Here is a 420,613-nt window from a genome sequence, read left to right on the forward strand (position 1 = left end):
GAGAAATTTCTCAGACAGCTCGTCATTAATGTCCTGATCGCGGTAATGGTGTTTATGCAGAGACTGGACAATCTCGGCGGTGGTTTCTTTCTGTTCTTTGGTAATCTGCAGCGGCTCGGGGGTGAGCGCCAGGCTAAGGGCCGATGACAGGGAAAAAACCAACACGCACGCCGCTTGGGCAGCGCGAAAAGCTAGGGAAATTCTATCTGGCATAAGAAACTCAAGGCTCCGCATTACTACTTAGATCGGACAGGCTGGCTAGGCCGCGTACGGTTATAGGACAGCAACATAGCATTATTTGTTCTGCTATCCCAGTAAACTCAGCCCTCTGGGGGCTTCTGGGTCATTATGGCGAGCACTTTGAGGTGCTGTTCATCCCTTGCGGCAGGCAATTTACCTACGCTGCCAGTGAGCTGGCGGGTGAGCTGCAGATGCTTTACAAATCGGCGGCAATGACGACACATGGCCAGGTGTAGCCGGATTTGCCAGCGCAGGCTTTTATCTGCTGAGCCATCCAGATACTCGCTGGCACGGTGCGCCAGGTCGCGACACTTCAACATTGGCCGGTCTCCTGGTAGCGATTAATGACCTGCATTAAGGTTAACCGTGCTCTGTGGATGAGCACTCGGGCGTTACTGTGGCTGATGTCCAGTAGTGTGCAAACCTGTTCAAAAGGTTCGCTCTCTAAATCCCTAAGCACAAAAACAGCCTTTTGAGTGGGTGGCAGCAAGCTCAATGTTTTATTGATACAGCGGTGCAGCTGGTCTTGCTCTAACAGCGCGTCGGGCGTGTCGAGGTGCCAGCGGGGCGGGGCGCTGGCCCAATGCCCATTGGCTTTAAAGTCGTTTTCGTCAAGTTGGCCGTTGGGGTCAGATTCAGGCAAAGAAATGTGGCGGGATTCCTTTTTAACCCTGCTCAGGGCCTCGTTACTGACTATTCGCAAAAGCCATGTTTTAAGGCTTGATCGCTGCTCGAACTTGGGAAGGGCGCGGTGGGCCGATATCCACGCTTCTTGCACAACATCTTCAGCATGTGTAGGCCCAACGATGCCACCTGCCACCGCGAGCATGGTGCTGTAATGGGTTTCGATGAGGGTCAGGTAGGCTTTTTCGTTGCCAGTGATAGCAGCCGAAATGAGTTCGGCCTCGGGTAAATTGTTGCAAGGTGATGCAACCAAAGGTGCGCCCTTTTTTGCTGATACGGTCGGCAGGCCTGAATTGATGGCCTGCGCAGGGTTGTTGGCGCTGCAATATAGCATCATTAAAAGTTTTCTGTTGCCTTGTGGCTGAGGTAATGACCTGAACTATTTGGTTAGAGACGGAAGGTCTGCTTTTGTTACAGAAGCGGGTGGTGTAACTGTCTTCGTTTTACTATACTGGCCCGCTTTTAGCGGCGCGGTGCGCCGAAATGCACGCAAGTGGCCTTTGGTAGGGGTCACCACTGAGGAAGGATGTTGAAATGCCTATTATTACCCTCCCCGATGGTTCCAAACGCGAATTTTCCCAGCCTGTCACCTTGATGCAGGTAGCCGAAGATATTGGCCCCGGCCTGGCCAAAGCCACGGTATGTGGCCGTATTGATGGTCAGTTGGTTGATGCCTGCGAAGTCATTGATCACGATGCCTCAATCTCTTTGATTACCGGCCGTGATGAAGAAGGGGTGGAGGTTATCCGCCATTCGTTTGCGCATTTGGTAGGGCATGCGATTAAGCAGCTGTTTCCCGAAGCGAAAATGGCCATCGGCCCCGTTATTGATGATGGCTTTTATTACGACATTGATTACGAACGCCCGCTGACACCAGAAGATCTGGAGGCTGTCGAGAAGCGCATTCAAGAGCTGATAAAGAAAGACTACGACGTCGTAAAGAAAATGACGCCGATACAGCAGGCGCGCGAAGTGTTTGCTGGGCGCGGTGAGGATTATAAGGTCGAGCTGGTTGATGGACTGATTGCCGAGGGAGAGCAAGCGGTTGGCCTGTATCACCACGAAGAATATATCGATATGTGCCGCGGCCCCCATGTGCCAAACACGCGGGTGATGCGCCATTTCAAGCTCATGCGTGTTTCCGGTGCCTACTGGCGCGGCGATGCGAGCAACAAGCAGTTGCAGCGTATTTACGGCACAGCGTGGAACGACAAAAAGGAATTAAAAGCCTATCTGCGTCGTTTGGAAGAGGCTGAGAAGCGCGATCATCGTAAGCTGGCCAAAAAGTTCGACTTATTCCACATGCAGGAAGAAGCGCCGGGTATGGTGTTCTGGCACCCCAAGGGCTGGTCTGTTTACACCTCCATTGAAGAATACATGCGCAAAGTGCAGCGCGATAACGGCTATCAAGAGATTAAAACCCCGCAGGTGGTGGACTTAAGTCTGTGGCAAAAATCCGGTCACGCGGATAAATTCGGCGACGACATGTTTATGTTGAAGTCCGAAGATCGCGAGTTTGCCGTTAAACCCATGAACTGCCCCTGCCACGTGCAAGTATTTAACCAGGGTTTGCGCAGCTACCGTGACTTGCCCCTGCGTTTGGCGGAGTTTGGCAGCTGTCACCGCAACGAAGCCTCGGGCTCACTGCACGGTATTATGAGGGTGCGCGGCTTTACCCAGGACGATGCCCATATTTTCTGTGCTGAAGATGCTATTCAGGATGAGGTGTCAGCCTTTACCGATTTGCTGTATCAGGTTTACGCCGACTTTGGTTTTAATGAAGTCATTATCCGCCTATCTACTCGCCCAGAGCAGCGCGTGGGCGACGATGCGGTTTGGGATAAGGCTGAAAAAGCACTCGCGGATGCGCTGGATGCAAAAGGTCTGGAGTACAAACTGCTGCCCGGAGAGGGTGCCTTTTACGGCCCCAAAATTGAGTTTTCTCTGAAAGACTGCCTCGGGCGGGTGTGGCAGTGCGGCACCATTCAGGTTGATTTCTCCATGCCTGGACGTTTGGATGCGCAGTATGTAGCCGAAGACGGTTCTCGTCAGGTACCGGTCATGTTGCACCGCGCTATCCTCGGTTCGTTTGAGCGTTTTATCGGTATTTTGATCGAAAACTATGAGGGCTCGTTCCCCACCTGGCTCGCGCCTGTGCAGGTGGTGATCGCCAATATCACCGATAATCAGGCCGAATATGTGCAAAAAGTAGAAAAAACCCTAGCAGATAGCGGGTTTAGGGCCGTTTCGGACTTGAGAAACGAGAAGATCGGCTTTAAAATCCGCGAGCACACAATTCAGCGGGTTCCGTATTTACTTGTCGCAGGCGACAAAGAAGTGGAATCCGGCCAGGTGGCCGTGCGTACGCGCGAGGGCAAAGACCTGGGAGTAATGAGTCTGGAGGCCTTTACCGACCTGTTGGCAACGGATGTTGCTAACCGCAGTCGGGTTTTGGCGTCTGACTCGCAAGATTAATTGAGCAGGAGACAGATACTATCAAAAGAGATAACGCTAAAGGCAAATCCAAGAAAGCCCGTATTAATGACCAAATCGAAGCCAGTGAAGTACGACTGATTGGCGCAGATGGCGAACAAGTGGGGGTTGTACCCCTGGACGAGGCCTTGAAAGTTGCCCAGGATGCCGATTTGGACCTGGTAGAAATAGCGCCTGATAGTACACCGGTTGTTTGTAAAGTCATGGACTATGGCAAACACCTGTTCGAGATCAAGAAAACCAAAGCCGCTGCGAAGAAAAAGCAAAAGCAGCAGCAAATTAAAGAAATGAAGTTTCGTCCAGGGACGGAAGAAGGGGATTATAAGGTCAAGCTACGCAACCTTATACGTTTCCTTGAAAACGGGGACAAGGCCAAGGTATCACTGCGCTACCGCGGCCGCGAAATGGCTCACCAGGAGCTGGGAATGGAAATGATGCAGCGCATCGAGACCGACCTGGAAGAACTGGCAACAGTGGAGCAACGGCCCAAAATGGAAGGCCGCCAACTGATTATGGTCATGGCCCCGAAAAAGAGAAAGTAGCCGGGCTTTTAGCTGCCTAGGTTACTTATATATCAATCATTGCAAATGCGGAGTTTTTCTCATGGCAACAAAAGCTAAAGTACACTCTGGCGCCGCCAAGCGCTTTAAAAAGACGGCCTCTGGTTATAAGCACAAGCACGCTAACAAGAGCCACATCCTCACCAAAATGACCACCAAGCGTAAGCGTCAGCTGCGCGGCACCGAGCAGCTTAACGCCGCCGACAAGCCGTTAGTAGATCGCATGCTGCGCGCCAAGTAATTGGTTCATTTGAGAATTTAAGAGGAGTTTATTATGGCCCGTGTAAAACGTGGTGTAGAGGCGCGTCGTCGTCACAAGAAAGTTTTAAAAGCTGCAAAAGGTTATTACGGCGCTCGTTCGCGCGTATTTCGTGTTGCTAAGCAAGCCGTTATTAAGGCTGGCCAGTACGCGTACCGCGACCGTCGTGTCAACAAGCGCAACTTCCGCGCTCTGTGGATTACCCGTATTAACGCTCAGTCTCGTGCTGAAGGCATGACTTACAGCCAGCTGATTGCTGGTTTGAAGAAAGCCAACATTGCGCTGGATCGTCGCGTATTGGCCGATTTGGCTGTACACGATAAAGCGGCCTTTGCTGCCGTTGTTGCTCAGGCAAAATCAGCTCTGGCTGCTTAATCGCCGCAATGACGCAGACGGGCTCGCTGCCCGTGCAAGTACGCGATAAAGGGGAGGGCTGTTGCAGGCCTCCCCTTTTTTATTTGTTGCCAGCGCATGCTGGGTTTAAAACGTTAACGCAATAAAACAATTGGATACTGCGATGGAAAATCTCGCCGCGCTGACCGAAGAGGCGCTCAAGCTGGTAGACAGTGCCGATGATCTGGCCGCACTGGATAAAGTTCGGGTGGAGTACCTGGGTAAAAAGGGCCAGATTAGCGCCCAGGCTAAAATGCTGGGTAAGTTGTCGGCCGAAGAGCGTCCTGCCGCAGGAGCCAAAATCAATCAGGCCAAGCAGCAGGTTCAGGCGCGTATTGAAGAAGTGAAGAATCGCCTGGAGCGCGCTGCCATTGAGGCCAAATTGGCCGAGCAGACCATCGACGTTACTTTGCCCGGGCGGGCGCGTGAGACGGGTGGCTTGCACCCGGTTACCCGCACGCTTGACCGCATCGCGGAAATTTTTGCCCAAGTGGGCTACGAAGTGGCCGAAGGCCCAGAAATTGAGGATGATCAGCACAACTTTGAAGCGCTGAATATTCCGGCCCATCACCCAGCCCGCGCTATGCACGACACCTTTTATGTGGAAGATAAGCACTTCCAGACCTCGGGCGGCAGCTATGTATTGCGCACCCACACTTCGCCTGTGCAGGTGCGAGTGATGGAGTCTTCCGAGCCGCCCATTCGCATTGTCTGCCCGGGTCGGGTTTACCGCTGTGATTCGGATTTAACCCACACGCCCATGTTCCACCAAATTGAAGGCTTGGTGGTGGACAAAAACATCAGCTTTGCTGATCTCAAAGGCACAGTGGACCAATTTCTTAAAGCCTTTTTTGAAACGGATGCGCCGGTGCGTTTTCGTCCTTCCTACTTTCCATTTACCGAGCCTTCGGCGGAAGTGGATATCGGCTGTACTCAGTGCCACGGCAAAGGGTGTCGGGTGTGTAAAAACACGGGTTGGATTGAAATTATGGGTTGCGGCATGGTGCACCCCAATGTGTTTAAGGCCTCGGGCATCGATCCAGAGGTTTATACAGGCTTCGCGTTTGGTATTGGTGTAGAGCGCATGGCCATGCTCCGCTACGGGGTAAACGACTTGCGGTTGTTCTTTGAAAACGATGTGAAGTTTTTGCAGCAATTTTAAGCCGACCCACACACAAAAGAGCCAGACAGGCAAAGAGAATTTGAATTATGAAAGTTAGCGAATCCTGGTTGCGCGAGTGGATTAACCCAGAGGTTGATACTCAAACCGTAGTTGACCAACTCACCATGGCCGGTATTGAAGTAGATGCGACCGAGCCTGTAGCGGGCGAGTTCAGCGGCGTGTACGTGGGGCAAATTGTCCGTATTGAGCAGCACCCAGACGCCGATAAACTGCGCGTTTGTCAGGTGGCGGGCCATCCCGAAGGCGGTGAAGTGCAAGTGGTTTGCGGCGCGCCCAATGCCCGCGCTGGACTCAAAATACCCTTTGCCACCGTTGGCGCCAAGCTGCCGGGCGATTTCAAAATCAAAAAAGCCAAGCTGCGCGGTGTCGAGTCTTTTGGCATGCTGTGCGCGCAAACCGAGTTGCAGGCAGGTGATGACGACGATGGCTTGTGGGAGCTGGCCGAAGATGCGCCTGTAGGCACAGAGCTGCGCGACTATTTAAATTTGAATGACACCGTGATTGAGGTGGATATCACCCCAAACCGCGGTGATTGCTTGAGTGTGCGGGGGTTGGCGAGAGAGCTTGGTGTTATTAACCGCCACCCTGTGAGGGCAGTATCCGCCGAGCCGGTAGCCGCATCCATAAAGGATGAGCTGCCGGTAACTCTGAGCGCTGGTGATGCGTGCTCGCGTTACTTGGGACGGGTTATTCGCGGTGTCGATGTCAGTGCACCCAGCCCGCTGTGGCTGCAAGAAAAGCTTCGTCGCAGCGGTGTGCGCTCCATTGACGCTGTAGTAGATGTTACTAATTATGTGCTGTTGGAGTTAGGGCAGCCCATGCACGCGTTTGATCTGGAAAAAATTGACGGCGGCATTAAGGTGCGCGAGGCGCAGCAAGGTGAAAAGCTGGTGTTGCTCGATGAGCAGGAGGTGGAGTTAAGCGCAGGCACGCTACTGATTGCGGATGACGCCAAGCCTCTGGCTATGGCCGGTATTATGGGCGGTCTGGCGAGCTCGGTAACCTCGGCCACTAAAGATATCTTTTTAGAGAGCGCCTTTTTTAATCCGCTAGCCATTGCCGGGCGCGCCCGTGGCTATGGCTTGCACACAGATTCCTCTCACCGTTTTGAGCGCGGTGTGGATTATCAGTTAGCGCGTGAAGCCATAGAGCGAGCGACGGCGCTGTTGTTGGACATTGTCGGCGGTCAGGCCGGGCCTGTGACTGAAGCTGTGAATGAGCATCTTCCCCAGATCGCAAAAGTTGAATTGCGCCGCGAGCGTATTGCGAGCGGTTTGGACATTGAGCTTGCCGACAGCGATGTGGAAGATATGCTTACCCGCCTTGGCTTTGCGGTAACGCCGACCGATTCTGGCTGGTTGACGACAGCGCCGAGCTGGCGTTTTGATGTCAGCATTGAAGCGGACTTGTTGGAAGAGTTGGCCCGTATTTACGGCTATAACCGCCTGCCCACCAAAGTGCCGGATCAGAGCATGGCGATTAAGCCTTATACGGAGTCTCGGGTTAAGTTGTCGAGCTTGCGCCGCCATTTGATCGCGCGCGATTTCCAAGAGGTTGTGACCTACAGCTTTATCGATCCTAAGCTTGCGGCGCAATTTGAGCCGGAGGTTGATCCCGTTGCCCTGCAGAATCCGATCAGTGCGGATATGGCGGTGATGCGCACCAGTTTGATGCCGGGTTTGGTCAGTGTGCTGCGCTACAACCTGAACCGTCAGCAACAGCGCTTGCGTCTGTTTGAATCGGGGCAAAAATTTGTGCCGGGTCCATCTGGCGTGGCGCAAACGCCTACTTTGGCCGGTCTGATCTACGGCCCATTGGCCGGTGAAAACTGGGCCGACGATAGCCGAAAAGTCGATTTTTACGATTTAAAGGGTGACGTAGAGTCGCTGTTAGGTGTCACCGGTCAGGCCTCTGAGCTGCAATTCCAAGCGGGGTCTCATCCTGCGCTCCACCCAGGCCAAACGGCCACCGTGAGCTTGGCGGGTAAAACGATTGGTGTTGTTGGTGCGATTCATCCCGTGTTGCAGGGTGAGCTTGATCTGCCAGACGGCGTATTCGTGTTCGAGCTGGAGTTGGATGCATTACTCGATGCGCGTATTCCGGCCTTTACCCCCTTGTCTAAATTTCCGGCTGTACGTCGGGATTTAGCGTTACTTGTAGATAAGGATTTACCGGCTGAAAGTTTGCTGGCTAGCATCAAAAATAATGCTGGCGAGCATCTCACAGACTTAAAGGTGTTTGACCTTTATATGGGCAAAGGCATTGATCCACATAGAAAAAGTCTTGCCTTGGGCTTGACCTTTCAGCATCCTTCCCGCACTCTTAACGATGATGAAATTAACGGGTTCATTAAAAGTGTTGTCGATGATGTAACCCAAAATTTCGGTGCAACACTGAGATAGGCGGGAACCTATGCCCAACGGTGCGCTGACCAAAGCGGATTTAGCAGAAAAGCTGTACGAAGAGCTCGGCCTCAATAAGCGTGAGGCCAAAGAGCTTGTCGAGCTGTTTTTCGAAGAAATCAGACACTCTTTGGAATGTAACGAGCAAGTGAAGTTGTCCGGTTTCGGTAATTTCGACTTGCGCGATAAAAGCCAGCGCCCTGGCCGCAACCCAAAGACTGGGGAAGAAATTCCCATCAGCGCACGCCGAGTAGTTACTTTCAGACCGGGACAAAAACTGAAGGCCCGAGTAGAGACTTATGCTGGAACCAAGCCATAACGACGAATTGCCGGTTATACCCGGCAAGCGCTACTTCACGATTGGTGAAGTCAGTGAGCTGTGCGCCGTCAAACCCCATGTGCTTCGTTACTGGGAGCAGGAGTTTCCTCAGCTTAAGCCCGTTAAGCGTCGCGGCAATCGTCGCTACTATCAGCGTCAGGATGTATTAACCATCCGCCAAATCCGATCATTGCTCTACGACCAAGGTTTCACTATTGGCGGTGCTCGCCAGCAAATGAGCGGTGAAACCGCCCAGCAGGACGCCACCCACTTTAATCAGCTGGTCAGTCAGATGATTGCCGAGCTTGAAACACTGCTCGACGTGTTGAAGAAATAAGCAAGCCTAAGCCTCTGATTACAAAGGTATGGTGCGCTAAAAAGCGTGTTGCAATCTGAGTAAATTCCGGTATTATGCCCACCTCGTTTGACGCACAGTTCGTTAAACGCCCTAAAGTCGGAACGTAGCGCAGCCTGGTAGCGCACCACACTGGGGGTGTGGTGGTCGTGGGTTCGAATCCCGCCGTTCCGACCATCTTAAAGCCAGTAGCCACGGGGGCTGCAGCCGAATTGCCGGGCTACTGAGCTTAATCAAGTTTTCCTATTTTTTCCGAATTTTTTCCGAATGATTTGCAGCTCACGGGCGGAAATCTGAATGCTGGATTAATACGTTCTCGCTGGAAACCGGGTCGAACATGATTTTTGTGGCCAGCGAAACACAGTTGGCTATTTCGGACAGAAGGCTGGTTCTCGTGGGATCGCTGAGTATCGCTTGCTCAAAGCAACTTGGCTCAAGATGCGCCTGTTTCAGGGCAGAATGCAGAGAGGACTCATGGCGATGTAGGTCCGACAACATTAGCGCCAATGCCTGATTGGTATGGTCGTCATAACGGTAACAGAGCATCTTATTCTCCAGCTTCGGCTAGCTTCTTAAGTTTCGGGGAAAGGTCGGTTTCCCAGTCTATGTTTTCCAGATTAACGCTATCTAGCGATAGGTCTGCGTTTACCAGTTTGGCCGTGCGTTTCTCGTGGCCGTCGTAGTAGTGCGTTTTCATGCGCTCGCTGGCGTGTCCGGCCAAGGCCATGATGTATTCGTCGCTGTATCCGGCCTTGGTGTACAGCCAGATGCCCAGGGCGCGCAGTGAGTGTATGCCGGGGCGCTGTGACTTGGGCAGGTGGTCGTATATGCCCAGCTCGTCGCGCACGTCCGAGTATGCCCGGGTAAGGTAGTCGGGCTTCACGTAGAACGGGTGCGGCTTACTTTCCCGCATGGTCTTAGTTATCCGGCCGGGGTTATGGCGAAGCAGGTAAGGGCAGTCTATGCCGCTCCAGATGCAATCGAGCACCGCTTGGCGGAAGTCGTCACCCATTTTGATTTTGATGAATACCGGCTTGTCATAGTTGCGGCTTTTCTGCTGCAGTATCTCTATGGTGTGCTCTTTCATATCGATGTTGTTGGTGGTTATGTCGCAAAGGTCAGAGCGGCGCTGTAGAGAGTACAGGGCGATTTTAATGGCGCGCTTTAACCAGTCAGGCGAGGCGTCGTAAATACGCTTGTGGCCTTCCCAGGTGTGGCGTGCACGCTTTCGGCGCTGCTGTCGTGGGCGCTCAATAACAACCATAGGGCGCAGCGTGGTAAAGCCCTCGCTTTCTGCCCAGGTAAATATCTGGTCCAGCAACACGCGATGCTGGCGCGCGCTCTCAGGGCTGAGCTGACGCAGAAACATGGCGATGGTGTGGGTGTCGATTTGCCCGACGCGGGTATGCGGCCACTCTCTGCGGTACCGGCGAATTTTCATCAGGCGCTCTTTAAGTGATCGCTCGCTGTAGTTGCTGCCTGTTAGCTTGGCTTGCTCAAATTGATCCAGCACCTCGATAAGCGGCGGATTGCGGCTAACCGGGCGTGATGCTTTGGCCATGGCCTTATCGACCACGGTGCCTGATTTAAGCAGCTTACGGTTGAGCGCGTGCGCGGCCTCCAGGCTTACACGCTCGTTGCCGTGCTCCAGAGGCAGGCGTTTGCCCTTGGGTATTGGGGTGCCGTCGGGTAGCTGGGCATCCTCGGGGCACTGCCAGTAGTAATAGGTGGTGCCACCGCGAACGATCTTTTTGATATTACTGCCTTCCAGGTGGGTGTTCTTTTTGTCTCGGTTACGGGGTGCCATTAGTGGTTCAGTAGCTCCCGCATAATATCGATGCAAGCGGATCGGGCGTAGTCAACACCTTCCTTGTGGCTATTGTGCGGATCATCGGGGGATGGCTCGCGGTCCGAAACCACTCTTTTCATCATTGCAGCGGCATCTATGATTTTTTTGCGCAGCTCAATAAGCTCGTCTGCCGGGTCTTTAATTCTTCCGTCTAAAGAGATTGCGCCAAATGGAAGGCTGGTCAATAAAGATAAATGAGCGACATGGAAGGTTTTCCCATAATCGCCTAGATCATGCCCTATACAAAAGTCTCGACCTTCAACTACAGCATGAATTCCGTCGTCGTCATTCGTATAAGTTAATTTAGCCTTGTATTTTTTCTGGAGGGTGGCGACTTCTGCCATAAAGCAGGCTGCGTTTAAATTTTTAATGTATAGCGTGTCCATATTGAATCCTTATTTAATGCACTGTCTATGAGGACAATCTTAGCCAGCTGTCTTTATGCACGCGAACCAGCGGATAGCCGCAGAATGTTTCGTTTTTAATCTCTTGCCGGTCGCCGGGCTCAATCGTTTGAAGCGCCTGCCATTGCTTGTGTCCTACATACAGGACGGCTCCGGGCTGGCGTGCACCGTTAATCTCATTGTATTTTATGAGCCCAATGATTGAGTTGATTTCTTTCACGGCGTCGCTGTAGTCGGGATTGCTCGCCGCCATATACATGGGTGATTCCATTAATACAACCCCTCGCTGTCCTTAATCTCGTGGTACTCAATAATACTAACCAGTTTTTTAAGTGGTGCTTTGCGTTTTGCCCCAAAATCACTAGCCATGGCTTTAGCGAAACTCTGGATTGTCTCGGGAGATTTTTCTGTAAGCTCGGCAAACTCAAACCAAAACTGTGCAAAATCTTCTGGTGTCGCTTCCGCCAGCGTCTTAGCCAGCGCTTTAGGGGTAACGTGGTTCTCTACTTGGGTGGTTAATTTCATCCCGCCTTCCTCATATTGCCAATAATGTTATCCGCCAGCTGCTCCCCAGCAGAAGGCTCTTGAGAAGGGGCGAAAATAGGCCCCTCATAATCCCAGGCGGGCGACAAATCTTGATGCACCCACACAAAGTATCTTCCGCCTTCGTCTCTGCCTCCTGGCAGCTTTCCTGATTTAATTCGGTTATTTACCGTTTCAGCTGTCAGGTCTGCATCCCATCGCTTGGCGTAGTTCGTGGACGATAAGCGTTTGGGCCAGTAGTCTTGCTCTTTCATGGTTAAGGGCCTTTATAGCCAAAAGCTGAGCCGCGCATTCCGTCCATTTCCGACCGAAGTACATCAAAATCGAACAAGGGGCGTTTGTAAGTCGACTCCGGCCGCGGCTTGGGTTTGGTGTCTCGGTAGCTGTCCAGAATGTCGCGGGCAGTCTCCATTGTTTTCACATGAGCCATAGCCTGCTCTACGGACTGCTGCAGGTGACGAATTTTCTGCTCAAGAACCATCGCGAAAAGGTTGTATTCGTGAGCCGACTCAATGCGACCCTCGTGCATTTTGAGTTCGTCAACCTCTTTCTGAGTCTCTTCTGCGTCACTAATGCCGCTGTTAATGCCGCGCTGTAGCTTATCTTTTATCCGCTCAATTAAATCGCCCGGCTCGTCCTTAGAAATTTCTTGCGCGAAGATTGTCATTAGAAAATCCTCGGCTTCGGACAGAGCGCTTTTGACTTGTTCGGTTTCGCCAGTCTCGTCATAACGTGCACGGCTTTCAGGGTCCGATAGCACTTCATAAGCAAGCGCGACCTGGTGGAATTTCTCAGGGTCGCCGCCCTCGCGGTCTGGGTGGTGCTTTTGCGCGAGCTTTCGATAAGCCTTTTTAATCGCTTCGCTGGTGGCGTCTTTGGCAACGCCTAACGCATCGTATAAATTCACGGCCGTTCCTCCAGGGTTTTACAATCAACGCACAGCACAAAGCCGTGATCACGGCGCTCCTTTGGCATATCGTCGCCGCACTCAATGCAGTGAGCCGGGCCTTTACCGGTCGGCACCTGGGAGCGAATTAGGTTGATGGCGTTGTCGCGCAGCGCCTCGTAATTTGCTGTTTCGCCTTCCAGCATTCGTTCTTCGCTCATGCAATCACCTTTCTGTACTTATAACCGGAATTTGGAATGTGAATGTCCGCTTGGGCTAGGCGACGCGTGACGGCCTTCTTTTTCAAGAGCCCCATCATGGAGCGGCGGTTTGTGCTTAAAGCAAGCTCGGTGTATTCCTTGCCTTCCTCCATTAAGCTCAAAATTCGCTTTTCGTTATCGGTGAATTTCATTGGTCGCCTCCAAGATCGCGTTTTCTAAATCTGATTGAGTACCAGGGCACAGCCCAATACCAATCGTCAGGAATACTCGATTGTGTGTTAAGCCGGTCGTTGACGGTTTTGAAGCCCCACATTAGCCACAGAAACCCGATGCGCTTTTGCTTCACTTCTGTTCCGTATTGCTCCAGCTCTTCGGCCGTTAAGTGCTGCGGAAAGCTTGGAGTAGGGTGTCCACTGTTCCAGGTAATGCCGTGGCCTACGTTTCTAAATCCAATCCAGTACCAGCTAGTGATAAACCACGCGAGCGGTTTACTGAGCTTTGCGATGGTGTCGTGCAGCTTTTTAACTGTCGGCTCTGCGAAGTCTCCGGGCAGTTCATAATCGGGCGTTTCTGCCCAGTCCATCCAGCTCGGCAAGTGGCGTATGCGTTTGTTCGGTGTTTCCGGGTTACGCGACAACCCCGACTTAGAAAGCGCGAGCATCGCGGGCACTGTTAGAATTGATGCGACCCACAAAACTGGGGAAATCCAGCCCAGTAGCATGAGCGGCAAACCCAATAAGGGTAGAGCAATCCAAACACTCCAAAGAGTTTCGGCGACCAATAGAAATTTAATTTTTGTTGTCCACATAAATGTTCTCCTGTGGTGACAGATAAATATTGAAATCGCTCACGGGCTCGCCTTGGTTCGGGTTAAGCCAAACGGCGCCGCTTTGATTGCAATGCTGGCACCACTGGCGTTCCAAGTTGTAGCCTCGGCAAGCGGGGCATGTGGCTAGCTTTTCGCCATAGGGGTAAATCAGTTGTGGTTCTAGCTTGTCAGGCATGACAACAGACCAATCTGAACCCGGACTTTCGGTGGATAGCATGGCTAGGGGTAAGAGTTTCTTTTTCATTGATTGCCCCGCAATTCATTCTGCGCTTGCTCCCACGCTGTCTGAACTTCATTGAATGAGTCAGAGTTGCCGCCGTGGTCTGTGTGAGCTGCTTTTCGAGCAATTTGATAAGCGCGCTTTGCTTCGGCTTTGTCATTGCCGTAGTAGTCCAAAACGTCACGCCAAGAGCGCGCCACAACATGGTCGGGAGAGGGCAGTCCGTCGAACCCTGAAAACGCAGCCTCAAACATTTGCGAGCCGTGGCGTTCAATCGTGCGCAGCGCTTCAATTGTTGCCGCAATTGCCGCTATGTTGTCCTCGATGCGCAGATACATATCGCATGGAATACAACGATCTTTGCCGTCCAAATTGAAGTAAACGGCGACGCCTGGGTCTTCCGGTTTGCGTTGTCCGGAGCGCGGTAACCCATCGAGCCGCAATGCCAGGTTAGTGCTGACAATCACCTCGTCCGGATCGCAGCGGTAGGTGCGGCCGGGTTTAGTGAATCGATCCAGCTCACCCAGCAGACGGCCAATTGCTTGTGACAGCGTTATGCTGTTGCGCCCCCAGCCTTGGTTGTTCTTTTTGCCAAAGCGTCCGTGCACACGTTTATGTTCTGGTGTGCGCGGGAACCAATGCGGCCAGCTTAGCGGTGATTTAGTTGGTTCTGACATTACTCCCCACCTCCTGAGCGCTGGCTATATGCAGCTTCTTTGCATGACTTGGCAATTATTTCTCTGCATCTACGGCATCTGAATATGTTGTATTCGCGCCCGCCATTTCGATCATGGTCTTCGGTGTAGACGACCTGCTTGCCGTCAGCTCTGCATCGAGTTTTTGAATCGTTACCGGTTCTTACCGTTATTTTCTCTCCGCAATTGCAGCTTGTATTTATTATCATCGCTACCGCTCCCCCTCTGGTGGTTGGGCGTCCAACTCTCTCAACTCTTCGGCCAGCTCCATTAAGCTGTTGTAATGGTCTTCGCCATTTCCGGGGTAAACGCGAGCGCCCGTATCTCCCTCGGTTGTGCCGTGTTCGAGATCGTATGACTCCGCTTTTTCTTCGATATATTTTGCAGCTCTAATCAATCCGCTCTCACTCTCCCCCACCGGTTGCGGGGCGGCGGTGAGCGTATCAACGCGAAGCCATAAATCATCAGGGTTAAACTCTGGGCAATCGTCAATATCGTCACGGCTCCAGAAATAGCCGCCACCGCCCATGCCGTCATCGCCTCGGTCAAACTCATAGGTTTCGTGCTGAACGATACCGGCAATTGTGATTAGGTATTTACCGCCTATTACGGGCCAGTTTTCGCAGCCGGTTTCCCATCCGTCCAGCACCGCAGCCGCTGGGGTGGTTGCAAAAGAATAAACGTGACGCCATTGGTTATTGTTCAGAGACCCGAACAGTCCATTTTTGATAACTTTGGAAATAAAATTCGAGCAAGCAATCTCATTTTCGGGCGTCCAGCCCTGAGGCTTGTCAGAGCAGCTTGCTGACTCCACCTCCCCGCCAGCCGCTGGGGTGGGGTGGGTGTGATTCACAAGCGCGGCATTAAGGCCGATCTTAATTTCATTGAAGTCACTTTCTGAAATTGGCCCATCTGTTAGCGCATCATGGAACGCCATAACCATGTCGTTTGTTACTTCGAATGCCTCCACCTCCCCGCCAGCGCGGGTAAACTCAGGCTCGTGCATTACATTGGGATCTGCAGTGCGGGCGGCTTGCCATGAGATAACCGCATCAGCTATGCGGTCTATCGCATCCTCGATAATGTCCAGTGGGTGTGTAACCTCCGCAATCGCGGTCATTAAATATTCTCTATCAGTCATTGGTTGGCTCCTTCGCCAGCGGATAGGACGCTTTTGATATTGCGAATTGCAATTCGCAGAGACCGTTCGGGGCATGTACTTTCAACTACGTTTTTAATTTCCGCTTCATCGACACTTTCGCACAGGTTAAATGCCGCATACTCCAAATTGTGAATTTCTGTAGAGATCTGACTCACCCGCTCCCGCTCTTTCTCAAGCTCGGTGCGCAGTTGGTCGCGTTCGGCCGTTACCTTTTCTAGCGGACTTAAATTTTTTGGCTTTCCAAGCATTTCGTTAACCTGGTTTGCTACCGCTCGTTCTCGCTCTAACATTTGTTCGTACTCTAAATCGCTCACTCTTCCCCCTTGCCCTGTTGGGGCTTAAAAAACAATTACGCCAATCGCTATGCCAACAATTAGAATTGCTGCCACTGGAATCAGGAACCTTAAAAAATCTTTGTCATTCATGGCTTTTACTCGAAAGAAATGAATCAATGGCGTCCATAACGGCTTTTTGGCATCGGTCATCAAGCATCAGGTACTTTCCGTATGCGATATAAAACTGGCCAAGCTCGATGTTTTTCATACCCTCTCTCCTGTTGTTTGGCGTGTGGTGGCCGGACTCGAACCGGCGTCCTTCATCGGCCTAGACCTGCTGAGACTCGCACAGCCGCTCTACCATCTGAGCTACACCACACTGAAAAGGACTCTTGTGTCTCGGCGTTCGACCTGTCACGTTTCGCTTCGGCCATCACAAACCTACTGAGGTAGGTTTCGGCATACTCTTGCTAATCCGCCAGCTGCCTTAAGTCACACATGGATAAACCAAGAGCCCTTTCCAGTGCCGCCTCTATTCGAGGCGGAGTGGGTTAGCCGCGACTATCAAAGCCGCGTATGTTTTCAATCGGCAGCCATCGGTCGTTATGCAAAACCATGCAGCCCTGAATTGGCCCGTAGTCGGAATCATCAAAAGATTTCCCTTTGGCGCTACACTTGTAAGAACCAAAGCCGTAATTAAGAGCAAACACAACTAGAAGAATTATGAATACAGCCAAGAATTGAGCTGTTAAGTCTTTCATTGCCATATCTCCCACAATGAGCCCATAGGGGCGGTTAGTTACTAAAATGGAATCGATTCAACGCGCTTGTAATCGACTTCTACGCGCTGCGCCGTTCCGATATGTGCCAACACATGAAATTGCTTGCCTGGGTTTGCTTTAGCCAGGCGCTTGGCTTCAATCTCTGCCGATTTCTCCGTGTCGTGCCGGAAGTTTGGCGGCCAGCCGTCAGGGGTCCACACAAGATAAAACTCTGGGTTTTGCATATCCCTCACCTCAATGATTCGGTGTGTTAATCGCGTCAATCGAAACCAGGGCAAACGATTCCGCAATAGTTAAAGTTGCAGTCCTGGCCGTTTCTCTGTCCTGTAGCGATTCGATAACGTGGTCAGGAACCTCGCTAAACCCTTCGACCGATTCTTTAACGGCGGTGACGCACCGGCCGCGCTCTTCGGTTGTGGCTTTTAGCCAAGCCGCTTTTACTATTCGGCGTGCAAAGGCTCGGTCGTCTTCGCCTTCGTGTCGTTTGGCTATGCTGTCGCCGCTTTTTCGCCAGTAGTCGCAAAATTCCATTCCTATCTCCAGTTGGTGTGTGTTGGCCCGCTCTTACGCTGCCGGTTCAAACAACTCTTGGTTAACCGCTCCGCCCAGGCCTCGACAAAGAGCCTCTAAGGCTGACTCGACTTGGTTTGCGGACAGGACTATATTTCCGAGCATCAGGGCTTTTAAGTTGTCCTCTACCTGGTCTGCCACCTCGTTTATTTTTTCGTCGTCAAATCTGAGGCTCTTGATCGCAAGCGATTCATTGACGGTGAAGGTCAGGGCGTCGTGCTTTAGGCGAAGCGCGGTTACCAGCAAGCCGTTGTCGATGTGCGTGCTAACTTGTTCCGCCAAATCATCGTCATTTCTGCAGGTATGAGTAGCGTCTGTTTTGGGTGATTGCAGCTTGCAGTAGTTACCAAGTTCGAAAGAGGTAGGCAGGCCATCTTTAAGCCACTGAGTTGCCGATGAGGAAAATGGCATTTGGGTTGAAACAGGAACTGCTTTCAGGCTGCCCAAAGCATCGCGGAGCAAGCTGCAAACTTCTTCACTTCGAGCGGCGCTGGACTCATCCACAATTAGCAGGTGCTTAGTTTTATCGAGCACGGCCATGCTCAGGCGGCGTTTAGTGAACGCCTGCGGCAATAGGCTGAAGGTAATCTCATCTTTTATGTTTTCGCGCTCTTTACGACCTACAGGGCGATTTTCCTGGGTGCGAATGTCTTCTACCTTTTCGGCGACGTATTGACGAATTACCGATGGAGGTAAAATCTTTTCCTCGGTTGCCACACAGAACACAACAAAGCGGTCTATCTCCGTGGCGAGCTGATCCAACTCGTTCGGAATGAAAAAGCCGGCACGGCATGTGTCCATTTTCCCGCATGGCTCAAAAGCTTTTTCCTGCAGTATCTCGCTGGTGATAGCTGGCAGGCTCGATAGCGTGTAAATGTTGGCGTTCTTGAACATATGCTTACCTTGGAATTAGGCCCCTAAAAAGGGCGGTTTAAATCACTATTAAAGACTCTGGTGCCTCGCCCGTTCAGGCCCATAACGGGGTTGTCAGTTTTCCAGAGCCTTTAAAAGTGCCCCCTGTTTCCAAGGGGCTGCGCGCCTTTGCTTTTAGGTCGAACTAACTGCTACGCGCTTCCCGACCTTACTTACCCGACAGGGGTAATCTCTTATTGGCCGACTGCTGGGTCTAAAGCTGTCGCCATTTCGATCTTTTTAATTGCCCAGTAGATTTCCATGCAGGCGTTAACGTCGGCGATGGCCGTGTGGGCGTTTTCCAGCTCTTTATCGGTGAAGTAGCGATAAGCCTCTTCGAGTTTCGGCATCTTGTAGCCGTAGCGGCCTTTGGGTTCCATTTTCATAATGGGTTTTGATAGCAGGCCGGTGCACTCGTAGGGCGCGTCTTTGAAGTCGTCAGCAATGCGGTCACCGAAGTAGCGTTTTAATGCGATACGCAAGATTCGGCGGTCAAAAGTGGTGTTGTGCGCGATATGCAGGCCGTTGCCGCACAGGTCCATAAGCATTTCCACTGCTAATTTCTCAGGGATTCCAACGTCGCCGGCATACTCTTCGGTGATGCCGTGAGTCTCCAGTGCTTCGGGTGAAGAAACCCAGCCCTCGGGCTTAACAATTACGTCGATGGTTTGAATAACCTTTTGCGCATCGAGGTCTACTTGGTGCGCAGCCAGTTGCACAATGTGAGGTTGAGCCTCTGATTCACTTGGCTCTTTCCATACCGGCAGGCCGGTGGTTTCTGTATCGAAAATAATGGCTTTGTTCATGTTGGTTCCCCTAGTGTTTGGCTGTCTTGGCCAGTGATTGAGAGTTATGCCGCGACGCGGATTTGCATCTGCTTAATCCAATGCTCAGCCGTGTTGATGCTGACGCTGTAGTGCTCAGCGATTAAGTGAATGATTTCGTCGTCGCTGGGGCGGTAGGGCGCCGCTGGTTTTTGTGTGGTGCCCATAAGCTCGTTCACATCGCGCGGAACGCTCGCCGCCTGATCTTGGTTGTCGTCGCGCATATCGGGCGCAGGCTGGCGAACAACGGCGCTTTGCTCTGCGCACTCAAGAGCTATACGGTTGGCTTCGTCTCGCTCGGCTTGGGCTTTCTCTGCCGCTTCTTTCTCTGCTCGCTGGCGTTCCTCTTCGCGGATACGCTGGCGCTCAGCTTCCGCTTTGCGCTCTTCCTCGGCCTTGTGGTCTGCAATGCGCTGCTTGGCGATTGCGGCCAGGGCCTCGGAATCTTTCAGGCAAAGCTCTTGTTTGTCGGCAAACAGGAAGTCATAGCCTTCTGCCAGATCGGCAAGCAGGTTTAAGTTGGCTTCGATGGTGTTGGCAAAGCGGTTGGCTTCTACCTTCGCCCGCATTACTTCGTCGTTCGCCGCGCCGCGTAGCGTGTCGATAGTGCGCTTACCTTTCATGGCACCGGCAACATCGCACGCAATTTCAGGCAGCCGGCAGGGCGATAGCTTGGCGTTAACTTCATTCACATAGCTGGCCCAGGCGTTGCGGGCGGTAGTTGCTATTTCAGTGCGAATCTCTTTTTTGCGGCTCTCTACCTGACGATTTAGGTTTAACCGCTTCTGGCGGGTTGCTTCTTTCAGTTCGTCGATAGTGCGCATTAGCTGGTCAATATCGGCGGTTTGCGACAGTGCCTGCTCTTTGGTTAACTCCAGCTTTTTCTCTACGCCTTCGCACCACTTGACGGTCGTGGCAGCATCGGCAAAGTCCTGATCGGTGTTCAGATCCGTGCTTATTGCATCCAGCACGGCCAAAGCGTGCTCTTTGTATGTGGGCAGGTTGGTGGTCTTCACGCCGCCAGTAATTTCTACGATAAGCGCGGGCAGGTTTTCCGGTGTTTTTCCTTCGAGTTGTACCGTAGCTTCTACCGGCTGGTAGTTTTCTAAATCCTGAATAAAGATTTTCCAGCCTTCAATTAGCTGCTCGCGGCGCTCAGGGCGGGATTTATAAACCAGTCGCGCAGCGCCTTCCTCGGTGCCATCGGTGACCTCGAACACACAAGAGTCATTGCCGTTTACTAAAAGCTGATGTTCAAGTTGCCAATAATGCTTGCCCTCTAGCTCACCGCCAGAAGATACAAGAGCGTGCAGCGCCTGGTTATGCTGCTTGCACTCCCAGTGGTTATCCTCAAACATGGTCAGTCCGTCGTAGGACGCCAGCAGTTTTAAGCCTGCCACCTCTTCGGTAGCAGTGACTGGGTACAGCTCTTCACCAATCGCTTTTTCGGCAAATGGGCGTGCTAGGGCTTCAACTTCATGGCCTTTAGCGAAAACGAATTTTTCTACCCACTCGTCATGCACCTGCTCGTCGCCGGTCGCTTTAAGGCGCAGCAGCTCGTCACGAGAAACATTGGGTGAGGCACCCATGATGATAGGGGCCTCAGAGGCTACGCAGAATTCGCCGCGTATTTTTTTCCACTCGGGGCTGCCTTGAACTAAATTTTCTAAAGTTTTCACTGTTGCGCCTCCTGGGCCAAAGCGGCCGCGTCAAGTTCGATGTTTTTCAGTTTTTCAAATTGCTTGTCGGTCATTTGAGCCTTAGACGACACCTTGTTTTTGATAAACGCAGCGTTAGCCTTGCCTTCCATAATCGCGCTCTTCCAGGTGCTAAGGTTCGCCTTGAACTCTTCATCGCTGTAAATGGGCAATTCTTCTGGCTCGGTTGCTCGACCTTCACTTTTGGGGGTTATGTCCCGAGGCTCGGACGAATCAAAGTTGTTGATTTCGTCGGGCGTGTAAACGCCAAGAATCACATCTGGTGTATGTAGGCGAGACCATTTTTTTATGCCCAGGTAAGCCAGCTGTAAACGTGGATCGTCAGCCCATAGAGTGCTGTTGCGTGTCCGCGCTTGTGCAAGCAAAACCTCAAGCACGCGCGGTTCATCTTCACCTCTAAGGGTTCCAGTGATTCGAACGCCCAAGCCTTCCTCGTCTGCCAGTTTCCAGCCAGGAATACGGTATTCGCCGTTCGAGCCATTTTTAATTTCAAACTTTCCGGTAACTTTCGACCAATCACCAAACCACTCGTAATTGAGTCGGCCTTTAATGGGGGCGTTTGATGTGATAACGGCGTTGACAAGTTGAGCCTCGTAACCCAAAACACCTTTAACTGTGTGTGTCTTTTGGGCAACGGCGTAAGGGTTCATCTTCCATTGCATTGACTGCATAATTACGGCGAGGCAGTCAGACGCATTGCCCTGTAGATGTTCTGGGATAGTGGCAACACCTCCGGCCATGATTTCAGCTAAGCGCATCATTTTGTCCATAGCGTCGGGATCTAGCACCAACGATGTAGTACTGGTCTTATGCTCTGGATAGCGGTTTAAATCGTCAGCTGCTGATTCGCTGACAATGTCGCGGCTAGGCGAATCATTTTTAGCTTGCATATTCATGCGGCAATGTCCTCTCGTGAAATTGGTTTAGATCGGGCCATAAGAGCAATAGCTTTGCTTTCTGCCTCTTCAATGGTTTGGCCCCATCCTGTGAACAATTCGGTACGGCCGAATACTTTCAGCGGAACGGTATATTTCGCTTTGGCGGTGGCCACGGTGGGGCGCTTACGGTTTAGGTAGTCGTCAATGCGGCACTCAATCGGTTGCGCGTAGCTTTCAATCTCTGCAGCGCTCAACGGAACCTTTGGGGCTGTTACATCAAGGTTAAGATCAACTAGATCGAAGTCAGCACTTAAGGCGCAAAGGCGGCTTGCTGCACGAAAAACCAAATCGTCTATAGGGGTTCGGTTGCTGTTATAGCGCCATTCGTTCATGGCTTCGCGCAGATTCCTTTCACGTAAAACTTCTTCTTTAATGTCGTCACGGTCGGCGGCCTTGCTGCCAACAAAAGTGCGCACGCCTTCGTAAAGCAAGGCAATCGCCATCTGCTCAACTAGAGCCGCGGCGCCGATTAATCGATTTTGATACTCACGCTCCAGGCGCTCTTGCTCGTCCAGGTGACGATTAAGCAGGTAGGTGTTCTCGTCCATTGTTGCTTCCCCGTAGTGGCAAAAACAGCAGGGCGGTGCCTGCTGTGTTGTTGACTATGGGAGCAAAGATACCCAATTGGTAGATTTATGTAAATACCCAAATGGTAGTTATTTGGTATTTTTTTGGTATAGTTAGGATTCACCGGCAATTGGTGTCGATGTTTTTTATTAGCAAAAGGGCTAGCTGGCTAAGTTAGGAGGGTGTTGTGCTGGGTTCAGGGGGGTCTGTGATTTTAAGCCTGACGGCGTTGGCTCTTTCGCTAATTTCGATATATCGGGTGGTTAAGCTGGAGCGCGCTGCGCGAGCGCACAATAAAAAAATAAGGGCTGTTTTGGATGATGCTAAGGCTTGTCAGAATCCACCACCCGGAAAAGCTTTCTTAACGCTTCGGGACTTGGAGGCTGGTTGCGGTTCTGACGATTAGTGAATTTGTTTATTAGAAGGTGATCATTTAACGACTCGCGAGAGAAATTTATGCTTAGCTCAAAATATTCTATTGTCCCCAATGAGGATGGTGTTATTTCGGGGGGTTCCGCACTCAGTTGGCGTCGTCGGCTACGAGCTTGGTTAATCCGTAAGATCGCCAAAACGCGGTTTGGAGAGCGATTGGGGCGTTTTGGTTATGATCTGCATGCTGAGGTTATGCGCCCGGCGCTGGAAGATGCTTTCGGCCAGGATTTCATTAATCTTTACCGTGATGATGCTGGAGCCACGTCCAGGCAGCGCTGTAGCCCTGGCCGTCAAAGTCACTCCCAATCTCAAGCGCGAGAAGACTATCGCCACTGAGCAGTAGCGCTTCGTCCGCATCTTGAGCGGTACCGTACAGCTTGGCGCGGATGACACGCAGCGGGGTATTGGTTCTTAGAAAGAACCCAAATTCGTCACCACCAGGGGAAGCAAAGGCCATTTTGCAGGCACCGGAAGATAACTTCTCAATAAGGCGCTGGATTTTCGGCGCGTATTCCTGTTTATGTTTTTTGCTGCTGTTTTCGTTGGAAAAACGCATGATGAGCAACACTGTCCGTTTATTGTAATCCTCTATCATTATCGCCTCTTCATCCAGCTGCCGGTTACCACGCCACAAATACGGGTGTCAGGCGGTATCTGTATTTTTCGGTTGGGGTGATCGGGATTTAAAGCCAGTAGAAACATGCCGTCCGGCGTGTCTTGCAGACGCTTAAACGTATGGCGGCCATCGGGCTCGCGCGCCACTACGTCGTCGCCGTGCTTTGGCTCAATGGCAGGATCTACCAGTATGTATTCGCCTTCGCGGTAATCAGGCGTCATAGAGTCACCCACGATTTTCAGGCAAAAGGAGTGGTCGCTAAACGGGAAAGGGCAGTCTAGGTATTCTTCTGCATCACCTGGTGCATAGTTATCTGGCGAGTCGCACCAAGCCCCGGCTGCCACCCAAGCTATGAGAGGAACTTGTCTGGTGGCGGCAATTGCAGCCTCTTCCTGTAGTGATCCATCACTATGTAGTCGGTCAAGCCAGCCATGGGGTTTTTTGAACGCCTGCTCAATCTCTCGCGCTACCTTGTTGCCAATCTTCTTTCTCGGCTTTTTTCCTGCTATTGCGCTGGTGTAGGCAGGCGCTTTACCTATAGCGTCACCGAAAGCAACTAGGCTGCCCACGGAGGAGACAATAGCTCGAGTATTTGTATATCTAATCTCTGATATGTCCATTAATGGTTTCGTCCGCGCATTTTATTCAACTTGAGAATTATCCGCGCATTACCTAAAAGGTAAACTACTAAAAAGGTTGCCATAAAGCTACCAAATGGGTATATTTCGCCTAACAGTGAAAATTAGGTGGAAATATGAAGTTACGCGATTACATCAAATCTCTTTCTGAGGATGAGCGGGACGACTACGCGCGCCGCTGTGGGACAACTCCTGCTTACCTCCAAATCCATATTCTTCCAGCCCGTAAAGAGCCTCGTAAGCCGCTGCGCGAAGCGCTGGCCCGCGAGAGTGACGGCAAGGTTTCTTTGTTGGAAGTCCTAGAGCACTTCGGTATGGCGCAAGCGGCATAGCGATAGAGCAACCATGTAAACCAAAGGGGAAGCAACCATGTACGACGATCCAAGAAAAGTGCGGTATATCCGCAAAGCTACTTATCTCAGTGAAATTGAATTGGAAGAAATAGAGCAAGCGTCCAGCATCGCAGGGCAGCAACCCGCGGCCTTTATGCGCGAAGCGGCAAAGGTTGTATCGCGCTTCATTCTCGGGCAGTCCGGTGTGAAGCCAAAAGCCGATCTTCTTCAATCTGTCCAATCTCGCCTCCGTTCTCAGGCCCGCCCAGGGGCAGCCAATGACGAGAACATTTTATTTTCCCTCGCTAGCTAAAGGCGAGGCTCCTAGGTTTGGCCCCCTTGAGGGGCCCTTTTTTGATTGTTGAGGGGCCTGAATAGGTGTCGCTATGCAGATTAATCGAGACGGAAAAGTAATATTTTCGGACGCAAAATTTATCGTACGTGAAGACCCCAAAGAAAGTCCAATTGGTGCTGGTTGGGAAAAAGCGTTCAAGCGAGAAGTTTTTAAGCGCATCGTGCAGCAGCTAAATCGCATAGGCTGGACGGTAGAAGTGCCACAAGAAATGGTCGAGAAATACAGTTTAAGCTTTGCGCGAAATTATCGCACCTGCAGTTACGGCGACCTGCGCGCAGAGCTAAGCTTATGCGGGCGATGTATTGAGTTTGAAGTATGGCAAGGCGTCAACACGCCGACACGCCCAGATCACGGCGGACGCTATGAAAGCGACAAAGAACGGGTTATGCCGTATTTACTGCGGCTGCGGATGGAGCGCACGCGCCGCAAAATAAGAGATTACTTATGTGGCGTGTTCTCAGGCTATACCTTTGTTGATAAGAGCCCTATAACCAAGGAGGTTTCGCCGCGCGGTAAAACGGCAATCCAGGCCATTCAGGATCGCATAGAAGGCTCGTGGCACTACCGTGCCGACCTTGGCCGCGCCTCTATACATGGTGTTAACGATATTTCGGCCGATGGCTTTGTCATTGAGCACGGCAAAAGCAAGGTCTATGCGTTTGATCGTAAAGGGCGCGCCATAACCGGGACTGCTTTTTTTGATCTGAACGGCAACTGGATAATTCATACGGGGAAATATGGCCGGTCCTGGCACTGGCACAACACTATTTATGTCAACAACCCCGGCGACCTGAAAAGAAAACGCAACTCAAGTCTCCGCCGCAAAAGACTTGAGGGGGAGTTAAGTGAAGCCATTAAGCGCATGGACTTCCTGCGTGCCCACACTCTAAAAGGCATTTTGTTTCCCGCATCACCCCAGTTGTACATGGTGCGCAACCACGAAGGTTACTACCACCGCGCGAATTTCTGCGGCTACACCACTGACGCTACCGAGGCAGGTAAGTTTGAGTCGCACGAAATAGGCTCATACAGAGAGCGCAATGACGTTATCCCTGTGCGTGAGGCGGTGTTGTCGTAATGGCTCGTATTCGGACTATAAAGCCTGAGTTTTTCCTTGATGAAAGGCTGTATGACCTTGAGGAAGAGACGGACCTGCCTGTTCGCTTAGCGTTTGCGGGGCTATGGACTCAGTGTGACCGTGAGGGTCGTTTTGAGTGGCGTCCTCGCAGATTAAAAGCTGCAATTTTACCCTATGACTCCGTTGATTTTTCACGCGTGCTTGACGCGTTAACCACGCGTGGTTTCGTTAAAAAGTACCGTGTATGCGGGCGTGAATATGGTGTCGTTCCCGGCTTTACTGCTCATCAAGTGATCAATAACAGGGAATCAGATAGCACTATACCTGATCCTGCTTTAGCAGACGATCAGACCAGTAATGACGAGGGCTCGACGCGTGATCCACGCGTGAATGACGCGTGCTCCACGCCACTTAAGCACGCACAAGCGGAAGGGAAGGGAAAGGAAGGGAAGGGAAATAATAAAAACCCTTCGGGGGATGGCGAAAAAAAATCTAAGTCTGGCTCAAAAAAACATACCTATCCCGAATGGTTTGAAGAGCTGTGGTCGCTCTTCCCGCCTCGCTCTGGATCATCCGATAAGCGTAAGGCGTATCACGCGGCCAATGCTCGCACTGGTGACGGCTTTACTTTTGAAGCTATGCGTGCGGCGACAATTCGGTATGCCAAATACATCGTCGCTACTGGCAAACAAAACTCTCAGTTCGTCATGCAAGCGGCAACGTTTTATGGGCCTGGAGGCCACTTAGAAAACCCGTGGAGTATTCCCAATGCAACACATCAGCAGCCATTTACCGGCGGACGGCAAAGCGCTGTCCACAGAATCGACCAGCAGTGCGAAGACGAATTTGCCCAGCTTGCAAACGAGGAAGCTGGTAACCGCGATGTGGCAGCGCATGAGCCAGCTGTTTGGCCACCGATGGTCGAGCCAGGAGGGCGACGTTAGAACCCCTCGCGGTGATTACTCGCCCCGGTTTTTGTTGTGGTGCCGAAAAACCGAAAGTTTGAGTGAAGACGATTGGCGCCGGGGGTTCGCTGTTGTCGAGCAGCGCGTGAGGGAAGCGGCGCGGCAGGGTGATACCGAGTGGCCGCCAACCTACGGGGAGTTTCTTGGTTACTGCATGCCGCCGGTTAAACCCAGAGGGCACAGGTATTTTGATCAAAGCCGAGCGATCGAGGATCAGGAGGCAAAAAAACGACGGTACGAAGCAGGGCGGAAACACTGTTCTGAGCTGCTGAAAATGTTTGATGAAGGGGAAGAGAAATGCAAGCAATGAGTTATCAGATTGATCCAGACGCCAGCATTGACAATGCCGCGCGTCAAATACGCGAGCGAGAGGAAGCGGTTCGGCTAGAGGCTCGCGTGTGGGAGATAGAAATGCCCAAAGAGAAAATGTGTGTGCCACTGGGCCGTCTGATTGAAGACCTGCGATACAGCATGTTGGCGGCTCACGCGATTTACCGCGACGGCATAAGCCATGAGATTCATGCGCACTGCCCGAAAAAAATTGGCCGGGGTAAGACCAGTGAAATCGTCGTGCCCGGGCATGGGACATACCGCGAGCGAAGAGGGCGCATTTACTTTCGCGCCTGGGGCAAAAAAATAGGGGCCTGAAAAGGGGCTGGAGGTAAACATGATTCGCAGCACTAGCAAAGGCGCTTACTTGGCGCTGGTTGAGTCGGGGAAGGTTAGTACCAAGCGGGCGCAGATTGTTCGCTTTGTCGATGATCACCCTGGGTGTACGCGCAATGAGATTGTGCGCGGCATACCTGGTATGACGGTCAACTGCTGCTGCGGTCGTGTTCGTGAATTATTGGATTGCGGTTTTTTGATTGAGGACGGGTGCAAGAAAGACCCGGTAACCGGCCAGTCGGGAAATCGTTTGTATGTGAATCGTGATGAAGGGGATATGGCGGCGTGACCGCTTATTACAACGAAATTGATCCGTTCGCGGCTGCATGGTTACGCGAATTAATTAAGGCAGGACTAATTGCTGACGGGTATGTCGATGAACGAAGCATTGAAGATGTCAAACCAAATGAGCTTTTGGGATATACCCAATGTCATTTCTTCGCCGGAATCGGGGTGTGGAGCTACGCACTTAGAAACGCAGGCTGGCCCGATGATCGCCCGGTGTGGACGGCAAGCTGCCCATGCCAACCTTTCAGCGCGGCAGGCAAAGGAAATGGGTTTGCTGACGAGCGGCATCTATGGCCTTCACTTGACTGGCTCATCTCGCAGCGCACACCTCCAGTCATCTTTGGAGAGCAAGTTGCGAGCAAAGCTACAGAACCTTGGTTCGACCTTGTACAAGCTGACTTGGAAAGCATGGGTTACGCCTTCGGGTGTGTCCCGTTTCCGTCTGCGGGCGTCGGTGCCCCGCACATCAGGGACCGGGCGTACTGGGTGGGTGTCTCCTGCGGCGAGGGATTGGAAAGACTCGGGGGTAGACATAAAGCCCCGGAACGACAACGGGAAACCGAGATTCGACCAGCTTCCGAGGCAGGCGAATTTGGCGGGCTGGCCGACAACAAGTTGCAGCAACACAAGGTCGCCACGTCCGGTAGTTATGAGGCGCGAGGACGGGATCAAGAACCAGCAGAGGCTACAGGGCTTTGCAGCGATAGCAGGCCCGGCCCGACTAACGGCTTCTGGCGAGATGCTGACTGGCTTGGATGCCGAGATGGAAAGTGGAGGCCAGTTGAACCCGGCACATTCCCGTTGGTTGATGGCGCTCCCGCCAGAGTGGGACGACTGCGCGGTTACGGCAATGCAATCAATGCCGAAGCGGCAAAAACGTTCATCGAAAGCGTAATGGAGGCAGTGTGATAAATAAATTTCTACTTTGGATAACAAGTTTTATGCCCGCCAAGGCGATTGACCTGGACGGTCAGTATTACATCGAGCGGTACCGGGTTTTTAAACTCGGAAAACTTGAGGTGTTGCTTCATCGCTATTTGGGCAGCGACGGTGACAGCGAGGTTCACGATCATCCGCATTACTGGTGTTTAGGTATTCCGTTGCGCGGTGGTTATCTGGAAGAGCGCGTGGTGGGTTTTGACCCGGATAGCCCGCACGGCTGGTATTCCAAGTTCATAAAGGTTCGCCCCTGGCGCTGGAATTTCGTCAGCGCCATGCGCTGGCATCGTATCGCGGTCGTAGAGCCTGGAACCTGGACGCTGTTTATCCGCTGGAATCGCTTTAAGGGTTGGAGTTTTGCGCGTAAGGCGTGGGCGTATTCTGACCCTGGTAAATCGGAAATTAAATTCGTTCAGCCGTATGAAAGCACTGGCGATGATTGGGTAGTTGGTGCGCTGAAAGGGGCTGAGTTTCGCAAGGCGAGAGGTACAGAGTAGCTATGGGGCAGTCGTTTCGCATTAACAGCGAGCACACTTGGAATTGTTTTGTGGCCAATGCTCGTGCTCTTTACGACGAGCATAAGTTTATTACTTTTCCGGCTCCGCGCATTGGTGCTGATCGCTCACTGGATCAGAACGCGCTTTTCCATGTGTGGGCGCGGGAGTTTGCCGCGTACATGATGCGCTGTGATGTGAGGGACGTTACTGAAAACCAGCTCGAAGTTACCAAAAAGCGGTTAAAGCGGACGTTCTACGGTGCCACTGGCAATGCCTGGATGGTGTATGAGGAAACCTGCCCGCTAACAAAGCGCGTTGAGAAAGGATTTACCAGTTCTAAAAGCTGGGGGCGGGGGGAAATGTTTGAGTTTTTAACTTGGCTCCAGTGGATCGCGGGCGAGCGTGGTTGTTTGCTGGAATCCAAGGGTGAGTACGCGAAGTTGCAGCGGGAGCAAAATCAGTAATGAAAACCAAAAAGAAAAAATCGAATATGCGTAAGCGGGCGCGCGCTGGGGTTAAGGGTTTGATCGTTCGCTGGGCTGACATTGATCCATTACGAGAAACGCGAGAGCAAATTGCCGGGCAGATAGACCACCGTAACCCGGTATTACGGTTGTGTGCTCAAGAGGTCTTCCGTGATTTTGGCGAGTGGATTACTCACAAAGAGCCGTTCCGCTGGCTGGTGAAAGTGATCTGTGTTTTCGATTACCCGAATGGCACGACTCAGCGCGAAGAGCGGGAGCTTGAGGCGTTTGCGACTATCGACGCGATTAACGAGCACTGTATGGAGTGCATCGAGGAAATGTACCGGCACGGCGATATGAGCTGCTACCGGCATACAGAATTTGAAATTGAGTGCGTGGGGGTTAAGTGATGAAAAAAATAGTCGAGTGTATCGATACAGTGCTTATTCTGTGTGCTTTGGTTTTATTGACGGCAGCAATATACACCGCAAAAGATGTTTTTCAGTGGGCGGTGTGCTTTTCACTCTTGAGTCTGATTCGTGGTGGGCAAAAAAATGCAAAGAGTGGCGACTAAAAACACTCGCGGCCCCAATGCGGCCGAAAAGCGGCACATGGCTTGGGTGAAAGAGCGGGGCAAATGTGCGGCCCTGGACGTATTCACGGCGGTAACTGCCCATCATTGCGAAGGTGCGACGTTTCGCCATAACAAGGTGTTGGTGGGGCACTGGTTCGTACTTGGGTTAAGCAAGCTGGCTGATGATTTTGTTACGCACGGCAGTCGCCGGAAGTTTAGAGAGCAGTTTGGCCCGCAGTCAGAATTGTGGTTGCGCCAGCTGGAAGATTACCCGCACCAGGACGAGGTGCCATACGAGGTTGTGGAGGCTATACGCGCATGGGGCAGGTAGTGATAGGCGTGGACCCCGATTCGGAACGTCACGGTTATGCCGTGTATCTGGATGGTAAGTTGAAGGTGTGCACTACGGCGACGACCGTTGAAATCATTGTCGAGCATCTGCCGGTTTGGCTGGAGCAGGGCGATGTGATTTTCAGTATTGAAAACGTCATGGCCAATCAGTTTGTGTACCGCCGCAACAAAAAACAGACAAAAGCGGCCGAGTCGAAAGTGGCTATGAGTATTGGCCGGTGCCAGAACGCACAGATGGAGCTAATGCGCTGGCTTGATCATTACGGTGTGCCTTATGTGCTTTATAAGCCTCAGCGCGGTAACTGGGCGGACGCGGACAACAAGCCGTTGTTTGAAAAATTGACGGGCTGGACTGGGCGGTCTAACGCCGATGGGCGGTCAGCTGCGTTCTTCGGGTTTTTGGCGTTAAGAGATGGGGGTAAAAAATAATGATTTTATCGGTAGAGCAGGGTGATGTTATTGAGGCGGTACGCGCGATAGTGGGTTACACCGGGGCGGTTTATAGCGTGGCGGTCAGGGCGAAAGTTGAGTGCAAGGTTCCGGGTGGATTTATTCACGTAGATATTCCGCCTCAAGACGGCGGTGGGTATGGCACGACCTTGGTGCAAAAGTACCAAAACCTAGATGCTGGAGATTGGTGTTGTGCTGCGCTCGTAGACCTTCCGGGCGAACCCCGACCTATTTGGGTGGCGGCACCAATACCGGTTAAAGAAGCCGCGTAAGAGTTTTATGTTCTGGCAAGTTTGGGGAAGCAAGCCAGTGTATTTTTATTGGGGGTTATATGAGATACACGACCGCGCGCGTTGCGATACACGCTGCTTACCTGACTGGCGAGAAAGGGATTGATCCAAAAGACGTTGCTGAAAAATTTGGCATTAGCCGCTCGCGCCTGAGTGATGATATTCGCATCGTCCAGCAAGTGGAGTGCGGGTATATCCAAAAGGCGATGGACCGACTCAAAGAGCGCGACCGCGCACTGTACGCCTGGAATATGTTTGCTTATGCACCACCGGGGGCGGCTCATGGTTTTGAACGCTCCTGGGTGCTGGAATGGCTGGTTAGGCGCTACCTGGAGGAAACCGGGGTAAACCCGCTGCTGGATATGCGTCTGCAGATGCTGGCCCGTATCGCAATGCAGGACTATGCGTTAATGGATCGCCAGGGTAGCCGTCGCCGCCGCCCTAATAGCGACTTTGACCGGGCCTTAATGTTGCCTGCCGGAGAGTACAAGCAGGGCAGCCCATGGCACCGGGCGTTTTACCGGTTTTACGACTACTGCAAAGAGCTGCCAGAGCGCAGTCTGCCGCCGATAGGCAAGGTTATCGGCATAATGCTGGATCAGGCTGAGGGTGATCCTGATGCGGCTGAGCGTTTACGAAAAGAGTTGGGGGTAGCGGCGTGAAATCATGGAGTTTGGCGTGCTAGCACGACTGAAAATTCTGCAGTAGACTCGGCCTTTTTGTGTGGTTTCGAGGGATTTATGAAGGATAAGGCAAAATTGGAATTTTGGCATTTGCCGGAAGCTCGGTCAGTGTGTTCCGTAGGGGTAGGAATAACGGTTATTTGGTCTGCCTTCCTGCTTGATGGTAGTCGTGATTTATTGGCTTTAGGCTGCTATGAGGGGGCTAACAAGTTCCTTTTCGAAATACTTAAAGCCCCCCTTAGGGTTTTGGCCGGTACGGTTGCGCTACTGGCATTAATTGCAGTAAATCATCGCTCAGTGCAATCGGCAGCAGCTATTGAGCTACAGGGCTCGCAAAATGCGCTTAGAAACTACCTTGATCACCTTAAGGAGTTCCGGGAGTACGCCCAGGAAAAGCAGAAATCTTTAAAAAAGGTAAGTGTTGATGTGGATCAGGCTTATCGATATTTCTACCCCAAATCTAATTCCCAGGCCCCTTTGCTTTCCGGTGTCCATCTGCATAACTTTATTCGAGATGTGTACCTGCTTTGTGATCTTATTTACGAGGCGAGAAGGATGACAAGCAGAGAACGCAGAAAGCAGTGGGATATTATTTGCCAAAAGATAGAAATAAAACTGTCTGACATGGAAATGCACGCTGGAGGGATGGGGCTTAGGCTTCTTGGAAGTTTTTTGGGTACGGTCAATGCTGGAGACTCATGCTTAGAGGATTTCTTTAATGACACAGATGATCGCGTGACAAAGGTGCTGAATATAACGTATATCCTAGAGTTTGTTGATGTTGTATTTGCTTTTGATCCACACGCAGAGGTAGTTGATATAAGACCTCTCAAGAGGAAGTATCACACCACTCTATGCATGCTAGGGTTGAACTATAATAAAAATTATGGAGTTCCTGGCTCCGAGAACGGTGATAAGTATGAATAAGGTGGTGTTTGATCCAGGGAAGGGTTTTTTTGATTTGCCTATCGTATGGTGGGTCGGTGGATCTGGTCTAGCTTTGTTCGTGTCGGCCTTTATGGGGTATTTAGAGCCAGTTTCTAACTTGAAGTTTTGTTGGAATCCTAGCTGCCTGAATTACATATTTCTTGATGTAATGAAGGTTCCTTTAGGAGTATTGGCTGTTTTCGCTGCGATTCTTGGGTTAATGGCTACTCATCATCGCTCTAAACAAATGGCGGATCAAAACAATTTTACTAATTATTTTACCCACTTAAAAGAGTTGCGCGAGTATCTTGATTCGCGCTCAGATAGTGATCAACTCCAAGGAGTGGAGTATAGTTTTGGGCGCGCATACAAGTGCTTCTACCCACATGCCAAGAGAGGCGGATTAACAATAAGCTCATCCTATGTTTCGGAGGTATGCTCCAGTGTGGCAGAGCTAAATGACGCTCTTTTACGGGTTGATGAAATAAGATCGTCTGATGGTGATGAAACTTGCAGTCAGGCCTTGGAAGGCCTAGAGGCCGCTTTTAAAAGAATAGCCCGTTATAGCACGTCCTGGCAGGTGCGAAGGATAGGCCCTTTTCCGGAGGGGGAGGGTTTCAAGGGCAACTTTCAAAAGGTTCTTTTCGAAGAAATGAGGGAAGATGCAGTTGATTCATTTTCTACAATAGCTTTCGCTATGTGCTTCGTGGAGTTCGACCCCTTTTTTTATAGTGATGACTTCACTACGCAAGGGACTCTTTGTAAAGCTAATTTAATGAAGTTCATGGGTATGCCTGAATTATTTGAGTAGATTGCTAAAACCCTCTTTTTCTGTATTTCGATACAGCCTGTATAAAAATACAAATAATGGTTGAAACTCAAAATTTTTAATCCTAGAATTCACTAAGTTGGGGTTTTCCCCGCTACCAAAACGAAAGGCCACTGGACTTCCCCCCGGTGGCCTTTTTTTATGGGTATCGGACAAGGCCTGGTTGTTTCTTTCAATTACGAAGGTTCCCTGGCGGCCGGGTCTTGTCCAATGCCGTAAAGGGTTGCGCAATCGCGGCCGACGGTACAATTTTTCGGTGGCGTGGGCAGGTAGGTTAGTCACCTGCTGCCGGTTCGAATCCGGCCGCCGAAATTCAAACACAGCCGGAGACGGTGCGACGGCCTGGCCAGCCGGTGTGTTCGGCCACCAATACTGTAGAGCTTTAATGCTGCCCGTGTAAGCTCAGCGGGCCCTGAATTCCAGCCCTGTTCGGTCTCCGAATGGGGTTTTTTTATGAGGTCTGAATGAGTTTGAGTAATCACATATCACAACACGCAGAGCAGCTAATCATTGGTGCCAGCAATAAGGTTGTGGCCGTAGGTGCGAGTGCGTCGGGTGTGAGTGCAGTTGCTTCTCGCTCACAGGCTTTAACCGGGCTGGGGCTTGATGTAGTCGAGTGGTGCGGCGTTATCGGTGCTGTTGTAGCGGTCGCAGGCTTTCTGGTGAGCTGGTACTACCAGCATCAACGGAATAAGCGCGACATTGAGCACAAGCGCCAAATAATCGAGTTTCAGACTGGCCAGTACCCGGCCGTGACGGAGTGTGAAAGTGAGCGCTAAAGCGGGCGGTGTTGCTGGCCTGTCGCTTGCCGGTCTGCTGGCTATGTCATTTCTGATAAAGCCGCACGAGAGCAAGGTTAACGAAACCTACGTGGACCCGGTGGGCATTTACACAAGCTGCTACGGCCATACTGGGCCGGAAGTAGCGCCCGAACGTGTTTATAGCGACGTAGAATGCGAAAAGCTGCTGCATGAGGACGTAATAGAGCACGATTCTCAGCTTATGCGGCTTGTAAAGGTTCCGCTTAACGACGAAATGCGGGCCGCGCTTATCAGCTTTGTGTACAACGTGGGCGCGGGCAACTTGGCCAGCTCTACGCTACTGAAAAAACTCAATGCCGGTGATTACATCGGCGCTTGCCATGAATTGCCTCGCTGGATATACGGTGGCGGTCGCCCTTTGGGGGGGCTGGTTCGTCGCCGTGAGGCGGAATTGCAATTGTGCCTGCAAGGGGCGCGTAAGCATGCTGAAACTGAGTAGCGCCGTTCAAGCGGGTGTTATCTATGTTTTGGCGGCTGTTGTCGTGGCCCTTGCGTCCGTGGGTGTGTATCAGCACATAGAGATAGGCCAATTAGAAACTCGGTTGGATGCCGAAAAATCTAAGGCTCTCGTAGCGTCGATCAATGCGGCAAGTGCCCAGGCGCAGATAGAGAGCCTAACCGTTGCCATCGAATCTCACGAAGACACTATCGCCGCACTGGAAGAAAAGCGCGATCAGCTGCGCAAAGACGCTGAAATTCGCGAGGCGCGTCACCTGGAGGCAATCGAAGCTATCAGGAAGGACGTTGCCGAAACTCCCGAGCAGGTAAGACAAAAGCTGATCCGGCATGCAAAAGACCGCAACTCTTAGCCTGCTGCTGGCGCTGTCCGGGTGTGGGAGTAATCCCGTTATCGAATACCGCGAGGTGAAAGTGCCCGTGCACACGCCTTGCGTAGACGGTTGGCCGGAAGTGCCAGCTTGGGAAACCGCAACACTAGAAGATCAATCCACTCTGCCAGTGGTTGCCGACGCTTACATGATCGAGCTGGAGCAACGCAAAAACTACGAAAAACGGCTGGCAGACATAATCAAGGGGTGCATTACCGATGAGTGAAGAAGTATCGGCACTCGACCTGTTAAAGCAGCAGTTGGAGTATCTGGCTGAAAACATGAAAAAGCCGTCTCATTTGAAGATGGCTCAAGCTTTAGCTGATGGTCAAACACAAGCTGCAGCTTACAAGGCGTCAGGCGGAAAAGGTAAAGACCCTTACAAGTGTGGCAATGACCTAATTCGGATAAATCCGGATATACAGCAATACGCTGATTTGGCCGTCAAAATTGCTTCAATTGAGGCTCAGGACGAGCTTGTGGGCACGCTGGACCAAAAACGTCGTGCGCTTTGGGACATTACTCAGCGCTGTATGACAGAGGTTGAGCCGAAGTATGTTGGCCACGGTGAAGAAAAAGAGCTGGTTGGTTACGTGTTTGATTCTCGCGGCGCTATCGGTGCCATTGCTGAGCTGAACAAAATGGACGGCGACTTGGCAGCGATTAAGACCGATAACAAGCATACGCACGAGTACGAAGATTTAAGCGACGAAGATCTTGACCGTGAAATCGCTGAGCGCACCGGCGCAAAGCCGAGCTGACAAGCTCGAACTCTACAAGCTGCTGAAAGAACGGGAACGGCGGCAAGAACAAAATAAGTTAGCAACATACTTTCAGGATGAAGGGCCGTTAAGGCGCGAGCTTTATAAGCAGCACCTGCAGTTCTTCAAACTTGGCAAGACCTACCCGACGCGCTGTTTTATGGCGGCGAACCGGGTTGGTAAGACCGAGGGCGGCGGTGGTTACGAAACCACGCTGCATCTGACTGGCCGTTACCCTGATTGGTGGGAAGGCCACCGCTTCGATCATCACATTGACGCCTGGGCTGCAGGTGATACCAATGAGACGGTGCGGGACATTATTCAGGGCAAGATGATTGGGCCGAAGGAAGCGCCCGGTACCGGCCTGATTCCCGGCAAGTACATTCGCGATATTAAATACCGGCAGGGCGGTAATGGCGCGGTCGATTATGTGCTGGTTGAGCATGTAAGCGGCAAACTAAGCCGCCTCGGTTTTAAGTCGTATGAGCAGGGCCGCAAATCCTTCCAGGGTACAGAGAAGCATCTAATTTGGCTCGATGAAGAGTCAAACCCCGGCATCCGTGCTGAGTGCATCATTCGTTTGATGACAACGGCCGGATTGCTGATTGAAACCTTCACGCCACTGCATGGCTTAACCGAGATTGTTCAGGGCTATCTCGGTGAGGGCGGGTTAAACACTGACGCTCGTGTGCAGATAAACGGCGAGCGCGCGATGATTATGGCGGGCTGGGACGATGTGCCCCACCTGTCGAGCAATGAAAAAACGCGGATGCTGGCTGAGTGTGAGCCGCACTTGCGTGACTCGCGCTCTAAAGGCATTCCAAGCCTGGGATCGGGTGCTATCTACCCTGTGCCTGAAACGGAAATCATCGTTGATCCGTTCATGATCCCGGCGCACTTCAAAAAATCCTACGGCATGGACGTGGGCTGGAAGAAAACAGCGTCGGTATGGGGTGCGACAGACCCTGAAACCGGCGTTACTTACCTTTATTCCGAACATTACCGAGGTCAAGCAGAGCCAAGTGTTCACGCCAGCGCAATACACACGCGAGGCGATTGGATACCTGGTGCCATTGATCCGGCTGCCCGTGGCCGAAGCCAAAAGGACGGTGAGCAGCTGTATGAGTTGTACACCTTGCTTGGCCTCAAGCTGGAAAAGGCAGACAACGCGGTTGAGGCGGGCATTCACAAAGTTTTTGAAATGCTCTCTACCGGACAGCTCAAGGTATTTAAGACGCTTCAAAACTGGCTGAGTGAATACCGCATCTATCGCCGTGACGAGAAAGGAAAAATCGTCAAAGAGAACGACCACATCATGGATGCCACCCGGTACTTGGTTATGACCGGAATAGACATGGCTCGCACAAAACCAATTAAGCGTTCGCAAGGGCGCGGCGTTACCCGCTCCCGCAACTGGAAAACTCGCTGATGAATTATCTGGAAGACCACACAAAAGGCTCAAAGATCAGCCTGGATCGCCTGACTCAGATCGTCGGCGACATTGATCTGCAGCCGAAGTGGCGGCCTGAGTCTGACCGTGCGGCAGATTACTACGACGATAAGCAGTTTACGCCCGATGAAATAGCGGAAATGGAAGGTCGTGGCCAGCCGGTTATTATCCATAACCTGATCAAGCCGACCATTAACGGCGTATTGGGCATGGAGGCGCGCACTCGCACTGACGCCCAGGTGCTGGCCGATGATGATAGCGGGATTGAGGTTGCCGAGGCGCTTAACGAGAAGCTGAACGAAGCAACGCGCATGACGGATACAGACCGTGCATGTGCGGATGCCTATGCTGCCGAAATTAAAGCGGGCCTTGGATGGGTTGAGGTGGCGCGCAACAGCGATCCATTTGGCCCAAAGTACGACGTTCACTACATTCACCGTCGTGAAATCTGGTGGGACTGGCACTCGCAGCGCAATGATTTAAGCGATTGCCGTTGGTTGATGCGTAAGCGCTGGCTTGACGTTGACGAGATTCAAGAAGCCTTCCCGCAACACAAAGACCTGATCGAGTCGGTCTCCTGCGGTTTTGAGGGTTTCAGCAACTTCAATGAGGACGAAGAAGGCGAGCTGAGCGAAGATTTATTGTCTGCTTATCAGCTTCACACCAGTTCCGATATTGAAGAGTCGAGCTACTGGGATCCTGAGCGCAAGCGCGCTGTGGTGTCAGAGTTATGGTACCGGGTGCCGGTGACTAAGCCTGTAATCTTTTACGGTGACCGCGTTGAAGTGTTCGATATGAATAATAAAGCGCATGTTGCCCTGGTGAATCACAATAAAGCGACGGTACAGCGCCGTAAGTTCGATGTGATGCGCCTCGCGTTCTTCGTTGGGCCTCACCGCTTGTTGGATATTGCGAGCCCGTACACGCACAACAAATTCCCTTATGTTCCTTTCTGGGGTTACCGCGAAGACCGCACCAACATTCCTTACGGCATGATCCGCTCGATGATGCCCGCCCAGGACGAGGTTAATAAACGCCGTTCTAAGTTGACCTGGTTGCTCAACGCTAAGCTGATCGTTAAAGACGACGACGCGATAGATGATATTAGCGATGAACAACTGCAGGAAATGGTGCTGTCCGGTGATGGTGTTATCAATATTAACCCATACCGTCACAACAAAAGCGCTAAGCCTTTCGATATTCTGACTGATATGGGCGTGGCCAGCCAGCAATTCACTGTCATGCAGGACAGCATGAGATTGGTGCAAGACGTTGCCGGTGTTTATTCCGCGTTCCTGGGGCAAGAGGGTGGCGCTGATTCCGGTGTGGCTATTGACTCGCTGGTAGAGCAGGGCACTACAACACTCGCCGAGATTAACGACAATTACCGCTTTGCACGCAAAGAAGTGCATGAGCGCCTGCTGTCACTGATCGTCGAGGACATTGGCAAGGCGCAAACCGAGGTGCGCACCAACGTCAATAAGCCTCAGCGCACGAAAACGATTGTTCTAAACCAACGTTACCGCGACGACGATGGTTTTAACCGCGTCAATAACGACGTTACGCGCACCAAAACCCGCGTTGTTTTATCCGATGTGCAGAGCACGCCCGGTTATCGCCAGCAGATGGCCAAGTCGCTTATGGATATGGCCGCGCAGTTGCCCGAGCAATATGCCGTTGCCCTGGTGGATATGATCGTAGAGCTCTCTGACATTCCCAACCGCGATGAAGTGCTCAAGCGCATTCGCCAGATTTCCGGCATGGGTGTAAACCCCGAGGACATGACCGAGGAAGAGCAGGCGCAAATGCAGCGTAAGCAGCAAGTGCAGCAGATGCTTGAAGATCTGGATCTTAAATCTAAGCAATTAGAAGCCGCGAAAACTGAGGCCGAGGTGCGTGAGCGCAACGCTAAGAGCGAGCAGATGGAGATAATGACTCCCGCTGAGCGTAAGAAGGCCGAAGCTGAAACCAAAAAGCTCTTCGCCGAGGTGAAAGATATTGCCACTGACATTGCGAAAAAGCGCAACGAACTGATGGGAATGATTACCGCCGAGGTGGCGTATGAGCAAAAGCGCACACCACCAAGTAACACGCCAACCGAACAAGTTGCATAGAGCCCGCCACTGAGCGGGCTTTTTTATGCCCACGAGAAACCCGCCAAGTGCGGGTTTTTTTGTGCCCGATTTCCACGATACCCGCCGAGTCGTGACCGGCACCACTACGCATCCATGCGACAACTGGAGTGAGAGAGTATGAGCTTAGAAGACCTGGAAAATATGTCTATTGAGGAACTGGAGGCTGCAGGCGTTGATATTGACGATCAGGAAAGTTTGGAGGCGTTTCTAAACGACCGACAACAACCTGAGCGTGAAGAAGACGACGAAACCGAACAGGACGATAACGAAAATGGCGATCCGTCCGGCCAGGAGCAGAAGGAAGATCCAGAACCCGAAGATGATGAGCAAGCGGCCGCCGAGGATGGCGATGAAAACGAGCAGGATGACGAACCCGAACAGTATGTAGCCACCGCTGACGGTAAGGGGAAAATTCCTTATCAGGTGTTAAAGGCTAAGCGCGAAGAGGCAATAGCCTACAAAAGCGAGATAGCCCGCCAGAAAGAACAGCTACAGGAGATGCAGGAAAAGCTGGACGCCGCTGAGGCGAAAAGTCAGAACGCATCGAAAGAGCTGGAAAAGCATGGCATTGACATATCAGCGCTTCAGTACGGCGAAACCCTGACTGACCAACAGCTGGAAGAGCTGGCCGACATTGACCCGTCTGTCGCTCAAATGGCCAAGGTCACCATGGCTATGTACAAAAAAATGCAGAGTATGGAGCAGTCTATTCCGCAGCCACAACAAAATGTGTCGCCGGAACGCCAGGCCGCTCTAAATAACCCTGACCTTGCTCAATGGATAGACGGCAAAGACCCGGATCGCTGGGATATGGCCGTCATTATCGACTCCCAGGTACGACAAGACCCGAAGTTCAAAGACGCCACGGTTGATGAAGTTTTTGCCGAAGTGGCAAAGCGCACCAAGGCCGCCTTTGGCGACTCTCCCACCGAAAACAAACAACGCGACACGCGCAGTGCTGCAGAACGCGCCGCCGAAAAGGTAGCCGCTGCCGACACCGCGCCCCCTACGTCGCTTTCCCAAATGGGCAAGTCGCCCTCGACTGAAAAATCCCTAGCTGAGTCTCTGTCTGAAAAGTCGGAGGATGAGCTGGTTGAAATGCTGGTAGACGGGAAAATCTCGGAAGAAGCATACAGCCAAGCCATCGAAGAGCTGGGCGGCTTTCAGTAACCGCGACTTGCCTGAGACGTTTTTTATTCGCTCAGGAGAGTAAATCATGGGACAGACTTCAATCCCTACTGGTTCACCCGCGGGTAACCGCCTTTTTAACGCGGCGTTGTTTGCTGAGGCAATCCGTCGTAATTCAATGACCAACCTGCTGACCGGTGACGCACCTAAGACCATCAAAAAGTCTAAGGTCGATCCGCGTAAGCAAACCAGTGCCGGTACGCCGATTGTTCGTGCTACTGACCTGACAAAAGAGAAAGGCGACGAAATCACCGTTGACCTGTACCACCAATTGAGCGGTAAGCCTGTTATGGGTGACCGTCCATTGGCTGGTCGCGTTGAAGGTCTGACTTCTAGCCAGTTCTCTTTGAAGATTAACCAAGGTCGTAAGGCTGTCGGCTCGGGCGGCAAAATGACCCAGCAGCGCACCAAGCAGAACCTTAAATCCATTGCTAAGACCATGATCGGCCCTTGGTGGTCGCGCCTGGACGATCAGTTGACCATGGTTCATCTGGCCGGTGCTCGTGGTGACGATGTAAGTGCTGACTGGAATGTGCCGCTGGCGAGCGATCCTGAGTTTGCTGAAATCCTGGTAAACCCACTGCGCGCGCCGACGTATGACCGTCATGTGATCGGCGGTGACGCAACCAGCTTTGGTGACATTGACTCGGCTGATATTTTCAGCATGAAGGAAGTCGACAAGCTGCGTTTGCTTACCGACGAAATGGCGTACCCGCTGCAGCCCATTAAGTACGAGAACGATCCTGGTGCAGAGGAAGACCCGTTCTATGTGCTGCTGGTTTCACCACGCATGTGGCACGACTTCACCACCAGCGACGACGGTAAGGTTTTGCGTGAGCTTCAAGCTGCGGCAATCAAACGCGGTAGCGAGTTCAAGCATCCAATCTTCCGTGGCGATTGCGCGATGTGGAAAAACATTTTGGTTCGCAAAATGTCTCGCCCCATCACCTTTAACGCTGGTTCAACTGTGGCGGTGTCTCAAAACAACAATGACGCGACTCAAACCAGCGATACCGCTGGCGTGAAGATCGAGCGCGGCCTGTTGTTGGGCGCCCAGGCTTTGATTACCGCTTACGGTCGTCACGGCACCAAAGAGAGCGGCGGCTACCACTTCTCAATGCACACTGAGACTGTGGACCACGGCAACGCTCAGGAGCACTCAATCGCCTGGATCAACGGTAAGGCAAAAACTCAGTTCCGCGGTTCCGATGGTCGTCTGAATGACCATGGCGTAATCGCGTTGGACTGCGCCGTTTCCGGTTAATCCGTCGCTCTTAACGGTAGGGCTTCGGCCCTGCCAAACCCTTTTTGAAATACGAGGAACACCACTATGAACGGTGATCGTTTAAAGAAAGATGTAATGTCTTTGCCCTACGGCAATCTGGCCGTGCACGACAGCGGCGCGGATCTGGCTTCTGCTGCCATTGGCACCGTAGTTGATTTGATTGAGCTGCCGCCAGGTGCTCGTTTGATGGATGCGCGTTTGATTCATGCGGGCCTTGGTGCATCAACGACCTTAACCCTTGGCTATCGCTTCCCTAATGGGGGCGGTACCGATGCTGCCGCAGGCCTTTTGGCTTCGGCATCCTCGGCATCTGCTGGCCGTCGAGAAACCACTGTGGCGCCTATCCAATTCTCTGCACCGGTAATCATCACTGCAACGGTCGGCGGCGCTGCTGCCACTGGCCGTATTGATGCCGTGGTTGAGTATGTGGATAACGGCACCCTGTAACCCTCTACCTTCATGGTAGCTCCCCAGCTTGGCTCGCTTCGGCGGGCCTTTTTTATACCCATAAGGTGATGAATTATGGACGTTAATCAATTTAAAACCATGAATGTTGCTTATATCGGACGTAAAGCGGTTAAGCGAGATACTGTTTGTGGCACTGCCACTTTGTGGTCTGGCTACGGCGATATTCAAGAAGTGTCGCACGGTGTTGGTACTCGACTTCTGCGCCACCCTGACGTTTGGGTGAGCGAGAAAGCATTTAAAGAGCAGTACCCGGACGAACTTGAGCAGCCAGTTAAAACGCCTACTGGTCAAGGTTTTTCTCTTCCTGCATCGGATAGTGATTTCGACGAAGGCGGCGAGCTTGACGAGCAAGAAGAAGGTGGCGACGAAGATACCGATATTGATGCCGATAACGCCGACAACGACACTGATACCGATGGTCAGGACAAAAGCGAAGATCCTCAAGCCGCTGCAATCAAAAACGCCATTCTGTCGTTGGATCAGGAAAATCTCGAGCATTTCAGCGAAAAGGGCAATCCTCGCATTGGTGCCATTCGCGCTGCGGCCAGTGATGAATCTATTTCGCCTGGGCAAGTTAAGTCCGTTTGGGCTTCCATGCAATAAGGGGGTGACCTGTGGCGTCAGTACAAGGCATTACGAACACCATTGTTGCTGCGCTGCGTGATGCGGGTCAGGACAATTGGCCAGAGGCGTACATTCACAAAGCAATACACGAGGCAGAGTGCGTCATTGTCAATTTTCGGCCGGATGCTTTCAGTGTTAACGAGACGTTTGATTGCAGTGCCGGGATCGAGCAAGACATCAGCTCTTTAAATGACCCCAGCCCTCATCGATTATTGTCTGTGAAATACAACGTTTCATCTGGTGGCAGTCCTGGCCGCTCAATTCGCCGCGTTAGTGTTGGCGACTTGGACGGCATATCTCCGGACTGGCGCGCTGCGTCACCGGCAGGAGAGGTGCGCGAGTTTATGTTTGATGAGCGCGAACCTCTTTTGTTTTACACCAACCCACCTGTAGCGGCCGGCACCAAGGTTCAGATTAGTTACAGCGGCGTCCCTAAGTCCTATGGGGCTGTGTCCGGATCAACTCAAACCAGTGTCAACGACACATACGAACCCATGATTATTGAGTGGGCTTTGTATCGGTTGTTTGGTCAGGACGTTGAGGGCTCGGTGAATGTAAGCCGCTCTCAGGCTCACCTAAATAACTTCAACTCAATGATGGGGATTAAGGCGCAGGGCGAAGCCTTGACTTCCATCAAAGATCCAGGCTTTAGGCTCTAAGGTGAATCTGTATGGCCGTTGAAACTCACCGCCTTACATCGAACGTTGACGAGATTATTAACAACGTCAACTTGTCTGTGCAAGGCATTCCGTTTGACCTGGTGGACTACCACGTTAAGCGCGCGCTGGTTGATTTTTGCAGGGAGTCTCATTTCTGGCTTGAAGATATTGGCCCTGTTCGCGTGGTGCAGGCGTCCAATACTTATGACGTTCCTGTATCGCAGTATCAGCGCGCGATAACTATCCATCAGATCATTGCCACCAAGGGTGATGATGTTATCGAGCTGCAGCGAAGCTCAGACCCAAATGTCCAGTATCGCTTTTGGCAGTACAGCGATTTTACGTTTGAGGTTCATCCGCACATTCCATTGATTGGTTACGACCTATCCATTATTGCAGCGCTCGAACCCGGCATTATCGGCCCGTCACGAGCTATCAAGGTGTCTCAGTCGTTACTTGATGCCTGGGTTGACGCTCTTACGGCCGGGGCTCTGGCTCGCCTGCAAAGAATACCCGGCAAAGAATGGACAGACCTGGGCCAGTCGCAATTCAACGAATCAACGTTCAAGCGAGAAGCACGGCGCGCGCGCCGACAAAAATCACGCGGGTTTTCAGGGGCGCCCGATAAACCTGTTCGCAAGGCGAGGAAGTTTTACTAATGGCCATTCAAACACGCAATGTCACTGTAACGATAAATGATGTGAATGGTGATCTGGTTGAAAATGCTCGGGTGGAGATAAAGCTTCGCGGCCTTGGCAATGGTCCTAATGGGGCAGTTGCTCCTAATAAGGTGGAGCAGTACACAAATGAAAATGGGCAGACCATCTTTAAATTATGGGAAAACAGGCAAGATTATTCAGACACTTATTATGAGGTGTCGAGCTATCATCCAGACGGTTACTCAATTCATCGCCGTGAGATTTTTCGGGTTTACGACTCAGATGCAAACTTAGCTGAACTTATCGCGGCTGGCTTGGTTGCTATTGATCCAACGCAGGCGCTAGCCGATCAAGTTGCAGCGGATAGGGCGGCAGCTGCAAACAGTGCGTCTCAAGCTGCTATCTCAGCGGCTGACGCTGAAAGCGCGAAGGATGATTCTGAATCCGCAAAAGATTTAGCAGAATTCTTTAAGGGTCAGGCTCAAGAGAGCGCCAGCAATGCCGAATTGAGTGCATCGCTGGCTTCATCTTCTGAGCAATCTGCCGAACAGAGCAAATTAGATGCGCAGGCTTCCGCAGCCGCAGCCGCTTCCTCAGAGGCCAACGCTACGGCAAGTGAAAATACGGCAGTTGCCGCCAAAAATGATGCTCAATTAGCAGCGAGTCAAGCCGAAGGTAGTTACAACTCAGCTCGACAGTCTGAGCTAAATGCGGCGGCGAGTGAGGACGCAGCCGCTAACCATGAGTCAGGAGCGCTGGGCTATTACAATTCGGCAAGAGCTGAATACCAAGCAGCGGAAATTGAAGCCGGAAAAGCCGCAGCAAGTGCAATTGAGGCTGCTGGGCACGAAAGCAATGCTCAAGGCTACGCCACTAATGCGCAAAATAGCGCTGATATTGCAGCAGATCACACCGCGCAGGCGGAAGGCCATGCTGATCGCGCGGAAAATGCCGAAACCGGTGCAGTCGCTGCAAAAAATGCGGCAGAAGCGGCGGCAGCCAGCGTCAACAATATTCACAACGGCGACGGCGCACCTAGCGACTCTCTCGGTGATAACGATGATTACTATATCGATAATCAATCCTCAGAGCTTTACGGTCCAAAGACTGCGGGAACGTGGGGCACGCCAGTGTCTTTGGTTGGCCCAGAAGGGCCAGAGGGGCCGCAAGGGCCAGCAGGCACAGGTTCCGGCGATGTAAACGGCCCAGCAACATCAGCTGTTGGGGCGCTCGCTGTTTTTGGCAACGCTAGTGGAGACTTATTGGCGGAAGGGCCGTTGCCTTCCGAGTTCGTTAAGCACACTGACAAAGTAACAGACCAAATAGACACCACAGTCGGAAAAATTTTGACGACTGGCGGCTGGATGGGGTGGGGTAAAACACTTCGCCTTACAAGCTCTTATGATCTTTTTGATTTGCCAATATCGGGAGTTGCCAACCTGATATGTGATTGGGTGTCTGCCAGCGTGCCAAGCAACCTTCCGGCAGGCGTATCTAATGGTCTAGGTTTTTATTCTCAAGAGGGCGCTGCACGTTCTTACTGGCGCGTCGTTGACCTGGATACAGGCAAGACTCATGAGGCCTTCCGTCAAAGCGGGTCATGGTCAACCTGGAGTGACGCCGTAGACAAATCAGAGCTGTCTCAAGTTGCATTTTCTGGTGACTACAGCGACCTATCCGGCAAGCCTTCTCTCGGTTCGCTCGCCGAAAAATCGTCCGTCAACAATTCTGACTGGTCGGGCACTGATTTAGCTATCGGCAATGGTGGGACAGGCGCTAGTAACGCAGCAGATGCGCGATCTAATTTGGGGTTAGGCAGTGCGGCTACGGCTAGTTCATCGAGCTTTGCGACGGCATCTCAAGGGAATAAGGCCGACACAGCTGTACAGCCTGGGGATCTCTCTGCCGTGGCGACATCTGGCAGTTACGCTGACCTTTCTGGAAGGCCTACGCTTGGGGCGCTAGCTTCAAAGTCTACCGTTAGTAATTCTGATTGGTCTGGAACTGACCTTGCAGTTGCGAATGGTGGTACCGGCTCTAGTAATGCAAGCGGTGCGAGAACAAATTTGGGGCTTGGAAGCGTGGCAACAAGAACCGCTGTGAGCGGCCCCACAGATAGCACCTCCAATAGAATGGTAGACAACGCTCGGTTAGCTGAGGCTTTGTCAGAAGTCGGCGGTGGAGGGTCAACGTATCCCGTGGTTGATACCGGTATCCGTAACGGTACCGGCTCTATCCCGTCTGGTAATTGGGTGGATGTTGCCCCTTCAACATCTCCCGGCCCACATAAAAGATACACATTTAATTTCGATTGCTCTTCTCATAATTATTGGATGGGGTACACGACAGAAGGTCAATTGATTCAAGGTACGACTCCATCGTATGCCCTTGAGCATGAGGTTGTTTTCAATCTGCAAAATTTACCTAATCCTGCCTCTTCTGCGGGATTTATAGGGTTTATTGAGTGGAGAAATTTACTAGCAAATTCAAGTAGAGCATCTGCTTATCCTGTATTTACTGTCCCTTCTGGTTGGACAGTAGAGTGGTCTGCGGGAAGCATGCCAGCACTCGGCTCTGAAAATAATGAATGTGATGTACTCCAGTTAAAAGCGTGGCCAGGTAGTATGACAGTTGTTGTTTCTGTTGTAGGAGTATACAGGCCATGATAGCTCCACAATTATTTCCGCAATTAGGATTGCTTGAAGACGAAGTGTTAATGATTAGTTCTAACGCGGAGTTGGATGAGTTACCGCCTGGACTTTACGAATTCACCTATAGAGGTGCTGGAGGGGGAGGGGCAAGACAAGTGTTCTCCTATACGTGGGAACAAAGAGCCGGAGATAGAGGTGACACCGAGAGTGGGCAGCTAGACTACCTTATGAGTAAACAAGAGTTTATTGACAACCTCTACCTCGGCCCCGGAGGTGATGTAGGGGAAGATGGTGGGAATACTCGACCCACTCCTAACCTGCCTTTAGCTAGCGGAGGTGATGCAGGTGTCCCAAGTGAGAGTGGGCCTGCCCCTTCTGGCAGTAGCGTCCCGGATTCTGTTGGCACAGTTTCAGGTATTCCTTCTTATTGCAGGCCTGACGAAACCACTAGCTCATCTGTTCGTGGTAAAGGCGGTAAAGGGTACCGCTCAAGTACAGGGCCTGCAGAGGATGGATATTCAGGTTATATAAAATTTAGGAGGGTAAAGCAGTGAATTTCTGCAACGCCGAAAACGGACAGTTAGTGACAAAGGCTGAAATCTTAGCTGCGATTAAAATGGCCCATCCTAACAAGTCAGTTCCGTTGAGTTTTTCTAAGCCCATTCCGTCGATGTTTAAGCGTTATGGCTTTGCAATTGTGCGTGAAGCTGACCCGCCTACTTTGCCACACCCTTTAGCTACAGCAACATTAGGTGAGCCTGAATATGTTAACGGAGAGTGGCGGCAGAGCTGGGAAGTTAACATGCCCAGCAATGAAAAAGCGAAAGCATGGAAGCTCGAAGAGATAAACAATAAGGCAGAAGATTTGTTGGCTCAGCTCGACGCAGGCTACCCGGAGCGTGAGGTTAAGGGGTGGTATAAGCAAGAGCAGCAAGCAAGAGCTTGTAAAGCCGGAGAAACAGATACGGCGATGTTGGATGCTGCTGCACTTGAGCGGGGGGTGACTAGGGAAGAAATGGCCGATCTGATTTTGGCGAAAGTAAATGTCTATGAAGGAATGTACGGTGCAATTATTGGAAAGCGCCAGCGTCTTGAAAGTGACGTAGAAGCTCTGGACGCGGAAAGTGAAACCTTCTTGGATGATCTTGCGCTAATTTCGTGGGGCGAGGCTTAAATTGTGGCGTCGATTACGATACGGAACTTTCAGGCAGCTAACTACGGCATTGATAAAAAAGAACTGCAAAACAATCAGGCGGTCGAGGCGCGAAACTGTGACCTTTCTTCACAAGCGTTGCGTCCAGCTTCAGGATCTATTTCGTTAGGAGAAAGTGTTAATACCCCTGGAGTTGGAACAATATATTGGTTTAACAGGGAAGGTAACTCAGGCGACGGCTATTGGCTTGAGTGGTGGAATGCTGATGTAGACATGGTGCGTGGCCCTATTGCTGACGACCCCTATTATCGACATTATTGGACCGGAAATGGCTCTCCAAAATACGCAACCGCTGACATGATCCAATCTGGATCGGGGCCTTATCCGTCCGGTTCTCGAGGACTAGGGTTGCCGGTGCCTGGCAATGTAGGTGCAACCGGGCCAGATACGGAAAATGCCGAAGATGGGGAGCAAGTAATATCAACGGCGTATGTTGTTACTTTTGTTAGTGATTTAGGGGAAGAGGGACCGCCCAGCTTGCCCTCTAACATTGTTGATCGATATGACAGTGGGTCTGTAAGCCTCACGCTGCCGTTGCCCGGTCCAACTCCTGCCGTTATCACAACAAAAAGGATCTATCGGGCTGAATTAAACGGCGTGTATCAATTTGTTGGGGAGGTTGGTGTATCTCAATTAAGCTGGACTGATTCGGTAGCAAGCGCCGCTCTAGGCGAACCTCTTCCTAGTGATGGCTGGATTGAGCCTCACTTTGCCATGATAGGTTTAACCTCCATTCCAAATGGAGTGCTTATGGGGTGGTGGGACAACAATATTGCTTTTTGTCATCCTTATCAGCCTCACGCCTGGCCTGTTGAGTACCGTTACACGATAGACCACGAAGTTGTAGGGGCGGCGGTAACTGCGGCCGGGGTTATTATTGCCACCAAAGGAAATCCTTATCTTATCTCGGGAAGTGACCCCTTAAACATGAGCGTGAATAAGCTCGATTCAGTTATACCTTGCGACAGTAAAAACAGCATGGTTGATATGGGCGAGTTTGCCGTTTATGCCTCCCCGGATGGTCTTGTTGCGGTTGGTGGAATGGAGGCCCGAATAATTTCCAAAGACCACATAAAACCTGAGTTTTGGCAGTCAAAATTTAATCCTAAATCAATCCGAGGGCACCGATGGAAGGAAGGCAGGTATCTCGGATTTTATGATGATGGGAGTGGTATTAGCGCTTTTACGTTTCGCCCTGATGAGGGGTTCATAGTTTTTCCGGGCGTCAACCTTACCGCTACTTGGACCGACCCGGAAACGGGTGATGTATATGGTTTAGATGGTACCGATATTGTTAAGTGGGGAGAGGGGGCGGACCTTTTCTATCAATGGTCGAGCAAAACTTTCGTTCTGCCGCCAATGATGCCGTTTACTTGTGCCAGAATTGACGCGGGTGCAGCAGGGGTAGTGACTTGCCAAGTTTACCAGGATGGCGTTTCGGTGAAGGCTCACACTGTAAATGATAGTAAGCCTTTTAGGTTGCCTTGTCTGTCTAAGTATAGAGAGCTTAGGTTTGTTTTGAGTGGGCAGGCCCAGGTCAACAGCATTCAACTGGCTACGTCTATGAGTGAAATTGTATGACCCGGAAGACGCGAAATTATCCCCGCCAGTCTCCCCCCATTCCGCAAAACATTGATCCAAACCTAAAGAGAGTTTTAGAGTATTTCAAAGAACAAGCGGACGTAGGTTCTGGTTTTAAGCGAGGTGCGCCAGATGAGCGTTTTGTTCGCCTTCATGAGCTGACTGAATCTGGCTTGGCTAGCTTTAACCCTGCGGCTAACGGCGGCATGGGTGGATTGTCACCCCCGTCTGGAGGTGCTGGAGTTGGTGACGGTGAGGGGCAGCCAGGGTGTCCGCAAAACTTTCAGGTAAGTGGTGGTTACGACTGGATTCATGTGAGTTGGGAACCGTCGCACGGCTGGCCAATTACTGAGGTGTGGCGTAGCACTGATGATAATGTTGCGAACGCTGTTTTAATCGGTACCGTTGGTCGGTTTGGTAGCCAATTTGGGGATATGAGCGCAGCTTACGGTACAGATTATTGGTACTGGGGACGGCACGTCTCTGCCGATGTTCCGCCCAACTATGGGCCAAAGTGTCCGATTAACGGGGCTTATGGCAGGGTGGTTGATCATCCCTCAGCGCTTCTTGAGCAACTGGAAAAGCGTATTAGCAGCTCACAGCTTACCAACTCCCTGAACAATTATATTGAAGGAATAGAGGTAAAGGCTGATCACGCCAACAATCAGTACACCATTAAGATCGGCCAGAACGGTGAGATTGCCGGATTTGGTTTAGGGTTCACAGAGCCAGAGTTTGACCCCAATGACCCCAATCACTCAATGGCTTTGTTCTCGGTGGACACTTTTGCTATTACGTCACCAGGAGCGGAAAATCTTGCTTTCGTAGTGGAAACAGACTACGACGGTAACGGCAATTCGCGGGTAATGATGGACGCTGCGTACATCACTAACTTGGTTGTGACTGATGCAGTTATAAGTACGGTTAACGTTGATAAGCTGGTGGGCAATAAAGGCCAGTGGATAACTGTAAATATCGAAGACGCCAGTATTACCTCGGCGAAAATTGCTTATGAAATTTTCTCTGAAAACTGGGGTGGTACCGGGGGGAATGCCGGGTGGTTGATTGATCGGGCGGGGCAGGCTTGGTTCCACAATGTTTTTGCCCGCGGCGATATTGAGGCTACGACGATTAAGGCCGATGCCGTCAATATTGTTGATACGCTCATGGTTAATGGCAATGCCATAACCGCGCCATACTACCGAGGAAGTTCAGCGGATTACACCACGGGTAGCTCAAGTTGGTACAGCCTGCTTACTTCGTCTGTGGTGGAGACCAAAGGCGGTATGTCTGGGGTATTGATCTGGGCTGTTACCCAAACCACTTCTATTGATGATTATCCTTGGGCTGAGATTCGAGTGGTTAGAAATGGAACGTCTTTGATTGGTGGGGCTATTGGGGCGAGCTTTGGTGACAACAGCACGGGCTCGCAGGTGTTAACGGTTTTTGATCCTACGCCTGGAACGGACCCCACATACAGCATTCAGTGCCGGTCAGTATCAGGCAATAATAGGTTCAGGGTTCCCCGAATGGTTATTCAGGCTTCATACCGATGAAAGGTTCAGTTATTTACAGCAACAACAGCGGTGAGATTTTAGAGGTTTGTGCACCACCTCTCTCCAGTAAGGATATTGCCAGACTTGAGCCTGGGCTTGGCTTTATTCATGTGGAGTCCATCGCGGATGATTTTCTTGATGGATTTTATATCGATAATGACGTTCCAACTCCTAAAGCGTTGATGTCTCTTTCTGTATCAGGCCCGGTAGTGGCGGGAGATGATTGGGTTGTTACTGGGATACCAACGGGGGCAACTGTTAAATACCCTGGTGGCGAGATAGTTGTGAATGATGGCTATGTGTCATGGTCCTCGCTTGAGCCGGGGCGTTATCCGTTTGAAATCAAATCCGTCCCATATATTACCGAGGTAGTCTATGCCGAAATTACCTCAGCATGACCCCGTAAAAGAGCGGTCGCGCAAGGAGTCGTATGAAAAGCTGGAGGCGGATGGCGAAATGCAGGAAGCCATTTGGGAGGCGTTGGAGCGTGTGGCCGAGCAGGGTATAGACCTTGGGCAAAAGTTTGCAGCGGTATCGCAAAAGCGAGCCCGGATTAAGCGCGACGCCAAAGCTAGATAAGGCTATTTTAATCCTGTATATTAGTACAGTCGGTGCGAGGTGGTAGTGAATTTAAAACGACTGGCCCCTTGCCGGTTTGAACGGTGGCGCGAAGAGGTGGAACGTCTAAGCCATACCGTTAATGACCCAGATATGTTTGATCGAATCAAAGAGGCTCTGCTTAATCGCAGGGCCTTTTTTTTTGAGTCTGAGCACGGAATCGCTGTTCTCAAGCCTTGCGCTACTCACGCTTTGGCATGGGTGGCCATTTCTTCAAATCACTGCGGGCGTATAGGTCTGGAGTCGTATTTTTCGGAGCTTGAATTTCTTGCTCAAGTTGCTGGTTCTCCGGCCCTGCAGTTCTGGACAACACGAAAAGGCTTCACTCGAATTTGCCAGCGAAGAGGCTACCAATCATGTGCTTCTGAATGGCGCGGCACACCAATTACCGTTTGGGAAAAACCATTATGTTTGATGACACTTTAACGCCTGATCCGATGGAAGAGCGGGCGCATTTTAAGCCTGTTTCTCTGTTTAATCGGTTTGGTGCGCAGAAGGTTTATTACAAGGGTGATGCCCAAGAGGTGGAAGAAACGCCTTTTGAGAAAGAGGCTGCAAAAGTCGCACAAGAGCGATTCGAGTATTACGAAGAAAACTACGAGCCCATTAACGCCGAGTTTCGTAAGAAAGTAGATGAAATGGATTCTGACGGTGCCTATGGCTTCGCTGAGGGGGCTGCGAGAAGCGGCACCATGGCTAAGTTTGGAGAAGCAAAGCAGGGTGTTATGAATAGTCTGCACGCCTCTGGTGTTAATCCTAATTCCGGTCGCTCCAAAATGGCTATGTCCAGCTTGGCCGATGCCGAGGCCACTAGCGCTGCTGATACGTCTGCTCGCTCTCTTAATTCGCAGTCTGATGAGCATGCCACCGGCGTTGCAAACGTAGTGGCTATTGGCAATGGTGAGGCAACTCAGGCGCAGCAAGGGTTAAGCGGGCTTGCTCAGCAGTCCGCAAGCAAGGCGGCTGATGATGCGTATGCTACGCACAACTCGAAGGCTGCGAGAAATCAAGCTATTGGGTCGCTTGCTGGTGCTGCGGCGCAATTTGGCGCTGACTCTTGGGCGCGGGGTTAAGGAGGATTTATGTTTAGCATTCTCGCAGCAGATAAAATTTTTGGCAGCAGCAACGATATAACGAAAGCAATGCAGGCGGGATCTATTTCGAACCACACTGGCCTGCAAGATTACTTTATGGGGTCTGATGTGAACCCAGATCATGAAGCTAGCCATCGAATGGCGGGTATTTACCGCGCCGACTGGCAAAGCTATTTGGATAACTACGCTCCATACGACGCGAAGTTGCGTGACTTGGTTATGGGGGATGCCGACAACCAGGAAGCCATTGACCGTGCACGCGAAACCACGCGCGAATCTTTTGACACCTCGCGCGATGCGCTTAAACGAAATCAAAGCCGCATGGGGTTGAGCTTGGCCCAAGATGAGGCTGACGTTCAAAGCCGGCGCAGCCAGCGCGCATCCACATTGGCGGAAGTGAACGCCGCCAATCAAACCCGGTTGCACATGCAAGATCGTGACATGCTGATGATGGCTGGCGGCATGGCGGGCGGCCTTAAAGAAGCGGCTACAAATCCAGTAGGGGGTTACTAATGGCTTATTCGCTAATGCAGGCTGGCCAGAACATGAAGCGCAGCTCCATGCAGGGTTTGGCTGCCGCACAGCAGCGCGACGAAGAGCGCGAGCAAACCAACGAAAACCTGAAAGAAGCCAAGCGGCAGCAAGAGACCTCTGGGGCTATGACTGGCGCAGCCTCTGGCGCAATGATGGGAACACAAATTATGCCTGGCTGGGGCACTGCCATTGGTGCGGTTGCTGGTGGCTTGCTGGGCTGGCTTTCAAGTTAGGATTTAACTATGGCGGGTAACACTAGAGGTTTGAGTTTGGCGACCGGCGTTGATGGCGCTTTGCGTGGTGCGCAGGCAATGTCCAGCCTGATCAATCAGCAACAGGGGCGCACTCTTCGCGATGCGCAAGAGATTCGCAACGAAGAGCGTCACGAGCAAATACAGCAGGATCGCCAGACGGCGAACGACTACCGCGATGAGAAAATGGATGCCTGGCGCCAAGACCGAAAACAGCAGGCGGCCAAAGAGGCCGAGGAAGCACTTATTTTGTCGAGCCTCACAAAGTCAAAATACTTGGCAGAAGATAAACTTTCTAAAGAAGAGCTGGATTTAATGCAGCGCTACCCGCTGGCCAATGTTGAGTACCTGCAAAGCCCGGAAGTGGGCAAGGCAGTGGATACTTTTCAGGGTGTTATGGATGGTCGTATCAAGCTGCAAAAAAACGAGAAAGGCATTTATGACCTGAGCCAAACGCCAGAGGTCGCCGAGGCGCTTATGGTGCTTGAGCCCAGCCTTGCTGCCGGAAATGTTGACGGGAAAAAGGTGCGGCCGCGCCTTCTGGTGCCCACGGCTGACGGTAAAGGTCTGCAGATGGGGCTTGATGTTGATGGTGATGGCGAGATACGCCCGCTCACCAAAGGTCGCTCCAGTCGTGATGATGACGAAGTTTCTACCATTCAGCTAGAGCAGCTAATGAATACGGCAATGGCCGTGGGTAAGGCGCGTGAAATGACTCAGCGCCCAGAGTATTACGAATTTCTGGCAGAGAGTCGTGGCCTGCTGAAACCGAAAGACGGTAATGCCGGTGAGCTGCAAAAGCACCCCGACCTTGGTTGGATTCAGCAGCAGAAAGATGGCACCTACAAACAGTACGACAGCGCGGATCAAAAACAGTCTGGCCCGTCTGCGCCGGCCGATTACCGGCTGGCTAAACTGCTCCAGCAGGAGTATGCCAACGCCGGTCAAGAGTTGAGCTTTGAGGACGCCTGGAACAAAGCAAAAATGTCGGTAAGTGATCCGACTAAATACGTTAAGGATTATGTGAAAGCGAAGCTCGAAACTGGCGCCATGGATGCCGAAGGTAACGAGCTATCGACTGAGCAGCTTGAGAAAGAAGCCGTTGATTCGTATAAGCGCATTCGCAACCTAATGAGCCAGGAAGAGCAGGGCGGATTGTCTGGCGCCGCTCAACAGCAAGGGGCCGCGCAAGGCGGTGCTCAGCAAGAGTTTGATCCAAACAGCTTTCTTGATGGCTTTGGCGTCCCTGGGCAATAAGCCCCGCCAGTAGCTATCCGGCCCTTCGGGGCCACCCTCCCCATTCCCCATCTACAAATAGGACTTTATCGACTATGAGCGATAACCGTACCCCTGTGCCTCAATGGTCAGACATTGCCGGAAAAGACGAATTTCAGGCGCTGACGCCCGAGCAGAAAGAGCAAACCCGTAGCGCCTACTTTGACCGCGTAATTAAACCGCGTGCGCCAGCCGATCAGCTGGACAGCATTCGCGCTGAATTTGATAAGCGCACTATTCCTGCGCCGGTCGAGCCTGAAAGAGAGGAAGGTTTTTGGTCTGGTGTCGGCAACAGTCTGCGCGGTGCGGGTGAGCGAGTAGGTGACCTGGCCGGTGGTTTTGTTGACGCCATTGGCGCAGCCGCCGAGGCATCGCCCACCGGTATTGTCGGCGGCAATCCGACACGCCCAAGTATTCGTCCGCAAAAAATCCTAAGCGAATCAGAACGCAAAGAGGTGGGTGATATTCACCATGGTATTGCGGAAAACCTAAAGGCGACCGATTTTGGTTATGACCAAGGTCGCTACACGTTAGATCGCGCTAAGTCACGCCTATCCAGTGGCGATTATCTTGGTGCGCTTACCGAGGGCTGGGCGGCCGGTATGGATACGCTGGCTGTATCCACGCCGGATATGGTTGCCGCTGCATCTGGCGCCGGCATAGCCCCGTACATCATGGCGCGCTCGGGTGAAATTGCCGATGAGCGTGCGAAAAATAAAGGGCTTGAGCGAGCAACTGCGGTTGAGCTTCGAGAGGCAGCGCCTTTTGCTGCGGCATCGGCCGTGCTTGAGCGTATTTTGCCTAAGCGCTTAACGGCTTCTGGCGGTGAGATTTCCGAAGAGGCGGCCAAGGAAGCCTCGGACAAAGCCATTCGCCATGTGATGAAGCGTGCCGCATCTGAGGGCGTAAAGGATTTTGGCATTGAGGGCGGTACCGAATTTGTCCAAGAAGGTATTTTGGAGTACCTGGGTGAGAACTACGGCACCGATGTGGAGTTGTCCGCGCGAGATGCGTTCGCCCGAGGCGCAGAGGCCGCAATTCTGGGCGGCATTGGCGGTGGTACGGTTGGTGCCGCAAAAGGTGCTGTCGATGGCATTCAAGAGGCGCGAGGTCGTAGAACGGTTACCGCCGAGGACGTAGAAGCCGAGCTTGAAGATGACTTTGATATTGAGCAGGAAATTAGCGATCTTGAAGCCGCTGCTGATGAGGCTGCCGGTCAGGAGACGCAAGAGCGCCCTTGGTGGGAGCAAGAGCAGGGTGCGGAGCTTTCCATTGATGAAGGTGCACAACCGATTGCCCCAGGAAAAACCGAGATTGAAGGCTACAACCACATGGCCAATGCGGCCCCGGGTGAGGCTGTGTTCTGGCAGTCGCCCGACGGTCAGCGCGAAGCGGAATTCGTTCGTGTCGCCGGCTCAATGGGTGGCCAGGACATTGCGGAGGTTGAGGTTGATGGTCGTCGTGAACTGGTACCTATGGGCGATTTGGCGAGGGTACCGAACTATACGCCAGAGCCTGAACAGGCAGCACAACCCGAGCCTACCGAGGCGCCCGAGGGCACCATTAACTTTGAGCGACCCGATATTCCCGAGCGCCCGAGCCTGGAGCTGGAGCCGCAACAAGCCGAATACAACAATGGCGTAGAATTTTCGCCTCAAGACCTCCCGCAAAACACTGCTAAGCGTGACCAAATGGCCGCTGGCGTGCAACGTTTAATTGACCAGCATATTGACCAGTCTCGCTATGAAAAGCTGCCAGAGGGCTTAAAAGATCCGCGTCTGCTGCGCGAAGAGCACCGCACACGACTGGAGCAAATGGCCGGAGAGCTAGTGAAAGGCGGCGACGTTGGGTATGTGCGTGATGAGCACGACCGCATTACTGGCCGCACGCCCTCGGTGAACCCTGAGTGGTTCAAAGCCATGACCGATGATAGCGGCAAGAAGCTGGTCACCACTGAGCAGTTAAAAACCGCTGTTGATAAGGCTTTGCGTGGCGAAAAACTGGGAGAGCGTCAGGCTGCAGCTGTGCAAATTATGCTGGATGAAATTCAGCATGACCGCCAGGGTTTGATTGAGCAGCGCTTGCAGGAGCGCGCCGATGCCATACAATCGCGTGACGCCAAACGAATTGCCGAGAGTTTGATTGATCCCGACTTGGCACTGCCTGAATCCGGCCCAGCCACCGCCGCTGTTTCGGAAGTGGTGGCGGATATTCTAAGCCGTGGCTATTCTCGTGATAAGCTACAATCGTTAATTCAACAGTACAGCGCTGACGGCAAAAACCCATTGCCTCAGTTGATGGGCAAGCTAAGAGCTGAGGGGGTATTTAGTGAGCAATCAGACGGAAGAGAAGTTCGACGCGGATCTGATAATGCGCGGGGCGGATCACCTGATAGAACAGCGCAAACTTCGTCGGGAGCGCAACCTGGAGACGCTGCGCCGGACATCCCAGGATTCGACGGAGAGCCAACCGCAGAGCAGCGAGCCGAATCCGAACGAGAGTTAAGCCAGTTATTCGGTGAACCAAAACCCAGTCAAGAACCAGAGCTCGCCAATGACGCGGGCTCTGTTGCTTCTGCGCCCCAAGAAACGCCCGTCGATCAAGAAAATTTACTCGAGTCCTACACCGAGCAGGATATTGCCGAGCGTGAAGCTCAAGCGGAAAACTTGCCCGAACAAGAGCAGCGCGTCCAGGTGGACCGTGAACGTGAAGAGTTTGGTTTGGATGGCGGCTCTGCGACTGTGGCCGGCAGTAATGATCCGCTGCAAAAGCCTCAGGGTGGCGATATGTTTGCCAGCACGCGGGGTGAAAGCAGCCCAGAATCTTTCGTGTCTGCACCAGACGGTTCAACGGATTTTGGTGAGGTTGACGAGTCCGTGGCCAAAGCAGTTGGCCGTCAGGCTGGCAAGATACGACTTCAAGAGGGTGTTCATAAAACTAAGCATCAAGGCTACGGGCGAGCTCACATAGCTGCTGAGCATCCAGAAATTAAAGATATTACTGGCTTTGTTCGCGGTGTGGCATCTGACTTTGACGCAATTTACAAGGGTCGTCGCGGACGCCTGCAGATGGTTAAGGGTGGCTCGCCGGATGAGTTGCTTGTTGTTGAGCTGCGCCCAATGGAGAGCGGAGACTTTTATTCGGTAGTGTCTGCCTACAAGAGCAGGAAAGTGACAGGGGAGAAGCTGTGGGACGCTGCGCAGTCACGCCCCTCCGGCCCCGGTGACCAGAATGCCTTGTCCGAATCGGTCCCTCTTAGTGGTTCCGGCGAGAGCCGACCTAGCGCCAAGCAATCAGCAACGGGTAAAAGTATAGGCCAAAAAACAGACAATGGTCAATCTGCACTCCCCAAAATCCTCACCGACTCGCGTAAGAAAACTCTTATCAAAATGGCCAAAGAGCAAGGTATCAAGCGCAGCTCCCCCGGCTATAACGCGGCTATGGAGCGCCTTGGCGAAGAGTACGATCAGGCCGTAGACCGGGCCCAGGCAGAGTTAACGTTCGAGCAATTTAACGCCCTTAACTCTGATTCGCCTGAGTCGGTAAATCGCCAGGCCTATGATGCTTTGCGTGAAGAGTACGGCATTGATGAGACGGCACTCGCCGATATTGACGCTGCGGCAAGTCAAGCCGACACCAATCCTACCGAAGCTCAAAAAGAAGCAGGCAACTATCAGAAAGGCCACATTAACGTCCAAGGCCTCGATATATCGGTAGAGAACCCCAAAGGCTCTGAGCGATCCGGTACCGATCCAGATGGCAATGATTGGTCGGTGACCATGAACAGTCACTACGGTTACATTCGCCGCACTGAGGGTGCTGACGGTGAGCATGTGGACGTATTTGTTGGCCCCGAGCCCGAATCCCAGCGTGTGTATGTTGTGGATCAAGTAAACCCTGACGGCTCTTTCGATGAGCACAAAGTGTTGGTTGGTTACCGCGGTAAGCTGGCCGCCACCAAAGCCTACAAAGACAACTACACCAAAGGGTGGAAAGTGGGCCCGGTCACCAGCATGAGCATGGACGAGTTTAAGGCCTGGCTCAAAGACGGTGATAACACCAAGCCGCTGAATGCTGACCATTTTCTTGAGGCCAAGAATTCAGATGGGTCAGATCTAAAAATAACGTGGAGCAAAAGGTCGCCCAAAAGTTGGAAGTCCAGTGATGGACAGATAATCGCCGATCATTCTACGACCTTCGGCGGTGTGCGACAGAAAATGTACATGGTGTTTGCTAGCGAGTCTGATTTTGGAGCTGGGAACAACTATGCCACCGCTGAAAATCTAAAAGAAGCAAAAAACAAAGCTAGGCCAAGGCCCTCAAAGGGGGGCGAGAAACAGGAAGCGCCTGCCCCGACCGAGGGAAAAACCCGCTGGGTCAAGTCAGGCAAAAAGCAATGGAAGAGCGAAGACGGCCGCATTATTCAGGACGAGTCGTACACCCTAAAGGGCAAGCGCGTGAAGCGGTACCGGGTGTATGGCAGTGAATCCGACTTGGCCAAAGGGGTTAAGTATGCCGAGGGCAATACTCTGGTGGAAGCGAAGGAAAATGCCGCTAAGTATCTGCCACGACTGGAAGATTACCTGGCTTCGCAAAAGGAACCGTCAACCGAACGCAAAAAGCAAAGCGCCCCGGCGGCCCCTATTGAAGATTTCGGCGAGAAGCTTGGTGGCGCGCGCAAGGATGAAATGAAACCGTTGCGTGAGCGTCTGGAAAATATGGACGACGACCAAATTGCACAAAGTACATTAGGCAAGCTGTTCCCGAAGGCCGAGATAGACAAAATTGAGAATAAGGAAACGGCCGCTTGGTACAAGGTGATTCGCGATATTGTGCCTGCCAAACCCCGGAAAGCCTACAAGCTGCAGCGCTGGGTGGAAAGCGTTAAGCAGGCTCGGGATATGGCAAACCTTTTGGAGGAGGTTGGCCACGAGAAGGTGGCAGAAAAAATTAAAGAATCTGGCAAGAGAAGTCTTAGCGAGCTTCTTGAGCGAGTCGAGCTGCTGAAAGGGGTTGATCGAAAGCATTGGATGCGTATTGACACCGTGCAGTCTGTTTATGGTCGGTACATGGTTGATGGCGAATTGACGCCTGGGTATTGGATTGATGTGTTTATTGATGGCAGAAAGGAGGCTTTTAGAGGGCACAAAACAGTTGAGTCAGCTATTCCCGATGTTGCCACCTTCTTGGAGGATAAAGAGCCGGCCGAGCGTAAGGTGAAGTTCGCAATATACAGCAACCGCAACACTGGCGAGGCTTACATTGTCAAAGAGGGAGACCGTGAACGCCGCCAGTTGAAGACCTTTGAGAATGTAAGTGAGGCTCGAAAATACCAGCTCGAAAACTACGAAGAGTTGGTGGGTGCATGGGAGGCTGTAAAAAACCGCGATAACGTGACTCGTCGGGATATGCGGCGCAGTGTGAACGCCGAGAGAACCGGAGTAGATTACCGGAAAGGCGAGGACGTAACACCACAACAATTCTTGGAAACCTTTGGTTTTCGGGGTGTTGAGTTCGGTAATTGGGTGAAGCAAGGCAAGGGGGCCAAAGAGCGCCAGAGCCTGCTGAATGACGCCTACGATGCCTTTTTGGATTTGGCCGAAGTTCTGAATTTGCCGCCCAAGGCCATGAGCCTGGAGGGTCGACTTGGCATTGGTATGGGGTCGAGGGGGCAGGGTGGAGCAGCGGCTGCCCACTACGAGCCAGATTCTAAGGTTATTAACCTTACAAAGACAAAGGGTGCCGGGTCGTTGGCGCATGAGTGGTTTCACGCGCTGGACAACTATTTCTCAAATAAGCGTGGTGAGGCAGTTTTTACCGGCGATCAGGATGCCTACCGTAAAGATTCCTATGTGACCTATAAGCCTGAGCCTTTAATGGTTCGCAAGGCGGATGTCGGGAAGGGTTACGGTTTAACCATGACCAAAGCTCAGCTAGAAAGACGGCGAGCCGCAAGCCCTGATAATGATTTGTTCGCCGCTGAAAACTGGGTACCTGATCCAAATCATAAGGACGGTGTTCGTCCTGTGGTGGAAAAATCATTTGCCAGCCTGGTGAAAACCCTTGAAGAGTCGCCAATGTCTGGCCGCGCGATTGACGTAGATAAGGGCAAGGTCGATGCTTACTGGTCGCGTATCATTGAGCGGGCCGCCCGGTCGTTCGAGAATTATGTGATTGTTCGCCTGGCGGATCAGGGTTACCAGAATGATTTTTTGGCTAATGTCGCCTCTGAGGAAGATTTCGTTCGCAATCTGAATCGCTATCCCTACCTGAAAGACAATGAGGTCACGCCAGTTGCTGAGGCGTTCGACAACCTGTTTGAGTCTATCGAAACAAAAGAGACTGGCGACGGCAATGTGGCGCTTTTTAAATCAGGTGGAAGCAATTCTCAGCCCGTTGAAAAGCTAGAAGCGCAATCTACAGTAGATCGAATCGCTTCATCCTTGCCGGACTCAACAGCTAAGATCGAGCTGGTTGATTCTTTTGACGAGTTCCCCGAAGCAATCAAGAAGAGCGCGAAAAAACTTGGCTTTGATGGCTCGCGAGTTAAAGGGGCTTACCGAGACGGAACGGTTTACTTGAATCGGTCGGCTCTAAAAAGCGCGGAAGACGTTGAACGTACCATATTTCATGAGCTGTACGGACACCATGGCCTGAAAACAATCTTTGGGCAAGATGTTCGCCAAGCAATGGGGCGTTTATATCTGCGTGTTGGTGGCCTAAAAGGCGTCCGCGATCTAGCCAGAAAGCACAATATTGATCTGTCACGGTACGAGCGTGGGTTAAGCAAAGCGGTTAATTTAGGGATTTTTGATCGCGATACTGCTAACTCAATTTTAGCCGAAGAGCTATTGGCTCACATTTCAGAAAACCAGAAGCCGAGTGTAATTAGGGCGCTTAAAGAATTTATCGGAGCTATTCGTTCATGGTTGCGTAAAAACGGGTTTATAGCTCTGTCGAAAATAACCGACAGCGACATTATGCAACTGTTAAAGCAATCTAGGCAGGCAGGCGGACATTCTGGCATCAGCGGCCCGACCGGGACAATATTTGACTTGGCTGGAGAGTACGAAGGTGCTCAGGCGGCGCCTGCGTTCTCAGTGTCTTCTATGCCGCGTCCTACGCGCAAGATTATCGGCGACGACCCGGTACTGGCCGGCTGGACAATGCTCGCGCAAAACGATGATGCGTTCCAGCTGCCGGTAAGTGACAAGAAGGGCATAGAAGAAATATTCAACGAGCTGGAAGGCCCTGGCGGTGTTCAGATCGTTGAAGCCGAAGAGCTGGCCTTGCAGAACGATTACGGCGCGGAAAAATCGTGGCGAATCATTACGCCTCAAGGTAAGCGCGCGGCGATTTATCAAAAGGGCGATAGTGTTTGGATCGATGTGTCTGCCGTTGAAAAAGGCCAGAACGGCAAACGAATTTACAATGCCGTTGCCAACTATGCACATAACAATGATCTGGTGTTTGTCGGCGATCCAGATGGCTTATCCGATGTGGCCCAAACTCGACGCTTGGAAAACATGATAAGCAGCGCGTTGAAATTTGGCACAACAAAACATTTGTGGCCGCACCAAAATCAAGTAACCGGTAATTCTAATGTCGATATGCCTAACATCGAGTGGAAAGACGGTAAAGACGCTCATAATTTACGGCAGATGATCGACGCCTCGTATCAATCGGTCGTAAATCAATTTCCGGAAATCCAGAACCTGCGCTACAATCCAAAGACTGACCAGTTTGAAGATTCCAAAACGGGGGAGGTTTGGGATGCTGAAAAATTCGATGACACAGCCGCAGAAATACGAGGACTGCAAGACACCGGAAGAGCGCGAGGCCCACTTACAGCGGGTCGCACAACGCTTGAAAGAGCAGTACTCACAAATACCTTTTCACGCGGAACGCGCCAAGAGGTCGCCGACATACTGGAGAAGTATGGCAAGTTCGGCAGTAAACGCCTAACCGGTCCCGACAACGCAGTACTCTACAGTATTGATTCAGAACCCCGGCCAAGTGCCGGGGTTTCTCGTTCTGGAGAGGGTGAAACGCTATTCAGCGTCAACGACGACACTCCACTGTTTGCGGCCCCCCAAGAGGCCAAAATCTACGGCATCCCCAAAGATTACCTGCTGCGCAAAATCACCGACAAAATGCGGCCGCTGCTGCAGACACAGCGCGAGATTGAAAAAGCCCAGGGTGGCCCGTTGGATGAGGCGCTGGACGCCTACCGGGCAGAAGAGGCCTTCCACGGTAAGACTGAGAACGATATTCGCAAGTTGCGCGAGCAGTATGTTGAGCCGCTGGCTGAAAAAATGGCTGACTATGGTGTCACCCAGGAAGAGCTTGATATGTACCTGTGGGCTCGCCACGCACCAGAGCGTAACGCGCAGATCGCAAAGATTAATCCTGATATGCCAGATGGTGGCTCAGGTATGACCGATCAGCAGGCCCGCCAAGTGCTGAAAAAGGCGAAGGACACCGGGCGCCTGCCGCAGCTGGTAGAGCTGGCGAAAACCGTGTATGCCCTGCAAAAGCGCAAGCAAGAGCTGCTGGCTAAGAATCTGGTGGATGGCGACCAACTCAATGCCTGGAACGAAAACTACAAGCATTATGTGCCGCTTAAAGGCCGCGCGACGGATGAGAGTAACACCAGCTTTCCTCGAGTCGGCAAAGGCTTTGATATTCGCGGCAAAGAGTCTTTGCGTGCACTAGGGCGCCGCACCAAGCCCGAGTCGCCCCTGCTTCACACCATCATGGATACCACCGAGGCTATTATTCGCTCGCGTAAAAACGAGGTGGGTTTAACCTTCCTCGACCTGGTGGAGCAATACCCGAACCCGGATTACTGGGAGGTATTTACCGCCGAAAGCCCCGAGCTGGAGCCGCGCTTGTATAAAAACTCCCAGGGTGAAACCGTGGGTGAGGGGCCGGTGATTGATCGCTCCAAGTATTTCAGCGTGAAGCGCGACGGCAAAGAGCATTTCATTAAGATCAATGATGAGCGCTTAATGAAGGCCATGAAAAACATGGGGCCGGAGCCGATGAACAAGCTGACCCAGTGGGCGGGCAACCTGTCTCGCTTCCTGTCGTCGGTGAATACTAGCTTTAACCCTGAGTTCGTAGTGACCAACGCGGCGCGGGACATTCAGACCGCCGTGGTCAATGTGCTGGCCGAGCAGGACTTGCATAACGGCCGCGCCAAAGGCAAGAAGATCGCCGCGAAAATGGTTAAGAGCGCGCCCAAGGCGGGATACGCCATTCGTATGAGTCTGGCCGGTAAGCAGCTGAAAGGCGAGGCTGGCGAGTGGCAAAAGGCTTTCGATCAATTCAGGGAAGACGGCGCTAAAACCGGTTGGTTTGACTCTAAAGACATTGAGGGGCAAAAGCGCGACCTGCAAAAACTGCTGAGCCTGTCGGAGAAAAATGCCAAGGGCAATGTGCTGAGAGCCGCAAAGGCCGTGGGTGAGTTTGTCGAGAACACCAACGCCGCGGTAGAAAATGCGGTGCGCCTGTCGGTCTATAAACATGCGATCGATGCCGGAGTATCTCGCAAAAAGGCCACTGAGCTTGCCAAAAACCTGACAGTAAACTTTAACCGCAAGGGTGAAATAGGGCAGGTGATGAACGCCCTGTATATGTTCTTTAACGCCAGTGTCCAGGGCACCATGACCTTTGCCCGGGCGATAGGCACTCTCAAAGACATAGACGGCAAGAAAACGCTAAATGCTGCGCAGAAAGTCGGGCTTGTGGCGGCGGCCAGTGCCTTCGGTCTGGCAGCGCTTAACCGCGAAATGGCGGGTGAAGACGACGACGGGGTGAACTGGTACGACAAGGTGCCGGACTGGGTGAAAGAGCGCAATATCGTGCTGATGAAATCCGTTGTCGGTGGCGAGCCTGGGGAATACTGGAAAATCCCACTGCCTTACGGCTACAACATTTTCCATGTGTTTGGCACCCAGATGGAAGGCGTGGCAAATGGTACAACCGGAGTGGGCGAGGGCGCCGTTAATGTGGCCAAGGCCGCTGTAGGATCGTTTGTGCCTCTGTCTCTGGCAACCTCGGACGAAACCGGCACCATGATCGGCCGCACCATTACGCCGACCGTGGGCAAGCCGTTCGTTGATTTGTGGACCAATGAGAATTTCTGGGGTGGGCCTATCTACCGGGAAAATATGGACTTCGCGGTACCGAAGGCAGACGCAGCGCTTTATAAGCGATCGACCCCTGAGATATGGAAAAACATGGCCATGTTTATGAACAAGGCCACCGGGGGCGGCACTCATATAGGCGGGTGGGCGGACGTAAGCCCTGATTCGCTGGACTACCTGTTTGACTACTTTACTGGTGGCGCTGGCGCTTTCGTTAACCGAGCTCAAAGCGCTATAACAAAAGCTGCCCAAGGTGTGCCGCTGGAGGATCGTGAAATTCCGTTTAAGCGTCAGATGTCGGGTAAGGTCGCCCACTGGGACGATATTTCAAACTTCTATGACCGCAAGGAAGAGGCCGAGCGCCTGGAGGCTGAATGGAAAACCCTGAAAGGCAAAGAGCGCGTTGACTTCTACAAAGAGCACGGCAAAAAGATCCGGCTAAAAGCGCTGGCGAATGATGTGGCGCAACAGATGGCCGCTCAGCGTAAGCGCCGTGATCGAATTGAAGCCAATGAGAAGCTGACCGCCAAGCAGATGGATGAGCGCCTGGAAAAGCTGCAAAAGCGGATGAAGCGCGAGGCAGACCGGTTTAACCGGGTGTGGCCAAAGGACTAAAGATAGCGCCAGAAATCCATTTGTGCGATGTAAACGGCCACAATGGCTCCGGCAAGGATTATGCCGGGCCATGTGTGCCAGAATGGAGGTTTTGAGGCCATAGCTATCGGTGTATTACCGGGCTAAATGAAAAATGATCCTGCTGCAGAGTTATTTCATCAATAACGCCGTAATTCTCTGGCTCCACGCTGAATATTGTTAGCCCGCCACCCGACTGACTTATGGTTCTCAGCTCGTCGGCTGGGCTTATGTCTATGTCGTTCACCAGGGCGCCAGGAATGCGGACCGGCATGGATATTTCTGTGTATTCTCCTGTATCCCTGTTTATCTCATAAAGTGCGCCTGCACCTACACCCAGCAATCTTCCGCTGCTATCAAAATCAATGCCTTGGAAGTCGCTTGTAATCTCGACTCTGGAAAGCTCTTCGCCTTCAAGCGATAGCTCCACTAGGTAGCGCGTTTGAAAATCTTGTGGCTCAGTAATGGCGGTTATGGTGTCGTCCGGCGTTACCGCCATATTGGACAGCTCGTATTCAGTGGCAAAGAGTAGTTTTGCCTCACCGGTTCTAATGTCGATCAGATCAATCTTTTGGTCGTATTGGTCGGCCCCATAAACATAGCCTTCGCTGTCGTAGTCAACCGCCAGGTAACCGGTGGGGAGCGGATTTGCTAATACGGCTATCGTTCCGTCAGTCTCATTGAGCTCATAGGTTGCGCCTTTGAAAAGGCTCACCGAGAACGTTCCGCTGCCTTCTGGGAGTGGCGCAATTTCAGCACCGCTATCCACAGGTGTTATAACGACAAGGGCGTCCGTATCCTCGTGATCATGGCTTAAATTTAATGAGCCCTCGCCAGTTAGCTTCTCTTCTTCATATAGCTCAATATTTAGCGAGTAGTTGCCTGCCGGCATATCAGGGAGTACGAAGCTGGTAGAGTTTCCCGTGTACTCTTCATCGGCGGTCGTTTCTCCTGTCACTTGAATTATGACGGTGGAATATTTAGAAACCTCAGAGGCATCTATCGTGATGTTTATGTCTGCATCGTCTGTCACTGCAACTGACGAAGAGCTTGAGGATGAACTAGAAACGGTTGGCTTGCTGCTGCCGCCCCCGCCACCTCCGCCACAGGCAGATAAGACGATTGCTGCCGCGACAGAAAAAATGAAATTGGTTGCTGTTTTTTTGGTTGTTTGCATCATGCTTCCCCTGAGTCCGTGTCGCCAAAATAGGCGGCCCTATTAAACGGTAAATTGAAAGGTAAAGGCAATGCCAGACGAAAGCGAGGCCCCTTAAAAACGTCGGCTTTATGAGGCACAATCCGTTTTCCGAATAGGAAAAAAATCCTTTAAAATCAATGCTGAATTTTCGGCTATTTCGTGTATTTCGCTTTTTGATTTATTAAAAATGCTATATAAATCAATAGCTTATGGTTTTCCGTGTCCACACTGGGGGTGTGGTGGTCGTGGGTTCGAATCCCGCCGTTCCGACCATTTTTCTTTTCTTAACTCTCTGTTCACAGCATCTCTTGTAATTTATCGTCTTGGCCTTATATCCCATCCTTGAGGTGGCAGCCTCTGTATAAGATGCTACTATGTGCCCCTATTTTTTGACTCAGCGGCGCAGTAGCGTGCGCAAAATAACAATTGAGGTATCTACGTGACCAAGCAATTAATGATTTACGAGAACATCCAGCCGGTAACCAGCGACAAGCATCGCACTGTGGCGGTTAAAGTCACTTCGCACGATTTCGCATCAGAGTTGACCTCTGTTCCTCTGTTGGCAACTGAAATTCCGTTCGCATCTGCCGAATATCCGGTTATTTTCTCTGCTCCTAACGCTGAAGGTGAGCACACCCCTCTGGCGATCGTAGGCGTACAGCAGGGCGAGAACCTAATGTTAAATGCTGAAGACGCATTCGATGCCCGTTACATTCCTGCGTTTATTCGTCGCTATCCTTTTGTGTTTGCGGGCGATAAAGACAATCAGAACCTGACTCTGTGCATTGATGAAGACAGCAAGGCACTGGTTCGCGATGGTAGCGAAGGTGAGCGTTTGTTCGACGATAATGGCGAGCAAACTGAATTCTTGAAAGAGATTTTAAAATTCTTGCAGGACTACCAGTATCGCGCCGAGATGACCAAAGCTTTCTGCCGCAAACTGAAAGAGCTGGACCTGTTGGAGCCAATGCAGGCGAATATTGAATTCCGCAATAAGGCCGACAGTAATATGAGCATTAAGGGTTTTTACACCGTTAAGCGTGAAAAGCTGAAAGCATTGACCGACGAGCAAGTGGCGGATTTGTTTAAGCGCGATGGGTTAGAGTTGATCTACGCGCACTTAAACTCATTGAGCAACTTGAACGATTTGGTTGAGCGCAAAAACGCCAAGCTAGCCTAAGCGTTGCCTTAACCCAAAAAAGCCGGTTCGCCGGCTTTTTTTATGCCTGTCAATTACGGCTTGATGATCAGTTGCTTGAGCGACCAGCGAATATATCCAGTGCTGCATCTTTCACAAACATACTTGCCTGTGTTTTCCATAATCCGGATAGGCTATGTTGCTCGCGGTTGCTAATAATAAACAGGCCGCTATTTGTTTTCCTGCAAAAATTACGAAATTCTGGTGTTGGCTCACCAAAACGAACAGTACCGTTTTCGGCGGGTATAGCATGTTTCTGGGTCAAACCTTGTAATTCTCTCCTGGCGGATGCGCTCAATTCGTTCTCGTTTTCTGATGGTGCTCTGTCCAGTTCGTCATCTTCTGGTAACGGGTGACCTTTGAGTTGCAGCACCTGAATACTTTCTGGTGTTGCCAGCGTTAGAGCGCGAATAAAAAGAGGTGCTCCGTCTGCCGATTTGTTTAGTGCGAAGGCTATGGTAATCAGATGATAAGCGGCCATAGTTTTACCCGATACAACAATATTAGGTTTTCAGGCCTTGGTGGGGCTTTAGAAAAACACCATTCGGTGAACCATGCCATAGTTTATACGTAAGCCTAATAAGGTATTTCGATAAAGGGTGGGCTATTGACCACTACACATGGCCGCGATAGCAGGAGGGGTGAAAGCTATGAACAGCTTAAGAGGGCGTTCGATATTGGTGACCGGGGCTACTGGTTTTATTGGTGCTTATTTGGTCGCAAGGTTGCTAGAAAGTGGCGCAAAAGTAAGCGTGTTTACAAGACGAAAAAAAGTTGCCCAACGTTTATGGGGTGATTCTGTACAGGTGCTTACCCAGCTGTCACAGATTCCCGCTTTTGAGTACTACGGTGTGATTAATTTGGCCGGTGCGCCCATCATGGCAAAACGGTGGACGGCTCGTCGTAAGGAGTTGTTGCTGCAAAGTCGAGTCAATTTCACCCAAGAGCTTCTGGCTCAATTCCAAAAAGTGAATTCATTCCCAGATGTTGTAATCAGTGGCAGTGCAATTGGTTATTACGGGCCCGATGCCAAAACACCGCTGGATGAATCTGCTGTGAAGGGGCAGGGCTTTGCTGCAGATTTATGCGCGAGGTGGGAGCAGGCGGCGATTGATGGAGTGCCCTCTGGCAGTCGATTGTGTGTGCTGCGTACGGGAGTGGTTTTAGATGCAGGAGGGGGAGCGCTAGCGCAAATGCAGCCGCCTTTTAAGCTTGGTTTAGGTGGACCCATGGGGAGTGGTCAGCAGTGGATGAGCTGGATTCACCTAGAGGATTTAGTGGGAATGATTATATGGTTGTTAACGGACACCTCTGTCAGTGGGGCTGTTAATGGCGTTTCACCTGAACCGGTCACGAATAAACAGTTTTCGCACGCTTTAGCTCAGGCTTTAGGGCGGCCTTGCGTCTTTGCCATGCCGACATTTTTCGTTAAGTTGCTGCTGGGGCAGGCCGGGGAGGAGCTCCTTTTGGGGAATTCCAATATCAAGCCTCAGGCTGCAATATCCAATGGCTTTAGTTATCGTTATGGTGAACTAGAAAAAGCTTTGAATGACAGTGTAAAAAAATAAATTTAAGCACTTGATATATAAAATGCAGGCCTTAAATAAGGATTGTACCGGCTCGGTAGAGGGGTACAAAGCGCCTGATCTTGAAGATAGGCAACCTTTTATATATTGCTCTGATGAGGATATTGTTATGCGTAATTTTGATTTTTCTCCACTGTATCGTTCTTCCATTGGCTTTGACCGTGTAGCCAGCTTGCTCGACTCTCTGTCGCGCACTGAGCAGTCTCAGCCGAGCTATCCGCCGTACAATATTGAGCTTACCGGCGAAGATCATTATCGAATCACTATGGCCGTTGCGGGGTTTGACCGCAGTGAGCTAAATATTGAAGTCAACCAAAACAATCTGACCATTACCGGTCAGAACGCGGCCGATGAAGAAGGGCGTACCTTCCTGCATCGCGGCATTGCGGCTCGTAACTTTGAGCGCCGTTTCCAGTTAGCCGATCATGTGCGGGTTGAAACCGCAAACTTTGAAAATGGTTTGCTGCACATCGATTTGGTGCGCGAAGTACCTGAGGCCATTAAGCCCCGTACTATCGCAATAGGTAACGGTGAGTCGGTTGCAACCGTTACGCAAAAAGAAACCCACGCCGCCTAGTTTTCTCAGGCTTGTTAAGACTCACAGCAAAAGTGCCGGCTAGTCCGGCACTTCTTGTGTGTGAGTTGTAATCTGTTTTTGTGTTTAAAAGTGCTCATGCCGCAACCATGCCCGCTGTGTTTATCGGCTGATAATAAGCCTTACTTTTGCGACTCTAAGCGTTCTTATCGGCAGTGTTCACGGTGCCAGCTGGTATTTGTTCCGGCCGAGTTTTATCTCACCGCCGCAAAAGAAAAAGCCGAATACGACTTGCATGAAAACAGTGCTGACGATTTAGGTTATAGGCGGTTTTTGTCGCGAGCGGCAAAGCCTGTGCTTAATCGTGTCGGGGCGAATGCAATCGGTTTGGATTTTGGCTCTGGCCCCGAGCCTGTACTGCAATCAATGTTGCAAGAGGCGGGGCTTAAGGTATCGGTTTACGATATTTTTTATGCGCCGGATGAATCGGTTTTCAATACCAATTACGACTTTATCACTGCCACAGAGGTGGTGGAGCACTTACATGAGCCCGCAAAGGTTTTAGAGCGACTGTGGCAGTGTTTGGCTGCTAATGGCGTGCTGGTGATTATGACGAAACGGGTTATAGATGTGGACGCTTTCAGCCGTTGGCACTATAAAAATGATCCGACCCATGTGTGCTTTTTCTCTGCTGCTACATTTTCGTGGCTAGCCGCCAAGTGGCAGGCCGAGCTTGAGTATGTCGATAAAGATGTGGTGGTGTTTCAAAAAAACCTCGATTAATCGGTGTGAAACAGCTTAGCTCTGACCGTTGAGCGGTAATCGCTCGGGGTAATGTCTAACTCTGCTTTAAAACGTTCGGTAAAATACGCGGTATCGGTATAGCCGACTTGGTTGGCTATTTCGGCAATGCTTAGGTTGCTGGTTTTTAACAGCTCCTGCGCGGTATTGATGCGAACCTGACGCAAGTAGTCTAGCGGGGTGGTGCCGGTGGCTTCTTTAAAGCGACGGTTTAAAGTTCGAGTGCTCATATCAAATTGTCTGGCGACTTGCGACACTTTTACATCGCTGGAGTATCGCTCCCGAAGCCAGGATTGAACCTGCACAATTTGTTCGTCTGGGTGGGGGTGGTCGAGGTTTTCGTAAAAAGCCAAGCTCTCATAGGGACGGCGAATTTCATGGGAAAAGTGTCGCTCTACATGAGTGGCGACCGTGCGGCTAAAGAGTTTCTGAATAAAGTGCACGGTTAAGTCTGCCAGTGAGTTCACACTGGCGGCACAATAAATGTTTCCCGCCTTGGTGATAAAGTGCTGCCTTTTCAGCTCGACCTTTGGGTAATCTCTTTCAAACTGATCAAAGTAATGCCAATGGGTGGTGGCGGCTTTGCCGTCTAGCAGGCCCGCCTCGGCTAAAAAGCACACTCCTGTACTGACGGCGCACAAGGTGGTCCCCTGTGCGTGACAGGCCCGTAACCAATCGAGCAGGGCGCTTGATTGTCTCAAGGTGGGCCTTGGGTTACGCCACAGGGCGGGCAAATAAATAATATCGTTTTCGTTTGTTTCTGGAAGTAAGTGATCCGGTTGCCAGCGAAAGCCTGTGGTGCTGTTGTAGCTGCTGGTTTGTTCGGCGGTAGTCGACAGCTCTGCTTTCTGGTGTTTGTCTCCGTCCCGACGCCGGTTCGCCAAAATGGCGGTGCGCAACATTTCCATGGGCAGGGCGGTGCCGGTTGCCAGCATGTTTTCTGATAAGACAAAACTGATTCGGGTGGTGGGCATGATTTTTCCGCTTGAGTGAGTTTGGCCAGAATACCATAGCTTGTGGCCGAAATGGCCATGACTGTTCACGGGCTCGCGCTCTACACTTTGTTGCTAGAATTTTAGTCATTTTGCCTGGAGTATGAATATGTCCCGTTTGCCTGTGATTGTTGGGTTTGGTGGTTTTAACGCGGCTGGTCGTAGCTCCGGGCATCACGCGTTTCGACGCATGGTTATCGAATCTTTGCCTACCGCTGAGCGTCAGGAAACCCTGGCAGGCCTGGGTGTCATGATGGGTTTGCTGCGTTGTGAGGCCGGTGTGTGGACTGATGTCGACGGTGATGCATTAACCTTAGACGATATTGAGTCGCGCTTTGGTCAGCAGATTTTAAACGGCAGTCTGATTCGTCGAATTGATCCGGCTTTTTTTGATGTTGACGCCGCCGCTTGGCAAAAAAGCGCGACTATTGAAGGCGAGGGTGGCGTTCAAACGTTTACGTTGCATTCTCGAGAGTTGCCCGAGCCTGTACCAGCTAACTGGCAGGTGACCGAGCTGGAAGGGCGTAAAGTTAAAGTAGAGATTAGCGGTGCGGTGGATGTGAAGTTTGACAGCTATCGTGATATTCCCGTTAAGTCTGCTGGTCAACTGCCTCAGGGCTTCGACCCATCGACTCTTTATAACGCCCGGTTTCACCCACGCGCGCTGCAGTTATCGGTAATTGCAGCATCCGATGCGGTGCGATCCGTGGGAATTGATTGGGCCACTATTGCCGCCAGCGTAAAGCCCGATCAGGTGGGGGTTTACGCCAGCAACGTTATGAGCCAGCTGGATGAAAACGGCTTTGGTGGTTTGTTGCAGGCCCGCTTACGCGGCTCCCGTGTTACGACCAAGCAGTGCCCGTTGGGCCTAAACAGCATGCCGGCAGACTTTGTTAACGCCTATATTCTCGGCAGTGTAGGCCATACGGCGGCGAATGCCGGTGCTTGTGCATCTTTCTTGTATAACCTGCGCTCGGCGCTTGAGGATATTGCCAGTGGGCGCTGCCGGGTGGCGGTCGTGGGTAATGCTGAGGCGCCCATTACTCAAGAGATTATCGATGGCTATGCCACGATGGGAGCCTTAGGTGTTGAGGAAAAGCTGAAGAAAATTGATAACAGTGAGACCACTGACCCGCGCCGCTCTAGTCGCCCATTTGGGGAGAACTGTGGCTTTACTATCGCTGAGTCCGCGCAATATGTTGTGCTGATGGATGACGCCTTGGCGCTGGAATTAGGCGCTGATATTCACGGCGCGGTAAACGATGTGTTTATCAATGCCGACGGCTTTAAAAAATCCATTTCTGCCCCTGGACCTGGCAACCACATCACCTTTGCCAAAGCGGTGGCGTCAGCACGTGCAATTCTGGGTGATGAGGCTATTCGCAAGCGCTCAATGGTGCACGCTCACGGCTCCAGCACACCGCAAAATCGGGTGACCGAATCGCAAATTTTTGATCAGATTGCCGAATATTTTGGTATTGAGCACTGGCCGGTCGCGGCGATTAAGTCTTACGTGGGGCACTCATTATCACCCGCCAGTGCCGATCAGCTGATTGCCAGTTTGGGGAGCTTTAAATATGGTTTGGTGCCCGGCATCAAAACCATTGATAAAGTGGCCGACGATGTCCACGCGGACCGCTTGAACATTCCCGTGGCTGACTTTAAGCCTGATGCGCCCATTGATATCGCGTTCTTGAACTCCAAAGGCTTTGGTGGCAACAATGCCACCGCCAGCGTGCTGTCGCCACGCGTGGTTAACGAGATGCTGGCCAAGCGCTATGGAGGTGATGCCTTTGCCGCTTACGAAAAACGCCGGGAAGCCACCCGCCTGAAGGCGGCGCAATACGACAAGGAGGCGCTCGGCGGCAACTTTGGCACCATTTATCAGTTTGGTGAAGGCCTGATTGACGAGAGCCAAATCGAGCTGGCCGACGGCAAGTTAACGTTGCCTGGCTACGCCCATCCGATTGATTTGGATATGCCCAATCGCTTTGCCGATATGGTCTAAATCTTATCGGTGATTGCGGGCTCGCGCCGTCGCGGGCCTGCCTGCACAAAACTCGCGCAATAATGCTATACAAAGCCCAATCTTTCCCTTAGAATACGGCGCCTTTCGCGACCGGACTGGGTTCGTCGCTTAAAACAGTTAATCGCGGTCAGGCTAAGCCTGATCACACAACCACAGGAAAGTATTCATGGTAACTATTCGTCTGTCACGTGGCGGTTCTAAAAAGCGTCCTTTCTACCACCTGACTGTAACCGACAGCCGCAGTGCGCGTAACGGTCGCTTCATTGAGCGCGTTGGTTTTTTCAACCCTATCGCTCGTGGCCAGGAAGAGAAGCTGCGTGTTGACCAAGAGCGCATCAACTACTGGGTGGGCCAAGGTGCTCAGCTGAGCGAGCGCGTTGCCAAGCTGGTTAAAGAAGCCGCTTAAGTCACGGCCTGGTTGTGGCAGGTTCATCCAATCTGGTTGATGTTGGCCGAATTAGCGCCGTTTTTGGTGTTAAAGGCTGGCTGAAAATTCAGTCTTTTACCGAACCTGCTGAAAACCTGTTTGAATATCATCCCTGGTGGTTAAAAACCGCTCATGGGGTGAAGGCAGTAGAAATAGACGCTGCCCGTCCTCACGGTAAAGGCTTTGTGGCCCACCTGAAGGATGTCGATGACCGCGATCTGGCGGCTACATATACCGGTATTACCATTGCGGTCGAGCGCGACCAGCTACCCGATCTGGAAGGGGATGAGTACTACTGGTATCAGCTGCAGGGGTTGCAGGTTATCAGCGAGTTTGAAGGCAAGTCTTATCCACTGGGTAAGGTGAGCAAGCTGCTGGAAACCGGCGCTAATGATGTGCTGGTGGTCAATGCGACCGCTGACAGCATTGATGAGCGCGAACGGCTGGTGCCTTACGTGCCAGAACAGTACGTGCTAAACGTGGATCTCGATGCCGGTGTGATCACCGTTGACTGGGATCCGCAGTTTTAAAAACGCCTGATCGGCCCGGAGGCTGCGTGAACACCGATACAGATGGCTTTCAGCCACTGAAAATTGCGGTGATAACCCTGTTTCCTGAAATGATACAGGCGGTGCGCGATAGTGGAATCACTGCGCGGGCGGTTAAAGAGGGGCGGGTTGATATCCGCTGCTGGAACCCCCGGGATTTCACGCAGGACAAGCATCGCACCGTGGATGATCGCCCCTACGGCGGTGGCCCCGGCATGCTGATGAAAGTCCAGCCGCTGGCCGACGCTGTCGATACCGCCAAACGGTGGGCGACAGACGCCAGAGTTATTTACCTGTCGCCTCAGGGGCGGGTGTTTAATCAGGCGGCAGCCAGTGAGCTTGCGCAAAACGGTAATCTGATTTTGATTGCCGGTCGCTACGAGGGTATAGACGAGCGTCTGATTGCCCGAGTGGTGGATGAAGAGTGGTCGATTGGCGACTATGTGTTATCCGGTGGTGAGCTGCCGGCCATGGTGCTGATGGATGCGGTTATCAGGCTGTTGCCTGGCGCCCTTGGCGATGCTCAGTCCGCGGTGGAAGACTCTTTTACTGACGGCCTGTTGGACCATCCACACTATACCCGCCCAGAGTCATTGGATGGGGCGGAGGTGCCCGAGGTATTGTTATCCGGGGACCACGAAAGAATTCGGCGTTGGCGCTTACAACAAGCGCTGGGGCGAACCTGGCTGAGACGGCCAGATTTATTGCAACACAAAGACTTAACCGAGGAGCAGCAAGCGCTGCTGACGGACTTTCGTCGGGACCTTAATGACTAACTCTAGCTGTGAAGCTACAGACTCTCAGGAGAAACGAGATGACCAACAAAATCATTCAAGAGCTCGAAAACGAACAGCTCAAAAAAGAAGTTCCGGAATTTGCCCCCGGTGACACCGTTGTGGTTCAGGTTAAAGTAACTGAAGGCAACCGGGAGCGTTTGCAGGCCTACGAAGGCGTGGTAATTGCCAAGCGTAACCGTGGCCTGAACTCTGCTTTCACCGTGCGCAAAATTTCTCACGGTGTTGGTGTTGAGCGTACTTTCCAAACTCACAGCCGACAGGTTGACAGCATCGCTGTTAAGCGTCGTGGTGATGTGCGTCAGGCCAAGCTGTACTACTTGCGCGACCTGACTGGTAAAGCCGCTCGTATTAAAGAAAAGCTGTCTTAAGTTTTACCGCTTAAGTCAGAAAAAGCCGGGGCAGGAAACTGCCCCGGCTTTTTTATGCTGGAAACAATGCGCTGGGAAAACCTGTTGCAAGGAAAACTGCTGTCCGCATAATGCCAGTACGAGACAGCTCGTAGATCAGTGACGAGTAGGCCCATGACGTTGCAAGCAGACACACAAACCATTCACCAGTACTTAGACAGCCTGTGGCTGGAAAAAGGCTTGTCGGCAAATACTCGCGAGAGCTACTCCCGCGATTTAACGGCATTTGCATCGTGGCTGCACGCCGACTCTGGGGTGGCGATCATGGCTGCCAGCCAAGAGCAGGTGATGGCGTTTCTTGCCTGGCGTCACAGCCGACATTATTCCAGCCGCTCTACGGCAAGATTGCTCTCCTGTTTGCGGGGGTTTTATCGCTACCAGATCCGCGAAGGCCGATTGCAAATAGACCCATTAGCGCATATCGATAATCCCAAATTGCCCCGTGCACTGCCTAAACTTTTAACCGAGGCGGATGTCGAAGGGCTGCTTCGCGCGCCCGATGTCACTGACAGTGTTGGCTTACGCGATAAGGCCATGCTGGAGCTTTTATACGCCTGCGGTTTGCGAGTAACAGAATTGGTGAGCTTGACCATGCCTATGTTGAATTTGCGTCAGGGGGTGGTGCGAGTGTTAGGTAAGGGCAGTAAAGAGCGTCTGGTACCACTGGGTGAAGAGGCTGTGTACTGGCTGGAGCGCTACATGCGCGAGGCACGTGGCGCTTTGCTTGGTGTTCTTACCTCGGAAGTATTGTTCCCCAGTACCCGAGGCACGCAGATGACCCGCCAGACCTTTTGGCATCGCATAAAGCACTGGGCAAAGCTGGCAGGCATTGAAAAGCCGTTGTCACCCCATACCTTGCGCCATGCGTTCGCGACGCATCTGCTGAATCACGGCGCCGATTTACGGGTGGTGCAGCTGCTGCTGGGGCACAGCGATTTGTCCACCACGCAAATCTATACTCATGTGGCCCAGGCGCGCATGAAAAGCTTGCATGAAGTACATCACCCAAGAGGCTGATAGTTGTGTGCTAAACTGCCAGCCGATTAGCTAATGCCCGTATTAACAGAGAAATTCTTATGATGGTAAATGCAGTTCGTATCAGCTTGGCGGCACTGGCCTTTACGGCTTGCGCGGCTTTGGCTCAAGACAATAGCGCGCAGACCGAATCGGCGGCTTCGCAAACCCCAGAGCAAACAATCAAAGCTCAGTTGGATAAAATCACCGGTGGTGCGCCTCTAGGCCCAGTTCGTCCTTCAGTGATAGACGGGCTTTACAGCGTCCAAGTTATTGGCGGGCCAAGCTTGATGGTCACTGCGGACGGTCAGCACGCGATTATGGGCGATGCCTACGAAGTGACGGCTGAGGGGTTGGTGCCGGTACAAGATCCCTACTTAATTAACTCGCGCAAAGAGTTTGTTAGCAGTCTGGAAGAAAACGATACCATTAATTTTACACCTAGCGATGGCACTAAGCACGTGGCCTACGTGTTCACCGATGTAGATTGCGGTTACTGTCGGCGCCTGCACAGTCAAATGCACGAGTACCGTGAGCGTGGTGAGAAAATGCCTGGTTACAATGACTTGGGTATCGAGATCCGCTATCTGGCCTACCCACGCGCTGGGGCAAACAGTCCATCGGCGGCGAAACTGGAAAGCGCCTGGTGTGCCGCTGAGCCGGCCAAGGCTCTGGATAAGCTGAAAAATCTCGAAGAGATTGCGCCTGCCAGCTGCGATGCCCCCATTGAGCAGCAATTTCTTAAAGGCGGTGAGCTAGGTGTTACGGGTACCCCCAGTATTTTACTGCCCGACGGCCGCCTATTTGTCGGTTACCTGCCGCCAGAGAAGCTGCTGCAAAGTATCGAACAGGGCGAATAACCCCCTTCTTCCGGCAACACACGCCGACATCAATTGACAGCAACCTTAGCTCTGAGTAAGGTTGCCGTCTTTTGTTTTTCCGTCTCCCCATTAAGAGGATTTCATGTTGAAACCGGTCAGAATAGGTATCTGCGGTCTGGGCACCGTAGGCAGTGGCACCGTCAATGTACTCGCGCGCAATCAGCGCGTCATTAACGCCCGCGCCGGTTGCGATATTATTGTGGAGCAAATTGGTGCTCGCCGGGATAATCCACAGGTCGACATGGCCTCGCTTAACGTTACCCGCGATATTTTCGAGGTGGCGCGCAATCCTAATGTTGATGTCGTGGTTGAGCTGATTGGTGGTATTTCGGTTGCCCGCGATCTGATTCTCGAAGCCATTGCCAATGGCAAGCACATTGTTACCGCCAACAAAGCGCTGATTGCCGAGCACGGCAATGAAATTTTTGCCGCCGCCGACGCGAAGGGTGTGACAGTGGCCTTTGAGGCAGCCGTTGCCGGTGGTATTCCCATTATTAAATCCATTCGTGAGGGACTGTCGGCCAATCGCATTGAGTGGTTGGCGGGCATTATTAACGGCACCGGCAACTTTATCTTGACCGAAATGCGCGATAAAGGCCGCGATTTCGCCGAAGTTCTTACCGAAGCGCAAGAGCTTGGCTACGCCGAGGCAGACCCTACGTTCGACGTGGAGGGTATTGATGCCGCCCATAAGCTGGTAATTCTGGCCTCTATGAGCTTTGGTATTCCGCTGCAGTTCGATAAGGTGTTTACCGAGGGTATCAGCAAAATTGAGCCGGTAGATGTTGCCTACGCGGATGAGCTGGGCTATCGCATTAAGCATTTGGGGATCGCCCGTCGCGTTGCCGATGGCATTGAGCTGCGGGTTCACCCAACACTTATTCCAGAGCGCCGTCAGCTGGCGAACGTTGACGGTGTTATGAACGCCATTATGGTTAAGGGCGATGCGGTTGGACCGACCATGTACTATGGTGCGGGGGCAGGCGCTGAGCCGACGGCCTCTTCGGTGATTGCCGATATCGTTGATGTGGCGCGTACCCTGACGGCCGATCCTGAACACCGGGTTCCCTATTTGGGCTTTCAGCAAAGCAGCCTGAGCGATCGCAATATATTGCCGATTGATGAAGTCGAGACCGCCTACTATTTGCGTATGTCGGCCCTGGATAAGCCGGGCGTGCTGTCTCAGGTGGCGACCATTCTTAGTGATTCAGGCATCAGTATTGAAGCCTTGATTCAAAAAGAAGCGGACGAAGACGAAGAGATTGTGCCGCTGATTCTGCTGACCAACCGGGCGGTTGAGAAACACTTGGCTACCGCCATCAGCAAAATTGAAGCGCTCAGCTCAATTACCGGGCCCATTACCCGTATTCGCTTAGAGCCTTTAAAATAAGGCAAACAAATAACGGGCAATTGCCCTCAAGTGGACTGAATTCAGGTTACCGACGTGAAATACATCAGCACCCGCGGCCAAGCGCCGTCACTGTCGTTTGAAGAAGTAGTACTCACAGGTCTCGCCTCTGATGGCGGCTTGTATGTACCCGAAAAACTGCCCGAGTTTTCCCGCGAAGAAATCGCGAGCTGGGCCGGTTTGTCTTATCAAGAGCTGGCGTTCAAAGTGATGGCGCCTTTCGTTGACGGTGAAATTCCCGACGATGATTTACGCGGTTTGATCGATAAAGCCTATCAGAGCTTTCGCCACCAGGGCATTGCGCCTTTGGTGCAAACGGGTCACAACGAGTGGATTTTAGAGCTGTTTCAAGGGCCCACGCTGGCGTTTAAAGATTTTGCGCTGCAATTTCTGGGGCATTTGCTCGACTATATTTTGAAAAAGCGTGACCAGAAGGTTGTGGTAATGGGGGCAACCTCGGGCGATACCGGTTCGGCCGCCATTGAAGGCTGCCGTCGCTGTGAGAATATCGATATCTTTATTCTCCATCCGCACAACCGCGTGTCTAACGTACAACGCCGCCAGATGACCACAGTGCTTGAAGACAATGTGCACAACATCGCGCTGGATGGAAACTTCGACGATTGCCAGAACATGGTAAAAGCCAGCTTTGCCGATCAGTCCTTCCTGCCCGAAGGCCGACAGTTGGTGGCGGTGAACTCGATTAACTGGGCGCGCATCATGGCGCAAATCGTCTATTACTTTTACGCCTCGTTGGCGCTGGGTGGTCCGCACCGTCCTGTATCTTTTTCAGTGCCTACCGGTAACTTCGGTGATATTTTTGCCGGTTATCTGGCCAAGCGCATGGGCTTACCTATCGATCAGCTGGTCATTGCCACCAACAGCAATGATATTTTGCACCGCGCGATCAGCAACAACGACCACAGTAAACAAGAGTTGCAACACACTCTGTCGCCCAGTATGGATATTATGGTGTCCAGTAACTTTGAGCGTATGTTGTTTGATCTGTACGATCGCGACGGAGCGGCCATTGCCAAATTAATGGAAGACTTTAAATCCGGTGCCATGCATCTGGACGACAAAGCCCTTGCACAGGCCCGCTCGTTATTTGCCAGCCATAAGGTTGATGATGATCGTATGCTGGAGGTTATTCGCGAGGTGTTTGAAAACACCGAATACCTGCTCGATCCGCACACGGCTATCGGTGTTGATGCCGCTCGCGCTACCCGTAAAAATCAGGATGTACCTATGGTCTGCCTGGCTACGGCGCATCCGGCAAAATTCCCTGAAGCGGTGCAAAAAGCCGGGCAAGAGGAAGATCCTAAGCTGCCGCATCACATGGCCGATTTATTCGACCGTGAAGAGCGCTACGAAGTGCTGCCCAACGATGCCACAACTGTGCATGAATTTATGCGCAGCCATTTGGCGTGCTAACTCAGAGTTAACCGCTTAAGCAAAAACAAAAAAGACGAGACTCGCATTGCGGCTCTCGTCTTTTTTGTTTGTTGTACCTTGCCCGTGCCTTCACGATATATAATCTTTACATGCAAAAAATCATTAAACGCCGTCCCGCTCCGCCATCTTTATTATCCGAGCCTGGTCTTGCACCCTTACTGGATCGCATCTATTCCAGTCGCGGTGTGGGGCATGCTGAGGAATTAGAATTAACCTTACAGCGCTTGTTGCGCCCGGAATTAAAAGGTTTGCCAGAGGCCGCTGAAATTCTCGCCGATGCGGTGGTGGCCGGTGCGCGTATTTTAATTGTGGGCGACTTTGATGCCGACGGTGCTACCAGTTCGGCACTGGGGGTACTGGCACTGCGTGCTATGGGCGCGCAGTATGTGGACTTTCTGGTGCCTAACCGTTTCGAATACGGCTACGGCCTTACGCCAGAAATCGTTGCGGTTGCCGCAGAACAAGCGCCCGATATTATCGTTACGGTCGATAATGGAATTTCCAGTATCGACGGGGTGCAGGCCGCGAATGATTTAGGCATTGCCGTTGTCGTTACCGATCACCACTTGCCGGGCCAGGCGCTACCTGCGGCCGATGCCATCGTTAACCCCAATCAGCCCGGCTGCTCTTTTAGCAGTAAAAATCTTGCCGGTGTCGGGGTGATTTTTTACGTCATGAATGCGTTAAAAAAGCAGCTTAGCGACATGGGGTGGTTTGCCGAGGCGGGAATTCCCGCGCCGAATATGGCGAACTTTTTAGATCTGGTGGCCCTAGGCACGGTCGCCGATGTAGTGCCGCTGGATGCAAATAACCGTATTCTTGTGGAGCAGGGCTTGCGCCGTATTCGCGCGGGCGTGGCGCGCCCGGGTATTCTGGCATTGCTTGAGGTGGCCGGACGTGGTCGCGAGCGTTTAGTGGCCACTGATTTGGGTTTTGCCATAGGCCCGCGCTTGAATGCCGCCGGCAGATTGGATGATATGAGCGTCGGCATACGCTGTTTGCTTAGCGATGATGTTGAATCAGCGCGCGAGCTGGCGGCCGAGCTGGACAGTTTTAATCGTGATCGCAAAGCGATTGAAAGCGGTATGCAGCGCGAAGCCATGGCCATGTTGGATAAACTCAGTGTCGACGATGGACAGGACTTGCCCTGGGGGCTGTGCTTGTATGACGCCACCTGGCATCAGGGTGTTATTGGTATTCTCGCCTCGCGGGTTAAAGATAAATTTCACCGCCCGGTGATTGTGTTTGCCGATGCCGACGATAACACCATCAAGGGGTCGGCGCGCTCTATCCCCGGGTTGCATATTCGCGACGCGTTGGATGCGGTTGCAGCCCGCCATCCTCACCTTTTGCAAAAATTTGGCGGTCACGCCATGGCGGCGGGTATGAGCATTGCCCGTGAAGATTACCCGGCGTTTGCTCAAGCGTTTGATGAGGAAGTAAAACGCCAGCTTAGCCCCGATGATTTGCAGGCAGTGCTTATGAGCGACGGCGAACTGGCCGCAAACGAGTTTGAGTTAGAGCTGGCGCGCCAGTTGCGAAACGCAGGCCCCTGGGGGCAGCATTTTCCCGAGCCGCTATTTGATGGCGAGTTTTACCTGGTGCAGCAGCGCATTGTGGGGGATAAGCATCTAAAGCTGGTGTTGGCTCAAGATGCGCAAAAGCAGCAGCTGTTGGACGCCATTGCTTTTAACGTAGATTTGTCTGTGTGGCCAGATGAAGGCATAGAGCGGATACGCGCCGCATTCAAACTGGATGTGAATGAGTTTCGCGGCCGCGAGTCTCTGCAGCTAATGCTGGATTATCTGGAGCCTGTTTAGCTGGCGTCATCCTCACCCAGTAACGGTTCGAGGTAGGGCCATACATTGTCCAGAATCATGGGCTGGGCCTCTTCGGTGGGATGAATGCTGTCGTTGCGCATCAGTTCGCGATTGAGCGCGACACCGTCGAGCATAAAGGGCACTAACGTCACTTGGTATTCTTGGGCAAGCTCTGGGTAAATATCGCTGAACATCTGTGTATAGCGCGCGCCATAGTTGGGGGGGATTTGCATGCCCAGCAGTAATACCTGTGCGTTGGCGTTTAGCGATGCATCGATCATGGCGCTCAGGTTATCACGCGTAATATTCACCGGTTGGCCGCGCAAGCCGTCATTACCGCCCAGCTCAAGAATTACAATGCTTGGCTTGTGGGTCTTGAGCAGTTTGTCCAATCTGGCGGCGCCGCCGGTGGTCGTTTCTCCGCTGACGCTGGCATTAATAACGGCGTGCGAGAATTTGTGAGATTCAAGCTTTTCCTGCAGCAGTTGCACCCAGCCACTGTTTAAATCGATACCGTAGCCTGCGCTTAAACTGTCGCCCATCACCAGAATGGGTTGCGGATGATTGGCCCAGCTATTGGCAGAAAATAACAGCAGTAAGCATCCGTTTACCAAAATTAAACGTCTAAACCAATCGAGCATAGTAGAATCCTGCAATAACAAATCTTAAGTGCGCCGTTCAGGGAGACCTTATGGCTTATATGATTCAAGCCGAGCAGTTGGGCAAAACCGTTACCACCGCGAGTGGTGATCTTACCATCCTCCAGGATATTAATCTGCGCGTAGAGAAGGGCGAAAGCCTGGCCATTACCGGCGCTTCTGGCTCGGGTAAATCAACCTTGCTGGGACTGCTCGCGGGGCTGGATGTTCCCAGCCAGGGCCGCGTATTGCTGGCCGGTGAAAACCTCGGCGAGTTAGACGAAGAGGGCCGTGCCCGCGTACGGGCCGAGCGAGTTGGCTTTGTGTTTCAATCGTTTCAACTGCTGCCTGGATTAACCGCGCTGGAGAACGTCATGCTGCCGATGGAGCTGGGCGGGCAAAAAAATGCCGAGGCCCGGGCAAAAGAATATCTTGCCAAAGTGGGGCTAGAGGCGCGCGTCCATCACTATCCGCCACAGTTATCCGGCGGTGAGCAGCAGCGCGTCGCCATTGCCCGGGCGTTTGCCTGCGAGCCTGAAATCCTTTTTGCCGATGAACCCACGGGTAACCTCGACAGCGCTACCGGTAACACTATTAACGATTTACTGTTTGGGTTGAACGCCGAGGCGGGTACCACCTTGGTGCTCATCACTCATGAAGAGCGTTTGGCGAATCGCTGCGCTCGCCAGGTTCAGTTGGCCGCCGGAGAATTGTTAATCAGTGGCGCGGCCGCTGAGCTCTAGGAGGCATTATGCTGGCATTGCGATTACTTTGGCGTAATTGGCGCAGCGGTGAGGTAAAACTGCTGGCCATTGCCCTGGCTCTGGCAGTGACGGTGGTCAGTGCCATTGCGCTGTTTACCGATCGGCTGGAATCCACTTTGCTGGAACAAAGCAACTCACTGCTTGGCGCCGACCGGCTGATTACCAGTAACCAGCGTCATCAACCCGAATGGCAGGCCGAGGCAGATAGCCGGAACATTGATACCAGTCAGGTGGCTCACTTTGCGTCAATGGTGTTTGCTGGTGACGAGATGCACCTGGCGTCCATTAAAGCGGTTGCGCCGCGCTATCCGTTGCGTGGTTACATTGATCTGAGCGAACAGCCCTTTGCCACCTCTGGCCCCAGTGTTGAGCGCGCAACGGGTATACCGCCTGTGGGTGAAGTGTGGGTGGACTCGCGCCTGTTGCCATTGCTGCATATCTCACTGGGAGACAGCTTGCAGATTGGTGAGCACAGCTTAACCGCCAGTAAAGTGATCGTCAGTGAGCCCGACGGCAGTGGTCCGTTCAGTGTGATGGGCGCGCGCATTATGATGAACTGGGCGGACCTTGCCAAAACCCAAGTTATTCAGCCCGGCAGTCGGGTGGAGTATCAGTGGCTGTTGGCCTCCTCGCCCGAAACCTTAACCGATTTTATTACCTGGCTTGAACCGCGTTTAACAGAGCACGAAGAAATTGTCGGTATTGAAAACGCCCAAAGGCGTTTGCAGGGCACACTGAAAACCGGCCGACGCTTTCTGGTGTTGGCCGCAGTAATGGGCGTATTGCTGGCAGGAGTTGCCGTGGCCTTGGCCGCACGGCAGTTTGCGTCGCGCCATGTGAATCAGGTGGCGTTACTCAAAAGTCTCGGTGTGCAGGCGGCGCGCATTCGGTTTTTGTATTTGGCTCAGCTCGTCAGTTTGTCGTTATTAGCCGCGTTTGTCGGGTTGTTGATTGGCTTTGCCGTGCAAGAGTTGATCGCTGTGGCGGTGCATCGGCTGTATCAAATTGAAATGGCTCCGGCGCGCCTACAAACGTTCGTATTAAGCCTGTTAAGTGGTCCGGTAGCCTTGGTGGGTTTCGCTTTGCCCAGCCTTTGGTTTTTGCCAACGGTCGCCCCGATAAAAGTGTTACGTCAAGACATGCCAATCAACACTGGCGCTGCGGTGTGGCAAATCGCCATGGCTTGCGCAGTCTTGATTTTGTTGGTGGTGGTGTTTGGCCGCGATTTGGTTTTAGGTGCAACGGTACTGGTGGCTTTGTTGGTGGTGGCGGCCCTTGCCGCATTGCTGGCGTTTGGTTTGTTGTCTCTGGGTAAAAAGGCCGGCAGTCAGGCCGGAAGCCGTTGGCGTTTGGCCATTGCCAGCATTCAGCGCCGTCGCTCAGCCAGCGTATTACAAGTGGTTGTTTTTGCTACGGCCGTTATGCTGTTGCTAACGCTGACGATTGTGCGTACCTCGTTGATTGAAGAGTGGCAGGTAAAAGTCCCGGAGGACGCACCCAATCACTTTGTGTTGAATGTTGCCCCGGCGCAGGTAGAACCTTTTAAACAGTTGTTGGATAGCAACCAGCTCGGGGTCGAGCAACTTTACCCCATGGTGCGAGGCAGGCTGACTCATATCAATGGCGAGTTGAAACCCGAAGACACGTTAAACCGAGAGGCTTCCCTTACCTGGTCCGACACCTTAGCCGCAGATAACGAAGTGGTTGCCGGGCTTTGGTGGGATGAGTGGCCCGCGAGCGCCACCGGCCTTGCGGGTGTGTCGGTTGAGGTAGAAGTGGCCGGGCGGCTCGGTATTGAGCTGGGCGATACACTGACTTTTTCAATTGGTGGTTTGCAGGCGCAAGCCGAAGTGGCCAGCTTTAGAACCCTGGAGTGGGAGTCTTTACAGCCGAATTTCTATTTTATTTTCCAACCGGGCGCGCTGGATGACTACTCGCCCATGTATATGACCAGCGTGTATTTACCGCCTGAGCAGAAAAGTTTTATCAACACGCTGTTAAGCCGCTATCCCACGATTGTGGTGATTGAACTGGACCGCATCATCAATCAAATACGCACGATTGTTTCGCAGGTAAGCGACGGGGTAGGGTTGGTGTTGTTGATGGTGCTGTTGGGTGGTTGCTTGGTGCTGGTTGCATCTGTGAATGGCAGTATTAATGAGCGCAAACAAGAGGCTGGTTTACTGCGTGCCTTAGGCGCCAGTCGCAGCCTGATTACCGGAGGTGTTTGGACGGAGTTTGCCATTTTAGGCTTTGCTGCCGGGATTATTGCCACCATTGCGGCTGAGGCTTTGATTATCGGCTTGCAAATCGCCGTATTTGAAGTGCCGGTACAACCTCACTTTGTTTATTGGCTGGCCACGCCAGTTGTCACCTCCCTCTTCGTTGCCGCCATAGGCGCATTCAGCTGCCGCCACGCGGTTAATACCCCACCGGCGGTTGTACTGCGCGAAGCGGCTTAACCTTTCTTGCTCACTTCTTGGTTTGTCAAGCCCTAAATAGGGCTTGGCTTCAGTGGCTGTAATTCTTTGTAATGTCTCTTTCAGGGTGGTTATGGGAGCCTAACCTGACTGACTCACTGTTATTGAATATTTTAAATCGCAATGAACGCAGTGGGGGGACATTAAACCTATTAAGGAGAGAGTTATGGTGGAGCCATTTGTTGGTGAGATTAGTATGTTTGGCGGTAATTTTGAGCCGCGCGGTTGGGCTTTTTGCAATGGCCGATTGTTAGCTATTTCGGAACATAGTGCGCTGTTCTCGATATTGGGAACCATCTACGGTGGTGATGGTAGAACTTCTTTTGCATTGCCAGATTTGCGTGGTCGCGCACCTGTTGGTATGGGGCAAGGGAACGGATTACAGTATATCAAACAAGGTCAATTGGCCGGGACAGAGAGTGTTCAAATCACTCAAAGCGAGCTTCCCTCTCACCAGCTTAGTGCCACACAGCTGAAAGCTACAGTCGCTATTCCAGCTACAACATCCTCAGAGAATGTCTCCGCCGAGCCAGGCAATAGCAAAATTATGGGGCCAATTGCGGCTGCTGGGCGGGCTGGTACGCTTTACAGCGAAAACTCGACGGATGTGACCTTAAAACCATTTGAGGCTCCTGTGACCGGAGATATCCCGTCGGGCGGTGGCGGCCAGCCGTTACCCATTCGCAACCCCCTTCAAGGTATCAATTTTATTATCGCACTGGAAGGAATTTATCCTTCGCGAAGTTAACAGCGTATTGTCGAAAGTTGCACTGGGCGTGAAGTTAGCGCTCATTGCTAGCTTGGCTTGACGGTAAGAAAGCAGAATTTTATTTGGCAATAAAAAGAGAGGCGCCAGGAGTCTTTATGCGGTTTAAAAATCCTTCCAGAAGCAGCGCAACATCAACTGCAGCACAATGGTTTTTGCGTGGCTGCATGCTCTTAGTGGGAGTGATAATAGTACCGCAGGCCTATGCAGCCACTTTTACGGATACTTTTGATAATAATACAGGGGTTTCTACCAGCATAACCAGAACCCTGGGCGGAGCTTCGTTTACCTATACGTTTACCGCTGCGGGAGATGCCGGGGACATGGCTTGGGAGAATGAGTATGGCGAAATTAACTCTCCCTCACTTAATTTAAGGTCGGGCACATACGATACCGGGACGACCGAGGTTTTTACTATAGCGCGCACTGATGGTGAAAACTTTGCATTTAGCAGTCTGTATATTAACAACACGGCAGGGGACACGGTAACTGTTGGTGGTTATTTGGATGGCGCTTTAGTCAGCAGTTCACAGACAGTTGCGAATGGTTCGTCCGCGTCTGTTAACTTTGGTCAAATTCTCGTGGATGAGGTGCGGGTTTCCAGCACCGACTTTCTCAATGTGAATCTTGATAGCTTCTCTGGTGATACTTCGGTTATGGACGTCGATGGTTCCCTTGTCGAGTCTTTGGCACTGGTTGAACCCGTTGCTATGCCCACCACTATTAATAGCGCAGCTGCCGCGATTGGTGTACTTGACTTTACCTTAAGCGATGGCGGTGGGAGTGACGGTCTTCCTATGACTGTCTCGCAAGTTGTAGTGAATGTGATGGGGACTTCTACTGATCTCGAACGTGGCAAAGTAACTTGGCGTTTGAGTGGTCCTGATGTCTCCAATGCAACAGGCACCTACAATGCTGGCTCAGATACCATTACCTTTTCTAGCTTACCGATATCAGTTGTCGATGGCGGTAGCGAAACTTATACCATTAACGCTTATTACAATGACAATACTAACCTGGTGGAAGGCCACACTTTTATTCTTAGCGTGGATGGTGATACCGATGTCACCGTAGGTGGCTCTGGGACGCAAATGGGTGCTACCTCTGCGGTTAGTAATGGCAAGGGCTTGGCCATTGAGGTGACCGCCACCGAGCTTGCCTTTTCCACTCAACCAGCGGGGAGTGTGTCCGGTTTAGCTCTGAGTGTGCAGCCGGTGGTTAGCGCACAAGATGCTTTCGGGAACACCGATAAAGATTTTACCGAAACCATCACCTTAACTGAAGCCAGTGCCGGAATGTTAAATAATGCCAGTGCTGTCGCCAGCAGTGGAGTGGCCGCTTTTACCAACCTTACTTATAACGCGACGGCCGATCAGCAAAGCTTTACTTTAACGGCGAATGATGAGGATGGTGAGGGTTCGGATTTACCCAGCGTCAATGCCAGCTCTGTCACCTCTGATGTCGTGGCGACAGCCCTGACGTTCTTTACGCAGCCGGCGCCACTTAATCTGTCACCGGGCAGTGCTACTAGCTTGACCACGGTTCCCGTCGTACAGGCTGTGGATTCGCTCGGTATTGTAGATACTGGCTATAGCTCAGACATTACGTTGTATGAAGTGAATGGCCCGGGCAGTGTATACATGAGCGGTACGGGTGATACCGATGGCAGCGGCACGACGGTATCGATCACCCCAAGCAGCGGTGTTTCCACCTTTAACAACATGCAAATTACTTACACACCGAATGGTTCAGGCCCCGAGACCTTTAACTTGCGCGCCCAATCCGGAGGCTTGAGCACCGCCGATAGCGCGCAGTTTACCTCTGTCGACAACACGCCTCCGAGTGTAAGCAGTGTTTCGCTAACGGGCAGCCCGGCGGCGAATGCCAGCACAGTGAGCTACGTTGTAAGCTTTGATAAAACCGCTAGCAACGTCAGTGTGGATGACTTTTCTCTGACCACCACCGGCACCACTGCGGCGGATATCGCCAACGTCTCGGCGACATCGGGCAGCGCGATTACCGTAACGGTTAATAATATAGCGGGCGAGGGCACCCTGCGCTTAGACCTAAAAAGCAACACCAATATTATCGATGGTAATGGCAACGGTAATGGCACCAACGGTTTTGTGATGGCTTTTACCAATGGTGACATCCACACCCTTGATGCGGTTGCGCCAACGGTAACGGGCGTCACCGCTACCTCCGCTGATGGTATTTATGGCGTTGGCGATGTGATCAGTCTGGCTGTGAATTTCAGTGAGATCGTGAGCGTGACCGGCGCACCGACGCTTACGCTGGAAACCGGCACTACCGATCGCTCGGTGAGCTACAGCAGTGGTTCTGGCAGCAATACCTTAACGTTTAACTATACGGTTCAAGCGGGTGATACCACCACCGATCTCGACTATGCCAGCACAACCGCGTTCGCCTTAAACGGCGGCACGGTTACTGATGCCGCTGGCAACGCCGCGACCTTAACTTTGGCCTCGCCCGGTGCGGCGGGCTCGTTAGCGGCCAATAAAAACATTGTGATTGACTCAGCGGCCCCCACCTTAACCGCCAGCCAACCGGCCGACAACTCCACAAACTTTGGCCATGATGACGACCTGGTTTTTACTTTCTCGGAAGCGGTAGTGGCTGGCACCAGCGGCGCCAATACGATTACCGTGCGCCAGGTCTCAGACGATTTAACCGTCGCGAATATTGCCGCCGATAACGCCGCCGTCAGTGTGGCCGGCAGTATCGTTACGGTCGACTTGCCCGTAAACTTGAACCCGCTTACTGAGTACTACCTACAAATTGGCTCCGACGCGTTTACCGACGTTGGGGGTAACTCTTACGCTGGTATTAGCGATACCACTGCGCTGAATTTTACCGTCGCCAACAGCGCGCCTGTGGCCGGTAACGATACGTCCAGCACTAATGAAGACACCGCGGTTGATATTGCCGTGTTAGGTAACGATACCGACAGCGACAGCAGTTTAAACGCGGCCAGCGTTATGATCGGTGGAGCACCGAGCAATGGCAGCACCAGCATTAATACCGGTACCGGGGTGATCACTTATACGCCGAATGCCAATTTTGAGGGCATTGACAGCTTTACTTACACCGTCGAAGACGTGTGGGGCCAGCCCTCGAACAGTGCCACCGTAACTATTACGGTCAACCCGGTAAACGATGCGCCCGTTGCCAATAACGATGCCGTTGCCACTAACGAAGACACGTTGGTGAGCATCGATGTGATGAGCAACGATATTGAGGTAGACGCAAGCGATACCCCCGGTACCTTGACCCTGGCGATTGGCACTGAGCCTACTCATGGTGTGGCGGTGATCAACAATGGCCTCATCGATTACACCCCCGCACCCGAGTACGAAGGCACGGACACATTTACCTATACCATCGAAGACAGTGGTGGCCTGATCTCCAATGTGGCCACCGTCACCGTCAGTGTGATTGGCGTTAACGATGTGCCCGTGGCTATGGCTGACAGTGCCAACGTCGATGAAGATGACTCGGTCGTGATTGATGTGTTGATCAACGACAGTGACATCGACGGCACCATCGATGCCATGTCCGTTGCGGTTGTCACTGATGGTGCACACGGTACTGCGGTTGTGAATGCCGCCACCGGGGCCATTACCTACACCCCTGATGCTGACTACAACGGTACCGACACCTTTACGTATCAGGTTGACGACGATCTTGGCGGTACTTCAAACGAGGCGACCGTCACCGTTACCGTCAGCAGCATCAACGACGCCCCCGTGGCCGCTGATGATACCGTCACTGCCTTGCAGGAAGACACTCCGCATAACATCAATGTGTTGGGTAACGACAGTGATGTCGATGGCACACTGAATGTTGCCAGTGTCGAGATTGTAAGCGTACCTTCGAACGGTGCCGTCAGTGTCAGCACGAGCACTGGCATGGTCACCTACACCCCGAGCGAGAACTACTTCGGGAGCGACAGTTTTAGCTATCGGGTGATGGACGAGCTGGGCGAGTGGTCCAATGAGGCCACCGTGACCCTTACCGTTGATAGCGTAAACGATATGCCCACCGCCACCGATGATACCGTTGTGACCGATGAAGACACCGCGGTGCTGATTTCGCTGCTTGATAATGACAGCGATATCGATGGTGCGCTCGACATCACCAGCGTCACAATGGTAAGTCCAGCCAGCAATGGCAGCGTTGATAACCACGGCGACGGCACTGTCACCTACACGCCCAACTCCAACTTTAATGGCAGCGATAGTTTCAGTTATACCGTGCGCGATGATGAGGGCGGCGAGTCGGCAATGGCCAGCGTTACTATTACGGTTAACCCCGTTAACGACGCTCCGAAAATTTCCGGAACGGCATCAACTACGGCCGAAGCCCTAAGGTTGTACAGCTTCAGTCCCACAGCCTCAGACCCGGACAGCGGCGATACTTTAAGCTTTAGCCTTGCCAATGCCCCCGAATGGTTGAGCATTAATGTCACGACAGGACGTGTGAGTGGTACTCCTGACGAATCCGATGTCGGGTTGGTGCAGGGTATTGTGGTCTCTGTGAGTGATGGTGCCGAGGCGGCTACTTTGCCTGGCTTTGACATTAACGTGACACCTTCTCAATCAAATACGGCGCCGACTATTAGTGGTACACCCACAGCGACTGTGCAAGTCGGAAACCTGTATCGTTTTGCCCCTCAAGCGAGCGATGCGGAAAACGACCCATTGCAGTTTACCTTACAGGGCGCACCTAATTGGTTGAGCATCGACCCGGCCACTGGGGTGATTAACGGTATTGCCGCCGATGCGGATGAAGGAACCTACCGTGACATTATTCTACGGGTGAGTGATGGTGAACACAGTGTAGAGTTACCAGCGTTCAGTATTAACGTGGTCGCTGGTGTCGATACCGACGGTGATAACGTCAGTGATTATCAGGAGGGTATTGATGGCACCGACCAGAATGATCCGTCTGACTTTGTCGATGTCACACCCCCTGTGCTGAGTGTCCCCCCTGCGCCGATATTGCACGCCAGTGGACTTTATACTGAAGTAAATCAGGCGTTGTTACTGGGGCTTGCGTTTGATGCCGACGACGCCACCGTACAACAGGCTTTGCGCGAGCGCGTGAGCGATGCCATTGATGCCCAGTGCTGCGAGGTAAATGTAGCGGGCTTTAACGCCGGGCCTAAATGGTTGCGCTCCGGACGACACGAAATCGTCTGGATTGCCGAAGACGCTTCGGGTAACCAAGTGCAGATGACTCAGGTGCTGGATATCTGGCCACAGGTATCGCTGGGTATGGATCAGCGCGAGGCCGAAGGTCGCATTGCCGAAGTGGGTGTGTATCTTAACGGCGATGCCCCAGAGTACCCGGTAAGCATAGCCTATCAAGTGTCAGCCGAGAGTACGGCTACGGCCAGCGACTACCAACTGAGTGAGACCCGCGAGGTGACCTTTACCGAGGCGCTGGATGGCCGCTATTCGCAAACGATAGCTGTCAGCCTGTTGCAGGATACTGAAACGGAAGCCGATGAAACTGTGATTTTTGAGCTTGCCCCCGAAGCCAATGCCGAACCGGGCAGCGTCCATGGTTTTGCCGTGGGTGCGCGGGCACAACATGAGTTAATCATTACCGAGGCTAACTTACCGCCTGAGGTGTCTATTGAACTCTATCAAGACGGCCGCAAGCGTTCGCTGGTGGCCGCCAACGGTGCCCAGGTGGATTTGCTGCTGGATATCGAAGATGCCAATAGCGATGACTACACCCTCAGTTGGAGCGGTGATCAAACCCTGATGGATTTACTGCAAGGTGAGGCGCCCGTGTTGAGCTTTAACCCAGAAAGTCTCACCGCCGGTATTTACCAGTTAATGGCTCAGGTAACTGATGCCCAGGGCGTTGCGGGCGAAACCACCTTGACTTTTGCGGTGGTGAACAGCTTGAAAGTGTTAGGTGCTGAAGATGCCGACGGCGACGGAATGAGTGATAGAGAAGAGGGGTACGATGATCCGGATGGCAATGGTATTCCCGCGTATCAGGACCGCCACAACCCACAACATTTGATCGCCCAGCGTCAGGGCGCGGGTGATGATTACCTGATGCAGTGTGAGACAGGTTTGCGCTGCGCATTGGGCGCTTCGGTAGCACACGCCTCTGCCTATGGGGTAGAGCTGGCGGCGGACGATTTACCCGCCGATGAGGGGTTTGAAACGGTGGGTGGCATCTTTGATTTTAGGGTTCAAAGCTTACCCGAAGCGGGTGCATCGGTGCGGGTTGCCATAGCACTAAACGAAGCGATTCCCGCCGAGGCCACCTATCGCAAACTGGTGGATTCCCAATGGATCGCTTTCACCGAAGACGCTAATAACGCCTTACACTCCGCCGCAGGCAGTCCCGGCTACTGTCCTTCTCCGGGCAGCGATGAGTGGCAGGCCGGGCTTATCGAAGGCCATTGGTGTGTTCAGCTTACCATTGAAGACGGCGGTGCCAACGACGCCGATGGCCGCGCCAACCGTACCGTGGTTGACCCAGGTGCGGTGGTTAAGCCGCAGGGCGCAGGCGGCGGTGACGGAGAGCTTCCATCCCCGCCGGGAGAACCCGTTGACCCTGGCGCTTCAGGTGGAAATGGCGGTGGTGGCTCTATAGGCGCATGGGGATTGCTGTTTCTCTTGTGGTGTGCGGTATGGCACCGACGCCGGTTGTTTACACGTTGAGCGACATGCAACAGGGGCCGTTGAGCCCCTGATGTATATTTGTCGGACGCAAGTTTTTAATGTGGGATAAAACCCTCTGCCCGAATGTTATAGAATCGTCGAGTCAAACTTAGATCAGACTCGCGCTATGGAACCCTCAAGACTCTCCGAAAACCTTTACGATAAACTCGTTAATGAAGAAGATGCCCGCGTTTGCAAGGCCATTGACGAACGCGCCTGCAAAGAAGTGCCGGGCAATTTCTTTACTCTGATCTTAAGTTATTTTTTCAGCAAGTTAGGCGATGCGCTGGCGAATCCCAAAATTGTTTTGCCCTGGATTTTGGAGGTGCTACAAGCGCCTGTGTATTTGCTGGGTTTTTTAGTGCCCATTCGCGAGTCCGGCTCGCTGTTGCCGCAGCTGTTTATTGCCAGCTTTATCAGACGCCAGCCGGTGCGCAAATGGGTGTGGGTTGGCGGTTCGGTATTGCAGGCCGTTTGTATGATGGCCATGGCTGCCGTTGTTTGGACCCTGGACGGAGCGTTAGCCGGTTGGGCGATTATCGGCTTGCTGGTGGTGTTCGCTTTAGCCCGCGGACTTTGCTCGGTTGCCGCCAAAGACGTGCTTGGAAAAACCATTCCCAAAAGTCGGCGAGGGCAGGTCAACGGCTGGTCTGCCAGCGCCGCAGGCTTAATTACGGTTGCTCTAGCCTTGGGGTTGATTGTCAGCAATCGCGAGCTATCGGTTTGGGGCTGCACAATTTTGCTGTTGAGCGCCGGTGGGGTGTGGTTACTGGCGGCGGTTATTTATGCACGGGTTATTGAGTTTTCCGGTGAAACCTCAGGGGGAGGCAACGCGTTTACCGAAGCGGTTGGCCGGTTGAGTTTACTGCGCGACGATAAACCCTTTCGACGTTTTGTTATTACCCGTTCTTTATTGCTGTGTTCTGCACTCACGGCCCCTTACTACGTGGTGCTGGCCCAGCAAGAGGTTGGGCGCTCGGGTGCGTTACTCGGTTTTTTTCTGTTGGCGAGCGGTTTAGCCAGTTTACTTTCGGCGCCGTTTTGGGGGCGTTTTGCCGATGCGTCCAGTCGTGGTGTGATGATAGTCGCCGCGTGGTTGACAGCGGCACTGGGCGTATTCGTGTTTGCGCTGCATAGTGTAAAACCCGACTGGCTGGGGTACTCAATGGTTCTGCCCGTGCTGTATTTTTTTCTTACTATCGCACATCAGGGGGTGCGGGTGGGGCGTAAAACCTATGTGGTGGATTTGGCCGAAGGTAATCGGCGCACGGACTATGTGGCGGTGAGCAATACGGTTATTGGCGTGGTGCTGTTGCTGTTAGGTATGTCTGGCTGGATAGCCAGCGCCCTGGGAGTAAGCTGGGCGATTTTGATGTTATCGGCGGCGGGCGCGGCGGGTGCACTGTTGGCTCGCACCCTGCCCGACGCTTAAAAATGTTGCGCCCGCGTTAATCATTTTCTTGCGATGAAGTGCGCGTGGGCTTCTTCACTTTTTCCAAGTGGTAGCGCGGCCGTTGTTTAAGTTCTTCAAACATTTTTGCCAGGTACTCACCGATAATTCCCAAGCTTAGCAGCTGCACACTGCCAATAAACAACAAGGGCACTAAGATGGATGTCCAACCGGGAATAGCGTTGTCGGTAAAGAGACGTGTACCCATCACCCATACAATCAGCAGCAGCGATAAACCGCTGGCGATAATCCCCAGCAGTGTAATGGCGCGCAGCGGCGCAGTGGAAAAGCTGGAAATACCATGCCACGCAAATGAGAGCATTTTGCGCAGCGGGTATTTGGTTTCTCCGGCGGCGCGTTCCTGTCGGTCGTATTCAACGCTCGCTGAGGGAAAACCCACTTCACGCACAATACCCCGTAAAAAAAGCTGGCTTTCACGGTATTCCAGCAATGCGTCTAATGCGCGGCGAGACATCAGCCGAAAGTCGGCGTGATTAAAGACTAAATCTACCCCCATACGGCGCATTAAGTGATAGTACCCCTCGGCGGTAAAGCGCTTAAAAAATGTGTCGGTATCGCGCGCGGCGCGCACGCCGTAAACCACATCGTTACCCGCGTGGTATTCATCCACCATTTTTTCAATATTGCTGGGGTCGTCCTGAAGGTCGGCGTCAATGCTGACAATGATATCTTCGTCCGTACTCTCAAGACCGGCTAACAGCGCATTTTGATGGCCTTTGTTGCGTGATAACTTAACACCAGCAACTCGGCCGTTGTAGTGCTCGCACGCGCTATTAATTAATTCCCAGGTTCTGTCACGACTGCCATCATCCACCAGATAAAGGCGGGAGTCTGTACTGATTTTGGCCTTTGCGATCAGATCATCGAGGGTTTGCAGCAACACCGGTAGGCTTTGAGGCAGCATCTCCTCTTCGTTGTAGCAGGGCACAACAATAGCGAGTGAGGTTTCCTTTTTCATTTTCTATAGATCCAGAATTTATGCAGTAAAAAGTTACTTACCAATGTCACGCCTGTGGCAACGATTTGTGCTAATAAATAGTGAGGAAGCAGCGCGTCGGCGATATAAAAAACCGCTGTATTCAGCCCAAGGCCTACAGCGACCACTAAGGCGAACTTGATGCTTGACTCACTGTGTTTTTGCGTGGCTTGAAAGGTGAAATAATAATTGGCCAGATAGTTATAGACCGCCGACAGCGCAAAAGCTGCTGCGGAGCAGACCACATTGGGCAAGGTTGTTAGCTCTACCAGAAGGATCAGCAACACATACTGAAGGCCTGTGGCCGTACCGCCTACCAATAAAAAGCGGGTAAGTTGGTGGCGATACAGATAACGGCTCCAGCGCTTTAATGTTGACTCGCTGGCCGATTGTGATTCAACAGGCGTAACGGACACGGGTTTTCCGGTTATGATGTGGTTTTAATAGTGCAAAGGGTTATACCATTTTTAGAACCCTTAACGTAAGGCGATAACTTAAGTGAGGACAACTATGTCACAAGACCAGTCACAAGATAACCCGCAGGAAAAATCACAGGAAAGTCTCGATCAACTGATTACCCGCTTGCACGATCTGTTTGGCAACGATGAAGTCAGTCCCGAACAGCAGCGTTTAATGACCGAGCTTGAGCGCCACACCCACGTGGCAGGCAGCACTGAAGCGCCAGACCCGCGCCCGGTGGATACCTTGGAGGCGATGTTAGGCGAGTTTGAAGAAGATCACCCGCAGGTGTCACAGGTGTTAGGGCAAATCGTCAATGCCCTGAAAAATATGGGGGTGTAGTGTTCGCTGGGCTGGATGCCGTTAAACTTACGCCCAGCCCACAGCTGACCGAGCTCGTTCAATATAGATATATTCCGTTTTCCCACTGACGGGATGGCACGGATGGCGCAGATGATGGTGATCTTGGGTTGATCCCATATATTCCCAGCATTGGCCTGCTTCAATGCATAAATGGTCACCACCGTTCAGCGGGTAACTGGCCAGCTCTTCCCACATTCGATCCCATTCTGGGTGCGATACGTCTAAATATTCCATCGCCACTGCTACCTGAGTGTCATTGTTATAGTGCTATTTTCAATATTTAAACCTGTATGTCAAATACATAATATAAGTCATTGTATTTATTGAAATAAATCATACAGATCTGAATTATTTTCAGCCCCGGGTAGTGACTTTATAGCCAATGTAAACGCCAGATCTGGCGAATCTCGTCCATTAAATGGCTGTTTTTTAAGCTTGACCTTAACCTTGCTGGAGGGTTTATTGTTTGCTTTAACACTGAACACCGCTGAAGGAGGCCGCTATGAAAATTGGTGATGCCGCTCGTGAAACCGGGCTGAGTGCGAAAGCCATCCGCCACTACGAGTCATTGGGGCTGTTAGACAGCCGTCGGATGGATAACGGGTATAGAAGTTACACGCCGACTAATATCGCCCAGCTGACGTTGATCGCCCGTGCGCGTAAGGTTGGGTTTTCATTGGATGAATGCCGTGAGTTGCTGGCGTTGCACAGTAATACTGAACGCCACAGCGCCGATGTGAAGCGGGCCGTGGAGCAGAAAATTGAGCAACTTGACGAGCAACTTAGCCACTTGCATGCGATGCGCGATACCTTGTCGCAATTGGCGTCTCGGTGCCGTGGCGACGAAGCGTCAGAGTGCGCCATTTTGCAAGATTTATCCCGTTCTGATGGCCGAATGACGTTTCAAGTGTTGGAGGACAGCCATGAGCCTAGTGGAGGACAGCCATGAGCCAAATAGGAGGACAGTCATGAGTGATCACTGTTGTAGCAAACCTGACAAACCCGAACCAAAGCCAGCGCACTCCAGTTGTTGCGGGTCGGAGTCACAGGCAAAGAAACGTCCGGATTACCTGCTGTGGGGCTCGTTGACTGGTTGTGTGCTGTTGTACGGTTTGTATCTGAGCGGCTTGGCCTCTGGGTGGTTGATGCATATGGCCCACGGTGTGTTCGAGCTTCTCAACACCATGTGGTGGGGTGTTGTTATCGGCATTGTCTTTGTGGGGCTGTTGAACTTTGTGCCGCAATCGCTGGTGGTTTCCATGCTTGGGCGAGGCGGTTCATTTTCGGGTATTTTGCGTGCGACAGCGGCGGGTGTATTTCTCGACTTATGCAGCCACGGAATCCTGATGGTGGGCATGAAGCTTTACCAAAAAGGCGCTAGCCTCGGGCAGGTAATGGCCTTCTTGATTGCCAGCCCGTGGAACTCATTGTCACTGACCCTGGTAATGATTGCCTTAATCGGCTTGCCGTGGACATTGGCGTTTATTCTTTTATCCATGGTTATTGCGGTGATGGCGGGGCTTATCTTTGATGCGCTTGTACGGCGTCGAAAGCTGGCGGAAAACCCGGATACCCCCGAAGCCGAGCAGCCTGTCGAACCCATTGTGCCCCAGCTGAAGGAGTTATGGGCGCGGGCAAGCTTTAAACCCAAAGCTTTGGCGGCGGTCGGGCGCGAAGGGTTAAAAGGGTCGCGAATGGTGATTCGCTGGTTGCTGTTTGGGGTATTACTGGCAGCTATGATTCGCGCGTTAATGCCCACCGAAGCGTTCGCCGAATGGTTTGGCCCAACGCTGATCGGCTTACTCTTAACCACGGTGGCGGCGGCCATTATTGAGGTGTGCTCTGAGGGTTCAACCCCCATTGCGGCGGATTTAATGAACCGCGCTAAAGCACCCGGCAACAGCTTCTTGTTTCTGATGGCCGGAGTGGCTACCGACTACACCGAAATCATGGTGATAAAAGACACCATGAAATCCTGGAAAACAGCCTTTGCACTGCCCGCGGTTGTTTTACCGCAGGTGCTGCTGGTGGCCTGGATACTTAACTTCTTTGCCCCGTAAATCACGGCATTTAGCGTCCTCTACGGTAGTGTAGAGGGCGTATCTAAGGTAGAATGCGCCGCTTTTATTTGACAATTTTTCGGCGAGTTCTCATGGAAATTAATCCCCACCTGACAGCCCTTAAAGACCTTCAGGCACGCACCGACGTGCTTAGGGGGTATCTTTGACTACGACACCAAAAAAGAGCGCTTAACCGAGGTTGAACTCGAACTGGGCGAGCCTAACGTTTGGAACGACCCTGATCGCGCCCAGGCCTTGGGTAAAGAGCGCGCCTCCCTCGAGGCTGTGGTCAAAACCATCGACGATCTGGATACCGGGGTTGCTGATCTTTCTGAATTACTGGAGATGGCCAAGGAAGAGAACGACGAAGACAGCCTCAATGAGGTGATCGAAGAGATCAGCGGCCTTGATGAGCAGCTGCAAAAGCTGGAGTTTCGCCGTATGTTTTCGGGCGAGATGGACGAGAACAGCGCTTTTCTAGACATTCAAGCGGGCTCCGGTGGTACCGAGGCGCAGGACTGGGCCGAAATGGTATTGCGTATGTACTTACGCTGGGGCGAAGCCAAGGGTTTTAAAACCACCTTGGAAGAAGCCTCGGCCGGTGAAGTGGCGGGCATCAAAAGTGCCACCATTCGCTTTGAAGGCGAGTACGCCTTTGGCTGGTTGCGTACCGAAACCGGCGTGCACCGCTTAGTGCGCAAGTCGCCGTTCGACTCTGGTAACCGTCGCCATACGTCGTTTTGCTCGGTGTTTGTCTCGCCAGAGATCGATGACAATATCGAAATTGATATCGACCCCTCCGACGTACGCACCGATACCTACCGCGCCTCTGGCGCCGGTGGTCAGCACGTTAACAAAACCGACTCGGCGGTGCGTTTAACCCACGAGCCTACCAATACCGTGGTGCAATGTCAGAGCGAGCGTTCGCAGCACGCCAACCGCGATAAAGCCTGGAAAATGCTGCGCGCAAAGTTGTACGAGCTTGAGATTCAAAAGCGCAACGCCGACAAGCAGGCACTGGAAGACACCAAATCCGATATCGGCTGGGGCAGTCAGATTCGCTCTTACGTGTTGGACGACCAACGCATTAAAGATTTGCGCACCGGCGTACAAACCAGTAACTGCCAAAATGTATTGGATGGATCTTTGGACCAATTTATTGAAGCGAGCCTTAAGGCCGGACTCTAGGATTCGACATGACTGACGAAAAGCAAACCGCCCAGGAAGAGAACAAACTGATCGCCGAGCGCCGCACCAAACTCGCGGCGATTCGCGAGCGCGGCAATCCCTTTCCCAACGACTTTCGCCGCACCCATGTAAGTGCTGAGCTGCAAGCCGAGTACGGGGAAAAGGACAAAGAAGCGCTAGAGGCGCTGGATTATCAGGTGAGTGTCGCCGGGCGCATCATGGCCAAGCGCGGCCCGTTTATGCTGATTCAAGACGGCGAGGGCAGCATTCAGTTTTACGCCAGTAAAGACGTGCAAAAAGCCATGAAAGAGCACGATGGCCAGTGGGACATCGGCGATATTGTCGCAGGCTCAGGTCCTTTGCATAAATCCGGCAAGGGCGATCTGTACGTAAATTTAACCGAGTGGAAATTGCTGACTAAATCCCTGCGTCCGCTGCCTGAAAAATACCACGGCCTGGCGGATCAAGAGCTGCGTTATCGTCAACGCTACGTAGATTTGATCGTCAACCCCGAGGTGCGCGACACATTTAAACTGCGTTCAAAGTGCATCAGCTTTATTCGCAACTACCTGGACGGCCAGGGCTTTATGGAAGTGGAAACCCCCATGCTGCAGGTGATTCCCGGTGGCGCCACGGCGCGCCCGTTTGTGACCCATCACAACGCGCTGGATATCGATATGTACCTGCGTATTGCCCCCGAGCTGTATTTAAAACGCTTGGTGGTAGGCGGCTTCGAGCGGGTGTATGAAATCAACCGCAATTTCCGCAACGAAGGTGTCTCGACCCGTCACAACCCCGAGTTCACCATGCTGGAGTTTTACCAGGCCTACGCCGATTATCACGACCTGATGAACCACACCGAAAGCATGCTGCGTGGTATGTGCGAAAGTGTAATGGGTACCACCACCATCAACTATCAGGGCACTGAATACGATTTCGCCAAGCCTTTTAACCGCATCAGCGTGTTTGACTCTATTTTGCAGTACAACCCCGAGCTGGCGGCGGCGGATATTTCCGATCTGGAATCGGCGCGCAAGGTGGCGGAAAAACTGCACATTCCGCTCAAAGACAGTTACGGTTTGGGCAAGGTGCAAATTGAAATCTTCGAGGCGACCGTAGAAGAAAAGTTGGATCAGCCTACGTTTATTACCGAATACCCGACGGAAGTATCACCGCTGGCGCGGCGCAAAGACGACAACCCGTTTGTGACTGAACGGTTTGAGTTTTTTGTCGGTGGTCGCGAAGTGGCTAACGGTTTTTCGGAGCTTAACGACGCCGAAGATCAGGCCGAACGTTTCCGCGAACAGGTGGCTGAAAAAGACGCGGGCGATGATGAAGCTATGCATTACGATGCCGACTATGTACGTGCGCTGGAATACGGCCTGCCGCCCACCGCCGGTGAGGGTATCGGTATCGACCGTTTGGTGATGCTGTTCGCTAACGCCTCTACCATCCGCGACGTGCTGCTCTTCCCGCACATGCGCCCGGAATAAGACCGTGGCGCTGAGTGCGAGTGTCTATAAAGTAACGTTAAACCTGTCGGACATGGACCGACAGGTTTATCTGGATACCAAGTTAACGCTCGCCTGTCACCCGTCGGAAACCGAAGAACGCATGATGGTGCGCTTGCTCGCCTGGTGCTTTCACGCCCACGATGATCTGACGTTTGGCAAAGGCTTGTCCACCGCTGATGAACCCGACCTGTGGCAAGTGGCCCCCTCGGGTGTGATTGAAAAATGGATTGAGGTGGGCCAGCCGAGCGTCGATAAAATGAAAAAAGGGCGCTCTCGCTCTGAGCTGCAAATCATTTACACCGCAGGTCGCGGCCGGGATCAATGGTGGCCCACGGTGGAGAATGAGTTGAATCAGTTTTCCGCGTTGTCCGTATACCATTTAAACGCCGACGAAGTGAGTGAGCTTGCGACATTGGCCGCTAAAAATATGAACCTCAGTGTGTGTATCAGCGAAGGTAGCGCCTTTGTCAGTAGCGATGCGCAGAGTGTCAATATCACACCGTTAACCGATATTTAAGCGAGAATCTCTAAAGCGAGACACAGCTATGAACATTTTTGATGTAACCGCAGAAAATGCCCAGCAAACTGTTATCGACGAATCTTTCAAGCGTTTGGTCGTTGTTCAGTTCTGGTCTTCGCGCAGTCCAGCGTGTCAGAACCTGACGCCAATTCTGGAAAAAATCGCTGGTGAATACCCCAATGATTTGCTCCTTGCAAAAATCAACGTTGATGACCAGCAAATGCTGGTGTCGCAGTTTGGTATTCAAAGCCTGCCTACCGTGATGTTTATCAAAGACGGTCAACCGGTAGACGGCTTTGCCGGTGAGCAGCCGGAACCGCAAATTCGCGAATTGCTGGATAAATACTTACCCAAAGCCTGGGAGGCGGATGTCGCCCAGGCGAAAGCGTTTATCGACGAAGCGAACTACGCCGATGCCTTGCCTCTGCTGCGTCAGGCACTGGAAGATTCCAATCAACTGCCGTTTATCGCCAATTTGTTGGGCTTGTGTTACGCCGAAATGAATCGCGTTGAAGAGGCTGAGGCTGTGCTGTCGCAAGTAAAAATGGCTGACCAGGATGCCAGCTACCAGCAGGCGATGGCTGTGCTGGAGCTAAAGAAGCAGGCGGCTAACTCCCCCGAGCTGGAAAAGCTGCAGGCCGAGTACGATGCTAATCCGGATAACCTTGACGCCGCCTATGCGCTGGCGGTGCAAATGAACGAAGAGGGGCAGCACAAAAACGCGCTGGAGTTATTGCTGGATATTTTTAAGCGCGATCGCAACTTTAAAGAGGGCGCGCCGCGCAAAGCAATCACCGATATTCTTGCCGCGTTAGGCAAGGGCGACCCACTGGCGGTCGAGTATCAGCGCAAACTCTTTACCCTGCTGTACTAATGTTAAAGGCTTAAACTCTGAGTATTCGTAACCTGGAATACGAATCCGCGAGCGAGAATAATAATGCGAAAAACGCTTTTGATGGTCAGTGTGTTGAGTTTGAGCGCCTGTGAAAAGCAGGCGCAAGCTCCGGCTTCTGTTTCACCTCCCGATTACCTCAGCATTAACGACAACGCCATAACGCTGGAGCGAGATAATTTAACCGTTACCCTTGCTCCGCACGCCGGTGGGCGAGTCGCTTCGGTTGTTTTTAACGGCCGTGAACGCTTGTTTACCTGCGCCGATACTAACGCCAATAACTGGGGCAGTGTACTCTGGCCCAGCCCGCAGAGTGACTGGGGCTGGCCGCCGCCAGAGGCGTTAGATTCTGCGCCGTACCGCGTTAATCTGACCGATACCGGAGTGACACTGCGCAGCGACAGTGATGCTGAATTGGGTTTGGCTTTCAGTAAAAGCTATCGTTTAAGCCCCCTGAAAAATACCCTGCACATTGATTACCAGATTCACAATGTCAGTGATCGCAGTGTCACGGTGGCGCCCTGGGAAATTACCCGGTTGCCAGCGCAAGGGCAGGTATTCTTTCCCAAGGGCGACACCGAATACTTTACGGGTGACTTTGCGGGTTTACCGTTTCAAGAGCAGCAGGGAATCAGTTGGTATGTTGTTAACTCTGAGGATGTTGGTCCTGAGCACCACAAGGTAATGACCGACGGTGAAGAGGGCTGGCTGGCCTATCAGAACGATGATTATTTACTGGTTAAAGTATTTGCCAATGTGCCCGCTGAATTGATGGCGCCCAATGAAGGCGAGATTGAAGTCTACGCCTCGCCCGAGGGCAATTATATCGAGCTTGAGCAGCAAGGTTATTTGGCCACTTTGCAGGCTGGTGAAACATTAGACTGGCAAGTGCAGTGGGTTTTTAGCGAGACGCAGAATGATCTCACGCTCAGTGAGCTGACAGCGCAAGCCCGGCAGCTTGCTGGGCTTGCGTTGTCGAATGCGGATTAAACGTTGTTTCTTTAATCCGAGACTTTTTATGCGGCGCCGCGATACAAGTTCGCGTATTTAATGCCGTAAAACAGAATGTAGGCGTAGCACACCGCAGGCAGTAAAAAGGATAATTGAATGCCGATGGTGTCGGCCAATACGCCCTGCAGCAAGGGCACTATCGCACCGCCTACAATAGCAACACACAGCAAGCCCGAGCCCTGACTGGTTAATGCGCCCAGCTTATGCAGTGCCATACTGAATATGGTGGGGAACATGACGGAGTTGCACAGGCCCACCGCAATAATGGACCACATGGCCACCTTGCCGTCGAAAAATACCGCGCACAAAATCAATGTGATGGCCGCCAGGCAATTAAAGGCCAGTACTTTACCCGGTTGTACATAGCGCATCACCACAAAGCCGATAAAGCGACCGATCATGGCGCCGCCCCAGTAAAAGCTCACATAGGCCGCTGCCTGGTGTTCTTTTAATCCGGCGATGTTGCTTTCACCAAAAAAGTTCACCAGAAAGCTGCCGATGGCGACTTCACCGCCGACGTACATAAAAATGCCAAGCGCCCCCAGAATCAGGTGAGGCTGTTTAAATATTGAGCCTTTCTCCGTGGGTTGCGCGGTTGTGGCTGGGTCGTCGTGGGTTATTTTTGGTAATTTGGCGAGTTTAAAAAACACGGCCAATGCAATCAAAGAGCCCGCCAGCACCAGATACGGCATTTGTACGGCAGCCGCTTCTTTGGCTTTGGCCGCTGCTGTATCGGCCTCACTCATCACGGCAGGGTCAATAGCTTCACCGGCGGCGGCGAGAATCAGTAAACCGCCCAGGGCCGGGGCGATGGTGGTACCCAGCGAGTTAAACGCCTGAGTCAAATTCAGGCGACTGGATGCCGTGCGCGCAGGGCCCAGCACCGTTACATAAGGGTTGGCCGCCACCTGCAGCACCGTAATACCTGCTGCGAGAATAAAAAATGCAATCAGGAATAATGTGTAGGTACTCATAGAGGCGGGGTAAAACAAAAAGCAGCCAAAGCCCGCAATAATCAAACCGGTCACTGCGCCGTTCTGGTAGCCAATTTTACGAATCAGCGCACCGGCGGGCAGGGAGACCACCGCATAGGCAAAGAAAAAGCAAAACTGCACCATCATTGCCTGGGTGTAGGTTAGGGTGTACACGTTTTTTAAGTGGGGTATCAGCACATCGTTCATGGCTGTGAGCAAGCCCCACATAAAAAACAGAATGGTAATAATGACCAGGGGGCCGGTGTAGTTTTGGTTAGTGTGGTCGGTATTGTCGACCGCTTTGGCGCTTGAGCCTGCAGGAGCAGTTGCCATAGTTCACCTCAGTAGCATCGTTATAAGAATAACGCCCAGGGCGGGGCGTGATTTTGTTGGTTGTGTCAGGCTTGGCCTCCGGTAGCGGCCTGCGGTTTTACTCCCGCTTGTTATGGGCGCTACTATAAAGGAAGCTGACAGCGCTGTCAGCTTCCTTTATGCAGACAGCAGGCGTTAGGGTAGAATGCGCTTTTCTTTGCAGGAGCAGATACTTGGCCAAGGCAACCATTGATGATGTCGCCGCACTCGCGGGAGTATCCATGAAAACCGTATCGCGGGTGGTCAATAACGAGCCCAATGTGCGTGCCAGTACCCGCGAAAAGGTTCAGGCTGCGATTAATGAGCTGGACTACCGCCCCAGCCAGTCGGCCCGCTCGCTGGCGGCCAATCGCTCGTATGTGCTCGGGCTTTTGTACGACAACCCCAGTGCGAACTATGTTATTGATGTACAAGAGGGCGCGCTGCAAACCTGCCGCCGCGCCGGTTATGATCTGTTGATTCACCCCTGTCGTCACACCGAGCCCGAGCTTGCGGATGAAGTACTGGCTTTGGTGCGCCAGGGCAGAGTGGATGGCTTAATTCTTACCCCGCCAGTGTCGGATATGACCGAGCTTGTGGATGGCCTGGTGAGCGCGGGGGTGCCTTTTGTGCGTTTATCGCCCACAGAAAATAAAAGCGCCTGCCCCTACGTGCAAACCAACGACCAAGAAGCCGCCTACGATATGACCTGTCGCTTGCTTGAGTTGGGTCATAAACGCATAGGTTTTATTGCCGGGCATCCGGACCATAAAGCGGTAGCCGAACGTTATCAGGGGTACCTTGCCGCGCTTAAAGAAAGTCGAATCAAACCCAGCCCTGAGCTGGTGGCCCAAGGTTATAACTCGTTTGATTCTGGTCGCGAGTGCGCCAAGGTGTTGCTGGATTTACCCGAGCCACCCAGCGCTATTTTCGCCAGTAACGATGATATGGCGGCCGGGGTTATCAAGGAGGCGCACCATCGGCGCTTGAGTATTCCGGGCGCGTTGTCGGTAGCGGGTTTTGACGATACGCCGGTTGCCCACCAAATTTACCCGTCGCTAACCACCGTAAGCCAGCCCATTGAAGAAATGGCCAGCAAAGCCGCAGAACTGCTTATTAAGCAATTAAAGGGCAAGGCGGTGCAAATGCCGGCAGCAATCATGAGCTGCCGGATTCTGGTGCGTGAAAGCACGGGAGAGGTTTATTCGTAATAGGTTTGCCGCAGGCGCTATTTCATTTAACCATCCGGCGACATCTGCTGAGCAAAAAGTCTGTCGTGCACTTGTTTTAACGTGGTCGCGTCTGCTTCAAGGTTGAAAGCTTGCTGCGCTCTTAGCAGAGATCTTTGCGCCATTTGCAACGCCACTTCTTTAAAGCCATCGTCTATCGCGGCAAGAGCCGCAAGTGATTTTTGCAGTCGAATTTGAACTTCAATTAATCCTGCGCCGTCACGGGCAATGGGACTGAAAAAATCGATAAATAACTCTTCAAGCTCTATTCGGGGAACGAATACCCGGGAGTAGGGCACCTGCATATCACTGACATCGTCAGGTGTCACAGTCCACTGACCAATTAAGCGTACCCCTCGCCCTAATACTTCAATGGCTGTACCTGGGTCATTAATGCCGGGCGACAAAGCCCGAGAAGCAATTTCGGCCATAACCAGTAAGCCAAAACGAGGGTCCTGATCGAAAGAGCGAGTATCTCCTATCGTAATGGCTTTCGCTATCGAATCAGTGGGGGTGTCTGCAGTCACGTTTTTATTTTTGAGTTCTACAAATAAGATGGGGTGGTGGGGGTGGACAAACTTTCCTGGAAGGCTTGTTACGTAAAGCTTGGCGTCATGTTCAGTAGCCCAATTGTTTAAAGCTTGCATGTCAATGTGCTGAACATAGCCTGTCGCTTCGGGAAGAATTGCCTGGCATCCTTCAGGAATGTTCTCAGTATTATCCAAACGCTGTCCATCCAGCCACGGGTGTTCCCCTCGGCGCATTATTGCCGAGCTGGCGGCTTTCTCGACTCTATCGGCAATTTCACTGACTCGACCCAGGCGCGCCAAGTGGTTAATCCACAGCAAGATGGTGCCTACTATCAACACAACCACGGCGATGGTCACCAAAAATAAAATGACTCGGCCCTGATCCCCATAAATACCCGTGCTTAAGGCGATAATACCTACCAGGGAATAAACAAAAGAGCCAACAAACGTGGCCAGGGCATTTTGCGTGGTGGAGTCTTCTAGCAATAAACGTGTGGCCCGGGGTGTAAGGTTGTTAGCGGCCGCGCTATGGGCAGACACCATGACGCTGAGTGAAAAGGTTGTCACCGCCAGCATGCTGGAAGCGAGAATGGACAGTACCTTATCCACTGCTTCTGCCCCAATCAGTCCCGAGAGGGATTCGGGAATAAACCCTTTCAGGGCTATAGCAATCAGAGCTGTCGCTACGGCGAGTATTGCGAACGCAAGGGTTCGCATCCACAGCGCACGGCTCAACATCAATAACTTCCAGCCGAGTTTTGTTAGCATAGGCCTTTCCTGATTCTAGGTCACCTGATGGGAACGATCAGGGTGACTCATTGTGTGTGGCACAACAACTCTGTTTGTTAAAGTGACGCACTTTTAGTGGGCGATAGTCCCTCAACAATAACAGTAAAATGGAATATGTTTATGGAAAAATACAGGAAACGGCTCTTTGCGGTTGTTCGTTTTTTAACCCCGTTAGTCTTGCTTTATTCCACTATTACCTTCGCAGATAACCCAAAGAGCGTTACTCCGTCCATAGATGAAGTGGTCTCTGCCTACGGAGTGCTGCCACAAACTCAACAAATGCGAGTTTCCCCTGACGGCTCTTTGCTGGCGTTTCGCAAAGTCACTGAGGGGCAGGATGCGGTAGTTGTATATTCCTTAAAAGAGAAAAAGTTACTCTCTGGCGTTAATGTGGGCAGCATTGACCCTGGTTATCTGTATTTTCTGGACGATGAGCATCTGGTGCTGGTCGCCAGTGAAAATATGCGTTTGTCAGGGTTTCGACAGCGCCATAATATCAGTACGGCGTTTGTATTGGATGTGAATAGTGGAGAGTTGCAGCAGTTACTCAGGCCTGGCGACGTGATTGCAGGGGGGCAGCTTGGGTTGGGACGTATTGTGGGAACCTCTGACAGTAATAAGTACGTGTATATGCCTGCTTTTGTGCATGAGTCCAACAACGATCTCAGCCCCGATTTCTCGCTAATGCGGGTTACCTTAAACTCTCCCAGACGGCCTCGTCAGATGGTAAGAGGTGAGCCAGATACCCAGGATTATTTTCTGGATGGTCAGGGTAATGTGCTGGCACAAGAGATTTACGACAACAGAAAAAATCTGCATGAGATTGAGGTGCCCACCGAACGGGGCTGGAGAACTATTTTCTCTCGGGAAACGGCACTGTACGAATTTTCAATGAGAGCGGTGACCGCTGACCTGAAGTCGCTGGTGTTTCTTGATACCGATGAGGCTACCGGGCGCGAGGGTTATTTCACAATGTCGTTGGCCGACGGCAGCATTTCGCCGACACCCATTGGACGTTCCGATGCCGATGTGGCGAGCTTGCTGACGGATATTAATCGTATCGCCTATGGTGTTGTTTACTCCGGATTTAGGCCTAAGTATCAGATGTTCAATCCTGAGCATCAGGCTCGGATTGATGCGGTTGTGGCACAATTTCCCGATCAGCATGTGACCTTAACGGATTGGTCACCTGACTGGCAGCACTTGGTGTTTTTGGTGCGGGGGCTGTCCAGTTCGGGTGATTATTACTTGTCTTCGGTTGGTGAAAAGCTGCGTTATCTGGCTTCGTCGTATCCAGATATCGACGACTCCATGGTTCACCCCACGGTGGTTCACACCTACAAAGCTCGCGATGGTTTGAAAATCCCCACCATCTTAACTCTGCCGAACAGCCGGGCGGAGGGTCCGCGCAAGATGCCCGCTGTGGTTCTGCCTCACGGCGGGCCAGCGTCCTACGATCGACAATCCTTTGATTGGATAGCACAGGCCTTTGCCGCGCGGGGTTATTTAGTGATTCAGCCCCAGTTTCGCGGCTCGGTAGGATTTGGGATAGACCACTATATGGCCGGGCAGGGAGAGTGGGGACGAAAAATGCAAGATGACCTTACCGATGCCGTAGAGTATTTCGGCAATGGTGGTCTGCTCGATCCAGAACGGGTGTGTATTGTGGGTGCCAGTTATGGCGGTTACGCCGCTTTGGCGGGCGCTGCTTACACGCCTGAATTGTATCGTTGCGCGGTTTCGATCAATGGCGTGACGGATCTTGAGGGCTTGCTGGATGATCGTCGCTCAAGCAGAGGCGATGATCATTGGGTTGTAGAATATTTTGAGCGTTCCATGGTGAAAAGTGAATATACGGAGGAGGACTTAAAAGCCATTTCGCCGGTATACGCCGCCGCGAAGGTTAAAGCGCCGGTACTGCTGATTCACGGTGAGAATGACAAGGTCGTACCCATTGAGCAATCAGAAGACATGCACGATGAACTGCAAGATGCCGGTAAGTCGTCAATGTTTATCGAGCTGGATAACGAAAGTCATTACCTTGAGTATTCTGCAACACGCCAGCAAACGCTAAAAGCGATTTTGGAGTTTGTGAATCCTTATTTATCCGACGGTTGATAAAAAAATGCCCGGCTTGTGGCCGGGCATCTCTTCGGGCATTTCTACTTATGGCTATTCTTAACTCATTTGGGCATTAGCGCGCAGTGTACTTCAGGGTTACGATGTGACCTTCTTGCAGGTCATTGACGCTATTACCCAGGCCTGATACTGCCAGAGTATCGGGCAGCTCAATTACGCGTGGTGCGCCACCGTTGGCAGGGCGAATCAACGCCAGGTTTTGCTCGCGGTTGATTTCCAGAATTTCACCTTTAACCAGGTTAAATTCTTTCTCTTGTTCTTTTTCAATGCGGTTCAGTTTCAGCGCAACATGCTGACCGGGCAGAACCTTACCCATATCGCTGCCACGTACACCATTCACACGCACTTTCGGGGTGTCGGTGAATGCATAGGTGAATATCTCGCCAGTGCCTTTTTCGACAACGGTTACGCTGTTGGTTTCGTAATCGACCGATTCAACAACGCCAGAAATAGTTTTGTCAGCAGCGGCAACATTGCCAGCAGCAGCCAGTGCCAGTACAGCCAGAGCAGATGAAAGTTTGCTACGTGCAGATAAAGTAAACATGGTTAAAACCTCAAATAAGCCATAAAACAATGTGGGGAGGGTATCCCCTGCCTGAATAGCAAGTGGTTGACTTGCTTGAGGTCTATTCTACGGATTTAGGTTACATCTGTGTTACCGGAGGTTACGTTTTTCTATATTTTTTAATTATTTAAATCTATTTTTAGTGTTTTTTATTCTATAAAGAAATAAAAACGCCCAATGATGGTGATTTGTTACAGAGTTGTTATCGTTTTGGTGCGTGATTCGTCACGCAGGGTAACACTTTTCTGGTGCGTGTGACGGAGGCGCGCCCATTAATTGGGCTGCCTTTAATGCTCGTGTTAATGACGTAACAGTGAGACCAGCCAAGCGGCGGTATCGGGGTAGTAATGAGTATCTAACACAAATTCCTGGCCTCGTGCGGCCGCTTGCAGTGTTACCTGTGTATTGGTTTTTTGCCAGCGCTCGGGTTTGCTGTGATAGCTCAGGGGTGGTTTGTCGGATGAAGGATAAAAGAAGGATGGCAATGCCCACCGCCAGGTTGTGCAGGTGGCTTTGCGCGGTACCCGTTTGGCCTAGGCTGCCATCCGGGCAGGCGGGGCAGGGCGTCGGAGCGTAAATCCGGATCCAGGTGTGCTGGCGTGTCGCACCATGGGTGTTGGCCGCCGAGCTGTTGCAGTAGATCACTCATTGGGCCAACGCTTGTCGCTATGTCTTTATAGGTTGTTAGCCCCTGTTTATCGGGTATGGGGAGCGACAGCATTCGGCCATCGGAAAATATCGGGCTGGGAAAGCCGCCAGCAGAGGAGTCAAAGCCTTTTCGGCTTAACACCAACTTCACGGTGCTTGTTCTTCCGGCCGCAGGGTCAGAACCTCAACACCGTCGGCGGTGACCAGAACGGTGTGTTCCCACTGCGCCGATAACCGTTTGTCGCGCGTCACCACGGTCCAGCCGTCTTTCAGTGTACGGGTTTTGGGGCTGCCCTGATTGATCATCGGCTCAATGGTAAAGGTCATGCCTTCACGTAAGGTAAGCCCCTTACCGGGCGCGCCAAAATGAAGTACCTGTGGCGCTTCGTGCATTTGCTGGCCGATACCATGGCCGCAAAAATCCCGCACCACGCTAAAGCCGTGCTCACGTGCATGACGGGCAATGGCGTAGCCTATATCACCTAACGTGTTGCCAGGCTTGACCGCTTTTATGCCATGCCAGAGTGCAGCGTAAGTTTCATCCACCAGCTTCTGCGCTAAGGGCGTGACCTCGCCCAAGGTGTACATTTTGCTGGAGTCGGCGATATAACCGTCTTTTTCCAGCGTAATGTCCAAATTGAGAATGTCGCCCTCTTTCAGAGGTTTATCGGTCGGAAAGCCGTGGCAGACCACTAAGTTGGGCGAGGCGTTCAAGCTGTAGGGGTAGTCATATTGACCGAGGCTTGCCGGGCGGGCGTTCAGCTCCTCGCGAATGTAAGACTCTATCCAGTTATTGATGGCCATGGTGGTAATGCCCGGCTTAACCTGCTTATCCAGTTCGGTAAACACTTGGGCCAGTAATTGTCCGGCGCGACGCATTTTATTGATGGCGTCAGAGGGCTTGATGATCACTTCATCCACGGTTGCGGGCCTCCTGCAGGCTTTGCTGAATTAATTCGGCAAAGCTCAAGTGCTGATGCTGCTCCGCCAGGCGGCCAATTTTCAACCAGAATTCGGCTTGGGCGTTGATAGAACGCTCCATGACCTGGCTGGCAATACGGAGGTCATCGTGCAGCTCGTCTGATATTTTCACAATACCCATAGGTTATTTCCAGTATATAAAACGTATATGAATTGTATACTCCTGCGAGCGAGAAGCAAGTGCAGTTTTGTTTGCATAGGTCACGCGCCGGTAGCACAATAGGCGCCTGCCGGGTATCGGTAGCCGATCAAAAATCAACCACAAGAAACCGATGTTTTTCACCCCAGAGCGCCAGGACTTTTTTAAGCCCTTAACCAGCAAATACCGCGAACAAGTGGCTCAGTGCTTAAGCTTGTTGTACACGCGTTTATATGGCTCAAACGCCGACTATGGCCACTCACTGTCGCGTGACCAGTTGCTGGAAATTCTGGAAGAAGCGCTGACCCGTGCGCCTACTTTGGCAGACGATGCCAGCCAGGCGGATGACGACTCGCCCCAGCGCTTTAAATCGCTGCGCGAGCAGGCTCTGTGGATTATGAAACAGTTGCTTGAGTCGGGCTGGCTGGAAAAGCAGGTCGATACTGCCACCTTGCAATCCACGTATCCGTTTACCCGCTTGGGGCGGTTATTTACTCAACCGCTTGTGGAGTCAGACACCGCACGTATTCGCACCCGGCATCGCAATACTCGCAACACCTTAAATGCTCTTGAAGCGTTTAACAGCCGCGGCGAAGTGCACGATTTACTGGACGCGTTTGAATATTCCGAGCGTATTGTCACCGACTTTACCGATGTGATTTCCGAGCTTGAAGAGCGCAAACGCGAGCTGGTGCGCGAAGTGGAATCGCAGCAGTTGGTGCAACAGGCCACCGATCAATTTTTTGAATTTATGGAGCAGCGCTTTCAGCCGGATGTGGCGGTGCGGTTATCCGCCGACAGTGTTGAGAAACACCGCGATCAAATCGGCAAAGCCATTACCAAAATCCGCCGCAAACCCAAACAGGAAAAAGCCAGTATTGAACGCGAGCTGCGCCGTTTTATTCCCGAGTTGGCGCGACCTGCGCAATCGGTTCTTTGGACCATACTCGACACCATCGAGAGGCGCATGGGCAATGCCGCCGAAATCATGTTGCCAGCCCTGCGCCGCGCGCTGCACAGCTTTACCAAACGCGCCGATATCATTATTCGCCAGCTGACGTATTTAAACAGTCAGAGCAATAACGATTTACTGGATGTGTGTCAGCAGTTGGCAGAGCTGCCCGCCGCCGAACAAAGCGCCAAGCTTGAACGCGCGGCTGAGGCTATGGCGCCTATGCGTGTGCAACTGATTGACCCGAGTCAGGTGCGGCTGCAAGAGCGTAAGCGAGCGGCCCTGGTGACCACCGCCGTTACCGAGCAGCCTCCGTTAGATCCACAAGCCGAACGCGAGCTACTGATTCAGCAGATGTTGGATCAGGCGTTTACCATCGACAACACAGGTCTTCGGCATTACGTAGAAAGCGCATTGCGATCAGGGCGCCAGGTTTCTACCCGGCATTTACCCATCGATAGCGCACGGGATTTACTGGCCATGGCCCACGCCATTGAAGTGGCATCGCACAATAATTTATCCAGCACACAGCGCTTTTGTGTTGAGCCCACCGGTCAGCAATTGCAAACCGATTATTTTAATACCGCCGACGAATTTTTAATTTCGCTGTTTGAAGAAACTGAATGAGCACTTTTGAAGAATCCATTAACGACGCCTTAGCGACTACTAACATAAGCCGACACGAATTTTCCGAGCTGTTGATTCGCTTGCTCGATTACGGCGTGTTAAGTCGCGACGAAAGCCAAACCGAGGCGCAGCTTTATGACCGCTACCTGCAATGCCAAGGTTTGGTGGAAGAGTATTTAAACCTTATCGGGGTACGTATTCAGCACGACAGACAATTTGCGTTTGTGCGAATTTTTCCGCCGGGCGCTGAAATTCCCGGCGTTGCCGATGACGACAACAGCCCTTTCAATGCTGGCTTTCGGGTGCGCCCCAGCCAGCAGGAAGTGGCCGTCATTTTAGTGTTGCGCGCCGAGTACCAAAAAAGTCTGCGCGAAGGGCAGGTGGATGAAAAAGGTCGTGCCATGCTGTCGCTAGAGGGGCTGGCAATTGCCATGAACAATCTGCTTAAGCGCAACCTGCCCGAAGGCCTGGGTGAGCGCAAGCAGCTGTTTCGTCGCTTAAAACAGCTGAGATTGATCCAATACCACGTAGAAGAAGAGCTGGACAGCGACGAAAGCTGGCTCAGTATTCAGCCCTCTATTACCAGTTTTGTCAGCGATGGAGTGTTACAAAGTCTGATGAATACCGACACGGCGCCAACGGCTGGTACCGGTGAGAGTGCAGCCGAGGAGAGTGCCTGATGTTTCTCAAGCGTGGTATTTTCGTTAACTGGGGCAATATCCCCCAGCTTGAGTTTGATTTTGGCCCCATCAATTTATTCTCTGGCGGTAATGGCTCGGGTAAAACCACCGCGGCGGACGCCATTCAAACATTAATGACTGCGGCTCACGAAAACCTTTTTAACTACAATCCGGGGCAGGACGAAACCACTCAGCGCGGTCGCGGTGGCAAGCAAGTGCGCACACTGGCCTCGTATGTGCTCGGTTGCGACGATGGCAGCTACGCGCGCCCCTATACCGTAGACGGTTACGTGGCCGGTATTTTCCACCCCACCCAAGGTGAAAGCGGCGAGCCTTTTACCGCCGTGATGTGTGTGCGCGCCCACCTTGATACCGCCGGGAGTCAAAAGCAAGCGCGCCAGGATGAACTGCTGTTTTTAATTTTGCCCGGCGAGCAACTAAGCCTGTCGCACTTTGTGAAAGCTTATAAAGATGGCAAGCATGTGGTACCCATTACCGACATTGTGACCTTGCTTAAAAAGCAATACGGCAGTTCGGCAGTAGAACAGTACGATAAAAAAGGGGCTTACCTTAGGCGTTTATACGGTGCCCTGCGCGGCCGCAAAGATGCGGTGTCGGATCGCGAGGCCAAACACGCAGCGCGAACCTTTGCCAATTTTATGGCCTACAAACCGGTGAAAAGCATTACGGATTTTGTCGCGCGTGAAATTCTCGAGCCGCGGGATTTGGGGGATGCCATCCGCAATGTGTCGGACTTAATGAAAACCATTCATCAAATGGAATCTGACACCCGCGCCCTGCATGAGGCTATCACCACCCTTGAAGGCGCGCGCCAACACGCTGACCGCTACGTGAGTACCTGGGCTGAGCGCCAGTTGGCGGAGTACAGCGAAGCGACGCGGTTGGCCAAGGTGAATCAGCGGGGTTACCTCGCCGCGAAAGCCGAGCAAAAATCTGTACAAGATCAGTTGCATGAAAACGAACTCGCCCAGCGCGAAAGCGAAGAGCGCCGCCGCCAGACTCATGAGGCGCAAGTGTCGCTGGAGGCGAAACGCCAGGGCATAGGTGCGCTGAAAACCAAAGATGAATTGGAACAGAGCATTGCCGATAGTACCCGCGAGTTGGCTGGGCGGGCGCGTCCTGTGCACGAACAAAGCCTGCAGTTACAGCGCAACGTGCGCGCCAGCAGTGAATTATTGCAGCAGCTTAATCAGTGTTCATTGGGCGCAAGCATTCCCGAGCTGGACGGCAAAGCCCTGCGCCAGCTAGGCCAGAAAGTCATGGCCACGGCCGATCAGGTGGAGGTGGATCTGGGCCAGTTAGTGAACAAAGACTGGGTGGGCATAGAGCGCCTGGAAAATGATGTGGCGCAGATCAAAGGCGCAGAGTCAGTCCACCTGCAGTGGGCCGATACCTGGCATAACAAAGATCAATCGCAACACGGGCTGAGCCTGCGCGATCAAATCGCACAACATTTCAGCGCGGCTGATCGCAAGCGCCAGGAGTTAAACGGCAAACTGAAACAAAAGCAAAAAGAGATTCAGTTGCTGCAAGGGCACAAAGTGAACTACCCGCCCTATGTCACGGCGGCATTACAAGCCATCGCCCAGGCACTGCCCGGCGCCGAACCCTGCGTGCTGTGTGATTATGTTGATGTGCGAGACGCCCACTGGCAAATGGCCATTGAGGGCTATTTGGGCGGCGCGCGGTTTTCGATTTTGGTCGCGCCTGAAGCCGAAGCTGAAGCCATGCGTATTGTGCGCGCCTTGCCCGGTGGGCGGCGTAATAAAGCGCGCGTGATTCAAGGTGAAAAGGCCCGTCGTGATGCCGAGCGTTTGACATCGCCTGCGGGTTCTATTACCGAGGTGATGGCGTTCAGCCACAAAACCGCCGAGTACTATGTCAAAGCCTCTTATGGGAATGTGTTGCGCGTGGACGACGCCGAAGCACTGCGCACCACCGCTCGCGGTATTACCCCCGAAGGACTCGGGAGCGGTAACTACAGTATGTGGCGCTGTGACCTGGACGATAGCGAGTTAGTGTTTGGGCAGGGCGCACGTGAGCGCGCGCTTAAAGCAAAAGAGCGCGAATGCGAGCAGCTGCTGCACGAGGCCAATGACAGCGAGCAGCAATACCAGCAACTGGCGCGAATTCAAGAACTGGTGGATACCATTCAACCCGTGGCTTGTGGCGAGGCCATCGCCGCGATGATGGAGTGCCATCGCGCCATTCAAAAAGCAGAAACCGCACTGGCGCAGTTGGATTTAAGTGATTTTAACGAGCTTGAAGAAGAGTTGGCGCAGCTCAAGCAAGTGTATCTGGAAGAAGAAACCCGCCACAGAAACTTGGTAGAAGGCGCCGGCAAACTCAAAGAGCGCGAGCGCAGCATAAGCCGCCAGGTAAGTCAGCTGGCGGATGCTCAGGATGCGCTGGCCGAATCACAAGACGACGCCGAACAAGCTGTGTATTTAATGGCGGACCATTACCCGGAATTTGATGTGGATGCGGCCATTGAACAGGCCGCTGTGCGCGCCGAACAGGCGGCAGACAGCTTTACCTTTGCGGACGATCTGGAAAGCCTGAAGCAGCAGCTGGAAAATCATGAGCGGCTGTTGCACACCGCGATCTTGCAGCATAACCAGCACTGCCATAAGCAAGACGCCATTGTTTACGACACGGGAATCGGTGAAGCTCATGGTATTGAGTGCTTTCGTCGCGTTCTTGCCATGGGAGAAGAAATCAGCGCCTTGCATAACCGGCTCAAGAATAATGTGCTGGTGGATAAACATGAGCAGCTGGCCGAGCTTAAAGACAGCTTTAATACGGCTTTTGTTACGAACCTTTGTCACTCTATTTATCAAGCCATTAAAGACGGCGAGCGCATTTTAAACGACCTGAACAAAGAGCTTGAGCATCATCGCTTTGGTGCCGACCGCGAGCGCTTTTACTTTGGCTATGACTGGGTGCCAGAATTTAAAGAGTACTGGCGTTTTTTTAACGAGGTGATTGCGGTGCCCAACCTGGGCGACGGCACCAGCTTGTTTGACGCCGAGTTATCACCCAAGGCTTGTCAGGTGCGCGATACGATGCTGGCCATGTTGCTGGATAAAGATGAGCAAGTGGCATTGCGCGAGCTGGCCCGTATCAGCGACTATCGCAATTATCGTTACTACGAAATTTACAAAGAGCCAGAAGGCAAAGCCGCTATTGCGCTTAGCCAGTACGGTACCGGCTCCGGTGGTCAGTTGGAAACGCCGGCCTATATCATTCGTTCGGCGGCGGTAACTTCAGCGTTTCGTTTTAATGAGGGCGACAATCACCTGCGTATGGTACTGGTGGATGAAGCTTTTTCGAAAATGGACGAAAACCGTTCCCGCGAGGTCATTCATTACTTAACCGAAACGCTCGGCTTGCAACTGCTGTTCATTATGCCCAGCAGTAAATCTGGCCCGTTTATGGATTTAATTTCCAACCAGTTTGTCTTCAGTAAATGCCCCACTGCGCAACCGGTGGGCGAGCTTAATACCCGGGTTTTGGTGGACCGAAAAGCGTGCAACCAAGAAAAAATTCGCGAGTTGTGGAAGAATCATCGTAAAACGGTACGCCATCAAGCGATGCTGGATTTTATGGAAGAGTTTGAAGGTCAGGCGTAATGACACCGCAGCCCGCCCCTACATGGCTTGAGGAAGAACCGCTGATTCAACGCCTACTGCACCGCTTGGTCGACAAGTTGGAACGGGGCGTGAAACCCGTACTAAAAGTGAATCGCAAAACTGCCCCCGAGCTGTACGCGTTTGATGAAGATGTGCAGTACCTGTGGGCGCTAGTAGAAAGTCTGGATAAAGACTATCACCTGATCACGGTAAAAAAGGCGCGGGTCAAGCCTTATCAGGAGTTGTACGAAGGGGCGCAGCTGGTATTTTTACCCGAGCGTGAAGAGCTGGTGCGCCAGTGGTTAAATCGCCCAGCACTAGACCCTTACGCGCTGGTGTGGCAGCACGAACTGGAGCGACTCGCGGAAAAAGGCTTTGATACGCAAACCCTGTCGCAACGAATGGTGCGTTTACCGAACTTGAGCGCTGAGCAAACCCTGCGTTCCTTGGCGAAAATTCCTGCCGAGCTGCAAGAGCCGATTACTTTAAGAGCCTTGTCGGCGCGATGCTTCAACGGTGATTCAAAAGCGCTCGATCGCTCAGAGGCGTTGATTACGGAGCTGTACCCTAGGCTTGCGCACAATATTTTGCCACGCCCTTTGTTGCTGACCGTGTACGTTCCTACTGATTTCAAGTCTGTGTTACTAGTAGAAAACCAGGATACATTTGTCAGTTTAAGTGAACGTCGGCCCAAGGATAGTGCCATTGTGTACAGCGCTGGCTTTCGCGGCAGCAGTACGCGCATGCGCGAACCAGGTAATGTGGTATTCAGTTATTTAGCCTCGGACAGTTCACAAAACTCAAGCCAGGCGCTGTCCGTATTCGAGCGCTATTGGTTTAGCGCAGAGCAACAGATACCCGTATTTTTCTGGGGCGACTTGGACTATGCCGGTATGTCAATTCTTAAAGCCATTCGCCAGTCATTTACCGATGCCCGAGCCTGGCAGCCCGGTTATCAACCCATGCTGGAGCGGCTGCTAAACGGTGATGGACATACCAGTCGCGTTAGCTTGCAGCAAGACCCCGAGCTGACCGGTTGTGATTTTGCCGATTACAGTCTGCTGCCCGCGCTACGTCGTGCCCAAGCGTTTATCGACCAGGAAATAGTGTCGACAAATACTTTGGCGCTATAAATTTGATAGGCTCGTGACTAATATCAACCGCAAGATAAATAACACCATTAACGCAAAGGCCAGTTATGCAAACAGTCGCTGAAGTAAGCCATTTAAACCGTGACGAACTGCGCGAGCTGAAAGAACCGTTGATTATTCGCGGTTTGGTCAACCACTGGCCGCTGGTACAGTCTTATCGCAGTGGGCAACAGGCGTTTTGTGAGTATTTACTGAAATTTGATCGAGGTACGCCGGTAACCGCTATGCAGGGCCCGGCGTCAAACCAGGGACGAATCTTTTATAGTGCGGATATGTCCGGTTTAAATTGCCGTCCGGCTCAGGTTCAGTTGTCCGGTGCTCTGGACTACATTCTCTCTCATGCAAGGCTTAACTCTGCGCCCACTATGGCAATCCAATCCATTGCAGTGGCCGATCAACTATCAGGCCTTGAGCGTGAAAATGTAATGCCTTTGCTTGCGCCTGAAGTCGCTCCGCGTATATGGATCGGTGGGCGAGCCACCGTGGCTGCGCATTATGACGCCTCTGAGAATATCGCTTGCTGTGTGGCGGGACGGCGCCGGTTTACTTTATTCGCGCCTGATCAGGTAGCGAATTTGTACCCGGGGCCTTTTGAAATGACACCGGCCGGTGCCGTAGTCAGCATGGTGGATTTTGATAACCCGGACTATCAGCGCTACCCGAATTTTCGCACGGCTCTGGAGCATGCGTTTGTGGCCGATTTGGAGCCTGGAGATGCGCTCTATATCCCCTATTTGTGGTGGCATCATGTGCGGGCATTGGATGACCTGAATGTGCTGGTCAATTATTGGTGGGGCGCCCCAGACCCTATTTATGGCGATCCGCGCAACGCGCTGTTTTACACCATGATGGCTTTGCGCACGCTTCCAGAAGATCAGCGTGAAGCCTGGCGCTCGCAGTTCGATTATTATGTGTTTGAGAAAAACGGCAAGCCTGGTTCGCATTTGCCCGAAAATCGCCGCGGAATCATGCACGCTTTTCCCAGAGAAACGCTGCGCCGTTTAAAACAGTCCTTAATTGCAGCCTTGAGCAAGCATTAGTGTGTAAATACTACAATTAACGGTTTTTATTTACTCCACGCCCCGTCCTTTTGAATCCAGAAGCGCACTCAATGATTTGTTAGCTGTGCCGTGTTTACCGGGGTTATTGGCCGGCAGCGCCATCGCTCTCGCAGAACTATCGGTTGGCATAGCCTCTGCATTCCTCCAAGCGTCAATACACGTTATGGAGGAAACCATGTCTATTTACGCTTATCTCAAAGAAGATCACCAAAAGATTAAACATTTACTCGGTGAAATTGATGCCTTAGGGCCTGAAGAGACGGCAGAGCGCAGCGAGCTATTTAACCGGTTAAAAGCAACCGTTGTTGTGCACAGTAAAGCAGAAGAGAAAGTGTTTTATGATCCGCTTAAAGCGGCTGCCGATGTTCAAGAAGAAGTCGAGCATGGCCAAGAAGAGCATCAAGAAGCAGAGGCCATGTTAGAAGAGTTGACCAGCAGTGAGCTTGTGGGTGCCGCTTGGTTTCAGAAGTTCCAATCTTTGAAAGAAGCGCTGGAACATCATATTGACGAGGAAGAGAGTGATATTTTCTCGGATGCAAAGAAAGTGGTTAATCACAACGTCGCCGAGGAAATGGAAGAAAATATGCGTCAGGAAAAACTCTACCAAGTTGCCGAGCAATCCATTGCAAAGCGAGAGCATTTAGCCTAACAGGAGGTTGACCATGGCACTTCAGAATGAATCAGGTTTACCACCGCAGCACCAAAGTCATCAACCGGGTGTTGAGTCAGACATGCACCCAGAACCCGAATCATTTATGACGCATTATCGGGCCGCTGAAAAACTGAAGAGTAAGGTGGCCCTGGTAAGTGGCGGTGACAGTGGTATCGGTCGCGCCGTGGCAATCGGTTTTGCTAAAGAGGGCGCTGATGTTGCTTTCATCTATTACGATGAAGATGATGACGCCGCTAAAACCGTAGACTGTATTCGTGCCGAGGGGCAACGTGCTTTAGCGATTAAAGGTGATGTCGGAGACTCGGGCTTCTGTAAACTGGCTGTGCAGACGGTGGCTGAAGAATTCGGGCGAATTGACATACTGGTGAATAATGCGGCCGAGCAGCACGTTTGTGACAGCATAGCGGATATTTCCGAGGCGCAGTTACGCCGCACCTTCGATACTAATATATTGGGTACGTTTTTTCTTATCCAGAATGCGCTGAATTATATGCCCGAAGGTAGTGCCATTATTAATTCTGCCTCGGTCGTGGCGTATCGCGGTAAACCGGTTTTGCTGGACTATGCTGCCACTAAAGGGGCCATAGTGGCCTTGACTCGCTCATTGTCCGGTAACCTTGTAGACAAAAAAATCCGTGTTAATGCTGTGGCTCCTGGCCCTATTTGGACGCCTTTAATACCCGCTTCTTTTTCTGCCAGTGAGGTAGAAGACTTTGGTCAGAGCTCTCCTATGGGAAGGCCGGGACAACCTGATGAAGTGGCTCCTAGCTATATTTTTCTCGCCTCTGATGATGCAAGCTATATGACCGGGCAAGTACTACACCCTAACGGTGGTACGGTTATCGGCGGGTAAGGAGAGCTTGCTTTCTGGCGGCTGTGTTTGAGTAAGCGGCCTGAGCCGAGGCTTATGGTTATCTTGCAAAGTTAGGTGAAGCCGGGTGTGAGTGTGGCAATAACCGCTACACTTACGTTTCATTTTTGCCTGATTTTAAAACCTTATGAGCCAGCGTACATCCACCATAACCCCGGCATTGATCCTGACGTTTGCAGCGACCATGATGCTCGGGCCTTTTTCGCTGGATACCTATTTACCTGCCTTTCCTGCTATAGCCACTGACCTTGGTGTGTCTTCTCAAGCCGTAGCGGTCAGCGTATCGGTGTATATTTTTGCGCTGGCCGCAGGCCAACTGATCGGAGGCCCCCTATCGGATCGCTGGGGGCGCAAACGAATATTGGTCAGTGGCCTGGTTATTTTTGCCTTTGCCAGTATGTTGTTGGCCACATTGCATACGTTGCCGCACTTTTTGGCGGGTAGAGCACTGCAAGCGGTTGGGGCCGGATGGGTGCTGGTATCGGTACCGGCCATGGTGCGCGATCGCATAAGCGGGCAAGAGGCCGCCAAGCTTTTCTCGTTGATGGGTTTGGTGATGGTCGTTGCCCCCGGTATCGCGCCTACCATCGGCAGCTTACTGCTGAAAATCGGGCCGTGGATGGGCATCTTTGTGTTTATGGCGGCGTACGCGGTGCTGCTGATTCCTGTTTTATACGCCGTGGTCTTCAGTCAGATGCCGGGCACGGTAACGGTTGCCCACCCCAAAGGTGGTTTACTCAAGCCCTACTTGGCGGTGTTTAAAACTCATCAGGCAATGCCTTATATTTTTTGGCAGGTTGGCGCATTTTCGGTGATGATGCTGTTTATCACCCACAGCTCGTTTATTTATCAAGATCATTTCGGGCAGTCGGCCGACGCTTTTGGGCTACTGTTCGCGGCTAATATTGTGGCTATGTTTTGCTGCAATCTGATCAATCGCGCTTTGTTGGCCCGTTGTTTCAGTTCGCTGCATATTTTGCGCATGGCTACTGGCTTACAGGGTATAGGGCTGGTGCTGCTGTTGCTGGCGACTCTGATGCAATGGCCGGTGTGGGTATTTTTGCCGGCGATGATGATCACCATCGGTGCCCATGGTGCGCTCTCACCCAATATCCAAGCGTGCTATATGGAACACTTTCCCAAAAACAGTGGCACCGCCGCTGCGCTTTTGGGTGCTTGCCAGTTTGGTGGGGCGGGGGTGCTCAGCGCGTTATCCGGCTTTTTACCCCACTCATTGCCAGCGGTTATTTTGGCTATGCTGGGATGCGGCTTGGTGGCACAGTTTTTTATGTGGCGTTCGGTGTTTTTTAACCGCACCTCATAAAACCTCTTTTCTTTTTAGGTTGCCGCTTTCTTCTGGGCCGTCCTATTCAAAATAGCTTTCTGGGTTAGTGCTCATAGGTCGGTTTTTAAATCACTGCTGCCTTGGTGCGTGTAGCTTAAACTTATGCGTCTATCGCGCCATCTTTACCATGAAACCGGTTTCGGCTGGCATGGCTGGCTAATAATAATGAACAATACGGTAGCCCATGGAATGAAGAGTTACTGAACACCTTGCTGTATTATGCAAGCCTGCCAACGGCCAATGAGCAAACGGCTGCCAGTATTAACAATGGCTACGTGCAGGCGATGCAAAGCGTGGAAAACTGGGCGGCGGTTAGTCATAAAACTGACGCTTACCGAGCGTACCTTGGAGATAATAATTTCACTTGGGGTAGTAGCAGCACCATGGCGGTAAAAGCGGCCACTTTTTATCACCACTATACCTTTGGTATCGGTGATAAGAGCCGTGAGGACATTGAGAGGCCGCACTCGGCTACCTGAATTATTTGCACGGTACCAACCCGATGGGCAAGGTGTATCTTTCCAATATGGGGAGGTTTGGCGCAGAAGATTCGGTGGACAGTTTCTACCATCGTTGGTTTAGCGACGGCAGCCCAAATTGGGATTCAGTGAGTCGTTCAAGTTATGGGCCAGCACCCGGATATGTGGTGGGTGGGCCACACCCACAATACAACTGGGATGCATGCTGCCCGAACAGCTGTGGCGGCAGTGACAACAACAATCGCTGTGGTATGGCGCCGCCATCACCGCCGCACCATCAACCGCCAATGAAATCTTACACAGATTTTAATACTGATTGGCCTGTTAATTCCTGGGAAGTCATTGAAAATTCCAATGGGTATCAGGTAGCGTATATTCGCCTGTTATCTAAATTTGTGAATTAGGTTGGTAAGGTTTGTAAAGCTGGCAGCGTTCGTTGTGACTTAAAGCGTTATTGTCAGTGTTTTCGCGGCGCGCTGTCGAAATGTTAGACAGGTTTAAACTGTACTTATGGACGTGTACCCAAGGAGGAGTTATGAAAATTCAAACGTGCGTTTTATGGGCGGGTATGACGCTTTCAGCGTTTGTTCACGCAGAGCAAGTTGAGTACGATCTGCAAAAAGTTCGCAGCCTTATAGAGCAAAAGGAATACGCTCAAGCATTTGCCTTACAGCAGAAATACTTTGACGTATCGCGCGATGCCGATGATCAGTTTGGGGTGAGGTTGTCATTTGCATTGGGGGATTGGGCCGAGTTGGCCGAAGTGTATCCGCCTGCGATGGAGGCACTTAGAAACCGTATCGAGGAGCATGAATCGACGCTGTTATCCGGTAGTGGCGACTTTGATACGATGATGGAGTATTCGGCATTTAACGAGCTTTTAGGTGAGCAGGGTGCCACTGTGGAAGTGTTTCGCGCCATTGATGAAAGGTATCCCGAGCAGGCAGACAGCTTGTATATCGCGGTAAAAGACGAGCTGTTTGCTCAGCAGGAATATCAGCTCATTTATAAGTACCTTACCGATCCAATCTACGCCTACGAGCAGGCCCGCCACCGACGAGAGTTGGATTTAAGCCATGTGCGCACCGGTCGTATAAAGGGGGATCGTTTTCATACCGATAAAAGTTACAGCCAAAGTGTGTACGAGCTGTTACAGATGGCAGAATCGTTGGGGTTAATTGAAGAGTATAACGAGATCAAGAAACGGCATAAGGCCTATGTAGACCTCTATCAGAAGCCTTAACTTTAGTAAGGGCTGCTTGAAGTGACGTAATGCAGCCCAATGTAACCTCTTAATAGTCCATTAAACATGAGAGGTTTCAATGTCTGATACTTACGTTCCCCCAAAAGTGTGGGCGCAAGACGGTGAAAACGGCGGTACCTGGGCTAAATTAAATCGCCCTGTGGCGGGCGCCACCTTCGAGCGTGACCTGCCCCGGGGTGAGCATCCTTTACAGTTGTATTCGCTGGCCACACCCAACGGGCAAAAAGTTGCGATTATGCTCGAAGAGCTACTGGCGTTGGGTGAGCAGGGTGCCGAGTACGACGCCCACTTGATTAATATCGGCGAGGGCGATCAGTTCTCTTCCGGCTTTGTGGGGGTTAACCCCAACTCCAAAATACCGGCTTTGCTTGATTATTCCTCTGCTGATTCGGTGCGCGTATTCGAGTCTGGCGCTATCTTGCTTTACTTGTCCGAAAAATTTCAGCACTTTTTGCCGCAAGATGTGGCGGCGCGCACGGAAGCGCTCAATTGGTTGTTTTGGTTACAGGGCGCTGCGCCTTACTTGGGCGGTGGCTTTGGTCATTTTTACGCTTACGCACCCGAACCTTTCGAGTACCCCATCAATCGTTTTACCATGGAAACCAAGCGCCAGCTGGATTTGCTGAATCAGCGATTGCAGAGCAACGAGTTTTTGGGTGGTAAAGACTACAGCATCGCGGATATTGCCACCTGGCCCTGGTACGGCAACTTAGTACTGGGCGAGCTGTACGACGCCGCTGAATTTCTGGATGTGGACAGTTATACGCATGTACAGCGCTGGGCCAAGGCTGTGTTGAATCGCCCCGCCGTGCAGCGGGGCAGAATAGTGAATCGCACCTGGGGCGAAGCGTGGGAGCAATTGCCCGAACGCCACAGTGCTGCGGATATAGACGCCGTTTTGGGTAAAAAATAAAACCTACTGCCCAAGTGCCGTATGAGCACTTGGGCGCACTGCCTTCGGTTTTGCCGTTCTGATATTTTAAGCGTCTGAGAGTCTGCACAAGCAGGTGGCCAAATTTTTTTCGTGACATATTGTAATTTTAATAGTTACAATTTAGAGAAGAGCATACTTATCCTGTCACGAGAGCGCTTATGTCACATCATCACTTTGCAAACGCAGAACACATGTTGGCTCGGTTAGAGCCAGAAGATCGTGCGCTTTGGCAAAAACCCTCAGAGGTTTTGGCCGCGTTGCAACTGCCGGACTATTCGGCGGTGGCTGATCTGGGGGCCGGAACGGGCTATTTTTCGGTGCTTTTGGCGAAGCATTTACCCAAGGGCCGGGTAGTTGCGTTAGATGCGGCGCCCGCCATGGTTCAAGCGCTTGAGCAGCGCTTACAGCGCGAGAAGCTAACGAACATGGAGGTGCAGACCATTGCCCCCAATGGCGGTGGTGACTTTGGCCCAGTGGATATGGTGTTTACCGTGGATGCCTATCATCACATCACGCAACGAACAGAATACTTTTCTCGTATTTACTCGCAGTTGCACAACGGCGGTAGGTTGGTCGTTATCGATAGGTTTTACCGGCAAGAAGATGTTGACGCTGGTAAAGCGCGAGTGGCAGAGACTCAAGTTATTCAAGAGCTGCAAGAAGCGGGCTTTCTTTTTAGCGAACAGTTTACGTTTTTGCCGTTGCAATATTTTTTAGTGTTTCAGAAAACGGGTAGCGTATGAAAACAGATTCGCGCCTGTCGGGCGTGCTGCACATGTTGCTGCACATGGCCGAGTTTGCCGAGCCGATGCCATCGGACGCGCTGGCGAAGTTGATGAATACCAACCCGGTTGTGGTACGCCGGTTACTGGGGGCGCTGCGCAAACGGGGCTGGGTCAGCTCTGAAAAAGGGCCCGGAGGTGGTTGGCGCTTGGTTATAGAGTTGCAGCAAATTACTTTCTTCGATGTTTACGACGCTCTTGAAGCGCCGCGTATTTTTGCCATCGGGCACCGCGATGAAAACTCTGGCTGCTTGGTGGAAAAAGCGGTTAATGACGTTATGGGAGACAGCTTGCAAGCCGCTGAGTTGCTGTTGCTGGAGCGTTTTAAAAATGTTTCGTTAGCGGATATTCAGCGGCAAATACAACCGCAATTGCGTCGCTGGCACGAGTGCCGTAATGGCAAATTAAAGACTCATTAGTCTGACATTTTACGGTGCTCACAGTACCGGGGAGGCTGTATGTACGATGTTATTATCATTGGTGGTAGCTACGCCGGAATGGCCGCTGCTATGCCCTTACTGCGAGCGAGAAGAAAAGTAGCCATTATAGATGCCGGGGTAAGGCGAAACCGCTTTGCTAGTCATGCCCACGGTGTTCTGGCGCTGGACGGCAAACCGCCCGGAGAAATTGCCGCCGAGGCGAAACGCCAGCTACTTGCGTACCCAACCTTAAACTGGGTGGATGATTCGGCCACAGGCGTTATCAAAAACACATCAGGCTTTGAAGTAAAAACACACAAGCGGCAAACCCTGCATGGCGCGCGTTTAATTGTCGCCACCGGCGTTCGTGATCAATTGCCAGAGGTTCCAGGTTTGCTGGAGCGGTGGGGACAATCGGTTTTTCACTGCCCCTATTGTCACGGGTACGAACTGCAAGGAGGGGAAGTCGGTGTGCTGGCCACAAACGATATGGCTATGCATCAGGCGCTTATGTTGCCCGATTGGGGTCCTACGGTATTATTTTTAAACGAGACGTTTGTACCGAGCGATGAGCAACTCGCGCAATTGGAACAACGCGGTGTTCGTATAGAGCCTGGGCGTGTTGCTTCTCTTAGCGGAGAAGATTTGACGGTTAACATGGACAGTGGTGTGCAACATCAGCTGGCGGGTTTATTTGTTGCCTCACAGATTTCAATATCGCAGCCTTGGCTGGACACTCTGGGGTGCGAAATGGAACAAAGCCCTATTGGTCCGGTGCTTTGGACGGATGAAATGAAGCAAACCAGTGTGAAGCATCTGTATGCTTGCGGAGACAATGCTCGTGCCGCCGGCAATGTAACCTTTGCGATTGCCGATGGCGCTACAGCGGGCTTATCGGCTCATCGATCCTTACTGTTTGAGCCTTTGGCGAAGGCGTAAAATCCACGTCTCGTGGTGTTGACGTTTTAGCAGGCAGGGGCGTGCGTCGTCGCTTTAGGTTGATAGCCTTACGCTATCAGAATTCTATTTTAAGGCTTGATGAGGCGGTAATTTACAAACGGCAGGTATAGCGCAAACAAAACGATGTGGACGGCCGGGCTGAAGGGATCTCGGACAACACATTGCCTCCAACCCTTTGACGTTCGCCAATAGATGAAATTTTTTCTCAATAGCCTATAATACTCGCCCGTCGCCGGGCTGCGGATTTATCCCGCACGCTCAGCCTTTGCCGATACCGGAGCCGACCGCGCTTTGGGAAGTGGGGCAGAGGCGGGTCTGTCAATTCACAGTACCGGTTCTAACCTAATAACAGGCGGGCAGCGGCCATCCCGCGGCCACCTGCATACTACGGAGATCTATCGTGAAAGCACCCGTTCGAGTTACCGTTACCGGCGCCGCTGGTCAAATCAGCTATTCACTTCTGTTCCGCATCGCCTCTGGCGCCATGCTGGGTGAAGACCAGCCTGTAATTCTGCAACTGCTGGAAATCACTCCCGCTCTGGAAGCGCTTAAAGGTGTCGCCATGGAGCTGGACGACTGCGCTTTCCCGCTGCTGGCCGGTATGGTTTGCACCGACGACCCCAATGTGGCCTTTAAAGACACCGATTACGCCCTGTTGGTAGGCGCACGTCCGCGTGGCCCTGGCATGGAGCGTAAAGATCTGTTGTCAGCCAACGCTGAAATCTTCTCCGTTCAGGGTAAAGCCATTAACGATCACGCTTCGCGCGACGTTAAAGTGCTGGTAGTGGGCAACCCTGCCAACACCAACGCCCTGATTGCCCAGCGCAACGCGCCGGACATTAACCCTCGCCAGTTCACCGCTATGATGCGTCTGGACCACAACCGCGCCCTGACTCAACTGGCTCAGAAAGCGGGCAAAACCATTTCTGACATCAAGAACCTGGTGGTGTGGGGTAACCACTCGGCCACTCAGTACCCGGACATCCACAATGCTACCGTTGACGGTGCTGATGCCATGGGTCTGATTGATCAGGCGTGGTACGAAAACGACTTTATCCCTACTGTTCAGCAGCGCGGCGCCGCTATTATTAAAGCGCGCGGTGCGTCTTCTGCCGCTTCAGCCGCCAATGCCGCCATTGATCATATGCGCGACTGGGCCCTGGGCAGTGCCGAGGGTGACTGGGTGAGCATGGGTATCTACAGCGATGGCAGCTATGGCATCGAAGAAGGTCTGATTTACTCTTTCCCTTGCGTGTGCAAAAACGGCGATTGGGAAATTGTGCAGGGCGTAGAAACCAACGATTTCTCGAAAGCCCGCATGCAGGCCACCGAGCAAGAGTTGAAAGAAGAGCGCGACGCGGTTGCACACTTGCTGCCGTAAAGCTAATCGCCTTCTCAAGCATAAAAAAACCCGCGTTTAACGCGGGTTTTTTTATGCTCTGCAATGAGCTAAAGACTCAATTATTCCACCGGGCGATCAGAATAGCGCACATTGCCATTGTCGTCGGTGTAGCGATAAATGGTGTTTTCATTGTCCTCGTTGAGACTAGCGTCCTCCCCCGATCGCATTTCACGAATGTTAATTTGGCTGTCTTTTTCGAGGCTGGATAAATTATCAGCGCCTTCAACAAAAATAATTTCAGCCAACTGGTTAAGCTTTGGGTTGGTGATCAGCGCTAATTTATTATCCGATTGCATCTGTTGTTGGAACTCCGGGTCGTTGAGAATTTCCTCTACCCGAGGGTCGTCTTTCATCATTTGCACTCGCTGATAGCCGAGCGAGACTTTGCGCGCTGTTTCGCGGGCGCTGTCTTTGTTGTTTACATCAAGCCCCGATGCGGCCATTAAATGCTTCATATCCGGGTCGTTCATCAGGCGGCGAAATTCTGGGACTTTCATAAGTTCATCCACATCGCCTTTTTTTAACAGCTGCTGTGTGCGTCTGTCCTGTAACAGCTTTTGCAGGTCCGGGTTATTGGTAACGCGGTTAATACGATCCACGTTTTGCACCGGGTCGGCAATAAAGGCTTCTCCGAGCTGTACGCTGTTATCACTTACGCCGGATAACGCCATTATGGCACCGGCTGATTTACTAACGGTGAGCTTGGCGGCTTTACTGACGGGGTTAATTTGCTGCGCAGGTACTACCGAGCCTTCGGTGGCTGTGTGGTCAGCTTGGTTATGGTTGGCTTTTAAGTCTTTAGCCGAGTCATAGACGTCCAGTGTGTAAACCAACAAAAGACCAATAAAACCGCCGATAATGCCCCCAATAATCAGGCCCGCAAATCGAGACCCTGTGCCAGGCTTGTCGCCCCCGCCGGGAACCATGTGAGATAAAAGCCAGAATAATAGCCGCAGTCCTACCATGCTGAGAACAAAGAGGGCGATACCTCCTGCCAGATAAGCCGCAATACCGTCGATATCCGTATTGGCTTTTATGAGGGCGGCGGCGTCTTTGCTGAAGTAAAACGCGGCGGCGTAAGCGCCTACAAAGCTCAGGCTGCGCGAAAGTGATCCCCAAAATCCATTAAAATAGCCGCGTACAGCAAAAAAAGCGGTAATGGCAAGAAAGACGATGGTGGTTGTGGCCATTGTTGGACCCTTATTTGTTATCGATGACTGAGGCGAAATAATATACTACCGCACAGGCTCTACCCAAGACTAAGGAAACCTATGTATTTGTGTCCGGTTTGCAAAACCTCGTTAACACAGCAGACTTCAAGCTGGATGTGTACCAATAACCACAGCTTTGATATTGCCAAAAAAGGCTACGTTAATCTGCTACTGTCCCACAAAATGAAATCCAAAAGCCCAGGCGACAGTAAAATGATGATTCAGGCCCGCCAGGCATTTTTGTCCGCAGGACACTATCAGCCACTGGCCGAAGCTATTGTAAAGCTTGCTGGTGAATATGGTGTTGAACGAATGTTGGATGCTGGCTGTGGTGAGGGCTACTACACCAATGAATTGGCGCGAAGTGGGATCAGTATGGCGGGGCTTGATATATCGAAAGAGGGGATTTCAGCCGCTTGCAAAAGAGATAAGCGTATCGCGTGGTGTATCGGCAGTGTCAATGATTTGCCCTATGAACAAGGTTATTTCGATGGGGTGTTATCCGTATTTTGTCGCGTAGATAATGGTGAGTTTCATCGCGTGTTGCGACATGACGGGGTGGTAATTTTTATCGGCCCGGGAGATAACCACCTACCGAAACTGCGCGCCGGCTTGTACGAATACGTACGCCCCTACGAAAAGACGAAGCAAACGGAATATCTGCCGTCATTCGAACCCCTGGCCGATAGGTCTATCCAATTTCCCATCGCGCTTGAGAGCAGTGAGCAAGTTCATAATCTATTATGCATGACACCGCATTATTGGAGTACCAACCCGGCCCAGCAGCAGCGCCTTTTAAGTCAAGGCGGTTTGCACGATACCGCGGATATTCAAATCCGGGTTTACAGACGGCTGGCAACGTGAGACCAGGCAGGCTACTGTATTTTTAATTCATTTCTAGGTGCAGGAGGCAGTATGAGCACAACGGATAAATTACTTGGCCTGTTAGGGGGATTGGTGTTGCTGGTGATGCCACTGTCCGGGTGGTCAATAGAGTGGCCGGAGCAAATTGGGGCGGAAGAAGGCAATGTTGTCGTTTATCAGCCTCAGCCCGAAAAGCTGGCCGGCAATTTGTTAACCGGCCGGGCGGCTATGTCACTGGAGCTGAAAAATCAGCAGCAACCCATTTTCGGCGCTTTTTGGTTCTCCGCTAAAATCGATGTAAATTCCGATACCGGCAAAACCTTGGTGCGGGATATGAAAGTGACCAAGGTAACCTGGCCGGATTCCAGCGACGCCGAAGAGGCTCGCTTTACTCAGGTGGTTGAAGCTGCGTTACCGCAAACCGGCTTTGTGATTGACAACGAGGCTCTAAGTGCGAGTTTGCAAGGCGCGGAGCTTGAACGAAAAAGTCTGGATAACCTGAAAAACGACGCGCCTGATATTCTGTTTCGCGACCAACTGGCGGTATTGCTGATGTACGACGGCAAGCCGCAGTTTGCCGATGTGGACAACAGCGATTACCAGCGTGCCCTCAACACGCCATTTGCGGTCGCTCGCAAGAAAAACCGCAATGAGTATTACCTAACCAGCGGCCAGTTTTGGTACCGCGCTGAAAGCGCCGAAGGCCCTTGGAAAATGACCGGTACACCTACGGCGGATTTGCAGCAAATGATGCCCACGCAAGAGGCGGATGAGCTGTCGGCTTCGGGTAAGCCACCGGAAATTGTCACGGTCACTAAACCCACCGAACTGGTGGTCACCGATGGCAAGGCCGAGTGGAAAAGTCTGCCCGGCGGTCAATTGCTGTATGTAGTCAATACCGAAACACCCTGGCTACGTGATTTGGAGGCCGGCAGCATGTATCTGTTGTTATCCGGCCGCTGGTTCAAAGCCGGCAAAGAGTCTGGCCCTTGGACGTTTGTGCGCGCCGATGAACTGCCATCAAGCTTTGCCGCAATTCCACCGGATTCTGACATTGGTGGGGTGCGCACTTCGGTGGCGGGAACAAACGAAGCCGAAGACGCCGTGCTGGACGCCTATGTACCAGAAACGGCTGCGATTAAACGCAGCGAAGCCAGCCTTGAGGTGCGCTACGATGGCGCGCCCGAGTTTAAAAGCATTCCCGGTACCGAGGTGGCTTATGCGGTGAACACCGGTGCTCAGGTGCTGCGAATTGACAATCACTACTACGCCGTGGATAACGGCGTGTGGTTTGAAGCGGCTGCGGCGAAAGGGCCCTGGAAAGTAGCAGACTCGGTGCCGGAAGATAAAATTCAGCAAATTCCGCCCAGCTCACCGGTTTACAACACCAGTTACGTGCATGTGTATGAATCCACCCCCGAGGTGGTGTACGTGGGCTACACGCCCGGTTACCTTTGGTCGTTTCCTTATTACGGGGTTCCGGTTTACGGTACCGGTTGGTATTACCCACCTTATTGGGGCAGCTTCTATTACCCGCGCCCGCCCACCTGGGGTTTTCACGTGGGGTATAACCCCTGGACGGGGTGGAGCTATGGGGTTAGCTGGAGCAACGGATTTTTCAGTGTAGGTGCCAGTTGGAATGCAGGCTGGCATGGGCCTTACCGCCCCTGGGGTTGCTGCAATGGTTGGTACGGTGGCGGTTACCATCGCCCCCCGATGGTGATTAATACAGGCAATATCAATATTGGTAACAATGTGAATATTGGCAATCGCGCCGTGGTGAATAACCGTATCGCCAAAAACCCGCAGCTGGTGAATCGCAATAAGAGCGTGTACCACCGCCCGGAGAATCTGGCTCGTAATGCCAAACCCGCCGAGGTGCGTAATCAATTAAAAATGGCGCGTCCAGCACCTAACCGTGCGAATAACGTGTTTACCGATCGCAATGGCAATGTGGCGCGCCGGGTGGATGACAATTGGCAGGTGCGTGATAAAGGCCAGTGGAGTGAAAATCACCCAGCCGCTGCTGAGCGTATCTCCTCCACAGAGGTTAAACAACGCGCATCGGATTTTAAGCAATCGCACCCTGATTATCAGCGGCCCGAGGTGGATCGCCAGCAGATAAACCATTATCGCAACAATCATTCAGGCCAGCCGTTTGATCGTCCGGGGCTCAACCGAGATTTTAAATCGCGCCAGCGAGGTATGCAGCGAACCATGCCACGCGGCGGTGGTGGTTTGCACGGTGGCGGAGGCATGCACTTGCAAAGATAATGGGTCAATAAGCGGCCGTGCTGCTTTTAACCGTTAGGGACTTTCTCACACCTGTGAAGGTTTCAAGTGGAAACCGAGAGTAGAAAACCACTTAAAAAAGCGTTCGAGGCATGCTTAGCCTCGAACGCTTTTTGCAACACTTTCCGTGCATTGCTGAAGTTTGTTCAGCCTTACCGATTTAAATACTCCATTAACCATTGCATGGCAGGGCGTTGCTGGCCATTACTGGTCATTAACCCTGTGCCATCACGCCAAGTGGCACCGACGATGTATCCCCAAAGGGTAATGCCGGCCACACTTGGGTGGTTATAGAAAATCGGAAAATGCGATTGCATGTATTGCAGTTGCAGCTGGTCGTTGGATTCTTGTATGTCGTATTCCGAGATATACAAGGGCAGGCCGAGGGAGGCAATCTGGTCCAGCTTGTCTTCAATTTCCTGAGTGCTCCAGACTCGGGGGTTATACAGACCGTGGGCCTGAAGACCCAATGCATCGACGTAACCTGAGTTCACCGCCGGGCGAATAAGCTCAATGATTGCATCGGTGTCCCAGGTCATAAAGTTGTAATCATTGTAGATGAGCACCGCATTCGGGCAGTGTTGACGAGCCAAACGGAAGGATTCGGTAATCCAATCGCTGCCGAAAGCGTTTGCGGCGTAGTTGGCCGGGGCGTGGGAGGGCAGGGCTTCGTTGACTACGTCAATCATGTCGGTGTCGGGGTAGCGCTCGCAGTAATCGACAATCCACTCTTCAATTTCCGCGCGCTGTTCGGCGGCGCTCAGCCCATCAATCCAGCCCGGGCGTTGACTGCCCCACACGAGTACGTGAGCTTTAACCGGTATACCGCTGGCGCGTGCGTAATCGTAAATATCATCCAGCGGGCCCCAGTTGTACTGGTCGCGCGTGCCTTCTACCGAGCCCCACTTGCCCTCATTCTCGGGCGTAATCTGATCCCAGTACTGAGTGAAGTCTGATCTGACACTGCCGTTGGTGGTGATATTGCCCACGAAGAATTCGGGGAAGTCCGGGTTGCCGTTGTTATTGGAGCTTGAGGAGCTGCTTGAAGAGCTGCTGCTGGAGCTTGAAGACGAGCCTCCAGTAAAGGGGTTACCAAAGCCGATAGAGCCACTGCAGTGCAGCATTTCAGAATACGAGCCTGCGCCACACTCGCCGTCCCAGGCGCCGGTATTGTCAGCTTGATCTTCGGCCTGATGGGTCACATTGTTGACCATCACATAATCCACTTGCACATCGCGATCACCCGAGTCATTGGTAAAGGCAACGCGCAGCTCGCCGGTGGCATTGGTGTTAACGGTGTAGTCCAGCATGCCGATGCTGAGCGTCCAGGTTTCGATAGTCTGGCCGCCAATCTGCAAGCTAACGCTTTCGTCACCCACTACACCGCTCATACGCACGGTAATACTGTTGCTACCACCGGCGGTGGAGGATGAACTGCTAGAGCTACTCGAGCTGCTTGAACTCGAACTTGAGCTGGAACTGGCCGAACCACCGCCTTCAATATCCAGACTGGTCAGCGTAGGCGTGCCACTGCCATTGGCGCAGAACCCAAAACTTGTGCTGTTACTGGGGCCAATGTTGGCGTTGTAGGGGGCGGGTGAAACACTGTCGCCGCTTAAGTTGCCATTCCAAAGGTTGGTGACACTGCCGCCATTCAGGCCCAGGCCCACAGTCCAATTGGTAATGTTGGCGCTACCGTTGTTCGCAATGGTGACGTCGGCGCAGTAGCCCGACCCCCACTGATTAGAAACAATGAGGGTGGCCTCTCCAGCGCCGTCGGTTATCGCGTGGGCGGCGCTTGCTGCTGCCAGTGCCGAGGCGGAAAACAATAGATTTATTCGTTTTAGATTTGTCATGGCTGAACTCCTGTAAGAGTTGTAATGGGCTTAGGGTTACTGCTAACCACTGCCGCGATACATCCTGCGAGACCGAAAAAGCGTGAGTGACGGAACTTCGTTCGCTAAAAGTTATTCACTTTTATTGGCGGTCGGTTAGCGAACTGCACCAGAGATTTAAGGGGGCGAAAACCTTATTGTCAAATTGAATCTAAGTGGCGGGGCATATTTGATGACTTGATCAGTCAGTTTGTGGTATCCGTCACGTTCGCTTTTTTCTATTCGAAATAAGTAACGGGTTGTTATATTCGAAGAATGCTCCTGACTCAGCCTCTAGGCTCACCTGGGTCATGCAATAAGTTCGTTTCCGCGAGCTTGTGTGGTTGGTTGATAGTTGGTTATTGCGCCGCCACGGGGGCGTTTAGTGTTAATAAAAACCGTTAAGGTTTAGTCGTGAAGGGTGGCGTAGGTTACGTCAGGAAACTCGGGTGCTAATCCGTGCGTGTTACAGAGGTTTTCTGATTACAGCCGTAAGTGTATGCCAGTGCTTAGTTTGCCCCATGATGGTGGTACCGTCCTCTTCTGTTTCACGTATTTGCAGAAGTTCGTATAACTCGGACCAGTTATGAATATCGCTCTGCTGACAGAAGGAAATTGATTTTTCTTCGCTGCCGACCCAGGTGTCTCGCTGGCCCAAGAAGTCTGCGGTAAAGACTCCACCGGGTAAAAGACTTGTTAGCGCCTTCTGAACGAAGGTTGTTAAATTTTCCAGTGGACAAAAATACAGACTTTGGCTGGCCCAAAACAGGCTGCAAGGCGGAAAGTAAAAAGTGGAAAAGCAATGGTTAACACACTTGACGTTGTTTGACTCAGCAAAGCGTGCACGGCAGGTGTTAATGGCTGACTGGCTGGAATCAAAAGCGACAACGTCAAAACCTTGTGCGGCTAAATAGGCTGCATCAGCTCCTGTGCCACAACCAGCATCAACGGCTTTTTTTATCGGCGTTTGGACTTTATGTATAACCTCTTCAAGCAACGGCCGGTGAGGAACGACCAGTGTTTTTTGGTGATACTCAATCCATTCGCCGCTCATAAAGTGAACGCCCTGTAAATATTGTAAGGGTGGGCTTGGCCCACCCTTACGCAGACAGTACGCGTGATACTAGTCAACTTTTGCAAGTGCTTGATCTATATCGGCGATAATGTCGTCGATGTGTTCAATGCCCACAGAAAGCCGTACTAAATCTTCCGATACGCCGGCAGAAGCCAACTCTTCTTTATTTAGTTGACGGTGGGTGGTTGTGGCAGGATGGCAGGCGAGAGATTTTGCATCACCAATGTTTACCAAACGCAATATCATTTGCAGGGCATCAATAAATTGTGCGCCTGCTTCCTTTCCGCCTTCGATACCAAAGCTTAAAATGCCCGACGCTTTACCTTTAGTGATTTTTTGGCTCAGTGCCTGGTAGGGGCTGTCATTAAGAGCGGCGTAATTTACCCAGGTCACTTTAGGGTGTTTTTGCAAGTGTTGGGCTACGGCTAACGCATTTTCGCAGTGACGCTCCATACGCAGGCCAAGAGTCTCAAGCCCCTGCATAATCAAAAAGGCACTGTGCGGTGCTAGTGCCGAGCCGGTGTTTCTTAGTGGGACGACGCGGCATCGACCGATATAGGCCGCGGCACCTAACGCTTCGGTGTAAACCACATCGTGGTAGGAGGGGTCTGGTTCATTCAGCATGGGGTATCGCTGTTTGTTGGCTACCCAGTCAAATTTACCAGAATCAACAATAATTCCGCCTACTGTAGTGCCATGGCCACCAATGTACTTGGTCAATGAATGGACCACAATGTCGGCGCCATACTCAAATGGTTTGCACAAAAATGGAGTGGCAACGGTGTTGTCAACAATGAGTGCCACACCGTGACGATGGGCTATTTCGGCCAGCTTTTTTAAATCAACAATATTGCCAGCAGGGTTACCGATGGATTCGCAAAATAGCGCTTTGGTTTTATTGTCGATTAACTCTTCCAGCTTTTTGTAATCGTCAAAGGACGCCATGCGCACTTCAATACCCTGCCTGGGAAGACTGTGGGCAAACAAATTGTAAGTGCCACCGTAGAGCTGACTGGTGCTGACGATGTTATCCCCGGCCTCTGTTATGCATTGAATTGCGTAGGTAATGGCCGCCATACCTGAAGACAACGCCAGGCCTGCAATGCCGCCTTCCATGGCCGCTACACGCTCTTCCAGAACCGCATTGGTAGGGTTCATGATACGGGTGTAGATATTACCGGCCACCTTAAGGTCGAAAAGATCGGCACCGTGCTGGGTGTCGTCAAAGGTGTAAGAGGTTGTTTGGTAAATAGGGGTGGTAGCGGCTTTGGTTGTAGGTTCAGACTCGTAACCACAATGTAAGGCCAAAGATTCCAGTTTCATAATTAGACTCCGCTTGGGTTATTATTGGCGTGTTTTCGACACGCAATGTAGCACAATTGCGTGACTCGTTTGGGTAAGAGCAATAATATTAGGAGTATTTTACCAATGCCCGTGTGTTTTGATATCGGTGGTACCAATATTCGATCGGGCTGGGCAGATCAATCCGGCATCGTGCAAATCAAGCAGCAAAGCGCCACACCACACCACTGTTTGGAAACCTTGTTAAAAACAATTGTCACGATGGTCCGTAGTGCACCCCTGGAAGAGCAGGATTATGTGGCAATTTCCATTACCGGTTTCGTCGATCCTGGTTCGAATGAGTTAATCATTGCCAACATCCCGTGTTTAAAGCAACAAAACCTTAGCAGCCTGTTAACTTCCAGGCTAAATATGCCAGTGGTAATGGCCAATGATGCCGATTGCCTGGCCCTTGCAGAAGCTCATGTGGGGGTTGCAAAAAAAGAGCGCAATGTGTTTGCGATTATTCTCGGCACAGGGGTAGGGGGCGCTATGGTTATTAACGGCGAGTTAGTGACAGGCTTTGGTGGTATCTCAGGAGAATGGGGCCATGGACCGATTGTCGACCCTTCTGCGGGTGGGTTAGTCGAGTCTATGGGGTATTTTCCCTGCGGCTGTGGGCAACAGGGTTGTTTGGATACCGTAGGTGCAGCTCGCGGCATGGAAAACGTACACAAGGCATTAACGGGCAGTTTTATGGAGGCCGAGCAAATTATTAACAACTGGCGAGAAGGTGCTTCGCAAGCCAGTAAAACGGTGGATGTGTGCTCAGAAATGGTGGCTCGCGCGTTGAGCGTTATTGTTAATGTCGTCGGCCCTGGCATTGTACCTGTGGGCGGTGGTTTAGCGAACGCTGAAGATTTTATTAAAAAAATTGATAAAAAAGTCCGCTCTATGACTCTTGCAGATTATCCCAAACCTCTGGTAGTGCAGGCGCAATATTTAGAAAATGCTGGGCTGGTCGGTGCAGCTTTCTTAAACGCAAAGAAAGTGATTGATTAATATTTATGTCTAAAAAATTACTTGAAGTCTGTGTTGATTCTCCTCGGTCATTAATAACTGCAGTGGAAGGTGGCGCAGACCGGGTTGAATTATGTTCTGCCCTTGGTGTAGGGGGGTTGACTCCATCAACTTCATTGATGGGATTTGCGGCATCACAGAATATACCTGTGCATGTCATGATTCGCCCGCGAGAGGGACATTTCAATTTTAGTCACGCAGAAGTGGAGCTTATGTTGGAGGATATAGCCCAGGCACGTAAATACGAGGTGCAGGGGGTAGTGCTTGGAGCCTGTCAGCAACATGGTGAACTTGACCTTGAAACTCTGCAAAAATTAATCGATGCCGCCAAGGGGCTGGATCTTACCCTGCACCGGGCGTTTGATATAACTCCTGACCCTTTTGCGGCTCTTGAGCAAGCAATAGAGCTGGGGTTTAACCGAATTTTAACCAGCGGCCAAAAGAAAACAGCGATAGAGGGCGAAGCGCTGATAAAAAAACTGGTGAATGCGGCGGGTGATCGCATAGAGATTATGCCTGGCAGTGGTATTAATACGGAATGTATCCAGGCCTGGATAAACGATACGGCTATTAAGTGTGTTCATGCTTCCTGCGCGTTACCAATTCCGTCTGCGGTAGAAAATTTAGTGGCCTTGGGGTTTGAACCTGCACAAGGGCGCAGAGAAACGAACCTGCACCGGGTGAGGGAGCTGGTTAACGCTTTGGTATAAATTAATACTGAAAATTTTCCCGTCTATTGGTTGATGACTTCCGGTCTTTGTCCGTTATTAACGGCTTGAAGAGAATACAACCTAACCTGAACATAAAAAAATTTGATGCTGGCGCCCCACTTTCCGGTGGGCGCCAGTGGTTTATACACTTAAATAGCGTTGTACTAATTCATCGTTGAGCGAGTCCATTGCACCAGTGGCCTCTACCTTGCCTCGCTCCATAATGTAAAAGTGGTCGGCTACTTTTCGGGCAAAGGGGAGTTTTTGCTCCACCAGCAGTACGGTTAATCCAAACTCTTCATTTAAACGGCGGATGACGTTGCCGATGTCTCTCACTACATTAGGTTGAATGCCCTCGGTGGGTTCGTCCAAAATAAGTAATTTAGGGTCTAGCACCAAAGCGCGGCCGATGGCGAGCTGCTGTTGCTGCCCGCCGGACAAATCTCCGCCGCGGCGGTGTTTCATTTCTTTCAATACAGGAAAAAGTTCGTAAATTAAATCCGGTATTTTACTCGCGCCATCGCCCCGTGCGCCCAAAGAGATTTTTAAATTTTCCTCTACGGTTAGCAGAGGAAAAATCTCGCGACCCTGAGGTACATAACCGATGCCGGTGCGGGCACGGTTTTCGGTAGAGGCTTTGCTGACATCTTTACCATTAAAAATAATCTGCCCGTCTTTAATGGGCAGTAAGCCGGTGACGCATTTAAGCAAAGTGGTTTTACCCACGCCATTGCGGCCAATTAAACAGCCGCAGCTGCCCTCGGGCAGTTCCAGGTTCAGGTTCCAGAGGATATGGCTCTGGCCGTAGTACTGGTTGATTGATTGTATGTTTAGCACTTTATTGCTCCAATTTCTGTGGCAAGAGCAGGCGAGAAATACAACGCGGCAAAGTAAGTTTTCTGCGTTTTAGGCGTATTCCGCTATCGCAGCCCGTTACTCTCCCAAATAAACCTCAATCACTTTCGGGTCACTCTGCACCTGATCCATACTGCCCTCGGCCAGTACCGAGCCCTGGTGCAGCACAGTCACTTTGCGGGCGATGGAGCGGACGAAGGCCATGTCGTGTTCCACCACGATGACCGAGTGTTTGCCCGCCAGCGAGGTTAATAACTCGGCGGTGCGTTCGGTTTCTTCGCCGGTCATACCGGCAACGGGCTCGTCCACCAGCAGTACGCGGGGGCTTTGCATTAACAGCATGCCAATTTCCAGCCACTGCTTTTGCCCGTGGGACAAGTTGCCTGCACTGTTAAAACGCGATTGGGTGAGGCCGATGGTATACAGCACCTCATCGAGGCGGTCGCGCTGCTCTCCGGTGAGTTCTCGTGTCAGGGTAAACCAGAACTTTTTATTACCGGCGGTGGCCAGCTCCAGATTTTCGTACACGCTTAGGGCTTCAAACACCGTGGGTTTTTGAAACTTGCGGCCAATACCGCCCCGCGCAATCTGGTGTTCAGAGAGTTCGCGCAAATTAATTTGCTGACCAAAGTAAATGCTGCCGCTGTCGGGTTTGGTTTTACCGGTAATAACATCCATCATGGTGGTTTTGCCGGCGCCGTTGGGGCCGATAATGCAGCGCAGCTCGCCCTCGTCGATATACAGGTTCAAATTGTTCAGCGCTTTAAAGCCGTCAAAGCTCACCGAGACATCTTCTACGTACAAAATAGGGCCGTGGCTGGTATCCAGCGGGTGACCAAAGTTGGGGTCTTTAACGGGCAGGGCTTTGGTGCTCCAGTTGCGCGCGTGTTTAAACGGGTTCATGGCTGCTCCTCCTTGTTAGTGGCACTTTTGTTTTTTTTGAAGCGGCCGATTAGGCCCACCAGCCCTTTGGGCAGTACCAAAGTGACTAGCACAAACAGTAGGCCCAAGGGGAACAGCCAGGCTTCGGGGTAGAAGGTGGTAAACACGGTTTTGCCGTAGTTCACACTAAACGCGCCCACAATAGCGCCGTAAAGGGTTCCGCGCCCGCCGGTGGCCACCCACACAACCAACTCAATGGAGTTAAGCGGTGAGAATTCGCCCGGGTTGATAATGCCCACTTGCGGCACATAGAGAGCGCCGGCAATACCGGCCAGTACCGCCGAGAATACAAACAACCACAGCTTGTAAGATTCTACCTGGTAGCCGGAAAACCGAGTGCGCGATTCGGCGTCGCGAATGGAGACAATGACCTTACCTGCACGCGAGGTGACGATATAGCGGCAGGCGAGGTACGCCAACATCAGCGCTATGCCCGAGGCTAAAAACAAACCGATACGGGTGGAATCGGCGGTAATGGAAAAGTCGAGAATGTCTTTAAAATCCGTTAAACCATTGTTACCGCCAAAACCCATTTCGTTGCGGAAAAACGCCAGCATTAGGGCGTAGGTAAGTGCCTGGGTGATAATGGCAAAGTAAACGCCGGTAACGCGCGAGCGAAACGCCAGCCAGCCAAATACCCAGGCGAGAATGCCCGGCACGAGAATAATCATCAGCGCGGCAAACCAGAACATATCAAAGCCGTGCCAGTACCAGGGTAAGTCTTGCCAGTTTAAAAACACCATAAAATCTGGCAGCAGTGGGTCGCCGTACTTACCCCGGTCGCCAATCTGACGCATTAAATACATGCCCATGGCGTAACCACCGAGCGCGAAAAAAGCACCGTGGCCAAGAGAGAGAATACCCGCATAGCCCCAGATTAAATCCAGCGCCAGCGCCAGCAGGGCGTAGCAAAGGAATTTACCCAAGAGGGTGACGGCAAAGGTTGAGACGTGAAAGGGCGAGCTTTCGGGCACCGCCAGGTTCAGGATAGGCACCACAATGCAGGTGAGGGCAATCAGCCCCAGCACCAGCATGCCGCCTTTATCACTGGTTAATAATCGTTGTGTCAGCATAATTCAGTTCCAATTCTGTTAAGGGAAAATCAATCTGCAGCGGCCCGGCCTTTTTGCGGAAAAAGACCTTTGGGCTTTTTCTGAATAAACAGAATCAGCAGCACCAGAATCAGAACCTTGGCCAGTACGGCACCGGCAAAGGGTTCCATAAATTTATTAATTACGCCTAAGCTCATGGCGCTGACCAGAGTGCCCCATAAATTACCGACGCCGCCGAATACCACCACCATAAACGAGTCGATGATATAGGCCTGGCCCAGGTTGGGCCCCACGTTGGTTAACTGCGACAGGGCCACCCCGGCAATGCCGGCAACGCCCGAACCCAAACCGAATGTCATGGCATCCACCCAGCTGGCGCGCACACCGACGGCGCGAGCCATGGGTCGGTTTTGCGACACAGCGCGTACTTTTAACCCCAACGAGGTTTTTTTAAGCACTGCGAGCAGGGCAAAAAACACCATTAAGCCGAACAGCAAAATATAAAGCCGGTTAAAGGTAATAGAAAAAGCCGGGTTGATTTGCAGCGAACCGCTCATCCACTCCGGCAAACTGACGGCCCGGTTAAGGGGCGAGAAAATAGAGCGGGCGGCCTGCTGTAAAATCAGGCTGATACCAAAGGTCGCCAGCAGGGTTTCCAGCGGGCGGCCGTACAAGAACTGAATCACGCCCCGTTCAATGGCAATACCCACCAAGCCCGACACCACAAAGGCGGCGGGAATGGCCATAAATAAACTGTATTCAATATGATTGGGGAAGGCCTGTTGAATCACCCAGGTGGTGTAGGCGCCAATCATCATCAACTCGCCGTGAGCCATATTGATCACGCCCATCACACCGAAGGTGATAGCCAGGCCAATGGCGGATAACAACAACACGGAGCCAAGGCTTAAACCGAAAAAAATGTTTTCGCCCAGGCGAAACATTTTTAGCTTGCCATCAATAGAGTCCAGCGAGCGCTGCGCTTCGACGCGAATAGAACGCTCACTGTCATGTTTAGCAATCGCTTCCAATGGACCGCGCACTTCGGGGTAGAGTGAGCCGCGCAAGATTTTCACCGCCGTAAGGCGGGTTTCAGCGCTGCTGCTTTCAAGCTGCGCTAAGGCGATGGCGGCGGTCATGGCATCGCGAACATCGGTGTTTGACTCTTTGCTCTGCAGCGTTTGCAGCAGCTCGATGCTGTCGCTGTCTACGCCATCGGAAATCATTTGTTCCACCGCGCGCTGGCGTACACCGGCATCAACAGCGCTTAAATTCATTTGCGCCATGAGCGTTTTAATTTGGCTGCGCAACTTGTTGTGGATGGGGATGCGCTTGGTGCGACCGAGCGCTTTGGCCGCTACGCTTTCACCGTTAGCCGCCAATACGTAAACGTCGTTCGTTGTTTCAATAACCACTTGCTTAGGAGTGCTGCGGGTAGTTTGCAGTGAACCTTGCAACAGAGCGTGTAAAACCGCCTGTGCGCGTTCGTGGCCGGTAGCGGCTATGGCGTCGACAGTCTTGCCGCGCTTACTTAAACTGCCTGTGGCGAGTTCATCCACTAAGGTGGCGAATTCATCGGGCTCTTGCGGCTGTGCATAGGCGCAGGGAAGGGCTATTAAACAAGCAGCCAGCGCTATCCACAGGCACACGGATTTTTTTAAAAGTGCCATGGTTGTATCACTATCAGGTTTGAGGGTTATGGCTCGGGCTTAGCCCGAAATGTGGGGCGGCAGCGCCGCCCCGGTGTCGGCGATATTATTCCGCCGTAGCACCTACACACTTTTTAGTTTTGGTGTTGTAGTTTCCGCAGTTGAGGCTTACCCAGTCAGACTTTAAATCTTTAGAGCCTTCCAGGTAATCAGACCAGGCATCACCCGCTACCAGACCGTCGGTTTCCCATACGGTCAGGAACTGGCCGTCTTCTTGGATTTCACCGAGCAATACGGGTTTGGTGATGTGGTGGTTGGGCAGCATTTTGCTGGTGCCGCCGGTAAGGTTAGGTACTTCAACGCCGACAATAGCATCAATAACGGCATCGGAATCGGTGGTGCCGGCTTTCTCAACCGCTTTTACCCACATGTTAAAGCCAATATAGTGGGCTTCCATTGGGTCGTTGGTGACGCGGTCTTCATCGCCGATAAACGCCAACCACTGATCAATAAAGGCATTGTTTTCGTCAGTGTCTACGCTCATAAAGTAGTTCCAGGCGGCCATGTGTCCAACCAGTGGCTTGGCGTCGATGCCCGACAGCTCTTCTTCACCTACCGAGAACGCCACAACTGGAATATCTTCAGCGGAAATGCCCTGGTTACCCAGCTCGCGGTAAAACGGAACATTGGCATCGCCGTTAATGGTAGAAACCACCGCGGTTTTTTTGCCCGAGCTGCCGAAGCGTTTGATGTCGGAAACAATGTTCTGCCAGTCAGAGTGACCGAAGGGCGTGTAGTTGATCATGATATCTTCGTCCGCTACCCCTTTGGCTTTTAAGTAAGCGGCAAGAATTTTGTTGGTGGTGCGTGGGTATACGTAGTCGGTACCGGCTAACACCCAGCGTTTTACCTCAAGCTCGTTCATCAGGTAATCCACCGCAGGAATGGCCTGTTGGTTAGGCGCGGCGCCGGTGTAAAAAACGTTGCGCGATGATTCTTCACCTTCGTATTGCACCGGGTAAAACAGCAGGCCGTTAAGCTCTTCGACCACTGGTAGTACGGATTTGCGCGATACGGACGTCCAGCAGCCGAAAATGGCATCGACTTTCTCTTGTGCTAACAGCTCGCGGGTTTTTTCAGCAAACAGCGGCCAATTACTGGCGGGGTCGACCACCACGGGCTCAAGCTTTTTGCCCAGCAGGCCGCCTTTTTTGTTTTGCTCTTCAATCAGCATCAGCATGGTGTCTTTCAACGTGGTTTCTGAAATGGCCATGGTGCCAGAAAGTGAGTGCAAAACACCCACCTTGATGGTGTCGTCTTCTTGGGCATTTGCGGTAATACTTGAGAGGGCAAGAGTACAGGACGCGCCTAATACTCCGATGGTTTTTAATAGTTTTTTAAGCTTCATGTTCACTCTCCGTTGATGTGACATTTTTTTGTTTGGGGTCTTTCCAGAAACTTCCTTGGTTACTCCTTCCTGTTTTTTAAATTTGCTATTGGGCGTGCCTGGCTTGGTGCAACATGTGCAGTGTAATTTTTTGGACTTCTGCCTGACTTTCCTGAATGTGTTCCTGTAGTAGCCGTCTTGCTTCGTCTGCTTGTTGTTTTATGATCGCGCGCAGAATTTTTCCGTGTTCCTTGTATGTGGCTTCAATGCGCGGCGCCTGGGTGAAATCAATCCGGCGGATAATGCGCAATCGCTCGGTAATGTTGCGGTGCACTTTTGCCATTTCATCATTACCGCTGGCCTCTACCAGTTGGCAGTGAAAAGCCTCGTCGTGTTCTCTTACAGTCGGCCCATCGGTCAATCGGTCTTTTACCGGTACCAACCAAATCTTTTTTAATGCGTCCAGTGCGCGGGCGTTTTTTTGTTCACAAAGCTTTTTTACCGCTTCCAGTTCGAGCAATATGCGCAGCTCGTACAACTGGTCGAACTTTTCAAAATCAAACGGCTTCACTTGCCAGCCTGCGCGAAACAACACCGAAACAAAGCCATCGCGCTGTAAGCGAGACAGTGCTTCGCGCACCGGTGTGCGGCTGGCTTGCATACGTTCGGCGACTTCGTGTTCGGTGAAGCGGTCACCGGGTAATAACGCAAAGTCAAAAATTTCTTGCTTGAGCGCGTCGTATATTCTGTCGGTAACACTCTGTCTTTGGGGTTTCACAAACGGCTCTTTCTGCGACTTATCATGTATGCAAGACGGTATTCAGCAGAAACTGTGCCAAGGCACACAACCAAACCATTTTGGCGCTTACGCCCTGTTTTAAGTCAGGTTTACTGTTAAGAAGCATTTAGTTTTATTCGTAAAGTGAATTAGTGCTGCTCTGTTTGTGAGCAGAGCGTGGTGCGCCGCCTTTTTTTGGGGCGATACTGGCGTATATTTATATTCCTGACGTGTGGCAGGGATAAATAAAAACCCGAGTCGCCAATGGCGTCTCGGGTTCTGGGGCTGTTAAAAAGATAAATCTACTTTTCTATAAAAGCGCGCCACCCTCCTAAGTGGGTGATGTCTGTTGCACCATCGATGGCGTGATTCTCACAAATAAAACCTTTTACTTCCCGACCATCGTTTAGTGTGAGTGTGCCAATACCTAATGGCGCAGGAATCAGCGCAACAAAAGAGCCAAACTGATCCACGGGCATGTCCCATAGTTCGACAATAATGGCTTCGCCATCGCTTGAGCGAACCAGGCCCGGCTTAGGTGGTGTGGTGTTGGGCAGGGCGTAGAGACGATATTGGCTTTCCGTGCGTGTTTGTTCCACCAGGCGCGCCTGGCGCTCGGTCAGCTGGGGGTTAAGCGGCATGCCGCTTAAGTGCGCACCGACAACCGCAAGTCTTACGTGGTCCGGAGGTACGCTTGCGTCATCGTGATTGCCAGCAAAAGGAGTCTCGGTAGCGCCCAGCTTACCGCCTATGGTTGCTTGCCACTGGCGGCCAAACTCCGCCAGTGCGGCGTCTTGCCAGGCGGCGCCGATCAATGTGATGCCAAAGGGCAGGCCGTCGTCGCGCAAGCCTGCGGGTAGTGCCAAAGCGCTGCAGTCTGCGAGATTCACAAAGTTAGTCCAGGTGCCCAGCTGGCTGTTAACGGCGACCGGGTCTGCTTCTACCTCGGCAATGGTAGGCAAGCGGGGCGCTGTGGGTACGAGCAAGGCGTCAACGGTAGCCATGGATAATTGAATACTGCGCACCAGTTCAGCGCGGCGATATTCCGCGCGATAAGCATCGGTGGCACTGAAGTTTTTTGCTTGCTCAATAATGCCCCGCACGACGGGGTTCATTTTGTCGGCGTGCTCGGCCATAAATTCGCCCACGGCGGCGTGGCGTTCGGCTACCCAGGGGCCACCGTACAGCAGCTGCGCCAAGGTCTGCATATCGCTAAAGTCCAGCGGTACTAACTCTACTCCTTGCTGCTCTAGCTGGCTTAAGGTTTTACGCCAGGCTTTTTCCGCTTCACTGTCGTCAAACCAGGGCAGCTCGGCGGGAATGCCAAAGCGCGGTTGGGTGGGCAGCAAGCGGGCCGGGTGTGGTTGAGTACGGCTGTAGCCATCGGCGGGGTCAAAGCCTTCAACGATTTCAGCTACGGTTTCAGCGTCTTTTACGGTTAAGGCAAACACCGAGGTGCAGTCCAGGCTTTTACAGGCGGGCACAACGCCGTTAATGCTAAAGCGCCCCTTGGTGGGCTTGAGGCCGACAATATTGTTAAAGCCTGCAGGCACCCGTCCCGAGCCTGCGGTATCGGTGCCTATGCTAAAGGGCACAAGGCCACGGGCTACGGTAACGGCTGAGCCCGAGCTTGAGCCACCGGAGACGTAATCAGGGTTAAAGCTGTTGGGTACGGCGCCGTAAGGCGAGCGGGTACCCACCAGGCCGGTGGCAAACTGATCCAAATTGGTTTTGCCCAGTAAGATGGCGCCTGCGGCTTTAAGCCGTGCGACCAGTGTGGCATCGGCGTTGGCAACGTAAGAGAAGCCAGGGCACGCTGCTGTGGTAGCCAAGCCCTCGGCATCGATATTGTCTTTTAGCGCAAAGGGAATGCCGTATAACGGTTGTTCCTGAGGTGATTGCAGCGCGGTAATTTGTTGCTGTATTTCAGCGTCGCTGAGAATATAAATCCATGCCGGATCTTCAGGATCTAATGAATCGCGCAGCGCAGGTAAAACATCCTGCGGATTGATGTCACCGCTAAGGTAAGCTTGCTGCCACTGGTCAATTGTCCAGCCGTTGGTGTTGCTCATGAAGGCTCCTAATAAAATCTTGTATACATGATTGTATTCAGCAGTATTTGTGCCAGCGCTATAAAGGTGGGGTTTATTCTGGTGTGCGCTGCGAGACCCCGGCTAGTAAGGGCTGTTGCGGGTATAGGTATTTCGATACATTTGCGAGGCTGCCCTATTGCCGCGCCTATGACCAATGTGTGCATTAAACTGGGGCAATTCATTTAAGGTAAGGAGAGGTAATGAGACAGTGGTGGTCTGTGTACGCGGCTTTGCCCGCAAATGTTTGGGTGCTGTTTGCCACCTTGGCACTGGTGATGACATCCATCCCGTTGATGGTATTGGTCAGTGGTTTGATCGGTTTGCAGTTAGCCCCTAAACCCAGTTTGGCGACTTTGCCACTGGCCTTGGCTGTGACGGGCACGGCATTCAGCACCTTGCCAGCAGCGTGGTTAATGCATCGGCTGGGGCGGCGCGGCGGTGGTTATGTCGGGTTGCTGTTGTCTTTTTTGGGGGCCTTGGCAGGAGCTTTGGCGTGCCAGATCTACAGTTTCACCTGGCTGTTGGTGGCGGCTGTGTTGCTGGGAGCTTCCGGCGCGTTTTATCAGCAGTTTCGCTTCGCCGCCCTCGAGGCCGTCAGTGCCGCTCAGGCAGGCCCGGCGGTATCGGTCATTATGTTCAGTGGTGTGGTTGCGGCCTTTTTAGGCCCGGAGTTAGGGGTGTTAGGGCGGGGCTGGCCCGGTAGCGCGGAATACACAGGCTCTTTTGTGTTATTGGGGGTTCTGGTGGTTGTGGCGGCATTGGTGTTTTCGCGTTTGCAGGCGGTAACGGTGGCTACGAGTCAAACCCACGAGCCTGCCCGCGCCCTTGGGGTTTTACTGCGTCAGCCAATATTTTTACAGGCTCTGGCGGCTGCGGCTATTGGCTATGGTGTGATGAGCTTTTTAATGACCTCAACCCCCATCAGTATGCACGACATGCATGGTCATTCGGTAGACGATGCCAAGTGGGTAATCCAGAGCCATCTGCTGGCGATGTTTGTTCCCTCGCTGTTTGCGGGTGCGTTGCTTAAGTGGTTGGGCGTGCAAAGACTTATGCTGCTGGGCAGCGTGTTATACGCATTGGTGCTAGTGCTGGGCTTTTTGGGCGTCAGTTTAATGCATTACTGGGGCGCGTTAGTGCTGTTAGGCATTGGCTGGAATTTTCTATTTTTGTCGGGCACTTCACTGCTGCCAAATGCCTACCGCCCGAGTGAAAAGTTTAAAGTTCAAGCCGCCAACGATTTTGTGATTTTTGCCGTACAGGCAATCGCTTCTTTAAGCGCGGGCTGGGTGTTATATCGGTTTGGCTGGCACCTGCAGATTTTACTGTGCTTATTACCGGTATTGGTCTTGTTGCTGGTATCGGCTAAAGCGGCGTCAGTGTGCCAAGAGGAGTGAATTGGATTGGAGTAGCGCTTGGCTGCGAAGTGGCTTGTGCACTTTTACTCGCAGGTTGTTTAGCCTGCGAGTAAAATGCGTCGCGTTGCAAATAAAAGTTATTTGCCGGGTAGGCTTTTCAGCACATCGGTAACAGCTTGGTCAATCATCGCTTCAGCTTCTTGTGCATTTTTTTCCACCAGCTTTTTCTGGTAAACGCCCTGCCAGACCGCGCGTTTTTCAGACCAGTCCACTACATCGATATTAATAGCGCCGGTGTAGCTGATGCGCGTGTTGCCGCCTTCGGTTTCCTGGGTTAAGGGTCCGCTGTACCAAGAGCTCCACGATTGGTAATACCCCATCCGGTTGGGCGTGATAGGTACAGCGTTGTTGAATGAATCCAGCTCGTTGTCGACTTCGGCCCGGTAGTTGACGTACAAGTCGCCACCGCTTTGCTGGTATTGGTAACCCTTTGCTTCCATAGCTTCGATAATGCTTTTATCGAAGCTTTTGCGGTAATGGTCTGAACTTGCCTCGCTGAAAAAGACCACCTCGGGCGCATCGGTCAGAGAGAAGGTTTGGTATTGGCTAAAGTCCGTGTTTTTAGCGCGATGGTGGCTGATTTCTGGGCGCGGATTGTTGCTTTGGCACGCGACCATGGCAGTGCATAAAACAATCAATACTAAGTTATGCAGTCGGTTTAATAACATTTTAGGGGTCTACTGTAAGAATAGTGGCGGGCGCGGGGAGGCCGCGCCCGGCAGGGTTACTTGTCTTCTTCGGCGGCACGAGTTGGGTAGCGTTGGAAAATTTGCGTTACGGCGCTGTTGATAGCCGCGCGAGGGTTTTCCATGGCCTCATCGCTTAACTTGCCTTCGGCAATGCCTTCCCAAATCAGTTTTTTACTCTCGGCATCGACGACGTCGATGTTTAAAGTGCCCACTTTGTAATGCACGGTTTCGGTATCGTTGTACATCGGGAAGCCCATGTACAAGCCTGAGCGGTAGCCGTAGTAACCGTAAGAGGCTGTTACCGATGGAGAGCTGCGAATATCGGTACGATTTTCGGTGTTGGAGAAGAAGTTAACCAGCAGGTCTGGATCGGTATCGCTATAGGTGTAACCTAAAGATTCCATTTGCTCGCGGGCGGCGGCTTTAAAATGGGAGGTCACCAAGGTGGAATAGCCGTGTTTATCGGTACCCAGTGGTTCGACAAAGTTAAAGGTTTTGTAGGCGGTAAAATCGGCGCTGCGGTCAAAATCACTGCGAATGGTCGGTCCAGTGCTGCAGGCGGCCAGCACCAGCAATATGGATATAAGCGTAGCCGGCATCAAGCCTGTACGAATTTTGTTCAGTCCCGTGAGTAACATGTTTATCTCCAGCAGATGGTTTTAAGAACTTTGCCACAGTATATCGATTATTTGCCTTTAGGGGCATATAGGAAATACATCTTCAAGGTCGTAATGATCAAGTACGTTTCCAGCAAAGTGTGACCGTCGTCTTGTGCGACAATGTGTCGCACATTTAGTGCCCTGAAGGGGTGGCTGCCAACGTACAATGGCTGTTTTTTTAATGCGTAGACATGGAGATTCCTATGAAACCCACCATCACTAAATGGACCGCCGCCGCCTGTGCTGTGGTATCAACTACAGCTTTGGCTCACGAGTCGGTGTTCAAGCCTGAATCTCATGCACCTGCCGGGGTGATGGTGGACCATACCCACGCCAAAGGTGAAGTGATGACAGGTTATCGTTACCTTCGTACCAGTTACAGTGATGTATACAGCGGTAGCGACAAGGTAGCAGCCGCTGATTTGGCCGCCGCTGGCTACAGCATGATGGCAACTGGTATGACCATGGAAATGGTGATGCTGGATATTATGTATGCCCCCTCCGATAACCTGACGTTAATGCTGATGCCTATGTATATGAGCATGGATATGGACATGGCGATGACGAGCATGTCCTCGATGGACTCGGCTCATGGCATGAGTGAAATGGGAGCTATGTCATCCATGGATGATATGTCTAGCATGGACCACTCTGATATGGGCGACCATGACATGCACCACCACGGCAGCCATGGTACCTCTGGTTGGGGTGATACCAATGTCAGCGCTATGTACAACTGGACCAACAACCCTGCTCATCAGTTTATTACTACCCTGGGGGTGAATATGCCCACCGGTAAAGTGGATTTAAAAAATGCGGATGGGACTTTTGTGCATTACGGCATGCAGCTGGGCTCAGGCACTTGGGATTTAACGCCGTCTGTTACTTATACCGGTATGGCAGGCCACTTAAACTGGGGAGTGCAGGGGCGTGCCATTATCCGTCTTGAAGATGAAAATGACTCCGGCTATGCGCTGGGGGATAAATATGCCGCTACCGCTTGGGGCGCCGTACGTCTACTAGACTGGATGAGCCTATCTGCCCGCCTGGAATGGTCTGATCAGGATGCCATTAGCGGCCACTACAACGGTCCTCATAACCACTCTAGCCCCGCCGATATTCAGGCCAACTACGGCGGTGAATTTCTCGATGCCGGTATTGGGGTAAACACGGTGGTTACCGGTGGGCAGTTTGCCGGTGTGCGTTTAGGTGTAGAGTGGATTACCCGGATAGAAGAAGATTATAACGGCTATCAATTAGGCCTGGATGACGGCGTGAGTGTGAGTTTGTCTTATGCGTTTTAAGGGTCTTTGACCCTTCTCGGTCGCCCTGGCATGAAAGAAATTGTTAGAAAGTGTAGCCTTTGTAGATAAGAGGGCCTTTGACCTTTATCCTGATGTGAAAAATTTTACTACAGGGAATAGTGTCGTTATGAAGCTCTGGTTTTTTTCTACGGTTATATTGGTTTTAACGTGTGCTGGGTGCGGCTCCGGGAGTTCTCCAAGCTCGTCGCAAAGTAGCACGGATTCATTGGCAGACTCCTCTTCATCCGTTGACTTAGAAGTTGGTATATCTACAAGCGTTGAAGGGGATGGCACAATTACTCCTGAGGCTGTATCAGTATTTTCTGGTGACTTGGTAGAGTTTGCCGTTAGTCCCAGCGATGGTTTTGAATTGATAAGTATCGAAGGGTGTAATGGAGTTTTAGAAGGACGCCGATACATTGTAGCTGAGGCAGCGTCTGATTGTAGGGTTGCGGCACGCTTTTCCCCCATCGCTTTGAATGTCGATGTCAACACGACTGGCTCTGGCCAGGCTGTTTTCTCTGAAGAGACAGTATTTTACGGTGACAGTTTAGTTATTAGTATGGCACCGGATGAAGGTTACTACCTAGAGTCCGTGTCCGGCTGTGGCGGTGTGCGTACTGATCTTACTTTTTCCGTCGCGGCTATACACTCAAGCTGTTCTGTGGATATTATTTTTGCGCAGTTACCGCCCCTGCCTGAAAAGCCCGAGCTGCGGTTAGAGTATGCCGAAACGAAAACATTAAAGTTTTCATGGCCGCCATTGGCATCGGCAGACGAGGTAATGCTTCTGGAGAAGCAAAGCAATCAGAATGCTTATACCGTGCTTGAGGAGCTTCCTCCCAGCGCCATCTATCACAATCACCGCGCGCTACTACCTTACAGTGTTAATTCAAATTATAAATTGAGGGTATGTAACGCCGCTGGATGTTCAGAGTCCGATTCTGTTACGACCACGGACGATGTGCTTCTTTTAAAGAATACCTGGCAAATTCAAACCACCGGCAAGAGTCTTGATGTCGTTGCGGTAGGAGCGAATGGCTCAATTGCCGTGGTAGCTGAAGATTATCCCGAAAAACAACTTCACGTTTATAAAAAAACTGAAAACCAATGGCTATATTCCCAGTTGTTATTGGATGATTTAAATAATGCTTTAGGCGTTAGTGCCAGTGTAGACATAAGTTCGGACGGTAAATTTATTGTTGTTGGCACTCCTTGCAATACGAATTCAGAGGCAGAAAGCAACTCAGATTCTAATGCTCGCAGTTGTTCTGGAGCCGTTCGTGTATTCCAGAAATTTCAGGGTGAGTGGCAGCAATCGGCTTACCTCAGTCCAGAAGGTGTGTCAGAGCATAATGCCTTTGGTTTGGATGTAGCAGTGGCCGATGACGGACGTTATCTTGCGGCGCTCACCTTTGATCCAGAGGCCGAGAGTTACGTAAATGGACGCGATGGCTACGCTGTTTGGGTCTACGAGAATCAACAAGGTTCTTGGCACGAAACTGATCGCGCTTATACAAGTTGTCCTACCTCATTGGAGTCATTCCCTGAATTGGCTATGTCTCAAGATGGAGCCGTGATTGCTCTGTCAACCTCGGTTAGCTTCGACTCGGGGTTAGACCCAGTGCCCGAAGGGTATCGAGAGGCTCTGTTGGATGATGGCTGCTTTAGAGGTTTTGTTTATATTTTCCGCCAAACGAATAATACTTGGGTGGAAGAGCAAAGAATCTTACCTGAGGATGGACAGCTTCGGTTTGGTCATGGACTTTCATTATCGGCAAATGCAGAAGTGGTGACTTCTTCTGGCAGAGAACCGGTCAGGTCCTATGTGTACGCCCGTAAAGGCGGCAGCTGGGTAGAAGAGTTGCGTGTGAATCAAGGTGAGTTTACGGCTGTGAACTCCCCAGGTACTAAAACCGCGTTTTTTTGCCGGTCCTGCCTTGAGCTCGGGTCCAGAGATGCTTTTCTGTATTTTGATCGCGCAGGCGATGAGTGGGTGAATGTTTTTGCTCAGCAGCAAAGCGAATTGGAAATAGTAGGAAACACTTGGCTGGATTTTTCCGAGGATGGAAAATCATTTTTTATCGTCAATTTGAGTACTATTGATAGTGACGAGGCAATTTTCGTACAAGAGTTTTAATGTGTAGGTAACAAAGCCCGCCTCTAGATAAGCGGACGAGTGGGTTTGTTACCGCAAGCTTTGCAAAAACGTCAATATTATGAGTGCGGGGCAAACAAAACGTACGTAAAAAGGCCACACTTTCCAAAATAACGTGTGTTCTATTTCTGGGTGGCCCTGGCTGAGCTCTTTGAGAAGTTGATGGCGGTGCAGCACCCAGCCTGCAAACACACACAGGGCGATCCCCAGCAGTGGCTGGCCATAGACGGTAGTAGCCGTAATGACCGCGTTAAAAAGAGTTTCGAAATGCCACACGATAATTAAACTGATTAAAAAAATCAGTCCGCCCGACAGACATGCCGCTGTGGGGCGGGTTATCTGCCAGCGCTCTACGCAGACGGATACCGGAACTTCTAACAGCGATATTGCCGATGTCAGAGCGGCTATGCTCATCAGGGCAAAAAAAGCAATCGCAACCCAGCTGCCTGTGCTGCCCATACTATCGAAAAGCGCGGGTAACACTTGAAAGATTAAATCCGGCCCGGCAATTAAATGTCCCGCCTCACTGAACACGGCTATACCGCGGGCATCTGCCACATAAATGGCCGGTAGAATTAATAACCCGGCGGTAAACGCAAAACCCGTGTCCAGTAGTGTAACGGAAACCCCCATACGCGGCAGATTGTCGGTGTCGCGCAGATACGAGCCATAAATCAGCATGGTGCCCACACCGAGAGACAGAGAAAAAAAGGCCTGCCCTAAAGCACTCAAAATGAGTTGTGGGTTTAGCAGTTGCGACGGAGCGGGTATGAGGTAGGCGGCAAGGCCAGACATTGCTCCAGGTTGTATCAGTACGTAGACGATTAACCCCAATAAAATGGCAAACAGCAGCGGCATTAATCGTGTTGACCACGCCTCAATACCTTTTTCCACGCCGCGGGCAATGATGGCGGCGGTTAAGATCGACATCAGCCCGCAAACCAGAGCGTTGCGTGTGAAGCTTGTGTCGTCTAACCAGAGTTCAACATTAGTTGCTTTGAGTTTTGCGGCCAGGGGGCTGAAAAACTCCGCCAGCATCCAGCCGGCCACAATGGCATAAAAACTCAGAATAAAGACGGCGACGGCGACCGCGGCGATGCCCACAAATTGGCCAGCACGTCGGGCAGATGAGTTGCTGGAAAGCCCCTCAAGCGCGGTGATCACATTGGCGCGTGCGTAGCGACCAATGGTGAGCTCGGCCATCAGCGCGGGGTAGGCGAGGATAAACGCTAAAAACAGATACACCACTAAGAAGGCCCCACCGCCGTTGCTGGCAGCCTGAGTGGGGAACCCCCAGATATTACCAAGGCCAACCGCTGAGCCCGCAGCGGCTAATAAAAACCCAATTTTGCTGGAGAACTGACCTCGGGGTTGCGCCATAGCGGCCTCTTATTTTTGGTCGTGTTGAAACAGGCGTTGCTTCTGCCGGTTCCAGTCGCGCTCTTTTTCGGTTTCGCGTTTGTCGTGTAGCTGTTTACCCTTACCGAGCGCGACCTCTACTTTTATCAGGTGCTGTTTCCAGTACATGGCCGTGGCGATGACGGTGTAGCCTTTTTGTTCGGCGGCTTGCTGGTACTTGCTCAGCTCACGGTCGTGCATCAGCAGCTTACGTGAGCGCATAGGCTCGGCCACAAAGTGGGTCGATACCGTGGGCAGTGGGGCAAATTGGGCCCCCACAAGCCACGCTTCGCCGTTTTGGAAAATAACGTAGGTGTCCGTCAGTTGTACTTTACCGGCACGCGCGCTTTTGACCTCCCAGCCAAGCAGCGAGATGCCAGCTTCAAGACGATCTTGAAGCTGGTAATCGAATTTGGCTTTCTTGTTTAACGCTATCGTACTGCTGCCGGGTTTGTTGTTGGGTTTTTTCGCCATGTATCAATCGCAATAATCGGTGAATGGTGCGGCCGAACATTATAACGGTTGGGGGTGGTTTACACTAATTCAATCGTCCTGCGGCGGTGGTCCGTTGTTCTAGGGCCACCGTATCGGTCTTATCGCCGCAGGCGGTTACGGGTACAATCGCTCTATGACCCAATAAAGACAGTGGGAGTAATGCGTGAAAAGAGCACAACAGCACGCGATTTGGGGGCGTCGGGGGACCTTTATCCTGGCCGCTACCGGGTCGGCAGTCGGTCTTGGCAATATTTGGAAGTTCCCCTACATCGTGGGTGAAAATGGCGGGGGTGCCTTTGTACTGATGTACCTGCTCTGTATTTGTCTAATCGGCTTACCGGTAATGGCAGCAGAAGTGTTGCTCGGCAGGAGAGGGCGGGCCAATCCAATTATGGCTGTGGGCGAAGTAGTGCGTGAGTCTCGCAGCAGTAAGGCCTGGGGGCTCATTGGCTGGGCCGGAGTGGTGGCAGGTTTTATCATTTTGTCGTATTACAGCGTGATTGCGGGCTGGACCTTAGAGTATGTAACCACTGCCGCGCGTGGGGGCTTTGCCGGGATTGATGGCCATACTGCCAGTGCTACGTTTAACGCCCTGTTGGGTGATGTCAGTAAGTTGGTTCGTTGGCAGACCGCATTTTTATGCATGACCGCCTTGATTATTATGTTCGGCGTGACTCGGGGGCTGGAGACGGCGGTAAGAATATTGATGCCTCTGTTGTTTGTGCTTCTGGTTTTATTATTGCTGTATTCGGCTTATGCCGGAGATTTTTTGGCCGGATTGCGATTTTTGTTTAGCTTTCGTATTAGTGATCTGTCCCTTGAAGGGCTATCTTTGGCTCTGGGCCATGCTTTTTTTACGCTCAGCTTGGGGATGGGGGCGATTATGGCGTACGGCTCTTATATGCCTCACAATACGTCAATTCTGAAAACGGTCATCACCGTTGGCTGCCTGGATACTTTGGTTGCGCTAATGGCAGGGATGGTGATCTTTCCCATTGTCTTTGCTACCCCCGGGGTTGAGCCGGGTGGTGGGCCAGGCTTGTTATTTGAAACTCTGCCAATTGTATTTGGAGGCATGCCAGTAGGGACAATCGTAGGGGCCGTGTTCTTCTTGCTGATTACCTTAGCCGCGTGGAGTTCGAATATTTCTTTGCTAGAGCCAATTGTGGCTTATTTAACGGAAAACTTTCGTTTTCATCGTCTGTCTGCCAGCTTATTGATAATCTTTCTCGCTTGGTTGCTGGGCTTGACTACGGTTTACTCGTTAAATCACTGGCAAGGTATGAACATGGTGGCGGGGATGACCCCCTTTGATTTTAGCCAGTTTTTGACTGAACAGGTTTTACTACCGCTTGGGGCTTTGGCGATGGCCGTCTATGTCGGCTGGTTTATGAAAAAAGCCCCATTACGGCGTGAAATGAAGCTCGATGCCACCCATTGGTTCGGTCGCTGGTACACCATTCTGCGCTATGTCTCGCCGGTATTGATCTTGGTGGTTTTTTTGTTAGGTTTGTTTGATAAATTTGCGGGGTAAAAGTGGGGCATCGAATAGAACGTTCGGCCGAAGTTGGCTACAGTTGCAGTCAAATGTTTGAGCTGGTGAATGATATTGAGGCTTATCCAGAGTATATGGATGGCTGCCAGAGTGCTCAGGTTTTAAACAAAGGGGAAAGTTGGATTGAAGCTCGGTTGTCTTTGGGGTTAGGGGGGCTAACCCAAAGTTTTGTGACTCGAAATCACCTGCAGCCTCCAGAGCGCATGACAATGACGTTAATTGATGGTCCATTCCATAGCTTTAGTGGAGTATGGCGCTTTGAGCCCTCTGCAAGGGGGTGCAAGCTCATTCTGGAGTTGGAATTTAGTTTGAAAAACCCACTTTTAGCTCTGGCGGTGAATAAAATGTTCGAACAAATTGCTTCCTCTCAGGTGCGGGCGTTGTGTGCACGAGCGGAGCAAATATATGGCAGCCAAAATTAAGAGGTAAGCCGAGTGGCGGATTTGGATTTAATAACAGTTGAGGTAGCTTACGCTCTACCCGATAGACAAAAAATAATAGAGATACTGGTAGAGCCCGGTACTACAGCTTACCAGGCAGCTGAGCGCTCCGGTATTACAAAAGCATTCCCTGAAATTGATTTAGAGTCAGCCAAAATGGGAATTTTTGGGCAGGCATTAGGGGCTAAAGGCTTGAAGCCCCCTCGTGAGCATGAATTGCAAAGTGGCGATAGAGTTGAAATTTATCGACCGCTAACCTCTGACCCCAAAGAGGTTCGTCGTCGACGCGCCGAAAAATCTAAAGGTTGACCTCTGCAGGGGGCATACTGACTAATACTATGGTTTTGAATTTATTAATCAGGTAATCACGTATTGATCGGTATTACAGAAATCGGGTGAACGTGCCCCTACATTAACTGACCACCTTTTGAGTACAAGGAAATGTATGCAATCGTTTAAGCCTGCTCGTTGGCTATCACTACCCCCTTGGCTGCTGGTGTTTTTTCTCGGCCTGGTCATGCTTCTTATGTGGCGCAATGATGAGCAGCGAGTGCGCGAGCTGTGGCAGGAGCATCATGGCCATACTGTGGATCATGTGGGCGAACACATGATTTGGTTGGAACGTGAATTAAAAATGCGTGAAAACCTTATTTATCTTTTAAAGAGCTTTCTTGAAACTTCACAAGAGCCTGATTTTACCGAGTTTGACTTCTCGCCATTGGCGGGTCACTGGCCTGGAGTGGAAGTCGCTTCATCGACGGATGTAGCCAACTTTCCAGAGGCTGTGCAAAATAAACTCTCTGTTCCGGCGCGCGCTCTGTGTGATCTTGCGGTTAAGCAACCTTGGTTTGCCGTTGAAAATGATGTCTATTTACTGACGGCGCTGCAACACTCTAATGCAAATCGTTGCTGGTTGGTTTTTTGGCCCCTGGCTTCTAAGTTGGACGCTCTGTTTACCGCTGAGCAATTACAGTGGATGGTGACCGGCGCTTCTGATAATGTCATCTCTTTCAGTTCAGGGGTAAATCCCCACCTCGTTACCCAGCTGACGACGACCTATCTAGAGGAAAACAACGAAGCTCCCTTTATTCAGCAGCAATATAATCTAGGCGCTGAGCTTGGGGGCACTGAAACGCTGCAATTAATTGTTTTTTTAAGTGTAGGTGCAGACCTTGCCGGCCTTGAAGCTGACCGGCAAAAGAAAATGCTGTTATGGCTTTTTGTGTGGGCACTTTGCAGTATTACGGTGGGCTTGTTGTGGGTACGTTTTCGCAATGTGCTTAACAAGCTGGTAAGAGAGTTCAGGCTTTCGGTCAGTAAAGAGCGTGACGCTCTTGCCGAAACCAGCCATTGTTTACAGTTAGCTCTGGAAAATAGCCAAAGCGGGTATTGGGACTGGAACATTCTTTCGCAAAAAATCAATTTTTCTGAGCATTGGAAAACCATGCTCACTGTTAGCCATAAAGCTAATGCTCAGGCGGGTATGGTGGAATGGGTACAGCGTATTCACCCCGAAGATTTAGAGCCTTGCAAGGCAAAATTGCGTGCACACGTTCAAGGGTTGACATCACAGTTTGAGCATGAGCACCGAATACGTGATGATAAGGGCCGTTATGTCTGGTTCTTAACTCGAGGCAAGGTGACTGAGCGTGACAGTCGTAACCGTGCCCTGCGTATGTTAGGAGTTTACACTCGTATCGATGAGCGTAAGCGAGTGAGCGAGCAGGTTCTGCGACAGCAGCAGGCGCTGCGACAGCTTAATGAAATTACCTCTTTGCCGGGTACGTCAATGCAGGAAATACTGCGCCAAGGGCTTGAGCTGGGTGCTAGGTATCTTAATTTGCCGCTGGCCATTGTCAGTCAAATTGAGGGCGACCAATACACGGTTTATGTGCAAAGCTCACCACCTGGAACGCTCACTGACGGGCAAATATTTCATTTGCCGGATTGTTTTTGCGCTGAAACCTTGCGTTTGAATGATGTGATGGCCATTCACCATACTGCCGATTCAGACCTCGCTACGCACCCTTGCTATTTGAGTACACATTTAGAGGCTTACATAGGTGGCCCGTTATGGGTTGAAGGTAAGCTCTTCGGAACGCTTAATTTCTCTTCCCCTCAGCAGCGTTCTGAGCCTTTTAGTGAGAGTGAGCAAGACTTTGTGCGATTGCTGTCTCGCTGGGCTGGCGCCACCTTAGAGCGCTGGTTTAAAGAGCGTGAAAACCGTGAGTTGTCCGAGCACTTTACCAAGCTGGCAAACGCCTTGCCCGGCTGTGTTTGTCAATTCCAACTATATGCCGACGGCAGCAGTGCATTTCCTTTTGCCAGCCGAGGTATCGAGGATGTATACGGTTTGTGTCCCGCCGAGGTTGTAGGCTCAGCAGAGCAAGTTATGGAGCGAATCCATCCAGAAGACAAAAACCGAGTGCAGGAGCGTATCGCTTTATCGGCCGAAAACTTAACGCCTTGGTCTGACTGTTATCGGGTTCTGCACCCAAGCAAAGGTGAAATATGGGTGCGCGGCGAGACAAGCCCAGAAAAGCAAGCCGACGGCAGTATTATTTGGCATGGCTATTTATGGGAAGTAACAGAAGAGGTTAAAGCGGAGCAAGCCCTGAGCCTTTCAAATCGATGGCGTAAGGCGATTTTAAATGCGGCTAGCGTCTCCTTAATTGCTGTTGACTGTGGGGGGATCATTCGTACCTTTAACCGTGGAGCGGAAAAGATGCTGGGCTATAGCGCCGAAGAAGCGGTTGGCCAGTTATCGATCACACAGTTGCACCGCTCTGATCAACTTAAAGACTTGGCAAAGCTGTTGGGTATAGAAGACGCTGGTTTTAGCGTGCTAATTGCAAAAGCGCGCGAAGGAATTGCTGATGAGCGTGAATGGCAGTATGTCCGTAAAAATGGCAGCGAAATTACCGTTGTTTTAACCGTCACCGCAGTGTTAGACGAGCAGGGAGCTATTGAGGGCTATTTAGGTGTGGCCCGAGATGTTTCTGTACTCAAAGCGCAAGAAGAGGAGTTACGTGCAGGTGCTGAAAGAACTCAGACAATTTTGAATAATGCCGCAGACGGCATTGTTGTTTTGAGCTCTCAAGGACAAATTGACACCTTTAATAAGGCCGCAGAAAAAATATTCGGTTGGACGGCCGATGAAGTACTGGGTTCTTCAGTGTCACGTCTTATTTTCAACAATGACGAGCGAAACTCAATGCTTGAATGGTTGAGTTCACACAGTAGTGCTCAGCAGCGAGATAAAGAATTATTAGGGATGCGAAAGAGCGGGGAGCAATTTCCCATCGAAGTGGCTTTGTCTGAAGTGACCCGTGCTCATAAGCCTTTATATATTGCGATGGTTCGAGATATCACTGAGCGAAAACGCATTGAGCGAATGAAGAGCGAGTTTATTGCTATCGTTAGTCATGAGCTGCGTACCCCCTTAACAGCCATAAGTGGGGCTCTAAAAATTTTAAATAGTGGCGCTTTAGGTGCAATTCCAGACACCTTAAGTCGATTGGTTGATATCGCCCATGCAAATAGTGATCGATTGATTTTGTTGGTTAACGACTTGCTGGATATGGAAAAGTTAGTGGCAGGTAAAATGGCGTTCTCTTTCGTTTACCAGCCTTTGTTGCCAATTATCCAAAAGTGTATTGATGATCATGCAACCTATGCTTCTGAGCATTCTGTGACTCTGCGTTTAGATGATCATTGGGTTCGGCAGCGAGTAGGGGATCGAGCAGTGGTGGTTAATGTGGATGCTGCACGACTAGAGCAAGTAATGGCCAATCTGCTTTCAAATGCCACAAAGTTCTCACCTCCTGATAGCGAGGTCAAGGTGGTGTTAGAGTGGGAGCCTGGGCAAATTACAGTGAATGTGATTGACAAAGGGCCTGGAATACCAGAACAATTTAAGCCACAGATTTTCCAAAAATTTTCCCAGGCGGATAGCTCCAGCCGGCGCAGTAAAGGCGGTACCGGTTTAGGGCTGGCGATCAGTAAGCAGATTATAGAGAACATGGAAGGACGCATCGACTTTCAGTCTACAGAAGGGCGGGGAAGTCGATTTTTCTTAGTGTTACCGGCTTATATGGGCGCGCAGCAGTTTGTGCCCAAGGGAATATCTAAACCCAAAGTGTTACACGTTGAAGATGATCAAAACATGGCCGATTTAATGCTTGCCTTGGCCGGAGAAAGTGTTGATTTGAATCATGTTACAACACTGCAAGAGGCAAAAGCAGCGTTGAAGAATAACACCTATCAACTAATCATATTGGATTTACTGTTGCCTGACGGCGACGGCTGGGAGCTGCTGGATAAGCGTATTTCGGGAGAATATACCGACGTTGTGGTTGTGTCTCAGATGGGAATAAGCAGTACGGACAGAGTGAGGGTTACCGCTGTAATTGATAAGGATGAACATTTAGCTGATTCGCTAGTAATTTGGTTGGATCGGTGGCTTAACCGTCAACAAACGTCCAGTTAGGGTGAATAGAATGGAAAATAAAGAGCGACAATTACACAGTATCCTGTATGTTGAAGATGAACCGGATATTCGCGCTATTGCTGAGCTTGCGTTGCAAGAAATCGGAGGGTATAGCTTAATCAGCTGTGCCAGTGGCACAGAAGCTCTGGCCGCTGCCAGAGAGCGGACTCCTGACTTGCTGCTGCTTGATGTTATGATGCCTGGGATGGATGGTCCTGAAACTCTGCAAAAGCTGCGAGATATCCCGGGAGTTGCAGAAGTGCCGGCTGTTTTTATGACAGCTAAAGTTCAGCCCAGTGAAACGGCCGAATATTTAGCGTTAGGTGCGGTTGATGTAATTGCTAAACCTTTTGACCCTTTGAGTTTGGCCAGTCAAATCCAGCAGATCTGGAGTCGGGCACAGTAAAAAATTGAATGAGGTAGTGCGTGGAATCCGATAAAAAAGTCTCTATTGCAGAAAAGCTTGATAAATTACGGCAAGAGTATAGGGCAAGGTTACCACCACATCTTAAAGAGCTACACCGGCAAGCTTTGCAGCTGCACGACGAATATTCACCTGAGGTTGTCATCGATTTATATCAACAACTGCACAAGCTTTCGGGCTCCGCAGGCAGTTTTGGATTGGTGGAGTTCAGCAAACAGGCGCGCAAGCTCGAATTGCAGTTGCAAAGCTGGCAACAGCAGGCTCAGCCCCCAAGCTCTGAGGCTGTTGAAAAGCTGATTGCTCATATAGCCCAGCTTGTCACGCAAATAGACGCACCACTTAAAAACGCCGTTAGAAAATCCTTGCCTCTCGCGACTGCCTTGCTACCTCAGGACAATTTGGTTTATTTGGTCGAGGACGACCAAGCGTTAGCCCAAGAGTTGGCTACTGCTTTGGAAAGCTTTGGCTACAACGTCCGGCACTTTTCACAACTGCGTCAATTGGAGCAAGCTTATGCAGAGCGGCGACCGGATTTTTTGATTGTTGATGTTTGGCTGGCAGGCGATGATCGTTTAGGTCCTGATGTGGTGGCTCAATTGCGCAACAACTCGGATGAGGAGTTTCCTCCTACTATTGTTATTACCAGTCGAACCGATTTTGATGCTCATTTGGCTGCGGTAAGGGCAGGAGCCATTGGTTATTTTACAAAGCCTCTGGATGTTCCTGCTATCGTCGATTGTTTGGAGTCCCACCTTAATATGCAAAGCTCAGCCCCTTATAGGGTGTTGATTGTAGATGATGATGCACTGTTGGCACGTCATTATGAGCTTGTGCTTCAAGGTGCAGGTATCATCGTAAAAGCGATCAGTGATCCACGTGAAGTATTGGATGTAATGCGTGAATTTCATCCAGAAGTTGTACTGTTGGATTTAAATCTACCCGGTTGTCGCGGTTATGAATTGGCACAATTGATAAGGCTGAAGCCCGAGTGGTTGCGTGTTGCCATAGCTTATTTGTCCTCGGAACAAGATGAGCAGCGTCAACTGAATGCCATTCGTAACGGTGGAGAGGATTTTCTCGCTAAACCGATCTCTGATTTGCGACTGGTAAGTTCGGTGACGGTGCGAGCCGCCAGGGTACGTCAACTGAGTGATGCCATTGATCGAGATAGTCTGACAGGTTTACTTAAACACAGCCGAATAAAAGAGGTGGCAGGTCTTGAGCTGCAGCGTGCTATTCGAGAGAACAAGTCCGTTAGTCTCGCCATGATTGATTTGGATCATTTCAAGCGGGTGAATGATACCTATGGGCATGCAGTGGGCGATAAAGTAATTCGCGCGTTAGCTCATTTACTGCGTCAGAGGCTGCGTCGCACCGACAGTGTTGGACGTTACGGGGGGGAGGAGTTTGTGGCAATTTTGCCCGATTGCGACACCCAGGCAGCTCAGTTACTGCTAAATGATGTGCGTAAAAAGTTCGCAGCTTTAAATTTTAGCGCTGAGAGTGAAAATTTCAGTGTGACGTTGAGCGCGGGGGTTTGCACCAGTACGGGTAATAACGACGAGGATATGTTGGTCCGTGCGGACAAAGCGCTATATCAGGCCAAAAACAGTGGCCGCGACAGGGTTGTCGCAGCGGACTGAGCGTAGTAGAAGGATTACCCCCCTTTTAATTATTGGTGGGTAGTGGGGTTTCGGGCTCTAAATCGTTTTCCGGTAATTCTTCTTCGCTTTTTGTTTTGGGTAGGTTTTCGCCTTCGTAATGAGTGTAAGTGTCGCCATCGAAATACACGGTCATTGAACGTTTAAAAAAACGACCATCACCCATTTTGAGGCTGTAATAGTAGTCCCAGCGGTCATCGTTAAAAACATCGTCAATCAGCGGGGTTCCCAGAATGTAGCGCACTTGGCGCTTATTCATGCCTGGTTCTAGTTGGCCGATCATTTCTTCGGTAATGATGTGACCTTGCTGAATATTGATTTTGTGAACGCCGGGAAACTGAAAATACTGACACCCCGCCAGCAAAAACAGACTACACACGACCAACAGGGGCGTTTTGATTATTTTCATTACAGGGGTTCCACTTGCTAAAATGAATGGGCGATAATACCTGATCACGTTAAACACTGAGAAGAGTTTGGACGAAAAAATGGCCGACGAAAACCAAGAATTACGCAAGGCGGGTCTCAAAGTCACCTTGCCACGGGTGAAGATCCTGCAAATGCTGGAGTCTTCAGAAGACCATCACATGAGCGCTGAAGATGTCTATAAGGCGCTGATGGAAGCCGGTGACGACGTAGGTCTGGCAACAGTTTACCGGGTGTTAACCCAGTTTGAGACTGCGGGCCTGGTTGTTCGCCATAATTTCGACGGGGGTCACTCAGTCTTTGAGATCGCACGCGGTGAGCACCACGATCACATGGTGTGCTTGGATACAGGCAAAGTGATTGAGTTCCATAATGAAGAAATTGAGCTGTTGCAGAAAAAAATTGCAGCCGAGCATGGCTACACATTGGAAGATCACTCCCTGGTGCTTTACGTAAAACCCAAGGCTTAACCTCCAATTCTCTCTCGGTGGGCAGCGCGGGCATTCTAGCCGGCTCTGTCCAGCATCTGCTCCGCGTGAGCTTTTGATTCTGCTGTTAACTCCGCCCCCCCTAGCATTCTTGCCAGTTCTTCAATTTTTGCATCACCAGTAAGCTCTGTAAGGCTGGTTTGCGCTTTTTTCGTGGAGCTGACTTTCGATACTTTAAGGTGCTGGTGTCCTTTGCTGGCAACTTGGGCCAAGTGTGTTACACAGAGAATTTGTCCACGCGTAGCGAGTTGACGCAGCAGCTTGCCCACCGTGTCGGCTGTAGCCCCACCGATACCGACGTCCACCTCATCAAACACCAGGCTGGGGATAGCACTGTGTTCGGCTGCGACCACTTGAATGGCAAGGCTGACGCGTGACAATTCGCCACCCGATGCCACTTTGGCCAAAGCCGCTGGCGGTTGACCCGGATTGGTACTGATAAGTAGTTCGATATCCTCCAGCCCGTGTGGGGCAGGGCGTTCATTTCGATCTGTTAATTGAACGGTGAGCACGGCGTGCTCCATGGCCAGCTGTTTCAGGTGAGTATTGACCTTTTTGGCCAGCGCGAGACCTGCTTTGCTGCGGGCCTGGCTGAGCTTTTGACCCAGCTGGCGAAAGGTTTGTTCAAGCGCGTCCACCTCCCGCTGTAGTTGCTCTAACTGTTCGTCGCCACCGCCCAGCTCAGCTGCTTCCTCGGCCAGTGCTTGATGAATAGTGGGTAGCTCTTGGGGTGTGACTCGGTGCTTGCGAGCGATGTCATAAATGGCCGACAGCCGCTCATCCACCTGCTTTAAGCGCTCTGGGTCTAAGTTAAAACCATCGGAAAACTGCTCGGCGCTGCGCAGTGCTTCGTCAATCTGAATTTGCGCCTCGGCCAGCATTTGTTCGGCGTCTTGCAGCAGTGGGGGCTTATCGCTCAAATTGCGCAGTAACTGCAGCGCACGATGAATGCCCTGCTGCAGACCCATCTCGTCGTCGCTCCCCAGATCGCACAATTGACTGGCGGCCAGCAACAGGTTCTCTGCGTCGGCGAGGGTGCGCTGTTCTTGTTCAAGGCTTTCTAATTCGTTTGGCTGTAAGTCCAGCTGGTCGAGCTCTTCTACCTGATAAGAGATAAGCTGGTAGCGCTCGGTCAGTTCATCGGCGTTGGCGCGGCGCTCTTCAAGCCAGTCTCTTCGGTTCTTCCAGGTCTTGAAGGCTTCTTTAACCTCCAGAGCCAAGGCGCTGAGGCCAGCGTATTCGTCCAGCAGGCGGCGGTGGTTATCTTTCACCAGTAGCGACTGGTGCTCGTGCTGGCTGTGGATGTCCATCAGCATCTCGCCCAAAGCCTTGAGCTGCGCAAGCGTAGCGGGGTGGCCGTTGATATAGGCTTTTGAGCGTCCTTCAGCGGTGAGGGTACGCCTTAGCAGGCACTCATGGGGCGCTTCTTCCTGCTGCAGGTCTTGCTCATCCAGCCAGATTTGGGCTCGTTTGATGCTTGCTACATCAAAGGTGGCACTGATATCGGCGCGCTTGGCGCCGTGGCGCACGCGGCTGGCATCGGCCCTGTCCCCGAGGGTTTGCCCCAAGGCCTCTAAAAGTACCGATTTCCCCGCGCCTGTTTCACCGGTGATCACCGTCATGCCAGATTTAAAGTCCAGGTCGAGGCGCTCAACCAGGGTGAAATTCTGCACGCTTAAATGGGTCAGCATAAGTTGCTCCGCCTGAGGCTCTTTTCTGGTTATTTATACAGTATTTTTTCGGCTGTTGCCAGAGAATGACGTCAGCCCCTTGAAAAGCGGCAGCTTATCCCCAACTCCCGCATATCGCTGATAATTTCCAATCTGTAAGAGGCAGTCAAGGTGACAGAGCAAGAACACAACGAACACGTGGAAACCGAAGCCGAACAAGCACAGCAGTCCGCCCAAGAGGAAGCGGTTGATGTCGAGATTTCTGGTCAAAACGCTCAGATTGAAGAGCTGACCGTAGCGCTGGCCGGTGCCAAAGAGCAAACACTTCGCGCTCAGGCCGAGCTGCAAAACGTGCGTCGCCGTGCTGAGGCTGACGTGGAGAAAGCCCATAAGTTTGGTCAGGAGAAACTGGTGGGAGATTTACTGCCAGTGGTCGACAACCTGGAGCGCGCGATGGCCAGCATCAACGCTGACGATGACGCTAACAAAGCGATCATCGAAGGTATTGAGCTGACCCTGAAGTCGTTTATCGACACTTTGGTTAAGCACAAAGTAGAGCCGGTGAACCCTGTGGGTGAGCCCTTTAACCCAGAATTGCATCAGGCCATGTCCATGATTGAAAACCCGGATGTGGAGCCGAACACGGTGATTGATGTGTTCCAAAAGGGTTACACCCTGCACGGCCGACTGGTTCGCCCGGCGATGGTGGTGGTTGCCAAAGCTTAAGCACACATTTTGTAAGGTTTTTGCCTTGCCGGGCCTTGAAAAGCAGCACCCGGTTCCCATATAGGCATTAACGACTGAACAGCCGTTTTACGGCAACGATTTGAACATAGGTTGAGCGCCCCATAGGTCGCGGTTTTAAGCAGGTAAAACCAGTCGCGCTCAGCAGCAACATTAGGAGACTGATATTTATGGGTAAGATTATTGGCATTGACTTGGGTACAACCAACTCGTGCGTAGCGGTACTAGAAGGCGATAAAGCCAAGGTTATCGAAAACTCGGAAGGCGATCGTACCACCCCGTCCATCGTTGCCTTTACCAACGATGACGAAATTTTGGTGGGCCAGAGTGCGAAGCGTCAGGCGGTAACCAACCCGTCCAATACGCTCTACGCCGTTAAGCGTTTGATCGGCCGTAAGTTCAAAGACGATGTGGTGCAAAAAGACATCAAGATGGTGCCTTATTCCATCGTTGAAGCTGACAACGGCGATGCCTGGGTAGAGGTTAAGGGTGACAAAAAAGCACCGCCACAAATCTCTGCCGAAGTTTTGAAGAAAATGAAAAAAACCGCCGAGGATTACCTGGGTGAAGCGGTTACCGAAGCGGTAATTACGGTTCCGGCTTACTTTAACGATTCTCAGCGTCAGGCCACCAAAGACGCCGGTAAAATTGCAGGTCTTGATGTTAAACGCATCATTAACGAGCCGACTGCAGCAGCACTGGCCTATGGTATGGACCAGAAAAAAGGCGACCGCACCATTGCCGTGTACGACTTAGGTGGTGGTACTTTCGATATTTCAATTATCGAAATTGCCGATGTTGACGGCGAGCACCAGTTTGAAGTGTTGTCCACCAATGGTGACACCTTCCTGGGTGGTGAAGACTTTGACCTGCGTCTGATCGACTACCTGGCCGATGAGTTCAAAAAAGAGCAGGGCATTGACCTGCACAATGATCCTCTGGCTCTGCAGCGCTTAAAAGAAGCCGCGGAAAAAGCCAAGATCGAGCTGTCTTCCAGCCAGCAAACCGAAGTGAACCTGCCGTATATCACGGCCGATAACACTGGTCCTAAGCACTTGGTGGTTAAACTGTCGCGCGCCAAGCTGGAGTCTCTGGTTGAGGAGCTGGTAACTCGCTCGCTGGAGCCAGTAAAAATGGCGATTAAAGACGCCGGTGTCTCGGTTAACGACATCAGCGATGTGATTTTGGTGGGCGGTCAGACCCGTATGCCAATGGTGCAAAAAGCCGTTGCGGATTTCTTCGGCAAAGACCCACGTAAAGACGTAAACCCCGATGAAGCGGTTGCCATGGGTGCTGCCATTCAGGGTGCGGTACTGGCCGGTGACGTTAAAGACGTACTGTTGCTGGATGTGACCCCGCTGACTTTGGGTATTGAAACCATGGGTGGCGTAGCGACGCCGCTGATTGAGAAAAACACCACCATCCCGACCAAAAAGTCGCAGGTGTTCTCAACCGCCGAAGACAACCAGACTGCGGTAACCATTCACGTGGTGCAGGGTGAGCGTAAGCAGGCTACGCAAAACAAATCGCTGGGTCGTTTTGATCTGGCAGACATTCCGCCCGCACCGCGCGGTATGCCGCAAATTGAAGTGACCTTCGATATCGACGCCAACGGTATTTTGAACGTAAGCGCGAAAGACAAGGCCACCGGTAAAGAGCAGTCCATTGTGATTAAAGCGTCTTCTGGTTTGTCGGACGACGAAATTGATCAAATGGTAAAAGACGCCGAAGCCAATGCTGAAGCGGACAAGAAGTTCGAGAAGCTGGTGACGGCTCGCAACTCACTGGACGGTTTGATTGCGGCGACGCAAAAAACCCTGAAGGAAGCGGGCGATAAAGCCACTGATGAAGAGAAATCAGCCATCGAAGCGGCAATTGCTGAAGCCGAAGAAGCGGTGAAAGGTGACGAGGTAGACGCGATGGAAGCGGCGACCACCAAGCTGACCGAAGCTTCCGGTTCACTGGCGCAGAAAATGTACGCCGAACAACAGCAGCAAGCCGGTGGTGAGCAACAAGCCGAACCCCAGCAAGAAGCTGATGACGGCGTAGTTGATGCCGAGTTTGAAGAAGTTAAAGACGACGAGAAGAAGTAAGCGTCCCTTTAACGACTGATGGTCGGCACTTGTCGGCCGCAAACTCTCAGCGAATGCGGGCGGGGATACCCTTAGCCCGCATTTGTTGTTCAGGCAAACAGTTTTGAGGAAACACAAACACATGGCAAAACGCGATTATTACGAAGTACTGGGGGTGTCAAAAGACGTCTCGGCGCAGGAGCTTAAAAAAGCCTACCGCCGGGTCGCTATGAAACACCACCCGGACCGCAACCCGGGCGATAAAGAATCTGAAGACAAGTTCAAAGAGGCCAGTGAGGCCTATGAGATTCTGTCAGATGATCAAAAGCGCGCTGCTTACGATCAGTTTGGTCACGCTGGCGTGGACGGTCAAAGCGGCATGGGCGGCGGCGCCGGAGCGGGCGGCTTTGGTAATTTCAGCGATATTTTTGGCGATGTGTTTGGCGATATTTTTGGCGGTGCAGCCGGTGGCGGCCGTGGTCGCCGCGGCGGCCCATCGCGTGGCTCGGATTTGCGTTACACCCTCGATTTATCACTGGAAGACGCCGTGCGTGGCTCACAGGTACAAATTAAAGTGCCTACGCTGGCTGCCTGTAAAAAGTGCGATGGTTCCGGTGCCAAGCCCGGTAGCAAGCCCATGGCGTGTTCCACATGTGGCGGCGTGGGCCAGGTGCGTATGCAGCAGGGCTTTTTCTCGGTGCAGCAAACCTGTCCGAGTTGTCATGGACGGGGTACCGTTATTTCAGACCCCTGCGACAGCTGCCACGGCCAGGGGCGGGTAGAAGAGACCAAAACGCTGTCGGTGAAAGTACCACCGGGTGTAGACACCGGTGATCGTATTCGTCTGTCTGGCGAGGGCGAAGCGGGTATGGAAGGTGGCCCTGCTGGTGACCTTTACGTACAAATCAATGTCAAAGAGCACGAAATTTTTACCCGTGATGGCCGCGATTTGTACTGCGAAGTGCCCATTGACTTTGTACAGGCGACCTTGGGTGGCGAAATTGAAGTGCCCACACTGGATGGTCGGGTGAAATTAAAAGTGCCCGCTGAAACTCAAACCGGTAAGCTCTTTCGCTTGCGCGGTAAGGGCGTCACCCCGGTTCGCGGCGGCGCTGCGGGGGATTTGATGTGCCGAGTAGTGCTGGAAACCCCGGTCAATCTCACCGGCAAGCAGAAAGATTTATTGCAGCAATTTGCCGATACCATGAAAGAGGGTAAAAACTCTCCACGCCAAAAAAGCTGGTTTGACGGTATGAAGAATTTCTTTGGGGATATGAAAATTTAAACTCCCCTTGAAAGATCACCCCTTAAAACCCCGACGCACTCATGGCGTCGGGGTTTTTTTATGGGGCAGAGCCCGACCTTTGAAGGTGTTAAGGTCAGGTCGACCCCCGCGTATCTGGCTTATAATGCGTCACACTGTAAAGAAGTGCCAACTTCTGCCAAGTCTGGCCTAAAGGGGGATGGGGTTTATTTGACTACTTGCTATACTCCCTGCGTTTTCGCGAACTTGGCTTCGCCTATTAAACGCGTTACATTAACTGCATATAAAAAAACGATTAAATATAAAACCTTTCATTAGCACGCCGTTTCTCAATGAGAACTCGGCCGGACCCAATGGAGAATAACAATGAAGATGATCAAAGGCCCCGCGCTGTTCTTGGCGCAATTTGCCGGAGATGAGCCACCGTTTAATTCCCTGGATAGCATAGCCAAATGGGCTGGTAGCCTTGGCTTTAAAGGTATCCAAATGCCCTCGTGGGACAAGCGCTTGTTTGATCTGGAGCGCGCTGCCGACGACCTGGATTACTGCAAAGAGGTAACTGACACTCTCGCCAAATATGGCTTGGAGTTGACCGAGTTATCGACCCACTTGCAGGGTCAATTGGTGGCGGTACATCCCGCCTACGACGAAATGTTCGATATCTTTGCCCCCGAACATTTACACGGCAAACCCGATGAGCGCCAGAAATGGGCCGTCGAGCAAATGTATCTTGCCGCCAAAGCGAGTAAAAACTTCGGCCTAACGGCGCATGCAACCTTCTCTGGTGCCCTGCTGTGGCCGTTTGTTTACCCTTGGCCGCAGCGCCCTCAGGGCCTGGTTGAAACTGGGTTTGCCGAGCTTGCGAAGCGCTGGAAGCCGATTCTGGATGCGTTTGATGAGGCCGGTGTGGATGTGTGCTACGAGCTGCACCCGGGTGAAGACCTGCACGATGGCGTGACCTTTGAGCGCTTCTTGAAAGAAGTGGACAACCATCCGCGCGCTAATATTCTGTACGATCCCAGTCACTTTATTCTGCAGCAGTTGGATTACCTGGCGTTTATCGATCGCTATCACGAGCGCATTAAAATGTTCCACGTTAAAGACGCCGAGTTTAACCCCACGGCCCAGCAGGGCGTGTATGGCGGTTACGAGGGCTGGGTAGAGCGCGCTGGCCGCTTCCGCTCGCTGGGCGACGGTCAGGTGGACTTTAAAGGCATTTTCTCGAAGCTCACTCAGTACGATTATGACGGCTGGGCGGTGATTGAGTGGGAGTGCTGCATGAAGCACCCAGAGGCGGGCGCTGAAGAGGGTTCGCGCTTTGTGTCGGATCACATCATCCGTATTACTGAAAAAGCGTTTGACGATTTTGCCGGCGGCGAAGCGGACGAAGCCAGCAACCGCCGAATTCTTGGCTTGGGAGGCAAATAATGGCAGCACCACGTATTCGTTTAGGCATGGTCGGCGGTGGGCGCGGCGCGTTTATCGGCGGCGTACACCGCATTGCCTCGCGTATTGACGACAAGTACGAGTTAGTCGCAGGTGCGCTTTCCTCTAACCCGGAAAACGCCAAAGCCTCTGCTGAAGATTTACTGATTGCACCGGATCGCTCATACAGCTCTTATGCAGAGATGTTTAAAGCGGAGGCGGCGCGCGAAGATGGTATCGAGGCTGTTGCCATCGTTACCCCGAACCACATGCATTTTCCGGTTGCGAAGGCCGCACTCGAAGCTGGCATTAACGTTATTTGCGACAAGCCTGTCACTCGCACCTTGGAAGAGGCGCTGGAGCTTGAGCAGCTGGTCAATAACTCCGATGCGTTCTTTGCTTTAACTCACAATTACAGTGGTTACCCGCTGGTGCGTTACGCCCGTGAAATGGTGGAACGCGGCGACCTGGGTAATATTCGTATCGTCCAGGTTGAGTATCCGCAAGAGTGGTTGACCGAGCAGCAGGATTCGGACAATAAACAAGCCTCTTGGCGCACCGACCCAGCGCGCTCTGGCGCTGCGGGTTGTCTGGGTGATATTGGTACACACGCATTCCAGTTGGCGCGCTTTATTTCCGGGCAAAAAGTAGCCTCGGTGTGCGCTGATTTAACCGCGTTTGTTCCCGGTCGTCCGGTGGACGATAACGTTCATGTGATGATGCGTTTTGAAGGCGGCGCCAAGGGTATGCTGTGGTCCAGCCAGGTGGCCCCCGGCTGTGAAAATGGCTTGCGAATTCGTCTTTACGGGGACAAAGCGGGCCTCTCCTGGTCGCAGGAGAACCCTAACGAAATGTGGTTTACCCCGCTGGGCGCTCCACAGCAGCGCATTACCCGTCGCGACGACTACTGGGACAGTGAATTTGCTGTGCGCGGTATTCGAATTCCTTTTGGTCACCCCGAGGGTTACTTGGAAGCCTTTGCCACCATCTATAAGGATGTGGCAGATGTTTTACAGGCTAAGCGCGAGGGTAAAACCGTGGATATCGAAAGCTGGATTCCCGGTATCGAAACCGGCGTGGAAGGCTTGAAGTTTATTACGGCAGTACTGGCTTCGTCTGAAGCGGACAGTCGCTGGACTGAACTGTAGCAATTTATTACTAGATGATACGGCCGGGCATTACGCCCGGTTTTCATAACAATAACCATAGGGCTAAAACTATGACCGAAGTCCATCGTTCAAGAATATTCACCGCCAGTTGTGTGGCGCTGATCGTAACTGCCATGACCTTCGCTATTCGCGCGGGTATCTTGACTCATTTAGGGGAAGACTTTCAGCTTAATAACACTCAGCTTGGTTGGATTAACGGGGTGGCCTTTTTAGGTTTCCCGGTAGCGATGATGTTTGGTGGCCTGATTTATAACTTCTTAGGTCCCAAAAAATTATTGGCTATCGCGTTTATTTGTCATGCGCTCGGCTTGGTAATGACCATGACAGCCTCTGGCTTCTGGACGCTCATCTTGTCCAGTTTCTTTATCGGCTTTGCCAATGGTTCTGTTGAGGCGGCGTGTAATCCTCTGATTGCCGAGCTCTATCACGACAAGAAAACGGTGATGCTGAACAAATTCCATGTGTGGTTTCCAGGTGGCATCGTAATCGGGGCATTAACCTCGCTGGTAATGGGCGATGTGTTCGGCTTAGGCTGGCAGTGGCAGATCGGCGTTATGTTGCTTCCTACGGCTATCTACGGTTACCTGGTATTTGTAGAGGCTTTCCCATCGCTGGATCACACCGAAACCTCCACGCTTAACAACGTTAAAGCGCTGGCTTCACCGCTGTTTATTTTCATGATGATCTGCATGACCGTCACCGCTATTTCAGAGTTTGGCCCGCAGCAATGGGTAGAGAAAACCCTGGGTAGCTCGGGCGTTCACCCCATGGTGATTTTGGCCATGGTAACGGGCTTGATGGCTGTGGGCCGTTATTTCGCTGGCCCGGTGGTTGAGGCGCTTAACCCTGCTGGGGTGCTATTGGCCTCTTCGGTGGTAGCAACCATTGGTGTTTACACCATGAGCTTTGCCACCGGCCCTATGATTTATGTGGCGGCCATTTTGTTCGCTTTGGGCGTAATGTATTTCTGGCCCACTATGATTGGTTTTGTCAGCGAGTATTTACCCAAAACCGGTGCGTTAGGTATGTCACTGATCGGCGGTGCGGGTATGTTCTCGGTGAGTATCTGGAACCCGATTATCGGTGGCTGGCTGGACAGTGCCAAAGAAGAGGCTCTGGCAGCAGGTAAAGTGGGCGCCGAGGCTGAGCTGGCCGCAGGTGTAGCGACTTTGGAAAGCATGGCCCTGTTTCCGGCGGCGCTGATTGTTGCGTTTACTTTCTTGTTTATTATTCGCAAAAAGCTGGTACGCGGCGAGATCAAAGCCGAGCCGTTGGCGGATTAAGATCAGCGGCCTCTGATGTTAGTGGTTTGACATTAAAGGCCCGCCAAGAAAACCCAAAAAAGGGTGAGCCGGTCGGTTCACCCTTTTTTGTTGTGCGCGTGTAAGCTTAAATTGGCAGCAGAGTGGTTAACCGAGCCTGCTCGAGTATTCAGCCACAAAAAAGCCCTGCTCATAAAGCAGGGCTTTTCAGTAGTGGTCCGATGTCAGATCGACTTAGCGGGTGCCGTAAACCACCATGGTTTTACCCTTTACATCCACCAAACCCTGTTCTTCCAGGGTTTTAAGTACCCGGCCTACCATCTCACGAGAACAGCCTACAATGCGGCCGATTTCCTGGCGGGTAATTTTAATTTGCATACCGTCCGGGTGGGTCATGGCATCCGGCTCTTTACACAAATCCAGCAGAGTACGTGCAACGCGGCCAGTTACGTCCAAAAAGGCTAAATCGCCCACTTTGCGGGTGGTTTTGCGCAGGCGGCGAGCCATTTGTGAGCTGAGCGCGAAGAGGAACTCCGGGTGCTCGTCGGTAAGCTCCTGAAATTTGGTGTAGCTGATTTCGGCCACTTCACATTCGGACTTGGCGCGTATCCAGGCGCTGCGTGAGTCCTGAGTGTCAAACAGGCCCATTTCGCCGAAAAAGTCGCCGTCGTTCAGGTAGGCAACAATCATTTCTCGGCCTTCATCGTCTTCAATCAGTACGGTTACCGACCCTTTAACGATGTAATAAAGAGAGTCACTTTTGTCCCCTGCGTAAATTAGCGTGCTTTTAGCGGGGTAGCGGCGACGATGGCAGTGGTTTAGAAACTCATCTACGTTATTGATATGCGGTGTTAGTGAGACTGCGACCAAAGTGCGGCTCCTGGCAAAAAGTTATTCAGTGTAAGGCGGCTCATTATGCCGGGATTTGTTGGAAGTGCCAAACACCACCATAACATGACTGACGTCTTTGTGACTTGGTTATTACCGATAGATATAGATCGTTCTTTTTTACTTCCTAATTAAAGAAGAGTTGTGCGCCAGTAAGCCGAAACGGTGCTTTTATGGTAGTCTTTGCGCCGCTTTAAGCAGGTTCATTATTGAGAGGCAAACATGCAAGCAACCGTAAAGTGGGTAGATGGTGCTCAGTTTTTAGGCGAATCCGGTAGTGGTCACAGTGTTGTGATGGACGGCCCGGAAGATCACGGCGGGCGAAATACCGGTGTTCGGCCCATGGAAATGCTGTTGTTGGGGCTGGGTGGTTGTTCTAACTTTGACGTGATCAGCATTTTGAAAAAAACTCGTCAAAAGGTTAGCGACTGCAGGGTAGAAATTACAGCCGAGCGTGCCGATGCGGTGCCTGCCGTTTTTACCAAAATTCATCTTCATTTTGTCGTGAGTGGCGAAGCACTAAAAGAAAAGCAAGTCGCCCGTGCCGTAGAGTTGTCGGCGACTAAATATTGCTCAGCGTCCATTATGTTAGAGGGCGCGGGTGTGGAAATCAGCCACGACTTCGAAATCGTTTCGCAGTAGCGGATATAAAGTAAGTAGGGCTGTCTCTGATTGGCGTGAGACAGCCGGCCGGTGCCATGTCTTATTCAAGGAAAGCTGTGGCCTCTCTGAGCAGATCAATATCTGAACTGCTTGTGACTTAACTAATCTTTGCGTTCTCTAATCCAGCTCTTCTTTATTTCGCGCTACACTCGTGCGCGCCAAAATAAAAACACAAAGAGGAAGAGCCCATGAAAACAATAAACCTGAAAGCCGCCGTGGCTTTTTGCAGCGCATTCGTATTAAGCGCCTGCGGTAGCAGCGGGGGCAGCAGTTCACCTACTTCCCCATCCAGTCCAAGCTCCAGCAGCAGTTCCAGTGTTAGCTCCGCGACCAGTGAGTCAAGCAGCTCAAGCAATGCTGCCGATGCAGCACAAATAAAGCTTAATCAGTTGGGTTTTGCTCCGGCCGCGACCAAGGTTGCCGCCGTTCCTAACGGGGCAGAGGGCAGTTACCAGGTGGTTAATACAGCCGATAACACCGTGGTTTTTACCGGAGATTTGAGCGAAGCAAAGCACTGGGCGCCCGCGAATCAAAGCGTATCGTTAGCAAACTTCAGCGAGTTATCTGAGCCGGGCACTTATCGGTTGCAGGCCGAAGGTGTGGCCGATTCAGGGCCTTTTGTGATTGGCGATGCACCTTATGCGGCACTGAACGCTGCCGCCATCAAAGCCTATTACTACAACCGCGCCAGTACCGAGTTGCTGCCTGAGCACGCGGGCGATTGGGCCCGAGCGGCGGGGCATCCGGATACCCATGTGTTGGTGCACGAGTCTGCTGCAAGTGATGCCAGACCTGCGGGCACGGCTATCAGTGCTCCCAAAGGTTGGTATGACGCTGGCGACTTTGGTAAGTACATTGTGAACTCGGGCATATCCACCTACACCTTGCTCGCGGCCCTTGAGCACTACGGTGATTACTACGCCGGGCAGAATTTAAATATTCCGGAAAGCACAAACGCCATTCCCGATTTGTTGGACGAAGCGATGTGGAATTTGGAGTGGATGCTGGATATGCAAGACCCGCATGACGGTGGCGTGTATCACAAGCTCACCACCAAAAACTTTGCCGGTGCGGTGATGCCCGCCGAGGGCACGGCGCAGCGTTATGTGGTGCAAAAGGGCACTGCCGCCACCTTAAACTTTGCCGCCGTGATGGCAACCGCCAGTCGTGTTGTCGCTGAGCATGAAGACGTTTATTCGGGTTTGGCCGATGAAATGTTGGCCGCCGCTGAGTCGGCGTGGCAGTGGGCCCAGGCCAACAGTAATGTTCCTTATAATCAACCCAGTGATGTCAGTACCGGCGCCTACGGCGATGGCAGCTTTAATGACGAGTTCGCCTGGGCGGCCGCCGAGCTTTATATCACCACCGGTAACGACGAATACTACACCGCACTCAATTTGCCCGCGCAAGGTATCAGCAACCCCGGTTGGTCGAACACCAGCGCGTTAACTTGGATGTCTCTGGCTCATCATCGCGACAATTTAACCCAGGCCGCTGATGTGTCCTTAATTGAATCCGGTATTAAAAACTTTGCAGACACTCTTGTCGAAGAAACCGAGGCATCGGCTTACGGTGTGGCGCTAAGCAACGGCGACATGTATTGGGGCAGTAACGGCGGCGCGTTAAATAAAGCGATGATGCTACTCCAAGGTTATCGTTTAACGGGCAGTGAACATTACATCAATGCAGCACAAGCGCTGTTGGATTACACCCTGGGTCGCAACCCAACAGACTACAGTTATGTGACGGGTTTTGGCGCCAAGCCACCTATGCATATTCACCACCGTCAGTCAGAGGCGGACGGTATTGTTGACCCCGTGCCCGGATTTTTAGTGGGCGGCCCTACGACTAACGCGCAAGATGATTGTGGTGCTGAAAATTATCCGGTGGGCGATGAAGCAAAAGCCCGCGCGTATCTGGATCACTGGTGCAGCTATTCCACGAACGAAGTGACCATCAACTGGAACGCACCTTTGGTGTACGTCAGCGGTGCGTTGGATGCGTATTACGGGGAGTAAGGGAAGCTGCGTCTGACGATTAATGATAATCGCGCAATGCGTAATGCTGAGCGCAGAATGTAAAAAGGGGCGAGCCTAATGGTTCGCCCCTTTTTTATTATGTGCTTATGCTTAATGCGCTAACAATAAAGTTGATACTCACGGAAGTAAAATTAAAACAATTTTGTTCTGCACCGGGTATCAGGCGCTAGGCGTCCGACACCATTTTCCCGCACGCCTGATTCGCCGGCACAGCCACGTCCATCATTTTGGGGTTGGGTAAATCCAGCGAGTTCATTAAGTCCACATACTCTTCCACGTCTTTCACTTGCAGGCGCGGGTTATGAGCGCTTTCTTCGCCAATGGTGCTAACAATCCAGCCTTTGTAGTCGTGGCCTGGGTAAACCCAGGTGTTGGCAGGCAGCTTGAGTAAATTGCTGAACAAGCTCTGGTATTGATCCCGCGCGTTGCCGTTTTGAAAATCCGTGCGACCGGTACCGCGAATTAACAGAGTATCGCCGGTAAACACATAGGTTTCGCCGTCGTGCTCCAGCATAAACGTGTAAGAGTCGTCGGTGTGGCCCGGTGTGTATAGGGTTTTAAGCGTCAGATTACCCACGCTTAAGGTATCGCCATCGCGGTAAGTGCCATTGGCGCAGTCGGCTTTAGACTGCTCGCCCACTCGGGTATCACAGCCGGTTAGCTCCCGCAATTTTCCCAGCGCGGTAATATGGTCGGCGTGGGTGTGGGTGTCGATGGCCAGCACCAATGTCAAATCCAGTTCTTTTAACAGCGTAATATAGCTGTCGGTATTGTCTACCACCGGATCAATCAAAACCGCTTGGCCGTTATCGGCTATTAAATAGGTGTAAGTGCTGGATATTTTGTCGAACAATTGTCTAAAAATCATCTGTATATCCTCACGAAAATAAACTCACAATAGAGATAGCCACCAGCGATACGGCAAATATTTTTTGTTTGCGTACATGGTCAATTTTGCCGTTGATCCACTGGCCTAATACCATGCCGGCAATACCGCCTGCGGCAATGTTTGCCAGTGTGCCGGTATCCACAGTGCCGCCCATTTGCCAGTAACTGATAAAGCCTGCACTACTGATTACCGCAATAATAATCAGCGATGTTGCGACAGCTTGACTCATACCAATACGACTTAAAAACAGTAATAAAGGTACGATTAAAAAACCGCCGCCCACTCCGAATAACCCCGACAAAAGGCCGACGGTTAAACCCCCGATGGCCATGCCCGCTATACAGCGTGGGCGTAGCTGAAACTGCCCGGAGGGGCTTAAACGGCACAGGGGAGCCTGAAGCGAATATACACCGGGGTTGACGCGCACTACGCGAGCGTCTTGAGGCGCTCGGATTGCGCTGACGTACATACGCGCTGCGATGATGATGGCAAGCCCGTTAAACCCAAGCAGCAACCATAGCTCAGGAATTTGTTGTGCGAGCCACTGCCCAAGGGGCGCGCTAATAACACCACCTGCTCCTAAAGCCAGTGCCGGTATCCATAAAATCTGGTGACTTCCCCGGTTGCGCAAACTGCCGTATAAAGCGCTGGTAGCCACAGCAGCGAGCGCCATGCCCGAGGCCTGTTGCATGGGCAGTTGCAGCAGAATAATCAGCAGGGGCACGGCAAAGACCGAGCCGCCCGCACCGGTCAGGCCCAGTACCAGACCGATGACAACGCCAATCGCCGGGGTGATGAAAAGCTCCACATTACCCCCGCTGGTTCCAGCTCATGCGCGCCAGCAACATACCCATGGCGCAGGTGTCGGTCACCCCGGCAAACACCAGGCCCGCGCCTACAAAGCCGGACAGGGCGTAAAACATGGGGTTAAGCAGCGCGCCTAAAATAACGCCTACTAATACCAAGCTGCCGGCGGCAATGCGCACCTGACGCTCCAGCGAAATCACATTGCTGTCGCCTTTTTGCAGCGGGGCATTGTCGTGCTGGCTTAGGGCGTTGACTCCACCGGTGACAATAATCAGCGGCTCGTCCACTTTCCCGGCCAGATTATTCGCCGCCATTTCGGCGCGTTTGCCGCTCTGGCACATCAAATAAATAGGCTTGCCTTGCTGGCCTTTTGCGGCCATTTCAGCCTTTACCCGCTCGGCGGTAATCTCCTGCACCGGAATAAAAATACTGCCGGGTACATGGGCGTTAGCGGTTTCGGCCGGGGTGCGTACATCCACCACACAACAGTCCGGGTGTTGGTTTAAAAACTCTTGCGTGGTTGCGGTTTTGTGGCTCATGGTTATGCTCCCGTTTGATACATTAAGGGCAATAAATACTCTGTAATACTTCAATAATCCGCACCGCGGCATCGCCGTTTAAGCGGTAGTAAATTTTCTGCGAATCGCGCCGGGTGCTGACCAGCTCGGCCTCGCGCAGGGCGGCTAAATGTTGCGACAGGGCCGATTGCGACAAGGGCACCTGCTGGTTTAAATCGCTTACGCTTAGTTCGCCGTTAATCAGGGCGCACAAAATCATCAGGCGCTTTTCATTGGCGAGCATTTTCAAAAAGCCCGCCGCCTGAGTAGCGTTGGCCTGTAATTGTTCGGGTGTCATGGATTGGCTCATGTTTGTCCCTCCGTGTTTTTAATAATATTAGAAATATCTAAAATAGCAATATCTAAATTAGATAAATATAATATAATAATGGAAGTTTTTATCCCGTCTCACGAGTCGGCAGCCAGTTAAGGTACAATGCGCGCAGTTTTTCAGTGGTTGGACGGGTATGCGGGTATTAATCGTTAAATTGAGCTCAATGGGGGACTTGGTGCAGACCTTGCCCGCCGTGACCGATGCCGCCCGCGCCATTCCCGGTATTCGTTTTGACTGGGCCGTGGACGAGGCTTTTGCCGAAGTCCCCACCTGGCACCCATCGGTAGAGAGCACCATCGTCTCGGCGCACCGGCGCTGGAAGCGCAGCCTTAAAACCGCCTGGCGCTCGGGCGAATTAAAAGCTTATTGGCACACGTTGCGCGAGCAAAAGTACGACTTAGTGCTGGACGCGCAAACCAGTTTTAAAAGCGCTACCGTCGCCCGCATGGCTCGCGGTTTACGCGCGGGGCCCGATGCCGATTCGGTACGCGAGAAGGGCGCCCACCTGTTTTACCAACGCCGCTTTAAAGTGGCCCAGGATATTCTGGCGGTAGACCGCTGGCGAGACCTGTTTGCCGCGGGGCTGGAATACGAGCGCCCGCAAACGGCCCCCGAGTTTGGCCTGGCCGAGCGCGATTGGCCCGTGCAGAGCATTACCGACAAGCCTTATATTGTCGCGGTCACCAACGCCAGCTGGCCCACTAAATGTTTACCGGCACAAAGCTGGCAGGCGCTGATCGATTTAGCCGCAAAAAAGGGGCTGGATGTGCTTTTACCCTGGGGCTCGCCCGCCGAGCGCGACGCGGCCGAGCAGATTGCCGCCGGGCGCAACAATGCCAAGGTACTGGAGCGCATGACGCTCACCCAGTTGGCGGGGCTGTTGCACACAAGCCAGGGCGCGGTTTGTAACGATACCGGCCTGGCTCATATTTCGGCCGCACTGGGTAAACCCACGGTGACGGCTTACGGCCCGACCGATCCAAAATTAATTGGCGCCACCGGCCCTCGCTCTACCCATATAGTCGCCCCCGGCTATATTTGTGACGAGTGTGGCAAGCGCCTGTGCCGCCACGAAGACGCCACCGCCACTAACGGCCAGCCGGGCCAGCGTCCGCGCACGCTGGACGTGATAACCGGCGACCAGCTGTGGCACGCAATTAATCAACTTCAGAACTGACTCAAGAGACACTTATGACCGTTCGCACCCGTATCGCCCCGTCGCCCACCGGCGACCCCCACGTAGGCACCGCCTATATCGCCCTGTTTAACCTGGCCTTTGCCCGCCAGCACGGCGGCCAGTTTTTATTGCGCATTGAAGACACGGACCAAACCCGCAGCACCGCCGAATCCGAACAGGCCATTTTAGACAGCCTGCGCTGGTTGGGACTCGAGTGGGACGAAGGGCCAGACGTGGGCGGCGAGCACGGTCCTTACCGCCAGAGCGAGCGGATGAATATTTATAAACAATACGCCGACCAGCTGATCGAAAAGGGCCACGCCTTTTACTGCTTTGCCACCAGCGAAGAGCTGGACGAAATGCGTCGTGAGCAGCAGGCGCGCGGTGAAACCCCCAAATACGACGGCCGTGGTTTAAAACTGACCGACGCCGAAGTACAGGCCAAGCTGGCCGCGGGCGAGCCCTATGTGGTGCGCATGAAAATCCCGGAAGAGGGCGTGTGCGTAGTGGATGACATGCTGCGCGGGAACATTGAAATCGATTGGTCGCAAGTGGATATGCAGGTGCTGCTTAAAGCGGACGGCATGCCCACCTACCACTTGGCGAATGTGGTGGACGACCACCTGATGGGCATCACCCACGTGATTCGCGGCGAAGAGTGGATTAACTCCGCCCCCAAACACCTAAAGCTGTACGAATACTTCGGCTGGGAAGCCCCGGTGCTGTGCCACCTGCCGCTGTTGCGCAACCCGGATAAATCCAAGCTCAGCAAGCGCAAAAATCCCACCAGTATTCTTTACTACCAAAAGGCCGGCTACCTGCCCGAGGCGGTGCTGAACTACCTGGGCCGCATGGGCTGGTCCATGCCCGACGAGCGCGAAAAGTTCACCCTGGCCGAAATGCAAGAGCACTTTGACATCAACCGCGTAAGCCTGGGCGGCCCCATCTTCGATGTGGAAAAGCTCAGCTGGCTGAATGGCTTGTGGATTCGCGAAAACCTGGGCACGGAAGCACTGGCCGATCGCCTTGGCGAGTGGATGCTGAACCGCGACAACCTGTTAAAAGTATTGCCCCACGCGCAGCAGCGCATGGAAACCCTGGGCGATTTTATCCCTCTGGTCGCTTTTTTGGCCTCGGGCCAACTGCCGCTGACCGAGGCGGATTTTGCGGCCAATAAACTGGAGCTGGACGAGCAAAAGCAACTGCTGCAATTTGCCTTGTGGCGCTTGGAGGCCCTGCGCAGCTGGGAGCGCGATGAAATCTTTAACGCCCTTAAAGAGCTGTCCGGTGAAATGGGCATTAAGCTCAAAGACTTTTTGGCCCCCATCTTCGTTGCCATTGCTGGTACTACCGCGTCTTTCTCGGTGATGGATTCTATGACCTTGTTGGGCCCGGATATGAGCCGCACGCGTTTGCGTCAGGCGATTAATGTGTTGGGCGAGCCTGGGAAAAAGCAGCTTAAGAAGTTGGAGAAAGCCTATGCGGGTTTGGGGCAATCTGCCGATTGATGGTTTTTGCCGGGGAGCGTAGCTCTCCGGCTGTTTAGGGCACATGGATGTGCCGGTTTCTTTTCTGGTTTATTTCTCTGTTCCTCTTTAGATTTCCTTTTAATAGTTCTTTGCGTACTTCTCGCCCTCTGGTCGCTCCTGCGCTTCCATGCGCCCGCGACATTAGTGATTCCATTCACGTCATCGCCGGGCGGGCGAGTCACTTTTCTTTGTTTGGGCAAAGAAAACTAACGAAAAGAAAGCCCACCCCGGTTCGCGGCCCTGGCGGGTCCCCTCACTCCAACCGATTTTAGGGGGCCGTATCGACAGGCCTTCCTTGGCCTGGCGCTACTTGCGCAAAAGCGGCCCAGGCCGGCCTCTCTGCCTTCGGCATTCACCTCCTCCTGTTTGCTTACCCCCTAAAATCGGTCTGCGTTCGGCTCGCTCTCAGGGGCCCCTGGGGGTGCCGGGTTCGGATTTCGGAAGGGCACGAGCCTCTGACGGTTCTGAATACCGCTTTTAGGGTGCTTCCCGCCCCCATGACTCCGTGGGTGCCGCTGTTTTTGTTAGTGTAACTAAATCGCGGTTATATGCGCTTCAAATTCATCGTAGTACAATCGCTAAACTGATTCGGTTCTGGGAATATGCCAATGAACAAGAAAATGAGTATGTATGGCGTTCGTCCAGTTGAGCGTCCCAAAATAAAGGCGACCAAAAAGCTCGACCTCTCCGGGGTTGCGGGACAGCAGATCGTTAAATCTGAAACCAAGCTTGCCTTGCGAACTCATCGCAAGACCTTTGAGAAGCTGGCTGACATGTAATGGATATTATCTGCTTTCCTTTTGAGCGCGTAGTCGAAATTAATGCCTTTATATTGGAGACTGAGCCCGGAATGAAAGGGGCTGTTGATTTAGCCAAGCTTCAAGGGGCGCTTGGTAGAGTAGATAATGCTATTGTCTATCAAGGGCTGGATGATGTGTTTGAGATTGCGGCTAAATACACAGCCAGTATTGCATTTGCACATTCGCTGCCCGACGCGAACAAACGCACTGGCTTGATTGTTGCCCTTGAATACTTGTCGTTAAACGACTTTGAGTTGACGGATGACAATGATCTGTTAGCTGACGCGGTGAGAGATTTGGTGGTTGGGGATATAACTGAGCTGGATTTTGCTGATGTCTTGTATGCCCAGTATGCTCAAGGGGATGCTCCAACTGATTGATATTTAAAGGTTAATTTAAATTTTTCCACGCCCTCCGGTATTCACGTTATCCTTTTTTCTTACCCCTAAAGTCGGTTCGCGTTCGGCTCGCTCTCAGGGGCCCCTTGGGGTGCCTTATTCGGATCTGGGGGTGCTCTATCAGTGTTTGGCGGAATATTGGTCAGATTGCATAGGGGGTTGTCTGTAGGGCGAAAATCTATAATTTTCTTTATAGGAAGTGTTGACAGATTTCCGGTTCGAGCCTCATATGCGCACCTTTTTCGGGGGCTTAGCTCAGCTGGGAGAGCGCAACACTGGCAGTGTTGAGGTCAGTGGGTCACAAAATGGCAGGATAGCCATTTTGCACAGCGGAGCTGCCCGTATAGGGCGAGGGCCATGGATGGCCCGAGTGCATCCCGCTTGGCGGGGGTTCTTTCAGTGCCGAGCGGCTATTGAAGTCCCGAATGCTTCCGTTAAAGGCTTTTCTGAGTTTGCTCCGGCGCTTCTAAAGGCGCTCTTTATCCACGGTTTAGCGTAATTCCCGCCCTCTGTCGCCGGGCGGGCGAAGTACTTTTCTGCTTGTCCAGAAAAGTACTCAAAAGAGGACACCCCGGTTCGCGGCCCTGCGGGTGCCCTCACTCCAACCGATTTTAGGGGGCCGTATCGACAGGCCTTCCGTGGCCTGGCGATACTTGCGCAAACGTCCTGTTTGCTTACCCCCTAAAATCGGTCTGCGTTCGGCTCGCTCTCAGGGGCCCCCTAGGGTGCCGGATTCGGATTTGAGGGTTAGAAAGCAGACAAAAATACGCATCTTCTGGTTTGTTGTTGGAAAATTCGTCACTTCGTGCAATCACTGGTCAGGCTGGCTAACTCGCTGAAATTTATTGGCAAAAAGTGTTGACAGGTCCCCGTCTCATGCCTATTATGCGCACCTCTTTTGGGGCCTTAGCTCAGCTGGGAGAGCGCAACACTGGCAGTGTTGAGGTCAGCGGTTCGATCCCGCTAGGCTCCACCAAAAAACGTTGTTAAATCAACGACTTAAAAGCCCGCTTAATCGCGGGTTTTTTTGTGTCTGAAATTTAAGTCCATATTAAGTCCAAATATACTGCATATGTGACATCAGCCAGCAGACTTATTACTATGTGCGGTAAAGGGTATAGGGATAAGGAGCGTTCATGGCGATATTTGATCAGTCTTTCAATTTTTCAAACTTGAGAAAAGAAAAGCTAGTTGGTGAGAGGGATGGTGGGCGTCTAGTAGATATAATTGAGGACGCTCAGGCGCAGATAAGTAATGGCTTTTCGGCCCCACTTTTGACGGCACATGTGGCCAATGGTAAGCCTGTATACTCTGTTAATTCTTTTGCTGCTCTACTGGTTATTCGAAAACTAACGCGAAACTTCAGAACGTTGTCCTCCGTAAAGCAGTCGAGCAGAGATTCAATTGTATTGAATTTAATACTTTTGCTGGAGGAGTCGGTCAAGTTTCGCGTTTATAGACTTGATGTGAAGAGCTTTTACGAAAGTATTGATAGATTGAAAATATTATTGAGTGCTGAACAAGACCTAGGTATTTCTCGAGCCTCGGTAGCCATTCTTAGGAATTTCTTTAATAGTCTGGAACAGTTAGGTTTGGCGGGGCTTCCGCGGGGAGTCACCTTAAGTGCAACCTTAGCAGAAAGGTTAATGCGAGACTTCGACTCTCTTATCTCTAGGGATCCCAAGATTTACTTTTATTCACGGTATGTTGACGACATAGTTATTGTAACTAGTGGATTTGAGCCTTCATCGTATCTTGAAAAATTTCAAAAAATGCTCCCTCCCGGGCTGCTTTTGAATAGAGAAAAAAGTAAATACTATGATGCTTTCCTGAAGGATAACGGAATAAAAAATGGAGATGAAGAGCTAGATTTTTCGTTTTTAGGTTATCATTTTAGAGTCTTTAGGATGAAATCAAATGAAAAATTTAGGAAGGTCGAAGTGGGTATCTCTCCAGAGAAAATCAATAAGATTAAGAGGAAGTGTTCTTTGGCTATGTACTCATTTTCGAAAAAGGGAGATTTTTCACTTCTTCGAGATCGAATTAAGCTTTTAACTAGTAATTATGTTGTTAGAGACTTGAATACGGGTGAAAAAATATTCACGGGAATTTTTTATAACTATAAGCTAGTGAATAAAACTGATCAGTTAAAAGATTTGGATGGGTTTTTGTGGGGAGCCATTAAGGGGCAACGAACGAGGCTTTCGAAACTTCTTCGGAGAAAGCTCAGTAAGAGACAGGTTGAGGAGCTTTTGTCGTTTTCTTTTGCTAGAGGATTTGAGGGACGCATAATGTACAGCTTCACACCACATCGACTAGGTGTCATTAATGGGGTGTGGAAGAATGTGTAGTGCTAAGAGGTTGGAGTTTATAAACAATTCTGAAAAGGCCTTAATTTCGGATACTTTTCCTGAGGATGTTCCGATTATTTTTACTAACAATGGGTTTTATAAAAATGTTCGAAGAGTTGTTTCGGGGGAGGGGGAGTTCTATTTTCCAGTTGTCAATAGTCTTTTGTTGGAAGATGAAAAGCATGCGTGGACTATACCGTTTGAATATAGAATAAATAAATTGGGTGGGGGGGTAAGAAATATCGCACTAGTTCATCCTGCCTCACAGTGCTCTTATGCAAAGTTTTTAGGGAAGTACTCTTCTTTAATTTGCTATTTTTGTTCGCAAAGCCCTTTTTCTATTAGGCGGCCTTTGTCATTGCATTCAGGAAATGAGAGTCGTACTTTAAAGGATGAGCTTGAGATTTATAGGTCGTCAGGACTGACGTCTTTGTTTTATGATGATTTTAGATATTCAGTTCCTTATTTCTCGTACGGTAAAAAGTATAAGAGAATATTTAAATTTATTGATTCCGAAGAGTTTCTATCTCTTGAAGAGAAGTTTGATTCTATTGTTCGAGTCGATGTTTCGAAATTTTTCGATAGTATATATACGCACACTATCTCATGGTCGACTAAAGAAAGAGATTATGCCAAAAAACATGTAAGTAGGATGTCATCATACTTTGGTAGTGAGTTTGATAAGCTAATTGCATTTTCAAATTATGGTGAAACTAATGGAATTCCAATAGGATCTGAGGTTTCAAGAATTTTTGCTGAAGTTATGATGCAGGGCGTCGATGTAAATATCGTCAATAAGTTGAATGAAAAGAAGCTTCGGCATAGGCGTCACTACGACATAAAAAGATACGTTGATGACTATTTTATTTTCTCGAATTCAGTGGATGTAGATGCAGTTAAAAAAGTTGTTATTGATGAGCTTTATAAGTATAAGCTTAATGTAAATAGTGATAAAACATCTTCACAGTCCAGGCCTTTTTTTAGTAGTCAATCTTCGGTTCATTTGTCAACAAAAGAGATTATTGATAGATTTTTTGATGACTTGTTGGTTCGCCAGTACGTTGTTGGCTATGTTGAGGGTGAAGTTTCTTTTCCTAAGACTAATTTATCTAATTCAATTGATAAAGTTTGTGTAAGAAATATTAATTTGTTTAAGAAAGTTTGTTCTGATCACGATGTTAGTTTGGGGGTTGTTACAAAGCAAATATTAGGCGCTATTTCAAAACAAATTGGAGCTTTGATAGAGGGAAGGTCTAGTTCTGATAAAAATAGTGGGTACGACTACAGGAATGTTTTTTTGGTGCTTTTAAGGGTTGCATTTTATTTTTATTCTATTTTTCCTGAGGTTTCCAGTTCTAACAGTCTGTCAAATATTGTGGTTCTTTCAATTCGATTTTTTGATAAACATTTTAAAGATCAAAAAGAGTCTATTTGTCTTATGGTGTATAGAAAGAGCTACTCTTTCTTGCGAGATGGGTGCACTATTGATCAGAAATATGTTGATAGTCATGTGTCGCTTGAAAAAATAAATGTTTTTTTGGCAATGGCGGAGTTAGGGGATGATTACGTTTTACCTGCTGAGTTTGTAAGGAAAGTGTTTGGCGAAAAAAAGGGGTACTTTGAGATTATTTCTCTGCTGTACTATTGTCGAGAGTTTCCACAATACAAAGAAATTGTAAATGACTGTCAGCAGAGGGTGGATGAAATGCTGATTGATGCATCACTAATAAAAAAAGAGTCTAGATTGGCCCATTTGTTTCTTGATGTAATTTGCTGCCCTTACTTAAGTAAGGAGTTTAGGATTTCACTAATATCTCGTTATAGAAGTGCATTTACGTTGCCTACCTTAAAGTCAAATAAAGATAAGCTTGAGGAGTTAAATCTATTTTCATCTCAGTACTGGTTTGTGAATTGGGGTGATGAAGGGCAGGATATACTGAGCGTGTTGGCAGCAAAAAGGTTGCGTGGTGGTTATGGTTCGTAATACTATTCTTTCGTGGCTGACTAGGAAACCTTCACTTAGAGGCTTTTATAGCTTTGAGTGCCTTCCCGTTTTATGCTTGAGCTGAATATGAAGGGACAGTAATTACTTTAGTCTTGAATTGTTTAGTGAGTGCTTAATCCGGTGAGCACTTCGGTGCACACACATTGTTCTTCTAGTCAGTCACCCTTATTCGTACACTTATTGACAGAACTCCAAGGGAGGAGCATTCGCCCCTCCTGAAGACAAAAACAGCGCGTTCGCGCTATTGCTGAAAGTTTCCTTTCTTTTGATTTCCCATGTTCTGGGGCGGAGGTGCCATGGGGTCGGGCCTTACATTTTACATCAAAGTGCAAAATGTAAGGCTTGCCCCGATGTTGAACAAAAAGGTGACAGATTTATTTTTAAGGGAGTAACTTGTCGCGGGCCAGTTAGAAAAATATATCTGCCATCATTTCCTCCGATTACCTTAATTTCCGCCATTTCTATATTGGCTTGGCGTTTTTCCTACGCGCTTTTTAAATATAGCGTTAAATGTGGATTTGCTGCTAAACCCCGAGTCGTTGAGTACTTCCAGTATTGTTAAGTGTTGTTTGTCTGGATCGGTGAGTAGCTGTTTGGCTTTTTCGATTCGGTGGCTATTGATAAATTCAAAAAAGTTTTGCCCGTAGTGGTGATTTAGTATGCGCGACAGGGTGCGCTCGGGTAGTGATAGGTTGTGTGCCAAGCTTTCCAGAGAAACATCGGGTGATAGGTAAGGGCGCTCGTTTGCCATATAGTCTGCCACACGTTGGACGTGTTCCGGTTTAAACCCTGGCTGGTCATCGGTAGAGGGCTCGTCGTGGAGGCCGCTGTACATGTGGGTGTAGCGAACACTGATAAACACCAGTGAGGTGACAAACAAAAATGCAAAGTAGTGGCTGGCAATGCCCAGGGCATTGGACACCGGGGCTGATAATCGGGTGCCTATTAAATGAACGCTAAGTTTCCAGAGGGCGATGGTCATAAACCCCAGTACAATCCATATTAGCCAGCGCCTTTGGCGCACTTCTAAGTTGGCGTAGCGATCTAAAAGCTGTCGCCGATAGCGGGATAGTACCCATAGGCTAGCGGCGCCGTAGGCGAGTACGCTGATATGCCAGCCGGTGACAAAACGAGTCATTAACGGCGTCCACATAAACTCCAGGTTCATCATTAATGCAACTTGCTCGGTACGGGGCAAGGCATAGTAATTTGCGATCAGTAGCGTGCCTGCGACCAGGGCGGGTACTAGGTGTAAAAGGTGATACGGACGAAACCTGAAAGAGCGATAAAGTACTGAGGTCACATAGCCCAGCAACAGCGGCCCCTGCAGCCAATAGCTGAAGCTGCCCAAAAATAAGCCACTTGGGTAATAGTCGAGCAGGGCCAGGCGTAATGGGGCGGACCAAATTAAGAGTGTATCCAGCACCTGTACTGCGCTTACGACCAGCATAGCGGCCAGTAAATAGGCGCTTTTTTCTCCTTTTGGCCGGGTTACCAGTAACAGACTGGCCAATAGCAGGTATTGAGCTGTTGCCAGTAGTAATACCAAATCATGAATATTGAAGAGTAAAGAGTCGTGAGACAGTGGTTTCAAGGCATTTTTCTCGTTATTAGCGGCTATGCAGGCGTCCGAAAACACGAAAACAGAAGTTCGGACGGGCCAAGCTTCTGTTTGGGCGGTCTTTAGGACGACCTGGCTGGGCGGTTTTTATAGTCTGCCCATGCGAGCTCTAGTCTCGTATGCGTTTAATAAGATTATTTAAATAATAATGAGAGGTCAAACCATGTTACCCAAAAGAAATTTCAGTAGAACCGCCCGCACGCTGGCACTGTTGGCAACGCTATGCACCGCAACACCCAGTCTGGCACAGAGTTACTTTAAAGACGATTTTAGCTGGGGTTATAACTCCGGCATTTGGAATGCCCGCAGCGGTAATAACGGCAGCCCATTTGGCTGTGACTTTCAGCCGAGCATGATAACTCCTAGCTCTCATGGCATTACTTTAGGGGTTAACTCTGGCCAATGCGCTGAGCTGCGCACTAAAAGCCTATTGCCCTATGGCCGTATTCAAGGCGCACTTAAAACCGGCAATGCCCCCGGCACCGTGTCGTCAATTTTTACATACACCTCATGGTATGACGTCCCGGGGCGTCCCTGGCAGGAGATCGATATCGAGTTTTTGCCAACCTTGGGCAATGTGGTCCACACCAATATTATCTATCAGCCTCAAGGTGGCACCTATGAAAGCTGGGAACAAGACATCGACTTAGGCCAGTTTGGCCTTAATATTACGCAAGATTTGGTGAATATCGGTTTCAACTGGCAAAGCGGGAGAATTGACTGGTTTGTGTACGATGCCTGGGGTAACTACCAAACTATTCGCACGGTATACCGTGACAATGGCGATGGCTACATTGCCAGCAACGAGATTCCGCAATACGCTTGGCCTTCAGACCCTACGCGTTTAATGATAAACCACTGGCACGGCGATAATTCTCAGCAGGCGCTCTACTTTCCTGGGGAATACTTTTGGCAAAACACCTGGGCATACTACGATTACATTGAGTACGCGCCGCATTAAGTGTTAAATCTCTGGCAATAATTTTCACGTAAAATGGGGCAGCAGTTTTGCCGCCCCAGATGTATCTTAAGGAACCCCATGCTTACTTTTAATCTTCCTTTGCCGCGATTTTTACTTATCGGCGTTACTTCCGTAATGACTGCCTGTGGCAGTAGCGGTACCAGCAGTACTATGCCGGTTAGCTCTTCTTCATCATCGTCATCAAGTATTGCGTCAAGCTCTTTAAGCGAGTCTTCCAGTGTTTCAAGCTCCTCCTCATCCGATGTGTCGAGCAGCGTTTCCGGTAACCTTGATGCATGCCCGCAAAACGACATACCGCCTACGCAAACGCGTATAGAAGCCGAGTGTGCATCGGGCCATACCGTAAGTGGTGACAGTTTATCGGCAGGGGCGGCGCTAGAAATCAACGGCGAATCTTTAAGTTATATTTTGAATGTTAAAACTTCCGGGCTTTTTAGGCTCAGTTATCGGGTGCAGGGAGGGGAGCAGTTTGCGCGGTGGTCCGCGAATATCGATGGCGAGGCTTTGCCTCTTGAGCCGGTAGAATTGGCCGCTGCCTCCGCTCAGCCTTGGCAAACGCTAACCAGTGAAAGCTTTTACCTGAGCGATGGCATACAAACTCTTGAGCTGCAATTTGAACAGCCACCTATGGCACTGGATTTTCTAGAGTTGCAATACGATGAGCCCGCCAGCGTTAGTGCTCATGTGGCGGTGAGTAATATGGGTGTTGGCATCAATATGGGTAACACCTTGGATGCTCCTTACGAGGGCGAATGGGCACTAAAGGCCGAAAGAGTCTACTTTGAAGCCTATAAAAACGCTGGGTTTAATCATGTACGTATACCTGCTACCTGGGATAATCACACAGCCAGTTCGCCTCCCTATCAAATTAATGCTGAACGTATGGCGCGTACCGAGCAGGTTGTAGACTGGGCGTTAGCGCAAGGCTTTGAGGTTATCCTGAATGCTCACCACGAGCACTGGTTGGATTCTGGCGATGGTTATAAAAGTGCGGAAAACCGAGCTCGTTTTGATGCGATATGGCGCCAAATAGCAGAGCACTTTGCCAATAAGTCCCCGCGTTTGATCTTCGAAATACTTAATGAACCTGTCGAGATGAGCCCCGCTGAGGTGAACGATTTGAACCCGCGTATTCTCGATATTATTCGCCAAAGTAATCCGAACCGGCTCGTGATTGTTGCCGGCAGTGGTTATACGCCGGTAAGTAGTCTTACCGAGATTGAACTGCCTGACGATGAGTTCCTGATTGGCAACTTCCACTCTTATGATCCCTGGCCATTTGCTGGGCAGTGTACGCGCTCTTGGGGTAGTGATGCGGACAAAAATGCATTGGCAGAAATTTACCAAGCCGCAAGTGCATGGGCTACCTCGACCGGTGTGCCAGTCATGGTAAACGAGTTTGGTGTTGCACATTATGATTTTACGGCGCCCGAAAACGTATGTAACCAAGAGGACCGCCTCGCGTATTTACGCGAACACGTTAATCTTGCCGTCAGCAACGGAATAGCGGCTACTGTTTGGGATGACGGTGGTTCATTCGAAGTTTACAAACGGGAAGAAAATACTTGGCACCCGGCTAAAGACGTGCTCGTAAGTCCTGTTCCCTAGCAGGCGGTAACTATAGCAAGTGGTGAATATAGCAGGCCGCAATTATTGGGGAAGCCTTTAAAGTTCTGCAAGGAGACAGAGCTTTAAAGGCTTAGTATTCTCTGAACAATAACAACTGAAAAGTTAACCCTGCATTCTTTACTGGCCAGGTGCTCATCATAGGTGCAGGAAACGTGACTATTGTGTCAGGCTTTACATTTCACATTTTGCCTGGGGTAAGCGGGGCCAGATAAATCTTAAGGCGTATTTAGTAACAAGTTACAGTAATTTTTTTAGGCTGCGCTATCTCCGGTCCGGTCAAAAAGCAATCAAGCGCAGAGCCAACTCGGCCCGGACGCAATCATAACAAGTTTGACTCTTTAAACTTCGTCCTTACCTTGACAAAACCTCGCTAAAAAGCAGAAGCTTACAAACCACTCACACCTATGTAAGAACCTCCGTGAACGACAGTAATCTACTCTCCACCTTTATCTTTTCGGTATCGGTCAGCGCACCTATTTTCTTGATGATTGCCTTGGGCGCGGTATTGCGTCGTGTGGGCCTGATCGATGAAGCGTTTATTAACACCGCTTCGCGTTTGGTTTTTTCCGTTGGGCTGCCGGTGCTGTTGTTTTTCAGTAACGCCAGGGCGGATTTTGGTTCGGCTACCGATGGTCGCATTATGATCGCCGTGGTCATTGGTGCTCTGCTCGTTTTTGCACTGAGCTTTGCCACTGCCGGTTGGTTTGTGCGCGATAAAAAAGACCGAGGGGTTCTTGCTCAGGCGGCTTTTCGTGGCAACTTGATTATTATCGGCCTGGCGTACTGTGCGAATGCCTATGGCGAAAAAGGAATCGCTATGGCGGCTCTGCCTTTGGCCGTTACCATCGTGCTGTACAACGTATTATCTGTAGTTGCTCTCAACCGAGACCTCGATAGCGGGCGTGGTTATGGCGGTGTATTTGCGGCCATTGCGCGCAACCCTTTGATTATCGGCATTGTCGCCGGGCTGATTTACGGTGCTTGGGGCCCGCCTATCGCCGAGCCCGTGCGGAGAGCGGGGGGCTATTTAGGTGATATGTCTCTACCGCTGGCGCTGTTGTGCGTCGGCGGGACGCTTAGCTTGAAATCGCTGGGTCAAATGGGCGGCGGTGTGCTGGCGGCTAGCTGCTGGAAGCTGTTGGTCTCGCCGGTAATAGCAGTGGCGTTGGCGCTGTTATTGGGGCTTAAGGGCGATGCAGTGGGGGTGGTCTTTTTATTGGCGGCCGCGCCCACCGCCACAGTAAGCTTTGTGATGGTGCGCGGCATGGGTGGAAATGCCGCTTTGGCGGCGACTATGATTGTGCAAACAACGCTGTTCGGCTTGGTGAGCCTTACCATTGGGCTATGGCTTGTCGAGGCGTTTGTTCCCGCGTTGTGAAAGATCGGGGCCAAAGACATCGGAAGTTTCTAGGCAGCTTACTCAATTCCAAATTAATTCGGTGCGTTTTCTCTGTAGCTTACGAGCATTTCTCAGGTCCTAGTGTACGGTGCGGTAGTGAATTGTGAGCTCGCGTTAATAATGAGATTGGTTATTATTTACAGTTTGGTATGCCACTGCTAAACTGCGCGGCGCTTAAATCAATACTTGGGGATAATCATGTTTCGCACTACCACAACCGCACTGTTTGTTGCGGTGGCAAGCCTGCACGCACAAATCGCATTGGCAGAAGATCAAGCCGTTGCCGAAAGAATTGAAGAAGTTAAGATTATCGGTACCAACCCTGAGCGCTATCAGAGCGATACAACGGATTCTTTGACGGGCGTGCCGGTAAGCTTTATGGAGTTGCCGCGGGTGGTTGAGATCATCCCCGAGCAAATCTTGCTGGACCAAAAAGCGACCGAGCTGGAAGAAGGCCTGCGCAATGTGCCGGGCATCAGTTTATCAGACGGTTTTGGCGGCAGTAACAATGATTATTATGTGCGCGGTTTCAGGCGTAACACCGTTTACCGCAATGGTATTCGGAGGGCCTCTAACTTTCGCGTCAATACCAGCAACCTCGAGCAGGTGCTAGTGGTAAAGGGCCCTGCGTCCATAACCTATGGGCAAGTAGAGCCCGGCGGTTTGGTGGATATTCGCACTAAGCAACCGCTGGATGAACGCCGCGCTTACGGCGAGGCGCGCTTGGGTTCTTACGATAGCCAATTCTTACTGGCGGATTGGTCTGAGCCTTTGGGTGATATTGGCGCGTTTCGGGTCAATGCCTCTAGCGAGCGTTCAGATACCTTCCGCGACTTTTTCACGATTGAGCGCGACACGGTTTCTGCTACGGCCCGGTTTGACTTAGGCGATAACACGCAGCTGACCGCGGAATACGAATACCGAGATGAGTTTCGCTCATTTGACCGAGGTACCATTACCGTTCCAACGCCCGATGGGCGGGAAATTGTGAACCGTTTGATTGATGTCGATATCAGTACGCGCTTTGGCGAAAGCTTTGAAGAAATCGATACCGAATTTGAGTTTGCCTCTATCGGCCTTGAGCATCATTTTAATGATAGCTGGTCGGCGCAGATCAGCGGGGCCTATGAGTCATCTATGTCGGATGATTATCAGGCTCGTCCGCGCGCTGTTGCTATATTCGATGCCGATGCCCCAATTAGCGAAGACGGGTTGTTTACCGGCAGTGCTACACCAGAGGCGGTATTTGATGAGGCCAGCGACCAGGTATTTTTAGCGCGGCGCAGCGACGGCAGCCGCGAGCGTGAAATAACCGCCAGCTATGTGCAAGGCGCGGTTAACGGAGAATTCACCACCGGGGGTATCGCCCATCGCTTGGTCGTAGGGGCCGATTACCGCACCTACGAAGACAGCCGCTACTTTGTCGCCACCGCTACTAACGATGGTATTTCGGTGGCCGATGGCGGTAACGGGCCGCTGTTTAATTTGCTGAACCCTATTTACGGCAATCTGGTAAAAGATGTTGATACAACCGGTTTGCCGCTGCTGGAAAGTGAACGCGATGAAACGGGCGTTTTTATTAATGACTATGTGTCATTTACCAATCAGCTTTCACTGCTGGTTGGGGCACGTTTTGACAGTGCGGATACCGACGGTGATGGCCCCGCCGATTCGGTTGATGAAGTATCCCCCCAAATAGCACTGAATTATCGGCCCACCGATACACTCACTTTATTTGGTAGTTACTCAGAAGCGTTCGAGCCGAATTCAGCCTTTTTACTCGACGCGGATGGCGTTCCTTCCGAGCACACTCTGTACGATCCGGAAGATTCGGTTCAGTATGAAGTTGGGGTTAAAGCTCAGTTTTTTGAAGGTATGCTGAATCTTACAGCGGCCGCCTATGACATAACGAAAAGTAATGTGCTGACTGTGATTGATGATCAGCCAGAGCTGGTCGATGGTCAAACCTCCGATGGTCTGGAGCTCAGCGTGGGTGGGCAGCCCATTGTGGGGATGAACCTAATCGCCGGTTACGCTTATACCAACGCTACTATCGAGTCGGGCTCTAACGCCGGTAAGCGTCCGCGCAATGTTGCCGAGCACACCGCCAACTTGTGGGCCAGCTATGAAATACAAGACGGTGCATTACAGGGGGTTGGTACAGGTATTGGAGCTTTTTATATGGGTGATCGCTACGGCGATAGTGCCAACTCCTGGAGCCTGGGTAGCTACACGCTGCTGGACGCCTCGCTTTGGTACAACCTGTCCAGCCAAATGTTTGGCAGCGATAGCACCATTCGTTTTCAATTGGCCGCAAAAAACCTGACCGATGAAGAATATTATCCGGCCAGTGGCGGTGATTTACGTGTCTCCATCGGCACGCCTCGTTCTATAGTTGGTTCCGTTAGCGTTACCTTCTAGTGAGCACGAGCGCTAAGCCCAAAAGTCATTCGACCAAGCCGCGTACCTCGGTGCGCGGCTGGTTCGACTGGCACAGCTGGTCAGGCATACTGCTGGGTGTGCTGCTATTTATTGTGTGTTGGGGTGGTACCTTTGCTACCATTGCCAACGAGTTAGACTGGCTCACCACACCGGCTTTACGGGTTCAACCTGTGGGCGATCCCGTACCTATTGAAGAGGCCTACCAGCGAGTACAGCAGGCATTTCCAGATGCCACTATCGGCGCGATCAGTGCTCCGCTTTATAAACGCTCGGCTTACGATGTGAGTATTAAAACCGCAGCCGGTGAGCCCCGGCATGTATACGTAGACCCTTACACCAATCGCATTACAGGATCGGTATCCTATCTCAACATTCAGCGCTACCTGCGCGATTTTCATCGGCGCTTTTTTGCAGGTAACATCGGCTTTTATCTTGTCTGTTTAACTGCTATTCCGTTGTTTATATCGCTGGTGACCGCGCTGGTTTTTTATCGCCGGTGGTGGCAACGGTTTTTTACCTTCAATAAAGCGAGGTCTGTTCGAGCCTTTGTCAGCAATTTACATCAACTGTTGGGGTTATGGGCCATGTGGTTTGTGTTGGTCATCGCTATAACCGGCACCTGGTATCTGGCTGAGCGGGTGCGTTCGCAGTTTATCGACGGCAAATTCTCCTACGTAGACGCGCTCCCCAGCGCCATTAAACCACTGCCGGTACTCGAGACGGGTCAACCCCAACAGCGGTCGTTTTCCGAGTTAATAAACATCGTGAAAACCTCTCGCCCCGACTTGACCGTAGGTACCGTTTACCCCGACAGAAACGGCTACTTTTACGTAGTAGGGCAATCGGAGCATTGGTTAGTGCGAGACAGAGCAAACAAAGTTTTTGTTCATCCTGATACTGGCGAAATAAAATACAATCAGCGTGCCGATGATCTTAACGCCTATTGGCGTTGGTCAAATATGGCGGACCCTCTGCATTTTGGAAATTTTGCAGGGTTAATCAGTAAGGTAGTCTGGTTTAGTTTTGGCCTCATACTGTGTTTTTTATGTTTGTCGGGCGTATGGTTGTTTGCTCGGCGTCTGCAGCGCAATAAAAAGTATCGCCGCAAAATGCGTTTCGCGTATGGCGCTATAACAGCGTCGGGGGTGCTTGTTGCTGTGTGCGCGCCACTGCCGTTATTTTTTCTTGATAAATTTGGCCCAAAAGTTAATGGGGTCGCTTATCCTGCTGAGCTTGGGGCGGGTACATTAGGCTTTCTGATTGCCTGGATTATACTGACGGTGCTTTTATCAGTGTCATGGCTATGGGTGCTGCGAGGCTCGTATGTGGCCATAGGCAAATCAAGGTGAACTCCAGTTTAGGAGGCTCTGTGTCAGATCAAGCTAAAACCTTTCATTTAATAAGTTATCTGTAGTTTATTACATAGAAAAGCTTTGCCGCTACATACGGCAAAGCCAAGCTAAAGTGGTAAAGTTGGAGATAAAGCTCCAATCATCGACTTGCAAGATCATCGAATCAATGGTTTCAAGGGAGATTGGTGTTAAGGGTTTTGTATGCCTGAGAAACGGCTCTTGCGCATCACCACTAATATCATAGAAATGGCAAGTGCTATCAGTGCCCACCAAGTATTTACAGGTAATGCAGCGGGGGTTGCTGGGGCAGCCGATGAAGTTGTACCAGCAGCGAAGGTTATTGAGCTAGCTCCAAAGTTGAGTTCATTGCTAAAGGCTCCTTGTGCTGCCAGTTGATTTTGCCCGTTGTAGCAATTCCAGTTCAGACTGGCAGTAAAATCAGGTGTGTTCTCCAGCGTTGCCCCCATGCAGTCAGTTAAAGAGTAGGTGGTGGGCGAGCCAACAATATTTCCACCGGAAATGGTCATTGTAAGGGAGATGATGTCCCCCAGAGATAAAGGGTTACCGTTGGCTACGACCGTATCGTCCCACGTAAAGGAGCCTGATCCGCTCTCCCCGTTGCTACCAGTAATGGTGAATGAGTGCGTTTGTATCGCGGCATGGGCGGCAGGAAGTACCAGAATCTGAAGTAGAATGACGTATATCAAGCAGCACATTTTTTTTGACATTTTATAGAGTCCTAGCAAGGGAGTTAAATAACCGTTGATCGGGCTGCTAAACCGAGAGTCGGTTTTTACAGTTTAAATATTTGCAGCCTTACAAGAATAGCATTTTTGAAGTACTGGCTAGCATAGATTCTGAAAATAATCCGGCGAAGCATAAATTGGTGTTAGATGGAATGATCGAGAAAGGGATATCGGCATAATAAAACCATGTGAGTACTTTATTTAAGTTTTTGGCTGCGCCATCATACGCCTTACAGGATGACAAGGCTTTTTGTGGGTGCAGTGGTAAAGGCATCCCAGTTCGTGTTTGCTCTTTATTTTGTACCGTTACTGTGCAGTCAAATTCTTGGGACAGATTTATCTTTACGGCTTTCTGAAAGGAGAGTCTGTGGTAACGCTGAGGGTTTTTAATAAAAAGGCGGCGGTCTATTTACGCACCGGAGCTTTATAAAGGGAGTGTTAATGAACGGACTACTGGAAAAGTTTGTACAGGGCGTAATGTTTGGCATGGGGATTATCGTTGTCCTTGCGCTGGCATTTCTATTCTTCGGGCAGTTTATTTTTGGTGGGGTTACCCCTTCTTTTACGGAAAACTCTGGTGTCGAGCGAGAGTATTTAGGTGTGCCCGCCATTCAGCAGGGTTATTTAGGCGTACATTCAACTCGGCTTGGCCATTTTCCCGATAAGCTGGTTGTGATTGGGGCCGGGCCCGGGGAAATCGTCGGTAAAGTGGTGGCGGAGGGGGAACCACGCGCGGGGGTAAAGCTACGCCTGTTTTTAAATGGTGCCGCGCAAAGTCAGTGGGCGGTATCGGACGAGCTGGGTGTTTATCGCATTTCTGCGCCCGAGGGGGAGTATCGTATAGACGGCCTTGAACTGGATATGGCCGCGGCCCACGTTGCGCTTGCCGGTTTAACCCTGAGCCCTAATATTGATATTGATAGCGACACTTTCTATGTACGTAAGTCCGAGCCTGCGCAAGGTCTTCGGATCTCATTTGTAAAACCTGTCATCAAAAACGCTACCGCAAAGCGCTATGGGGCTGACGAGCCAATTGTGCTTTCCTGGCGAGAGTACGAAGGCGCGAAAAGCTATCGTATTCAGCTGTGGGAAATGTCCTCACCCGGCGGTGGTCATGCCACGGGTCTTTTTAATTGGCAGGATACCCCTGAGGTTGAAGCGACTGAGGTTAATATTCGTGACTATGCCCCGGGCCTTAAGCCTGGTTTGTATTACTCTTTTTCCGTAACGGCCTTTGATAACCGGGGGCGCGAGCTTTCCAAGTCAACAGGCGCTCTCCAAGGTTATGATTTTAAACTCGATTGAGTTTTTTAGTTTGTATAGTGGCAGTCGGGCCTCCAGGCTTCTATGCCTTTAAAACTTGGGGTTGTACAGTTCCATGTGACGGTTCGGCTGTTGCCGATTTTTTCAGGCTTGTAATCGATAATGCCGCCGTCAACGCCAGACAGTGCGGTATAGGTTAAGCGAATAATTCCACCGTCCAGCACCTGAATGCTTTTTAGTACGGTATCGGCGTAAGCCTCGGGGCTGGATAGCCCCAGTTGTTGATTGCTTGACGGTAGCTTGCCCGTTTCGGCAATGTACATGGTAGCGTTTGCCTGAATCTCGAAGCTTCGTACTATCCCTTCACTGATGTAGGAGGCGTTTCCGTATCCAGTTTGATGCTTTTGAGTGTAAGAGGAGCAGCTTGCCAGAAAGATGCTGATTAGCAGGGTAACGAGTGTTGTCTGGTTAGTGCGAATCATTTGGGCTTTCCTTAGCGTGCGAGTTGTTTGCGGCAAACAAGGTGAGGTTTGTTTATTGCTCTGCAGTATAAAGTTAAAACGAATTAACTCTCCAGGCTTGCCTACCGCCGATTGTCCATTGCGTATTGTGTGTGAATCCCTCATCTCGACGTTGCCAGGCGCCAGTTTTGAGCGGCAAATGGGTATGGCACAGCGGTGCTCCTTGACACCGTTTAACCCATCCACGACCCTAGCGCCAAATTCACCAACCCTATAATCCCATGACCGAGCCGTTACCTGTTCTCTATTCCTTTCGTCGCTGCCCCTACGCTATGCGTGCCCGTTTAGGGCTGCTGTTCGCGGGCCTGTCGGTTGAGTTACGTGAGGTGGTGTTAAAAGACAAACCACCGCAACTGTTGGCTATTAGCCCCAAGGCTACGGTGCCGGTGTTGCAGTTACTCGATGGCACCGTGATTGATGAAAGCCGTGATATTTTGCTGTGGGCGCTGCGGCGTAGCGACCCGGACGGTTTGCTTGCTGCTGAGCGCTCGCCCCAGGTGGACGAGCTTATTCGGCAGAATGATGTTGAGTTTAAACATTGGCTGGATCGCTATAAGTATTTTGATCGACACCCAGCCATGACGCAGCGCGAGTATCGCGAGCGGGGCGAGGTGTTTTTGCAGCAACTGGAACACCGCCTTGGCGACGGTCGGTTTTTATTGGGTGACGATATCAGTGCGGCGGATATCGCAGTGATGCCCTTTGTACGCCAGTTTGCTCATGTGGATCGCGACACATTTTACGCTTTACCTTACCCAAACCTACAGAAATGGCTTAAAGGGTGGTTAGAGCACCCTTTGTTTCTGCTGGCTATGGGCAAATATAAACCCTGGCGTAAAGGCGCTGCTTCGGTGGTATTCCCGCCATCCATTTAATGGCTGCAGACCTTTTTAGCTCTCCAATCAGCACAAATTTCAACCCTTTCTGAGAGGGAGGTTGCCGTTAAGCCCTAGTGGGGTTCTTCGCCTTCCTTTTTAAATCAAATGTATATGATAATGATTAGCATTGACATTTTTTCCTGTCGCGGTATATTGCGCTTCAAATTTAGGTGCTTGCTATAAAAGCTGGCACCTGTAGGCATGAGAAGGGGGGTGAAATGTCTAAGCAAGAAGTGTTTAAACCAACGGCCATGGCCGCGTTAATGAGCGTGTTAGTAGCACAGGGTAGCTTGGCTCAAGCTGAAGAGCCTAAGCAAATTGAAGATGTGTTGGTGTACGGTGAAGTGGGTGAAACAGACAGTGCCACCAAGCTTGATTTGACCATTTTTGAGACGCCACAAACCGTAACCGCTATCTCGCGAACGCAAATGAATGATTTTTCGCTGGATAATGTGAATGAGGTGCTGGATTACACGCCTGGGGTAACGGTAGAAGAGGTGGAAACCAGCCGTACTTACTATACGGCGCGTGGCTTCGACATTGTTAACTTTCAATATGATGGTGTGGGTACGCCTTTTGTATACGGCAATGTCTCGGGTCAGCTGGATACTGCTTTTTATGAAAAAATAGAAGTGGTAAAGGGCGCCGCAGGCTTGATTACAGGCTTGGCAAATCCGTCGGCTACGGTGAATTTCGTGCGTAAACGCCCCACCGAAGAGCTACAGGCCAGTGCGCGCGCATCGGTAAATGAGTGGCAGGGGTATCGTTTAGATGGCGATGTTTCGGGTTCTTTAGGCGACTCGGTTCGTGCCAGGGTGGTGGTTGCCACTGAGGATACTGAGTCTTATCTGGATCGTTATCAAGACAGCACAGATTTGTTCTATGGCGTGTTAGAGGCCGATTTAACGGAGACGACACTTTTAACCATCGGCCATAGTTACGATGATAACCAGGGCGATGGGATTCTCTGGGGTGCGCTGCCCTTGGCGTATGTAGATGGCACGCCTACGGATTACGATGTTTCCACCAGCACAGCGCCCGACTGGACCTACCGCGATATGGAGCAATCGCAATCATTTATAGAGTTAAAACAGCAATTAAGTGATCGATGGGTGATGAATGCGATTTACACCCAAACATCAACCGATAGTGAGTCGGAGCTGTTTTATGTCTATGGTTCACCGCAGCTCGATGAAACCGGCTTGGGCGCTTCCACGGGGCGCTATCTAAATGAAGTAGATCAAGACATGCTCGACATTTCTGCCTCGGGCGATGTGAGTCTGTTTGGTCGTGACCATCAGCTGGTCGTGGGTTATAACCGTGCCGATGTAAACTACACAGCTGCCTCTTATCAGGATGGTACTGCGTTGGGCTCGCCGGTATTGGGTAGTGACTGGGCTGAGGGGAATTCTCCGCACCCCAATTTTGTAGAGCACGACCCGGTCTATGGCACCAGTGACATAGAACAAACACACGAATCTTTTTATGCGGCAGCTCGGCTAAATGTGACGGATGCTTTGTCAGCTTTAGTGGGGGCACGCCAGGCCGAAATTATTCAGGAAGGTATCAATTATGGCAACGCTGCCAACACCGACGCGGAAGAAACGGTGCCTTACTACGGCGTTACATATCAAATTACCGATATGTTGGTTGCCTATGGTAGCTACACTGAGGTTTTCTCCCAGCAGTTGTTTGTTAACAGCGAGTTTGAGCCACTTGGAGCGACACAAGGCGATAGCACCGAGTTCGGTTTAAAAGCGTCATTCAACGATGACCGCGCCATCTTAACCCTGGCGGCTTTTGAATCCAATTTGAGTAACTTGGGCGAGTTTGTGGGGCGAGACCCGGAGACTAACACGGCAATGTACGAGGCTAAAGAATATACCAGCGAAGGTTATGAGCTAGAGTTTTCGGGCCAGCTGAGTGAAGGCTTCAACGTAAGTGCGGGTTTTACCTGGGTGGATATCGAAGGCGAAGAGGGGGCTGCGAAGCCCTATATTCCGGAGCAAATGTTTAAAGCCTCGGCGTCTTACCGCGTGCCAGCCGTTCCAGCTTTGAAACTGGGTGGGTCAGTGAAGTGGCAAGATGATATTTCTACGTCCAATGGTGATGTGGAACAGCCAAGTTATACCTTGATCGACTTAGTGGCTCAATACGATCTGACAGACAATATTACCGCGGGTGTTAACCTGAAGAATGTTACCGATGAAAAGTACTTGAACAGCTTGTACTGGGACCAAGCCTATTATGCAGCCCCTCGTAATGTAAGTGCATTTATAAGCTGGAAGTACTGATTTAATACCACCGACAGTTCGGTTTTGAGGTGGCGTTTTTCTAGGCAGGTACGGCTTCGGTCGTACCTGTTTTTTTATGCCCGCTGATACCGTTAACTGTAACGAGTAGGGACTGCCATAAGCCCTGCAATGCTATAAGATCCCTTTCACTATAAAGTTTGCGAGTAATGTGGTGCCAATAGCTGTTTGGTTAATTGCAGGTCTTGCCAGTCGAGCCAGGGTTTGGGGTGTAGGTTATGTTCTCTAGAGTCAGTATATGTAATACGATCATGTGCCTTTTGGTGTGTAGCGGTTATTCGAATGTGGCTGCTGCCGGGCAATGGCAACCACTGCTGGACAATCATCTGAGCCAATGGCGTACTTATTTGGGGTATCCAGATACGAATACGACCGTGGCTGGGTTGGCGCGTGACGACTCCGGAGAATATGCGGAGCCTGTGGGTTACGATCGGGATGAGTGGAATGTGTTTAGCGTAAGCTCCGATTCAGGTGAGCCAGTACTGCGTATTTCCGGTGAAATTTATGGTGGAATTTTTACTCGCCAAGATTTTTCAAATTACCACTTACGCTTACAGTTTAAATGGGGTGAGCAAAAATGGCCGCCGCGACAACAGCTACCTCTGGATACCGGGATTTTGTATCACGGTACGGGTGAGCACGGCGTTGATTATTGGCGATCCTGGCCCTTGTCGCAAGAGTTTCAAATTATTGAGAAAAGTGAAGAGGGGCTAACCGGTGACTGGTGGAAAATTGCTCATTCACAAATTGATATTCGCTGCGTGCAAACAGAAGAGGATGGCCCTTACCAGTTTGATATGGCCGCATCGGTAAAAACCTTTGGTGGAAACGACGGGCCCATTACCTGCGGCGCAAGCCACAATAATGAAAAGCCATCGGGGCAGTGGAATACCTTGGAGCTGATTACTTACGGCGATAAAAGCCTGCACATTGTCAATGGTGAGGTGGTAATGGCGCTGAGCCAATCGGCATTTCCAGAGGGCGATACGGTTAAGCCTTTAACCCAGGGGCAGATTGTGTTGCAGAGCGAGGCGGGTGAGGTGTACTTTCGTCGTATCGAGTGGCGGCCCGTAGCGGAAATACCGGATCAATTCACGGCATTTTTCAAATAAAGGGCGCAGCGGGAGAAGCGGTTCAACCGAACCGCTTTTCTAAGTATTGAATAATCTCGCTGGACTCATACATCCAGGTGGTGGTGCCGTTTTCCTCGATACGCAGGCAGGGGACTTTAACCCGGCCACCACCCTCGGCAAGCTCGTCGCGATAAGGGCTACCGTGCTGTGCATCGCGAAGCTCCATGGGTAAATTCAGGCGGTGCAGTGCACGGCGTGTTTTAATGCAGAAAGGGCAGGCAAAGAACTGATAGAGCGAAAGCTGTTTCAGCGCTTGTTCAACGACTGCTTGCTCCTCTGGGCTGCGCTTCATTTTAGGTGGGCGGGTTACCCAGCTAATAAAAGCGATAATTCGGCCCAAACCTTCTCTGACTATCTTGATCAATAACTTCATATCTACTCGGGTACCACTGTCTTTTTCATGAGCTAGGCTTGCCTTCGTAACCGTTAAGCGTGTTCGAGGTGCAGCAATGTTCTCTGGCCTGAACCGCTACCGCATTCATATCACGGGCTTCGTTTATCTTCATGCCATCGTGCATAAGCTGCAATAAACGGGTTTATGGCTGACAAAAGGCGGCGAGAGTATAACCGATACTTAGCCCCATAACAGGCTTTACGCGCTTTTTGGCTACCCAGCGAGACCGCAGCTGGTCAAAGTGCCGAAGTTGTATGAGTGGGCGGCACAGCCTCGCGCCTATAGCCAGCTTATTGCAACGGCGTATAAGAGGCAGCCCGTATTGCCATTGCAAGCACCGGGGTACAGTGGGGCCGGCGAAAGCTTCGTGAGACATAAAATGTTATGCGAAATAGAGTGGTTATAATTATCTGTTACAGATAGAGTATGATGGGTGTTGCCCGCGTAAATGGTGTATGGGGGCTGACCGATTTGTGGCTGAATCGTTGACGTTTGTTATTTGAAGGCTGGCCGTTTTGTGTGGCAGGTTCACCGAGGATTTATGTGTGAAAGGGAATACAGGCAGTTTGTCCATTCGTACCAAAATGGCTTTAGGCAGTTTGGTTATTGGTTTACTGGTGTGGTTCTTGTTGGCCGCTTTGAGCTATATGGCAACAAGCACCATGCTCAAGGTGGTGAGTGATAGCTTATTTTCAGCCGCGGCAGAGGAAATATCTCTTGAGGTAGAGTCCACCTATCGCCCGGTTTCTCAAATGACAATGCTCTTGGCGGATAGTCGCTTAGCCAGTGGCGTTGAGCTTAACGAGCATTTGCAAAATTTGCCGTTGTTGAGCGATTTGCTCCGCGAGCATGCTCAGGCTGTAGCGATAATGGTCGGCTTTGCGAATGGGGACTATTTTAGTGTGCGCCACATACGTACGGCTGGGGTGCGCCAGAGCTTACAAGCACCGGGCAATGCGGCGTTCACGGTTGATTTTATGCTGGGGGATCGGGCCACGCCGCCAATACGCCAGTTTTATGATGCGCAGCTGGCGCTGATCGATGAAATAGAAGTACAGGACACGGGGTTTGATCCGCGAGTGCGCCCCTGGTATACCGATGCTCTTAAAAGCTCGTCTCCCGTCACCACAGAGCCGTACTTCTTCTACTTTTTAAAAACCATGGGGGTAACCGTAGCCCAGCAGGCAGACGTTGATGGTGCGGTGATCGCCACGGATATTACCCTGAGCGATGTCACTCATTATTTGCTCGAGCGTCGTGTTACGCCAGGCACGGAGCTTTTGTTGCACCGAGGGAAAGATGTGATTGCCACGACGGTGCAACTGCAGGGGGTCTCTCAGGATAACCGCAAGTTGAGTTTACTGGACTTCAGCGCCCCCCCTTTTCAAAAAGCACAGTCAGGTGCGCAGCCGCAAGGCTGGCTGACTCATCGCCAGACAATACCCTTGGGTATTGATAACGACATGGCTCTGGTTATTGCCGTGCCCGAGGACGAGCTTCTGGCTGGTTTTCGTAGCCTGCGGGATCAAGTCCTGTTGGTTTCTTTGGTGTTATTGATTTTATTGGTGCCCTTAGTCTGGTGGCTTGCCAATGGTATTACCCGACCGGTACGCGAACTCTATGCCGCTATTGTTCAGGCGGATGAATCGGATGCTAAGCTTGAGCTTCCTCCCATACGCAGCCACGACGAAGTCGGTGCACTCAATGACGCACTGCATCATTATGTGGATGATTTGGCAAATGCCAGTGCGGCGCGTCAAAAGCTTGAAAGTGAGTTGGAAATCGCTCGTCGCATACAAATGGATCTGGTGCCAGGTGGTGGAGAATTAACGGTGAATGTAGGCGGTGATAATCTCTATGCCTGCCTTAAACCGGCGCGTGCCGTGGGCGGCGACTTGTATGAAATGCTGGCGCTTAAAGACGGCCGCTATTTTATTGCCGTAGGCGATGTCTCAGACAAAGGAATGCCCGCAGCGTTGTTTATGTCGCGCGCCGTCGCTTTGGCTAAAATTTTAGCACCGCGAGCAACCTCGCCTTCGGTTTTACTGGCAGAGTTGAACAGTGAACTGGTGAAAGGCAATGATTCCTGCATGTTTATTACACTGTTTTGTGGTTTTTATTCGCCAGATAGCGGAGAGTTAAACTTTGCCAGTGCCGGGCACAATCCACCGGTTATTATTCGTGAGAACTGCGCTGAATTTGTGACCCTTGAATCGGGGCCCGCTATTGGCGTATTTGATGAGAGCGATTATACCGATCAGCAGTTAACCCTGCGCTCAGGCGAGCAGTTATGTGTGTATACCGATGGTATTACCGAGGCATTTAATGCCCAAAAAGAAGAGTTTTCTGAAGAGCGACTGATCAGCACTCTCAATAGTGAGGCAGGCGGGGGTTCAGTGCAGGGCAGGGGCAAGCTTATACTTTCGGCGGTGCGAGCATTCGCTGAGGGGGCGGCACAATCAGATGATATTACTCTGATGATATTGGAAAGGCATTAAATGTCGGTCAGCTTAATTAAGCATCGGCTTGAATCGACCCGGGAGCTGGATATTCTTGCCGGTAAACTGCAAGAGTTGGTTGCAGGGGGGGAATTAGAAGCCTCGCTGGTGAGTGACATAATGATCATTGTCGATGAAGTCATTAGTAATTTATTTAAGTATGGCGGCGGCCAGTTTTTGGACGTCAGTTTGTCGCGCAAGGGTAATGATATCGAATTGCTTTGTCTCGACGATGGCTCGGCTTTTAACCCTTTAAAAAGCGATAGAGCCAATATGGATTTACCCATAGAACAAAGAGAAATTGGTGGTTTAGGGTTGGAGCTGATTTTGGCGCTTACCGCTGATCAATATTATCTCCGTAAAAATGAATATAATCATTTGTTTCTAACTTTATCTACTTCGTAGTAACACTGGTAATCACTATGGCATTAAGTATCGATACGAAAGAGCAGTCTGGCGGTACACTGAAGTTAGCCTTGCAAGGAGCTTTAGACAGCGACACCGCGCCGCAGCTAGAAGATAAGTTGCGAGATAGTATTGGGCCTGACACTACGCTTGTTGCCTTCGATCTGCAGGGGTTGAATTATATTAGTTCGGCGGGGCTGCGAGTGTTTTTTGCTACGCTTAAAAAGCTGAAAGCAAGGGGAGGGAAAGTGGCCGTGTCACACATGCAGCCTGGGGTAAAAAAGGTTTTTGAAATTGTTAGAGCCTTGCCGGATTTAAGTGTATTTGCCAGTGCTGCAGAACTTGATGATTATCTGGCAGGTTTTCAGTCTACACCGACTTAAGGTGTGGGCAAGGTTTCTATAGGGCTAAAACGTTGCCCAGGGCTTATTGGTCTTGGGCGTAGTTTTATCGATGTTACAGATTAGCAGCCAACACGCCTTCAAAATTACCGAGTGGTCTTATCAAATAACAAACACCCAGCTGTTTGCTGGGTGTTTGCTGAATTAAATCCGGTTAACTCGCGCTAGCTGTTACTACGGCCATCTATCTGTATGGTCTGCAGCGTTATGAGTAACTGGTTATGGGGCAGTGGAGTTAGCTGTTCAGCTTTTTAAATTCGCGGATGGTTTTGTTAAACGCATCGGCGTAGGCACGCAGCTCGTCTTCGGCTTTACGTACATCGGCAGAGCTCAGGCCTGAGCACGCCAGATATTCTTCGGTGGCTTTTACATAAGCTTTTACTTCATTGTTCGACTTTACCATTTGCGCGGTAACGGCTGTGGCGGGGTCGGGGATGGCCGGCTTATTTTGCGGCATTTCGCACGCCAGTGAGGGGGCGGCAACAACAGTCAGGGCAATAGCGGCAAACAATGATTTTTTCATAACTCGTTCCATAAATTAAAAGTCATCGGGCGATCTTGTGGACGCCGTTCGGTTACTGGGCATAGGTTTGAAAATGTGATCTACATCTCAAACTTGGCGCTATTCTGCCAGTAAAAAGGCGTATGGAAAATGCCATCAACTAATCATTTTGCTATGGATTTGGCGTAAAAATAAACCAATGGTTATTTCGTAAGGCTCTAAATCATATAATCTCTTATTCTTTGGCGGAATTATGGCGGGTGCCTGCAAGGTTTTGGCTGGCGGCGTAAAACTGTAATTTTTTTGACGCAAAAAAAAGCCGGCATACGCCGGCCCCAAGGGTGAAAGTAGTACGGGCAAAAAAGCTTCGCTGGCTTTTTGCCCCGATCCATTACATGGATTCTAGTGCTTTTAACTGCTCTGCCAGGGCATCGATACTGGCAGATATTTCACTTAGCTTAGATTTTTCTTTTTCTACCACGGCTTCGGGCGCCTTGTCGACAAAATTTGGATTGTTTAGCTTGCCGCCAACTCTCTGCTGCTCGTTGTTCAGGCGCTCCAGCTCTTTATTTAAACGTGCTTTTTCGGCGTCCACATCGATCAAGCCTGCCATAGGCACCAGAATTTCCAGCTTGCCCACCAGCGCTGTGGCCGACATGGGTGCTTCTTCGCCCTGTTTGAGCCAGGTAATGGATTCCAGGTTGGCGAGTTTTTGCAAAAATTGCTGGTTGGCCGTCAATCGTTGTTCGTCGGCCTCGGTGCCGTGCTGCATATAAAGTGGTATCGGCTTGCCTGGGGCGATGTTCATTTCGCCGCGAATATTACGCACACCCACAATCACACCTTTAAGCCACTCGATATCGGCGGTCGCTGCCGTGTCGATCAGTGCTTCATCTGCGATGGGGTAGGGGGCGAGCATAATGGTCTCGCCACTCTGGCCCGCCAGGGTTTTGACCCGCTGCCAGATTTCTTCGGTAATAAAGGGAATTAGGGGGTGGGCCAGGCGCAGCGCCGCTTCCAGAACGCGAATGAGAGTGCGGCGGGTGCCGGTTTTCTGCGCGTTGGTGGCGTTTTCATCCCATAACACAGGCTTGGACAGCTCGAGATACCAGTCGCAGTACTCGTTCCAGAAGAACTCGTAATAAGCTTGCGTGGCTAAATCCAGACGGTAGTTGTTAAGCGCGTCGGTGACGGACTTTTCCGCTTCTTGCAGTCGGCTGATAATCCAGCGATCCGCCAGTGACAGTTCGTAGTCGCTGCCGCCGTTTTGGCCACAGTCTTCACCTTCGGTGTTCATGAGTACATAGCGAGCCGCGTTCCACATTTTATTGCAGAAGTTGCGGTAGCCTTCAACGCGGCCCATGTCGAACTTGATGTCGCGGCCAGTCGAGGCCAGCGAGCAGAAGGTCATGCGCAGGGCGTCGGTACCGTAGGCGTTGATGCCGTCCGGGAACTCCTTGCGGGTTTGCTTCTCAATTTTGGGCGCGTCTTTGGGGCGCATCAAACCGCGGGTGCGCTTGGCGACCAGGTTTTCCAGGTCAATGCCGTCAATAATATCCAGCGGATCGAGCACGTTGCCTTTGGATTTGCTCATTTTCTGGCCCTGGGCATCGCGCACCAGACCGTGTACGTAAACGGTTTTAAACGGTATCTGGCCTTTGCCGTTGTCGTCTTTGACCAGGTGCAGGGTGAGCATCATCATGCGCGCCACCCAGAAGAAAATAATGTCGAAGCCCGTAACCAGTAAGTCGGTGGGGTGGAACTTCTTTAAAAAGTCCGTCTGCTCGGGCCAGCCCAGGGTTGAGAATGTCCACAGACCAGAGCTGAACCAGGTGTCCAGTACGTCTTCGTCTTGCTGCAGCTCGACCTCGGGGCCTAAGTGGTACTTAGCGCGGGCCTCTTCTTCGCTGCGGGCAACATAAACATTCCCGGCCTTGTCGTACCAGGCGGGAATGCGATGGCCCCACCACAGCTGGCGTGAAATGCACCAATCCTGAATGTCGCGCATCCAAGAGAAGTACATGTTCTCGTACTGCTTGGGTACAAATTGCACCTCGCCGTCCTCAACCGCTTTAATGGCGGGTTCGGCTAAGGGTTTGGTGCTTACATACCACTGGTCTGTCAGCCATGGCTCGATGACCACGCCCGAGCGATCACCGCGCGGCACTTTAAGTGCGTGGTCGTCAATTTTCTCCAGCAGGCCCGCGGCTTCAAAGTCGGCGACGATTTGCTTGCGCGCCTCGTAGCGGTCTTTGCCGGCATAGGCTTGCGGCAGGCTGGTGTCCAGATCGTCGCGCGGGCTGCCGTCCAGATTAAAAATCTGGGCTTCACCCAGTACCTGCGCAGACTCGTCCAGCACGTTAATAAGCGCCATATTGTGGCGCTTGCCCACTTCGTAATCGTTAAAGTCGTGAGCCGGGGTAATTTTCACGCAGCCGGTACCAAACTCACGATCAACGTATTCGTCGGCAACAATAGGAATGCGACGGCCCACCAGTGGCAGCACAATCTCTTTACCGATCAGCGCCTGGTAGCGCTCGTCTTCCGGGTGTACCGCAACCGCCGTGTCGCCCAGCATGGTTTCGGGGCGGGTGGTGGCGACGACTAAATAGTCTTTGCCTTCAGCGGTGGTGGCGCCGTCGGCCAGCGGGTAGCGCAGGTTCCACAAAAAGCCTTTCTCGTCGTGGTTTTCGACTTCGACATCGGAAATAGCGGTGTGGAGTTTTGGGTCCCAGTTCACCAGGCGCTTGCCGCGATAAATCAGACCGTCTTCGTGCAGGCGAACAAAAGCTTCTTTAACTGCCTCAGACAGACCATCGTCCATGGTAAAGCGCTCGCGGCTCCAGTCTAACGACGAGCCTAAGCGCCGCAGTTGGCGAGTAATGTTGCCACCCGATTCGGCTTTCCAGTCCCATACGCGCTCGAGGAATTTTTCGCGGCCCAGGTCGTGGCGGCTGATGCCATCGGCGGCCAGTTGGCGCTCCACCACCATTTGCGTGGCAATACCGGCGTGGTCTGTGCCCATTTGCCACAGGGTGTCGTCCCCCTGCATACGGTGGAAGCGAATCATCGCGTCCATCACTGCGTTATTAAAACCGTGGCCCATGTGCAGGTTGCCCGTGACATTGGGGGGCGGAATCATGATGCAGTAGGGCGTTTCGCCGCCCTGTGGTTTGAAGTAACCCTGATCTTCCCAGTTTTGATAGCACTGAGTTTCAATGGCCTGGGGCTGGTAGGTTTTATCCATGAACTGTCGGACCTTTTGCCTTGCGCGGATGTTAGGAAAAATTAAAAGGCGGAATTATAGCGGGTTTGGGGGCACAAGTAGAGTGTGCTCGCTTGAATTAAAGAAGGGGATACGAGACAGTGTCTCTGTGTAATTTAATAATGCAGTGAGGAGTCTATGTTCAGGTTGGTGTTTGCCGGTGAGCTAATAACAGGGTTTACTCAGGGTACGGTCGAGCGAAATCTGGCAAAGCTGTTAAAACAGAACGAACAGACCATTCGCCAGCGTCTTTTTAATGGTGAACCGGTAACGGTTAAAAAAGTAGAGACGCAAGCGGACGCCTTAAAGTGGCGCAAAGCATTCGCCAACGCCGGTGCGGTGCTTGTGGTGCTCAGCTTGGGGGATACACCGCCCGCCAATCCAGCAGTGACCGACACATCTGATAAGCCGGAAGCCTTGGGCAGCTCCGAAGAGCGCACTGGCGGACGCGACAAAGAGCAGGGTGCTGATAGACATGATCCGCAGGCCACCAGCTACGAAGAACCAACCCTTGAGAGCGAAGCTGAACGCAGTCCGGGCGTACGTATGCACAACAAAGTGTATGTGTTGCTCGGTGCGGCAGCATTGGTTTTTATCGCGGTTGTCGTTTTATTGCTGTGGTCCACCAAAGGGCTGTGGCAGGGTGTGGAGCTAGAACAAAGGCAGGGGAGTCTGGAGCGCACACTGCGGAATAATGACATTGTGCGGGTGACGATCGTTTCGCAATAAGCTTACCGAGCTAGGGGACTTGTTGAGCCTCTTCATTTTTTCAAAACCGCAGACTGGCTGTAGGTAATTGGTGGGGCTGCAATGGTGGTGGGCTGGGCAGGCAATACGCTTACGGGAAGAGTCTTATTTTATCTCAAACTAAAACAAGACCCTTCCTTCTGTGAGCCACCTAATCAGCCGAGTGTGATCCGGTAGCTTGCTGTGGTTAGCCCGCCACAGACGGCTTTAGCTCACGCACAGATGAGGTAGAGAGGGTAAAGCTGTGCCCAGGTGTGTCGGGCAAATGTATATAGCCATTTTCTACTTTCAAAGGGGTGTCGATAATGGCGTCCATATTCAGTAATGAATGCTCGGTGTAGATCACTTCGGGTAGGGCAGAGGCGATATGGGCTCCCAGCTCCATGGGGGTGTTACCCAGCGAAATAGGTACACCATGCTCACCGCAGAGCCATCCAATCTTTAATGCCGCTGAAATGTCGCCGTGAATATTGATAATATCGGCTGCATTGTTATCAACCAGATTGCGTTTGCCGCTCAGATCCAGGTACTCCCCCACATTCAAGTGGCTGTCGCTCAAAGCGTGCTTCACATCCAGCAGGCCGGGAATGTCGTGACGTAAAATTGGATCCTCAACCCAGAATATCGGGAACCCTTTTTCCTCGAAATACCGGATGCGCCGAATGGCTTCTTTTGCAGACCAGGCTTCATTCGCGTCAATCATGAGTCTTGCCTGAGCGCCTACGGCCTCACGAACAATCTCTAGGCGGTGTAAATCTTGCTCGGCGGTATCAAAGCCTACCTTTACCTTATATGCGTCGAAGCCGTATCGGGTCGCATTATTATAAAAATCGGCCACTTCTTTATTGTTCATGTGAAAGCAAACGCCGCTGCCATAACTTTTGACCTTGCTGCTAGTGCCACCGAGAAATTGGTACAGGGGCAGGTCGGCGTGTTTGGCTGCCAGATCCCATAGCGCTTGATCGATGGCCTGATCTAAAGAGTGGGGGAGGGGAAAAATATTACCACCCCGGGGTCTGGATACTTTATGAATAAGAGCTTCGGGCGTCTGTTGTAGCATGCCCGGTAAGCGGAGCCGTTCTAGCAGTGCTTTTATTTCTCGGGCGTCGGGTAATGGTGCGTGCAGCGACTGAAAGAAGCCCAAGCCAACATTTCCTTGGCTGTCGAAAATCTCTAAACAGCCTGCCCATACGTGTGTGGAGTAAAACTGGGAGTCCCCAATGACACGATCGCGGGGGTAATCAAAGCAGTGGACTCTTACGTTCTCTATAGTCGCAGTCATAAATAATCCGGTTCATCAGATATTGGTATTCAGGTTGTGTGTGCCTGATATCAATAAGGTGCTTGTTTTAATATGGCTCATATTTAATCATTGGGGATATTATCGGTCAATATAAATATTTCATAAAATGACCAGTAAAATATTACAGTGCGGTATTGAAATATTATTTTCTGGGTGTAGTATGGGGCGGGATTGAGCTAGTAGCTGAACATGTAACTTCTAAAAATATAGCTAATAAGTGTAGGAAGGGACCGAAATGATAAATGTTAAAAAACAACATCTGAGTGTCGTTATTTCTGTGTTGGCCAGCGCGGGGGCGGCGAACGCCTGGGCGCAATCGGAGGCGCCAAGAGCCTTGGAAGAGGTGGTGGTGTCTGGTATCCGACAAAGCATCGAAGCGGCTCAAGATGTGAAGCGAGATGCTACCGGGGTGGTTGACGTCGTCACTTCAGAGGACCTGGGCAAGTTTACCGACGATAATATTGGTGCCGCTATCGCCCGAATTCCTGGCGTACAAATTCAACGAAATGATAATGGTATTGGGGGTGATCGAGCTTCCATACGTGGCATGGGCCCGCTTTTTGTAAATACGACGGTCAATGGCCGCACGCCTTTATCCCATGGTGATGAAGGAATAGGGAATATTCGGCAGTTCAATCTGGATGTCATTCCAGCTGAAATAGTCAGTGGGGTGGTGGTGCGTAAAATGCCCACTGCAGAAACTATTGAGGGAGGCATAGGTGGGTCGATTGAGTTACAAACAATCCAGGCTTTAGACGCGGAAAGCTTATACCAGACACATGATAATGTTGGTGGGGTAGTTTCGCTGTCGGGTGTTCACGATAGTTTGACTGAGGAGTGGTCTCCAAAATTTTCCGGTGTTTTAGGTCTGCGCAATTCGGATAACACCGTTGCAGCGTATCTATCGATGGTTTTGTCTGACGCTGATTATGCAGTTGATGAGATTTATACCCGCGCCCAAGAGCGCGATATTAAAATTGATACTACCGGCAACGGTAGTGCAGATTATATTGCAGAGGATGTAATTTCACACAGCCGAATTACCATGAACGCCATCCGTGGTGAAAAAGAGCGAGAGTCTTTCTCCTATGGTGTTCAGTGGCAAGCATCTGACGATTTAAAGCTAGGAATTGACGGGTATAATTCGACTTATAATGTTTACTCTCAGCGTCCTACCGTAGATCTGTTTTTTGATTACAACGGTGTCTTTGATAAAGACGCTATTAATATCGATAATAATTTTGTACAGCAAGTCGATGGTTCTGGAGTCACAGAGCCAGGCGGCGATTTTAAAATTGAAAATTTTGACCTGCTTTTTGACAATCTATCTGACAACTCGGTCATCGGTATCAATGCTACCTATGGGGAGTATACGGACTTCACCTTAAGTGCTGATGTCTCTTATTCCAAGGTAGAATTTGAGCAAGATTTGCGCCTCGGAATTATGGGGGCTTATGGCTTAGATCCAGCTGATTTCCGTTATGATGGAACAGGCGATATCCCTTCTTTCACTTACGGGGAAGAAGTCAATGACGTTGAATCATACAACAGTGTAGGTTTTTTTGGCCGAGATCGTCGCGGAAATAATGAGCAGCTTGCTCTACGCTTGGATGCTGATTTTGAATTGACAGAAGGCGTTCGCATCAAAGTCGGAGCTCGTCACGCAAATTCAGAAATTGATGTGAGAGAAACCGGTCGTTTTACCTTGTTATGGGATGATGAAGCGTTAAATTCGGCCTCGTTTGATGGGTCATTGACCGAAGAGCTGTTCCCGGGAGAGGGTATCGGTTTTAATCAGTTCTTAATGGTGGATTATGATGCCCAGGCTGAAGTGTATCCAGAGATTTTCAATGAGCGTGCTGCCGAGTCAACTATTACTAGCCCGCTGTTGAGTGTTGTCGACGAACAGGGGCTGCCTTTAGATCGAGCTAACTCTTTTGTCGTTGAAGAAGAAACATTAGCTTTTTATGTTCAGGCAGATTTAGAGGGGCAAGTAGGCCCTCGCCGCTTCACCGCAAATGCAGGTGTGCGAACGGTGGCTACTGACCGAAGTGTCCAGGGGTTTCAGACGGTCCGTATTGTAAACTCCCTTAATGCTGTTGTTGAAGAATTGGGCTTTGTGGGCTCAGAGGTTGATAGCGACGACTTTCAGGTGTTGCCCAGCGCAAACTTTATGTTTGAGGTGGCGGATAATATGCAGTGGCGAGTTGGGGTTGCTAAAACCATGTCTCAACCGGAATACACTGACCTAAAAGTAAATGGTTCGATTAACCTTCAAGATGTTAATGATACAGGTTACGACTCGACAATTAACTCAACCGCAGAAATAGGCAACCCAGATCTTAATCCTTATACAGCATGGTCGTTTGATACGACATTTGAATACTATTTAGAATCTGGTGGTGCGGTATTCGCGAGTCTGTTTTATAAGGATGTGTCAGACTTCGTGTTACGTGAGGCACGTACTGATGTTGCCATTGACGGGTACGACCAGTTGTTTGATACGACACAGCCTATTAACGTAGCAAAGGGGCAGGTTCAGGGGTTTGAGGTCGGAGCTAATATCCCCATGGGTGATTTCGGGCTTCAAGCAAATTATACCTTTGTAGACTCTGAGTTTGATAACCCCGATAACAACCCTTTACTTGATCATGGGTTTCCAGGTTCATCAAAAAATAACTTTAATGCCATCGGTTATTATGAGGTTGAATCGTTTTCTGCGCGCTTGGCTTATATCTACCGGGATGATTACTTTCAGGCGCTCGGAGGAGGCTTTGATCGAGCTAACCAGCCAGCATTTGCAGAGGGATCAGGTCAGCTAGATGTAAACTTATCTTATGACCTTCTGGAGAATGTTCAAGTTACATTGGATATAAGCAATGTAACTGAGGAAAATGCTCGTAACTATATCAACGAAAGCACTAATTTCCGCGATTATGTTACTCGCCCTCGAACAACGGCGGTCGGTGTGCGCGCTACTTTCTAAAGTCTATTGGCTTAGCGTAAATGAACTTCCACTTCTACGTTATGCGGGAAGTGGAAGTTCAATTTTTACTCATAATAACTGGATAATAATACTGTGCTTCATTCGGTTGATTACTTTGTTATCGCTTTTTATGTCGTTGCCATTATGGCCATCGGTTTATACGTGGCTTCCAAGCAAAAAAAAGGTGCCAGCCTTTTTTTAGGTGATAAAAGTGTGGGTTTTACCAGTATAGGAATGTCCATTTGGGGGACTAATATTGGACCGTCGTTCTTGGTGGCCAGTTTTGGTGCTGCCTATGGGTCGGGCATGCTGGTGGCTAACTTCGAATGGATGGCTTGGATTTTTCTTCTGTTATTGGCCATGGTTTTCTCTCCATATTATTTAGGCTTGAATGTACCTACCATTCCACAGATTATTAAGCGCCGGTTTGGCGATACCATGTACCGATTGCTGACGATTTACTCGTTATGCACCATAGTGGTGGTGTGGCTTGGCGGCGGGCTATACGTTGGCGGTCTGCTTTTTACCCAGTTTATGGGCTGGGATTTGACGCTTTCTATCTTGTTTCTTTTAGTTGTTGCAACCAGCTTTACCGTAGTAGGGGGGTTGGCCGCTGTGATTGTAACGGATGCCTTCCAAACTATATTAATGATTGTCGGTATGGCAGCGCTGACTTTCATTGGCCTGTATGAGTTAGGCGGAGTTGAGGTCTTGATTGAAAAAACCCCAGCTTCATACTGGACCTTAATCGATCCAGATTCCTCCGCTGTTCCTTGGTACTCATTCCTCTTAGGCTTTCCCGTCATGGCTGTCTGGTTTTGGTGTACAGACCAGACAATAGTGCAACGTGTTTTTGCGGCGAAAGATCTGCCCACTGCTCAAAAAGGGGTGTTTTTGGCTGCAGCCCTTAAAATTTTACCTCCTTTTATTTTTATTTTACCTGGAATTATTTTCTTTAGTTTGAACCCAGGGATTGAAAACTCCGACCAAGCTTTTATCGCTATGGTTAGTGAGTATATGCCAATTGGTTTTCGTGGCTTGATGATCGCGGTGCTCATTGCTGCACTTATAAGCACCTTGGACTCCGGGCTTAATTCGTTCAGTACGATATTTACATTAGATTTGTATCAGCCGGTCATCCGAAAAGGAAAACAAGTGTCTAACAAAGAAGTTCGGTTTGTTGGGCAAATGGTAACTTTAGGGGCTAGTGTGCTCGCCTTTTTCTGGGCCGTTGCTATGGACAGTGTCTCGGCTAACCTATTTGAACTTTTGCAAAGCCTTATTGCATTTTTAGCACCGCCGTTGAGTACGCTGTTTCTAGTGGGTTTGTTTTGGCGCCGGGTGACTGCCGCAGGTGCCACTTATGGCTTTTCTCTGTCTTGCCTGCTTTGTGTGAGCGTGGGTTTTTTTAGTGTCAATGAGCAAACGTTTGGACTGTTTGATACGTGGCCTCACTTCCTTACCACGACTTTCATTCTATTTGTAATATCGGTGTTGTTGACGGTAGTCATTTCTTTGCTGACTAAGCCTTCCCCGGATGAGCAATGGCTTCCAACATTCAAGCAGATGTCGGTTCAGAACGGCTCAAACACGAAACCTATTTGGTTAGCATGGGGAGTTCTGGCATTGATCATGGCCTTTCTTTACGGTGGGTTTCAATATTTGGCGTCAAGAGACGTTGTATTGTCACAAGAAGTAGAGCCGGAGTTGGCATCTAGACCCCTCAAGCCGCAAGTGTCGGTCTATCGTGGCGAATCACCGGTTTTTGATGGCTGGGTTAACTCAGATGAGTACCACGACGCTACCAAGCTTGAGGGTATCGATGGTTGGATGGCTCAATTTTCGCCCGTAAAGGATAAGTCTGATCTATCTGGAGAGGTTTACATTAAGCACGATGGTGAGTATCTCTATTTTGCATTTGATATTACTGATGACCTTTTATACGGGATTAATACAGAACGCTGGTTGCCTGAAGAAAACCCGCGTGCACATGAGCTGAGCCGTGAAGGCTTTCCCTGGTTTGGTGATGGCGTAGAAGTTCTTATCAATGCCGAAAATAAAGCCAGTATGAAAGAGGGAGAGCTAAATAAGGGGAATGGCTCTAGTTGGCAAATGGTAGTGAGTACTCATAAATCTCGTTTGGGCGGATTGCAAGAAGGTGGGCTTCTGGAGGGGGAAGAGCGATCACTAAAATCCGCATGGGATAACTATCAGAGCTGGATTTTATCGGGGGCAATGCAGGCAAAAGTGCGTATAAAACCGGATTTTTCGGGCTACTCATTAGAATGGAGGATCAAGCCTGACCCGACAATGGAAATTTCTCCTGGAGTGTTTTGGTCCCCGAAAATGTCGATGACAGAAATGGGGTTGAATATTGCTGTTGGCGATTTGGATGAGCCTCATAAAGAGAACTGGGGAGGATTTCATCACGAAAACTGGTGGTCGGGTGAACGAGATAAGCGAACCTGGTTGAAGCATTGGGGCACTATGCACTTGTACGGTGGATATCGCTCTGAATATAACCATTAAATTTTCGAAGGGCTGAGTGTGAATAATTTTATCGATAATCGTTACCCAACCGTCAACGATCTGAGGGCGAAAGCCAGAAAACGTATTCCCAGGTTTGCATTCGATTATTTAGAAGGCGGTTGCATGGATGAGCTGGGCCTGCAGCGCAATCGCGAAGGTATCGAGGCAGTCCAATTGCGCAGTGAGTTGCTCAAGCCTTATTCCGGCTGTAATTTGAGCGTGGAGTTATTTGGTCATACATATTCATCACCTTTTGGAATTGCACCAATTGGGTTGCAGGGGCTTATGTGGCCAAATGCTCCCGAAATTCTTGCTGCTGTAGCACTGAAAAAAAACATCCCTTATGTCTTAAGTACGGTTTCATCCAGCAGTCTTGAGCGTATCGCTGAGATTTCAGAAGGTAATGCCTGGTATCAATTCTATAACCCTACGGATGACAGCATTCGAAAGGATTTGCTACGGCGTGTTGATCGCGCAGGCTATAAGGTGTTGGTGGTTACCGTTGATGTACAAACTTTTGGTTATCGCCCAAGAGATATCAAAAATGGTTTATCCATGCCGCCTAAAATGACCCTGCGTAATATTATGCAAATGTTGTCTTGCCCACGTTGGCTTATCGAGACCGCCATTGCCGGTAAACCCGAAATGCAAACATTGAAACCCTATATGCCTAAAGGTATGCCAGTGGATCAATTGGCAGAATTTATGAACAAAACCGTTATGGGGCGAGTAGATGTTGAAGGTTTGAAGCCCATTCGTGACGCTTGGCAAGGCCCATTGGTGGTTAAAGGGTTAATTAACGAAAGCGATGTGGCGGCGGCTATACAAATTGGAGCCGACGCAGTGGTAATGTCTAACCACGGGGGGCGTCAGCTAGATGCTGGGGAATCACCAGTAGAGCCTTTGCAGAGAGTGTCGAAAAAGTATGGTGAGCAGATAAAAATTTTTATGGATAGTGGGTTGCGCTCCGGTACAAATATCGCTGCTGCATTAGCCAGTGGAGCGGACTTTACCTTTCTTGGTCGACCATTTGTGTATGGTTTAGGTGCTTTGGGTAAAAAAGGTGGTTTGCACACCATCAACTGTCTACATAAGCAAATGGAGCAAATCATGAATCAACTAGGTTGTGAAAGTGTTGATCAGCTACCCCACTTTCTAGTTCCAAATAAGCCCATTAATTAAGCCATTGGGCAAAGGAAGGTATAGGTTATGAATAATGCTGTTCTCCCTAAGCGTGAAATTTCAAATACGGGATTATCTGTGGATGAGCTGGGTTTTGGTTGCGCCCCTCTGGGCAATTTATACCAACCTGTGTCTGATGCTGAAGCTGTAGAGACGCTGGCAGCGGCTTGGCAGCTGGGGTTTCGTCATTACGATACTGCGCCTCACTACGGCCAGGGCCTCAGTGAGCGTCGTACAGGGGATGCTCTGCGACACTTACAGGGTGGCGAGTATGTGCTGTCGAGCAAGGTTGGGCGCTTGTTAAAACCTGCGGGGTATTGTCACGAGCGTCATGGATTTATTTCGCCTATGCCCTTTGATATTAGCTATGACTACAGTTACGACGGTGTTATGCGGTCCTATGAAGACAGCATCATGCGTTTGGGCCTGGATCGCATCGACATACTCTACATTCATGACATTGGCCGTATGACTCATGGCGAAGCTAATGATGAATTGTTTAAAACTGCTATGGATGGTGGTTATAAAGCCCTGGATGAGTTGCGATCTCAGGGGTTGGTTAAGGCCATTGGTTTAGGCGTTAATGAAAGCGAGGTGTGCGAAGCGGCCTTAAAGTATGGTGACTGGGATTGTTTTTTGCTGGCGGGTCGCTATACCTTGCTTGAGCAAGAGCCACTTGCAACGCTTTTGCCTAAGTGTCAGGAGAGTAATACATCGGTCGTCGTGGGTGGCCCTTACAATTCCGGCATTCTTGCTACCGGAGTCAAAAATACTAGCACCCCTATGTACAACTACATGCCAGCTGGAGACGATGTGGTTAACCGGGTTGCAAGAATTGAGTCGGTTTGTCAGCAGTTTGATGTGTCCTTAGCGGCGGCGGCTTTGCAGTTCCCCTTGGCTCATCCGAGTGTTGTGTCAGTTATACCCGGTCTTGGTAATGTGAGTCGAATTAAACAAACTCTGGAGTTGTTCAGAGAATCAATACCTGTAGAGTTTTGGCAAACTCTACAGGATCAGAAGCTAATTGATGAGAAGGCACCCTTTCCTGGCTCAAGTAAGCCCGGTAATAGTTATGCATAATTCTGATATAAAACCTTTTTCTCGGATTGATAGTCACCAACATTTTTGGCGACGTGCACGTGGTGATTATACTTGGTTGACCCCTGAGCTAGGTGCAATCTACGACGATTTTATGCCAGAGCAACTACGAGATACTTTGTCTCGTAATGGCATAGATAAAACAGTTCTGGTGCAAGCTGCTGAAACTGATGCTGAAACTGATTTTATGTTGTCGATTGCACAATCAACACAATTTGTTGCCGGCGTTGTTGGTTGGGCTGCGCTCGATAAGCCATCTGCGGGAGATCGATTGAGAGCTTTATCCGAACACGCTAAATTCAAAGGTATTCGTCCAATGCTGCAAGCCATTGACGATATTGATTGGATGCTTTTGTCAGGGCTAGAGCCAAGCTATAAGGTGTTAACCGAGCTGGAGCTTTGTTTTGATGCGTTAATAACACCGATACATTTACCGAACCTTTACATTTTAGCTAAGCGCTACCCCACGCTAAAAATTGTCATTGACCACGCAGCAAAGCCGGATTTAATGAAAACTGATTTAACTCAATGGCAGCGTGACTTAGCCGTTGTTTCTGGGTGCGATAACGTTTATTGCAAAATTTCTGGGCTTTTAAATGAAGCCGGTCCGACTCCAACCTTTTCAAAGGTTGTTCCCGCCATTGATCATGTGTTGAATTGCTTCGGGGCTGATCGGGTTATGTGGGGTAGCGATTGGCCGGTGATTCGCTTGGCGGGGCATTACGACTCGTGGGTAAGAGACTGCCGATCTTATTTTTCCAGCTTAAGTGTTCATGAGCAAGCCTGGATTTGGGGTCAAACTGCACAAAAATTTTATGATCTTTAAGGTCGGTTTTTAACGTTTGGATAGGTGTTATGAGTAAAAAACTAGAAGGCAAAACAGTCTTGGTTACCGGTGGAGGTAGCGGGATAGGCCAAAGTATCTGTCTGAGAATGGCACAAGATGGCGCTCGAGTAATTATTCTTGACTTAACTCAAGAGGCCGCCGCGATAACGGCGGAGAAAGTAAGTGATCTTGGCGGAGAGTTCGAAGTGTATGCCTGTGATGTCGCAAACTCTTCACAGGTAAGTCAGGTTTTGAATGAAGTTACGAATAAACATTCAATAGATATTTTGATTAATAATGCTGGAGTTGCGCATGTTGGCAACATCGAGAATACAAGCGAAGAGGACTTGGATCGATTGTATGCGGTTAATGTCAAGGGGCTTTATAACGTAACTTTGGGTGTGGTTCGGTTTATGAAGTCTCAGGGGGCTGGAATTATAATTAATATGGCTTCTATTGCTTCGTCAGTAGGTCTTGCAGATCGCTTTGCTTACTCTATGTCCAAGGGGGCTGTTTTGAGTATGACCATGTCGTTGGCAAAAGATTACCTGAGTGATGGAATTCGATGCAATTGCATTTCACCTGGACGTGTTCACACTCCATTTGTAGATAATTTTATTGCAAAAAATTATCCCGACAATGGCGAAGAGATGTTTGACAAATTGTCAAAATCGCAGCCGATAGGGCGTATGGCAAAACCTGAAGAAATAGCTGGGTTAGTGGCCTATCTGTGCTCAGAAGAAGCAGCATTTATTACTGGGTCTAATTACCCTATTGATGGGGGTTTTATCACCCTAAACAGTTAGTGAATAAATGGAATTCACGTGCAGGTCTGGTGTTGTGATCCAGAGCTGTCAATTACACTCTTAGATAGAAAGGCAGTTACTATGAAATTATTACGTTATGGGCCCAAGGGGCAGGAAAAGCCTGGCATCGTTGATGCTACTGGTTGCATTCGAAGCTTGTCTGGTGTGGTTTCTGATATCAGCGGTACCGATATTTCTCCAGAGTCGCTTAAAAAACTCGCGGCGCTTGATTTGTCCACTTTGCCCGAGGTCAGTGCGTCTGAGCGGCTTGGTCCATGTGTAGGTAATGTGGGAAAGTTTCTCTGTATTGGGTTGAATTATGCTGACCATGCCGCTGAGTCTGGGGCACAAGTACCCTCCGAACCAGAGATGTTTACTAAGGCTACAAGCTCTATTAATGGCCCTAATGACGATATTATCATCCCCAAAAACAGCCAAAAGACGGACTGGGAAGTAGAGTTAGCCATTGTGATTGGGCAAGAGGCCCGTTATGTTTCTGAAGAGGATGCCGAAGATTACATTGCTGGGTATTGTGTCTGCAACGACGTGTCTGAGCGAGAGTTTCAATTGGAGCGAGGTGTGCAGTGGGACAAAGGCAAGGGCTGCGATACCTTTGGGCCGATTGGACCTTGGTTAGTGACTAAAGATGAAGTAGGTGACCCTACCAATTTATCGATGTGGCTTGAGGTTAATGGCCATCGATATCAAAACGGTAATACCAATACCATGGTTTTTAAGCCAGCCGCTATTGTTAGCTATTTAAGTCAGTTTATGAGTTTGCAGCCAGGAGATGTTATTTCAACTGGCACGCCTCCGGGTGTAGGTTTGGGGCAAAAGCCACCTGTGTATTTAAAGCATGGTGATAAAGTTGAGTTGGGTATTGAAGGTTTGGGGCAGCAAAGCCAAACTTTTATCAACTATCAGTAAATCCACTTACCGTCTAGGTCTGCTTTAAAAGACGGAGGTCGTGGAGAACAGTGCATTTTAGGGGGTGCACAATTGGTGAAATGGTGAGGCTGTCACCCTGTAAGTCCCTTTTCATATCAGTTGCTGTGCCCGCTATGATAAACTTTAGTTTAGTGTACTGGAGAATTATTGGCCGAGTACGTACAAAGCTAAGGAATTGATGGAGGTGGCACAAGAAGTGGCGCGTAAACGTAAAGACAGCGATGTAACTGCAATAAGGGCGGTGAGTGAAGCGGCTGAGGAAAAATCCAGCTCATTGAGTCAGGCTGCCTACGATAAAATACTGCAATGGGTTTTCGAAAGAAAGTTAAGCCCAGGCGCGTTTATGTCACAGAGTGAGCTGTCTAAGCTGATGGATATTCCCATGCAGCCACTGCGTGATGCCTTGAAGGTGTTGGAGGGTGAGAATATGCTCACCATTCACCCTCGTTCGGGGATTCAGTTTCGAAAACCGGATTTAGAGTTTTTACGAGATACTTATCAATTCAGAACAATTATTGAAACTGCTGCGGCGCGAAATTTCGCGCAGTTTGGAGATGATAAGCTCATCCAAACGTTGATTGATGAGCATAAAGCGCTTATCGCCATAGTCGATGAAAAGGGGGTTAACGATGAGGTTTTGGCTTTAATTGAGCAAAACGAACAACGCTTTCATGGCGCGTTAATTTCCAGCCTTCGAAACGAGTTTGTAGAAGTCACTGCGACCAAATTGAAATATTATATTAAGTTGATTCAGCTTGAACATTTCTTTACGCCGCCCCTGGTAAAGCAAACCCTTGGTGAGCACATCAATATATTGGAGGCGTGCGCACGTCGCGATGAAGAGGCCGCTGTAGCGGCGTTGACAATACATTTCAAAGAAGCCATGCATCGTCATTTAAGAATGTTTTAACCCCCCCTGGAACTGTTTAATCTGTAGCGGCTCGGCGTAGATTTACCAGCCGCAATCTCAACCCTCTCTCTAAATTTCCTGTCGTACCCTGCGCATCACAGCTCTTGCTCGGCTGCCGCTGGTTAGCCAATCAACCCGCTATTTTTCAATATCTATGCATAAGGCAATTTTTACTTGACCTTTTGCTGTAAGATATTAATATGGTTTTCATGATATTTTATATGTTAGTTATAAAATATTATATGCGCGAGAAGATATAAATATAAATTTCAAGGAGTTCTCGAATGACTAACTTAGAAAATTCTCGATGTATAAAATCTCCGTGGCAAGGCTTCCTTTCAGCATTGTTTATTTCAGCGACGTGTGCGATTTCATCGGTAGCCTTAGCCCAGCCATTTTATGTTTCACCCGATGGTGACGATGCTAACCCCGGTACGTTACAGCAACCTTTTCAAACCCTTCAGCAGGCTCGAGACGTTGTGCGCACAGTCAACGATTCAATGAGTCAGGATGTTTATGTTTATTTACGAGGGGGGCACTACCCTCTGAGCCAGCCTGTAGAATTCAACTCACAGGATTCGGGCACTAACGGCTACCGCGTTATTTATCAGGCTTATGGAAATGAAACTCCCGTGATTCATGGGGCCACTAAAGTTACAGGATGGACTCAGCATAACGGCAATATCTATAAAGCGACATTGAACCGTGCGGAAAAGTTGCGAACTTTGATTGTCAACGGTGAGCGCGCTTACATGGCGAGTAAACGTGTACCTACTACTGGCAGCTGGGGAAGTTACAGCATCACTGCTGGACAAAGCGATTGGGCGAGAATTAGTGGTACACACCCCGATGGTGCGACCTATAGCCTGGCGGACGTGCCTTCAATTAATAGACCCACTGACCTGGAAATTATGAACCAGACGAAGTGGAATACTAATTTCGTTACGGTACGAGAATCGGTGGTTGAAGGGGGCAATCGAGTACTGAAATTCTCCCAGCCTTATGCAGCAATTGCAATGAACCAAAACTGGGGTTCGTTCAGCATCAGTGGAAACCACACCCTACTCAACGCCTATGAATTCTTAGACGAGCCCAACGAGTTTTATTTCGATCGTAGCAGTAACACGCTTTACTATTATAGTGACGGTGTCGATATGCTTACCGCTGAAGTATGGGCCCCGCAAGCAGCTGAACTGTTAAATTTGACTGGAGACTCAAAGGCGAATCGAATAGAGAATATTACTTTTAGCGGGATTACTTTTGCTTATACCGATGCGATTCTTCCTGAAGTGGCAGGGTCTGCCGGAAAATCTACAGTGCAAGCCGCCACTTGGAAAACTGCCTATAGTGATGGGAATTGGCATAACGATAAATATACGGCGTACGATGTAATGCGCGGCGCAATTAATGTGAATCACGCAGCGTCTATTCGTTTTGAAGACGGGGCAATTAAGCATATAGGCAATGAAGGGATTAACTTTACTAACGATGTAATCAACAGCCAAATTGTTGGAAACGCTATTATTGATACAGGTGGTTCGGGTATTAATGTTGCCCACCCTCAGCATGTGTATATCGGTGATGGCGGGCAGTATGAAAAGTACTCGGCCAGTGATGAAGGGGTTGTGCAAAATATTTTGATAAGCAACAACCTTCTTTACGATACTACGCGACTTTATTGGGGGCATGCTGCAATTACCGCTTTTTTTACGGACGGTTTAACAATTGAGCATAATCAAATTCAAAACACCAAGTACTCGGGAGTAAGTTTGGGCTGGGGTTGGAACAACTTTGCACCTGAAACAACACCTAATAACCCAACCACGGTGGCTCAAAATAACAAGTTTAACTACAACCGTGTTTATAATGTTATGACCGTGCTTGAGGATGGTGGAGCCTTTTATACATTGGGCAATCAGCCCAACTCAGAGGCCAGCGGTAACTACGTCAAAGCGCCTAGCACACATTTTCAAGGGGTTTATCACCCGGACGAAGGTACTGCTTGGTACACAGGAACTGATTTGGTCTTTGAGGTCGTACCAGGGCAGGATAACTTTGAGTTAAACGCCTGGCGTGATAAGCACGATAATCACTACAGTAATATTTACACGACTTCGAGTGCTAATCAAACAGGAGCCCCTAATTCAACAATAACCAATATGTTTGTCTATCCAGATGCCGATTGGCCGTATGAAGCCTTAAATATTATTGCCAATGCAGGGCTTCAGTCTGGATACCAGCATCTTCTCACCGATATACCAGAGCCACCTGAGGTGCCTGGGCTGAATGCTTCCACGGCAGGGGAAATAATTGAAGCAGAAGGTGGCGTGTTACTTGGTACGGGCACTGTGTTCAGTGATGCCGATGCATCGGCCGGTTATGCCGTTGAAAATATTCACACAAATGGAGCGGGCGTTGAATTCGTTAATGTCCCTCGCGCTACCGCCATACAGTTGCGTTACACCTCAAAAAAATCCGGATCTTATAGTGTGTATGTAGATGGACAGCATGCTGCAGATATTAACTTTGATGCGACAGGGGCGTGGTCGGGGTCATACGCTGACACTGATATTGTTTATCTGAATGTCCCCGAAGGTGCAACTCTTAGGTTGCAGAAGGATACAGGTGATGAAGGGATTAATATCGACTATGTACTTCTGATCGATCAAAGTTTTAAGCAAGAGGCGGAAGAGGGAACCTTGCTCGGGGGTGTTGCTGTTGATGCTACGCATTCGGGGTACAGTGGGAGTGGCTTTGTAGGGGATATCTTTAATACAGGGGACGGCGTTCAGTTTAATATCAATGCGTTGGTCACTGGTAAATATCTGGTCGATGTGCGTTATGCAATGGGATCTTACGGTCCCGCAGGTGATCGTACAATGAGCGTTTATGTTGATAATTCACATCAAGTTCAGGCTAATTTTGTCAGTACGGGTGCTTGGGATGTGTGGTCTCAGGCGGAGCAGGAGATTAGCTTGATACAGGGTGTGAACAGCCTAAGGTATATTCTTGATGCGGGAGATACGGGTCATATTAATATTGACTCTATAAAACTTGCACAGAAGGTTGAAGCAGAAGATGGAGTGCTGACCTCGGTGGTGGCCGATAACAACCATAGTGGTTTCAGTGGTTTTGGTTTTGTTGCAGAAATGCTCCAAGTGGGTGATGCCGTCGAAATGATGGTTCATGCACCTAGTGCTGGGCAATACCAACTGGATATTCACTATGCCATGGGACCAGATGGCCCCGCAGGTGATCGCTCTGTAAGCCTTTATGTGAATGGCGTAGATCACGTCCAAAGCGTCTTCACCGATACTGGGAGTTGGAGCAGCTGGGCGGTTAAATCTCAAACGGTTAGTTTAAATGCTGGAGAGAACTTTATTCGTTTTCAGCGAGATGGTACAGATACTGGCTGGATCAATTTTGATTATCTTGTTTTAAGATAATAAGGTTTTTGTTTGAGCGTGGGCTATTGGCTTCACTTTGTGAAGCCTTTTTTCGTTTTACGTGTGCAAAACAGTTGTTCTGCAGGGGTAATAAAAAGGTAGTTTGGATTTATTCCCTAACTTGCCATTTCTATTATGCTTTTTAAGGTTGAGGGCAGAGTAGTAATTTCTTGCTCGAGTTTAATTACGCTGCTTTTATTAGAGGTGGCCCAATATAGTCCCGGGGTTAACGTAGAATGTATCCGTTTTAAGTTTAGTCTTTAAACGCAATCCAGGCGCAAAATGTTAAGTTGTTAAAAATGGGGCTGATTCGAGTTAGCCCTGCCTGTTCTAGCAGCTCAATATTTTCGTCTTCGTAAAGTGGGGTCATCACTCCCGCTAAGCTCTCTGACTTTGCGCTAATTTCTGCTTTACTAAAGCCTTGGTCTACTTTGTATTGACTGTGCGCTCGCTGCATTAACTGCTCCAAGCGTTGATCACGACGTTTAATCTTTTCGGCGAGAATAACAGCGCCTCCAGGCTGTAAGCGGCTTTGAATTTTTTTCAGTAGGTTCAGGCGTTGCGTCGGCTCGATAAACTGCAAGGTGTACGACAGTATGGCTACCGAGCAGGGGGCCATATCGTATTCACGAATATCCGCGCATTCGTATTGGACCGCGTCACCAGCGCTTTTTGCCGCTTGAATCATATTCGGTTCGACATCTACTCCGATGATCCTTGCGTGAGGTATACGCTGTTTTAATTGTTTGCACAGTCGGCCGGTGGAGCAGCCCAGCTCATACACAACACCGTTTTGAGGTAACAGCTGCTCGCTCAAACGAATAATCGTTTCGTGCAGTTGCGGGTAAAAAGGAATAGAGCGATTTATGTGTGAATCAAAATGACGCCATACTTCACCGCCGAAACTCCAGCTGCGTGGTGCGGCTTCGATGCCGTCGCCCACATTAGCGGCGCTTTTACGCAGCATCCAATAACGCTGGTTCTGGTGGCGGTAGGCGAGCTCATAGGTTAACAAGTGGCCGCTAGCCAGAATGTCGAAGTGTGCAGAGAATAATCTTTGGTAGTTCTCCACTGTGCGGTAGCGTTGCACCTTGGCACTGTTAAACGTCATCCACAGTGCATTTTTCCAAAAGGGGCCGCGAAATTTCTTCAGCCGGTAAATGCTTTGCTGGGTTCCCGGCTTTAGAGTTTGCCAGCTGCTGTGTAAAAAGTTATGCAGCCAGCTCTTACCGTTGTAGGCGTATTCGCAACTTTCGCGGATAAAAATTTGCCCCCCGGGTTTTAGCTCGGCTTGCAAGTTCTGCAGCAGTGACTGGCTGTCATCATCGTCCAGGTACATAAACAGCCAGTTGATAAAAATAAAATCGAAAGGTTCGGCGTCGTTGTGGTATTCCAGCGCGTCAATGCTTTGGTAGGTGATGTTGTCGAATTGCGAGTGCTTAAGGCGGTTTTGTTGCAGCGCTTCGGTGGAAATATCCAGCGCTGTAACCGATTGTGAGCGGCGTGCGAGCTCGCCGGTAAAGCGACCCGTGCCTGCGCCAAGCTCCAGCACTTGGCAGCCCTCAAGCGGGGGCAAGAGTGCGAAAATTTCTTTAAGCTCGCTCTCGTTTAAGGTTTTTAATTCGGGCCGGGATGCCAGCGCCGTGCCCAGCGCTTCGCCGTTTGAGGCTTGCCAGAACTTTTTGGAGACGCGATTGGCCACTGTTGTTTACTCGTAAAGCCCGCAGGTGTTACCTGCGGGCGGCGTGCTTAGGCGTTTTTGTGCAGCTCTTCGTTCAGTTGCACCTTAGACTTGTTTGTTAAGCATTCGGTGCGGCCGGTTTGCGAGTTGCGGCGGAACAGCAAGTCGTCTTTATTGGCCAGGTCGCGTGCTTTAACCACTTCAACTTCGTTGCCAGCGTCATCCAGTACCGCCACCTTGGTGCCTGCGGTAATGTACAAACCGGATTCGATGGTGCAGCGATCCCCCAGCGGAATACCGGTACCAGCGTTGGCACCTAGCAGGCATTCTTTACCGACGCTGATAACAATGTTGCCGCCGCCAGACAGGGTGCCCATGGTAGAGCTGCCGCCACCCAAGTCGGAGCCGGATTCAACGAACACGCCCGCTGAGATACGGCCTTCGATCATGCCTGGGCCGGCAGTACCGGCATTAAAGTTCACAAAACCTTCGTGCATGATGGTGGTGCCCTCACCCAGGTAGGCGCCCAAGCGCACGCGCGCGGTGTGCGCAATGCGCACGCCTGTAGGCACGACGTAGTTGGTCATTTTGGGGAATTTATCCACGCAGGCAACTTCAAGGACTTCGCCGTTTAAACGCGCTTGCAGTTGACGCTCGGGCAGCTCATCCAGCTCGATAGGGCCCTGGTTGGTCCAGGCCAGATTTTTCAGGGCGCCAAATACGCCGTTTAAGTTTGTGCCGTGCGGCTTAACCAGGCGGTGAGAAATCAGGTGCAGCTTCAAAAAGCCCTCAGGCACCGAGCCTGGTGCATCGTCGCTACCGAGAATCGTCGCCACAAGAGGCCTTGCGCTGGCGGCCAGTTGTTGTGCAATCTGGGCTTGGTCTGAATTACCGGCGGCATTCAAGGCTTCGGCCAGTGCGTCGCACTGATTCACGGTAAATTCAATAACTTGGTTGCCGCCCTGGTAGCCGAGCACCTCAGCCAGAGCTTTTGCGGTGGCGGCGTTGGGGTTAAGCTCGGGGGCGGGGTAAAAAACTTCCAGCCATTCGTCTTTGCGGTTTTTGGTGCCGACGCCAAGGCCGACGCTGTATAACTCAGTCATGATGGGTTCCGTTTGTAAGACGTTTAATGCAATGGGTTAGTGAAAAAGTTCGGCGTACTGATCGGCTTTAAAGCCGACGTGTATACCCGTGCCGGTGTCGAGCACCGGTCTTTTAATCAGTGTTGGATACTCCAGCAACAGATCCTGCACATCGCCGTTTTCGGCTTGCTGCTTCTGTGCGTCACTAAGACCTTTCCAGGTGGTAGAGCGCTTGTTGACTAAGGCTGCGCTGCCGAGACTCTCGAGCCAGGCGCGAACTTGCTGGGCGTCTAATCCGTCACTGCGAAAATCGTGAAATGTGTAGTCAACACCGGCATCTTCAAGCCAGCGGCGGGCTTTTTTAACCGTGTCGCAGTTTTTGATGCCGTAAAGGGTGGTGGTTGCCATGGGCCACTCCGTGCAAAAGCTCGCCATGATAACAAAAAAGCGAGTTTAGGGCTTGCCTGGGCCTGTTGAGACTAAGGTTTGTGCACCTTTTTAGGGTGCTTACGCGCTGGATAGCAACTACGGCATAGGCCACACACCCGGCCGTCGCAGCCTCTTGCGGTGCAGTATTCGCGGCCGTAAAAAATAATTTGTAAATGCAGCTTGTTCCAATGCTCTTCAGGGAACAGGCGCTTTAAGTCTTTCTCGGTTTGCACCACATTTTTACCGCTGGTGAGCCCCCAGCGTTGTGCCAGGCGGTGAATGTGAGTATCGACGGGGAAGGCCGGTACCCCAAAGGCCTGGGCCATTACCACGCTCGCCGTTTTATGACCTACGCCCGGCAGGGATTCCAGCGCTTCCATATCGGCAGGCACCATGCCGTTGTACTCGTCGACAAGACGCTGGCTCAGTACGGATATGGCTTTGGATTTTTGCGGTGACAGGCCGCAGGGTCGAATGACCGCTTTGATCTCTTCTACGGGTACCTTGGCCATATCGAAGGGATTGTCCGCAAGTGCCCACAGGTGGGGTGTGACCTGGTTGACCCGCTCATCGGTGCATTGCGCCGACAGCAATACAGCCACCAAGAGGCTGTAGGCATCGAAATGGTCAAGAGGAATGGGCGGCGCAGGGTATAGCTGATTTAACGTTTGTTGAATCAGCGCAACACGCTCCGCTTTGCTTAAATTTTTGCGTTCGGTTCCCACCGTTACAGCCTGCTAACAAAGCGGCGAATACGATGTGCGGCTTCAACGCATTCATCCTCGGTGGCCACCAAGGCCATGCGCACATAGTGTTCACCCGGATTCACACCATCGCATTCACGGGATAAATACGCGCCGGGTAATACGGTGATGTTTTCTTCGGCGAACAGGCGCTGGGCAAACATCTCACCACTGATAGGAAGTTTGGGCCACAGGTAAAAGCCTGCTTCGGGCATGGTGACGTCCAGGCAGTCGTCGAGAATATTCAAAACGGCGTCAAATTTGGTCCGATACGCGTCGCGGTTGGCAAGCACATGGTCTTCATCGTTCCAGGCAGCGACGCTGGCAATTTGGCTCGGTACCGGCATAGCGCAGCCATGATAGGTGCGGTAGGTTAAAAACTTTTGCAGAATCGTCGCATCGCCTGCCACAAAGCCCGAGCGTAGCCCGGGCAAGTTTGAACGCTTCGATAAACTGTGAAAGACCACGCAGCGAGCGTAGTCGTTGCGGCCCATATCGCTGGCGGCCTGCAGCAAACCGGGCGGAGGGTTTTTCTCATCGCGATACAGTTCGCTGTAGCATTCGTCCGAGGCGATAACAAAATCGTATTGATCGGCGAGCTTGATAAGGGTTTGAAATTGTTCGGTGCTGATCACCGCGCCGGTTGGGTTGCCCGGGGTGCAAATATACAGCAGTTGGCAGTCGCGCCACACTTGCGCATCAATGGCATCAAAATCAGGAATAAAACCATTGCTGGCGGTGCAGTTCAAAAAGTGTGGTTTCGCACCGGCCAGCAACGCGGCGCCTTCGTAAATTTGGTAAAAGGGATTAGGGCTGACCACTAGCGGGTTATGCTGAGATCGATCCACCACTGCTTGCGCAAAAGCGAACAGTGCTTCACGTGTGCCGTTTACCGGCAGTACTTGTGTTTCAGCATCCAAGGGTGTGCACAGTTGAAAGCGGTGGTTGGCCCAGTGCGCAATTGCTTCGCGCAGCTCAGGCAGGCCCTTGGTGGCTGGGTAATTAGCCAGCCGGTTCAGGTTTTCGCTGAGTGTGCGCAATACAAACGCTGGGGGTTCGTGTTTTGGTTCGCCAATGGATAACGCAATGTGCGCTAAATCGTTAGGCGGTGTTATGCTCGCTTTTAACGCGGCGAGCTTTTCAAAAGGGTAGGGGTGTAACAGGTCTAAGTCGTGATTCATGGGCAGTAGTCGTTAGTAGCCTGCGGCCTGGTCAACGCGGTCGTCCAGCTGGCGACAAATTTCGTCTTGCAGTCGCTTGCACAGTTCCGGATCGGACAGCGGGTTGCCTTGGTTGTCGGTAATAAAGAATATATCTTCAACGCGTTCGCCTAAGGTGGCGATTTTTGCATTTTGCAGGTGCAGATCAAAATCAATAAAGATTCGCCCGATACAGGCCAGAAGGCCGGGGCGGTCGGGACTAATCACTTCTAAAAGCGTGCAGCCGCTGATGATGTCGTTGCGAATAATCGTGCGCGTGGGGCGAGTAAAATGTTTCAATCTGCGTGGCGTTCGGCGAATGGTTTTATCTTGTGATTCGTCGGTGTCTTGCAGTTCTTTTGTCAGTGTGTCGTGAATGCGTTTTAACACCGCGGGGTCGGTGCCCAGGGGTTCGCCGTCTTGGTTGAGCACAAAGAAGGTGTCCAGGGTGTAGCCCGATTTGGAGTTGTAAATCCGGGCGTCCTGAATGCTCAGGTTCATCAAGTCGAGTGCAGAGGCAATGGCGGCAAAGACGTTGTCGCGGCCTTTGCTGCGGACGAAAATTTGCGTAGCGCCTTCCAGCTCTTTGCTGGGCGTTTCCTGAATCAGGATCAATGGCCCTTTGCTGTCATCGTGTTGAACAATCGCTTCGGTGTGCCACGCGATATCTAAGAAAGATTCGCGTAAAAAATACTCATCGTTCACATCTTCCCACACCGCGTCGCATTGCTCGGTGGTGATGTTATGCCGGTTAAGGCGCGCGATGGCAGCCTGCTGGGTTTCTTCAATCCAGTCTTGTTTATCGATGGGGTTTTCAAGCCCGCGACGCAGGGCGCGTTTGGTTTCTAGGTAAAGTGTGCGCATTAAGCTGGCGCGCCAAGTGTTCCATAAGTCGGGGTTGGTGGCGTTAATGTCGGCCACCGTCAGCGCGTAGAGGTAATCCAGATGCATCTGGTCCCCTACGGTAAGGGCAAAGTTATGGATGACTTCTGGGTCTGAGATGTCTTGCTTCTGCGAGACCGAAGACATTAATAAGTGCTTTTCGACAAGCCAGCTGATTAAACGGGTTTCGCGTGGAGATAAATTGTGGCGCACGCCAAACTCTTCCGCGTCTATCGCGCCCAGTTCTGAGTGGTCGCCACCGCGTCCTTTGGCAATATCGTGGTACAGGCCTGCCATGAGCAAGGTTTCTACTTTGGGTAAGCGCCGCATGACGTGCCAGGCCACTGGGTAATCTTCGCGGGCCTGGGGCAGTAAGAAATTACACAGGTTCTGTACCAGCAGCAGGGTGTGTGCATCGACCGTATAAATATGAAACAGGTCGTGCTGCATTTGCCCGGTAACACGGCCAAACTCGGGCAGATAAAGCCCCAAAATACCGTACCGCGACATTCGCTTTAAGTTTTCTACTAACTGGTCTGGATAGCTGAATAACTGTAAAAACAGCCCGGTGTTACGCGAATCGGTACGATAGCTCTCGTCAATAAGGTGGCGATTCTCGCGCATCAAGCGAATGGTCGAGGCACGCACGCCGCGGATGTCTGGGTTTTGCGCCATCAGCACAAAAATTTCCAGCATCGCTGAGGGCGATTCTTCAAAAACGTAAATGTGAGCGACTTCAATATAGTCATCACGGCGTTGAAACCGCTCGTTGATGGGCGTGACGGTTTTCTTGACGCCGCGCTGCAAAATGGCTTCATAGAGAAATTGCAGCAGTACATCGTTGAGTTCACGCAGCGACATCACCAGGCGATAATATTTGTGCATAAACTGCTCAACGGCGAGGTTTTCATCGTTGTCTTTATAGCCAAATATTTTCGCCAGTTCGCGCTGGTGGTCAAACAGCAGTCTATCTTCCGGGCGCTTGGCAATCATGTGCAGCCCGTATCGCACACGCCACAGAAATTCTTCGCCGTTTTGCAGTAAAGAGAATTCTTCTTCGGTGAAAAAGCCTTTGCCGTCCAGTTGTTTGAGTGTGCGAACCTTAAAAAAGCGCTTTGCCACCCAGCCGATCATTTGAATATCGCGCAGCCCGCCGGGCGCGTTTTTGATGTTGGGCTCTAAGTTGTATTCGCTGTTTTTGTATTTCTCGTGACGTTGCTCTTGCTCTGCAAACTTCGCTTTGAAAAACTCATCGGCAGGCCAGAGTTTATCGGTATCAGCTTTGGCGCGCAGCTGTTCGCGTAAATTGGCGTCGCCCACTAATGTGCGCGACTCCATCAAATTCGTGGCGACGGTGATGTCACTGCGGCCAATTTCCAGGCACTGGTTTACGGTGCGCACACTGTGGCCGATTTCCAGACCGATATCCCATAGCAGCGTAAGAAAGCGCTCTAAGTTCTCGCGGCAGCTTTCTTCTAAGCCTGCGTCGAGCAAAATCAGAAGATCGATGTCTGAATGTGGGTGCAGCTCGCAGCGCCCATAACCGCCTACGGCTTCTAAGCTGATGCCTTTGGGCCAGTCAAATTGATACCAGGCGTAGTGCAACAGGCAGTCGACAAACAGCGCTCGCTCGTGAATCAGTGCGCGTATATCTTCGCCCTCGCAAAAACGCACATCAAACTGAGCGTTTGCGGCGGTGATGGCGTCTTTAAATACGGTGATGACGGGTTGCTCTGCCAGAGCCCGCCGAAAGCGGCTCTGGTCAAAGAAAAATAGCGGGCGAGTGAAATAGGGCAGGCTGTCGTCGGTCACTGTCGGGGTTTCCGTCACGGTTAGAAAGACTCTTCCTTACGAGCGGTTAATACTTCAACGCCATCGGCGGTAACGGCGAGGGTGTGCTCCCATTGGGCGGAGAGTCGCCCGTCTTTGGTCTCTACCGTCCAGCCGTCGCGCTTGAGCTTGGTGGCGGCTTTACCGGCGTTAATCATCGGCTCAATGGTGAAGGTCATGCCTTCTTTTAATTCCAATCCGGTACCGGGGCGACCATAGTGCAGTACTTGAGGCTCTTCGTGAAAGACGGTGCCTATACCGTGGCCGCAATATTCTTTAACCACCGAATAGTAATTTGCCTCGGCGTGTTTTTGAATCACAGCGCCAATGTCACCCAGGCGACAGCCGGGTTTAACCAGCTCGATGCCTTTGTACAAACACTCTTGTGTGACTTCAACCAGGCGTTTGGCGTGGGGTGCAGGCTCGCCTACAAAGTACATTTTACTGGTGTCGCCGTGGTAGCCCTCATAAATCACGGTAACGTCAATATTGATGATGTCGCCGTTTTTTAAGGCTTTTTTCTCGGAGGGAATGCCGTGGCAAATAACATGGTTGACCGACGTGCAGATCGATTTGGGGAAGCCGCGATAACCCAGACAAGCGGGGATGGCCTTTTGCTCATCGACAATGTAATCGTGGCAAATTTTATCCAGCTCGGCGGTGGTGACCCCGGCTTTGACGTGTGGCTCGATGATTTCCAGCACTTCGGCGGCCATGCGGCCGGCAATGCGCATTTTGGCAATATCTTCGGGAGTTTTGATCGATACGGTCATGGTGTCTCGCTTTCGCTGGGTGCTGCCCAAAATTCAAAAGCGCTAGTTTAACCGATTGGCCGCCGGGACTACAGTCCGCGGCGGCGTTACAGGGGTGGCCTTAGCGTGCTGCGAGTGTTTCGAGGGTATGAATGACGCCTCGCAACTCCGCAAGGCCGCGCATTCTTCCCGCGTAGGAGTAGCCGGGGTTGATGCCCGCTTTGCCAATTTCATCGCCCATCAGGTGGCCGTGGTCGGGGCGCATGGCGATGGGGGGCAGGGTGCTGTTGCTGGAGCGACGGCGTTTTTCCTCGCTAAGCAGTGCATCGATAAGGCCGACCATATCATTGTCGCCGTCTAAGTGATCGGATTCATAAAACGAGCCATCCGCTTCACGTTTAATGTTGCGCAGGTGTACAAAGTAAATGTTCTCTCCGAACTCGCGCACCATATCCACCAGGTCGTTGTCGCCGCGGGCGCCGTAGGAGCCTGCGCATAACGTAAGGCCGTTGGCGGGACTTTTGGCAGCGGCCAGCAGTGCGCGCGCGTCCGCCTGGGTGGAGACTACGCGGGGCAAGCCGAACAGGGAAAACGGCGGGTCGTCCGGGTGGATGGCCAGGCGCACGCCCACTTTTTCAGCAACTGGCACCACTTCGCGCAAGAAGGTGAACAGGTTGGCCCGCATGCCTTCGTCGCCGAGGGCGATAAACTCTTCGATGGTCGCGCGAATACCGTCGCGATCATAGCTGCCTTCACCCCCGGGCAGGCCAGCGATGAGGTTTTTCTCCAGCAGCGCTTTTTCCTGCTCGCTCATGACGTCCAGGCGAGCTTTGGCTTTGTGCAGCACCTCGGGCGCGTAATCTTGCTCGGCGCTCGTGCGTTTGAGGATGTAAACGTCGTAAGCGGCGATATCGTTCATTTCAAAGCGCAGCGCCTGCGATTGATTGGGTAGGGTGTAGTACAGGTTGGTGCGAGTCCAGTCCACCACCGGCATAAAGTTGTAGCGCACGTCAAAAACGCCAGCCGCCACATTGCGCAGTGATTGCTGGTAGTTGGCAATGTAGCGCTGATAATCGCCGGTGCGGGTTTTGATGTCATTGTGCAGAGGTATACTTTCGATAACGCTCTACTCAAGGCCGGCCGCTTCAATTTCGTTTTGCGCGCCTGAATCTCTTCCAGGGGCCAGATTTCTCCCGTTGGAATGTAGTGGTGCAGTGAGGTGACTATGCCGAGGCACCGGCCTGGCGAATATTGGCCAGAGTGACGGTGTCCTTGGGGCCAAACCAGCGCCAGGTTTCTTTCATGTGGGCTCCATTAAGTGTCTGCTTTGGTGATGGTTTTATGGACCATAAGTTGGCTGGTGTAATATTGCGGTTTATCTCAGGCAAAATCTTTCTTTACCTGCATTGTTGTGGTATAAAGCGCGCCTCCCGTAAATAGGTTGGTGCAAAAGCGTCCCGCTTATGGCCACTTTTTGCCGGAGATTACACATTTTAAATGTCACACATATACCGACACGTTCAGCCTGGGTGCCCGCAAGGGTTGGCTAGCGGGGTATATGGAGGCCTAACCCGATACACAGGAAAATATTATGCCTACAGTAAGCATGCGCGATATGCTGCAAGCGGGTGTCCACTTTGGTCACCAAACCCGTTACTGGAACCCAAAGATGAACCGTTTCATCTTTGGCGCTCGTAACAAGATTCATATCATTAACCTGGAGCACACTGTTCCAGCGTTCAACGAGACCCTTGAGCTGGTTAAGCAAATGGGCTCGCAAAAGAAAAAAATTCTGTTTGTTGGTACCAAGCGCGCTGCACAGAAAATCATCAAAGAGCAGGCTGATCGTGTAGGCCAGCCTTACGTAAGCCACCGCTGGTTGGGCGGCATGCTGACTAACTTCAAAACCATTCGCGCCTCTATCCGTCGTTACCGCGACCTGGAAGCTCAGGCTCAGGACGGCACTTTCGAAAAGCTGACCAAGAAAGAAGCTCTGATGCGTACCCGCGATATGGAGAAGCTGGAGCGCTCTATCGGTGGTATTAAAGATATGGGCGGCCTGCCAGACGCGTTGTTTGTGGTTGACGTTGATCACGAGCGCATTGCCGTACAAGAGGCTAACAAGCTGGGTATTCCGGTGATTGGTGTGGTGGATACCAACTCTGATCCCGATGGCATTGATTACGTTATTCCAGGCAACGATGACGCCATTCGCGCCATTCGTCTGTACGTAACCGCTATTGCTGATGCCGCCGCTGAAGGTGCCTCTCAGGCTCAGGCTGTGCCAAACAAAGACGAATATGTTGCCGCTGAAGGTGAAGCTGCTGCTGAGTAAGCCGCACGCTTGTAACCTTTTAGTGCTTAATTAGCACGTAAAGTGCAACACAAAGGGGTGGGCCTGCCGGTTTGCCCCTTTTTTCAATAGACATTTGCAAATCAAGAGGATAGATACATGGCAGCTATCTCTGCTTCTCTGGTAAAAGAACTGCGCGAGCGCACCGGCCTGGGCATGATGGAATGTAAAAAAGCTCTGGCTGAGGTGGATGGTGATCTGGAACAGGCGATTGAAAACCTGCGTAAGGCCAGTGGTCTGAAAGCATCCAAAAAAGCCGGTCGTACTGCCGCTGACGGTGTTGTTGCCGCTAAAGTGGCCGACGACAACAGCTACGCTGTGGTACTGGAAGTTAACAGTGAAACCGACTTTGTTGCCCGCGATGAAGGCTTCCTGTCTTTCGTTAACACTGTGTTAGATAAAGCTTTTGCTGATAAGCAAGAAGACGTTGCGGCTCTGATGGCTGGTGATTTGGAGTCTGCCCGTGAAGCGCTGGTGCAAAAAATCGGCGAAAACATCGGTGTGCGCCGTGTGGCCGTAGTTGAAGGTGGTTTGGTTGACGCTTACGTTCACTCAAACAACCGTATCGCGTCTATCATCAAGCTTGATGGCGGCAGCGCTGAGCTGGCTCGCGATATTGCTATGCATGTTGCGGCGGTAAACCCACAGGTGGTTAAGCCTGAAGATATGCCAGCCGACGTGGTAGAAAAAGAGAAAGAAATCATCAAGGCTCAGCCTGATATGGAAGGTAAACCTGCCGAGATCGTTGAGAAGATGATGGTAGGTCGTATCAATAAGTTCTTGAAAGAGAGCAGCTTGATTGAGCAGCCCTTCGTTAAAAACCCAGAGCTGACCGTTGGTAAGCTGGCGAAAGAGGCCGGTGCCAGCATTGATAGCATGGTCCGCTTTGAAGTGGGTGAAGGTATTGAGAAGGAAGAAGCTGATTTTGCGGCTGAAGTTGCCGCACAGGTTGCTGCTTCTAAAGGCTAAGCCAAGGCTTAGTATTCGTTCCGTCCATCGGGCGGGACGCACACAAAAGGAGGTCGGATACCCATCCGGCCTCCTTTTGTTGTAAACTGCCCCCCGTTTTTATCCCCCCGGCTTGCAGGAGATCAGTCATGCCTAACCCCCGCGATAAGAAATACAAACGTATTTTGCTCAAATTGAGTGGTGAAGAGTTGATGGGGGCCGAGGGCTTTGGGATTGACCCCAAGGTGCTGGACAAAATGGCACTTGAAATTGGTCAGTTGGTCGGCATCGGTGTTCAGGTAGGTTTGGTTATCGGTGGTGGCAACCTGTTTCGCGGCGCGGCGTTGAGTGCGGCGGGCCTTGATCGCGTTACCGGCGACCACATGGGCATGCTCGCTACAGTAATGAACGCGCTGGCGATGCGCGATGCGCTGGAGCGTTCCAATATCTCATCCAGGGTGATGTCTGCGATTCCCATGAGTGGTATTGTCGAGCATTACGACCGCCGCCACGCGATTCGCTGCTTGAACGCCGGTGAGGTGGTGATCTTCTCCGCCGGAACCGGCAACCCCTTCTTTACAACCGATTCGGCCGCCTGTTTACGCGGTATTGAAGTGGAGGCCGATATTGTTCTTAAGGCCACCAAAGTGGATGGCGTGTACACCGATGACCCAATGAAGGTGGCCGATGCCACAAAATACGATCGCTTGACCTACGACAAGGTGCTGGAGGACAAACTGGGGGTAATGGATTTGACCGCGATTTGCCTGTGCCGCGAGCACGACATGCCCGTGCGGGTGTTTCGCATGAATAAAAGTGGTGCCCTGCTCAATATTGTGGTGGGCAGCAACGAGGGTACATTAATAGAAGAGGGTAGCTCCCATGTTGAATGATTTGAAAAAAGACGCCGACGACCGTATGAAAAAAGCCCTGCAGGCGATGGGCAACAGCATGAACAAAATTCGCACCGGCCGCGCGCACCCGAGCCTGCTGGAAGGCTTAACCGTTTCTTATTACGGCTCTGAAACACCGCTGTCTCAGGTGGCGAACATTACGGTTGAAGACGCTCGCACGCTTTCCGTTAAGCCCTGGGAAAAGCAGATGGTGCCCGAAATCGAAAAGGCGATCATGAAGTCTGATTTGGGCCTCAACCCCTCCACCGCTGGTGAAAACATCCGTATTCCACTGCCAATGCTGACCGAAGAAACCCGCAAAGGTTATATCAAGCAGGCCCGTGCTGAGGCAGAGAATGGCCGTGTAGCCATTCGCAACGTACGTCGTGATGTGTTGTCAGATGTGAAGGCTTTGCTGAAAGAAAAAGAAATCACTGAAGACGAAGATCGCCGCATGCAGGACGATGTACAGAAAATTACCGATAAGTATGTTGCCGAAGTCGATAAGGCACTGGCACAAAAAGAAGAAGAGCTGATGACCGTATAAGGTCCGGCTGCGGCCGTCGTTAAAATAATGGGCCCGAGCGCCCGGCTTCAGGCCGGGCGCTGCTGTAAAGAGGGCTACAATGGGCAGGTTGATCGCCCCGGAGTAAAGTGTGACCGGCAGTTCCTTACGTCATATCGCCATTATTATGGATGGCAACAATCGCTGGGCTAAGCAGCGTAATCTGTCTGGTGTTGCTGGGCATAAAGAAGGGGTAGAGCGTATTCGTGATGTGATGGCTGCCTGCCAGGAGCTTCACGTTGAGACCCTTACCTTGTTTGCTTTTAGCAGCGAGAATTGGCGTCGTCCAGCCAAAGAGGTGGATGCGCTGATGTCGCTGTTCCAGTTGTACCTTAAAAAAGAAGCCAAAGACTTAAAGAAGCGTGGTGTGCGATTAAAAGTTATCGGCAATCGTGATCGTTTCAGCGAATCCTTAAAAACGTCTATCGCCAGGGCCGAAGCACTTACTGATACCGCCGATGCCGTAACAACACTGGTCATCGCTGCCGATTACGGTGGACGGTGGGATGTGGTGCAGGCAGCGCGCCACATGGCGCAGGCTTGCGTGAAGGGCGAGTTGTCGCCCGAGGCGATCGATGAATCGGCGCTCAATCGAATGACTTCTCTTGCTGGGTTGCCCGAGCTGGATCTTTTGATTCGCACTGGCGGCGAGCACCGCATCAGTAACTTTTTATTGTGGCAAGCCGCCTACGCCGAGCTGTATTTTAGTGACACCCTCTGGCCCGACTTCAAGGGCGACTCCTTAAAAGTCGCCGCGGCAGATTTTGCCCAGCGCCAACGTCGTTTTGGCCGAACTTCTGAGCAGTGTGAATCTGACCCTGCTTTTGCTGGAGATTCCTATGCTTAAACAGCGCGTATTTACCGCTATTGTTCTTGCCGCCGTATTTTTGTTATCGCTTTTCTATTTGCCAGAACCTTTATTTCCGGCTTTTATCGCTACCATTGTGCTAATTGCTGCCTGGGAGTGGGCTAATTTAAGCGGGCTTGCCAAGCCACTCGGCCGAGCAGTGTACGTGCTGGCGCTGGCTGGCTGCATAGCGCTGGTGGCTGTGTATATCGGCGTAATTCCGCTGGACTTTGTGGATGTAAACCGTGTGCCAGAGCGATACCGGCATGTGTTGTTAGCAGGGTGTACTTGGTGGGCGTTAGCGCTGCTATGGGTGCAGGGTTACCCCAGTAGTGCGCTTTTATGGGGGCGGCGCTTTATTCGCGCGTTGATGGGTTTTTTGGTGCTGGTGCCTACCTGGGCTGCCGTGAGCTATGTGCGAAGCGAAGAGTCGGGGGCCTGGCTGGTGCTGCTGATCGTTGTGATTGTGGCCAGTGCGGATATTGGTGGGTATTTTGTCGGCCGCCGCTTTGGTAAGCACAAGCTCGCGCCCCACGTCAGTCCGGGTAAAACCTGGGAGGGGTTCTTGGGCGGGGTCGGGGCCAATGTGATTCTCGCGCTTATTATCTGGCAGTTATCGGACAATGCACTACTACCTTTGCTGGTGTTGTTGCTGGCCACGTCCCTTGCCTCGGTGCTGGGGGATCTACTGGAAAGCATGGTGAAGCGTGAACGCGGTATTAAAGACAGCAGTTCACTGTTGCCTGGGCATGGTGGAGTGCTCGACCGGGTCGATAGCCTGACCGCAGCAGCACCCGTATTTGCGCTGATTTTGTTATCGCTGGAGTTGAGCTTTGGGTGATTCGCGTCAGCAAATAACCGTGCTTGGCTCCACAGGCTCGATTGGTGTAAGCACGCTGGATGTTTTGGCGCGCCACCCAGATCAATTCCAGGTTTTCGCGTTAGGGGCTCAGTCCAGTTGGCAAAAACTGGCAGAGCAGTGCCAGACTTTTAAACCAAAGTACGCTGTTCTGGTGGATGAAACCGCTGCCCGGCACCTGCAACAACGTTTGTCTGGGGAGGGCAGTGAGACAGAGGTGCTCACTGGTGAGCGAGCATTCCAGGAAGTGGCATCCGCTTCAGAGGTTGACGCGGTCATGGCAGCCATTGTTGGGGCAGCGGGTTTGCTGCCGAGCTTTGCTGCTGTTGAGGCTGGAAAACGAGTACTGTTAGCCAATAAAGAAGTGCTGGTAATGGCGGGTGGCTTGTTTATGGCAGCTGCGCGCCGCTCGGGAGCCGAAGTCTTGCCCATTGATAGCGAGCACAATGCGATTTTTCAGTGTTTGCCGTTGGCAGCCGGGCTGTCGGCGGGCTTGGATTTAAACGCGCTCGGTGTCAGACGCATTATGTTAACGGCTTCGGGCGGGCCTTTCCGTCAGGCAAGTGTGCAGGATTTAGCGCAGGTTACACCGGAGCAGGCTTGTGCGCATCCGAACTGGAGTATGGGGCCTAAAATCTCGGTGGATTCCGCCACCATGATGAACAAAGGCTTGGAGTTTATAGAAGCCTGCTGGCTTTTTAATGCTCAGCCTGCTGACATACAGGTGGTAATTCACCCGCAAAGTGTTATTCACTCACTGGTTGAGTATATTGACGGCTCAGTGCTGGCGCAGCTTGGCAATCCGGATATGCGCACACCGATCGCGCATGCATTGGGCGCTCCTAAGCGGCTGGCTTCAGGGGTTGATAGTTTAGATTTAGTCGCCACCGCCAGGCTGGACTTTGAGTCCCCTGATCTGGCCCGTTTTCCCTGTCTTGGTTTGGCGCAATCGGCAGTGGCAACGGGCTTAAGCGCGCCAGCCGTGCTTAACGCGGCCAATGAGGAGGCTGTTGCCGCTTTTTTGGCGGGCCGGTTGTCTTTTTCGGCGATTGCCGAGATTATTTCTGCAACCCTGGAGCGGGTAAGCTTCACTGAACCGGATAGCCTGGAGGCGGTCCAAAACGCCGATTTGACTGCCAGGCGCGTGGCACAGGCGTTGATTTCTGCCAGCACAACTTAATGAGGGTTATGTGAGCATTCTCCAATACGTATTTTGGTTTTTCGTTGCCATTCTTGTGCTGGTGACCATTCACGAGTTTGGTCATTTCTACGTGGCCAGGCGCTGTGGAGTAAAAGTACTGCGGTTTTCCATAGGCTTTGGCAAGGTGCTTACCAGTTGGCGTGATAGCCAGGGCACCGAGTTCGCGTTGTCTGCCATACCTTTGGGCGGTTACGTCAAAATGTTGGACGAGCGCGAGGGGCCTGTGGCCGAGGATGAGCTGCACCGCGCGTTTAACCGCCAGAGTGTTGGCAAACGAATCGCGGTAGTGCTGGCTGGCCCCGTGGCGAATTTAATTCTCGCGGTATTGATTTTTTGGCTGGTCTTAGCTGTCAGTGGCGAGCGGGGTTTGGCCCCTGTCATAGGTAAGGTTGAACCGGGCTCTGTAGCTGCCAGCGCTAACCTTGAAGCCGGGCAAGAAATTTTGGCAGTTGATGGTGTCACCACCTTGTCTTGGCAAATGGTGCAAAAGCAGCTGCTGCGTCGTCTGGGCGAAAGTGGGCCCTTGACGTTCGCTGTGCGTTACCCGGATTCTAATTTGCGCTACGAGTCTGAAGTGGTATTGGATGACTGGCTGCGTGGAGTCGATGAGCCCGAGCCTTTGTCCGGGTTAGGTGTTGCTCCTTACATTCCTGAAATACCCGCTATTGCCGGAGAAATTCAGGCGGGCAGCCCCGCCAGTGTGGCTGGGCTGCAGCCGGGGGATCACATTATTGCGGCCGACGGACAGGCTATGAATGGGGCACAGGATTGGATCGACTATGTTAAAGCCAGGCCTGAAGCTGTGATTAACCTAACTGTCGAGCGTAATGGCGAAGAGCTTAATTTGGCCATCACGCCTGAACGAATAACCGAAGCTGATAACACGTTTGGACGCGTAGGGATGGGGTTTGCCCCCTATGAATGGCCTGAGGATCTTATTCGTCGTTGGGATTATTCACCCGTTAGCGGATTTGTTGCCGCAGTCGACCGAACTTGGGAAACTTCTGCCTTTGTATTGCTGTCAGTTAAGAAGCTGATTTTTGGGGAAATTTCCACAAAAAACTTGAGCGGAGCAATCACCATTGCTAAGGTTGCGGGTTCTGAGGCAGAGAATGGCTGGCGCAGCTTCTTGCGTTTTCTCGCGGCCTTGAGCGTCATGCTGGGAGTCTTCAATCTTCTGCCGATACCGGTTCTCGATGGTGGTCATTTAATGTACTACCTGATTGAGTTGGTTAAAGGAAAACCGGTGTCGGAAAAGACTCAGATGGTGGGCTATCAAGTGGGCCTGGTAATGGTAATAGGCCTGACAGTATTGGCGCTATACAACGACATCATGAGGCTTTAATCCTGTTGGAAACAGTTGGCTGCCAAACTCTGGCGGTATGGTTGTTGTGTTTGTGCAAACTCACAAATCTAAAATAGAACGAATTATATGATGCAAGTTTTCTCACGAGTGTTCGGCCTGTTTTTGGCGCTAAGCTTTTCGCTGGCCGTCCATGCACAAACCTTTCGCGTAAACGATATCAGAGTTGAGGGCTTGCAGCGGGTATCAGCCGGTACCGTATTCAGTGCATTACCCGTTCGAGTGGGAGACACTCTTAGCAACCTCGATGTTCAGCGCGCCACCCGCGAACTTTTTAAAGTAGGCTTGTTTACTGATGTCTCAATCGGTCGGGATGGCGATGTATTGGTCATTATGGTCGAAGAAAGGCCAGCGATTAACGAAATTACCATTGAAGGTAATAAGGTTATTAAAACCGAACAGCTGATGGAAAGCTTAACGGATAACGGGCTTTCCGAAGGGCAGATCTATCAGAATGCCACCTTGAATATGATCAGCCAGGCGCTTGAGCGTGAATATATTGGTCAGGGTCGCTATGGCGCCTCTGTGGATATCGAAGTCGAAGACTTACCGCGTAACCAGGTGAAGGTGCTGGTTAACATTGACGAAGGTGAGACGGCTCGAATCAAAAAAATTAACATCATCGGTAACAACGCCTTCGATAATGAAGAGCTGCTGGATTTATTTGAGCTGCAAACTACAGGTTTTTTCTCCTGGATTACCGGAGATGATAAATACAACCGCGAAAAGTTAACCGGCGATATCGAGCGTGTTGAGTCTTATTATCTGGATCGTGGTTACCTCGCGTTCAATCTTGACTCTACTCAAGTTTCTCTGAGCCCCGACAAATCTAAAGTCTTCGTCACTCTGAATATTACCGAAGGCGATGTATATACCGTTAGTGAAGTGGATTTAGCGGGTGACCCTGCTATTGATGAGCGCTTTATTCGCCGTATGATTTTAATGCGTGAAGGGCAAACCTTTTCGCAGGCTTTAATGACAACTTCATCAGAATACATTACCAATCGCTTAGGCAACGAAGGCTACACCTTTGCCGAAGTAGAGGGGATTCCTGAGCGCAACGATGAAGATAAAACGGTAAAGGTCACTTTCTTTATTGATCCGAAAAAGCGTGCGTATGTTAGACGCATTAACTTCCGCGGTAATACCACTACCCAAGACCAGGTTCTGCGCCGCGAAATGCGGCAGATGGAAGGTGGGGCTGCATCGACCGCACAAATTGAGCACTCTAAGGTACGCCTGGAACGTTTGGGCTTTTTCAAAGAGGTGACGGTCGATACCGTTGAGGTGCCGGGTGTCGCTGACCAAGTCGACGTGGACTTTACCGTCGAAGAGCAGCCATCGGGTAGCATGGGGTTGCAGCTGGGTTACGCTGAATACTCCGGCCTGTTAATCTCAGGTAATATTCAACAAAACAACTGGTTTGGTACGGGTAAGCAAGTCGGTATTTCGGCCAGCCACTCTAAATACCAAACCGCGTATAACTTCCGCTATAACGACCCGTACTTTACTCCAGATGGAGTGAGCCGAGGGTTTAATATTTTCTACCAAAGCAGTGATTACGCCAGCGTGAACGTGGCTGGCTACAGCACCGATGTATTTGGCGGTAATGTCAGCTTTGGTTACCCGATTTCTGATGTGGAACGTTTAAGCTTTGATGTGGGCTTCCGTAATTTAGAGGTTAAGCCAAGTTCCTATTCGGTGCGGGAAATTATAAACACTCCGCTTTATTCCTCATCGGCCAGCTATATTACCCAAACCGAATACCTGGAAATCCTTGAAGAGTTGTCAACCGGTAACGATCTGCCCGAAATCCCTTTTGATTCCACTCCCGTTCCCAGTCTGGCAGACGATGTGAACGGTATTCGAGGAGAGCCCGGCTTCTTGGATGTTCATGGGAACGAGTTTCACGATTTTGTGGCCAATGCGGCCTGGGCAAAATCTACCCTAAATCGCGGTATTTTAGCCACGAGAGGCGCTTCGCAGCGTTTGGGGATTGAAACGGCGCTGCCCGGCGGCGATTTGGAGTACTACAAAATCACCTACGACGCGCAAATGTTTCAGCCTTTGACGCGAAACCTAACTTTGCGGTTGCGCACTAGCTTAGGCTGGGCAGATTCTTACGGTAAAACCGAGGAGTTGCCATTTTTTGAACATTACTACGCCGGTGGCTTCGGTTCCGTACGAGGTTTTGAGCGCAATAGCTTAGGGCCTCGAGGCACCTATGCCGAGAGCCAGTATTTACCGCGAACCACTTGGGATGACATGAACGGTGATGGGGTGGTGGATACTGGTGAAACTGGCTCTTTATATAATGTGCTCTGCGAGGATCCAGAGTTGGGCGGCTACAGTGGCAGTATCTCTTGTCGCCCTGGTCAGTTGATGACTCAAACCGGTGGTCAGGTAACCGATCAAAGTCGCTCTTTTGGTGGTAACTTTTTGGTAGAAACGAGCATGGAAATCATCTTCCCTCTGCCTTTTATCGAAGACCAACGCTCGTTCCAAACGGCTTTTTTCATCGACGCGGGTAACGTTTTCGATACCAACTGCGGCGCAACACAGGTAAACTGTTTCGACTTTGCGCTGGACCGCATGAGTATTTCGGCAGGTTTAGGCTTAACGTGGATATCGGCTTTCGGCCCGATGACTTTTTCAGTATCTGAAGCGATACAGAAAAATGAATTTGACGACGAGAAAGGGTTTAACTTCTCTCTTGGACAAACTTTCTAAAACAGCTGAATGTGCCCAAAAGGGCGTTTAATACACTCACTAGAGATTATAAAAGGGGAAAATGGTGATTTCGCTAAAGAAAATGATGTTGGTTTCGGCTTTATTGACGCTTAGCTTGGGCGCGGCAGCAGCGGATAAGGTCGTTACTTTGGATATGCAAGCGGCGATTTTAGGTACTGATCTGGCGAAAAAAAGTGTTGAAGGCTTACAAAAAAATGCTGAGTTCACAGCACTTCGCGCCAAGGTTGAAAGCCTGGTAGCCGATATTAAAGCTCTGCAAGAATCAGCTGAAAAAGACGGTATGACCTGGTCTGAGGATCAACAAGCCGAACATCGCAAAAAAGTAGAATATCTGCGGGCTGATTATGAGCTGGCGACTAAAAAGCTGCAGTCAGAACAACAGCAGGTATTACAACGTGTTCAGCAGCAGCTGACCCCCAAAGTTCGCCCGGTACTTGAAAAACTGATCGCCGATGAAGACATTGGCATGATCATCAATGCTCAATCGGTATTTCACGCCGACGCCGATCACGATATTACTGCGCAGTTAATTGAGCGCTTAAATAAAGCCCAATAATTGCAGCGGATGGTTTGAGTGACTAGTTTTTCACTCCGTGAAATTGCGGACTTTTTAGCAGCAACACTTGAAGGCAATGCCGGTTTAGTAATAACCGGCATTGCTGGTTTGGTAACGGCAAAAAACAGCGACATTAGTTTTTTAGCGAATAAGGCATACCACGGCCAGTTGCAAGATTCATCTGCTGGCGCGGTCATTCTTCGTGAACAAGAATCCCAGCTTTACTCTGGCAATAAACTGATTGTTGCCGATCCATATTTAAGCTATGCACGGTTAACCCGATTGTTTGATCGCTCTTTGGCTATTGAGCCGGGTATTCATCCTACCGCAGTGATTGACTCGACCGCCAAAATTGGTAACCAAGTTGGCATTGGTCCTCATGCTGTTATTGGCAGCGGAGCTGTCTTGGGGGATGGTGTGATCGTTGGAGCTGGATCGGTGATAGGGGAAGGAACCAATATTGGCGCTTATACTCGCTTAGCTGCGAATGTCAGTATTTATCACGATGTGGTGATTGGCGAGTATTGTTTATTCCACAGTAGCTGCGTTATCGGAGCCGATGGTTTTGGTTTTGCGCCTGACCGTGAAAACGGTGGCTGGTGCAAAATCCATCAATTAGGCGGAGTAATCATTGGTGATCGTGTGGAAGTAGGGGCTACGACGACGATCGATCGGGGGGCTCTTGACGATACGCTGATCGATGACGGGGTCATTATCGATGATCAAGTGCACATAGCCCATAATTGCCGTATTGGTGCCAATACGGCTATTGCGGCCAATTGTGGCATTGCGGGTAGCACTAAAATAGGTCGAAATTGTACTTTGGCCGGGGCTGTGGGCATTGTGGGTCATATAGAAATTACCGATAACGTACACATTACCGGTATGACCATGGTGTCAAAATCGATCACAGAACCTGGAAGCTATTCTTCCGGTACCAGTGCAATTGGCACTCGTGAGTGGCGAAAAAATGCCGTTCGCTTTAATCAGCTTAATGATTTGGCACAACGCTTACGCAAGCTTGAATCTGATGCGGATTAAGAGAACATAAGTTTTAAGCTGGTTTTACCGGCAGTATATAAAGGCGTCAATAAAATGATGGATGTAAATGAAATTCGGCAATATTTGCCTCACCGCTACCCTTTATTGTTGGTAGATCGAGTGGTAGAGCTGGTGGAAGGGGAGTCTATTGTCGCTTACAAGAATGTTTCTATAAACGAAGAAGTATTTAACGGGCATTTCCCAGACTTCCCGGTATTTCCAGGAGTAATGATTCTAGAGGCCTTGGCCCAGGCTTCTGGTATTTTAGGTTTTAAAACTGTCGATAAAAAACCCAAGGATGGCTCAATTTATTTGTTTGCTGGGATTGATGATGTGCGCTTTAAGCGTCAGGTGATTCCAGGCGATCGTTTGCAGTTAGAGTCACGTATCATTTCTTCTAAACGTGGAATTTGGAAGTTTGCCTGTAAAGCTACGGTAGACGGTGAACTTGTTGCTGCAGCAACCATATTGTGTGCTGATCGAAAAGTTTAATCCTGCAAGAGAGGGCCAGCGTTGATTGATTCACGAGCTATCATCCACCCAGAGGCGAAAATAGCCGATGACGTGCAAGTGGGCCCATGGACAACTATAGGCCCCGAGGTTGAAATCGGGGCCGGTTGTATAATTGCGTCTCATGTGGTGATAAAAGGGCCGACGAAAATCGGTCGCAATAATCAAATTTATCAATTTTCCTCGGTGGGGGAGGATACCCCTGACTTAAAATACAACGGAGAGCCCACGCGACTTGTTATAGGTGATAACAATATTATCCGTGAAGGGGTAACGATTCATCGTGGCACAGTGCAGGACCGCTCGGAAACCACTATAGGTAACGATAACCTCATCATGGCGTATGTTCATATTGGTCATGACAGTGTGCTAGGAAATCACTGTATTTTGGTCAATAACACGGCACTGGCTGGGCATGTCATTGTTGGGGATTGGGCTATCCTGAGCGGTTTTACTCTGGTTCATCAGTTTTGCAATATTGGTGCACACAGTTTTACTGGTATGGGGAGCGCCGTTGGTAAAGACGTACCAGCGTATGTGATGGTTACTGGCGCGCCGGCTGCGGCGAAAAGTATTAACTCGGAAGGATTGCGCCGCCGCGGTTTCTCAAAAGACCAAATAGCCGCGATTAACCGCGCATTTAAGATTATCTACCGCCGCGGTCATACTGTTGACGAAGCGTTAAAGCAGCTACAGCAAATTGAAACGGAAGAATCTGTTGTATCGCTGATGATTGAGTCATTACAAAATTCCAAGCGCGGAATTGTCCGCTAACGGTACTATGAACCCTCCCATTCGCATAGGAATTGTCGCCGGCGAGGCCTCCGGGGATATTCTCGGGGCTGGGCTAATACGCGAGCTCAAACATACTTACACTCATGTAGAGTTCTCTGGCATTGGCGGCCCGTTAATGCTCGCTGAAGGTTTTCATTCTTTTTTCCCCCAAGAGCGGTTGGCTGTTATGGGACTTATAGAGCCCTTAAAGCGCCTGCCGGAGTTGTTGCGCATTCGCAAGTTTTTAAAACAGCATTTTGAGGCGAGTCAGCCAGATGTTTTTATCGGTATTGATTCGCCGGATTTTAATCTATCTCTAGAGCAGCACCTAAAGCAGAAGGGTGTTACCACGGCACATTATGTGAGTCCATCGGTTTGGGCGTGGCGTAGCGGGCGCATTAAAAAAATCAAAAAAGCGATCGATTTAATGCTCACGTTACTGCCGTTTGAAAATCAGATTTATCAAACTCATAACGTGCCCGTTAAATTTGTCGGCCATCCCCTTGCCGATGATGTTGCGCTCGATATTGATAGTCAGCTACACCGCCAAAGTTTAGCGGTAGAGGGCCACTCGCCCGTTATTGCACTCATGCCCGGTAGTCGTCAATCGGAAGTTGAGCGTTTAGGGCCGGTTTTTTTTAGCGCCGCGCGAGACATTGTCGCCGCCAGGCCTGGCACTAAATTTCTGGTGCCTGCGGCGAATGGACATCGTTATCGTCAGCTGCACCAGTTGCTTAGTGCGTACAGCGATTTACCGATACGGCTTATCAATGGCCGTTCCCACGAGGTGATGGCTGCCGCTGATATCGTTGTGCTTGCCTCAGGTACCACGGCATTGGAGGCCATGCTGCTTAAAAAGCCGATGGTGGTTTGTTACAAAATGGCCTCTCTGTCATTCCATATTATTAAGGCCATGGCAAAAGTAGAGTTTGTCTCTTTACCGAACCTTTTAGCAGGCCGTGAGCTGGTGCCTGAGTTACTGCAAAGTGATGCGACCTCCAGTGCGGTTACAGAAAGGGTTTTAAACTACTTGGATAACCCTCAGGAAGTGGCGCAATTGCAGGGTGAATTTTTGCACCTGCATCAACAGTTGCGTCAAAACGCCAGTCGGGAAGCGGCTACTGCTATTGCCGATTTGATCGCACAGAATCCTTCAGAACCTGAATCAGTTGAGAGTTAGTCATGGAGCCTTTTGCCAGTGTCTATAAAGGGCACTTGTTTGCCGGTGTGGATGAGGTAGGGCGTGGCCCTCTGGCGGGTGACGTTGTTGCCGCTGCGGTTATTCTTGATCCTGATAAGCCGATCGCGGGTTTGGCGGACTCTAAAAAATTAACCGAAAAGCGACGTGAATTACTGTTTGATGAGATAAAAGTGCATGCTCTCTCTTACTGCATTGCTCGAGCGAGTGTGACGGAAATCGATCAAATTAACATCTTGCAAGCAAGTTTGTTGGCTATGCATCGCGCTGTTGAAGGGCTTTATGTGCAGCCTGAGCATGTGTTAGTGGACGGTAATAAAATACCTGTTTGGCAATATCCTGCAGAAGCGGTAGTTAAAGGTGACAGTCGTGTACCTGCCATCAGCGCTGCCTCCATATTGGCTAAAGTAACCCGTGACCGTGAGATGGTGGCAATGGACGAGCAATATCCCGGTTATGGTTTTGCTTTACACAAGGGTTATCCAACCAAAGCTCATTTATTGGCACTTGAGAAGCAAGGCCCCTCTCCCGTGCATCGTGTTAGTTTTGGTCCGGTAAAGCGTCAACTAGAACAGTTGGAAATGTTTTAATTTTATGTCTGTATCATTTGTTCACCTGCGTTTACACACCGAATATTCCCTGTCGGACAGTATTATTCGAATAAAGCCTTTAGTTAGCCGCTTGGCTGAACTGGAGATGCCCGCGTGTGCCATTACCGATCAAACGAACTTCTACGGCTTAATTAAATTTTATAAAGCAATGCAGGGGCAGGGTATTAAGCCCATTGTGGGGAGCGACTTTTTACTGGCTGGTGCGGACAGTGAGAGTAAGCCGAGCTTTTTTACGTTGCTGGCAATGAACGATGTCGGATATAAAAATATCATTGCGCTAATTTCCAAAGCGTATCAGCAGGGCCAGCAACAAGGTGTTGCGTATGTTCAGCGGGAGTGGATAGCTGAGTTTACTGAAGGCGTAATTGCACTTTCCGGAGGGCGTCTCGGTGATGTGGGCTTGTCGTTATTGTCCGGGCGTAAAGCTCAGGCAGCAGAAGAGTTGAAGTTTTGGATGAATCTGTTTCCTGGCCGCTTTTATCTTGAGTTGCAGCGCACAGGTCGTGAATATGAAGAGGCTTATTTACATGCGGCGGTAGAGCTCGCAGCGTTGGTCCAGTGCCCGGTTGTCGCCACCAATGATGTAAGGTTTTTACACGCTGATGACTTTGAAGTGCATGAGGCCCGAGTGTGTATTGCCGATAGCCGTACTCTGGATGATCCACGCCGTGAGCGTCGCTACAGCGAGGAGCAGTACCTTCGTAGCGCTGATGAAATGCAGGAGTTGTTTAGTGATATTCCTGAAGCGTTAGAAAATTCGGTAGAGATTGCAAAACGCTGTTCGGTCAATATCCATTTGGGCGAGTATTTCTTGCCGCAATACCCGATCCCGGATGGAATGACGGAAAATGAGTTTTTTGAAAAAGTCTGCTTTGAGGGTTTGTATAACCGATTAGAGCGTATCCTTGATAGCGGTTGTGCAGAGTACGAAGCTGACAAAAAACGTTACGAAGACCGCTTGCGATTCGAGTTGGATATTATCCTGCAGATGGGGTTCCCCGGTTACTTCCTCATTGTAATGGACTTTATTCAGTGGGCTAAAGATAACGGCATTCCGGTTGGGCCTGGTCGGGGTTCCGGTGCCGGCTCGCTGGTGGCTTACTCGCTGCAAATTACCGACCTTGACCCGCTGCAATACGACTTACTGTTTGAACGCTTTTTGAATCCAGAACGGGTATCCATGCCGGATTTTGACGTGGATTTCTGCATGGAAAACCGCGATAAAGTGATCAATTACGTCGCTGAGGCTTACGGTCGAGAAGCGGTAAGCCAAATTATTACTTTCGGTACCATGGCGGCAAAAGCTGTGGTACGCGATGTGGCGCGTGTGCTGGGGAAATCTTACGGCCTTGCCGATAAGCTTTCTAAACTGATACCTCCCACACCGGGAATGACGCTCAAGCAGGCCTTGGAAGAAGTAGAGCTTTTGCGAGAGATGTTAGAGACCGATGGGGATGCGCAGGAAATTTGGGAAATGGCGGTTAAGCTCGAGGGCTTAACCCGAAATGTAGGTAAGCACGCCGGTGGTGTGGTCATTGCACCCAATAAATTAATTGATTTTTCACCGCTTTACTGTGATGAGTCCGGTAAGGGTCTGGTGACCCAGTACGATAAAAACGATGTAGAAGAAGCCGGTCTGGTTAAGTTTGACTTTCTGGGGTTGCGTACTCTCACCATTATTGACTGGGCGCTGGAAATGATTAATGCCCAGCGCAGTAAAGTCGGCAAGTCGGCGCTGGATATCAGTGCGATTGACCTGCAGGATGAACCCACATTTGCGTTGCTAAAGCGCGCCGAGACGACAGCGGTTTTCCAGCTGGAATCTCGCGGTATGAAAGACCTGATTAAGCGCCTCAAGCCGGATAACCTTGAAGATATGATCGCCTTGGTGGCGTTGTTCCGTCCAGGTCCGCTGGATTCAGGCATGGTGACGGACTTTGTAAACCGTAAGCACGGCCAGGCTGAAGTGGCTTATCCAGATGCTAAATATCAACATAAAAGCCTAGAGCCCATTCTAAAACCCACCTACGGCGTTATTGTTTATCAAGAGCAGGTGATGCAGATCGCTCAGGAGCTAGCGGGCTATAGCCTGGGTGGGGCTGACTTGTTACGCCGGGCCATGGGTAAGAAAAAACCGGAAGAAATGGCGAAGCAACGAGTGAGCTTTGAGTCGGGTGCCAGGGATAAAGGCATCGATCCTGAGCTTGCGATGAAAATTTTTGACCTGGTGGAAAAGTTCGCCGGTTATGGTTTTAACAAGTCACACTCCGCCGCTTATGCATTGGTCTCTTATCAAACCGCGTGGTTAAAAGCTCACTACCCGGCGCATTTTATGGCTGCCACCATGAGCTCGGATATGGACAAAACCGATAAAGTGGTGACCTTTATCGAAGAGTGCCGGAACATGGGGTTAACCTTACTCCCGCCCGATGTAAACCGCGGTGAGCTTAAGTTTACGGTGGATGACGACAACAATATTATTTATGGCTTGGGCGCTATTAAAGGCCTGGGCGAAGGGCCGGTCGACAGCATTATCAAAGCTCGGGAAGAGGGCGGGCCATTTAACGATTTGTTCGACTTCTGTGCGCGTATTGATCCACGCAAAGTGAATAAACGCGCGTTAGAAGCACTGATTCGCTCAGGGGCGGCCGATAACTTAGGGCCAGGGCGAGGGTTGGATCAAGATCGTGCGGTGATGTTTTCAGCAATTACCGAGGCGGTAAAAACCGCCGAGCAAAGTGCCGCTAACGCCAACGCGGGGATGGTGGATTTGTTTGGTGACGTGGTACCTGTAGCAACCGATGGGGAGGATTCCTATAAAGAGTTTACACGGGTACACCCATGGTCGATGAAAGAGCGACTGCAAGCTGAGAACGACACTCTCGGCTTATATCTTACCGGGCACCCTATTGATGAATACGAGCATGAGATCAGACATTTAGTCTCTTGTAGAATCGCCGATTTGACACCGGAAAAGAACGCACAGCGAATTGGTGGGCTGGTGGTCGCCTCTCGAACAATGAAAACAAAGCGTGGCGATACCATGGCCTTCATTACTCTGGATGACCGTACAGGAAGAATGGAGATTGCGGTATTTGCAGACACATTTGCCGAATATCGAGAGTTATTAGTAAAAGATGCGCTGCTTTTGGTTGAGGGGCAGGTAAGTCATGACGATTACAATAATTCACTTAAAATGCGCGCTGAAAGTATTAAAAATCTTGCTGAGGCTCGTCAGGAAAAAGCGCGCGCATTACGCTTAACTCTTCAAGGTGGAGCCCTGGGGGCTGGTTTTAGTGAGCAGCTGAGAAGCTGTCTTGAGCCTTACAAGGATGGTCGTTGCCCGGTGGTAGTGGATTACCTTCGTTCCGATGCCCGGTGCGAATTAATGCTGGGCCGAGACTGGGGGGTTAGGCCAGAAGACGACCTGTTACAGCGTCTGCGCAATCAATACGGCATCGAAAACGTCAAACTGCAATATACCTAATACGTTAAAGGGCTCAGGGCCCACGGTATTACAGCAAGGCCACCTATTAGGTGGCCTTTTTTGTAGCCATTCTTCAGTGAGTACGGTTTATAGATAGAATATGGTCCCTTAGAGTGGGTGGGGCGAATTATAATAAAAGTGCAATGAATAAGTGTCTCTTTTATAACCTTTGGCTGCCCTTTCTTTGAACAATTAGAGCTTTTATTGACATCGCTGTCATACCGGAAACCGGTTACATGAGTGTTGTTGTAATCTAGCAAGATTAGGTAACTTCTTTGTAGGCCAGAGTTTTAAAGGGGGTACAGCTTGCCCCATACTTTTTACTACTATTTGCTAAAACTGATTTAACCTTTGATAGCGATAACAAAAAATTTTTTAAAAAAATATTTTCTATTTATCTGTAACTCTACTGGTGGTTCCGGTAATGATAGCGCAACCATCGTGATTGATTTTGCGATTTATTATCTTACAAATAAAAATTGTTAAGATGGGACGTTATTTCTATTAAAATCAACACTTTACGATCATTATTTTGAGGTGATAATAGAATTCTGTTCAACTTCACCTGCGGCGCTTGTATTCTCTCTCAAAAAAATGGCGCATGCTTCACGATTTACACTTTTTCCATTTGTCGTTTTCGTTATGGTTAACAGAAGAATTGGTAACCGGTTACATTTGTGGCTGGTGGTTGAAGCCTATTGAATAGGGGTATCGCTTGCCGTAAATTTATTGATGATTCACCTCGGTATGAAATAAATGCCCAGATAAATCTGCCGAAGCGAAATGAATTGGCTCCATTGTCCACCTTTATTACATCGGTTAAGTCGATGGGTGGCTCAAGATAAGTGAGCGGAAACTCGCGGATAACGATTCGTTGCATAACGAACATCTGCAAGTAAAGAGACGGATTAATCTTCCTGACGATAATAATAGGAGAGCTCCATGTATAGAAAATCTAACTTTAAGAAAAAGCTGATAGCTTCAGCCGTTGCTTCCAGTACGTTAATGGGCTTAGGCCAGATGGCCCAGGCCCAAGAGGCGCTAGAAGAAGTTGTGGTTACCGGTATTCGAGCATCATTAGAGCGCTCGATGGATATCAAACGTGATTCAGCTGGTGTAGTTGATGCAATTTCAGCTGAAGATATTGGTAAATTTCCTGATACCAACCTCGCAGAGTCTTTGCAGCGCATTACCGGTGTTTCAATCAGTCGTGAAAACGGTGAGGGTGCGGAAGTAACCGTGCGTGGATTTGGTGCGGGTAATAATATGGTGACCTTGAATGGCCGTGCCATGCCAGCAGGTGGGATTAATCGTGGTGAAGGGGGTAATTCACGGTCTTTCGATTTTGGTAACCTTGCGTCCGAGGCTGTAAGTGGCGTAGAGGTTTATAAAACAGGCAAGGCATCTATGGTCACAGGTGGTATTGGTGCAACTATCAATATCCTAACCGCAAGGCCTTTGGATAATCCTGGCTTTAATGCAACTTTTGGCGCTAAGGCGCTTGCGGATACCACTAATCGTGTAGGGGATGATGTTACCCCGGAGCTCTCCACGCTTCTCAGCTATTCTAACGATGATGCCACTTGGGGTGTCTCTTTGAGTGCAAGTCACCAAGAGCGTGACTCGGGCTCTATTGGCGCGACAATCAATGATTGGGGTATTTACGAATGGGACAGTGTGAATGCGCCAGCTAGAGCGTGGAATAACGCCAACGTAGACGTGGAAAATGCTCCAGACGAAGGTCAGTTGTACTCTCGCTTTTTTGATTTACGTTATGAGTTTACAGATACTCAGCGCACCCGGGATAATGCGCAGCTGACGTTACAGTTTGCGCCGACTGAAAATTTTACCGCTACCGTTGATTACACCTTTGCAGAAAATGAAGTGAAAGAAGCCTTGGGTCAAACTGGTAACTGGATGCAACAAGGTACCAACCTTCAAGCTGTTGAGTTTGACGACCAAGATATTGCTACCATGATTTACGCCCGCGAATCGTATGCTGGTGGCATTGATGAAGGGTATGAGCAGCAGTGGGCAGAAACTACCGACACTTTGGAATCATTTGGTGCAAATTTCGAACTTCAAGTTAACGACGAGTTAAGCCTAAGCTTGGATGTCCATGATTCAGAAATGCACTCTCGTGGTACTGGGCCTTTCGGTACCGGCTCTATACGTATGGCTTTGGCTGCGCCCATAGTGACTGATCGTGAGTGGTGGTTTGGTAGGGAGTTTCCTCTTGTTGAAAACTCTTATGATGACAGCATCAACAACGCCAATAATAACGGTATAGTCGACCCCGGTGACGTAAGCTCCACAATGCTGAATTTACGTCAAGCCGATCAGACGATGACAGTCAACCAAGTTAAGCTTGACGGTACTTACGAGTTCGACAACGCTGCCTTCGATTTTGGTATTGAGTCGCGGGAGATGGAGTCTCACACGGTAAATTACACGGCAAATAATGTTGCTTTAGGTGGTTGGGAAGGCGCTTATCCGGGTGAGTTTGGTGATTTGGTCGAGCCCTTTGATATTCAGGGCGAGTTCGACGATTATTCTCCGCTTGACGGTTCTGGTTTTAGAGCAAATGCTGCTGATTTGTATGAGTATGCGACGAATAATATCGCACGTTATTCCGATATTTTACCTGCGACAATGAGTCAATCGGCCGATAATCTTGTTAAAGAAGAGGTTTTGGCTGCTTATGCTCAGGTTACGGTAAGTGGTGAATTAGGCGATATGCCATTTAGCATTTTGACCGGTGTGCGCTATGAAACTACCGACGTGGAGTCCAGCTCTCTAGCGGCAGGCTATTTAACTAGCTGGCAGTCTAACAACGACGTTTCTATTGACGTTGATCCTAGTAAACCTTCTAGTTTGGTTACAGCTGACGCCAGCTATGACAACTTATTACCTAGTTTGGATTTCACTCTTAATATAACCGATGATTTAATTGGTCGTTTCTCAACCAGTAAAACCATAGCCAGGGCGGGTTTGGCTGATTTAGGTGTCTCGGCTTCTAATTTTGGAGCCGGTGGCGGGTCAACTTATCTGGGGGCGCGACCTACAGCTAATGCGTCAAACCCCGGCTTGTTGCCACTTGAGTCAACCAACTTTGACTTATCTTTAGAGTGGTATTACAGCGATGCAAACTATGCCTCTATTGGTTTTTTCGAAAAGAATGTTTTCAATTTCATTGGCTCGCAGCAGGTGGAGCGTACGTTGCTGGGCATTCGTGACGTTACTAGTGGGCCAAGGGCACAGGCAGCGGCGGAAGAGCTTGCGAACGATGGCTATGCTCTAAACGACGATAATTTGCATGGTCAGATGGTATTCAACGAGTTCATAGTCCAGGATGGTGGGTATAACGACGCTTGGGTCGCTGAATTTGGTAATGTTGATTACACGGCAACGCAAGAGCAGAATGAATTTCTTTCTGGCCAACCAGGTGGGCTTTGGGATCTAATCTCGCGTGATGAAGATCCCGAGACTGTTTTCAGAACTAATACGCCGAACAACGCCAGAGAAGCCAAAATACATGGCGCTGAGTTTGCTATACAGCACTTCTTTGGGGAGACTGGTTTTGGTATTCAAGCTAACTACACTCTGGTTCGTGGGGATGTAGGCTTTGATAATCTAGGTTCACCTGATTCTTCTCAATTTGCTTTGGTGGGGTTGAGTGATACTGCAAACTTGGTTGCTCTTTATGAGAATTATGGCCTTCAGGCGCGACTCGCTTATAACTGGCGCGATGAATATCTGAATGAGGCATCTAGAGGTGCTTTCGCTAACCCTCGTTATATTGAAGCTTATTCTCAGATCGACTTGAATGTGAGCTATGAAATCCTGGATGGACTGTCTGTAAGCTTTGAAGGTCTAAATATTACTGGTGAAGACAGCCGATCACATGGTCGTAATTACGATATGATGTGGGATTTGCGTGATTTAGGGCCTCGCTATACAGTGGGTGCGCGTTATACCTTTTAACTAGGAGGAGTCAACGTTAATCTAAAGTCATTTTCTTTAATGAGCTAAAAGCCGCTGCAAAGCGGCTTTTTTATTTCGCTTAGTGGATATTGTTAATATTCTGAGTTTGCTGGTTGTATGAATAGCTTTTGCCTGTCAAGAACTATGCTTGTTGCTCATTACATGCTGCTAGGATTTTTCGCATTAAAGTTTGAAAATGATTTTATGTTTCAGTGCTGAGCTTGGAGATAACGTAGTTAGCGTTTTAACTTTTTCAAAAGATCTTGTTAAAGTGAAAATTCATGTTTCATGTTCTTTGGGGCAAGCTCCCAACATAAAGAGTATTAAAAGACGGAATTATGATGCCGATTTCGAAAATGACTAAAATCATTACAGGCTCCAAAGCAGAGACTTTGGATGAGAGGGTTTTGTCATCTAAAGAGCCAGTAGTTTTAAAGGGTTTAGTAAAGAATTGGGCGATTGTAAAACAGGGATTGAAGTCAGACGGTAACGCAATCGATTATATAAAGTCGCATTATAACGGTCGTGCTTCAATCGCAAGTATAGGGAGCCCTGAGATCAATGGACGTTTTTTTTATACCGAGCACGGTACGGCGCTAAATTATAAGACTCGAAAGGCCAAAATTGACGAAATTTTGGATCTTATTCAAGAAGGTTTCAGTGAAAGGCTCCCGACGTCTTACTACATCGCGTCGAATCTTATTGATAGCCACTTTCCGGGCTTTCGGGCTGAGAATGATATTGCTATTCCTAGGCCCAGAGTGAATTATCCTCTTGAAGGTGTCCGTGCTGGCATTTGGATTGGCAATCGTACGACGGCTTGCTGCCACTATGATGCATCAGATAACCTGGCATGCTGCGTGGTTGGAAAGCGTAGGTTTACGCTGTTTCCTCCAGATCAAATTTCGAACCTATACCCCGGGCCGTTGTCACCGACTCCGGGTGGCCAAGTCTTAAGTATGGTGGACTTGGCTAACCCTGACTTTGAAAAACATCCTAAATTCTCACAGGCAGTGGAACATGGTGAAATTGCTGAATTAGAGCCAGGTGATGCATTATATCTACCTAGTATGTGGTGGCATCAAGTAGAGGCTCAAAGCCCATTTAATGTTTTGATCAACTATTGGTGGAGTAATTCTGCAAAACATATGGGCCCGACTGTGAATGTTTTATATCACGCAATGTTAAGTTTACGAGATAAACCTGAAAACGAAAAACAAGCGTGGAAACATATTTTCGATTATTACATCTTCGGAGATTCTAATCAGGCTGGTGATCATTTGCCTGAAGAGGCGAAAGGGTATCTTGGTGAAATTGATGTTAATAAAGCCAAAATGTTAAGGGCTATGATTCTTAACAACCTTAATCGTTAGCCAATTTTAATGATGAGTTACCATTAAAAAGATATGAGGTCCACTTTTGCATAATAATATAAAGAAAGTGATAGTTGTCGGCGGGGGTACCGCTGGATGGGTGGCTGCTGCTGCCATGTCTAAAAAACTCGGAAAGCTGGTTGACGTGGTCTTGGTGGAGTCTGAACAAATTGGCACTGTGGGCGTGGGTGAAGCAACTATTCCGCCCATGAGAGCATTCCATAAATTGTTAGGTATCGATGAGCAGGAGTTTATGCGGGCCACCGGTGCAGTTTTTAAGCTGGGTATTGAGTTTAAAAACTGGGGGCAGGTTGGTGACCGATATTTTCACCCTTTTGGTGCTACCGGCCAAAGTAGTTATCTTGCTGATTTTCAAAGCTTTTGGCTTTATGGCAAAAGCAAGGGAGTAAATGCGGATTTTGAAGAGTATAGTCTTGAAGCCCAAGCTGCTAAAGCTAATAGATTTGCGATTTCAAATAAAGGTAGTATTAATTTCGCTTACCATCTGGATGCTACCCGTTACGCTCAATTTTTACGAGAATTTAGCGAAAATTTGGGTGCTAAACGGATAGAGGGGAAAATTCACCAAGTTCAGCAACACTCAGATGGCCATATTAAAGCCCTGCAGTTGGAATCAGGCGAGGTTGTCGAAGGTGATTTGTTTATTGATTGTACTGGGTTCTCCGGCCTGTTAATCGATAAAACACTTAAAGTCCCTTTTTTAGACTGGTCACACTGGCTGCCTTGTGACCGTGCTGTCCCGGTTCAAACTGAATCGATAGAGCCTGCAAAACCTTATGTGACTTGCACAGCACATAGGGCTGGCTGGCAATGGCACATACCTTTACAGCATAAGGTGGGTAACGGTAACGTATTCTGCAGTGAGTTTATGTCGGATGATGAGGCTGTACAGCACTTGTTGAATAATGTTCAAGGTCAAACCACGACTGAGCCTCGAATAATCAAATACAAGACTGGCCGGCGTAAAGTTTTTTGGCATAGGAACTGCGTTGCGCTAGGGCTTTCCAGTGGGTTTGTTGAGCCGCTGGAGTCAACGAGTATATATATGTTTATGATCGGTATTGTCAGGTTGATGCGAATGTTTCCATTTGACGGAATTACTCAGCCAGTCGTTGATGAATATAATCAGCAGTCAATCGAAGAATTGGAAAACGTTCGCGATTTTATTATCTTGCATTATCATGTTACAGCTCGCGAAGATAGTGAATTCTGGCGTTATTGTAAGTACATGGATATTCCTGAATCTTTGTCTCACCGTATCAAATTATTTAAGGATAACTCTCTCGTTTTTCTAGGAGAGCGAGAGCTCTTCAGGCTCAGCTCGTGGCTGCATGTAATGCTCGGCCAAGGTATTACTCCTAACTATTATCATAAGATATTTAGCACTATGTCGGATAAGGAGCTAGTGAGTCATTTAAGCAATACGCGTAGAACAATTTCTGATGTCGTAAGTAAGCTCCCAGATCATCAGAGCTTTATTGATCGCTATTGTAAGACGTTAAGCTAAGTTTTTCTTGTTGTAAAATGTTCTCAGATGAATAAGTAAGTTTCAGCTTTTGAAAAATTAACTTCGATTGTTAATTATTAATATTTTTACGAGATGAATGTTTTTCGGCTAGGTGCGACAATATTCTTGAGGTTTGTTTATCTCTTGGGTATTCACGATTCACTGTGGTTGTTGCTGCTGGTAAAGAGATAGATGATTTTTTCTGGGGGAATGTGTAAGAATCTGGTTTTGCTTAAGGCGGTAATAACGCGCCTGGTTGTGTCGCAAAGTGCTCGCAGACTGATTTCTCTATGTCTTACGAGGTAAGTAACTACGAGCTTTGTTGCTAGAGAGCTTAAATTTAGTCGGAGAGGGTTCTCTCTTGTAAGCTCTTTCCGAGCTGTGATGTTCAACCTGGAAACTTGGATGCGCGCTACAGTTTAAGCCCCTGGTTACTTTCCAAACTTGATTTGGCGACAGTAAAAAGCCGCTGGAAGCAGCGGCTTTTTTTATGGCAGAATAATCTTAAACGTCATCAGGCCCTCGGGTAAAAATGAATAAAAAAATAGTGATAGTTGGTGGTGGGACAGCGGGTTGGTTGACTGCGGGGGTGCTTGCGGCGGAGTTTGCGGGCGGGGTTGAAATTACCTTAATCGAGTCTCCCGACGTAAACCCTATCGGCGTGGGAGAAGGGACATGGCCTACGATGCGTTCGACGCTTAAGCGCATCGGGATCAGCGAAACGACATTTCTACGCGAATGCTCAGCCTCGTTTAAACAAGGCTCTAAGTTCGTCGGTTGGCGCACAGGTGAACCCAATGATTTTTACTATCATCCATTTTCTCTACCGCCCTCCTTCAATGAAGTTGATTACCATAAGTTGTGGTGCGAAAGTGGTGACGTCCCCTTTGATCAGGTTGCCGGCATACAGTCTCGACTTTGTGAGCTGGGGTTGGCGCCTAAGACTATTACCGTGCCTGAGTACGCGGGTGCACTAAACTACGGTTACCATCTGAATGCAGGGAAATTCGCTGCGTTGCTGCAGCGACATTGCACAGAAGTGCTGGGAGTTAAGCATTTATTAGATCATGTTGTATCGGTGGATTTAGGAGATAATGGCGACATTGATGCAGTGGTCGCTGAGAATAACGGTCGCTTGGAAGCGTATCTGTTTATTGATTGCAGTGGTGGACGCAGCTTGCTTCTAGGAGAGTGTTTAGGTGTTGGGTTTATTAAATGCGATCAATACTCCATTAACGACTCTGCCCTTGCTGTGCAACTCCCTTATGCCGACGACAGTGAAGAGGTGGCGAGTACTACCATAGCCACAGCGCAAGAATGTGGCTGGACGTGGGATATTGGCTTAGCGAGTCGGCGCGGGGTTGGGTACGTATACTCTAGCGCTCATTCAAGTCAGGACCAGGCTGCAGATTGTTTGCAGCACTATATTCAGTCGACGGCACCGCATGTGTCCGAGCAGAACATCAATATCCGAAAGTTCGATATTCGACCGGGCTATCGGGAAAGGTTTTGGCATAAAAACTGTGTGGCTGTGGGTATGGCTGCCGGTTTTATTGAGCCCTTGGAGGCCTCAGCATTAGCATTAGTTGAATTGTCGGCAGCCATGATACGGGACGAAATGCCTGAAAATCGTGCTCAGATGGATGTGGTGGCAAATAAGTTTAATCAAGTTTTCCAATACCGTTGGCAGCGTATCGTTGAGTTTTTAAAATTACATTATGTGCTTTCAGAGCGACGAGACACTGAGTATTGGCGAGACGCTGTGAGTGAAAATGCTATACCGGGTGAGCTTCGTGAGAAATTACTTTTATGGCGTAGCCGGCCTCCTTATTTGCGAGATTTTATGCAAGTAGAAGAGCTTTTTCCCGCGGCCAGTTATGCTTATGTGCTCTTTGGTATGGGGTTTGTTTCTTCATCTGATTTTTCACGTAAGTCTGATGCGGCTAAGTTACAACAAATGCTTCGTGAGGAGCAGAAAAAATTTCTTAACTATCAAAAAGCGATGCCAGGTAATCGAGAGTTGCTGACCTCCATCGCCCAATATGGGTTGAGTAAGGTTTAATAATGATTACTGAAGTGAATCAACAGGCCATCAAAAATTTGTCGTTGCTGGTGGCGGTACGGCCGGGTGGATGACCGCTTGTGCTTTGGCGTCTCAGTTGGGACATTACTTGGATGTGGTGTTGGTTGAGTCGGAAGACATTGCCACTGTGGGTGTGGGTGAGGCGACCATTCCCACCATGCAAACCTCCATTTGCTTCTGCAGTTGTCCGAGCAGGAGTTTATGCGCGAAACCAAGGCCACTTTTAAGTTAGGTATAGAGTTCGAGAACTGAGTGCGTTGGGAGATTGCTATTTTCACTCTTTTGGTGAAATGGGGTGTAAATTTGGGGCAGGGTAATTCCAGCGCTTTTGGTCGCGTGAGAGTTTGGTTGGTAATTTTGCTATTACCAAAAATCTCCGACTTGGTTTTGCATGCCATTTGGACGCCGGCTTATGCACACAGCATTATCGTCTCGTGAGCGACTCTCTCGGTGTTAAGCGCTTTGACATAAAAATACAGGTCGTTAGCCGTAATCTGTGCGCAGGGCGTAGCTGAATACAATGGGGAAACGGATAAAGAGCTCGCTTCGGTACGCCTTTTTGTGCAGTTGTATTACAAACAAACTCAGCGCAATACAGTGATTTGGGCGTTACTGCCGGGCGATGGGTGTGCCGAGCCTTTGCCAATCAGACTGTATATTTACCGCGATTCAGGGCGAATTTAATGGGATAGCGATGGGTGGTTTACCGTGAATTCCTGGAGTCAGGTAATGTTGGGGCAGGGGGGGGGCACATTATTATTAGCCGACAGCAGCTATTATGCCGGAAGCCGAGTTTGTCGTGCAGATGGCCAAGGTGCGTCAATCCGTGCAAGAACTTGTAAGGCAGTTGCCTCCCCGCCAAGCGTTCCTGTAGGTGTACTGCGTGTCAAAATAGCGAACTCCACCCCATCTATTTTTTGCGCGCCTGGCATGGGCGGGCGTTTCAATACTGCTTATTTACAGCATTTCCTCACACCTAAAACGTTACCGTTAGCCTAATGATTTTTCGGGTTTCTTGTTTTTTCTTTTCAAGCCTTATCGCAAATTTGTACTTGCTATGCATTTTGGGTTGACGTAGACTCAGACAAAGTGTCAATATGACTACAAGGATAAAGTCGTAGGGACTAAAAGATTTGTCTTTGGGGTGTATCTCTTAAAGCCGATAAGAATATACGCACGGCTGCGATTACCTGAAAGACGACGGACATCTTGTTTTCAGCGCTAACTGAAAGCGGGATTTGCCTGGGCGCCACCCACGCTCAAGGTTGGCCCGGGTATAAAGCTAAAAATAATGCCAAGTCTACAAAAGGAGAGCTCATGTATATCAATAAATCCAACTTCAAACGTAAGTTGATCGCTTCGGCGGTGGCTTCTTGCGCTATCTCGGGCTTTGCTATGCCGACCCTGGCACAAGACAGCGGCATGCTGGAAGAGGTTGTGGTCACAGGTATTCGTGCATCACTGGATCGCGCGATGGACGTAAAGCGTGATTCCGCGGGTGTGGTTGATGCCATTTCTGCTGAAGATATCGGTAAATTCCCCGACTCCAACCTTGCTGAATCTCTGCAGCGTATTACCGGTGTGTCCATTGACCGCCGCAACGGCGAAGGCGCGGAAGTGACTATTCGCGGTTTTGGCAGTGACAATAATATGGTGCTGTTAAACGGTCGCCAAATGCCTGGTGGTACGGCCTTTGGTGGTGGCAGTGGCGCCGGTAATACCTTGGGTGGTGGCTCGCGTGCGTTTGATTTTTCAAACCTGGCCTCCGAAAGTGTCGGTGGTGTCGATGTGTATAAAACCGGCCGCGCCAGCATCAGCTCGGGCGGCATTGGCGGTACTATTGATATTAAAACCCGTCGCCCGTTGGACAACCCCGGCCTTAACGCCACTGTTGGTGCAAAAGCCGTTCACGATACCACTAATGTTCATGGGGATGATGTAACTCCCGAATTGTCTGGCCTTGTCAGTTGGACGGACGACAATGAAATGTTTGGGGTGGCATTAAGCGCTAGCTATCAAGAGCGCGATTCTGCCTCGGCCGGCTTTGCCTCAAACGAGTGGAACATTCGCACCTGGGGTGAAGGTGATTCAATGTACTCTATGGCTCCTGGCGGCGTGGTTGAAAACGCACCAGAAGATGGCCAAATGTACACGCGCCCTAACGACATCCGTTACAGCTTCTCTGATCGTCATCGTGAGCGCACCAACGCTCAGTTAACCTTGCAGTTCCGTCCCATGGACACCTTGACTGTTACCGGTGACTACACCTACGCCGAAAACTATCTGCAGGAAAACCGTCACGAGCAAACCTTCTGGTATAACAACGGCGGGAATGTTGAGCGCGTAGTGTTTGACGATGGTTTAGTCGCTGCTCCCGTTATTTACTCTGAAGGCTTACTCAACTCGAAAGACATGGGCTTTGAGCAGCAGTGGCGCGAGCAGACCAACACTCTGGATTCGTTTGGTGTCAATGTTGATTGGCAGGTGACGGATTCGTTTAGTCTGACCCTGGATGCGCACGATTCTACTTTGGAAAGCTTGCCTACTGGTCCTGCCGGTGGTGCTGGTGAGATTGCTTTGGCCGTGGCAGGCCCTGTCGGAGCAAGCCAGACCGTTGATTACAGCGGCGATTTACCTTCGGCCAGTTACACAATTAATGATTCACGCGGTAACAACAACGGTGTGTTCGATGCGGAAGACTTGGGTACCCAAATCGCTCGTATCTGGTATGCCGGTCAAACAACCGATGTTGATCAGATTCAATTAGAAGGTACCTTCGATTTTGACGATGGCCGTATCAGCTTTGGTGTTGATAGCCGTTCGGTGTCAATGACTCAACAAAACTCTAACCGTCAAATGACTTTGGGGAACTGGGGGGTTAATAACCCAGGTGAAATTCCCGATGGCTTTATGGAAGAGTTTTGTCTGACCTGCCAATTTGACGATTACGACGTCGCTGAGATTGTTGGTTTCCGCTCAACGGATATTCCCGGCTTAGCTGAAACAATGATCAACCAATACGCAAACTCGACGGGTGATCCCAGTTATCAGTATATGATCGAGCCGTTGTTCACCACGAACAACACCATTGAAGAAGATATCAATGCGCTGTACGTGGAGTTTGAAACTTCTGGCACTTTGGGCGATATGAGCACCAACTTGTTAGTGGGCTTACGCTATGAAGACACTGATGTAACCTCATCCAGCCAAATGCGTGTGCCGCAGTATTTTGAGTGGAACGGTAATAACGACTTCACCTTGCAGCAAACCGATGAAATCATGCCAGTAACAGTGGATGCCAGCTACGATCACCTGTTGCCAAGCGTCGACTTTAACATCAACTTTACCGACGATATAGTGGGCCGTATTTCTTACAGTAAAACTATCGCTCGTGCCGGTTACGGCAACCTGGCAGCTTCCTCTGGCGGCTTTGGAATGGACGGTGGTTCAACGTTGCTTGGCGCGGTGCCTCAGGCAACATCGAATAACCCCGAGCTGAAACCTCTGGAGTCTGATAACGTTGATATTTCGGTGGAATGGTATTACGCCGACAGTAGCTACGCGTCGGTGGGTGTGTTTGACAAGCGGGTGAAAAACTTTGTCGGTATCGAAAAAGTTGAGCAAGAGTTTTTCGGTATGCGCAACGTAACCAGCGGCGCACGTGCACAGGCGGCATTGGCTGCGCTGCAGGATTTGGGCGCTGCGGTGAACAATGATTCGCTTTACGCGATGACGGTTATTCTGAGCAACCCTCAAGATTTCCCGAATGGGGCGGCTGACTATCAGTACGATCCGTCTACCGGTCTTACCGATCCGGACTTTTATGTTGATATCGAAAGCGGTTACAACATGATTCCGAACGATTCGGATGAGCCGACCACTTACCTGACCGATAAGCCCGTCAACCAAAACGATGCGAATATCTACGGTGCGGAGTTCGCGCTGCAGCATTTCTTTGGTGAAACGGGTTTTGGTGTTCAGGCTAACTACACCTTGGTGCGCGGCGACCTGAAATTTGATAATGCCGCTCCCATTACTGAAACCCAGTTTGCACTCTTGGGCTTAAGCGATTCGGCAAACCTGGTGGCCATGTACGAGAACTATGGCTTTGATGTGCGTTTGGCGTACAACTGGCGCGACAAGTTCCTCAACGAAACTGGCCGTGGTGGTTCCTCTAACCCGGTTTATGTTGAAGCCTACTCGCAAATTGATTTAAACATTGGTTACGACATTACCGACAACTTCAATGTGTTCTTTGAGGGTATCAACCTCAATGGCGAAAACGTTCGTCACCATGCACGTACCGAAAATATGCCTTGGTATCTGGAAGAGCTGGGTCCTCGCTACCAGCTTGGAGCTCGTTATACCTTTTAATTGATCAGGGTATAACTCCCGTTTGACAACCCAGTTGTCAAAGCACGGGTTTGGGCCGCTGCTTGTCAGCGGCCTTTTTTATGCGCGTAATAAATGCGGCGAGATCTAGCCTGCATAAAGGGTGTTAACAGGCCCTAGGCGACTGTGGTTAAATGTCGGCACAAAGAGCCAAAAACCAATAAGTCTGGTTTTTAACAAAACGTTTCAACAATAACAATGTAACCAAGTGGATTTTGCAATGGCTAATCACGCACTGCTCAATAACGTCAAGCACCAGCATCTAAAAGTCGATACTCGTTACAGCGCCGAGTTCGGCGACAATCAAAGCGCGGTTTTAACCTTCCCTACAGAGTTTGCGGATATTCAGCGCAACTATCCCATACTGTTGCAAAAAGACAGTAAAACCGGGGAGTTTCAGGCGGTAGCCTTGTTGGGGTTTACGGACGAAAACTTGTTTTTGCAAGATGGGCAGTGGAATGCCAGTTATGTGCCGGGCATTATTGCACGAGGCCCATTTTTAATTGGCTTTCAGGAGCAGGAAATAGACGGCGAGCTGCGTAAAGAGCCGGTGATACACGTTAATCTGGACGACCCTCGGGTCAACGAAGCAGAGGGCGAGCCGGTATTTCTTGAACATGGTGGTAATTCTCCGTATTTAGAGCGCATGGTGACCGTACTTAAAGGTATTCACGACGGGCTTGGCTATGGCAAAGCAATGTACGCGGCACTGGCCGAGCTGGAACTGATAGAGCCGGTTAACCTGCAAATAAAAATTCATGATGAAGAGCAGTATAACTTCAATAATTTTTACACCATCAGCGATGAAAAACTGGCGCAACTGGATGGTGAGACTTTGGCCAAGTTGAACAGGGCCGGGTTTCTTGAGGGGGCGTTTTTGATTAAGGCGTCTCTGACAAACATCAAAACCCTGATTGAGCTGAAACGCAAAAAAATCGCCGCTGCACACGCGTAGTTGCACACCTATCTGCTTTTTCGGGCGAATTCATAGCGATTTTGCCGAAATTAAAACGCGAAAGGTCGCCAGAGATTTATGCAAACAGCCGATAAGTCAGTAAAAGTGGTTGAGGGTATTACACCCAACACTTTGGATTTTGATGCACTGATGGCCGCGCAAGAGCCTGTTATTTTGCGCGGCTTGGTCAGTCATTGGACCATGGTGCAGGCTGCTTTACAGTCCCACGAAAGCGCCATGACGTATCTGGCCTCTTTTTACAATGGTCGCACGGTGGGCTCCTATTGGGCCGGGCCCGAGCTTAAAGGACGCTACGGTTATAACGAGTCGATGACGGACTTGAACTTTGAGCGCCGTCGAGTGCCTCTGACGGAGATGCTGGACGACATTCAAGCGCACTTGTACGACGACGAACCCCCGTCACGCTATGTCGGCTCCACCTCCATTGACGCTTGTCTGCCCGGATTTCGCGCTGACAACGATCTGGTTTTCACCCACCCCATGTTTGAGCAAAACCCGCCGCTTGCCAGTATTTGGCTGGGAAACCCATCGGTGGTCGCGGCTCATTACGATGCGCCCAATAACATAGCGTGTTGTGTTGCGGGAAAACGCCGTTTTACGTTGTTCCCGCCTGATCAGATCGCCAATTTGTATCCGGGCCCGCTTGAGCCGACACCGGGTGGGCAGGCTATCAGCTTAGTGGACTTTTCCAATCCGGATTTGGATCGCTTTCCTCGCTTTGCCCAGGCACTGGAGGTCGCGCAAGTGGCGGATCTTGAGCCGGGCGATGGTCTTTTTTACCCCAGTATGTGGTGGCACCAAGTCGAGGGCCTGGATCGCTTTAACGCCATGATTAATTACTGGTGGAACACATCACCCGCCTATATGGGTACGCCCATGAACGTGCTAAAGCACGCGTTACTGAGCCTGCGGGACAGGCCCGAGCACGAGCGTGAAGCATGGCGCAAGGTGTTTGATTACTACGTGTTCGGCGATGCGAACACCAGCCGGGAACACATACCTGAACACGCCTGGGGCGAACTGGCCCCGTTGGATGATGTACAGGCGCGGCAGCTTCGGACCTGGTTGATAAACCGTTTAAATCGGTGAGGAGATAACATTGCGCGCAGCGGTAAGAAAAGTCGTAATCGCCGGAGGTGGCACCGCTGGGTGGGTAACCGCGGCGGCGTTATCAAGACAACTGGGTGATATGATCGATATCCAATTGGTGGAGTCCGATGAGATTGCCACCGTGGGTGTGGGCGAGGCGTCTATTCCCACTATGCCGACCTTCCACCGCCTGTTGCGCATTGATGAACAGGAGTTTATGCGCGCCAGTAACGCGACCTTTAAATTGGGCATCAGTTTTGAAAACTGGGAAGCGCTGGGGCAGAAATACCTGCATTCGTTCGGCGAAACGGGCAAAGATACCTGGGTGGCGGACTTTCATCACTTTTGGCTACGAGCTCGTGAGTTGGGCTTTGGGGGTGAATTCGGTGATTACTGCCTCGAATTGCAAGCAGCGCTGGCCGATAAGTTTGCCTTGTCAAAAGGCGCGGGTGGATTAAATTACGCCTATCATCTGGATGCCGGTTTGTATGCGGGGTTTTTACGGCGTATCAGCGAAGCTGCCGGTGTGACCCGAACCGAGGGAAAAATAGATCGCGTCGCCCAAGACCCAGATAGCGGATGGATTACGGCCCTTCACCTTGACGATGGTCGTACGATAGACGGCGATTTGTTTATCGACTGCACCGGCTTTCGAGGCCTGTTAATCGAACAAACCTTACAAACCGGCTTTGAAGACTGGAGTCATTGGTTGCCCTGTAATAGGGCGCTGGCGGTGCAAACCGAAAGTCACGGCTGCGTCCCTTATACGCGTTCTATTGCTCGCAGCGCTGGATGGCAATGGCAAATACCCCTGCAAAATCGGGTGGGTAATGGCTTGGTGTACGCCAGCGATTACTTGAGCGATGCGCAAGCGGAGGCAGAGTTGCTGCAGGGCTTGGACGGCAAGCCGCTGAATGATCCCCGTTTGATTCACTATCAGACAGGCCGACGAAAAAAAGCATGGAATAAAAACTGTATCGCGTTTGGCTTGTCCAGCGGCTTTGTCGAGCCGTTGGAATCCACCAGTATTCATCTGGTCATGATTGGAGTGACGCGGTTACTGCAGTTATTCCCCTTCGATGGAGTCAGCGAGCCGCTGACCGCGCGCTTTAATCAGTTGGCAGACGCAGAGTTAGAGGGTATTCGTGATTTTATCATCTTGCATTACCACGTTACCCAGCGCGAGGACACGGCTTTTTGGCGCTATTGCCGCGATATGTCAGTGCCAGAAAGCTTAGCGCAACGCATCGCGTTGTTTCGCGATCACGCCCAGGCTTACCAGGGCGATAGTGAATTGTTTCGAGTGGATTCCTGGGTGCAGGTGATGTTGGGGCAGGGTTTGTTGCCCAGCCATTATCATCCCATGGCAAAGGCGATGCAGACAGAGCAACTGCGGCAGTTTTTGCAAAGCCTGCAAGGTGGGATTGCAAAATCTGTCGCGTCACTCCCCACACACAAAAGCTTTGTGCAGCAGTATTGCAGCGCGCAGGGGTAGGCTATAAGACAAGCGCCACAGCGAGTTTAATAGCGGGTGGTTGAATAAGGGGCAGCCCATGGTTTTACCGTCACCGAGCCACGGGGCTTGAAACTATCGATAAAGCGCAGCGGCACACCTTCACCGTAACCCTGCAGCGCAAATGTGAGGTTCGGGTTTGGCCGGGGCCGCGTCTATTTGGCTGGTTATATATCGGCAACTCTTTGCGTTCGGTCAGCACGGTCGACGTCTTCCATCCTGATGCCGATTCTCCTGTTGAATGTCTTGCCATCCCAGCTTTGTTGCACGTGTTTATCGTTCACATTAAGAAACGCAAAGCCCTCAAACAGCCTTTCTGGCTATTGCTATAATTGTTCGGTTAGAGCCACATAAAGACTTGTTGGCTGAGCCCGACAGGTCAAAAAAGCAGCGGTGGTGTGTCCACTTTTGTGCCTTGCAGGAGGTGGGGCGCTTGGCCCTGAAACACCTGCTAGATTACCCCGCGACCCATCCTTTACAGTAAAAAAATGACAGGAGCCGTTATGGCAATGAAGTCTCTTACGCGCCTTGCTCTTACAGGCGCTGTGCTGGCTGCGCTTACCGCCTGCCAGTCCACCGACACTGACTCTCAAACAGACACTGCGCAAGCGCCTGGCAAGGGCGATGCGAGCATCTGGCCAGAGCTTCAAAGCGAGGTTGGTAAAGACCCGGCAATTGAGTCTCGTATTGAAGAAATTTTGTCCCAGATGACGTTGGAAGAGAAAGTGGGACAGATGATTCAGCCAGAAATTCGCCATCTTACCGCCGACGATGTACGGGAATACCACATCGGCTCGGTGTTGAATGGCGGCGGTTCTTACCCGAACGCCGATAAGTACGCCTCTGTCGAAGACTGGCTGGAGTTGGCCGATGCTTATTACGAGGCATCCGTGGACAAAAGCGGCGGACGGTTAGGCATCCCGATTATGTGGGGCACTGATGCTGTGCACGGTGTGGGCAACGTGGTGGGGGCGACTTTGTTTCCTCACAATATTGCCTTAGGTGCGGCTAATAACCCTGAGCTGCTGGAACAAATTGGCTGGGCGACAGCGCGCGAGCTGGCCGTGACTGGCATCGACTGGGACTTTTCGCCAACCGTTGCAGTAGCGCGCAACGAGCGCTGGGGCAGAACGTATGAATCCTGGTCAGAAGGCCCTGACATTGTCGGTGCCTATGCCGGTGAAATGGTGCGTGGCCTGCAAGGGGAGCCTGGCACCGACGACTTCATGGGTGAGGGGCACATTATTGCCACCGCCAAACACTACATCGGCGATGGCGGCACTAAAGACGGTATTGACCGCGGCGATACCACTGGCGATGAAGCGCATTTACGCGATATCCACGGGGCTGGTTACTTCACCGCTATTGAAGCCGGTGTACAGGTGGTGATGGCGTCATTCACCCGCTGGGATGGCATCCGAATGCACGGCCACAAATACCTGCTGACCGATGTGCTGAAAGACCGCATGGGTTTTGATGGCTTGGTGGTCGGCGATTGGAGTGGCCACAGTTTTGTGAAAGGTTGTACCGCGACCAATTGTCCTGCGTCGGTAAATGCCGGGCTGGATATTTTTATGGCGCCGGATCCGGACTGGAAAGAGCTGTACGCCAATACCATTCAAAACGTAAAAGACGGCGATATCTCGATGAGTCGTATCGACGACGCTGTTAGTCGTATTTTGCGAGTAAAACTGCGCGCCGGATTGTTCGAAGCACCGAAGCCATCAGCACGTGCCTTGGCGGGCAAAAAAGAGCTGCTGGGCGCACCCGAGCACCGGGAGATTGCCCGGCAAGCGGTCCGCGAATCATTGGTGATGCTGAAAAACTCAGACAATTTACTGCCTTTGTCTCGTGACTTAAATGTGCTGGTAGCCGGTGACGGCGCCGATAATATTGGCAAGCAAGCCGGTGGCTGGTCGGTTACTTGGCAGGGGACAGGCAACACCAACGCTGATTTCCCGGGTGCCACATCAATTTACGCGGGTATCAAACAAGCGGTGGAGGCCGGTGGCGGCAGCGTTCAACTGAGCGAAGATGGCTCCTTTGAAGCGAAGCCAGATGTGGCGCTGGTGGTGTACGGTGAAGACCCGTACGCCGAAATGCAGGGTGATATTTCTAACCTTGCCTACAAGCGCGGTTCGACCAAAGACCTCGAGTTGTTGCAGTCGTTGCGCGAGCAAAACATTCCCGTGGTGTCACTGTTTATTACCGGCCGTCCATTATGGATGAACCGCGAGCTGAATGCTTCCGACGCTTTTGTTGTGGTATGGCAACCGGGCACTGAAGGCAACGGTATCGCCGATGTTATCTTCCGTGACAATGCCGGTCAGATTAATTACGACATGAGCGGTAAGTTGTCGTTCTCTTGGCCTAAAGACCCAAGCCAAGTGCCATTGAATGTAGGCGATAGCGAGTATGACCCACTCTTTGCCTATGGTTTTGGGTTAACTTACGGCGATAACGACACCCTTGGCGATGAGCTGTCAGAAGACGGATTAAAAGAAGTTGAGACTTCGGATGTACTGACGCTGTTCAATCGTCGGCCTATTGATCCGTGGAATATCGAAATTGTTGGGGCTGAAAACGACCGCGTGGTGATGAACGCTAAGTCGGTAGCAACGTCCACGGTGTCGGTGACAGCCATTGACCGCAACGAGCAGGAAGATGCCCGCCGGGTTGTCTGGAACGGTAAAGGCGAAGGTTTGGTAGCGTTGTTTGTGGATGAGCGCCAGGACTGGAGCGGATACATCAAAGACAATGCGGCGCTGATCTTCGATATTAAAGTCGATAAAGCGCCCACTGAAACCACTTACTTGCGTTTGGGTTGCGGCTCTTACTGTGCCTCTGATATGGATGTGACCGAAGGCTTTACCGAGTACTTGGTGGGTAAAGGTTGGCAGACGGTAACCATCGATCTGAGTTGCTTTCCGACTGCCGGAGCCAACTTTGGTTTAACTCAGCCGCAGGAAGAATATATCACCCAAGTGCTGCGTCCATTCAGCTTTGTAACCAGCGGCGAGCTTGACTTGAGTTTTGCCGATGTGCGGGTTGAAAAGCACAAGGCAACCAGCGCAATGGTGACCTGTAACGACGAATAACCTTCGCTTAAAGCCGCCGTTGGGCGGTATATGTTAAAAAACAAACCCTGGCATTTTGTGCCGGGGTTTGTTTTTTAAAGCGTTGATGTTTTGGTTTGAGTTGCGAGTATAAAATTTTATGGCAGCGAGCTGCGATTCGTTTTGATACTGGACGTTATTTATCTGGGCTGAGTTCGGGTGAATCAGATGCGAAAGCCAAAGCCCGCGCTTTTTTGTTTTTCTTCTAAGGTACAGAGAAAATGCGCAAATCGTTCAGTAACAGGTAGGAGTCTTGCGCAGGCGCCCAGTCAGGTGTATTGCCACCGTGAAATGTCGAGATGAAAATGCCGCCGATAAAGCCTGCGGGAGAATCTTGCAATCGATAGCTGACGTCGTTGCGGCTTAATACTTTGTCACCGTCAAACCAGATGTGCAGCTCACCGTTCTCTTGGCCTATGTCGTTTAAAATGACGCGTTGCTTTAGGCAGTGCCATTGGCCCGGAATAAATGATTTACCCAATTCGATATTCTGCCCCCATTTTGTCGCCCCGTAACGACCGTTAGGTGAAGGCGGTAAATAGGCGTAAACCACAGCGCGACCTTCTTCGCGCCACATATAGCGCAATGTCCAGCCATTGCGACCGTTTGGCTGATTGCCTCCCGAGCGAGTCCATGATTTATTGGCGCCCATCAAGCCTGGCAGCTTTCCGCCTTTGACGAAATCAAACCCTTCCTTGAACTGCAGGCAGTAATCCAAGGTTAATTCACGATAGGAAGGTTGTAGCAAGTCTAGATCGGCAAACACGATCGGTAACTGTATACCTCCTTCGCCCGGGCCTACAGCACCGCTAGGGTGGTGAATAAGCAGAGACTTGGAGTGGCCGGGTGCGTTTGGAGTGTGGACGATTTCGGTGGTATGAATACGCGAGTGCCATGGAGGGTTCCACTGCGCAAGCCAATTGTGGTCTTGAAAGTCAAAGGTCGCTATAGGTGCCTGCTCATTTGCCCAGCAAAACGAACTGGCGACAATTGAATTGAAAAACATGAGCAGGAAAAGTGTGCGAGAGGTTAATATCGGCATGGCGTTGGTTGAATTATCGTTATTGTCGAGTCTGTTCGCAGCGCCTCAGCGCCAGTTATCCCAGGCATCCATGACTTTTGCTGAGTAGCGGTAGCTGCCGTAACTGCCGTTGTAGCGCGCCAGCGCTTCGGCTAAGCGGCCATCGGCTACATCAAGGTAGTGTTTAAGAATAATACAACCGTAGCGCAGGTTGGTGTTCAGGTCGATCAGGTTGTCGTCCGGTCGTCCGATTTCATTTTTCCAAAACGGCATCACTTGCATAATACCCAGCGCACCCACAGGGGAAATGGCAAACCGATCAAAATGGCTTTCTATTTCTATTACCGCCAATACTAACTCGGGCTTTACGCCGGCGGCGGTGGCTTCGCGGTGTACCGCACGCAGGAGCGTGAGGCGCTCGTCTGGATTTTTAACGTATTTGGCAAGCCGCCCATCCATTAACATCAGCCAGGCTTGGGCGTCAAAGCGGTCGGTAAAGCTGCTGGCTTGTTCGATGTGGTTTATAAGAAGGTTGCGAAGCTCGGTGTCGATCGCTTCTACGGGCGCTACAATCTGATTCGCCTGACTCCAGGCAGAGGCGGGCAGGGCACTGATAATAAGTGCCCCAATAACCCCAGCAAGTGTTTTACAGGCCCAGCTTTTCACGTAAAAGAGGTTGCAAATCGTCAACGCTGACATCCTGCTTCTCGCTATCGCGACGGCCTTTGTATTCAACCGTGCCTGCTTCCAGGCCGCGCTCACCAATCACAACGCGATGGGGGATGCCCATCAAATCGGTATTAGCCAGTAACACACCCAGGCGAGCATTTTTTTCATCCATAAACAAAACGTCGACGCCAGCATCGCTTAATTGCTGATACAAGGTCTCGCACAACTCGGCCACGCGCTCAGACTTGTGCATATTGATGGGTACAATGGCCACCTGGAAGGGGGCAATACTATCGGGCCAGATAATGCCGTTTTCGTCGTAATTCTGTTCAATGGCCGATGCCACCACACGGGTTACGCCGATCCCATAGCAGCCCATAATCATCGTCTGTTCTTTGCCATTTTCATCCAAGACTTTGGCGCCCATGGCTTCGGAATACTTGTTGCCCAGCTGAAAAATATGCCCAACTTCAATGCCGCGCTTAATTTCCAAATGGCCTTTGCCGCATGGGCTAGGATCGCCTGCGACTATATTGCGGATATCGGCGGCCTCGGCTTCGGCAAGGTCGCGCACCCAGTTAACTCCGGTTAAGTGGTAGTCGTCTTTGTTGGCGCCGCAGGCAAAATCTGCCACTGCCAGGGCACTGTGGTCAGCAATGGTACGAATAGACAAGTTTACAGGTCCAATAGAGCCAGGGCTTACTCCCAGTTCAGCGCGGATGCGTTCCTCTGGTGCAAAGGTTAAAGGCGAGGCAATACCCGCCAGTTTTTCGGCTTTGATATCGTTCAGCTCGTGGTCACCACGCAGCACCAGCGCCACCAGTGGTGCCTCTGAACCTTCCTCGCCGGTTTCGCCTAACACCACCAGTGTTTTTAACGTTTGCGCCGGGCTTAGCGCTAAAAACTCGGCAACCTCGTCGATACTGTGCTTGCCTGGAGTGGCCACCTCTTGCAACTCGGCACTGGGCGCCGGGCGGGCTTGCTGCGGGGGCAGGGCTTCGGCTTTTTCAATGTTGGCCGCGTAATCTGAGCCATCGCTGAAGGCGATAGCGTCTTCACCGCTTTCAGCCAAGACGTGGAACTCGTGAGAAAATGCGCCGCCGATGGAGCCTGTGTCCGCCAGTACCGGGCGATAAGCGAGACCAATGCGATCAAAAATGTTGCAGTAGGTTTGATGCATGACATCGTAGGTCTGTTGCAGGCATTCCTGTGAGCTGTGGAAAGAGTAAGCGTCCTTCATGATGAATTCGCGCGAACGCATCACGCCAAAACGGGGGCGAATTTCATCGCGGAACTTGGTTTGAATCTGGTAAAAGTTCGCCGGCAGTTGCTTGTAACTGGATAGCTCATTACGGGCCAAATCAGTAATTACTTCTTCGTGGGTTGGGCCAAGGCAAAAGTCACGCTGATGGCGATCATTAATACGCAAGAGTTCCGGGCCATACTGCTCCCAACGACCAGAGTCTTGCCACAGCTCGGCGGGCTGGACTACTGGCATAAGTACTTCTTGAGCGCCTGAGCTGTCCATTTCTTCCCGGACGATGCGCTCGACTTTGCGCAGTACGCGCAGGCCTAGTGGCAGCCAGGTGTAAAGGCCTGAGGCGAGTTTGCGGATCATGCCGGCACGCAGCATCAGCTGATGGCTGATAACCTCTGCATCGGCGGGAGTTTCTTTTAAAGTGGCGGTCAAAAAACGGCTGGAGCGCATAGTCGGATTCTTACTTACTATAATCAATAGGTAGTGTATTCTGGAGTCTAAAGTCGCTCGGTGCGGGGCTTTAAACCAGTTGCCGGTATTCTACGCAGCTTCACCGCCCGGGTACAGATCTCAACGACCGTTTACGGGAGCCGATTATGTTTTCACTGGATCAGAGATTGCGTGACGATACCTTCGTGGTGGGGCGTTTTAGCCTGTCACTGTTACTGTTGTCGCGCGATGCCAATTACCCCTGGTGTATTTTGGTGCCCGAGAGGGAGAACACGTACGAGTTGTATCACCTGTCCGACGAGGACCAGCAGCAGTTGATTCGCGAGTCCAGTCGCCTGGCCGAGGTCATGGACAGTATCTTTGACGCTGACAAGATGAATATTGCCACTTTAGGTAATCAGGTGGCGCAACTGCATCTCCATCATATTGCGCGCTATAAAGATGACTTAGCCTGGCCGGGCCCGGTGTGGGGTAAGCAGGCAGCAAAAGAGTATGAGCCTGAAGTATTGCGCTCGCGGGTTGAAAAGCTGGCCAATGCGCTGGCCGGAGAGGGTTTTACCGTATTGACGGAAGGAGCGGATATTCGCTCGGTATCGGCGCCAGCCCCAAAAATTGACTGCTAATTTCTCTCTGAAAACAAAAAAGCCCCGCTGTGCGGGGCTTTTTTATGTCGCTCTGTTTTACAGCGCCATTTCTTTTAACTTCTTCAGCGGACGCAGCTTAACCGTAGTGGTTGCTGGTTTGGCTTTGAACATGGTTTCTTCGCCGGTGAAAGGGTTGATGCCTTTACGGGCTTTGGTGGCCGGTTTTTTCACGGTTTGAATTTTCAGCAGGCCGGGCAATACAAACTCGCCACAGGCGCGCTTTTTGATATGGCCTTCAATCACATCAGACAGCTCGTCCAGTACCGCTTGAACTTGTTTTTTGCTCAGCTCGGTGTTTTCGGCGATTTGATTCAAAATTTGCGTTTTGTTGTAACGCTCACGAATCGCGGTGATTTTTTTGGCCGGTGCAGCAGCTTTAGGAGCGGCTTTCTTGGGGGCAGCTTTTTTAGCAGGCGCTTTCTTTGCGGTAGCTTTTCTGGCAGCCATAGTTCTTTCCTTTTAATGTGTGAATGGTGTAAACAGGCTTTAGTACCTATTCGCTCGGTATTAAGCCGGCAAACTTGCTTGCAAGATTGCGCCGGTGGCGAATAAGCCTATATATAAAGGATATAAACGCACGCAGCAAGAAAAAAGTGCGTCAAACCGCACTATGAAGCCAATTTTTACACTCGCAAGGCACTAAGTACGAGAAATAGTGCAATCTGTTGTTGCGCCGCACTTTATATGTGCAGTATACGAAGGCTCGGCTCGCTATCGCCGTGCTCCCAAATTCGATTGAATTCTTCGCTTAATTTTCTGACTTCAGCAAAGGCTCTGTGGTTAACAAAGCCATGGTGATAGGCGTCGTCGTTCTTAAACAGCAAAAGGCCAGTGTCGGCCATCACAAAGCCCATTTGATTGTTGTCGGGCTGCAAGGTGAGTTTACGTAACTGGACTTTACTGGGCAGACGTTGATGGAGTTTGGCGAGCTTGTGACCGCGTTCCGCTAACGCTTGGCTGTCACGTACAAGAATGCGCACTTGCATGTCGCGTGATTGTCTGCAAAACCCGCTGATCAGCGCAACGGTATCATCACGGTCGTAGACGAGGGGATCCAGCTGGTGACTGAGAATAGTCAACGAGCGCCGCGCGTGTTGAATGAGCGTATGGGTGCTGGCAATAAAATCTTCAAGAGATTCCAGTGGTTGCGGTGGGTGTTGGTTCTGAGTGTCTGTTGGGCTCATACGCACTCCTCAACTGGTTTTGTGCGATTGTAAAGCATGCTTTGGTGTGGAATTCCGGCATCCAAAAAAATCTCGCCCTGTATTTCAAAGTCAAATTGTCGATAAAACTCAATCGCGTTGGTTTGAGCGTGTAAAAACAGGGGTAAAGAGGGCTTTGCCCAGGAAATAATGTGCTTGAGTAATGCGCTCCCCAGGCCTTGGCTGCGATAATCTTTGCGTATTGCCACGCGACCAATATGAAGTGCTTGTTGTTCACGCCATACATCGTGAATGACGCGGGCACAGCCTACAAGGTTTTGCGTTAAACGCTCGCCAGGGGCGGGGCTGTAGTCTGCGAACACTCCAAAGTGCCACGCTTGGTCGTCGCGCCCATCCCACTCGTCGGCAACGGGCACCTTTTGTTCCACAATAAAGACTTCGGTGCGCAGTTCACTTAACTCGCGGTTATGGGTCGACCAGTTAAGGTTGCAGCAACGAATGTTACGGCTATTAATCTTCATCCAATTCTAGCCACCCTTGATCCAGCAGGTGGCAAAGCAATTCACGTTGATTGTTGTCCCCGGCTGCATCTAAGGCCGTCAGTTGAAAGCTTGTCTGGTTGCAAAGCGTTTCGGCCAGCGTTGGCGGGCAGGTGAATTCTTCACCGTTAACAAACAAATAGCAGCTTTGTGAATTCTGGTGATAGCTGAATCGTGCGTCTTGAGCTTGATAAACCACCGGGTCTTGCGCCAGCAGCTCTACTAAGTCGTTATTACTGAGAGGGGATGCATCGCCTGTGTGTTCTATGTGCTGTTGCTCTGGGTATTTGGGCTGGCTCATATAGCGGCCGAACCAACGAGCCAGGCTTTCATCGGTCAGTTGCTCGTTAATGATGTCCCGTAAATGCTGCACCGTGGCTGTTGAAATTTCGCCGGGTTTGAAAAAGTTTTCGCTCTGGCTATCACGGTAGCGTTGGTCGTTGGTTAAAGTGCTTGCCACTTCTTGGCTAAAGTCACACAAAATGTCGGCGACGCTGGGTGCGCGAAAACCAATCGAGTAGGTGATGCACTCATTATCCTGCGCTGTGCCCCAGTGGGCGACTCCGGGTGGAATATAGAGAATGTCACCCGGTTTACAAATGAAGGTTTGCTGTGGCTCAAAATTTTTGAGGATTTTTAACGGCGTTCCGTCCAGGGTGTCGCTAAAGCTATCGCAGGCTTGCCCGATTTTCCATTCACGTGTGCCTGCGCCTTGCAATAAAAACACATCATAGTAATCGAAGTGGGGGCCAACGCTTCCCCCCGTGGGAGCATAACTCACCATGACGTCATCCAGTCGCCAACTGGGAAGAAATCGAAACTGTTGTAGCAGTGCGTGAACCTCGGGAACCAGCTGGTCGACAGCCTGCACCAGCAATGTCCAATCTGATTCTGGCAGAGAATGAAAACGCTCTTCGTCAAATGGTCCGTTCTCAAGCTGCCAGGGCGCCGCAGCCGTATGAGTGATCAGACGCGATTCAATGTCTTCCTCTAGCGCTAAACCGGCAAGCTCTTCGGCGGTGAGCGGAGAGGTGAAGTCAGGAAGGACTTGTGGTAAATAAACGGCCCGCTGTTGCCAGTAGCTGCGTAAAAATTCTGCGACCGTCAGCGGCCCTAATTGATTCAGAGGTGATGTATACATAAGCAAAAGAAAGGGGAGCCAGGCTCCCCTTGAGTCAAATGTTGCGCGCCTGAGCTTCGGCGTTGCCAATATAGTTGGCGGGGGTTAATTCACGAATGGTTTGTTTTGCATGCTCGGGAATGTCTAAGGTTTCGACAAACTCTGCTAACACCTCGCGAGTAATCGCTTGCCCACGAGTCAGCGCTTTCAGCTTTTCGTAAGGCTCTGCAACGTCGTAGCGGCGCATAATGGTTTGAATTGGTTCGGCCAGTACTTCCCAGGCGTTATCCAGGTCTTCGGCCAGACGCGCGCGGTTGATTTCCAGCTTGCCAATACCCTTTAGCGTAGAAGCATAGGCAATCAGGCTATAGCCGAAGCCAACGCCCATGTTGCGAAGCACAGTAGAGTCGGTCAGGTCGCGCTGCCAGCGTGAAATTGGGAGCTTTTGCGCCAAATGGGAGAAAACGGCGTTGCCGATACCGAGGTTGCCCTCTGAGTTTTCAAAATCGATAGGATTTACTTTGTGAGGCATGGTGGATGAGCCCACCTCCCCAGCGATGGTTTTTTGCTTGAAGTAACCCAGCGAGATATAGCCCCAAATATCGCGATCAAAGTCGATGATAATGGTGTTGTAGCGTGCGATGGCATCGAACAGCTCGGCGATGTAATCGTGGGGCTCAATTTGGGTGGTGTAGGGGTTCCAGGTTAAACCCAGTGCGGTGACAAACGCTTCGGCATTGGCCTGCCAATCTACGTCTGGGTAGGCCGACAAATGTGCGTTGTAGTTACCTACCGCACCGTTGATTTTGCCCAGCAATTCAACGGCTTCAATTTGAACCAGTTGGCGGCGCAGGCGCGCAACCACGTTGGCCAGTTCTTTACCAACAGTAGTGGGGCTGGCGGTTTGGCCGTGAGTGCGCGACAACATCGGGTCATTTGCGTAATCGTGAGCTAACTTGGCAATGGCATCGCTGATGCTGCGCGCTTCTTGCAGCAGAACGTCGCGGCCACGCTTGAGCATTAAGCCGTGAGACAGGTTGTTGATGTCTTCACTGGTGCAGGCAAAGTGGACGAATTCCAATACCGCTTCAAGCTCGCTATTGCCTGCGAACTTCTTCTTCAGAAAGTACTCAACCGCTTTAACATCGTGATTGGTGGTGCGTTCAATGTCTTTTACGGCCTGTGCATCGGCTTCGCTAAAGTCGGCGATGATGGCGTCTAGTTGCTTGTGAGTCGCTTCGCTAAACGGCGCAACTTCGCTTACGCCCTCCAGGCGGCTGAGCTGCTGCAGCCAGCGCACTTCGACTTCTACTCGGCAATGAATCAGACCGAATTCGCTGAATATGCTGCGCAGTGCAGAGGTTTTGCTGCCGTATCGGCCGTCAACGGGGGATACAGCGCTCAGGGGGGATAATTCCATGGCGATCTCACAGGGTTCAGTGGGTTGAAATATCAAAAAATTAATGGGGCGCTATGATACCCCAAAAAAGGTCAGTTTTCAGGCGGATTCTCAGGGGCGAATTTGCCGCAGTAACGCTTCGGTTTCGCCGAGGAGTTTTTTGCGCTGCATAATAATTTGCAGGCGCGAGCCGCCCAGCTGGCGCCATAATGTGGCAGAGCGAATAGCCGCTAACAGCAAAGCGCGAACCTGACTGGCGACGCGCTGCTGTTGCAGGAAGTTCGGGTCGCCGGCCACTTGAATACGAAAGCGAAATTGGCTGAGCGTGGCGCTGTAAATGTCAGCGATGTTGGCAATCACGTTGTCGTGGGTCGTGTCGAAATGCTCGGCCTGCGCAGAGGCCTGCTCGAGGCGGCTGGCAATCACACCAAGCATATCGCGCCGTTTACTTAATCGCCGCTGCAGGTGCAGTACCCCAGCGCTGTAGCGCACGGTGTTGTTTTGCAGTTGGCGGCTGGATGTCAGCAGGTCGCGCAAGGCTTCGAGTCCTAAGCGCATATCGTCCACCGAACCGCCGTAAACACTGAGCGTATCGACCGGGTTGAGTTGAAACAGGCTGTTGATGCTGCAGCGGTAAGCGTCCGAAGGGGTAAAACCTGTTCGCGCCAGCTGATCCACCAGCGTGGTGGCTTGCATAATGCCCGCTGCGGCGAGGGTGATATCTCGCCAGTTTTTCGTGCGTGTCAAATCAATATTTCCTGCGTGTTAGCGATTATCGCTGAATTCAATCACTGCGCCGCCCATGCAAATATCGCCTTGATAAAAAACCACCGATTGTCCAGGGGTTACGGCACGTTGCGGCTCTTTAAACCAGACCTTGAGCTTGTCACCGTTAATTTCAACCCGGCACGCTTGATCGGGTTGACGGTAACGGGTTTTCGCCGTCACGTTTAAGATGCTGGTGGTGGGCGCTGGATTTATCCAGTGGGCGTCTGTGGCCTGCAGATAATTAGTGTACAGCAAAGGGTTTTCTGTGCCCTGGGCGGCCAGCAGTACATTGCGTTGTAAATCTTTACCCACGACAAACCAGGGCTCGTCGCTGGCATCTTTTACTCCGCCGATGCCAAGGCCTTGGCGCTGGCCTATAGTGTGGTACATCAAGCCGCTGTGCTGACCAATGACTCGACCGGTTTGATCTTCGATGTCACCTGGTTGAGCGGGTAAGTACTGTTGTAGAAAATCTTTAAAACGGCGCTCGCCGATAAAACAAATACCGGTACTGTCTTTTTTGTTGTGGGTGATTAATCCGTGCTCCTCGGCAATGGCGCGAACCTCGGGCTTTTCGAGCTCGCCGACGGGAAACAGCGTTTTGTTAAATTCCGCTTCTGACACCGCGTGTAAAAAATAGCTTTGGTCCTTGTTGTTGTCCAACCCGCGCAACAGATACGTGTGATTTTCGCGATCCTGACGGCGGACATAGTGACCGGTGGCAATTAAGTCGGCACCAAGCATTTCGGCGTACTCTAAAAATACCTTAAACTTGATTTCCCGGTTGCAGAGAATGTCCGGGTTAGGGGTGCGCCCCGCTTTGTATTCGGCCAGAAAGTGCTCGAATACATTATCCCAATACTCCGCCGCAAAATTAGCGGTATGCAGTTTAATGCCCAGTTTGTCGCACACTTTCTGGGCGTCGGCCAGGTCCTCTTTGGCTGTGCAGTATTCGGTGCCGTCGTCTTCTTCCCAGTTTTTCATAAACAGGCCTTCCACGTTGTAGCCTTGCTGCATAAGCAAAAGCGCGGAAACAGACGAGTCGACGCCGCCGGACATGCCGACGATAACGGTTTGGTTTTTTTCGGTCATAGGAATACTGTGGTGGATGAGTGCCGGGCCGGCATTTTACCTGTGCTGGCCGACGACCTCCAGTGGGTAGCGTCGTCCGGCCAGGTATTGATCGACGATATTGAGGACCATGGGGCTGCGCAGTTCGGATTGGCGATTGGCTATTTCGTCGCGGGTGAGCCAAATGGGGCCTATTATGCCCTCATCGAGCACCGCATCAGGGTCCTGTTTAAGGGCGGTGGCAATAAATGTCGTTCGCGCGTAGGTCACACCATTGGCGGGCGCTGTGTATAAATCAATGCCGGCCACGCCGCTTAGGGTTATATGCCAACCGGTTTCTTCGAGTGTTTCGCGAATGGCGGCCTCTTGCAGCGTTTCATTCGCCTCTAGGTGTCCGGCGGGTTGGTTAATTTTTTCTTCGCCATCTATTCGTTCGCGCACCAGCAAAAACTGGCCATCGCGTTCGATAATGCAGGCTACGGTGACATGCGGGGTAAAAGTCATGGCTTTTTGCGCTTATTAAAGGGGCGTGGTTTGGGTTTGGACGCCTGAGGTAAGTGTACCTGCTGCTCAATGAATTCGCCGGGCTGCAACTGGTTAAGCTGCCATTGTCCGATGGCACTTCGCACCAGTCGTAAGGTTGGTAACCCCACGGCGGCCGTCATACGCCGAACCTGGCGGTTACGACCCTCACTGATGGTGATGCTCAGCCAGTTTGTGGGGATGTTTTTGCGCTCACGCACCGGGTTTTCTCGAGGCCACAGCTTCGGCGCCGGAATGGAAATCACTTTGGCTGGGCGGGTCGGGCCGTCATTTAACTCTACGCCTTGTCTTAACTGATCCAATGCCTGCGGCTCGGGCGTACCCTCTACCTGAACCCAATAAGTTTTCGGCAGTTTGTTGCGAGGGTGGGTAATTCTTTGGGCCAGCGCGCCGTCGGCGGTCAGTAGCAATAAGCCTTCAGAGTCTCTGTCTAGCCGGCCTGCCGCATAAATACCCGGTTGCTTGATATAGTCCGCCAGAGTTTGACGGCCTTGTGAGTCGGTAAATTGGCTTAAGACCCCATAGGGTTTGTTGAAAAGTACAAGTTTGGCCATAGATAAAGCACAGTAAAGCAACAGCGGCTGGCCAGTGTAGCCTAAACCGTGGTTTTTGTTGAGCCGCTGTCTATGCGTTCGAAGGGTTAATGAGGGCGTTCAGGGAGGCTGATGTTTACTGCGTGAAACCCCTTGTCGCCGCGGGTAACCTCAAACGTAACTGTCTGGCCCGCCTTGAGAGTTTTATAGCCATCCATATCAATGGCAGAGTAGTGAGCGAAAAGGTCTTCATTGCCTTCGTCCGGGAGAATGAAACCGTAGCCTTTGGCGTTATTAAACCATTTGACGGTACCTGTAGGCATAGCGTTATTCCTTCTTATTTACAGGCGCGTAATGGGACTGCGCGCATCGTTATTATTAGTAAACCGCTGCAAGCGGTTGAGGCTTAAGTAAGCCCCGGCTGGTCTGGTGGAATTTTGACCAGCTCGGTCTTTTTAGCCGACCTGTATAGGCTTGTCAAGTTTGGGCTTCGCGTTGGTGCCTTCGCTTGAGTTACAATGGCTGAAATTAACCGAGGATAAGTTTACAGCCATAAAATACACTGCTTAAAAAGTTAGCAGATGAAATTTGGGGATTTAGCCCGACCTATAAAAGGCAATTCATACCCAATAAAATTTTATGAGTGAGAACGAACCTCAGCCTGGAAGTGTCAGATTCTTGTGATGTATATGGGAAAGTTTGAAAACTATCGACTAACATTAAATCAAGTTCGCAGTCAGCAAGACGACGATGACTACGATTTTGATGACGGGCTTGCGGTTCAGGAATCTCCACCTCAGCTAAAGCGTCCGCCAATGTATAAAGTGATTATGCATAACGATGATTACACTCCCATGGAGTTTGTTGTGCATATTCTGGAAGCCTTTTTTGGCATGGATCGTGAACAGGCCACCCATGTGATGTTAACCGTTCACACTCAGGGCAAAGCAGTGTGTGGAATATACACCCGGGATGTGGCTGAGACAAAAGTCGCCCAGGTGAATCAGTTAGCGGAAGATAATGAGCATCCACTGTTGTGCGAAATCGAAGTAGTGGACGGGGATGAAGACAGCGAATGAGTAGTAACACTGTCAGAGAGCTGACAGTGGGTTTTGCTCCCTAGAGAGGTACCCTAGATGTTAAGTAAAGATCTTGAAGTCACCCTGAACATGGCATTCAAAGGCGCTCGCAGTAAACGGCATGAGTTTATGACCGTTGAGCACCTGTTACTGGCGCTGATTGATAACGAATCGGCGGCCATGGTGTTGCGTGCCTGTGGTGCAGATCTGGTGGTTCTGCGACGGGAGCTGATTGAGTTTGTGGATTCCACCACGCCATTGTTGCCAGAAAATGACGACGAGCGTGAAACCCAGCCTACTTTAGGGTTTCAACGGGTGTTGCAACGCGCGGTGTTTCACGTTCAATCTTCCGGTAAACAAGAGGTCACTGGTGCTAATGTACTGGTTGCGATTTTCAGTGAGCAGGAAAGTCAGGCGGTTTACTACCTGAAGCAGCAAAGCATCGCGCGTATAGACATTGTTAATTACATCACCCACGGTATCCAAAAAGTCGCCGGTCATGAGCATGGCGCAGAGGACGGCTCTCACGAGCAGTCTGACGAAGAGAGCTTAGGTGTTGAACAGCCCTCCCCAAGCCCGCTGGAAAATTTTGCCAGTAATCTTAATGAGTTGGCGGCCAGCGGTAAAATAGACCCATTAATCGGCCGCAGCACAGAGCTTGAGCGAGTTTCTCAGGTGCTTTCGCGCAGACGCAAAAACAACCCGTTGCTGGTGGGTGAGTCTGGCGTGGGCAAAACCGCAATCGCGGAAGGTTTGGCTAAGCGTATTGTGGATGGCGAAGTGCCCGAGGCTTTAGCGTCCAGTGTGGTCTACTCGCTGGACATGGGGGCATTATTGGCCGGTACAAAATACCGTGGTGACTTCGAAAAACGCTTTAAAGGCTTACTGCACGAGCTGAAAAAGCAGCCTCATTCGATTTTGTTTATTGATGAAATCCACACGATTATTGGTGCTGGCGCCGCCTCTGGCGGGGTAATGGACGCCTCTAATCTGTTGAAGCCATTGCTCAGCTCTGGGCAGTTGCGTTGCATGGGCTCCACAACTTATCAGGAGTATCGCGGCATTTTTGAAAAAGATCGTGCCTTGTCTCGTCGCTTCCAGAAAGTGGACGTGGTTGAACCCACTGTCGACGAGACTTATCAGATACTTAAGGGCTTGAAAAAACACTTTGAGGATCATCACGGTCTTCGTTACACCGAGCCTGCATTGAAAGCGGCTGCAGAGTTGTCAGAGCGCTACATTAACGATCGCTTTTTGCCCGATAAGGCCATTGATGTGATCGACGAAGCTGGTGCTTTCCAGCAGTTGCAGCCACCGAGCAAGCGGAAGAAAACCGTGGGGGTTTCCGATGTTGAGGCAGTGGTGGCGAAGATTGCCAGAATCCCACCCAAAAGCGTTTCTTCCAACGATTTGGAACAGCTGCGTAAGCTGGATGACAACCTGAAAATGACGGTGTTTGGCCAGGATGAGGCGATTGATACCCTATCCACCGCGATCAAGCTGGCGCGGGCGGGTTTGCGCAGTGGCGATAAGCCCATCGGTTCATTTTTGTTCGCTGGCCCCACCGGTGTTGGTAAAACCGAGGTTAGCCGTCAACTGGCTAAATGCTTAGGGGTAGAGCTGATTCGTTTTGATATGTCCGAGTATATGGAGCGCCACACCGTTTCCAGACTTATTGGCGCGCCGCCCGGCTACGTTGGTTTTGATCAGGGGGGGTTATTGACCGACGCTGTGACCAAAAGCCCACACAGTGTGGTGCTGTTGGATGAAATCGAAAAAGCACATCCAGACGTATTTAATTTGCTGTTGCAGGTGATGGATCACGGTACTTTGACGGACAACAACGGCCGTAAAGCGGATTTCCGTAATGTGATCTTGATCATGACCACCAACGCCGGTGCGGAGGATGTCAGCCGCGCTTCTATTGGTTTTACCAAGCAGGATCATTCAACGGACGGTATCGAGGCGATCAAGAAAATGTTTACGCCTGAATTTCGTAACCGGCTTGATGCCACGGTCCAGTTTGGTGCTCTGCCGCTTTCTGTGGTGGAAACCGTGGTGGATAAGTTTCTTACCGAGTTGCAAGCGCAGCTGGATGAGAAAAAAGTTAATCTGGAAGTCAGCACTGCCGCGCGCAAATGGCTGGCGGAGCAGGGCTATGATGAGAAAATGGGCGCTCGCCCCATGGCTCGTCTTATTCAGGATAAGGTTAAGAAGCCTTTGGCTGAAGCTGTGCTGTTTGGTGAGCTCTCGGGCGGCGGCACAGTGTCTGTCGATGTGAGCGAAGACGGCCAGCTGGCACTGGAGTTTGAGGTTAAAGAGCCCGCACCTGCTTAATGAGCTGGGTAGGTTGTTTGTCGGCGTAAAACTCAAAAGCCCCGCATGCGGGGCTTTTTTGTGTGCGCCAGCTGGTTCAGTAAGCACCTTTAATCAGCTCAATGCCCGGTGCTAACACGCGTCGCCAGGCAGTATCAATTCTTTCACTGTACATCGGGTCGTGTTTGCTTAGAGTTTCAAGCAGCGCTTCCAGCCAAGTGTTATAGAGGTGCGGGCGTATATTGTAACCTTGGCGATTGTGACTTTTGCCCAGCGCTTTGAGTTTGGTGTCGGGCAGGCCGCGGGAAAACAGAATCAGCTGCATAATCCCGTTGCGCAGTAAATGCCGTTGGGCGGGCATGTCGGTATCGACGAACATCTGCCGTACCTCGTCGGACTTTCCCATAAAGTTGTCGTAAAAATCGCTAAAAAACGTATCGCGGTTACAGCAGCGGCCATAACTTTGAAACACTAAATCCTGATCGCTATGCACTCAATCGCCTCAGTTGGTGGCTTTGGAGGCGCAACATATCACCGAGTGTTTGGGTCGGTTTTGATTTGGGTCAAAAAGGGAAGGGGGACAAACAAAAGCCCCAGCAAGGGGGCTTTTGTTGAAATAAGGTATTAACGGGCGCGGTAGGTGATACGGCCTTTGGTCAGGTCGTACGGGGTCATCTCTACCTTTACCTTGTCGCCGGTCAAGATGCGGATATAGTTTTTACGCATTTTTCCCGAGATATGAGCGGTTACTACGTGACCATTTTCCAGCTTTACGCGGAATGTGGTGTTCGGCAAAGTATCTACAACTTCGCCTTCAAATTCGATTACATCGTCTTTCGCCATTCGGCAGAATCCTCAATTTATCTTTGCAGTTGCGCGAAAAGGCGGCAATTGTGCCTGAAAAGCGCGCAATAGCCAAGTCCGAAGGGCGATTTTCAGTGGCTAAGGGTTAATTCAATCTCACCCAGTGTTTATTTATGAGAAGCTGCAGTGGCCGATATTGTGTTTTATAGGCCATTTTTTGACAGTTTCGTATCCAATAGCCCAGGTAAACATACTCCAGCCCCATGTCTTGAGCTTTCCGAATTTGTACCAAGATAGCGAAGGTGCCAAGGCTGCGTTTGGCTTCTTGGCTATCAAAAAAAGTATAAACAGCCGATAGTCCATCCGTTAGCTCATCGCATACTGCGACACCGAGCAGACGATCTTGCAGCCGATATTCGATGTAGCGCGTAGTCCCCCATTCGGCACTTAAAAATGCCTCGTATTGCTCGCGGGTAGGGGGGTACATGTCACCGTCGGCATGACGGTTGTTGATATAGCTTTCGTAAAGTGAGTAATGCTCATCGGTTTGAATGCTGTCGACCAGGTGGAGCTGCAGGTCGCTGTTTTTTTTGATGCAGCGTTTTTGGCTGCGGTTGGCTTTAAACAAGCGCACGGGAATTCGACTGGAAACACACGCTTGGCAGGCGGCGCAGTGAGGACGATATAAATGACTGCCGCTGCGTCTAAAACCCAAACGTGATAGTTGCGAGTAAAGGTCTTGATCCACTTCGGCGGCTGGATCAATAAAAACGGTGGTTGCCTCTTCGCCTTCGAGGTAGCTGCACGGATGAGGGGCGGTGGCAAAGAGCTTTAGGTTGGATAAATCGCTCATATTGTCTGTCTCCTGTACCCAGAACTACTGTAGAGTATTTAAGAGTGCTTAGAAAGGGTAATCTGGGTGGGTGCAGCTCTCGGGCCAGTGGGATCTTGCGGTGTTTCCGATCAGTCCGGTTAACGTTTTGGCAAATTCCTCTCTGGGTAGCTCATAAGCCCCGAGGCTAAACAGGTGGTCGCTGGCCACTTGGCAGTCAACCAGCTCAAAACCCCAAGTCTCAAGGTAGTAACACAGGCAGGCGAAGGCGATTTTTGACGCGTTATCCTGTCGCGAAAACATGGATTCACCAAAGAATACCTGGCCAAGAGCCAGACCATAGAGCCCCCCTACAAGCTTGTCGTCATTCCACATTTCTACACTGTGGGTGATCCCCAAGCGATGTAGTTCGCAATAGGCTTCGTGCATTTCCGGGGTGATCCAAGTGCCTCCGGCGTCTTCTCGCGGCGCCGCACAAGCCTTCATAACCTCGCTGAATGCCGTATCAAAACGAAGTTCGAAGGGCGCTTTACGCAGCAGCTTTCGCAGTGAGCGCGACAGATGAACTTCATGCGGGCGCAATATGGTGCGAGGGTTGGGGGTCCACCAGAGGATCGGTTGGTCCTCTTCATACCAGGGGAAAATACCCTGTGCGTAGGCATTGACGATACGCTGCGGATGCAAATCACCACCGGCTGCGAGTAATCCGTTGGGATCGTCCAGGGCCGACTCAAGCGGTGGAAACAGAGCTGGGTCGTCGTTTAGCCAGGGCAGGTGAATCATAAAGCGTCCAGAGTCGTCTTAATACGCATAAAAAACGGCGGTGGTATCGCTACCGCCGCCGCTATTGTACGCAAAAGTGCGTTGGTGATCAGTCGTCGAGAAATTTCTCGGCGTCCAGCGCGGCCATACAGCCGGCCCCGGCAGAGGTAATGGCCTGACGGTAAATGTGATCAGAAACATCACCTGCGGCATATACACCTTCAACGCTGGTGGCTGTTGCGTTACCTTCCAGGCCGCTGTTGATTTTGATGTAGCCGTCTTTCATGTCCAGCTGACCGGCAAAAATGTCAGTGTTGGGTTTGTGGCCGATGGCGATAAAGACCCCGGCTACGTCGATTTCGGTGGTTTCACCGGCGTCGAGATTGTTCAGGCGCAGGCCGGTTACACCGCTGTCGTCGCCCAGTACTTCGTCCAGGGTGTGATTCCACAACACTTTGATGTTCTCTTTGGCGAACAATTTGTCCTGCAGAATTTTTTCTGAGCGCAACGAGTCGCGACGGTGAATCAGGGTCACTTCACTGGCAATGTTGGACAGATACAGCGCTTCTTCCACAGCAGTGTTACCGCCACCGACGACCGCTACTTTCTGATCGCGATAGAAAAAGCCATCGCAGGTTGCGCAAGCGCTGACACCTTTACCCATAAACGCTTCTTCCGAAGGCAAACCCAGATACTGAGCCGAGGCACCGGTGGCGATAATCAGTGCATCGCAGGTGTAGGTCTCGGTGCCTTTCAACGTGAAAGGGCGCTTGGATAAATCGGTTTCACTGATGTGATCAAAAATGATCTCAGTATCAAAACGCTCGGCGTGCTGCTGCATTTGCACCATTAAGTCTGGGCCCTGCAGGTCGGCAACGCCGCCTGGCCAGTTTTCCACTTCCGTGGTGGTGGTTAGCTGGCCACCTTGCTGCATGCCGGTAATGACCACTGGCTTGAGGTTGGCACGGGCTGCGTAGATGGCTGCAGTGTAGCCGGCAGGGCCTGAGCCAAGAATAATCAGGCGGTGGTGTTTTGCTTCGCTCATTGCATAGAATCCTTATCGAGAAATCTGAGGGCTAATAAATTGGCGTCAATCTTAAGTGAATCAATTACTATGGGCAAAATTGTAGTCTTCAATGCCTGGCATTGGTAAATTTAATCAGCGATTAAGATGATATAGCTGCCGACTGCTGCACTGCGTAGTCGGGTGAGCTTGCTTTACAATAGCGGCTATCTCACTGCGACTAAAAGATTTTGATGGGGTTAGAACGTTTGAGCAAAAAAAATGCAAAAGCTGCAGCGAGCGAGCAAGCTGAATCTGCCAGAATTATGCGTCATTTGCGTGAAGGGGCCTTAATCGGGCTTGTGGCGGCTTGTGGTTTGTTGCTGTTAACACTGTTTACTTACGATGCCGGAGACCCGGGCTGGTCACGCACTGGGGAAAATCTGCGTATCGAAAACGCGGGTGGGCCTGCAGGGGCCTGGCTTGCGGATGTTTTCTTCTCGCTATTCGGCTATTTATCGTTTTTGTTTCCGCTGATGCTGGCCTATCGCGCGTGGCTGATTATCCGCGACCGCTCTCATCCCCCAGAGTTTGATCCTGTTTTGCTCGGTTTGCGCACCATCGGTTTGGTACTGGTGATGGTGGCCGGAACCGGTCTTGCGGTACTGCACGTTGGCGGGCGTGAATCAACGTTGCCATTTTCTGATGGGGGTTACCTGGGGCTGTCCGTGGCCGAAGCTGTAGCGGGGGCGTTCAGCCATACCGGCGGCACTTTGCTGTTGTTGGCGATGTTTTTCTTCGGTTTGACGATTTTCACCGATCTGTCGTGGCTGGGCTTGATGGACAGTATTGGCCAAAAAGTACTGCGGTTTTGGCGCTTTACTGGAGAAAAATACACTCATTGGCGCGCTGCTAGAGCTGAAAAACGCAGCACCGATAAACAGCAGCGCGAGCGCCGTGAGGTGATTGAAACACGTAAAAGGGCCGAAGCTGTCAGGGTGCCGCCAACCATCAGCGAGCCGATCAAAAAGCCCGCTCCCAGTAAGCGCGCGGTGCAGGAAAAGCAGGTTCCTTTATTCGGTAAAGACGATACCCCGGTCGGCGATTTACCGCCCATCAGCCTGCTGGATCCGGCCGACAAACACAGTGACAAAGCTTTTTCTAAAGAGTCACTGGAGGCTATGTCGAAACTGCTGGAATTAAAGCTGAAAGATTTTGGTATCGAGATTGAAGTGGTGTCGGTACAGCCGGGCCCCGTGGTTACCCGTTTTGAAATTCAGCCCGCCCCCGGCGTAAAAGCCAGTCGTATTACTAACCTAGCGAAAGATTTGGCTCGTTCGCTGGCGGTTATCAGTGTACGGGTGGTAGAGGTGATACCTGGGCGCTCGGTAATGGGGATTGAGATACCCAACGAGCACCGCGAGATGGTGCGCCTAAGCGAGGTACTGTCATCCGAGCCTTACGAGAAATCAAAATCACGCCTGACCATGGCGCTGGGGCACAACATCGCCGGTGAACCCGTGATTGCCGATCTGGCCCGTATGCCGCACCTGCTGGTTGCCGGTACCACCGGCTCGGGTAAGTCGGTAGGGGTGAACGTGATGCTGTTGTCCTTACTGTATAAATCATCGCCGAAAGATGTGCGTTTGATTCTGGTTGATCCTAAAATGCTGGAGCTTTCGGTTTACGAGGGCATTCCCCACCTCTTGACTCCCGTTATCACCGATATGAACGACGCCGCCAATGGTTTGCGCTGGTGTGTAGGTGAAATGGAGCGCCGCTATAAACTGATGGCCGCCATGGGGGTGCGTAATCTGGCGGGCTTTAATCGTAAGATTGAAGAGGCCGAAAAGGCCGGAACCCCCATCGCCGATCCGCTGTTCAAGCCCGATGAGCATTACGAAGCGGGCAGTGAAGAGGCTACGCCGCCAAATTTGGAAACCTTGCCTGCCATCGTCGTAGTGATCGATGAGTTTGCCGATATGATGATGATTGTCGGTAAAAAAGTGGAACAATTGATCGCTCGCATTGCTCAAAAAGCACGGGCCGCGGGTATTCACTTGATTCTTGCGACTCAGCGTCCGTCGGTTGATGTGATCACGGGTTTGATTAAAGCGAACGTCCCCACGCGTATGGCGTTTCAGGTGTCTTCAAAAATTGACTCGCGCACCATTCTCGACCAGGGCGGTGCAGAACAGTTGCTGGGCCATGGGGACATGCTTTATTTGCCACCGGGCACCAGTGTGCCGGAGCGTGTGCACGGCGCTTTTGTGGACGATCATGAGGTTCACAACGTGGTGGCCGACTGGAAAAAGCGTGGCGAGCCAGATTATTTGGAAGGTGTTATTGACGACAGCACCAATAATATTCCGGTGCCCGGTTTGTCGGGCGGCGAAGAGGGCGGCAATGATGAAGGTGATGCGCTCTACGATGAAGCCGTCGCTTTTGTGATCGATTCACGCAAAGCGTCCATTTCATCGGTACAGCGTAAGCTGCGTATTGGCTATAACCGCGCTGCGCGACTCATCGAAACCATGGAGGCGGCGGGGGTAGTCTCCGAGGCTGGCCACAATGGTAATCGCGAAGTGCTTGCGCCTAAAGCCTAATGTTTGTGTGGCGTGCAGGTGATGAAATTATTGAAGGTTGAGTTATGACATTTTTTATTCGTTTTGTTGCTGCACTACTGCTGTGCCATTCAGCTTTTGCCAGCGCGCAAGATAACGCAGCGGTAGCGCTGACCGACAAACTGCATCAGTTGGTGAGTTTGCAAGGTAGGTTTACTCAGGTGTTGCAGGATGAATCTGGCAGTGAGCTTGAGCGCAGCAGTGGCGAATTTGTTCTGCAAAAACCAGGGCGGTTTTACTGGGAAACACGAGATCCTTTTCCGCAAACTCTGGTGTCAAACGGTGAAACCATCTGGCTTTACGATCCGGATTTAATGCAGGTGACCGTGCGCCAGGTTAACGATAATATGCAGCGCACCCCGGCGCTGTTGCTCAGTGATTCGGCGGCCAATGTGGCCGAAGCCTACGAAGTTAGCTCGCCCGCTGACAATCAATTTGTACTTGCCCCCCGTGGCGAGGATGCGCTGTTCGAATCGTTAACGCTGGTGTTTGACGGTGCCGATGGCGTTAAGGTCGCGCAAATTCAACTGTTGGACGGTCTGGGGCAAACCACCGTATTTACCTTTGTTGAAACTGAGCAAAATAAACCCGTCGATGAGTCTTTATTTGAGTTTGTCATCCCCGACGGCGTGGATGTATTGATTGACTGATATGGGAGATTTGTTCGCCACAGAGCCCGTGCATCAACCCTTGGCCGCTCGTATGCGGCCGCGCACCTTGGCAGATTATATCGGCCAGCAGCATATTCTCGCACCGGGTAAACCCCTGCGCGAGGCGGTAGAAAAAGGCCAGCTGCACTCCATGATTTTATGGGGCCCGCCGGGAGTGGGTAAAACCTCGTTGGCGCGGTTGTTTGCCGAGCGCGCTGATGCCCGTTTTGAAACCCTTTCAGCGGTACTTTCCGGTGTGAAAGATATTCGCGCTGCGGTGCAGGTGGCGCAACAAGAGCGGCAAATGCGGGGGCGAGCCACTATTTTATTTGTGGACGAGGTGCACCGCTTTAATAAATCCCAGCAGGATGCGTTTCTCCCCTACGTAGAAGACGGCACCTTTATTTTTATCGGCGCTACCACCGAAAACCCCTCATTTGAGTTGAACAATGCGCTTTTATCCCGCTGCCGGGTTTATGTGCTGCGCTCGTTAGATCGTGAGCTGGTCGAGCAGGTGATCCTGCAGGCGCTTAGCGATAGCGAGCGGGGGCTGGGCGAGGAATCCATCGAGATCAGCGATGATGCGCTCACGGTCCTCGCCAATGCGGCTGACGGCGATGCACGTAAGTCTCTGAACCTGCTGGAGCTGGCGGCCGATTTGGCGCCGGAGCAGGAGGGGCAGCGGGTTATTGCTGAGGATGTGCTGGCCGAGGTACTTGGCGGTGATGTGCGCCGTTTCGATAAAGGCGGGGATTTATTCTACGAGCAGATTTCGGCGATGCATAAGTCGGTGCGCGGCTCCTCCCCCGATGGTGCACTCTACTGGTTGGCGCGAATGCTCGATGGCGGCTGCGACCCTCTGTACGTGGCGCGCAGGGTAGTGCGCATGGCCAGCGAAGACATAGGTAACGCCGACCCGCGCGGGTTATCACTGGCGCTGGCGGCCTGGGATACCCAAGAGCGACTCGGCAGCCCAGAAGGCGAGTTAGCTATCGCACAGGCCATTACTTACCTGGCCTGCGCGCCGAAAAGTAACGCTGTGTATAATGGCTTTAATCAGGCGATGGCTGATGTGAAAAATGACCCCGCTCTGGATGTGCCCATGCACCTTCGCAATGCCCCTACCAGCATGATGAAGTCCATGGATTTTGGTGCCGAGTACCGCTATGCACACGATGAGCCGGGTGCCTACGCCGCTGGTGAAAACTATTTGCCAGAGCCCATTAGCGAGCGCCGCTATTACCAGCCCACTGACCGCGGCCTGGAAGGCAAAATCAGTGAAAAGCTTAAGCATCTGCGGGCCTTAGATGCGGCCAGTCCGTTAAAACGTTACCAAAGAGATTAGCTATGCAATGGCTTTTTGTCGCGGCTGGTGGCGCCTTGGGTGCTATGGCGCGATTGTTTATTACCACGCAGCTTTCCCCCTTAACCGGCCACCGGTTTCCTTTGGGCACTTTAGTGGTGAACTTATTAGGCTGCTTTCTGGTGGCTCTTCTGTACGTGGTGATCGTAGAAAAAGCCATGTTGCCACCTTATTGGCGCCACCTTCTGGTGACCGGTTTTTTGGGGGCGCTGACCACCTTTTCTACCTTTTCTCTAGACGCCTTGTTACTGTGGCAGAACGGTTTGCACAGCGTGGCGGTATTTTACGTGCTTGCCAACGTGCTCGGCTGTCTGCTGGTGGTGGCTCTTTCGTGGTATTTAGCTCACTTTATGTTATCTTAACCGCCCTAAAATTCGGGCTCCCGCCCAGCCATCAACTGTTAAAAAGTCATTTCTATGCTAGATCCGAAACTGATTCGCGGTAACTTGGAAGAAGTTGCCACAGGGCTCGCCAAGCGAGGTTTTCAACTGGATGTAGAGCTGCTGCGTGCACTCGAAGAGGAGCGCAAGGCCATCCAAATTAAAACGGAAAACCTGCAGTCGGAGCGCAACAGTCGCTCTAAAAATATCGGTAAAGCCAAGGCGGCCGGTGAGGATATCGCCCCGCTGCTCAAAGAAGTGGATCAACTGAAGCAGGATTTAGCCAACGCTGAGGCAGAGCTGCACCAAGTACAGCATAAACTGGATGATTATTTATCCGGTGTGCCCAATATTCCCGCGGCAGAAGTGCCCGAGGGTGTCAGCGAAGACGACAATGTTGAAGTTCGCCGCTGGGGAAGCCCACGTGAATTTGACTTTGAGGTCAAAGATCACGTGGATTTGGGCGCTGACTTGGGCGGGTTGGATTTTGAGACGGCCAGCAAAATTACCGGTGCACGTTTTGCCGTAATGCGGGGCGATATCGCCCGTATGCACCGTGCATTAATCCAGTTTATGCTGGATACCCACCTCAGTGAGCACGGTTACCAAGAGGTGAATGTTCCGTACATTGTGAACGCCGACTCTTTGTTTGGTACCGGGCAGCTGCCTAAGTTTGCCGAAGATTTGTTCAAAATTGCCGACGACGAGCGGGACTTTTTCCTGATTCCTACCGCCGAAGTGCCGGTAACGAATTTGCTGCGCGATGAGCTGCTGGATAAAGACGCGTCTTTACCGCTTAAGTTTGTTGCCCATACGCCGTGCTTCCGCTCTGAGGCGGGCAGCCACGGGCGTGATACCCGCGGTATGATTCGTCAGCATCAGTTTGAAAAGGTAGAGCTGGTACAGTTTGTTCGCCCTGATGAGTCAGACGAGGCGCTAGAATCTCTTACGGCGAACGCCGAAGCCATTTTGCAAAAACTGGGTTTGCCTTACCGCACAGTGATTTTATGTGGTGGCGATATCGGTTTTTCGGCGGCCAAAACTTACGACATTGAAGTATGGGTACCATCGCAGGACAAATACCGCGAAATTTCTTCTTGCTCTAACTTCCGAGACTTTCAGGCGCGCCGCTTAAAGGCCCGCTACCGCGATCCTGAAACAGGCAAGCCCGTACTCTTACATACCCTGAACGGCTCTGGCCTGGCGATAGGCAGAACGTTACTGGCGGTGCTGGAGAATTATCAGCAAGCCGATGGCAGTGTACTGGTGCCTGAAGTTTTGCAGCCTTATATGGGCGGCACCACCAAGATCGGTGGTGTGTAAGAGGTCGTTATGGAGTACTTTCCCTTCTTTATGCGGTTGCGTGGCCAGCAAGTGTTGCTGGTGGGAGGAGGGGAGATAGCGACCCGCAAGGCACGTTTGTTGCTCAAGGCAGGTGCGTGCTTAAAGGTTGTCACGCTTGAAATTGACCCAGAGCTAGAGCAGCTGGTTAAAGAGACCGGCGGTGCTATCGCTCTGCGTGAATACCAGTCCGGTGATTTGGATGGGGTTGTCTTAGCCGTTGCGGCAACCGATACCGCCAGCGTCAATGAGCGGGTCTCTTGCGATGCGCGTACGCGACAATTGCCCGTGAATGTAGTGGATAGCCCGGCGCTATGCACAGTCATTACCCCGGCCATTGTGGATCGCTCGCCGTTGGTCATTGCTATCTCCAGCGGTGGCGAAGCCCCGGTTTTAGCTCGCATGGTGCGCGCCAAGCTTGAGCGTTTGTTGCCCGCCAGCTACGGTCGTTTGGCCGGTTTGGCCAGCCGCTTTCGCGATGCGGTAAAAGAAAAGTTTAAAACAGGCGATGAGCGCCGCCGCTTTTGGGAGCGGGTGCTGAATGGAGCGGTGGCAGAGCGCGTTTATGCCGGTAAAGACGACGAAGCGGATCGCTTGCTGTCACAAGAGCTGTCGAATCAGCGCGATGAAATCGGCGGCGAAGTGTACTTGGTGGGCGGAGGTCCCGGAGATCCAGAACTTTTAACACTGAAAGCTTTACGCTTGATGCAGCAGGCCGAGGTTGTACTTTACGATCGTTTGGTCTCGGATGAAGTCTTGGAGCTGGTGCGCCGTGACGCCGACCGCATTTACGTGGGGAAACGTCGCAGTGAACACTCAATGGAGCAGCCAGCAATTAATCAATTGCTGGTGGATCTGGCTCAGCAAGGTAAACGAGTACTGCGCCTTAAAGGTGGTGATCCGTTTATTTTTGGTCGTGGGGGTGAGGAGATTGAACTGCTGGCCGAGCACAATATTCCGTTCCAGGTGGTCCCCGGTATAACCGCGGCTTCAGGGTGTGCCGCTTACGCCGGTATTCCGCTCACCCATCGCGACTGTGCGCAATCGGTACGTTTTATTACCGGGCACTTGAAAACCGACAACCCTAATCTCAGCTGGCCAGAGCTGGCCCTGCCCGGGCAGACCTTAGTGTTTTATATGGGCTTATTGGGGCTGGAGCAGATCGCTCAGCAACTGGTTGAACATGGACGTGCACCCACTACCCCGATTGCACTGGTGGAAAAGGGGACGACAAGTTCACAGACGGTAGTAATTGGCGATCTTTCAAACATTGCCCGTAAAGTGGCACAGTGTGACGTCAAAGGACCGACGCTTATCATCGTGGGGGAGGTTGTTTCCTTGCGACACAAGCTTGACTGGTTTACACCTGAAAGGCAATGGTAGGCTAAAGTTTAACCAGCGATTACCGATAACCTTATATGGTTTATCTAGGCCCGATCACACATTTAACCCCCGTTACTAAGCCTAAGCCAGCAACAGGCTACGAGCCTGATCGAGACTTGGTTATCACTAAGCGTTTGCCCGACGCACCACCGGGATTTGTGGAAAGACGTAAAGGCGATCGCCGAAAGAGTGATCGATCCACCCGCTTTGATTCTCGCTCTGGCTCTGACCGACGTCGAAGTAACCGTCCGACTATCGACATTGAAGTATGACTACCTTAAAGGTGCTTAGCCTGTAGAATGGCGACTTAGATGACTCTAGGGGAAGGATATGTCTGAGTACGACTTAATTGTAATAGGTGCTGGATCCGGTGGCGTTCGAGCTAGCCGTGTCGCCGCGAGCTTAGGTGCTAAGGTGGCCGTAGTAGAAGAGCGTGCCTTAGGGGGTACCTGTGTCAATGTCGGCTGTGTGCCAAAAAAATTATTTGTTAATGCCTCCCAGTTTCAAGATCAGTTCTCCCACGCTAAAGGCTATGGCTGGAGCCTGAATAACACTCCCCAGTTCAGTTGGCAGACATTGCGTGAGAACAAAGACCTTGAGATCGCGCGCCTAAATAGCGTGTACGGTGATATATTGGCGTCTGCGGGAGTGGAGCTATTACGCGGCCACGGTCGGATTATGGGGCCTCACAGTGTGCAAGTGGGTGAGCGAGAATACTCGGCGAAAAAAATTCTAATCGCGGTTGGGGGCTGGCCCTTTATACCGGATGTTCCCGGAAGAGAGTATGCCATTAGCTCCAACGAGGTGTTCTTTCTAGAGCAGCTGCCAAAAACCATGGTTATTGTTGGAGGGGGCTATATTGCCTGTGAGTTTGCCAGTGTCTTTAATGGACTAGGGGTGGAAACTCATCTGGTGTACCGCAGAGACCTGTTTCTTCGGGGCTTCGACCTCGATATACGGGAGTTAATGGCGCGGCAAATGAAAGACAAAGGCGTACATTTGCACTTTAACACTGATGTCACTCGAATCGAGCACAATGACGGCCTTAAGGTGTATCTTGATAGCGGTGCTACCCTTGCTGTAGACGAGGTAATGTATGCCACTGGCCGTAAGCCTTTGTTGGAAGGTTTAGGTTTGGAAAATACGCAGGTAGTCGTTAATGAAAAGGGTTTAATTGAGGTAGACGCTACTTTGCAAACTGCAGAGCCTTCTATCTATGCATTGGGAGATGCCGTGGGTCGAAAAGAGCTAACGCCAGTGGCCTTAGCCGAAGGCATGGCTTTGGCGCGTCGACTCTATGCACCGCAAAGCTTCACTGAGGATCAGTTGCGAATCAATTATGATTTGATTCCTACAGCGGTATTTACTCAGCCTAACATTGCCACCGTCGGTTTGTCTGAGGAAGCGGCACAAGAGCGTGGGTTTGTAGTAGAAGTGTACAGCGCCACGTTTACTCCTATGCTGCTTAGTCTTACCGATAGTACTGAAAAGGTGCTGATTAAGCTGGTGGTTGATAAGCCCAGCGACAAAGTGCTTGGAGCGCATATGATTGGGCTTGATGCAGGTGAGATTATTCAGGGGCTGGCGGTTGCTATTACCGCGGGGGCGACTAAGGCTGATTTTGATCGTACTTTAGGTATACACCCGACTGTGGCGGAAGAATTTGTCACATTACGCAAGCCAACAAAGTAAAAGAAAGTAGAATTAAATCCGTAACATTTTTCTATTCATAGGAGATAAAAGATGAAATCAGCGGTAAAAAAATGGACCTTAGGTGTGAGCGCTCTGGCGGCCATTCTAACCTGTGTGAATGCACAGGCACGGGATGATGCACTGATGATGCCGGTGGCAGACGTGCTTAGTGAATATAAAGACCGTCTGGATCCTTCCGTTTCCTTCTATTTTGGTGAGCAATCTTATCCAGCGCCAGCCAAAAAAATGGGTGAATTTGTTTCTAATAAAAAAACGAATGCTTTTAATAAATCCGATGAAGAAGCTTGCAAATGGGTTATGCTTTCTGCTTTGTTGCAGATGCAGGAGCGAGCCCTTGCTGAAGGTGGCAATGCGGTAGTCGATATCCGTAGCTACTACAAAAAGAAAGAGGTTAGTAGCGAAACAGAGTATGAATGCCATGCGGGTAATATCATGGCCGGTGTTGCTCTGATTGGTCGGGTGGTTAAACTGGACTGATGAGCTAAAGCTCAAAAAAAGCGCCCATACAGGGCGCTTTTTTTGCCTTAAAGAATTGCATCTTTATAGCGCAACTTGGAAATAATGCACCCCTCATTACGCTTGCTTTGAGTGCATCAGCTTTGCCTTACTTTAATGCGCAATGCCAGTTTAAATCGCATTTTGGTGCGTACGTTTTCGTTTGATTTTCTTGTGTCTCTATCTCTTCCGTTTCTTCTTGACACTATTGCCTGCATGTTAAGGCGATGATTTTCTTTGAGTTTTTGTTTTTTTGCTCAAGTGTTGGGGCTGCTGGCATATCGATTGCTCTAGCGCAATAGCATCGATTGAGTTTGTGTAATGTGTAAAAACAACGCACAGAAAAGACTCACGGCGGCTTCTAATTTCAGAGATGTCCAAAAAAGGGCGCGGCGGGGAAGAATGACAAAAATCATTTTACAGAGCTAGGAGACAAGCAATGAAAAATCAATTGGCCAAAGTGGCGGGTATTGTGGGGGTGGCTGCATGCATGGGGGCGCAGGCTCAAGAAGCCCAAAGTCTTAAAGAGGCGTTGACGCAAGGAGAGGCTGAGCTGAGTTTACGCTTACGCTATGAGGGGGTGGAGTGGGAAGGGTTGGAGGATTCCGAAGCGGTCACTTTGAAGACTCGACTTGGTTATTCTACAGCAGGCTATAAAGGGTTTTCGGCCACCTTGGAAATGGACGATGTGCAGGCAGTAACGGATGTAGACTACCGTACCGCACCAAATGATTTACATAATGTGGGCACAGCGGTCATTGCTGACCCTGCTGGGACAGAGGTTAACCAGGCGTATATTTCCTATAAGGGCTTGGGGGAGTCCACTTTCCGATACGGTAGACAGCGTATCACTTTGGATAATCAGCGGTTTGTGGGCGCAGTGGGGTGGCGCCAGAACGATCAGACATTCGACTCTTTTTCTTTCACCAATACCGCCCTGCAAGGTACGACTTTTTTCTATTCGTACATCTACAATGTCAATCGAATTTTTGGTGATGATAATCCGCAGGGTAATCACAAACACGAATCTCATTTAGCCAACGTCAATATCGCCATGGGTGATGCGGGAAAACTATCCGCGTACGCGTATTTGCTGGACAATAAAGCCTCGGCGGCGCTGTCCAGCGATTCCTACGGGGTGCGTTGGGCGGGTAAAGTGGGCGAGGCATTTAGCTATAATCTGGAGTACGCTACCCAGGAGGATGCAGGTGATAATCCCGTGTCTTATCAGGCAGATTACATGCTGGCAGATGCATCTTACCATTTTGGCAGGGTTGCATTAGGAGGCGGTTACGAGCTTTTAGGTTCGGATGATGGCAAAGCGGGGTTTACGACGTCCTTGGCGACTCTGCATAAGTTTCAAGGGTGGACGGACCGATTTCTAAGTACGCCTGCCGAAGGGATAGAAGACATTTACGTCAGTGCCTCGGGCAGCTTGGCGGGCATTAAACTGATGGCAGTTTATCATCATCTCGCTTCTGATTATCAGGGCATTGATTATGGTCAGGAGATCGATATTTCTGCGGCCAAAAGCTTTGGGCCTGTTTCGGTTTTGCTCAAATACGCCGACTATCAAGCGGATGATTTTGGCTCGGATACGCAGAAAATCTGGGTGCAGTTAAGCAGTACTTTTTAAGCGCGACTTTTGCAGTGGCCGGTGACCAGTGGGCACCGGCTTTTTTGTGCGCGTTTATTTTATTTGAACAATAAAAAAGGCCCCGCAGGGCCTTTGTCGACTGGCGCCTTGTGAGCGCTTACGCCGGATAGTCGCGCTGCGTGTAGCCGGCGTACAGCTGGCGCGGGCGACCAATTTTGTAGGGCTTGCTGACCATTTCGTCCCAGTGGGCGTACCAGCCAACCGCGCGGCCGGTGGCGAAAATCACGGTGAACATTTCGGTAGGGATGCCCAGGGCTTTCATGATGATGCCTGAATAGAAGTCTACATTCGGGTAAAGCTTCTTCTGGATAAAGTACTCGTCTTCCAGGGCGATTTTTTCCAGCTTTTTGGCGATCGCCAGCAACGGATCGTTTTCAAGGCCGAGCTCTGACAGTACTTCGTCGGCGGCTTGCTTCATTACCTTGGCGCGAGGGTCAAAGTTTTTGTAGACCCGGTGGCCAAAGCCCATTAAGCGGAATGGGTCGGCTTTGTCTTTGGCTTTGGCAACGTAAGTATCGATGTTATCGACACTGCCAATCTCTTCCAGCATGTTCAACACGGCTTCGTTGGCGCCGCCGTGAGCGGGGCCCCAAAGGGTAGAGATGCCCGCGGCAATGGCGGCGAAGGGGTTGGTGCCAGAAGAGCCCGACAGGCGCACGGTAGAGGTAGAGGCGTTTTGCTCGTGGTCAGCGTGCAGCAGGAAGATACGGTCCATGGCTTTAGCGAGCACCGGGCTGACTTTATCGTCGGCCGATTTGCCAAAGGTCATGTTCAGGTAGTTTGCTGCGTAATCCAAAGCCGCATTGGGTGCGATAAATTCATCGCCTTTCAGATGCTTGTAGGTCATGGCGGCCAGGGTAGGCATTTGGCCGATCAGGCGGTACGCGGTTTGCTCACGGTCTTCTTCTTTGGTGATATCAATTTCGTCGTTATAAACCGCTGCCAGGGCTGCGACGGCGCTGCACATAACGGCCATGGGGTGGGCGTCTTTGGCAAAGCTTTGAATTAAGTTGGCGACGGAAGGGTCAACGGAGGAGTTATCTTTAACAGCTTGAACGAAGGCTTGCTTTTGCTCGGCGCTGGGCAGTTCGCCTTTTAACAAGAGGTAGCAGGTTTCCAGGTAGTCGGAATGCTCAGCCAGTTGGTCAATGGGGTAGCCGCGATGCAATAAAACACCTTTGCCGCCATCGATAAAAGTAATTTGAGATTCGCACGAGGCGGTGGACATAAAGCCTGGATCGTAAGTAAAAAAACCGTTTTTAGTCAGGCTGGTGACATCAATAACGTTTGGGCCAACGGCGCTCTCATAAATCGGTAGTTCTACCGACGTGTCCTGGCCGTCGACCGTTAAACGCGCTTTTTTGTCAGTCATTACGGACTCCTGTAGTTACTTGTCGAGTTTGGCCGACATTAATGGCCGAACTTCTCATTCAGTGAGACGCAACCGTCCGGCACACGATACCCAGGCGCCAGGGCAGGTCAGCACACTTTATTAAAAAGATTGGGGGGTGAGTCGACAGCGGTGTGACGCTGAAATTCACTCACCACGGTGTTGTTTTGGCTCTTAATAAGCTCTTTGTTGGCAGGCTGCAATTTGGTTTGCAGCCTCTTACGGCTCTCGTCCTGTTTCGCAGGTAACAACACGTTCCTCGACTTAGTGAGTGAGCCCACCTTGTCATCAGGAGGCGGCATTATAGAGGAGATTGGCGAGTTAGGCATAGCTTTGCAGGCCGATCGATCCTTATTTACGCAAATTTCTTCGTGTGCGTTGAGCAATAAATGTTCTATTGGTCCATGTTGGTGCGGGTGTTGGCCTCATAATGATGCGAGGTCGTTAATTCGCCCTGAGTTTGAGCGTGCGGTTAACCAATTTTGGTGTGGAAACGGTAGGGAAGTGTCTGGAAAATCAGCAAAAAAACCATTTGGTAGACATTTTTTTTATTTGTGTTTCGCAGGTCAAATCCCTATAATACGCCGCGACTTGCAGGATGCGGCTGGGTGGATTCTGTGGTGCACCGTTGTGGCGCAAGCGCATGTGTGCTCCCTTGCGGGTACCCCCCCCAGGCGCTGATTCTTAAAACCGGCCCTACCGGGCATAAAGGTGATTAGCTACCGTGAACAAAAAAAGACCTGTCAATCTCGAGATCTCAACGATCAAGCTTCCTATAACTGCTCTTGTCTCTATTACCCATCGCGCTTCGGGCGTTTTTCTGTTTGCTGGTGTGGCGGTGTTACTGTGGATGTTGGATTCCAGCCTCAGTTCTGAGGAAGGTTTTGCTGCGGTGCAAGACGCTCTGGCGAGTCCTGTCTGTAAATTCATTATTTGGGCCGTGCTTGCCGGGCTTGCTTACCATTTGGTCATGGGTGTGCGACACCTGTTTATGGACTGTGGCGTGGGCGAGTCACTAGAAGGTGGGCGCCTTGGCGCTAAGTTGGCGCTGGCTGTGGCGGTAATACTGATTGTTTTGGCGGGAGTTTGGGTATGGTAACGGCAATTACAAATTTAGGGCGCAGTGGCCTCTATGATTGGCTGATTCAGCGCTTGAGCGCTGTGGCTATGGCCGCCTACGTGGTCTTTTTGGTGGTTTTTTTAGTGCTAAATCCCGAATTGGATTTCAGTCAGTGGCGCGCGCTGTTCGACCAGCTTTGGATGCGGGTGTTTAGCTTGATTGCACTGCTGTCCATTGTGGCGCACGCGTGGATCGGCCTCTGGGCTGTTCTGACTGACTACATTACTCCCATGACATTAGGTGGCAAGGCTACTGTGGTTCGCGTATTTGCTCAGGTTGTGCTGGGTGTGGTGGCGCTGACTTACACTGTCTGGGGCATTGAAATTCTTTGGGGGCTTTGATTTATGGCTAACATGCGTACGATTTCATTTGACGGTATCGTCATTGGTGGCGGTGGCGCAGGTATGCGCGCAGCCCTTCAGCTGGCACAGTCTGGCTACAAAACAGCCGTAATCACCAAGGTGTTCCCAACGCGCTCGCACACTGTGTCTGCCCAGGGGGGGATTACCTGTGCGATTGCCAGTTCTGACCCTCAGGATGATTGGCGCTGGCACATGTACGACACCGTTAAAGGCTCTGATTATATTGGTGATCAGGATGCCATTGAATACATGTGCTCGGTAGGGCCAGAAGCGGTGTTTGAGCTGGAGCATATGGGCTTGCCGTTTTCGCGCACCGAGAACGGGCGGATTTATCAGCGGCCTTTTGGCGGACAATCTAAGGATTTTGGTCGCGGTGGCCAAGCTGCGCGTACCTGTGCGGCGGCTGACCGTACCGGGCATGCACTGTTACACACGCTTTATCAGCAAAATGTGCAGAACAACACCGTATTTTTGAATGAGTGGTTCGCTGTCGACTTAGTGAAAAATGAAGATGGCGCTGTGGTCGGTGTGATTGCCATTAATATTGAAGACGGCGAAGTGGTATTCGTGAAATCCAAAGCCACTGTGTTTGCCACCGGTGGCGCTGGACGCATTTATGCCTCGACCACCAACGCCCATATTAATACGGGTGACGGTATTGGTATGGCGCTGCGCGCCGGCTTCCCCGTGCAGGATATCGAGATGTGGCAGTTCCATCCCACCGGTATTCATGGTGCGGGCACCCTGGTGACCGAAGGTTGTCGTGGTGAGGGCGGTTACCTGATTAATAAGGATGGCGAGCGCTTTATGGAGCGTTATGCTCCGAATGCGAAAGATCTGGCGGGCCGTGATGTTGTGGCGCGTTCAATGGTGATGGAGATTCTGGAGGGGCGTGGTTGCGGCGAAAATGGCGACCATGTGTTCCTGAAGCTGGACCACCTGGGTGAAGAAACCTTGAATGCCAAGTTGCCCGGCATTCTGGAGCTGTCACGCACCTTTGCTCATGTTGATCCCGTAAAAGAACCCATTCCTGTGGTGCCTACCTGTCATTACATGATGGGCGGTATTCCCACGAATGTCAGTGGTCAGGCGTTGACCCAGGATGCCGATGGTAATGATCAAGTGATTCCGGGCTTCTTTGCCTGCGGTGAGGCGGCCTGTGTATCTGTGCACGGCGCTAACCGTCTGGGTGGCAACTCGCTACTGGATTTGGTGGTGTTCGGTCGTGCCGCCGGACAGCACATTGAGAAAAGTCTGCGTGAGGGTGTTGAACTTCGCGAGCCTAGCGAATCTGATATTGAGGCAGCGATGTCCCGCTTGAATAGATTGAACACCTCTAAAGGCGGTGAGTCGGCCCCTGCGCTGCGCGCTGAGCTGCAAAGCGTTATGCAGAATCACTTTGGTGTATTCCGTAAGGGTGAGTTTATGCAGGAGGGCATCAAGAAGTTGGCCGCCCTGCGTGAGCGTATCGCCAATGTCACACTGGACGATAAAAGCAACGCCTTTAACACGGCTCGTATTGAGGCGTTGGAGTTGCAAAATTTGCTGGAGGTGGCCGAAGCGACCGCCATTGCTGCTGAAGAGCGTAAAGAGTCTCGTGGCGCTCACGCTCGTGATGATTTCCAAGAGCGCGATGATGAAAACTGGCTGTGCCACTCCATGTACTTCCCGGTGGATAAGTCCGTGGGGAAACGCAGTGTAAACTTTGCGCCTAAGTCAATGGACGCTTTTGAGCCCAAGGCTCGTACTTACTAATTGGGGTGGTCGGATATGTTGAAAGTAGAAATCTATCGCTATAACCCAGAGACCGACTCTGCGCCCTATATGAAGTCTTACGAGATTGACACTAAGGGCAAAGACTTAATGGTTTTGGATGTGCTTGAGTTGTTAAAGGCTCAGGATGCGACCTTGGCTTATCGTCGTTCTTGCCGTGAGGGGGTTTGTGGCTCTGACGGTATGAACATCAATGGCAAGAATGGCTTGGCTTGTATTACCCCGCTTTCAGAGTGCGTTAAAAAAGGTAAGCTGATTCTTCGTCCGTTGCCGGGCTTGCCAGTGATTCGTGATCTGGTTGTGGATATGTCGCAGTTTTACGCTCAATACAAAAAAATTGAGCCCTATCTGCAGACAGAGACCCCCGCGCCGGCGATTGAGCGCTTACAATCACCGGAAGAACGGGCTAAACTCGACGGGCTATATGAGTGTATACTTTGTGCCTGTTGCTCAACCAGTTGCCCTTCGTTCTGGTGGAATCCGGATAAATTTATCGGCCCTGCGGGGTTATTGCAGGCATATCGTTTCTTAGTCGATAGCCGTGACGAAGCAACCGAACATCGTTTGGCAAATTTGGATGACCCCTTTAGTGTTTTCCGGTGTCACGGTATCCAGAATTGCGTATCAGTGTGCCCCAAGGGGTTGAACCCAACCCGGGCCATTGGTCACATACGGTCTATGTTGTTGCGCAGTGCGACCTAGTAGGAAGAATTGTGCATGAATGAGTGACGCTAATGCGCTGTCAGAGGGAAATCCCGCTGCGGCGCATTTGCGTATGTATCGAGCTCTGAACCGATACAACTAAGCGGCGCCTTCGGCCACAAGCTGGATGCGTTTTTGGAAGCTAACTGCCAATTCTGGCAGGGGAGCCCAGGTTATCGCCCGGGTGGCCCAATAGGGTAAATCCCTAACAATAGGTGGGTGGAATGCAAGACAGCCTTATGGAGCAGCTATGGAGTACGTCCCATATCTCAGGTGGGAACGCTTCATATGTGGAAGACCTCTACGATATTTATTTACATGATCCCAACGGCGTGCCGGAAGAGTGGCGCGACTACTTCGACCAGTTGCCCCGCGTTAATGGGGTCGTATCCCAAGACACACCGCACTCGGTGATCCGCGAGCAGTTTGCCCAGCTTGCCAAAAGTCGCTCCAGTGCTGCCTCGCCCAACGTGGCGACCTCTATTTCTCTGGAGCACGAGCGCAAACAAGTTAAAGTGTTGCAGCTTATCAGCTCGTACCGTTTTCGGGGCCACCAAAAGGCTCAGCTTGATCCGCTCGGCATTATGGAACGCGAGCATGTGCCCGATCTGGATTTGGCTTACCACGGCCTCACTTCAGCAGATCTAGATACTGTATTCCAAACCGGCCATCTGTTTATCGGCCGCGAAGAAGCCCCGCTCAAAGACATTGTTGCCGCGCTTGAGCAAACCTACTGCGGCCATGTCGGCCCAGAAATTATGCACATTACCAATCTAGCCGAGAAGCAGTGGCTGCAGCAGCGATTGGAAAGCGTGCGCTCCAACCCAACCTTTACCCCCGAGCAGCGCCTGGCTGTGCTTGAGCGCTTAACTGCTGCCGAAGGTCTTGAGCGTCATCTTGACAGTAAGTACCCGGGTACTAAGCGCTTTGGTTTGGAAGGTGGCGAAAGTTTTATACCTTTGGTTGATGCCCTGGTGAAGCGCGCCGGTACTTACGGCGCAAAAGAAATTGTGCTGGGTATGGCTCACCGCGGCCGCTTGAACACGCTGGTTAACGTGTTCGGCAAGAGCCCGGCCGAGTTGTTTGGCGAGTTTGAAGGCAAGCGATTGGTCGATACTTCGGGCGATGTAAAATATCATCAGGGTTTTTCTTCCAACGTCATGACGCCAGGTGGTGAAATCCATATGGCCATGGCCTTTAATCCGTCTCACCTGGAGATCGTATCTCCCGTGGTTGAAGGTTCTGTACGCGCCCGCCAAGATCGTCGCGATGATGCGGCTGGCGATAAAGTTGTGCCTATTGTTGTGCATGGTGACGCCGCATTTGCAGGCCAGGGTGTGGTGATGGAGACTTTCCAGATGTCTCAGACACGCGCCTACAAAACCGGCGGTACCTTGCACTTGGTCATCAACAACCAAGTGGGCTTCACCACCAGTTTCCGCGAAGATGCACGCTCCACTGAGTACTGCACTGACGTTGCGAAAATGATCGAAGCGCCGATCTTTCACGTCAATGGCGACGACCCGGATGCGGTATTGTTTGTGGCGCAGCTGGCAATGGATTACCGCAACGAGTTCAAGAAAGATGTTGTAATCGACCTTGTTTGCTATCGTCGTCGCGGTCATAACGAGGCGGATGACCCATCGGCTACTCAGCCCATGATGTATCAGGTGGTTCGCAAACAAAAAACAACACGCACCCTCTACTCTGAAAAGCTTGTCGAGGCGGGTGTGTTAAGCGCAGAAGATTCTGCGAAGATGATGGACGACTATCGTGCATCACTGGATCGAGGTGAAAGCGTTGCCAATGGCCTGGTGTCAGAGCCTGACAAATCGCTGTTTGTCGACTGGTCACCTTACATTGGTCACGATTGGCAGACCCCGGCCGAAACCGGCTTTGACCTGAAAGCATTGCAGGCAGTTGCGCATAAAATGTGTGATGTTCCTGACGGTGTTGTGCTGCAGCGCCAAGTGTCCAAAATTTACGATGATCGTCGCAAAATGGCGGGTGGCGCTCTGCCGATTAACTGGGGTTTCGCTGAAACCTTGGCCTATGCAACTTTGCTGGAGCAGGGCATTCAGGTTCGTATGACCGGACAGGATGTTGGCCGCGGCACTTTCTCCCATCGCCACGCCGTATTGCACAGCCAGAAAGATGGCAAGCGTTATACGCCCTTGGCGAATATGAGCGAGAACCAACCGGCGTTTGATCTATACGACTCGTATTTGTCTGAAGAGGCGGTGTTGGCGTTTGAATACGGCTATGCTACCACTACACCGAATGCCCTCATTATCTGGGAAGCACAGTTTGGCGACTTCGCCAACGGCGCCCAGGTGGTGATTGATCAGTTCATTACCAGTGGTGAGCATAAATGGGGTCGTTTGTGCGGCTTGACCATGCTGCTGCCACACGGTTATGAAGGCCAGGGGCCGGAGCACTCCTCGGCGCGCCTTGAGCGCTTTATGCAGTTGTGTGCTGAACACAATATTCAGGTGGTGATTCCTACGACACCTGCTCAGGTGTTCCACATGCTGCGCCGACAGGCAATTCGTCCTATGCGTCGCCCACTGGTGGTAATGAGCCCTAAATGGATTTTGCGTCATCCGCTGGCAACCTCTAGCCTTGAAGATTTGGCAAATGGCACCTTTCAAAATGTGATTGGTGAGCAAGAGCTGGACCCTGCTAAGTGTAAGCGCGTAGTGCTCTGCTCGGGTAAGGTCTATTACCACTTGCTTGAAGAGCGCAATAAGCGTGAGCAAGAGGATGTGGCCCTAATTCGTCTGGAGCAGCTCTACCCGTTCCCAGAAGAAGAGCTGAAGGCAGCACTGGCACCATTCTCACACGTAAAAGATGTGGTGTGGTGTCAGGAAGAGCCCATGAATCAGGGTGCCTGGTACGCGAGTCAGCATCACATGCGCCGTGTGGTGTATGAATTAAACCCCAATCTGTATCTGGGCTATGTGGGGCGCGACCCCTCGGCAGCGCCTGCAGCCGGCTATGCCTCGGTGCATCTAGAAGAGCAAAAGCGTTTTATCAACGAAGCGCTGAGTGTATAAGCACGCAACTGAATTGAAAGCTGTATTAAGCTAAGGATACGTAATGAGCACTGATATCAAAGCCCCAACTTTTCCCGAGTCTGTGCAGGATGGCACTGTGGCCACCTGGCACAAGCAACCTGGTGAAGCCTGCTCGCGCGACGAGCTGATCGTCGATATTGAAACCGATAAGGTTGTGTTAGAAGTGGTTGCTCCCGCCGACGGCGTTTTGTCCGAGATTATGAAAGGCGAGGGCGACACTGTGTTGTCCAATGAAGTTATTGCTAAATTTGAAGAAGGTGCCAGTGGCTCGGCTTCTGCTTCAAGCAGCGATGCACCTGCTGCCGACAAAACTGAAGAGCAAGCGGAGGCTCCTGCGGCGTCTGGTTCGGACGACAAAATTCTCAGTCCTGCCGCGCGCAAATTGGCGGATGAGAACAATGTTGATCCGGCCTCGGTTGCAGGTACGGGTAAAGATGGACGTGTGACCAAAGAAGATGTGATGAACCACATCGAAAATGGCGCTAAAAAGCCCGCCCCCTCCTCTCAACCGGCTCAAGCGGCAGCGGCCCCCATGCCAGCCGGCGATCGCGTGGAAAAACGCGTACCTATGACACGCCTGCGCAAGCGTATTGCCGAGCGTTTACTGGATGCCACCAGTTCAACGGCCATGTTAACGACATTTAACGAAGTTAATATGGCGCCAGTGATGGAGCTGCGTAAACAGTACAAAGATAAGTTTGAGAAAATTCACAACGGCACCCGCTTAGGTTTTATGGGCTTTTTTGTGAAAGCCGCTACTGAAGCGTTAAAGCGTTTCCCTGCGGTGAATGCCTCGCTGGATGGCGACGATATCGTTTATCACGGTTATCAGGACATCGGTGTGGCGGTATCTACCGACAAAGGCCTGGTTGTGCCTGTGCTGCGCAACAGTGAGAACATGAGTATCGCTGAAGTTGAATCCACCATCCGTGATTTTGGCGGTCGCGCTCGCGACGGTAAGTTATCGATCGATGAAATGACTGGCGGCACCTTTACCATTACCAATGGTGGTGTGTTCGGTTCGCTGCTGTCGACGCCGATTCTGAACTTGCCGCAAACCGCAATCTTGGGAATGCACAAAATCCAAGAGCGTCCTATGGCGGTCAACGGAAAAGTTGAAATTCTGCCAATGATGTACCTGGCGCTGTCGTACGATCACCGCATGATTGATGGCAAAGAAGCGGTACAGTTCCTGGTGGCTATTAAAGAGCTGTTGGAAGATCCTGCGCGCATCCTGCTGGAAATCTAAACCGGATGCATTCACCGGGTGGCTTACCGGCTGCTCGGACATTTGATGAGCCGGAACACCAAAGCCGGCATTGCGATAACAATTGGGAATGAGACTATGTCTGACAAATACGATGTGATTGTGATTGGTTCGGGTCCCGCCGGATACGTGGCAGCCATTCGCTGCGCTCAGCTGGGCCTGAAAACAGCCTGTATTGAAAAGTGGAAAGATAAAGACGGTAAGGGTGTAAATGGTGGTACCTGTCTGAACGTTGGCTGCATTCCATCCAAAGCGCTGTTGGACAGTTCACACAAATTCCACTATGCCGAACATGGTTTCTCTGGCCATGGCATCAACACCGGTAAGCTGAGCATTGATGTGCCGTCAATGATTAAGCGTAAAGAAGCTGTTGTGAAGCAAATGTCTGGTGGTGTGGCCGGACTGTTTCAGTCCAACAAAGTTAAAAGCCTGTACGGCAGCGGAAAGTTACTGGCCGGAAAAAAAGTTGAGTTTACCGACAACGACGGTAAAACCAGCACACTGGAAGCCGAGAACGTCATTCTTGCGTCGGGCTCTGTCCCAGTGAATATTGGCGTTGCTCCAGTGGATAACGAAGTCATTGTCGACTCTACTGGCGCTTTGGAGTTTCAGGAAGTTCCCAAACGTTTGGGCGTAATTGGAGCTGGCGTTATTGGTCTGGAGCTTGGAAGCGTTTGGAAGCGTCTGGGTTCTGAGGTTGTATTGCTTGAAGCGATGGACAGCTTCTTGGCTATGATGGACCAGCAAATTGCCAAAGAATCGCAAAAAATCTTTACCAAGCAGGGTTTGGATATCCGCTTGAGCTGTCGTGTTACTGGCACCGAGGTGAAGGGGCGCGGCAAGAAAAAAGAAGTTGAGGTGACTTACACCGATAAAGACGGCAATGAGCAAAAAGAAGTTTTCGACAAGCTGATTGTTTGTGTGGGTCGTAAGCCCTATACCGAAGGCCTGCTGGCTGAAGACAGTGGTGTGAACTTGGATGAGCGTGGATTTATTTACGTAAATGATCTGTGCTCTACCGACGCTCCTGGCGTATGGGCCGTGGGTGACGTGGTACGCGGTCCTATGCTGGCGCACAAAGGCTCAGAAGAGGGCGTGATGGTTGCCGAGCGTATCGCGGGTCAGAAGCCGTTGGTTAACTACGATATTATTCCTAACGTGATCTACACGCATCCCGAAGTTGCATCAGTGGGTAAAACCGAAGAGCAACTGAAGGCCGAGGGTGAAGATTACGAAGTGGGCACTTTCCCGTTTATGGCTGTGGGCCGCGCTGTCGCCGCCGACGAAGCGGAAGGTATGGTAAAAATTATTGCTCATGCTAAAACGGATCGCATTCTGGGCGCCCACATTGTTGGCCCATCGGCATCTGATTTGGTTCAGCAAGTGGCAATTGCAATGGAATTTGGCTCTAGTGCAGAGGATATTGGAATGACTGTATTCGGTCACCCAACTTTCTCTGAGGCGGTCAAAGAAGCGGCTTTGGCTGTTGGCGGTCACGCTATTCACATGCCGAATCGCAAGCGCAAGAAATAATTATTCCAACAAAGAATGAAGCGTAAAGAGCCGGCCTGAAAGGGCCGGTTTCTTTAGTGGTTGCCTGGCTTTGAGCCACAGTGTCGGGTAATCGGGAAGAAAGCAGCGGCGGGTTGTGCCAATTTTAACCAGTGTATTAGCGCACCGCCTGCCATTATTTTCAGTCACGTGAACAAAACGGAAAATCATCATGAATCTGCATGAGTACCAAGGCAAACAATTGTTTGCACAATACGGTTTGCCCGTCTCCAAGGGCGTTGCAGCCCAAACAGCTGCGGAAGCAGCAGCCGCTGCCGACACTATCGGTGGTGATGAATTTGTTGTTAAAGCACAGGTTCACGCCGGTGGTCGCGGTAAAGCGGGTGGTGTAAAACTGGTTAAAAGTAAAAGTGAAATTGAAGCTTTCGCAAAGCAGTGGCTGGGCAAAAATCTGGTGACTTACCAGACAGACGAAAAGGGTCAGCCGGTTAGCCGAATTTTAGTAGAAAGCTGCACCGACATCGATCAAGAGCTGTACTTGGGCGCGGTCGTAGATCGTTCCAGCCGTCGTATCGTGTTTATGGCATCAACCGAGGGCGGTGTAGAGATCGAGAAAGTTGCCGAAGAAACTCCAGAAAAAATTCTGAAAGCGACTATTGATCCGCTGGTTGGCCCTCAGCCTTACCAAGCGCGCGATCTGGCTTTCAAGCTGGGTCTGGAAGGTAAGCAAATTAAGCAGTTTGTACAAATCTTCATGGGTTTGGGCAAAATGTTTAAAGAAAAAGATCTGGCTTTGGTTGAGATTAACCCGCTGGTGATCACTCCAGCCGGAGACCTGCACTGCCTGGATGCCAAAGTGGGCATCGATAGCAACGCATTGTACCGCCACCCTGATTTGCGCGAAATGCACGATCCTTCGCAGGAAGACGAGCGTGAAGCTCACGCTGCTCAGTGGGAGCTGAACTACGTAGCACTGGACGGCAACATCGGTTGCATGGTGAACGGTGCCGGTCTTGCTATGGGTACCATGGATATCGTGAAGCTGCACGGTGGCCAACCCGCTAACTTCCTCGACGTAGGTGGTGGTGCAACCAAAGAGCGCGTTGTAGAAGCGTTCAAAATCATCTTGTCGGATGACAATGTAAAAGCCGTACTGATCAACATTTTTGGCGGTATCGTGCGCTGCGACCTGATTGCAGAAGGTGTGATTGGCGCGGTCGAAGAAGTGGGCGTAAAAGTACCAGTCGTTGTACGCCTGGAAGGTAACAATGCCGAGCTGGGCGCTAAAGTATTGGCGGACAGTGGTTTGAATATTATTGCTGCGACCAGTCTGACTGACGCTGCCGAGCAAGTGGTTAAAGCAGCGGAGGGTAAATAAATGAGCGTTTTGATCAATAAAGACACCAAAGTTATCTGTCAGGGTTTTACCGGTTCACAAGGTACTTTCCACTCTGAGCAAGCCATTGCTTACGGCACTAAAATGGTCGGCGGTGTAACCCCGGGCAAAGGTGGGCAAACTCACCTGGGCTTGCCTGTTTTTAACACCGTTGCTGAAGCCGTAGAAGAAACTGGGGCCGAAGCGTCGGTTATCTACGTGCCTGCACCTTTCTGCAAAGATTCTATTTTAGAAGCGGCGAATGCTGGCATTAAGTTGATTGTATGTATCACCGAAGGTGTACCTACAATGGACATGCTCGATTGCAAAGTAAAATGCGATGAGCTGGGTGTGCGCCTGATTGGCCCTAACTGCCCAGGTGTTATTACTCCCGGCGAGTGCAAAATTGGCATTATGCCTGGCCATATTCACAAGCCCGGTAAAGTGGGTATTGTGTCTCGTTCTGGTACCCTGACTTACGAAGCTGTTAAGCAAACTACCGATTACGGTTTTGGTCAGTCTACTTGTGTAGGTATCGGTGGTGACCCGATTCCTGGCTCTAACTTTATCGATATCCTGCAGTTGTTCCAGGATGACCCGCAAACCGAAGCCATCGTGATGATCGGTGAAATCGGTGGCAGCGCTGAAGAAGAAGCTGCAGCCTTTATCAAGGAAAACGTGACCAAACCTGTTGTATCTTATATTGCAGGTGTAACGGCGCCTCCTGGTAAACGCATGGGCCACGCTGGTGCGATTATTTCAGGTGGTAAAGGTACTGCCGATGAGAAATTTGCTGCACTAGAAGACGCCGGTGTTAAAACCGTGCGTAGTCTGGCAGGCATTGGTGATGCTTTGAAAGAGTTGACCGGCTGGTAAGCCGGGAAGTAAAAAAGGGCGGCCACTGGCCGCCCTTTTTGTTTCTGCAGAGTAAATGCCCGCACCGGTAACAGTTGTAAAAACGCTTTTCTTTTAGAAAAAAATATGGGACATTGCGCGTTTTTTACCCTCAGTCAATAGGGCGTAAATTAAGCTGGCGATGGTGCCAATGGAGTAAGCGATTGAACGATACTGACACTCAGACATGGTCTGCAAAATCATCTGCCGAACTCTATGGTATTGAAGAGTGGGGTGGTGGGTATTTTGGCATCAATAATGATGGCAACGTTGAGGTTCGAGCGCCCGGTAATGGCGGAAGAACGGCAGTAGCTTTGACTGACATTATTGATGGTTTGCAGCAGCGCGGTTTAGAGATGCCGGTGTTGCTCCGTATCGAAAACTTGGTAGACAGTCGTATCAGTATTTTGAATGATTCATTTGCCGAGGCGATTAAAGTTACGGGTTATAAAGGGCAGTACCGGGGCGCTTTTCCCATAAAAGTGAATCAACAAAGCCATATTGTTGAAGAGATTGCCCGTTTTGGTGAGCGCTATAATCATGGCCTTGAGGCCGGTAGTAAAGCCGAGCTGATGATCGCCATGTCGGTGTTGCAAAACCGTGAGAGCCTTATCGTTTGTAACGGCTATAAAGATGCCGAGTTTATTGATTTAGGCTTGCAGGCTCGCAAGCTGGGCTTTAAGTGCATTTTTGTGCTCGAGACCATGGCCGAAGTGCGCTTAGTGATTGAGCGTTCGCGCGAGTTGAAAGTCGATCCTATTATTGGTGTACGTTTAAAGTTATCCACCAAAGTCGAAGGCCATTGGGCCGAAGATAGCGGTGATCGCAGTTTGTTTGGTTTAACCACCAACCAGTTGGTGGATATTATCGACGAGTTACGCGACGCCGAATTGCTGCACTGTCTTGAGCTGTTGCACTTTCATTTAGGTTCCCAGATTCCTAATATCCGCAGTATCCGGGCTGGGGTTTTGGAAGCCTGCCGTTATTACATTGAAATGGTCAGCGAAGGAGCACCTCTTAAATATATGGATTTAGGGGGCGGCTTAGCCATCGATTATGATGGTACCAGCAGTGTAAGCGGTCACAGCCGCAACTACTCCGTGCAAGAATATTGTGTAGACGTTGTAGAGGCCATTGCTCAGCAGCTGGATGCTCACGATTTGCCGCACCCCACAATTGTGACCGAGTCGGGTCGTGCCACGGTAGCTCATACATCGGTACTGCTGTTTAATATTCTGGACGTCGGCCATTTTGAACCGGGTCCAATCCCCTCTCAATTACCGGATAACCCCCACGAACAGTTATCCAATTTATGGCATACCCTGAAGATGATTGAAGTGAATCGTCTGCAGGAAAATTACAACGATGTGATTTACTATCGTGACCAGGTCAGAGACTGTTTCTTCCGTGGTGAAATCAATCTCCGTGATCGCGCATTGGCTGAAAACTTGTGCCTTGCCGGACTGCAACAGATTGTGGCGCTACTACCAGAGATGAAGCGTATCCCGCCGGAGCTAGAAGCTTTACCCGAGCAATTGGCCGATATTTATTATGGCAACTTCAGCGTATTCCAATCGCTGCCAGATTCCTGGGCAATTAACCAGGTATTCCCGGTGATGCCGATACATCGTTTAAACGAGAAGCCTACGCGCAAGGCCACCATCGCTGATTTGACCTGCGATTGCGACGGCAAGCTCGACAGTTTTGCTGGGCCTGAAGGTGAAACCAACACCTTGTCCCTGCACCCGGTCAAAGACGGTGAGGAATATCATTTAGGTGTCTTTTTAGTAGGGGCATACCAGGAAACTTTAGGCGATTTACACAATTTATTTGGTGATACTAATGTCGCCAGTGTGCGAATTAATAACGATGGCTCGTTGGATTTTGTGCATGAGTTGCACGGCGATAGTATCGCCGATGTGTTGAGTTACGTGGAGTATGATCCCCAGTCAATGTTTCGCCAATTTCGTATGGCAGCAGAGCAAGCGGTGCGTGATGGACGCATCAGCGTGTCTGAGCGCCAGAGTATGCTCGCAGCATATTCCGAGAGTTTGCGCGGTTACACTTATTTCGAACGTTAGTAGGCCAAAGGAGGCCAGTTTATGGCTAAGGTAATGATTATTGGCGCCGGTGGCGTTGGTGGGGTGGTTGCCCATAAATGTGCGCAATTGCCTGAGGTATTTACTGAGATTGTGCTGGCGAGTCGCACTGAATCGAAATGTAAAGCGATTGCCGAGCAGTTGCCGCGCCCAGTAAAAACCGCGCAGGTTGATGCCGATAATGTGGCGGAAACTGTGGCTTTATTAAAGCAGGTAAAGCCTGATTTGGTGATTAACGTTGCCTTGCCGTATCAAGACCTGGCGATTATGGATGCCTGCCTTGAAGCTGGGGTAGATTACCTGGACACCGCCAACTACGAGCCGCCAGAAGAAGCGAAGTTTGAATACAAGTGGCAGTGGGCGTATCAGGATAAATTTACCAGTGCGGGCCGTATGGCGCTGTTGGGCTCGGGTTTTGACCCGGGTGTGACAAATGTTTATACCGCTTACCTGAAAAAGCACTATCTGGACGAAATTCATTATCTGGATATTATCGATTGCAATGCTGGCGACCACGGCCAGCCTTTTGCGACCAACTTTAATCCTGAAATTAATATTCGCGAGGTGACCGCCAACGGCCGCTTCTGGCAAGACGGTGATTGGCGCGAAACTGGCCCGCTTGAGGAAAACCGCTCGTTTGATTTTCCTGCCGGTATCGGTCCCAAGCAAATTTATTTGATGTACCACGAAGAGTTGGAGTCTATCACCAAGCATTTGCCGGAAATTAAGCGTGCGCGCTTTTGGATGACTTTTTCCGACAATTACTTAAAGCATCTGGAGGTGCTGGGTAATATTGGTATGACATCTATTGAGCCCGTCCAGTTTGAAGGCAAAGAAATTATTCCGCTGCAGTTTCTGAAGGCGCTGCTTCCGGATCCAGCCAGCCTTGGTCCTTTGACCAAGGGTAAAACTTGTATTGGCTGTATTGCTCGTGGGGTTAAAGATGGCGTAGAGAAAACTTATTACATCTACAATATATGCGATCACGAAGAATGCTACGCCGAAGTAAAATCACAGGCAATTTCTTATACTACGGGTGTGCCAGCGATGATCGGCGCAAAAATGATGCTGGAGAAAAAGTGGGAGGCAGCCGGCGTATGGAATATGGAGCAGCTGGATCCGGACCCTTTTATGGAAGATTTAAACAAATACGGCCTGCCTTGGCAGGTTGTAAAAATTGACCAGCCAACGGGCATGGAAGAGTAATTGCTCAGTTAGGTTAAGCCCGTCACTGACGGGCTTTTTTCTACCCGTTATTTATTTAACAGACGTTTATAAGAGATTCGGCATGCAAAAACGCCAGTACTTCAATCAGTTTGACCCCACTCGAGTGCCTTCACCCTGCTTTGTGATTGATAAGGCCGCCGTGGAAGATAATTTAAAAATTCTAAATCGCGTCGGGCAAGAAAGTGGTGCGAAAGTACTGGCTGCACTCAAGGCGTTTAGTTGTTGGTCGCTCGGGGATTTGTTTAATCAGTATTTATGGGGCAGCTGTGCCAGCGGCGTGCATGAAGCGCGCCTGGCTCGCGACTATTACGGTGGCGAGGTGCATGCCTACTCAGCGGCTTACAAAGAGAGCGATTTGAAACAGGTGTTAGAGATTTCCGACCACGTGCTGTTCAATTCTGTGTCACAGTGGGAGCGTTTTGAATTGCTTTGCCAAACCGCAAAAAAAGCGCGACCCGGTTTGGAATTTGGTTTGCGTATTAACCCTGAGCACTCCGAAGGGGATGTCGCCATTTACGATCCCTGTGCGCCAAAATCCCGCATGGGTATTCCCCGCAGTGAATTTCCCGCCGTATTGCCCGAGCTGATTACCGGTTTGCACTTTCATACTTTGTGCGAGCAGGATGTGCCGCCCTTAGCGCGCACAATTAAAGCGGTCGAAGAAAAGTTCGCTGAATATTTGCCGCAGTTAACGTGGGTGAATTTTGGTGGCGGTCATCACATCAGCCGCGAAGACTATCAAGTGGAGGAGCTGATTGAGCTTATCAAGCAGTTTTCCGCCAAGTATGATGTGCAGGTGTACATTGAGCCGGGAGAGGCCACTGCCATTCGTGCCGGGGTGCTGGTGAGCGAGGTTTTAGATACCTTTATCAGTACCGTGCCACAAGCTATTTTGGATACCTCGGCTACCTGCCATATGCCGGACACCCTGGAAATGCCTTATCGCGCCGATATTCTCGGGGCGGGTATGCCCGACGAAAAAGCACACACCTATCGGCTGGGCGGGATGACCTGCTTGGCAGGAGATGTAATTGGCGACTACAGCTTTGATACGCCTTTGCAGGTTGGTCAACGCCTGATGTTTGATGATATGGCGCACTACACCATGGTGAAAACAACGACTTTTAACGGTATTAATTTGCCGTCCATTGCCCTGTGGGACTCTCGCAGTGATACACTGGAAGTTGTGCGAGAGTTTGGGTATGAGGATTTCAAAACCCGTTTGTCGTAGATGGAGTTTAATGTTTGTTGTGCCGATCTTGTCTTAGGGGGCTTACTCGGCTGCCAGTATGGTTGCAACGCGCTCGCGCAACCTAGGTAATATTTCTGCCTCAAACCAAGGGTTTTTGGCTAGCCAGCGGTTGTTTCGGCCACTGGGGTGCGGCAGGGGCAATACGTCTGGCCATAGCTCTTTCCAGCGAGCTACTCTCTCGGTTAAGGTTTTGCCCGTGTTCGGTAAGTGCCAGGCTTGCGCATACTGCCCGATTACCAGAGTTAATTCTGTATTGCTTAGCCGTTCTAACAATGGCTCACGCCACAAAGGTGCACATTCAGGTCTGGGGGGTAAATCACCGTTTGTCCCGGTGCCTGGATAGCAAAAGCCCATAGGTATCAGAGCGAAATTATCTGGGTTGTAAAACGCTTCACGGGTGACACCGAGCCACTGGCGCAAGCGATCACCGCTCGGGTCATCAAATGGTGTGGCTGATTCATGCGCGCGAATACCGGGTGCTTGCGCCGCTATCAAGATACGCGATGCCGGGCTGGCCTGTAAGACTGGCCGCGCTGGCAAAGGTAAGTGAGCTTGACATTGTGCGCACTCGTGAATATCCCGCCACAGAGAGTAAAAATCTATTGCCATAATCCTGTCATAATATTTTTTAGTTTATGCAGTACACTGGCGAGATGACATTCTGGTTACTGACAATTGCCGGTGTATCTGCCAGCGGTAAAACAACGTTGAAAGAATACCTCGCTCACGAACTGCATCAGCATTTTGGGTTTCAGCCTACGTGCTTAGCAATGGATGGCTATTATTGTGATTTTTCAGCGTTACCACCCAGTGAGCTGAAGGAGGTGAATTATGACCATCCGGATAGTTTTGATTCCATCTCACTCGTTAATGATGTTCGCCGTTTAAAATCCGGAGAGCCCATTTATTCACGTGACTACAACTATGTACAGCATAAACCTGTTGAAGCTGCCACCCAAACGTATCCGGCGCCGATTATTATCCTTGAGGGGATCTTACCGCTGCATTTCTCTGAAATCCTAACGCTTAGTGATTTGACCGTCTATCTTGATACGCCCATAGACCGATGCTTTGAGCGACGCTTATGTCGGGATGTTCAAGAGCGAGGGCGAAGTATGGCATCCGTTAAGCGTCAATTCGAAACTCACGTATTGCCAATGTACAGTGACTATGTGCAGCCCCAGAAGCAGGTTGCCGACCAAGTGCTTGCAGACGGGGGGCAATGCCCGGTTCTGTTGGAGAACATTATTCAAAGGGTTGAACAATGCAGGGGTTGATGGCTGTAATTGGTATGCTGGTTCTGCTGGGTATTGGCGCCTGCCTTAGTGAAAACCTTCGTGCAGTCAAATGGCGTACAGTCGTGGTAGCGTTTTTACTGCAGTTAAGTTTAGGTGCGTTGGTACTTTACTCTACATGGGGGCGCACTGCACTTGGTCATGCCTCGGAGGCGATATACCGGGTCATTGAGTTTGGTCAAGCTGGTATCGCTTTTATGTTCGGAGACTTGGCGAGCAATAAGCTGGGATTTATTTTCGCCTTTAACGTTCTGCCTATCGTCATATTTTTTTCCTCATTTGTAGCGGTTCTTTACTATCTGGGTATTATGCAGTGGGTTATCCGAATTCTTGGTGGGGCTTTGCGGTGGTTATTGGGCACCAGCCGGGCGGAGTCGTTGTCAGCCACGGCGAATATTTTTGTTGGCCATACCGAAGCCCCGATGGTGGTTAAACCGTTTATTGCACACATGACACGCTCCGAGTTGTTCGCCATTATGGTTGGTGGCCTGGCGACTGTGGCAGGGTCTGTTTTGGCCGGTTATGTTGGCTTGGGGGTAGAGCTGAAGTACCTGCTTGCGGCGAGTTTTATGGCAGCGCCCGGTGGCTTTTTAATGGCGAAGTTAATGGTGCCGGAAACTGAAGTGCCGGTAGAAGATATTGAGGCCAGTGCTGCCAGTGAAACCCAATATACCAATGTGTTTGATGCGGCCGCTGTAGGCGCCACCAGCGGGCTTAAGCTTGCCGGTAATATTGGTGCCATGCTCATCGCGTTTATCAGTTTAATTGCGCTTTTAAATGGCCTATTTGGTTTGCTGGGCTCATGGGTGGGGTTCGACGCATTGAGCTTGCAGTGGTTGTTGGGGTTGCTGTTTCAACCGCTGGCATTTTTGCTGGGCATTCCCTGGGAAGAAAGCCGGGTGGCCGGGAGCTTAATTGGGCAGAAATTAGTACTAAACGAATTTGTTGCTTTTATTGATCTGGCGGCTCATCGTGAACCGCTATCGCCTGTATCTCAAGCCATCGTGTCTTTCGCTTTGTGTGGATTCGCAAATTTTGGCTCACTGGCAGTGCTTTTGGGAGGGTTTGCAACCCTTGCGCCCAAGCGTCGGGCTGATGTGGCCAGCATGGGCTTAAAAGCTGTGTTAGCGGGCTTCTTGGCTAATATGATGAGCGCGGCTATCGCCGGTTTGTTTTTTTCATTGTCCTAATTCATTGTCTTGGTTTATTGACGCCTGCAAAAGCGTGTCGTTATTGCCCTGGTCTTGGTAAAATTTGTGCCGCAAGGGAGATCAACGATGAATAAACACTAATATGATTAAAAATACCGGCCGTATAGTGCAGTGGAGCACAAGTATCTTCTGTTTCGTGAGTGTGTTGTGGGGGGGCTTGGTCTTTGCGCAGCAACCGGAAAATAAATCGCCCGAGGACATTGTCTCGTTAGCGCAGCAGTATTGCGGTGCATGCCATACCACGCCTTCTCCACAATTACTGCCCAAGGCCAGTTGGCCTGCTGTCATCGATTCTATGGCCGAGTTGTCGGAACGTCGCTTAGGTAAGCGGTTTATTCCGGACTCGGCGCTCCATCATATCAAGGCGCTCTATTACGGTAGTGCCCCCAAAGCGTTGCCGCTATTGCCTTATATCGACAAATTTCATTCCGATGTTCAATTCTCGATGCAGTCCTTATCGGCTCCTTCTCGAGTGCCGCAAATTCTATCCATTACCAAAGTGGGGCAGAGCAGTGAAGGCTTCGAGTTCTTGCTCGCCGATGGTGAAACCGGGCAGTTGAAAAAGCTCTGGGGTAAAGTCGGGGAGTTTGAAAAGTGGCAGGAACAGAGTATTGCTGAGATAGGCTTGCCGGTGGCGGTGGATACCCTTGATGCTAACGGTGATGGCCGTTTGGATTACATTGTGGCTGACTTGGGAGAGCTGGCCCCCAATGGTAACCCCACAGGCAAAGTGTTTGTGTTGCTTGATAACGGCAAGGGCGGTTTTGAGAAAAAACTTCTGGTAGAAAATCTTGGGCGTGTCAGTGATGTAAATGCGCTGGATCTGGACCAGGACGGCGATACCGATATAGCCATTGCCGTGTTTGGGGGGCAGGGCAAGGGCGAGATTTTGTGGCTGGAGCAAACGCCCACCGGCTATCAGAGCCACACATTACTGCACATGAGCGGCGCGCTCAGTATCGAAAACACGGATTTAAACAAAGACGGCATTGTCGACCTGGTGACCTTGGTGGCTCAGGAACATGAAACCCTGATTGCTTTTGTGGGTACCGGGGCTGGGCAGTTTGAACGCCGTGATCTGGTCAGTGCTGGCCACCCAATGTTTGGGGCGACCAGCTTGACCGTGGTTGATCTTGATCGCGACGGCGATGACGATTTGCTGTTCACCAATGGTGATGCCTTTGATACCCAAACCGACCCCAAGCCATACCACGGTATCCAGTGGCTGGAAAACCGGGGCAAGCTGCAGTTTGCTGCGCACGATATAGGGCGTTATTACGGTGCTGTAAACGCGAAAGCGGCCGACCTGGACGGCGATGGCGACCTGGATATCGTTGCCAGCAGTTGGGTTAACTACTGGGATGACCCTAAGCGCAACGCGCTAATTTGGTACGAAAATATCGGTGGGCAAAAGTTTAAGCCTTATCCCATAAGCCAAAGTTTGCGAGGCTTGGTGCCTTTAGTGGTGGAGGATTTCAGCGGCGATGGCAGGGTTGATATTTTAACTGGATCGTTCCGCATGGATTTACTGCACCAGGCCCTAAAACGCCAGGGTGACACCCTAAGCTTCGAGCTGAATCCTTCAGAAACTGCGCCGCGAAGCGAGCGCTTGATGATGTTTATTGTACAACCCAGTCCCTCTAAAAACTCACCTTAACCCGTCTGTTTACTTCCACCGCAGCGTCTAGTTGCGGTGCTTGCGCTTGCGTGCACACTGTTATTTTGTATAATTACTGAATTTTCAGAAATTAGTGAAAATTGATGTCGCCGCTGATTGAATCATTTGTGCGCCACTTTGGCGAAATGGGTAGCCGTTGGGGAATCAACCGTACGGTAGGGCAAATGTACGCTTATATTGTCCTATCCGACGAGCCGGTAAATGCGGATGAGCTGGCTTGCGAGCTACAAGTGTCACGTTCCAATGTCAGTATGGGGCTCAAGGAGCTTCAGAGCTGGAACCTGGTGCGCCTCATGCATGTGCCTGGCGACCGTAAAGATTACTTTACCGCCCCTGAAGACGTTTGGAAGATCGCCATGACTCTGATTAACGAAAGGCGAAAGAGAGAAATAGACCCGACGTTGACTGTTATGCGTGATTTGTTAATGGAAAACCCGCGGAGTAAAAGTGATCAGTACGCTCAGCAACGTATTGAGGATATGTATCAGCTGATCGAGATGCTCACGCAGTGGAGCCGTGAAATTCAAAAGCTCAGCCCTAAACAAATCTCCCGTATGTTGAAGCTGGGAGCTGGTGTCAGTAAGTTGCTCGGATAGAGCTCAACCCTAGAGGTAGCCATGCTGGATGTATTTATGCTGTCGCGAATACAGTTTGCGGCAAATATCACCTTCCATATTTTATTTCCCACTATCACAATTGCCCTGTGTTGGCTGCTACTGTTTTTCAAGTTGCGCTATAACCGCACGGGCGATGACGCCTGGCTGAAAGCCTATCGTTTCTGGGTAAAAATTTTCGCATTGAGCTTTGCTCTTGGGGTGGTGAGTGGTATCACCATGTCTTTTCAGTTTGGTACTAACTGGCCCGGGTACATGGAAACTGTGGGTAATATCGCGGGGCCTTTATTGGGCTACGAAGTGCTCACGGCTTTTTTTCTTGAAGCCACTTTTCTTGGCATTATGCTCTACGGCTCAAAACGGGTCTCAAACCGTGTGCACACTCTGGCTACGGCTTTGGTGGCGGTGGGGACCTCCATGTCGGCTTTTTGGATCTTATCTTTAAACAGTTGGATGCAGACCCCCGCCGGTTTTGAAATGCGTGACGGCGTTGCCTATCCCGTGGATTGGTGGGCGATTATTTTCAACCCCTCAATGCCATACAGAGTAGGGCACATGCTGCTTGCATCTGGGTTAACCGCGTCTTTTTTTGTCGCTGGTGTTTCTGCTTACCGACGGTTAAAAGGAGATCACTCCAGAGAAGTCACACTGAGTTTGAAAACCGCGGTGTATTTAGCCGCTTTGTTAATTCCTTTACAGATTTTTATGGGGGATATGCACGGGTTAAATACACTTGAGCATCAACCCGCAAAAATTGCGGCAATGGAGGGAGTATGGCATACGGAAAAAGGCGCACCATTGCAATTGTTCGCACTGCCCAACGAGAAGACGCAAACCAACGATTTTTCTATTGCTATTCCTCGCGGTGCGAGTTGGATACTAACGCACAGTGGCGATGGAGAAATACGCGGGCTAAACGAGTTTGCGGGTGAACACCCTCCTGTGGCACCCGTGTTCTGGGCTTTTCGTGTCATGGTGGGCATAGGGCTGCTTATGTTGTTAATGTCCTGGGTCAACAGCTGGCAATTGTGGCGTCGCGGCGAGCCTAGCAAGTTCTGGTTAACCGGGTTAGTGGCTATGACCTTTTCCGGCTGGGTGGCCACCGTTGCCGGTTGGTATGTAACAGAGATAGGTCGCCAGCCATTTATGGTTTATGGTGTAGTGAAAACCGCGGATCTGGTAACGACCACGCCTGCAGCGCACGTTTTGTTCACGGCCATCGCTTATGTGCTGGTGTACGTAGGGCTCATTATCGCTTTCTTGCACACGCTGTTTTATCTGGCCCGTAAAGCCGTGAAAAATGCTGTGAAAGATTTAGATCCAGAAATGACAGGAGGTAAAGCATGAGCGGTGGTGAAGCGTATTGGTTGCCCATCGTATTTATTTTCTTGATGGGGTTGTCGGTTCTAATCTATGGGGTCTTGGATGGCTTTGACCTGGGGGTAGGGATATTAATGCCCATGGGCCGCCCACAGTCGCGGGATATTATGTTTGCCTCTATTGGTCCATTCTGGGATGCCAATGAAACCTGGCTGGTGCTGGCCGTGGGTTTGTTGCTTATTGCTTTCCCCAGTGCTCATTCAGAGATATTGGGCACTTTATATTTACCCGCATTTTTCTTGCTGTTTGGCTTAATTTTACGTGGGGTAGCGTTTGATTTTCGCGCTAAAGCGCACGCTGATTATCAGCTTCGCTGGGACCGCTGTTTTAAAACGGGGTCGCTTATCGCGTCTCTTTCTCAGGGCTATATGCTGGGTATTTATGTTACTGGGTTCAGTGGCGGCGCTTTATCTTATGGCTTTGGTGTTCTCAGTGCTATCTGTGTGACGGCAGCTTATGCCTTTATCGGTGCGTGTTGGTTGGTGCGTAAAACAGAGGGGGAGTTGCAGGTTTGGGCCGCGAAAAGAGCGAGATTAACCGCGATTTTGATGATTATCGGCCTTGTCAGTGTCAGTGTGGTGAATCCGTTGATGAGTCCTGAAGTGTTCGATAAATGGTTCACGCTGCCACAGGCGTTATTGTTGCTTTTAATTCCCTTCATGTGCGCTGTGTTATTTGTTGTTCTTTTCATTTACTTACGCCATTTTCCTTATGCCAATGACTTTGGTTCGTGGGTGCCCTTTGCCTGCGCCATCGGGATTTTTGTGCTGTCATTTCAAGCGTTGGCGTACAGCTATTTCCCCTACGTAGTTCCTGGGCAATTGACCATTTGGGAAGCAGCCAGTGCGCCAGAGTCACTTATGTTTATATTGGTGGGGGCTCTGTTTGTGTTGCCTACCATTCTTACTTACACCTTTGTAGTGTATCGGGTGTTTGGTGGTAAAGCTCAAGCACTCAGCTACGGAGAATAATAACTGTCATAAAAATACCCTCAAGATTTACCGGGTGTCGTGATAGCATAGCGGCTTTGTCATACCTTGGGGCATGTGAGATGGCGGCTAAAAAATCGGAAACCGTAACCTACAAAATCGACGATAAGAATTTGCATGTGTTGCACGGTATTTATTTGCCCAAAGCGCAGCACAAAGAGATTCGCCGCTTTAAACGCTTGTACGAAGAGCCGTCATTACACGGTACAAAAGTCTGGCGTTCCAGTGCAGTGCTGATGGACTACTTACTGGAAAACCCGATTCGCAAGCGCGCTAAAGTGCTGGAGATTGGTTGCGGCTGGGGCGGTTTAAGCTGCTTTATGGCTAAAAAGTTTGAGGCGCGAGTTACCGCTGTAGATGCCGATGGCGCGTTAGCGCCTTATGTAGAGTTTGTGAAGTCTCTTAATCAAGTAAAGAAAGTTGAGTTTGTTACGAAGCGCTTTGAAAAAATAACCAAACAAGATCTACAGGGCGTGCACACCTTAATCGGCAGTGAAATCTGCTTTTGGGATGAAATGACAAAACCTTTGTTTAACCTTATTAAGCGTGCGCGCGATGCAGGGGTGAAGAATATTTTAATTGCTGACCCAGGTCGCACACCTTTTTTGAACTTGGTGGATAAGTGCGATGCTAAGTTTGAAGGGGAAATGCTAGGCCACACAATTAAGAAGCCCTGGAAGACTGAAAAGTATATCCTCAAGGTCTCTGGCCGCTAGCTCCGTCGAATGCCTTACATCTTTGGTCTAAAACGTCATATTTCATTGTAGTTTTTACAAATTAGGGCGCTCCTGAAGGCTCTATTCCCCCTTTTTTAATCGGCTTTAGGCATTTTGTGCCTATTTATCGAGTTTTCAGCCCATGGCAAGACAATTGCAATGCTCTGAGTATACGAATGCTCAGGAGGCAATATGTTTGTCACTCACGAAAAAATAGCGGTTGAGTTTTTACTTGATGATCTCAATGATCTGGTTCGAAGCCACTGCGATCTTATAGCGACCTATGAAGATGCGCAGAAGCATGTGCGCTCAACTCAGTTGAAATCGCTGCTGGACCAGCTTAGATTGGATCATCGAGTCAATATTAAGCTGTTGGGCCAATTGGTGGCGGATCATGGCGGTCAGTTAAATGATTCTCCTGACGTGGGACAAATGCAGCAAAAGCTGCGCGTGGTGTTCGGCAGCCTGTTGAGTGATGGCGCGGTAATTAGAGCGGTGCATAACGCAGAGGCTAAGTTGCTTCAAGAATACACGCGGTCTATCAACAATCTTACGTATATTCCAGGCCTTGAGGCGGTGTTAGAGAGCAATCGACTGGCTACACAGAGACGCCAGAGTCGATTGCAGATCGCTATCAGCTTAGATGATTAATGGCTCTGGCATTCAATACAGTAGGTCATTACGTCACCGGGACCGCCCAGCGGTATATCGGGTAATGATCTGCTGATATAGCCCCAGCGAGTTAATGCTTGGCTAACTCCGGTGGGCAGCGGGATACTGACTCCATCGAGGTGCTGTAGAAATTCCTCCATGGGTGTCAGTGGTGCGCTGATGGTTTTTACCTCCCACTTATCCAGCCTTGCAGCACTTGCGGCCGCGTGCAGCGTATCGTGTAAGGTTCCGAGCTTGTCGACTAAGCCAAGCTCCAGCGCGCTTGTGCCGCTCCAGACTCTTCCCTGGCCTATTTCATCCACGGTTTTAATGTCTAAGTTTCGCGCTTCTGCCACGGTGGATATAAAACGCTGATAAATACTGTCCACCGATAACTGCATCAAGCGTGCGGTCTCTTCCGTCATTGATCGGGTGGGGTTCAGCGCATCGGCCAGTGGTGTGGTGCCTACGCCATCGGTGTATATGCCTAGCTTGGCCAGTGAGTCTTCAAACGTGGGAACCAGACTGAAGGCACCGATGGATCCGGTAATGGTGGTGGGCAAAGCCCAGATTTGCTCTGCTGCGCTAGCCATCCAGTAACCACCTGAGGCCGCTACACTACCCATACTAATGTAAACGGGTATTCCCGAGTCCCGGATAGAGGCAATTTCGGCTCGAATAATCTCTGAAGCAAAAGCGCTGCCCCCAGGGCTGTCGATTCGAATCACCAAGGCTTTAAGGCTTGTATCCTGCCGAACCTGACTTAGAAGTTGAACCATGGTATCACTACCTACCGTACCCGGTGGTTGTTCACCATCGTAAATGGGGCCCACAGCATTAATCAGAGCAACGTATGACTTTCCCGGTAAGGGCATTTGCCTATGGTGTTTTAAATACCGATACCAGTCCACAGATTTATACGTGTCGTGGTCTTTGTCATAACCCACTAATTCAGTGAGCTCGGCCCGCATTTGCTGGCGACTAAGGACTTTGTCAGTCAGGCCGTGCTTCAGTGCGAGGTGTGATGTATCGCCACCGACAGAGGCCAAGGCCTGATCGCTGTTGCTGATCAGCTGGTCAACTGTGCCCGGTTCCAGTTGTCGTAAGGCTTCGACCCGGGTGGTGTATTCGTCCCACAGCTGATGAATCCAGACACGGTTATGTTCGCGCGAAGCCTCGGACATATCGGTGCGAGTATAAGGTTCAATAGCGTCTTTGAATTTACCGGCACGGAAAATATGAAAGTTCAAGCCCAGTTTTTCTATGGCTTCTTGGTAATACAGTCGGTAACTACCATAGCCTGTTAACAGCACAAAGCCCATGTCGTGCAAGTATATGGTGTCGGCGTGGCTGGCGAGGTAGTAGCGATCTTGGGTGTAGTGGTCTGCCATTGCGATCACGGGTTTACCGCTTTGCTTAAAGCGCTCAAGAGATTGCGCAACTTCGTACAGCTTGCTGATGCCTCCGCCGTTGAGGTAATTGAGATTAAGCAGCAGGTGGCTTACTCGGTTGTCATCACGGGCAAGGTCAATGCTGCGCACCAGGTCGCGCACGAGCGTTTCACTGTGAAGACTGTTCTCACCCCCGAGCGCCGACAGGGCATCCAGTGCCTGGCGTTCATCCACTAATGCGCCCATGGGCGTTAACTCAAGGGCAAAAGTGTTTGGGAGTTCATCGCTTTGGCGCTGGCTGAGTGCCGCCACAACAACCACCACAATGAGTAAAAACAACAGGTTGGTAATGACTCGGCGGGTCCAGGTAATAGCGTTCCAAAGTAGTGAAAATAGACGACTGATGGGGTTTCTGGGTTTAGACTCGCTCACTGAACGTCCTTTATTTAATTTGAGGTGCGTGATGGCTTTGCTGTTGGGCAAGTTGAGAGTGCTGACGCCAGCGGCTGGTCATCATTGCAGCGCAGAATAAAATAACGGTTAAGCTGACACCGATATAGTCAATAATATTTGCACCCGGCGCCATGGCGGTTACGACAAAACCGCAAAAGTAAAACAGGGTGAGGAAGCACAGCCAGCTGTATGTACGAAAATGCCCACGCATACAGCCTGGAATAAACAGCGCCAAGGGAAGCGTTTGAATAGCCCAGCGAGCCCAGCTGCCACTGGGCTCTACATAGTTTATCCAGCTAAATAAAACGCAAAGGCCCACTAAACACATAAGGCTGACGGCTCGGCCGCGCAGGTAGCTTTGGGTGAGCGGTGTGATGTCGGCGGCGGTATAGGCGGGTGTTTTCACTCGTCCCCCTTAAGTTTCAGGGCCAGGCTGGCAATACGTTTGCCTTGGGCGTGACACAAAGCCTGTTCGGTGCTGTCCAGGCTGGCGTTCTCTCCATGATGGCTTGCCCCATAGGGGGTGCCGCCTGTAGTCGTGGTATTCAGCTCTTTCTCACTGTAAGGAATGCCGCTGATGATCATGCCTTGATGTAAAAGAGGCAGCATCATGCTGAGTAATGTGCTCTCTTGCCCACCATGAAGGCTGGCCGTTGAGGTAAACACGCCGGCTGGTTTGTTAATTAACTCCCCATTCAGCCATAGGTCGCTGGCCGAATCGATAAAATATTTAAGGGGCGCTGCCATGTTGCCAAAGCGGGTGGGGCTGCCCATGAGTAAGCCGGCGCAATGGCGCAAGTCATCTTTGCTGCAATAGACGGCGCCTTCATCGGGAATCTCGGGTAGACCAGCTTTGTTGTCAGGCGATACCGGCGGTACGGTGCGTAACCTTGCCTCAACTCCAGTCGACTCAATACCGCGTGCCAAGGCCTCGGCGAGCGCTCGGGTCGAGCCCGTGCGGCTGTAGTAAAGCACTAAAACATAGGGGGAATGATTCACAGTAGCTCCAGTACATTTTCCGGTGGTCGACCCAGACATGCGCGTGCGCCCTTAACGACAATGGGGCGTTCAATCAACTTGGGGTGCTGCACCATAGCATCGATCAGTTCGCCTTCGCTCAGCTCCGGGCGCTTTAAATCCAGTGTTTTGTACTCTTCTTCACCTCGGCGTAATAGCTCGCGCGCGGTCAGTTTCAGTTTTGTTAGCAAATCTTGAAGTTCCGAAGCTTTGGGCGGGGTCTCCAGGTAACGTATGATTTCTGGCTCGATTCCTCTTTCTTGCAGTAACGCTAATGTTTGGCGGGATTTAGAACACCGAGGGTTGTGATAAATACGCATAAATTGCTCCGGTAAAACAGGTCGTCGAGGATTATAGCCGTTTGCCGTGCGTCGGCGCATCCCGACTTGGGGTGTCGCCTATAGCGCCATCGGCGAAAACCGTTTAAGGTTGGTGGTTCAGTTATGCCCATCATTCGAACTAAGTGTGGATACAAAGCCGTTTATGAGCACACCGCTGTTAATTTGTGATGACTCGAAAATGGCGCGCAATCAAGTAGCGCGCTCTTTACCGGACTCTTTAGATGCGGACATCAGTTTCGCTTCCAATGGGATTGAGGCGCTGCAGGCCATTCGTAATGGGCTAGGTGAAATCGTGTTTCTGGATTTGACCATGCCGGAAATGGACGGTTATCAGGTGCTGGAGGCCATCGCCGAAGAACAGCTCAAAAGCGTCGTGATTGTTATTTCCGGCGATATTCAACCCACAGCCCGCGAGCGGGTTACCAGCCTTGGGGCATTGGACTTTATTAAAAAGCCCGTTAACGCCGACGCCCTGCAGGACACTCTGCGTAAGTTCGGCTTAATCTAAACCATCCTATGCGTTTATCTCAGTTCGGTGAAACCCTGAGCGCCGACTCCAGTATTGTCTCCTTGATGGACGATTTGGGTAGCGCACTGCGCGATAACCCGGATATGCTGTTTCTCGGTGGTGGCAATCCGGCACGCATACCGGCCGTTGAAGCGGCGTTAAGCGGTGCCCTAAAAGACGCACTGGCGGACCCGGAAAAAGCCTGGCAGATGTTGGGGGTTTACCAGTCGCCCGCTGGTGATACGCAATTACGCCAAGAGTTGGCCGACTGTCTCAGGCGTCGTTACCAGTGGCCCATCAGCGCAGAGAATATTGCCCTTGCCAACGGCAGCCAGTCGGCATTTTTCGTGTTGTTTAACCTGTTTGCCGGCAAAATGACCGATGGCAGTGCCCGCCATATACAGCTGCCTTTAGTGCCCGAGTACTTGGGGTATTCTGAGTTGGGCCTGGGTAGCGACTTTTATCGGGCCAGTCGCCCCGATATTGAATTGATTGGCGAGCACAGCTTTAAGTACCACGTGGATTTCTCTCGCTTTGCAATCGACGCGGACAGTGCAGCGCTTTGTGTTTCTCGCCCAACCAATCCAACCGGTAATGTGATTGCCGATGCCGAATTGGCGGGCCTGGATGAGCGCGCCAAGGCGGCCGGGGTGCCTTTAATTATTGACGGGGCGTATGGCTTGCCGTTTCCCGGAATTGTCTTTACCGAGGCGTGCGCCCACTGGAACGAGAATACGGTGCTGGTACTGAGTTTATCCAAGCTGGGCCTGCCCGGTGTTCGTACCGCTATCGTGATTGCCGATGAGCCTATTATTCGCGCTTTCGCCCAAGCCAATACCGTGTTGAGCCTGGCGGCGGGCAATGTGGGGCCAGCCATTACTCGCGAGTTGCTGGCCAGCGAGCAGCTGTTGCAAATGGGACGTGAAAAAGTGGCACCGTTTTACCGCGAGCGCTGTGAGCAAACCGTCACCTTGCTGCGCGCAGCACTGCAGGGTTTACCCTATCGAATACATCAGCCTGAAGGGGCTATTTTTCTCTGGTTGTGGTTTGAAGGTTTACCGGTTCCCAGTGATGAGCTGTATAAGCGTTTGAAAGCGCGCGGCGTGCTGATTATTGCAGGAGAGCACTTCTTTCCCGGCTTGCAAGAGCCCTGGGCCCATCAATACGAATGCGTGCGTATCAGTTATGCCCAGCCCGCTCATGTGGTTGAGCAAGCCGCGCTGATTCTGGCTGAGGAAGTCGCACGGGCGTATCACTCTGGCTGAGTATTGCGAGTACAGTCGTTTCACAGGTCTCAGGGCGCATCTCGCTCAGCGCAGGCGGTACCAAGGCCTGGCGCTGTGGTGAATCAGCGCCAGGTGTTCGGTTTTTACCGCTTCGCTGTCAAAGAAAAAGTAATCTTCGTTGAGTGTGCGGTTTAACCACTTTCTGACAGGGGTGACCTTGGTGACTTTTAACGTCGGCACGCCAAGCTTGTGCTGCGCGTTGTAGTGGTGGTTCCAGTGCACCAGCACATGATGCTGCGCCAGCTTAACGGCTTCGGCCTCGTCTGTTGCCTCTACGCGTCGAGCGGTCAAAAACCCGATAATGGGGGTCTCCGCGTAGTTATCAAAGAAAATGCCGGTTCCGCACAGAACAACATCGTAGTAGCGAGACATAATGCCGAAAAGGGCCTCGTTAATTGAGCGATTACTGGGGGGTGAGAAGACGCGCAAAGTGCTTACGCACCCGCACATTATCAAGGCCGGCAATACTACTGGAAAAGCCAAACCAAACATACAGGCCATTCAGGTTTTTAAACATCGGCGGCAAATATTCTGGCCCGGCGATATGACCTTCACAGAAATGTTCGTACAGCACGGGAATATCCTCAAGCGTTACCTTACCGAGGTACAGCATGGGAATCATTTCGGGCATGCCTGCGGCGATGGCGCTACGTATAAAACTCACATTCTCCACAAAGCCTCTAACGTAACTGATGTCTTTGGTGAAGGCGGCGCCCCCGGTGACCGGGGCGCCGCGAAAAACCCGTTGTGTGACCTTGTAGCTATCTTGCGGGCTGTCGCCACGATCGCGAAAATAGCGGAACACTTCGACAAAATCGGCACCGCTTTCGGCCATATCCACCGCCACGACCCGGTCGCTGACTTTTTGCGCTCGGCGGGGAAACGAACTGAACGTCAGGGTTTCCATTAACACCGCCATGCCTTCCTGGATGGCGGTAATGCGCGGTGAGCCGACGCTCAGCCACGTAGCCCAGGGTTGCGCGCGGCCGTTTAGGGTGGTGCCGATATGCACCCAGCCCTCATGGACTTCGAGCACGTTTAAATCCTGCATGGTGAAAGTGGCGCGACTATTGATTTTAATGCAGTCGCCACCGGCGGCGGCGTCAGAGACGATGTCGTCAGACAGTTCTACTCGCATCTTATCTGGCCCGAAATATTCATCCATACGCGTGGCGAGATAGTCGACCGCGAACTCCGCACTGTAGTTGCGCCCGCCGGGTGGGGTCAGGTGTTCGGCCGCTGGCCAAGAGAATATTTGGCACAAGTCCCGGCCCACCTCCAGCAGGGTTTTGTTGTCACCGGCTATGGTGTTGGACGGAGAACCGTAAAGTGCGCGACTGTAATGACCAAACTCAGCCGTACCCCGGCAGCCCAGCATTGCCAATACTTGCCGGTATTGGCCGGCGGTATTGCGCATGATTTTGCCGAGCGCATCTTGTGCGCCCAGCTCGCGGATGATGTCGATTTCCAGTGTGGCAAAAGCGTCGCTTAAATTGTGCCGGTCAAAGGACAGGGGCATATGCTCGTAATAATCCCGGCCAATGTTTGGCAGGGCTGCGCCATCGCGTGCTAAAAAAGCGTCTTGCACCTCGGCTGGCCACTTTATGGCATCGAGAATACGAATTGGCTTTTGCAGTGCGACAAGACGATCTGAAAGGGTTTTGACGCGCTGTAAATAGGCTTGAGAATCAGGCATGCAGGGTTCGACCAAGGTTAACTTTCGTGACCACGTCAGTGTAGTCGCCGGTGTTCAAGGCGGATAGTAGCGGGGCGACGATTTATGCGTTATTTGCGGCACTTTTCACGTCCGCACAGATACGGCATAGTAAGCCCATGACCTATATTGCCTTAGCGTATCTGCACGAGCTTTACGACGGTTACCGTCAGCCGATTCGGCTGGCGGGGCAGGAGCTACTGTTGCTGCAGGAAGAGGGGCGTTTACTGTTGCTGAGCAACCGTTGCCCCCATCGCCAAGCACCGCTGACCCAGGCGTATATCGCAAACGGTGTGTTGCGTTGTTCTCAGCACGGCATAGAGTTTTCTCTGCGCACAGGCCGGCCTGTCAATGACACCGGTTGCGCGCCGTTGCAGTTTCTTCCCTTGATTTACGAGGCCAACACCGTGGGTGTTGAGATGTCTCCTTAGCCGCTGTGTTAGCGCCAGCAATGGCGCGGTTTCGAAGCGCTTCACACTCAGGTATAATTGCGCCCTTTTTGGCGGCCAGGGCAGCCTGGACGCGTTGTTTGTTGGTAGGTTTGAAGTGGAGAGAAGCTATGCCTATCTATGAATACCGTTGCGAGGCCTGTGGCCACGAGATGGAAGCATTGCAAAAAATGAGCGATGCAGCCTTAACCGACTGCCCCAAGTGCCAGCAGGCCGAATTGGTCAAAAAGATCTCCGCGGTCGGCTTCCGCTTAAAAGGCGGCGGCTGGTACGAGACCGACTTTAAGTCGGGCAAGCAGAAAAATCTTGCCGGCGGTAGTGATCAGAAAAAGCCCGCTTCAGGCGGCAAAAGCGAGTCGGCACCGGCCGCCTCAGCCAGTTAACGAATAACCAGACGGGAATATACCTATGCGCAGTGATTACTGTGGCGCCTTGAATGCCTCTTACATCGACCGTGAAGTGACCTTATGCGGCTGGGTCGATCGTCGCCGCGACCACGGCGGGGTGATTTTTATCGATTTGCGTGACCGCGCCGGCATCGTGCAGGTGGTGTTCGACCCGGATGCCAAAGAGAAGTTTGAGCTGGCCGATAAGGTGCGCGGCGAGTATGTGCTGCAAGTGACCGGTAAAGTTCGCGCCCGCGATGCGGCCACCGTGAATTCGAATATGGCTACCGGTGAAATCGAGGTGTACGGCACAGATCTGGAAATCCTCAACGAAGCCGAGACCATTCCGTTTCCGCTGTCCGAGCACTCCAGCGTCGGTGAAGATGTGCGCCTGAAGTACCGCTACATTGATTTACGCCGTGGTGAGATGCAAAAAAGCCTGCAGTTTCGCTCTAAGGTGACCATTGCGATTCGCAACTACCTGGACGAAAACGGCTTTCTGGACATCGAAACCCCAATTTTAACCCGCGCAACCCCAGAGGGTGCCCGCGATTATCTGGTGCCTTCGCGTACTCACGAGAACAAGTTCTTTGCCCTGCCGCAGTCGCCTCAGCTGTTTAAACAGCTATTGATGGTGTCTGGCTTCGACCGTTACTACCAAATCGCCAAGTGCTTCCGTGATGAAGACTTGCGCGCTGACCGTCAGCCCGAGTTTACCCAGATCGATATTGAAACCTCGTTTATGGACGAGGAAGGCATTATGGGTATCACCGAAGGCATGATTAAACAGTTGTTTAACGACTTGCTGAGTATCGATTTGGGCGAATTCCCGCGTATGGACTACGCCACTGCCATGGAAAAATACGGTTCCGACAAGCCGGATTTACGGATTCCTCTGGAACTGGTGGATGTGAAAGACTTGATGGGCGAAGTGGAGTTTAAAGTTTTCTCAGGCCCCGCCAAAGATCCTAAAGGCCGTGTTACCGCGCTGAAAGTGCCTGGCGGCAACGACAAGCTGACTCGCAAGCAAATCGACGACTACACCAAGTTTGTCAGCATCTATGGCGCGAAAGGTCTAGCCTACATTAAGGTAAATGACGTCAATGACGTGGAAGAAGGCTTGCAGTCACCGATTGTTAAGTTTTTGCCCAACGATGTTCGCAAGGCTATTTTGCAGCGTCTTGACGCGCAAAACGGCGATTTGATTTTCTTCGGCGCGGATAAAGCCACCATTGTGAGTGAAGCTTTGGGCGCACTGCGCTGCAAATTGGGTGAAGACCTGGATTTGTACACCTGTGAGTGGGCGCCATTGTGGGTAGTCGACTTCCCGATGTTTGAAGAGAACGACGACGGCTCCATGCAGGCATTACACCACCCGTTCACCGCACCATCGTGCAGCCCGGAGGACCTGAAAGCAAACCCGGCGACCGCGCTGTCCCGCGCCTACGACATGGTGTTGAACGGTACTGAGTTGGGCGGCGGTTCTGTGCGTATTCACGATCAGAACATGCAGCAGGCGGTGTTTGATATTCTGGGTATCAGCAGTGAAGAGCAGCGCGAAAAGTTCGGCTTCTTGCTGGATGCATTGAAGTACGGCGCGCCGCCGCACGGTGGCCTGGCGTTTGGTTTGGACCGTTTGATTATGTTGATGACTGGTGCCAGCTCTATTCGCGATGTGATCGCCTTCCCGAAAACTCAGAGCGCGGCCTGTGTAATGACCGACGCGCCCGGGGCGGTGGATGCCGCGCAACTGCGCGAGCTGCACATTCGCCTGCGTCAGAAAGAGCAAAAAGAAAAGTCTGAATAACCGTAATTGCGGTTAAACGGCCGGGCTTGCCCGGCCGTTTTTGTATCTGAAAGTCGTATAACCCAGTAACAAAAAGCGGAGTCGATTATGGCTGGCCACAGTAAATGGGCAAACATTAAACACCGCAAAGCCGCGCAGGATGCCAAACGCGGTAAGGTTTTTAGCAAGATTATTCGCGAACTGACGGTAGCCGCCAGAGGTGGTGAAAACCCCGATGACAACCCGCGCCTGCGCGCCGCCATGGATAAGGCGCTGGGCGCGAACATGAAAAAAGACACTATAGACAAAGCCGTAGCCCGAGGCGCGGGCAATGCCGACGGTGAAAACTACGAAGAGTGTACCTACGAGGGTTACGGCGTGGGTGGGGTGGCGGTCTTGGTGGAATGCATGACCGACAATAAAAATCGCACCGTCGCCGAAGTGCGTCACGCTTTTAGCAAGCGCGGCGGTAATCTGGGAACAGACGGTTCCGTGGCTTATCTGTTTTCTAAAATCGGGCAGTTGGTTTTTAATCCCGATGTCGATGAAGATGACCTTCTAGAAGCCGCACTGGAGGCAGGCGCCGAAGAGCTTATCACCCATAGTGATGGCAGCAAAGAAATCGAAACGGCGTTTGAAGATTACTTTGAGGTGAAAGGCGCAATGGTCGCGGCGGGCTTTGCACCCGAGGCTTCGCAAATTACTATGAAGCCTGCCACCACCGTCGAGCTGGATAAAGACGGCGCGGAAAAAGTTATCGCCTTGGTGGATATGCTGGAGGACCTGGATGATGTGCAAAGTGTGTACACCAACGCCGACATTCCCGACGATGTTCTGGCTCAGCTTTAGCCTCAAACAGGTTTAAAAATATGGCAATAGTTATGGGGGTGGACCCGGGATCGCGTAAAACCGGTTTTGGTTTGGTCAATGTGGTGGGCGGGCGTTGTGAGTATGTCACCAGTGGCGTTATCCGCATTCCCGATATTGCGTTTCCCGAGCGCTTAAAACTGATTTTCGACAGTGTGACCCAGTTGATAGAGCAACATTGCCCTCAGGAGTTTGCCATCGAGCAAGTGTTTATGGCGAAAAGCGCGGGCTCAGCCCTTAAGCTTGGGCAGGCGAGGGGAGCGGCGATTGTGGCTGCGGTGAATCAGAATTTACCCGTCGCCGAGTACGAAGCGCGTAAGGTTAAGCAGGCCATTACCGGTACCGGCGGTGCCGACAAGTTGCAAGTTCAGCACATGGTTAAAACCTTGTTAAAGTTGCCCGCCAGTCCTCAGGAGGACGCGGCCGATGCGCTGGCCATTGCGTTATGTCATGTAAACTCGCAACAACATTTGCTAAAGCTCGCCCGCGCGCGCAGCTTTCGCCGCGGACGTATGGTATAAAGAGTCACAGCTTTGAGAAGAAATAAATAATTTATGATTGGACGATTAAGCGGCACATTGCTGGAAAAACAAGCGCCTTATCTACTGTTGGATGTGGCGGGCGTTGGGTATGAATTGCAAGCGCCGATGACCACTTTTTATCAGCTGCCGGAAACCAATCAAACGGCCACGCTTTACACTCATCTTGCGGTCAGTGAAACCGCCCATCAGTTGTTTGGCTTTGCTAAGCGCTCAGACCGAGATTTGTTTCGCACCTTAATTAAAGTTAACGGTGTTGGGCCAAAAATGGCGGTGGCCATTTTATCGGGAATGGACGCTGATGATATCGCCCGCTGCGTGCACGAAGACAATGTCGCTGCACTGGTCAAAGTGCCGGGCGTTGGCAAGAAAACCGCTGAGCGCCTGGTGATTGAACTGCGCGATAAAATTGCCCCATCATCCGCGCCTCATGATTTGCTGAACCCGAGTGCAGAACCAGCTGCCAGTGGCGCCGAAGAGGAAGCCGAAAGTGCTCTCATCGCGCTGGGCTATAAACCGGCAGAGGCGAGTCGGATGGTTAACGCTGCGCTTAAAACCAATCCTGCCGCCACCGCGCAAGAGCTGATTCGTCAGGCGTTGCGTAAAATTGCGGGTTAATCGTTACCATGATTGAAACTGATCGCTTAATTGCTCCGGAAACCAAAGGCCCAGAAGAGCAGCTTGACCGTGCTATTCGGCCGAAAACATTGGCCGAGTATGTGGGCCAACCGGTGGTGCGCGAACAGATGGAAATTTTTATCCAGGCGGCACGCGGGCGAGGTGAGTCGTTGGACCACACCTTGGTGTTCGGCCCGCCCGGGCTGGGTAAAACCACCCTCGCCAATATAATTGCCCAGGAGATGGGTGTGGCGTTGAAAAGTACCTCAGGCCCAGTGTTGGAAAAGGCCGGCGACTTGGCGGCCTTGATGACTAACCTAGAGCCCGGCGATGTACTGTTTATTGACGAGATTCATCGTTTAAGCCCGGTGGTGGAAGAAATTTTGTATCCGGCGATGGAAGATTTTCAGCTGGATATTGTCATCGGCGAAGGCCCCGCAGCCCGCTCTATTAAACTCGATTTGCCACCGTTTACTCTGGTGGGCGCTACCACCAGGGCTGGCCTGCTAACGTCGCCGCTGCGCGATCGCTTTGGCATTGTTCAGCGCCTGGAGTTTTACAACATAGCCGATCTTACCCATATCGTTAGCCGTTCGGCGTCATTGCTGGGCGTGCCCATGGATGAGGCCGGGGCCGCAGAGGTCGCAAAGCGCTCTCGTGGCACTCCTCGTATCGCAAACCGTTTGTTACGCCGGGTGCGCGACTTTGCGCAAATAAAGGCCAATGGTGAGGTGAGCGAGGCGGTGGCCGACCAGGCGTTGAATATGCTGAATGTAGACGTGCGTGGTTTTGATCACATGGACAGGCGTTTGCTGGTGGCCATGATGGATAACTTTACCGGCGGCCCGGTGGGCATTGATTCACTTGCCGCGGCAATAGGTGAAGAACGTGGCACCATTGAAGATGTTATCGAACCCTACCTGATTCAGCAGGGCTTTATCGCCCGCACTCCTCGAGGACGCGTGTTGACTCCCTTGGCTTACGAACATTTCGGTGCTCCGGTGCCCGATCGCTTTAAGGATGGTTTGTGAGCCACAGCGTGTTCTCTTTGCCGGTGCGAGTTTATATCGAAGATACTGATGCCGGTGGTATTGTCTATTACGTCAATTACCTCAAGTTTATGGAGCGTTCGCGCACAGAATTTTTGCGCCAATACGGTTATGATAAGCCGGCGATATTGGACGGTGGTCAGTTACTGGTGGTGCACCGCGCCGAAGTAGATTACAAGCGCTCCGCCAGGCTGGATGACTTGCTACAGGTAACCACCGAGATAGAATCTCTGGCGCGCACCAATGTATTGTTTCGCCAGAATATTTTTCGCGGGAACGAATTGCTTTGTGCGGGTCTAATCCGCATTGCCTGTGTGTCGCCCGCAACCATGAAACCCTGCGCCATGCCGCTTACCATGCGTGAGAAGCTGGCCGAGACTATTGAAACGGACAAGAGTTAAGTCTTTATGCCAAACGAACATTCGCTTTCTATCTGGAGTCTGATTGCCAACGCCAGTTTACTGGTACAGCTTGTCATGGCGCTGCTTTTTCTGGCGTCGGTCGTTTCCTGGGTGATGATTATTCAGCGCGGCATGTACCAGCGCAACGCTAGAGCAAAGTATCTGGCGTTTGAAAAGCAGTTTTGGTCAGGTATTGACCTCAACCAGCTGTACCGTCAAAGCAATGGCAAAACAGGTAAAGATGCGGTCGACGGCGTCGAGAATATTTTTCGCGCGGGGTTTAAAGAGTTTATGCGTTTGCGCTCGCAAAGCAGTGCAGACTCGGATGCAGTAATGGAAGGCTGTCAGCGCGCTATGCGTGTTGCGCTGGCGCGAGAAGAAGAGAAACTCGAGGCGAACTTGCCGTTCTTGGCGAGTGTGGCGTCGGTAAGCCCCTATATAGGCTTGTTTGGCACCGTATGGGGGATCATGAACTCCTTCCGTGGTCTGGCGAACGTGCATCAGGCGACTCTGGCTACCGTCGCACCCGGTATCTCCGAGGCCCTGGTCGCCACGGCAATGGGGCTGTTTGCGGCGATTCCTGCCGTACTCGCCTACAACCGATTTTCGGCGCGAGCCGAGGCTATGGAAAATCATTATCAAACCTTTGCCGAAGAGTTTTCTGCGATTTTACACCGTCAGGTGCACAGTAAGCAGGTGTCTTCGTAAATTTCCCGTTGCAATAGGTGATGTATGGCAGCCTTTGGCCCCAAACAAAAGAAAAAGCCCATGGCAGAAATCAACGTCGTGCCGTATATCGACGTGATGTTGGTGTTGCTGGTGGTGTTTATGGTAACCGCACCAATGCTGATGCAAGGGGTAAAAGTGGATTTGCCCGAAGCGCCATCGGCGCCCATTGATAATGAAGAAGACGAGCCTTTGATTGTCTCGGTGGATAAATCCGGTCAGTACTATATCGAGTTAGGCGGTGAACCAAAGCAAGCCAAACCGCTTGCGCAGATTACCGAAATGGTCGGCAAGGTATTAGGGGAAAAGCCCAGTACGCCTGTGTTGGTGTGGGGCGATACCGATGTGAACTACGGCGTGGTAGTAGGCTTAATGACCCAGTTGCAAAACGCTGGTGCGCCTTCTGTTGGCCTGGTTACTGATCCGCCGCAGTAGGTGATGCTGTCTCTATGAATTGGCGCAGTAGTTACACCCTTCCTATCGTTATCAGTGTCGGTATGCACCTGGCGCTGATAGCGGTTATTACACTCGGTTGGGAGACAACCGCCGAGGTCAAGCCACGGGTTTTTAAACCCAAATTTGTCGAGGCAAAGTTGGTTGAGTTAAAGGCTCAGTCCAAAAAAGAAACGGCGCCCGCGCAAAATAAGGTTATCGATTTAACTAAGAAACGGGAACTGGAGCGCCAGCAGGCCGAGGCTGAGCGCAAGGCTCGAGAGCAGGCAACGCGTAAGCGCCAACAAGAACAGGAGCGAAAGCAAAAAGCCGAGGCCGAACGCAAACGTAAGCAAAAAGAAGAATCTGAACGCAAGCGCCAACAGGAGCTGGAGGCAAAACGGCGCGCCGAAGAAGCTGCACAGAAAAAGGCCGAGCAAGAGCGCCGCGAGCGTTTAGAAAAGCAGCGTCTTGAAGAGCAAAAACGCAAGGCCGAGGCGGAGGCACGTCAGCAAGCGGAAATCGCGGCGGCGCAAACGCAAAGCTACGTCAATATGATTGCCGCACGTGTCGAACAAAACTGGAGTCGACCGCCTTCGGCGCGCCGTGGCATGCGCGCGATACTCCTGATACAGTTGGTGCCCACTGGTCAGGTGGTCAATGTGACCGTGATCGAGAGCAGCGGCAACGCCGCCTTCGACCGCTCAGCAGAGCAGGCTGTGCGCCGGGTTGATCGCTTTACTGAATTACAAAAAATGCCACCCAAACTTTTTGAAGAAAACTTCCGCCAGTTGCGGTTGGAATTTAAGCCTGAGGATCTACGCTTGTGAGAATTTTCGTCGCTTTAATGTTGTCGTTGTGCGCCTTGACCGCCAGGGCTCAGCTGACCATTGAAATCACCCAGGGGGTAGATAACCCCACCCGGATTGCCGTTGTGCCTATGGGGTGGAGCGGTTCGTCTCCGTTACCCGAAGATGTTTCGTCGATCATCTCTGCGAACCTGGAGCGCAGTGGCCAATTTGATTCTGTGCCTCGCACCAGTATGCTTTCTTTCCCCAGCAAAGAGTCGGATGTGTTTTATCGGGACTGGCGTGTCATGGGGACTGAATTCTTGTTGGTGGGTAACATTGAAGAGCGTGGTGGCCGTTATTACGCCACTTACAGCTTGTTTGATGTTCTGGGGCAACGCAAAGTGATCAGTAATGGCAAGGTCGACGGTGGTGCAGGGCAGTTACGTGATGTCGCGCATCATATCTCGGATAAAGTCTATGAAAAAATCACGGGGATTCGCGGCGCTTTTTCCACGCAAATTTTGTATGTCGAGGCCTTTCAAGGCACTAACCAGCCTGACAACTTTCGTTTGATGTTGGCCGATGCTGACGGTGCACGGCCACGTATGCTGTTGGAGTCTAATGAGCCGTTACTGTCTCCTGCATGGTCTCCTGATGGCCGTCAAGTGGCTTATGTTTCTTTTGAGACCTCACGTCCGGCCATCTTCTTACAGAGTTTGGCTACTGGCCAGCGAGAGCAGTTAACGAACTTTACCGGCCTCAACGGTGCCCCTGCATTCTCTCCTGATGGCAATAAGCTGGCGATGGTACTTTCGAAAGACGGCAACCCAGAAATATACACCTTGGATTTACGCACCCGTCAATTCACTCGAGTGACCAATCATTACGCCATTGACACCGAACCCAGCTGGACCGCAGACGGAAAAGGGGTGGTATTTACCTCAAATCGCGGAGGAAAACCACAAATTTATCAGGTGACTCTTGCCAGCGGCAGGGTAGAACGCTTAACCTTTGACGGCGAGTACAATGCTCGCGGGCGAGTTTCGCTGGATGGCAACACTTTGGTAATGGTTCATCAGCGCAATGGGGTATTCCACATTGCGGCACAAGATCTCACTACCGGGACTTTGCGTATCCTGACAGAGACAAATTTAGACGAATCGCCTACTATAGCGCCCAATGGTGCTATGTTGCTCTACGCGACACGCTTTGGGGGAAAAGGTATCTTGGCCGCTGTGTCACTGGATGCGGGTACCAAGTATCGATTGCCATCCAAGCAGGGTGATGTTCGAGAACCCTCTTGGTCGCCATTTTTTAACTAAATTGCAGTGAGCTCAAAAAATCAACAATTTGATCGGAGTTAATCATGATTACTAAAGCAATGAAACAGGGTCTGAGTTTTGCGTTTGTTATGGCATTTTTGGTGGGCTGTTCAAGCACCGACACCAAAACCGATGATGCCGATACTGGCGCAAATGGCGGTGGTGTGACCACTGGCACTGCAGATGGCGGCAACTTGGGTTCCAGCGATGGCTCACAAGATGGAATGCAAGATTTAGAAACCGTAATTTACTTCGACTTTGACCAGGCGGTACTGCAGCCAGATGCACGCACTTTGCTGATGGCTCACGCTGAGCAATTGCGCGGCAGCAACGCTTCTGTACGCTTAGAAGGCCATGCCGATGAGCGCGGTTCACGTGAGTACAACATGGCACTGGGTGAGCGTCGTGCGAACGCCGTTCGTGATTTCCTGGTATTGCAAGGTGTAAACCGCAGCAACCTGGAAGTGATCAGCTACGGTGAAGAGCGTCCTCTGTCTCTGGGCAGTGGTGAGTCTTCCTGGAGCAAAAACCGTCGTGTAGAAATCGACTACTAAGAGCGTCGGAATGAAGAACCCCCTGTTGTTAACGGCTGTTTTAGCGGCCGTTTACTCTGCTGGTACACAGGCTCAGGTTCAGGTAGTGGACTCCCCGGTGCAAAGTGCGCCGGGGCAGGCCGCTACAGTTGCCCCTAATGGCCTGAATAATAATCAACAAGCCGAGCTTTTCTATCAGCTACAAACTCTGCAGCAAGAAGTTATGAACCTTCGAGGCCTGGTTGAAGAGCAAGCCTTTGAGCTAAAGCGGTTAAAACAGCAAAGGCTCGATGATTATCTGGACCTTGATCGTCGTATCAGTGCGTTAACGACGGGGACTACCCCAGACACATCTCCTGCAGCTGCGGCGTTTGCGCCAAATGGTGACACACAGGTTTCTTCTGCTTCGCAACCGGCTGCCAATATAGGCACTCGCACATCCGGGGTGGATGTGGCGGCTGCATTACCGGCCGGCGTGTCGGAGGGGGCGAGTGAAGCTGAGGTGTACGGTGCTGCCTACGATCTGCTGAAGCAACGTCAAATCGATGCGTCGGTAGCGGGATTTAAAGCCCACTTAGAGCGTTTTCCTCAGGGCGAATATGCCTCAAACAGTTATTACTGGCTCGGTGAAATTTATCTGCTGAAGAACGACTTACCAGAAGCTCAACGGTGGTTTGGCGATTTATTGGCGGAGTTCCCGGACAGCCGTAAGGTGCCTGATGCACAGTTTAAGTTAGGTAAGGTTTACCACTTGCAAGGGCAGAATGATCGTGCTCGTGAATTGTTGGACATTGTGGCCGCAAGTAACGCCGATGCTTCGCGTTTGGCTCAGCAGTATCTGCAAGAAAACTTCTAAATAGCCCCTTCTTTTCTATCTTTGCGCGGGGTGTTTAACCCCGTCGATACGGAACCTTGTTGTTCCACCTCTGCACAGTCGGTCGTACTGAGTCAACCGCGTCTTGCGATGCAGGAAAAGAGGGAGGGTAAAAAGTAGGTAAAAAAAAGGCCCACATAGTGGACCGCGGGTGAACTTGTATCCATGTTCGAAACGTGAGCTTAAATCCCTAGCTCCAGCATCCTGCTTGTATGTCCTTAACCCCTGTCGTGGTTAGCTCGGCAATCCTGTCCGTTAGCGACTGTCCTTAATCCTTGTCTTCCGTATTGGTTGTGATGGTGTCGTTCCTTGGCCTTCCTGGCAGCACATCCTGTAAATCATCCTGATTTTATCGGTGTCCCTGCAACGTCCCTGTGAGATACAGTTTCGTCCAACTGTAAGGTTTTGAAAAGGCGCTATTAACGCTTCTTTCTGTAGGATATTTCCTACATTGCCATGGTGCTGTTTCAATAGCGTGACAGTCACGTTACACAATTTCGTAACAGGGGCTGTAATGGCTGCCGGGCAGCTTCATGCGTCCTTGTGCTTGAAACGCTTTTAACAATTCGTCGACCGGCTGCATAATGCATTGCTCGCCACTGATTTTAAAAAGACCGTGAGCTTCTATCGCTCGAATACCCTCTTCTTTTACATTGCCTGCAACAATGCCCGAAAAGGCGCGCCTTAGGTTGGCGGCGAGCTGGTGATTATCCAGATCACGACTGAGCTGTAAGCTGCGCATATTCTCGTGGGTGGGTGCAAAGGGCTGCTGAAAATCCGGGGAGATTTTCAATTGCCAATTAAAATAATACGCGTCGTCGGTATTTTTACGAAAGGCTCTAACTGAAGCAATTCCGGCGACCATCGCGTGGGCCACAGCTTCCGGATTATCGATGATAATCTGGTATTTCTGTTGTGCCTCAGGCCCCAGAGTTGCACTGATAAACTGGTCGATTTGGCGGAAGTAGTCGGCGGCAGAGGCAGGCCCTGTGAACACTAAAGGGAAGGGCAGTTCACGGTTGTCAGGGTGCAGTAAAATGCCGAGCAAATACAAAATCTCTTCGGCGGTACCCGCCCCCCCTGGAAATACCACAATACCGTGACCGGCGCGTACAAAAGCTTCCAGCCGTTTTTCAATGTCGGGCATAATGGCCAGCTCGTTGACAATCGGATTCGGCGCTTCAGCGGCGATGATGCCCGGCTCGGTAATACCGATATAACGCCCTACACCTAACCGTTGTTTGGCGTGCCCGATGGTGGCACCCTTCATTGGGCCCTTCATGGCACCCGGGCCACACCCGGTGCATATATCCAGCCCTCGTAATCCCATTTGGTATCCGACTTTTTTGGTGTAGTCGTATTCGCCCATGCTGATGGAGTGGCCGCCCCAGCAAACGACGACGTTGGGATCGACTTTGGGGCGAATAATATCGGCATTGCGCAACATGTGAAAAACAGCGTCGGTGGTGTCTTCGGGCGCTGCACTTTGCAGAACGTGTCTTAGGCGTTCATCGCTGCTGGCGAAAATTACATCGCGTAATACAGCAAAAAGGTGTTCGCTGATACCCCGGATCATTTTGCCATCCACAAAAGCGCTGGCGGGTGCGCCTTTTACATCCAATTTGATACCGCGCTCTTCTTGAATAATACGAATGGCAAAATTCGGGTAGCGCTCCATCAATTCTTTGCCGTCATCCAAAGAGTTGCCGCAGTTCAATACGGCCAGTGCGCAACTGCGAAACAACCTATAAAGCCCGCTTTGGCTGACATCCAGCAATTTGGCGACTTCGGCCTTGGAAAGAATATTAAGCTGGTCCTGAGGTGAAATAATCGCATCGATGGTGTGGTAAATACCGCTCTCTCGATGGGTGTGCTGGTAGGGCAACTGACTTTGTGGCATAGACTTCTACTTCCTGTTGAACAACTATTTTGTTCGAGTGTAACGCATCTGAATTGATGGACGTTTAATAATTTATAAATCAATGGATTAGTGGGTGATTCAAACTGGTGCGCTATGGGAGTTTTATCTTATGGGTGCACCGTTGTTGTGCACCTAGGGCGTGACTGCTGGTGAATTCCCTTATTATGACTGGTCTGTCAGAGGATTGTGGTTGGCATGCTTCTTGTTTTTCATTGCCCAACAATAGGCCGTCCTGAAGGGTGGCAGACAAAGAGACGATGTTTTGACCTCAAATGCCCCGATGCAGACTCTACAAAAGAACTCTGCTCAAAACAGTTCTATCAAAGTACCTCGGTCCTGGCCTGCCAGTTTATTTTTACGTTTGGCATCCAGTGGCGGAGCGACACGCGTAGCAAGATCAAGGCACCAGGGTCCGTTAAGAATTCAAAGGCCGTTTTATCCCGAAAACAGTTTGGCTCACGTTTATTTATTACACCCACCGGGCGGATTGGTAGTCGGCGATCAATTGTCACTGAATATTGAAGCTGCTCAGGGCTCACAGGCGTTGGTAACGACACCCTCGGCGGGGAAGGTCTATTCACTGCAAGCCTTACAGCATTGCGATAAGAGCACCACTCAAGGACAGACCGTTACTTTAAAGCTTGAACAGAACAGCTCGCTGGAATGGCTACCCCAAGAAACGATTATTTTTAACGGTGCCAATGCCCGATTGCATACGAGCCTAGAGGCAGGGAACGACAGCCAATTTTGTGTATGGGATATTGTTTGCCTCGGACGGCCCGCTTGCAATGAGGTTTTTAGCGATGGCGAAGTTTTACAAACCCTAGAGGTGAAGGTAGAGGGTAAGTTGTTACTTCGAGAGCGCAACCGCATTTGTGGTGGCGCTTCTATAATGACATCCCCTTGGGGATTGCAAGGGGCAGGTTCGTTCGGAACACTCGTCGCAAATGTCACTATGCCACGCAATACAATTGATGAGCTTCTGCAAACACTGGCGCGAACTCATGGTGATCACGGAGCCCGCTGGGGGATTACCCAGAAGCAGGGGTTGTTGATTGCTCGTTATTTAGGCGCCAGTGCGGCTCAATGCCGCATCGGGTTTGCAGTGATATGGTCGGTTCTAAGGCCCGCTTTGTTAGGGCGTAAGGCCGTTGAACCAAGAATTTGGAATACCTAGCTAGGGGATTGCAAGATGGAATTAAGCCCAAGAGATAAAGACAAACTGCTGCTTTTTACCGCAGCCTTGTTGGCCGAAAGACGTAAAGCCCGGGGGGTTAAACTTAACTACCCAGAATCGGTTGCTTTGATCAGCGCTGAAATTATGGAAGGGGCGCGTGATGGTAAAACCGTTGCCGAGTTAATGGATTATGGCCGTCAAATTTTAACCCGCGATGATGTGATGGATGGCATTGCCGAGATGGTGCACGAGGTTCAGGTAGAGGCCACCTTCCCCGACGGCACCAAGCTTGTCACTGTGCACAACCCCATTGTTTAGACGGCCCGCTTAGGAGATTGCGATGATACCCGGACAATACGATATACAACCCGGCGAGCACCTGCTGAACGAAGGGCGTGCTACGTTGACATTAACCATTGCCAATACCGGCGATCGCCCCATTCAGGTTGGCTCGCACTACCATTTTTTTGAAGTGAATCCGGCGCTTGAATTCGACCGTCCTAAAGCACGTGGTTTTCGCTTGAATATTGCCGCTGGCACGGCGGTAAGGTTTGAACCGGGTCAGGAACGCGAGGTGGAATTGGTAGAACTGGCCGGTGATAAAATCGTGTACGGGTTTCGCGGTCAGGTAATGGGGGAGCTATAAGATGGCGACAATTGACAGACGCGCTTATGCGGAAATGTTTGGCCCCACTACGGGTGATAAAGTTCGCCTTGCCGACACCGAGCTGTGGATTGAGGTAGAAAAGGACTACACCATTTACGGTGAAGAGGTAAAGTTCGGCGGCGGAAAGGTTATTCGCGACGGTATGGGTCAGTCGCAAGCCAGTTGCGCCGATACCCCCGACACCGTGATTACCAACGTGCTTATTCTGGATTACTGGGGTGTGGTAAAAGCAGATGTCGCCCTAAAGGGTGGTCGTATTGCCGCGATCGGCAAAGCGGGCAACCCGGACATTCAACCGGGCGTTACCATTGTAGTGGGCCCGGGCACTGAAGTGATTGCCGGTGAGGGACAAATTTTAACGGCCGGTGGTATCGACGCGCATATTCATTTTATTTGCCCGCAGCAAATCGAAGAAGCGTTAATGAGTGGCGTGACCACCATGATTGGTGGGGGCACAGGCCCGGCTACGGGCACCAACGCGACTACCTGTACACCTGGCCCCTGGCATTTGGCGAAAATGTTGCAGGCGGCCGAAAGCTTCCCTATGAACCTTGGTTTTTTAGGTAAAGGCAACGCCAGTTTACCTTTGGCTATCGAGGAGCAGATTGCCGCAGGTGCACTGGGGCTTAAGCTACACGAAGACTGGGGCACCACCCCCGCATCCATCAACAACTGTTTAAACGTGGCTGAACAATACGATGTGCAGGTGGCCATTCACACGGACACGCTGAACGAATCGGGCTTTGTGGAAGACACCATCGCTGCGTTTGATGGCCGCACCATTCACACCTACCACACCGAAGGTGCCGGTGGTGGTCACGCGCCGGATATTATCAAAGCGTGCGGCTTGCCCAATGTACTGCCCTCGTCCACGAATCCCACCCGTCCTTACACCGTGAACACCATTGATGAGCATTTGGATATGCTGATGGTATGCCACCATCTTGATCCAAACATTCCCGAAGACGTGGCCTTTGCCGATTCGCGTATTCGTAAAGAGACCATCGCGGCGGAAGACATACTCCACGATTTGGGCGCTTTCTCGATGATCAGCTCGGACTCGCAGGCCATGGGGCGGGTAGGGGAGGTGATTTGCCGAACCTGGCAAACCGCACATAAAATGCGTGTACAGCGCGGTGCCATTCCCGGTGAAACGTCAAGCGGTGATAATTTGCGGGCAAAGCGTTACATCGCCAAGTACACCATTAACCCGGCGATTGCTCACGGCATTTCCCACGAAGTGGGTTCTATTGAAGTGGGTAAGCTGGCCGACTTAGTCCTGTGGAAGCCCGCCTTTTTTGGTATTAAGCCCTCGCTTATTATAAAAGGCGGCGCGATTGCTGCGGCGCCTATGGGCGATCCCAATGCGTCTATTCCCACCCCGCAGCCTGTTCACTACCGCCCCATGTTTGGCGCCTATGGCAAAGCCTGTACCGGTACTTCGGTAACGTTTGTCAGTCAGGCATCCATCGAAGCCGGTATTAAAGGTTCATTTGAGTTAGAGCGGCGCCTGGTGGGTGTGAAAAATTGCCGTTCAGTGACAAAAGCGTCAATGATTCTTAACGACTACCAGCCGCACATGGAGGTTGACCCACAAAACTATGAAGTGCGCGCCGATGGTCAGTTACTGACTTGCGAGCCCGCAACCGAGTTGCCCTTGGCGCAGCGCTATACGTTGTTTTAAGTTGAGCGTGTTGTAGGCGCTTACGAGAGTTAATGATTAAATGGAAAAATCTATGTTAGAAGCTTTTGAGGTAGTCCAGGGGCAAGCGCCTGTGGATTCACCCTCAGTTGAACTTACCTTCGAGCAGCGGCAAAAAAGCCGCTACCGCACTGAAACTGCCTGCGGCCAACCGCTGGGCTGGTTTGTAGAGCGCGGCCATGTATTGGCCGATGGCGAATTCTTAAAGTGCAGCGATGGAACTTTAGTTAAAGTGGTTGCGGCGTTAGAAACCGTCAGCAACGTAGTGTGTGAAGATCGTCGGCAACTGGCACGGGTGGCTTATCACTTAGGCAATCGTCATGTGCCCTTGCAGGTGGGTGATAATTTTGTCCGCTATCAGCACGATCATGTATTGGACATTATGGTTGAAGGCTTGGGTCAGAAAGTCAGCTGCGAACAGCAGCCGTTTAACCCAGAAAATGGGGCTTATCACGGTGGTTCCCACGGTCATGCGCATTCACATAACCACTCACACGCTCACGAGCATTCTCACCGTGATGGGCACAGTCACAGCGAGGCGGTCTAACGGTGGTACAAGCGTCACTGTTACATCTGCTTCACTTGGTGAGCCCGGCGCTTCCGGTGGGTGCCTACGCCTATTCACAGGGGTTGGAATACGCGGTGGAAGAAGGGTGGTTGGATGACGAAGGCGCACTGGCCGATTGGCTTGAAAATGTTATGGGGCAGTCGCTCGCGTATTTGGATGTACCTGTTTTACGTCGCTGCTATCTCGCCTGGCAAGATGCAGATCTCGCGGCCGTCAATCACTGGAATCATCTGACTCGCGCCTGCCGCGAAACCTCCGAGCTGCTGTTGGAAGATGAGCAGCTGGGCCAGGCGTTAAACCGCTTGCTGAATTCGCTGCAGGTGCCCGACAGTGATCCGGCGCTTTATGAGACAACCCCGTGCTTTGCGAGCCAGTTTGCTTTGGCAGGTGTTCACTGGCAGGTTGATATAGATGAGTTAGCTCAGGGGTTTGTGTGGAGCTGGTTAGAAAATCAAGTGGCCGCTGCCACCAAAATCGTGCCTTTGGGGCAAACTCACGCGCAGCAGTTGTTAACTCAGTTAATGCCCGCTGTGCTTGACACGTGTGAGCGTGCAAAAACGGTAACTGATGACGAAATTGGCTTGAGCTTGCCCGGCCTTGCGATGGCATCGTGTTTACACGAACGGCAGTACACACGCCTGTTCCGTTCGTAAAAATTGAGTGAATAAATAAAGAGAGCAATTATGAAAAAACCAACCTTGCGCTTGGGTATCGGCGGCCCCGTTGGCTCGGGAAAAACCGCTTTAGTGAAAACCCTGTGTGCGCACCTCAAAGATAAATACAATATTGCGGTTATTACCAACGATATTTATACCCGGGAAGATGCTGAGTTTTTGCAACGTCACCAGGCGTTGGATGACGATCGAATTATTGGTGTGGAAACCGGCGGCTGCCCCCATACGGCGATTCGGGAAGATGCCTCTATGAACTTATCCGCGGTTGCTGAACTGCAAAGCCGACATGAAAATCTGGATGTGGTTCTGATTGAAAGCGGTGGTGATAACCTGGCGGCAACTTTTAGCCCTGAATTGTCTGACCTAACGCTGTACGTAATTGATGTATCGGCGGGTGATAAAATTCCCCGCAAAGGTGGTCCCGGTATTACCAAGTCCGACTTGTTGATTATCAATAAAATTGATCTCGCGCCATTAGTGGGCGCAGACTTGGGTGTGATGGATCGCGATGCGAAAAAGATGCGCGGTGAAAAACCTTTTCTGTTTACCAATTTAAAAGATGAAACTGGCGTTGCCGATGTGATCGCCTTTATTGAAAAAGCTGGCATGTTAACCGGCGCTGTTTAATCAAATTATTATGAGGGTTTAACGATGAAAAAATGCTATGGCTTAGCAATGTCTATTTTACTGGCCGGTTTTTCGCTGCTGGCGCAGGCCCATCCACATCATGCCGAACATGCCTCAGATCACATCCATTTTTCTGTGGCCAGCTTTTCTTTGGTTGCTTTTATGCTTGTGGGTTATTGGGTGTTTTCACGGTATTTGCGGGGCCGTGACCATGAGCAAAGTGAAAAAGTCCGCAAAGAAGACAAACGTTAAGCAAAGCGCGGGGTAGTTTTCTACCCCGCGCTTTAGCGGCTGACAATTTTACTTAACAATGGAGTCAATGGTAGCAATTTCTTCGTTACTGAACTGAAGGTTTTGCAGTGCTGAGACTGAATCCTCAATTTGCTCAACTCGGCTTGCTCCAATAATGGCGCTGGTCACTGTTGTGTTGTGCAGTACCCAGGCAATAGCCATTTGTGCCAGTGTTTGTCCGCGCTCGAGTGCTAACTCGTTTAAAGCGCGAATCTTTTCTATGGTTTGTTCGCTGATGTCATTCTCATTCAGATAAATTTGATCGGCTCTGGCCGCGCGGGAGTCTTTTGGAATTCCTCCCAGGTATTTATCGGTGAGCATCCCTTGAGACAGCGGTGAAAAGACAATCGCGCCCACGCCTTCTTCATCCAGCACATCCGTTAATCCATCTTCAATCCAGCGATCAAATAAATTGTAGCGCGGCTGATGAATCAGCAGTGGCGTGCCAAGTTCTTTGAGAATCGCAGCGGCTTTGCGGGTTTGCTCTGGCGAATAACTGGAAATACCTGCGTAGAGCGCACGCCCCGAGCGCACAATATAATCCAGGGCGCCCATGGTTTCTTCAAGTGGGGTGTCGGGGTCCATGCAGTGGGAGTAGAAAATGTCAAAATACTCCACTCCACAGCGCTTCAGGCTTTGGTCGCAGCTGGCCACGAGGTATTTGCGCGAGCCACCGACTCCGTAGGGGCCGGGCCACATGTCATAACCCGCTTTGCTGGAAATGATCATTTCATCGCGGTAATGATTCAAACCATCGGCCATGACTTGGCCAAAAGTGGATTCGGCCGAGCCATAGTTGGGCCCGTAATTGTTGGCCAGATCAAAGTGGGTAATGCCCAGGTCGAAGGCGCGATGCATCATCGCCCGGGCATTGGCCAACGAATCAACGGCGCCGAAATTTTGCCACAAGCCCAGTGATAGGCGAGGCAGTAGCAGACCGCTTTTGCCACAGCGTTGGTAGGGCATGTTTTCGTAACGCGACGGGGCGGCGCGGTAAATAGGGTTGGGTTCGTGTGTGATCATGAGCGGTCTCTTATCTGGCTATGATTATTTTGAGCGGCAATTTTACGAAAAAACCGGCCGCAGGCGGCCGGTTCTGACGATTCTTAACAGAGCTTTGTACGCTTAAGCGCTGAACAGGTCGTCGATCGACAGGTAGCGCTCGCCGGTATCGTAGCAAAACACCAGGATTTTACTGCCGGGAGCAAAATCGGCTTCCTTTTGTTTTACCGCGGCCAGGGTTGCACCGGAAGAAATACCGACAAATATCGCTTCTTTGCGGGCACACAGGCGCGCCATTTCAAAGCTGTCTTCTTCACTGACCGCAATGGTGCCGTCCAGGCTGTCTTTGTTGAGAATCTCCGGCACAAAACCCGCGCCTATGCCTTGCAGGCGGTGCAGGCCTTTCTCTTTCCCGGCAATGACCTGGGATTTTTCTGGCTCTACGGCGTAGGTTTGCATCTTGGCGTTCACTTTTTTCAACTCTTCGCTACAGGCCGTGATATGACCGCCAGTGCCAACGCCGGTAATCAAATAGTCAACGCCCTCGGGAAAGTCCGCCAGAATTTCTTTGGCGGTTGTGTCGCGGTGGGCTTTAACATTCGCCTGATTGGTAAATTGCTGTGGTGTCCAGCTGTTGGGGTAGTCATCGCGAAGCTCGCTCGCCTTGTTAATCGCGCCGCCCATCCCTTGTTCTTTAGGGGTCAGCACCAGTTCTGCGCCCAGCGCTTTCATGATTTTGCGCCGCTCAACCGACATGGATTCGGGCATGGTCAGGATGAGTCGGTAGCCACGTGCGGCGCACACCATCGCCAAGCCGATGCCGGTGTTACCACTGGTGGGCTCGATAATAACGGTGTCTTTTTGCAGTAACCCGCGGTTCTCGGCGTCTTCGATCATTGCCAGGGCAATACGGTCTTTGATGCTGGCGCCCGGATTAAAGCGCTCGGCTTTCATCCACACCTCAATGTCGGAGCGAAACAGGTGGTTGATACGAATATGCGGCGTGTTACCGATGGTTTCGAGAATATTATTGACCTTCATTAGGTGGCTCCCTGTGGTTGGTTGGACCATGAGTGGATAACAAATCTAGCAGAATCTGGATTATTTATCTTCCGTTGCCAAAAGCTCAGTGTTTTGCAGCAAAGCTGAAGGTTTCCCCGTTAACGATTCGACAATCTCTTTGAGATCCGCAAGGCTGACATCACCCACCTGAATCATGGCTTTAACGGCATCATCCAGTGACTTCTTGCCGTCGCTGTGGACTTTGATTTCGTCGTCCAGCTCGTCGAACAGCAGTGCCGCGCGAGCGGTTCGCTCACCACTGGAAGATCGGGCGTACAGGGTTGTGACGTCTTTACTCCAGTCGGCCAGCCACTCGGTCACCAGCGTGCGGCGTTCGTCAGTCATACCACCGGCGCGGTGCAGAATGTCAAAGGAGTAATACTCGGCCAGGCCCTCGGCAATCCAGTCATCTTCGTCTTTACCGCTGATACTGGTAATGGTGTGAAACAGCTCATGCAGTAAGGTGCTGGTGCCGTTTTCGCTGACCATGGGCCGGTCGGCGTGCAAAAACAGCGAGTTTGGCCCAGACAGGCCCCCGCGCCACATGGGGTCCCCCGCGCTCACCAACAGTATTTTTTCCGGCGTTTCGCCTACCACTTCTTTGATGGTGTTCCAGTTGAGCAGCACGAAACTCAGTACATCCATACGTTTAACCGCGTTGCCCAGTGGGGCACTGATGGCAAGGTGGGTGTCTTGCATACGCTCGCGGCGCGTGCCCAGTTTACCGGCTATAAACCAGCCTGTGGGGCGGTCAAAGTTGCGCTCTGGGTCGTTGATGTCGAAGGTGGCTGCTTCGGTTTTCAGCCAGCCGCTGTTCACCGAGGTCCAGTGCTCTGGCAGAGTGAAGTTCAGGCTGGCTTTACTCTCAACGCCCTTGTCTGTGCGCACGCTGGCGGGCGGTATCAAATCGTCGCCGCGAAAAATCGCAAAGTCTTGTTCACGAATGGAGTCGTAGCCATCGCCACGACGTTTGTGGTTTAGTTTGACTTTAAGTGTTAGCTCGGCGTCTTTTTGGGGCGGCTGCCAGCGCGCACGGCCGTCTTCAAGCTCTAGATCGCCATTGGCTTTAACGTCGCTGTGGAAGTCTTTATCCAAATTAAAGTCAATTTCCCGAACGCTGGCGGCATCAGGTATAACCACGCTGACATAGGCGTGCTCTGTATCGCGGGTTAAATCCACCTTGTATTGAAGGGAATAGGTGTCGGCGAGGGCTGCTGATGTAAAAACGCTACTAATTACGTAAAAAGTAAAAAGGCGAAAAATATAAGTAAACATTAGGTTCCTTAACTATTTCATTGAAAACTATAACGTTATTGACCGTGTGTCGGAGTATGAGTTGCCGTTTGGAGGCGCGTTTAAATTTCCGGAGTCTAATTTAGCAAGGTTTCAGCCAAGCTTGCGTTGCTTAGGCCCTCACACTAGTATGCACCGCTTTAGTGCGGGCGTTATTCTGACCTCGCCTGGCTCAGGAGGAGGTGAAGTGTGTCGCGAATTATTGAATGGTTGGGTATAGAGTTCAATACGACCAGTCATAAAGACAAGGTGATCTCCGGGGTTGGGGCGTTGGTGGGCATCGCCTGTGTGTTTTTTATTTGCCGGTCGGTAGCTGGCGATTTCACGGCAACCTTGATGCTCGCTTCTATGGGCGCTTCGGCGGTACTGCTGTTTGCGGTTCCTCACGGCACCTTGTCTCAGCCCTGGCCTTTAGTCGGCGGCCATGTGATTTCTGCCGTTATTGGTGTGAGCTGTCAGCAGTTGTTAGGGCATTGGGCTATCGCGCCTGCTGTTGCTGTAGGTCTGGCGGTAGCGGCCATGTGTTATTTGCGTTGCATTCATCCTCCCGGCGGCGCTACAGCGCTAGCGGCGGTGATAGGCGGCGCTGAGGTTCACGAGCTTGGTTATTGGTATGTAGTGGCTCCGGTGGCCTTAAATGTGGCGGCCATTTTGATGGCGGCACTGGTGTTTAATAATCTGTTTCACTGGCGCCGTTATCCCAGTAGCCTGATGCGCAGCAACGCCCCTAAAAGTCAGGCTCCGAGCTTAACCCATGAAGATTTTGCCGCTGCCATGCACGAGCTGGATACCTATGTGGATGTGAGCTCTGAAGAACTCTCGCAGATATTTGATAAGGCCTGGGCACATGCCCGTCACAGCGACAGTGATCATCTCGAGTTGCACAAAGGGCACTATTACAGCAACGGCGAAACCGGTGATTTGTGGTGTATTCGCCAGGTGTTCGATGCCGATGACGACCTAGGCCCGGATAAGGCCAAGCTGATCTATCGCAATGTGGCGGGTGTCAGTGGTGAACAAACGGTGTTGTGCACTGCAAAAGAGTTTCGCCAGTGGGCCAAGTTTCGGGTGATCAATACCAATGGCCGCTGGGTGAAAGTGGTGCAAACGCCCGTCGATCATTAAGGCACTAGGCTTATCCTGTAGCTTAACCTCAATTCAGTATCAACTCTGGACCATTGCCCAGCTTGGTTCAGGGGCTCTCCTTCGCTTGTCTATTGCTTCTTGCTACTTCTGAAAGACCAAATATATCAATGGCTGGCAAGTTATTGCCTTTATTTATTAGCAGTATTTGTATAGTTAATTTCAACCATGGGGTCTTTGTTAATAGTATTAATCCCGTGAACGAAATCACGACAATTAACTAACTCGTAAGCAGGAGTAATACATGTCTCGTTATATGAACAGTGAAGTAAAACCTTTCCAAGCCAAAGCCTATTTGAACGGCGAGTTTATCGATGTCAGCGACAGCGACTTGAAAGGTAAGTGGTCGGTTGTGTTCTTTTACCCCGCAGACTTCACCTTTGTGTGCCCCACCGAGCTGGGCGATTTGGCAGACAACTACGAAGAGTTACAGCGCCTTGGCGTAGAGGTTTACTCGGTGTCCACCGATACTCATTTCACTCACAAAGCCTGGCATGACTCGTCGGAAACCATCGGCAAAATACAGTTTCCGATGATTGGCGACCCAACCGGCACCATCACTCGCAACTTCGGTGTGATGATTGAAGAAGAGGGCATTGCAGATCGCGGTACCTTCGTAATTGATCCAGAAGGTCGTGTGCAAATTGTTGAAATTACCGCGGGTGGTATCGGTCGCGACGCGAGCGAACTGCTGCGCAAAATTAAAGCTGCACAATACGTGGCTGCTCACCCAGGCGAAGTGTGCCCAGCGAAATGGAAAGAAGGTGAAGAAACCTTGGCACCATCGCTGGACCTGGTTGGCAAAATCTAAGCAACCGAAAGTCGTTTTTCTGTAAGAACTGCCCTGCGCTTTTTAGTGCAGGGCACTAGCTCCCCCAAGTTGCCGGCTTAGGCCGGCTTTTTTTGACCCGAATTTTTAAGGCACGCATATGTTGGATGCATCGATTAAACAACAATTGGACACCTACCTGCAGAAGATTGCCGAGCCGATCGAGCTGTGTGTGTCCATGGACGATAGCGAGAAAGCGCGCGAACTGAGCGCCTTGGCAACCGAAATTGCAGCGCTGTCGGAGAAAATACAATTAACTTATCAAGCCGCCGGGCGCTCGCCCAGTATGGGAATTGCCAAAGCGGGCGAAGCACCGCGAGTGATCTTTGCCGGCATTCCCTTGGGCCACGAATTTACCTCGCTGGTATTGGCTCTGTTGCAAACGGGTGGCTACCCAGCAAAAGCCGAAGAGGCTTTGCTGCAACAAATTCGCACACTCAAAGGCCCATTGCAGTTTGAGACCTATGTGTCTTTGTCCTGCCAAAACTGCCCGGATGTTGTGCAGGCGCTTAACTTGATGGCTGCAGTGAATCCGTCCATTAGCCATACGATGATTGACGGCGCGCTGTTTCAAAAAGAGGTGGAAGAGCGCAGCATTATGGCGGTGCCCGCTGTATATTTGAATGACGAACACTTTGGCCAGGGCCGAATGACGCTGGAAGAAATTGTCGCCAAATTGGATACCTCGGGCGCAGAAGATAAGGCGGCCGAACTCAGCGAGCGTGATCCTTACGATGTATTAGTTGTGGGCGGTGGGCCCGCGGGCGCGGCAGCGGCCATTTACGCGGCGCGTAAAGGTATACGTACAGCACTGTTGGCTGAGCGCTTTGGTGGCCAGGTGATGGATACCGTTGGCATCGAAAACTTTATCTCTGTGCCTTACACCGAAGGCCCAAAGCTGGCCGCTGGGCTTGAACAGCACGTTAAAGAATACGGTGTGGATATTATTACCGCTGAGCGTGTGGCCGACATCCAGCGCAAGCAAATGATTGAGCTTAGTACCGAGAGCGGCGCGACTTTATCCAGCCGTTCGGTGATTCTTGCCACGGGCGCTCGCTGGCGTGAGCTTGGCGTGCCTGGCGAAGAAGAATATCGCACCCGCGGTGTTGCCTATTGCCCGCATTGCGATGGCCCCTTCTTTAAGGGTAAATCTGTGGCGGTGATTGGTGGTGGTAACTCGGGTATAGAAGCGGCCATTGATCTGGCCGGTATCGTAAAACACGTTACCGTATTGGAGTTTGCCGATACGCTTCGTGCTGATGAAGTATTGCAGAAAAAAGCGCGTTCGCTGCCCAATGTGGACATTATTGCTAATGCACAAACCACGGAAGTTTTAGGCGATGGTAAAAAAGTGACCGCACTTGAGTACCTGGATCGCGTTAGCGGTCAGGCCAAGAAAATTGAACTTGCCGGTGTGTTTGTGCAAATTGGTTTGGTGCCCAATACCGAATGGCTTAAAGACTCAGAGCTGCAGTTAACCAGTCGCGGTGAAATTGAAATTGACGCTCGCGGGGCAACGTCTATACCCGGTGTGTTTGCTGCAGGCGATGCGACCACCGTGCCCTATAAGCAGATTGTGATCTCCATGGGCGCAGGCGCTACTGCTGCATTGGCTGCGTTTGATTATCTGATTCGTGAGTCCGTGTCGGATGATGAAACGGTCGGTTTAGCAAAAGCGGGTTAGAGAGATGCTTACGGTTGATTAACTGTGAAATAAAAAAGCGTGGGGAATCCCACGCTTTTTTAGTCTTCTGTTTGGGTGTAGGTAACTAAAAAGTCACCGAAGCGCCAATCGAGTAGAAATCAATATCGGCTTGGTTTGCCTCAAAAATTTCATACTCGGCGCGAATCCCAAAAGAGCCTAAATGGAATTTGGCACCTAAACCGTAGGCTGGGTCTGTACCGGAATCTGAAGTGTTCAAAGATACGTTCTCAATATCACTGTCCCAGTCGATAAAGCCCGCCTTACCGAATAAGCCAACGGGGCCGAGGTTAACGCCAACCAGCCCTGATAGATTCCAACCATTGACGTCGATTTTGGTATTCAGATCGTTTTGTGAGCCAAAATCAATATAGCCCCCTTCAACGGCCAGATCCAAAAGTGGCACTAAGCCAAAATTATAGCCAGCAAAAAGTTTGTAGCCGGTATCGTCGTCATCAAAATCAATACGACCGATGTCCGCTAAATCATCATCAAAGCTCAGCTCTGCGTTACCCATAGAGCCGCCGATATAAATACCGCTGTCCGAGCCTGCGTAAGCAACGCCAGTAGCGGTGGCGGCAGTTATAAATAAGGTTAGGGAGGAAAGTGCGCGCTTCATTGCCAATAGCTCCTTTTAGTCGGCAACTGATAGGTTTATTCAAACTAGCAGTTGCTTGGTTGATTGTCTATCTGCCTTTTGTCACAAAGCCTGCTGGAGCCCGTTGTTGCGGCTCAGTTAGCAAAAGTGACCTTGGGTTTTAGGGAGTTCCCCATAAAAAAGGGGCCGCATAAGCGGCCCAAGGGGGGAGGGTGATGTAGCCACGGCTGTGGCTGTCATCGAAGGGTATAAAAAGGGGCCATGGGGTGGCCCAACGAGGGTGATCTGTCTTGGGTGGCGAAAAGCATGACGTAAACTTCTTGTCCTAATACTTCTATGGCTTTAAATGTGTTGATCATGCTTTGCGTCCTCGTTAATGCTAAGCAGGATGTGGTGAGCGTGGCGCTCTGTTTCCTGCTGACTTGTCTAGACTATAGCGATGAGCGTGCCAGTTTTGAAAAAGTGTTTTAAAACAGTGGCTTATGGTTTTTTGAGTGGTGTTGCTGTGAGGTAAGGAGGCGAGGGGTTAACGGTTTTACAAAGTCTGCTGTAGCTCTTGCAAAATAGTCGTGCTGATAAAAAAAGCGGCGGGCAATGCCCGCCGAAGTGTTTCTGAGCATAGAAACAGGAGGAGAGAAGGTCAGGGCGCTACAGACAATCGTTAATTTTTCCGCTGCCTGCATAGGCGGTGAGGTGCTCCACCACGTCGCTGGCGGGCATGGCGGTGTATTCGTACTCTGGGGTATAACTGACCGTAGACTCTAAGTCGGTACCGGGACCGGCAATAATGTCGCTGCCACTTGGTGTGCTCCAACTGATGTTGTTGTAAATGTTATCGGCCAAGTCCCAATAGCCCACTTCACTAGAGTAAAAGCTGACGATGGGGTTTTTCACATTTTCAAACACGGTGCCTTCTACACGGATGTTGGCCCCCATGCGCGAGTTGATTGCGGTAGATGAGACGTTTTTATAGTAGTTATTGAGAATATGGCTTTCACCATAGCGAAACAACGGCATGCGCGAGCTGGCGTTTTCCCAGAAGTTGGCATAGAAAGTAATACGGCGGTGGGCATTGTCTTCATCGCTGCTGCCCCACAGGGAGGTTTTCCAGCTGTCGTGCAGGTAGTTGTACGAAATGGTGACATTATCCACATCGCGTTTACCGCTCACCAGCTCGTCGTAATAGTCTTTGTCGGAATCTAAGGTGTTGTAGATTTCATTGTGATCAATCCAAATATTGCTGGCAGGTCCTTCCAGGCTGATACCGTCTTTCTCACCGATGTCGACATAGCGAATGATCAGGTTGCGGATAATAATATTTGTCGCATCGGAAACCTTAATCCCAATGCCATCCAGCAGGGCGTTGTCTCCCACACCAATAATGGACACATCCGACATATCTTTAACGTCGAATTTGTCGGTATTGGAGTTGTCCGGGTTAATGGTGCCATCGACAAAAATGGTCAGCGGGTCTGCGCCTTTGCCCGCGAGAGCCTGAGCAAGCTCGGCGCCTGTAGTAACGGTGACACTGCTGCCGCCCGCACCGCCAGTGGTGCCGCCGCCAAGGCTTGCAAAACCAACTACGGTGTTCATTTGTTCACAGTGGCTTGCCACGGATGAACTGGACGAAGACACCTGTGAGGAAGAGCTTTCGCTACTGGCAACCGAGCTGCTTGAAGAGCTGGACGAGCCGTTATCGGGATAGGTAGGGTCGCTGCCGGTGGTGGGGTCATCAGAACCACCACAAGCGGCCAGAAATGCGCTCAGTACCAACAGGCTGGAGTAGGATACTGCTTTCATAATTTGTCTCGTATTAATGGGATACAGCGTTTATTGAGAACAAAAAGATAACGCAGTGGCTGTTGCCACTGCGTTATCAACCTTACTCAACGATTTCTTCGATACTGATGTTGTCGAAGGACACGGTGATGTTGTTTTCACCGGGCGCCGCGTAAAGCCCTACGTACCAGCTGTCGCTGTCGGGTGTGGCTTTAAAGTCGCTGGTGCTGTTGGCTTGCACAAAGTCGATACCGTCTTTCGAGTAGTAACGCTTCAGGCGTTTTACATCCCCGTCGTCGTAGATTTCAATGCGTACGTAATCTCCAACCTCAAGCTCGCCAATGTCTGAGCGCGAACGGCTACCGCTGGGTTTCATCTGCGCACGTGAACCAACCAGTTGTGCCGGTTCTCCGTCCACGTAAAAACCAGCGTCAGCCCAACCGGGCAGGTCGGCAAACTCACTGACCGGATCAAGGTTTTCCATGATCATAATGCCAAAGCGGTAGGCATTGCCTGCTCCCACATTCGCGCCTTGTACATCGGTAATTTGGGCGGTGAACATAAAGTCACTCATCTCGACCATTTGATGGGCGAAGAACAGGTTGTGGTTAGATGATGACATGTTGCCGCCGGTGGCGGTTAAAGTGGCCGAGAAGGCTTCATTCTCGGTCAGCTCACCAGAGGGGGCAATATCGGATTCGCCGGCCATGTTCAAGGTGCTGGGAGTCCACTCGGCGTCGGAGCCCGGGGCACCGTCGAGATACTCAAAAGTGATGTTCTCAAGGGTCAGATTACCCACGCGGCTGTCGGCGCGAATTTGGATGAACGAGTTGGCGGTGCCAAACTCGGGCTCCAGCACAAGCTCGTAGGGCAAGATAATATCTTCGGGAGTCAGCTCAGAGACTTTGGAATCGCCGCCGTGCAATGAGTTGCCAGAGCTGGTGGTGTTATTGTCGATATACACCTGGAATTTACCCGGATCGGCCGGATCGGCGCTGGTAAAGTCCGTCACTGTCATACGAATACGGTAGGGCGCCGAGAAGTCCATATCACCGCTTGGCGCAACACCTTCGGCTGTCGGTGTACCTTTGTCGCCTATGGTAAAGCGCGCGTTGTTTAGGCTGAGCGCGTTGTTTTCGATGGTAATACGGCTGCTGCCGCTGGTGACCTTGTAGAAAGGGTCGGTGCGATCGGTGGAGATCGACAGGAACTCCGCCTCGTCGTTTTCGCCGAACAGGGTATCGGCATCGCTGGACAGATCTACGGTCAATGGCAGACCACCGAAGGGGATGCCTTCAATTTCGGGCTCTGGGGCGTTGTTGTCATCACCGCCGGTAGCGGGGTTTACCAGCTTGTAGTTAGAGTCTTTGGTTGAGCAGTCGGGCTGCGGGTTGTTACCCACATCGTCCTGATACTCGATAACCAAATCATCAAATACAGTCCAGCCGCCGCTGGATACACGCATGGAGATAAACGAGTTTTCGGTGCCTACGAGTTCTGGTTTAGAGCCTACAAGCTCGCCGCCTTTTTGCAAGGTGGTGTTGCCGGGAATATTAATTTCTACGCGTTGGCCTGGCACTAAAGTGTTTACCGGTTGATTGAAAATACGCGAGCCGACATTACCGCCACCGTGAATGGAGTTGGCTTCACCGGTGGTGTTGTTGTCGACGTAAATTTGGAAGTCGCTGGAGCTTGCTGTGTCGGGGCGCGCCACCACGCAGAACGAAATTTTGTAGTCGCGGCTTAAGTCCAGCTCACCCCAACTCAAGCCTTCATCAATGCCGTCACCGGGGGTTGAATTTTTGCGTGGGTCGGCAACATCACCCGCCAGAGGTGAAACGGTTTGCGCGATGGTAAAACGGGCATCACCTAAGCGCATTTTTTGGTCCGGGTCAGCGGTGATCCAGTTACCGCCTTCCACATCCACACTGCCGTCATCCATAAACACACCGGCCATGGAATAGAAGAACGCGTCTTCGTCTTCTTCAGCGTCGCTGGCCAAAGCGCGATAGTCGGCGCTGAAAAATCCCTGTGTATCGTTTGCGCCAAAGTCTTCAATGATGGGTAAATCAGTGTTGGTGATTTCGGGCAGATCGCTGCCGCCATCACCACCGCCGTCACCGCCACCGGTGTCCGGCACTTCGATATCGATAATAATGTCGGGTGCGCTGGAGTCGGGTTCGCTACCGCAACCGACGACTACGCTGCTTGCTATGATCAGAGAGCTTAATAGCTTGAGCTTAGTGTTCATAAAGACCTACCTTCGTTATTTTAGATTCTATGTGGGGCGCCTTCGCGCCCGGTTTTGGTATGCGTTGGTTTACATAAACTGAATGTTTACGCCCAGTTGGTAAGACGTACCGAAGTCTTCTGACTCGTACAGCATGTTGCCGCGCGAGTAGTTGTTACCGGTGAAGTATTTGAAGCTTTTATCTTCACTCAGGTTGAGGGCGTCGAAGTAAAACTGAATATCGTCGTTAAATTGATACGTCGCTTTAAAGTCGATGCCCAAGGTGTCGTCATCGTAAATGTCAGACCAGGTGGCGCAGTTTTCGGGAATGCCGCTGATCGCGTCGGCGTCTATGTCCGCCTGCGAGCAGGAGCCGATACGCTCAAGCACTTTGCTACGGTAGTTGCCGATAACGCGCATAGAGAGATAATCGTTTTCCCAACCGAGGGTCAGGTTAACGGTGGTGTCTGCCTGATTGGGCAGCTGAATCTCTTCAACGCGAATGGTGTCGCCTACGTTCGCGGTGCTGTCAATCAGGGTCATGTTGCTTTGCACAAACAGGCCCGTTTCAAAGTACTGCGAGTAAGACAGTTCAACACCGTACACCTTGGCTTGGTCACCGTTAGTCGTCAGGTTGACGTCGTCATACACCTGGCCAGGGGGAAAGTAAAACTCGCTCACCTGGTCTACAGGGATTTGCACCGGCATGTCTTCAAACGACATAGCCACGCCGCTGACATCGACAATAAAGTCGGAGATGTCTTTGTAGAAAAGTGCGGCCTGGAAGTACAAGTCATCGCTGGCGTACCATGAGATAGAGGTGTCCAGGTTCATGGATGTCATGGCGGTTAACGTTGGATTACCCAAGTTAATGACGTTATCCGGGCTGACGTAAAAGTTTTGCGTTGACGATGACAGGTCATCCAGCGACTGGGCGCCAATGTCTGTAGGGTTGTCACTGCATTCACCGTAGTTGGCGCTGCCTTCTATGTCGTTACACACACGGATACGGCCAGAGAAATCGGCATAGGCGCGCGCTTCGTTAAACGAAGGTCGGGTGAAGCTGGTCCACAGCGCGGCGCGTACTAAAATATCTTCACGAGGTTCGTAACGGTAGTGCAGACTGGGGAAGAAGTCGTCGTAAGAACTGCTGGCGCCCTGCATGGGTACGGCAATATCCAGAACGCTTGCCTCGTTCGCCACTTCAAAGCGATCGTTGCGAATGGAAAGATTACCGGTAGAGGCGAATTCAGTTTGCGCCCAGCGCACACCGGCGATCAACGATTGATTTTCGCTCAGTTGGAATTCACCCATCAGGTAGGCGGCCGCTGTGTCTTCGGTCAGGGTGTAATCGTCTTTCACACTGTCCTGGCCGGTGCGCAAGGGGTCCGTGTATTTAGCAATGGGCGTGGTGATGTCCAGTAAGCGTTCGGCTTCACTGTAAGTAATAAAATCGTGTTGAATGTCTGGATGATCCGGAGCAAACGTTGCAAAGTCGCCAAGGCGGGCGCCCGCTAATTGCAAACATTCTTCATCGCCTTCACAGCCATTGGTGTAATCACCGGGCACTACACTCCAGCGGTCTTTGTTGCGATCGCGCTGGCGTTCTTTGATGGTGCCGCCGAATTTGATGTAGTTAATAAAATCGCTGTCAGCAAACTCTTTTTTGAAATCGATCTTCGCCTGATCCAGTGTGTCGTTACGGAAGCTGTCTTCAATAAAAATATTATCGTAGAGCAAATTTTCCTGACGACGCTCATTCTCTTGATAACCGTTCAAGCCACCGTAGCCACCGGACTGGGGTAGGGTAGATGAACCGCTAAGTGCTTCAAGTACGTCGGGAGACACCACTTGGCCGAGAATATAACCGGGGCCTGCAACGCCCAGCATGGGCAGGTCGCGGGCACGGAATTGCACCCGGCGGCCATCCGGTTTGCTCCAGTCGCCTTCGGAGTGTGCGTAGTCGTACTCTATGCTCCAGCCGTCGCCGAAGTGGTTTTTACCGCCCAGAGAGAACGCGATGGTTTCGCTGGTGCCGTCTTGAATAAAGAACTGCTGCTGCAGGTCGGTGTCTACCAAACCAAACAGCCCCGAATTGTTGTCGGTGTAGACGATATCGCCCGAGCCTGCTTGCCCAAAGCGATAGTATTCACGCATGGCGACATCCAAATCATCGTATTGGGTGTAGCTGACTTTGGCGAAATACTCGGAGTCTTCGTTGGGGCGCCAGCCAAAATCAAACGAGCCAGAGGTGCGCGTTCTTTCGGCATCTTCCTGACGCGCTTCGTAGCGAAATGGAATCAGGTTTGGATCGCCTTGGTATTCTTCCGGCAAGGTGCTGACATCGGGGGTGATGTAGCGTGGCAGAGAATCGGAGTGGTGTTGTACCTGATACACCACGGTGGAGCGATCTTCGTAAGACAGCGAGTAGCCAATACCGATTGTGTCGTCGGCGAACAGGTGTGTACCGTTCAGCGATACTTTCGGGTTGAGCTCTTCTTTATACGATTGGTAGTTACCTTGCACTTTTACTTTCAAAGTGTCGGCCTTGCGATCAAAAGCCGAAATGGTATTTACATTGACAGTACCGCCGATGGAGTTCAGATCCATGTCCGGGGTAAGGGATTTAATCACCTCAATCGAGCTCAGCATATCGCTGGGCAGGGCATCCAGGGCAACCGAACGGTCATCAGCACCGGCGGAGGCCAGCTCGTTACCGTTCATGCTCACCGAAACAAAACCGGGGCCAAGGCCGCGCACGTTGACGAATTTACCTTCGCCTTCGCTTTTTTGCAGGGTTACACCAGGTAAGCGTTGCAGAGATTCGGCCACGTTCTGATCGGCAAAGTTGCCCATGTCATCGGTAGCGATAATTGAGCTGAAGGTGTCTTTGTTGCGTTCTTGCTCCAGGGCGTTAAGTTCGGCTTGGCGAACCCCCTGAATCACAATTTCTTCCAGAGCCTCTTGCGGCTCGTTGTCATTATCAGCGGGGGCTTGCTGCGCTTGCAGCTGACCCGCCGATAACATGGCAACCATGAAGGGGAGCAAACGGTACTTCGGCATGATCGTTCTCCATTTTTATACGTTATTAGTGATCTTTTGTTTGGTATTACCAATTTTTACCGGATAGTTACATATTTGCGCCAGAAATTCAATGTTTGGTTATACCATTTGATGATTTGGTCAGTCAGGGGCGGGCGTCCTGGCTATTTATCGATGATTTTGCTAATGCGACAAAGCATTAATGGGGAGTGTTGTTACTGTTTTTATGGGTGAAAAAGCCCGCCGCCGGGGGCGGGCTTATGACGCTTAGGCCAGGGTTACTGACTTATCCAAATAAACATCTTGAGTGGCGTGCAGCAGCGCAACGCCTTCTGCAAAAGGTTTTTGGAAGGCTTTGCGGCCGCTAATCAGGCCCATACCGCCCGCGCGTTTGTTGATGACCGCTGTGCGCACGGCCTGAATCAGGTCGTTTTCGCCTGAGGCGCCGCCAGAGTTGATCAAGCCGATGCGGCCCAGATAACAGTTGGCTACCTGGTAGCGGGTCAGGCAGATAGGGTGGTCACTGGACAGTTCGCTGTACACTTTAGGGTGGGTTTTGCCCACGGGCACATCGTAAAAGCCGCCGTTAATTTCCGGCATTTTTTGTTTGATGATGTCCGCTTCGATGGTGACCCCTAAATAGTTGGCCTGACCAGACAGGTCGGCAGAAATGTGGTGGTCTTTATCGTCGGTCTTGAAGGCGCTGTTGCGCAGGTAACACCATAAAATGGTGACCATACCCAGACGATGGGCCTCGGCGAAGGCTTCCGAAATTTCTTCCAGCTGACGGCGCGAGGTTTCTGAGCCAAAGTAGATGGTCGCGCCAATGCCTACGGCGCCCATGTCGTAGGCCTGACGCACGTTGGCAAACATGCGTTGGTCGTAATCGGTTGGGTGAACCAGAGCGTCATTGTGGTTGATTTTGACAATGAACGGAATTTTATGGGCGTAGCGACGCGATACTGCGCCAAGTACCCCAAGAGTTGAGGCAACACCATTACAGCCACCTTCAATAGCGAGGCGGACAATGTTCTCAGGGTCAAAGTAAATGGGGTTGGGGGCAAAGCTGGCGCCTGCAGAGTGCTCAATGCCCTGGTCGACGGGCAGAATGGATACATAGCCACTGCCTCCCATGCGGCCGGCGTCCAATAGCTGCTGATAGTTGCGCAGTACTTGGTTGGGGCGGTCGGTCAGGCTCAGCACATCGTCCACGTAAGTGGGGCTGGGCAGGTGCAGTTGCTCCGCAGAAAAGCCTTTGCATTGATGATCAAGCAGGTATTCGGCTTCTGAACCCAAAAGGGCTTGTACGTCTGTCATGTCTCTATAGTCCTGTGCGTGCGAGTTTTGTCGCAGTAAAGTGATGTCGCCTTAGCCTCACTCCTGAGGGTCGGGCTTATGCGCGGCAATCGCTGGGCGGCCAATGTGCGGCGCCGATTGCGGCGGACTTTAGCGTGTCTCTCTGAGCCACTTCCTGTGGCTTGTGTTGGTCGGTATGCGACTCTGTGGTTATAAATCTGTGGTTTTCGTTGCGCGGTTAAAGCTTTGCGAGAGTAGCGTTATACGGGCTCTGCAATGCGGCGCTGAGTGGTACCGCCGAAATACTCCGGCAGCTTGCGCTCCACTAAGCGAAAACGATGGCTTGAGTAGTGGGGCAGGCCCGCCTCGTAGGGTGGATAGGCTTCTCCCGCAATCAGGGGGGCAAAGTAATCTCGCCCCGCCTGGGTGAGTCTGAAGCCGTCTTTGCTCATGTACTGACGCGGCATATTTTTCTCACCGCCTACGACCTGGGAAATGTGCACCGGCTCGATGTGCCACTGATACGGCACCGACTGAGTACGCACGATGGCGGGCATAACGGATTGCAGGCCTTTTACGGCGTACTCGACGGCGGCTTTGCCTACCGCACGGGCCTGATCGATATCGGTTTGCGATGCAATGTGGCGAGCTGCGCGCTGTAAATAGTCGCAAACGCTCCAGTGGCATTTGTAGTTGAATGCCGTTTTGATGTCTTCAACCAAGCGTGGTGCAACGCCGCCTAGCTGGCCGTGCCCAAAGGCGTCCTGGGTTTCGACAACGGAAAGGTAATTGCCATCGCTGTCACGAATGCCTTCAGCGGTTACCACGACGCAAAAGCCTTTTTTCGCTACTACCTGTTTAACCTTTTCCAGAAACTTTTCCCGCTCAAACGCGATTTCCGGCACCAAAACAATGTCTGGCCCGAGGCCACGCTCATCGCAGGCGAGAGCAGAGGCGGCAGCAATCCAGCCGTTTTGACGGCCCATGACCTCCATCACAAACACTTTGGTAGACGTTTGGTGCATGGAGGCTACGTCGAAGGAGGCCTCCAGGGCGGAAACCGCTACGTATTTTGCTGCTGAGCCAAACCCCGGGCAGCAATCGGTTGCGGGTAAATTGTTGTCGATGGTTTTGGGAATGCCTATACAGGTGAGGTCATACCCCACCAGTTCTGCCGCGTGAGCGATTTTCCGAGTGGTGTCTTGTGAGTCGCCGCCGCCGTTGTAAAAAAAGAAGCGGATATCGTGGGCCTGAAACACATCAATCAAGCGCTGATACTCATCGTGCTCAACATTGGGGTTTTGCAATTTATGCCGGCACGAGCCAAACGCGGCCCCCGGCGTGTGGGCGAGGGCATTCAGGCTTTCTGCAGACTCGTCGGTTATATCGATCAGATTCTCGTGCAGCGCGCCGAGTATACCGTTGCGGCCCACGTACACTCTATCGAAGATGCCCGGGTATTCGCGCGCGGTTTCAATGACCGCGACTGCGGTCGAATTGAATACCGCAGCGGGGCCGCCAGACTGTCCGTAAAATGCATTTGCCATGAAATTGCTCCTGTCGTTATAGGGCTATTTAACCTTAATTGGACTGACCAAGCAATAAAAACTGGTAATACATAAGTGTGTTTTTGGTGTGTTTCAATAATTATTTTGGTCAGTCAGATTTGACACCGCTGTCATTTGTAATTGAGCGCTCATTCATTGTGTTGGAGGTCTGTGGATTACTGTTCAGCTTGGAGCGCGGGGCTTATTAAAAGTTATGACGGTTTTTGCTCTGCAAGTTGCGTTCGTAGTGTGGAGGGCAAACGGTCAGGCCGATTACGTAAAGTTGATCGTTTGGCGCAATGTTGCGGCGGCTGTGTTGAACTTTATGAGCCTGCCTGTTATTGTACTAGTACATGAATACAGAAGAGCAGCACTTTCACGAATTGATTGCCTATTTGCACCGGGCAGAGACTCCTTCCGACTTAAGCCGGATTCTGGAGGGTTTGCTTACGCCTGCGGAGTTGCATGCCATTTCCCAGCGCTTACAGATCACCCGCTTGTTAAAAGCCGGTGTGTCGCAGCGCGAGGTGGCGAAGCGCTTGGGTGTGGGAATTGCCACGGTAACCCGAGGTTCGCGCGCTTTGCAGGCGGGTAAACTGGATGGCATTGAGTGATGGTGCGCAACAACGCAAAGGCCGTTTTATGACTAAGCCCAGTAAAATATCCATACCGCGCAAGCCCAGCTATGTGACATTGGCTACCGAGTGCGATTTTTTTCAGCTATTTAAAAAAATTGAAAAGCGCTTCGCCAATTGCTTTTTTCTTGAGTCATTGGGCGAAGAAAGTCACATTTCGCGATATTCTCTAATCGGTTTTGATCCTGCGCAAATTTTTTCAGCCCGTGATAAGTCGCTGACTGTTACTGAACGAGATGGCAGTGCGCAAAGCTATCCCAGCGAAAACCCCTACTATTTACTGCGCGACATTGTGCCGCAGGACATTATCTCGCGCGGCTATGCCGGTGGGTTAACAGGTTATATCGGCTACGACTGTATGAATTATTTTGAGCCGAGCATGAGTATCCAGTCCAGTGAGTATTTCGATGCGTTCAAATTTGGCTTGTATAAAGACGGCCTGATTCTGGACAAAATGACCAACGAAATTTTCTACTTTTACTACGATGAAAACCGTGAAGCCTTGGTGAATGAGTTGATTCATGCTGACTACCCAGGCGATGGCGATTTAACCATTACCCCCAAGGGCGACACCATGGATCGTGCTGCCCACGAGGCGGCGGTAGAAAAAGTTAAGCAGGATATTATCGAGGGCAAAATATTTCAGTGCGAAGTGGGTTTTAAGACCTTGTTTACGCTTGAGGGTGACACCATTCGTGTTTACGAATCCATGCGTGAAGTGAACCCGTCACCGCAAATGTATTACATCAAATTTGGTGCAGAGAAAATTATCGGTGCCAGCCCCGAGCTGCTGTTTCGTCTGCGTCAGGGAGAAATGGAAACTTATCCTTTGGCGGGCACAACTAAACGTGGTGCTACTGAAGCAGAGGATAAGTTGTTGGCACGCACGCTGTTGAACGACCCTAAAGAGATTGCAGAACACAATATGATTGTCGATTTGCACCGCAATGATATTGGACGTGTAGCACAATTTGGTACGGTAAAAGTGCGCAACCTAATGGATATTAAGCGGTTCAGCCATGTGCAGCATATATCCAGCGAAATTGTCGGCATTATGTCTGAGTCAGAGGATATGTTCAGCGCGTTGGCCAGTAACTTTCCGGCCGGTACGCTGACGGGTGCTCCAAAAATTGAAGCGATGAAGATTATCGATGATCTGGAGTCGGATGGGCGTGGCCCCTACGGCGGAGCGGTTGGGCATTTCTCTTTTAATGGCGACTGTACCTTTGCTATCCCTATTCGAACTTTGTTTGTGAATGGGGAGCACGGTTACGTGCAAACCTGTGGCGGTAATGTTTACGATTCCAATGCTGCTGACGAGTATCAAGAAATTCAACGCAAGTTTGCCGGCACTAAAAAGGTGCTGGATCGTTTTAAACCGGTTTAAGGGGTGCTGAAGTGAATATTTTAATTATCGATAATTACGACTCCTTTACCTATAACTTGTACCAGTATATGGGCGAAATTCTGACCGCCGAAAAAGCCAAGGGCGGAGTCAGTGACTTTTCAATCGTGGTAAAGCGCAATAACGAAATATCCTTGGATGACGTTAAAGCCATGGCGCCGGATCGGATTATTATTTCGCCAGGGCCGGGTTCGCCCGACGATAAAGCCTATTTTGGTGTGTGTGCTGAGGTAATCGCTACGCTTGGAAAAACAATACCACTGCTTGGTGTTTGCTTGGGTATGCAGGGTATTACTCACGTCTTTGGCGGTAAGGTTGTCAAGGCGGGGTTGCCGGTACATGGTAAAACCAGCCCTATCTACCATGATGGGAAAGGCGTTTTTACCGAGGTGCCCCAGTCTTTGGAGATTATGCGCTACCACTCGCTGGTAGCCGACCCAAATACATTGCCCGATTGTTTAGCGTTAACGGCGGTGGTGTCCGAAGTGGGTATTACTGACTTTGCCGATGCTGTTGCCAGGGGTGCGCCCATGGAGATTATGGGTGTTCGCCACAAAGACTATCCTATTGAAGGGATTCAGTTTCACCCAGAATCTTTCGCCACTGAGGGTGGTAAAGACCTGCTGCGGAATTTTCTTTTTTCGTAGTTATCGCAAAGGCAGCTTGGGGGTGTGGCGGTCTTTAGCTGTTTTACCTTGCCTTTGGTCGGTCAATCAGCGGTTTCACTAAGCTTAAAGTGCTCTCGTATAAAACTGACCATTGCCTCGGCTGCGGGTTTGACCCAAGGATCAAATAGCCAGAAGCTGTGCGGGGTATTCTCAAAGGTAACCACCTTAAACGGAATCTGGTGCTGGCTGAGGCGGCGGATCATTTCATCGCGGCCCACATAAAACCGCGTGCGGCCGCTGGCTAAAAACAAAATGGGCGGTGTATGCTCATTGACGTAATAAATGGGCGAAGCCTCGTGCCAGGTTTGCTTTTGCTCGGCGTAGTGCCCGCCCAGCCAAAGTACAGCCGATGATGGTGTTTCTCGAGGTGCATCTTCGTATTGCCGCGCTTTTTCAGAAGTGAAGTCTGACAGTCCGTCAATGTTGATAATCAATTGTGCGTCCGACGAGGTGGCCGAGTTTTGTGCTTGCGGGTCGAACTTGTTCAGCCCGGCTGTGACGCCTGTGAGACTGGCGATTTGGCCGCCTGCCGAACTGCCCGCCACCGCGATTTGCTGTGGGTTGATGTGAAACTCTTGTGCGTGGCTGCGCAGCCAGCGGATGGCGGCTTTGGTGTCGTGGATGGCTGCGGGGTAGAGCGCTTCGGGTGCAAGACGGTAACTGATGGTGGCTGCGGCAATTCCGGCTTTGGCAAGCTCGATGGCAATGGGGGTTAAGTGCGTGCGATAACCTGCCTGCCAGCCGCCACCATGGACTAAAACAACAGCTGGCCGCGACGTATTAGTCTTGTTGTTGGGGGTGTACAAATCCAGCTGAAGGGTGCGCTCGCCGTAACTGATGTAAGGTGTGTTTTTTATCGCGGTTACAGAATTGGGTGTCTGGATGCTCGCTAGCGTGATAAAGGGGTAATCATCAATGTATTTGTTGAGTGTGTTTTCTGCTGTGTAGGTGTTTTCTGTGCTGAGTGGCGCTGCATCTGCTCTAAGGTGTAAGGCTGTGACAAAAAAGCAAAGCAAGGGCAGGATGAGTTTCATAGGCTGTGGGCTGGATTGGCGGCGTTATGATTAAAAGAGGCACCTTTATAAGGTGCCTCTAAAGCAGTTTTAGCAAATTAAGGGTTAGTATGCGCCACGAATATGCGCTGCGACTTCCTGCTGGTAAAACGCCTTGAGCTCTTCGTGCAGCGATTGCGGCAGCGAAGGCAGTTCGCTGACCTTGGCGTTTTCCAGCACCTGTTCGGCGCGGCTGGCGCCGGGAATAATGGTGGTGACGGCAGGGTGGTCAAGAATCCAGCGCATCGCCATTTGCGCGGTGGTATAGCCCTCTGGAGTTAGCTCTTTTACTCGCTCGGCTAGCTCAACGCCTTTTACAAAAGGAATGCCCGCGAAGGTTTCCCCTACATTAAAAGCTTCACCGTCTTTGTTGAAGTTGCGATGGTCGGTTTTATCAAATTGAGTGTCGGCTTTAAATTTACCGCTCAGCAGGCCGCTGGCCAGAGGCAGGCGCGCAATAATGCCAATATCTTTCTCATCGGCAACTGGCAGCAGCTCTTCTACCAGCTTCTGGCGGAAGATATTAAAAATAACCTGCAGTGAACTCAAGTCGTCGTGTTGGGCGCAAATCAAGCCTTCTTCAACGGTTTCTACGCTGGCACCGAAAAAGCGAACGTGTTTTTCCTGTTGCACGGTGCGCAGCCAGTCGAAAATCTCACCGCGTTGCATGACTTTGGTCGGAATGCAGTGCAGTTGAATTAAATCGATACAATCGGTTTGCAGTCGGTCCTGGGCGCGCTTAAGGCTATCGCGCAAATCGGTCAGTGAGTAGCCATCGGGGTAGGTCCCGGCACCGCGTCCGTATTTGGTGGCAATGTAGGGTTTGTTATTAAGGTCTTGAGTGTGCTCACCGACGTAAATTTCACTTTGCCCTGCACCGTAGACATCGGCGGTGTCGTAAAAATTGATGTTGGCTTCTTGGGCTGCGTTAAATATGGCGTCGACGTTGCTGCGCTCAATGGGACCGAAGTCGCCGCCCAACTGCCAGCAGCCGAGGCCCACTTCGCTGATTTTAAAACCTGTGTTGCCGAGGGATCGTGTTTTCATTGTCTCTCCTGATGTCTGGGGTGTCTGCCATGTGTCTGGCAGTTAGCGGGTCATGCTATCACGCCCAATGGGGTGGCCTGAGTTCTTAACATTCTTTTAATTATTATTCCGTTAAGCAGGCGGGATCAAAGGTGTAGCCACCGTTGAGCCAATCGGTTACTTCTCGCGCCGCCTCTTCTTTTTCGAGATGAGGGCGATACCTTTGCAGTAATCGCTGGCGTTCGTTCTCGTCGAGTTCGTTAAGGCCGTGATTCGCAAAAAAAGGTGCGTCTTGACGCAGTAATTCCGCCAACGGCTGAGAGAAGAGCTTTTTTAACAGTGTGTCGATGGTTGCGGGGGCGCGGCATTTTATGCCCTGAGCGAGCCCGGCTAAGGCCGGTAGCGACAGGGCGAATTGATTCATTGGATTGGCCGCTATGCCTTCAATGTGCTGTTGGTTTTCAAAGCGGCTGGCCTCTGGAGGGCTCAAGTAAAGGTGCTGACTTTTAACGGCGCCGTCGTTAACCGGGTAGTTGTCCCACAGAAAGGGCTTACGCTGTAAAAGGTGTGTTATCTCTTGCAGATGCTCCAGTGGGTAGGTTGCGGAGCAGACTTGAGGGCCGCTCCAGAAAACTTGAATGGCCGGGTCAAGCTCTCGCCCGAGCTGTGGCAAGTAGTTGCTGGGCCTTGCACCAAAAACTTTGTCCAGCACTGGGTCGGTGGAGTAATAGGTCGGGCATAGTATGATGCGCTGAGCGCTGGAATGCGTTGTCGCAAAATGCGACAGCTCGGCTTGGCGTGCGGCAAGATCTGGGATGTCACCACGCATATCGTCGAAAAACAAGCCCAGCCAGTCTGGCTCGAGTTGATTAATGCGCGTTATTTTTTCCTTAAAGGCTTTGGTGTCGGCCTTACCTTCGGGGGTGCACAAATCCAGTGGGCTAAGGCCCAGGCCAAACGCTATGCCTGCTGAATGATAGGTGTGGCGTAAGTTTTTCAGTGCTTGCCATTGGTCGGCAGGCCAGTCTTGGCGCCAGCGGTTTCGCAAATGGGCATCGGATTTGGGGGCATAAAGATAAAAGTCAAAGTCTTCTTTATGCATAAAGGCGGCAAGGCGAAGGCGCTGTTCCCAGCTCCAACTGCGGCCGAAAAAGCCTTCGAGTACGCCGGTGGTCGGTGAGTGTGTGTCTGCCATGGCGCTAGCTTAATGGGTTTATCAGGTGTTAGGAAGGGGGAGGGCTGAAAGCAAGGTTTTGCTGTAATTTCAACGACCTGGGGCGCTCAGCAGTTGCTCGTTAGCGCTGAGTCAGATTGACACAAAGGCCCCGGGTGCCTATGATAGCCGCCTTTTTGCGTCGCACTGCATCTTTGTTGGCATCTTCGTGGGCCGGCTCGTTCAACACCAAAGGTTACACTCGTCTGGCGCACCAGATTGGCGCGTGAATCCAAATGGCGTGGCAGTGTGTGCGTTCCAGTAAAACTGACTGTAATAGAGGATGCGGAGTAACTCATGTCCAGCCGTACCGAATTGACTACCTGGCAAGCACTTCAGGCTCATGCGAGCGAAATGAGCAAGCGTCACATGAGTGACTTGTTCGACGAAGATGATCTTCGATTTGCCAAATTTTCCCTCCAAGCCCCCAATATTCTGCTCGATTACTCCAAAAACCTGATTACCGAAGAAACTCGCACCAAGCTGCTCGATCTGGCTGAAGCCTGCGAAGTAGAATCCTTCCGCGACAAAATGTTTGCCGGTGAAAAAATCAACCGTACTGAAGATCGTGCTGTATTGCATGTCGCGCTGCGCGATCAGTCGGGTGAGGCGCTGGAAATTGACGGCGAAGATGTTCGCGCCCAAGTTAAGCATGAGTTGGAGCGGATGAAGTCGCTGGTGGCGCAGGTGCGCAGTGGCGACTGGCGTGGTTATACCGGCAAGGAAATGACCGATGTCGTCAGCATCGGCATCGGTGGCTCTAACCTTGGCCCTCTGATGGTCACAGAGGCACTGTCTGCCTATGGCGATGGGCGTTTGAATGTGCACTATGTATCCAACGTAGATGGCTTCCAGATTGCCGACACCTTGCGCGATCTCGATCCCGAAACCACCTTGTTTGTGGTGGCATCTAAAACCTTTACCACCCTGGAAACCATGACCAATGCCCGCTCGGCGGAGTCTTGGTTTCTGGATAAAGCCAAAGATAAGAGCTTTATTAACCGTCATTTTATCGCCGTATCTTCAAACCGCGAAAAAGCCACTGAATTTGGTGTGGCCGAAGAAAATATCTTCGATATGTGGGACTGGGTCGGCGGCCGCTTCTCGCTGTGGTCTGCCATCGGCTTGCCCATCGCTCTGAACCTGGGCTTTGAAATCTTCGAAGAGCTGCTCGAAGGCGCCTTTGAGATGGACCAGCACTTCCGCACCGCGCCTTTGGCGAAAAACGCACCGGTTATGCTGGCGCTGATGGGGGTGTGGAACAACAACTTCCTCGGCCGTAAAGCACATGCGCTGCTGCCCTATGACCAGTGCTTGCATCGTTTGCCTGCTTATATGCAGCAGGCCGAAATGGAAAGTAACGGCAAAAGTGTTAACTGGGCCGGTGAGCGTATAGATTATTCCAGCGTACCGCTGATTTGGGGTGAAGTCGGTATCAACGGCCAGCACGCTTTTTACCAGTGTCTGCATCAGGGGACTCAAGTGGTACCGGCGGACTTTATCGGTTCGGTAGAGCCCAGCCTGGCGGTAAAAGGCCATCATGATGCGTTGATGGCCAACTTCTTTGCCCAGTCGGAAGCTATGATGCGCGGTATTACCGCCGAGCAGGTACGCGAAGAGCTGACGGCCAAAGGCATGTCGCCCGAACGTATTGAAGAGGTTGTGCCGCATAAGGTGCACGAAGGTAATCGCCCCACCAATACTATTTTGATGCAGAAGGTAAGTGCCCGCTCTTTGGGGTCTTTGATTGCCTTGTATGAGCACAAAATATTTGTCCAGGGCATTATCTGGGAAGTGCACTCGTTTGATCAGTGGGGTGTAGAGTTAGGGAAAGTGCTGGCGAATGGTATTCAGTCCGAGTTGGCGGCCGACGCCGAAATTGATGCTAAGCATGATGCCTCGACCCGCAATCTGATAGAATATTACAAAAATGCACGGCCGTAAGGCCGTAGAGACCCTGATACAGGGCACACAACGGGGCCGTTAGCGCCTCGCAAAGCGATACCGCGGCACCGCCCAGTGCCGGGGTGTCGTTTTATTGTTTTTGTGCCGATGATTTTTTCGGCCGATAACAAGATAGAGAAAGTCTAAGGCGTTATAAACGTCTGGCCATATTAGAGCGAAAAGCCCCATGGCCTCCATGCACATTGCATGGACTTTAGGAGAGAGTGACACACTACAGCCACACAAACGGCCTAGATTGGGACAACCAGCTCACCGTTTGTATTTCTGAGCATACTGGATCAGTGGTAACGAAATGACCGATAGCAAAATTGCTGCAATTACCGACCGAATAATCGAGAAAAGCCGTGCAACCCGCGAGGCGTACTTGGACAAAGTCGAGCGCGGGCGCTCTAATGGCCCCGCCCGTAAACGTTTGTCCTGCGGTAACCTGGCCCATGGCTTTGCCGCCTGTGGATCATCGGATAAAGAAGCCCTGGCTGAGGGCGATGCGCCTAACCTGGGCATTGTCTCGGCATACAACGAAATGCTTTCGGCCCACGAGCCGTACCACACTTATCCGGATTTGATTAAAAAGGCCGCCCATAGTGTGGGCATGACCGCCCAGTTTGCCGGCGGTGTTCCGGCCATGTGTGACGGCGTTACGCAGGGCCGCGATGGTATGGATTTGTCGCTGTTTTCCCGCGATGTAATTGCCATGTCTACCGCTATTGCTCTATCGCACGACATGTTTGATGGTGCGCTGTGTCTGGGCATCTGCGATAAGATTGTTCCCGGTTTAACCATCGGTGCTTTATCGTTTGGTCAATTGCCCATTATTTTTGTACCAGCCGGACCAATGACCCCGGGGTTGCCCAATGCGGAAAAAGTCCGGGTACGCCAATTGTTTGCCGAGGGCAAGGTGGGGCGTAAAGAGCTGCTGGAGGCCGAAAGCGCCTCGTACCACAGTGCAGGCACCTGTACTTTCTACGGTACTGCCAACTCCAATCAGATGCTGATGGAGATTATGGGGCTGCACCTGCCCGGTAGCTCGTTTGTGAATCCAGGTACGCCGCTTCGCGATGCGCTCACTGAAGAGGCCGTCAAACAGCTCGCTAGCATCACCAGCCACGGCAATTACACACCCATGGCTGAAGTGGTGGATGAAAAAGCCGTGGTTAACGGCATGGTGGGTTTGTTGGCGACGGGCGGCTCGACCAACCACGCCATTCACCTGATGGCCATGGCGCGTGCTGCGGGTGTGGTGGTTGACTGGCGCGACCTGTCAGAGCTGTCCGATGCTGTGCCTTTGATGTGCCGTATCTACCCCAACGGACTGGCGGATATTAACCGCTTCCAGGCCGTGGGTGGCATGGGGTATTTAATGCGAGAGCTGCGCGATGCCGGTATTTTGCACAACGATGTAAAAACAGTGATGGGCGAGGGTGGGTTAGACCCCTACACCAAAGAGCCCTTCTTGGAAGACGACAAGCTGGTATGGCGCGATGCGCCGAAAGATAGCTTGGATGACGGTGTGCTTCGCCCAGCGAAAGCGGCGTTCAGCCCTACCGGTGGAATGAAGTTGCTGACGGGCAACCTGGGCCGCTGTGTGATTAAAGTGTCGGCCGTTAAGCCAGAACACCGTCACGTAAAAGCCCCTGCCATCGTGTTCCATACGCAAGAAGCGCTGCAACAGGCGTTTAAAGCCGGTGAGCTGGATAAAGATTTTGTGGCGGTTGTGCGCTTTCAGGGGCCAAAGGCTTGCGGTATGCCTGAACTGCACAAGCTGACCCCGCCGCTTGGTGTGCTGCAAGACCGTGGTTACAAGGTGGCTTTGGTGACGGATGGTCGAATGTCAGGTGCCTCCGGTAAAATTCCGGCCGCCATTCACCTGACTCCAGAAGCCCTGGATAAAGGCCCCATTGGCTTGGTACGCGATGGCGACATTGTTGAGGTGGATGCCGAGAACGGCGTGTTGCAAGTGCACGTTGACGATGCCGAATTACAGGCTCGGGAACATGCTGAGTGCGATCTTTCGCCAAGCCAGGAAGGTATGGGCAGAGAGTTGTTTGCGCCTCTGCGTCAAACTGTAGGCTCGGCCGAAGAAGGCGCCACAGTTTTCCGTTGGTAATTATTAGCGATACAAGCGTAAAAAATTTAGAACGAGTGGGATTTATAGATGCAAAAGCCTTTTGATTTTGTCATTTTTGGGGGCGCGGGTGATCTGGCTCTGCGCAAATTGATTCCGGCTTGGTACCGCGCTTACCGCGAGGGGCAAATGCCCAAGGGGTCGCGGATTTTCGGTACCGTGCGTCGTCAAGAACAGGCTGAAGGCTACCGCGAAATGGTTCGTGAAGCCGCTTACAGTTATCTGCGCGATGATGAAATCGATAACGATACTTGGAAAGAGTTTGAAGCATGCGTTCACGGCGTGTTCATTAATATTACCGAGTTGGATGAGCACTGGCACTCGCTGGCCAAGACATTGAAAGAGGGCAACGAAGAGCGGGTGTTTTATATGGCAACGCCGCCCGCCGTTTTTTCTGAGTGCTGCAAAAACATTCATGAGTCGGGCATGATTACTCCGACATCGCGTGTAGTGGTAGAAAAGCCGTTGGGCTACGATGCCAAGTCGGCCGATTCTATTAACGCCGAAATTGCTCAGTACTTTGAAGAGAATGCCATCTTCCGCATTGACCATTACCTAGGCAAAGAAACAGTGCAGAACTTATTGGCTCTGCGTTTTACTAACTGCGTTTTCGAGCACCTCTGGGATGCCAAGTCCATTGACCACGTTGAAATCAGTATTTCTGAGACCGTGGGTTTGGAAGGTCGCGCCAGCTTCTACGACGATGCCGGTGCTTTACGGGATATGGTGCAAAACCACCTGATGCAGCTGTTATGCCTGGTGGCCATGGAGCCGCCAAGCAAGTTAAATGCTGACAGTATCCGTACCGAGAAATTGAAAGTTCTGGACGCGTTACGCCCGCTGGTGGGTGATGACGTAGCCAAAAATACCGTTCGTGGTCAGTATGTAGCTGGTGAAATGGGCGGAAAAGAAGTGCCGGGTTATTTGGACGAGCTGGGTAAAGACAGTAACACCGAAACCTTTGTGGCGATCCGCGCGCACATTGATAACTGGCGTTGGTCTAACGTGCCATTTTATCTGCGCACCGGTAAACGCTTAAAGCAGCGCTGTGCTGAGATTATTATCCAGTACAAAACGCCTACACACCATATATACCCAGATTCTGCCGGCCCAATGATTCCTAACCGTCTGGTGATCCAGTTGCAGCCAGATGAGCGAGTGCAGTTAATTGTAACTTCGAACAATTTAGAAAAGCACGACGCCGAGCTGGTGCCTGGGGTAATGGATTTAAGCCTGACCGACCGCTATGAAAAATTTTACTCTGACGCCTACAAACGTCTGATGCTGGATGCGGCGGCTAATAACCCGGCGCTGTTTATTCATCGTAATGAAGTGGATGCCGCCTGGAATTGGATTGACCCTATTATTGAAGCTTGGCAGCGCCCCGAGAACAAACCTAAACCTTACGCATCCGGTAGCTGGGGGCCAGAAGCCTCTGAGGAGCTGCTGCGCACTGATGGCAGTGCCTGGTATAACGCGGGTGACAACATATTAGGAGAATGCTAATGGCTGTTGAAGAACGCTTTTTTGATTCTCGTGAAGCGATGATCGATGCCGTCTTTGAACACAGCATCGGCGCACTGAAAGACGCCATTGAAAAAGGCGAGGGTGCCAGCTTTTTGGTGTCTGGTGGTAGCTCGCCGGCTCCCATTTATAAGCGTTTGTCGGAGGCAGACTTGGATTGGAGCGAAATCCAGGTGGCACTGGTGGATGAGCGCTGGGTTGATTTTGATCACGACAAAAGCAATGAAGCTTTTATTGTAAAAACCTTGCTTCAGAATGACGCCGCCAATGCAAAATTGATCGGCATGAAAAATTCCAGCGATTCGGCTAAGTCCGGACTGGCACAGTGTGAGGCGGCATATCAGACACTGCCGTCGCCCTTTGATGTCACTGTGTTGGGGATGGGGCCCGACGGTCACACCGCGTCGTTATTTCCTCATGCCGAAGGCTTGTCTGAAGCACTGGAAACCAAAAATCTTTGCAGTGCAATTACCGCGATTAAAAGTGAAGTAACCGGTGATTGTACTGAGCGTATGACGCTGTCGTTAACGGGCATTGTAAACTCGCGTCATGTGCTGCTTTTAATTTCCGGCGAAGAAAAGTTAGCTACCTACCGTGAAGCGCTAGAGGGGAACGATGTTGCCGCTATGCCAGTGCGGGCGGTGTTGCATCAAGAAGAAGTACCGGTAACCGTTTATTGGGCTCCTTAAGAGCCTAACGCTTTAAACATTTGAATGTGAGGACAGATACGTGGGTATATCCATTGATGAGATATTAAAAGTCGCACCGGTTGTGCCGGTGATGGTGATTGAAAACTTGGAAGACGCCGTTCCTTTGGCGCGTGCGCTTTATAACGGTGGTCTGAAAGTACTGGAAATTACCCTGCGTACTCCTGTTGCTCTGGATGCGATTAAAGCGATGGTGGCGGAACTGCCTGAAGACGCCGTAATCGGCTCAGGCACCGTAGTGACCCCTGAAGATTTGCAGGCGTCGGTAGACGCTGGTGCTAAATTTATGGTGAGCCCGGGCACTACGCCTGCGCTGATAGAAGCGGCAAAAACATCTCCGGTACCTCTGTTGCCGGGAATTGCCACACCGTCTGAAGCTATGAATTTATACACCCAAGGCTTTACCCACCTGAAGTTTTTCCCAGCAGAGGCGGCCGGTGGCGTTGCCATGGTGAAATCAATAGGTGGTCCGTTGCCGCAAATTACCTTTTGCCCCACCGGCGGTATTAATTTAGAAAAAGCGCCGACTTATCTGGCTCTGCCTAACGTTGCATGCGTGGGTGGTACCTGGATGGCGCCTAAAAACCTGATTGCGGAAAAAAAGTGGGACGAAATTGAAACCCTTGCCCGTCAGGCGGCCAGTCTTGAGCGTTAAGCCGGGACTTTAATTTACGAGTGAGTTAGCAATTGCTGGTAGAACCGGCAACGTCAATAGACAGGAGAGAAACAAATGACCATTAAAGTAGCTATTAACGGTTACGGACGAATTGGCCGCAATGTGCTGCGTGCATTGTATGAATCTGGCTACCGCGATCGCATCCAAGTGGTGGCGGTAAACGATTTGGGTGATGCTGAGCTGAACGCCCACCTGACAAAATACGATTCTGTACACGGCCGTTTCCCTGGCGAAGTATCTGTTAATGGCGACAAAATGATCGTTAACGGCGATGAAATTCAAATCACTGCAGAGCGCAATCCAGCCGATTTGCCTTGGGGCAAGCTGGGTGTGGACGTGGTTTACGAATGTACAGGTATTTTTACCAGCCGTGAAAAAGCCAAGTCTCATTTAGAAGCGGGTGCCAAAAAGGTAATTATTTCTGCTCCCGGTACCGATGTTGATGCAACCGTAGTGTACGGCGTCAATAACGATGTGCTGAAAGCGTCTGATGAAATCATTTCTAATGCCTCTTGTACTACTAACTGTCTGGCGCCGGTAGCGAAAGTACTGAACGACAAGTTTGGTATTGAGCAAGGCTCTATGACCACCATTCACGCTTACACTAACGATCAGCACTTGAGCGATGTGTTTCATAAAGACATCTATCGCGCTCGCTCGGCGACCCAGTCAATGATTCCTACTTCTACCGGTGCTGCCCGCGCGGTGGGTTTGGTATTGCCTGAGCTGAATGGCAAGCTGGACGGTATGTCGGTTCGTGTACCCACCATCAACGTTTCTTTGGTCGACTTGAATATCCTGGTAAAACAAGATGTGACCGTTGAGCAAATTAACGCGGCCATGAAAGAGGCTGCTGAAAAAGAAATGCCTGGTGTATTGGTGTACAACGATGAGCCTTTGGTTTCTATCGATTTTAACCATCATCCAGCGTCTTCAAACTTTGACTCTAAGCAAACCAAGGTAATGGGTGGTCGCTGGGTGAAAGTGATGTCCTGGTATGACAACGAGTGGGGTTTTTCAAACCGCATGCTGGATAACACCATCGCACTGATGAACGCCAAGTAAGATAAGAGAGAGAGCTATGTTACGCCGTACCAAAATCGTCAGTACGCTGGGCCCGGCATCCGAGTCTGAAGAAGTTCTGGAAAAGCTCATTCTCGCCGGCGTTAATGTCGTGCGCTTGAACTTTTCTCACGGCTCGCCGGAAGATCACAAAAATCGCGCCGAGGCGGTTCGCCGCCTGGCGGCCAAGCACGACCGCTTTGTCGCTGTGCTGGGTGACTTGCAGGGACCAAAAATTCGCATTGCGCGTTTTGCTGATGGTCCGATCAAGTTGGCCATTGGTGACAAGTTTATTCTGGACGCCTCACTGGAGCGCGACGCAGGTAATCAAGAGCGTGTAGGCATCGACTACAAAGAGTTGCCGCAGGATTGTAAAGCTGGTGACAAACTGTTGCTGGACGATGGCCGCGTGGTGCTGGATGTTGATAAAATTGAAGGCACGCAGGTGTTCTGTACTACCAGTGTGGCGGGACCTTTGTCGAACAACAAAGGCATTAACCGTCAGGGTGGTGGTTTGTCTGCACCGGCACTGACCGAAAAAGATCTGGCTGATATTAAAACCGCTGCCGAAATTGGCGTTGACTATCTGGCGGTTTCTTTCCCGCGCAGCGCCGATGATATGAACCAGGCTCGCAAACTGTTGCATGAGGCTGGTGGTACGGCCGGTTTGGTTTCTAAAATTGAGCGCGCTGAAGCCGTTGCCGATGATGAAACTCTGGATTCCATTATTGAAGCCAGTGATGCCGTAATGGTTGCTCGCGGCGATCTCGGTGTTGAGATTGGCGATGAAGAGCTGATTGGGGTGCAAAAACGCATTATTACTCGCGCCCGTGCACAAAACCGCACCGTTATTACTGCGACGCAAATGATGGAGTCGATGATTAACTCGCCTCTGCCAACTCGCGCCGAAGTGTTCGATGTAGCTAACGCGGTACTGGACGGTACCGATGCGGTGATGCTGTCAGCGGAAACTGCGGCCGGTAATTTCCCGGTGGAAACCGTGCAAGCCATGGCTCGCGTCATTGTCGGTGCTGAAAAGCATCCGCAAGCGAACCGTGAGAACTACCGTGTCGATGAAGAGTTTGGTTCAATCGATCAGTCAATTGCCTTGGCCACTATGTACACCGCTAACCATTTGGCGGGTGTAAAGGCTATTATCGCATTGACTGAGTCTGGTACTACGCCTCGCTTAATGTCTCGCGTGGGTTCTCAGTTACCTATTTTTGCTTTCTCACGTTATATTGAAACTCAGCGCCGTGTAGCTCTTTACCGAGGTGTGCAGCCTGTGCCTTTTGATACAGACGAAGTGCCAAGCAAAAAAGATTACACTCGTGCGATCGAGATTCTGAAAGATTGCGGTGTGTTAGCTGATGGTGATTTAGTGATATTGACGGCGGGTGATAGCAACCAGCTGGGTGGTACCAACACCATGAAAGTATTGCGTGTAGGCGACTGAGTTCGTCAGCTACGCAGGAAAAACGGCAGCTTCGGCTGCCGTTTTTTTATGGGCAAATGCTAAGATGCGCAGATGTTGACGATAATGGCACGCCGTGCAAAGCGGGCTCTGGAGATGAGACATGAAGTTATCGGGTTGGATAGTATTGATTGCACTGACTTGTTCCCCTTGCGCATGGTCAGAGCCCGGTTCTCCGTTGCAAGAGATAAAAGGCCGGTGGCAGCAGGGCAGCATTCTGCGCGGTAAAGTGCAGGCCGGTACCCAGATCGAATTTCAGGGTAAAAAGGTACCGGTGGGCGATCACGGTGAATTCGTGCTTGGCTTAGGCCGCGATGCCGACGCAGAGGTCGAGCTTGTGCTTAAAGGGCCGGAGGGCGAGTGGCGTCACGTTTATGCCGTTGAGAAACGCGAATATAACATCCAGCGAATTGAAGGTGTGCCACAGAAAACCGTAACTCCCTCCGCCGAGCAGCAGGCGCGAACCCGTAAAGAGGCCGCTCGAGTGTGGCAAGCTCGTCAAACTCTGCGCAGCGCAACCGATTTTATGCAGGACTTTAAATGGCCACTGATTGGCCCCATTACCGGAGTCTATGGTTCGCAACGTATTTATAATGGTGAGCCTCGCTCACCCCATTATGGGGTTGATATTGCCGCGCCTACGGGCACAGCTGTGCAGGCTCCTGCGGCAGGTGAGGTCATTTTGGTTGAGCCGGATCTGTTCTACTCGGGTGGCACCTTAATTATTGACCACGGCCAAGGCTTATCATCGACGTTTATTCATTTATCTAAAATACTGGTGGGGTTGGGAGATAACGTATCGCAGGGCGATATGATTGCCGAAGTCGGTGCCAGTGGCCGTGCTACAGGGCCTCATTTGGACTGGCGGATGAACTGGTTAGGAGAGCGGGTAGACCCCACCAGTTTAGTCGGCCCTATGCCGCAGTAAGCTCAATCCGGCAGCTCGCTGGAATGCATGGTTTTCCCTCAGGCAGGCAGCAAGACACAAGCGCGCGAGGGGTGTAAACTAACGCCCCTTTAATTTATCGCAACCCTTAGGTAGTGAGCAATGATAGACAAAAAGCTGCTGGCGATTCTGGCGTGCCCGGTGAGTAAAGGCGAGCTTGAATATCATCAAGAGACCTCGGAGCTGGTGTGTTACAGCAGTGGCCTGGCGTACCCGGTAAAAGACGGTATTCCGGTGATGCTTGAGTCCGAGGCCCGCCGCCTGAGCGATGAAGAAAAACAGGCACACAAAAACCGCTGATTCTGCTCGCCTGCAGGAATCCGCACGCAACCGATTGACGAAAGTGATCCGACGGAAATTTTATGAAAAGCGCTGAAATTCGCGATGCCTTTTTAAACTACTTTAAATCAGAAGGGCACACCATTGTGCCGTCCAGCTCTCTGGTACCGGGTGATGACCCAACCCTGCTGTTTACCAACGCGGGGATGAACCAGTTTAAAGATGTCTTTTTGGGCAGCGACAAGCGCGCTTACAGTCGCGCCACAAGCTCGCAGCGCTGTGTGCGCGCCGGTGGTAAACACAACGACCTGGAAAATGTTGGTTACACCGCGCGTCATCACACCTTCTTTGAAATGCTGGGTAATTTCAGTTTTGGCGACTATTTTAAACGCGACGCCATTAAATTTGCCTGGAAGTTCCTTACCGAGGTATTGGGCCTGCCACCTGAACGACTTTGGGTGACTGTGCATATTTCTGACGACGAAGCCGCGGAGATCTGGCAAAAAGAAATGGGTGTTAGCCCCGAGCGCTTTTCCCGCTTGGATGAAGACAACTTCTGGCAAATGGGCGATACTGGTCCCTGTGGCCCCAGCTCTGAGATTTTTTACGATCACGGTGAAGACGTACCGGGTGGACCACCCGGCAGCGAGAATGACGACCTGGATCGTTATATCGAAATCTGGAACCTGGTGTTTATGCAGTACGAGCGCCAGAGCGATGGTGAGCTAAAACCGCTGCCCAACCCTTCTATTGATACAGGGATGGGGTTAGAGCGTATCGCTGCGGTAATGCAGGGCGTGCACAACAACTACGACATTGACCTGTTTCAGCACCTGCTCAAGGCTGCTGCGACTGCGACAGGCTCCTCCGATTTAGAGCATAAATCCCTGCGGGTTATTGCCGATCACATTCGCTCCAGCGCATTTTTAATCAGCGACGGGGTGTTGCCATCGAACGAAGGTCGGGGTTATGTGTTGCGCCGGATTATTCGCCGCGCTATTCGTCACGGCCACAAGCTGGGCCAAAAAGACGCGTTTTTCAGCACTTTAGTCGAGGCACTGGCGCAGGTAATGGGCGATGCGTACCCAGAGCTTAACGAGCGTAAAGCGCAAATTGCCAAAGTCCTGCTGGCCGAAGAAGAACAGTTCGCCAAAACCCTGGATAAAGGAATGGGGGTTTTGGAAGAGGCACTGGCCGATCTAAAAGGCCAGGAAATTCCTGGTGAAGTTGTTTTTACCCTGTACGACACCTATGGCTTCCCCGTGGACTTAACCGCGGATATCGCTCGTGAGCGCGACTTGACCATTGACCAGGCCGGTTACGATGCGGCTATGGAAGCTCAGCGCCAGCGCGCTCGTGCCGCCGGTAACTTTAAAGTGGATTACACCCAGGCCTCATTGGACGTTGCCGCTACCGAATTTACAGGCTACAGCGATTTGAGCGGCACCAGTCAGGTATTGGCACTGCTGCGCGATGGCGCTGAGGTTAAAGAACTTCACGAGGGTGAAGAGGCCGCCGTGGTTCTGAATCGCACACCGTTTTATGCAGAGTCTGGTGGCCAGGCAGGCGACAGCGGTTACCTGGAGGCTGAGGGGCTGCGCTTTGAAGTGCGTGATTGCATCAAGCAGGGCACTAACTTCTTACATCTAGGCCGTTTACTGCACGGCAACTTAAAGCAAGGTGCCGAGGTTTCCGGTCAGGTAAACAGCGATGTGCGCCAAGCTACGGCCTTGAACCATTCGGCGACGCATTTATTACACGCTGCGCTTCGTTCGGTACTCGGGGAGCACGTGACACAAAAAGGCTCTTTGGTGGACTCTGAACGCCTGCGCTTTGATTTCTCCCACTTCGAGCCCGTTAGCCGTGAGCAGCTTAAAACCATAGAGAATATGGTGAACGAGCAAGTGTTGGCCAATACGCCGGTGACCACTGAGCTGTGCGATATGGACACTGCTAAAGCCAAAGGGGCGATGGCGCTGTTCGGTGAAAAATACGGTGAGCAGGTGCGCGTGTTGAGCATGGGGACCGATAATTTCTCGGTGGAGTTGTGCGGCGGTACCCACGTTAAGCGTACAGGCGATATTGGCTTACTGCGGATCACCAGTGAATCGGGTATTGCTTCGGGCGTACGCCGTATTGAAGCGATCACCGGTAAAACGGCCTTGGCGGCTTTTGATACTGCTGAGGCTCGCCTCGGTCAGGCTGCGGCATTAATAAAGGCCAGCCCGGAAAATCTGGTAGAGAAACTGGAGCAGCTGACGGCCCAAAGCCGCAAGCTGGAGAAAGACCTTGCCGCGCTGAAAACTAAGCTCGCCACGGCGGGCAGTCGAGATTTGGCTGCCGAAGCGGTAGATGTGAATGGATTGAAAGTGCTGGCGGTTAAGCTTGAAGGTGCCGATGCTAAATCGCTGCGCGACAGCGCCGATCAGCTGAAGAACAAGCTGGGAAGCGCGGTGGTGCTTCTGGCAGCGGAAGACAACGGCAAAGTGGCCCTGGTGGCCGGTGTCACCAAAGACGCGACGGGCAAAGTAAAAGCGGGTGATCTGATGCGCTACATTGCTGAGCAAGTGGGTGGTAAAGGTGGCGGTCGACCCGATATGGCCCAGGGAGGCGGTACCGATTTAGCGGCAGTGGACGGTGCTTTGGCTTCTGTTGTGCCCTGGGTAGAAAGCCAGCTGGGATAACTGGCTTGCTTCTGTAAAAAATTGTTTTTGCGGTTTAAAAACTGATTAACTTTTGCCAGTTTATCGTGTTTAATTGCCGCTTTTTTGAGCCCTGCGTTGGGCTTCGTGCGTCGAAATGACGATAAGTGTGAGGGATAGGCCGGGAATGAGCTTATTGGTACAAAAATACGGTGGTACCTCGGTAGGTACTGTCGAGCGAATTGAAGCGGTAGCCGATAAAGTTGCCGGTTTCAGAGCCCAAGGGCACGACATGGTGATTGTGGTATCCGCCATGAGCGGCGAAACCAATCGCCTGATCGCCCTGGCAAAAGACATTCAGGACACCCCGGACGCTCGGGAGATGGATGTTTTGGTGTCTACCGGCGAGCAAGTGACTATCGCATTGCTGTGCATGGCCCTGAAAAAGCGCGGTTGTGATGCCCGTTCTTATACGGGGGGGCAAGTGCGCATCCTCACAGATAGCTCTCATACCAAAGCGCGAATTCAAGAGATTGATGAAGCTAATATGCGCGCCGATTTAGACGCAGGGCGCGTTGTGGTCGTGGCGGGCTTTCAGGGAGTTGATGAAAACGGCAATATCACTACCTTGGGCCGCGGTGGCTCTGATACCACGGGCGTGGCCTTGGCAGCGGCGCTAAAAGCGGACGAATGTCAGATCTATACCGACGTTGACGGCGTATACACTACCGACCCGAGGGTCGTCGACAAGGCGCGTCGGCTGGAAAAAATCACCTTTGAAGAAATGCTGGAAATGGCCAGCCTGGGCTCTAAGGTATTACAGATTCGCTCGGTGGAATTTGCCGGTAAATACAATGTACCCCTGCGGGTGCTGTCCAGCTTTAAAGACGGCCCCGGCACTTTGATTACCCTCGATGAGGAAGACAGCACTATGGAACAGCCCGTCGTTTCCGGGATCGCGTTTAATCGCGATGAAGCCAAAATCACCCTGGCCGGCATACCCGATACCCCCGGTATCGCTTCAAAAATATTGGCGCCTGTGGGCAAAGCTAATGTTGAAGTGGATGTGATTGTGCAAAACGTTGGCGCTGATAACACCACTGACTTAACTTTCACGGTAAATCGCGGCGATATGAATAAAACCGTCGATCTATTGTCCAACGTGGTGAAAGAGATTGGTGCCCGTGAAGTGATCAGTGATGACGCTATTGCTAAAGTATCTATTGTTGGTGTCGGCATGCGCTCACACGCAGGCGTTGCATCAACTATGTTTACTGCATTGGCAGAAGAGGGCATCAACATTCAGATGATCACTACTTCTGAAATTAAGATTTCGGTGATTATCAGCGAAAAATATTTAGAGCTTGCTGTGCGTACCTTGCACAGTGCGTTTGGCCTGGACGCCGAACCTGCGCAGGTTTGAGTAGAGTCTTACTCGTTGCGCAACAATAAGGTCGGATGATCTTGGGTTTGAAAAAACCTGAAAAATATTTGGGGGCAGTTCCCCTTTTCGCGAGAAATGGACAATACTTAATACATGGAGCGTTTTCGTCACATTGGCGGTTAACGATCGCAAAAAGGGGCTAATAGCGGCAATGGGTTTGGATTCCTAACCGCACTCACAGGATGGATTGAAGGAGTTTGACTATGTTGATCTTGACCCGCCGTATTGGCGAAACACTGATGGTTGGTGATGAAGTTACAGTCACTGTTCTGGGTGTTAAAGGCAATCAGGTTCGTATTGGTGTTAACGCACCGAAAGACATTGCTGTACACCGCGAAGAGATTTACCAGCGTATTCAGCGTGAAAAGCAAAATCAGCAAGAAGGCTTGGTATAAGCTTCCACTGATTAGTACAAACGGCAGCCTAGAGTTGCCGTTTTTTTATGCGTTTTGTTTGTGCTTTCATCGTACAGCGTAAAAAAATACTGGCAGAGCGTTACAAGTCTTTGAATTTCTGAAAAATATGGTATTATGCCGCCCCAGTTGACGAGATGCCCTGAGCAGATCGTGCTGCACTATTCGACACGGAGAAGTGGCCGAGTGGCCGAAGGCGCTCCCCTGCTAAGGGAGTATACCTTGATCGGTATCGAGGGTTCGAATCCCTCCTTCTCCGCCATACAAAAAGCTCAACCGAAAGGTTGGGCTTTTTTTATGCGAGAAGGCGGGTGAGGTCGCTCAAAGGCCTCCGCGACATTTGTGTGTCCTACACGTCAACCCTCGCTGTGCTCGGTACAAAACGCCGGGAGCGTTTTGTACCGAGCACAGCGAGCCCGAAGGGTGGGCGCACGGACAAGGTGAATACTGCTTCGCAGCAGAGAGGGCAGCCTGGGTTGTGCGCCCAGTCAATCCCTCCTTCTCCGCCATATTTTAAAACCGCCAGAGGTTAGATTTCCTCCGGCGGTTTTTTTATGCGCAAAAGGTTGGTAGGAGGCGTTCGACCGCTCATCGCGTCCCTGCAGCCGTGGCATTTGTGTATCCATGCACATCAAGCCTGAATCAGGGTGCCTAAATGCCGAATATGCCCCTTTTTATCCAGTAAAACCCACTGTTCGTGAACTTAACAAGAGTTGGTCAGTAGCGGTTCCTTTAGCGTGAATGCCCAGTTATTCACAATCGATTTCTGCCTTTGCTCCAATGCGGACGCAGTAAAGCTATTTCCAGCCGTTGGTGGAGTTTCACGACACAAAAACCTAAAGCTTTGCCATTTACCAAACAGGTCACATTTGTGGCAGCAAAATAGGTTTACAAATTGGTCGTCATTGGACTAGTTTTCACTACCCCGGTTGAGTCAGCAGCCACAGTCGTTATTGGTGTTTTATTGACACAACTGGGAGGCCAGAGTGGCGGAATTTTGGAAAAATTTAATAACACGCCTGATTTCTTTGGTTATGTCCCGCTCACAGCTTTGTTCGCCTCTTGATGGAAGCGTCCAAGGCTGGTGACTTCTACTGGGCTGGGGCGAGTTGAATCGCACAGGATACATTCCTCTCCCTTATATCGTTTGGGGCGAGAGGCTTTACGCGCGATGATCTAACGCCGGAGTACGAGTGGATGACTCTATATTCACTGGTCTGAGGTAGCGGCATTACTTATAACAATAGTGGAGATTATGCCCATGAATAAACAAATACCTTCATCCGTAAAATTACTCGCAGCGCTGCTAGCGGTTTCGCATTCGGCCGCCAGTTACGCTGCCGAGCCCGTGTCGGTGAATGCATCGGATCACGACGGTAACGTCCCGCAAAACACCCTCGATAATGACCTGTCCAGCCGCTGGTCGGCGAACGGCGATGGCCAGTGGATTGAATATGACCTGGGAGACGAGGTGAACGTTGAGTCTTTGGATATCGCTTTCTACAAAGGCGATCAGCGCACCTCGACCGTGGATATTCAAACCTCAACCGATGGCAGCAGCTGGCAAAGTGTTTTCTATGGCGATCAGCCCGCCAGTACTGCGGCGCAACAAACCATTGATGTCGAAGACACGGCGGCGGCTTATGTCCGCATTGTCGGTTACGGTAATACCTCTAATACTTGGAACAGCCTCACCGAAGTGGATATTCACAGCTCACCCATTGGCCAGTCCTCCAGCTCTTCATCCAGCCAAAACTCAAGTGCCTCCAACAGTGCGTCTGCCGCTGAGCTGACGGCCTCAGCCAGTGCCGACGACGGCAATGTGGCTGGTAATGTACTGGACAATGATTTGGGGACTCGGTGGTCCGCCAATGGCAGTGGTCAGTGGCTGGAATTGGATTTGGGTGCAGTGCAAACAGTGGGGCGTGTGGATATTGCGTTTTATAAGGGGGATCAGCGCAGCGCCTCGTTTGATCTCCAAGTCAGTATTGATGGAAACCATTGGGACACCCTTGTCTATGGGGCCAACAGCTCGGGAGATTCCACGGCAATGGAGTCTTTTGCACTGCCAACAGGAGAGGCTCGGTATATTCGTTACCTGGGGTACGGTAATAGTGCTAACAGTTGGAACTCTATTACCGAAATGGCGGTGAGCGCAGACGGCGGCGCTAACAGTAGTTCGTCCAGTTCTGTGCCTGGCTCATCCAGTAGCAGTTCGTCGGTGGGTCAGAGTTCCTCTTCCAGCTCTTCGGCTCCGTGGGAGGGGGGTGGTAATACCTATACCGCCTCCCCGGATGATGTGGCAGATGTACTGGCCGGTGCCTCTGGCGGTGATGAAATTATCGTTACAGGTTCGGGCGAAATATCCATTAAAAACCTGAGTTTTAATGCACCGGTTTTGGTGCGTGCGGCTTCGGTGGGAGGAACTACGCTTACCAATGCTACCATCGACAATAGCAACAACATCATTTTGCAGGGCTTTGTATTCGGCCCCAACGACGAAAGCACCTATCTTAAAATCGTGAATTCCACGAATATTCAGGTGTTGCGCAACGTGTTTGATCACACGGATGTAATGAACAGCCAGACCGCTATTGTGACCACTCAGGCCAGTCAATATATTTCCATTGGCTACAACGAGTTTCGCGGCAAGAATCAGATGTTTACCTCTGAAGGTTATAAGTTAACCGGCAGCTATATTAAAACCCAGTTTGACGATCCGCAGATGACGAAAAACCTGCATGTGTTCCGCAACCACTTTAAAGATATTTACCCTTACGTACCCGATGGTACGACGCCCACGGGTGACTCGGATCGTGAAGTGATGGCCATGGGGATTGCCGACTCACAGGATGTCGTCACCAATAACGTGGTGGAGTACAACTTGTTTGAAAACTGCGATGGTGAGAACGAAATTATCACCGTAAAAACATCCAATAACGAGTTCCGTTACAACACCTTTAAAAACTCCATGGGGTCGCTTTCGTTCCGCTTGGGGTCTAATAACCAGGCTTACGGGAATTACTTCTACGGTGAGGGTGCCAGCGCAAACTGGGATGACGACAACTACCAGACCGGCGGTATCCGTGTGTATGGTGAAGGCCATCAAATTTATGATAACTACATGGAAGGTCTGACCGGGGTCAGCTGGCGCCGGCCGATTCTTATTGACTCGGGCGACACGTCTGATAGTACCGGTGGCGACAGTCACGAAACCTCAAGCAATCTATCGGTTTACGATAACGTGATAGTCGATAGTGTTGGCGGTGGCATCCATATTGGTAGCGATAATTACGGTAACCAGCCCTACGATATTAGCGTCAGCAACAACCTTGTGGTGAGTGATACAGGGATTTTATTTAATAACTACGCGGATGACTCTTCTAACACTTGGTCGGGCAACGAGGCTTATGCGACAGGCTCAGCGATTGCAGTGGGTGGAGGCACGCTGAATTCAGCACAAGTGACTCTGTTGTCCAGTTCGCCGTCAATCAATAAACCAACACCATTAAGCGCCGCTGACGTGGGGCCTTACGCACCTTAGTGAGCTTAACGCTGTTTTAACAGCCGGCCTTTAAAGAGGCCGGCTTTTTTATCAGCGGATTATTATTTCGAATTCAACGTTTCCACTGCGGGTGCATCAGAGTTTATTGTTCGGCCAGACGGTTTACCGTCTGTGCAAAATTCATCACCCCTTGTTCAATTTGATCGACGCCGTCAGAGACATGGTGAATTTTGGTCTCACCCTGTTCGGAAATCTGGCTGACCTGCTCCATTTGCTTTTTAATTTGCTGCGCAAGCTCATGGTTATCGCTGACCACTTTGGTAATTTCTTCGGTGGCTTCGCTGGTGCGGCCTGCAAGTTGACGTACTTCGTCCGCCACTACGGCAAAGCCGCGTCCCTGGTCGCCCGCGCGAGCAGCTTCAATGGCCGCATTCAATGCCAGCAAGTTGGTTTGGTCGGCAATTGAGCGGATGGTGGTGACAATGTCCGAAATGCTTTCTGATTGTGTATTAAGCCTATCGGTAATGTCTGCAGCCTGTTTAATTTGCTCGGCAATTTGTGCCGAGGTGGCTACGGCATCATCTAGCAAACCTTTGGCATTTAACGTGATTTGCGAAGTTTCTTCTGAAGTGGAAGAGGCCGCTTCTACCGCTTCCATAGCCGTGCGTACGCGTGGCGAAATGTCGCTGGCAAATTTAATCACTTTGTACACTTTGCCGCTGGTGTCGCGAACCGGGTTGTAGGTGGCCTCAAGCCAAAGCGTGTTGCCCATGGCATCTTTGCGCTCAAACTTTCCGGACATAAATTGCCCCGTTGAAAGATTGGCCCAAAAATCCGGATTCGATTGATAAAAGTTGTCGTAGCAAAATATACGGTGATGTTTACCAACAATGTCATTGAGCTGATAGCCAATGGTGTTTAAAAAGTTGCTGTTGGCGGTAATAATATTACCTTGCGGGTCAAACTCAATGACCGCGAGGGAGCGGTCAAGGGCATCAAACAGTGCGTTGCGATCCAGCAACGAGTTACGTGACTCGGTCACATTCGATGCAATTTTGATGACTTTGCTCACTCGGTTGCCGTCAAAGACGGGAAAGTAACTGGCCTCCAGCCAGATAGACTTGCCCTGCTTGTCAAACCGCTGAAAGGTACCTTGTTGGCTTTTGCCAGCGGCAAGCTCGCGCCAGAAGTTCTCGTACTCAACGCTGGCCGCGTAGGTGGAACTGCAAAACATGCGATGGTGACGCCCCTTAATTTCGCCGATAGGGTAGCCAACCACTTTCAAAAACAATGGGTTCGCATCCAGAACGTCTCCCTCGGGAGTAAACTCGATATACCCCACATGGTCCCGAATGGCGTTAAGGCTTGCGGCCAATTCGTTGTTTACTTCTTCCAATTCCCCAATCTGGGCTTCCTGATTTTTGCCTCTGCCAAACATGCCCTGGCTCACTCCCTAAGTCGTCATATCCTCCATAAGTATCGGCACAAATAGATATTTCTCAAGGGGGAATCGAAAAACCGGCTTAAAAATGAAAAAACCACCCGAAAAGGGTGGTTTTAGAGGGGAAGTAAATAATCCAAATTTTAAGGTTCGTACCCCAATACCGGGCTTAGCCAGCGTTCAAGCTCATCCTGTGGCATACCCTTGCGCTCTGCCAGTGACGCCACCTGGTCTTTTTCGACTTTGCCAATGGCAAAGTACTCGGACTCGGGGTGCGAGAAATACCAGCCAGATACGGCGGCGGTGGGGAACATGGCGTAGTGTTCCGTCAGGCTCAGGCCGGTATTTTTTTCCGCATCCAGTAGCTTAAACAAGGTGCCTTTTTCGGTGTGATCCGGGCAGGCGGGGTAGCCAGGTGCGGGACGAATGCCGCGATAGCGCTCGCGGATTAAATCCTCGTTTTCCAACTGTTCGTCTTTATCGTAACCCCAGAACTCTTTGCGCACCCGCAAATGCATGTGCTCGGCGAGTGATTCGGCCAAGCGGTCCGCCAGGGCTTTAACCATAATCGCGTTATAGTCATCGCCTTTGGCTTCATACTCTTTGGCCAGCTCTTCGGCGCCAATGCCGGCGGTGACCGCAAAGCCGCCAATATAGTCTTGCTTGCCGCTGTCTTTAGGGGCGACAAAGTCGGCCAGCGAAAAGTTGGGTTTGCGGTTGCCGGGCTTTTGCTGTTGTTGGCGCAAATGGTGCAGGCGCGCCAGCTCTTCGCCGTTATCCCCAAACACCGCAATATCGTCGTGATTAACGCTATTGGCGGGCCAAAAGCCCAGCACCGCGCGCGCTTTAAGCAGTTTCTCATCCATCAGTTTTTGCAGCATTGTTTGCGCGTCGTCAAACAGGTTGCGCGCCGCTTCGCCCACCACTTCATCTTCGAGAATGCGCGGATACTTGCCCGCTAAATCCCAGCTGATAAAAAACGGCGTCCAGTCGATGGTGTCAATCAGCTGCTCCAGCGGGTAGTCGTCAAAGACTTTCACGCCGGTAAAGCTGGGGGCAGGGGGGGTGTAGTTTTCCCAGTCGGCTTTAAAGCCGTGTTCAATGGCTTCATCGTAGCTGCGCAAAGTGCCGCGGGGCTTGCGGTTGGCGTTGCGCACCCGCACGGCTTCGTACTCGGTTTTTAAGTCGGCGACAAAGCCATCGCGGTTGGCATCGTTGAGCAGGGTAGAGCAAACCCCCACCGCGCGCGAGGCATCGGCGACATAAACCACCTGGTTGATGTTCAGTACCGGGTCAATTTTAACCGCGGTATGGGCTTTTGACGTTGTAGCACCGCCAATCAGCAATGGTTTGTTAATGCCCTGGCGTTCCATCTCGCGGGCAACGCTGACCATTTCGTCCAGCGATGGGGTAATCAAACCCGACAAACCGATAATGTCGCAGTTTTGTTCCACGGCGGTTTGCAGGATTTTTTCGCCGGGCACCATCACACCCATATCCACCACTTCAAAGTTATTGCACTGCAGTACCACGCCGACAATATTTTTGCCGATGTCGTGCACATCGCCCTTTACCGTGGCCATTAAGATTTTGCCGTTGGGTTTGGCCCCTTCGACTTTTTCCGCCTCGATGTAAGGTTGCAAGTAGGCCACGGATTGTTTCATCACCCGCGCCGATTTCACCACCTGAGGCAGGAACATTTTACCCGCGCCAAATAAATCACCCACCACGTTCATGCCGTCCATCAGTGGGCCTTCAATTACATCCAAAGGTTTTTCCGCCTGTTGGCGCGCCTCTTCGGTGTCTTCAACAATGAAGGCCGAAATACCTTTCACCAAGGAGTGTTCAATGCGCTTGTTAACGTCCCAGCTGCGCCACTCCAAGTCTTCTTTTTTGCCGCTGTCGCCACCGCCTTCGCGGTATTTTTCGGCAATATCCAGCAGCGCTTCGGTGGCATTGTCGTTGCGGTTTAAAATCACGTCTTCGACTTTTTCGCGCAGCTCTTCGGGTAAATCGTCGTACACCGCCAACTGACTGGCGTTAACGATGCCCATGTTCATGCCTACTTTAATGGCGTGGTACAAAAACACCGAGTGAATCGCCTCGCGCACCGGGTTGTTGCCCCGGAAAGAGAAAGACACATTGGATACGCCGCCGGATACACCCGCGTGGGGGAGGTTTTCACGAATCCATTGAGTGGCTTCAATAAAATCCACCGCGTAGTTGTTATGCTCTTCAATACCTGTGGCAACGGCGAAAATATTGGGGTCGAAAATAATGTCTTCTGGCGGGAAGCCGACTTTATCCACCAGCACCCGGTAAGAGCGTTCGCAAATTTCTTTTTTGCGTGCGGCGGTATCCGCCTGGCCGGTTTCGTCAAAGGCCATCACAACCACGGCGGCGCCGTAGCGCATGCACAGGCGGGCTTTTTCAATAAACTCGTCTTCGCCTTCTTTGAGGCTGATGGAGTTCACAATGCCCTTGCCTTGAATGCATTTAAGCCCGGCTTCAATCACCTCCCATTTAGAGGAGTCCACCATAATTGGCACACGGGAAATGTCCGGCTCGCCTGCAATCAGGTTTAAAAAGCGCACAATCGCCGCTTCGGCGTCGAGCATGCCCTCGTCCATATTGATGTCGATTACCTGTGCGCCGCCTTCGACCTGCTCCAGCGCGACTTCCAGTGCGGTGTCGTAATCCTCTTCCACAATCAAACGTTTAAAGCGGGCCGAGCCTGTGACGTTGCAGCGCTCGCCCACGTTCACGAACAGCGAGTCTTTGGTGATGTTAAAAGGCTCAAGCCCCGACAGGCGACAGGCGGGCTCGATATCGGGAATCTGGCGCGGCGGGTGCTTGGCCACGGCCTCGGCAATGGCCTGAATATGATCGGGTCGGGTACCGCAACAGCCACCAATAATGTTTAAAAAGCCAGATTGGGCGAACTCGTCGATAATCGCCTGCATTTCTTCGGGCTCTTGATCGTATTCGCCAAATTCGTTGGGTAGCCCTGCGTTGGGGTGTGCGGAGACATAACAGTTGGCTACCCGTGATAGCTCGGCTACATACTGGCGCAGCTCCTGCGCACCGAGGGCGCAGTTAAGGCCAATAGACAGAGGCTTGGCGTGGGCCAGCGAGTTGTAAAAGGCTTCGGTGGTCTGGCCCGACAGAGTGCGACCAGAGGCATCGGTAATTGTGCCCGAAATCATCAGTGGCAGCTCAAAGCCTAACTCGTCAAACACCTCTTGTACCGCAAAAATGGCGGCCTTGGCGTTTAGCGTGTCGAAGATGGTTTCAATCAGAATCAGGTCCGAGCCGCCCTCAATCAGGGCTTTGGTGGCTTCGATGTAGTTTTCCACCAACTCGTCAAAGGTGACGTTGCGTGCGCCTGGGTCGTTAACATCCGGCGAGATAGAGCAAGTGCGCGAGGTGGGGCCCAACACGCCCGTCACATAGCGGGGTTTATGGGGCTCGGCCTCGGTCAGTTCATCGGCTACTTCGCGGGCAATACGCGCGCCGGCCAGGTTTAGCTCGTAGGCCAGCTCTTCCATACCGTAATCGGCCATGGAAATGCGGGTTGAGTTAAAGGTGTTGGTTTCAAGAATATCCGCGCCGGCTTCCAGGTATTCCCGGTGGATCTGCTTCATCAGCTCGGGCTGGGTGATGTTCAGCAGGTCGTTATTGCCCTTCACATCGCGGTTGTAATCGGCAAAGCGTTTACCCCGGTACTCCTCTTCGCTGAGCTTGTGGCTTTGAATCATAGTGCCCATACCGCCGTCGAGCACCATAATGCGCTCGGTCAGGGTTTGTTTTAGTTGGGCAATGCGTTGCTCGCGGGTGTTACTCATGGGGTAAACCTGTTTCAAATAGCGGGATAAATAAAAGCCCGCGATTTTACAGTAATCGCGGGCTGAGGTCGTGCTTTCGTGGCTGGTTTTTGCGGCCCTAGGCCGGTTTGATACTCATGTGTGCGCTTCGGCATTGTCCGGCGGGTAAGTGCCAGGTGTCGCCCAGGCAGGCACCGCGTTCGACGCATACATAGCCAGCGTGATTGCCAGGCCCTATATCCGCAATTTGACTGCCAGCTTCGGCACCGATATTCCACACCACCACGCTTGGGCATTGGTCGCCTTCAATGCGGTAGCGATGCGCGCCATCATCCACAGTTACCGGCAGCTGGATATCCTCGTACACGCGGTCCACCTCGCCGTTAAAGGTAACCGGCCCACTTTGGGTAAAGTATTTACCGCCTTCTACTTTGTCGGAGTACTCGCGCCCCTCCAGTCCCTCTACCCGGGTCGTTTCTAGGTGGCTAATGGCGAAGTAGGTGTGCATGACCCAGCTGGCGTCGAAGTCGGTGTGGCCGGTGTTGGTCAGCGTCAGGTGCAGGGTGGGCGTTTGCCCTAAAGACAGGGTCAGCTCAGCGGTAAAATCGTGCTCGAATAATGCATCGGCGCTGTGGCGTAAGCTGAGCTTCAAGTGGCATATGCCCTCGGCATCCAGTGCTGCGCTGTCCAGCTGCCAGGTGCGGGTACGGGCAATACCGTGTTTGGGGCGTGAGCTGTCCGTGGGGTGGGGGCCAAACCAGGGCAGGCACAAAGGGATGCCGCCGCGCAGGCTGGCGCCGGGGCTGAACTGGCAGTTGGGGCTAACCCACAGTAATTCTTCGCCACCTGTGGGGGTAAAGCTCAGCAGGTGCGCGCCGTTGGTGCTGAATACGGCGGTGCAGTGGGGCGTTTTCACCTTAATCAGTGGTAAGCCTGGGCCCTGGCTTTCGGGAAAGCAGGTGTGGCTATCGGTAAGGCTTAAAAATTCGTGCTGATTCACCACATCCAGTAGCGCTTGGGGAACCTCGGGGCTAGGATTTTGACTCATAGGGTGTCCAATCGGGTTAAAAAGGCAAAACGCCCATTTTAACAAAAACCGGTTACATGGTTTAGGGGTAATCGACTTGGTCAGTGTTGGGCGCCCCAGGCGCTTTGTTAACCTGTTGGATGAATCAAAAAGCCCGTGCCTTTAGTTTACCGCCCAGTCGCAGTATGATGCGCGCCCAAATCACAGCAGCGAGGTTACCGTGTCGCAGGTAGAAGTCACCTTAGGTCAACGTTATGTCAGTGATACCGAGCCCGAGTTAGGGTTGGGTGTGGTGTTACAGGTGGATGGCTCTACCGTGGATATCGGCTTTCCCGCTGCGGGCGAAAGGCGAACCTATTCGCGCAAAGAGGCACCTTTAAGTCGGGTGCGTTTTACCGAAGGGGAGAAAATCAAACATCAGGACGGCACCCGCCTGGTGGTTGAGGAGGTTATAGAGCAGGCCGGTTGTCTGTTGTACCAAACCCTGACCGAAGACGGCGAAGCCCGTGCGGTACCCGAATTTGAGCTGGACAGCTACGTTCAGTTCTCCACCCCTCGCGAGCGTTTATTTGCCGGGCAAATCGATAAAAGCAACCACTTCTCGCTGCGCTACCAAAGCCGCGTGCTGCGTCACAAGGTAGAGCAAACCGACACCTTCGGTTTGGGTGGCCCGCGTGTGTCGCTGTTGCCGCATCAGCTTTATATTGCCGAGCAGGTGGCCGCACGCTTCAGCCCCCGCGTGCTGCTGGCCGATGAAGTTGGCCTGGGTAAAACCATCGAAGCGGGCATGATTCTGCACCGCCAATTACTGACCGGTCGCGCCTCTCGCGCTTTGATTATTGTGCCCCCGGCGCTATTGCATCAGTGGCTGGTGGAAATGCTGCGCCGCTTTAACCTGTCGTTTACTCTGCTGGATGAAGAGCGCTGCCTGTCGTTAGAGGGCAAAGACACCGAAGACGACATCATGGACTTTGAGCTGGACGGCGATGCTTTACTGGACGAAGCCGAGGCCGACGCCATTAACCCCTTCGAGCAGGCGCAGTTGGTGCTTTGCTCGCTGGACTTTATTACCGCCAACGAACATCGTCTGGCGCAGGCCGAGGCCGCCGAGTGGGATTTACTGCTGGTGGACGAAGCCCACCATTTAACCTGGAGCCCGGATGCCGCCAGTGCCGAGTACCAGGCCGTAGAGCGTTTAGCCCAGCGCGCCCGCGGCCTGTTGCTGCTGACCGCAACGCCCGAGCAACTAGGGGTAGAAAGCCACTTTGCCCGCCTGCGCCTGCTGGATCCGGATCGTTACTACGACCTGGAAGCCTTCACCCGCGAACAGGCCGATTACGGCCCGCTCAGTGATCTGGTAGAAAGATTACTGGCGCTGCGCCCGAGCGAGAGCGAACAAACCGGCGATATTCCTGCCGATATCCAAACGGAGCTGGCTGAGTTTTTAGACCAGCACCAGCTCCAGGCGCTGCAACAGCAGGCCACTAATAACTCGTTAGCGGCCGCTATTGATGAGTTGATCAGTGTACTGTTAGACCGTCACGGCACAGGCCGGGTGTTATTGCGCAATACCCGTCATGCGGTAGCGGGCTTCCCCGAGCGCCATCTGCACACCTACGAACTTGAGCTGGAAGCTGGTGACGGCGAAGCGCTGGCGGCGATGGACGTGAGCGCGCAACTGCACCCCGAAGACTACTGGCAAGCCCAGGGCGACTGGTGGCTGAATGACCCGCGCGTGCTCTGGTTAAAAGACCTGATTAAAGAAAAGCGCGGGCAGAAAATTTTAGTGATTTGCGCCAGTAGTGATACCGCGCAATCGCTGGAGCTGTACTTGCGCTTGCGCCACGGCATTGCCTCGTCTGTGTTCCATGAAGACATGAACCTGATTGCCCGCGACCGCGCCGCCGCCTACTTTGCCGACATGGAAGAGGGCGCTCAGGTGTTAATTGCCTCCGAAATCGGCAGCGAAGGGCGTAACTTTCAGTTCGCGCAAGACTTAGTCTTGTTTGATTTGCCTTTGAACCCCGACTTATTAGAGCAGCGCATTGGCCGTTTGGATCGCATTGGTCAGGCGGGGGATATCCATCTGCACCTGCCCGTGTACAGCGTTAGCGATGCACCTACCGCGCAGCAAAAACTCGCCCGCTGGTATCACGAGGGCATTAACGCCTTTGAGCACACCTGCGCCATTGGCCACAGCGCCTATGTTGAGTTTGAGCCGCGCCTGTTAAATGCTCTGCAAGGCGAGGGCGAAGACTTTACCGCACTGGTCGATGATACCCGCGCTTATGCTGATAAGCTGAACGCCGAGCTACAAGCCGGGCGTGACAAGCTCTTGGAGTTAAACTCCTGCCGTCCCGGTAAAGCCGAGGCGCTGGTGGATAGCCTGAGCGAGCAAGATGCCGACCCGGCCCTGCCCGAATACATCATGCGCGCGCTGGACAGCTTTAATGTGGATTACGAACGCCACAGCGAAAACGCCTGGGTACTGCACCCGGGCGAGCACATGCGGGTTGACCCTTACCCGGGTTTGCCCGAATCCGGCTTAACCGTTACCTTTGATCGAGAGCAAGCACTGTCACGCGACGACATGAGCTTTCTCACCTGGGAGCACCCACTGGTGCGCGGCACCCTGGAGTTAATTGCCGATACCGAATACGGCAATACCGGCGTTGCCACACTTAAACTGCCGCCGCTCAAGCCCGGCACGTTAATGGTCGAGGCGGTATTCTGTCTGTACAGCCCGGCACCGTCCGAGTTGCAGTTAAACCGCTATATCCGCGAGCCTCTGGTTCGGGTATTGTTAGACAGCAACGGTAAAGACTTTGCCAAGGTGCTGGGAGCGGACAAACTGCACCAGCTGTTGAAAAAAGTCCCGCGCGCCAGTGCCCAAGAGCTGGTTCGCCACAGTCGCGCGCCAATTTCTAAACTGTTGGATCAGGCCGAAGCCCAAGTGGCACCGCTGCGCGACCAGCAAGTGAGTGATGCCAAAGCGCTGGCCACCGCCGACATAGGTCGTGAAATTGAACGCCTGCAAGACCTGGCCAAGGTAAACCCCAATATCCGCGAGGACGAAGTTAATTACCTGCACACGCGTCTGGCCACCAGTTTGGAATGCTTAGACCACGCCAGCTTAAAACTGGATGCCGTGCGAGTGATTATTACGGTGTAATTAGAAGCGGTTTAACGGAGGGCGGAACGCTTTGTTCTCCGTTAAACCGTCACCCGTTTCTCTCATCATTTTGAGGCTTTTATGTTTATATTCTCTGCCGACGCCACAGCCCGTAAAGACATCGACGAAGATGTCAAACAGGGCCAACAAGTGCCGTTTATTGTGTACATCCATTTTGCGGATATGTTCGGCGCCGAGCAGTTGTGCAAAATTTATTTGATGCGCGCGGGCTTTACCGATATCAAAATCAACCATCGCAAAACGGTCGCACCTTCGCTGCTGGCGGATGAGCGCGTACTGGCCGCTGACAAAGCCATGAGTGAAGCCGTGGATGGCGGTTACCATATTCAGATGTTTGACGATTTTTAAACTTTCACCACCGGCCGCGTAACCCACCATACGCGGCTCTCATATTTCAGATAAGATACCCTCATAATAATCAAGGAATGTGTTTATGAGCCTACAAGACGCGGTCGTCACCGCCGAACAACTCCCGCCGCTTGATCGTGAGCCCTGGTCTGCCATCTCGCCATCCTATCGCGCCGTGCTGCGCTGGACAGTGCTGTTGTATTGTGTGATTCCCCTGGTAGGGCTTGGGTTGGTTATCGCATTCGACCTTGAGCATTTGCGCACGCCCGCCAAAATGCTTGCCGCCGCCATCGTGGTATTAGCCTTATTTTTACTGGCGGTGTGGGTGCCGCGCAGGGTGCATCACACCCAGTATTTACTGCGCGAGCTGGACGTTCACAAACGCACCGGCTTTTGGTGGCACAAAACCGTATCCGCTGGCACCAACCGCGTTCAGCACATTGAAGTGACTCAAGGCCCTATTGAGCGCTTGTACGGCTTAAGCAAGCTTGTGCTGTACACCGCCGGTGGTTATCAGTCAGACATAAAAATTCCGGGCCTGCCAACCGACGAGGCGCACCGTTTAAAGCAGTATTTGACCGAGCGCATAGTTTCCGAAGAATTGGAGACCGAGCATGCCGCCCACTGACGCCACGGCCTTAGCCTGGCAGCGCGCTTCGCCCATTGCCATGGTGTACTTTGCGTTAAAAAGCCTACGCGCCCTGGTGCACCTGTGGCCCACGCTTATTCCCTTGGTGGCTGGGGGTGAGTCCGTACGGCAGTGGTTTCTCACCTGGGGTATTCCCGCCGTGATTTGTCTGGTGCTGCTGGGGGTGGTGTTGCACTGGTGGTTTTTCAGCTTTGCCATTGAAGAAAAACGCCTGACTCTGCGCAGCGGAGTGTTTAACCGCACCCGTTTGAGTCTGGATTTTGAGCGAGTGCAGCAGGCGGATATTGCTCACCCGTTTTACTTTCGCCCCTTTAACCTTGCCACCCTGGGGTTGGAAAGCGCGGGCTCTTCGCAACAAGAGGTAGACGTGCCGGGCATACCCATTGCGCTGGCGGAGTCTTTGCGAAAAAATATTTTAGAGCAGCAGTTACAGGCCAAAAGTGATACGCAAACGTTTGATAGCGAGACGAGAACATCAGGCAAAACCACGCCGGATTATCATCTAAATCTAAACGCCGCAGAAATTGTTCGTTACGGTTTAATGCATAATTCGCTGTTGTACTTAGCGCCTCTGGCGGCACCTTTGGGTCAATATTTGGGGCCCGTGTTCGAGCAATCACTCACGCAGCTTGAGGCCTCGCAGTGGTATTCATTGTTCGACTGGCTGAGCACCAATCTCGCTATTTCCATCGGCGTGGTGTTGGCGGTGTTTGCGGTGCTGGTGGGTACAACATTCCTGTTTGGTCTGTCGGTGATATTGGCGCTATTTCGCTTTTGGAATTACGAATTAACCCGCGTGGGCGAGCGCTATCAAAGCCGCGCCGGACTCACCACCATTCGCACCCGCGGCTTTAAAACGCACAAGCTGCAAAAAGTCACCTTAACTCAGGGGTTAATCGCCAAGTGTTTAAAGCGCTACACCGTGCACATCAGCAAGGCTGGTGGCGGCGTTGCCGTGCAAACGGCCCAGTCGCAAGACAAGCACTTTCTGGTGCCGGTAGTCGATTGGCTTAACTGGTTGCTACTGCGCGATGAGTTAAACATGCCAGCGGCCCGCTGGCGGCGCGTGCACAGCTTTAGCTGGCGCTTTCCCTTTGTGGTTTATTCAGCACTGATTTGTACTTTGAGCGCGGCGTTCGCTATTGCCTTCGGCCCCTGGGCGCTGCTGGGTTTGTTACTGCTACCGCTGGCGTTTTTAATCAACCGCCGCTTGTGGCGACAAAAGGGCTACTTTTACAACGGAGAGTGGCTTGCCTGGCGCAGTGGGTTTATTGGCTTTAGCGAGCAATGGCTGCCGGTGGGCAAGCTACAAAAAATTGAAGTGTGCGAAACACCGCTTAAGCGCTGGGTGGGTTTGTGCGATCTGCAAGTACTGGGGGCGGATGGCAAGGTGAGTTTGGTGTGTTTGCCAAAGGCCGAAGCGCACAGGCTGCGGGATGCGCTTTTGACGGGGGTGGTGATGTATAAAAAGCCTTGGTTTTAGGCTTTTTGTTTGCCCGTGTCGCCGGGCGGGCGAGTCACTTTTCTTTGTTTGGGCAAAGAAAACTAACGAAAAGGCAGCTCCTGCGCTTCCCTGCGCCCGCTGCATTTGTGAATCCCTTCACATCAACAGCCCACCCCGGCGAATGGCCCTTTCGGGTGCCCTTACTACGGCCAATTTTTGAGGGCCGTATCGACGCGCCGTACCCCAGGGCACCCTCTCTTGCTGCGCAATTCACCTTGTCCATGGCGCGGCGATACTTGCGCAAACGCGACCCAGGCCGGCCTCTCTGCCTTCGGCATTCACCTTCTCCTGTTTGCTTATCCACAAAAATAGACCTTCGTTCGGCTCATTCGCAGGGGCCCCGGGGGTGCCACGCTGATAATTGGACAGATTTGTTTTATCTGGCCTCGCGTGCTCCGAGAATTCGACACTATCATTTGAATTAGCTGCTAGAGCTTTATGGTCAGTATGTGGAAATTTACCGTAACAAGCGTTGTCGGGTTTTCGGGTATCGCAACGTTAGGTCTTTGTGTTGTTCTTCTGGTCTCCTCGAAGTTGAGCTACACCGAAGTGGCGAGCACTGTGGGTTTAATGTATATGGCTGTTAGCTTGGTGTTTTCCATAACGCTATTTATGCTGTTATTGCGCCGCTACGGTATATCACCTAAAAGCGATCTTGCTCTCCGAGTTGTAGCCATATTAGGGGCGGTGCTAGTTTTTTGTGTTTGGGGCGCCTTGGTGTACCCAGCCATCGTGTTGCTATCATGAGCTCAAACAAAATAATTGTGTAAGCCACAGTAAACTGTGGCCGGACGTCTGTTACCGCGTTAGGTTCAATCTGCTTGTTGCGTGATGCGCAACATGCTATGATTGATTCATGATCAAATCATTCCGCCACAAAGGACTGAAGCGCTTCTATTCGACTGGCAGTACCTCTGGCATACAGCAAGATCACGCTAAGAAGCTGCGTATGCAGCTGGTAGCTCTGGATACCGCCACCTCAATAGACGATATGGATATCCCGGGTTTCGGGCTTCACCCATTGAAGGGGCAAAGTAAAGGGCGGTGGTCGATACGTGTTAACGGAAATTGGCGTATGACGTTCGAATTTGAGGACGGCAATGCCTACATTCTTGATTATGAGGATTATCACTAATGTCTATGCATAATCCGCCGCATCCTGGTGAATTTATTCGGGACGTTTACCTAGCGCCTTATGGCATCAGTTCGCGTCAGCTTGCGGCCAGCCTGGGGGTTTCACCTTCTACATTGTCTCGGTTGCTCAAAGGCGCCAGCGGTATTAGCCCTGAAATGTCCCTTCGGTTATCCAAGGTTCTTGGGCGTTCTCCTGAGAGCTGGCTGGCTATGCAAGATATGTATGATCTATGGGTGGCCCGCAACACGGTTAATTTGGAGGGGATTCATCCGCTGGATTTTGAGGCGGCTTGAGCAAAAACAAGTAGGGTAGGTGTTGCCTTCTGTGGCGCTAGAGTGGGTGCTTTGATCAAAGCTTTGATCTTTTAGTGGTGGCGATTCGCCTGCTGGGTGAGCTTTTTGTATGCCCGAGTCGCCGGGCGTTATGAGGTACTTTTGGTCTTGGCCAAAAGTACCGTCGCTGTTCCTGCGCATCCATGCGTCCACGGCAAAGCTGGCCCCGTGAGCGCAGCGAATGCTTTGGGTCTTAGTGATTCCCTTCACCTCAAAACCTCGTCCAACATCTGGCCCTGCGGCGCGAAGCGTCCGGTCAGCAAGCACAGCCGCTGTCGTTCGGTTACGCGCAAAGCAGTGCTTTGCAAACGCTAGACCTCACCCCTCATTCCAATCGGCCTAGATGTAAACGGGGCAACAGCGACACTTCGTAGCGCTATCACAGATTGATCATTATTTTTCGTCGAGCGTCAGATGTCCGACATCAGACGTTAACCCGTTGTCAAACGAGTTAACTTATGGCACTCTTTTCCTCAAGTGTTTTGTGGTGTTGTTCGGCTTTTTTAAGTCGCATTAGGGCCACAGTCGGGCCAGTGGAAAGGTAGGGTAAACAGTGCATCGGGACTGATGTGCGAGCACTTCTCCCTTCTGTTTTGAAATCCCATACTTTTTTCAGGCACGCTATGGCGTGTTCTAAGCGATTGGTTTTGGTTATCAAAACCAGTGTTGCCGTAGAAAATGAGCCGGCTCACTTTGTTTTTCCAGTTTGGCTGATATGGCTGAAACAAAAGCGATACTGTTCAGCTGTTTAGCGCGTAAAGCTAAGACTCTCAAGTAAGAGTGATACATTGCCAGTGTGAAAGTAAGACGGCTTCTTTACACACTGAAATAAATACGCCAAGTGGTCATAAGTTTGAGATTTATCAAAAGCTTGAAAGTACTTTTTAAAAATTTTCTAGGGAAGATACATTGCCAGGCGTATTTTTCAACTCGCACATTAATAAGCTGTTAACCAAATGATGAAAGGAACCTTTAGTGGACTTACTCAGTAATCCCTGGATCGTGGGCATTGGTGGAGGTGTCCTAAGCGGCTTGATTGTTACCGGAATCTCTCGGTTTGTTTTCTCGCGACGTGATGACAGAGAGTACGCGCAGAAAGTTGCGGCAGTGAATCGAGAAGTTACATACGCTCTTCGCCCGGGGATCTCCGAGGGGCATATACCCAACGAAGAAGTTTTGTCATCCCTGATAAACGCAACTGCACGAAAATACCGAGTTAACCGGTCAGATGTATTTCGGCCGAAGCAAATTGCGGAGGAGCTGATTAAGGAAATACTTGATTCTAGCTTCATCTCCTCTTCGACCAAGCACGAGTATTGCGAAACTCTTGCCCACTTGGTTACTGAAAAACCAGAAACTAATGACACTCAAGAATTGGTTACGGAGAAAAAGATTGCAGAGAGTGAATATCGCGCGCGACTGATGTCCGCTATGAGTTCGATTCTTGGTCTGACCGCAGCCATGGCTACGATGGCCATGGTGTTTACACGCATGCTGGATGGCAAAGATATCGGTCCGCTAGGCAGTATCTTTGATGTAATCCTACCGACAGGAATCGTGTTGATGGCAACCATGGTCGCGATGGTAGCTATGATCGGTTCCAAGAGGCTAAGGGAGATTAAACACAAGGCCACTTTGCGTGAAAGCGGGGAAAAGTCCTCGGCAGTATCCGCAAGTGGTTAACAAGCGGTTTTAGTTAGGCCGCACAAAAAACGTGCGGCTGGGACGGCTTACGCTTCGCTACAGCCGCCCCTAAACCGAGCGTTATGTTTTTATGGTGATTAATGGACAATCTAGTTGTTAAAAACAAATTTAAGGCAATCAATAAAAAACTTAATCTCATAAGAGTTTTTTGCGTATTTATTTTTATACCCTCGGTTGTACTTTTGTTTACTGACCAAAAATCTTTTATGGGCCTTACGCAACATACGGCAACACTGTTGTTATTGATTGGTTCAGCAATTAATGTTTGGTTTTTTGCAAAGTATTGGAAATGTCCGGCATGCAATGAAAAATTAGGGTCGGGTTTTAGCGTTCATAAATGTAATCATTGTGGTGTTGAACTTAAGTAGATCAAAACATAACAATCGCATCAACTGGATTTTCAAAGTTTGGCTTCGCTCACTGCGTTCGCTATTATAGCCAAAACTTTTCAAACGCAGTTATGCGGGCGTTAATTGACCAAGTTACCCATAAAAAGTAGACACCCTGTATAGTTATATTTGCCCTATATGGAGGTGTCCAAAATGGCACGCAAAAAGCATCAGCACTACACCGAAGAGTTTCGAAAAGAAGCTATTAAGCGCTCAGAAAAGCCGGGCGTTACACAGGCTCAAGTAGCCCAAGAGCTGGGAATCAGCGCGCAACAGATCTCGAACTGGAAGAGACAATTCAATCGTCTCTCTGATAAACAGTTTAATTCCGTCGATGGCGTAGATTATTCCAAGTCCGAGAGCGAAGAGCTGCGTAAGCTCAAGCGGGAGAACAAGCGCCTGAAAGGGGAGATGGAATTTTTAAAAAAGGTTTCTGCGTACTTCGCGAAAGACCAAGAGTGAAGTACGCGCTTATCCTTGATCACGTGGGCCAATACAGTATCAGCTTGATGTGCGAGGTTCTGGGTGTTCATCGTTCCGGCTTCTACCGGTGGCGAGAGGGTCCACAAAGCAAGCGCGAGGCTCGTAAAGAGAAGGTCACCTCATTGGTTAAAGATACCTTTGAAGCGTTTGAGGCTGCCTACGGCGCGCCCAGAATAGCGCAGGAGCTTAATGCGCTCGGGCATAAGTGCTCGGTTAACTTTATTGCCAAAATCATGCAGGAACAGGGAATAGTGGCGCGAAACGGTAAAGCGTTTAACTACGGCGGTCATGCCTTAACGATGCACAACGTGGCGGACAACTTACTGTGGAGAGATTTCTCGGCGGAGCGGCCCAACCAGAAATGGGTCACGGACATTACCTACGTCTGGGTTCGACACCAATGGCTCTACCTGGCGACGGTCATGGACCTCTATTCACGTCGTATTATTGGCTGGAGCCTGGATACGAGTATGACAGAGCAGCTGATCACGCAGGCGATGCAAATG

The 420,613-nt window shown here is 51.3% G+C and carries 375 protein-coding genes, 4 tRNA genes and 4 pseudogenes (1 of these 383 cut by a window edge); 259 read left to right on the plus strand and 124 right to left on the minus strand.

The annotated features are described in order from the left end of the window. From D568_RS0107505 to D568_RS0107515, 3 genes are all read right to left on the minus strand, one after another. Positions 1-213, minus strand: partial view of a carboxy terminal-processing peptidase gene (locus D568_RS0107505; protein WP_026286906.1) — the start only. Its footprint begins 1,932 nt before the window's first position; the window shows 213 of its 2,145 coding nt (coding positions 1-213); it begins with the start codon at positions 211-213; its stop codon lies off the left edge, out of view. 107 nt (positions 214-320) lie between these two features. Beyond that, positions 321-560 carry a zf-HC2 domain-containing protein gene (locus tag D568_RS19630; RefSeq protein ID WP_020208975.1) on the minus strand — a complete coding sequence of 80 codons (240 nt, stop codon included), beginning with the start codon at positions 558-560 and terminating at the stop codon, positions 321-323. Further along, entirely contained in the window at positions 554-1,261 is a 708-nt protein-coding gene (locus tag D568_RS0107515) for an RNA polymerase sigma factor (protein ID WP_020208976.1), read from the minus strand. The genes D568_RS19630 and D568_RS0107515 overlap by 7 nt, the downstream gene beginning before the upstream one ends. Before the next feature lie 197 nt (positions 1,262-1,458). On the opposite strand from D568_RS0107515, the gene thrS reads away from it, so the two are divergent. The 9 genes from thrS to D568_RS0107560 all read left to right on the plus strand — a co-directional run bounded on the left by thrS (position 1,459) and on the right by D568_RS0107560 (position 9,065). Next, positions 1,459-3,399 carry a threonine--tRNA ligase gene (gene thrS, locus D568_RS0107520; protein WP_020208977.1) on the plus strand — a complete coding sequence of 647 codons (1,941 nt, stop codon included), beginning with the start codon at positions 1,459-1,461 and terminating at the stop codon, positions 3,397-3,399. A gap of 20 nt (positions 3,400-3,419) precedes the next feature. Beyond that, a complete protein-coding gene (infC, locus tag D568_RS0107525; RefSeq protein WP_083915329.1) occupies positions 3,420-3,959 on the plus strand; it encodes a translation initiation factor IF-3 in 540 nt (179 codons plus the stop codon). Between the two features lie 61 nt (positions 3,960-4,020). Beyond that, positions 4,021-4,218, plus strand: coding sequence for a 50S ribosomal protein L35 (gene rpmI / locus D568_RS0107530; RefSeq protein ID WP_020208979.1), 198 nt, complete (start codon positions 4,021-4,023; stop codon positions 4,216-4,218). A 33-nt stretch (positions 4,219-4,251) separates the two neighbouring features. Beyond that, positions 4,252-4,611 carry a 50S ribosomal protein L20 gene (gene rplT, locus D568_RS0107535; RefSeq protein ID WP_020208980.1) on the plus strand — a complete coding sequence of 120 codons (360 nt, stop codon included), beginning with the start codon at positions 4,252-4,254 and terminating at the stop codon, positions 4,609-4,611. Positions 4,612-4,753: 142 nt separating this feature from the next. After that, on the plus strand, positions 4,754-5,791 hold the full coding sequence (pheS, locus tag D568_RS0107540) for a phenylalanine--tRNA ligase subunit alpha (protein WP_020208981.1): 1,038 nt from the start codon (positions 4,754-4,756) through the stop codon (positions 5,789-5,791). Positions 5,792-5,838: 47 nt separating this feature from the next. Next, positions 5,839-8,214 (plus strand): phenylalanine--tRNA ligase subunit beta, encoded by a 2,376-nt coding sequence (gene pheT, locus D568_RS0107545; protein ID WP_020208982.1) that lies wholly within the window; start codon positions 5,839-5,841, stop codon positions 8,212-8,214. 10 nt (positions 8,215-8,224) lie between these two features. Next, positions 8,225-8,533: an integration host factor subunit alpha gene (gene ihfA, locus D568_RS0107550; protein WP_020208983.1), complete on the plus strand. Its 309-nt coding sequence runs from the start codon at positions 8,225-8,227 to the stop codon at positions 8,531-8,533. Next, positions 8,514-8,870, plus strand: a complete 357-nt coding sequence (locus tag D568_RS0107555) for a MerR family transcriptional regulator (RefSeq protein ID WP_020208984.1) — start codon at positions 8,514-8,516, stop codon at positions 8,868-8,870. Before ihfA ends, D568_RS0107555 begins: the two co-directional genes overlap by 20 nt. A 118-nt stretch (positions 8,871-8,988) precedes the next feature. Further along, positions 8,989-9,065: transfer RNA gene (locus D568_RS0107560), tRNA-Pro, on the plus strand. A 102-nt stretch (positions 9,066-9,167) separates the two neighbouring features. Here D568_RS0107560 and D568_RS0107565 read toward each other — a convergent pair. The 26 genes from D568_RS0107565 to D568_RS19665 form a co-directional block, all read right to left on the minus strand. Next, positions 9,168-9,434 (minus strand): hypothetical protein, encoded by a 267-nt coding sequence (locus D568_RS0107565; RefSeq protein WP_020208985.1) that lies wholly within the window; start codon positions 9,432-9,434, stop codon positions 9,168-9,170. A 1-nt stretch (position 9,435) separates the two neighbouring features. Next, positions 9,436-10,695 carry a tyrosine-type recombinase/integrase gene (locus D568_RS19635; protein WP_020208986.1) on the minus strand — a complete coding sequence of 420 codons (1,260 nt, stop codon included), beginning with the start codon at positions 10,693-10,695 and terminating at the stop codon, positions 9,436-9,438. After that, positions 10,695-11,123 (minus strand): hypothetical protein, encoded by a 429-nt coding sequence (locus D568_RS0107575; protein WP_020208987.1) that lies wholly within the window; start codon positions 11,121-11,123, stop codon positions 10,695-10,697. The genes D568_RS19635 and D568_RS0107575 overlap by 1 nt, the downstream gene beginning before the upstream one ends. 25 nt (positions 11,124-11,148) lie before the next feature. Then, a complete protein-coding gene (locus D568_RS0107580; protein WP_020208988.1) occupies positions 11,149-11,412 on the minus strand; it encodes a hypothetical protein in 264 nt (87 codons plus the stop codon). Further along, positions 11,412-11,666 carry a hypothetical protein gene (locus D568_RS0107585; protein WP_020208989.1) on the minus strand — a complete coding sequence of 85 codons (255 nt, stop codon included), beginning with the start codon at positions 11,664-11,666 and terminating at the stop codon, positions 11,412-11,414. Before D568_RS0107585 ends, D568_RS0107580 begins: the two co-directional genes overlap by 1 nt. After that, positions 11,663-11,938, minus strand: a complete 276-nt coding sequence (locus tag D568_RS0107590) for a hypothetical protein (RefSeq protein ID WP_020208990.1) — start codon at positions 11,936-11,938, stop codon at positions 11,663-11,665. The genes D568_RS0107585 and D568_RS0107590 overlap by 4 nt, the downstream gene beginning before the upstream one ends. A gap of 2 nt (positions 11,939-11,940) precedes the next feature. Continuing rightward, a complete protein-coding gene (locus D568_RS21075; protein ID WP_020208991.1) occupies positions 11,941-12,591 on the minus strand; it encodes a J domain-containing protein in 651 nt (216 codons plus the stop codon). Beyond that, positions 12,588-12,791 carry a TraR/DksA C4-type zinc finger protein gene (locus D568_RS0107600; protein WP_020208992.1) on the minus strand — a complete coding sequence of 68 codons (204 nt, stop codon included), beginning with the start codon at positions 12,789-12,791 and terminating at the stop codon, positions 12,588-12,590. The genes D568_RS21075 and D568_RS0107600 overlap by 4 nt, the downstream gene beginning before the upstream one ends. Beyond that, positions 12,788-12,982, minus strand: a complete 195-nt coding sequence (locus tag D568_RS0107605) for a hypothetical protein (RefSeq protein WP_020208993.1) — start codon at positions 12,980-12,982, stop codon at positions 12,788-12,790. Before D568_RS0107605 ends, D568_RS0107600 begins: the two co-directional genes overlap by 4 nt. Next, the gene (locus tag D568_RS0107610) at positions 12,979-13,599 is read right to left on the minus strand and encodes a DUF7338 family protein (RefSeq protein ID WP_020208994.1); all 621 of its coding nucleotides are present in this window, start codon (positions 13,597-13,599) and stop codon (positions 12,979-12,981) included. The genes D568_RS0107605 and D568_RS0107610 overlap by 4 nt, the downstream gene beginning before the upstream one ends. Beyond that, positions 13,580-13,864 (minus strand): hypothetical protein, encoded by a 285-nt coding sequence (locus D568_RS19645; RefSeq protein ID WP_020208995.1) that lies wholly within the window; start codon positions 13,862-13,864, stop codon positions 13,580-13,582. The genes D568_RS0107610 and D568_RS19645 overlap by 20 nt, the downstream gene beginning before the upstream one ends. Beyond that, positions 13,861-14,517, minus strand: coding sequence for a hypothetical protein (locus D568_RS0107620; RefSeq protein ID WP_020208996.1), 657 nt, complete (start codon positions 14,515-14,517; stop codon positions 13,861-13,863). The genes D568_RS19645 and D568_RS0107620 overlap by 4 nt, the downstream gene beginning before the upstream one ends. Positions 14,518-14,746: 229 nt before the next feature. Next, positions 14,747-15,676, minus strand: a complete 930-nt coding sequence (locus D568_RS0107625) for a hypothetical protein (protein WP_020208997.1) — start codon at positions 15,674-15,676, stop codon at positions 14,747-14,749. Continuing rightward, a complete protein-coding gene (locus tag D568_RS0107630) occupies positions 15,673-16,011 on the minus strand; it encodes a hypothetical protein (protein ID WP_020208998.1) in 339 nt (112 codons plus the stop codon). The genes D568_RS0107625 and D568_RS0107630 overlap by 4 nt, the downstream gene beginning before the upstream one ends. 103 nt (positions 16,012-16,114) lie before the next feature. Then, positions 16,115-16,240: a hypothetical protein gene (locus tag D568_RS22150; protein WP_020208999.1), complete on the minus strand. Its 126-nt coding sequence runs from the start codon at positions 16,238-16,240 to the stop codon at positions 16,115-16,117. An 18-nt stretch (positions 16,241-16,258) separates the two neighbouring features. After that, positions 16,259-16,352, minus strand: a tRNA-OTHER gene (locus D568_RS0107640). Between the two features lie 171 nt (positions 16,353-16,523). Further along, positions 16,524-16,733, minus strand: coding sequence for a hypothetical protein (locus D568_RS0107645; RefSeq protein WP_020209000.1), 210 nt, complete (start codon positions 16,731-16,733; stop codon positions 16,524-16,526). A gap of 41 nt (positions 16,734-16,774) precedes the next feature. Next, positions 16,775-16,978 carry a hypothetical protein gene (locus tag D568_RS19650; protein WP_020209001.1) on the minus strand — a complete coding sequence of 68 codons (204 nt, stop codon included), beginning with the start codon at positions 16,976-16,978 and terminating at the stop codon, positions 16,775-16,777. A 10-nt stretch (positions 16,979-16,988) separates the two neighbouring features. Next, positions 16,989-17,285, minus strand: coding sequence for a hypothetical protein (locus D568_RS0107655; protein WP_020209002.1), 297 nt, complete (start codon positions 17,283-17,285; stop codon positions 16,989-16,991). Between the two features lie 33 nt (positions 17,286-17,318). Then, positions 17,319-18,218 carry a recombination-associated protein RdgC gene (locus tag D568_RS19655; protein WP_020209003.1) on the minus strand — a complete coding sequence of 300 codons (900 nt, stop codon included), beginning with the start codon at positions 18,216-18,218 and terminating at the stop codon, positions 17,319-17,321. A 212-nt stretch (positions 18,219-18,430) separates the two neighbouring features. Next, positions 18,431-19,042 carry a 3'-5' exonuclease gene (locus tag D568_RS0107665; RefSeq protein ID WP_020209004.1) on the minus strand — a complete coding sequence of 204 codons (612 nt, stop codon included), beginning with the start codon at positions 19,040-19,042 and terminating at the stop codon, positions 18,431-18,433. Between the two features lie 44 nt (positions 19,043-19,086). Beyond that, the gene (locus tag D568_RS19660) at positions 19,087-20,739 is read right to left on the minus strand and encodes a YqaJ viral recombinase family protein (protein ID WP_020209005.1); all 1,653 of its coding nucleotides are present in this window, start codon (positions 20,737-20,739) and stop codon (positions 19,087-19,089) included. After that, positions 20,736-21,674 carry a RecT family recombinase gene (locus D568_RS0107675; protein ID WP_020209006.1) on the minus strand — a complete coding sequence of 313 codons (939 nt, stop codon included), beginning with the start codon at positions 21,672-21,674 and terminating at the stop codon, positions 20,736-20,738. Before D568_RS0107675 ends, D568_RS19660 begins: the two co-directional genes overlap by 4 nt. Beyond that, entirely contained in the window at positions 21,671-22,264 is a 594-nt protein-coding gene (locus tag D568_RS0107680) for a hypothetical protein (protein WP_020209007.1), read from the minus strand. Before D568_RS0107680 ends, D568_RS0107675 begins: the two co-directional genes overlap by 4 nt. A gap of 683 nt (positions 22,265-22,947) precedes the next feature. Then, positions 22,948-23,310: a hypothetical protein gene (locus D568_RS0107690; RefSeq protein WP_020209009.1), complete on the minus strand. Its 363-nt coding sequence runs from the start codon at positions 23,308-23,310 to the stop codon at positions 22,948-22,950. Beyond that, positions 23,310-23,951: a LexA family protein gene (locus D568_RS19665; protein ID WP_020209010.1), complete on the minus strand. Its 642-nt coding sequence runs from the start codon at positions 23,949-23,951 to the stop codon at positions 23,310-23,312. Before D568_RS19665 ends, D568_RS0107690 begins: the two co-directional genes overlap by 1 nt. Positions 23,952-24,085: 134 nt before the next feature. Between D568_RS19665 and D568_RS0107700 the strand changes: the two genes are divergently transcribed. From D568_RS0107700 to D568_RS19720, 42 genes are all read left to right on the plus strand, one after another. Continuing rightward, complete coding sequence (locus D568_RS0107700; protein ID WP_020209011.1) at positions 24,086-24,301, plus strand: hypothetical protein; 216 nt, start codon at positions 24,086-24,088, stop codon at positions 24,299-24,301. A 37-nt stretch (positions 24,302-24,338) separates the two neighbouring features. Continuing rightward, entirely contained in the window at positions 24,339-24,614 is a 276-nt protein-coding gene (locus D568_RS0107705; protein WP_020209012.1) for a hypothetical protein, read from the plus strand. Positions 24,615-24,687: 73 nt separating this feature from the next. Further along, complete coding sequence (locus tag D568_RS0107710; protein ID WP_020209013.1) at positions 24,688-25,734, plus strand: hypothetical protein; 1,047 nt, start codon at positions 24,688-24,690, stop codon at positions 25,732-25,734. After that, complete coding sequence (locus D568_RS21080; RefSeq protein WP_020209014.1) at positions 25,734-26,678, plus strand: hypothetical protein; 945 nt, start codon at positions 25,734-25,736, stop codon at positions 26,676-26,678. Before D568_RS0107710 ends, D568_RS21080 begins: the two co-directional genes overlap by 1 nt. After that, positions 26,629-27,009, plus strand: a complete 381-nt coding sequence (locus D568_RS0107720) for a hypothetical protein (RefSeq protein WP_020209015.1) — start codon at positions 26,629-26,631, stop codon at positions 27,007-27,009. The genes D568_RS21080 and D568_RS0107720 overlap by 50 nt, the downstream gene beginning before the upstream one ends. After that, positions 26,997-27,347, plus strand: coding sequence for a hypothetical protein (locus tag D568_RS0107725; protein WP_020209016.1), 351 nt, complete (start codon positions 26,997-26,999; stop codon positions 27,345-27,347). Before D568_RS0107720 ends, D568_RS0107725 begins: the two co-directional genes overlap by 13 nt. A 19-nt stretch (positions 27,348-27,366) precedes the next feature. Beyond that, entirely contained in the window at positions 27,367-27,654 is a 288-nt protein-coding gene (locus D568_RS0107730) for a hypothetical protein (protein ID WP_020209017.1), read from the plus strand. Beyond that, on the plus strand, positions 27,651-28,562 hold the full coding sequence (locus tag D568_RS19680; RefSeq protein WP_020209018.1) for a DNA cytosine methyltransferase: 912 nt from the start codon (positions 27,651-27,653) through the stop codon (positions 28,560-28,562). Before D568_RS0107730 ends, D568_RS19680 begins: the two co-directional genes overlap by 4 nt. Further along, positions 28,559-29,089, plus strand: a complete 531-nt coding sequence (locus D568_RS21085) for a hypothetical protein (RefSeq protein WP_051084028.1) — start codon at positions 28,559-28,561, stop codon at positions 29,087-29,089. Before D568_RS19680 ends, D568_RS21085 begins: the two co-directional genes overlap by 4 nt. Positions 29,090-29,091: 2 nt before the next feature. Then, a complete protein-coding gene (locus D568_RS0107745) occupies positions 29,092-29,553 on the plus strand; it encodes a NinB/YbcN family protein (RefSeq protein WP_020209020.1) in 462 nt (153 codons plus the stop codon). After that, positions 29,553-29,963 (plus strand): hypothetical protein, encoded by a 411-nt coding sequence (locus D568_RS0107750; protein WP_020209021.1) that lies wholly within the window; start codon positions 29,553-29,555, stop codon positions 29,961-29,963. Before D568_RS0107745 ends, D568_RS0107750 begins: the two co-directional genes overlap by 1 nt. A 144-nt stretch (positions 29,964-30,107) precedes the next feature. Then, on the plus strand, positions 30,108-30,458 hold the full coding sequence (locus D568_RS0107760; RefSeq protein WP_020209023.1) for a hypothetical protein: 351 nt from the start codon (positions 30,108-30,110) through the stop codon (positions 30,456-30,458). Continuing rightward, positions 30,446-30,907: a hypothetical protein gene (locus D568_RS0107765; RefSeq protein ID WP_020209024.1), complete on the plus strand. Its 462-nt coding sequence runs from the start codon at positions 30,446-30,448 to the stop codon at positions 30,905-30,907. The genes D568_RS0107760 and D568_RS0107765 overlap by 13 nt, the downstream gene beginning before the upstream one ends. Then, a complete protein-coding gene (locus D568_RS0107770) occupies positions 30,907-31,200 on the plus strand; it encodes a hypothetical protein (protein ID WP_020209025.1) in 294 nt (97 codons plus the stop codon). The genes D568_RS0107765 and D568_RS0107770 overlap by 1 nt, the downstream gene beginning before the upstream one ends. Before the next feature lie 59 nt (positions 31,201-31,259). Beyond that, on the plus strand, positions 31,260-31,880 hold the full coding sequence (locus D568_RS0107775; RefSeq protein ID WP_020209026.1) for a hypothetical protein: 621 nt from the start codon (positions 31,260-31,262) through the stop codon (positions 31,878-31,880). Between the two features lie 78 nt (positions 31,881-31,958). Next, positions 31,959-32,828: a hypothetical protein gene (locus D568_RS0107780; RefSeq protein WP_020209027.1), complete on the plus strand. Its 870-nt coding sequence runs from the start codon at positions 31,959-31,961 to the stop codon at positions 32,826-32,828. Then, positions 32,821-33,639, plus strand: a complete 819-nt coding sequence (locus D568_RS0107785; RefSeq protein ID WP_020209028.1) for a hypothetical protein — start codon at positions 32,821-32,823, stop codon at positions 33,637-33,639. Before D568_RS0107780 ends, D568_RS0107785 begins: the two co-directional genes overlap by 8 nt. A gap of 482 nt (positions 33,640-34,121) precedes the next feature. Further along, positions 34,122-34,436, plus strand: coding sequence for a phage holin family protein (locus D568_RS0107790; RefSeq protein WP_020209029.1), 315 nt, complete (start codon positions 34,122-34,124; stop codon positions 34,434-34,436). Beyond that, the gene (locus D568_RS0107795; RefSeq protein WP_020209030.1) at positions 34,426-34,917 is read left to right on the plus strand and encodes a lysozyme; all 492 of its coding nucleotides are present in this window, start codon (positions 34,426-34,428) and stop codon (positions 34,915-34,917) included. The genes D568_RS0107790 and D568_RS0107795 overlap by 11 nt, the downstream gene beginning before the upstream one ends. Further along, positions 34,901-35,287 carry a hypothetical protein gene (locus D568_RS0107800; RefSeq protein WP_020209031.1) on the plus strand — a complete coding sequence of 129 codons (387 nt, stop codon included), beginning with the start codon at positions 34,901-34,903 and terminating at the stop codon, positions 35,285-35,287. Before D568_RS0107795 ends, D568_RS0107800 begins: the two co-directional genes overlap by 17 nt. Then, entirely contained in the window at positions 35,265-35,531 is a 267-nt protein-coding gene (locus D568_RS19690) for a hypothetical protein (RefSeq protein WP_020209032.1), read from the plus strand. Before D568_RS0107800 ends, D568_RS19690 begins: the two co-directional genes overlap by 23 nt. After that, complete coding sequence (locus tag D568_RS0107810) at positions 35,524-36,066, plus strand: hypothetical protein (protein WP_020209033.1); 543 nt, start codon at positions 35,524-35,526, stop codon at positions 36,064-36,066. The genes D568_RS19690 and D568_RS0107810 overlap by 8 nt, the downstream gene beginning before the upstream one ends. After that, entirely contained in the window at positions 36,029-37,495 is a 1,467-nt protein-coding gene (locus D568_RS21400) for a terminase large subunit domain-containing protein (protein ID WP_020209034.1), read from the plus strand. Before D568_RS0107810 ends, D568_RS21400 begins: the two co-directional genes overlap by 38 nt. Continuing rightward, positions 37,495-39,630, plus strand: coding sequence for a portal protein (locus tag D568_RS19700; protein WP_020209035.1), 2,136 nt, complete (start codon positions 37,495-37,497; stop codon positions 39,628-39,630). Before D568_RS21400 ends, D568_RS19700 begins: the two co-directional genes overlap by 1 nt. Positions 39,631-39,768: 138 nt before the next feature. Then, positions 39,769-40,821: a hypothetical protein gene (locus D568_RS0107825; RefSeq protein ID WP_020209036.1), complete on the plus strand. Its 1,053-nt coding sequence runs from the start codon at positions 39,769-39,771 to the stop codon at positions 40,819-40,821. 46 nt (positions 40,822-40,867) lie between these two features. Then, entirely contained in the window at positions 40,868-42,103 is a 1,236-nt protein-coding gene (locus tag D568_RS0107830) for a N4-gp56 family major capsid protein (protein WP_020209037.1), read from the plus strand. A 66-nt stretch (positions 42,104-42,169) separates the two neighbouring features. Continuing rightward, positions 42,170-42,571 (plus strand): hypothetical protein, encoded by a 402-nt coding sequence (locus tag D568_RS0107835; protein WP_020209038.1) that lies wholly within the window; start codon positions 42,170-42,172, stop codon positions 42,569-42,571. A gap of 75 nt (positions 42,572-42,646) precedes the next feature. Further along, positions 42,647-43,195, plus strand: coding sequence for a hypothetical protein (locus D568_RS0107840; RefSeq protein ID WP_020209039.1), 549 nt, complete (start codon positions 42,647-42,649; stop codon positions 43,193-43,195). An 11-nt stretch (positions 43,196-43,206) separates the two neighbouring features. After that, positions 43,207-43,875, plus strand: a complete 669-nt coding sequence (locus D568_RS21090) for a phage adaptor protein (RefSeq protein WP_020209040.1) — start codon at positions 43,207-43,209, stop codon at positions 43,873-43,875. Between the two features lie 11 nt (positions 43,876-43,886). After that, positions 43,887-44,534: a hypothetical protein gene (locus D568_RS0107850; protein ID WP_020209041.1), complete on the plus strand. Its 648-nt coding sequence runs from the start codon at positions 43,887-43,889 to the stop codon at positions 44,532-44,534. After that, a complete protein-coding gene (locus D568_RS0107855; RefSeq protein ID WP_020209042.1) occupies positions 44,534-47,200 on the plus strand; it encodes a hypothetical protein in 2,667 nt (888 codons plus the stop codon). The genes D568_RS0107850 and D568_RS0107855 overlap by 1 nt, the downstream gene beginning before the upstream one ends. 535 nt (positions 47,201-47,735) lie before the next feature. Continuing rightward, positions 47,736-48,359: a hypothetical protein gene (locus D568_RS21095; RefSeq protein ID WP_020209044.1), complete on the plus strand. Its 624-nt coding sequence runs from the start codon at positions 47,736-47,738 to the stop codon at positions 48,357-48,359. A gap of 3 nt (positions 48,360-48,362) precedes the next feature. Then, on the plus strand, positions 48,363-49,979 hold the full coding sequence (locus D568_RS19715; protein ID WP_020209045.1) for a hypothetical protein: 1,617 nt from the start codon (positions 48,363-48,365) through the stop codon (positions 49,977-49,979). Then, positions 49,976-51,535: a phage tail protein gene (locus tag D568_RS0107875; RefSeq protein WP_020209046.1), complete on the plus strand. Its 1,560-nt coding sequence runs from the start codon at positions 49,976-49,978 to the stop codon at positions 51,533-51,535. The genes D568_RS19715 and D568_RS0107875 overlap by 4 nt, the downstream gene beginning before the upstream one ends. Further along, positions 51,532-51,933, plus strand: coding sequence for a hypothetical protein (locus D568_RS0107880; RefSeq protein ID WP_020209047.1), 402 nt, complete (start codon positions 51,532-51,534; stop codon positions 51,931-51,933). Before D568_RS0107875 ends, D568_RS0107880 begins: the two co-directional genes overlap by 4 nt. Then, positions 51,911-52,114, plus strand: a complete 204-nt coding sequence (locus D568_RS0107885) for a hypothetical protein (protein WP_020209048.1) — start codon at positions 51,911-51,913, stop codon at positions 52,112-52,114. Before D568_RS0107880 ends, D568_RS0107885 begins: the two co-directional genes overlap by 23 nt. Positions 52,115-52,159: 45 nt before the next feature. After that, positions 52,160-52,579, plus strand: a complete 420-nt coding sequence (locus tag D568_RS21665) for a hypothetical protein (RefSeq protein WP_157497746.1) — start codon at positions 52,160-52,162, stop codon at positions 52,577-52,579. Continuing rightward, positions 52,561-53,226 carry a hypothetical protein gene (locus tag D568_RS0107890; protein WP_157497748.1) on the plus strand — a complete coding sequence of 222 codons (666 nt, stop codon included), beginning with the start codon at positions 52,561-52,563 and terminating at the stop codon, positions 53,224-53,226. Before D568_RS21665 ends, D568_RS0107890 begins: the two co-directional genes overlap by 19 nt. Before the next feature lie 9 nt (positions 53,227-53,235). Next, positions 53,236-53,760, plus strand: a complete 525-nt coding sequence (locus D568_RS0107895) for a hypothetical protein (protein WP_020209050.1) — start codon at positions 53,236-53,238, stop codon at positions 53,758-53,760. Continuing rightward, positions 53,760-54,014 (plus strand): YMGG-like glycine zipper-containing protein, encoded by a 255-nt coding sequence (locus D568_RS0107900; RefSeq protein ID WP_020209051.1) that lies wholly within the window; start codon positions 53,760-53,762, stop codon positions 54,012-54,014. The genes D568_RS0107895 and D568_RS0107900 overlap by 1 nt, the downstream gene beginning before the upstream one ends. Positions 54,015-54,023: 9 nt before the next feature. Further along, positions 54,024-55,289, plus strand: coding sequence for a hypothetical protein (locus tag D568_RS0107905; RefSeq protein ID WP_020209052.1), 1,266 nt, complete (start codon positions 54,024-54,026; stop codon positions 55,287-55,289). Between the two features lie 74 nt (positions 55,290-55,363). Beyond that, a complete protein-coding gene (locus D568_RS19720) occupies positions 55,364-66,073 on the plus strand; it encodes an LPD38 domain-containing protein (RefSeq protein ID WP_020209053.1) in 10,710 nt (3,569 codons plus the stop codon). A gap of 103 nt (positions 66,074-66,176) precedes the next feature. On the opposite strand, the gene D568_RS0107915 is transcribed toward D568_RS19720, so the two are convergent. Further along, entirely contained in the window at positions 66,177-67,271 is a 1,095-nt protein-coding gene (locus tag D568_RS0107915) for an NHL repeat-containing protein (RefSeq protein WP_157497750.1), read from the minus strand. A 457-nt stretch (positions 67,272-67,728) separates the two neighbouring features. Here D568_RS0107915 and D568_RS0107920 point away from each other — a divergent pair, with 457 nt between their 5' ends. Further along, entirely contained in the window at positions 67,729-68,469 is a 741-nt protein-coding gene (locus tag D568_RS0107920) for a SapC family protein (RefSeq protein WP_020209055.1), read from the plus strand. A gap of 67 nt (positions 68,470-68,536) precedes the next feature. On the opposite strand, the gene D568_RS0107925 is transcribed toward D568_RS0107920, so the two are convergent. After that, positions 68,537-68,968: a hypothetical protein gene (locus D568_RS0107925; RefSeq protein ID WP_020209056.1), complete on the minus strand. Its 432-nt coding sequence runs from the start codon at positions 68,966-68,968 to the stop codon at positions 68,537-68,539. A 169-nt stretch (positions 68,969-69,137) separates the two neighbouring features. Here D568_RS0107925 and D568_RS0107930 point away from each other — a divergent pair, with 169 nt between their 5' ends. The 3 genes from D568_RS0107930 to D568_RS0107940 all read left to right on the plus strand — a co-directional run bounded on the left by D568_RS0107930 (position 69,138) and on the right by D568_RS0107940 (position 71,391). Beyond that, positions 69,138-70,055 carry a TIGR01777 family oxidoreductase gene (locus D568_RS0107930; RefSeq protein ID WP_020209057.1) on the plus strand — a complete coding sequence of 306 codons (918 nt, stop codon included), beginning with the start codon at positions 69,138-69,140 and terminating at the stop codon, positions 70,053-70,055. A 127-nt stretch (positions 70,056-70,182) separates the two neighbouring features. Continuing rightward, a complete protein-coding gene (locus D568_RS19725; protein ID WP_040516509.1) occupies positions 70,183-70,650 on the plus strand; it encodes an Hsp20 family protein in 468 nt (155 codons plus the stop codon). A gap of 96 nt (positions 70,651-70,746) precedes the next feature. After that, positions 70,747-71,391: a class I SAM-dependent methyltransferase gene (locus D568_RS0107940; protein ID WP_020209059.1), complete on the plus strand. Its 645-nt coding sequence runs from the start codon at positions 70,747-70,749 to the stop codon at positions 71,389-71,391. Here D568_RS0107940 and D568_RS0107945 read toward each other — a convergent pair. Beyond that, positions 71,388-72,383 (minus strand): GlxA family transcriptional regulator, encoded by a 996-nt coding sequence (locus D568_RS0107945; protein ID WP_020209060.1) that lies wholly within the window; start codon positions 72,381-72,383, stop codon positions 71,388-71,390. The two genes, D568_RS0107940 and D568_RS0107945, sit on opposite strands and share 4 nt — an antisense overlap. A 127-nt stretch (positions 72,384-72,510) precedes the next feature. On the opposite strand from D568_RS0107945, the gene D568_RS0107950 reads away from it, so the two are divergent. From D568_RS0107950 to recJ, 10 genes are all read left to right on the plus strand, one after another. Further along, positions 72,511-74,409, plus strand: coding sequence for a beta-ketoacyl synthase N-terminal-like domain-containing protein (locus D568_RS0107950; RefSeq protein ID WP_020209061.1), 1,899 nt, complete (start codon positions 72,511-72,513; stop codon positions 74,407-74,409). A gap of 187 nt (positions 74,410-74,596) precedes the next feature. After that, positions 74,597-74,836, plus strand: coding sequence for a 30S ribosomal protein S16 (gene rpsP / locus D568_RS0107955; protein ID WP_020209062.1), 240 nt, complete (start codon positions 74,597-74,599; stop codon positions 74,834-74,836). A gap of 14 nt (positions 74,837-74,850) precedes the next feature. Beyond that, positions 74,851-75,387 carry a ribosome maturation factor RimM gene (rimM, locus tag D568_RS0107960; protein ID WP_020209063.1) on the plus strand — a complete coding sequence of 179 codons (537 nt, stop codon included), beginning with the start codon at positions 74,851-74,853 and terminating at the stop codon, positions 75,385-75,387. Positions 75,388-75,413: 26 nt separating this feature from the next. After that, positions 75,414-76,181, plus strand: coding sequence for a tRNA (guanosine(37)-N1)-methyltransferase TrmD (gene trmD, locus D568_RS0107965; RefSeq protein ID WP_020209064.1), 768 nt, complete (start codon positions 75,414-75,416; stop codon positions 76,179-76,181). 38 nt (positions 76,182-76,219) lie between these two features. Then, positions 76,220-76,570, plus strand: coding sequence for a 50S ribosomal protein L19 (gene rplS / locus D568_RS0107970; protein ID WP_020209065.1), 351 nt, complete (start codon positions 76,220-76,222; stop codon positions 76,568-76,570). 153 nt (positions 76,571-76,723) lie between these two features. Next, on the plus strand, positions 76,724-77,626 hold the full coding sequence (gene xerD, locus D568_RS0107975) for a site-specific tyrosine recombinase XerD (protein ID WP_020209066.1): 903 nt from the start codon (positions 76,724-76,726) through the stop codon (positions 77,624-77,626). 59 nt (positions 77,627-77,685) lie between these two features. Next, positions 77,686-78,483 carry a thioredoxin fold domain-containing protein gene (locus D568_RS0107980; RefSeq protein ID WP_020209067.1) on the plus strand — a complete coding sequence of 266 codons (798 nt, stop codon included), beginning with the start codon at positions 77,686-77,688 and terminating at the stop codon, positions 78,481-78,483. 103 nt (positions 78,484-78,586) lie between these two features. Further along, entirely contained in the window at positions 78,587-79,894 is a 1,308-nt protein-coding gene (locus tag D568_RS0107985; RefSeq protein WP_020209068.1) for a homoserine dehydrogenase, read from the plus strand. Between the two features lie 54 nt (positions 79,895-79,948). Beyond that, on the plus strand, positions 79,949-81,346 hold the full coding sequence (gene thrC, locus D568_RS0107990) for a threonine synthase (protein WP_020209069.1): 1,398 nt from the start codon (positions 79,949-79,951) through the stop codon (positions 81,344-81,346). A gap of 110 nt (positions 81,347-81,456) precedes the next feature. Further along, positions 81,457-83,187, plus strand: coding sequence for a single-stranded-DNA-specific exonuclease RecJ (gene recJ, locus D568_RS0107995; RefSeq protein ID WP_020209070.1), 1,731 nt, complete (start codon positions 81,457-81,459; stop codon positions 83,185-83,187). Here recJ and D568_RS0108000 read toward each other — a convergent pair. Beyond that, positions 83,184-83,828, minus strand: coding sequence for an arylesterase (locus D568_RS0108000; RefSeq protein WP_020209071.1), 645 nt, complete (start codon positions 83,826-83,828; stop codon positions 83,184-83,186). The two genes, recJ and D568_RS0108000, sit on opposite strands and share 4 nt — an antisense overlap. Positions 83,829-83,878: 50 nt before the next feature. Between D568_RS0108000 and D568_RS0108005 the strand changes: the two genes are divergently transcribed. The 5 genes from D568_RS0108005 to D568_RS0108025 all read left to right on the plus strand — a co-directional run bounded on the left by D568_RS0108005 (position 83,879) and on the right by D568_RS0108025 (position 95,977). Next, positions 83,879-84,568 (plus strand): ABC transporter ATP-binding protein, encoded by a 690-nt coding sequence (locus tag D568_RS0108005; protein ID WP_020209072.1) that lies wholly within the window; start codon positions 83,879-83,881, stop codon positions 84,566-84,568. A gap of 8 nt (positions 84,569-84,576) precedes the next feature. Then, positions 84,577-87,051 (plus strand): ABC transporter permease, encoded by a 2,475-nt coding sequence (locus D568_RS0108010; RefSeq protein WP_020209073.1) that lies wholly within the window; start codon positions 84,577-84,579, stop codon positions 87,049-87,051. Positions 87,052-87,235: 184 nt separating this feature from the next. Then, complete coding sequence (locus tag D568_RS0108015; protein WP_020209074.1) at positions 87,236-87,817, plus strand: phage tail protein; 582 nt, start codon at positions 87,236-87,238, stop codon at positions 87,815-87,817. A 116-nt stretch (positions 87,818-87,933) separates the two neighbouring features. Next, entirely contained in the window at positions 87,934-94,545 is a 6,612-nt protein-coding gene (locus tag D568_RS0108020; protein WP_026286913.1) for a beta strand repeat-containing protein, read from the plus strand. A 127-nt stretch (positions 94,546-94,672) separates the two neighbouring features. Then, positions 94,673-95,977 carry an MFS transporter gene (locus D568_RS0108025; RefSeq protein WP_020209075.1) on the plus strand — a complete coding sequence of 435 codons (1,305 nt, stop codon included), beginning with the start codon at positions 94,673-94,675 and terminating at the stop codon, positions 95,975-95,977. A gap of 16 nt (positions 95,978-95,993) precedes the next feature. On the opposite strand, the gene D568_RS0108030 is transcribed toward D568_RS0108025, so the two are convergent. Further along, positions 95,994-96,974 (minus strand): glycosyltransferase family 2 protein, encoded by a 981-nt coding sequence (locus D568_RS0108030; protein WP_020209076.1) that lies wholly within the window; start codon positions 96,972-96,974, stop codon positions 95,994-95,996. Next, on the minus strand, positions 96,971-97,408 hold the full coding sequence (locus D568_RS0108035; protein WP_020209077.1) for a GtrA family protein: 438 nt from the start codon (positions 97,406-97,408) through the stop codon (positions 96,971-96,973). The genes D568_RS0108030 and D568_RS0108035 overlap by 4 nt, the downstream gene beginning before the upstream one ends. Positions 97,409-97,502: 94 nt before the next feature. Between D568_RS0108035 and D568_RS0108040 the strand changes: the two genes are divergently transcribed. The 8 genes from D568_RS0108040 (at position 97,503) to D568_RS19730 (ending at position 104,978) form a co-directional block, all read left to right on the plus strand. Further along, the gene (locus D568_RS0108040) at positions 97,503-97,793 is read left to right on the plus strand and encodes a DUF4404 family protein (protein ID WP_020209078.1); all 291 of its coding nucleotides are present in this window, start codon (positions 97,503-97,505) and stop codon (positions 97,791-97,793) included. A gap of 523 nt (positions 97,794-98,316) precedes the next feature. Beyond that, positions 98,317-98,763 (plus strand): Cu(I)-responsive transcriptional regulator, encoded by a 447-nt coding sequence (cueR, locus tag D568_RS0108045; protein ID WP_020209079.1) that lies wholly within the window; start codon positions 98,317-98,319, stop codon positions 98,761-98,763. 19 nt (positions 98,764-98,782) lie between these two features. Next, the gene (locus D568_RS0108050) at positions 98,783-99,874 is read left to right on the plus strand and encodes a permease (RefSeq protein ID WP_020209080.1); all 1,092 of its coding nucleotides are present in this window, start codon (positions 98,783-98,785) and stop codon (positions 99,872-99,874) included. 92 nt (positions 99,875-99,966) lie between these two features. Continuing rightward, positions 99,967-101,062, plus strand: a protein-coding gene (gene prfB / locus D568_RS0108055; protein ID WP_157497752.1) for a peptide chain release factor 2 whose coding sequence is annotated in 2 segments (ribosomal slippage) — positions 99,967-100,038 and positions 100,040-101,062 — 1,095 coding nt in all. Because the reading frame shifts where the segments join, the coding sequence is not laid out codon by codon here. Positions 101,063-101,070: 8 nt separating this feature from the next. Further along, the gene (gene lysS, locus D568_RS0108060) at positions 101,071-102,555 is read left to right on the plus strand and encodes a lysine--tRNA ligase (RefSeq protein WP_020209082.1); all 1,485 of its coding nucleotides are present in this window, start codon (positions 101,071-101,073) and stop codon (positions 102,553-102,555) included. 4 nt (positions 102,556-102,559) lie between these two features. Further along, positions 102,560-103,093 (plus strand): YaeQ family protein, encoded by a 534-nt coding sequence (locus D568_RS0108065; RefSeq protein WP_020209083.1) that lies wholly within the window; start codon positions 102,560-102,562, stop codon positions 103,091-103,093. Between the two features lie 28 nt (positions 103,094-103,121). Continuing rightward, entirely contained in the window at positions 103,122-103,970 is an 849-nt protein-coding gene (locus D568_RS0108070) for a thioredoxin family protein (protein ID WP_020209084.1), read from the plus strand. Between the two features lie 63 nt (positions 103,971-104,033). Continuing rightward, the gene (locus D568_RS19730; protein WP_020209085.1) at positions 104,034-104,978 is read left to right on the plus strand and encodes a DUF4380 domain-containing protein; all 945 of its coding nucleotides are present in this window, start codon (positions 104,034-104,036) and stop codon (positions 104,976-104,978) included. Positions 104,979-105,004: 26 nt separating this feature from the next. Here D568_RS19730 and fucP read toward each other — a convergent pair whose 3' ends face one another. Continuing rightward, entirely contained in the window at positions 105,005-106,306 is a 1,302-nt protein-coding gene (fucP, locus tag D568_RS0108080; RefSeq protein WP_020209086.1) for an L-fucose:H+ symporter permease, read from the minus strand. 212 nt (positions 106,307-106,518) lie between these two features. On the opposite strand from fucP, the gene D568_RS0108085 reads away from it, so the two are divergent. Continuing rightward, on the plus strand, positions 106,519-107,535 hold the full coding sequence (locus tag D568_RS0108085) for a LacI family DNA-binding transcriptional regulator (protein ID WP_020209087.1): 1,017 nt from the start codon (positions 106,519-106,521) through the stop codon (positions 107,533-107,535). 26 nt (positions 107,536-107,561) lie between these two features. Here the strand turns inward: D568_RS0108085 and D568_RS0108090 are convergent, their stop codons facing one another. Then, entirely contained in the window at positions 107,562-108,851 is a 1,290-nt protein-coding gene (locus D568_RS0108090) for a DUF2254 domain-containing protein (RefSeq protein ID WP_020209088.1), read from the minus strand. A 141-nt stretch (positions 108,852-108,992) separates the two neighbouring features. Between D568_RS0108090 and D568_RS0108095 the strand changes: the two genes are divergently transcribed. Then, positions 108,993-110,990 (plus strand): alpha/beta hydrolase family protein, encoded by a 1,998-nt coding sequence (locus tag D568_RS0108095; RefSeq protein WP_020209089.1) that lies wholly within the window; start codon positions 108,993-108,995, stop codon positions 110,988-110,990. 76 nt (positions 110,991-111,066) lie between these two features. Here D568_RS0108095 and D568_RS0108100 read toward each other — a convergent pair whose 3' ends face one another. From D568_RS0108100 to D568_RS0108115, 5 genes are all read right to left on the minus strand, one after another. Beyond that, positions 111,067-111,555: a hypothetical protein gene (locus D568_RS0108100; RefSeq protein ID WP_157497758.1), complete on the minus strand. Its 489-nt coding sequence runs from the start codon at positions 111,553-111,555 to the stop codon at positions 111,067-111,069. A 320-nt stretch (positions 111,556-111,875) separates the two neighbouring features. Continuing rightward, positions 111,876-112,061, minus strand: a complete 186-nt coding sequence (locus D568_RS21925; protein ID WP_020209091.1) for an Nmad3 family putative nucleotide modification protein — start codon at positions 112,059-112,061, stop codon at positions 111,876-111,878. After that, entirely contained in the window at positions 112,019-112,375 is a 357-nt protein-coding gene (locus tag D568_RS22250; protein WP_211211641.1) for an Nmad3 family putative nucleotide modification protein, read from the minus strand. The genes D568_RS21925 and D568_RS22250 overlap by 43 nt, the downstream gene beginning before the upstream one ends. Beyond that, positions 112,372-113,145 carry a type I methionyl aminopeptidase gene (gene map, locus D568_RS0108110; protein ID WP_020209092.1) on the minus strand — a complete coding sequence of 258 codons (774 nt, stop codon included), beginning with the start codon at positions 113,143-113,145 and terminating at the stop codon, positions 112,372-112,374. The genes D568_RS22250 and map (D568_RS0108110) overlap by 4 nt, the downstream gene beginning before the upstream one ends. Further along, positions 113,138-113,326 (minus strand): ParD-like family protein, encoded by a 189-nt coding sequence (locus D568_RS0108115; protein WP_020209093.1) that lies wholly within the window; start codon positions 113,324-113,326, stop codon positions 113,138-113,140. Before D568_RS0108115 ends, map (D568_RS0108110) begins: the two co-directional genes overlap by 8 nt. Before the next feature lie 151 nt (positions 113,327-113,477). Between D568_RS0108115 and D568_RS0108120 the strand changes: the two genes are divergently transcribed. From D568_RS0108120 to D568_RS0108195, 16 genes are all read left to right on the plus strand, one after another. Beyond that, on the plus strand, positions 113,478-114,923 hold the full coding sequence (locus D568_RS0108120; protein WP_020209094.1) for a Wadjet anti-phage system protein JetA family protein: 1,446 nt from the start codon (positions 113,478-113,480) through the stop codon (positions 114,921-114,923). Further along, positions 114,920-115,603, plus strand: coding sequence for a DUF4194 domain-containing protein (locus tag D568_RS0108125; RefSeq protein ID WP_020209095.1), 684 nt, complete (start codon positions 114,920-114,922; stop codon positions 115,601-115,603). Before D568_RS0108120 ends, D568_RS0108125 begins: the two co-directional genes overlap by 4 nt. Next, positions 115,603-119,256, plus strand: a complete 3,654-nt coding sequence (locus D568_RS0108130; protein ID WP_020209096.1) for an ATP-binding protein — start codon at positions 115,603-115,605, stop codon at positions 119,254-119,256. The genes D568_RS0108125 and D568_RS0108130 overlap by 1 nt, the downstream gene beginning before the upstream one ends. Beyond that, positions 119,256-120,389 carry a Wadjet anti-phage system protein JetD domain-containing protein gene (locus D568_RS0108135; RefSeq protein WP_020209097.1) on the plus strand — a complete coding sequence of 378 codons (1,134 nt, stop codon included), beginning with the start codon at positions 119,256-119,258 and terminating at the stop codon, positions 120,387-120,389. Before D568_RS0108130 ends, D568_RS0108135 begins: the two co-directional genes overlap by 1 nt. Before the next feature lie 65 nt (positions 120,390-120,454). Further along, on the plus strand, positions 120,455-121,447 hold the full coding sequence (locus tag D568_RS0108140) for a cupin-like domain-containing protein (RefSeq protein ID WP_020209098.1): 993 nt from the start codon (positions 120,455-120,457) through the stop codon (positions 121,445-121,447). Between the two features lie 196 nt (positions 121,448-121,643). Continuing rightward, positions 121,644-122,117, plus strand: coding sequence for a hemerythrin domain-containing protein (locus tag D568_RS0108145; RefSeq protein WP_020209100.1), 474 nt, complete (start codon positions 121,644-121,646; stop codon positions 122,115-122,117). Positions 122,118-122,130: 13 nt separating this feature from the next. Next, positions 122,131-122,994 carry an SDR family oxidoreductase gene (locus tag D568_RS0108150; RefSeq protein ID WP_020209101.1) on the plus strand — a complete coding sequence of 288 codons (864 nt, stop codon included), beginning with the start codon at positions 122,131-122,133 and terminating at the stop codon, positions 122,992-122,994. A gap of 145 nt (positions 122,995-123,139) precedes the next feature. Next, entirely contained in the window at positions 123,140-124,336 is a 1,197-nt protein-coding gene (locus tag D568_RS0108155) for a multidrug effflux MFS transporter (RefSeq protein ID WP_026286916.1), read from the plus strand. A gap of 230 nt (positions 124,337-124,566) precedes the next feature. Then, positions 124,567-124,836, plus strand: a complete 270-nt coding sequence (locus D568_RS0108160; protein WP_020209103.1) for a hypothetical protein — start codon at positions 124,567-124,569, stop codon at positions 124,834-124,836. A 23-nt stretch (positions 124,837-124,859) separates the two neighbouring features. Beyond that, on the plus strand, positions 124,860-125,240 hold the full coding sequence (locus D568_RS22255) for a glycoside hydrolase family 9 protein (protein WP_157497760.1): 381 nt from the start codon (positions 124,860-124,862) through the stop codon (positions 125,238-125,240). 131 nt (positions 125,241-125,371) lie between these two features. Further along, positions 125,372-126,079, plus strand: a complete 708-nt coding sequence (locus D568_RS0108170) for a hypothetical protein (RefSeq protein ID WP_020209105.1) — start codon at positions 125,372-125,374, stop codon at positions 126,077-126,079. A gap of 79 nt (positions 126,080-126,158) precedes the next feature. Next, the gene (yghU, locus tag D568_RS0108175) at positions 126,159-127,013 is read left to right on the plus strand and encodes a glutathione-dependent disulfide-bond oxidoreductase (RefSeq protein WP_020209106.1); all 855 of its coding nucleotides are present in this window, start codon (positions 126,159-126,161) and stop codon (positions 127,011-127,013) included. Between the two features lie 179 nt (positions 127,014-127,192). Then, positions 127,193-127,777, plus strand: a complete 585-nt coding sequence (locus tag D568_RS19735) for a class I SAM-dependent methyltransferase (RefSeq protein WP_020209107.1) — start codon at positions 127,193-127,195, stop codon at positions 127,775-127,777. Continuing rightward, positions 127,774-128,235 (plus strand): Rrf2 family transcriptional regulator, encoded by a 462-nt coding sequence (locus D568_RS0108185; RefSeq protein ID WP_020209108.1) that lies wholly within the window; start codon positions 127,774-127,776, stop codon positions 128,233-128,235. The genes D568_RS19735 and D568_RS0108185 overlap by 4 nt, the downstream gene beginning before the upstream one ends. A 39-nt stretch (positions 128,236-128,274) precedes the next feature. Beyond that, complete coding sequence (locus D568_RS0108190; RefSeq protein ID WP_020209109.1) at positions 128,275-129,174, plus strand: NAD(P)/FAD-dependent oxidoreductase; 900 nt, start codon at positions 128,275-128,277, stop codon at positions 129,172-129,174. Between the two features lie 421 nt (positions 129,175-129,595). Beyond that, positions 129,596-130,576, plus strand: coding sequence for a malate dehydrogenase (locus tag D568_RS0108195; protein ID WP_020209110.1), 981 nt, complete (start codon positions 129,596-129,598; stop codon positions 130,574-130,576). 80 nt (positions 130,577-130,656) lie between these two features. On the opposite strand, the gene D568_RS0108200 is transcribed toward D568_RS0108195, so the two are convergent. Next, positions 130,657-131,787 (minus strand): CvpA family protein, encoded by a 1,131-nt coding sequence (locus D568_RS0108200; protein ID WP_020209111.1) that lies wholly within the window; start codon positions 131,785-131,787, stop codon positions 130,657-130,659. Positions 131,788-131,868: 81 nt separating this feature from the next. Between D568_RS0108200 and D568_RS0108205 the strand changes: the two genes are divergently transcribed. Then, positions 131,869-132,672, plus strand: coding sequence for a putative RNA methyltransferase (locus D568_RS0108205; protein ID WP_020209112.1), 804 nt, complete (start codon positions 131,869-131,871; stop codon positions 132,670-132,672). A 51-nt stretch (positions 132,673-132,723) separates the two neighbouring features. Beyond that, positions 132,724-134,946 (plus strand): hypothetical protein, encoded by a 2,223-nt coding sequence (locus tag D568_RS19740; protein WP_020209113.1) that lies wholly within the window; start codon positions 132,724-132,726, stop codon positions 134,944-134,946. 170 nt (positions 134,947-135,116) lie between these two features. Here the strand turns inward: D568_RS19740 and D568_RS0108215 are convergent. The 4 genes and pseudogenes from D568_RS0108215 to D568_RS0108225 all read right to left on the minus strand — a co-directional run. Further along, a pseudogene (locus D568_RS0108215) lies at positions 135,117-136,451 on the minus strand (endo-1,4-beta-xylanase); the annotation flags it as partial. 21 nt (positions 136,452-136,472) lie between these two features. After that, positions 136,473-136,820: pseudogene (locus D568_RS22025) on the minus strand (cellulose binding domain-containing protein); the annotation flags it as partial. Positions 136,821-137,304: 484 nt separating this feature from the next. Further along, entirely contained in the window at positions 137,305-137,892 is a 588-nt protein-coding gene (locus D568_RS0108220) for a class I SAM-dependent methyltransferase (protein WP_020209114.1), read from the minus strand. 69 nt (positions 137,893-137,961) lie between these two features. Beyond that, positions 137,962-139,236, minus strand: coding sequence for an O-acetylhomoserine aminocarboxypropyltransferase/cysteine synthase family protein (locus tag D568_RS0108225; RefSeq protein ID WP_020209115.1), 1,275 nt, complete (start codon positions 139,234-139,236; stop codon positions 137,962-137,964). Between the two features lie 105 nt (positions 139,237-139,341). On the opposite strand from D568_RS0108225, the gene D568_RS0108230 reads away from it, so the two are divergent. Next, positions 139,342-140,256, plus strand: coding sequence for an ROK family protein (locus D568_RS0108230; protein ID WP_020209116.1), 915 nt, complete (start codon positions 139,342-139,344; stop codon positions 140,254-140,256). A 5-nt stretch (positions 140,257-140,261) separates the two neighbouring features. Then, positions 140,262-140,984: a copper homeostasis protein CutC gene (locus D568_RS0108235; protein WP_026286918.1), complete on the plus strand. Its 723-nt coding sequence runs from the start codon at positions 140,262-140,264 to the stop codon at positions 140,982-140,984. 141 nt (positions 140,985-141,125) lie between these two features. Here D568_RS0108235 and urtE read toward each other — a convergent pair whose 3' ends face one another. From urtE to atzF, 7 genes are all read right to left on the minus strand, one after another. Next, complete coding sequence (gene urtE / locus D568_RS0108240; protein WP_020209118.1) at positions 141,126-141,821, minus strand: urea ABC transporter ATP-binding subunit UrtE; 696 nt, start codon at positions 141,819-141,821, stop codon at positions 141,126-141,128. Positions 141,822-141,917: 96 nt separating this feature from the next. Further along, positions 141,918-142,742 (minus strand): urea ABC transporter ATP-binding protein UrtD, encoded by an 825-nt coding sequence (gene urtD / locus D568_RS0108245; RefSeq protein ID WP_020209119.1) that lies wholly within the window; start codon positions 142,740-142,742, stop codon positions 141,918-141,920. Then, positions 142,739-143,854: an urea ABC transporter permease subunit UrtC gene (urtC, locus tag D568_RS0108250; RefSeq protein ID WP_020209120.1), complete on the minus strand. Its 1,116-nt coding sequence runs from the start codon at positions 143,852-143,854 to the stop codon at positions 142,739-142,741. The genes urtD and urtC overlap by 4 nt, the downstream gene beginning before the upstream one ends. A gap of 29 nt (positions 143,855-143,883) precedes the next feature. Next, positions 143,884-145,503 (minus strand): urea ABC transporter permease subunit UrtB, encoded by a 1,620-nt coding sequence (gene urtB / locus D568_RS0108255; RefSeq protein ID WP_020209121.1) that lies wholly within the window; start codon positions 145,501-145,503, stop codon positions 143,884-143,886. Positions 145,504-145,588: 85 nt separating this feature from the next. Then, positions 145,589-146,890, minus strand: a complete 1,302-nt coding sequence (gene urtA, locus D568_RS0108260) for an urea ABC transporter substrate-binding protein (protein WP_020209122.1) — start codon at positions 146,888-146,890, stop codon at positions 145,589-145,591. Positions 146,891-146,975: 85 nt separating this feature from the next. Further along, a complete protein-coding gene (locus D568_RS0108265; RefSeq protein ID WP_020209123.1) occupies positions 146,976-147,647 on the minus strand; it encodes a GntR family transcriptional regulator in 672 nt (223 codons plus the stop codon). A 302-nt stretch (positions 147,648-147,949) separates the two neighbouring features. Further along, the gene (gene atzF, locus D568_RS0108270; RefSeq protein WP_020209124.1) at positions 147,950-149,719 is read right to left on the minus strand and encodes an allophanate hydrolase; all 1,770 of its coding nucleotides are present in this window, start codon (positions 149,717-149,719) and stop codon (positions 147,950-147,952) included. Positions 149,720-149,940: 221 nt separating this feature from the next. On the opposite strand from atzF, the gene D568_RS0108275 reads away from it, so the two are divergent. Beyond that, complete coding sequence (locus tag D568_RS0108275) at positions 149,941-151,137, plus strand: MFS transporter (RefSeq protein WP_020209125.1); 1,197 nt, start codon at positions 149,941-149,943, stop codon at positions 151,135-151,137. A 98-nt stretch (positions 151,138-151,235) separates the two neighbouring features. Here the strand turns inward: D568_RS0108275 and D568_RS0108280 are convergent, their stop codons facing one another. Together D568_RS0108280 and D568_RS19745 are read right to left on the minus strand one after the other, a co-directional pair. Beyond that, complete coding sequence (locus tag D568_RS0108280; protein ID WP_020209126.1) at positions 151,236-151,826, minus strand: DUF4136 domain-containing protein; 591 nt, start codon at positions 151,824-151,826, stop codon at positions 151,236-151,238. Positions 151,827-151,882: 56 nt separating this feature from the next. After that, complete coding sequence (locus D568_RS19745; protein WP_020209127.1) at positions 151,883-152,485, minus strand: DUF4136 domain-containing protein; 603 nt, start codon at positions 152,483-152,485, stop codon at positions 151,883-151,885. 224 nt (positions 152,486-152,709) lie between these two features. Here D568_RS19745 and D568_RS0108290 point away from each other — a divergent pair, with 224 nt between their 5' ends. After that, positions 152,710-153,810 carry a transporter family protein gene (locus D568_RS0108290; protein WP_020209128.1) on the plus strand — a complete coding sequence of 367 codons (1,101 nt, stop codon included), beginning with the start codon at positions 152,710-152,712 and terminating at the stop codon, positions 153,808-153,810. Between the two features lie 40 nt (positions 153,811-153,850). Continuing rightward, positions 153,851-155,950, plus strand: coding sequence for a hypothetical protein (locus D568_RS0108295; RefSeq protein WP_157497762.1), 2,100 nt, complete (start codon positions 153,851-153,853; stop codon positions 155,948-155,950). A gap of 48 nt (positions 155,951-155,998) precedes the next feature. Here the strand turns inward: D568_RS0108295 and D568_RS0108300 are convergent, their stop codons facing one another. Further along, entirely contained in the window at positions 155,999-157,348 is a 1,350-nt protein-coding gene (locus D568_RS0108300; RefSeq protein WP_020209130.1) for a sodium-dependent transporter, read from the minus strand. Positions 157,349-157,357: 9 nt separating this feature from the next. Beyond that, positions 157,358-157,840 carry an SsrA-binding protein SmpB gene (gene smpB, locus D568_RS0108305; protein WP_020209131.1) on the minus strand — a complete coding sequence of 161 codons (483 nt, stop codon included), beginning with the start codon at positions 157,838-157,840 and terminating at the stop codon, positions 157,358-157,360. A 184-nt stretch (positions 157,841-158,024) separates the two neighbouring features. Between smpB and D568_RS0108310 the strand changes: the two genes are divergently transcribed. From D568_RS0108310 to D568_RS0108335, 6 genes are all read left to right on the plus strand, one after another. Continuing rightward, complete coding sequence (locus D568_RS0108310; protein WP_026286919.1) at positions 158,025-159,395, plus strand: sodium-dependent transporter; 1,371 nt, start codon at positions 158,025-158,027, stop codon at positions 159,393-159,395. A 2-nt stretch (positions 159,396-159,397) separates the two neighbouring features. Then, a complete protein-coding gene (locus D568_RS0108315; protein ID WP_020209133.1) occupies positions 159,398-159,838 on the plus strand; it encodes a type II toxin-antitoxin system RatA family toxin in 441 nt (146 codons plus the stop codon). A 12-nt stretch (positions 159,839-159,850) separates the two neighbouring features. After that, positions 159,851-160,165: an RnfH family protein gene (locus D568_RS0108320; RefSeq protein WP_020209134.1), complete on the plus strand. Its 315-nt coding sequence runs from the start codon at positions 159,851-159,853 to the stop codon at positions 160,163-160,165. A gap of 136 nt (positions 160,166-160,301) precedes the next feature. Further along, a complete protein-coding gene (locus tag D568_RS21100; RefSeq protein ID WP_020209135.1) occupies positions 160,302-164,345 on the plus strand; it encodes a PAS domain S-box protein in 4,044 nt (1,347 codons plus the stop codon). A 10-nt stretch (positions 164,346-164,355) separates the two neighbouring features. After that, positions 164,356-164,751 carry a response regulator gene (locus tag D568_RS0108330; RefSeq protein ID WP_020209136.1) on the plus strand — a complete coding sequence of 132 codons (396 nt, stop codon included), beginning with the start codon at positions 164,356-164,358 and terminating at the stop codon, positions 164,749-164,751. Between the two features lie 20 nt (positions 164,752-164,771). Then, positions 164,772-166,412 (plus strand): diguanylate cyclase, encoded by a 1,641-nt coding sequence (locus tag D568_RS0108335; RefSeq protein WP_020209137.1) that lies wholly within the window; start codon positions 164,772-164,774, stop codon positions 166,410-166,412. A 25-nt stretch (positions 166,413-166,437) separates the two neighbouring features. On the opposite strand, the gene D568_RS19755 is transcribed toward D568_RS0108335, so the two are convergent. Further along, the gene (locus D568_RS19755) at positions 166,438-166,839 is read right to left on the minus strand and encodes an outer membrane protein assembly factor BamE (protein WP_020209138.1); all 402 of its coding nucleotides are present in this window, start codon (positions 166,837-166,839) and stop codon (positions 166,438-166,440) included. 79 nt (positions 166,840-166,918) lie between these two features. On the opposite strand from D568_RS19755, the gene fur reads away from it, so the two are divergent. After that, positions 166,919-167,326, plus strand: coding sequence for a ferric iron uptake transcriptional regulator (fur, locus tag D568_RS0108345; RefSeq protein ID WP_020209139.1), 408 nt, complete (start codon positions 166,919-166,921; stop codon positions 167,324-167,326). 35 nt (positions 167,327-167,361) lie between these two features. Here the strand turns inward: fur and recN are convergent, their stop codons facing one another. Continuing rightward, the gene (gene recN / locus D568_RS0108350; RefSeq protein ID WP_020209140.1) at positions 167,362-169,035 is read right to left on the minus strand and encodes a DNA repair protein RecN; all 1,674 of its coding nucleotides are present in this window, start codon (positions 169,033-169,035) and stop codon (positions 167,362-167,364) included. 150 nt (positions 169,036-169,185) lie between these two features. Between recN and grpE the strand changes: the two genes are divergently transcribed. From grpE to D568_RS0108380, 6 genes are all read left to right on the plus strand, one after another. Next, positions 169,186-169,740, plus strand: coding sequence for a nucleotide exchange factor GrpE (gene grpE, locus D568_RS0108355; RefSeq protein ID WP_020209141.1), 555 nt, complete (start codon positions 169,186-169,188; stop codon positions 169,738-169,740). 188 nt (positions 169,741-169,928) lie between these two features. Further along, positions 169,929-171,851, plus strand: a complete 1,923-nt coding sequence (gene dnaK, locus D568_RS0108360; RefSeq protein WP_020209142.1) for a molecular chaperone DnaK — start codon at positions 169,929-169,931, stop codon at positions 171,849-171,851. A 121-nt stretch (positions 171,852-171,972) separates the two neighbouring features. Further along, positions 171,973-173,115, plus strand: coding sequence for a molecular chaperone DnaJ (dnaJ, locus tag D568_RS0108365; RefSeq protein ID WP_020209143.1), 1,143 nt, complete (start codon positions 171,973-171,975; stop codon positions 173,113-173,115). 345 nt (positions 173,116-173,460) lie between these two features. Beyond that, positions 173,461-174,522, plus strand: a complete 1,062-nt coding sequence (locus D568_RS0108370; protein WP_020209144.1) for a sugar phosphate isomerase/epimerase family protein — start codon at positions 173,461-173,463, stop codon at positions 174,520-174,522. Continuing rightward, entirely contained in the window at positions 174,522-175,667 is a 1,146-nt protein-coding gene (locus D568_RS0108375) for a Gfo/Idh/MocA family protein (protein ID WP_020209145.1), read from the plus strand. The genes D568_RS0108370 and D568_RS0108375 overlap by 1 nt, the downstream gene beginning before the upstream one ends. A gap of 71 nt (positions 175,668-175,738) precedes the next feature. After that, positions 175,739-176,971, plus strand: a complete 1,233-nt coding sequence (locus D568_RS0108380) for an MFS transporter (RefSeq protein WP_020209146.1) — start codon at positions 175,739-175,741, stop codon at positions 176,969-176,971. 213 nt (positions 176,972-177,184) lie between these two features. Here D568_RS0108380 and crp read toward each other — a convergent pair whose 3' ends face one another. Next, entirely contained in the window at positions 177,185-177,820 is a 636-nt protein-coding gene (gene crp / locus D568_RS0108385) for a cAMP-activated global transcriptional regulator CRP (RefSeq protein WP_020209147.1), read from the minus strand. Between the two features lie 240 nt (positions 177,821-178,060). Here crp and D568_RS0108390 point away from each other — a divergent pair, with 240 nt between their 5' ends. Together D568_RS0108390 and D568_RS0108395 are read left to right on the plus strand one after the other, a co-directional pair. After that, positions 178,061-178,480 (plus strand): OsmC family protein, encoded by a 420-nt coding sequence (locus D568_RS0108390; RefSeq protein ID WP_020209148.1) that lies wholly within the window; start codon positions 178,061-178,063, stop codon positions 178,478-178,480. A 209-nt stretch (positions 178,481-178,689) separates the two neighbouring features. Then, positions 178,690-180,519, plus strand: coding sequence for a glycoside hydrolase family 9 protein (locus D568_RS0108395; RefSeq protein ID WP_020209149.1), 1,830 nt, complete (start codon positions 178,690-178,692; stop codon positions 180,517-180,519). A gap of 187 nt (positions 180,520-180,706) precedes the next feature. Here the strand turns inward: D568_RS0108395 and D568_RS0108400 are convergent, their stop codons facing one another. From D568_RS0108400 to D568_RS0108415, 4 genes are read right to left on the minus strand one after another with little or no spacing between them, the layout of a single operon-like run. Next, positions 180,707-181,408: an MBL fold metallo-hydrolase gene (locus tag D568_RS0108400; protein WP_020209150.1), complete on the minus strand. Its 702-nt coding sequence runs from the start codon at positions 181,406-181,408 to the stop codon at positions 180,707-180,709. A 10-nt stretch (positions 181,409-181,418) separates the two neighbouring features. Further along, positions 181,419-182,237: a sulfite exporter TauE/SafE family protein gene (locus D568_RS0108405; RefSeq protein WP_020209151.1), complete on the minus strand. Its 819-nt coding sequence runs from the start codon at positions 182,235-182,237 to the stop codon at positions 181,419-181,421. A gap of 1 nt (position 182,238) precedes the next feature. Further along, positions 182,239-182,775 carry a rhodanese-like domain-containing protein gene (locus D568_RS0108410; protein ID WP_020209152.1) on the minus strand — a complete coding sequence of 179 codons (537 nt, stop codon included), beginning with the start codon at positions 182,773-182,775 and terminating at the stop codon, positions 182,239-182,241. 22 nt (positions 182,776-182,797) lie between these two features. Next, positions 182,798-183,103, minus strand: a complete 306-nt coding sequence (locus D568_RS0108415; RefSeq protein ID WP_020209153.1) for an ArsR/SmtB family transcription factor — start codon at positions 183,101-183,103, stop codon at positions 182,798-182,800. A 157-nt stretch (positions 183,104-183,260) separates the two neighbouring features. On the opposite strand from D568_RS0108415, the gene waaC reads away from it, so the two are divergent. The 7 genes from waaC (at position 183,261) to drt3b (ending at position 191,366) form a co-directional block, all read left to right on the plus strand. Next, the gene (gene waaC, locus D568_RS19760; RefSeq protein WP_040516393.1) at positions 183,261-184,304 is read left to right on the plus strand and encodes a lipopolysaccharide heptosyltransferase I; all 1,044 of its coding nucleotides are present in this window, start codon (positions 183,261-183,263) and stop codon (positions 184,302-184,304) included. 14 nt (positions 184,305-184,318) lie between these two features. Further along, entirely contained in the window at positions 184,319-185,812 is a 1,494-nt protein-coding gene (gene gltX, locus D568_RS0108425; protein WP_020209154.1) for a glutamate--tRNA ligase, read from the plus strand. A 629-nt stretch (positions 185,813-186,441) separates the two neighbouring features. Then, positions 186,442-186,612: a hypothetical protein gene (locus D568_RS0108430; protein ID WP_020209155.1), complete on the plus strand. Its 171-nt coding sequence runs from the start codon at positions 186,442-186,444 to the stop codon at positions 186,610-186,612. Continuing rightward, complete coding sequence (locus D568_RS0108435; RefSeq protein ID WP_020209156.1) at positions 186,612-187,013, plus strand: type II toxin-antitoxin system death-on-curing family toxin; 402 nt, start codon at positions 186,612-186,614, stop codon at positions 187,011-187,013. The genes D568_RS0108430 and D568_RS0108435 overlap by 1 nt, the downstream gene beginning before the upstream one ends. A 918-nt stretch (positions 187,014-187,931) precedes the next feature. Then, a tRNA-Ala gene (locus tag D568_RS0108445) sits at positions 187,932-188,007 on the plus strand. A 160-nt stretch (positions 188,008-188,167) separates the two neighbouring features. Next, positions 188,168-189,382 carry an antiviral reverse transcriptase Drt3a gene (drt3a, locus tag D568_RS0108450; RefSeq protein ID WP_020209158.1) on the plus strand — a complete coding sequence of 405 codons (1,215 nt, stop codon included), beginning with the start codon at positions 188,168-188,170 and terminating at the stop codon, positions 189,380-189,382. Then, positions 189,375-191,366: an antiviral reverse transcriptase Drt3b gene (gene drt3b / locus D568_RS0108455; protein WP_020209159.1), complete on the plus strand. Its 1,992-nt coding sequence runs from the start codon at positions 189,375-189,377 to the stop codon at positions 191,364-191,366. The genes drt3a and drt3b overlap by 8 nt, the downstream gene beginning before the upstream one ends. Before the next feature lie 466 nt (positions 191,367-191,832). On the opposite strand, the gene D568_RS0108460 is transcribed toward drt3b, so the two are convergent. After that, entirely contained in the window at positions 191,833-192,981 is a 1,149-nt protein-coding gene (locus D568_RS0108460; RefSeq protein WP_157497764.1) for a helix-turn-helix transcriptional regulator, read from the minus strand. A 190-nt stretch (positions 192,982-193,171) separates the two neighbouring features. Here D568_RS0108460 and D568_RS0108465 point away from each other — a divergent pair, with 190 nt between their 5' ends. The 5 genes from D568_RS0108465 (at position 193,172) to D568_RS21105 (ending at position 200,809) form a co-directional block, all read left to right on the plus strand. Next, positions 193,172-193,969, plus strand: a complete 798-nt coding sequence (locus D568_RS0108465) for a family 16 glycosylhydrolase (protein ID WP_020209161.1) — start codon at positions 193,172-193,174, stop codon at positions 193,967-193,969. A gap of 78 nt (positions 193,970-194,047) precedes the next feature. Further along, positions 194,048-195,598 (plus strand): cellulase family glycosylhydrolase, encoded by a 1,551-nt coding sequence (locus tag D568_RS0108475; protein ID WP_169334795.1) that lies wholly within the window; start codon positions 194,048-194,050, stop codon positions 195,596-195,598. A 439-nt stretch (positions 195,599-196,037) separates the two neighbouring features. Beyond that, entirely contained in the window at positions 196,038-196,997 is a 960-nt protein-coding gene (locus D568_RS0108480) for an AEC family transporter (protein ID WP_020209164.1), read from the plus strand. Positions 196,998-197,216: 219 nt separating this feature from the next. Then, entirely contained in the window at positions 197,217-199,439 is a 2,223-nt protein-coding gene (locus D568_RS0108485) for a TonB-dependent siderophore receptor (protein ID WP_020209165.1), read from the plus strand. Continuing rightward, positions 199,439-200,809 carry a PepSY-associated TM helix domain-containing protein gene (locus tag D568_RS21105; RefSeq protein WP_020209166.1) on the plus strand — a complete coding sequence of 457 codons (1,371 nt, stop codon included), beginning with the start codon at positions 199,439-199,441 and terminating at the stop codon, positions 200,807-200,809. The genes D568_RS0108485 and D568_RS21105 overlap by 1 nt, the downstream gene beginning before the upstream one ends. A 191-nt stretch (positions 200,810-201,000) precedes the next feature. Here the strand turns inward: D568_RS21105 and D568_RS0108495 are convergent, their stop codons facing one another. Next, positions 201,001-201,540, minus strand: a complete 540-nt coding sequence (locus D568_RS0108495) for a hypothetical protein (protein WP_020209167.1) — start codon at positions 201,538-201,540, stop codon at positions 201,001-201,003. A 459-nt stretch (positions 201,541-201,999) separates the two neighbouring features. Between D568_RS0108495 and D568_RS0108500 the strand changes: the two genes are divergently transcribed. After that, positions 202,000-202,863, plus strand: a complete 864-nt coding sequence (locus D568_RS0108500; protein WP_020209168.1) for a fibronectin type III domain-containing protein — start codon at positions 202,000-202,002, stop codon at positions 202,861-202,863. Positions 202,864-202,868: 5 nt separating this feature from the next. Here D568_RS0108500 and D568_RS0108505 read toward each other — a convergent pair whose 3' ends face one another. Then, on the minus strand, positions 202,869-203,303 hold the full coding sequence (locus D568_RS0108505; RefSeq protein WP_020209169.1) for a pilin: 435 nt from the start codon (positions 203,301-203,303) through the stop codon (positions 202,869-202,871). A 260-nt stretch (positions 203,304-203,563) separates the two neighbouring features. On the opposite strand from D568_RS0108505, the gene D568_RS0108510 reads away from it, so the two are divergent. The 3 genes from D568_RS0108510 (at position 203,564) to D568_RS0108520 (ending at position 207,644) form a co-directional block, all read left to right on the plus strand. After that, positions 203,564-204,217 (plus strand): glutathione S-transferase, encoded by a 654-nt coding sequence (locus tag D568_RS0108510; protein ID WP_020209170.1) that lies wholly within the window; start codon positions 203,564-203,566, stop codon positions 204,215-204,217. A gap of 221 nt (positions 204,218-204,438) precedes the next feature. Continuing rightward, complete coding sequence (locus D568_RS0108515; RefSeq protein ID WP_020209171.1) at positions 204,439-206,514, plus strand: TonB-dependent siderophore receptor; 2,076 nt, start codon at positions 204,439-204,441, stop codon at positions 206,512-206,514. 302 nt (positions 206,515-206,816) lie between these two features. Next, positions 206,817-207,644, plus strand: a complete 828-nt coding sequence (locus D568_RS0108520; protein ID WP_051084032.1) for a 3-keto-disaccharide hydrolase — start codon at positions 206,817-206,819, stop codon at positions 207,642-207,644. Between the two features lie 22 nt (positions 207,645-207,666). Here D568_RS0108520 and D568_RS0108525 read toward each other — a convergent pair whose 3' ends face one another. Next, positions 207,667-208,038 carry a glutathione S-transferase N-terminal domain-containing protein gene (locus tag D568_RS0108525; RefSeq protein WP_020209173.1) on the minus strand — a complete coding sequence of 124 codons (372 nt, stop codon included), beginning with the start codon at positions 208,036-208,038 and terminating at the stop codon, positions 207,667-207,669. A gap of 566 nt (positions 208,039-208,604) precedes the next feature. Between D568_RS0108525 and D568_RS21110 the strand changes: the two genes are divergently transcribed. From D568_RS21110 to D568_RS0108540, 3 genes are read left to right on the plus strand one after another with little or no spacing between them, the layout of a single operon-like run. After that, positions 208,605-210,557 (plus strand): SpoIIE family protein phosphatase, encoded by a 1,953-nt coding sequence (locus D568_RS21110; protein WP_020209174.1) that lies wholly within the window; start codon positions 208,605-208,607, stop codon positions 210,555-210,557. Continuing rightward, the gene (locus D568_RS19775) at positions 210,558-210,962 is read left to right on the plus strand and encodes an ATP-binding protein (protein WP_020209175.1); all 405 of its coding nucleotides are present in this window, start codon (positions 210,558-210,560) and stop codon (positions 210,960-210,962) included. Positions 210,963-210,979: 17 nt separating this feature from the next. Then, positions 210,980-211,345, plus strand: coding sequence for an STAS domain-containing protein (locus D568_RS0108540; RefSeq protein ID WP_020209176.1), 366 nt, complete (start codon positions 210,980-210,982; stop codon positions 211,343-211,345). A 253-nt stretch (positions 211,346-211,598) separates the two neighbouring features. On the opposite strand, the gene D568_RS0108545 is transcribed toward D568_RS0108540, so the two are convergent. Next, positions 211,599-211,886 carry a hypothetical protein gene (locus tag D568_RS0108545; protein WP_020209177.1) on the minus strand — a complete coding sequence of 96 codons (288 nt, stop codon included), beginning with the start codon at positions 211,884-211,886 and terminating at the stop codon, positions 211,599-211,601. Between the two features lie 370 nt (positions 211,887-212,256). Then, a complete protein-coding gene (locus tag D568_RS0108555) occupies positions 212,257-215,112 on the minus strand; it encodes a valine--tRNA ligase (protein ID WP_020209179.1) in 2,856 nt (951 codons plus the stop codon). A 156-nt stretch (positions 215,113-215,268) separates the two neighbouring features. Between D568_RS0108555 and D568_RS0108560 the strand changes: the two genes are divergently transcribed. After that, a complete protein-coding gene (locus tag D568_RS0108560; protein ID WP_020209180.1) occupies positions 215,269-215,859 on the plus strand; it encodes a hypothetical protein in 591 nt (196 codons plus the stop codon). 205 nt (positions 215,860-216,064) lie between these two features. Here the strand turns inward: D568_RS0108560 and D568_RS0108565 are convergent, their stop codons facing one another. Continuing rightward, positions 216,065-217,159 (minus strand): mandelate racemase/muconate lactonizing enzyme family protein, encoded by a 1,095-nt coding sequence (locus tag D568_RS0108565; RefSeq protein ID WP_020209181.1) that lies wholly within the window; start codon positions 217,157-217,159, stop codon positions 216,065-216,067. A 256-nt stretch (positions 217,160-217,415) separates the two neighbouring features. Here D568_RS0108565 and D568_RS19780 point away from each other — a divergent pair, with 256 nt between their 5' ends. From D568_RS19780 to D568_RS19785, 9 genes are all read left to right on the plus strand, one after another. Then, on the plus strand, positions 217,416-220,166 hold the full coding sequence (locus D568_RS19780; protein WP_020209182.1) for a TonB-dependent receptor: 2,751 nt from the start codon (positions 217,416-217,418) through the stop codon (positions 220,164-220,166). A 93-nt stretch (positions 220,167-220,259) separates the two neighbouring features. Then, positions 220,260-222,695: a sodium:solute symporter family transporter gene (locus tag D568_RS0108575; RefSeq protein ID WP_020209183.1), complete on the plus strand. Its 2,436-nt coding sequence runs from the start codon at positions 220,260-220,262 to the stop codon at positions 222,693-222,695. Between the two features lie 18 nt (positions 222,696-222,713). Next, positions 222,714-223,877 (plus strand): alpha-hydroxy acid oxidase, encoded by a 1,164-nt coding sequence (locus D568_RS0108580; protein WP_020209184.1) that lies wholly within the window; start codon positions 222,714-222,716, stop codon positions 223,875-223,877. 27 nt (positions 223,878-223,904) lie between these two features. After that, on the plus strand, positions 223,905-224,957 hold the full coding sequence (locus D568_RS0108585) for an aldo/keto reductase (protein WP_020209185.1): 1,053 nt from the start codon (positions 223,905-223,907) through the stop codon (positions 224,955-224,957). Continuing rightward, on the plus strand, positions 224,950-225,801 hold the full coding sequence (locus D568_RS0108590) for an amidohydrolase family protein (RefSeq protein ID WP_020209186.1): 852 nt from the start codon (positions 224,950-224,952) through the stop codon (positions 225,799-225,801). The genes D568_RS0108585 and D568_RS0108590 overlap by 8 nt, the downstream gene beginning before the upstream one ends. Positions 225,802-225,830: 29 nt before the next feature. Continuing rightward, positions 225,831-226,607: an SDR family NAD(P)-dependent oxidoreductase gene (locus D568_RS0108595; RefSeq protein ID WP_026286924.1), complete on the plus strand. Its 777-nt coding sequence runs from the start codon at positions 225,831-225,833 to the stop codon at positions 226,605-226,607. 81 nt (positions 226,608-226,688) lie between these two features. Beyond that, positions 226,689-227,534 (plus strand): fumarylacetoacetate hydrolase family protein, encoded by an 846-nt coding sequence (locus D568_RS0108600; protein ID WP_020209188.1) that lies wholly within the window; start codon positions 226,689-226,691, stop codon positions 227,532-227,534. A 199-nt stretch (positions 227,535-227,733) separates the two neighbouring features. Then, positions 227,734-228,465 (plus strand): GntR family transcriptional regulator, encoded by a 732-nt coding sequence (locus D568_RS0108605; protein ID WP_020209189.1) that lies wholly within the window; start codon positions 227,734-227,736, stop codon positions 228,463-228,465. A 284-nt stretch (positions 228,466-228,749) separates the two neighbouring features. Further along, positions 228,750-231,911, plus strand: coding sequence for a CBM35 domain-containing protein (locus tag D568_RS19785; protein WP_020209190.1), 3,162 nt, complete (start codon positions 228,750-228,752; stop codon positions 231,909-231,911). A gap of 253 nt (positions 231,912-232,164) precedes the next feature. Here the strand turns inward: D568_RS19785 and D568_RS0108615 are convergent, their stop codons facing one another. The 9 genes from D568_RS0108615 to D568_RS22260 all read right to left on the minus strand — a co-directional run bounded on the left by D568_RS0108615 (position 232,165) and on the right by D568_RS22260 (position 241,897). Next, complete coding sequence (locus D568_RS0108615) at positions 232,165-233,613, minus strand: methyltransferase domain-containing protein (RefSeq protein ID WP_020209191.1); 1,449 nt, start codon at positions 233,611-233,613, stop codon at positions 232,165-232,167. Positions 233,614-233,660: 47 nt separating this feature from the next. Then, positions 233,661-234,695: a 2,3,4,5-tetrahydropyridine-2,6-dicarboxylate N-succinyltransferase gene (gene dapD / locus D568_RS0108620; RefSeq protein WP_020209192.1), complete on the minus strand. Its 1,035-nt coding sequence runs from the start codon at positions 234,693-234,695 to the stop codon at positions 233,661-233,663. Between the two features lie 36 nt (positions 234,696-234,731). Next, a complete protein-coding gene (locus D568_RS0108625; RefSeq protein WP_020209193.1) occupies positions 234,732-235,082 on the minus strand; it encodes an ArsC family reductase in 351 nt (116 codons plus the stop codon). A gap of 71 nt (positions 235,083-235,153) precedes the next feature. Continuing rightward, the gene (gene nth, locus D568_RS0108630; RefSeq protein ID WP_020209194.1) at positions 235,154-235,828 is read right to left on the minus strand and encodes an endonuclease III; all 675 of its coding nucleotides are present in this window, start codon (positions 235,826-235,828) and stop codon (positions 235,154-235,156) included. 2 nt (positions 235,829-235,830) lie between these two features. Beyond that, positions 235,831-237,027 carry a succinyldiaminopimelate transaminase gene (dapC, locus tag D568_RS0108635; protein WP_020209195.1) on the minus strand — a complete coding sequence of 399 codons (1,197 nt, stop codon included), beginning with the start codon at positions 237,025-237,027 and terminating at the stop codon, positions 235,831-235,833. Positions 237,028-237,039: 12 nt separating this feature from the next. Beyond that, positions 237,040-239,757 (minus strand): [protein-PII] uridylyltransferase, encoded by a 2,718-nt coding sequence (locus D568_RS0108640; protein WP_211211645.1) that lies wholly within the window; start codon positions 239,755-239,757, stop codon positions 237,040-237,042. A gap of 2 nt (positions 239,758-239,759) precedes the next feature. Further along, positions 239,760-240,530, minus strand: a complete 771-nt coding sequence (gene map, locus D568_RS0108645) for a type I methionyl aminopeptidase (RefSeq protein WP_020209197.1) — start codon at positions 240,528-240,530, stop codon at positions 239,760-239,762. A gap of 100 nt (positions 240,531-240,630) precedes the next feature. Continuing rightward, the gene (gene uxuA / locus D568_RS0108650) at positions 240,631-241,629 is read right to left on the minus strand and encodes a mannonate dehydratase (RefSeq protein ID WP_425401963.1); all 999 of its coding nucleotides are present in this window, start codon (positions 241,627-241,629) and stop codon (positions 240,631-240,633) included. A 103-nt stretch (positions 241,630-241,732) separates the two neighbouring features. Further along, entirely contained in the window at positions 241,733-241,897 is a 165-nt protein-coding gene (locus D568_RS22260; RefSeq protein ID WP_425401959.1) for a hypothetical protein, read from the minus strand. Between the two features lie 203 nt (positions 241,898-242,100). Between D568_RS22260 and rpsB the strand changes: the two genes are divergently transcribed. The 26 genes and pseudogenes from rpsB to D568_RS0108795 all read left to right on the plus strand — a co-directional run bounded on the left by rpsB (position 242,101) and on the right by D568_RS0108795 (position 280,502). Continuing rightward, the gene (gene rpsB, locus D568_RS0108660) at positions 242,101-242,844 is read left to right on the plus strand and encodes a 30S ribosomal protein S2 (RefSeq protein ID WP_020209199.1); all 744 of its coding nucleotides are present in this window, start codon (positions 242,101-242,103) and stop codon (positions 242,842-242,844) included. A 117-nt stretch (positions 242,845-242,961) separates the two neighbouring features. Continuing rightward, complete coding sequence (gene tsf / locus D568_RS0108665) at positions 242,962-243,831, plus strand: translation elongation factor Ts (protein WP_020209200.1); 870 nt, start codon at positions 242,962-242,964, stop codon at positions 243,829-243,831. A 128-nt stretch (positions 243,832-243,959) separates the two neighbouring features. After that, positions 243,960-244,703 carry a UMP kinase gene (gene pyrH / locus D568_RS0108675; RefSeq protein WP_020209202.1) on the plus strand — a complete coding sequence of 248 codons (744 nt, stop codon included), beginning with the start codon at positions 243,960-243,962 and terminating at the stop codon, positions 244,701-244,703. After that, positions 244,693-245,250 (plus strand): ribosome recycling factor, encoded by a 558-nt coding sequence (gene frr / locus D568_RS0108680; RefSeq protein ID WP_020209203.1) that lies wholly within the window; start codon positions 244,693-244,695, stop codon positions 245,248-245,250. Before pyrH ends, frr begins: the two co-directional genes overlap by 11 nt. A gap of 109 nt (positions 245,251-245,359) precedes the next feature. Then, positions 245,360-246,115 (plus strand): polyprenyl diphosphate synthase, encoded by a 756-nt coding sequence (gene uppS / locus D568_RS0108685; protein WP_020209204.1) that lies wholly within the window; start codon positions 245,360-245,362, stop codon positions 246,113-246,115. Continuing rightward, positions 246,108-246,956: a phosphatidate cytidylyltransferase gene (locus D568_RS0108690; RefSeq protein ID WP_020209205.1), complete on the plus strand. Its 849-nt coding sequence runs from the start codon at positions 246,108-246,110 to the stop codon at positions 246,954-246,956. Before uppS ends, D568_RS0108690 begins: the two co-directional genes overlap by 8 nt. After that, positions 246,949-248,154 (plus strand): 1-deoxy-D-xylulose-5-phosphate reductoisomerase, encoded by a 1,206-nt coding sequence (gene ispC / locus D568_RS0108695; protein WP_020209206.1) that lies wholly within the window; start codon positions 246,949-246,951, stop codon positions 248,152-248,154. Before D568_RS0108690 ends, ispC begins: the two co-directional genes overlap by 8 nt. Positions 248,155-248,164: 10 nt before the next feature. Next, the gene (gene rseP, locus D568_RS0108700; protein ID WP_020209207.1) at positions 248,165-249,520 is read left to right on the plus strand and encodes an RIP metalloprotease RseP; all 1,356 of its coding nucleotides are present in this window, start codon (positions 248,165-248,167) and stop codon (positions 249,518-249,520) included. Between the two features lie 87 nt (positions 249,521-249,607). Continuing rightward, positions 249,608-252,268, plus strand: a complete 2,661-nt coding sequence (gene bamA, locus D568_RS0108705; protein WP_020209208.1) for an outer membrane protein assembly factor BamA — start codon at positions 249,608-249,610, stop codon at positions 252,266-252,268. Positions 252,269-252,329: 61 nt separating this feature from the next. Beyond that, on the plus strand, positions 252,330-252,845 hold the full coding sequence (locus D568_RS0108710) for an OmpH/Skp family outer membrane protein (RefSeq protein WP_020209209.1): 516 nt from the start codon (positions 252,330-252,332) through the stop codon (positions 252,843-252,845). An 18-nt stretch (positions 252,846-252,863) separates the two neighbouring features. Next, complete coding sequence (gene lpxD, locus D568_RS0108715) at positions 252,864-253,886, plus strand: UDP-3-O-(3-hydroxymyristoyl)glucosamine N-acyltransferase (RefSeq protein WP_020209210.1); 1,023 nt, start codon at positions 252,864-252,866, stop codon at positions 253,884-253,886. A 54-nt stretch (positions 253,887-253,940) separates the two neighbouring features. Beyond that, on the plus strand, positions 253,941-254,378 hold the full coding sequence (gene fabZ, locus D568_RS0108720) for a 3-hydroxyacyl-ACP dehydratase FabZ (RefSeq protein ID WP_020209211.1): 438 nt from the start codon (positions 253,941-253,943) through the stop codon (positions 254,376-254,378). Between the two features lie 21 nt (positions 254,379-254,399). Beyond that, positions 254,400-255,170: an acyl-ACP--UDP-N-acetylglucosamine O-acyltransferase gene (gene lpxA, locus D568_RS0108725; RefSeq protein ID WP_020209212.1), complete on the plus strand. Its 771-nt coding sequence runs from the start codon at positions 254,400-254,402 to the stop codon at positions 255,168-255,170. 7 nt (positions 255,171-255,177) lie between these two features. After that, on the plus strand, positions 255,178-256,350 hold the full coding sequence (lpxB, locus tag D568_RS0108730) for a lipid-A-disaccharide synthase (protein WP_020209213.1): 1,173 nt from the start codon (positions 255,178-255,180) through the stop codon (positions 256,348-256,350). 2 nt (positions 256,351-256,352) lie between these two features. Then, positions 256,353-256,958, plus strand: coding sequence for a ribonuclease HII (gene rnhB / locus D568_RS0108735; RefSeq protein WP_020209214.1), 606 nt, complete (start codon positions 256,353-256,355; stop codon positions 256,956-256,958). Positions 256,959-256,962: 4 nt separating this feature from the next. Next, the gene (gene dnaE / locus D568_RS0108740) at positions 256,963-260,466 is read left to right on the plus strand and encodes a DNA polymerase III subunit alpha (RefSeq protein ID WP_020209215.1); all 3,504 of its coding nucleotides are present in this window, start codon (positions 256,963-256,965) and stop codon (positions 260,464-260,466) included. 1,005 nt (positions 260,467-261,471) lie between these two features. Continuing rightward, positions 261,472-264,450, plus strand: coding sequence for a TonB-dependent receptor (locus tag D568_RS0108745; protein WP_281168645.1), 2,979 nt, complete (start codon positions 261,472-261,474; stop codon positions 264,448-264,450). Positions 264,451-264,788: 338 nt separating this feature from the next. Beyond that, positions 264,789-265,823, plus strand: a complete 1,035-nt coding sequence (locus D568_RS0108750) for a cupin-like domain-containing protein (protein WP_020209217.1) — start codon at positions 264,789-264,791, stop codon at positions 265,821-265,823. Between the two features lie 46 nt (positions 265,824-265,869). Further along, complete coding sequence (locus tag D568_RS0108755; RefSeq protein WP_026286927.1) at positions 265,870-267,351, plus strand: tryptophan halogenase family protein; 1,482 nt, start codon at positions 265,870-265,872, stop codon at positions 267,349-267,351. Between the two features lie 532 nt (positions 267,352-267,883). Continuing rightward, positions 267,884-269,413: a tryptophan halogenase family protein gene (locus D568_RS0108760; protein WP_020209219.1), complete on the plus strand. Its 1,530-nt coding sequence runs from the start codon at positions 267,884-267,886 to the stop codon at positions 269,411-269,413. A gap of 70 nt (positions 269,414-269,483) precedes the next feature. Continuing rightward, positions 269,484-269,686 (plus strand): annotated as a pseudogene (locus tag D568_RS21415) (tryptophan 7-halogenase). Between the two features lie 1,065 nt (positions 269,687-270,751). Further along, on the plus strand, positions 270,752-273,808 hold the full coding sequence (locus D568_RS0108775) for a TonB-dependent receptor (RefSeq protein ID WP_020209221.1): 3,057 nt from the start codon (positions 270,752-270,754) through the stop codon (positions 273,806-273,808). 238 nt (positions 273,809-274,046) lie between these two features. Then, the gene (locus D568_RS0108780; protein WP_020209222.1) at positions 274,047-274,781 is read left to right on the plus strand and encodes a SapC family protein; all 735 of its coding nucleotides are present in this window, start codon (positions 274,047-274,049) and stop codon (positions 274,779-274,781) included. Between the two features lie 78 nt (positions 274,782-274,859). Beyond that, on the plus strand, positions 274,860-275,891 hold the full coding sequence (locus tag D568_RS0108785; protein ID WP_020209223.1) for a cupin-like domain-containing protein: 1,032 nt from the start codon (positions 274,860-274,862) through the stop codon (positions 275,889-275,891). Positions 275,892-275,901: 10 nt separating this feature from the next. Then, entirely contained in the window at positions 275,902-277,386 is a 1,485-nt protein-coding gene (locus D568_RS0108790; protein ID WP_020209224.1) for a tryptophan halogenase family protein, read from the plus strand. Between the two features lie 521 nt (positions 277,387-277,907). After that, positions 277,908-280,502, plus strand: a complete 2,595-nt coding sequence (locus tag D568_RS0108795; RefSeq protein ID WP_020209225.1) for a glycoside hydrolase family 3 protein — start codon at positions 277,908-277,910, stop codon at positions 280,500-280,502. A gap of 223 nt (positions 280,503-280,725) precedes the next feature. On the opposite strand, the gene D568_RS0108800 is transcribed toward D568_RS0108795, so the two are convergent. The 3 genes from D568_RS0108800 to D568_RS0108810 all read right to left on the minus strand — a co-directional run bounded on the left by D568_RS0108800 (position 280,726) and on the right by D568_RS0108810 (position 283,918). After that, the gene (locus D568_RS0108800) at positions 280,726-281,526 is read right to left on the minus strand and encodes a polysaccharide lyase (RefSeq protein ID WP_020209226.1); all 801 of its coding nucleotides are present in this window, start codon (positions 281,524-281,526) and stop codon (positions 280,726-280,728) included. An 81-nt stretch (positions 281,527-281,607) separates the two neighbouring features. Continuing rightward, positions 281,608-282,240, minus strand: a complete 633-nt coding sequence (locus tag D568_RS0108805) for a lytic transglycosylase domain-containing protein (RefSeq protein WP_083915337.1) — start codon at positions 282,238-282,240, stop codon at positions 281,608-281,610. After that, positions 282,188-283,918 carry a proline--tRNA ligase gene (locus D568_RS0108810; protein WP_020209228.1) on the minus strand — a complete coding sequence of 577 codons (1,731 nt, stop codon included), beginning with the start codon at positions 283,916-283,918 and terminating at the stop codon, positions 282,188-282,190. The genes D568_RS0108805 and D568_RS0108810 overlap by 53 nt, the downstream gene beginning before the upstream one ends. Positions 283,919-284,064: 146 nt before the next feature. Here D568_RS0108810 and D568_RS0108815 point away from each other — a divergent pair, with 146 nt between their 5' ends. Further along, positions 284,065-284,541, plus strand: a complete 477-nt coding sequence (locus tag D568_RS0108815) for an HIT domain-containing protein (RefSeq protein WP_020209229.1) — start codon at positions 284,065-284,067, stop codon at positions 284,539-284,541. A 57-nt stretch (positions 284,542-284,598) separates the two neighbouring features. Here D568_RS0108815 and D568_RS0108820 read toward each other — a convergent pair whose 3' ends face one another. The 10 genes from D568_RS0108820 to cspD form a co-directional block, all read right to left on the minus strand. Further along, a complete protein-coding gene (locus D568_RS0108820) occupies positions 284,599-285,009 on the minus strand; it encodes an HU family DNA-binding protein (protein ID WP_020209230.1) in 411 nt (136 codons plus the stop codon). Between the two features lie 233 nt (positions 285,010-285,242). Further along, positions 285,243-285,746, minus strand: a complete 504-nt coding sequence (locus D568_RS0108825) for a DUF7931 domain-containing protein (RefSeq protein ID WP_020209231.1) — start codon at positions 285,744-285,746, stop codon at positions 285,243-285,245. After that, on the minus strand, positions 285,743-286,246 hold the full coding sequence (locus tag D568_RS19795) for a GNAT family N-acetyltransferase (protein ID WP_020209232.1): 504 nt from the start codon (positions 286,244-286,246) through the stop codon (positions 285,743-285,745). Before D568_RS19795 ends, D568_RS0108825 begins: the two co-directional genes overlap by 4 nt. Further along, positions 286,236-287,405, minus strand: coding sequence for a cupin domain-containing protein (locus tag D568_RS0108835; protein WP_020209233.1), 1,170 nt, complete (start codon positions 287,403-287,405; stop codon positions 286,236-286,238). The genes D568_RS19795 and D568_RS0108835 overlap by 11 nt, the downstream gene beginning before the upstream one ends. A gap of 34 nt (positions 287,406-287,439) precedes the next feature. Next, entirely contained in the window at positions 287,440-288,804 is a 1,365-nt protein-coding gene (gene purB / locus D568_RS0108840) for an adenylosuccinate lyase (RefSeq protein WP_020209234.1), read from the minus strand. A 90-nt stretch (positions 288,805-288,894) separates the two neighbouring features. Then, positions 288,895-289,530 carry a high frequency lysogenization protein HflD gene (hflD, locus tag D568_RS0108845; protein ID WP_020209235.1) on the minus strand — a complete coding sequence of 212 codons (636 nt, stop codon included), beginning with the start codon at positions 289,528-289,530 and terminating at the stop codon, positions 288,895-288,897. 18 nt (positions 289,531-289,548) lie between these two features. Next, positions 289,549-290,643, minus strand: a complete 1,095-nt coding sequence (gene mnmA, locus D568_RS0108850; protein WP_020209236.1) for a tRNA 2-thiouridine(34) synthase MnmA — start codon at positions 290,641-290,643, stop codon at positions 289,549-289,551. Positions 290,644-290,679: 36 nt separating this feature from the next. Further along, entirely contained in the window at positions 290,680-291,126 is a 447-nt protein-coding gene (locus D568_RS0108855; protein WP_020209237.1) for an NUDIX hydrolase, read from the minus strand. Beyond that, positions 291,123-291,719, minus strand: coding sequence for a pseudouridine synthase (locus tag D568_RS0108860; RefSeq protein WP_020209238.1), 597 nt, complete (start codon positions 291,717-291,719; stop codon positions 291,123-291,125). The genes D568_RS0108855 and D568_RS0108860 overlap by 4 nt, the downstream gene beginning before the upstream one ends. Before the next feature lie 86 nt (positions 291,720-291,805). After that, the gene (cspD, locus tag D568_RS0108865) at positions 291,806-292,021 is read right to left on the minus strand and encodes a cold shock domain-containing protein CspD (protein WP_020209239.1); all 216 of its coding nucleotides are present in this window, start codon (positions 292,019-292,021) and stop codon (positions 291,806-291,808) included. 366 nt (positions 292,022-292,387) lie between these two features. Here cspD and clpS point away from each other — a divergent pair, with 366 nt between their 5' ends. Together clpS and clpA are read left to right on the plus strand one after the other, a co-directional pair. Further along, complete coding sequence (gene clpS, locus D568_RS0108870; protein ID WP_026286931.1) at positions 292,388-292,777, plus strand: ATP-dependent Clp protease adapter ClpS; 390 nt, start codon at positions 292,388-292,390, stop codon at positions 292,775-292,777. Between the two features lie 57 nt (positions 292,778-292,834). Then, positions 292,835-295,114, plus strand: a complete 2,280-nt coding sequence (gene clpA, locus D568_RS0108875) for an ATP-dependent Clp protease ATP-binding subunit ClpA (RefSeq protein WP_020209241.1) — start codon at positions 292,835-292,837, stop codon at positions 295,112-295,114. Positions 295,115-295,190: 76 nt separating this feature from the next. Here clpA and D568_RS0108880 read toward each other — a convergent pair whose 3' ends face one another. From D568_RS0108880 to trxB, 5 genes are all read right to left on the minus strand, one after another. After that, entirely contained in the window at positions 295,191-295,586 is a 396-nt protein-coding gene (locus tag D568_RS0108880) for a globin (protein WP_020209242.1), read from the minus strand. A gap of 131 nt (positions 295,587-295,717) precedes the next feature. Beyond that, complete coding sequence (infA, locus tag D568_RS0108885) at positions 295,718-295,936, minus strand: translation initiation factor IF-1 (RefSeq protein WP_020209243.1); 219 nt, start codon at positions 295,934-295,936, stop codon at positions 295,718-295,720. Positions 295,937-296,042: 106 nt separating this feature from the next. Continuing rightward, entirely contained in the window at positions 296,043-296,750 is a 708-nt protein-coding gene (locus D568_RS0108890; protein ID WP_020209244.1) for an arginyltransferase, read from the minus strand. Positions 296,751-296,798: 48 nt separating this feature from the next. Continuing rightward, positions 296,799-297,512, minus strand: coding sequence for a leucyl/phenylalanyl-tRNA--protein transferase (gene aat / locus D568_RS0108895; RefSeq protein ID WP_020209245.1), 714 nt, complete (start codon positions 297,510-297,512; stop codon positions 296,799-296,801). Between the two features lie 88 nt (positions 297,513-297,600). Continuing rightward, positions 297,601-298,536, minus strand: a complete 936-nt coding sequence (gene trxB, locus D568_RS0108900) for a thioredoxin-disulfide reductase (protein ID WP_020209246.1) — start codon at positions 298,534-298,536, stop codon at positions 297,601-297,603. Positions 298,537-298,748: 212 nt separating this feature from the next. On the opposite strand from trxB, the gene D568_RS0108905 reads away from it, so the two are divergent. The 10 genes from D568_RS0108905 (at position 298,749) to D568_RS0108945 (ending at position 310,079) form a co-directional block, all read left to right on the plus strand. Continuing rightward, positions 298,749-301,100 carry a DNA translocase FtsK gene (locus tag D568_RS0108905; RefSeq protein WP_020209247.1) on the plus strand — a complete coding sequence of 784 codons (2,352 nt, stop codon included), beginning with the start codon at positions 298,749-298,751 and terminating at the stop codon, positions 301,098-301,100. A 44-nt stretch (positions 301,101-301,144) separates the two neighbouring features. Continuing rightward, a complete protein-coding gene (gene lolA / locus D568_RS0108910) occupies positions 301,145-301,768 on the plus strand; it encodes an outer membrane lipoprotein periplasmic chaperone LolA (RefSeq protein ID WP_020209248.1) in 624 nt (207 codons plus the stop codon). 1 nt (position 301,769) lies between these two features. Continuing rightward, positions 301,770-303,113 (plus strand): replication-associated recombination protein A, encoded by a 1,344-nt coding sequence (locus D568_RS0108915; protein WP_026286932.1) that lies wholly within the window; start codon positions 301,770-301,772, stop codon positions 303,111-303,113. A 2-nt stretch (positions 303,114-303,115) separates the two neighbouring features. Continuing rightward, the gene (gene crcB / locus D568_RS0108920) at positions 303,116-303,493 is read left to right on the plus strand and encodes a fluoride efflux transporter CrcB (protein WP_020209250.1); all 378 of its coding nucleotides are present in this window, start codon (positions 303,116-303,118) and stop codon (positions 303,491-303,493) included. 54 nt (positions 303,494-303,547) lie between these two features. Then, complete coding sequence (gene serS, locus D568_RS0108925) at positions 303,548-304,834, plus strand: serine--tRNA ligase (protein ID WP_020209251.1); 1,287 nt, start codon at positions 303,548-303,550, stop codon at positions 304,832-304,834. A gap of 9 nt (positions 304,835-304,843) precedes the next feature. Then, on the plus strand, positions 304,844-306,235 hold the full coding sequence (gene cysG, locus D568_RS0108930) for a siroheme synthase CysG (protein WP_020209252.1): 1,392 nt from the start codon (positions 304,844-304,846) through the stop codon (positions 306,233-306,235). A 35-nt stretch (positions 306,236-306,270) separates the two neighbouring features. Continuing rightward, the gene (locus D568_RS21670; protein WP_157497770.1) at positions 306,271-306,507 is read left to right on the plus strand and encodes a hypothetical protein; all 237 of its coding nucleotides are present in this window, start codon (positions 306,271-306,273) and stop codon (positions 306,505-306,507) included. Between the two features lie 58 nt (positions 306,508-306,565). Then, positions 306,566-307,927 carry a glutathione-disulfide reductase gene (gene gorA / locus D568_RS0108935; RefSeq protein WP_020209253.1) on the plus strand — a complete coding sequence of 454 codons (1,362 nt, stop codon included), beginning with the start codon at positions 306,566-306,568 and terminating at the stop codon, positions 307,925-307,927. 51 nt (positions 307,928-307,978) lie between these two features. Next, the gene (locus D568_RS0108940) at positions 307,979-308,425 is read left to right on the plus strand and encodes a hypothetical protein (RefSeq protein WP_020209254.1); all 447 of its coding nucleotides are present in this window, start codon (positions 307,979-307,981) and stop codon (positions 308,423-308,425) included. A gap of 457 nt (positions 308,426-308,882) precedes the next feature. Next, positions 308,883-310,079: an alginate export family protein gene (locus D568_RS0108945; RefSeq protein ID WP_020209255.1), complete on the plus strand. Its 1,197-nt coding sequence runs from the start codon at positions 308,883-308,885 to the stop codon at positions 310,077-310,079. Positions 310,080-310,197: 118 nt separating this feature from the next. Here the strand turns inward: D568_RS0108945 and D568_RS0108950 are convergent, their stop codons facing one another. Continuing rightward, on the minus strand, positions 310,198-311,472 hold the full coding sequence (locus D568_RS0108950; RefSeq protein WP_020209256.1) for a citrate synthase: 1,275 nt from the start codon (positions 311,470-311,472) through the stop codon (positions 310,198-310,200). A 742-nt stretch (positions 311,473-312,214) separates the two neighbouring features. Here D568_RS0108950 and sdhC point away from each other — a divergent pair. The 12 genes from sdhC (at position 312,215) to nspC (ending at position 328,129) form a co-directional block, all read left to right on the plus strand. Continuing rightward, positions 312,215-312,589, plus strand: a complete 375-nt coding sequence (gene sdhC / locus D568_RS0108960; RefSeq protein ID WP_020209258.1) for a succinate dehydrogenase, cytochrome b556 subunit — start codon at positions 312,215-312,217, stop codon at positions 312,587-312,589. After that, a complete protein-coding gene (gene sdhD, locus D568_RS0108965) occupies positions 312,583-312,951 on the plus strand; it encodes a succinate dehydrogenase, hydrophobic membrane anchor protein (RefSeq protein WP_020209259.1) in 369 nt (122 codons plus the stop codon). Before sdhC ends, sdhD begins: the two co-directional genes overlap by 7 nt. Positions 312,952-312,954: 3 nt before the next feature. After that, positions 312,955-314,727, plus strand: a complete 1,773-nt coding sequence (gene sdhA, locus D568_RS0108970; RefSeq protein WP_020209260.1) for a succinate dehydrogenase flavoprotein subunit — start codon at positions 312,955-312,957, stop codon at positions 314,725-314,727. Positions 314,728-314,742: 15 nt separating this feature from the next. Then, a complete protein-coding gene (locus D568_RS0108975; RefSeq protein WP_020209261.1) occupies positions 314,743-315,447 on the plus strand; it encodes a succinate dehydrogenase iron-sulfur subunit in 705 nt (234 codons plus the stop codon). A 224-nt stretch (positions 315,448-315,671) separates the two neighbouring features. Continuing rightward, positions 315,672-318,503: a 2-oxoglutarate dehydrogenase E1 component gene (locus D568_RS0108980; protein ID WP_020209262.1), complete on the plus strand. Its 2,832-nt coding sequence runs from the start codon at positions 315,672-315,674 to the stop codon at positions 318,501-318,503. Positions 318,504-318,546: 43 nt separating this feature from the next. Then, positions 318,547-319,773, plus strand: coding sequence for a 2-oxoglutarate dehydrogenase complex dihydrolipoyllysine-residue succinyltransferase (odhB, locus tag D568_RS0108985; protein WP_020209263.1), 1,227 nt, complete (start codon positions 318,547-318,549; stop codon positions 319,771-319,773). Positions 319,774-319,869: 96 nt separating this feature from the next. Further along, the gene (gene lpdA, locus D568_RS0108990; protein ID WP_026286933.1) at positions 319,870-321,324 is read left to right on the plus strand and encodes a dihydrolipoyl dehydrogenase; all 1,455 of its coding nucleotides are present in this window, start codon (positions 319,870-319,872) and stop codon (positions 321,322-321,324) included. 190 nt (positions 321,325-321,514) lie between these two features. Beyond that, a complete protein-coding gene (sucC, locus tag D568_RS0108995; RefSeq protein ID WP_020209265.1) occupies positions 321,515-322,681 on the plus strand; it encodes an ADP-forming succinate--CoA ligase subunit beta in 1,167 nt (388 codons plus the stop codon). Continuing rightward, positions 322,682-323,554 carry a succinate--CoA ligase subunit alpha gene (sucD, locus tag D568_RS0109000; protein WP_020209266.1) on the plus strand — a complete coding sequence of 291 codons (873 nt, stop codon included), beginning with the start codon at positions 322,682-322,684 and terminating at the stop codon, positions 323,552-323,554. It begins immediately after the preceding gene. A 182-nt stretch (positions 323,555-323,736) separates the two neighbouring features. Then, positions 323,737-325,653, plus strand: coding sequence for a biosynthetic arginine decarboxylase (gene speA, locus D568_RS0109005; protein WP_020209267.1), 1,917 nt, complete (start codon positions 323,737-323,739; stop codon positions 325,651-325,653). Positions 325,654-325,674: 21 nt separating this feature from the next. Continuing rightward, positions 325,675-326,877, plus strand: a complete 1,203-nt coding sequence (locus tag D568_RS0109010) for a saccharopine dehydrogenase family protein (RefSeq protein WP_020209268.1) — start codon at positions 325,675-325,677, stop codon at positions 326,875-326,877. An 82-nt stretch (positions 326,878-326,959) separates the two neighbouring features. After that, positions 326,960-328,129 carry a carboxynorspermidine decarboxylase gene (nspC, locus tag D568_RS0109015; protein ID WP_020209269.1) on the plus strand — a complete coding sequence of 390 codons (1,170 nt, stop codon included), beginning with the start codon at positions 326,960-326,962 and terminating at the stop codon, positions 328,127-328,129. A gap of 42 nt (positions 328,130-328,171) precedes the next feature. Here the strand turns inward: nspC and D568_RS0109020 are convergent, their stop codons facing one another. Next, a complete protein-coding gene (locus tag D568_RS0109020; RefSeq protein ID WP_020209270.1) occupies positions 328,172-328,759 on the minus strand; it encodes a uracil-DNA glycosylase family protein in 588 nt (195 codons plus the stop codon). Positions 328,760-328,803: 44 nt separating this feature from the next. On the opposite strand from D568_RS0109020, the gene udk reads away from it, so the two are divergent. The 8 genes from udk to D568_RS0109060 all read left to right on the plus strand — a co-directional run bounded on the left by udk (position 328,804) and on the right by D568_RS0109060 (position 336,684). Next, positions 328,804-329,427, plus strand: a complete 624-nt coding sequence (gene udk / locus D568_RS0109025; protein ID WP_020209271.1) for a uridine kinase — start codon at positions 328,804-328,806, stop codon at positions 329,425-329,427. Further along, on the plus strand, positions 329,427-330,635 hold the full coding sequence (locus D568_RS0109030; RefSeq protein ID WP_020209272.1) for a NupC/NupG family nucleoside CNT transporter: 1,209 nt from the start codon (positions 329,427-329,429) through the stop codon (positions 330,633-330,635). The genes udk and D568_RS0109030 overlap by 1 nt, the downstream gene beginning before the upstream one ends. A 103-nt stretch (positions 330,636-330,738) precedes the next feature. Next, entirely contained in the window at positions 330,739-332,313 is a 1,575-nt protein-coding gene (locus tag D568_RS19805; RefSeq protein ID WP_020209273.1) for an FG-GAP-like repeat-containing protein, read from the plus strand. A gap of 104 nt (positions 332,314-332,417) precedes the next feature. Beyond that, positions 332,418-332,930 carry a GbsR/MarR family transcriptional regulator gene (locus D568_RS0109040; RefSeq protein ID WP_020209274.1) on the plus strand — a complete coding sequence of 171 codons (513 nt, stop codon included), beginning with the start codon at positions 332,418-332,420 and terminating at the stop codon, positions 332,928-332,930. A gap of 21 nt (positions 332,931-332,951) precedes the next feature. After that, positions 332,952-334,295, plus strand: coding sequence for a cytochrome ubiquinol oxidase subunit I (locus tag D568_RS0109045; RefSeq protein WP_020209275.1), 1,344 nt, complete (start codon positions 332,952-332,954; stop codon positions 334,293-334,295). Further along, positions 334,292-335,299 (plus strand): cytochrome d ubiquinol oxidase subunit II, encoded by a 1,008-nt coding sequence (locus tag D568_RS0109050; protein WP_020209276.1) that lies wholly within the window; start codon positions 334,292-334,294, stop codon positions 335,297-335,299. Before D568_RS0109045 ends, D568_RS0109050 begins: the two co-directional genes overlap by 4 nt. 80 nt (positions 335,300-335,379) lie before the next feature. Continuing rightward, positions 335,380-336,033: a class I SAM-dependent methyltransferase gene (locus D568_RS0109055; RefSeq protein ID WP_020209277.1), complete on the plus strand. Its 654-nt coding sequence runs from the start codon at positions 335,380-335,382 to the stop codon at positions 336,031-336,033. A gap of 192 nt (positions 336,034-336,225) precedes the next feature. After that, the gene (locus tag D568_RS0109060; protein WP_020209278.1) at positions 336,226-336,684 is read left to right on the plus strand and encodes a DUF2383 domain-containing protein; all 459 of its coding nucleotides are present in this window, start codon (positions 336,226-336,228) and stop codon (positions 336,682-336,684) included. On the opposite strand, the gene sppA is transcribed toward D568_RS0109060, so the two are convergent. From sppA to arsC, 4 genes are read right to left on the minus strand one after another with little or no spacing between them, the layout of a single operon-like run. Continuing rightward, positions 336,681-338,507, minus strand: coding sequence for a signal peptide peptidase SppA (gene sppA, locus D568_RS19810; protein WP_020209279.1), 1,827 nt, complete (start codon positions 338,505-338,507; stop codon positions 336,681-336,683). The two genes, D568_RS0109060 and sppA, sit on opposite strands and share 4 nt — an antisense overlap. Before the next feature lie 10 nt (positions 338,508-338,517). Further along, positions 338,518-338,934 carry a DUF2069 domain-containing protein gene (locus D568_RS19815; protein WP_020209280.1) on the minus strand — a complete coding sequence of 139 codons (417 nt, stop codon included), beginning with the start codon at positions 338,932-338,934 and terminating at the stop codon, positions 338,518-338,520. Then, a complete protein-coding gene (wrbA, locus tag D568_RS0109075; RefSeq protein WP_051084035.1) occupies positions 338,931-339,566 on the minus strand; it encodes an NAD(P)H:quinone oxidoreductase in 636 nt (211 codons plus the stop codon). The genes D568_RS19815 and wrbA overlap by 4 nt, the downstream gene beginning before the upstream one ends. Further along, a complete protein-coding gene (gene arsC, locus D568_RS0109080; RefSeq protein ID WP_020209282.1) occupies positions 339,524-339,865 on the minus strand; it encodes an arsenate reductase (glutaredoxin) in 342 nt (113 codons plus the stop codon). The genes wrbA and arsC overlap by 43 nt, the downstream gene beginning before the upstream one ends. 163 nt (positions 339,866-340,028) lie before the next feature. Here arsC and D568_RS0109085 point away from each other — a divergent pair, with 163 nt between their 5' ends. Together D568_RS0109085 and D568_RS0109090 are read left to right on the plus strand one after the other, a co-directional pair. Further along, the gene (locus D568_RS0109085; protein WP_020209283.1) at positions 340,029-340,394 is read left to right on the plus strand and encodes a response regulator; all 366 of its coding nucleotides are present in this window, start codon (positions 340,029-340,031) and stop codon (positions 340,392-340,394) included. An 8-nt stretch (positions 340,395-340,402) separates the two neighbouring features. Then, entirely contained in the window at positions 340,403-341,659 is a 1,257-nt protein-coding gene (locus D568_RS0109090; RefSeq protein WP_020209284.1) for a valine--pyruvate transaminase, read from the plus strand. 45 nt (positions 341,660-341,704) lie between these two features. Here the strand turns inward: D568_RS0109090 and D568_RS0109095 are convergent, their stop codons facing one another. Both D568_RS0109095 and D568_RS0109100 read right to left on the minus strand, forming a co-directional pair. After that, positions 341,705-342,052: a hypothetical protein gene (locus D568_RS0109095; RefSeq protein WP_020209285.1), complete on the minus strand. Its 348-nt coding sequence runs from the start codon at positions 342,050-342,052 to the stop codon at positions 341,705-341,707. 31 nt (positions 342,053-342,083) lie between these two features. Next, a complete protein-coding gene (locus D568_RS0109100) occupies positions 342,084-343,376 on the minus strand; it encodes a flavohemoglobin expression-modulating QEGLA motif protein (RefSeq protein WP_020209286.1) in 1,293 nt (430 codons plus the stop codon). A gap of 137 nt (positions 343,377-343,513) precedes the next feature. Between D568_RS0109100 and D568_RS0109105 the strand changes: the two genes are divergently transcribed. The 14 genes from D568_RS0109105 to D568_RS0109170 all read left to right on the plus strand — a co-directional run bounded on the left by D568_RS0109105 (position 343,514) and on the right by D568_RS0109170 (position 354,149). Beyond that, positions 343,514-343,825 (plus strand): Rieske (2Fe-2S) protein, encoded by a 312-nt coding sequence (locus D568_RS0109105; RefSeq protein WP_020209287.1) that lies wholly within the window; start codon positions 343,514-343,516, stop codon positions 343,823-343,825. A gap of 128 nt (positions 343,826-343,953) precedes the next feature. Continuing rightward, positions 343,954-344,226, plus strand: coding sequence for an FmdB family zinc ribbon protein (locus D568_RS0109110; protein WP_020209288.1), 273 nt, complete (start codon positions 343,954-343,956; stop codon positions 344,224-344,226). A gap of 25 nt (positions 344,227-344,251) precedes the next feature. Continuing rightward, positions 344,252-346,036: an aspartate--tRNA ligase gene (aspS, locus tag D568_RS0109115; RefSeq protein ID WP_020209289.1), complete on the plus strand. Its 1,785-nt coding sequence runs from the start codon at positions 344,252-344,254 to the stop codon at positions 346,034-346,036. Positions 346,037-346,123: 87 nt separating this feature from the next. Then, positions 346,124-346,864, plus strand: coding sequence for a YebC/PmpR family DNA-binding transcriptional regulator (locus D568_RS0109120; RefSeq protein ID WP_020209290.1), 741 nt, complete (start codon positions 346,124-346,126; stop codon positions 346,862-346,864). 20 nt (positions 346,865-346,884) lie between these two features. Further along, on the plus strand, positions 346,885-347,403 hold the full coding sequence (gene ruvC / locus D568_RS0109125; protein ID WP_026286937.1) for a crossover junction endodeoxyribonuclease RuvC: 519 nt from the start codon (positions 346,885-346,887) through the stop codon (positions 347,401-347,403). A 33-nt stretch (positions 347,404-347,436) separates the two neighbouring features. Beyond that, complete coding sequence (gene ruvA, locus D568_RS0109130; protein ID WP_020209292.1) at positions 347,437-348,039, plus strand: Holliday junction branch migration protein RuvA; 603 nt, start codon at positions 347,437-347,439, stop codon at positions 348,037-348,039. An 8-nt stretch (positions 348,040-348,047) separates the two neighbouring features. Then, on the plus strand, positions 348,048-349,070 hold the full coding sequence (gene ruvB, locus D568_RS0109135; protein ID WP_020209293.1) for a Holliday junction branch migration DNA helicase RuvB: 1,023 nt from the start codon (positions 348,048-348,050) through the stop codon (positions 349,068-349,070). Next, on the plus strand, positions 349,067-349,489 hold the full coding sequence (gene ybgC / locus D568_RS0109140) for a tol-pal system-associated acyl-CoA thioesterase (RefSeq protein WP_020209294.1): 423 nt from the start codon (positions 349,067-349,069) through the stop codon (positions 349,487-349,489). The genes ruvB and ybgC overlap by 4 nt, the downstream gene beginning before the upstream one ends. Positions 349,490-349,495: 6 nt before the next feature. After that, complete coding sequence (gene tolQ / locus D568_RS0109145; RefSeq protein ID WP_020209295.1) at positions 349,496-350,197, plus strand: protein TolQ; 702 nt, start codon at positions 349,496-349,498, stop codon at positions 350,195-350,197. A gap of 24 nt (positions 350,198-350,221) precedes the next feature. Further along, the gene (gene tolR / locus D568_RS0109150) at positions 350,222-350,650 is read left to right on the plus strand and encodes a protein TolR (RefSeq protein ID WP_020209296.1); all 429 of its coding nucleotides are present in this window, start codon (positions 350,222-350,224) and stop codon (positions 350,648-350,650) included. Between the two features lie 14 nt (positions 350,651-350,664). Beyond that, positions 350,665-351,477 carry a cell envelope integrity protein TolA gene (gene tolA / locus D568_RS0109155; protein ID WP_020209297.1) on the plus strand — a complete coding sequence of 271 codons (813 nt, stop codon included), beginning with the start codon at positions 350,665-350,667 and terminating at the stop codon, positions 351,475-351,477. A 17-nt stretch (positions 351,478-351,494) separates the two neighbouring features. Next, positions 351,495-352,760: a Tol-Pal system beta propeller repeat protein TolB gene (tolB, locus tag D568_RS0109160; protein WP_020209298.1), complete on the plus strand. Its 1,266-nt coding sequence runs from the start codon at positions 351,495-351,497 to the stop codon at positions 352,758-352,760. Between the two features lie 44 nt (positions 352,761-352,804). Continuing rightward, entirely contained in the window at positions 352,805-353,314 is a 510-nt protein-coding gene (gene pal / locus D568_RS0109165; RefSeq protein ID WP_020209299.1) for a peptidoglycan-associated lipoprotein Pal, read from the plus strand. A 10-nt stretch (positions 353,315-353,324) separates the two neighbouring features. Further along, the gene (locus D568_RS0109170; protein ID WP_020209300.1) at positions 353,325-354,149 is read left to right on the plus strand and encodes a YbgF trimerization domain-containing protein; all 825 of its coding nucleotides are present in this window, start codon (positions 353,325-353,327) and stop codon (positions 354,147-354,149) included. 505 nt (positions 354,150-354,654) lie between these two features. Here the strand turns inward: D568_RS0109170 and ppnN are convergent. Further along, positions 354,655-356,067 carry a nucleotide 5'-monophosphate nucleosidase PpnN gene (ppnN, locus tag D568_RS0109175; RefSeq protein ID WP_020209301.1) on the minus strand — a complete coding sequence of 471 codons (1,413 nt, stop codon included), beginning with the start codon at positions 356,065-356,067 and terminating at the stop codon, positions 354,655-354,657. 472 nt (positions 356,068-356,539) lie between these two features. Between ppnN and D568_RS0109180 the strand changes: the two genes are divergently transcribed. The 8 genes from D568_RS0109180 to D568_RS0109215 are packed head-to-tail and all read left to right on the plus strand — an operon-like array spanning position 356,540 to position 361,755. Next, on the plus strand, positions 356,540-357,265 hold the full coding sequence (locus tag D568_RS0109180) for an urease accessory protein UreD (protein ID WP_245551617.1): 726 nt from the start codon (positions 356,540-356,542) through the stop codon (positions 357,263-357,265). Between the two features lie 15 nt (positions 357,266-357,280). Then, entirely contained in the window at positions 357,281-357,583 is a 303-nt protein-coding gene (ureA, locus tag D568_RS0109185; protein ID WP_020209303.1) for an urease subunit gamma, read from the plus strand. Positions 357,584-357,605: 22 nt separating this feature from the next. Further along, positions 357,606-357,911 carry an urease subunit beta gene (locus D568_RS0109190; RefSeq protein ID WP_020209304.1) on the plus strand — a complete coding sequence of 102 codons (306 nt, stop codon included), beginning with the start codon at positions 357,606-357,608 and terminating at the stop codon, positions 357,909-357,911. A 1-nt stretch (position 357,912) separates the two neighbouring features. Further along, positions 357,913-359,616: an urease subunit alpha gene (ureC, locus tag D568_RS0109195; RefSeq protein ID WP_020209305.1), complete on the plus strand. Its 1,704-nt coding sequence runs from the start codon at positions 357,913-357,915 to the stop codon at positions 359,614-359,616. Positions 359,617-359,668: 52 nt separating this feature from the next. Beyond that, positions 359,669-360,181 (plus strand): urease accessory protein UreE, encoded by a 513-nt coding sequence (ureE, locus tag D568_RS0109200; RefSeq protein WP_020209306.1) that lies wholly within the window; start codon positions 359,669-359,671, stop codon positions 360,179-360,181. A 2-nt stretch (positions 360,182-360,183) separates the two neighbouring features. Then, on the plus strand, positions 360,184-360,855 hold the full coding sequence (locus D568_RS0109205; RefSeq protein WP_020209307.1) for an urease accessory protein UreF: 672 nt from the start codon (positions 360,184-360,186) through the stop codon (positions 360,853-360,855). A 30-nt stretch (positions 360,856-360,885) separates the two neighbouring features. Then, entirely contained in the window at positions 360,886-361,503 is a 618-nt protein-coding gene (ureG, locus tag D568_RS0109210; protein ID WP_020209308.1) for an urease accessory protein UreG, read from the plus strand. Positions 361,504-361,527: 24 nt separating this feature from the next. Continuing rightward, positions 361,528-361,755 (plus strand): hypothetical protein, encoded by a 228-nt coding sequence (locus tag D568_RS0109215; protein WP_020209309.1) that lies wholly within the window; start codon positions 361,528-361,530, stop codon positions 361,753-361,755. Positions 361,756-361,803: 48 nt separating this feature from the next. On the opposite strand, the gene mgrA is transcribed toward D568_RS0109215, so the two are convergent. The 3 genes from mgrA to D568_RS0109235 form a co-directional block, all read right to left on the minus strand. Continuing rightward, positions 361,804-362,817 carry an L-glyceraldehyde 3-phosphate reductase gene (gene mgrA / locus D568_RS0109220; RefSeq protein WP_020209310.1) on the minus strand — a complete coding sequence of 338 codons (1,014 nt, stop codon included), beginning with the start codon at positions 362,815-362,817 and terminating at the stop codon, positions 361,804-361,806. A gap of 102 nt (positions 362,818-362,919) precedes the next feature. Next, positions 362,920-363,837: a cysteine synthase A gene (gene cysK / locus D568_RS0109230; RefSeq protein ID WP_020209312.1), complete on the minus strand. Its 918-nt coding sequence runs from the start codon at positions 363,835-363,837 to the stop codon at positions 362,920-362,922. 60 nt (positions 363,838-363,897) lie between these two features. Next, entirely contained in the window at positions 363,898-365,133 is a 1,236-nt protein-coding gene (locus D568_RS0109235; RefSeq protein ID WP_020209313.1) for a hypothetical protein, read from the minus strand. A gap of 207 nt (positions 365,134-365,340) precedes the next feature. Between D568_RS0109235 and D568_RS0109240 the strand changes: the two genes are divergently transcribed. The 3 genes from D568_RS0109240 to ahpF all read left to right on the plus strand — a co-directional run bounded on the left by D568_RS0109240 (position 365,341) and on the right by ahpF (position 368,807). Beyond that, positions 365,341-366,276: an HPP family protein gene (locus D568_RS0109240; protein ID WP_020209314.1), complete on the plus strand. Its 936-nt coding sequence runs from the start codon at positions 365,341-365,343 to the stop codon at positions 366,274-366,276. 262 nt (positions 366,277-366,538) lie between these two features. Beyond that, complete coding sequence (gene ahpC / locus D568_RS0109245) at positions 366,539-367,105, plus strand: alkyl hydroperoxide reductase subunit C (protein WP_020209315.1); 567 nt, start codon at positions 366,539-366,541, stop codon at positions 367,103-367,105. Between the two features lie 118 nt (positions 367,106-367,223). Next, positions 367,224-368,807, plus strand: coding sequence for an alkyl hydroperoxide reductase subunit F (gene ahpF, locus D568_RS0109250; protein WP_020209316.1), 1,584 nt, complete (start codon positions 367,224-367,226; stop codon positions 368,805-368,807). Positions 368,808-368,892: 85 nt separating this feature from the next. On the opposite strand, the gene D568_RS0109255 is transcribed toward ahpF, so the two are convergent. The 6 genes from D568_RS0109255 to D568_RS0109280 all read right to left on the minus strand — a co-directional run bounded on the left by D568_RS0109255 (position 368,893) and on the right by D568_RS0109280 (position 379,317). Then, positions 368,893-369,444 carry a porin family protein gene (locus D568_RS0109255; protein ID WP_020209317.1) on the minus strand — a complete coding sequence of 184 codons (552 nt, stop codon included), beginning with the start codon at positions 369,442-369,444 and terminating at the stop codon, positions 368,893-368,895. Between the two features lie 627 nt (positions 369,445-370,071). Beyond that, a complete protein-coding gene (locus D568_RS0109260) occupies positions 370,072-371,223 on the minus strand; it encodes a pectate lyase family protein (protein ID WP_020209318.1) in 1,152 nt (383 codons plus the stop codon). A gap of 82 nt (positions 371,224-371,305) precedes the next feature. Beyond that, complete coding sequence (locus D568_RS0109265; RefSeq protein WP_020209319.1) at positions 371,306-373,453, minus strand: DUF1349 domain-containing protein; 2,148 nt, start codon at positions 373,451-373,453, stop codon at positions 371,306-371,308. 69 nt (positions 373,454-373,522) lie between these two features. Next, positions 373,523-376,495 (minus strand): TonB-dependent receptor, encoded by a 2,973-nt coding sequence (locus D568_RS0109270; protein WP_020209320.1) that lies wholly within the window; start codon positions 376,493-376,495, stop codon positions 373,523-373,525. A gap of 246 nt (positions 376,496-376,741) precedes the next feature. Next, a complete protein-coding gene (locus tag D568_RS0109275) occupies positions 376,742-377,791 on the minus strand; it encodes a class I fructose-bisphosphate aldolase (RefSeq protein ID WP_020209321.1) in 1,050 nt (349 codons plus the stop codon). A gap of 239 nt (positions 377,792-378,030) precedes the next feature. Further along, positions 378,031-379,317: a 6-phosphofructokinase gene (locus tag D568_RS0109280; RefSeq protein ID WP_020209322.1), complete on the minus strand. Its 1,287-nt coding sequence runs from the start codon at positions 379,315-379,317 to the stop codon at positions 378,031-378,033. 353 nt (positions 379,318-379,670) lie between these two features. Here D568_RS0109280 and D568_RS0109285 point away from each other — a divergent pair, with 353 nt between their 5' ends. Genes D568_RS0109285 through D568_RS0109295 form a run of 3 tightly spaced genes read left to right on the plus strand, consistent with a single transcriptional unit; the run spans position 379,671 to position 382,004 of the window. Next, the gene (locus tag D568_RS0109285; RefSeq protein ID WP_020209323.1) at positions 379,671-379,931 is read left to right on the plus strand and encodes a Trp family transcriptional regulator; all 261 of its coding nucleotides are present in this window, start codon (positions 379,671-379,673) and stop codon (positions 379,929-379,931) included. Next, entirely contained in the window at positions 379,918-381,339 is a 1,422-nt protein-coding gene (locus D568_RS0109290) for an anthranilate synthase component I family protein (protein ID WP_020209324.1), read from the plus strand. Before D568_RS0109285 ends, D568_RS0109290 begins: the two co-directional genes overlap by 14 nt. 11 nt (positions 381,340-381,350) lie before the next feature. Next, complete coding sequence (locus D568_RS0109295; protein ID WP_020209325.1) at positions 381,351-382,004, plus strand: anthranilate synthase component II; 654 nt, start codon at positions 381,351-381,353, stop codon at positions 382,002-382,004. Between the two features lie 62 nt (positions 382,005-382,066). Here D568_RS0109295 and D568_RS0109300 read toward each other — a convergent pair whose 3' ends face one another. From D568_RS0109300 to D568_RS0109310, 3 genes are all read right to left on the minus strand, one after another. Beyond that, a complete protein-coding gene (locus D568_RS0109300) occupies positions 382,067-383,059 on the minus strand; it encodes an alpha/beta hydrolase (RefSeq protein ID WP_020209326.1) in 993 nt (330 codons plus the stop codon). Positions 383,060-383,143: 84 nt separating this feature from the next. After that, entirely contained in the window at positions 383,144-384,124 is a 981-nt protein-coding gene (locus tag D568_RS0109305) for an aldo/keto reductase (RefSeq protein WP_020209327.1), read from the minus strand. Positions 384,125-384,227: 103 nt separating this feature from the next. Next, on the minus strand, positions 384,228-385,298 hold the full coding sequence (locus tag D568_RS0109310) for a beta-N-acetylglucosaminidase domain-containing protein (protein ID WP_020209328.1): 1,071 nt from the start codon (positions 385,296-385,298) through the stop codon (positions 384,228-384,230). Positions 385,299-385,613: 315 nt separating this feature from the next. Here D568_RS0109310 and pgi point away from each other — a divergent pair, with 315 nt between their 5' ends. The 14 genes from pgi (at position 385,614) to D568_RS0109385 (ending at position 404,117) form a co-directional block, all read left to right on the plus strand. After that, positions 385,614-387,260 (plus strand): glucose-6-phosphate isomerase, encoded by a 1,647-nt coding sequence (gene pgi / locus D568_RS0109320; RefSeq protein ID WP_020209330.1) that lies wholly within the window; start codon positions 385,614-385,616, stop codon positions 387,258-387,260. Positions 387,261-387,573: 313 nt separating this feature from the next. Next, positions 387,574-389,388: a phosphogluconate dehydratase gene (edd, locus tag D568_RS0109325; protein WP_020209331.1), complete on the plus strand. Its 1,815-nt coding sequence runs from the start codon at positions 387,574-387,576 to the stop codon at positions 389,386-389,388. Positions 389,389-389,436: 48 nt separating this feature from the next. After that, entirely contained in the window at positions 389,437-390,912 is a 1,476-nt protein-coding gene (gene zwf, locus D568_RS0109330) for a glucose-6-phosphate dehydrogenase (protein ID WP_020209332.1), read from the plus strand. Then, positions 390,912-391,619 (plus strand): 6-phosphogluconolactonase, encoded by a 708-nt coding sequence (gene pgl / locus D568_RS0109335; protein WP_020209333.1) that lies wholly within the window; start codon positions 390,912-390,914, stop codon positions 391,617-391,619. Before zwf ends, pgl begins: the two co-directional genes overlap by 1 nt. Positions 391,620-391,659: 40 nt before the next feature. Then, positions 391,660-392,292 carry a bifunctional 4-hydroxy-2-oxoglutarate aldolase/2-dehydro-3-deoxy-phosphogluconate aldolase gene (locus D568_RS0109340; RefSeq protein ID WP_020209334.1) on the plus strand — a complete coding sequence of 211 codons (633 nt, stop codon included), beginning with the start codon at positions 391,660-391,662 and terminating at the stop codon, positions 392,290-392,292. Positions 392,293-392,367: 75 nt separating this feature from the next. Then, a complete protein-coding gene (gene gap / locus D568_RS0109345; protein WP_020209335.1) occupies positions 392,368-393,378 on the plus strand; it encodes a type I glyceraldehyde-3-phosphate dehydrogenase in 1,011 nt (336 codons plus the stop codon). Between the two features lie 16 nt (positions 393,379-393,394). Then, positions 393,395-394,831 carry a pyruvate kinase gene (gene pyk, locus D568_RS0109350; protein ID WP_020209336.1) on the plus strand — a complete coding sequence of 479 codons (1,437 nt, stop codon included), beginning with the start codon at positions 393,395-393,397 and terminating at the stop codon, positions 394,829-394,831. 121 nt (positions 394,832-394,952) lie between these two features. Continuing rightward, positions 394,953-395,777, plus strand: coding sequence for a M23 family metallopeptidase (locus D568_RS0109355; protein ID WP_020209337.1), 825 nt, complete (start codon positions 394,953-394,955; stop codon positions 395,775-395,777). Between the two features lie 120 nt (positions 395,778-395,897). Continuing rightward, the gene (locus D568_RS0109360) at positions 395,898-396,095 is read left to right on the plus strand and encodes a Trm112 family protein (RefSeq protein ID WP_020209338.1); all 198 of its coding nucleotides are present in this window, start codon (positions 395,898-395,900) and stop codon (positions 396,093-396,095) included. Between the two features lie 62 nt (positions 396,096-396,157). Further along, a complete protein-coding gene (alaS, locus tag D568_RS0109365) occupies positions 396,158-398,758 on the plus strand; it encodes an alanine--tRNA ligase (RefSeq protein WP_020209339.1) in 2,601 nt (866 codons plus the stop codon). Positions 398,759-398,903: 145 nt separating this feature from the next. Next, complete coding sequence (locus D568_RS0109370) at positions 398,904-400,139, plus strand: aspartate kinase (protein WP_020209340.1); 1,236 nt, start codon at positions 398,904-398,906, stop codon at positions 400,137-400,139. 224 nt (positions 400,140-400,363) lie between these two features. Continuing rightward, entirely contained in the window at positions 400,364-400,555 is a 192-nt protein-coding gene (csrA, locus tag D568_RS0109375) for a carbon storage regulator CsrA (RefSeq protein WP_020209341.1), read from the plus strand. A 190-nt stretch (positions 400,556-400,745) separates the two neighbouring features. After that, positions 400,746-400,835 (plus strand) — tRNA-Ser (locus D568_RS0109380). 999 nt (positions 400,836-401,834) lie between these two features. After that, positions 401,835-404,117: a discoidin domain-containing protein gene (locus D568_RS0109385; protein WP_020209342.1), complete on the plus strand. Its 2,283-nt coding sequence runs from the start codon at positions 401,835-401,837 to the stop codon at positions 404,115-404,117. A 103-nt stretch (positions 404,118-404,220) separates the two neighbouring features. Here the strand turns inward: D568_RS0109385 and D568_RS22265 are convergent, their stop codons facing one another. The 4 genes and pseudogenes from D568_RS22265 to D568_RS0109400 form a co-directional block, all read right to left on the minus strand. Then, on the minus strand, positions 404,221-404,736 hold the full coding sequence (locus tag D568_RS22265) for a methyl-accepting chemotaxis protein (protein ID WP_425401964.1): 516 nt from the start codon (positions 404,734-404,736) through the stop codon (positions 404,221-404,223). A 12-nt stretch (positions 404,737-404,748) separates the two neighbouring features. Beyond that, positions 404,749-405,516: pseudogene (locus D568_RS22270) on the minus strand (PAS domain-containing protein); the annotation flags it as partial. A gap of 146 nt (positions 405,517-405,662) precedes the next feature. After that, positions 405,663-409,364 carry a methionine synthase gene (metH, locus tag D568_RS0109395; protein WP_020209344.1) on the minus strand — a complete coding sequence of 1,234 codons (3,702 nt, stop codon included), beginning with the start codon at positions 409,362-409,364 and terminating at the stop codon, positions 405,663-405,665. A gap of 97 nt (positions 409,365-409,461) precedes the next feature. Then, positions 409,462-410,391 (minus strand): D-hexose-6-phosphate mutarotase, encoded by a 930-nt coding sequence (locus D568_RS0109400; RefSeq protein ID WP_020209345.1) that lies wholly within the window; start codon positions 410,389-410,391, stop codon positions 409,462-409,464. 199 nt (positions 410,392-410,590) lie between these two features. On the opposite strand from D568_RS0109400, the gene rapA reads away from it, so the two are divergent. The 9 genes from rapA to D568_RS19825 all read left to right on the plus strand — a co-directional run. Further along, positions 410,591-413,542 (plus strand): RNA polymerase-associated protein RapA, encoded by a 2,952-nt coding sequence (gene rapA / locus D568_RS0109405; RefSeq protein ID WP_020209346.1) that lies wholly within the window; start codon positions 410,591-410,593, stop codon positions 413,540-413,542. Between the two features lie 81 nt (positions 413,543-413,623). Next, positions 413,624-413,911, plus strand: a complete 288-nt coding sequence (locus tag D568_RS0109410; RefSeq protein ID WP_020209347.1) for a hypothetical protein — start codon at positions 413,624-413,626, stop codon at positions 413,909-413,911. An 85-nt stretch (positions 413,912-413,996) separates the two neighbouring features. Further along, on the plus strand, positions 413,997-414,539 hold the full coding sequence (locus D568_RS21115; protein WP_020209348.1) for a PH domain-containing protein: 543 nt from the start codon (positions 413,997-413,999) through the stop codon (positions 414,537-414,539). Then, a complete protein-coding gene (locus D568_RS0109420) occupies positions 414,526-416,043 on the plus strand; it encodes a PH domain-containing protein (RefSeq protein ID WP_020209349.1) in 1,518 nt (505 codons plus the stop codon). Before D568_RS21115 ends, D568_RS0109420 begins: the two co-directional genes overlap by 14 nt. Before the next feature lie 877 nt (positions 416,044-416,920). Then, positions 416,921-417,199: a type II toxin-antitoxin system RelE/ParE family toxin gene (locus D568_RS0109430; RefSeq protein ID WP_020209351.1), complete on the plus strand. Its 279-nt coding sequence runs from the start codon at positions 416,921-416,923 to the stop codon at positions 417,197-417,199. Further along, positions 417,199-417,492, plus strand: a complete 294-nt coding sequence (locus D568_RS0109435) for a HigA family addiction module antitoxin (RefSeq protein WP_020209352.1) — start codon at positions 417,199-417,201, stop codon at positions 417,490-417,492. Before D568_RS0109430 ends, D568_RS0109435 begins: the two co-directional genes overlap by 1 nt. Positions 417,493-418,506: 1,014 nt before the next feature. Next, on the plus strand, positions 418,507-419,214 hold the full coding sequence (locus D568_RS0109440; RefSeq protein WP_020209353.1) for a hypothetical protein: 708 nt from the start codon (positions 418,507-418,509) through the stop codon (positions 419,212-419,214). A 563-nt stretch (positions 419,215-419,777) separates the two neighbouring features. After that, complete coding sequence (locus tag D568_RS0109450; protein WP_020209355.1) at positions 419,778-420,086, plus strand: transposase; 309 nt, start codon at positions 419,778-419,780, stop codon at positions 420,084-420,086. Continuing rightward, the coding region (locus D568_RS19825; RefSeq protein ID WP_020209356.1) for an IS3 family transposase at positions 420,083-420,613 on the plus strand (531 nt) is incomplete at its 3' end. The genes D568_RS0109450 and D568_RS19825, both read left to right, overlap by 4 nt.

It is taken from the genome of Gilvimarinus chinensis DSM 19667, assembly GCF_000377745.1.
Classification (GTDB): Bacteria; Pseudomonadota; Gammaproteobacteria; order Pseudomonadales; family Cellvibrionaceae; genus Gilvimarinus; species Gilvimarinus chinensis.

Excerpts from the sequence above, each read along its gene's own strand:
- D568_RS0108435 (WP_020209156.1), top strand. The coding sequence starts at position 186,612 with ATGGATATTATCTGCTTTCCTTTTGAGCGCGTAGTCGAAATTAATGCC.
- D568_RS0109265 (WP_020209319.1), bottom strand. The coding sequence starts at position 373,453 with ATGAACACTAAGCTCAAGCTATTAAGCTCTCTGATCATAGCAAGCAGC.
- clpA (WP_020209241.1), top strand. The coding sequence starts at position 292,835 with ATGTTAAGTAAAGATCTTGAAGTCACCCTGAACATGGCATTCAAAGGC.
- drt3a (WP_020209158.1), top strand. The coding sequence starts at position 188,168 with ATGGCGATATTTGATCAGTCTTTCAATTTTTCAAACTTGAGAAAAGAA.
- D568_RS0108860 (WP_020209238.1), bottom strand. The coding sequence starts at position 291,719 with ATGGCCAAACTTGTACTTTTCAACAAACCCTATGGGGTCTTAAGCCAA.
- thrS (WP_020208977.1), top strand. The coding sequence starts at position 1,459 with ATGCCTATTATTACCCTCCCCGATGGTTCCAAACGCGAATTTTCCCAG.
- D568_RS0108020 (WP_026286913.1), top strand. The coding sequence starts at position 87,934 with ATGCGGTTTAAAAATCCTTCCAGAAGCAGCGCAACATCAACTGCAGCA.
- dnaE (WP_020209215.1), top strand. The coding sequence starts at position 256,963 with ATGTCTGTATCATTTGTTCACCTGCGTTTACACACCGAATATTCCCTG.
- D568_RS0107790 (WP_020209029.1), top strand. The coding sequence starts at position 34,122 with ATGAGTTTGAGTAATCACATATCACAACACGCAGAGCAGCTAATCATT.
- D568_RS0109170 (WP_020209300.1), top strand. The coding sequence starts at position 353,325 with ATGAAGAACCCCCTGTTGTTAACGGCTGTTTTAGCGGCCGTTTACTCT.
- ruvC (WP_026286937.1), top strand. The coding sequence starts at position 346,885 with ATGGCAATAGTTATGGGGGTGGACCCGGGATCGCGTAAAACCGGTTTT.
- D568_RS0108940 (WP_020209254.1), top strand. The coding sequence starts at position 307,979 with ATGAAATCAGCGGTAAAAAAATGGACCTTAGGTGTGAGCGCTCTGGCG.
- sdhD (WP_020209259.1), top strand. The coding sequence starts at position 312,583 with ATGGTAACGGCAATTACAAATTTAGGGCGCAGTGGCCTCTATGATTGG.
- tolA (WP_020209297.1), top strand. The coding sequence starts at position 350,665 with ATGAATTGGCGCAGTAGTTACACCCTTCCTATCGTTATCAGTGTCGGT.
- D568_RS0108560 (WP_020209180.1), top strand. The coding sequence starts at position 215,269 with ATGTTCAGGTTGGTGTTTGCCGGTGAGCTAATAACAGGGTTTACTCAG.
- D568_RS0108050 (WP_020209080.1), top strand. The coding sequence starts at position 98,783 with ATGAGTGATCACTGTTGTAGCAAACCTGACAAACCCGAACCAAAGCCA.
- D568_RS0107925 (WP_020209056.1), bottom strand. The coding sequence starts at position 68,968 with ATGGCCGCTTATCATCTGATTACCATAGCCTTCGCACTAAACAAATCG.
- D568_RS0107890 (WP_157497748.1), top strand. The coding sequence starts at position 52,561 with ATGTTTGATGACACTTTAACGCCTGATCCGATGGAAGAGCGGGCGCAT.
- ureE (WP_020209306.1), top strand. The coding sequence starts at position 359,669 with ATGTTAGAAGCTTTTGAGGTAGTCCAGGGGCAAGCGCCTGTGGATTCA.
- udk (WP_020209271.1), top strand. The coding sequence starts at position 328,804 with ATGACATTCTGGTTACTGACAATTGCCGGTGTATCTGCCAGCGGTAAA.
- lpdA (WP_026286933.1), top strand. The coding sequence starts at position 319,870 with ATGTCTGACAAATACGATGTGATTGTGATTGGTTCGGGTCCCGCCGGA.
- D568_RS0108465 (WP_020209161.1), top strand. The coding sequence starts at position 193,172 with ATGTTACCCAAAAGAAATTTCAGTAGAACCGCCCGCACGCTGGCACTG.
- D568_RS0108095 (WP_020209089.1), top strand. The coding sequence starts at position 108,993 with ATGGAAAAATACAGGAAACGGCTCTTTGCGGTTGTTCGTTTTTTAACC.
- D568_RS0108100 (WP_157497758.1), bottom strand. The coding sequence starts at position 111,555 with ATGTTTACTTTATCTGCACGTAGCAAACTTTCATCTGCTCTGGCTGTA.
- pheS (WP_020208981.1), top strand. The coding sequence starts at position 4,754 with ATGGAAAATCTCGCCGCGCTGACCGAAGAGGCGCTCAAGCTGGTAGAC.
- ruvB (WP_020209293.1), top strand. The coding sequence starts at position 348,048 with ATGATTGAAACTGATCGCTTAATTGCTCCGGAAACCAAAGGCCCAGAA.
- D568_RS0109050 (WP_020209276.1), top strand. The coding sequence starts at position 334,292 with ATGAGCGGTGGTGAAGCGTATTGGTTGCCCATCGTATTTATTTTCTTG.
- D568_RS19655 (WP_020209003.1), bottom strand. The coding sequence starts at position 18,218 with ATGTTCAAGAACGCCAACATTTACACGCTATCGAGCCTGCCAGCTATC.
- sucC (WP_020209265.1), top strand. The coding sequence starts at position 321,515 with ATGAATCTGCATGAGTACCAAGGCAAACAATTGTTTGCACAATACGGT.
- D568_RS0108750 (WP_020209217.1), top strand. The coding sequence starts at position 264,789 with ATGATGCCGATTTCGAAAATGACTAAAATCATTACAGGCTCCAAAGCA.
- D568_RS0108170 (WP_020209105.1), top strand. The coding sequence starts at position 125,372 with ATGAAAATTCAAACGTGCGTTTTATGGGCGGGTATGACGCTTTCAGCG.
- D568_RS0109430 (WP_020209351.1), top strand. The coding sequence starts at position 416,921 with ATGATCAAATCATTCCGCCACAAAGGACTGAAGCGCTTCTATTCGACT.
- D568_RS0109410 (WP_020209347.1), top strand. The coding sequence starts at position 413,624 with ATGTTTATATTCTCTGCCGACGCCACAGCCCGTAAAGACATCGACGAA.
- D568_RS0108500 (WP_020209168.1), top strand. The coding sequence starts at position 202,000 with ATGAACGGACTACTGGAAAAGTTTGTACAGGGCGTAATGTTTGGCATG.
- D568_RS0107985 (WP_020209068.1), top strand. The coding sequence starts at position 78,587 with ATGTTGAAACCGGTCAGAATAGGTATCTGCGGTCTGGGCACCGTAGGC.
- D568_RS0108760 (WP_020209219.1), top strand. The coding sequence starts at position 267,884 with ATGAATAAAAAAATAGTGATAGTTGGTGGTGGGACAGCGGGTTGGTTG.
- D568_RS0107565 (WP_020208985.1), bottom strand. The coding sequence starts at position 9,434 with ATGCTCTGTTACCGTTATGACGACCATACCAATCAGGCATTGGCGCTA.
- recN (WP_020209140.1), bottom strand. The coding sequence starts at position 169,035 with ATGCTGACCCATTTAAGCGTGCAGAATTTCACCCTGGTTGAGCGCCTC.
- D568_RS0108800 (WP_020209226.1), bottom strand. The coding sequence starts at position 281,526 with ATGTTTTTCAATTCAATTGTCGCCAGTTCGTTTTGCTGGGCAAATGAG.
- D568_RS0109085 (WP_020209283.1), top strand. The coding sequence starts at position 340,029 with ATGAGCACACCGCTGTTAATTTGTGATGACTCGAAAATGGCGCGCAAT.
- pyk (WP_020209336.1), top strand. The coding sequence starts at position 393,395 with ATGTTACGCCGTACCAAAATCGTCAGTACGCTGGGCCCGGCATCCGAG.
- D568_RS0107775 (WP_020209026.1), top strand. The coding sequence starts at position 31,260 with ATGAGATACACGACCGCGCGCGTTGCGATACACGCTGCTTACCTGACT.
- D568_RS0108015 (WP_020209074.1), top strand. The coding sequence starts at position 87,236 with ATGGTGGAGCCATTTGTTGGTGAGATTAGTATGTTTGGCGGTAATTTT.
- D568_RS0107770 (WP_020209025.1), top strand. The coding sequence starts at position 30,907 with ATGATTTTATCGGTAGAGCAGGGTGATGTTATTGAGGCGGTACGCGCG.
- D568_RS0108330 (WP_020209136.1), top strand. The coding sequence starts at position 164,356 with ATGGAAAATAAAGAGCGACAATTACACAGTATCCTGTATGTTGAAGAT.
- lysS (WP_020209082.1), top strand. The coding sequence starts at position 101,071 with ATGACTGACGAAAAGCAAACCGCCCAGGAAGAGAACAAACTGATCGCC.
- D568_RS0108915 (WP_026286932.1), top strand. The coding sequence starts at position 301,770 with ATGGGAGATTTGTTCGCCACAGAGCCCGTGCATCAACCCTTGGCCGCT.
- D568_RS0109450 (WP_020209355.1), top strand. The coding sequence starts at position 419,778 with ATGGCACGCAAAAAGCATCAGCACTACACCGAAGAGTTTCGAAAAGAA.
- D568_RS0107855 (WP_020209042.1), top strand. The coding sequence starts at position 44,534 with ATGGCCATTCAAACACGCAATGTCACTGTAACGATAAATGATGTGAAT.
- D568_RS22265 (WP_425401964.1), bottom strand. The coding sequence starts at position 404,736 with ATGGAAGCGGTAGAAGCGGCCTCTTCCACTTCAGAAGAAACTTCGCAA.
- D568_RS0107665 (WP_020209004.1), bottom strand. The coding sequence starts at position 19,042 with ATGAACAAAGCCATTATTTTCGATACAGAAACCACCGGCCTGCCGGTA.
- D568_RS0107800 (WP_020209031.1), top strand. The coding sequence starts at position 34,901 with ATGCTGAAACTGAGTAGCGCCGTTCAAGCGGGTGTTATCTATGTTTTG.
- mgrA (WP_020209310.1), bottom strand. The coding sequence starts at position 362,817 with ATGATCACACACGAACCCAACCCTATTTACCGCGCCGCCCCGTCGCGT.
- mnmA (WP_020209236.1), bottom strand. The coding sequence starts at position 290,643 with ATGACCGAAAAAAACCAAACCGTTATCGTCGGCATGTCCGGCGGCGTC.
- D568_RS0107745 (WP_020209020.1), top strand. The coding sequence starts at position 29,092 with ATGGGGCAGTCGTTTCGCATTAACAGCGAGCACACTTGGAATTGTTTT.
- D568_RS19780 (WP_020209182.1), top strand. The coding sequence starts at position 217,416 with ATGATAAATGTTAAAAAACAACATCTGAGTGTCGTTATTTCTGTGTTG.
- ahpF (WP_020209316.1), top strand. The coding sequence starts at position 367,224 with ATGTTGGATGCATCGATTAAACAACAATTGGACACCTACCTGCAGAAG.
- D568_RS0109090 (WP_020209284.1), top strand. The coding sequence starts at position 340,403 with ATGCGTTTATCTCAGTTCGGTGAAACCCTGAGCGCCGACTCCAGTATT.
- D568_RS0107895 (WP_020209050.1), top strand. The coding sequence starts at position 53,236 with ATGTTTAGCATTCTCGCAGCAGATAAAATTTTTGGCAGCAGCAACGAT.
- D568_RS0109435 (WP_020209352.1), top strand. The coding sequence starts at position 417,199 with ATGTCTATGCATAATCCGCCGCATCCTGGTGAATTTATTCGGGACGTT.
- D568_RS0107600 (WP_020208992.1), bottom strand. The coding sequence starts at position 12,791 with ATGAGCGAAGAACGAATGCTGGAAGGCGAAACAGCAAATTACGAGGCG.
- frr (WP_020209203.1), top strand. The coding sequence starts at position 244,693 with ATGTTGAATGATTTGAAAAAAGACGCCGACGACCGTATGAAAAAAGCC.
- D568_RS21115 (WP_020209348.1), top strand. The coding sequence starts at position 413,997 with ATGAGCCTACAAGACGCGGTCGTCACCGCCGAACAACTCCCGCCGCTT.
- D568_RS0108590 (WP_020209186.1), top strand. The coding sequence starts at position 224,950 with ATGCATAATTCTGATATAAAACCTTTTTCTCGGATTGATAGTCACCAA.
- gorA (WP_020209253.1), top strand. The coding sequence starts at position 306,566 with ATGTCTGAGTACGACTTAATTGTAATAGGTGCTGGATCCGGTGGCGTT.
- D568_RS0107780 (WP_020209027.1), top strand. The coding sequence starts at position 31,959 with ATGAAGGATAAGGCAAAATTGGAATTTTGGCATTTGCCGGAAGCTCGG.
- rpsP (WP_020209062.1), top strand. The coding sequence starts at position 74,597 with ATGGTAACTATTCGTCTGTCACGTGGCGGTTCTAAAAAGCGTCCTTTC.
- D568_RS21080 (WP_020209014.1), top strand. The coding sequence starts at position 25,734 with ATGGCTCGTATTCGGACTATAAAGCCTGAGTTTTTCCTTGATGAAAGG.
- D568_RS0108155 (WP_026286916.1), top strand. The coding sequence starts at position 123,140 with ATGAGCCAGCGTACATCCACCATAACCCCGGCATTGATCCTGACGTTT.
- tolR (WP_020209296.1), top strand. The coding sequence starts at position 350,222 with ATGGCAGCCTTTGGCCCCAAACAAAAGAAAAAGCCCATGGCAGAAATC.
- D568_RS0109260 (WP_020209318.1), bottom strand. The coding sequence starts at position 371,223 with ATGAAAGCAGTATCCTACTCCAGCCTGTTGGTACTGAGCGCATTTCTG.
- D568_RS0108515 (WP_020209171.1), top strand. The coding sequence starts at position 204,439 with ATGTCTAAGCAAGAAGTGTTTAAACCAACGGCCATGGCCGCGTTAATG.
- D568_RS0108745 (WP_281168645.1), top strand. The coding sequence starts at position 261,472 with ATGGGCTTAGGCCAGATGGCCCAGGCCCAAGAGGCGCTAGAAGAAGTT.
- dapD (WP_020209192.1), bottom strand. The coding sequence starts at position 234,695 with ATGACTGAGTTATACAGCGTCGGCCTTGGCGTCGGCACCAAAAACCGC.
- D568_RS21670 (WP_157497770.1), top strand. The coding sequence starts at position 306,271 with ATGGTTTATCTAGGCCCGATCACACATTTAACCCCCGTTACTAAGCCT.
- D568_RS0108125 (WP_020209095.1), top strand. The coding sequence starts at position 114,920 with ATGAGCACTTTTGAAGAATCCATTAACGACGCCTTAGCGACTACTAAC.
- D568_RS0108090 (WP_020209088.1), bottom strand. The coding sequence starts at position 108,851 with ATGCTAACAAAACTCGGCTGGAAGTTATTGATGTTGAGCCGTGCGCTG.
- D568_RS19735 (WP_020209107.1), top strand. The coding sequence starts at position 127,193 with ATGTCACATCATCACTTTGCAAACGCAGAACACATGTTGGCTCGGTTA.
- D568_RS0109095 (WP_020209285.1), bottom strand. The coding sequence starts at position 342,052 with ATGTCTCGCTACTACGATGTTGTTCTGTGCGGAACCGGCATTTTCTTT.
- D568_RS0108410 (WP_020209152.1), bottom strand. The coding sequence starts at position 182,775 with ATGAGCCACAAAACCGCAACCACGCAAGAGTTTTTAAACCAACACCCG.
- D568_RS0108375 (WP_020209145.1), top strand. The coding sequence starts at position 174,522 with ATGGCAGCACCACGTATTCGTTTAGGCATGGTCGGCGGTGGGCGCGGC.
- D568_RS19755 (WP_020209138.1), bottom strand. The coding sequence starts at position 166,839 with ATGAAAATAATCAAAACGCCCCTGTTGGTCGTGTGTAGTCTGTTTTTG.
- D568_RS0107655 (WP_020209002.1), bottom strand. The coding sequence starts at position 17,285 with ATGGAATTTTGCGACTACTGGCGAAAAAGCGGCGACAGCATAGCCAAA.
- D568_RS0108290 (WP_020209128.1), top strand. The coding sequence starts at position 152,710 with ATGAAACCCACCATCACTAAATGGACCGCCGCCGCCTGTGCTGTGGTA.
- gap (WP_020209335.1), top strand. The coding sequence starts at position 392,368 with ATGACCATTAAAGTAGCTATTAACGGTTACGGACGAATTGGCCGCAAT.
- D568_RS0108975 (WP_020209261.1), top strand. The coding sequence starts at position 314,743 with ATGTTGAAAGTAGAAATCTATCGCTATAACCCAGAGACCGACTCTGCG.
- D568_RS19720 (WP_020209053.1), top strand. The coding sequence starts at position 55,364 with ATGAGCGATAACCGTACCCCTGTGCCTCAATGGTCAGACATTGCCGGA.
- D568_RS0108205 (WP_020209112.1), top strand. The coding sequence starts at position 131,869 with ATGTATTTGTGTCCGGTTTGCAAAACCTCGTTAACACAGCAGACTTCA.
- D568_RS0109300 (WP_020209326.1), bottom strand. The coding sequence starts at position 383,059 with ATGAAACTCATCCTGCCCTTGCTTTGCTTTTTTGTCACAGCCTTACAC.
- D568_RS0107850 (WP_020209041.1), top strand. The coding sequence starts at position 43,887 with ATGGCCGTTGAAACTCACCGCCTTACATCGAACGTTGACGAGATTATT.
- D568_RS0108855 (WP_020209237.1), bottom strand. The coding sequence starts at position 291,126 with ATGACTTTTACCCCGCATGTCACCGTAGCCTGCATTATCGAACGCGAT.
- D568_RS0107675 (WP_020209006.1), bottom strand. The coding sequence starts at position 21,674 with ATGAATATGCAAGCTAAAAATGATTCGCCTAGCCGCGACATTGTCAGC.
- D568_RS0107760 (WP_020209023.1), top strand. The coding sequence starts at position 30,108 with ATGCAAAGAGTGGCGACTAAAAACACTCGCGGCCCCAATGCGGCCGAA.
- pgi (WP_020209330.1), top strand. The coding sequence starts at position 385,614 with ATGTCCAGCCGTACCGAATTGACTACCTGGCAAGCACTTCAGGCTCAT.
- yghU (WP_020209106.1), top strand. The coding sequence starts at position 126,159 with ATGTCTGATACTTACGTTCCCCCAAAAGTGTGGGCGCAAGACGGTGAA.
- D568_RS0108605 (WP_020209189.1), top strand. The coding sequence starts at position 227,734 with ATGGAGGTGGCACAAGAAGTGGCGCGTAAACGTAAAGACAGCGATGTA.
- D568_RS0109280 (WP_020209322.1), bottom strand. The coding sequence starts at position 379,317 with ATGGCAAATGCATTTTACGGACAGTCTGGCGGCCCCGCTGCGGTATTC.
- xerD (WP_020209066.1), top strand. The coding sequence starts at position 76,724 with ATGACGTTGCAAGCAGACACACAAACCATTCACCAGTACTTAGACAGC.
- D568_RS0108390 (WP_020209148.1), top strand. The coding sequence starts at position 178,061 with ATGCAAGCAACCGTAAAGTGGGTAGATGGTGCTCAGTTTTTAGGCGAA.
- D568_RS0109190 (WP_020209304.1), top strand. The coding sequence starts at position 357,606 with ATGATACCCGGACAATACGATATACAACCCGGCGAGCACCTGCTGAAC.
- D568_RS0108890 (WP_020209244.1), bottom strand. The coding sequence starts at position 296,750 with ATGAGCGATTTATCCAACCTAAAGCTCTTTGCCACCGCCCCTCATCCG.
- D568_RS0109060 (WP_020209278.1), top strand. The coding sequence starts at position 336,226 with ATGTTTGTCACTCACGAAAAAATAGCGGTTGAGTTTTTACTTGATGAT.
- urtC (WP_020209120.1), bottom strand. The coding sequence starts at position 143,854 with ATGCTGACACAACGATTATTAACCAGTGATAAAGGCGGCATGCTGGTG.
- urtD (WP_020209119.1), bottom strand. The coding sequence starts at position 142,742 with ATGAACCCGTTTAAACACGCGCGCAACTGGAGCACCAAAGCCCTGCCC.
- gltX (WP_020209154.1), top strand. The coding sequence starts at position 184,319 with ATGACCGTTCGCACCCGTATCGCCCCGTCGCCCACCGGCGACCCCCAC.
- cysG (WP_020209252.1), top strand. The coding sequence starts at position 304,844 with ATGGAGTACTTTCCCTTCTTTATGCGGTTGCGTGGCCAGCAAGTGTTG.
- D568_RS0109030 (WP_020209272.1), top strand. The coding sequence starts at position 329,427 with ATGGCTGTAATTGGTATGCTGGTTCTGCTGGGTATTGGCGCCTGCCTT.
- trxB (WP_020209246.1), bottom strand. The coding sequence starts at position 298,536 with ATGAGCGAAGCAAAACACCACCGCCTGATTATTCTTGGCTCAGGCCCT.
- D568_RS0109120 (WP_020209290.1), top strand. The coding sequence starts at position 346,124 with ATGGCTGGCCACAGTAAATGGGCAAACATTAAACACCGCAAAGCCGCG.
- D568_RS19730 (WP_020209085.1), top strand. The coding sequence starts at position 104,034 with ATGCGAAAAACGCTTTTGATGGTCAGTGTGTTGAGTTTGAGCGCCTGT.
- csrA (WP_020209341.1), top strand. The coding sequence starts at position 400,364 with ATGTTGATCTTGACCCGCCGTATTGGCGAAACACTGATGGTTGGTGAT.
- D568_RS0107705 (WP_020209012.1), top strand. The coding sequence starts at position 24,339 with ATGTACGACGATCCAAGAAAAGTGCGGTATATCCGCAAAGCTACTTAT.
- D568_RS0108070 (WP_020209084.1), top strand. The coding sequence starts at position 103,122 with ATGAACATTTTTGATGTAACCGCAGAAAATGCCCAGCAAACTGTTATC.
- D568_RS0108980 (WP_020209262.1), top strand. The coding sequence starts at position 315,672 with ATGCAAGACAGCCTTATGGAGCAGCTATGGAGTACGTCCCATATCTCA.
- D568_RS0107555 (WP_020208984.1), top strand. The coding sequence starts at position 8,514 with ATGCTGGAACCAAGCCATAACGACGAATTGCCGGTTATACCCGGCAAG.
- D568_RS0109055 (WP_020209277.1), top strand. The coding sequence starts at position 335,380 with ATGGCGGCTAAAAAATCGGAAACCGTAACCTACAAAATCGACGATAAG.
- D568_RS0107930 (WP_020209057.1), top strand. The coding sequence starts at position 69,138 with ATGAACAGCTTAAGAGGGCGTTCGATATTGGTGACCGGGGCTACTGGT.
- D568_RS0108625 (WP_020209193.1), bottom strand. The coding sequence starts at position 235,082 with ATGGCAACCACCACCCTTTACGGCATCAAAAACTGCGACACGGTTAAA.
- tolQ (WP_020209295.1), top strand. The coding sequence starts at position 349,496 with ATGCCAAACGAACATTCGCTTTCTATCTGGAGTCTGATTGCCAACGCC.
- D568_RS19650 (WP_020209001.1), bottom strand. The coding sequence starts at position 16,978 with ATGCAAAACCCAGAGTTTTATCTTGTGTGGACCCCTGACGGCTGGCCG.
- D568_RS0108545 (WP_020209177.1), bottom strand. The coding sequence starts at position 211,886 with ATGAAAAAATCATTGTTTGCCGCTATTGCCCTGACTGTTGTTGCCGCC.
- D568_RS0108825 (WP_020209231.1), bottom strand. The coding sequence starts at position 285,746 with ATGAGCCCAACAGACACTCAGAACCAACACCCACCGCAACCACTGGAA.
- D568_RS0108135 (WP_020209097.1), top strand. The coding sequence starts at position 119,256 with ATGACACCGCAGCCCGCCCCTACATGGCTTGAGGAAGAACCGCTGATT.
- D568_RS0108300 (WP_020209130.1), bottom strand. The coding sequence starts at position 157,348 with ATGGCGCAACCCCGAGGTCAGTTCTCCAGCAAAATTGGGTTTTTATTA.
- D568_RS0108000 (WP_020209071.1), bottom strand. The coding sequence starts at position 83,828 with ATGCTCGATTGGTTTAGACGTTTAATTTTGGTAAACGGATGCTTACTG.
- D568_RS0108380 (WP_020209146.1), top strand. The coding sequence starts at position 175,739 with ATGACCGAAGTCCATCGTTCAAGAATATTCACCGCCAGTTGTGTGGCG.
- ihfA (WP_020208983.1), top strand. The coding sequence starts at position 8,225 with ATGCCCAACGGTGCGCTGACCAAAGCGGATTTAGCAGAAAAGCTGTAC.
- D568_RS0109305 (WP_020209327.1), bottom strand. The coding sequence starts at position 384,124 with ATGAAAACACGATCCCTCGGCAACACAGGTTTTAAAATCAGCGAAGTG.
- D568_RS0107900 (WP_020209051.1), top strand. The coding sequence starts at position 53,760 with ATGGCTTATTCGCTAATGCAGGCTGGCCAGAACATGAAGCGCAGCTCC.
- D568_RS0107720 (WP_020209015.1), top strand. The coding sequence starts at position 26,629 with ATGAGCCAGCTGTTTGGCCACCGATGGTCGAGCCAGGAGGGCGACGTT.
- D568_RS0109275 (WP_020209321.1), bottom strand. The coding sequence starts at position 377,791 with ATGACAGACGTACAAGCCCTTTTGGGTTCAGAAGCCGAATACCTGCTT.
- D568_RS0108950 (WP_020209256.1), bottom strand. The coding sequence starts at position 311,472 with ATGACTGACAAAAAAGCGCGTTTAACGGTCGACGGCCAGGACACGTCG.
- D568_RS0107980 (WP_020209067.1), top strand. The coding sequence starts at position 77,686 with ATGATGGTAAATGCAGTTCGTATCAGCTTGGCGGCACTGGCCTTTACG.
- D568_RS0107785 (WP_020209028.1), top strand. The coding sequence starts at position 32,821 with ATGAATAAGGTGGTGTTTGATCCAGGGAAGGGTTTTTTTGATTTGCCT.
- nspC (WP_020209269.1), top strand. The coding sequence starts at position 326,960 with ATGCAAAAACGCCAGTACTTCAATCAGTTTGACCCCACTCGAGTGCCT.
- D568_RS0108835 (WP_020209233.1), bottom strand. The coding sequence starts at position 287,405 with ATGTATACATCACCTCTGAATCAATTAGGGCCGCTGACGGTCGCAGAA.
- sucD (WP_020209266.1), top strand. The coding sequence starts at position 322,682 with ATGAGCGTTTTGATCAATAAAGACACCAAAGTTATCTGTCAGGGTTTT.
- ppnN (WP_020209301.1), bottom strand. The coding sequence starts at position 356,067 with ATGCCACAAAGTCAGTTGCCCTACCAGCACACCCATCGAGAGAGCGGT.
- D568_RS0107830 (WP_020209037.1), top strand. The coding sequence starts at position 40,868 with ATGGGACAGACTTCAATCCCTACTGGTTCACCCGCGGGTAACCGCCTT.
- D568_RS0108230 (WP_020209116.1), top strand. The coding sequence starts at position 139,342 with ATGCCCGTGTGTTTTGATATCGGTGGTACCAATATTCGATCGGGCTGG.
- D568_RS19635 (WP_020208986.1), bottom strand. The coding sequence starts at position 10,695 with ATGGCACCCCGTAACCGAGACAAAAAGAACACCCACCTGGAAGGCAGT.
- fabZ (WP_020209211.1), top strand. The coding sequence starts at position 253,941 with ATGATGGATGTAAATGAAATTCGGCAATATTTGCCTCACCGCTACCCT.
- D568_RS0108225 (WP_020209115.1), bottom strand. The coding sequence starts at position 139,236 with ATGAAACTGGAATCTTTGGCCTTACATTGTGGTTACGAGTCTGAACCT.
- smpB (WP_020209131.1), bottom strand. The coding sequence starts at position 157,840 with ATGGCGAAAAAACCCAACAACAAACCCGGCAGCAGTACGATAGCGTTA.
- D568_RS0108030 (WP_020209076.1), bottom strand. The coding sequence starts at position 96,974 with ATGAAAAAGGAAACCTCACTCGCTATTGTTGTGCCCTGCTACAACGAA.
- serS (WP_020209251.1), top strand. The coding sequence starts at position 303,548 with ATGCTAGATCCGAAACTGATTCGCGGTAACTTGGAAGAAGTTGCCACA.
- D568_RS0107905 (WP_020209052.1), top strand. The coding sequence starts at position 54,024 with ATGGCGGGTAACACTAGAGGTTTGAGTTTGGCGACCGGCGTTGATGGC.
- D568_RS0108820 (WP_020209230.1), bottom strand. The coding sequence starts at position 285,009 with ATGGCTGCCAGAAAAGCTACCGCAAAGAAAGCGCCTGCTAAAAAAGCT.
- atzF (WP_020209124.1), bottom strand. The coding sequence starts at position 149,719 with ATGAGCAACACCAACGGCTGGACAATTGACCAGTGGCAGCAAGCTTAC.
- D568_RS0108430 (WP_020209155.1), top strand. The coding sequence starts at position 186,442 with ATGAACAAGAAAATGAGTATGTATGGCGTTCGTCCAGTTGAGCGTCCC.
- D568_RS0108370 (WP_020209144.1), top strand. The coding sequence starts at position 173,461 with ATGAAGATGATCAAAGGCCCCGCGCTGTTCTTGGCGCAATTTGCCGGA.
- D568_RS0107625 (WP_020208997.1), bottom strand. The coding sequence starts at position 15,676 with ATGACTGATAGAGAATATTTAATGACCGCGATTGCGGAGGTTACACAC.
- clpS (WP_026286931.1), top strand. The coding sequence starts at position 292,388 with ATGGGAAAGTTTGAAAACTATCGACTAACATTAAATCAAGTTCGCAGT.
- D568_RS0108565 (WP_020209181.1), bottom strand. The coding sequence starts at position 217,159 with ATGACTGCGACTATAGAGAACGTAAGAGTCCACTGCTTTGATTACCCC.
- D568_RS0108145 (WP_020209100.1), top strand. The coding sequence starts at position 121,644 with ATGTCTATTTACGCTTATCTCAAAGAAGATCACCAAAAGATTAAACAT.
- ahpC (WP_020209315.1), top strand. The coding sequence starts at position 366,539 with ATGTCTCGTTATATGAACAGTGAAGTAAAACCTTTCCAAGCCAAAGCC.
- D568_RS0108185 (WP_020209108.1), top strand. The coding sequence starts at position 127,774 with ATGAAAACAGATTCGCGCCTGTCGGGCGTGCTGCACATGTTGCTGCAC.
- lolA (WP_020209248.1), top strand. The coding sequence starts at position 301,145 with ATGACATTTTTTATTCGTTTTGTTGCTGCACTACTGCTGTGCCATTCA.
- D568_RS0108495 (WP_020209167.1), bottom strand. The coding sequence starts at position 201,540 with ATGTCAAAAAAAATGTGCTGCTTGATATACGTCATTCTACTTCAGATT.
- ureC (WP_020209305.1), top strand. The coding sequence starts at position 357,913 with ATGGCGACAATTGACAGACGCGCTTATGCGGAAATGTTTGGCCCCACT.
- D568_RS0108815 (WP_020209229.1), top strand. The coding sequence starts at position 284,065 with ATGTTTTCACTGGATCAGAGATTGCGTGACGATACCTTCGTGGTGGGG.
- D568_RS0109235 (WP_020209313.1), bottom strand. The coding sequence starts at position 365,133 with ATGTTTACTTATATTTTTCGCCTTTTTACTTTTTACGTAATTAGTAGC.
- fur (WP_020209139.1), top strand. The coding sequence starts at position 166,919 with ATGGCCGACGAAAACCAAGAATTACGCAAGGCGGGTCTCAAAGTCACC.
- D568_RS0109400 (WP_020209345.1), bottom strand. The coding sequence starts at position 410,391 with ATGAGTCAAAATCCTAGCCCCGAGGTTCCCCAAGCGCTACTGGATGTG.
- rplT (WP_020208980.1), top strand. The coding sequence starts at position 4,252 with ATGGCCCGTGTAAAACGTGGTGTAGAGGCGCGTCGTCGTCACAAGAAA.
- D568_RS0107915 (WP_157497750.1), bottom strand. The coding sequence starts at position 67,271 with ATGATGCAAACAACCAAAAAAACAGCAACCAATTTCATTTTTTCTGTC.
- D568_RS0108275 (WP_020209125.1), top strand. The coding sequence starts at position 149,941 with ATGAGACAGTGGTGGTCTGTGTACGCGGCTTTGCCCGCAAATGTTTGG.
- D568_RS0108395 (WP_020209149.1), top strand. The coding sequence starts at position 178,690 with ATGAAAACAATAAACCTGAAAGCCGCCGTGGCTTTTTGCAGCGCATTC.
- zwf (WP_020209332.1), top strand. The coding sequence starts at position 389,437 with ATGCAAAAGCCTTTTGATTTTGTCATTTTTGGGGGCGCGGGTGATCTG.
- D568_RS0108475 (WP_169334795.1), top strand. The coding sequence starts at position 194,048 with ATGCTTACTTTTAATCTTCCTTTGCCGCGATTTTTACTTATCGGCGTT.
- D568_RS0108280 (WP_020209126.1), bottom strand. The coding sequence starts at position 151,826 with ATGTTATTAAACCGACTGCATAACTTAGTATTGATTGTTTTATGCACT.
- D568_RS0109360 (WP_020209338.1), top strand. The coding sequence starts at position 395,898 with ATGATAGACAAAAAGCTGCTGGCGATTCTGGCGTGCCCGGTGAGTAAA.
- D568_RS0107515 (WP_020208976.1), bottom strand. The coding sequence starts at position 1,261 with ATGATGCTATATTGCAGCGCCAACAACCCTGCGCAGGCCATCAATTCA.
- sdhA (WP_020209260.1), top strand. The coding sequence starts at position 312,955 with ATGGCTAACATGCGTACGATTTCATTTGACGGTATCGTCATTGGTGGC.
- D568_RS0109285 (WP_020209323.1), top strand. The coding sequence starts at position 379,671 with ATGAATACAGAAGAGCAGCACTTTCACGAATTGATTGCCTATTTGCAC.
- bamA (WP_020209208.1), top strand. The coding sequence starts at position 249,608 with ATGATGCAAGTTTTCTCACGAGTGTTCGGCCTGTTTTTGGCGCTAAGC.
- D568_RS0107880 (WP_020209047.1), top strand. The coding sequence starts at position 51,532 with ATGAAAGGTTCAGTTATTTACAGCAACAACAGCGGTGAGATTTTAGAG.
- D568_RS0109110 (WP_020209288.1), top strand. The coding sequence starts at position 343,954 with ATGCCTATCTATGAATACCGTTGCGAGGCCTGTGGCCACGAGATGGAA.
- D568_RS0107690 (WP_020209009.1), bottom strand. The coding sequence starts at position 23,310 with ATGATAGAGGATTACAATAAACGGACAGTGTTGCTCATCATGCGTTTT.
- urtA (WP_020209122.1), bottom strand. The coding sequence starts at position 146,890 with ATGAAGCTTAAAAAACTATTAAAAACCATCGGAGTATTAGGCGCGTCC.
- D568_RS0107710 (WP_020209013.1), top strand. The coding sequence starts at position 24,688 with ATGCAGATTAATCGAGACGGAAAAGTAATATTTTCGGACGCAAAATTT.
- edd (WP_020209331.1), top strand. The coding sequence starts at position 387,574 with ATGACCGATAGCAAAATTGCTGCAATTACCGACCGAATAATCGAGAAA.
- D568_RS0108780 (WP_020209222.1), top strand. The coding sequence starts at position 274,047 with ATGGCTAATCACGCACTGCTCAATAACGTCAAGCACCAGCATCTAAAA.
- D568_RS0107620 (WP_020208996.1), bottom strand. The coding sequence starts at position 14,517 with ATGTCAGAACCAACTAAATCACCGCTAAGCTGGCCGCATTGGTTCCCG.
- D568_RS0108120 (WP_020209094.1), top strand. The coding sequence starts at position 113,478 with ATGTTTTTCACCCCAGAGCGCCAGGACTTTTTTAAGCCCTTAACCAGC.
- D568_RS0107835 (WP_020209038.1), top strand. The coding sequence starts at position 42,170 with ATGAACGGTGATCGTTTAAAGAAAGATGTAATGTCTTTGCCCTACGGC.
- D568_RS0107575 (WP_020208987.1), bottom strand. The coding sequence starts at position 11,123 with ATGGACACGCTATACATTAAAAATTTAAACGCAGCCTGCTTTATGGCA.
- D568_RS0108525 (WP_020209173.1), bottom strand. The coding sequence starts at position 208,038 with ATGAAGTTATTGATCAAGATAGTCAGAGAAGGTTTGGGCCGAATTATC.
- cysK (WP_020209312.1), bottom strand. The coding sequence starts at position 363,837 with ATGAAGGTCAATAATATTCTCGAAACCATCGGTAACACGCCGCATATT.
- metH (WP_020209344.1), bottom strand. The coding sequence starts at position 409,364 with ATGAGTAACACCCGCGAGCAACGCATTGCCCAACTAAAACAAACCCTG.
- arsC (WP_020209282.1), bottom strand. The coding sequence starts at position 339,865 with ATGCGTATTTATCACAACCCTCGGTGTTCTAAATCCCGCCAAACATTA.
- rnhB (WP_020209214.1), top strand. The coding sequence starts at position 256,353 with ATGGAGCCTTTTGCCAGTGTCTATAAAGGGCACTTGTTTGCCGGTGTG.
- ureG (WP_020209308.1), top strand. The coding sequence starts at position 360,886 with ATGAAAAAACCAACCTTGCGCTTGGGTATCGGCGGCCCCGTTGGCTCG.
- D568_RS0107725 (WP_020209016.1), top strand. The coding sequence starts at position 26,997 with ATGCAAGCAATGAGTTATCAGATTGATCCAGACGCCAGCATTGACAAT.
- ruvA (WP_020209292.1), top strand. The coding sequence starts at position 347,437 with ATGATTGGACGATTAAGCGGCACATTGCTGGAAAAACAAGCGCCTTAT.
- infA (WP_020209243.1), bottom strand. The coding sequence starts at position 295,936 with ATGGCGAAAGACGATGTAATCGAATTTGAAGGCGAAGTTGTAGATACT.
- D568_RS0108400 (WP_020209150.1), bottom strand. The coding sequence starts at position 181,408 with ATGATTTTTAGACAATTGTTCGACAAAATATCCAGCACTTACACCTAT.
- D568_RS0109420 (WP_020209349.1), top strand. The coding sequence starts at position 414,526 with ATGCCGCCCACTGACGCCACGGCCTTAGCCTGGCAGCGCGCTTCGCCC.
- D568_RS0107645 (WP_020209000.1), bottom strand. The coding sequence starts at position 16,733 with ATGAAAGACTTAACAGCTCAATTCTTGGCTGTATTCATAATTCTTCTA.
- D568_RS0107940 (WP_020209059.1), top strand. The coding sequence starts at position 70,747 with ATGCCGCAACCATGCCCGCTGTGTTTATCGGCTGATAATAAGCCTTAC.
- tolB (WP_020209298.1), top strand. The coding sequence starts at position 351,495 with ATGTTGTCGTTGTGCGCCTTGACCGCCAGGGCTCAGCTGACCATTGAA.
- cspD (WP_020209239.1), bottom strand. The coding sequence starts at position 292,021 with ATGCCTACAGGTACCGTCAAATGGTTTAATAACGCCAAAGGCTACGGT.
- D568_RS19775 (WP_020209175.1), top strand. The coding sequence starts at position 210,558 with ATGTCGGTCAGCTTAATTAAGCATCGGCTTGAATCGACCCGGGAGCTG.
- D568_RS0108540 (WP_020209176.1), top strand. The coding sequence starts at position 210,980 with ATGGCATTAAGTATCGATACGAAAGAGCAGTCTGGCGGTACACTGAAG.
- D568_RS0108010 (WP_020209073.1), top strand. The coding sequence starts at position 84,577 with ATGCTGGCATTGCGATTACTTTGGCGTAATTGGCGCAGCGGTGAGGTA.
- D568_RS0108805 (WP_083915337.1), bottom strand. The coding sequence starts at position 282,240 with ATGTCAGCGTTGACGATTTGCAACCTCTTTTACGTGAAAAGCTGGGCC.
- D568_RS0107875 (WP_020209046.1), top strand. The coding sequence starts at position 49,976 with ATGACCCGGAAGACGCGAAATTATCCCCGCCAGTCTCCCCCCATTCCG.
- urtB (WP_020209121.1), bottom strand. The coding sequence starts at position 145,503 with ATGGCACTTTTAAAAAAATCCGTGTGCCTGTGGATAGCGCTGGCTGCT.
- D568_RS0107680 (WP_020209007.1), bottom strand. The coding sequence starts at position 22,264 with ATGGACGAGAACACCTACCTGCTTAATCGTCACCTGGACGAGCAAGAG.
- D568_RS19795 (WP_020209232.1), bottom strand. The coding sequence starts at position 286,246 with ATGAAGATTAATAGCCGTAACATTCGTTGCTGCAACCTTAACTGGTCG.
- D568_RS0108690 (WP_020209205.1), top strand. The coding sequence starts at position 246,108 with ATGCTTAAACAGCGCGTATTTACCGCTATTGTTCTTGCCGCCGTATTT.
- D568_RS0107945 (WP_020209060.1), bottom strand. The coding sequence starts at position 72,383 with ATGCCCACCACCCGAATCAGTTTTGTCTTATCAGAAAACATGCTGGCA.
- D568_RS0108040 (WP_020209078.1), top strand. The coding sequence starts at position 97,503 with ATGTCACAAGACCAGTCACAAGATAACCCGCAGGAAAAATCACAGGAA.
- D568_RS0107585 (WP_020208989.1), bottom strand. The coding sequence starts at position 11,666 with ATGAAATTAACCACCCAAGTAGAGAACCACGTTACCCCTAAAGCGCTG.
- D568_RS0107765 (WP_020209024.1), top strand. The coding sequence starts at position 30,446 with ATGGGGCAGGTAGTGATAGGCGTGGACCCCGATTCGGAACGTCACGGT.
- D568_RS0108235 (WP_026286918.1), top strand. The coding sequence starts at position 140,262 with ATGTCTAAAAAATTACTTGAAGTCTGTGTTGATTCTCCTCGGTCATTA.
- D568_RS0108115 (WP_020209093.1), bottom strand. The coding sequence starts at position 113,326 with ATGGGTATTGTGAAAATATCAGACGAGCTGCACGATGACCTCCGTATT.
- alaS (WP_020209339.1), top strand. The coding sequence starts at position 396,158 with ATGAAAAGCGCTGAAATTCGCGATGCCTTTTTAAACTACTTTAAATCA.
- D568_RS0108775 (WP_020209221.1), top strand. The coding sequence starts at position 270,752 with ATGTATATCAATAAATCCAACTTCAAACGTAAGTTGATCGCTTCGGCG.
- D568_RS19700 (WP_020209035.1), top strand. The coding sequence starts at position 37,495 with ATGAATTATCTGGAAGACCACACAAAAGGCTCAAAGATCAGCCTGGAT.
- D568_RS0107590 (WP_020208990.1), bottom strand. The coding sequence starts at position 11,938 with ATGAAAGAGCAAGACTACTGGCCCAAACGCTTATCGTCCACGAACTAC.
- D568_RS0108415 (WP_020209153.1), bottom strand. The coding sequence starts at position 183,103 with ATGAGCCAATCCATGACACCCGAACAATTACAGGCCAACGCTACTCAG.
- dapC (WP_020209195.1), bottom strand. The coding sequence starts at position 237,027 with ATGAATCACGACTTAGACCTGTTACACCCCTACCCTTTTGAAAAGCTC.
- D568_RS0108505 (WP_020209169.1), bottom strand. The coding sequence starts at position 203,303 with ATGATTCGCACTAACCAGACAACACTCGTTACCCTGCTAATCAGCATC.
- D568_RS0109310 (WP_020209328.1), bottom strand. The coding sequence starts at position 385,298 with ATGGCAGACACACACTCACCGACCACCGGCGTACTCGAAGGCTTTTTC.
- cueR (WP_020209079.1), top strand. The coding sequence starts at position 98,317 with ATGAAAATTGGTGATGCCGCTCGTGAAACCGGGCTGAGTGCGAAAGCC.
- D568_RS0107610 (WP_020208994.1), bottom strand. The coding sequence starts at position 13,599 with ATGTGGACAACAAAAATTAAATTTCTATTGGTCGCCGAAACTCTTTGG.
- D568_RS0108005 (WP_020209072.1), top strand. The coding sequence starts at position 83,879 with ATGGCTTATATGATTCAAGCCGAGCAGTTGGGCAAAACCGTTACCACC.
- D568_RS0107580 (WP_020208988.1), bottom strand. The coding sequence starts at position 11,412 with ATGGAATCACCCATGTATATGGCGGCGAGCAATCCCGACTACAGCGAC.
- D568_RS19665 (WP_020209010.1), bottom strand. The coding sequence starts at position 23,951 with ATGGACATATCAGAGATTAGATATACAAATACTCGAGCTATTGTCTCC.
- D568_RS0107605 (WP_020208993.1), bottom strand. The coding sequence starts at position 12,982 with ATGAAATTCACCGATAACGAAAAGCGAATTTTGAGCTTAATGGAGGAA.
- D568_RS0108200 (WP_020209111.1), bottom strand. The coding sequence starts at position 131,787 with ATGGCCACAACCACCATCGTCTTTCTTGCCATTACCGCTTTTTTTGCT.
- pheT (WP_020208982.1), top strand. The coding sequence starts at position 5,839 with ATGAAAGTTAGCGAATCCTGGTTGCGCGAGTGGATTAACCCAGAGGTT.
- D568_RS0108600 (WP_020209188.1), top strand. The coding sequence starts at position 226,689 with ATGAAATTATTACGTTATGGGCCCAAGGGGCAGGAAAAGCCTGGCATC.
- D568_RS0109040 (WP_020209274.1), top strand. The coding sequence starts at position 332,418 with ATGTCGCCGCTGATTGAATCATTTGTGCGCCACTTTGGCGAAATGGGT.
- D568_RS0109105 (WP_020209287.1), top strand. The coding sequence starts at position 343,514 with ATGACCTATATTGCCTTAGCGTATCTGCACGAGCTTTACGACGGTTAC.
- dnaJ (WP_020209143.1), top strand. The coding sequence starts at position 171,973 with ATGGCAAAACGCGATTATTACGAAGTACTGGGGGTGTCAAAAGACGTC.
- wrbA (WP_051084035.1), bottom strand. The coding sequence starts at position 339,566 with ATGTCTGGGTCGACCACCGGAAAATGTACTGGAGCTACTGTGAATCAT.
- D568_RS0109370 (WP_020209340.1), top strand. The coding sequence starts at position 398,904 with ATGAGCTTATTGGTACAAAAATACGGTGGTACCTCGGTAGGTACTGTC.
- D568_RS0107825 (WP_020209036.1), top strand. The coding sequence starts at position 39,769 with ATGAGCTTAGAAGACCTGGAAAATATGTCTATTGAGGAACTGGAGGCT.
- D568_RS0108555 (WP_020209179.1), bottom strand. The coding sequence starts at position 215,112 with ATGGATAAAACCTACCAGCCCCAGGCCATTGAAACTCAGTGCTATCAA.
- D568_RS0107700 (WP_020209011.1), top strand. The coding sequence starts at position 24,086 with ATGAAGTTACGCGATTACATCAAATCTCTTTCTGAGGATGAGCGGGAC.
- D568_RS19785 (WP_020209190.1), top strand. The coding sequence starts at position 228,750 with ATGACTAACTTAGAAAATTCTCGATGTATAAAATCTCCGTGGCAAGGC.
- tsf (WP_020209200.1), top strand. The coding sequence starts at position 242,962 with ATGGCAGCTATCTCTGCTTCTCTGGTAAAAGAACTGCGCGAGCGCACC.
- D568_RS0107730 (WP_020209017.1), top strand. The coding sequence starts at position 27,367 with ATGATTCGCAGCACTAGCAAAGGCGCTTACTTGGCGCTGGTTGAGTCG.
- map (WP_020209197.1), bottom strand. The coding sequence starts at position 240,530 with ATGACCGTATCGATCAAAACTCCCGAAGATATTGCCAAAATGCGCATT.
- pgl (WP_020209333.1), top strand. The coding sequence starts at position 390,912 with ATGGCTGTTGAAGAACGCTTTTTTGATTCTCGTGAAGCGATGATCGAT.
- D568_RS19740 (WP_020209113.1), top strand. The coding sequence starts at position 132,724 with ATGAGCACAACGGATAAATTACTTGGCCTGTTAGGGGGATTGGTGTTG.
- crcB (WP_020209250.1), top strand. The coding sequence starts at position 303,116 with ATGCAATGGCTTTTTGTCGCGGCTGGTGGCGCCTTGGGTGCTATGGCG.
- aat (WP_020209245.1), bottom strand. The coding sequence starts at position 297,512 with ATGATTCACCTGCCCTGGCTAAACGACGACCCAGCTCTGTTTCCACCG.
- D568_RS0108785 (WP_020209223.1), top strand. The coding sequence starts at position 274,860 with ATGCAAACAGCCGATAAGTCAGTAAAAGTGGTTGAGGGTATTACACCC.
- D568_RS0107885 (WP_020209048.1), top strand. The coding sequence starts at position 51,911 with ATGCCGAAATTACCTCAGCATGACCCCGTAAAAGAGCGGTCGCGCAAG.
- D568_RS22150 (WP_020208999.1), bottom strand. The coding sequence starts at position 16,240 with ATGAAAAACATCGAGCTTGGCCAGTTTTATATCGCATACGGAAAGTAC.
- D568_RS0108595 (WP_026286924.1), top strand. The coding sequence starts at position 225,831 with ATGAGTAAAAAACTAGAAGGCAAAACAGTCTTGGTTACCGGTGGAGGT.
- pal (WP_020209299.1), top strand. The coding sequence starts at position 352,805 with ATGATTACTAAAGCAATGAAACAGGGTCTGAGTTTTGCGTTTGTTATG.
- purB (WP_020209234.1), bottom strand. The coding sequence starts at position 288,804 with ATGGAATTATCCCCCCTGAGCGCTGTATCCCCCGTTGACGGCCGATAC.
- rpsB (WP_020209199.1), top strand. The coding sequence starts at position 242,101 with ATGCCTACAGTAAGCATGCGCGATATGCTGCAAGCGGGTGTCCACTTT.
- D568_RS0109100 (WP_020209286.1), bottom strand. The coding sequence starts at position 343,376 with ATGCCTGATTCTCAAGCCTATTTACAGCGCGTCAAAACCCTTTCAGAT.
- D568_RS0109255 (WP_020209317.1), bottom strand. The coding sequence starts at position 369,444 with ATGAAGCGCGCACTTTCCTCCCTAACCTTATTTATAACTGCCGCCACC.
- aspS (WP_020209289.1), top strand. The coding sequence starts at position 344,252 with ATGCGCAGTGATTACTGTGGCGCCTTGAATGCCTCTTACATCGACCGT.
- D568_RS0109045 (WP_020209275.1), top strand. The coding sequence starts at position 332,952 with ATGCTGGATGTATTTATGCTGTCGCGAATACAGTTTGCGGCAAATATC.
- D568_RS19745 (WP_020209127.1), bottom strand. The coding sequence starts at position 152,485 with ATGTTACTCACGGGACTGAACAAAATTCGTACAGGCTTGATGCCGGCT.
- D568_RS0108150 (WP_020209101.1), top strand. The coding sequence starts at position 122,131 with ATGGCACTTCAGAATGAATCAGGTTTACCACCGCAGCACCAAAGTCAT.
- dnaK (WP_020209142.1), top strand. The coding sequence starts at position 169,929 with ATGGGTAAGATTATTGGCATTGACTTGGGTACAACCAACTCGTGCGTA.
- D568_RS0107810 (WP_020209033.1), top strand. The coding sequence starts at position 35,524 with ATGAGTGAAGAAGTATCGGCACTCGACCTGTTAAAGCAGCAGTTGGAG.
- fucP (WP_020209086.1), bottom strand. The coding sequence starts at position 106,306 with ATGGCAACTGCTCCTGCAGGCTCAAGCGCCAAAGCGGTCGACAATACC.
- D568_RS19725 (WP_040516509.1), top strand. The coding sequence starts at position 70,183 with ATGCGTAATTTTGATTTTTCTCCACTGTATCGTTCTTCCATTGGCTTT.
- D568_RS0109270 (WP_020209320.1), bottom strand. The coding sequence starts at position 376,495 with ATGCCGAAGTACCGTTTGCTCCCCTTCATGGTTGCCATGTTATCGGCG.
- D568_RS0108130 (WP_020209096.1), top strand. The coding sequence starts at position 115,603 with ATGTTTCTCAAGCGTGGTATTTTCGTTAACTGGGGCAATATCCCCCAG.
- D568_RS0109290 (WP_020209324.1), top strand. The coding sequence starts at position 379,918 with ATGGCATTGAGTGATGGTGCGCAACAACGCAAAGGCCGTTTTATGACT.
- D568_RS0108710 (WP_020209209.1), top strand. The coding sequence starts at position 252,330 with ATGGTGATTTCGCTAAAGAAAATGATGTTGGTTTCGGCTTTATTGACG.
- rplS (WP_020209065.1), top strand. The coding sequence starts at position 76,220 with ATGACCAACAAAATCATTCAAGAGCTCGAAAACGAACAGCTCAAAAAA.
- rpmI (WP_020208979.1), top strand. The coding sequence starts at position 4,021 with ATGGCAACAAAAGCTAAAGTACACTCTGGCGCCGCCAAGCGCTTTAAA.
- D568_RS0107950 (WP_020209061.1), top strand. The coding sequence starts at position 72,511 with ATGTCCCGTTTGCCTGTGATTGTTGGGTTTGGTGGTTTTAACGCGGCT.
- D568_RS22255 (WP_157497760.1), top strand. The coding sequence starts at position 124,860 with ATGGGCAAGGTGTATCTTTCCAATATGGGGAGGTTTGGCGCAGAAGAT.
- D568_RS0108795 (WP_020209225.1), top strand. The coding sequence starts at position 277,908 with ATGGCAATGAAGTCTCTTACGCGCCTTGCTCTTACAGGCGCTGTGCTG.
- D568_RS19645 (WP_020208995.1), bottom strand. The coding sequence starts at position 13,864 with ATGAAAAAGAAACTCTTACCCCTAGCCATGCTATCCACCGAAAGTCCG.
- odhB (WP_020209263.1), top strand. The coding sequence starts at position 318,547 with ATGAGCACTGATATCAAAGCCCCAACTTTTCCCGAGTCTGTGCAGGAT.
- D568_RS19805 (WP_020209273.1), top strand. The coding sequence starts at position 330,739 with ATGATTAAAAATACCGGCCGTATAGTGCAGTGGAGCACAAGTATCTTC.
- D568_RS19630 (WP_020208975.1), bottom strand. The coding sequence starts at position 560 with ATGTTGAAGTGTCGCGACCTGGCGCACCGTGCCAGCGAGTATCTGGAT.
- D568_RS0109010 (WP_020209268.1), top strand. The coding sequence starts at position 325,675 with ATGGCTAAGGTAATGATTATTGGCGCCGGTGGCGTTGGTGGGGTGGTT.
- ureA (WP_020209303.1), top strand. The coding sequence starts at position 357,281 with ATGGAATTAAGCCCAAGAGATAAAGACAAACTGCTGCTTTTTACCGCA.
- D568_RS19690 (WP_020209032.1), top strand. The coding sequence starts at position 35,265 with ATGCAAAAGACCGCAACTCTTAGCCTGCTGCTGGCGCTGTCCGGGTGT.
- D568_RS0108220 (WP_020209114.1), bottom strand. The coding sequence starts at position 137,892 with ATGAGCGGCGAATGGATTGAGTATCACCAAAAAACACTGGTCGTTCCT.
- D568_RS0109355 (WP_020209337.1), top strand. The coding sequence starts at position 394,953 with ATGAAGTTATCGGGTTGGATAGTATTGATTGCACTGACTTGTTCCCCT.
- D568_RS0107840 (WP_020209039.1), top strand. The coding sequence starts at position 42,647 with ATGGACGTTAATCAATTTAAAACCATGAATGTTGCTTATATCGGACGT.
- D568_RS0108810 (WP_020209228.1), bottom strand. The coding sequence starts at position 283,918 with ATGCGCTCCAGCCGTTTTTTGACCGCCACTTTAAAAGAAACTCCCGCC.
- D568_RS0109215 (WP_020209309.1), top strand. The coding sequence starts at position 361,528 with ATGAAAAAATGCTATGGCTTAGCAATGTCTATTTTACTGGCCGGTTTT.
- D568_RS0109020 (WP_020209270.1), bottom strand. The coding sequence starts at position 328,759 with ATGGCAATAGATTTTTACTCTCTGTGGCGGGATATTCACGAGTGCGCA.
- waaC (WP_040516393.1), top strand. The coding sequence starts at position 183,261 with ATGCGGGTATTAATCGTTAAATTGAGCTCAATGGGGGACTTGGTGCAG.
- D568_RS0108140 (WP_020209098.1), top strand. The coding sequence starts at position 120,455 with ATGCAAACAGTCGCTGAAGTAAGCCATTTAAACCGTGACGAACTGCGC.
- D568_RS0108025 (WP_020209075.1), top strand. The coding sequence starts at position 94,673 with ATGGAACCCTCAAGACTCTCCGAAAACCTTTACGATAAACTCGTTAAT.
- D568_RS0108945 (WP_020209255.1), top strand. The coding sequence starts at position 308,883 with ATGAAAAATCAATTGGCCAAAGTGGCGGGTATTGTGGGGGTGGCTGCA.
- recJ (WP_020209070.1), top strand. The coding sequence starts at position 81,457 with ATGCAAAAAATCATTAAACGCCGTCCCGCTCCGCCATCTTTATTATCC.
- pyrH (WP_020209202.1), top strand. The coding sequence starts at position 243,960 with ATGCCTAACCCCCGCGATAAGAAATACAAACGTATTTTGCTCAAATTG.
- D568_RS0108510 (WP_020209170.1), top strand. The coding sequence starts at position 203,564 with ATGACCGAGCCGTTACCTGTTCTCTATTCCTTTCGTCGCTGCCCCTAC.
- D568_RS0109385 (WP_020209342.1), top strand. The coding sequence starts at position 401,835 with ATGAATAAACAAATACCTTCATCCGTAAAATTACTCGCAGCGCTGCTA.
- D568_RS0108190 (WP_020209109.1), top strand. The coding sequence starts at position 128,275 with ATGTACGATGTTATTATCATTGGTGGTAGCTACGCCGGAATGGCCGCT.
- D568_RS21100 (WP_020209135.1), top strand. The coding sequence starts at position 160,302 with ATGCAATCGTTTAAGCCTGCTCGTTGGCTATCACTACCCCCTTGGCTG.
- D568_RS0108485 (WP_020209165.1), top strand. The coding sequence starts at position 197,217 with ATGTTTCGCACTACCACAACCGCACTGTTTGTTGCGGTGGCAAGCCTG.
- D568_RS0107750 (WP_020209021.1), top strand. The coding sequence starts at position 29,553 with ATGAAAACCAAAAAGAAAAAATCGAATATGCGTAAGCGGGCGCGCGCT.
- lpxB (WP_020209213.1), top strand. The coding sequence starts at position 255,178 with ATGAACCCTCCCATTCGCATAGGAATTGTCGCCGGCGAGGCCTCCGGG.
- D568_RS0108905 (WP_020209247.1), top strand. The coding sequence starts at position 298,749 with ATGGGGTTAGAACGTTTGAGCAAAAAAAATGCAAAAGCTGCAGCGAGC.
- drt3b (WP_020209159.1), top strand. The coding sequence starts at position 189,375 with ATGTGTAGTGCTAAGAGGTTGGAGTTTATAAACAATTCTGAAAAGGCC.
- D568_RS0108585 (WP_020209185.1), top strand. The coding sequence starts at position 223,905 with ATGAATAATGCTGTTCTCCCTAAGCGTGAAATTTCAAATACGGGATTA.